Annotated in this window: 421 protein-coding genes, 11 tRNA genes, 2 rRNA genes, 1 pseudogene and 2 riboswitches (2 of these 437 running past the window's edge); of the genes and pseudogenes, 252 read left to right on the top strand and 183 right to left on the bottom strand. The window is 56.5% G+C overall.

The window, feature by feature from the left end; translation table 11 throughout:
• Both LPB19_RS13940 and rrf read left to right on the top strand, forming a co-directional pair.
• Positions 1–826 (top strand): 23S ribosomal RNA (locus LPB19_RS13940); it begins 2,067 nt to the left of the window's first position.
• Positions 827–905: 79 nt separating this feature from the next.
• A 5S ribosomal RNA gene (gene rrf / locus LPB19_RS13935) occupies positions 906–1,020 on the top strand.
• Positions 1,021–1,172: 152 nt separating this feature from the next.
• Here the strand turns inward: rrf and LPB19_RS13930 are convergent.
• The 8 genes from LPB19_RS13930 to LPB19_RS13895 form a co-directional block, all read right to left on the bottom strand.
• A complete protein-coding gene (locus LPB19_RS13930; protein WP_206643494.1) occupies positions 1,173–1,595 on the bottom strand; it encodes a sensor histidine kinase in 423 nt (140 codons plus the stop codon).
• Positions 1,498–1,890, bottom strand: a complete 393-nt coding sequence (locus LPB19_RS13925) for a response regulator (protein ID WP_206643493.1) — start codon at positions 1,888–1,890, stop codon at positions 1,498–1,500. The genes LPB19_RS13930 and LPB19_RS13925 overlap by 98 nt, the downstream gene beginning before the upstream one ends.
• 98 nt (positions 1,891–1,988) lie before the next feature.
• Positions 1,989–5,504: a hybrid sensor histidine kinase/response regulator gene (locus tag LPB19_RS13920; RefSeq protein WP_206643492.1), complete on the bottom strand. Its 3,516-nt coding sequence runs from the start codon at positions 5,502–5,504 to the stop codon at positions 1,989–1,991.
• A 43-nt stretch (positions 5,505–5,547) separates the two neighbouring features.
• Positions 5,548–6,054 (bottom strand): hypothetical protein, encoded by a 507-nt coding sequence (locus LPB19_RS13915; protein WP_206643491.1) that lies wholly within the window; start codon positions 6,052–6,054, stop codon positions 5,548–5,550.
• 87 nt (positions 6,055–6,141) lie between these two features.
• Complete coding sequence (locus tag LPB19_RS13910) at positions 6,142–7,908, bottom strand: sodium:solute symporter family protein (RefSeq protein WP_206643490.1); 1,767 nt, start codon at positions 7,906–7,908, stop codon at positions 6,142–6,144.
• 6 nt (positions 7,909–7,914) lie between these two features.
• Complete coding sequence (locus LPB19_RS13905) at positions 7,915–8,178, bottom strand: DUF4212 domain-containing protein (protein WP_206643489.1); 264 nt, start codon at positions 8,176–8,178, stop codon at positions 7,915–7,917.
• 192 nt (positions 8,179–8,370) lie between these two features.
• Positions 8,371–9,078 carry a 3'-5' exonuclease gene (locus tag LPB19_RS13900; protein ID WP_206643488.1) on the bottom strand — a complete coding sequence of 236 codons (708 nt, stop codon included), beginning with the start codon at positions 9,076–9,078 and terminating at the stop codon, positions 8,371–8,373.
• 32 nt (positions 9,079–9,110) lie between these two features.
• Complete coding sequence (locus tag LPB19_RS13895; RefSeq protein WP_206643487.1) at positions 9,111–11,027, bottom strand: putative nucleotidyltransferase substrate binding domain-containing protein; 1,917 nt, start codon at positions 11,025–11,027, stop codon at positions 9,111–9,113.
• 176 nt (positions 11,028–11,203) lie between these two features.
• Between LPB19_RS13895 and smrA the strand changes: the two genes are divergently transcribed.
• The 9 genes from smrA (at position 11,204) to LPB19_RS13850 (ending at position 18,810) form a co-directional block, all read left to right on the top strand.
• Positions 11,204–11,785 carry a DNA endonuclease SmrA gene (gene smrA, locus LPB19_RS13890; RefSeq protein WP_206643486.1) on the top strand — a complete coding sequence of 194 codons (582 nt, stop codon included), beginning with the start codon at positions 11,204–11,206 and terminating at the stop codon, positions 11,783–11,785.
• 64 nt (positions 11,786–11,849) lie between these two features.
• Positions 11,850–12,044, top strand: a complete 195-nt coding sequence (locus LPB19_RS13885) for a membrane lipoprotein lipid attachment site-containing protein (protein WP_206643485.1) — start codon at positions 11,850–11,852, stop codon at positions 12,042–12,044.
• Between the two features lie 79 nt (positions 12,045–12,123).
• Positions 12,124–12,606 carry a (2Fe-2S)-binding protein gene (locus LPB19_RS13880; protein WP_206643484.1) on the top strand — a complete coding sequence of 161 codons (483 nt, stop codon included), beginning with the start codon at positions 12,124–12,126 and terminating at the stop codon, positions 12,604–12,606.
• 1 nt (position 12,607) lies between these two features.
• Positions 12,608–14,815 carry a xanthine dehydrogenase family protein molybdopterin-binding subunit gene (locus LPB19_RS13875; RefSeq protein WP_206643483.1) on the top strand — a complete coding sequence of 736 codons (2,208 nt, stop codon included), beginning with the start codon at positions 12,608–12,610 and terminating at the stop codon, positions 14,813–14,815.
• Positions 14,808–15,803: an XdhC family protein gene (locus LPB19_RS13870; protein WP_407943931.1), complete on the top strand. Its 996-nt coding sequence runs from the start codon at positions 14,808–14,810 to the stop codon at positions 15,801–15,803. Before LPB19_RS13875 ends, LPB19_RS13870 begins: the two co-directional genes overlap by 8 nt.
• 48 nt (positions 15,804–15,851) lie before the next feature.
• Positions 15,852–16,478 (top strand): methylthioribulose 1-phosphate dehydratase, encoded by a 627-nt coding sequence (locus LPB19_RS13865; protein WP_206643482.1) that lies wholly within the window; start codon positions 15,852–15,854, stop codon positions 16,476–16,478.
• The gene (locus LPB19_RS13860) at positions 16,475–17,032 is read left to right on the top strand and encodes a 1,2-dihydroxy-3-keto-5-methylthiopentene dioxygenase (protein WP_206643481.1); all 558 of its coding nucleotides are present in this window, start codon (positions 16,475–16,477) and stop codon (positions 17,030–17,032) included. Before LPB19_RS13865 ends, LPB19_RS13860 begins: the two co-directional genes overlap by 4 nt.
• Positions 17,032–17,724: an acireductone synthase gene (mtnC, locus tag LPB19_RS13855; RefSeq protein WP_206643480.1), complete on the top strand. Its 693-nt coding sequence runs from the start codon at positions 17,032–17,034 to the stop codon at positions 17,722–17,724. Before LPB19_RS13860 ends, mtnC begins: the two co-directional genes overlap by 1 nt.
• A gap of 27 nt (positions 17,725–17,751) precedes the next feature.
• Positions 17,752–18,810, top strand: coding sequence for a DUF3080 domain-containing protein (locus LPB19_RS13850; protein WP_228289122.1), 1,059 nt, complete (start codon positions 17,752–17,754; stop codon positions 18,808–18,810).
• A 16-nt stretch (positions 18,811–18,826) separates the two neighbouring features.
• On the opposite strand, the gene LPB19_RS13845 is transcribed toward LPB19_RS13850, so the two are convergent.
• From LPB19_RS13845 to arsC, 3 genes are all read right to left on the bottom strand, one after another.
• The gene (locus tag LPB19_RS13845; RefSeq protein WP_206643479.1) at positions 18,827–19,204 is read right to left on the bottom strand and encodes a DUF2069 domain-containing protein; all 378 of its coding nucleotides are present in this window, start codon (positions 19,202–19,204) and stop codon (positions 18,827–18,829) included.
• A gap of 62 nt (positions 19,205–19,266) precedes the next feature.
• Positions 19,267–19,872 (bottom strand): NAD(P)H:quinone oxidoreductase, encoded by a 606-nt coding sequence (gene wrbA, locus LPB19_RS13840; protein ID WP_206643478.1) that lies wholly within the window; start codon positions 19,870–19,872, stop codon positions 19,267–19,269.
• Between the two features lie 35 nt (positions 19,873–19,907).
• Positions 19,908–20,261 (bottom strand): arsenate reductase (glutaredoxin), encoded by a 354-nt coding sequence (arsC, locus tag LPB19_RS13835; RefSeq protein ID WP_206643477.1) that lies wholly within the window; start codon positions 20,259–20,261, stop codon positions 19,908–19,910.
• A 71-nt stretch (positions 20,262–20,332) separates the two neighbouring features.
• Here arsC and LPB19_RS13830 point away from each other — a divergent pair, with 71 nt between their 5' ends.
• The 17 genes from LPB19_RS13830 to LPB19_RS13750 all read left to right on the top strand — a co-directional run bounded on the left by LPB19_RS13830 (position 20,333) and on the right by LPB19_RS13750 (position 38,968).
• Positions 20,333–20,800, top strand: coding sequence for a TlpA family protein disulfide reductase (locus LPB19_RS13830; RefSeq protein ID WP_206643476.1), 468 nt, complete (start codon positions 20,333–20,335; stop codon positions 20,798–20,800).
• 46 nt (positions 20,801–20,846) lie between these two features.
• On the top strand, positions 20,847–24,332 hold the full coding sequence (gene dnaE / locus LPB19_RS13825; protein ID WP_206643475.1) for a DNA polymerase III subunit alpha: 3,486 nt from the start codon (positions 20,847–20,849) through the stop codon (positions 24,330–24,332).
• A 180-nt stretch (positions 24,333–24,512) separates the two neighbouring features.
• Positions 24,513–25,466, top strand: a complete 954-nt coding sequence (gene accA / locus LPB19_RS13820; protein WP_206643474.1) for an acetyl-CoA carboxylase carboxyl transferase subunit alpha — start codon at positions 24,513–24,515, stop codon at positions 25,464–25,466.
• A complete protein-coding gene (tilS, locus tag LPB19_RS13815) occupies positions 25,450–26,805 on the top strand; it encodes a tRNA lysidine(34) synthetase TilS (protein ID WP_206643473.1) in 1,356 nt (451 codons plus the stop codon). The genes accA and tilS overlap by 17 nt, the downstream gene beginning before the upstream one ends.
• Positions 26,806–26,892: 87 nt before the next feature.
• Positions 26,893–28,521, top strand: coding sequence for a CTP synthase (locus LPB19_RS13810; RefSeq protein WP_206643472.1), 1,629 nt, complete (start codon positions 26,893–26,895; stop codon positions 28,519–28,521).
• Between the two features lie 2 nt (positions 28,522–28,523).
• Entirely contained in the window at positions 28,524–29,369 is an 846-nt protein-coding gene (gene kdsA / locus LPB19_RS13805) for a 3-deoxy-8-phosphooctulonate synthase (protein ID WP_206643471.1), read from the top strand.
• 62 nt (positions 29,370–29,431) lie between these two features.
• Positions 29,432–30,727 carry a phosphopyruvate hydratase gene (eno, locus tag LPB19_RS13800; protein WP_206643470.1) on the top strand — a complete coding sequence of 432 codons (1,296 nt, stop codon included), beginning with the start codon at positions 29,432–29,434 and terminating at the stop codon, positions 30,725–30,727.
• A 195-nt stretch (positions 30,728–30,922) separates the two neighbouring features.
• Positions 30,923–31,195, top strand: a complete 273-nt coding sequence (locus tag LPB19_RS13795; protein ID WP_206643469.1) for a septum formation initiator family protein — start codon at positions 30,923–30,925, stop codon at positions 31,193–31,195.
• 37 nt (positions 31,196–31,232) lie between these two features.
• Entirely contained in the window at positions 31,233–31,934 is a 702-nt protein-coding gene (ispD, locus tag LPB19_RS13790; protein WP_206643468.1) for a 2-C-methyl-D-erythritol 4-phosphate cytidylyltransferase, read from the top strand.
• Positions 31,935–31,960: 26 nt separating this feature from the next.
• A complete protein-coding gene (ispF, locus tag LPB19_RS13785) occupies positions 31,961–32,440 on the top strand; it encodes a 2-C-methyl-D-erythritol 2,4-cyclodiphosphate synthase (RefSeq protein ID WP_206643467.1) in 480 nt (159 codons plus the stop codon).
• Positions 32,441–32,502: 62 nt separating this feature from the next.
• Positions 32,503–33,519, top strand: a complete 1,017-nt coding sequence (gene truD, locus LPB19_RS13780; RefSeq protein ID WP_228289121.1) for a tRNA pseudouridine(13) synthase TruD — start codon at positions 32,503–32,505, stop codon at positions 33,517–33,519.
• 17 nt (positions 33,520–33,536) lie between these two features.
• Positions 33,537–34,307, top strand: coding sequence for a 5'/3'-nucleotidase SurE (gene surE, locus LPB19_RS13775; protein ID WP_206643465.1), 771 nt, complete (start codon positions 33,537–33,539; stop codon positions 34,305–34,307).
• Positions 34,304–34,960, top strand: a complete 657-nt coding sequence (locus LPB19_RS13770) for a protein-L-isoaspartate(D-aspartate) O-methyltransferase (protein ID WP_206643464.1) — start codon at positions 34,304–34,306, stop codon at positions 34,958–34,960. The genes surE and LPB19_RS13770 overlap by 4 nt, the downstream gene beginning before the upstream one ends.
• Positions 34,961–35,034: 74 nt before the next feature.
• The gene (locus LPB19_RS13765; protein ID WP_206645800.1) at positions 35,035–35,928 is read left to right on the top strand and encodes a DUF368 domain-containing protein; all 894 of its coding nucleotides are present in this window, start codon (positions 35,035–35,037) and stop codon (positions 35,926–35,928) included.
• Between the two features lie 293 nt (positions 35,929–36,221).
• On the top strand, positions 36,222–37,001 hold the full coding sequence (locus LPB19_RS13760; RefSeq protein WP_228289120.1) for a peptidoglycan DD-metalloendopeptidase family protein: 780 nt from the start codon (positions 36,222–36,224) through the stop codon (positions 36,999–37,001).
• A gap of 197 nt (positions 37,002–37,198) precedes the next feature.
• Positions 37,199–38,191: an RNA polymerase sigma factor RpoS gene (gene rpoS, locus LPB19_RS13755; protein WP_206643463.1), complete on the top strand. Its 993-nt coding sequence runs from the start codon at positions 37,199–37,201 to the stop codon at positions 38,189–38,191.
• 201 nt (positions 38,192–38,392) lie between these two features.
• Positions 38,393–38,968, top strand: a complete 576-nt coding sequence (locus LPB19_RS13750; protein WP_206643462.1) for a chalcone isomerase family protein — start codon at positions 38,393–38,395, stop codon at positions 38,966–38,968.
• A gap of 84 nt (positions 38,969–39,052) precedes the next feature.
• On the opposite strand, the gene nth is transcribed toward LPB19_RS13750, so the two are convergent.
• Genes nth through metG form a run of 8 tightly spaced genes read right to left on the bottom strand, consistent with a single transcriptional unit; the run spans position 39,053 to position 47,278 of the window.
• On the bottom strand, positions 39,053–39,691 hold the full coding sequence (nth, locus tag LPB19_RS13745; RefSeq protein ID WP_206643461.1) for an endonuclease III: 639 nt from the start codon (positions 39,689–39,691) through the stop codon (positions 39,053–39,055).
• Positions 39,692–39,719: 28 nt separating this feature from the next.
• Positions 39,720–40,433, bottom strand: coding sequence for an electron transport complex subunit E (locus tag LPB19_RS13740; protein WP_206643460.1), 714 nt, complete (start codon positions 40,431–40,433; stop codon positions 39,720–39,722).
• Positions 40,430–41,134 (bottom strand): electron transport complex subunit RsxG, encoded by a 705-nt coding sequence (gene rsxG, locus LPB19_RS13735; protein WP_206643459.1) that lies wholly within the window; start codon positions 41,132–41,134, stop codon positions 40,430–40,432. The genes LPB19_RS13740 and rsxG overlap by 4 nt, the downstream gene beginning before the upstream one ends.
• 2 nt (positions 41,135–41,136) lie before the next feature.
• Positions 41,137–42,189 (bottom strand): electron transport complex subunit RsxD, encoded by a 1,053-nt coding sequence (gene rsxD / locus LPB19_RS13730; RefSeq protein WP_206643458.1) that lies wholly within the window; start codon positions 42,187–42,189, stop codon positions 41,137–41,139.
• Positions 42,190–42,210: 21 nt separating this feature from the next.
• Positions 42,211–44,043 (bottom strand): electron transport complex subunit RsxC, encoded by a 1,833-nt coding sequence (gene rsxC / locus LPB19_RS13725; protein WP_206643457.1) that lies wholly within the window; start codon positions 44,041–44,043, stop codon positions 42,211–42,213.
• On the bottom strand, positions 44,043–44,621 hold the full coding sequence (rsxB, locus tag LPB19_RS13720; RefSeq protein ID WP_206643456.1) for an electron transport complex subunit RsxB: 579 nt from the start codon (positions 44,619–44,621) through the stop codon (positions 44,043–44,045). Before rsxB ends, rsxC begins: the two co-directional genes overlap by 1 nt.
• A gap of 15 nt (positions 44,622–44,636) precedes the next feature.
• Entirely contained in the window at positions 44,637–45,218 is a 582-nt protein-coding gene (gene rsxA / locus LPB19_RS13715; RefSeq protein WP_206643455.1) for an electron transport complex subunit RsxA, read from the bottom strand.
• 26 nt (positions 45,219–45,244) lie between these two features.
• Complete coding sequence (gene metG / locus LPB19_RS13710; protein ID WP_206643454.1) at positions 45,245–47,278, bottom strand: methionine--tRNA ligase; 2,034 nt, start codon at positions 47,276–47,278, stop codon at positions 45,245–45,247.
• Positions 47,279–47,475: 197 nt separating this feature from the next.
• Here metG and apbC point away from each other — a divergent pair, with 197 nt between their 5' ends.
• The 4 genes from apbC (at position 47,476) to LPB19_RS13690 (ending at position 51,196) form a co-directional block, all read left to right on the top strand.
• Entirely contained in the window at positions 47,476–48,576 is a 1,101-nt protein-coding gene (gene apbC / locus LPB19_RS13705; protein WP_206643453.1) for an iron-sulfur cluster carrier protein ApbC, read from the top strand.
• 112 nt (positions 48,577–48,688) lie between these two features.
• Positions 48,689–49,255, top strand: a complete 567-nt coding sequence (gene dcd, locus LPB19_RS13700; RefSeq protein WP_206643452.1) for a dCTP deaminase — start codon at positions 48,689–48,691, stop codon at positions 49,253–49,255.
• Positions 49,252–49,851 carry a YjaG family protein gene (locus LPB19_RS13695; protein WP_206643451.1) on the top strand — a complete coding sequence of 200 codons (600 nt, stop codon included), beginning with the start codon at positions 49,252–49,254 and terminating at the stop codon, positions 49,849–49,851. The genes dcd and LPB19_RS13695 overlap by 4 nt, the downstream gene beginning before the upstream one ends.
• A 67-nt stretch (positions 49,852–49,918) precedes the next feature.
• The gene (locus LPB19_RS13690; protein WP_206643450.1) at positions 49,919–51,196 is read left to right on the top strand and encodes a valine--pyruvate transaminase; all 1,278 of its coding nucleotides are present in this window, start codon (positions 49,919–49,921) and stop codon (positions 51,194–51,196) included.
• Here the strand turns inward: LPB19_RS13690 and LPB19_RS13685 are convergent.
• From LPB19_RS13685 to purM, 3 genes are all read right to left on the bottom strand, one after another.
• Entirely contained in the window at positions 51,193–51,939 is a 747-nt protein-coding gene (locus tag LPB19_RS13685) for a DUF3108 domain-containing protein (RefSeq protein ID WP_228289119.1), read from the bottom strand. The two genes, LPB19_RS13690 and LPB19_RS13685, sit on opposite strands and share 4 nt — an antisense overlap.
• Positions 51,940–52,025: 86 nt before the next feature.
• A complete protein-coding gene (gene purN, locus LPB19_RS13680; RefSeq protein WP_206643449.1) occupies positions 52,026–52,688 on the bottom strand; it encodes a phosphoribosylglycinamide formyltransferase in 663 nt (220 codons plus the stop codon).
• The gene (purM, locus tag LPB19_RS13675; RefSeq protein WP_206643448.1) at positions 52,685–53,749 is read right to left on the bottom strand and encodes a phosphoribosylformylglycinamidine cyclo-ligase; all 1,065 of its coding nucleotides are present in this window, start codon (positions 53,747–53,749) and stop codon (positions 52,685–52,687) included. Before purM ends, purN begins: the two co-directional genes overlap by 4 nt.
• Before the next feature lie 211 nt (positions 53,750–53,960).
• Between purM and LPB19_RS13670 the strand changes: the two genes are divergently transcribed.
• Genes LPB19_RS13670 through LPB19_RS13650 form a run of 5 tightly spaced genes read left to right on the top strand, consistent with a single transcriptional unit; the run spans position 53,961 to position 57,776 of the window.
• Positions 53,961–55,307, top strand: a complete 1,347-nt coding sequence (locus LPB19_RS13670; RefSeq protein ID WP_206643447.1) for a DUF2066 domain-containing protein — start codon at positions 53,961–53,963, stop codon at positions 55,305–55,307.
• A 21-nt stretch (positions 55,308–55,328) separates the two neighbouring features.
• On the top strand, positions 55,329–55,889 hold the full coding sequence (locus LPB19_RS13665; RefSeq protein ID WP_206643446.1) for a CDP-alcohol phosphatidyltransferase family protein: 561 nt from the start codon (positions 55,329–55,331) through the stop codon (positions 55,887–55,889).
• Positions 55,886–56,584 carry a DnaA regulatory inactivator Hda gene (gene hda / locus LPB19_RS13660; protein WP_206643445.1) on the top strand — a complete coding sequence of 233 codons (699 nt, stop codon included), beginning with the start codon at positions 55,886–55,888 and terminating at the stop codon, positions 56,582–56,584. Before LPB19_RS13665 ends, hda begins: the two co-directional genes overlap by 4 nt.
• Positions 56,585–56,632: 48 nt before the next feature.
• On the top strand, positions 56,633–57,430 hold the full coding sequence (locus tag LPB19_RS13655; protein WP_206643444.1) for a ParA family protein: 798 nt from the start codon (positions 56,633–56,635) through the stop codon (positions 57,428–57,430).
• Between the two features lie 10 nt (positions 57,431–57,440).
• Entirely contained in the window at positions 57,441–57,776 is a 336-nt protein-coding gene (locus tag LPB19_RS13650; protein ID WP_206643443.1) for a YqcC family protein, read from the top strand.
• On the opposite strand, the gene nadC is transcribed toward LPB19_RS13650, so the two are convergent.
• The gene (gene nadC / locus LPB19_RS13645; protein WP_206643442.1) at positions 57,777–58,616 is read right to left on the bottom strand and encodes a carboxylating nicotinate-nucleotide diphosphorylase; all 840 of its coding nucleotides are present in this window, start codon (positions 58,614–58,616) and stop codon (positions 57,777–57,779) included.
• A gap of 203 nt (positions 58,617–58,819) precedes the next feature.
• On the opposite strand from nadC, the gene LPB19_RS13640 reads away from it, so the two are divergent.
• The 4 genes from LPB19_RS13640 to LPB19_RS13625 all read left to right on the top strand — a co-directional run bounded on the left by LPB19_RS13640 (position 58,820) and on the right by LPB19_RS13625 (position 64,758).
• The gene (locus tag LPB19_RS13640; RefSeq protein ID WP_206643441.1) at positions 58,820–61,042 is read left to right on the top strand and encodes a DUF1631 domain-containing protein; all 2,223 of its coding nucleotides are present in this window, start codon (positions 58,820–58,822) and stop codon (positions 61,040–61,042) included.
• A gap of 74 nt (positions 61,043–61,116) precedes the next feature.
• Positions 61,117–61,722: a 1,6-anhydro-N-acetylmuramyl-L-alanine amidase AmpD gene (gene ampD / locus LPB19_RS13635; protein WP_407943930.1), complete on the top strand. Its 606-nt coding sequence runs from the start codon at positions 61,117–61,119 to the stop codon at positions 61,720–61,722.
• On the top strand, positions 61,723–62,610 hold the full coding sequence (locus LPB19_RS13630) for a histidine kinase (RefSeq protein WP_206643440.1): 888 nt from the start codon (positions 61,723–61,725) through the stop codon (positions 62,608–62,610).
• A gap of 117 nt (positions 62,611–62,727) precedes the next feature.
• Positions 62,728–64,758: a methyl-accepting chemotaxis protein gene (locus LPB19_RS13625; protein WP_206643439.1), complete on the top strand. Its 2,031-nt coding sequence runs from the start codon at positions 62,728–62,730 to the stop codon at positions 64,756–64,758.
• A gap of 27 nt (positions 64,759–64,785) precedes the next feature.
• Here the strand turns inward: LPB19_RS13625 and LPB19_RS13620 are convergent, their stop codons facing one another.
• From LPB19_RS13620 to LPB19_RS13600, 5 genes are all read right to left on the bottom strand, one after another.
• Positions 64,786–65,343, bottom strand: a complete 558-nt coding sequence (locus tag LPB19_RS13620) for a cob(I)yrinic acid a,c-diamide adenosyltransferase (RefSeq protein WP_206643438.1) — start codon at positions 65,341–65,343, stop codon at positions 64,786–64,788.
• A 12-nt stretch (positions 65,344–65,355) separates the two neighbouring features.
• The gene (locus tag LPB19_RS13615) at positions 65,356–66,249 is read right to left on the bottom strand and encodes a ketopantoate reductase family protein (protein WP_206643437.1); all 894 of its coding nucleotides are present in this window, start codon (positions 66,247–66,249) and stop codon (positions 65,356–65,358) included.
• A 3-nt stretch (positions 66,250–66,252) separates the two neighbouring features.
• A complete protein-coding gene (locus LPB19_RS13610) occupies positions 66,253–69,105 on the bottom strand; it encodes a valine--tRNA ligase (RefSeq protein WP_206643436.1) in 2,853 nt (950 codons plus the stop codon).
• 85 nt (positions 69,106–69,190) lie between these two features.
• Positions 69,191–69,703 (bottom strand): DNA polymerase III subunit chi, encoded by a 513-nt coding sequence (locus tag LPB19_RS13605; protein ID WP_206643435.1) that lies wholly within the window; start codon positions 69,701–69,703, stop codon positions 69,191–69,193.
• The gene (locus tag LPB19_RS13600) at positions 69,690–71,183 is read right to left on the bottom strand and encodes a leucyl aminopeptidase (protein WP_206643434.1); all 1,494 of its coding nucleotides are present in this window, start codon (positions 71,181–71,183) and stop codon (positions 69,690–69,692) included. Before LPB19_RS13600 ends, LPB19_RS13605 begins: the two co-directional genes overlap by 14 nt.
• A 211-nt stretch (positions 71,184–71,394) precedes the next feature.
• Here LPB19_RS13600 and lptF point away from each other — a divergent pair, with 211 nt between their 5' ends.
• Together lptF and lptG are read left to right on the top strand one after the other, a co-directional pair.
• Positions 71,395–72,498 carry an LPS export ABC transporter permease LptF gene (gene lptF / locus LPB19_RS13595; protein WP_206643433.1) on the top strand — a complete coding sequence of 368 codons (1,104 nt, stop codon included), beginning with the start codon at positions 71,395–71,397 and terminating at the stop codon, positions 72,496–72,498.
• Positions 72,491–73,552, top strand: a complete 1,062-nt coding sequence (gene lptG, locus LPB19_RS13590) for an LPS export ABC transporter permease LptG (RefSeq protein WP_206643432.1) — start codon at positions 72,491–72,493, stop codon at positions 73,550–73,552. The genes lptF and lptG overlap by 8 nt, the downstream gene beginning before the upstream one ends.
• Positions 73,553–73,564: 12 nt before the next feature.
• Here the strand turns inward: lptG and LPB19_RS13585 are convergent, their stop codons facing one another.
• Entirely contained in the window at positions 73,565–74,104 is a 540-nt protein-coding gene (locus tag LPB19_RS13585) for an RDD family protein (RefSeq protein ID WP_206643431.1), read from the bottom strand.
• 140 nt (positions 74,105–74,244) lie between these two features.
• Between LPB19_RS13585 and alaS the strand changes: the two genes are divergently transcribed.
• The 7 genes from alaS (at position 74,245) to LPB19_RS13550 (ending at position 79,719) form a co-directional block, all read left to right on the top strand.
• Complete coding sequence (gene alaS, locus LPB19_RS13580) at positions 74,245–76,875, top strand: alanine--tRNA ligase (protein WP_206643430.1); 2,631 nt, start codon at positions 74,245–74,247, stop codon at positions 76,873–76,875.
• A gap of 108 nt (positions 76,876–76,983) precedes the next feature.
• A complete protein-coding gene (locus LPB19_RS13575) occupies positions 76,984–78,222 on the top strand; it encodes an aspartate kinase (RefSeq protein ID WP_206643429.1) in 1,239 nt (412 codons plus the stop codon).
• A gap of 183 nt (positions 78,223–78,405) precedes the next feature.
• Complete coding sequence (gene csrA / locus LPB19_RS13570) at positions 78,406–78,603, top strand: carbon storage regulator CsrA (protein ID WP_206643428.1); 198 nt, start codon at positions 78,406–78,408, stop codon at positions 78,601–78,603.
• A 126-nt stretch (positions 78,604–78,729) separates the two neighbouring features.
• Positions 78,730–78,820 (top strand) — tRNA-Ser (locus LPB19_RS13565).
• A 58-nt stretch (positions 78,821–78,878) separates the two neighbouring features.
• A tRNA-Arg gene (locus LPB19_RS13560) sits at positions 78,879–78,955 on the top strand.
• A gap of 24 nt (positions 78,956–78,979) precedes the next feature.
• Positions 78,980–79,056 (top strand) — tRNA-Arg (locus LPB19_RS13555).
• A gap of 255 nt (positions 79,057–79,311) precedes the next feature.
• Complete coding sequence (locus tag LPB19_RS13550) at positions 79,312–79,719, top strand: hypothetical protein (RefSeq protein WP_206643427.1); 408 nt, start codon at positions 79,312–79,314, stop codon at positions 79,717–79,719.
• A gap of 110 nt (positions 79,720–79,829) precedes the next feature.
• Here the strand turns inward: LPB19_RS13550 and LPB19_RS13545 are convergent, their stop codons facing one another.
• Positions 79,830–80,366: a DUF2058 domain-containing protein gene (locus LPB19_RS13545; RefSeq protein WP_206643426.1), complete on the bottom strand. Its 537-nt coding sequence runs from the start codon at positions 80,364–80,366 to the stop codon at positions 79,830–79,832.
• Positions 80,367–80,470: 104 nt separating this feature from the next.
• On the opposite strand from LPB19_RS13545, the gene dbpA reads away from it, so the two are divergent.
• The 4 genes from dbpA to LPB19_RS13525 all read left to right on the top strand — a co-directional run bounded on the left by dbpA (position 80,471) and on the right by LPB19_RS13525 (position 85,496).
• Positions 80,471–81,844: an ATP-dependent RNA helicase DbpA gene (gene dbpA / locus LPB19_RS13540; RefSeq protein WP_206643425.1), complete on the top strand. Its 1,374-nt coding sequence runs from the start codon at positions 80,471–80,473 to the stop codon at positions 81,842–81,844.
• A gap of 222 nt (positions 81,845–82,066) precedes the next feature.
• Entirely contained in the window at positions 82,067–82,315 is a 249-nt protein-coding gene (locus LPB19_RS13535) for an OadG family protein (RefSeq protein ID WP_206643424.1), read from the top strand.
• Positions 82,316–82,357: 42 nt separating this feature from the next.
• On the top strand, positions 82,358–84,148 hold the full coding sequence (gene oadA, locus LPB19_RS13530; RefSeq protein ID WP_206643423.1) for a sodium-extruding oxaloacetate decarboxylase subunit alpha: 1,791 nt from the start codon (positions 82,358–82,360) through the stop codon (positions 84,146–84,148).
• A 13-nt stretch (positions 84,149–84,161) separates the two neighbouring features.
• Positions 84,162–85,496, top strand: coding sequence for a sodium ion-translocating decarboxylase subunit beta (locus LPB19_RS13525; protein ID WP_323127889.1), 1,335 nt, complete (start codon positions 84,162–84,164; stop codon positions 85,494–85,496).
• A gap of 247 nt (positions 85,497–85,743) precedes the next feature.
• On the opposite strand, the gene LPB19_RS13520 is transcribed toward LPB19_RS13525, so the two are convergent.
• From LPB19_RS13520 to imuA, 3 genes are read right to left on the bottom strand one after another with little or no spacing between them, the layout of a single operon-like run.
• A complete protein-coding gene (locus LPB19_RS13520) occupies positions 85,744–88,863 on the bottom strand; it encodes an error-prone DNA polymerase (RefSeq protein WP_206643421.1) in 3,120 nt (1,039 codons plus the stop codon).
• Positions 88,863–90,275 carry a Y-family DNA polymerase gene (locus LPB19_RS13515; RefSeq protein ID WP_206643420.1) on the bottom strand — a complete coding sequence of 471 codons (1,413 nt, stop codon included), beginning with the start codon at positions 90,273–90,275 and terminating at the stop codon, positions 88,863–88,865. Before LPB19_RS13515 ends, LPB19_RS13520 begins: the two co-directional genes overlap by 1 nt.
• 7 nt (positions 90,276–90,282) lie before the next feature.
• The gene (gene imuA, locus LPB19_RS13510) at positions 90,283–90,987 is read right to left on the bottom strand and encodes a translesion DNA synthesis-associated protein ImuA (RefSeq protein WP_206643419.1); all 705 of its coding nucleotides are present in this window, start codon (positions 90,985–90,987) and stop codon (positions 90,283–90,285) included.
• A 161-nt stretch (positions 90,988–91,148) separates the two neighbouring features.
• Here imuA and LPB19_RS13505 point away from each other — a divergent pair, with 161 nt between their 5' ends.
• Positions 91,149–91,511 (top strand): 4a-hydroxytetrahydrobiopterin dehydratase, encoded by a 363-nt coding sequence (locus tag LPB19_RS13505; RefSeq protein WP_206643418.1) that lies wholly within the window; start codon positions 91,149–91,151, stop codon positions 91,509–91,511.
• A 4-nt stretch (positions 91,512–91,515) separates the two neighbouring features.
• Here the strand turns inward: LPB19_RS13505 and LPB19_RS13500 are convergent, their stop codons facing one another.
• Positions 91,516–92,478: an integron integrase gene (locus LPB19_RS13500; RefSeq protein ID WP_206643417.1), complete on the bottom strand. Its 963-nt coding sequence runs from the start codon at positions 92,476–92,478 to the stop codon at positions 91,516–91,518.
• Positions 92,479–92,717: 239 nt separating this feature from the next.
• On the opposite strand from LPB19_RS13500, the gene LPB19_RS13495 reads away from it, so the two are divergent.
• From LPB19_RS13495 to LPB19_RS13470, 6 genes are all read left to right on the top strand, one after another.
• Entirely contained in the window at positions 92,718–93,218 is a 501-nt protein-coding gene (locus tag LPB19_RS13495) for a hypothetical protein (RefSeq protein ID WP_206643416.1), read from the top strand.
• 112 nt (positions 93,219–93,330) lie between these two features.
• On the top strand, positions 93,331–93,882 hold the full coding sequence (locus LPB19_RS13490) for a hypothetical protein (protein WP_206643415.1): 552 nt from the start codon (positions 93,331–93,333) through the stop codon (positions 93,880–93,882).
• Between the two features lie 86 nt (positions 93,883–93,968).
• Positions 93,969–94,319, top strand: coding sequence for a hypothetical protein (locus LPB19_RS13485; protein WP_206643414.1), 351 nt, complete (start codon positions 93,969–93,971; stop codon positions 94,317–94,319).
• 136 nt (positions 94,320–94,455) lie between these two features.
• On the top strand, positions 94,456–94,743 hold the full coding sequence (locus LPB19_RS13480) for a hypothetical protein (RefSeq protein ID WP_206643413.1): 288 nt from the start codon (positions 94,456–94,458) through the stop codon (positions 94,741–94,743).
• A gap of 71 nt (positions 94,744–94,814) precedes the next feature.
• A complete protein-coding gene (locus LPB19_RS13475) occupies positions 94,815–95,144 on the top strand; it encodes a hypothetical protein (protein ID WP_206643412.1) in 330 nt (109 codons plus the stop codon).
• A gap of 69 nt (positions 95,145–95,213) precedes the next feature.
• Complete coding sequence (locus LPB19_RS13470) at positions 95,214–95,570, top strand: hypothetical protein (protein WP_206643411.1); 357 nt, start codon at positions 95,214–95,216, stop codon at positions 95,568–95,570.
• A gap of 349 nt (positions 95,571–95,919) precedes the next feature.
• Here the strand turns inward: LPB19_RS13470 and LPB19_RS13465 are convergent, their stop codons facing one another.
• Positions 95,920–96,945, bottom strand: a complete 1,026-nt coding sequence (locus tag LPB19_RS13465) for an IS110 family RNA-guided transposase (protein ID WP_206643410.1) — start codon at positions 96,943–96,945, stop codon at positions 95,920–95,922.
• A gap of 104 nt (positions 96,946–97,049) precedes the next feature.
• Between LPB19_RS13465 and LPB19_RS13460 the strand changes: the two genes are divergently transcribed.
• The 6 genes from LPB19_RS13460 (at position 97,050) to LPB19_RS13435 (ending at position 101,506) form a co-directional block, all read left to right on the top strand.
• Positions 97,050–97,379: a hypothetical protein gene (locus LPB19_RS13460; protein ID WP_206643409.1), complete on the top strand. Its 330-nt coding sequence runs from the start codon at positions 97,050–97,052 to the stop codon at positions 97,377–97,379.
• Between the two features lie 108 nt (positions 97,380–97,487).
• Entirely contained in the window at positions 97,488–98,030 is a 543-nt protein-coding gene (locus tag LPB19_RS13455) for an imm11 family protein (protein ID WP_206643408.1), read from the top strand.
• 1,028 nt (positions 98,031–99,058) lie between these two features.
• Positions 99,059–99,538, top strand: a complete 480-nt coding sequence (locus LPB19_RS13450; RefSeq protein WP_206643407.1) for a hypothetical protein — start codon at positions 99,059–99,061, stop codon at positions 99,536–99,538.
• 109 nt (positions 99,539–99,647) lie between these two features.
• Complete coding sequence (locus LPB19_RS13445; RefSeq protein WP_206643406.1) at positions 99,648–100,154, top strand: T6SS immunity protein Tdi1 domain-containing protein; 507 nt, start codon at positions 99,648–99,650, stop codon at positions 100,152–100,154.
• 153 nt (positions 100,155–100,307) lie between these two features.
• On the top strand, positions 100,308–100,595 hold the full coding sequence (locus LPB19_RS13440; RefSeq protein ID WP_206643405.1) for a DUF3630 family protein: 288 nt from the start codon (positions 100,308–100,310) through the stop codon (positions 100,593–100,595).
• A gap of 416 nt (positions 100,596–101,011) precedes the next feature.
• The gene (locus LPB19_RS13435) at positions 101,012–101,506 is read left to right on the top strand and encodes a hypothetical protein (RefSeq protein ID WP_206643404.1); all 495 of its coding nucleotides are present in this window, start codon (positions 101,012–101,014) and stop codon (positions 101,504–101,506) included.
• Between the two features lie 160 nt (positions 101,507–101,666).
• On the opposite strand, the gene LPB19_RS13430 is transcribed toward LPB19_RS13435, so the two are convergent.
• Positions 101,667–102,131 carry a VIT domain-containing protein gene (locus LPB19_RS13430; RefSeq protein WP_206643403.1) on the bottom strand — a complete coding sequence of 155 codons (465 nt, stop codon included), beginning with the start codon at positions 102,129–102,131 and terminating at the stop codon, positions 101,667–101,669.
• A 311-nt stretch (positions 102,132–102,442) separates the two neighbouring features.
• Here LPB19_RS13430 and LPB19_RS13425 point away from each other — a divergent pair, with 311 nt between their 5' ends.
• The 4 genes from LPB19_RS13425 to LPB19_RS13410 all read left to right on the top strand — a co-directional run bounded on the left by LPB19_RS13425 (position 102,443) and on the right by LPB19_RS13410 (position 106,475).
• The gene (locus LPB19_RS13425) at positions 102,443–103,045 is read left to right on the top strand and encodes a TetR/AcrR family transcriptional regulator (protein WP_206643402.1); all 603 of its coding nucleotides are present in this window, start codon (positions 102,443–102,445) and stop codon (positions 103,043–103,045) included.
• 13 nt (positions 103,046–103,058) lie between these two features.
• The gene (locus LPB19_RS13420; protein WP_206643401.1) at positions 103,059–104,945 is read left to right on the top strand and encodes an MFS transporter; all 1,887 of its coding nucleotides are present in this window, start codon (positions 103,059–103,061) and stop codon (positions 104,943–104,945) included.
• 68 nt (positions 104,946–105,013) lie between these two features.
• Positions 105,014–105,958: a zinc-dependent alcohol dehydrogenase gene (locus tag LPB19_RS13415; protein WP_206643400.1), complete on the top strand. Its 945-nt coding sequence runs from the start codon at positions 105,014–105,016 to the stop codon at positions 105,956–105,958.
• 175 nt (positions 105,959–106,133) lie between these two features.
• Positions 106,134–106,475 carry a TfoX/Sxy family protein gene (locus LPB19_RS13410; RefSeq protein ID WP_206643399.1) on the top strand — a complete coding sequence of 114 codons (342 nt, stop codon included), beginning with the start codon at positions 106,134–106,136 and terminating at the stop codon, positions 106,473–106,475.
• 45 nt (positions 106,476–106,520) lie between these two features.
• Here the strand turns inward: LPB19_RS13410 and LPB19_RS13405 are convergent, their stop codons facing one another.
• From LPB19_RS13405 to LPB19_RS13395, 3 genes are all read right to left on the bottom strand, one after another.
• Positions 106,521–107,099 (bottom strand): DUF2845 domain-containing protein, encoded by a 579-nt coding sequence (locus tag LPB19_RS13405; protein ID WP_206643398.1) that lies wholly within the window; start codon positions 107,097–107,099, stop codon positions 106,521–106,523.
• Positions 107,100–107,244: 145 nt separating this feature from the next.
• Positions 107,245–108,030, bottom strand: coding sequence for an OmpA family protein (locus tag LPB19_RS13400; RefSeq protein ID WP_206643397.1), 786 nt, complete (start codon positions 108,028–108,030; stop codon positions 107,245–107,247).
• A 24-nt stretch (positions 108,031–108,054) separates the two neighbouring features.
• A complete protein-coding gene (locus LPB19_RS13395) occupies positions 108,055–108,432 on the bottom strand; it encodes a DUF4398 domain-containing protein (protein WP_206643396.1) in 378 nt (125 codons plus the stop codon).
• 211 nt (positions 108,433–108,643) lie between these two features.
• On the opposite strand from LPB19_RS13395, the gene yghU reads away from it, so the two are divergent.
• Positions 108,644–109,528 (top strand): glutathione-dependent disulfide-bond oxidoreductase, encoded by an 885-nt coding sequence (gene yghU, locus LPB19_RS13390; RefSeq protein WP_206643395.1) that lies wholly within the window; start codon positions 108,644–108,646, stop codon positions 109,526–109,528.
• A 33-nt stretch (positions 109,529–109,561) separates the two neighbouring features.
• Here yghU and ftsH read toward each other — a convergent pair whose 3' ends face one another.
• Genes ftsH through ggt form a run of 3 tightly spaced genes read right to left on the bottom strand, consistent with a single transcriptional unit; the run spans position 109,562 to position 113,543 of the window.
• The gene (gene ftsH / locus LPB19_RS13385; protein ID WP_206643394.1) at positions 109,562–111,493 is read right to left on the bottom strand and encodes an ATP-dependent zinc metalloprotease FtsH; all 1,932 of its coding nucleotides are present in this window, start codon (positions 111,491–111,493) and stop codon (positions 109,562–109,564) included.
• Complete coding sequence (locus tag LPB19_RS13380) at positions 111,490–111,738, bottom strand: YkoF family thiamine/hydroxymethylpyrimidine-binding protein (protein ID WP_206643393.1); 249 nt, start codon at positions 111,736–111,738, stop codon at positions 111,490–111,492. The genes ftsH and LPB19_RS13380 overlap by 4 nt, the downstream gene beginning before the upstream one ends.
• Positions 111,739–111,779: 41 nt before the next feature.
• A complete protein-coding gene (gene ggt / locus LPB19_RS13375; RefSeq protein ID WP_206643392.1) occupies positions 111,780–113,543 on the bottom strand; it encodes a gamma-glutamyltransferase in 1,764 nt (587 codons plus the stop codon).
• A gap of 140 nt (positions 113,544–113,683) precedes the next feature.
• Here ggt and purU point away from each other — a divergent pair, with 140 nt between their 5' ends.
• The 12 genes from purU (at position 113,684) to pyrF (ending at position 128,102) form a co-directional block, all read left to right on the top strand.
• Positions 113,684–114,538: a formyltetrahydrofolate deformylase gene (purU, locus tag LPB19_RS13370; protein ID WP_206643391.1), complete on the top strand. Its 855-nt coding sequence runs from the start codon at positions 113,684–113,686 to the stop codon at positions 114,536–114,538.
• Between the two features lie 128 nt (positions 114,539–114,666).
• Complete coding sequence (gene gyrA, locus LPB19_RS13365) at positions 114,667–117,282, top strand: DNA gyrase subunit A (protein ID WP_206643390.1); 2,616 nt, start codon at positions 114,667–114,669, stop codon at positions 117,280–117,282.
• 45 nt (positions 117,283–117,327) lie between these two features.
• Positions 117,328–118,410, top strand: coding sequence for a 3-phosphoserine/phosphohydroxythreonine transaminase (gene serC, locus LPB19_RS13360; RefSeq protein WP_206643389.1), 1,083 nt, complete (start codon positions 117,328–117,330; stop codon positions 118,408–118,410).
• Positions 118,411–118,412: 2 nt separating this feature from the next.
• A complete protein-coding gene (pheA, locus tag LPB19_RS13355) occupies positions 118,413–119,510 on the top strand; it encodes a prephenate dehydratase (protein ID WP_206643388.1) in 1,098 nt (365 codons plus the stop codon).
• Positions 119,511–119,547: 37 nt separating this feature from the next.
• On the top strand, positions 119,548–120,672 hold the full coding sequence (gene hisC, locus LPB19_RS13350; RefSeq protein WP_206643387.1) for a histidinol-phosphate transaminase: 1,125 nt from the start codon (positions 119,548–119,550) through the stop codon (positions 120,670–120,672).
• Positions 120,662–122,899, top strand: coding sequence for a bifunctional prephenate dehydrogenase/3-phosphoshikimate 1-carboxyvinyltransferase (locus tag LPB19_RS13345; protein ID WP_407943929.1), 2,238 nt, complete (start codon positions 120,662–120,664; stop codon positions 122,897–122,899). The genes hisC and LPB19_RS13345 overlap by 11 nt, the downstream gene beginning before the upstream one ends.
• 2 nt (positions 122,900–122,901) lie before the next feature.
• Positions 122,902–123,582 (top strand): (d)CMP kinase, encoded by a 681-nt coding sequence (gene cmk, locus LPB19_RS13340; RefSeq protein ID WP_206643385.1) that lies wholly within the window; start codon positions 122,902–122,904, stop codon positions 123,580–123,582.
• Positions 123,583–123,711: 129 nt separating this feature from the next.
• Positions 123,712–125,403 carry a 30S ribosomal protein S1 gene (rpsA, locus tag LPB19_RS13335; RefSeq protein ID WP_206643384.1) on the top strand — a complete coding sequence of 564 codons (1,692 nt, stop codon included), beginning with the start codon at positions 123,712–123,714 and terminating at the stop codon, positions 125,401–125,403.
• Positions 125,404–125,540: 137 nt separating this feature from the next.
• The gene (locus LPB19_RS13330; protein ID WP_007154691.1) at positions 125,541–125,837 is read left to right on the top strand and encodes an integration host factor subunit beta; all 297 of its coding nucleotides are present in this window, start codon (positions 125,541–125,543) and stop codon (positions 125,835–125,837) included.
• A gap of 57 nt (positions 125,838–125,894) precedes the next feature.
• A complete protein-coding gene (locus tag LPB19_RS13325) occupies positions 125,895–126,197 on the top strand; it encodes a LapA family protein (RefSeq protein WP_206643383.1) in 303 nt (100 codons plus the stop codon).
• Positions 126,197–127,366, top strand: coding sequence for a lipopolysaccharide assembly protein LapB (gene lapB / locus LPB19_RS13320; protein WP_206643382.1), 1,170 nt, complete (start codon positions 126,197–126,199; stop codon positions 127,364–127,366). The genes LPB19_RS13325 and lapB overlap by 1 nt, the downstream gene beginning before the upstream one ends.
• 25 nt (positions 127,367–127,391) lie before the next feature.
• The gene (pyrF, locus tag LPB19_RS13315; protein WP_228289117.1) at positions 127,392–128,102 is read left to right on the top strand and encodes an orotidine-5'-phosphate decarboxylase; all 711 of its coding nucleotides are present in this window, start codon (positions 127,392–127,394) and stop codon (positions 128,100–128,102) included.
• Positions 128,103–128,166: 64 nt separating this feature from the next.
• Here pyrF and LPB19_RS13310 read toward each other — a convergent pair.
• Together LPB19_RS13310 and LPB19_RS13305 are read right to left on the bottom strand one after the other, a co-directional pair.
• Positions 128,167–128,242, bottom strand: a tRNA-Asn gene (locus LPB19_RS13310).
• 70 nt (positions 128,243–128,312) lie between these two features.
• Entirely contained in the window at positions 128,313–129,497 is a 1,185-nt protein-coding gene (locus tag LPB19_RS13305) for a pyridoxal phosphate-dependent aminotransferase (RefSeq protein ID WP_206643380.1), read from the bottom strand.
• 194 nt (positions 129,498–129,691) lie between these two features.
• Here LPB19_RS13305 and uvrB point away from each other — a divergent pair, with 194 nt between their 5' ends.
• Positions 129,692–131,749 (top strand): excinuclease ABC subunit UvrB, encoded by a 2,058-nt coding sequence (gene uvrB, locus LPB19_RS13300; RefSeq protein ID WP_206643379.1) that lies wholly within the window; start codon positions 129,692–129,694, stop codon positions 131,747–131,749.
• Between the two features lies 1 nt (position 131,750).
• Here uvrB and rimI read toward each other — a convergent pair whose 3' ends face one another.
• On the bottom strand, positions 131,751–132,869 hold the full coding sequence (gene rimI / locus LPB19_RS13295; RefSeq protein WP_206643378.1) for a ribosomal protein S18-alanine N-acetyltransferase: 1,119 nt from the start codon (positions 132,867–132,869) through the stop codon (positions 131,751–131,753).
• 196 nt (positions 132,870–133,065) lie between these two features.
• Here rimI and LPB19_RS13290 point away from each other — a divergent pair, with 196 nt between their 5' ends.
• The gene (locus LPB19_RS13290; RefSeq protein WP_206643377.1) at positions 133,066–134,571 is read left to right on the top strand and encodes a RimK family protein; all 1,506 of its coding nucleotides are present in this window, start codon (positions 133,066–133,068) and stop codon (positions 134,569–134,571) included.
• A gap of 6 nt (positions 134,572–134,577) precedes the next feature.
• Here LPB19_RS13290 and LPB19_RS13285 read toward each other — a convergent pair whose 3' ends face one another.
• Positions 134,578–135,732, bottom strand: coding sequence for a cation diffusion facilitator family transporter (locus LPB19_RS13285; RefSeq protein WP_206643376.1), 1,155 nt, complete (start codon positions 135,730–135,732; stop codon positions 134,578–134,580).
• 409 nt (positions 135,733–136,141) lie between these two features.
• Between LPB19_RS13285 and LPB19_RS13280 the strand changes: the two genes are divergently transcribed.
• Positions 136,142–137,167, top strand: coding sequence for a quinone-dependent dihydroorotate dehydrogenase (locus LPB19_RS13280; RefSeq protein WP_206643375.1), 1,026 nt, complete (start codon positions 136,142–136,144; stop codon positions 137,165–137,167).
• A gap of 194 nt (positions 137,168–137,361) precedes the next feature.
• Here the strand turns inward: LPB19_RS13280 and rmf are convergent, their stop codons facing one another.
• The gene (gene rmf / locus LPB19_RS13275; protein ID WP_206643374.1) at positions 137,362–137,574 is read right to left on the bottom strand and encodes a ribosome modulation factor; all 213 of its coding nucleotides are present in this window, start codon (positions 137,572–137,574) and stop codon (positions 137,362–137,364) included.
• A 320-nt stretch (positions 137,575–137,894) separates the two neighbouring features.
• Here rmf and rlmKL point away from each other — a divergent pair, with 320 nt between their 5' ends.
• Positions 137,895–140,069: a bifunctional 23S rRNA (guanine(2069)-N(7))-methyltransferase RlmK/23S rRNA (guanine(2445)-N(2))-methyltransferase RlmL gene (rlmKL, locus tag LPB19_RS13270; RefSeq protein WP_206643373.1), complete on the top strand. Its 2,175-nt coding sequence runs from the start codon at positions 137,895–137,897 to the stop codon at positions 140,067–140,069.
• 3 nt (positions 140,070–140,072) lie between these two features.
• On the opposite strand, the gene LPB19_RS13265 is transcribed toward rlmKL, so the two are convergent.
• Entirely contained in the window at positions 140,073–140,705 is a 633-nt protein-coding gene (locus LPB19_RS13265) for an outer membrane beta-barrel protein (protein ID WP_206643372.1), read from the bottom strand.
• Positions 140,706–140,821: 116 nt separating this feature from the next.
• Positions 140,822–141,304 (bottom strand): hypothetical protein, encoded by a 483-nt coding sequence (locus LPB19_RS13260; RefSeq protein ID WP_206643371.1) that lies wholly within the window; start codon positions 141,302–141,304, stop codon positions 140,822–140,824.
• 116 nt (positions 141,305–141,420) lie between these two features.
• Here LPB19_RS13260 and LPB19_RS13255 point away from each other — a divergent pair, with 116 nt between their 5' ends.
• Positions 141,421–142,710: a M18 family aminopeptidase gene (locus LPB19_RS13255; RefSeq protein WP_206643370.1), complete on the top strand. Its 1,290-nt coding sequence runs from the start codon at positions 141,421–141,423 to the stop codon at positions 142,708–142,710.
• A gap of 54 nt (positions 142,711–142,764) precedes the next feature.
• Here LPB19_RS13255 and LPB19_RS13250 read toward each other — a convergent pair.
• Positions 142,765–142,840 (bottom strand) — tRNA-Asn (locus LPB19_RS13250).
• Between the two features lie 123 nt (positions 142,841–142,963).
• Here LPB19_RS13250 and LPB19_RS13245 point away from each other — a divergent pair.
• Complete coding sequence (locus LPB19_RS13245; RefSeq protein WP_228289116.1) at positions 142,964–143,968, top strand: YheT family hydrolase; 1,005 nt, start codon at positions 142,964–142,966, stop codon at positions 143,966–143,968.
• Between the two features lie 20 nt (positions 143,969–143,988).
• Here LPB19_RS13245 and LPB19_RS13240 read toward each other — a convergent pair whose 3' ends face one another.
• Entirely contained in the window at positions 143,989–144,618 is a 630-nt protein-coding gene (locus tag LPB19_RS13240; protein ID WP_206643369.1) for an arylesterase, read from the bottom strand.
• 69 nt (positions 144,619–144,687) lie between these two features.
• Here LPB19_RS13240 and LPB19_RS13235 point away from each other — a divergent pair, with 69 nt between their 5' ends.
• Together LPB19_RS13235 and LPB19_RS13230 are read left to right on the top strand one after the other, a co-directional pair.
• Positions 144,688–145,407: an ABC transporter ATP-binding protein gene (locus LPB19_RS13235; RefSeq protein ID WP_206645795.1), complete on the top strand. Its 720-nt coding sequence runs from the start codon at positions 144,688–144,690 to the stop codon at positions 145,405–145,407.
• On the top strand, positions 145,407–147,893 hold the full coding sequence (locus LPB19_RS13230; RefSeq protein ID WP_206643368.1) for an ABC transporter permease: 2,487 nt from the start codon (positions 145,407–145,409) through the stop codon (positions 147,891–147,893). Before LPB19_RS13235 ends, LPB19_RS13230 begins: the two co-directional genes overlap by 1 nt.
• A 66-nt stretch (positions 147,894–147,959) precedes the next feature.
• Here LPB19_RS13230 and LPB19_RS13225 read toward each other — a convergent pair whose 3' ends face one another.
• From LPB19_RS13225 to LPB19_RS13215, 3 genes are all read right to left on the bottom strand, one after another.
• A complete protein-coding gene (locus LPB19_RS13225; protein WP_206643367.1) occupies positions 147,960–149,147 on the bottom strand; it encodes an iron-containing alcohol dehydrogenase in 1,188 nt (395 codons plus the stop codon).
• A complete protein-coding gene (locus tag LPB19_RS13220) occupies positions 149,147–149,692 on the bottom strand; it encodes a hypothetical protein (RefSeq protein ID WP_206643366.1) in 546 nt (181 codons plus the stop codon). Before LPB19_RS13220 ends, LPB19_RS13225 begins: the two co-directional genes overlap by 1 nt.
• 158 nt (positions 149,693–149,850) lie before the next feature.
• The gene (locus LPB19_RS13215; protein WP_228289115.1) at positions 149,851–151,134 is read right to left on the bottom strand and encodes a M48 family metalloprotease; all 1,284 of its coding nucleotides are present in this window, start codon (positions 151,132–151,134) and stop codon (positions 149,851–149,853) included.
• 179 nt (positions 151,135–151,313) lie between these two features.
• Here LPB19_RS13215 and LPB19_RS13210 point away from each other — a divergent pair, with 179 nt between their 5' ends.
• The 7 genes from LPB19_RS13210 (at position 151,314) to LPB19_RS13180 (ending at position 157,477) form a co-directional block, all read left to right on the top strand.
• Positions 151,314–152,039, top strand: coding sequence for a DUF599 domain-containing protein (locus LPB19_RS13210; RefSeq protein WP_206643365.1), 726 nt, complete (start codon positions 151,314–151,316; stop codon positions 152,037–152,039).
• A 34-nt stretch (positions 152,040–152,073) separates the two neighbouring features.
• A complete protein-coding gene (locus LPB19_RS13205; RefSeq protein ID WP_206643364.1) occupies positions 152,074–152,544 on the top strand; it encodes a PaaI family thioesterase in 471 nt (156 codons plus the stop codon).
• Positions 152,541–152,975: a PaaI family thioesterase gene (locus tag LPB19_RS13200; protein WP_206643363.1), complete on the top strand. Its 435-nt coding sequence runs from the start codon at positions 152,541–152,543 to the stop codon at positions 152,973–152,975. The genes LPB19_RS13205 and LPB19_RS13200 overlap by 4 nt, the downstream gene beginning before the upstream one ends.
• 214 nt (positions 152,976–153,189) lie before the next feature.
• Positions 153,190–155,082 carry a molecular chaperone HtpG gene (gene htpG / locus LPB19_RS13195; RefSeq protein WP_206643362.1) on the top strand — a complete coding sequence of 631 codons (1,893 nt, stop codon included), beginning with the start codon at positions 153,190–153,192 and terminating at the stop codon, positions 155,080–155,082.
• A 5-nt stretch (positions 155,083–155,087) separates the two neighbouring features.
• The gene (locus LPB19_RS13190; RefSeq protein WP_206643361.1) at positions 155,088–155,312 is read left to right on the top strand and encodes a DUF2835 domain-containing protein; all 225 of its coding nucleotides are present in this window, start codon (positions 155,088–155,090) and stop codon (positions 155,310–155,312) included.
• A gap of 87 nt (positions 155,313–155,399) precedes the next feature.
• Positions 155,400–156,377 (top strand): tRNA dihydrouridine synthase, encoded by a 978-nt coding sequence (locus tag LPB19_RS13185; RefSeq protein WP_206643360.1) that lies wholly within the window; start codon positions 155,400–155,402, stop codon positions 156,375–156,377.
• A 107-nt stretch (positions 156,378–156,484) separates the two neighbouring features.
• Positions 156,485–157,477, top strand: coding sequence for an MBL fold metallo-hydrolase (locus LPB19_RS13180; protein ID WP_206643359.1), 993 nt, complete (start codon positions 156,485–156,487; stop codon positions 157,475–157,477).
• Between the two features lie 3 nt (positions 157,478–157,480).
• Here LPB19_RS13180 and LPB19_RS13175 read toward each other — a convergent pair whose 3' ends face one another.
• A complete protein-coding gene (locus LPB19_RS13175) occupies positions 157,481–158,494 on the bottom strand; it encodes a class I fructose-bisphosphate aldolase (RefSeq protein ID WP_206643358.1) in 1,014 nt (337 codons plus the stop codon).
• Between the two features lie 164 nt (positions 158,495–158,658).
• On the opposite strand from LPB19_RS13175, the gene LPB19_RS13170 reads away from it, so the two are divergent.
• Complete coding sequence (locus LPB19_RS13170) at positions 158,659–160,743, top strand: dehydrogenase (protein ID WP_206643357.1); 2,085 nt, start codon at positions 158,659–158,661, stop codon at positions 160,741–160,743.
• A 136-nt stretch (positions 160,744–160,879) separates the two neighbouring features.
• On the opposite strand, the gene LPB19_RS13165 is transcribed toward LPB19_RS13170, so the two are convergent.
• Positions 160,880–161,497 (bottom strand): hypothetical protein, encoded by a 618-nt coding sequence (locus LPB19_RS13165; RefSeq protein ID WP_206643356.1) that lies wholly within the window; start codon positions 161,495–161,497, stop codon positions 160,880–160,882.
• A 218-nt stretch (positions 161,498–161,715) separates the two neighbouring features.
• Here LPB19_RS13165 and LPB19_RS13160 point away from each other — a divergent pair, with 218 nt between their 5' ends.
• Together LPB19_RS13160 and LPB19_RS13155 are read left to right on the top strand one after the other, a co-directional pair.
• Positions 161,716–162,072, top strand: coding sequence for a RidA family protein (locus LPB19_RS13160; protein WP_206643355.1), 357 nt, complete (start codon positions 161,716–161,718; stop codon positions 162,070–162,072).
• Positions 162,073–162,314: 242 nt separating this feature from the next.
• Complete coding sequence (locus tag LPB19_RS13155) at positions 162,315–162,545, top strand: ChaB family protein (RefSeq protein WP_206643354.1); 231 nt, start codon at positions 162,315–162,317, stop codon at positions 162,543–162,545.
• Between the two features lie 107 nt (positions 162,546–162,652).
• Here the strand turns inward: LPB19_RS13155 and LPB19_RS13150 are convergent, their stop codons facing one another.
• From LPB19_RS13150 to LPB19_RS13130, 5 genes are all read right to left on the bottom strand, one after another.
• The gene (locus tag LPB19_RS13150) at positions 162,653–163,351 is read right to left on the bottom strand and encodes a TSCPD domain-containing protein (protein ID WP_206643353.1); all 699 of its coding nucleotides are present in this window, start codon (positions 163,349–163,351) and stop codon (positions 162,653–162,655) included.
• A 28-nt stretch (positions 163,352–163,379) separates the two neighbouring features.
• Positions 163,380–165,518, bottom strand: coding sequence for an adenosylcobalamin-dependent ribonucleoside-diphosphate reductase (locus tag LPB19_RS13145; protein WP_206643352.1), 2,139 nt, complete (start codon positions 165,516–165,518; stop codon positions 163,380–163,382).
• A 526-nt stretch (positions 165,519–166,044) separates the two neighbouring features.
• Positions 166,045–166,839, bottom strand: coding sequence for an ABC transporter ATP-binding protein (locus tag LPB19_RS13140; protein ID WP_206643351.1), 795 nt, complete (start codon positions 166,837–166,839; stop codon positions 166,045–166,047).
• A gap of 9 nt (positions 166,840–166,848) precedes the next feature.
• Positions 166,849–167,751, bottom strand: coding sequence for an ABC transporter permease (locus tag LPB19_RS13135; protein ID WP_206643350.1), 903 nt, complete (start codon positions 167,749–167,751; stop codon positions 166,849–166,851).
• A gap of 72 nt (positions 167,752–167,823) precedes the next feature.
• The gene (locus LPB19_RS13130) at positions 167,824–168,798 is read right to left on the bottom strand and encodes an ABC transporter substrate-binding protein (RefSeq protein ID WP_206643349.1); all 975 of its coding nucleotides are present in this window, start codon (positions 168,796–168,798) and stop codon (positions 167,824–167,826) included.
• A gap of 246 nt (positions 168,799–169,044) precedes the next feature.
• Between LPB19_RS13130 and LPB19_RS13125 the strand changes: the two genes are divergently transcribed.
• Both LPB19_RS13125 and LPB19_RS13120 read left to right on the top strand, forming a co-directional pair.
• The gene (locus LPB19_RS13125) at positions 169,045–170,712 is read left to right on the top strand and encodes an AMP-binding protein (RefSeq protein ID WP_206643348.1); all 1,668 of its coding nucleotides are present in this window, start codon (positions 169,045–169,047) and stop codon (positions 170,710–170,712) included.
• A 128-nt stretch (positions 170,713–170,840) separates the two neighbouring features.
• Positions 170,841–171,326 carry a thioesterase domain-containing protein gene (locus LPB19_RS13120; protein ID WP_206643347.1) on the top strand — a complete coding sequence of 162 codons (486 nt, stop codon included), beginning with the start codon at positions 170,841–170,843 and terminating at the stop codon, positions 171,324–171,326.
• A 24-nt stretch (positions 171,327–171,350) separates the two neighbouring features.
• Here LPB19_RS13120 and LPB19_RS13115 read toward each other — a convergent pair whose 3' ends face one another.
• A complete protein-coding gene (locus LPB19_RS13115) occupies positions 171,351–173,039 on the bottom strand; it encodes an ABC transporter permease (protein WP_206643346.1) in 1,689 nt (562 codons plus the stop codon).
• Positions 173,040–173,158: 119 nt separating this feature from the next.
• On the bottom strand, positions 173,159–174,175 hold the full coding sequence (locus LPB19_RS13110; RefSeq protein WP_206643345.1) for a Fe(3+) ABC transporter substrate-binding protein: 1,017 nt from the start codon (positions 174,173–174,175) through the stop codon (positions 173,159–173,161).
• Between the two features lie 179 nt (positions 174,176–174,354).
• On the opposite strand from LPB19_RS13110, the gene LPB19_RS13105 reads away from it, so the two are divergent.
• The 3 genes from LPB19_RS13105 to LPB19_RS13095 all read left to right on the top strand — a co-directional run bounded on the left by LPB19_RS13105 (position 174,355) and on the right by LPB19_RS13095 (position 176,680).
• A complete protein-coding gene (locus LPB19_RS13105) occupies positions 174,355–174,621 on the top strand; it encodes a PilZ domain-containing protein (RefSeq protein WP_206643344.1) in 267 nt (88 codons plus the stop codon).
• Between the two features lie 11 nt (positions 174,622–174,632).
• Positions 174,633–175,208, top strand: a complete 576-nt coding sequence (locus tag LPB19_RS13100) for a hypothetical protein (RefSeq protein ID WP_228289114.1) — start codon at positions 174,633–174,635, stop codon at positions 175,206–175,208.
• A gap of 194 nt (positions 175,209–175,402) precedes the next feature.
• Positions 175,403–176,680 (top strand): HD-GYP domain-containing protein, encoded by a 1,278-nt coding sequence (locus LPB19_RS13095; protein ID WP_228289113.1) that lies wholly within the window; start codon positions 175,403–175,405, stop codon positions 176,678–176,680.
• Here the strand turns inward: LPB19_RS13095 and LPB19_RS13090 are convergent, their stop codons facing one another.
• Positions 176,681–177,808 (bottom strand): organic solvent ABC transporter permease, encoded by a 1,128-nt coding sequence (locus tag LPB19_RS13090; protein WP_206643341.1) that lies wholly within the window; start codon positions 177,806–177,808, stop codon positions 176,681–176,683. It abuts the gene before it with no gap.
• 255 nt (positions 177,809–178,063) lie between these two features.
• On the opposite strand from LPB19_RS13090, the gene LPB19_RS13085 reads away from it, so the two are divergent.
• Genes LPB19_RS13085 through queF form a run of 3 tightly spaced genes read left to right on the top strand, consistent with a single transcriptional unit; the run spans position 178,064 to position 180,608 of the window.
• Entirely contained in the window at positions 178,064–179,005 is a 942-nt protein-coding gene (locus LPB19_RS13085; RefSeq protein ID WP_206643340.1) for an ABC transporter ATP-binding protein, read from the top strand.
• The gene (locus LPB19_RS13080; RefSeq protein ID WP_206643339.1) at positions 179,002–179,775 is read left to right on the top strand and encodes an ABC transporter permease; all 774 of its coding nucleotides are present in this window, start codon (positions 179,002–179,004) and stop codon (positions 179,773–179,775) included. The genes LPB19_RS13085 and LPB19_RS13080 overlap by 4 nt, the downstream gene beginning before the upstream one ends.
• A 14-nt stretch (positions 179,776–179,789) precedes the next feature.
• Positions 179,790–180,608, top strand: a complete 819-nt coding sequence (queF, locus tag LPB19_RS13075; RefSeq protein ID WP_206643338.1) for an NADPH-dependent 7-cyano-7-deazaguanine reductase QueF — start codon at positions 179,790–179,792, stop codon at positions 180,606–180,608.
• 22 nt (positions 180,609–180,630) lie between these two features.
• Here queF and LPB19_RS13070 read toward each other — a convergent pair whose 3' ends face one another.
• Positions 180,631–182,067 (bottom strand): adenylate/guanylate cyclase domain-containing protein, encoded by a 1,437-nt coding sequence (locus LPB19_RS13070; protein ID WP_206643337.1) that lies wholly within the window; start codon positions 182,065–182,067, stop codon positions 180,631–180,633.
• A 1-nt stretch (position 182,068) separates the two neighbouring features.
• Positions 182,069–182,380 carry an Mpo1-like protein gene (locus LPB19_RS13065; protein WP_206643336.1) on the bottom strand — a complete coding sequence of 104 codons (312 nt, stop codon included), beginning with the start codon at positions 182,378–182,380 and terminating at the stop codon, positions 182,069–182,071.
• Between the two features lie 151 nt (positions 182,381–182,531).
• Here LPB19_RS13065 and LPB19_RS13060 point away from each other — a divergent pair, with 151 nt between their 5' ends.
• The 20 genes from LPB19_RS13060 (at position 182,532) to secF (ending at position 201,810) form a co-directional block, all read left to right on the top strand.
• Positions 182,532–183,086, top strand: a complete 555-nt coding sequence (locus LPB19_RS13060) for a nitroreductase family protein (RefSeq protein WP_206643335.1) — start codon at positions 182,532–182,534, stop codon at positions 183,084–183,086.
• A gap of 246 nt (positions 183,087–183,332) precedes the next feature.
• The gene (gene flgB / locus LPB19_RS13055; protein WP_206643334.1) at positions 183,333–183,731 is read left to right on the top strand and encodes a flagellar basal body rod protein FlgB; all 399 of its coding nucleotides are present in this window, start codon (positions 183,333–183,335) and stop codon (positions 183,729–183,731) included.
• A gap of 34 nt (positions 183,732–183,765) precedes the next feature.
• Positions 183,766–184,212, top strand: a complete 447-nt coding sequence (flgC, locus tag LPB19_RS13050) for a flagellar basal body rod protein FlgC (RefSeq protein WP_206643333.1) — start codon at positions 183,766–183,768, stop codon at positions 184,210–184,212.
• 19 nt (positions 184,213–184,231) lie between these two features.
• Positions 184,232–184,909, top strand: a complete 678-nt coding sequence (locus LPB19_RS13045; protein WP_206643332.1) for a flagellar hook assembly protein FlgD — start codon at positions 184,232–184,234, stop codon at positions 184,907–184,909.
• Positions 184,910–184,936: 27 nt separating this feature from the next.
• A complete protein-coding gene (locus LPB19_RS13040; RefSeq protein WP_206643331.1) occupies positions 184,937–186,820 on the top strand; it encodes a flagellar hook protein FlgE in 1,884 nt (627 codons plus the stop codon).
• Positions 186,821–186,894: 74 nt separating this feature from the next.
• A complete protein-coding gene (locus tag LPB19_RS13035; RefSeq protein WP_206643330.1) occupies positions 186,895–187,647 on the top strand; it encodes a flagellar basal body rod protein FlgF in 753 nt (250 codons plus the stop codon).
• Positions 187,648–187,727: 80 nt separating this feature from the next.
• Positions 187,728–188,516 carry a flagellar basal-body rod protein FlgG gene (gene flgG, locus LPB19_RS13030; protein WP_206643329.1) on the top strand — a complete coding sequence of 263 codons (789 nt, stop codon included), beginning with the start codon at positions 187,728–187,730 and terminating at the stop codon, positions 188,514–188,516.
• Positions 188,517–188,573: 57 nt separating this feature from the next.
• Complete coding sequence (gene flgH / locus LPB19_RS13025; protein ID WP_407943964.1) at positions 188,574–189,221, top strand: flagellar basal body L-ring protein FlgH; 648 nt, start codon at positions 188,574–188,576, stop codon at positions 189,219–189,221.
• Positions 189,218–190,315, top strand: a complete 1,098-nt coding sequence (locus LPB19_RS13020; RefSeq protein WP_206643327.1) for a flagellar basal body P-ring protein FlgI — start codon at positions 189,218–189,220, stop codon at positions 190,313–190,315. Before flgH ends, LPB19_RS13020 begins: the two co-directional genes overlap by 4 nt.
• Before the next feature lie 7 nt (positions 190,316–190,322).
• Positions 190,323–191,315, top strand: coding sequence for a flagellar assembly peptidoglycan hydrolase FlgJ (gene flgJ / locus LPB19_RS13015; protein ID WP_206643326.1), 993 nt, complete (start codon positions 190,323–190,325; stop codon positions 191,313–191,315).
• Entirely contained in the window at positions 191,315–193,363 is a 2,049-nt protein-coding gene (gene flgK / locus LPB19_RS13010; protein ID WP_206643325.1) for a flagellar hook-associated protein FlgK, read from the top strand. Before flgJ ends, flgK begins: the two co-directional genes overlap by 1 nt.
• 41 nt (positions 193,364–193,404) lie before the next feature.
• Positions 193,405–194,631 carry a flagellar hook-associated protein FlgL gene (gene flgL, locus LPB19_RS13005; protein WP_206643324.1) on the top strand — a complete coding sequence of 409 codons (1,227 nt, stop codon included), beginning with the start codon at positions 193,405–193,407 and terminating at the stop codon, positions 194,629–194,631.
• 82 nt (positions 194,632–194,713) lie between these two features.
• A tRNA-Leu gene (locus tag LPB19_RS13000) sits at positions 194,714–194,800 on the top strand.
• Between the two features lie 288 nt (positions 194,801–195,088).
• Positions 195,089–195,649 (top strand): hypothetical protein, encoded by a 561-nt coding sequence (locus LPB19_RS12995; protein WP_206643323.1) that lies wholly within the window; start codon positions 195,089–195,091, stop codon positions 195,647–195,649.
• Positions 195,649–196,191 carry a hypothetical protein gene (locus LPB19_RS12990; RefSeq protein WP_206643322.1) on the top strand — a complete coding sequence of 181 codons (543 nt, stop codon included), beginning with the start codon at positions 195,649–195,651 and terminating at the stop codon, positions 196,189–196,191. The genes LPB19_RS12995 and LPB19_RS12990 overlap by 1 nt, the downstream gene beginning before the upstream one ends.
• 87 nt (positions 196,192–196,278) lie before the next feature.
• The gene (gene queA, locus LPB19_RS12985; RefSeq protein WP_206643321.1) at positions 196,279–197,364 is read left to right on the top strand and encodes a tRNA preQ1(34) S-adenosylmethionine ribosyltransferase-isomerase QueA; all 1,086 of its coding nucleotides are present in this window, start codon (positions 196,279–196,281) and stop codon (positions 197,362–197,364) included.
• A gap of 32 nt (positions 197,365–197,396) precedes the next feature.
• A complete protein-coding gene (gene tgt / locus LPB19_RS12980; RefSeq protein ID WP_206645793.1) occupies positions 197,397–198,518 on the top strand; it encodes a tRNA guanosine(34) transglycosylase Tgt in 1,122 nt (373 codons plus the stop codon).
• Positions 198,519–198,550: 32 nt separating this feature from the next.
• On the top strand, positions 198,551–198,913 hold the full coding sequence (yajC, locus tag LPB19_RS12975) for a preprotein translocase subunit YajC (RefSeq protein WP_206643320.1): 363 nt from the start codon (positions 198,551–198,553) through the stop codon (positions 198,911–198,913).
• A 76-nt stretch (positions 198,914–198,989) separates the two neighbouring features.
• Positions 198,990–200,864 (top strand): protein translocase subunit SecD, encoded by a 1,875-nt coding sequence (gene secD, locus LPB19_RS12970; RefSeq protein WP_206643319.1) that lies wholly within the window; start codon positions 198,990–198,992, stop codon positions 200,862–200,864.
• Entirely contained in the window at positions 200,857–201,810 is a 954-nt protein-coding gene (gene secF, locus LPB19_RS12965; RefSeq protein WP_206643318.1) for a protein translocase subunit SecF, read from the top strand. Before secD ends, secF begins: the two co-directional genes overlap by 8 nt.
• A 74-nt stretch (positions 201,811–201,884) precedes the next feature.
• Here the strand turns inward: secF and LPB19_RS12960 are convergent, their stop codons facing one another.
• A complete protein-coding gene (locus LPB19_RS12960) occupies positions 201,885–202,688 on the bottom strand; it encodes an inositol monophosphatase family protein (protein ID WP_206643317.1) in 804 nt (267 codons plus the stop codon).
• Between the two features lie 183 nt (positions 202,689–202,871).
• Here LPB19_RS12960 and trmJ point away from each other — a divergent pair, with 183 nt between their 5' ends.
• The 13 genes from trmJ (at position 202,872) to der (ending at position 215,835) form a co-directional block, all read left to right on the top strand.
• Positions 202,872–203,723, top strand: coding sequence for a tRNA (cytosine(32)/uridine(32)-2'-O)-methyltransferase TrmJ (trmJ, locus tag LPB19_RS12955; protein ID WP_206643316.1), 852 nt, complete (start codon positions 202,872–202,874; stop codon positions 203,721–203,723).
• 8 nt (positions 203,724–203,731) lie between these two features.
• A complete protein-coding gene (gene cysE, locus LPB19_RS12950) occupies positions 203,732–204,514 on the top strand; it encodes a serine O-acetyltransferase (RefSeq protein ID WP_206645792.1) in 783 nt (260 codons plus the stop codon).
• 76 nt (positions 204,515–204,590) lie between these two features.
• Complete coding sequence (gene iscR / locus LPB19_RS12945; protein ID WP_206643315.1) at positions 204,591–205,088, top strand: Fe-S cluster assembly transcriptional regulator IscR; 498 nt, start codon at positions 204,591–204,593, stop codon at positions 205,086–205,088.
• Positions 205,089–205,108: 20 nt separating this feature from the next.
• Positions 205,109–206,257 (top strand): IscS subfamily cysteine desulfurase, encoded by a 1,149-nt coding sequence (locus tag LPB19_RS12940; protein ID WP_206643314.1) that lies wholly within the window; start codon positions 205,109–205,111, stop codon positions 206,255–206,257.
• 68 nt (positions 206,258–206,325) lie between these two features.
• Positions 206,326–206,754, top strand: a complete 429-nt coding sequence (gene ndk, locus LPB19_RS12935; protein WP_206643313.1) for a nucleoside-diphosphate kinase — start codon at positions 206,326–206,328, stop codon at positions 206,752–206,754.
• Positions 206,755–206,816: 62 nt separating this feature from the next.
• On the top strand, positions 206,817–207,929 hold the full coding sequence (rlmN, locus tag LPB19_RS12930) for a 23S rRNA (adenine(2503)-C(2))-methyltransferase RlmN (protein ID WP_206643312.1): 1,113 nt from the start codon (positions 206,817–206,819) through the stop codon (positions 207,927–207,929).
• Positions 207,930–208,012: 83 nt separating this feature from the next.
• Positions 208,013–208,777: a type IV pilus biogenesis/stability protein PilW gene (pilW, locus tag LPB19_RS12925; RefSeq protein WP_206643311.1), complete on the top strand. Its 765-nt coding sequence runs from the start codon at positions 208,013–208,015 to the stop codon at positions 208,775–208,777.
• Positions 208,767–210,005 (top strand): RodZ domain-containing protein, encoded by a 1,239-nt coding sequence (locus LPB19_RS12920; RefSeq protein WP_206643310.1) that lies wholly within the window; start codon positions 208,767–208,769, stop codon positions 210,003–210,005. The genes pilW and LPB19_RS12920 overlap by 11 nt, the downstream gene beginning before the upstream one ends.
• 34 nt (positions 210,006–210,039) lie before the next feature.
• Positions 210,040–211,152, top strand: coding sequence for a flavodoxin-dependent (E)-4-hydroxy-3-methylbut-2-enyl-diphosphate synthase (gene ispG / locus LPB19_RS12915; protein ID WP_206643309.1), 1,113 nt, complete (start codon positions 210,040–210,042; stop codon positions 211,150–211,152).
• Positions 211,153–211,237: 85 nt separating this feature from the next.
• On the top strand, positions 211,238–212,491 hold the full coding sequence (gene hisS, locus LPB19_RS12910; RefSeq protein WP_407943963.1) for a histidine--tRNA ligase: 1,254 nt from the start codon (positions 211,238–211,240) through the stop codon (positions 212,489–212,491).
• 44 nt (positions 212,492–212,535) lie between these two features.
• Positions 212,536–213,189, top strand: coding sequence for a YfgM family protein (locus LPB19_RS12905; protein WP_206643307.1), 654 nt, complete (start codon positions 212,536–212,538; stop codon positions 213,187–213,189).
• Complete coding sequence (gene bamB / locus LPB19_RS12900) at positions 213,189–214,358, top strand: outer membrane protein assembly factor BamB (protein ID WP_206643306.1); 1,170 nt, start codon at positions 213,189–213,191, stop codon at positions 214,356–214,358. The genes LPB19_RS12905 and bamB overlap by 1 nt, the downstream gene beginning before the upstream one ends.
• Before the next feature lie 55 nt (positions 214,359–214,413).
• Positions 214,414–215,835, top strand: coding sequence for a ribosome biogenesis GTPase Der (gene der / locus LPB19_RS12895; protein WP_206643305.1), 1,422 nt, complete (start codon positions 214,414–214,416; stop codon positions 215,833–215,835).
• A 25-nt stretch (positions 215,836–215,860) separates the two neighbouring features.
• Here der and pta read toward each other — a convergent pair whose 3' ends face one another.
• From pta to LPB19_RS12880, 3 genes are read right to left on the bottom strand one after another with little or no spacing between them, the layout of a single operon-like run.
• Entirely contained in the window at positions 215,861–218,014 is a 2,154-nt protein-coding gene (pta, locus tag LPB19_RS12890) for a phosphate acetyltransferase (RefSeq protein WP_206643304.1), read from the bottom strand.
• A gap of 14 nt (positions 218,015–218,028) precedes the next feature.
• The gene (locus LPB19_RS12885; RefSeq protein ID WP_206643303.1) at positions 218,029–219,237 is read right to left on the bottom strand and encodes an acetate/propionate family kinase; all 1,209 of its coding nucleotides are present in this window, start codon (positions 219,235–219,237) and stop codon (positions 218,029–218,031) included.
• Between the two features lie 20 nt (positions 219,238–219,257).
• Positions 219,258–221,672 (bottom strand): EAL domain-containing protein, encoded by a 2,415-nt coding sequence (locus tag LPB19_RS12880; protein WP_206643302.1) that lies wholly within the window; start codon positions 221,670–221,672, stop codon positions 219,258–219,260.
• A 241-nt stretch (positions 221,673–221,913) separates the two neighbouring features.
• On the opposite strand from LPB19_RS12880, the gene ccoM reads away from it, so the two are divergent.
• Complete coding sequence (gene ccoM, locus LPB19_RS12875; protein WP_206645837.1) at positions 221,914–222,060, top strand: cytochrome c oxidase subunit CcoM; 147 nt, start codon at positions 221,914–221,916, stop codon at positions 222,058–222,060.
• A 66-nt stretch (positions 222,061–222,126) separates the two neighbouring features.
• Here ccoM and LPB19_RS12870 read toward each other — a convergent pair.
• The 4 genes from LPB19_RS12870 to LPB19_RS12855 form a co-directional block, all read right to left on the bottom strand.
• Positions 222,127–222,202: transfer RNA gene (locus LPB19_RS12870), tRNA-Glu, on the bottom strand.
• 76 nt (positions 222,203–222,278) lie between these two features.
• Positions 222,279–222,815, bottom strand: coding sequence for a hypothetical protein (locus LPB19_RS12865; RefSeq protein WP_206643301.1), 537 nt, complete (start codon positions 222,813–222,815; stop codon positions 222,279–222,281).
• A gap of 55 nt (positions 222,816–222,870) precedes the next feature.
• Positions 222,871–223,782, bottom strand: coding sequence for a TIGR01777 family oxidoreductase (locus tag LPB19_RS12860; RefSeq protein WP_206643300.1), 912 nt, complete (start codon positions 223,780–223,782; stop codon positions 222,871–222,873).
• 57 nt (positions 223,783–223,839) lie between these two features.
• Positions 223,840–224,211, bottom strand: coding sequence for a sirohydrochlorin chelatase (locus LPB19_RS12855; RefSeq protein ID WP_206643299.1), 372 nt, complete (start codon positions 224,209–224,211; stop codon positions 223,840–223,842).
• Positions 224,212–224,311: 100 nt separating this feature from the next.
• Here LPB19_RS12855 and LPB19_RS12850 point away from each other — a divergent pair, with 100 nt between their 5' ends.
• From LPB19_RS12850 to LPB19_RS12820, 7 genes are all read left to right on the top strand, one after another.
• Positions 224,312–224,914 carry a DUF924 family protein gene (locus LPB19_RS12850; RefSeq protein ID WP_206643298.1) on the top strand — a complete coding sequence of 201 codons (603 nt, stop codon included), beginning with the start codon at positions 224,312–224,314 and terminating at the stop codon, positions 224,912–224,914.
• A gap of 113 nt (positions 224,915–225,027) precedes the next feature.
• A complete protein-coding gene (locus tag LPB19_RS12845; RefSeq protein ID WP_206643297.1) occupies positions 225,028–225,756 on the top strand; it encodes a TetR/AcrR family transcriptional regulator in 729 nt (242 codons plus the stop codon).
• 138 nt (positions 225,757–225,894) lie between these two features.
• The gene (locus tag LPB19_RS12840) at positions 225,895–226,617 is read left to right on the top strand and encodes a murein L,D-transpeptidase catalytic domain family protein (RefSeq protein ID WP_206643296.1); all 723 of its coding nucleotides are present in this window, start codon (positions 225,895–225,897) and stop codon (positions 226,615–226,617) included.
• A 150-nt stretch (positions 226,618–226,767) separates the two neighbouring features.
• Positions 226,768–226,843: transfer RNA gene (locus tag LPB19_RS12835), tRNA-Gly, on the top strand.
• 127 nt (positions 226,844–226,970) lie between these two features.
• Positions 226,971–227,759, top strand: a complete 789-nt coding sequence (locus LPB19_RS12830) for an MOSC domain-containing protein (protein ID WP_206643295.1) — start codon at positions 226,971–226,973, stop codon at positions 227,757–227,759.
• A gap of 14 nt (positions 227,760–227,773) precedes the next feature.
• Positions 227,774–229,711 carry an ATP-binding cassette domain-containing protein gene (locus tag LPB19_RS12825; RefSeq protein WP_206643294.1) on the top strand — a complete coding sequence of 646 codons (1,938 nt, stop codon included), beginning with the start codon at positions 227,774–227,776 and terminating at the stop codon, positions 229,709–229,711.
• A complete protein-coding gene (locus LPB19_RS12820; protein ID WP_206643293.1) occupies positions 229,708–230,376 on the top strand; it encodes a DUF6901 family protein in 669 nt (222 codons plus the stop codon). Before LPB19_RS12825 ends, LPB19_RS12820 begins: the two co-directional genes overlap by 4 nt.
• A 59-nt stretch (positions 230,377–230,435) precedes the next feature.
• Here the strand turns inward: LPB19_RS12820 and LPB19_RS12815 are convergent, their stop codons facing one another.
• Complete coding sequence (locus LPB19_RS12815; protein WP_206643292.1) at positions 230,436–230,873, bottom strand: universal stress protein; 438 nt, start codon at positions 230,871–230,873, stop codon at positions 230,436–230,438.
• A 147-nt stretch (positions 230,874–231,020) separates the two neighbouring features.
• Positions 231,021–231,839, bottom strand: coding sequence for a hypothetical protein (locus LPB19_RS12810; protein WP_206643291.1), 819 nt, complete (start codon positions 231,837–231,839; stop codon positions 231,021–231,023).
• A gap of 467 nt (positions 231,840–232,306) precedes the next feature.
• Here LPB19_RS12810 and fadB point away from each other — a divergent pair, with 467 nt between their 5' ends.
• The 3 genes from fadB (at position 232,307) to topA (ending at position 238,546) form a co-directional block, all read left to right on the top strand.
• A complete protein-coding gene (gene fadB / locus LPB19_RS12805; protein ID WP_206643290.1) occupies positions 232,307–234,454 on the top strand; it encodes a fatty acid oxidation complex subunit alpha FadB in 2,148 nt (715 codons plus the stop codon).
• A gap of 33 nt (positions 234,455–234,487) precedes the next feature.
• Complete coding sequence (gene fadA, locus LPB19_RS12800) at positions 234,488–235,663, top strand: acetyl-CoA C-acyltransferase FadA (protein WP_206643289.1); 1,176 nt, start codon at positions 234,488–234,490, stop codon at positions 235,661–235,663.
• Between the two features lie 249 nt (positions 235,664–235,912).
• Entirely contained in the window at positions 235,913–238,546 is a 2,634-nt protein-coding gene (topA, locus tag LPB19_RS12795; protein WP_206643288.1) for a type I DNA topoisomerase, read from the top strand.
• 80 nt (positions 238,547–238,626) lie between these two features.
• On the opposite strand, the gene LPB19_RS12790 is transcribed toward topA, so the two are convergent.
• From LPB19_RS12790 to gltA, 7 genes are all read right to left on the bottom strand, one after another.
• Positions 238,627–239,040, bottom strand: coding sequence for a globin family protein (locus LPB19_RS12790; protein ID WP_206643287.1), 414 nt, complete (start codon positions 239,038–239,040; stop codon positions 238,627–238,629).
• 27 nt (positions 239,041–239,067) lie between these two features.
• Positions 239,068–239,652 carry a Tll0287-like domain-containing protein gene (locus tag LPB19_RS12785; RefSeq protein ID WP_206643286.1) on the bottom strand — a complete coding sequence of 195 codons (585 nt, stop codon included), beginning with the start codon at positions 239,650–239,652 and terminating at the stop codon, positions 239,068–239,070.
• 18 nt (positions 239,653–239,670) lie between these two features.
• The gene (locus LPB19_RS12780) at positions 239,671–240,957 is read right to left on the bottom strand and encodes a cytochrome c3 family protein (RefSeq protein WP_228289112.1); all 1,287 of its coding nucleotides are present in this window, start codon (positions 240,955–240,957) and stop codon (positions 239,671–239,673) included.
• A 65-nt stretch (positions 240,958–241,022) separates the two neighbouring features.
• Positions 241,023–242,981: an FAD-dependent oxidoreductase gene (locus LPB19_RS12775; RefSeq protein WP_206643284.1), complete on the bottom strand. Its 1,959-nt coding sequence runs from the start codon at positions 242,979–242,981 to the stop codon at positions 241,023–241,025.
• A 315-nt stretch (positions 242,982–243,296) separates the two neighbouring features.
• Positions 243,297–244,169 carry an NAD(P)-dependent oxidoreductase gene (locus LPB19_RS12770; RefSeq protein ID WP_206643283.1) on the bottom strand — a complete coding sequence of 291 codons (873 nt, stop codon included), beginning with the start codon at positions 244,167–244,169 and terminating at the stop codon, positions 243,297–243,299.
• 198 nt (positions 244,170–244,367) lie between these two features.
• Positions 244,368–244,610, bottom strand: coding sequence for a hypothetical protein (locus LPB19_RS12765; protein ID WP_206643282.1), 243 nt, complete (start codon positions 244,608–244,610; stop codon positions 244,368–244,370).
• 152 nt (positions 244,611–244,762) lie between these two features.
• On the bottom strand, positions 244,763–246,034 hold the full coding sequence (gltA, locus tag LPB19_RS12760; protein ID WP_206643281.1) for a citrate synthase: 1,272 nt from the start codon (positions 246,032–246,034) through the stop codon (positions 244,763–244,765).
• 480 nt (positions 246,035–246,514) lie between these two features.
• Between gltA and sdhC the strand changes: the two genes are divergently transcribed.
• From sdhC to rluB, 13 genes are all read left to right on the top strand, one after another.
• Positions 246,515–246,889, top strand: coding sequence for a succinate dehydrogenase, cytochrome b556 subunit (gene sdhC / locus LPB19_RS12755; protein WP_206643280.1), 375 nt, complete (start codon positions 246,515–246,517; stop codon positions 246,887–246,889).
• Entirely contained in the window at positions 246,883–247,227 is a 345-nt protein-coding gene (sdhD, locus tag LPB19_RS12750; RefSeq protein ID WP_206643279.1) for a succinate dehydrogenase, hydrophobic membrane anchor protein, read from the top strand. The genes sdhC and sdhD overlap by 7 nt, the downstream gene beginning before the upstream one ends.
• A 3-nt stretch (positions 247,228–247,230) precedes the next feature.
• Entirely contained in the window at positions 247,231–249,003 is a 1,773-nt protein-coding gene (gene sdhA, locus LPB19_RS12745) for a succinate dehydrogenase flavoprotein subunit (protein ID WP_206643278.1), read from the top strand.
• A gap of 13 nt (positions 249,004–249,016) precedes the next feature.
• Positions 249,017–249,721 carry a succinate dehydrogenase iron-sulfur subunit gene (locus tag LPB19_RS12740; protein WP_206643277.1) on the top strand — a complete coding sequence of 235 codons (705 nt, stop codon included), beginning with the start codon at positions 249,017–249,019 and terminating at the stop codon, positions 249,719–249,721.
• A gap of 309 nt (positions 249,722–250,030) precedes the next feature.
• Positions 250,031–252,868 (top strand): 2-oxoglutarate dehydrogenase E1 component, encoded by a 2,838-nt coding sequence (locus LPB19_RS12735; RefSeq protein ID WP_206643276.1) that lies wholly within the window; start codon positions 250,031–250,033, stop codon positions 252,866–252,868.
• Between the two features lie 25 nt (positions 252,869–252,893).
• A complete protein-coding gene (gene odhB, locus LPB19_RS12730) occupies positions 252,894–254,117 on the top strand; it encodes a 2-oxoglutarate dehydrogenase complex dihydrolipoyllysine-residue succinyltransferase (protein ID WP_206643275.1) in 1,224 nt (407 codons plus the stop codon).
• 35 nt (positions 254,118–254,152) lie between these two features.
• Positions 254,153–255,595 carry a dihydrolipoyl dehydrogenase gene (gene lpdA, locus LPB19_RS12725; protein WP_206643274.1) on the top strand — a complete coding sequence of 481 codons (1,443 nt, stop codon included), beginning with the start codon at positions 254,153–254,155 and terminating at the stop codon, positions 255,593–255,595.
• A 195-nt stretch (positions 255,596–255,790) separates the two neighbouring features.
• Positions 255,791–256,957 carry an ADP-forming succinate--CoA ligase subunit beta gene (gene sucC, locus LPB19_RS12720; RefSeq protein ID WP_206643273.1) on the top strand — a complete coding sequence of 389 codons (1,167 nt, stop codon included), beginning with the start codon at positions 255,791–255,793 and terminating at the stop codon, positions 256,955–256,957.
• Positions 256,957–257,829, top strand: a complete 873-nt coding sequence (gene sucD / locus LPB19_RS12715; RefSeq protein WP_206643272.1) for a succinate--CoA ligase subunit alpha — start codon at positions 256,957–256,959, stop codon at positions 257,827–257,829. Before sucC ends, sucD begins: the two co-directional genes overlap by 1 nt.
• 154 nt (positions 257,830–257,983) lie before the next feature.
• The gene (locus LPB19_RS12710) at positions 257,984–259,159 is read left to right on the top strand and encodes a tryptophan--tRNA ligase (RefSeq protein WP_266097068.1); all 1,176 of its coding nucleotides are present in this window, start codon (positions 257,984–257,986) and stop codon (positions 259,157–259,159) included.
• A gap of 49 nt (positions 259,160–259,208) precedes the next feature.
• Positions 259,209–260,045 carry a segregation and condensation protein A gene (locus tag LPB19_RS12705; RefSeq protein WP_206643270.1) on the top strand — a complete coding sequence of 279 codons (837 nt, stop codon included), beginning with the start codon at positions 259,209–259,211 and terminating at the stop codon, positions 260,043–260,045.
• Between the two features lie 51 nt (positions 260,046–260,096).
• Complete coding sequence (gene scpB / locus LPB19_RS12700) at positions 260,097–260,726, top strand: SMC-Scp complex subunit ScpB (protein WP_206643269.1); 630 nt, start codon at positions 260,097–260,099, stop codon at positions 260,724–260,726.
• 41 nt (positions 260,727–260,767) lie between these two features.
• The gene (rluB, locus tag LPB19_RS12695; RefSeq protein WP_206643268.1) at positions 260,768–261,754 is read left to right on the top strand and encodes a 23S rRNA pseudouridine(2605) synthase RluB; all 987 of its coding nucleotides are present in this window, start codon (positions 260,768–260,770) and stop codon (positions 261,752–261,754) included.
• Here rluB and LPB19_RS12690 read toward each other — a convergent pair.
• Positions 261,751–262,677: a GGDEF domain-containing protein gene (locus LPB19_RS12690; protein ID WP_206643267.1), complete on the bottom strand. Its 927-nt coding sequence runs from the start codon at positions 262,675–262,677 to the stop codon at positions 261,751–261,753. The genes rluB and LPB19_RS12690 overlap by 4 nt on opposite strands.
• Positions 262,678–262,961: 284 nt before the next feature.
• On the opposite strand from LPB19_RS12690, the gene LPB19_RS12685 reads away from it, so the two are divergent.
• The 5 genes from LPB19_RS12685 to LPB19_RS12665 all read left to right on the top strand — a co-directional run bounded on the left by LPB19_RS12685 (position 262,962) and on the right by LPB19_RS12665 (position 273,359).
• A complete protein-coding gene (locus tag LPB19_RS12685) occupies positions 262,962–263,645 on the top strand; it encodes a GntR family transcriptional regulator (RefSeq protein ID WP_206643266.1) in 684 nt (227 codons plus the stop codon).
• Between the two features lies 1 nt (position 263,646).
• Positions 263,647–267,144, top strand: a complete 3,498-nt coding sequence (smc, locus tag LPB19_RS12680) for a chromosome segregation protein SMC (protein WP_206643265.1) — start codon at positions 263,647–263,649, stop codon at positions 267,142–267,144.
• 134 nt (positions 267,145–267,278) lie between these two features.
• The gene (zipA, locus tag LPB19_RS12675; protein ID WP_206643264.1) at positions 267,279–268,316 is read left to right on the top strand and encodes a cell division protein ZipA; all 1,038 of its coding nucleotides are present in this window, start codon (positions 267,279–267,281) and stop codon (positions 268,314–268,316) included.
• A gap of 77 nt (positions 268,317–268,393) precedes the next feature.
• On the top strand, positions 268,394–270,430 hold the full coding sequence (gene ligA / locus LPB19_RS12670) for an NAD-dependent DNA ligase LigA (protein ID WP_206643263.1): 2,037 nt from the start codon (positions 268,394–268,396) through the stop codon (positions 270,428–270,430).
• Between the two features lie 193 nt (positions 270,431–270,623).
• Positions 270,624–273,359: a hypothetical protein gene (locus LPB19_RS12665; protein WP_206643262.1), complete on the top strand. Its 2,736-nt coding sequence runs from the start codon at positions 270,624–270,626 to the stop codon at positions 273,357–273,359.
• On the opposite strand, the gene LPB19_RS12660 is transcribed toward LPB19_RS12665, so the two are convergent.
• The 3 genes from LPB19_RS12660 to LPB19_RS12650 all read right to left on the bottom strand — a co-directional run bounded on the left by LPB19_RS12660 (position 273,356) and on the right by LPB19_RS12650 (position 276,541).
• Positions 273,356–273,964 carry a CBS domain-containing protein gene (locus LPB19_RS12660; protein WP_206643261.1) on the bottom strand — a complete coding sequence of 203 codons (609 nt, stop codon included), beginning with the start codon at positions 273,962–273,964 and terminating at the stop codon, positions 273,356–273,358. The genes LPB19_RS12665 and LPB19_RS12660 overlap by 4 nt on opposite strands.
• A 71-nt stretch (positions 273,965–274,035) precedes the next feature.
• Complete coding sequence (gene mnmC / locus LPB19_RS12655) at positions 274,036–275,916, bottom strand: bifunctional tRNA (5-methylaminomethyl-2-thiouridine)(34)-methyltransferase MnmD/FAD-dependent 5-carboxymethylaminomethyl-2-thiouridine(34) oxidoreductase MnmC (RefSeq protein ID WP_206643260.1); 1,881 nt, start codon at positions 275,914–275,916, stop codon at positions 274,036–274,038.
• Positions 275,917–275,920: 4 nt separating this feature from the next.
• Positions 275,921–276,541 carry a peptidylprolyl isomerase gene (locus LPB19_RS12650; RefSeq protein ID WP_206643259.1) on the bottom strand — a complete coding sequence of 207 codons (621 nt, stop codon included), beginning with the start codon at positions 276,539–276,541 and terminating at the stop codon, positions 275,921–275,923.
• Positions 276,542–276,740: 199 nt separating this feature from the next.
• Between LPB19_RS12650 and LPB19_RS12645 the strand changes: the two genes are divergently transcribed.
• On the top strand, positions 276,741–277,478 hold the full coding sequence (locus LPB19_RS12645) for a pilus assembly protein PilB (RefSeq protein WP_206643258.1): 738 nt from the start codon (positions 276,741–276,743) through the stop codon (positions 277,476–277,478).
• Positions 277,479–277,537: 59 nt separating this feature from the next.
• Here LPB19_RS12645 and LPB19_RS12640 read toward each other — a convergent pair whose 3' ends face one another.
• The 3 genes from LPB19_RS12640 to flgA all read right to left on the bottom strand — a co-directional run bounded on the left by LPB19_RS12640 (position 277,538) and on the right by flgA (position 279,210).
• Complete coding sequence (locus LPB19_RS12640) at positions 277,538–278,008, bottom strand: flagella synthesis protein FlgN (protein ID WP_206643257.1); 471 nt, start codon at positions 278,006–278,008, stop codon at positions 277,538–277,540.
• 7 nt (positions 278,009–278,015) lie between these two features.
• Positions 278,016–278,342, bottom strand: coding sequence for a flagellar biosynthesis anti-sigma factor FlgM (gene flgM, locus LPB19_RS12635; RefSeq protein WP_206643256.1), 327 nt, complete (start codon positions 278,340–278,342; stop codon positions 278,016–278,018).
• Positions 278,343–278,508: 166 nt separating this feature from the next.
• On the bottom strand, positions 278,509–279,210 hold the full coding sequence (gene flgA / locus LPB19_RS12630) for a flagellar basal body P-ring formation chaperone FlgA (RefSeq protein ID WP_206643255.1): 702 nt from the start codon (positions 279,208–279,210) through the stop codon (positions 278,509–278,511).
• A gap of 191 nt (positions 279,211–279,401) precedes the next feature.
• On the opposite strand from flgA, the gene LPB19_RS12625 reads away from it, so the two are divergent.
• From LPB19_RS12625 to LPB19_RS12595, 7 genes are all read left to right on the top strand, one after another.
• A complete protein-coding gene (locus tag LPB19_RS12625) occupies positions 279,402–280,331 on the top strand; it encodes a chemotaxis protein CheV (protein WP_206643254.1) in 930 nt (309 codons plus the stop codon).
• Between the two features lie 38 nt (positions 280,332–280,369).
• Positions 280,370–281,197, top strand: coding sequence for a CheR family methyltransferase (locus LPB19_RS12620; protein WP_206643253.1), 828 nt, complete (start codon positions 280,370–280,372; stop codon positions 281,195–281,197).
• 4 nt (positions 281,198–281,201) lie between these two features.
• The gene (locus tag LPB19_RS12615) at positions 281,202–282,407 is read left to right on the top strand and encodes an MFS transporter (protein WP_206643252.1); all 1,206 of its coding nucleotides are present in this window, start codon (positions 281,202–281,204) and stop codon (positions 282,405–282,407) included.
• On the top strand, positions 282,397–283,014 hold the full coding sequence (locus tag LPB19_RS12610) for a flavin reductase family protein (protein WP_206643251.1): 618 nt from the start codon (positions 282,397–282,399) through the stop codon (positions 283,012–283,014). Before LPB19_RS12615 ends, LPB19_RS12610 begins: the two co-directional genes overlap by 11 nt.
• 19 nt (positions 283,015–283,033) lie before the next feature.
• On the top strand, positions 283,034–283,969 hold the full coding sequence (locus tag LPB19_RS12605; RefSeq protein WP_206643250.1) for a LysR family transcriptional regulator: 936 nt from the start codon (positions 283,034–283,036) through the stop codon (positions 283,967–283,969).
• A 74-nt stretch (positions 283,970–284,043) separates the two neighbouring features.
• Positions 284,044–284,427, top strand: a complete 384-nt coding sequence (locus tag LPB19_RS12600; protein WP_206643249.1) for a DUF7352 domain-containing protein — start codon at positions 284,044–284,046, stop codon at positions 284,425–284,427.
• Between the two features lie 134 nt (positions 284,428–284,561).
• The gene (locus LPB19_RS12595; RefSeq protein WP_206643248.1) at positions 284,562–285,095 is read left to right on the top strand and encodes a lipocalin family protein; all 534 of its coding nucleotides are present in this window, start codon (positions 284,562–284,564) and stop codon (positions 285,093–285,095) included.
• Positions 285,096–285,107: 12 nt separating this feature from the next.
• Here LPB19_RS12595 and LPB19_RS12590 read toward each other — a convergent pair whose 3' ends face one another.
• Complete coding sequence (locus tag LPB19_RS12590; protein ID WP_206643247.1) at positions 285,108–285,758, bottom strand: cupin domain-containing protein; 651 nt, start codon at positions 285,756–285,758, stop codon at positions 285,108–285,110.
• 39 nt (positions 285,759–285,797) lie between these two features.
• Positions 285,798–286,328: an isochorismatase family protein gene (locus LPB19_RS12585; RefSeq protein ID WP_206643246.1), complete on the bottom strand. Its 531-nt coding sequence runs from the start codon at positions 286,326–286,328 to the stop codon at positions 285,798–285,800.
• A 47-nt stretch (positions 286,329–286,375) separates the two neighbouring features.
• Between LPB19_RS12585 and LPB19_RS12580 the strand changes: the two genes are divergently transcribed.
• From LPB19_RS12580 to LPB19_RS12560, 5 genes are all read left to right on the top strand, one after another.
• A complete protein-coding gene (locus LPB19_RS12580; protein ID WP_206643245.1) occupies positions 286,376–286,582 on the top strand; it encodes a DUF2905 family protein in 207 nt (68 codons plus the stop codon).
• A gap of 127 nt (positions 286,583–286,709) precedes the next feature.
• Positions 286,710–286,800: transfer RNA gene (locus LPB19_RS12575), tRNA-Ser, on the top strand.
• A gap of 65 nt (positions 286,801–286,865) precedes the next feature.
• The gene (locus LPB19_RS12570) at positions 286,866–288,206 is read left to right on the top strand and encodes a site-specific integrase (protein WP_206643244.1); all 1,341 of its coding nucleotides are present in this window, start codon (positions 286,866–286,868) and stop codon (positions 288,204–288,206) included.
• A 151-nt stretch (positions 288,207–288,357) separates the two neighbouring features.
• Complete coding sequence (locus LPB19_RS12565; protein ID WP_206643243.1) at positions 288,358–289,377, top strand: tyrosine-type recombinase/integrase; 1,020 nt, start codon at positions 288,358–288,360, stop codon at positions 289,375–289,377.
• A gap of 220 nt (positions 289,378–289,597) precedes the next feature.
• Positions 289,598–289,816 carry a hypothetical protein gene (locus tag LPB19_RS12560; protein ID WP_206643242.1) on the top strand — a complete coding sequence of 73 codons (219 nt, stop codon included), beginning with the start codon at positions 289,598–289,600 and terminating at the stop codon, positions 289,814–289,816.
• A gap of 247 nt (positions 289,817–290,063) precedes the next feature.
• On the opposite strand, the gene LPB19_RS12555 is transcribed toward LPB19_RS12560, so the two are convergent.
• The 7 genes from LPB19_RS12555 to LPB19_RS12525 all read right to left on the bottom strand — a co-directional run bounded on the left by LPB19_RS12555 (position 290,064) and on the right by LPB19_RS12525 (position 294,936).
• Positions 290,064–290,543 carry a hypothetical protein gene (locus tag LPB19_RS12555; RefSeq protein ID WP_206643241.1) on the bottom strand — a complete coding sequence of 160 codons (480 nt, stop codon included), beginning with the start codon at positions 290,541–290,543 and terminating at the stop codon, positions 290,064–290,066.
• Between the two features lie 326 nt (positions 290,544–290,869).
• Positions 290,870–291,481 carry a hypothetical protein gene (locus LPB19_RS12550; protein WP_206643240.1) on the bottom strand — a complete coding sequence of 204 codons (612 nt, stop codon included), beginning with the start codon at positions 291,479–291,481 and terminating at the stop codon, positions 290,870–290,872.
• A 285-nt stretch (positions 291,482–291,766) separates the two neighbouring features.
• The gene (locus LPB19_RS12545; protein ID WP_206643239.1) at positions 291,767–292,336 is read right to left on the bottom strand and encodes a hypothetical protein; all 570 of its coding nucleotides are present in this window, start codon (positions 292,334–292,336) and stop codon (positions 291,767–291,769) included.
• Positions 292,337–292,448: 112 nt separating this feature from the next.
• Complete coding sequence (locus LPB19_RS12540) at positions 292,449–292,919, bottom strand: hypothetical protein (RefSeq protein WP_206643238.1); 471 nt, start codon at positions 292,917–292,919, stop codon at positions 292,449–292,451.
• 197 nt (positions 292,920–293,116) lie between these two features.
• Positions 293,117–293,368, bottom strand: coding sequence for a hypothetical protein (locus tag LPB19_RS12535; RefSeq protein ID WP_206643237.1), 252 nt, complete (start codon positions 293,366–293,368; stop codon positions 293,117–293,119).
• Positions 293,369–293,536: 168 nt separating this feature from the next.
• Entirely contained in the window at positions 293,537–294,121 is a 585-nt protein-coding gene (locus LPB19_RS12530) for a hypothetical protein (protein WP_206643236.1), read from the bottom strand.
• Positions 294,122–294,546: 425 nt separating this feature from the next.
• Entirely contained in the window at positions 294,547–294,936 is a 390-nt protein-coding gene (locus tag LPB19_RS12525) for a hypothetical protein (RefSeq protein ID WP_206643235.1), read from the bottom strand.
• 599 nt (positions 294,937–295,535) lie between these two features.
• Between LPB19_RS12525 and LPB19_RS12520 the strand changes: the two genes are divergently transcribed.
• The 5 genes and pseudogenes from LPB19_RS12520 (at position 295,536) to LPB19_RS12495 (ending at position 298,103) form a co-directional block, all read left to right on the top strand.
• Positions 295,536–295,856: a hypothetical protein gene (locus LPB19_RS12520; RefSeq protein ID WP_206643234.1), complete on the top strand. Its 321-nt coding sequence runs from the start codon at positions 295,536–295,538 to the stop codon at positions 295,854–295,856.
• Between the two features lie 90 nt (positions 295,857–295,946).
• Positions 295,947–296,215, top strand: a pseudogene (locus LPB19_RS17120) (integrase core domain-containing protein); the annotation flags it as partial.
• A gap of 700 nt (positions 296,216–296,915) precedes the next feature.
• Positions 296,916–297,368: an NIF family HAD-type phosphatase gene (locus LPB19_RS12505; RefSeq protein WP_206643232.1), complete on the top strand. Its 453-nt coding sequence runs from the start codon at positions 296,916–296,918 to the stop codon at positions 297,366–297,368.
• 3 nt (positions 297,369–297,371) lie between these two features.
• Positions 297,372–297,659: a hypothetical protein gene (locus LPB19_RS12500; RefSeq protein ID WP_206643231.1), complete on the top strand. Its 288-nt coding sequence runs from the start codon at positions 297,372–297,374 to the stop codon at positions 297,657–297,659.
• A gap of 30 nt (positions 297,660–297,689) precedes the next feature.
• Positions 297,690–298,103 (top strand): hypothetical protein, encoded by a 414-nt coding sequence (locus tag LPB19_RS12495; RefSeq protein ID WP_206643230.1) that lies wholly within the window; start codon positions 297,690–297,692, stop codon positions 298,101–298,103.
• Between the two features lie 75 nt (positions 298,104–298,178).
• On the opposite strand, the gene LPB19_RS12490 is transcribed toward LPB19_RS12495, so the two are convergent.
• A complete protein-coding gene (locus LPB19_RS12490; protein WP_206643229.1) occupies positions 298,179–298,616 on the bottom strand; it encodes a helix-turn-helix domain-containing protein in 438 nt (145 codons plus the stop codon).
• 113 nt (positions 298,617–298,729) lie between these two features.
• On the opposite strand from LPB19_RS12490, the gene LPB19_RS12485 reads away from it, so the two are divergent.
• The 3 genes from LPB19_RS12485 (at position 298,730) to LPB19_RS12475 (ending at position 300,664) form a co-directional block, all read left to right on the top strand.
• A complete protein-coding gene (locus LPB19_RS12485) occupies positions 298,730–299,371 on the top strand; it encodes a metallophosphatase domain-containing protein (RefSeq protein ID WP_206643228.1) in 642 nt (213 codons plus the stop codon).
• A 129-nt stretch (positions 299,372–299,500) separates the two neighbouring features.
• Positions 299,501–299,872: a hypothetical protein gene (locus LPB19_RS12480; protein ID WP_206643227.1), complete on the top strand. Its 372-nt coding sequence runs from the start codon at positions 299,501–299,503 to the stop codon at positions 299,870–299,872.
• Positions 299,873–299,893: 21 nt separating this feature from the next.
• A complete protein-coding gene (locus tag LPB19_RS12475; RefSeq protein WP_206643226.1) occupies positions 299,894–300,664 on the top strand; it encodes a metallophosphoesterase family protein in 771 nt (256 codons plus the stop codon).
• A gap of 1,011 nt (positions 300,665–301,675) precedes the next feature.
• On the opposite strand, the gene LPB19_RS12470 is transcribed toward LPB19_RS12475, so the two are convergent.
• The 3 genes from LPB19_RS12470 to LPB19_RS12460 all read right to left on the bottom strand — a co-directional run bounded on the left by LPB19_RS12470 (position 301,676) and on the right by LPB19_RS12460 (position 308,943).
• Positions 301,676–303,361 (bottom strand): plasmid recombination protein, encoded by a 1,686-nt coding sequence (locus LPB19_RS12470; RefSeq protein WP_206643225.1) that lies wholly within the window; start codon positions 303,359–303,361, stop codon positions 301,676–301,678.
• Positions 303,362–303,934: 573 nt separating this feature from the next.
• A complete protein-coding gene (locus LPB19_RS12465; protein ID WP_206643224.1) occupies positions 303,935–305,425 on the bottom strand; it encodes a zinc-ribbon domain-containing protein in 1,491 nt (496 codons plus the stop codon).
• A gap of 806 nt (positions 305,426–306,231) precedes the next feature.
• Positions 306,232–308,943 (bottom strand): UvrD-helicase domain-containing protein, encoded by a 2,712-nt coding sequence (locus LPB19_RS12460; RefSeq protein ID WP_206643223.1) that lies wholly within the window; start codon positions 308,941–308,943, stop codon positions 306,232–306,234.
• Between the two features lie 225 nt (positions 308,944–309,168).
• Between LPB19_RS12460 and LPB19_RS12455 the strand changes: the two genes are divergently transcribed.
• Positions 309,169–309,342, top strand: a complete 174-nt coding sequence (locus tag LPB19_RS12455; protein ID WP_206643222.1) for a hypothetical protein — start codon at positions 309,169–309,171, stop codon at positions 309,340–309,342.
• Between the two features lie 767 nt (positions 309,343–310,109).
• On the opposite strand, the gene LPB19_RS12450 is transcribed toward LPB19_RS12455, so the two are convergent.
• Entirely contained in the window at positions 310,110–310,388 is a 279-nt protein-coding gene (locus LPB19_RS12450; protein ID WP_206643221.1) for an acylphosphatase, read from the bottom strand.
• Between the two features lie 82 nt (positions 310,389–310,470).
• On the opposite strand from LPB19_RS12450, the gene LPB19_RS12445 reads away from it, so the two are divergent.
• Positions 310,471–311,235 carry a fructosamine kinase family protein gene (locus LPB19_RS12445; RefSeq protein ID WP_206643220.1) on the top strand — a complete coding sequence of 255 codons (765 nt, stop codon included), beginning with the start codon at positions 310,471–310,473 and terminating at the stop codon, positions 311,233–311,235.
• Here LPB19_RS12445 and LPB19_RS12440 read toward each other — a convergent pair.
• The 4 genes from LPB19_RS12440 to LPB19_RS12425 form a co-directional block, all read right to left on the bottom strand.
• Positions 311,232–312,179 carry an AEC family transporter gene (locus LPB19_RS12440; RefSeq protein WP_206643219.1) on the bottom strand — a complete coding sequence of 316 codons (948 nt, stop codon included), beginning with the start codon at positions 312,177–312,179 and terminating at the stop codon, positions 311,232–311,234. The two genes, LPB19_RS12445 and LPB19_RS12440, sit on opposite strands and share 4 nt — an antisense overlap.
• 124 nt (positions 312,180–312,303) lie before the next feature.
• Positions 312,304–314,640, bottom strand: a complete 2,337-nt coding sequence (locus LPB19_RS12435; protein ID WP_206643218.1) for a xanthine dehydrogenase family protein molybdopterin-binding subunit — start codon at positions 314,638–314,640, stop codon at positions 312,304–312,306.
• Complete coding sequence (locus LPB19_RS12430; protein WP_206643217.1) at positions 314,637–315,098, bottom strand: (2Fe-2S)-binding protein; 462 nt, start codon at positions 315,096–315,098, stop codon at positions 314,637–314,639. The genes LPB19_RS12435 and LPB19_RS12430 overlap by 4 nt, the downstream gene beginning before the upstream one ends.
• Positions 315,099–315,251: 153 nt before the next feature.
• On the bottom strand, positions 315,252–317,588 hold the full coding sequence (locus LPB19_RS12425) for a xanthine dehydrogenase family protein molybdopterin-binding subunit (protein ID WP_206643216.1): 2,337 nt from the start codon (positions 317,586–317,588) through the stop codon (positions 315,252–315,254).
• Between the two features lie 495 nt (positions 317,589–318,083).
• Between LPB19_RS12425 and LPB19_RS12420 the strand changes: the two genes are divergently transcribed.
• The 5 genes from LPB19_RS12420 (at position 318,084) to pgsA (ending at position 321,973) form a co-directional block, all read left to right on the top strand.
• Positions 318,084–318,407, top strand: coding sequence for a DUF1330 domain-containing protein (locus tag LPB19_RS12420; RefSeq protein ID WP_228289111.1), 324 nt, complete (start codon positions 318,084–318,086; stop codon positions 318,405–318,407).
• Positions 318,408–318,542: 135 nt separating this feature from the next.
• Positions 318,543–318,797, top strand: coding sequence for a YheU family protein (locus tag LPB19_RS12415; protein ID WP_206643215.1), 255 nt, complete (start codon positions 318,543–318,545; stop codon positions 318,795–318,797).
• Positions 318,798–318,896: 99 nt separating this feature from the next.
• A complete protein-coding gene (uvrY, locus tag LPB19_RS12410) occupies positions 318,897–319,553 on the top strand; it encodes a UvrY/SirA/GacA family response regulator transcription factor (protein ID WP_206643214.1) in 657 nt (218 codons plus the stop codon).
• Complete coding sequence (uvrC, locus tag LPB19_RS12405; RefSeq protein ID WP_206643213.1) at positions 319,537–321,396, top strand: excinuclease ABC subunit UvrC; 1,860 nt, start codon at positions 319,537–319,539, stop codon at positions 321,394–321,396. The genes uvrY and uvrC overlap by 17 nt, the downstream gene beginning before the upstream one ends.
• Before the next feature lie 7 nt (positions 321,397–321,403).
• Positions 321,404–321,973: a CDP-diacylglycerol--glycerol-3-phosphate 3-phosphatidyltransferase gene (gene pgsA, locus LPB19_RS12400; protein ID WP_206643212.1), complete on the top strand. Its 570-nt coding sequence runs from the start codon at positions 321,404–321,406 to the stop codon at positions 321,971–321,973.
• Here pgsA and LPB19_RS12395 read toward each other — a convergent pair.
• The 7 genes from LPB19_RS12395 to thiB all read right to left on the bottom strand — a co-directional run bounded on the left by LPB19_RS12395 (position 321,910) and on the right by thiB (position 328,816).
• A complete protein-coding gene (locus LPB19_RS12395) occupies positions 321,910–322,554 on the bottom strand; it encodes an ABC-type transport auxiliary lipoprotein family protein (RefSeq protein WP_206643211.1) in 645 nt (214 codons plus the stop codon). The genes pgsA and LPB19_RS12395 overlap by 64 nt on opposite strands.
• The gene (locus tag LPB19_RS12390; protein WP_206643210.1) at positions 322,551–323,489 is read right to left on the bottom strand and encodes an MlaD family protein; all 939 of its coding nucleotides are present in this window, start codon (positions 323,487–323,489) and stop codon (positions 322,551–322,553) included. The genes LPB19_RS12395 and LPB19_RS12390 overlap by 4 nt, the downstream gene beginning before the upstream one ends.
• 4 nt (positions 323,490–323,493) lie before the next feature.
• Positions 323,494–324,324 (bottom strand): ABC transporter ATP-binding protein, encoded by an 831-nt coding sequence (locus tag LPB19_RS12385; protein ID WP_206643209.1) that lies wholly within the window; start codon positions 324,322–324,324, stop codon positions 323,494–323,496.
• A 2-nt stretch (positions 324,325–324,326) separates the two neighbouring features.
• The gene (locus LPB19_RS12380) at positions 324,327–325,460 is read right to left on the bottom strand and encodes an MlaE family ABC transporter permease (protein ID WP_407943962.1); all 1,134 of its coding nucleotides are present in this window, start codon (positions 325,458–325,460) and stop codon (positions 324,327–324,329) included.
• A gap of 75 nt (positions 325,461–325,535) precedes the next feature.
• A complete protein-coding gene (locus LPB19_RS12375; protein ID WP_206643207.1) occupies positions 325,536–326,150 on the bottom strand; it encodes an ATP-binding cassette domain-containing protein in 615 nt (204 codons plus the stop codon).
• Entirely contained in the window at positions 326,138–327,799 is a 1,662-nt protein-coding gene (gene thiP, locus LPB19_RS12370; protein WP_206643206.1) for a thiamine/thiamine pyrophosphate ABC transporter permease, read from the bottom strand. The genes LPB19_RS12375 and thiP overlap by 13 nt, the downstream gene beginning before the upstream one ends.
• Before the next feature lie 15 nt (positions 327,800–327,814).
• Entirely contained in the window at positions 327,815–328,816 is a 1,002-nt protein-coding gene (thiB, locus tag LPB19_RS12365) for a thiamine ABC transporter substrate binding subunit (RefSeq protein ID WP_206643205.1), read from the bottom strand.
• Positions 328,817–328,870: 54 nt separating this feature from the next.
• Positions 328,871–328,974, bottom strand: a riboswitch (TPP riboswitch).
• Positions 328,975–329,151: 177 nt separating this feature from the next.
• On the opposite strand from thiB, the gene LPB19_RS12360 reads away from it, so the two are divergent.
• Together LPB19_RS12360 and LPB19_RS12355 are read left to right on the top strand one after the other, a co-directional pair.
• Positions 329,152–329,227: transfer RNA gene (locus tag LPB19_RS12360), tRNA-Gly, on the top strand.
• Between the two features lie 95 nt (positions 329,228–329,322).
• Positions 329,323–329,396 (top strand) — tRNA-Cys (locus tag LPB19_RS12355).
• Positions 329,397–329,445: 49 nt separating this feature from the next.
• On the opposite strand, the gene LPB19_RS12350 is transcribed toward LPB19_RS12355, so the two are convergent.
• From LPB19_RS12350 to LPB19_RS12295, 12 genes are all read right to left on the bottom strand, one after another.
• Positions 329,446–331,857 (bottom strand): ATP-binding protein, encoded by a 2,412-nt coding sequence (locus LPB19_RS12350; RefSeq protein ID WP_206643204.1) that lies wholly within the window; start codon positions 331,855–331,857, stop codon positions 329,446–329,448.
• A gap of 163 nt (positions 331,858–332,020) precedes the next feature.
• A complete protein-coding gene (locus tag LPB19_RS12345; protein WP_206643203.1) occupies positions 332,021–333,388 on the bottom strand; it encodes a nucleotidyltransferase family protein in 1,368 nt (455 codons plus the stop codon).
• Positions 333,388–334,881, bottom strand: a complete 1,494-nt coding sequence (locus tag LPB19_RS12340; RefSeq protein WP_206643202.1) for a WecB/TagA/CpsF family glycosyltransferase — start codon at positions 334,879–334,881, stop codon at positions 333,388–333,390. Before LPB19_RS12340 ends, LPB19_RS12345 begins: the two co-directional genes overlap by 1 nt.
• A 160-nt stretch (positions 334,882–335,041) precedes the next feature.
• Positions 335,042–336,067, bottom strand: a complete 1,026-nt coding sequence (locus tag LPB19_RS12335; RefSeq protein ID WP_206643201.1) for a glycosyltransferase family 2 protein — start codon at positions 336,065–336,067, stop codon at positions 335,042–335,044.
• A 59-nt stretch (positions 336,068–336,126) separates the two neighbouring features.
• Entirely contained in the window at positions 336,127–337,347 is a 1,221-nt protein-coding gene (locus LPB19_RS12330; protein WP_206643200.1) for a glycosyltransferase family 4 protein, read from the bottom strand.
• Positions 337,344–338,612 (bottom strand): O-antigen ligase family protein, encoded by a 1,269-nt coding sequence (locus LPB19_RS12325; RefSeq protein ID WP_228289110.1) that lies wholly within the window; start codon positions 338,610–338,612, stop codon positions 337,344–337,346. The genes LPB19_RS12330 and LPB19_RS12325 overlap by 4 nt, the downstream gene beginning before the upstream one ends.
• Positions 338,582–340,003: a GumC family protein gene (locus LPB19_RS12320; RefSeq protein WP_206643198.1), complete on the bottom strand. Its 1,422-nt coding sequence runs from the start codon at positions 340,001–340,003 to the stop codon at positions 338,582–338,584. Before LPB19_RS12320 ends, LPB19_RS12325 begins: the two co-directional genes overlap by 31 nt.
• Positions 340,000–341,265, bottom strand: coding sequence for a polysaccharide biosynthesis/export family protein (locus tag LPB19_RS12315; RefSeq protein ID WP_206643197.1), 1,266 nt, complete (start codon positions 341,263–341,265; stop codon positions 340,000–340,002). Before LPB19_RS12315 ends, LPB19_RS12320 begins: the two co-directional genes overlap by 4 nt.
• Before the next feature lie 274 nt (positions 341,266–341,539).
• A complete protein-coding gene (locus LPB19_RS12310; RefSeq protein ID WP_206643196.1) occupies positions 341,540–342,847 on the bottom strand; it encodes an oligosaccharide flippase family protein in 1,308 nt (435 codons plus the stop codon).
• Positions 342,848–342,869: 22 nt separating this feature from the next.
• Complete coding sequence (locus LPB19_RS12305; protein ID WP_206643195.1) at positions 342,870–343,145, bottom strand: STAS domain-containing protein; 276 nt, start codon at positions 343,143–343,145, stop codon at positions 342,870–342,872.
• Between the two features lie 75 nt (positions 343,146–343,220).
• Positions 343,221–343,628 (bottom strand): ATP-binding protein, encoded by a 408-nt coding sequence (locus LPB19_RS12300; protein WP_206643194.1) that lies wholly within the window; start codon positions 343,626–343,628, stop codon positions 343,221–343,223.
• Complete coding sequence (locus LPB19_RS12295) at positions 343,625–344,908, bottom strand: PP2C family protein-serine/threonine phosphatase (protein ID WP_206643193.1); 1,284 nt, start codon at positions 344,906–344,908, stop codon at positions 343,625–343,627. Before LPB19_RS12295 ends, LPB19_RS12300 begins: the two co-directional genes overlap by 4 nt.
• 314 nt (positions 344,909–345,222) lie before the next feature.
• Here LPB19_RS12295 and LPB19_RS12290 point away from each other — a divergent pair, with 314 nt between their 5' ends.
• The 5 genes from LPB19_RS12290 (at position 345,223) to LPB19_RS12270 (ending at position 354,514) form a co-directional block, all read left to right on the top strand.
• Positions 345,223–346,050: a phosphate/phosphite/phosphonate ABC transporter substrate-binding protein gene (locus LPB19_RS12290; RefSeq protein ID WP_206643192.1), complete on the top strand. Its 828-nt coding sequence runs from the start codon at positions 345,223–345,225 to the stop codon at positions 346,048–346,050.
• 50 nt (positions 346,051–346,100) lie between these two features.
• Positions 346,101–349,181 carry a PAS domain S-box protein gene (locus LPB19_RS12285; protein ID WP_206643191.1) on the top strand — a complete coding sequence of 1,027 codons (3,081 nt, stop codon included), beginning with the start codon at positions 346,101–346,103 and terminating at the stop codon, positions 349,179–349,181.
• A gap of 20 nt (positions 349,182–349,201) precedes the next feature.
• Entirely contained in the window at positions 349,202–350,665 is a 1,464-nt protein-coding gene (locus LPB19_RS12280) for a sigma-54-dependent transcriptional regulator (protein ID WP_206643190.1), read from the top strand.
• Positions 350,666–350,793: 128 nt separating this feature from the next.
• Positions 350,794–352,932, top strand: coding sequence for an EAL domain-containing response regulator (locus LPB19_RS12275; protein WP_206643189.1), 2,139 nt, complete (start codon positions 350,794–350,796; stop codon positions 352,930–352,932).
• A 104-nt stretch (positions 352,933–353,036) separates the two neighbouring features.
• A riboswitch (glycine riboswitch) is annotated at positions 353,037–353,135 on the top strand.
• A gap of 164 nt (positions 353,136–353,299) precedes the next feature.
• Positions 353,300–354,514, top strand: coding sequence for a D-amino acid dehydrogenase (locus LPB19_RS12270; protein WP_206643188.1), 1,215 nt, complete (start codon positions 353,300–353,302; stop codon positions 354,512–354,514).
• Between the two features lie 128 nt (positions 354,515–354,642).
• Here LPB19_RS12270 and LPB19_RS12265 read toward each other — a convergent pair whose 3' ends face one another.
• Entirely contained in the window at positions 354,643–355,716 is a 1,074-nt protein-coding gene (locus tag LPB19_RS12265; RefSeq protein WP_206643187.1) for a MipA/OmpV family protein, read from the bottom strand.
• A gap of 82 nt (positions 355,717–355,798) precedes the next feature.
• Positions 355,799–356,170: a VOC family protein gene (locus LPB19_RS12260; RefSeq protein WP_206643186.1), complete on the bottom strand. Its 372-nt coding sequence runs from the start codon at positions 356,168–356,170 to the stop codon at positions 355,799–355,801.
• A 236-nt stretch (positions 356,171–356,406) separates the two neighbouring features.
• Between LPB19_RS12260 and LPB19_RS12255 the strand changes: the two genes are divergently transcribed.
• Both LPB19_RS12255 and LPB19_RS12250 read left to right on the top strand, forming a co-directional pair.
• On the top strand, positions 356,407–357,039 hold the full coding sequence (locus LPB19_RS12255) for a DUF4377 domain-containing protein (RefSeq protein ID WP_206643185.1): 633 nt from the start codon (positions 356,407–356,409) through the stop codon (positions 357,037–357,039).
• Positions 357,040–357,183: 144 nt separating this feature from the next.
• A complete protein-coding gene (locus LPB19_RS12250; protein ID WP_206643184.1) occupies positions 357,184–359,376 on the top strand; it encodes an OsmC domain/YcaO domain-containing protein in 2,193 nt (730 codons plus the stop codon).
• Between the two features lie 81 nt (positions 359,377–359,457).
• On the opposite strand, the gene LPB19_RS12245 is transcribed toward LPB19_RS12250, so the two are convergent.
• Entirely contained in the window at positions 359,458–360,066 is a 609-nt protein-coding gene (locus LPB19_RS12245) for a transglutaminase-like cysteine peptidase (protein ID WP_407943961.1), read from the bottom strand.
• Between the two features lie 62 nt (positions 360,067–360,128).
• A complete protein-coding gene (locus LPB19_RS12240) occupies positions 360,129–360,794 on the bottom strand; it encodes a type II secretion system protein N (protein ID WP_206643182.1) in 666 nt (221 codons plus the stop codon).
• Between the two features lie 166 nt (positions 360,795–360,960).
• On the opposite strand from LPB19_RS12240, the gene gspE reads away from it, so the two are divergent.
• Genes gspE through gorA form a run of 11 tightly spaced genes read left to right on the top strand, consistent with a single transcriptional unit; the run spans position 360,961 to position 370,824 of the window.
• Complete coding sequence (gene gspE, locus LPB19_RS12235) at positions 360,961–362,469, top strand: type II secretion system ATPase GspE (protein ID WP_206643181.1); 1,509 nt, start codon at positions 360,961–360,963, stop codon at positions 362,467–362,469.
• Positions 362,470–362,472: 3 nt separating this feature from the next.
• Complete coding sequence (gene gspF / locus LPB19_RS12230) at positions 362,473–363,684, top strand: type II secretion system inner membrane protein GspF (RefSeq protein WP_206643180.1); 1,212 nt, start codon at positions 362,473–362,475, stop codon at positions 363,682–363,684.
• A gap of 46 nt (positions 363,685–363,730) precedes the next feature.
• Positions 363,731–364,198: a type II secretion system major pseudopilin GspG gene (gspG, locus tag LPB19_RS12225; protein ID WP_206643179.1), complete on the top strand. Its 468-nt coding sequence runs from the start codon at positions 363,731–363,733 to the stop codon at positions 364,196–364,198.
• A gap of 6 nt (positions 364,199–364,204) precedes the next feature.
• Positions 364,205–364,732 (top strand): type II secretion system minor pseudopilin GspH, encoded by a 528-nt coding sequence (gene gspH, locus LPB19_RS12220; protein ID WP_206643178.1) that lies wholly within the window; start codon positions 364,205–364,207, stop codon positions 364,730–364,732.
• Positions 364,729–365,103: a type II secretion system minor pseudopilin GspI gene (gene gspI, locus LPB19_RS12215; protein ID WP_206643177.1), complete on the top strand. Its 375-nt coding sequence runs from the start codon at positions 364,729–364,731 to the stop codon at positions 365,101–365,103. Before gspH ends, gspI begins: the two co-directional genes overlap by 4 nt.
• On the top strand, positions 365,103–365,876 hold the full coding sequence (gene gspJ / locus LPB19_RS12210; protein ID WP_206643176.1) for a type II secretion system minor pseudopilin GspJ: 774 nt from the start codon (positions 365,103–365,105) through the stop codon (positions 365,874–365,876). Before gspI ends, gspJ begins: the two co-directional genes overlap by 1 nt.
• Positions 365,876–366,874 (top strand): type II secretion system minor pseudopilin GspK, encoded by a 999-nt coding sequence (gspK, locus tag LPB19_RS12205; protein WP_206643175.1) that lies wholly within the window; start codon positions 365,876–365,878, stop codon positions 366,872–366,874. Before gspJ ends, gspK begins: the two co-directional genes overlap by 1 nt.
• 2 nt (positions 366,875–366,876) lie before the next feature.
• Positions 366,877–368,181, top strand: a complete 1,305-nt coding sequence (gene gspL / locus LPB19_RS12200) for a type II secretion system protein GspL (RefSeq protein WP_206643174.1) — start codon at positions 366,877–366,879, stop codon at positions 368,179–368,181.
• Between the two features lie 3 nt (positions 368,182–368,184).
• Positions 368,185–368,712, top strand: a complete 528-nt coding sequence (gene gspM / locus LPB19_RS12195) for a type II secretion system protein GspM (protein ID WP_206643173.1) — start codon at positions 368,185–368,187, stop codon at positions 368,710–368,712.
• Between the two features lie 48 nt (positions 368,713–368,760).
• Positions 368,761–369,435 carry a GNAT family N-acetyltransferase gene (locus LPB19_RS12190; RefSeq protein ID WP_206643172.1) on the top strand — a complete coding sequence of 225 codons (675 nt, stop codon included), beginning with the start codon at positions 368,761–368,763 and terminating at the stop codon, positions 369,433–369,435.
• A gap of 27 nt (positions 369,436–369,462) precedes the next feature.
• Positions 369,463–370,824, top strand: a complete 1,362-nt coding sequence (gene gorA, locus LPB19_RS12185) for a glutathione-disulfide reductase (RefSeq protein WP_206643171.1) — start codon at positions 369,463–369,465, stop codon at positions 370,822–370,824.
• A gap of 35 nt (positions 370,825–370,859) precedes the next feature.
• On the opposite strand, the gene LPB19_RS12180 is transcribed toward gorA, so the two are convergent.
• Genes LPB19_RS12180 through LPB19_RS12170 form a run of 3 tightly spaced genes read right to left on the bottom strand, consistent with a single transcriptional unit; the run spans position 370,860 to position 375,827 of the window.
• Entirely contained in the window at positions 370,860–372,800 is a 1,941-nt protein-coding gene (locus LPB19_RS12180) for a response regulator (protein WP_228289108.1), read from the bottom strand.
• Positions 372,790–373,773, bottom strand: a complete 984-nt coding sequence (locus LPB19_RS12175; protein WP_206643170.1) for an ABC transporter substrate-binding protein — start codon at positions 373,771–373,773, stop codon at positions 372,790–372,792. The genes LPB19_RS12180 and LPB19_RS12175 overlap by 11 nt, the downstream gene beginning before the upstream one ends.
• A gap of 20 nt (positions 373,774–373,793) precedes the next feature.
• Positions 373,794–375,827, bottom strand: coding sequence for a TonB-dependent receptor plug domain-containing protein (locus tag LPB19_RS12170; RefSeq protein ID WP_228289107.1), 2,034 nt, complete (start codon positions 375,825–375,827; stop codon positions 373,794–373,796).
• A 185-nt stretch (positions 375,828–376,012) separates the two neighbouring features.
• On the opposite strand from LPB19_RS12170, the gene LPB19_RS12165 reads away from it, so the two are divergent.
• Complete coding sequence (locus tag LPB19_RS12165; RefSeq protein ID WP_206643168.1) at positions 376,013–376,669, top strand: J domain-containing protein; 657 nt, start codon at positions 376,013–376,015, stop codon at positions 376,667–376,669.
• On the opposite strand, the gene LPB19_RS12160 is transcribed toward LPB19_RS12165, so the two are convergent.
• The 5 genes from LPB19_RS12160 to LPB19_RS12140 all read right to left on the bottom strand — a co-directional run bounded on the left by LPB19_RS12160 (position 376,666) and on the right by LPB19_RS12140 (position 381,372).
• The gene (locus tag LPB19_RS12160; RefSeq protein WP_206643167.1) at positions 376,666–377,658 is read right to left on the bottom strand and encodes a bile acid:sodium symporter family protein; all 993 of its coding nucleotides are present in this window, start codon (positions 377,656–377,658) and stop codon (positions 376,666–376,668) included. The genes LPB19_RS12165 and LPB19_RS12160 overlap by 4 nt on opposite strands.
• Positions 377,655–378,338 carry a FadR/GntR family transcriptional regulator gene (locus LPB19_RS12155; RefSeq protein ID WP_206643166.1) on the bottom strand — a complete coding sequence of 228 codons (684 nt, stop codon included), beginning with the start codon at positions 378,336–378,338 and terminating at the stop codon, positions 377,655–377,657. The genes LPB19_RS12160 and LPB19_RS12155 overlap by 4 nt, the downstream gene beginning before the upstream one ends.
• Before the next feature lie 94 nt (positions 378,339–378,432).
• A complete protein-coding gene (locus tag LPB19_RS12150) occupies positions 378,433–379,914 on the bottom strand; it encodes a flavin-containing monooxygenase (protein ID WP_206643165.1) in 1,482 nt (493 codons plus the stop codon).
• A 126-nt stretch (positions 379,915–380,040) separates the two neighbouring features.
• Entirely contained in the window at positions 380,041–380,313 is a 273-nt protein-coding gene (locus tag LPB19_RS12145) for a YebG family protein (RefSeq protein ID WP_206643164.1), read from the bottom strand.
• 90 nt (positions 380,314–380,403) lie between these two features.
• Positions 380,404–381,372: a beta-ketoacyl-ACP synthase III gene (locus LPB19_RS12140; RefSeq protein ID WP_206643163.1), complete on the bottom strand. Its 969-nt coding sequence runs from the start codon at positions 381,370–381,372 to the stop codon at positions 380,404–380,406.
• Between the two features lie 163 nt (positions 381,373–381,535).
• Here LPB19_RS12140 and LPB19_RS12135 point away from each other — a divergent pair, with 163 nt between their 5' ends.
• Both LPB19_RS12135 and LPB19_RS12130 read left to right on the top strand, forming a co-directional pair.
• A complete protein-coding gene (locus tag LPB19_RS12135) occupies positions 381,536–381,787 on the top strand; it encodes a YdcH family protein (protein ID WP_206643162.1) in 252 nt (83 codons plus the stop codon).
• Between the two features lie 519 nt (positions 381,788–382,306).
• Positions 382,307–382,900, top strand: a complete 594-nt coding sequence (locus tag LPB19_RS12130) for a hypothetical protein (RefSeq protein ID WP_228289106.1) — start codon at positions 382,307–382,309, stop codon at positions 382,898–382,900.
• 9 nt (positions 382,901–382,909) lie between these two features.
• On the opposite strand, the gene LPB19_RS12125 is transcribed toward LPB19_RS12130, so the two are convergent.
• The 4 genes from LPB19_RS12125 to LPB19_RS12110 form a co-directional block, all read right to left on the bottom strand.
• Entirely contained in the window at positions 382,910–383,707 is a 798-nt protein-coding gene (locus LPB19_RS12125) for a transporter family protein (RefSeq protein WP_206643161.1), read from the bottom strand.
• A 250-nt stretch (positions 383,708–383,957) separates the two neighbouring features.
• Positions 383,958–384,908 (bottom strand): peptidoglycan-binding domain-containing protein, encoded by a 951-nt coding sequence (locus LPB19_RS12120; protein ID WP_206643160.1) that lies wholly within the window; start codon positions 384,906–384,908, stop codon positions 383,958–383,960.
• Between the two features lie 139 nt (positions 384,909–385,047).
• Positions 385,048–385,989 (bottom strand): methyltransferase, TIGR04325 family, encoded by a 942-nt coding sequence (locus LPB19_RS12115; protein ID WP_206643159.1) that lies wholly within the window; start codon positions 385,987–385,989, stop codon positions 385,048–385,050.
• Between the two features lie 94 nt (positions 385,990–386,083).
• Positions 386,084–386,452, bottom strand: a complete 369-nt coding sequence (locus tag LPB19_RS12110) for a winged helix-turn-helix transcriptional regulator (RefSeq protein WP_206643158.1) — start codon at positions 386,450–386,452, stop codon at positions 386,084–386,086.
• A 107-nt stretch (positions 386,453–386,559) separates the two neighbouring features.
• On the opposite strand from LPB19_RS12110, the gene LPB19_RS12105 reads away from it, so the two are divergent.
• From LPB19_RS12105 to LPB19_RS12095, 3 genes are all read left to right on the top strand, one after another.
• On the top strand, positions 386,560–387,144 hold the full coding sequence (locus tag LPB19_RS12105; protein WP_206643157.1) for an NAD(P)H-dependent oxidoreductase: 585 nt from the start codon (positions 386,560–386,562) through the stop codon (positions 387,142–387,144).
• A 44-nt stretch (positions 387,145–387,188) separates the two neighbouring features.
• Positions 387,189–387,620, top strand: a complete 432-nt coding sequence (locus tag LPB19_RS12100) for a GFA family protein (protein WP_206643156.1) — start codon at positions 387,189–387,191, stop codon at positions 387,618–387,620.
• A 198-nt stretch (positions 387,621–387,818) separates the two neighbouring features.
• Positions 387,819–389,306 (top strand): aldehyde dehydrogenase, encoded by a 1,488-nt coding sequence (locus tag LPB19_RS12095; protein ID WP_206643155.1) that lies wholly within the window; start codon positions 387,819–387,821, stop codon positions 389,304–389,306.
• 56 nt (positions 389,307–389,362) lie between these two features.
• Here LPB19_RS12095 and LPB19_RS12090 read toward each other — a convergent pair whose 3' ends face one another.
• Both LPB19_RS12090 and LPB19_RS12085 read right to left on the bottom strand, forming a co-directional pair.
• A complete protein-coding gene (locus LPB19_RS12090) occupies positions 389,363–390,169 on the bottom strand; it encodes a response regulator transcription factor (protein ID WP_206643154.1) in 807 nt (268 codons plus the stop codon).
• A gap of 138 nt (positions 390,170–390,307) precedes the next feature.
• The gene (locus LPB19_RS12085) at positions 390,308–390,460 is read right to left on the bottom strand and encodes a hypothetical protein (protein ID WP_206643153.1); all 153 of its coding nucleotides are present in this window, start codon (positions 390,458–390,460) and stop codon (positions 390,308–390,310) included.
• A 129-nt stretch (positions 390,461–390,589) separates the two neighbouring features.
• On the opposite strand from LPB19_RS12085, the gene LPB19_RS12080 reads away from it, so the two are divergent.
• Entirely contained in the window at positions 390,590–391,927 is a 1,338-nt protein-coding gene (locus tag LPB19_RS12080) for a glutamine synthetase family protein (RefSeq protein ID WP_206643152.1), read from the top strand.
• 102 nt (positions 391,928–392,029) lie between these two features.
• The gene (locus tag LPB19_RS12075; protein ID WP_206643151.1) at positions 392,030–392,803 is read left to right on the top strand and encodes a type 1 glutamine amidotransferase; all 774 of its coding nucleotides are present in this window, start codon (positions 392,030–392,032) and stop codon (positions 392,801–392,803) included.
• A 362-nt stretch (positions 392,804–393,165) separates the two neighbouring features.
• On the opposite strand, the gene LPB19_RS12070 is transcribed toward LPB19_RS12075, so the two are convergent.
• Positions 393,166–394,359, bottom strand: a complete 1,194-nt coding sequence (locus tag LPB19_RS12070) for a hypothetical protein (protein WP_206643150.1) — start codon at positions 394,357–394,359, stop codon at positions 393,166–393,168.
• A gap of 918 nt (positions 394,360–395,277) precedes the next feature.
• Entirely contained in the window at positions 395,278–395,874 is a 597-nt protein-coding gene (locus tag LPB19_RS12065; protein ID WP_206643149.1) for a phosphoribosyltransferase, read from the bottom strand.
• Positions 395,875–395,959: 85 nt separating this feature from the next.
• Between LPB19_RS12065 and LPB19_RS12060 the strand changes: the two genes are divergently transcribed.
• Positions 395,960–396,526, top strand: coding sequence for a phosphoribosyltransferase (locus LPB19_RS12060; protein ID WP_206643148.1), 567 nt, complete (start codon positions 395,960–395,962; stop codon positions 396,524–396,526).
• A gap of 103 nt (positions 396,527–396,629) precedes the next feature.
• Here the strand turns inward: LPB19_RS12060 and LPB19_RS12055 are convergent, their stop codons facing one another.
• The 4 genes from LPB19_RS12055 to LPB19_RS12040 all read right to left on the bottom strand — a co-directional run bounded on the left by LPB19_RS12055 (position 396,630) and on the right by LPB19_RS12040 (position 402,488).
• Positions 396,630–398,144 (bottom strand): Na+/H+ antiporter NhaC family protein, encoded by a 1,515-nt coding sequence (locus tag LPB19_RS12055; RefSeq protein WP_206643147.1) that lies wholly within the window; start codon positions 398,142–398,144, stop codon positions 396,630–396,632.
• Between the two features lie 113 nt (positions 398,145–398,257).
• Positions 398,258–399,544 (bottom strand): NAD(P)/FAD-dependent oxidoreductase, encoded by a 1,287-nt coding sequence (locus LPB19_RS12050; RefSeq protein ID WP_228289276.1) that lies wholly within the window; start codon positions 399,542–399,544, stop codon positions 398,258–398,260.
• A 173-nt stretch (positions 399,545–399,717) separates the two neighbouring features.
• On the bottom strand, positions 399,718–400,995 hold the full coding sequence (gabT, locus tag LPB19_RS12045) for a 4-aminobutyrate--2-oxoglutarate transaminase (protein WP_206643146.1): 1,278 nt from the start codon (positions 400,993–400,995) through the stop codon (positions 399,718–399,720).
• 29 nt (positions 400,996–401,024) lie between these two features.
• Positions 401,025–402,488 carry an NAD-dependent succinate-semialdehyde dehydrogenase gene (locus LPB19_RS12040; protein WP_206643145.1) on the bottom strand — a complete coding sequence of 488 codons (1,464 nt, stop codon included), beginning with the start codon at positions 402,486–402,488 and terminating at the stop codon, positions 401,025–401,027.
• Positions 402,489–402,603: 115 nt separating this feature from the next.
• Here LPB19_RS12040 and LPB19_RS12035 point away from each other — a divergent pair, with 115 nt between their 5' ends.
• The 3 genes from LPB19_RS12035 to LPB19_RS12025 all read left to right on the top strand — a co-directional run bounded on the left by LPB19_RS12035 (position 402,604) and on the right by LPB19_RS12025 (position 406,592).
• A complete protein-coding gene (locus LPB19_RS12035) occupies positions 402,604–403,539 on the top strand; it encodes a LysR family transcriptional regulator (RefSeq protein WP_206643144.1) in 936 nt (311 codons plus the stop codon).
• A 56-nt stretch (positions 403,540–403,595) separates the two neighbouring features.
• The gene (locus LPB19_RS12030; RefSeq protein WP_206643143.1) at positions 403,596–404,975 is read left to right on the top strand and encodes an L-serine ammonia-lyase; all 1,380 of its coding nucleotides are present in this window, start codon (positions 403,596–403,598) and stop codon (positions 404,973–404,975) included.
• Positions 404,976–405,107: 132 nt separating this feature from the next.
• The gene (locus LPB19_RS12025; protein WP_206643142.1) at positions 405,108–406,592 is read left to right on the top strand and encodes a malate:quinone oxidoreductase; all 1,485 of its coding nucleotides are present in this window, start codon (positions 405,108–405,110) and stop codon (positions 406,590–406,592) included.
• Between the two features lie 427 nt (positions 406,593–407,019).
• Here the strand turns inward: LPB19_RS12025 and LPB19_RS12015 are convergent, their stop codons facing one another.
• Complete coding sequence (locus LPB19_RS12015) at positions 407,020–408,297, bottom strand: mechanosensitive ion channel family protein (RefSeq protein ID WP_206643140.1); 1,278 nt, start codon at positions 408,295–408,297, stop codon at positions 407,020–407,022.
• A 331-nt stretch (positions 408,298–408,628) separates the two neighbouring features.
• On the opposite strand from LPB19_RS12015, the gene LPB19_RS12010 reads away from it, so the two are divergent.
• The gene (locus LPB19_RS12010) at positions 408,629–410,251 is read left to right on the top strand and encodes an arylsulfatase (RefSeq protein WP_228289105.1); all 1,623 of its coding nucleotides are present in this window, start codon (positions 408,629–408,631) and stop codon (positions 410,249–410,251) included.
• A 176-nt stretch (positions 410,252–410,427) separates the two neighbouring features.
• Here LPB19_RS12010 and LPB19_RS12005 read toward each other — a convergent pair whose 3' ends face one another.
• A complete protein-coding gene (locus tag LPB19_RS12005; RefSeq protein WP_206643139.1) occupies positions 410,428–411,393 on the bottom strand; it encodes an ABC transporter substrate-binding protein in 966 nt (321 codons plus the stop codon).
• Positions 411,394–411,781: 388 nt separating this feature from the next.
• On the opposite strand from LPB19_RS12005, the gene LPB19_RS12000 reads away from it, so the two are divergent.
• Complete coding sequence (locus LPB19_RS12000) at positions 411,782–412,081, top strand: helix-turn-helix domain-containing protein (protein ID WP_228289104.1); 300 nt, start codon at positions 411,782–411,784, stop codon at positions 412,079–412,081.
• A gap of 30 nt (positions 412,082–412,111) precedes the next feature.
• Here LPB19_RS12000 and LPB19_RS11995 read toward each other — a convergent pair whose 3' ends face one another.
• Together LPB19_RS11995 and LPB19_RS11990 are read right to left on the bottom strand one after the other, a co-directional pair.
• Positions 412,112–412,570, bottom strand: coding sequence for a PACE efflux transporter (locus LPB19_RS11995; protein WP_206643137.1), 459 nt, complete (start codon positions 412,568–412,570; stop codon positions 412,112–412,114).
• 175 nt (positions 412,571–412,745) lie between these two features.
• The gene (locus LPB19_RS11990) at positions 412,746–413,915 is read right to left on the bottom strand and encodes a low temperature requirement protein A (protein ID WP_228289103.1); all 1,170 of its coding nucleotides are present in this window, start codon (positions 413,913–413,915) and stop codon (positions 412,746–412,748) included.
• A 178-nt stretch (positions 413,916–414,093) separates the two neighbouring features.
• On the opposite strand from LPB19_RS11990, the gene LPB19_RS11985 reads away from it, so the two are divergent.
• The 8 genes from LPB19_RS11985 (at position 414,094) to LPB19_RS11950 (ending at position 422,816) form a co-directional block, all read left to right on the top strand.
• Positions 414,094–415,635: a glutamate synthase-related protein gene (locus LPB19_RS11985; RefSeq protein ID WP_206643135.1), complete on the top strand. Its 1,542-nt coding sequence runs from the start codon at positions 414,094–414,096 to the stop codon at positions 415,633–415,635.
• A 438-nt stretch (positions 415,636–416,073) separates the two neighbouring features.
• The gene (locus LPB19_RS11980; RefSeq protein WP_206643134.1) at positions 416,074–417,075 is read left to right on the top strand and encodes an AraC family transcriptional regulator; all 1,002 of its coding nucleotides are present in this window, start codon (positions 416,074–416,076) and stop codon (positions 417,073–417,075) included.
• Positions 417,076–417,180: 105 nt separating this feature from the next.
• Positions 417,181–418,023 (top strand): Rossmann-fold NAD(P)-binding domain-containing protein, encoded by an 843-nt coding sequence (locus tag LPB19_RS11975; RefSeq protein WP_206643133.1) that lies wholly within the window; start codon positions 417,181–417,183, stop codon positions 418,021–418,023.
• 30 nt (positions 418,024–418,053) lie between these two features.
• Entirely contained in the window at positions 418,054–418,881 is an 828-nt protein-coding gene (locus LPB19_RS11970) for an alpha/beta fold hydrolase (RefSeq protein WP_206643132.1), read from the top strand.
• A 609-nt stretch (positions 418,882–419,490) separates the two neighbouring features.
• The gene (locus LPB19_RS11965) at positions 419,491–420,969 is read left to right on the top strand and encodes a thrombospondin type 3 repeat-containing protein (RefSeq protein ID WP_206643131.1); all 1,479 of its coding nucleotides are present in this window, start codon (positions 419,491–419,493) and stop codon (positions 420,967–420,969) included.
• A 96-nt stretch (positions 420,970–421,065) separates the two neighbouring features.
• Positions 421,066–421,746, top strand: a complete 681-nt coding sequence (locus LPB19_RS11960; RefSeq protein ID WP_206643130.1) for a prolyl hydroxylase family protein — start codon at positions 421,066–421,068, stop codon at positions 421,744–421,746.
• Positions 421,747–421,867: 121 nt separating this feature from the next.
• Positions 421,868–422,260, top strand: coding sequence for a hypothetical protein (locus LPB19_RS11955; RefSeq protein WP_206643129.1), 393 nt, complete (start codon positions 421,868–421,870; stop codon positions 422,258–422,260).
• 256 nt (positions 422,261–422,516) lie between these two features.
• Positions 422,517–422,816 (top strand): hypothetical protein, encoded by a 300-nt coding sequence (locus tag LPB19_RS11950; protein ID WP_206643128.1) that lies wholly within the window; start codon positions 422,517–422,519, stop codon positions 422,814–422,816.
• A 207-nt stretch (positions 422,817–423,023) separates the two neighbouring features.
• Here the strand turns inward: LPB19_RS11950 and LPB19_RS11945 are convergent, their stop codons facing one another.
• The 4 genes from LPB19_RS11945 to LPB19_RS11930 all read right to left on the bottom strand — a co-directional run bounded on the left by LPB19_RS11945 (position 423,024) and on the right by LPB19_RS11930 (position 427,209).
• Positions 423,024–423,545 carry a superoxide dismutase family protein gene (locus tag LPB19_RS11945; protein WP_206643127.1) on the bottom strand — a complete coding sequence of 174 codons (522 nt, stop codon included), beginning with the start codon at positions 423,543–423,545 and terminating at the stop codon, positions 423,024–423,026.
• Positions 423,546–423,890: 345 nt separating this feature from the next.
• Positions 423,891–424,316: a hypothetical protein gene (locus LPB19_RS11940; protein ID WP_206643126.1), complete on the bottom strand. Its 426-nt coding sequence runs from the start codon at positions 424,314–424,316 to the stop codon at positions 423,891–423,893.
• A gap of 10 nt (positions 424,317–424,326) precedes the next feature.
• Positions 424,327–425,583 carry a porin family protein gene (locus LPB19_RS11935; RefSeq protein WP_206643125.1) on the bottom strand — a complete coding sequence of 419 codons (1,257 nt, stop codon included), beginning with the start codon at positions 425,581–425,583 and terminating at the stop codon, positions 424,327–424,329.
• Positions 425,584–425,610: 27 nt separating this feature from the next.
• A complete protein-coding gene (locus LPB19_RS11930; protein WP_206643124.1) occupies positions 425,611–427,209 on the bottom strand; it encodes a diguanylate cyclase domain-containing protein in 1,599 nt (532 codons plus the stop codon).
• A 333-nt stretch (positions 427,210–427,542) separates the two neighbouring features.
• Between LPB19_RS11930 and LPB19_RS11925 the strand changes: the two genes are divergently transcribed.
• From LPB19_RS11925 to LPB19_RS11910, 4 genes are all read left to right on the top strand, one after another.
• A complete protein-coding gene (locus LPB19_RS11925) occupies positions 427,543–428,643 on the top strand; it encodes an oxidoreductase (RefSeq protein ID WP_206643123.1) in 1,101 nt (366 codons plus the stop codon).
• Positions 428,644–428,824: 181 nt separating this feature from the next.
• Positions 428,825–430,129 carry a ferredoxin reductase family protein gene (locus LPB19_RS11920; protein WP_206643122.1) on the top strand — a complete coding sequence of 435 codons (1,305 nt, stop codon included), beginning with the start codon at positions 428,825–428,827 and terminating at the stop codon, positions 430,127–430,129.
• 256 nt (positions 430,130–430,385) lie between these two features.
• The gene (locus tag LPB19_RS11915; protein WP_206643121.1) at positions 430,386–430,790 is read left to right on the top strand and encodes a TA system antitoxin ParD family protein; all 405 of its coding nucleotides are present in this window, start codon (positions 430,386–430,388) and stop codon (positions 430,788–430,790) included.
• Positions 430,768–431,352: an AAA family ATPase gene (locus tag LPB19_RS11910; RefSeq protein ID WP_228289102.1), complete on the top strand. Its 585-nt coding sequence runs from the start codon at positions 430,768–430,770 to the stop codon at positions 431,350–431,352. The genes LPB19_RS11915 and LPB19_RS11910 overlap by 23 nt, the downstream gene beginning before the upstream one ends.
• 48 nt (positions 431,353–431,400) lie before the next feature.
• Here the strand turns inward: LPB19_RS11910 and LPB19_RS11905 are convergent, their stop codons facing one another.
• Both LPB19_RS11905 and LPB19_RS11900 read right to left on the bottom strand, forming a co-directional pair.
• A complete protein-coding gene (locus LPB19_RS11905) occupies positions 431,401–432,129 on the bottom strand; it encodes a DNA/RNA non-specific endonuclease (RefSeq protein WP_206643119.1) in 729 nt (242 codons plus the stop codon).
• Positions 432,130–432,256: 127 nt separating this feature from the next.
• Complete coding sequence (locus LPB19_RS11900; RefSeq protein WP_206643118.1) at positions 432,257–432,562, bottom strand: hypothetical protein; 306 nt, start codon at positions 432,560–432,562, stop codon at positions 432,257–432,259.
• A gap of 277 nt (positions 432,563–432,839) precedes the next feature.
• Between LPB19_RS11900 and LPB19_RS11895 the strand changes: the two genes are divergently transcribed.
• On the top strand, positions 432,840–433,679 hold the full coding sequence (locus LPB19_RS11895) for a DUF2914 domain-containing protein (protein ID WP_206643117.1): 840 nt from the start codon (positions 432,840–432,842) through the stop codon (positions 433,677–433,679).
• A 66-nt stretch (positions 433,680–433,745) separates the two neighbouring features.
• Here LPB19_RS11895 and LPB19_RS11890 read toward each other — a convergent pair whose 3' ends face one another.
• From LPB19_RS11890 to soxC, 13 genes are all read right to left on the bottom strand, one after another.
• The gene (locus LPB19_RS11890; RefSeq protein WP_206643116.1) at positions 433,746–434,858 is read right to left on the bottom strand and encodes a BamA/TamA family outer membrane protein; all 1,113 of its coding nucleotides are present in this window, start codon (positions 434,856–434,858) and stop codon (positions 433,746–433,748) included.
• A 74-nt stretch (positions 434,859–434,932) separates the two neighbouring features.
• Positions 434,933–435,871, bottom strand: coding sequence for an MBL fold metallo-hydrolase (locus LPB19_RS11885; protein ID WP_206643115.1), 939 nt, complete (start codon positions 435,869–435,871; stop codon positions 434,933–434,935).
• Between the two features lie 3 nt (positions 435,872–435,874).
• Positions 435,875–436,645 (bottom strand): thiol:disulfide interchange protein DsbG, encoded by a 771-nt coding sequence (gene dsbG, locus LPB19_RS11880; protein WP_206643114.1) that lies wholly within the window; start codon positions 436,643–436,645, stop codon positions 435,875–435,877.
• Between the two features lie 28 nt (positions 436,646–436,673).
• On the bottom strand, positions 436,674–437,189 hold the full coding sequence (locus tag LPB19_RS11875) for a GlcG/HbpS family heme-binding protein (RefSeq protein ID WP_206643113.1): 516 nt from the start codon (positions 437,187–437,189) through the stop codon (positions 436,674–436,676).
• Between the two features lie 25 nt (positions 437,190–437,214).
• Complete coding sequence (locus tag LPB19_RS11870; protein ID WP_206643112.1) at positions 437,215–437,676, bottom strand: DsrE family protein; 462 nt, start codon at positions 437,674–437,676, stop codon at positions 437,215–437,217.
• Entirely contained in the window at positions 437,666–439,423 is a 1,758-nt protein-coding gene (soxB, locus tag LPB19_RS11865; protein WP_206643111.1) for a thiosulfohydrolase SoxB, read from the bottom strand. Before soxB ends, LPB19_RS11870 begins: the two co-directional genes overlap by 11 nt.
• 66 nt (positions 439,424–439,489) lie before the next feature.
• Positions 439,490–439,795, bottom strand: a complete 306-nt coding sequence (locus tag LPB19_RS11860; protein WP_206643110.1) for a hypothetical protein — start codon at positions 439,793–439,795, stop codon at positions 439,490–439,492.
• Between the two features lie 25 nt (positions 439,796–439,820).
• Positions 439,821–440,657 carry a sulfur oxidation c-type cytochrome SoxA gene (gene soxA, locus LPB19_RS11855; protein ID WP_206643109.1) on the bottom strand — a complete coding sequence of 279 codons (837 nt, stop codon included), beginning with the start codon at positions 440,655–440,657 and terminating at the stop codon, positions 439,821–439,823.
• A gap of 48 nt (positions 440,658–440,705) precedes the next feature.
• Positions 440,706–441,017 (bottom strand): thiosulfate oxidation carrier complex protein SoxZ, encoded by a 312-nt coding sequence (gene soxZ, locus LPB19_RS11850; RefSeq protein WP_206643108.1) that lies wholly within the window; start codon positions 441,015–441,017, stop codon positions 440,706–440,708.
• Positions 441,018–441,041: 24 nt separating this feature from the next.
• Positions 441,042–441,524, bottom strand: coding sequence for a thiosulfate oxidation carrier protein SoxY (soxY, locus tag LPB19_RS11845; protein ID WP_206643107.1), 483 nt, complete (start codon positions 441,522–441,524; stop codon positions 441,042–441,044).
• A gap of 20 nt (positions 441,525–441,544) precedes the next feature.
• Complete coding sequence (soxX, locus tag LPB19_RS11840) at positions 441,545–441,898, bottom strand: sulfur oxidation c-type cytochrome SoxX (RefSeq protein WP_206643106.1); 354 nt, start codon at positions 441,896–441,898, stop codon at positions 441,545–441,547.
• A 57-nt stretch (positions 441,899–441,955) separates the two neighbouring features.
• Positions 441,956–442,636, bottom strand: a complete 681-nt coding sequence (locus LPB19_RS11835; RefSeq protein ID WP_206643105.1) for a c-type cytochrome — start codon at positions 442,634–442,636, stop codon at positions 441,956–441,958.
• Positions 442,620–443,951, bottom strand: a complete 1,332-nt coding sequence (gene soxC, locus LPB19_RS11830) for a sulfite dehydrogenase (RefSeq protein ID WP_206643104.1) — start codon at positions 443,949–443,951, stop codon at positions 442,620–442,622. The genes LPB19_RS11835 and soxC overlap by 17 nt, the downstream gene beginning before the upstream one ends.
• Positions 443,952–444,168: 217 nt before the next feature.
• On the opposite strand from soxC, the gene LPB19_RS11825 reads away from it, so the two are divergent.
• Positions 444,169–445,173 (top strand): MBL fold metallo-hydrolase, encoded by a 1,005-nt coding sequence (locus LPB19_RS11825; RefSeq protein WP_206643103.1) that lies wholly within the window; start codon positions 444,169–444,171, stop codon positions 445,171–445,173.
• On the opposite strand, the gene LPB19_RS11820 is transcribed toward LPB19_RS11825, so the two are convergent.
• Both LPB19_RS11820 and LPB19_RS11815 read right to left on the bottom strand, forming a co-directional pair.
• Positions 445,174–445,710 carry an outer membrane beta-barrel protein gene (locus LPB19_RS11820; RefSeq protein WP_206643102.1) on the bottom strand — a complete coding sequence of 179 codons (537 nt, stop codon included), beginning with the start codon at positions 445,708–445,710 and terminating at the stop codon, positions 445,174–445,176.
• Positions 445,694–446,500 (bottom strand): DUF3943 domain-containing protein, encoded by an 807-nt coding sequence (locus LPB19_RS11815; protein ID WP_228289101.1) that lies wholly within the window; start codon positions 446,498–446,500, stop codon positions 445,694–445,696. The genes LPB19_RS11820 and LPB19_RS11815 overlap by 17 nt, the downstream gene beginning before the upstream one ends.
• A 245-nt stretch (positions 446,501–446,745) precedes the next feature.
• Between LPB19_RS11815 and LPB19_RS11810 the strand changes: the two genes are divergently transcribed.
• Entirely contained in the window at positions 446,746–449,508 is a 2,763-nt protein-coding gene (locus LPB19_RS11810) for a mechanosensitive ion channel domain-containing protein (protein WP_206643101.1), read from the top strand.
• A gap of 178 nt (positions 449,509–449,686) precedes the next feature.
• A complete protein-coding gene (locus LPB19_RS11805; RefSeq protein ID WP_206643100.1) occupies positions 449,687–451,201 on the top strand; it encodes a DUF3336 domain-containing protein in 1,515 nt (504 codons plus the stop codon).
• Between the two features lie 18 nt (positions 451,202–451,219).
• On the opposite strand, the gene LPB19_RS11800 is transcribed toward LPB19_RS11805, so the two are convergent.
• Genes LPB19_RS11800 through LPB19_RS11790 form a run of 3 tightly spaced genes read right to left on the bottom strand, consistent with a single transcriptional unit; the run spans position 451,220 to position 452,955 of the window.
• Positions 451,220–451,816, bottom strand: coding sequence for an ATP-dependent zinc protease family protein (locus LPB19_RS11800; protein ID WP_206643099.1), 597 nt, complete (start codon positions 451,814–451,816; stop codon positions 451,220–451,222).
• Complete coding sequence (locus LPB19_RS11795; RefSeq protein ID WP_206643098.1) at positions 451,813–452,388, bottom strand: acyl carrier protein phosphodiesterase; 576 nt, start codon at positions 452,386–452,388, stop codon at positions 451,813–451,815. Before LPB19_RS11795 ends, LPB19_RS11800 begins: the two co-directional genes overlap by 4 nt.
• A gap of 27 nt (positions 452,389–452,415) precedes the next feature.
• Entirely contained in the window at positions 452,416–452,955 is a 540-nt protein-coding gene (locus LPB19_RS11790; protein WP_206643097.1) for an outer membrane beta-barrel protein, read from the bottom strand.
• Positions 452,956–453,205: 250 nt separating this feature from the next.
• Here LPB19_RS11790 and LPB19_RS11785 point away from each other — a divergent pair, with 250 nt between their 5' ends.
• Complete coding sequence (locus tag LPB19_RS11785) at positions 453,206–454,618, top strand: TrkH family potassium uptake protein (RefSeq protein WP_206645785.1); 1,413 nt, start codon at positions 453,206–453,208, stop codon at positions 454,616–454,618.
• 48 nt (positions 454,619–454,666) lie between these two features.
• On the opposite strand, the gene LPB19_RS11780 is transcribed toward LPB19_RS11785, so the two are convergent.
• From LPB19_RS11780 to LPB19_RS11770, 3 genes are all read right to left on the bottom strand, one after another.
• Entirely contained in the window at positions 454,667–455,029 is a 363-nt protein-coding gene (locus LPB19_RS11780; protein WP_206643096.1) for a PilZ domain-containing protein, read from the bottom strand.
• Positions 455,030–455,225: 196 nt separating this feature from the next.
• Positions 455,226–455,891 carry an alpha/beta hydrolase gene (locus LPB19_RS11775; protein WP_206643095.1) on the bottom strand — a complete coding sequence of 222 codons (666 nt, stop codon included), beginning with the start codon at positions 455,889–455,891 and terminating at the stop codon, positions 455,226–455,228.
• 35 nt (positions 455,892–455,926) lie between these two features.
• Positions 455,927–457,120: a lysophospholipid acyltransferase family protein gene (locus LPB19_RS11770; protein WP_206643094.1), complete on the bottom strand. Its 1,194-nt coding sequence runs from the start codon at positions 457,118–457,120 to the stop codon at positions 455,927–455,929.
• 229 nt (positions 457,121–457,349) lie between these two features.
• Here LPB19_RS11770 and recQ point away from each other — a divergent pair, with 229 nt between their 5' ends.
• Positions 457,350–459,206, top strand: a complete 1,857-nt coding sequence (recQ, locus tag LPB19_RS11765) for a DNA helicase RecQ (protein ID WP_206643093.1) — start codon at positions 457,350–457,352, stop codon at positions 459,204–459,206.
• Between the two features lie 38 nt (positions 459,207–459,244).
• Here recQ and LPB19_RS11760 read toward each other — a convergent pair whose 3' ends face one another.
• Positions 459,245–459,563, bottom strand: partial view of a PaaI family thioesterase gene (locus LPB19_RS11760; RefSeq protein WP_206643092.1) — the 3' portion only. 236 nt of this gene lie beyond the right edge of the window; only the last 319 of its 555 coding nucleotides appear in the window; its start codon lies off the right edge, out of view — the gene reads right to left on this strand; its stop codon occupies positions 459,245–459,247.

Here is a 459,563-nt window from a genome sequence, read left to right as displayed (position 1 = left end):
TATAGCTTCACAGTGAACTTTGAGCATGCTTGTGTAGGATAGCTGGGAGGCTTTGAAACCATCACGCCAGTGGTGGTGGAGCCAACCTTGAAATACCAGCCTGGCATGTTTGAGGTTCTAACTTGGTCCCCTTATCGGGGATGAGGACACTGTGTGGTGGGTAGTTTGACTGGGGCGGTCTCCTCCCAAAGCGTAACGGAGGAGCACAAAGGTGGGCTAAGCATGGTCGGACATCATGCGGTTAGTGTAATGGCACAAGCCCGCTTAACTGCGAGACAGACACGTCGAGCAGGTGCGAAAGCAGGTCATAGTGATCCGGTGGTTCTGTATGGAAGGGCCATCGCTCAACGGATAAAAGGTACTCCGGGGATAACAGGCTGATACCGCCCAAGAGTTCACATCGACGGCGGTGTTTGGCACCTCGATGTCGGCTCATCACATCCTGGGGCTGAAGCCGGTCCCAAGGGTATGGCTGTTCGCCATTTAAAGTGGTACGCGAGCTGGGTTTAGAACGTCGTGAGACAGTTCGGTCCCTATCTGCCGTGGACGTTGGAGATTTGAGGAAAGCTGCTCCTAGTACGAGAGGACCGGAGTGGACGAACCTCTGGTGTTCGGGTTGTGTCGCCAGACGCATTGCCCGGTAGCTATGTTCGGACAGGATAACCGCTGAAAGCATCTAAGCGGGAAGCCCCTTCCAAGATGAGATCTCCCTGGACCCTCGAGGTCCCTAAAGAGCCGTTCAAGACCAGGACGTTGATAGGCCGGGTGTGTAAGCGCTGCGAGGCGTTGAGCTAACCGGTACTAATTGCTCGTGCGGCTTGACTATATAACACCCAAGACAATTGCGGATAACGCGAAATCAACATCACAGTCCATCTCGTCCTTCCCAGTGATCAACCGTTTTGTCTGACGACCATAGCGGCCCGGAACCACCTGATCCCATCCCGAACTCAGAAGTGAAACAGGCCTGCGCCGATGGTAGTGTGGCATTGCCCATGCGAGAGTAGGTCATCGTCAGACTCTTAATACCAAAACCCCCGACAGCTCCGCTGCCGGGGGTTTTTTATTGCCCTAATAAAACTACGTCAGCAGATCGATCTGCCTGCGGATTACGCCTGGTGTATCGGTCATCTGGATAGAGTTCATTCCCCTGCAGCGATCACAGCCGCGCTTCAGGGAAGCCAGATTTCGAACACACCTCGGCCCAGACTGCCGCCATTGCTCAGACGAATCCCACCCTGCCGTTCATCCTGCTGGTGCAGTCTCGCAATGGCTGAGGCGAAGTAGAGACCGAGGCGTGTACTGCCGCGCTCAAAATTCACGGCACCGAAACTGGCCTCACCCTCTGTCAGCATCACTTCCGGGTAGCCCTTACCGTCGTCTTCAACAGCAATCACCAAGAAACCATCTGATGTGCGGGCGATGATTCGAATTTGCCGGTCGGTGTATCGAATGGCGTTGTTGATAATGTTGTTCAATACGCCAGTCATCAGCTCCCTATCGAAAAAGCCTGTGATGTCTTCTGCTTCTATCGAATAGCGAATCGCCAGGCCATCGAACAGCGGCCTGTGGCGGGCGAGATGCTCTGATAGCAAGCCGTTTTTGCAACATGGTCCGGTTAAGCGGTTTGGTCAGGTAAGCGTCGGGCTGGTTTTCACGTGCGCCCATGACCACATCTTTGGAGGTTTCCGCAGTGACCATCAGGAACAGGGAAGAACGTTTGAGCAGCTTGCGATGCCTGAGCTCTTCGAGAAGGTGCTGGCCATTTCTGTCGTTGCCCAGAAGGTAGTCACACAGCACCACATCTACAGCGTTGTACATGCAATGTTGAATTGCCGCGGCGGGATGGGGTACGGCTTCGATATTGTTGGCGCCAAAGCTCGTCAGCATTTGTCCGAGGGAGGCACGGAAGTTCGCAAAGTCATCAATGATCAGGAAATACAGCGTGCCAAAGGCTCTGGTGGTGTTTAGGGTTTCGACTTCGCTGATTAAGGCTTCTGTTTCAGTAACTTGTTAACCAGGGCCCGAAGTGCCGCCGGCTTCACAGGCTTGTAGAGCACATGGAAGCCCCGTTGATTGGCATCGTCACGCACGTCCGGTGCCATGTAGCCGGTAATCAGTATGCCCGGTATGTCCGGGGAAAAACTGTCTCGGATACTGTCCATCGCGTCCAGACCGTTCTTGTTGTCGTCTAACTGATAGTCAGCGAGGATAATTTCGGGCGCCCGGCCATCAAGCTTCTGAAGAGCATCGTCGAGGCTCTCGGCAGCGGTGACCTCGCATTGCCAGTTGCCGAGCAGAGCTACCATGCCCTGAAGAATCGAGTCGTCGTTATCGATACAGAGCACGTGCAAGCCCCCAAGGTTGGCGACACGGCGCGAAGCAGATAAGGGCGCGGTTCTGGTGTTCGGCTCTTTCTCGGGCGTGGCAAGTGGGACGGTAATGGCGAACAGGCTGCCATGGCCCTGCACCGAGCGGACGGTAACCGGGTGGTTGAGCATCCCGCTGATACGTTCGACGATGGCGAGGCCCAGCCCGAGCCCTTTTTTATCCCGCCCTTGCTGGAACCTGCGGAATTCTTCGAAGATGTGGTTGAGCTGGTCGTCCGGTATCCCCGGGCCGGTATCCCAGACATCGATGCGGATAAAGCCTTTCAGCCGGCGACAACCTAGCAGAATCTTGCCTTGCGGGGTGTAGCGGATCGCGTTGGACAGGAAATTCTGGATCACGCGGCGCAGCAGTTTCGCATCGGAGCGAACCCAGGCACTGGAGGGCACGACCTTCAGTTCCAGGCCGCGGTCCTTGGCAATGGCCGAGAAGTCCGTTGCCAGGTGGCGCAGCATGTCGTTAACCGGGAAAACGCCGATATCCGGTTCCAGTGCGCCGGCGTCGAGCTTGGAAATATCGAGCAGGGTACTGATGATTTCCTCGGCTGCGCCCAGCGAGCTGTCAATGTGCTCCACCAGCTCTCTCACTTCGCCGTCTGTCGTTTTACCGGCCAGGGCCGACGAGAACAGGCGTGCGGCATTGAGCGGTTGCAGAAGGTCGTGGCTGGCCGAGGCCAGGAAACGGGTTTTGCTCTGGTTGGCTTGTTCCGCTACTGACTTCGCCTTGAGCATCTGCTCGTTTATGACTTGCAGTTCCTGGGTTCGCTCCTTTACCCGTTGTTCAAGATAGATATTGGTTTCTTTCAGGGCCTGCTCGGTGCGTCGCATCGGCGTGATGTCCTGGAAGGTGGTGACGTAGCCGCCGCCGGGAATGGGGCTGCCATCGATCCGCAACACGGTCCCGTCTGGGCGCTGGCGTTCGTAGGACATGGCTTTGCCACTGCGCATGTTGGCGCAGCGATCGGCAATGATTTCATCAATCCGGCGCGCCGCCAAATTGGCGTTGGTCAGGTTATAGCGCATCAGGTCTTCCACCGGCCGGCCCACGCGCACAAACCCTTTCGGGTAATTAAAGAGCTCCAGATAGCGGTGATTCCAAACCACCAGTTGTTGCTGGTGGTTGACCACTGACACGCCAAGGCTGATGTTTTCGATAGCCGATTGCAGTAGCTCCCGACTGAACGTCATGGCCTGGGAGGCTTCATCGACGATGCTGACGACGTCCTCGATCTGCATGTCGCGGCCGGTCAGTGTGGATTCCAGAACCACCCGTGCGGTAGATGCGCCGATCACCGAGGCTAACTGGCGCTCAATGTACTTCATCAGGTGGCCGGATGCCGGACGGTGGGGGTTCAGTCGGATCGCGTTGCGTCGCTCGTAGTTGCGGAAAACCGTTTCTGAGCGGTCCTCACCCATGAAGCGGTCTGTTATCGCCTGCAGGTCGGAAATCAGGATTTCGCCCTGCCAGCTCTGGTGCTGGGGGGTGTCGTTGCGTGGCTCGGGATCGTGAAAGAAGGACGCAATCTGGATCTTTTCCCGAACCCGTTGTCGGGTCAGTAAGGACAGGGTGATGTAGGTGACGACATTGATGCCCAGACTCCAGATAATGCCGTGGCTGACCTGGTCCATGTCCATGCCAAAAAGGGCGGTGGGGCGGGTCCAGTTGAGCCCCCACACGCCCTGGTTGATCAGGCTTTCCGATACCCAGCCGGTGGCCGCCAGCGCGGGCAGAAGCAGGGTATAGCTCCACATCAGGAAGCCGAGTGCGAGGCCCCAGACCGCGCCCATGTAGTTGCCCCGGCGCCACAGGATGCCACCCACCAGTGCCGGCCCAAACTGGGCCGCTGCGGCGAAGGAAAGAAGCCCGAATGCGGTCAGGCTGTGGTCTTCCCCGGCCATGCGGTAAAAACCATACGCTGTGAGCAGCACCACAAATATGGCGACACGCCGGATGCTGAGCAGCAGGAAACTGAGATCTGCACGACGGTTCATGCGCGGCCGGAAAAACTTCAGCAGCGCGGGCATGATGATTTCGTTACTCACCATGGTGGCAATCGCCACCGAACATACGATAACCATGGCGGCCGCCGCTGAACCGCCGCCCAGGAACGCGAGAATCGCCAGCCAGGTTTCTCCGGCCTGAATAGGCAGTTGGAGGATCAGGATATCCGGATTGATTTGTTCGCTACCGGAGGTCAGCAGCCCTGCAGCGGCGATTGGCAGGACGAACGCGCTGGCGATGATCAGGTAAATCGGCATCGCCCAGCGGGCGGTAGTGAAGTCCCGGTGGTCGGTGTTTTCAACCACCATGACGTGAAACTGTCGTGGCAAACAGATGATCGCCAGCATGGCGACAAGGGTCTGGGTAATAAAGGCTGTGGGGGCCACGTTGTCAGTGGTCAGCACGCCACCGAGGTCCGCCTCTCGGACTTGCTGAAGCAGATCCCCGAAACCGCCATAGAGCCCGTAACCGACAAACAGCCCGACCGCGACGAAAGCAATAAGCTTGATCAGGGATTCGAAGGCGACAGCCTGAATCATGCCGCGGTGATGCTCGGTCGATTCCAGATGACGGGTACCGAAAAGCACCGTGAATACTGCCAGCGCGAGGGTGATGTACCAGGCCGAATCGTTCCAGGCCGAGATGTCCCAGGGCTGCACCCCGGTTCCGTTATCCGACAGCACGTTGAAGCCCATAGAGATGGCTTTGAGCTGCAGGGCAATATACGGGACGCTGCCAATCAGGGCGAAGAAAGCAATCATGGCCGCCAATAGCTGGGACTTGCCGTATCGGGAAGCCACGAAATCGGCTATGGACGTGCTGTTGCTTCGTTTGCTGATGTAGATGATGCGGCGAAGCAGGGGGGCCCCAAAGATGAAGACCAGCAGGGGCCCAAGATAAATGGGCAGGAATCCCAGCCCCTCCTGGGTGGCCCGGCCAACTGCACCATAGAAGGTCCAGGAGGTGAAGTAGACCGCCAGTGATAATGCATAGATGTGGGTTCGCGTGACCCTGCGGCGGTACAGCCCCGGCTGTCTGTCGCCGGCCCAGGCGATGACAAAGAGAATTGAGATGTAGGCAATGGAAATCAGTGCCAGCAGCCAGGGGCTAAACATGTGCAGACAACTCCGTCAGGGCCAGACCAATGTTTGCTGGGGGTTAACCGGTGCAGACCGTATTCAGCAGCGTGTCCGAATTGCCCAGGACCTTCAAGTTATCAACACGGGGGCGTCCGTCAGAGCCGAGTGGAACCAATTCCCGGGACTGACAATTGAGGAGATGAACCCGGTGGGAAACGGCATCGGACAGTTTCTGTTCGAAGCGGTAGAGGGTAAAGCTGACAACGTCAGGGTTGTCGGCATCCCGGCTGACGCTGTCGGTATCCACGATGGAAAAGGCGGTGACGTAGGGAAACGCGAAGGTCCAGGGGCGCCAGATCATGGTGTCTGCCTCGGTGTCGACAACGACGGCCTCGTCTGGCAACAGCTGTTTCTTATGCTCGTACCAGCCGTACTCCCCCTGAATCAGGTAGGCCAGCATGCCCGCTCCGGCGAACACCGGGATCAGCCACTTTGGAGTTTTGTTACGGGTTGCGGCACGGATACCAAGCGCTATACCGGCAGCCCCGAGGCCACAAAAAACAGTAGCGATGAACGTCCAGAACATATTGTTACTTCCTCAAAAAAAGAACGGGCTTCCTCGTTGAGGAAGCCCATCCAGTCTAACTCATTGAATCAATGAGAACGGTGGTACTTAGTGGTCCTGAGCCTGGCCTGCGCCGCGTGGATAGCGAACGCTTTCAACCAGATCCTGGATTTCAACCGGCGGCTCCTCGGTCGCGTTGGACACCAGGAAGGCTACCGTAAAGTTGACGATCGCACCAACTGCACCGATGGACAGTGGTGAGATGCCCAGTACCCAGTTCTCAGGAGTATCCGGCAGATTGTTGGTGCCCGGAATGAACAGCCAGCCCTTGTACACAAAGATGTACACCAGGGTGAAGCCCAGACCGGTCAACATGCCGGCAATGGCGCCGGTGTTGTTAACCCGCTTGGAGAAGATACCCATCATCAGGGCAGGGAACAGGGAGGCCGCAGCAATACCGAACGCCAGTGCGACAACCTGTGCGGCGAAGCCCGGTGGGTTTGCCCCAAGCCAGGTTGCGACGACGATGGCCACGGCCATAGAGATCCGCGCCGCCATCAGTTCCCCGCGCTCTGTGATATTCGGGTTGATCGCGCCCTTGATCAGGTCGTGACTCACCGCAGAGGAAATGGCCAGCAACAGACCAGCGGCTGTGGACAGGGCTGCCGCCAGACCACCGGCAGCAATCAGGCCGATAACCCAGCCCGGCAGGTTAGCAATTTCCGGGTTGGCCAGTACCAGGATGTCGCGGTTAACCACCAGTTCGTTGCCTTTCCAGCCTCGTGAGGTGGCTTCGGCTTCGAAATCCGGTGAGTCGTTATAGAGCTGGATGCGACCGTCTTCGTTCTTGTCGGTGAACTCGATCAGGCCGGTTACTTCCCACTCGCGGACCCAGTTAGGCCGCTCCTCATACTCGATGGCTTCCGCAGAGGTGCCGTCCGGATAGATGGTCGTCATCAGGTTCAGGCGAGCCATGGATGCAACGGCCGGGGCAGTCAGGTACAGGATGGCAATGAAAACCAGTGCCCAGCCCGCTGACCAGCGTGCATCGGCCACTTTCGGCACGGTGAAGAAACGAATGATTACGTGGGGCAGGCCCGCAGTACCGATCATCAGTGACAGCGTGAACAGCACCATGTTCAGCTTGTTGTCCACGTCAGCGGTGTACTCGTTAAAGCCGAGATCGGTAATGACTTCGTTCAGCTTGGTCAGAAGGGGAACGCCGGAGTCCACGTGGGTGGAGAACAGGCCGATGGCTGGAATGGCCGTGTCGGTCAGTTGCAGGGAGATAAATACCGCAGGAATGGTGTAGGCAACGATCAGCACACAGTACTGGGCCACCTGGGTGTAGGTGATGCCCTTCATGCCACCCAGAACGGCGTAGATGAAGACCACGACCGCGGCAATCATCAGACCCATGGTGGAGTCCACTTCCAGGAAGCGGGAGAAGGCCACGCCCGCACCAGCCATCTGGCCGATAACGTAGGTAACGGATGCCACAATCAGGCAGATAACCGCTACCAGGCGGGCATTCCTGCTGTAGAAACGGTCACCGATAAACTCAGGTACGGTGAACTTCCCGAACTTCCGCAGGTAAGGGGCCAGCAGCATGGCCAGCAAAACGTAACCGCCGGTCCAGCCCATCAGGAAGGTGGAGTTGGCGTAGCCGCCGGCGGCAATCAGGCCGGCCATCGAGATAAACGACGCAGCCGACATCCAGTCGGCACCGATTGCCATACCGTTGGTGATAGGGTGTACCCCACCGCCGGCAACGTAGAAATCCTTGGTGCTACCGGCCTTGGCCCAAATAGCAATCAGGATGTACAGGAGGAATGACCCCCCAACGAACATGATGTTGATGGCAAACTGACTCATTGCGTCTTACTCCTCGTGTACGCCGAATTTTTCGTCGATCTTGTTCATGCGCCACGCGTAGTGAAAAATCAGGGCAATGAACGTGATGATCGAACCTTGCTGGGCGAACCAGAAACCAAGGTCGGTACCGCCCACCGGGATTCCGGCGAGCATGGGACGTAAGAGAATGGCGAAGCCATAGGAAACAAGAGCCCAGACAACCAGGCTCCCCACAATCAGGCGGAGATTTGCCTTCCAGTAGTTTTCAGCATCGTAGCTATGACCAGACATAGGATCGCTCCTTGCTTTGTTGTTGTTTAAATCGGGTAGTGCCAGTCGATATTTATTATTGCGATGTTGTAATTGATATAGCCGGTCTTTGACTTGTTGTCCTATCTGACTTTACCGGTCAAGGCATTTATAGGTATTGGCAAAAGGTCTAACGGTCAGTAAGTTGCGAGCCTGGCTTTCGACTGCCTGTGCTTAAAAACGGTGCATGTTTTGCAGCCGGCGGTGGTACTGAAGTTTGTTGTGCAGCTGCGCCAGCGTTTTCACTCCGTCCTTGGCTGCTTTATTCAGCGCGATCAAGGTCAATTCGGCGGTGGCCATGGCGTCGGCGGCGGCATGGTGGCGGGTACTGAATTCCAGGCCAAATTCATCGGCCCAGTTGTCCAGTCCTTTGCCACCGGGTTTGGTGTCCGGAAACAGAGCTGGAAGCAAATCGGCAACATCCATCCACAGGTGGTTTCGGGTGTAGCCGATCTGCAGGCGAAGCGCCTTTTCGAGGAATTTCTGGTCAAAGGCGGAATGATAGGCCAGCACCGGATCGCCGTTCATCCATTCCAACAGGTAGAGCAGGGCGTCCTGGGTTTCGTGGCCATGGGTCAGGGCTTCATTGCCGATGCCGTGGATCAGTACCGTTTCGGCGATATCCAGTTCCGGGCGGCGCAGGATCAGGTCAAACTGATCATCCAGGTGGATTACTCCGCCGCTGATGGCTACGGCACCAATGGCGATCACCTCGTCCTTCGCCGGGTTCAGGCCGGTGGTTTCCAGGTCCAGAACGATGAGCCGGCAGTCTTTGAGCAGCACATCGCTTGAGATCTTTGGTTCCGGTAGGTTGCTCAGGTCGTGCTCGCCGATCTGGAGCCCTCGTCGGCGCTCTATCCACTGTTTGATCTGTTCGAGCATGGTGGCAATTCCGTCGTCAAAAGTGGTTGGCCTCAGAACTGGTAGGTCACTTCCAGCTTCTGCTGCAGTCGTTGGGCCTGCCGGAAGGATTCCCGTAGAATCCGGCGATCAAGCGGATTGAGATCGTCCGGATCGATGAAATTGGTAAGTTCCTCGTCGCGTTTCAGCATCTCCTGGTGCGCACGCATGCGGATGGCCTGAATCAGGCTGTAGGCCTCGCGCCAGGCATTGCCATCTTTCGCGTCGAAGATGCCTTTTTTGACCAGTTCATCCATGCGCTCGAGGGTGTTGGCGGTTTTGACTCCGTTTGCGAGGGCAAACACGCGCACGGATTCCACAAACGGCGCCAGACCCTGGCGCTTGAGATCCAGGGCCTGGCGATCACCATCAGAGATGTATCGGAAGTTCCGGAACATGGTGAGCGGGGGTTTGCGTTGCAGGGCGTTGCCGGCCAGCATCTTTTGGAACAGGGCATTCTTGCGGATTCGGGTGAGCACTTTATCCAGCAGCAGGTGCAGCGGTTCCGTGTCGCCGTATACCGCCCGCATGTCGAGGAAAATCGAGGAATACACCAGGTTCTGCGGCGTCGAGGCGTCAATGAAGCGAATAAACCAGTCGTCCCACTCCTGGTCACTCAGGCACAGCTTTGGATTGCTGGCCATGATGTTGCCTTTGCACAGGGTGAAACCACACTCAGCCAGCTCATCATTGACCGTTCGGGCGAACGGCAGCAGCTTTTCCCGAACCTGGTCCTCGGTCATGCCCTCGGGAGTGAGGAACAGAATGCCATTGTCCTGGTCGGTCAGCAGGGTTTGTTCCTGCCGCCCTTCGCTGCCAAAGGTCAGCCAGGTAAAGGGAATGCCGGGGTCGTTGCGCTTGATGTTCAGTTCCAGCACCCGGCGCACGGTGACATCGTTCAGGGTGGTGATGATCTTGACTACCTGGCCGGAATCCGCGCCGTGGGCCAGCATCGAATCCACCAGCCGTGACACATCCGCCCGCAGCGCCACCAGCGTTCGCAGGTGCGTGGCGGTGCCAATGGTTCGGGCCAGGTTCACCAGATCCACCCGCTGGAGCGAGAACAGGTCCCGCTCCGACACCACGCCGATCAGGTGGTCTTCATCGTCCACCACGCACAGGTGAGCAAAATGGTGCTCTGCCATCAGCATGGCGGCTTCAAAGGCATCGGCACCGGACGGCAGGGAGCAGGGTTCCGGGGTCATGACTTGCCCGATCGGGATGTCGAGCGGGCTCTTGCCCTCGGCAACCAGGGTGCGCAAATCCCGCAAGGTGAAAATGCCCGCCGGATGCCGGTTATCGTCGGTGACGATGATGCTGCCGACGTTGTTGTCATGCATGCGCGCCACCGCCTTGCTCACGGGAAGATCCGGGGAGCACACGATGGGGTTGCGCAGGGCGTAATTTTCCAGAGGGGTGTCCAGCGTGTTGCTGGAGCCCATGGACGCCATAGCCTTGGACTGAATGCGCCGGTTGACTTGATCCAACAGGCTGCTGACGCCACGCAGGCAGAAGTCCCGGAAGGGATCGCTATCGGAAAACAGGGTGATGAACGCGTCCTGTTCGATGCTCAGGCAGAAGGTGTCGCCAACCGCCCGGTGCAAGGTACGGGTCGGGCGTTCGCCAATTAAGGCCGCCAGTGGGAAACACTCGCCCAGACTGATTTCAAAGGTGGTTTCGGCGCGACCTTCTTTTGCAGAGTGGCGTTCGCCGCGAATCCGGCCCTGTTTTACAACGTAAAACCGTTTTACAACCCCTTCATCGGGGGATATCACCTGATCGCCGTCGGCGTAAAACCGCAGTGTGGCATGTTCGGCGAAGTGAGCGAGGTGGGCGTCGTCCATGTTAGAGAAAGGCGCATGCTCCCTGAGGAAGCTCATAATGGCCCGGGTATTTTGTGGCCGGTTGCTGTCCCGAGGTGAGGCTGCCATGCAAACGTCCTTTTCCTTTTTATTATGGAATCTGCCAGATTCCAGTGTAGTCCACCACATTGGCGAAAATCGCTTCGATTTTGGTCGAAGGGCGGGGCCGGATTTCACAGCTTTATGGTCGGGTTAGCGGATGGTAAAGTCACCCGGTTCACAGACATTTATTCAGTAGCATCGTGATGACGACAAAAGAAGAGCGCCTGAGCTTCCTGGAAGAGATGAAAGATGTCCGTCGCATCAAGAAGCCCAATCGGGCCGATGTGAAAACGCCGAAGGAACTGACGCCCGGGCACCTGGAGCGCCAGCGGTCCGCGATCGCGAAGCCGCTGATTGATCGCAATCCATTGACATCGGACATGGTGGAGCCGCTGAAGGCGCATGACGTTCTGGATTGGATGCGGCCCGGGGTTCAGCATGGTGTGTTTCGCAAGCTAAGGCTAGGGCAGTATCCCATCGAAGCCCGCCTTGATCTGCACCGGATGACGGTTGAAGAGGCGCGTCGCGAAGTGTTCACCTTCATCGGGGATTGTGTTCGATACGGCCTGCGCTCGGTCATTATTCTGCACGGCAAGGGCGAGCGGAACCCGGACGGCATCGCCCAGCTCAAGAGTTACCTGGCGAAGTGGTTGCCGGAACTGGACGATGTGCTGGCGTTTCATTCGGCCCAGAAACACCATGGTGGAACGGGCGCGGTGTATGTGATGGTGCGAAAAAGTGAACGGGACAAACAGCATAACCGTGAGCTTCACGGAAGCCGGTAACCGGCCTTTTGATGTAGAAATTTCATAATAACGCCCTCAGAGGCGGCGAGTAGAGGAATCTGTTTTGAAAAAAGTCATGTTAGTACTGGTGGCAGTCACTGCTTTGGCCGGTTGTAAAGACCGTGTGATCTGGAACGACAACGGCAAGCTCGACGGAGCAACGAGCGAAAACCGCGAAATCTGGAACACCAACGGCAAGATTCAGAACAATGACCGGAAGATCTGGGTAAATTCTGAAGGTAAAGAAGTCGTCAAATAAAGCGGCTGGTTTGGCTGCCCACGCACAACAATAACGGCGCCCAGTGAGGCGACCCGGACAACAGAGGGAGTACAGGGATATGGCATTACGCCTGAAGGTAAACGGCGAGGAACGGTCGCTGGAGGTTGATGGAGATACCCCGTTGTTGTGGGTCGTCCGAGATGAACTGGGGCTGAAGGGCACCAAGTTTGGCTGCGGCGCGGGGTTGTGTGGCGCCTGCACCGTGCACTTGGACGGTCAGCCTGTTCGCTCCTGCTCAACGCCGGTCGAGATGGCCGATGGCGCTGAAATCACCACCATAGAGGGTTTGTCCGATGGTGATCAGTTGCACGCGCTGCAGCAGGCCTGGATCGACCACAATGTGCCCCAGTGCGGCTACTGCCAGTCTGGTCAGATCATGAGCGCAGCCCACCTTCTGGCAAATAACCCCCGGCCTTCCCGTGATGAGATCGTAGCCGCCATGACTGGCAACCTTTGCCGGTGTGGCACCTACGCGCGGATTGTCGCAGCGGTTGAATCGGTCGCCGGTGCCGGTGAAAGCACTGAGAAGGAGGGCGCGTGACATGGGCATGAATCGACGCGATTTCCTGAAAGTCAGTGCAGGTGCTTCTGGTGGGCTGATGCTGTCTCTTAGCCTGACGGGTTGTGCCGCGAGCGGTAAGCGAGGGTATGAGCCGGAAACCGGGGAATGGACTCCGGATGCGTGGCTCGAATTGACCACTGATGGCCACATCTATTTCACCCTGGCCCGGGTGGAAATGGGGCAGGGAACCTACACCGGCCTGACCACGCTTATTGCCGAAGAGTTGGAGGTGCGGCCGGAGGCCATCACGCCCCGATTTGCGCCGGCCGATCCGGAATATCGAAATCCCCTGTACAAACTCCAGTTGACCGGCGGCAGTACCAGTCTGGCCACCAGTTGGGAACCGTTGCGAACCGCCGGAGCGTCTGCTCGAAGCCTGATGGTGCAGGCCGCTGCACGGGTGTGGCAAGTGGACGCCGACGAGTGTTCCGCGCACGATGGCACAGTGGTTCACCCCAATGGAACCGATTCCATCGGGTATGGCCAGTTGGTGGAGTTGGCGGCCAAAGAGGAAATCCGTGGTGATGTCGCTCTGAAGCCTCGGAGTGAATGGAAGTACATTGGCAGGCAGAGAGGTCGTCTGGATGCCCGGGCCAAAGCCACCGGTTCGGCGGAATACGGCATCGACGTTGAGCTGCCGGATATGGTGTACAGCGTGGTGACCCGCTCTCCCCGTTACGGTGGCCGTGTCAGCTCGTTCAATCGTGAAGACGTGCTGGCCATGCCAGGCGTTGTGGATGTGGTCGAAATCGGGCGGGGCGTGGCCGTCGTTGCCGACAGCTACTGGAAAGCCCGCAAGGCCCAGAATGCGCTGACGGTTGAATGGGATTTTTCCGAAGCCTTCTCCATGTCCACCGAGGACGTGTTCAATTCCTATCGCAAGGCCGCTGATGAGGATAATGGCGAATCGGAGCGAAGCGAAGGCGATTTCGAAAGCGTGGCGGAAGCGGCTTCCCGGGTGCTGGAGGTGGAGTATGAACAACCTTACCTGGCCCACGCCACCCTCGAGCCGATGAACGCGACTGCCTGGTATCGTGGCGATCGCGCTGAGGTCTGGGCGCCAACCCAGGCACCGGATCTGGCGCAGATTGCCGTGGCCAGGGTAACCGATCTGGCGCCGGATGAGGTGGTCATTAACACCACCTTTCTAGGCGGGGGATTTGGTCGTCGCTTGACCCAGGATTTTGTTGAGGAAGCGGCCGAGGTCTCCTACAAAACCGGCCGGCCGGTTAAGTTGATCTGGTCCCGGGAGGAAGACACCCGTCATGACCTGTACCGCCCCGCCATGCTCCATCGTCTGAAAGCGTCGGTTTCCGATGGTCAGGTGACCGGTTGGCACCATCAGATTGTCGGCCCCCAGATTCTTGACTGGTATGTGCGCAACGCCGCACCAGCTCAGTACCCCTGGGCACCCAAGTTTATGTATGACAGCCTGGGTTCGGTCGGTCTCATGCTGGAAGGAGTGGTCACGCCAAAAGATGTGTCGGCGATTGAGGGCGCCGTTGAATACCCTTACGCCGTCGAGCATATTGATATCCGACACACCCATACCGATCCGGGTATGCCTGTTACCTGGTGGCGTTCGGTGGGCTATTCACATAACGGGTTTGCCGTTGAAACCTTTATGGATGAACTGGCGCACGAGACGGGGAAAGACCCGTACCAGTTCCGGCGGGATTTGCTGGCCAATGAGCCGCGCCATCGGGACGTTCTGGATCGCGCCGCTATGCTGGCGGACTGGAACACGCCGGTTCAGGAAGGGCGTGCCCGGGGTATTGCCCTGTTCAAGAGTTTCGGAACTTACATTGCGCAGGTTGTGGAAGCTGGTATCGAGAATGGCAGCATTCGGGTGTATCGGGTGTCTGCTGCGGTCGACTGCGGCCAGGTAGTGAATCCCGATATCGTGAAGGACCAGATCGAAAGTGGAATCCTGTTTGGCATCACGGCAGCCCTTTACGGCGAAATCACGCTGAACCAGGGCGAAGTGCAGCAAAGTAACTTTCACGATTATCCGCTGATGCGTCAGTACGAGCGCCCGGAGGTGATGGTGGATATTGTTGATAGCGAGGCTGATCCCACCGGTGTGGGTGAACCGGGCGTGCCGCCGGTGATCCCGGCGCTCGGTAATGCGCTGTTTGCCCTGACCGGCCAGCGTCAGCGTCGTCTGCCCCTGACCGCCGATGTCTGAGGTGTCTGAACCCCGCTCAGTCGCGAGCGGCCGGCTCTCGGTGATCCGGGATGTGCTTGCCTGGCTGGAGCAGGGGCAGGGCGTGTGGCTGTGCACCATCGTCGAAACCTGGGGCTCGTCGCCGCGTCCGGTCGGCTCCTGGTTGGCCATCAGTGAATCCGGGCAATGGAGCGGGTCCGTCTCCGGCGGGTGCCTTGAGGAAGACCTTCTCAGACGCGCGGCCGAAGACGGATTAACGGAATCGGAACTGGTGACCTACGGCATCACCGAGGGCGATCGGAACCAGTTTCAGCTCCCCTGTGGCGGGCGAATCCGGTTACTGATTGAGCCGCTCAAAGGGCAGGAAGCGACGCAGCATGCGCTCGCACTGGCAGAAGCCCTGGAACAGCGCCGGCCTGTTTTGCGGCGGGTTGCGTTGGCTGGCACAGCCGAGCTTTTGCCTGTGACTGCCGAGCAGGAGGCCCAGATCACCTTTGACGGGCAACAGCTACAACACCTGTTGCAACCGGAATGTCGGCTGTTGCTGATCGGGGCTGGCGAAGTGGCTCGCTATGTCGCGGAGTTTGCCACTGCGGCGGATTTTGCCATTACCCTGTGCGAACCCAGAGACGCCTTTGCCGAAGGCTGGAGCCATGCCCGAATCCCATTGGTTCGCCGTTTGCCGGACGATCTGATCACCGAGCAGTTCAGCGATCGCTGGGCTGGTGTTCTGGCTCTTGCCCACGATCCCCGGATTGACGATATGGGCCTGCTGGCGGCGCTGGGGTCGGACGCATTCTACGTTGGTGCCATGGGCTCGCAGAAAACCTCCGCTGGGCGGCGCGAGCGATTGGCGTCGCTTGGGCTGGACGAGGTCGCTCTGGCGCGATTGAAGGCACCCATTGGTGTTTGCATTCCCAGCAAGACACCGGCTGAAATTGCGATTTCTATTGTCGCCGATCTGATTGCCGAGCGGCACAGGTTGCGGCAAACCCCGCCAACCCTATAATGTCCGGATTCTGCGCCCTTTGGCGCGCCTGATTCCAGGGGGGATACCGTGTTTGACGTAACCCGATTTGCAAAGGCCGCGGACTCGATCATTGAGGCCGGCCATTTTCTTTACCAGCGAGGCTGGTCGCCGGCCACCAGCAGCAACTATTCTGCGCGACTGGACGAGCACCACATTGCAATTACCGTGTCGGGCCGCCACAAGGGCAAGTTGCATCCGGGCGATGTCATGGTGGTCGACCTGTCGGGTCATCCGGTTCAGAGTGACTGCCGGGCTTCCGCAGAGACACCGTTGCACACTGTGCTTTATGAACTGTTCCCGGAGGTCGGGGCGGTTCTGCACACCCATTCGGTAAAAGCCACGGTTCTGAGCCGGCTTCTGTCTGCCGGACAGTCGCTGATCCTTGAAGGCTATGAGCTGCAAAAAGCGTTTTCCGGTGTTGAAACCCACGACGCGACCCTGACCATTCCGGTATTCAATAACACGCAGGACATCAACGGGCTGGCTCAAAAAACCAAGCAGTGGTTTGCATCCCATCAAGGTCAGCCCGGATACCTGATTCGTGGCCATGGGCTCTATACCTGGGGCGAAACCATGGAAGATTGCCTGCGCCACGTGGAAGCGTTTGAATTTTTGTTTGAGTGTGAACTGGAAGCCATGAGGGTTCGACCATGACCACCTTGAGTATCTTTGATCAGAGTCAGCCCGGGGTGGCCCGTCAGGTCACGCAGGACACCGCAGAGATTCGAGAGTTGCTGGCGGAGCAGGGGGTTCGTTTCGAGCAGTGGCCCACCAAAGACCTGCCCGATGACGCATCGCAGGAAGCGATTTTGGCGGCCTACCACGACGAGGTCGAGTCGCTGAAGGCCGAGTGTGGTTTCCAGACCGCCGATGTGGTCAGCCTGAACCCGGATAACCCGCAAAAAGAGGCGTTTCGAAGAAAGTTTCTGGACGAGCATACCCACAGCGAAGACGAGGTTCGCTTCTTTGTGCGCGGTCAGGGTCTTTTTTACCTGCATTTCGGCGACCAAGTGTTGTCGTTGATGTGTGAAAAGAATGACCTGATCAGCGTGCCGGATGGCACCCGGCACTGGTTCGATATGGGGCCGGAGCCGAGGTTTACCTGCATCCGGCTGTTCAGTAATCCGGAAGGCTGGGTCGCAGACTTCACCGGAGATGACATCGCCAGCCGCCTGCCGCGCTACGAGGCGATAGTGGGGGAGGCGTAATGATCCGGGTCGTTCTTACCGATATTGAAGGCACGACCAGTTCCATCTCCTTCGTGCACGATGTGTTGTTTCCCTATGCCAGCGAGCATCTCCCGGCCTTTGTCCGGGCGCATAAGGACCGGCCGGACGTCTTCAGACAACTGGATATGGTCGCCGAAAGCGCCGGGCAGGCCCGGCAGGACATTGAGTCCCTGATCGACACCCTGCTGGCCTGGATCCGGGAAGACCGGAAAGAAACGCCACTGAAGGCACTTCAGGGCATGGTCTGGGCTGAGGGCTACGCCAGTGGAGAGCTGAAAGGACACATTTACCAGGACGCCGCCGAGCACCTGCGCCTCTGGCATGATCGCGGGCTGAGGTTGTTCGTATATTCCTCCGGTTCCGTTCAGGCCCAGAAGCTGATTTTTGGCCACACGATTGCCGGTGACTTTACGCCATTTTTCTCGGGCTATTTCGACACCGGCGTTGGTGGAAAAAAAGAGCCGGACTCTTATCGCAACATTCTTGCCGAACTGGGTGTGCAAGCATCGAGTGTGCTGTTCCTGTCGGATGTTGAGGCGGAACTGGAGGCTGCCGAGGCGGCAGGCCTGAGGACCGCCTGGTTGATTCGTGACGGCGAACTGCCGGAAGAAACCGGTCGGTTTGTTGCCCGTGATTTCTCGGAGGTGGAGACCCTGCTGCGCAAGCAGTAGCTCCCCTCCCGCCCCGCGGAGGTACGCATGTCCGGAGTCCCTTGCTGCAAAAGCCTGATTCCGGCCCTGTGCATTGTCTTTCTCAGTGCCTGTAATCCATTCTCCGATGCCCGCCCGATGATGGACGAATACATCGAGCGGGTGGCTCGGGTTCTGGAATCGGAGGCTGAATTCTCGACCGTTCCATCACCCTCGCAGATGCCCCGTCGCCGTGACCGCGTTTTACCCATGCCCGAGCTGGAAATGGGCATGCTGGATTTTCTCTCGCTGTACGGGTGCGAGCTTCAGTTTGTGGTGGGCGAGAAAAACTCGGTCATGGGGCGGGTGATGCAGCCACTGAATCGCCTGCGCTATGAGCTGCGCTTTATCGAAGCGGCGCAGGAGTGCCTGCCGGAAACCGACAACGAAGACCTTGCCGCTGAGCTGGCAGATGCCATTGACAGCAAAAAGGCGTCACTGCCTATCGCCGTGTGGAATGCGACCTGGGGCGCGGAAGAGGTAGAGACGCTGTTCACGCTCGCCAAAGGGCAATACCCGGTAGCGGCGGAGGAAAATCCGGTATCCGATCTGGCGCTGGACGCCGAGCAGCTGAATGAGGCGGTGTCCGACCTGCTGGCCGGCCGGTTGTCGGTGGACCTGGATTTTGCAGGCGGTGTTCAGCAGCGTTGGCAGGCGGAGTATCGCGCGGGGCAGTTGATCAACAGCGCCGTGCTGGTTGCCACCCGGCTGAACGACGCCACCTCGCTGATCAGGGCACGACTCGATGAGCGACCGCTGTGCCTGAACGGTCAGCCGAACAATCAGTCCGACATCGTGAAAAGCATGTTCTTCAGCGTCTACATCGAACAGATTCAACCGTACCTGAGTGATCTACAGCGTGCGCGGGTCGCTTTGTTGGAGCCGCTGGCGCGGCTGGCTGAAATCCAGAAGCCGGTGATGCCGGAGAGTTTCTCGGACTGGTCTCGCACGCACCTGTCCCAGTCATCGGAGGAGGGGGTTTGGTATCAGCTTGACGAGGCCATCGCCACCCATACGCAAAGCTGGCAGCAGCTACTCGGACAGTGCGGATTGCGACCGGGCGCCTGATGGGCGCCCGGGGCTGTTACTGCTTTGCGGCTACAGTTGGTGGAGCGGGCCGATTCACCTTCAGATGCACCATGGCGAGGGTGAACAGCGCGAAGGTCAGCACGGTCAGCACGGTGGGGCCGATGCCTCCCTGACTGAGCCAGGCCGAGACCAGCGCCTGGGTGAAGTAAAAGATCACCACGAAGGCCATCCATATGTACCCGCGGTTGTGGCCCCGGAAGACGGGCACCGCAAACACCAGCAAAGGAATCAGCTTTACTGCCAGTATCAGCGGGATGGAAACTCCCTCGACCGGGTTGGGGTAGAAGGTGGTTACCACCAGTGTGATCAGCACCGCCAGATACGTGATGGAGGTGAGCTGGGCTGTCTTGCGGGCTTTGGGGTTGTGCAGCATCTAGATAGATCCAGTTTCGAATGAGTGCTTGGGTAAACGTACGCTGTTTGCCAACGGGCGTATCAGTTGGAAAGCTTTTCGGCCAGCCGGGCCAGCCTTTCACCGAAGGCCTGAGCCAGCTTTTTCTCGTCCTCTGTCAGGCTTTTCTGATCCTCGGTGCCGGCCCAGTGGGTCGGGCCGTAGGGTGTTCCTCCCGATTCCGTTTTGCCCAGAGCCTCTTCGGTGTACGGCAGGCCGCAAAGCACCATGCCGTGATGCAGCAGTGGGACCATCATAGTAAGCAGAGTGCTTTCCTGGCCGCCGTGCAGGCTGCCAGTTGAAGTAAATGCACCGGCAGGCTTCCCCGCCAGTGAACCGCTCAGCCATAAGTCCCCGGTCGTATCGAGAAAGTGCTTTAACGGCGCAGCCATGTTGCCGAAGCGGGTCGGGCTGCCCAGCGCCAGTCCCGCGCAATTGGCGAGGTCCGCTTTGCTGGCGTACGGCGCTCCGGTTTCCGGTACTGCGGGCAGTGACGACTCGGTATCTGGCGATACCGGAGGCACTGTGCGAAGCCGGGCTTCCATGCCGTTGACCCGGGCGATCCCCCGGGCAACGTGTTGAGCCAGTTCTGCGGTCTGGCCGTTACGGCTGTAGTACAGAATCAGAACGTAGGGCGACGGGGCGGACATGAGGCTCTCCTTTGCTGTGAATCCGGCCAGGCCGGTTACAGGATGGTCAGGACGTTTTCCGGCGGACGGCCGACGGCGACCTTGCCGTTGGCCATGACAATCGGGCGTTCGATCAGCTTCGGGGTGTTCACCATGGCCTCGATAAGCTGCTCACGGGTGAGCTCTGGGTTGTCCAGTCCGAGGGCTTGGTACTCGTCTTCCTTGGTGCGCATCAGCTGCCTGGGTTCGATATCCAGAGCGATCAGAATGGCTTCCAGCTGCTGAACTGTCGGTGGCGTTTCAAGGTAGCGTATAATCTCCGGTTCGATACCCCGATCGGTCAGAAGTTGCAGGGTTTGGCGGGATTTCGAGCAACGTGGGTTGTGGAAAATCCGGGTAGGTTCTGTCATCGTCGGGCCTGGTTCTATCAAGGTAAGTGCGTCGGTTATCAGAGGCCGGTAGTCTAACAGGAGGATTTCGCGTGCAGTACCCTGGGAAGCAGACGTTTTTTCGCCGGGCATTGGCCCTTGGGGGCATTTCCCTGGTACTTCTCCTCGCCGGATGTGAGAAAATCGAGTTGCAGCGTGCCGACGGGCCCGCGCTGAACTGGGATCAGCTTCGCGGCCAATGGGTGCTGGTGAATTACTGGGCGGAGTGGTGCAAGCCCTGCCTGGAGGAAATTCCCGAACTCAATGCTCTGGATACCGCGCCCGATATTGCCGTATTGGGGGTGAATTTTGACGGTGTCCAGGGTCAGGCGCTGCAACAGTTGGGCGAGCGGATGGGCATCGAATTCACGCTGCTGGCGGAAGACCCGGCCGAGAAACTGGGGTGGGACGTTCCGATTGCCCTGCCTGCCACCTTCATTGTGGGCCCCGAGGGTGATCTGGTCGAAGCCCGCTTTGGCCCGCAGACCGAAGCCGAACTCCGGAGTTTGATTGGCGGCTGATTTGCCCGACTCCCAACGATTTTTCTAGCAGGACACCCCTGACGTTATGCCGAAGACTTTCGTACACCTCCGGGTACATTCTGAATATTCCATGGTAGATGGCCTGGTTCGGGTCAAACCCCTCATTGGCCGGGTTGCTGAACTGGGCATGCCGGCAGTGGGGCTGACTGAGCAGTCCAACATGTGCTCGCTGGTGCGTTTCTACAAGGCGGCGCTGGGTTCCGGCGTGAAGCCGATCATCGGGGCTGATCTCTGGCTGGATAATCCGGAAGAGCCGGAAAACCCGTTCCGGATCACGTTGCTGGCCCGGAACAATGATGGCTACCTGAACCTGACCGAGATTATCTCGCTCGGGTACACCCAGGGGCAACGCTTCGGCAAGCCCATCGTGCAGCGTGCCTGGCTGGAGGAGCGCGCAGCCGGCCTGATCGCACTGTCCGGCGCCAAGCAGGGTGATGTCGGCAAGGCGCTGCTGGCGGGTAAGAATGATCTGGCTCGCGAACGGGCGGCATATTGGAAGAGCCTGTATCCGGGGAGCTACTACCTGGAACTTCAGCGCACTGGCCGGGCAGGCGATGAGGAATGCCTGCATATGAGTGTTGCGCTGGCACAGGAATTTATGTTGCCGGTGGTGGCAACCAACGATGTGCACTTCCTTCACGGCGAGGACTTCGAAGCTCACGAGGCCCGGGTGTGCATCGGTGAAAGCCGGACCCTGGATGATCCGCGCCGTGATCGCCGGTTCAGCGATCAGCAGTACCTGCGCAGTGCCGAGGAAATGATCGAGCTGTTCTCGGACATTCCTGAGGCCGTGGAAAACACCGTCGAGATTGCCAAGCGTTGTTCGGTCAAGGTTCGGATGGGGGAGTACTTTCTGCCTAACTACCCGATCCCGGACGGCATGACCATGGATGAGTACTTCCGCAAGGTGTCGGAAGAGGGCCTCGAAGAACGCCTGACGACCATCCTGAGCAAGGACGATCCGGAATACGACAGCAAGCGGGATGCCTACTACAAGCGGCTGAATTTCGAGCTGGATATCATTACCCAGATGGGGTTCCCGGGTTACTTCCTGATCGTTATGGACTTCATCAAGTGGGCCAAGAACAACGGCGTGCCTGTGGGGCCTGGCCGGGGTTCCGGTGCCGGCTCCCTGGTCGCCTATGTGCTGCTGATTACCGATCTCGACCCGCTGGAATACGATCTTCTGTTCGAACGATTTCTTAATCCGGAACGGGTGTCCATGCCCGACTTCGACGTCGACTTCTGCATGGAAGGCCGGGACCGGGTGATCGACTACACCGCCCGCAAGTACGGCCGGGAAGCGGTTTCCCAGATCATCACCTTCGGTACCATGGCCGCCAAAGCGGTGGTGCGGGATGTGGCCCGGGTGCAGGGCAAGTCCTATGGTCTGGCGGACAAACTCTCCAAGCTGATTCCGTTCGAAGTGGGCATGACCCTGAATAGGGCGATCGAGGAAGAGCCGCAGCTTAAGGAATTCCTGGAGCAGGACGAAGAAGCCCAGGAAATCTGGGAAATGGCGCTCAAGCTTGAAGGTGTGTGCCGGAACGCCGGTAAGCACGCCGGGGGCGTGGTTATCGCACCCACCAAGATTACCGACTTCTCTCCGCTGTACTGTGATGATGAAGGCGGCAGCCTGGTTACCCAGTTCGACAAAGGGGACGTTGAGGAGGCCGGTCTGGTTAAGTTCGACTTCCTGGGGTTGCGGACGCTCACCATTATCAAGTGGGCGTTGAACATGGTGAACCCGCGAAGGGAAAAACGCGGCGAAGAGGCGCTGGATATCGCCACTATCCCCCTGGATGACAAGCGATCTTTCGAGATGCTCAAGCGGGCAGAAACGACCGCGGTGTTCCAGCTGGAATCCCGGGGCATGAAAGATCTGATCCGTCGACTTCAGCCGGATACCCTCGAGGACATGATCGCACTGGTAGCCCTGTTTCGTCCGGGCCCCCTGCAGTCGGGCATGGTAGATGACTTTATCGACCGGAAGCACGGACGCCAGCCACTGTCTTATCCGCACCCGGATTACCAGTACGCGGGCCTGCAACCGGTGCTGGAACCCACCTACGGGGTCATCCTGTACCAGGAACAGGTCATGCAGATCGCTCAGGTGATGGCGGGCTATACCCTGGGTGGTGCGGACATGCTGCGCCGTGCAATGGGTAAGAAAAAGCCTGAAGAGATGGCCAAGCAGAAGGCGATCTTCCTCGAAGGCTGTGAAAACAACGGCATCGACAAAACCCTGGCCGAAAACATCTTTGACCTGGTGGAAAAGTTTGCCGGCTACGGCTTCAACAAGTCGCACTCGGCGGCCTACGCACTGGTGTCGTACCAGACGCTCTGGCTAAAAGCGCATTACCCGGCGGAATTCATGGCGGCGGTACTCACCGCCGATATGCAGAACACCGACAAGGTCGTTACGCTGGTAGAAGAATGCCGCAGCATGAAGCTGGATCTTCTGGTGCCAGACGTCAGCCGTTCGGAATATACGTTCACCGTTAACGACGATGGCCAGATCGTCTACGGGCTTGGCGCCATCAAGGGGCTGGGTGAAGGTCCGATTCAGGCAATTGTCGAGGGTCGTGGCGACGGCGAGCCGTATCAGGACATATTTGATTTCTGCCGCCGCATTGACATGAAAAAGGTCAACAAGCGGGCTCTGGAGGCACTCATCCGCTCTGGCGCCATGGACAAGCTGGGGCCGAGCCGGGCTCAGTTGATGGCGAGCATTGATAAAGCCATTCAGCAGGCCGCGCAGCAGTCGCGCAATGAGACTGTGGGCATGATGGATATGTTCGGCGATGCCTTGAGTGGTGGCGCCGAGGACAGTGACCCTTACGAAGACGTGGCAGGTATTCGGGAATGGCCGGAAAAAGAGCGGCTCAAGGGCGAGAAAGACACCCTTGGCCTGTACCTGACCGGTCACCCCTTCGATGAATACGAAAAAGAGGTGCGCCGCTTCGTCCGCAACTCCATTGCCGACCTCAAGCCAAACCGATCTCCCCAGCGGGTCGCAGGGCTTGTGGTCGCTCAGCGGACCATGAAAACCAAGTCCGGATCGACCATGTGTTTCATCACGCTGGATGATCGGAGTGCCCGCATTGAAGCCACGTTGTTCTCCGAAACGTTCATGGAAAACCGGGAGCTCCTGGGCTCAGACCAGGTGATCGTGGTGGAGGGCGTGGTCAGCCACGACGATTATTCGGGCCAGATGAAAATGCGGGTGAGCTCGGTGACTGATGTAGGCACGGCGCGCCAGCAATTCAGCAAGGGACTGAAACTGGTTTTGCATTCGGAACAACTGCATAACGGCTTGCTGGACAAGCTGGACTCCACTCTGCGCCCGTTCCGTTGCGAGGGTAGCCCGGTGTGGATTGAATACAGCAGCGACCAGGCCCGTACCCGGATTGATCTGGGTGAGAGCTGGCGGGTGCAGCCGGACGACAATCTTCTCCTGGAGCTTCGCTACCTGGTTGGCGACCAGTCGGTAGAACTGGTCTATGATTGAATAAGTCCGGCAAGGTTCTGGGCGCCATCGCGGCTGACATATTGAAAAGTTAAGGTTTTGTCAGAAAGCGGACTCATACCAATGTCCGCTTTTTCCTGGAAGTGGGCGCTGCTATCTTTGTCCCAAATTCTGGTTTGGCAGGGGGGATTCCCTGCCAGGTAATCAAAATGATGGAACATCATGAACCCTAACTATCTGGATTTTGAGCAGCCCATTGCCGACCTCGAGGCCAAGATCGAAGAGCTTCGGATGGTGGGTAATGACACCGATATCAACATTACCGACGAAATCAGTCGGCTGAAACGCAAGAGTGTCAGCCTGACTGAGAGCATTTTCTCCAACCTGCAGCCCTGGGATATTGCGCGTCTAGCCCGGCATCCTCGTCGTCCATACACCCTTGATTACGTCGAATCAATTTTCGAGGACTTCGATGAGTTCCACGGTGATCGCCGTTATGCGGATGATCTGGCGATTGTCGGTGGAACCGCTCGCCTGGACGACAAGCCGGTGATGATCATCGGGCACCAGAAGGGGCGCGAAGTGCGCGACAAGGTTCGTCGTAACTTTGGTATGCCTCGCCCCGAAGGCTATCGCAAGGCGTTGCGGCTGATGGAAATGGCGGAGCGGTTCAAGCTGCCGATCATGACCTTCATCGACACCCCGGGGGCCTATCCGGGCATTGGTGCTGAGGAGCGTGGGCAGAGTGAGGCCATCGCCTTCAACCTTGCAGTTATGTCGCGGCTGAAGACACCGATCATCTCGACAGTCATCGGTGAAGGCGGATCAGGTGGTGCGCTTGCCATTGGTGTGTGCGATCAACTGAACATGCTGCAGTATTCCACTTACTCGGTTATTTCGCCCGAGGGTTGCGCTTCCATTCTCTGGAAAAGTGCCGAGCACGCGGCGCAGGCGGCGGAAGCAATGGGTGTTACCGCCGATCGCCTGAAAGAGTTGGGCGTGGCAGACAACATCATTGGTGAGCCTCTTGGTGGGGCGCACCGAAACCCGGAGGAAATGGCCGGCTCACTCAAGGAAGCGCTGGTCAGGGGTATGGATGAACTGGCTCGCCTTCCTGCGGACGAACTGGTGGCCCGCCGCTACGAGCGGCTGACCCGATATGACAACGGGCGGTAAGCCCGGCTCCGGATTTGCCTGGCCGGACGCACTGTGCTGCGCGGTCAGGTCGCTTCCCCAGCATTCCCGCCTATGGGTCGCCCTCAGTGGTGGCCTTGACTCCATGGTTCTGTTGCATCTGGCCACAGCCTGTCATCAGGGCCGGGTTGCCTTGGCTGCTGTCCACATCAATCATCAGTTGCAAGCCAATGCCGGCGAGGCCGAGGCATTATGCCGGGCCGTGTGCGAAGAACTGGAGGTGCCGCTGGAAGTTCGGCGGGTAACCGTTGACGCCTCCTGCGAATCGACGCCCGCCGGCGGCATCGAAGAAGCCGCGCGCGATGCCAGGTACGCAGAGTTCGATCAGATTCTCGCGCCCGGCGATCTCTTGCTGATGGCCCATCACGCCGATGACCAGGCTGAAACGGTGCTGTTTCGTCTGCTGCGGGGAACTGGCGTAGCGGGGCTGGCGGGGATGCCGGTGCACCGGCCTCTTGGTCGGGGGCACCTGTTTCGGCCGCTGCTGGCGTTCGGGCGGGCAGAGCTGGAACGCTGTGCCCGTGCAGCCGCGTTATCATGGGTAGAGGATCCCAGCAACACCGACCGGGTGTTTGATCGTAATTATCTTCGCCATGAAGTCATGCCAGGTTTGAAATCCCGCTGGCCGACGGTGATTCAGCGGGTCGAGCGCAGCGCCGAAGCCTGTGCCGAGAGCACCTTTCTGAATCAACGGCTGGCGGAAAAGCAGTGGCTGGAATTGGGTGACCAGCAGGGCCGGGTGGATCTTGCCGGTTTCCGCACCTTGTCATTGGCTGAGCAGAAAAACCTGATTCGATGGTGGGTTGATCGTCAGGGGTATGCACCCCTGACGGTCTCAGGCTGGCGTCAGCTGATTCATGATCTGACGGAGGCAGCAGAAGACCGGGCCCCTGTCATAGAAGGGCGCGGATTCAGTCTGCGGCGGTTTCGCTCGAAACTGTACCTGATTCCAGACCGGCCGGCGCCACCGTCAGGCCCGGTATTCCTGGTGCCCGGGCAAACGCTGCCGTGGGGGTGGTGGACCCTGCGCCTGGAGTCGGTGCTTACCCCGCAACCGCCGTTGCCGCCAATAAGGGTATCTACGAGGCAGGGTGGTGAGCGTGTGCCGATGAGTGCCAGTGAGCACTCTAAATCGTTGAAAAACTGGTTTCAGGAGCAGGCGGTCCCGCCCTGGGAAAGGGCCTGTCTGCCCTTGGTTTTTGTGGGATCCGGGGCGGCGGAGCAACTCATTGCCGTTGGCGATTTCTGGTGTTCTGGCCAATACTCAGGAGGCGCTCCGGCGGCCGGTTGGCGGCTGGTTGTGGGGCGGGATTGTGATTGAGTCACCGGGTCCTTTCTGGTAGTCTGGCGTCCCATCTTGAGATGACAATCTCCCCTCTTCACCGAACCAGATAATCATGGAATCTGCATGACGCGTTATATTTTCGTCACCGGCGGTGTCGTGTCCTCATTGGGTAAAGGTATTGCTTCGGCGTCTCTGGCTGCGATCCTGGAAGCCCGTGGCCTGAAGGTCACCATTCTCAAGCTGGACCCGTACATCAACGTGGACCCCGGCACGATGAGCCCGTTTCAGCATGGCGAGGTGTTCGTCACCGAGGATGGGGCTGAAACCGATCTTGACCTTGGACACTATGAGCGCTTCATCAGGACTCCCATGAGCAAGCGCAATAACTTCACGACCGGTCGGGTCTATGAAGAGGTGATCCGCAAGGAGCGTCGTGGCGACTATCTCGGCGGCACGGTTCAAGTTATTCCCCACATAACCGACGAAATCAAACGCCGGGTAGTTGAAGGCGCTGCTGGCGCTGATGTTGCCCTGATCGAGATCGGCGGCACCGTTGGCGACATCGAATCACTGCCTTTCCTTGAGGCCTGTCGTCAGCTGAAAGTTGAGGTGGGTTCGCAGCGTGCATTGTTCATGCACCTGACCTTGGTTCCTTACATCGCCACCGCTGGCGAAATCAAAACCAAGCCGACCCAGCATTCCGTGAAGGAAATGCGCTCCATTGGTCTGCAGCCGGATATTCTGCTGTGCCGGTCCGAACACGAAGTGGACGCCAGCTCTCGCCGCAAGATTGCGCTGTTCACCAACGTCGAAGAGCGCGCAGTGATTCCGTTGCAGGACGCCAAGTCCATTTATGCCATCCCGCGTATGCTTCACGAGCATGGGCTGGATCAGCTGGTGATCGAACGCTTTAACCTGGATGCAAAGCCCGCAGACCTCAGTGAATGGGATAACGTAGTCGAATCCCTGCTGAATCCGGAAGGCGAGGTGACGATCGCCATGGTCGGCAAGTACATGGAGCTGCTGGACGCCTACAAGTCTTTGATTGAATCGCTGTTGCATGCCGGCATCAAGACCCGCACCAAGGTCAACATCAACTACATTGACTCCGAAGACATCGAGCGCGATGGCACCGGTGCACTGGAAAGCGCCGACGCCATTCTGGTACCTGGCGGATTTGGTGAACGTGGCGTCGAAGGCAAGATCAACACCGTTCGTTACGCGCGCGAAAACAAGGTGCCTTACCTGGGTATATGCCTGGGTATGCAGGTGGCGGTCATTGAATACGCCCGTAACGTGGCCGGCCTGAAGGATGCCCACAGTACCGAGTTCCGCGAGCACACTCCGGAGCCAGTGGTTGGCCTGATTACCGAGTGGTTAGATGCCACGGGCGAGAAAGAAGAGCGCACCGAGACCTCAGACCTCGGTGGCACCATGCGACTGGGCGCGCAGGATTGCGTGCTGACGGAAGGCACCACGATTGCCGGTTGTTATGGCAAGAAAACCATTCGCGAGCGCCATCGTCACCGGTACGAAGTCAACAACCATTTCCTGCCGCAGCTCGAAGGTGCCGGCCTGACCATTTCCGGCCGGTCTGTGGATGGCAAGCTGGTTGAGGTCGTTGAGGTGGCGGATCATCCGTGGTTTGTGGCCTGCCAGTTCCATCCGGAATTTACCTCTACGCCGCGCGACGGTCATCCGCTGTTCAAGGGCTTTGTTGATGCGGCCCTGTCGAGAAAGAAAGGAGCCTGAGCATGGCACGGCAGAGCGTTACCGTCTCTGATATCGAGATAGCCAACGACAAACCGTTCGTGCTGTTTGGTGGCATGAATGTGCTGGAATCCCGGGAATTGGCGTTCGAGGTGGCAGAGGCCTATGTGGACATCTGCCAAAAGCTGGACATTCCCTACGTGTTCAAGGCGTCATTCGACAAAGCCAACCGCTCGTCCATCCACTCTTTCCGGGGCCCCGGGCTGGACGAAGGACTGCAGATTCTTGCCGACATCAAGAGCAAGTTCGGCGTACCGATCATTTCGGACGTTCACGAACCTGAACAGGCCGCGCCAGCCGCCGAAGTCTGTGACGTCATCCAGTTGCCGGCCTTCCTGAGCCGGCAGACCGATCTGGTCGTGGCCATGGCTGAAACCGGTGCCGTTATCAACGTCAAAAAGGCGCAGTTCCTGGCACCCCAGGAAATGAAGCACATCATTCGCAAGTGCGAGGAAGCCGGCAATGACAAGGTAATCCTGTGCGAGCGTGGCAGCAGCTTTGGCTACAATAATCTGGTGGTAGATATGTTGGGCTTTGGCGTCATGAAGGAGCTGAACGTTCCGGTGTTCTTTGACGTCACCCACTCCCTTCAGATGCCGGGCGGCCGCGCGGATTCCGCAGGCGGACGCCGCGCCCAGGTGACCGATCTGGCCCTTGCTGGTATGTCTCAGGGGCTGGCCGGACTGTTTCTGGAAGCCCACCCGGACCCCGACAAGGCCAAATGCGATGGCCCCTGTGCACTGAGAATCAGCCAGCTGGAGGCGTTCCTGAAACGCGTGAAGGCTGTGGATGAGCTGGTTAAGAGCTTCGAACCCCTGGACACCGCCTGACCGGCGGTGTTCTTCGTTTCATTACCCGTTGCTTACTTTGATTAGTTTGGAGACACGACAGTATGACTAAGATTGCCAATATCAAGGCCCGCGAGGTTCTCGACTCTCGCGGAAATCCGACCGTGGAAGCGGACGTTATCCTTGAGGATGGCACGCTGGGCCGCGCCTGTGCGCCTTCCGGTGCATCCACAGGCTCCCGCGAAGCACTGGAACTGCGTGACAAAGACGCCTCCCGTTACCTGGGCAAGGGCGTACTCAATGCTGTTGAAGCGGTCAATGGCAAGATTCGTGCCGCTCTGCTGGGTAAGGACGCCGCGGATCAGCGCGGTATCGACCATATCATGCTGGAACTGGATGGCACCGAGAACAAGTCCAGCCTGGGCGCCAACGCGATTCTGGCGGTCTCGCTGGCGGCTGCGAAAGCGGCGGCCACGTCTCTGGGCAAGCCTTTGTACGCGCACATCGCTGAGGTGAACGGCACCGCTGGCAAATTCAGCATGCCAGTGCCGATGATGAACATCCTCAATGGCGGTGAACACGCGGATAATAACGTGGATATCCAGGAGTTCATGGTGCAGCCTGTGGCGGCCAAGTCGTTCTCTGAAGCACTGCGTATCGGCGCGGAAATTTTTCACAGCCTGAAGAAGGTCCTGCAGGCTCAGGGACTGAACACCGCCGTTGGTGACGAAGGTGGCTTTGCTCCCGACCTGCCGTCCAACGAAGCGGCACTGGCAGTCATCCAGGAGGCGGTTGAGAAAGCCGGCTACGAGTTGGGCACTGATGTGACGCTCGCCCTCGACTGTGCCTCTTCGGAGTTCTACAAAGATGGCCAGTACCAGCTGTCCGGCGAAGGCAAGAGTTTCGATTCCGAGGGTTTTGCCGACTACCTTGCCGGTCTGTGCGAGCGTTATCCGATCGTTTCCATTGAAGACGGCATGGACGAGAGTGACTGGGATGGCTGGAAAGTGCTGACCGAAAAGCTGGGCAGCAAGGTTCAGTTGGTCGGTGACGATCTGTTCGTGACCAACACCAAGATACTCAAGCAGGGTATCGACAAGGGTATCGGCAACTCCATTCTGATCAAGTTCAACCAGATCGGCAGCCTTACGGAAACCCTGGAAGCCATCAAGATGGCGCAGGACGCTGGCTACACCGCGGTAATCTCGCATCGCTCCGGTGAAACCGAAGATACCACCATTGCCGATCTGGCCGTCGCCACCTGTGCCGGCCAGATCAAGACCGGCTCGCTTTGCCGTTCCGATCGCGTAGCCAAGTACAATCAGCTGCTGCGCATCGAGCAGGACCTGGACGGTAACGCACCGTACCGCGGCCTGGTCGAAATCAAAGGCCAGGGCTGATCCCTAACCTGTTGCCGATCGCAATCATTACGGTTGCGGTGACGGAGTAAAAGAGGCCATCGCTTGGGAACCTGGTTCCATAAGCGATGGCCTTTTCACACAATAGGTTGGAAGGATTTGTTGGTCATCTTCCACAAGGGCTATACTCGAGATTTACGCTGAGCGTGTAATCGGCATTTTTAGAATGGAACGGCGATGAAATTGCTTTGGGCAATCATGATCACCCTTATTCTGGTTCTGCAGGGGCGCCTGTGGTTCGGGGAGGGTAGCTTTGCGCAGGTTTGGGCGCTGGAGCAGTCGATTGCTGAGCAACAACGGGAAAACGATGAACTGGCCACCCGTAATGAGCGCCTCTATGCCGAAGTGCGGAATCTCCGGAATCAGCAGGGTGCGGTGGAAGAGCGGGCCAGAATGAATCTCGGCCTGATCCGCCAGGACGAAACCTTCTTCCTCGTCGTTGAGAACTGATCTTTCCTCCGTCTTTCAAGCCAGATACTGACCATCCATGAAACACCCGAAACGTTGGCTGATCGTTCCTGCCGCCGGCATTGGCAGGCGCATGCAGGCCGAGTGCCCCAAGCAATACCTACGAATTCAGTCCCGCTTTATCCTCGATATCACCCTGTCCCGGTTGCTGGACTCAGTGGCCTTTGACGGTTGCATGGTGTCGCTGAATCCGTCTGACCAGTGGTGGGTGTCGACCGAGGCCAGCGCCGATGAGCGGATCAGCACCTGCCTTGGAGGCCACGAACGTTCCGATTCCGTGTTGGCCGCATTGCAGGCTTTATCCGAGCGAGCCAGTCCGGATGACTGGGTGCTGGTGCATGATGCTGCCCGGCCGTGTGTGCACCCGGCTGATCTGGAGCGTCTGATCACGGTTTTGGCCGACCACCCCGTTGGCGGGCTTCTGGCCGCGCCTGTTTCAGACACACTGAAAAGGGGGACTGGAAGCGACGTCCCTGAGGTGGCTGAAACCGTCGATCGGCGCGGGCTTTGGCGCGCACTTACGCCACAGATGTTTCGATACGGGCTGTTGACGGAGGCGTTGCAGAGTGCGGGCCGCGAACAGCATCCGGTGACGGATGAGTCCTCTGCGCTGGAGTTTTTCGGTAAGATGCCTGTTCTCGTGGAGGGGCGAACCGACAACATCAAGGTCACCGTTCCTGCTGACCTGGAATTGGCGGGTTTTCTGCTCAGCCGTTCCTGACAACCTGAACTCAGCCGGAGTCAACTATGCGAATTGGACAGGGCTTTGACGTTCATGCCTTTGAAGAGGGCGATGCCGTTATTCTCGGGGGAGTGTCCATCCCCTACAGGCAGGGCCTGAAGGCCCATTCCGATGGTGATGTCTTGCTGCACGCCCTGGCCGACGCGCTGCTAGGGGCGGTGGCGCTGGGCGATATCGGTCATCTTTTTCCGGATACCAGTGCCGAATGGGCAGGCGCAGATAGCCGGGATTTGTTGCGCCGGGTCATGGCACGCGTGCGGGAAGAAGGGTTCGGTGTGGTGAATGTAGACACCACCATTATTGCCCAGGCGCCGAAAATGGCGCCTCACATCGAGGCCATGCGTCTGAACATTGCAGAGGATCTCGCTATTCCCGCCAACAGGGTCAGCGTGAAAGCCACCACCACTGAAAAACTCGGATTTACTGGTCGCGGTGAGGGAATAGCGTGCCAGGCCATTTGCCTGCTAGAGCCGTCCTTCTCGTGACTGAGGGCAAGACCCCTGGTCCTCACTGGCGATTGGACTGGCCCACATCGAGGGGCCGTCGAGTGGCATCTGCAAACCTGAAAACCCAGGTCGAAGATTTTCAGGTTGATGAGATTCTTGATTTTTTTCCCGCCCAGTCCGATGCGCAGGCTGTAACCGGCAGCGGTGAACACCTGTGTTTACGTCTGGAAAAAAGCGGCGACAACACCGAGTTCGTTGCCCGGGAGCTGGCCAGAATGTCCGGCTGTCGAGCCTTTGATGTGGGGTTTTGTGGCTTGAAGGACCGCCATGCGGTCACCCGCCAGTGGTTCAGCATCTACTGGCCAGGATCGGAGGCTGGAGACCCGGAGTATATCGCACGCGTTGCCGAACGCTGGCAGGTAGCCGGCGCCCAACGCTTTTCGCGCAAACTTCGCCGGGGCGACCACCAGGGAAACCGTTTCATCATCACGCTCCGTAATGTGCGTGGAAGCCGTGAACAACTCGATGAAGCCCTCGTGCAACTGAAGCAGAGTGGCGCGCCGAATTACTTCGGCCCCCAGCGGTTTGGCCACGACGGTAACAATCTGGATCGGGCTGCCAGTATGGACCCGAACGCCATGGACAGCCGCGGCCGACGGGGAAAGGGGAAAAAGCGTGGTGGCGCAGCGGCGTCTAAAAACGTATTGTACTTTTCGGCGGCACGTTCCTGGATTTTCAACGAGATCCTGGCCAGGCGTGTGGATGATGGCAATTGGGCGACCCCTCTGGATGGTGAACCGGGCGTGGCGGCCGACCCCGAGGTGGTCACCGGGCCTCTCTGGGGCGACGGCGGAACGGCGGCGACAGGTCTCCAGGCTGCGCTGGAGCGGCAGGTGGCGGAGCAGGCCCCTGAACTGCTGAAGCTGTTTTCCACGACTCGAATGAAACCGGAGCGGCGCCCACTGGTAGCCCGTCCTGATGACTTGACTTGGGAATGGCTCGATCTGGATTGCCTGCAGGTGGCATTTTCACTGACCCCTGGCCAGTACGCCACGGCAGTATTAAGCGATTTATTTGAGCTTGAGGACATGAGCCTCGGCCAACATAAGAAACGATAAGGCTAGCGGAGAAGACAGTGCGCATTCTGTTGTCCAACGATGATGGTGTCCATTCGCCGGGGCTGATAGCCCTGTATGAGGGGCTGGAGGGAATCGGCGATCTGGAAGTGGTAGCTCCGGATCGCGATCACAGCGGCGCCAGCAACGCGCTGACCCTGAGCCGGCCGTTGACCGTCGAACAGCATCCCAATGGCTATTATTCCGTCGATGGAACCCCCACCGACTGCGTGCATCTCGCGGTCAATGGTCTTTTCGAGGAGCCCTTCGACAGGGTGGTGTCCGGTATTAACACCCACGCCAATCTGGGCGACGACATTATCTACTCCGGTACGGTTGCGGCCGCCACCGAGGGCCGTCATCTCGGGCTGCCTGCCATCGCTGTGTCCCTGGTTAACGATGGCCAATTTCATTACGATACCGCGGCTCGGGTGGTGCGGATGATTCTGGAGGCCGGGCGCCCGCTGGCCCTGGGGCCACGATCCATCCTGAACGTCAACGTGCCCGATTTACCCTGGGATGAGCTCAAAGGTTTCCGTGTTACGCGGCTCGGCCATCGCGGTCGGGCAGAGGGGGCAGTACCCATGACCTGTCCGCGCGGCAAGCAGCGTTATTGGATCGGTGCCGCGGGCGAAGATAGCGATGCCGGAGCAGGCACGGATTTCCAGGCGGTTCGTGAGGGCTATGTATCGATCACGCCCGTGCACGTTGATATGACCCGTCATGAGGCCATGCGCAGGCTGTCGGATTGGGTTGGCGAGCTCGGTTTTGGTGAGGGGCACACGTCATGAGTGCTACCTTGCAAGGGATCGGCATGACTTCCCGGCGCACCCGTATGCGACTGGTGCAAAGGCTGAAAGACGCCGGCATTGAATCCGAACCGGTTCTGGATGTGATGGCGGATGTACCCCGGCACATCTTTTTGGATGAGGCGCTGTCGCATCGTGCGTATGAGGATACCTCTCTGCCCATCGGCCATGGCCAAACCTTGTCCCAGCCCTACATAGTTGCGCGCATGACCGAACTGCTGCTGGCTCATCAGCCAGGTCGGGTACTGGAACTGGGCACCGGATCGGGTTACCAGACTGCGGTCCTGTCCCAATTGTTCCCGGAAATTTTCAGTGTTGAACGAATCAAACCGCTCCAGGACAGAGCAAGGGAACGTCTGCGCAAGCTGAATATCCGCAATGTGCTGCTGAAACACGCCGACGGTGGCATGGGCTGGCCGGACAGAGGGCCTTTCGACGGGATCATTGTTACCGCAGCTCCTGAAGAAGTCCCTGCAGAATTGCTGGCCCAACTGGACGAGGGTGGGGTTCTGATTGCTCCCGTGGGAGAAACCGATCAGGTCCTGGTGGAAGTGGTCCGCCGTGGTGAGCATTTTGTCCGAAGAGAACTCGAGCCCGTGCATTTTGTCCCCCTGCTCGGGGGCGTCATCCGGTGAGTCGGGCATCCATCGAAGTCGCCGAGATCAGTCACAACCATCATCCTGCTGCCGTTTTTCTCCGGGGTATTGCCATGGGCGCTGCGGATATTGTCCCGGGGGTGTCCGGCGGCACCATCGCCTTCATTACCGGAATTTACTTTCGCCTGCTTGAGGCCATCAGTTCGGTACCTGAAGCGGTTGTCCGACATCTGGTTCGTGGCCAGTTCCGGGCCTTCTGGGACGCCTGTGACGGAACCTTCCTGGTTTGTCTGTTGGCCGGCATTCTCACCAGTATACTCACCCTGGCGTCGGTGATCGGAACCGCACTGGAGCAGTATCCCATTCTGGTTTGGAGTTTCTTTTTTGGCCTGATCCTGGCATCGGTCTGGCACGTCAGTCGGCAAATACGCCGGGTGCGTCCGGCGCTTGTGGTGCCGCTCTTGGCCGGAACGGTCCTCGCGTGGTGGATTACCACGCTAACCGCCAGTCAGGTATCGCCATCACCACTAATCTTTTTCGGCGCCGGGGCCCTGGCAATTTGCGCCATGATTCTACCCGGTATTTCAGGCAGTTTTATTCTGGTGATTCTGGGGATGTATGCGCAGGTTTTGAATGCTATTCAGTCGTTTGAGCTGCTGCACCTGGCTCTGTTTGCTGCCGGCTGTCTGCTCGGATTGCTGTCGATTGCCCGGGTTATCACCTGGGCCTTCCAGCATTTCCATGACGGGGTTCTGGCCCTGTTAATCGGGTTCATGATCGGCGCACTCAACAAGGTGTGGCCCTGGAAGGAAACGTTGAGTTGGCGCACGAATAGCTCAGGTGAGCAAGTGCCGCTGACTGAAATCAGTATCAGCCCGTTTTCCTTCACCGAGTTGGGTGGGCAGGATTCTCAAATACTGGCGGCGCTGGTTTGTGCCGCGGGTGGCTTTATCCTGGTGTTGCTGATCGAGTGGGGCGGGCAACGACGCAAGCGGGAAGCGTGTTAAAAAGTGTTACCTAATGCACAAAAAGGGTGTTTCGCCCGGTAACAGATCTCCTCAGAGGGTAACTTGGATTCGCCCCTGAATTGTGCAATATATTAGCAAGTTGCCATAAGAACACACAAAGCGCCTGATCGAGCCGTAGTCAGATACGGACCTCCTAACAACGGATTGATTTTTATTTCGTGACGATTTTTTCCGGGTTTTTCGCTGTCTTATTGACCCAGTTTCCGCGGCTTCCCCGGGGAGCCCGCAAGGGGCAATCGGGGGGCACAGCGCCCCGATACCAAGCGCGGATCGTGGTCACGCTTGCTGCCGTATTGTTGTTCAGCGGGTGCAATACGCCGGCACTGTATCATGATGACATCTACAATCCGCCGGTTTACTGGGGCCAGCATGTGGTGCGACCGGGCGAGACGCTGTACAGCATTGCCTGGCGTTACGGGCGGGACTACCGGGAATTGGGCAGCGCGAATGGCATTCATGCACCCTGGACCCTGAAAGTTGGCCAGGTACTCAGACTCGACCGACGCGGCACCGTAACCGCCAGTGCAACTCAGTCCGTCAGTTCGCGGCCTGCGCCCAGGCCCACCAAACCCCGGGTGTCCGCGCCCAGACCAACACCGACGGCTGCCACCAAGCCGACGGTTGTCAAACCTCCGGCAAAGAACACACCTCCGGTGAAGCAGAGCCAGACCGTAGCCCGAATCGACTGGCACTGGCCGCACGTTGGCACCGTACTTGCTGGTTATTCTTCCTCTGGCAAGGTCAATAAGGGCCTGGATATTGCCGGACAACCAGGTGATGCCATCAAAGCCGCAGCGAATGGAAATGTGGTCTATGCAGGAAATGGGTTGCTTGGTTACGGCAATCTGATTATTGTGAACCACAATGAACATTTTTTGAGCGCTTACGCACACAACCGAAAAATTCTGGTGCGAGAGGGGGAGGACGTAAAAGCCGGTCAGGTGATAGCAGAGCTTGGCAGCAGCGGCGCTGAACGACCCATGTTACATTTCGAAATTCGAAAGAATGGCAATCCGGTCGACCCCGCTCACTACCTGCCTCCAAGACAGTAACAAGTTAGATACTACTCTACTGACACCGACTGCCGGTACCAACGAAGAAACCGTGTTGTTAACAAGAATAACAAGGGCAACGGTTATAGCCGGCGAGCCCAGGTGATTCCTGATAACGAAGGAAGACGACGAACGTCCGCATGTAAGACGGAGTATCGGACGACTACACAGGATTTCTGAAAGACGGGGCAATACATATGTCAGCAGAGCGAGAAGAGATTATTGTCGATCGGGTCGCAGATGTAGACGAGTCCGAAGAAGAGCTGCACGAAGAAAAAGCGGAAAACCAATCCAGCAATGACGACGCAGCCGAGACAGAGGAAATTTCCAGCCAAGGGCGTTACGGTTCGAGCCAGAAGCAACTGGACGCCACCCAGCTTTACCTGAATGAGATCGGTTTTTCCCCCCTACTGACTCCAGAAGAAGAAGTTTATTTTGCCCGCCTCGCGCGTAAAGGAGAGGAGTCCGGCCGCAAGCGGATGATCGAAAGCAACCTGCGACTGGTTGTTAAAATTGCCCGACGCTATGTGAACCGGGGCTTAACGCTTCTCGACCTCATCGAAGAAGGCAATCTCGGCCTGATCCGGGCCGTTGAAAAGTTTGATCCTGAGCGTGGTTTCCGCTTCTCCACCTACGCCACCTGGTGGATCCGCCAAACCATCGAGCGGGCGATCATGAATCAGACCCGAACGATTCGGTTGCCCATCCATGTGGTTAAGGAACTGAACCTGTACTTGCGGGCGGCTCGTGAGCTGACTCAGAAACTGGATCACGAACCATCGGCGGAAGAGATTGCCAAGCTGGTCGATAAGCCGGTTGCCGACGTCAAACGAATGCTGGGTCTGAATGAACGCGTGGCCTCCATGGATACGCCGATTGGCAGCGGGGGCGATAAATCTCTGCTGGACACGGTGGCGGATGAGGGCGCAACTGATCCTGCTGAGGTTTTGCAGGATGATGACATGTGCAGCTGCCTCGAAAAATGGATTGACCAGCTCAGTGACAAGCAGCAGGAAGTACTGGCCAGGCGCTTTGGTCTTCGTGGCTATCCTGTCAGCACTCTGGAAGAGGTTGGTCATGAGATTGGCCTGACCCGTGAGCGGGTTCGCCAGATTCAGGTCGAGGCTCTGCGTCGCCTGCGCGAAATCCTCGAGAAAGAAGGTTTATCAGGGAATCTGTTGTTCAAGTAAAGAGCCTGAAAAGACGAGGGCCGATCGGTGGAAGCCGGTCGGCCTTTCTTTTTTTTAATATCGTTGCAAATGAGAACCAAGTGCCGAATCGCTTTCCTTTTGCGTTGTTAGAATGCGGGTTCCAGGTGGGGATAAGGTCGTCGAAGCCTGGGCACGCACGAATGAAACGCGTAGATAATAATGATTTAAAAGGAAAGGACTATGAAGAAGGCTATCTCTACTGGTTTTGTATCCCTGTTATTGACTGCGGCGTTATCTGCGCCGGCTTCTGCACTGACTGTCGACGGTGTGGATGTACCTGACACCTACACTGCTATGGACACTGAGCTGAAGCTCAACGGAGCTGGCACCCGCTCCAAGTGGTTTATGGATCTTTATGTTGGCGGTCTTTATGTGCCGCAAGCGGCCAATGACGGCAACGCGGTCATCAACGCCGACGAACCTCAGGCAATCACGCTGCATATTATTTCGGACATGATTACCAGTGAGCGGATGACTGAGGCGACCCTCGAGGGGTTTGAATCTTCCACCGGTGGCAACACAGCGCCCGTGAAGGGTGAAATTGATCGTTTCATGAATGTATTCAAGGAAGAGATCAAGGAAGGCGACGTATTTGATCTGGTCTATCTGCCAGGTGAGGGTGTCAAGGTGCTCAAAAACGGCCAGCAAAAAGATATTGTTGGTGATCTTGAGTTCAAGAAAGCCCTGTTCGGTATCTGGCTATCTGACAAGCCGGCGCAGAAAGACCTGAAAAAGGCTATGCTGGGTCAGCGTTAATCGCAAGCTGGGCCATCAAAAAAGCCGGCACTTTTGCCGGCTTTTTCATTTCAGTGCCTGGGTACGAGCAGGCCCCTGCGAAGCTTACAGATAATCCCGCTTCTGTTTGAACTCGCAGAGATCCTCGATTATGCAGGCTCCGCATTTTGGTTTCCTGGCGGTGCAGGTATAGCGCCCGTGCAGGATCAGCCAGTGGTGGGCGTCCAGCAGAAACTCCCTCGGCACCAGTCGCATCAGGCGCTTTTCTACCTCCAGAACGTTCTTGCCCGGCGCAATACCGGTCCGGTTCGATACCCTGAAGATATGGGTATCTACTGCCATCGCCATATGCCCGAAGGCGGTATTGAGTACCACGTTGGCGGTTTTACGGCCAACCCCCGGCAACGCCTCGAGGTCTTCCCGTTTTTCCGGTACCTGGCTGCCGTGTCGTTCAATCAGGATTCGACAGGTCTTGATGACATTCTCAGCCTTGCTGTTAAACAAACCGATGGTTTTGATGTAGTCCTTCAGTCCGTCAACCCCCAATGCCAGTATGGCCTCGGGGGTATTGGCGACCGGGAACAGCTTGTCCGTGGCTTTGTTCACGCCGACATCTGTGGCCTGAGCCGATAGGATGACCGCGATCAGCAATTCAAACGGCGTTGAGTAATTCAACTCAGTTGTCGGGTTTGGATTGGCCTCACGAAGCCGGGTAAAGATTTCAGTACGTTTTTGCTTGTTCATGGAGGTTCAATCTCAACTTGCCAGCGTGTCAGGAAACGTCACCGGTCACGCGTACGCGCTTGCTGCCCGGGGTTACAACAGGCGCACTGGCCTTGCGTCGTTCGCTCAGGCGGTTATCGATTCCGTTCTTCAGGGCGATCAGCAGGCCGAGGCCGATAAAGGCACCCGGTGGCAGCACCATAAACAGGACGTCCGGGTAGCTTTCAAAGGGGCGCATGACCCAATCTGCCGCTGCCGGGCCAAGCAAGAGATTCATATCGACGAACAACGTGCCCTGGCCAATCAGTTCCCTGAGGCCGCCCAGCACCACCAGGACGAATAAGAAACCCAGCCCCATCATCAGGCCATCCAACAGTGCCGGCCCTGGCGTCGTTTTGGAGGCAAAGGCGTCCGCCCGCCCGAGAATGGCGCAGTTGGTTACGATCAGGGGAATAAAGATACCGAGAATCTGGTAGAGCTCGTAGGTGAAAGCCTGCATCAGCAGTTCGGTACAGGTCACGAAGGACGCTATGATCATCACAAACGCGGGCAGCCGAACCGACTCGCTCACGAAGTTGCGTATCAGTGACACGGCCAGGTTAGACCCCATCAGCACGATCAGGGTGGCCAGCCCGAGTCCGATGGCATTGACCACAGTACTGGTGACGGCCAGCAGGGGACACAGCCCTAGCACTTGAACCAGGGCCGGGTTGTTGTTCCAAAGCCCGTCGTTAATGATTTCTCTGGAGGTTTTGGTGGTCATGATGAGCGCTCTCCAGCCGTTGTCGAGTCCGGGGCATTCAGCGAAGCGTTGTTTTTGTCCGCTGCCCGTGCGTCTGCTTCCAGTGTTGCAAGGATAGCGTCCCGGTTCTCGCGAAAGTAAATCAAAGCGCGTTGCACGGCATTGACGACTGCCTTGGGGGTTATCGTGGCACCGGTAAACTGGTCAAACTGACCTCCGTTTTTGCGAACGTTCCACTTGCGAAACGGAGGCTCTCCCAGAGTCTCGCCTTCAAAGGCCTTGATCCAGTCCGATTTCCGGACTTCAATTCGGTCACCCAATCCGGGGGTTTCCTTGTGGCTTGTAACCCGAACTCCGAGCAGCGTGCCGCTCATATCGAGGCCCACGAGCAAGCGGATATCGCCGGAATAGCCGTCCGGTGCAACCACAGGCAGGATCATGCCGGTTGCCTCCCCATCCTGACGGGCAATCCAGGCCGTTGGTGGTCCATTGGTGGTGAGTTCGTCGCTCGCCGGCAGTTGCGCCTGGTCGGTCAGTAAGTCGTTGTCGTGCTCACTTTCCGGAATGATCTCGAACAGGGCGCTGGCCTCGGCGCGCGCGGCCTGCTCTTTGATGCGGTCCTTGGTGATAGCCTGGGTAACGGCAATGGTTCCGCCCGTGATCAGGGCGAACAGGCCCAGACCGATGGCACTGCGTCGAATGGATTGTGTTATCGCTGACATGGTTACCCTCGGCCTTTGCTTGGCACACCGCGGCGCGGCTTATGGTGTCCATAGGTTCTGGGGGGCGTGTAATGATCGATAAACGGCACGGCGAAGTTCATCAGCAGAACGCTGAAGGCCACCGCATCCGGATAATTGCCCCAGGTCCGGATGATGTAGACCAGAACACCGATCCCGGCACCGTAGATGAGCTTGCCCTGATGGCTGGTCGCTGCGGAAACCGGGTCGGTGGCAATGAAGAAAGCTCCGAACATGGTTGCACCAGCCAGCAAATGCAGGGGCAGGGGAGCGTATTCGTCAGCGTTGCTGCCAAAGGCAAGGCTCATGAACGCCATGGCGGCCAGGAAGCTCACCGGGATGTGCCAGGTAATCACCCGTAGCGCAATAAGCACCAGCCCACCGGCCAGAAAGGCGGCATTGACCCACTCCCAACCCAGCGCAATACCATCTCCGAACGCGGGATGTTCCAGGACTTCTGATGAAGTGAAAGAGGAAATCTTGTGCTTGTACTCATCCAGCGGTGTGGCCATGGTCCAGCCGTCGATCACGGTCTGCTGGCCAGAGGCGATGGCTGCCAGGGTTTCCGCAAATCCGGGGGCGCCATCCCACAACATGGCCGGCTGGGCCCAGTTGGTGGTCATCGCTACGGGAAAGGAAATAAGCACCAGGGCATAACCCACCATCGCCGGGTTGAAGGGGTTGGAACCGAGCCCGCCGTAAAGTTGCTTGGCCACCACAATGGCTGAAATTACGGCGGTGGCCGAGACCCACCAGGGCGTGAACTGTGGCAGCGAGAGGCCAAGCAGAAGTCCGGTGAGGGCGGCCGTGTTGTCCCTCAGGAAGAACATCACGGGTTTGTTGCGCAGGCGCAGAATCGCGGCTTCGCTAGCCAGGGCAACGGCAACGCACCAAATGACATTGATCAGGTTGCCCCAACCGAAGAACAGGGTCAGTGCCAGCAGCCCGGGCAGTGTGGCAATGATGACCCAAAGCATGACCTGCGATGTGGAGCGCGCCTGACGGGCATGTGGCGAAGACTGTTGGACGAACGACATGGCTATCGGGCCTGAGATCAATTAATCGGTTGAATGAGATTCGGTTTGGCGAGCGATGCGCTGGCGCACCTCGGTGAGGGCCTCCTCAGCGCGCTTGACGCGATCGTGGTTCTTGGCGACGGCGCGCTCAAGTTTGTCCACGTTGTCGGCCTCTTTAGCCCGCGCTTCGTTGAGCATGCCTTCCATATTTCGCAGCTTTGCCTGAGCCTGTGCCAGCTGCTTTTCGAGGGCATCGATATCCGGTTCTGGTTCCGCTGCCGGAGTATCGCCGGTGTTGGAACTGTTGCTCGCTTCTGTCTTGGCCTTTTTGCGCGCCAGTGCCTGCTGAACCAGCGCTGCCTTGGCGGCGCGCTCGTCATTGTCAGCGCTCTTGGCCGGCACTGCCTGTTCCGCCTCGGCCTTTTTCCTGGCTTGTGTTGCGGCGGCGGCCTTGGCCCGTTCTTTCCGGCGCTGCTCTTTTTCCTGTTTTTCCCGCTCCAGCCGTTCCTGACGGGCCTCAAAACGTTCCCGTGCGCGATCGGCTTTTTCTTGCTCTGCCCGCTGAACGCGAATTTCGTCCTTGGCGTGTCGATAGTATTGCACCAGCGGAATGGAGCTGGGGCAGACGTAGGAACAGGCGCCGCATTCGATGCAGTCAAAAAGGTTCAGGTGCTCGGCTTTTTCAAATTCGCCGGCTTTGGCGTGCCAGAACAATTGTTGGGGCAGGAGCTCCATCGGGCAGGCCAGTGCACATTCGCCGCACCGGATGCAGGGCTGCTCTGGTGGCGGCGCGGGGAGTTCGGTGTCGGTGGCGGCAATCACGCAGTTGCTGGTTTTTACCACTGGAACCGCGGTACTGGTAAGTGTGTAGCCCATCATGGGGCCGCCGAGCACCAGTCGATTGGTTCGGTTGGTATCAAGCCCGGCCTGTTCCAGCAGGAAGGACATCGGTGTGCCAATGAGGGCCTCAAAGTTGCCCGGTTCCGTAACACCATTGCCGGTGATGGTGACAACACGGGAGATCAGTGGCTTGTCTTCAAAAACAGCCTGGGCCACCGCAACGGCGGTGCCGATGTTCTGGCACATCACGCCAATGTCCGCCGGAATGCCACCGCTTGGCACCTCCATGCCGGTGAGAATGTGAATCAGCTGTTTCTCGCCGCCGGATGGGTACTTGGTAGGAATCACCGCCAGCTCAATCTGGGTACCCTGAATGGCCGTGTTGATGGCGTCGATGGCCTCGGGTTTGTTGTCCTCAATCGCAATCACGCAGCGCTCGGGCCTGAGCAGCCAGGCCATGACCTTCATTCCAGCCACCACTTCGGCGGCTTTTTCGCGCATGGTCATGTCGTCAGCGGTGATGTAAGGCTCGCACTCGGCACCATTGAGGATCAGGGTGCTGACTTTGCGATCACGGGGCGGGCGCAGCTTGACGTTGGTCGGAAAACCGGCGCCACCAAGGCCGGAGATGCCGGCCTCGCGAATCACGCCCAGCACCTGATCCCGCTCAAGTGAGCGGTAGTCCGCAATCGGATGGCGGTGCTTCCACTCGTCTTCGCCATCCGGACGCAGCGTAATGCACCAGTCCTGCATGCCAGAGGGGTGGGGGACTGGCTGCAGGCTGATTGCTTCAACAAAGCCTGAGGTGGGCGCATGAACCGGCACACCAAGGCCGCTGCTCACTTCGGCGAGCTTGTCACCTTTCTGAACCCGGTCACCAACCTTGACCAGTGCCTGTGAAGGTTGGCCAATGTGCTGTTGTAACGGGATAACCAGCTGACCGGGAAGGCCCGCGCGGCGAATGGGCCGCTGGGTAGACTGCTGTTTGTTCTCGGCCGGATGGATGCCACCGGGAAACTCCCAAAACTGTGTCATCAGGCACTGACTCCCCGGCGGTCGGTAGCGATCAGGTTCTTGGCCGGCGCGGACCAGGTCCAGGTGCGGATGTCCGGTTCGATGGTGACCATATCGATGCAATCCACCGGGCAGGGTTCGACGCACAGGTCACAGCCGGTGCACTCGCTCTCGATAACGGTGTGCATGTGCTTGGCGGCGCCCAGAATGGCGTCGACCGGGCAGGCCTGGATGCACTTGGTGCAACCGATGCATTCGTCCTCGCGGATGACCGCCACTCGGGTTGCCTGCTCGACACCGTGCTCGGCATCCAGAGGCTGTGGCTCGACATCCAGCAGGTCGGCCAGCGCCTTGATGGTGGATTCGCCACCCGGTGGGCATTTGTTGATGGCGTCACCGTTGGCAATGGATTCGGCGTAGGGACGGCAGCCGGGAAAGCCGCATTGGCCACACTGGGTCTGCGGGAGCAGAGAATCTATCTGATCAACCAGCGGGTTGCCTTCAACCCGGAATCGCTCGGAGGCAAAACCCAGCAGCCCGCCAAACACTATGGCAAGGGCGAGCAGTACCAGAACCGCGATGATAATCCCCGTCCACATAACAATCCGCCTCCGTTACACGCTGACCAGACCGGTGAAGCCCAGAAAAGCCAGCGACATCAATCCGGCGGTTACCATACCAATGGCTGCGCCCCGGAATGCTACCGGTACATCGGCAACCGCTATCCGTTCGCGCAGGGCGGCAAACAGCACCAGTACCAGTGAGAAACCAGCGGCTGCGCCGAAGCCGTACAAAACCGATTCAACAAAATTGTTGTTTTTGTTGAGGTTCAGCAACGCCACGCCCAGAACCGCGCAGTTGGTGGTAATCAGCGGCAGGAAAATCCCCAGCACACGGTAGAGCAGGGGGCTGCTTTTGCGCACAACCATCTCGGTGAACTGGACCACCACGGCAATCACCAGGATAAAGGTGATGGTTTTCAGAAACGCCAGGTCCAGTGGTGCCAGCAGATAGGTGTAGGCGAGATAGCTGCACACCGATGACAGTGTCAGCACAAAGGTGGTGGCCAGGGACATGCCCATGGCGGTCTCCAGTTTACCGGACACCCCCATGAACGGGCACAGGCCCAGGAACTGCACCAACACAAAGTTGTTCACCAGGATGGTGCTCACCAGGATCAGTAGATATTCCGTCATCGGTACTGCTCAGCCTCGCCAGTCAGTTACATAATCCGCATGCCGGGTGTGGCGCCGGAATCCGGTGACAGGATGAAAATGTCCTTGCCGCCGGGGCCGGCCGCCAGAACCATGCCTTCGGACAGGCCAAACTTCATCTTGCGTGGTTTCAGATTGGCCACCATGACCGTTAACCGGCCTTCCAGATCCTCCGGTTGGTAGGCGGATTTGATGCCCGCAAACACGTTCCTGTCGCCGAGGCCGATGTCCAGAGTCAGGCGCAGCAGTTTGTCGGCACCCTCTACATGCTCGGCTTTGACGATCTTGGCGACGCGAAGGTCTACTTTGGCAAAATCGCCAAATTCGATTTCGCCAGCGACCGGCTCGAGGTTGCTTTCCTTTTCAGGCTGCTGGGCCGGCGCGGGCAACTCTTCCTTTGAATCCTCCAGCATTTTCTCAATCTGGCTCATGTCGACACGGCTCATCAATGGCGTGAATTTGTTGATGTGGTGATTTTCCAGCAGCTGATCCCGGTTGTTCCAGTCCAGCTTGGCGCTCAGGAAGTGTTCGGATGCCTCGGCCGTTTTCGGCAACACCGGTGCCAGGTAAGTCATCAGCAGGCGGAACATGTTGATGGCGTTGGTGCAGATGGCCTGCAGCTTGTCATCCTGACCCTCCTGCTTGGCAATAACCCACGGCTGCTCATCATTTACATACTGGTTGGCGATATCGGCCATTTCCATGATGCGGCGCATGGCGCGGCCGAATTCGCGGGCTTCGTAGAGCTCCTCGATTTCTTTACCGGCATCGACAAAGGCGCGCAGCCGTTCAAGTTCCGTAACCTGGCCCAGTTGGCCATCGAAGCGCTTGGTGATGAAACCGGCGCTGCGGCTGGCAATGTTAACCACTTTTCCGACCAGGTCGGAGTTCACGCGTGCGGCGAAGTCCTCCAGGTTCAGGTCCATGTCATCGACGCCGCTGGTCAGCTTGGCGGCAAAGTAATAGCGCAGATATTCCGGGTTCAGGTGGTCCAGATAGGTGCGGGCCATAATGAAGGTGCCGCGGGACTTGGACATCTTCTTGCCATTGACAGTGACAAAGCCGTGGGCCCAGACCGCGCTTGGGGTCCGGAAGCCGGCATCGTGCAGCATGGATGGCCAGAACAGGGCGTGGAAGTTGATGATGTCCTTGCCGATGAAATGGTACACCTCGGCAGACGAGTCTTTCTTCCAGAAGTGCTCGAAGTCGATACCTTCGCGATTGCACAGGTTCTTGAAGCTGGCCAGGTAGCCGATCGGGGCGTCCAGCCAGACATAGAAATACTTGCCCGGCGCATCCGGGATTTCGAAGCCGAAGTAGGGCGCATCACGGGAGATATCCCATTCCTGGAGCCCGGCCTCCAGCCATTCGGCCAGCTTGTTCGCGACCTGTGGCTGAAGCGTGCCACTGCGGGTCCAGTTGGCCAGGAAGTCGGCGAAGTCCGGCAGTTTGAAGAAATAATGCTCGGATTCTTTCTCGATGGGCGTGGCACCGGACACAGCAGAAACCGGGTTAATCAGCTCGGCCGGTGTGTAGGTGGCGCCACAGGCCTCGCAGTTGTCGCCGTACTGGTCTTCGGTCTTGCATTTCGGGCAGGTGCCCTTGATGAAGCGGTCCGCAAGGAACATCTTCTTTTCAGGGTCGTAGGACTGGGTGATCTTGCGCGTGGCAATGTGACCGTTTTCCTGCAGCTGGCGGTAGATGTACTCCGAGAACTGGCGGTTTTCTTCCGAGTGGGTGGTGTAATAATTGTCGAAACGAATGTGGAAACCGGCGAAGTCCTGCTGGTGTTCATCACGAATCCGATCAATCAGCTGCTCGGCGGTAATGCCCTCACGCTCGGCTCGCAGCATGATTGCGGTGCCATGGGCGTCGTCGGCGCAAACGTAGTAACAGTTCTGGCCCCGCATTTTCTGGTAACGCACCCAGATGTCGGTCTGAATGTATTCCAGCAGGTGACCCAGGTGAATCGGGCCGTTGGCGTAGGGCAGGGCGCTGGTAACCAGAATGTCGCGCTGTTGCTTTGCACTCGCTTGCGTCATGGTGTGTCCGAACCTTTCTTCAGAAAATAGGGGGTTGTGTGGTCAGAAACGGGCACAAATGATACCTTCCGCCCAGATAATTTTCACCCAGATCACCGGTTTCCTTAACATTGGAAGCATGGAACGGTCGATAATCGGTCCCAAGCCGTTCTCTTCAAAGCGCCGGAACACCGTTTAAGTTACTTTCGGAGACCCCGATGACACAGATTTCAGAGCAGGCCCTGCAGGCGGCGATCAAAGAATACCGTGACCCGTACCTTGGAAAAGACTTGTACGATCTTGGTGCTGTTAAATCCCTGCAGGCCGACGATTCCGGGCAGGTGACTCTGGTGGTCGAACTGCCGTACCCGTCCGCGGGTATTGCCGGTGCGCTCAGGCAGTTGGTGTCTGTGGCGCTTGAAAACGTTGATGGTGTGGAAAGTGCGGACGTTCAGGTGGGGCAGAAGATTCATTCCTATAAAGTGCAGAAGGATCTCCCTTCGGTTCCGGGCGTGAAAAACATTATTGCTGTGGCCTCGGGTAAAGGCGGGGTTGGAAAATCCACAACCGCGGTGAATCTTGCCCTGGCACTGCAGGCCGAGGGTGCCCGGGTTGGTATCCTGGATGCCGATATCTACGGCCCCAGTATTGGCATGATGCTCGGGGTTCCCGAAGGCAAGCGCCCGGACACCCGCGAGAACAAATATTTCGTGCCGATGCCGGTGCACGGCCTGCAGGCCAACTCGATGGCTTTCGTGGTGACCGAAAAGACCCCTATGGTCTGGCGGGGGCCCATGGTAAGCGGTGCGGTGCTTCAGCTGTTACAACAAACTCTGTGGGACGAGCTTGACTACCTGATCGTCGATATGCCGCCGGGCACCGGGGATATCCAGCTGACTCTGGCGCAGAAAGTTCCGGTAACTGGTGCCGTCATTGTGACCACCCCGCAGGACATCGCGCTGCTGGATGGCAAGAAAGGGATTGAGATGTTCCGCAAGGTCGATATCCCGGTGCTGGGTGTGGTTGAGAACATGAGCGTTCATATTTGCAGCAACTGTGGCCACGAAGAACCGCTGTTCGGCCACGGCGGCGGAGAACGGATTGCCGAAGAGTACGACACCGAGCTGCTGGGTCAGTTGCCGCTGCACATGACCATCCGTGAGCAGACCGATGGCGGAACCCCGTCCGTGGTTGCGGAGCCGGATTCCGAAGTCGCCCGCCGCTATCGGGATATTGCCCGTCGCGTGGGCGCCCAGCTGTCGACCCGGGAGCGCAATCTGGGCGGTTCGATCGCCAGTGTTTCGGTGACTGAACACTGACCGCTGAAGTGCCGGTCATGGGCGGGGGTGCGCGGATTTCGCACCTTCGACAGGCTGTCGAGTAACGGGTAAACTACGCCTCAATTTTTCAAGTGGAACGAGATTTCTACCAATGAGCATCAAATCCGATAAGTGGATTCGCCGGATGTCCGAGCAGCAGGGCATGATTGAGCCGTTTGAATACGGCCAGGTCCGTGAGTCCGAGAAAGGCCGGGTTATCTCCTACGGTACTTCCAGCTACGGCTACGACGTGCGCTGCAGCAATGAGTTCAAGATCTTCACCAACGTGCACTCAGCCACGGTGGATCCGAAGAACTTCGATGAGAACAGCTTTGTCAATTACACCGGTGATGTCTGCATCATTCCGCCAAACTCGTTCGCACTGGCGCGCACTGTGGAGTACTTCCGTATTCCCCGTAACGTGCTCACCATCTGTCTGGGCAAGTCGACCTACGCTCGTTGTGGCATCATCGTGAACGTCACGCCGCTGGAGCCGGAATGGGAAGGGCAGGTGACTCTGGAGTTTTCCAATACCACTAACCTGCCGGCGAAAATCTACGCCAACGAGGGTGTGGCCCAGATGTTGTTTTTCGAATCCGACGAAGTGTGCGAAACCAGCTACAAGGATCGTGGCGGCAAATACCTGGGGCAGACCGGCGTAACATTGCCCCGGACATGAACGCCAACCAGTTCATTAAAGCCGTTTCACAGCTGCAGGGATGGCGCGAATGCGCCTTCCTGTTGGCGCTTGCCGAGCGCTCCTTCCCCAACTACGCCTTGTTCGCGGACGCTGTTGGCCTCAAAACCGGTGCCAAGATGCGGCAGCTGCTGGATATCAGCTGGGATCTGCTGCAGGACGATTCCGGCGAAGCCACCATTCCTCAACTGCTTGTCAAACTTGAGGGGCTGTCTCCGGACGTGGAGGCTTACGACGCCTACGGTGTCTACCCGGCATTCGATTTCTGTCAGTTGCTGGAGCAGGCGTTGCTGAACCGCCTGAACCCATCACGCCATCGTGCCAGCGATGCTTCCCGGTTGGCCACGGCCACCGTGGTGAGCTTTATCGAAGTCTCCGAAGGCGATGAGCTGGATAACGATGAACTCGTGCGTCTGCTGGACCATCACCCGCTGATCAAAGAAGACAAGGCCTTCCAGCGTGACCTGGTGCTGTCGCTCAAGCGCCAGCGGACGCCGACCGAATCGTTCATCGAAAAGCTCAGGGGGGATGCGGTCAACGGCGGGGTCAGTAATCTCGGGATCGCACTCGGAGATTAATCCTGAGTCTACACTTTCAGCAGTCCTGTTTTTTTAATTCATCTGGTGTGGTTACAGGTTGTTTGCCATGAAACTCTCTGCCTTTGGGCGCAAATTCACCGCCGACGCCGGTATTACCTCGCTGATGGACGACTTGGGTAATGCCATGGCCTCTGGCGATGACATGATCATGATGGGCGGCGGTAATCCGGGGCACATTCCCGAGGTGCAGCAACGGATTCAGTCCATTCTGGCGGAGCTAAGCACCAGTGATCAGGATGTGCGCCGGCTGGTTGGAATCTATGATCCGCCCCAGGGGGAAAAGCAGTTTATTGCAGCGCTGGCGGACTTGCTCAACCGGGAGTACGGCTGGGGCCTCGAGCCAGACAATATCGCCCTGACCAATGGTAGTCAGGCAGCGTTTTTCATGTTGTTTAACATGTTTGCCGGTGACTACGGCAACGGCCAGCGCAAGCACATTCTGCTGCCACTGGCGCCGGAATACATCGGCTACGCCGATGCCGGAATTGAGCCCGGTCTGTTCCATGCCGTTCAGCCAGATATTTCCTTCACGGACGCGCATGAGTTCAAGTACCGTGTCGACTTCGATGCCGTCGAAGTAACGGGTGAAACTGGCGCCATCTGCGTGTCACGCCCCACTAACCCGACCGGTAACGTTGTTACCGATGACGAGCTGGCGCGCCTGGAAGGCTTGGCCCGAGAGCATGATGTGCCGCTGATTGTGGATGGCGCCTACGGTACTCCGTTCCCGAGTCTGCTGTTTGTTGATGCCAAGCCGACCTGGAACGAGCAGATCATCCTGTGCCTGAGTCTCTCCAAGCTTGGATTGCCGGCGGCGCGTACCGGTATCGTGATTGCGGCCAAGCCGGTGATTAAGGCCCTGTCTGGCATCAACGCTATCATGAACCTGGCTACGGGCAGTTTTGGCGCCATGCTGGCAGGGCCGCTGGTGCGCTCCGGAGAAATCCTGAGTCTGAGTCGGGACGTGGTCTGTCCGTTTTATCGCAAGAAGATGGAAAAGGCGGTGGCTGTTTTCCATCAGGCGATGGGGGACGGTGCTTGCCGCTGGTACATTCATAAGCCGGAAGGGGCTATGTTCCTCTGGCTCTGGTTCCCGGACCTGCCGATTACCAGTCTGGAGTTGTATCAGCGGCTCAAGGCGAGGGGTGTCCTGGTCGTGTCGGGCCACTACTTCTTCCCCGGATTGCCGGACGATGGCTGGCGCCACCGGCATGAGTGCCTGCGGGTGACCTATTCCCAGGACGATGATCGCGTGGAGGAAGGGCTCCGGATCATTGCCGACGAGGTCAAGCAGGTGTGGGCCGAGTTCCGGGGCGCGGTCTAGTGTCCCACCTCGGATTTGGACAGTTTTAGCTCGTAACTGCTGCCGTCGGGTTCTACCTGCCGGAGCCGGATTAGCAGATAATCCTGTTCCGGCGCGAACCACATGAGTGTTTCCCGTTTGGAGCTCTCCTCGCGTATTTTTTCGGCCTTCAGGGTCGAGACGGCTCCGTTCGATGTCTCCAGGGGCTCCTCATCGATGACGGCGAAACGGTCCGTGTCGTAGCTTCTGCCATCGACAACCCGGTAGGTCATCTCGCGCAAGCCGCGCCGAATATCCTGGCTCAGCTGGAGCTGCAGGCCCAATGGATCCAGGGCTCCTTCCTCAAGTTCCAGAGTAAAGCGCTTTTTTCGGTACTCGCCCGTGGCTGTGCCGGCTTCCCAGTTGAAATCAATGGATTCCTTTCGATCCTTGATCAAAAAGCCGGACAGTTTGTAGCGGTAACTCAGCGGGATAACGCGATTGTTCTCCCAGCGGAGAATCAGCGATTCATTGATTTCTGCGATGAAAGAATCCACGTCGGTCCGGTACAGCCAGGTGCCATCGTCTCGCGGGGTTAGTGTGCGCGTTGCGGTTCCGTCGATGGCGATACCCTTGTTCATCGAGGCGGTATACGTGACCTCATAGGGCAGGAGTTCGCTGTGAGGATCGGCCCCGGACATGGCCGGTGTGACAGTGCAGGCAGCAATAATGACCCAGGCACCGGGGCGGGGCAGCAGTTGAGAGGGTGAACGATACGAATCCATGTGTGATAACCCCAAAGCTGTCTCAGATAGCGACAGTTTAGCGGGTTACCACACTGGAAGGGATGACAATCCGTTCAGGCTGGGAATCAGTTATCAGGAAGCCGTGATGGGGTTTTCAGGAGCTCGCCGTCAAACAGCACGAAATCGCTGCCGAGCTGAACGCGCCCTTCGCAGAGCCAACGAACCACGATGGGGTAAAGAAGGTGCTCTTTTGCCTGAACCCGTTCCGCCAGTGTCTCGGCGGTGTCGCCCGGCTTGATTTGCACCTCTGCCTGGGCAATCACCGGGCCACCGTCGAGCTCTTCGGTAACAAAATGGATCGATGTTCCGTGAATGGCATCGCCGGCATCCAGCGCCCTCTGGTGGGTGTTCAGGCCGGTGTACTTGGGTAACAGCGACGGGTGAACGTTCAGCAGCTTGCCGCGGAATGCTCGCACGAAGTCGGTGGTCAGGATGCGCATGAAGCCGGCAAGCACGATCAGATCCGGGTTGTGGCGGAGGATTTCCACCATCAGTGCGCGGTCGAAGTCGTCTCGGGTGTCGTACTTGGTGTGATCTACCACGAACGTTTCGATGTTGGCCTGTGCCGCCCGCTCCAGAGCGAATGCCTGGGGGCGGTTGCAGCCAACCGCAACGATTTTCCCCGGGAAGTCGCGTTCCTGGGAAGCGCTGATCAGCGCCTGAAGGTTGGATCCGTTGCCGGACGCCAGAATCACAATGCGCGGCTGGGGTGCTGGATCTGCCTTCATGCCGTGAGCAATCCTGGAGCGTAACGGACAGCGGCATCGGCCCCCGAGTCTTCGGCGGCTTCGATCACGCCTACCTGCCAGGCTTTTTCACCCAGCTCGGCGAGTGCCTCGAGTGCCTGCTCTTTCTGGGCGGCCGGTACACAAACAATCATGCCCACGCCACAGTTGAAGGTGCGGTACATTTCTTCGCTGGCGACGCCACCGGCGTCTTTCAGCCACTGGAATACAGGCGGCAGAGTCCAGCTCTCGGTGTCGATGGCAGCAATCGTGCCTTCTGGCAGTACCCGGGGGATATTCTCCGGCAGGCCGCCGCCGGTGATGTGGGACAGCGCGCGAACGTCAACCTTGCGAATCAGTTCCAGCAGGTTCTTGACGTAGATACGGGTCGGGGCCATCAGCGCCTCGGCCAGCGTAACATCACCCATGGGCTGGCTCAGGTCAGCGTTGCTGACATCAATGATTTTGCGGATCAGTGAATAGCCATTGGAGTGCGGGCCGGATGAGCCCAGCGCAATCAGGGCGTCGCCGGCCTGCACACGGCTGCCGTCGATGATTTCGCTGCGCTCGGCGACGCCGACGCAGAAGCCGGCCAGATCGTAATCGTCGCCCTCGTACATGCCTGGCATCTCGGCGGTTTCACCGCCAACCAGTGCGCAGCCGGCCTGCTCACAGCCAGTGCCGATGCCGTCGACCACCTGGGCGGCGACATCCACGTTCAGTTTTCCGGTGGCGTAGTAATCCAGGAAGAACAGCGGCTCTGCGCCGCCAACCACCAGGTCGTTCACGCACATGGCGACCAGATCGATGCCGATGCTGTCGTGCTTCTGCAGTTGCATGGCGAGGCGAAGTTTGGTGCCAACGCCGTCGGTTCCGGAAACCAGTACCGGCTCTTTGTAGCCTGCCGGGAGGGAGACCATGGCTCCGAAGCCGCCCAGACCTCCAAGCACTTCCGGGCGACGCGTGCGCTTGGCCGTGTCTTTGATCCGGTGGACGAGTTCGTTACCAGCATCAATGTCGACACCGGCATCACGGTAGGTAAGGGAGGGCTTCTGTTCGCTCATGGGGAATCATTAACCGTTGGCAATAGAAAAGTAGGCGGCGAATTTTACCAGTTGCGGGATGGGGGGCCAAATGTATTTGAGCTTAGTTTAAAGGGGCTTTGCGAGGGGGCAAGTGGCTGGCAATATTGCGGTTCCGGGAACGCCGTTCGCTACTCACACTTTGGGCCATGGTGTATCCTATGCGCCATTCATCCGAACACCAGGGTATTTCATGTCTGTATCTCGATCAGGACCACTTTCAGCCTATTTTCGCAAACTGCTTACCCGGGTAGCCGTCGTAAGCGTTTTGTTCGCTGCATTTGGGCTGCCGGCCTCGGCAGTGACCGTCCCCGGCCTCTACTCGGTCGAAGTTCCGGTCAATGGTTCCTCGCCCCAGCAGCTGGCGGTTGGCTATGCCGATGGACTCGCACAGGTATTCGTGCGTGTATCCGGCTCCAGGGATGTGTTGGAGCGGGAGGGTATTGAACCATTATTGGCGAACGCTGAATCCCTGCTGTTGTCGTACCAGTTTTTCAGTAATCAGGACGGGGGCGATCGGCTTCAGATGTCTTTCGGTGCCGTTGGTGTCAATCAGGCACTGGCCTCGATCGATGCACCCGTCTGGGGCGCTAACCGGCCGCTGACACTGGCCTGGGTGGCAGTCGAAGATCGTGGTGCCCGGACTCTGCTCACCAACAGTTCAGTATCGCCTGATGCGAACCCTGCCATGCCGGCGATTGCCTGGCGCCAGGCATTTGAACAGGCCGCACGGGATCGTGGGCTGCCGGTGGCTCTGCCGCCGGAACTCTACCGCGGAAACCGGGAATTGATGTCTGACCTCTGGGGGCAGTTCATTGGCCGCATCCAGAATGCTTCCGACAGTCTGGATCACGATGTCATTGCTCTGGTGCGGGTTAACCGCAGTGGCGGTGCCTGGCGTGCCGGGTGGGTATTCGAGGGTATGGGGCTTGATGCGGCGGAGCAGTCGGTGACGGCGCAAACGCCGGAAGCGTTGGCCCGGGAAGTGGTTCATCGCTGGGCGGATCTCTACGCTAGCCGCTACGCCGTGTCGGCCGCGGATGTCGGTGAGTCTCCCCAGGTTGACCTGGTGTTGCGAGGGGTAAATTCGCTGGCGGATTATGGTGCGGTAACCAAGGTTCTTCAGGGTCTCACCCCGGTAACCGGGGTCAGTGCTACCCGGTTGAAAGAGCAGCAGATTACCCTGCGTGTCGCGTTTTCTGGTGAGCTGGACCAGCTCAAGGAATACATTGCCCTGGATCCCCGCTTTGTGCCTCTTGAGCAGCAGGAAGTTGTCCCTGCGTTGCGCGCTCGGGAAAAGTCAGCGCAGACGGTAGGGCAGGGTGAAGCTGCTCAGCCGCAGGAAGGTTCGGCGAGTGCCGGCGCTCCGGTTGAAGATGCCGAGCCGGTGGAAGCTGAGGGCGCATCTCCGGTGACTTACCAGCCGGCGGATATCGATGTCGATGAGCAAGACGCAGAGCAGGCGTTCGAATCCCTTTATCAGGTGCTGTATTATCGGTGGCAGCCTGGTTCGGTCATCGGAACGGGTGACGCAGAGTAAGGCGGTACCGGAGGGGTTTTTGTGAGTTTGCAAAGCTGGCGCTGGATTCCCAATGCCCTGACGTTTGTTCGCATTTTGCTGATAGCTCCATTTGCAGGCGCTCTGCTTGCGGAAGACTACCGGCTGGCCTTACTTATTTTCATGGTCGCGGCAGCGACGGATGGATGCGATGGTTTTCTGGCGCGGCACTTTAACTGGCGTTCCCGGTTTGGTGCCATAGCCGATCCATTGGCCGACAAAGCGCTTTTGTTGACAGCTTACCTGATGCTCACGCTGACCGGCGTGCTCCCCGTTTGGCTCTTTGGGCTTGTGTTGGGGCGTGATTTGCTAATCGTCAGTGGCGCGCTTGCCTATCATTACGGTATTGGACCCTTCGATATGCAGCCCAGTCTTCCCGGTAAACTCAATACCTTTATCCAGATATTGGTGGTTCTGGCCATTGTTGTTCTGCTGGCGGACCTGCCCATGCAGCCCTGGGTGCTCGACTTCGGTATCCTGCTGGTGGCTGGTTCGGCGGTATTCAGTGGTGTGCATTACGTCCTGGTCTGGGGGCTGCGTGCGTGGAGGGCCAGTCGCTCGTGAATGCTTCGCAACTCCCGTTAGGGATCAAGCTCCGTGACGATGCCCGGTTTGATAACTTCCACGGCGATCGTAACGCCGAGGCCGCCTCGCGACTGAAGATTATTTGTGATCAGCCGGAAACAGTGCCGGTGGTGGTGATTTGCGGCGATTCCGATACCGGCAAGAGCCACTTGCTGCAGGCCGTTTGTCACTATGCGGAAGGGCGCAGCCGGGCGGCTGTCTGCATCAGTATTGCCGAACTTGAACCTTTCGGCCCGGAAGCCCTGATGGGGTTGGAGGGCGCCGACATGATCTGCCTGGATGATTTGGACCGGGTGGTTGGGCAGCCAGCCTGGGAAGAGGCCATTTTTCACCTGTACAACCGGGTTCATGACCAGGGTGGCTTGCTGATCGTCAGTGTGTCCGAGGTCCCTTCGGCACTGGGTTTTTGTTTGCCGGATCTGCGTTCACGGCTTGGTCACGGGCTAACCATTCAGCTGGGTATCTACCGGGATGATGACCGCTTGCGGATTCTCATGGCGCGCGCTGAGCAGCGAGGCCTGGTGATCGGAGACGATGTTGCCACGTTTATTATGCGCCGAGCGCCGCGGCGTCTGGGTGATCTGCTGGCAATTTTGGATACTCTGGATGAGAATTCGCTTCAGGCACAACGAAGGCTGACCATTCCATTCGTGAAGTCAGTGATGGGCTGGTAAGAAGGACGATCGGCTTAATAACGACAAAGCATCAAAGGGGAAGATGACATGAGACGCGTGGTATTCAACCAGAAAGGTGGTGTGGGTAAATCAAGTATCACCTGTAACCTGGCCGCCATCAGCGCGGCGCGGGGCAAGCGGACGCTGGTGGTGGACCTGGACCCGCAGGGCAATTCCACGCATTACCTTCTGGGGCGTGCAGCCAGTGAGCTCAAAGACACGGTGGCCGATATGTTGGAGCAGACGGTTGCCTTCACCGTGTTCAATCGTCGACCGGATGAATTCGTTCATGCCACGCCCTTCGACAACCTCTTTGTGATGCCGTCGAGCCCGGAACTGGATTTTCTTGAGCGCAAGCTGGAGGCCAAGCACAAGATCTATAAGCTTCGGGAAGCACTGAAGAAGCTGGGTGAGACATTTGATGCCATCTATATTGATACCGCTCCGGCGCTGAATTTCTACACCCGCTCGGCCCTGATCGCCGCCGAACGGTGCCTTATTCCTTTCGACTGTGACGATTTTTCCCGCCAGGCCCTGTACAACATCCTGGGCGAGATCCGTGATCTGCAGGAGGATCACAACGAGGATCTGGTGATTGAAGGTATTGTGGCGAACCAGTTCCAGCCGCGGGCCAGTCTGCCCAAGCAGCTGGTCAGAGAGCTGACGGAAGAGGGCTTGCCGGTGTTGCCTGTGCGCTTGTCCAGTTCCGTTAAAATGAAAGAATCCCACCAGAGCCGTAAACCGCTCATCCACATGGCGCCAAAGCACGCACTGACCCGTCAGTATGAAGATCTGTTCGGGGTGTTGCACGGTGAGGCGGTTGAGCTGGAGCCTCTGGCCGACTAGGACCAGTGCCATGAGCAATAGCAGTGATGTGGTGGGGCAGGTTGCTGACAGCCTGCTCCGCGTTGAAATCGAATTGCGCCAGTTGGGCGTCTGGGAAGCTGAACGCCCTCCGGCTGAGGCGTTTCAAAGCAGTCAGCCTTTCTGTCTCGACACGCTCGAATTTACCCAGTGGCTGCAGTTCGTGTTTATCGAACGCATGAAAATTATCATCGAAAGCGATCATCCGCTTCCGACAGTGTCGGGTATCGCCCCCATGGCCGAAGAGCACTTTCGGGGGCGCGACGAGTCTGGCGAAGGGCTGATTCGGGAGCTGGAAGTGATCGATCAGTTGCTCAGTGAGGGCTGATCAGTCCAGCCGCATGGACAGGTCTACAGCCTTGACGTCTTTGGTCAGAGCGCCAATCGAGATGTAATCCACGCCGGTTTCTGCCACCGAAACCAGCGTTTCGTCGTTAATGCCGCCGGACGCTTCCAGTTTGGCTCTGCCTGCCGTCAGTGTCACCGCGGTGCGCATGTCCGCCAGGCTAAACTCATCGAGCATGATGATGTTCGCGCCCGCGTCCAGCGCCTGGGTCAGTTCGTCGAGTGTTTCTGTTTCCACCTCCACGGGGCGTCCCGGTGCAATGCGGCGGGCTTCCTCGATCGCCTCGGCAATGGAGCCGCAGGCCAGGATGTGGTTCTCCTTGATGAGAAACGCATCCCACAGACCGATGCGGTGGTTGTAACATCCGCCGCAGGTTACCGCGTATTTGGATGCCAGTCTGAGTCCGGGCAGGGTCTTGCGGGTATCCAGCAGCCGGACGCCGGTGTGAGCAACCTGATCGGCGTAATAGGCGCAGGTAGTGGCGACGCCGGACAGAGCCTGAAGCCAGTTGAGCGCCGAGCGCTCCGCGGTCAGAAGGCTGCGGGCGGAGCCTTGCATGCGAAACAGCACCTGGTCGGGCGCGGCCTGGTCACCGTCCTCGATCTGCCAGTCAAGCTCAACGCCCGGATCCACCTGTCGGAATACTTCGTTGACCCAGTCTTTGCCGGCGATGGTGGCGGATTCCCGGGTAATAACCCGGCCGGACGCCTGTTTGCTGGCAGGAATGAGCTGTGCGGTAATATCGCCGTCGCCGATGTCTTCACGCAGGCTCTGGGCGACAGTCTCGATTCGGGATTGGCGGAGCAGTTCGGCAGGGATCATGGTGTTGGTCCGGTCAGGGTAAATGCGTGGAACGGGGATTCTAATGGGGCGGCGGGCATTCGCCAAACGTTGTCGGCGTCACTGCGAGACGGTGAGCGGTGTCGAGATGACACAAAAGGTGACAAAACCTGACACAACCTGACGCCCAGTGGCCGTATCATTAACATCTACCATTTTGCCTCAGGCAGGTTCGGAGCACAGTCATGGCTCAGAAAAATAATATCGTCCAATTCGCTGACCGCAAGCCGTCGCAGAACTTTTTGCTTCCCACGGCACTTGTACGTCTACGGGACGCGTCTGGCCGTTCGCTTCAGAAAGTTCTGGCAAATTTTTTTGACCGCTCTGACGACGTGTTGTTCGAACTGGCGGACAGGGCGGAGTCCAATCGCGATCAGAGCGCCTACTTCGATGCCATGCGCGAGCTGCGGTTGCGTCGCAAGTCGATGGTGGTTTCGATTCTCCAGTACGTCAGCCAGGCGTTCAATGAACTTGGTAAATTCAAGCCCTTGAACCCCACCAGTGCGCTCGAGGAAATCGACAGTGATGCCTTTGATACGGCGGATCAGTCAGAACTTGAGCAGCAGGTGGCCATTGAGAATCTGATCAATAAGCTGCACAACCGGTACGAAGAGCAGATTCGTTTGCTCTGTGCCCGGGTAAACCACCTGGTGCCGTCGATCGAGCTGGCTGACTGTCAGATGCCGCTCAGTCCGCAGGTTATCTGTGGCGGCGTCTCGGAGGCCTGCTCTGACCTGGATATCGATATCCGGGCCAAACTGGTCGTCCTGAAACTGTTTGACCGCCTGCTTGCCGATACTCTGGGTGACTTCTATCAGGAGGCGAACCGCACTCTGACGGATCAAGGAGTGCTGCCGGACCTGAAGCAGTCTCCTGTTACCAGGAAAGCCAAGGGGGCACAGTCCGCCGCCGGGCCCTCTGCCACCTTTTCCGAGCTGACCGAGTTGCTGCATCAGCACGACGATGCGGGCGATACGGCGATGGCCGATGGCGTATTGGATACCAGCAGCCTTATGGTGCGGCTGAGTGAGGCTCAGGCTGATGATGGCCAGTGGGGCCCGGAGCAGGTCATCACGCTGAGCGAACTGCTGGGGCCGATCCTGAATCCAGCCGAAGGCGAGGCAGTGAGTGTCGGGCAGGTGGATCAAGATGTGATCAACCTGGTGTCGATGCTGTTTGATTTCATGCTGGACGATCGTCAGTTGCACCCGGTCATGAAGGCGCAAATCAGTCGCCTGCAGATTCCCGTGCTCAAAGTTGCCCTGAAGGACAAGAATTTCTTCAACCGTGGCGGCCATCCGACGCGCAAACTGCTTAATGAACTGGCCCTTGCCGGCGTGGGCTGGCAGGCAAAAACGGGTGGCCAGAAAGACCCACTGCGGGAGAAAATCGAATCGATTGTCCGGCGTGTGTTGGAAGAGTACGCGGATGATATCTCCCTGTTTGATGAGCTGCTGGAAGACTTCAGCCGCTTCCTCGACCTTGATCGTCGACGCCGGGAACTGGTTGAGCAGCGGCTGCGGGATGCCGAAGAGGCAAAGGCACGCAAGGAAACGTCTGGGCAGGAAGTGCAGGCACTGATCGAGCGCGAGCTGGCGGATCGTGACGTACCGCCGCCGATCCTGGAACTGTTGCGTAACCCATGGACCCGATACCTGCAGTCGATTCTGCTTCGGGGCGATGAGAACAGCGAGCGCTGGGCGCAGGCCTGCCGTCTCACCGAGAAACTGGTCTGGACTGTTGATCCAAGGCCGGTGTCGGATCGCACTCGCAGCGAATTGCTCCGCGCTATCCCGGCGGTGGTAGACGGGCTGCGCAAAGCACTGCAGGAAATTTCCTGGGATCCGTTTGCCGCAGATGCTGCGATTCGCGAGCTGGAACTCGCTCACGGGGATGTATTCCAGCGACTGGTGGTGGCTCAGTCCCGGCAAACGCCGCAGCCGGATGAGGCGGAAGAAGTTGTTGAGCCCCAACCGGGGGTGGAAGTGGACCAGCCGGTCGATGCCCAAGCGCCTGCCCGGAACGACAAAACCCCCGATACCGTTTCAGCCAATGCGGGTGAAGCCACGAAGGCGCAGCCTCAGGCACCGGCCTCGCCGGAGCCGGCCGACGATTCGGACGGTGTCGCCCAAGCCTGGTTTGATAAGGCCGACTCGCTGCGAGTGGGATCCTGGATCGAGCTGACTGTGGATGGCAATCGGGTACGTTGCAAACTCGCGGCCTTCATCCGCGCCACCGGGAAGTACATTTTCGTCAATCGAAATGGCACCAAAGTCGCCGAGTACTATCGAGAGGATTTGGCCGCTGCCATGGCCAATGGTGACGTGGGCATGCTGGACGATGGCCTGATCTTCGACCGGGCACTGGAATCGATCATCGATAACCTGCGAAGCAACCGCAAGGATTGATGGCGTAGCAAGCCCCGGAACTTTGTGCTTCAATCGGGCCTTCCCAGAAAGGCTTCGGAGCAGTTGGATTTATTTTGTCTCAGTCAGATAGCGAATTTTCCAGAAGCGTTCATAGCTTGAGAGAGACCGGGCGTTTGCCCGGTGCCCACTGGCGTCCATCGCCCAATTTCGGGCCCCGCCCCGAGGGCGCGGCGATCAGTTTGCTGGTGGTTCACAACATCAGCCTGCCGCCAGGGCAGTTTGGCGGGCCCGAGATAGAGGACTTTTTCTGCAACCGGCTGGATCATTCTGCGCACCCATACTTTGAAACCATTCGAGGCGTGCAGGTCTCGGCGCACGCGCTCATCCGGCGCGATGGCAGCGTGGTCCAATTTGTCAGCCTGCTTGAACGCGCGTGGCATGCGGGGCGTTCCTGTTTTCGCAATGAGCAGGAGTGCAATGACTTCTCGGTGGGTATTGAGCTCGAAGGCACGGATGACATTCCCTACACCCCTGAGCAATACCAGAGCCTGGCGGAAGTCACGCGCCTTGTTATGGGCGCCTGGCCTTCGGTGACGCCCGAGCGCTTGACCGGGCACTGCGATATCGCGCCCGGCCGCAAGACCGATCCGGGCCCGGCGTTTGACTGGGCTCATTTCCGGGCAACGCTGGCCCGGTTTTCAGACAAGGAGCTCGGCTAGATGGTTCTGATAGTGTTTCTGCTGGCGTATGTGGTCCGACGACAGCTCGATTATCAGAACAAGCTTTCGAGCGATCATTTCTGGAAGCAGTGGTTTCATCTTGGTCGCAAAGTGGAGGCCGGTCATGAGGCTGGCATCAGCGGCGGTCTGGCTCTCGTCGGCCTGCCAGCGTTGGTGGCCGGACTGGTCATGGTCGCGTTGGACGCCTTGGGGCTCGGGTTCGCGACTTACCCCCTCGAATGCCTGATTCTGGTGCTGCTGATGGGCGTGCCCGGCTGGCGCCCCGTGCTTCATGCCTACTCGGTCGCTTGGCGACAGGGAAACATGCGTCAGGCCTGGGCGTCGATACAGGATCATCTGCCGGTGCAGGAGCGTCACGCCGGTATGGCGCCGGATGACATGCATCTGACTCTTTCGAGAGCCTTCCTGCTGACGGTGTTTCAGCGCTTTTTTCTGATCGGATTCTGGTATGTGGTTGGCGGAATCGGCTTTGCGGTGCTGGCACGTGGTCTGGTCGCTCTCAAGGAACAGTGGCCTCAGGCGGCGGCCCGATCCAGATTTGCCTCACTGTGTGAAGTTGTGGCCTGGGCACCGGTTCGTGTGTTGTCGCTTACCTTCGGAATCGCCGGCGATCTGGCCGGTTGGCTCAGCGAATCGCCCCTTGGCGCGCGCCTGTTTTCCAAACCATCGGATCAACTGCTCTTGCTGTCTGCCAACGCCTCGTTAACTGGTTACGCCCTGGACCCGGAGCGTTTTTCCCAGATTCATCCCAACGATTGGTCCGATTTTGGCGAGCGCAGTCTCAGCGCGATTCGGGATCTTCTGAATCGCAGCATGCTGGTCTGGATTTGCGGCCTGGCACTGCTGGTAATCTTCGGGGTGCTGTGAGCCGGTGTGTCCCTCTCATTTACACTTTAACAACAATGCGCTCTCAAGATTTCGGCATATTGGCCGACAATAACTACAGAACCCGGATTCACTTTTTAATGCCAGTGAGAGGCTCGCGTGAAGCAGATCATCTATCCCGCCATTGCTCTGATGAACCGTCTGCCGTTGGTTTACAAGTTCAGTCTCATCAGCATCCTGTTCTTGCTGCCCATCGGGGGGCTGTCGTGGCTGGTGATGACGGAGCTGAATCGTTCGGTTCAAACCATGACCCGGGGTGTTGAGGGTCTGCAGCAGCTTCGAAATGCCGAAGAGCTGTTCACGCTGGCCGCCAGCTACCGTGATTACCGGGCGCCGGGCATTCTGAAAGACGAGCGCGAGCTGCTGTCGGCCTCCAGTGAAGTTGGTGACCGGATTTCCGAAACCCTTGAGGCCATGGCGGTTGCCGGGCCGTCGTTCGATACCTCGGGGTCCTGGACCGAGCATGTCCAGGCCCTGAACAGTGAGTGGAAAACCCTGCGGGCGGAAGACACCTACCACGGTGCCATCGAAGCGCAATTCAATTACTACAACGAGTTCGCGCAGAAGACGCTGGCTCTCTTGCCTGCAACCATCGAAATTTCCGGTCTTGGACAGGACACCCTGCGTGAAAACCAGGTGCTGCTGGGGCTGGTCAAGGAATCCTTGCCGGAAACGCGCAGCGTGATCGGGCAGGCCTGGTCGTTTGGCGCCTTTGCTCTGATGGAAGGGCAGGTGGGCTATGCCTTGAGCGATGTGCTCAATGGCATTTACGACCGGCTGGTGAACCGGAGTTCCTTACTGGCGCCGGCCCTGTCTGTCGCTCAGGAAGCCTCCGGCCGACTGAACCAGGTAGCGGGTGACACCGCCCAGCAAGTAGGCGATGGCGTAACGGTGATTCGCGATGCCCTCGATCGGGAAGTGATTACCCCGATCACGCCTGAAATGCCGTGGCGCGAATACGAGTCCATCGTGCAGCGCGAGCTGAGCCATTATGAGACGTTCAATGCCGCCATCCTGGATGTGGTTGAGGGGAATCTGGAAACTCGCCTGGATCAGGAACTGAGCCAGCGCCGCCTGATTGTGATCGCTCTGGCGGCCGTGCTGCTGGTTGTGGTTTACCTGTACATGGGTTTCTTTGTATCGGTGCGCACCGCAGTGAACCGTTTCGCGGAGGCGGCAAGGGGTGTGGCTGCGGGGGATATGACGACCCGCATCCGGTTGAACAACCAGGATGAGCTGGGTGAGCTCACCGACGAATTCAATAACATGACTGACCGAATTGCGGACCTGGTCCGTTCGGTGAGCAAAACGACCGCTGACGTGGATCAGCAGGCGGTTCGGGTAAAAGATACTGCCTCAGCCAATAGCGAAGCCGTGGCCCGCCAGATGGAAGAGAGTGGCCAGATCAGCGAGGCCATGAACCAGATGGTTGAGGCGGTGGGTGAGGTAACCGAAAGCGCTCACCGGGTGGCGGACAGCGCAGGCACTGCCGAGCGTGATACCGAAACCGGCCGTCAGGTGGTGGCGGACACGGTGGAGACCATCAATCACCTGGCCACGGAAATCTCTGGCGCGGTCGAAGTGATCAACCGCGTGAGCCAGGACAGCGACAATATCAGTCAGGTTCTGGTGGAAATTAAAGCCATAGCCGAACAGACCAACTTGCTGGCGCTTAACGCCGCCATCGAGGCCGCACGCGCGGGCGAGCAGGGACGCGGCTTCGCCGTGGTGGCGGATGAGGTTCGCTCATTGTCGCAGCGCACGCACAAATCGACGGAAGAAATCGAAGGTATGATTTCGCGCCTGCAAAGCGGTGTGAAAGATGCTGTGAGCGCGATGACCAACAGCCGGGATGTCACTGAAACCACGGTCACCAAATCCAGCGAGGTTACCGAGGCGCTGGATCGCATCGCCACCGGGATCTCGACCATTGTGGATATGAGCCACCAGATCGCGCAGGCCGCCGAGGAGCAGTCCGCGGTGTCCCGGGACGTCAACATCAGCGTGGATCGGATAGGTGAGCTGAGCCGCTCTACCGCCACCAATGCCGAAGAAACACTCGGTGCCTCGAAAGAGATGTCCGAGCTGACGTCGTCCCTTCAGAAACTGGTGGAAGCGTTCAAGGTGTAAGTGAGTTCAGCAAGTAAAAAATCCGGCCTAAAGGCCGGATTTTTTTTGATCCCACAAAATTTCCTGCCGGCCGCCGCGTCGGGCCAGGACTCGAGCAATGACGAACAACAAATCCGACAGTCGATTCAGGTAGTGACGTGAGGCTCCGTTGATGGAGTCTTCGTGACCCAGGGCTACCACAATCCGCTCGGCGCGCCGGCATACCGCGCGGGCCAGGTGGCATTGCGCTGCCTGGGCGTTGCCACCGGGCAGAATAAAGTTCTTCAGGGGCGGCAGGTGCTCATTGTGGGCGTCCAGTGTCTGCTCCAGCCATTGAATGTGCTCATCGCCGATCACTTTGCTGCCGGGGATGGCGAATTCGCCGCCCAGGTCAAACAGGTGGTGCTGGATGCGACGCAGCTCTTCGCTTAAGGGGTCATTGGCTTCGAGGGTTTCGATCAACAGACCAATGTGGCAATTGAGTTCATCGGCGGTCCCCATGGCCTCAACCCGCTGGGCATTCTTGGCTATGCGGTTGCCATCGGCAAGGCCTGTCGATCCGTCATCGCCCGTTCGTGTGTAAATCTTGGAAAGGCGGTTGCCCATTCTGAACTCCTGTTAGCCTGAAGACAGTTGTTGTACCTGTTCGGTCAGCATTCGGTTCACCGGGGTAGCGATATTCAGCGACTGGCCCAGTCGGACAATATATCCATTAATGTAGTCTATCTCGGTTCGCTTACCGCTCAGAACATCGCTGCGCATGGACGAGATGTTTTGCGCCGTGCCCCGTGCGACGGCCTCAATGCTCTGGCGCAGGTCTTTGGCATCCGCTGGGCCGCGCCCGATGGTGTCCATCAGGCCGGCGATTTCCTGGCACAGGCCGTCGATGTGGGCGCGATAGAGATCCGCAGACAGGATGTCACCATTTCGGCAGTTAAGCAGTGCGGTGAACGGATTGATGCCGGCATTGATGATCAATTTCTGCCACAGCCGGCCGAGAATATCCTGCTCGGCATGGATGCTCAGGCCACTGGCTGACAAGCGGGCAATCACGCCATACAGGTTTTGTTCCGCCGGCTTTGTTAAAGGGCCTATCCAGGTGTCGCCGGTGCCTGCATGCACGAGCTGATCCGGAGCGGGCCGGTTGGCGCCTTCGGTGGTTGTGGCCGCCAGAACCGGGCGGTCGGGCCAGCGCTCGGCCACGGCCTGCTGGCTGCCCAGTCCGTTCTGAAACAGCACAATCGGAGTGGTGGCAGGAAGCCAATCAGCGAGGTGCTCAACGGCCTCCGTGCTGTCGCCTGCTTTCGTGGTGATCAGCACCAGGGCAGGGGAATCGGCGGCGGACAGCCAGGATACGGTGACCTGACGGGAGTGTCCGTCCGCTTCCTGAAAGTGGAAGTGCGCCGGTGCCGTGTTGGTTTGGCCGGGGCGTGGCACGAACGCCGTTTCGTGGGCGGGCAACGAGGCAGCCCAAAGACGCCCCATTGCACCTGCACCAAGAATGGCGATCATGGCTTACATGGCCTCGATCTCGGCCCGCTGCTGGCTGAGGCGGGACAGGCTGCTCTGGGCATCCCGGAGCTTTTCCTGTTCTTTCTCCACTACCTCGGCCGGCGCCTTGGCCGTGAATTTTTCATTGCCCAACTTGCCTTCGAGCCGGCCGATCTCCTTGCTCAGCCGCTCCAGTTCTTTGTCCAGGCGCTTGAGTTCGGCGTCCTTGTCGATCAGGCCGGCCATCGGTACCAGTACTTCCATTTCGCCCACCAGCTGGGTGGCGGACATGGGGGCTTTGTCACCTTCGAACCAGTCCAGGCTTTCCAGCTTGGCCAAGGAAGCAAGGAACTGGCGGTAGTCATCCATGCGGCGCTTGTCTTCGGTATCTTTACCGCGCAGCAACACCGGCACCTTCTTGCCCGGGGATATGTTCATTTCGCCACGGACGTTGCGCACGGCAATGATCACGCCCTTGAGCCACTCGATATCGGCGGCGACGGCAGAATCCATCTTGCTTGCATCCGGCTGCGGGAAAGGCTGCAGCATGATGCTGTCGCCGGACTTGCCAGCCAGCGGCGCTATGCGCTGCCAGATTTCCTCGGTGATGAACGGCATGATCGGATGCGCGACGCGCAGCACGGCTTCCAGAACCCGAACCAGAGTGCGGCGGGTGCCGCGCTTGGCCTCGGCACTGGCGGTGTCGTCATTCAGAGCCGGCTTGGACAGTTCCAGGTACCAGTCGCAGTATTCGTTCCAGATGAACTCGTACAGAGCGTGAGCGGCCAGGTCGAAGCGGTATTGCTCCAGGTGCCGGATCACTTCCTGCTCGCAGTTCTGCAGCTCGCTGATGATCCAGCGATCGGCCAGCGACAGCTGCACCGGCTCGTCGTTCACACCGCAGTCTTCGCCTTCGGTATTCATCAGCACGTAACGGGCCGCATTCCAGAGCTTGTTGCAGAAGTTCCGGTAGCCCTCAAGGCGCTTCATGTCCCAGTTGATATCCCGGCCCGTTGTGGCCATGGCCGCCAGAGTAAAGCGCAGCGCATCGGTGCCGTGAGCGGCAATACCCTCCGGGAATTCCTTTTTGGTGCGCTTGCCGATCTTCTCCGCCAGCTTCGGTTGCATCAGGTTGCCGGTGCGCTTCTCCAGAAGGTCATCCAGGCTGATGCCATCGATCATATCCAGCGGGTCGATCACGTTGCCCTTGGACTTGGACATCTTGTCGCCGTGCTCGTCGCGGATCAGGCCGGTGACGTAGACCGTGTGGAAGGGTACCTGCGGGCTGCCATCCTCGTTCTTCATGAAGTGCATGGTCATCATGATCATGCGCGCGACCCAGAAGAAAATGATGTCGAAGCCGGTAACCAGCACGTCGGTCGGGTGGAATGTCTTCAGGCGTTCCGTTGCTTCCGGCCAGCCGAGGGTGCCAAAGGTCCACAGAGCAGAGCTGAACCAGGTATCCAGAACGTCTTCGTCCTGACTCAGGGTAACGTCGTCGGCCAGGCCGTGCTTCTGGCGCACGTCGGCTTCGTCGCGTCCCACGTAGATGTTGCCATCAGCGTCGTACCAGGCCGGAATCCGGTGGCCCCACCAGAGCTGGCGGGAGATACACCAGTCCTGAATGTCACGCATCCAGGCGAAGTACATGTTTTCGTACTGCTTGGGCACGAACTGGATGCGGCCATCTTCAACCGCTTCAATGGATGGCTTGGCCAGGGTCTTGGCGTCCACGAACCACTGATCGGTCAGCATGGGTTCGATGATCAGGCCGGAACGGTCGCCGCGCGGTACGCTCAGTACGTGATCTTCCACTCGCTCCAGCAGGCCGAGACCATCCAGATCGGCAACGATTTGTTTGCGAGCGTTCTCGCGGGTCAGGCCCGCGTAAGCCGCTGGCAGCGAGCCGTCGATGTCGGTGTTAGTGGTGCCGTCGGCATTGAAAACTTCCGCCACGTCCCGGATGTTTGCATCCTGGGTCATCACGTTGATCATGGGCAGATCGTTGCGTTTGCCCACGGCGTAGTCGTTGAAGTCGTGTGCCGGGGTGATTTTTACGCAGCCGGAGCCCTTTTCAGGGTCGGCATGGTGATCGGCGACAATGGGGATACGGCGGTTTACCAGCGGCAGCATCACATGCTTGCCAATCAGGTGCTGATAGCGCTCGTCATCGGGGTGCACCGCAACCGCGGTGTCACCGAGCATGGTTTCCGGACGGGTAGTCGCGACCACCAGGTGATCTTTGCCTTCCTGGGTGGTGGCGCCGTCAGCGAGAGGGTAACGAAGGTGCCAGAAGAAACCCTTCTCTTCCTTGTTTTCCACTTCCAGGTCTGAAATGGCGGTGTGCAGTTTCGGGTCCCAGTTCACCAGACGTTTGCCGCGGTAGACCAGGTCCTGTTCGTACAGCTGAACGAACACTTCCTGAACGGCTTTGTAAAAGCCGTCGTCCATGGTGAAACGCTCGTGGTCCCAGTCTACGGAATTACCGAGACGGCGCATCTGACGGGTAATGGTGCCGCCGGAATGTTCCTTCCAGTCCCAGATGCGCTTGATGAATTCTTCCCGTCCCAGATCGTGCCGGGTTTTGTCTTCTTCGGCCGCCAGTTTGCGTTCCACCACCATTTGCGTGGCGATACCGGCGTGGTCCGTTCCGACGGTCCACAGGGCATTACGACCCTGCATCCGCTTGTAGCGGGTGAGGGTGTCCATGATGGTGTGCTGGAAAGCATGGCCCATGTGCAGGCTGCCGGTGACGTTGGGCGGCGGAATGGCGATGCTGTAGGACTGGCCTTCACCGCTGGGGCGGAAATAGCCCTTGGATTCCCAGTTTTCGTACCACTGGCGCTCAATGTTTTCTGGCTGGTAGGTTTTTTCCATGGGTTCTGCTGGTGACCGTTCGGTTGATTCAGGAGACATTTTCAAGGCGCCAGATTATACATGGTCGCCCCGATGGCGGCGAACTTCAGCGTTTACGAAGATCGTGCACCCGGGCTTCAATTCCAAGCGCCCGTAACTGGCGGTAATGGGAGCGTGCCTGGTTCAGAATGGCCGGATCATTTTGTGCCACCAGCGCCAGGCGTTTGAAGCGGTCCGCGTCGGCCGGCAGCGTCTGAGACAGGATAATGACGGTATCCCACTCTTCTGCCGACGGCGGGCACATCAGGATGCCCACCGATTCGGAGCACCGGGTGGCGGCATCCGGCACCAGGCCGTGGGGAATGAACGACTCCGGGCTGAAGCCCCAGAGCAGCTCATCGAGTTCCTCGGCTTGCTCCAGGGCGTCACACACAATGCAGGCCCGGTCGCCCTGCTGCCATGCTTTTGCCGCGAGTTTCACGGCGTGAAGGTTGCGGGCGGCCGGAGTGCTTTGGGCCAGGATGTGAAACCAGTAACGCTGGTTTTTGCTGGCGTCAGCCGGGTCTCCGGCAGCAGAGCCGCCGGTTTCCGGCTGATGGCCGGACTCAGTTGTCTGCATTGGACATCAGGTAATCGACCAGCATGGGGACCGGGCGGCCCGATGCGCCCTTGGCTTTGCCGGAATGCCAGGCCGTGCCGGCAATATCCAGGTGTGCCCAGCGGTACTCCTTGGTAAACCGTGCCAAAAAGCAGGCTGCGGTGATGGTGCCGGCGGAGCGATCACCAATGTTGGCCATGTCAGCAAAGTTGCTGTCGAGCTGGTTCTGGTAGTCCTCCCACAGTGGCAGGCGCCACGCGCGGTCATCCGCCCGCTCACCGGCGGCCAGCAGATCGTTGGCCAGGCCGTCGTTGTTGGACAGCAGACCGGTGGCGTGGTGGCCAAGGGCGATGATGCATGCGCCGGTCAGCGTGGCCAGGTCGATCACCACCTCCGGGTCGTACTTTTTCACGTAGGTCAGGGCATCACACAGCACCAGCCGACCCTCGGCGTCGGTATTGAGAATTTCCACGGTCTGGCCCGATAGGGTGGTCACAATATCACCCGGGCGGGCGGCGCCCCCATCCGGCATGTTCTCGGCAGCAGCAACAACCGCAACCACGTTGATCTTCGGCTGAACTTCGGTCAGCACTTTCATGGCACCAAACACGCTGGCGGAGCCGCCCATGTCGTACTTCATCTCATCCATGCCGGCGCCGGGTTTCAGGCTGATACCCCCGGTATCGAAAGTAATACCTTTGCCCACCAGGACATAGGGTTTGTCATCGGCTTTGCCGCCACGGTATTCCATGACGATGAGCCGGGGCGGCTGTGCGCTACCCTGGCCGACCGCCAGGATGGTGTTCATGCCCAGGTCTTTCATCTGCTTTTCATCCAGGATTTCGGTCTGGATGCAGTCGTTTTCCTTGGCCAGAGTGCGCGCTTGCTCGGCCAGCCATTCCGGGTGGCAGATGTTGGGCGGGGTGTTGCCAAGATCGCGGGTGTAATTCATGCCGCGACCGGTAGCCAGGCCCAGGTTGAAGGCGTCTTTCAGCGCTTTGCCGCCACTGGCGGCTGCAACCGATACTTTATTGAGTTTCGGCGCGTCCGGCTGTTTGCTCTTGTAGCCCGTGAAAGAATAGAGGTGCTCTTCGAGTGTGCGGCCGATCATTTTTAGCCGCGCGGCTTCGCTGCTCACGGCTTCGGCGCCGGTCACCGGTGTGTCAGTCAAGGCCAGCAGGGCGCTTTTGGCCGGGGTTTCTTTCACTGCACCAACAGCGGCGATCAGGGCTTTGCGGTAATTCTGCAGGGTCCGGTCCGCGTCTTTGCCTGTGCCCACGACAACCATTCGATCCCAGGGGGCGTCCTGGAGAGGCACCGTGCGAGCACTGGCGTTCTTTCCGGTTACATCGCCGTTGCTCTCCAGTTTCTTGATCAGTCCGCCTAGAACCTCGTCTGCCTGAGTGGTGGATTCGGGCCAGTTCCCTTTTTCCGGTAAGCCGATGACAAGGCAGTCAGCTTTGGTGCTGGCGACGGGTTTGCTACTCAGGCTGAAATTCATGGCAACTCCTGTTAATGATTCTGATGTGAATGCGCACGACGGGTTTAGTCTAGCATTGGGGTGAGCCCCTGGTTTATCAAGCAGGGTGCGCTCGCCTGTTTCGACGAGCGCTGGGCCATCCCCGCACTGTCATTCGGCACGAAGGTTACATAGAATACGCGCAGTTAGCTGTTTCCTCCACGGTCAGACGGACATCGGCAGAGAGATCTCCTTGAGCATTATTTTTCGCTATTTAATCCGGCAGGTCATGATCAGCATGGTGGCGGTTTCCGGCATCCTGTTGCTGGTGTTCATGAGTGGCCGCTTTCTGAAGTACCTGGGCAGCGCCGCTGAAGGGCAGATTGCTGCGGACGTCTTGTTTTCCATCATGGCTTACCGGTTTCCGGGCTTCCTTGAGCTGATCCTGCCGCTGGGTTTGTTCATTGGCATCCTTCTGGCCTACGGCCGGATGTACATGGAAAGCGAAATGACGGTGCTGTTTGCCTGCGGGTTGAGCGACCGCCAGTTGCTGGCCAAGACCCTGTTGGGCAGTTTGCCGGTGATGCTGATTGTTGGCGCCATGAGCCTGGTTGTTTCACCGTGGGGGATGAAACAGGTCGAGCAGATCTTCAACGAACAGCGCAAAGCCACAGAATTTGAAATGCTGGCGCCGGGACGGTTTCAAAGCTTCAGTTCCGGCGGTCGTGTCACCTACACCGAATCACTCAGTGACGACAAGCGTGAACTCCGGGGCGTCTTTATCGCCGAATACGGCAGGGGTGGTGACGGTGTCACCATCTTTACTGCAAACTCCGGCTCGCAGCTCATCGACCAGGACACCGGCAGCCGGTTCCTGATCCTGGAAGACGGCGGCCGATTCGACGGGTCCCCTGGCCGTCTCGATTACAACATCACCGGTTTCGAGGCCTATGGCCTGAAAATTCTGAGTGGTGAGAAAGGCACCCGGCAACTCGAAGAAGGCATCAGCACCCGAGAGCTGATGAAGTCGGAAAACCTCGAAGACCGGGCCCTGCTGCACTGGCGGTTTTCGTTGCCCCTGATTGTGCCTATTGTCACCCTGCTGGCGGTGCGCCTGAGCCGGGTGAATCCGCGTCAGGGCCGCTTCTTTCACCTGCTGCCGGCGATGCTGGTTTACATCACGTACCTCGGGCTTCTGATCGTCGCCCGGGATGCACTAGCTGACGGAAAAGTACCCGAGTGGATCGGCATGCTCTGGGTCCATGCGCTGTTCCTGATGTTAGGACTATGGCTGCAATTCGGCCCGGCCTGGCTCCAGAAGCGCAGGGCACTGAAGGAGGTGCAGGCGCATGCGTAAGATCGACGGCTATGTCATGCGCACAGTGGGTGGCGCCATGTTCCTGGTCATGGTGGTGGTGCTGTCGCTGGACCTTATCTTTGGCTTCATCGCGGAACTCGAAGACACCCGGGCCGATTACCAGACGCTGGAAGCGCTGAAATACGTTGCGCTGACCTTGCCGCGCCGAATCTACGATTACCTGCCGCTGGGTGCATTCATGGGCTGCCTGATTGGTTTGGGCTCCATGGCAAGTTCGTCTGAGTTGACCGTCATCCGGGCGGCTGGCGTGTCCCTGAAACGCATTGTCTGGTCGGCCATGAAGCCGGCGCTGGTGGTGGTTTTGTTGGGTGTGATTCTTGGTGAATACGTTGCACCGCCGGCCGAGCGTCTGGCCCAGAGCGAAAAAGCGGTGGCCCTGGGGGCCGGTAAGAACGTCGCTTCGGCTTCGGGGGTCTGGCATCGGGAAGGGAATATCTTCATTCACCTGAATGCGGTTCAGCCGAATGGCGTGCTGCATGGCGTGTCATTGTTTGAATTCGACGAACAGCGGGAGTTGTTATCGTCCAGTTTTGCGCCGCGGGCGATCTATCAGGGTGACCACTGGTTGCTGGAACGGGTGCAAACCACCGAGATCCGTGCTGACGGCACGCGACTTGTCGAAAATCAGACCCTGAAATGGGATACCGGGCTGTCACCCCGGTTGTTGAGCGTGTTGATCGTCAAGCCGGAAAACCTGTCCATGTCAGGCCTCTTTACCTATGCCCAGTACCTTGGGGACCAGGATCTGAATGCGTCGCCGTACTGGCTCGCTTTCTGGAAAAAGGTGCTGATGCCTCTGGGCACGGCCGTGATGGTGCTGGTGGCAATATCCTTTATTTTCGGGCCGCTGCGGTCGGTCACCATGGGGTTTCGTGTATTCACCGGGTTGTTGGTGGGGTTGCTGTTCAAATATATGCAGGATCTGCTGGGGCCGATGAGTCTGGTGTATGGTTTCAATCCCATGCTGGCGGTTCTGATTCCGATTGCGGTCAACGCGCTCGTCGGCGCGGTTCTGATGCGCCGCGCCGGTTAGTCGGCAGTTGTCTTAAGGTTTTTTCTCAGGCGGGGGCACCTGTACCACGACACTGCTGGAGGCCCGGTCGGTAACCGATAATCCGTTGATGGGCAGGAACAGGGCAATGATCGCAGGCACGGTGATCAGCAGCGTAACCGGGCCGATGTAATAGCTGCCCAAAACCGTTAACAGGAACACGGCAGCGGCCGATCCGTAACGCAGCAGGGATTGGCTCCAGCTGACCGAGGTGCCGTCCAGGTTTTCGATGCGGATGCGCCATACCTGCATCCCCAGCGTCTGGCCCAGCCGGGTCCAGAAGTACGCAAAGAAGATGTAGAGCACCAGGAAAAGCACAAACGTCAGCCCGGGATCGCCGGAAATCTCACCGGCTTCGGCCATTTCCTCGTATTTATCCCAACCTGTAAACCAGCCGGCTACCAGGGTGTAAAGCCAGGTGGTGACCAGCAATACGGCAATGCTGATCAGGCCGTCGTAAATAACTGCAAGTACCCGCTTTAAAAAGCTGGCGGGGGGAAGCAGTTCTTCGGCGTCGTGAAAGCGTCGGGGCATGGATACTCCTGTGAGGTTGCACGTTTTTCCTGTACTCGGCGTGTGCTAGAGTAGCGGATTTGCAGACGCATGTAAGTATTCGTATTCAATCGCGGACCCGACGGTTTTTCGGAGGGTTTTTGGAAAGGTATCAAAGGGCTATGAAAACCGCAGAGTTGCGACAAGCGTTCCTCGACTATTTCCGGCAGCAGGGTCATGCCGTAGTTTCAAGCAGTTCACTGGTACCGGCAGACGATCCCACGCTGCTGTTCACCAACGCGGGGATGAACCAGTTCAAGGATGTCTTCCTGGGCCGGGAAGAACGCGACTACACGCGAGCAACCACCTCCCAGAAATGCGTCCGTGCCGGTGGTAAGCACAACGACCTGGAAAACGTCGGTTACACCGCCCGGCACCATACCTTTTTCGAAATGCTGGGTAACTTCAGCTTTGGGGACTATTTCAAGCGCGAAGCCATCAATTTTGCCTGGACCTTCCTGACCGGAGACCAGTGGCTGAAGCTGCCAACTGAAAAGCTGTGGGTGACCGTCTACGCAGATGATGATGAGGCCTACGATATCTGGCACAACGAAATCGGCGTGCCTGCTGAACGAATTGTCCGCATCGGCGATAACAAGGGTGGGCGCTACGCGTCCGATAACTTCTGGCAGATGGGCGACACCGGCCCCTGCGGCCCTTGCACCGAAATCTTCTATGACCACGGCCCGGACGTGGCCGGTGGCCCGCCCGGAAGTCCGGACGAAGACGGCGACCGTTACATCGAGATCTGGAACGTGGTCTTTATGCAGTACAACCGCACGGCCGATGGCGAGATGCTGAACCTGCCCAAGCCGTCTGTGGATACCGGCATGGGGCTGGAGCGTATCGCCGCTGTATTGCAGGGCGTGCACAGCAACTACGAGATTGACCTGTTTCAGGATCTTTTGAAGGCCGCCTCGGACGTGCTTGGCGGTGCGTCTGCGACTGAGGCCAGCCTGCGCGTGGTGGCCGACCACATTCGCTCCTGCGCGTTCCTGATCTCCGACGGCGTGATGCCCTCGAACGAAGGGCGCGGGTTCGTGCTGCGCCGCATCATTCGGCGTGCCGCCCGACATGGCAACAAGCTGGGAGCCACTGCGCCGTTCTTCTACAAACTGGCCGGTGCTCTGGCGGACCTGATGGGTGACGCCTACCCGCAACTTGTCAGCAGCCAGAAGCAAATCGAAAAAGTGCTTCTGCAGGAAGAGGAGCAGTTTGCGAAGACCCTGGATAAAGGTTTGCGCCTGCTCGAGCAGGATATTGCCGAGCTGAAAGGCGATGTCATCCCGGGTAAAACCGTGTTCACCCTCTACGACACGTATGGCTTCCCGGTGGATTTGACCAACGACATTGCTCGTGAGCGTGGTCTGACGCTTGACTACGAGGGATACGAGCAGGCCATGGAAAGCCAGCGGGAGCGCGCCCGTGCGGCCAGCAAGTTTGGTATCGATTACAACGCCGCAGGCTTGTCCGTTGAGGGCTCCACCGAGTTTACCGGCTACGAGCACGTGGACGGCCACGAAAAGATCCGCGCAGTGATTGTTGGTGGGGAAGAGAAGAGTGCCGAGGCCGGCGATGAGGCCGTGGTGGTGCTTGAGCGTACACCGTTTTATGCCGAGTCGGGCGGTCAGGTGGGGGACACCGGCATCCTGACCTGGAGTGGCGGCCGCTTCCAGGTCAGTGATACCCGTAAAGAGGGGGATAACCACCTGCATGTGGGAACGCTGATCGAGGGTGAGCTGTTCCCTGGCCTTGAGGTGGATGCCCGGATCGACCACGCCCGTCGTGAGCGCATTCGCCGGAACCACTCAGCGACACACCTGCTGCACGCGGCACTCCGCAAGGTGCTGGGTGAGCACGTGAACCAGAAAGGGTCACTGGTCGATCCGGATAAACTGCGTTTTGACTTTTCGCACTTTGAGCCTGTTACCCCCGAGCAGATGCGCGAAATCGAGCGTCAGGTGAACGAGCAGATTCTGGAGAACACCCCGGTCCAGACCGAAATCACCGATATGGAGTCCGCCCAGGAGAAAGGCGCCATGGCGCTTTTCGGCGAGAAGTACGGTGATTCCGTTCGGGTGCTGAGCATGGGGACAGAAAATTACTCGGTAGAACTGTGTGGCGGCACGCACGTGAATCGCACCGGCGACATCGGCCTGTTCCGTATTACGTCCGAAAGCGGCATTTCCTCGGGCGTTCGTCGTATCGAGGCGGTGACTGGCTTTGGTGCTCTGGAATGGGTAGATGAGACAGACCGAACCCTGCGCGAAACCGCTGGCTTGGTTCGCGCTACCCGCGAATCGGTGGTCGAGAAAGTGCAGCAGGCGCTGGATCGCAGCCGGCAGCTGGAAAAGCAGGTGGATGCGCTGAAGGCCAAGCTCGCCAGCTCGGCAGGCAGTGACCTGGCCAGCTCTGCTGTTGCGGTCGGTGGTCTGCAAGTGGTGGCTGCGGAGCTTGAAGGTGCGGACCGCAAAGCGCTGATGGAAACCGCTGACCAGCTTAAAAACAAACTGGGCGAAGGTGTGGTGGTTCTGGCCAGCGTCGCCGACGGCAAGGTCACTCTGGTGGCCGGTGTCACCAAGTCAGCCACAAACCGCGTCAAGGCCGGCGATCTGATGAAGCATCTGGCGTCTCAGGTCGATGGCAAAGGCGGCGGTCGTCCTGATATGGCCCAGGGTGGAGGAAACGATCCTTCCAAGCTGGCCGACGCCCTTGCGGATGTGCCGGCCTGGGTCGAAAAAAATATCGGTTAAATCGTTGTTTTCAGGAACGGGCAGGGGGTTATAATCCTGTCCGTTTTTCGTTGTCACTGGCAAAGTCGGACTTTGCCGTAATCCCCGTTTCGGATTAGTGAAAAAATAATGGCACTGTTGGTTCAGAAGTTTGGAGGGACCTCGGTCGGAACGACCGAGCGCATAGAAGCGGTCGCCGACAAGGTGGCCCGTTTCCGGGAAGATGGGCATGACGTGGTCGTGGTCGTTTCGGCGATGAGCGGCGAAACCAACCGGTTGATCGGTCTGGCCAATAGCATCATGGACGAGCCAACGCCACGCGAAATGGACGTATTGGTGTCGACGGGCGAGCAAGTGACTATTGCACTGCTGTCCATGGCTCTGCAAAAGCGGGGCTGCGATGCTCGATCCTATACCGGGTCTCAGGTGCGGATTGTGACCGATAGCACTCACACCAAGGCGCGGATCAAGCAGATCGACGAACAGCATATGCGTGAAGATCTGAATGCTGGTCGAGTCGTTGTGGTTGCCGGTTTTCAGGGCATCGACGAGCGCGGCAACATCACCACACTGGGGCGCGGAGGTTCAGATACCACCGCCGTGGCTCTGGCGGCGGCGCTCCGGGCTGACGAATGCCAGATTTACACCGATGTCGATGGTGTTTACACCACTGACCCACGCGTGGTTGATAGTGCGCGCCGGCTCGACCGGATCACGTTCGAGGAAATGATCGAGATGGCGAGTCTGGGCTCCAAGGTGCTCCAGATTCGTTCCGTGGAATTTGCGGGTAAATACAACGTACCCTTGCGGGTGCTGTCCAGTTTCCAGGACGGCGAGGGCACCCTGATTACTTTTGAGGATGAAGACGCCATGGAGCAACCGGTAGTATCTGGCATCGCGTTCAACCGCGACGAAGCCAAGCTGACAATTTCCGGAGTACCTGATACACCCGGGAGTGCGCTGCGTATCCTTAAGCCGGTCAGCGATGCAAACATCGAAGTGGATATGATCGTTCAGAACGTGGGAGAGGATAATCAGACCGCCTTCACGTTCACCGTTCACCGGAACGATTTCCGCCGGGCGCAGGAAGTACTAAATGCGGTGGCCCAGGAGCTGGGCGCCCGGGAAGTGACGGGCGACAGTAAAATCGCCAAGGTAAGCATCGTTGGTGTTGGTATGCGTTCCCATGCGGGCGTTGCCACGCGGATGTTTGAAGCGTTGTCCAACGAGGGCATCAACATCCAGATGATTTCCACCTCTGAAATCAAGATCTCGGTGGTGATCGATGAGAAATACCTCGAATTGGCGGTGCGCGCTCTGCATAGCGAATTTGAATTAGATAAGCCCGCACTCAAGGAAGAGAGCTAAGCTGAATCTATGGCGAACGGCTTGGATGCCTTGCCAAACGTGGATTCATTGACTAAATCTATGACAATTTGGAACCAAGTACGGGAATGTGCGTCTGCTGATCGATATGGAGTTCTGGTAAAACGCGCAGGTTAAATCGGGACCATTTGTCGGAACAGGAAGCTCTAAGAAGGGAGTGAGCATATGTTGATTCTAACTCGCCGCGTTGGCGAAACTCTGATGGTTGGTGACGAAATTACGGTCACCGTGCTCGGAGTGAAGGGAAACCAGGTTCGCATCGGCGTTAACGCACCGAAAGAAGTGGCGGTTCACAGGGAAGAGATCTATCAGCGAATCCAATCTGAAAAGGGTTCTGACGAGCCGGAACCGGGCAATCGTTGATCAGAAAAAGCCGTTCAGGAAGCACCTGAGCGGCTTTTTTGATGGGGCTGAAAAACAGGTTGGAAAAAACACGTGTCAACCCTTTGAAAACGGAATTTTTATGTGTAGTATACGCCCCGTTCTCAAGGAGAGGTGGGTGAGTGGCTGAAACCAGTTCCCTGCTAAGGAACCATACGCATTGCGCGTATCGAGGGTTCGAATCCCTCCCTCTCCGCCATTTCCCTTCGGGGGCGAGAACAGGTTGACCTAGCAAGCAACCAGTGAGTTTTGAATGCGCGGCTGTAGCTCAGCTGGATAGAGTACCTGGCTACGAACCAGGCGGTCGGAGGTTCGAATCCTCCCAGCCGCGCCACTCCTCACAAACGATCAGTTTCAAGCGGCTGTAGCTCAGCTGGATAGAGTACCTGGCTACGAACCAGGCGGTCGGAGGTTCGAATCCTCCCAGCCGCGCCATATACAACGGAAGACCCCGCCCTGTGCGGGGTTTTTTGTTTGTGTGCTTCGGAGTTTGAAAGGATTTGAGTCGTCTCAGGTTCGATCAAAGTTCGCCCCCACCGCTCATCTTTATTTTCATTCGAATTTGTACCCTCGTCGTAATAAATATCCATCGTTTGCTGGTGAGCTGGCGCACTTGCGACCAAACTTCGTGTCTAACCGGTGTGCGTCGTGTTGATGAAGGAATAGCGGGGGTGCGAGGTGAGCAAAGGGATGGCCATGGCGCCCATGCGGGTTCTTTTCGTTTGCTTCGGGTGTCTCTGGTTGTCGGTGGCATCGGCCCAGGAGGGGTTGTTGGATGGGGCCAGCTTTGCCGGCGTGTTGCGAGAGGTGCAGAAAACCTCGGGCGGAGACGCAGATCGCCTGCTTTTTCGCAACGGGCGGCTTTTTTCTGAGGCCTGTCGGCAATACGGGTTTGAAGAAGCTAGCTACCGCGCATTTCGTGACAATGGTTTGGTGCACTTTGAGGCAACGTCCATCAGCCCTGCGCACGGGACGATGACCTGGAAGGGTATTCGAGATGGCAACAGGATTGAGGCGAGCGTTGTCTGGACCAAAGAGCGCTGGTACTGGGATACCCGGCGCGAATATCTCTTCACCGGCCATCATATCGGCCAATAAAGGCCGGTGGGCATGACTTTCTCATGCCCATTCATTGTCTCCTGATCACGATTGAGTTGGCTGTTGCGCCTGCGCCACTGGCGTTGTACCTGATGGGGCAGTGATACCGGTTACCACATCAGATCGTCCGGAATTTCGTAGCCGGCGTAGGGGTCGTCCTCGGGGTCATCGTCCTGCTTGCGATCGTGCAGCACTACAATGGCTTGTTCGTCGCGTTCCATGATCTTGCGTGCGGCGGCCTCAGGAATGATCTCGTAGCCCTCGCCGAGCCGTGCGATGGCCAGTCGACCTCTTGAAAGCTGGTCAACCATAAGGTCATTGACCAGAATCTTTTTGATCTTCTTGCCATCGACGAACTGGTAGTCCTGCTCCGCTTTGCCGCGATCGAGTCGGTTCGTTTCGATAATCTGGCGAATTTGCGCCTGAATGGCTTTTTCTTCCGCAGCCCGCTGGCGCTCCTGGTTCAGTTGCCGGTCACGCTCGGCTTTTTCTTCGCGGGCTCTGCGTGCCCGAAGTTCGGCTTCGGATTCCTGTGCGGCGCCTTTGGGCTGCGTTTTGCGCTTCTTGCGCTTTTCCTGGCGGATGGCCTTGGCTTTTTTTTCATCGGCAAGGCCGGCTTTCAGCAGTTGGTCCTGAAGGGAGGGCATGGGTAACTCCGTAATTTGGTGCGAACTCGGTTCTCCGAATGCGGTAGTATACGCCCTCGTTTTTACTCTCCGTAACCCGTTCCAACCATATCAGGGTGTCTTTCATGCCTTCTTTTCACGACCTCGGCCTTTCCCAGAGCATGCTGCGCAATCTGGATCGCCTGGGCTTCAGCGAGCCTACCGAGGTTCAGTCGAAAACGCTGCCACACGCACTGGCAGGACAAGATCTGATCGCACTGGCGCAGACCGGCAGTGGTAAGACCGCTGCGTTCGGGATCGGATTGGTCGAAAACCTGCGTGACCGGCTATTTGCGGTTCAGGCCCTGGTGCTGTGCCCGACCCGTGAATTGGCGGACCAGGTGTCCAAGGCCCTGCGCGAGCTGGCGCGAGCCAGAGACAATATCAAGGTACTGACTCTGTGCGGAGGGGTCCCCATTGGCCCTCAGATCGGCTCGCTTGCCCACGGTGCTCATATTGTTGTCGGGACACCCGGGCGGATTCAGGATCACTTGCGCAAGGGTACGCTCAAGCTGGATAGGGCTCGGTCAGTCGTGCTGGATGAAGCGGACCGAATGCTGGATATGGGGTTTCAGGAGAGTGTTGAAGCCATTCTCGCAGAGGCGCCGGAAGATCGGCAAACCCTCATGTTTTCGGCGACCTGGCCGGATTCGGTTCGAAGCCTGAGTGGACAGTTTCAGCGGCAGCCGGTGGATATCCGGGTCGAGTCGGGGGTCGCGAATCCCGACATCCGTGAGGTGTTTTACGAAGTCGAGCCTGGTTCGACGGAGTCGGCGATCGAGGGTGTGCTGTCAGAATATCAGCCGGAGTCCTGCATTGTGTTCTGCACCACCAAGCAGCAATGCGATGACTTGGCCGAGGGTTTGCGGGCTGGCGGTTTTTCCGCACTGGCCCTGCATGGGGATCTCGAGCAGCGTGATCGTGACAGCGTGTTGGTTCGATTTGCCAACAAGAGTGCTTCAGTTCTGGTGGCGACCGATGTCGCGGCCCGAGGCCTGGATATCAAGTCGCTGCCGCTGGTGATCAACGCCGAGCCAGCCCGTGACGCTGAAGTGCACACGCATCGGGTGGGGCGCACCGGCCGCGCCGGGGAGCAGGGGGTGGCGATCACGCTCTACACGCCGGCCCGGCGGCACAAGATCGAGCGTCTCGAGGCTGCTCGCACCGAGGCTCTGAACTGGGGCGATGCAAAGACGCTGTTGGACAGGCCGGTTCAGCCGCGCGTGCCTCCGATGAAAACGCTCTGCATTGCCGGTGGTCGCAAGAACAAAGTGCGTCCCGGCGATGTGCTGGGAGCGCTGACGGGCGAGGCCGGTATTCCTGGCAGTGCCGTGGGCAAGATCGATCTGTTCGATTTTCAGTGCTTCGTGGCAGTCGAGCGTGACTATGCGAGCAGGGCTCTCAACCGGCTTGAGAAAGGGCGAATCAAGGGCCGAATGTTTCGTGTCCGTTATGCCTGAGCAGGAGCGCAAGGCCTGCCGCAGGGAGATTTTTGTTTTGTGAGCCGGCTTCGGAAACTCCTTATAGCCAGTTGAGCTTAGCTTGCTCATTGCCTGTTAAAACGGTAAATTACGCAGGATTTTGCCTCCCGATTTGTTCTCGAACCGGCTTAGACCTTGGTCTAACTGGTCTGGCCACACAAGGCGGGAAAATCAATAACTCAATACAGGTAGCTATTGGATATGGATGACCTGATGTCACAAGCCGTGGATCTGATGATTGCCGGCATGGGCTTTGTGTTTGCGTTCCTGATCGTATTGGTGTTTGCAACCCTGCTCATGTCCAAAATCATTGCCCGGTTTGCTCCAGAGCCGGCAACCCCGGCCAAAACGCCACGTGCCAAGCCCAAAGCCCCCAGCCCGGTTGACCCCGACACCGCTGAGGCGATCAAGAAGGCAATTGCACAATACCGGTCACGCCACAAGAAGTGACGCGGTAAACGGATTAGAACCTTTTAACAGAAGGCTGACACGATGACTGACACAAAGAAACCGCTGGGGATTACGGACGTAATTCTGCGAGACGCCCACCAGTCCCTGCTCGCCACCCGCATGCGGCTGGACGACATGCTGCCGATTGCCGAGAAACTCGACAAGGTCGGTTTCTGGTCCCTGGAATCCTGGGGCGGCGCTACCTTTGATGCCTGTATCCGCTACCTTGGCGAAGACCCATGGGAGCGTATCCGCGAGCTGAAAAAAGCCATGCCTAACACCCAGCAGCAGATGCTTCTGCGTGGCCAGAACCTGCTGGGCTACCGCCACTACGCCGACGATGTCGTCGAGCGCTTCTGCGAACGCGCTGCCGAAAACGGCGTGGACGTATTCCGTATCTTCGATGCGATGAATGATCCTCGCAATCTCGATACCGCTATCAAGGCCGTCAAGAAGACCGGAAAGCACGCCCAGGGCACCATTGCCTATACCACCAGCCCGGTCCACACCATCGAAATGTGGGTCGATATGGCGAAAGAAGTGGCGAGCATGGGCGCTGACTCGATTGCCATCAAGGATATGGCCGGTTTGCTCAAGCCGTATGTGGCCTTTGACCTGGTTAGCCGCCTCAAGAAAGAGCTCGATATTCCGATTCACATGCAATGTCATGCGACGACTGGCATGTCCACGGCCACCGCCATCAAAGCGGCCGAAGCTGGCATCGACAACGTCGATACCGCGATTTCTTCCATGTCTATGACCTACGGCCACTCTCCCACCGAGGCGGTTGTTGCGATCCTTGAAGGCACTGACCGCGATACCGGTCTGGACCTCAACCTGCTGGAAGAAATTGCCGGCTACTTCCGTGAAGTGCGCAAGAAATACGCGAAGTTTGAAGGCAGCCTGCGTGGCGTCGACTCCCGCATCCTGACCGCTCAGGTGCCTGGCGGCATGCTGACCAACATGGAAAGCCAGCTCAAAGAGCAGAACGCTGCAGACAAATTCGATCAGGTTCTGGCCGAGATTCCCAAAGTTCGTGAGGACCTGGGTTTCATCCCGCTGGTTACGCCGACTTCCCAGATCGTTGGCACCCAGGCGGTTCTGAACGTCCTGACGGGCGAGCGTTACAAGTCTATCTCCAAGGAAACATCTGCGATCCTGAAAGGCGAGTACGGCGCGGCTCCGGCTGCGTTCAACAAGGAGCTGCAAGAGCGTGTTCTGGATGGCAAGGAGCCTGTAACCTGCCGTCCTGCGGATCTCATCGATGCCGAAATGGACAAGCTGACCGCCGAACTGAAAGAGATTGCCAGCGACAAGGGCATCAAACTGGCGGAACAGGAAGTGGACGACGTGTTGACCTACGCACTGTTCCCGCAGATTGGTCTGAAGTTCCTGGAAAACCGCGGCAACCCGGATGCGTTCGAGCCGGTACCGTCAGCTGACGACGTTGCACCGGCCAAGAAGGCGAGTGGCCCTGAAACCTACACCGTTGACGTGAACGGCAAGAAATTTGTCGTTGCTGTCTCCGAAGGCGGTGAGATCACCCAGATCCAGGGCGACGGTGGTGCAGCTTCTGCCCCGGCGGCCGCTGCATCTTCGCCGGCTCCGGCTGCTGGCGAGGGCGAGCCCGTGGTGGCACCGCTGGGCGGCAACATCTTCAAGGTTCTGGTTTCTCCGGGCGACACCGTTGAAGAAGGCGATGTGCTGATCATCCTCGAAGCCATGAAAATGGAAACCGAGGTTCGCGCACCCAAGGCCGGTACCATCGGCGAAGTCTTCATCAAGGTCGGTGATGCCGTCTCCCCTGATGATGAAATGCTGACAATCGGATAAGGGCCAGCATTCCATGGAAAAAATGATGACATTATGGACAGGCAGTGGTCTGTTCAATATAGAGATGGGCCAGGTGATCATGATCGCCATTGGCCTTGGTCTGCTGTTCCTTGCGATTCGCAAGGGCTTTGAGCCGCTGCTGCTGGTGCCGATTGGCTTCGGTGGCATTCTGGCGAACATCCCGGAGGCGGGGCTGGCCCTGTCTGCGGCGGAAAATGCCATTCACTTCGCGTTGAAGAACGGCAATACCGAGGTGCTGGCTGCGTTGGCTGCACCGTTGGATGTGGCCTACCAGAGCGGACAGGCCATAACCGGTGAATTGAAGGAGGCCTTCAAGGAAGCCTTCAAGGAAGCCGAGTATTCCCAGATTGCTCTGGCAAACGCTGCAGCGCAGGACTTCGGCTACGGCAACGGTATGCTGTACAACTTCTACACCGTGGTTATCGGCAGCACCATTGGGCCGCTGCTGATCTTCATGGGGGTGGGCGCGATGACGGATTTCGGTCCGCTTCTGGCCAACCCGAAGACCCTGCTGCTGGGTGCCGCTGCTCAGTTCGGTATCTTCGGTACGGTTCTGGGCGCTGCGCTGCTGGACTGGACCGGTGTTCTGGAATTCACCATCCTGGAAGCGGCGGCTATCGGTATCATCGGTGGTGCTGACGGCCCGACCTCGATCTACGTCTCCAGCGTTCTGGCTCCGCATCTGCTGGGTGCGATTGCGGTTTCGGCCTATGCCTACATGGCGCTGGTGCCGATGATCCAGCCGCCCATCATGAAGGCGCTGACCTCTGAGAAAGAGCGTGCCATCAAGATGAGCCAGCTGCGCCCGGTGAGCAAGCGCGAAAAGATCGCCTTTCCGCTGGTGGTACTGATTGCCGTAGTGCTGTTCCTTCCGGATGCGGCGCCTCTGCTGGGTATGTTCTGCTTCGGTAACCTGATGCGTGAGTGTGGTGTGGTTGAGCGTCTGAGCGACACCGCCCAGAACGCACTCATCAACATCGTGACCATCTTCCTGGGTCTGTCCGTAGGCTCCAAGCTGATGGCGGACAAGTTCCTGGATGGCCAGACTCTGGGCATCCTGGGCCTGGGCATCGTGGCCTTCGGTGTGGGCACGGCATCGGGTGTTCTGATGGCCAAGCTGATGAACAAACTGAGCAAGGAGCAGATCAACCCGCTGATCGGTTCTGCCGGTGTGTCTGCGGTGCCGATGGCAGCGCGGGTATCGAACAAGGTTGGTTTGGAAGCCAACCCGCAGAACTTCCTGCTGATGCATGCAATGGGCCCGAACGTGGCCGGTGTTATCGGCTCTGCGGTTGCTGCGGGTGTGATGATCAAGCTGCTTGGCTGATCGTTTCTTTGCAGTGCCGAAGACCCCGCCTTGTGCGGGGTTTTCTTTTTTCAGGACTGCGAGTTGGGAGTTTGAGCCAGTGCGATTTCTGCTTTCAGGAATCGCTACGAGCACGTCCCTGTGCGCTTGGCTTCGGCCATCCATGGCCTCAGACATTCCTCAAAACAGAAATCACACTGTCTCTTTGGACTTGCTAGTTGTCGCCGCGCTATTGCTGTGAATTCGGGGCGAGGGCTTTTCCCGCGTCCTAGTGGAAGTCCCGTGAGCTGATCGGAAGCGTGTGAATCAGGTGGCTCAAATCCGACAGTTTGCCGGCCATCACATGAACGATGTCGCCTTCTCTTTCCAGAACGCCTTTCACGTGCAGTAGCCTCGCGGTTAGCAGTGGCTTACGTTGGCGGCGGGCAGTTTCCAGCCAGACCACCACGTTCACGTTGCCGGTTTCGTCTTCCAGGGTCACGAAGGTAACGCCGGAGGCGGAACCCGGTCGCTGCCGGCCGGTGACCAGGCCGGCGACCTGAACCGGAATGCCGGCCCGCGTGGTTTTGAGTTCTTCTGCGGTATGGCAGAACTGCAGATGCCCCTGTTCCCGGAGCAGGGCGAGGGGGTGGCGCTGAAGGCTGAGGCCCAGGCTGGCGTAGTCGGCCAACACATTCTGGCCTTCGCTGGGTTCGGGTAGCTGGTCGCAGTGGTCGGGCAGGTAGTTTTCGGGGGCTTCTGCCGCGAACAATTCTGTGGGTTGTTCGTGATCCAGCAGTTGCCAGTAGGCCTGGTGCCGATTGGCGGTGAAGGACGGCATGGCGTTGGCGCCGGCCAGTACTTCCATATCCCGCTGGTTGAGCCCGGCGAGTTTTCGTAGTTCACCGGCGGAGCGGTACCCCCCGATAGGCCGCTGTTCGCAGAGACGCCGAGCCCCGGCAGAGGCTAGTCCCTGAATCAGCCGGAGCCCTAAACGAAGCTGCTGGTCGGGGCCTTCCAGTGTGTGGTCCCACTGGCTGTGATTGACGTCTACCGGCAGAACACGGACCTGATGACGCTTGGCGTCCTGAACCAGTTGCGATGCGGAGTAGAACCCCATGGGCTGGCTGTTCAGTAAGGCGCAGTAGAAGGCGGCGGGGTGGTGGCGTTTGAGCCAGGCAGATACATACACCAGCAACGCGAAGCTGGCGGCGTGGGATTCCGGGAAACCGTAGCCACCAAAGCCGCAGATTTGCTGATACAGACGCTCGGCGAACTCGGCGTCGTGGCCCCGCTCGAGCATGCCGGTGATCAGTTTGTCCCGGAAGGGCGTCAGGTCGCCGTGGGATTTCCAGGCCGCCATGGCCCGGCGTAGCTGGTCGGCTTCACCGGCAGAGAAACCAGCTGCCACCATGGCCAGCTTGATCACCTGCTCCTGGAAGATGGGCACACCGAGGGTGCGTTCCAGTACTTTTCGGATGGCGTCGTTGGGGTAACTGACGGGCTCCAGGCCGTGCTTGCGCCGCAGGTACGGGTGCACCATGTCACCCTGAATCGGGCCGGGGCGGACGATGGCCACTTCGATCACCAGATCATAAAAGGTCTCTGGTTTGAGCCGCGGCAGCATGTTGATCTGGGCGCGGGACTCCACCTGAAACACCCCAATGCTGTCGCCGGTCTGCAGCATGGCGTAGGTGGCGGGATCTTCCTCCGGAATGTCCTGCATCCGGAATGGCTCGCCTTTGCGCTCACTGATCAGGGCCAGGGCCTTGCGAATGGCGGACAGCATGCCCAGCGCCAGCACATCCACCTTCATCAGCCCCAGGCTTTCCAGATCGTCCTTGTCCCACTGGATCACGGTGCGATCGGCCATGGCGGCGTTTTCCACCGGTACCAGCTCGGCCAGTGGCCCGGCACTGATCACGAAACCGCCCACGTGCTGGGACAGGTGGCGGGGGAAGCCGAGCAGGGTGTTCACCAGAGTAAAGAACTGGTCCGCCACTTTGGGATTGCGGGTCAGGCGCTTGTCGAGGATCTGCTGGCGCCAATGGGTCGCTTTGTCGCGCCAGTCAATGCCTTCCAGCAGTTGTTCCACCTGCGCCGGATCAAAGCCCAATGCCTTGCCAACATCCCGAATGGCGCTGCGGGGGCGATAACGGATGACGGTGGCAGCCAGGGCAGCCCGCTCCCGGGTGTAGCGCTGATAGATGTACTGGATGACTTCTTCCCGGCGTTCGTGCTCGAAGTCCACGTCGATATCCGGCGGCTCGTTGCGATCTTTGGAAATGAACCGCTCAAACAGCAGTTCTACCCGGGCCGGGTTCACCTCGGTGATGCCCAGGCAGTAGCACACGGCCGAATTGGCGGCCGACCCCCGGCCCTGACACAGGATGCCCCGACTGCGGGCAAAGGCCACGATGTCGTAGATGGTGAGAAAGTAGTGCTCGTACTTCATTTCCGAAATCAGGTCCAGCTCCTTGCGGATCAGGCCCTGAACGGTCAGGGGAGTGCCATCGGGGTAGCGCCGGCGTTCGCCTTCCCGGGTCAGGTGCTTCAGGTAGCCGGCGGGTGTTTCGCCGTCCGGCACCAGATCGGGCGGGTATTCGTAGCGCAGACTGCCAGGCTCGAAGGTGCATTGATTGGCGATGGTCAGGCTCTGTTCCAGCCAGGCATCCGGAAACAGCCGCTGAATAACCGGCAGTGGCCGAAGGTAGCGTTCGGCATTCTGGAACAGGCAGTGGCCGGCCTGGTCCACGGTAGAGTGGTGGCGCAGGGCGGTGAGCACATCCTGCAGGGGCTGGCGTTCCCGGCTGTGCATGTGAACGTCGCCGGTGGCGGTAATCGGGCAGCGCAACTGTTCCGCCAGCCAGCGGATGCGGGCGAGTTTTTGCTCTTCGCCGGATTCCAGAGTGCGGGTAGCGGCCAGCCATAACCGGTGCTCGAACAGGCGCAGCAGCCATTCGCCACAGGCCAGTGCCTGATCCGCACTGGCCTGTGTGGGTTCGGGTGGGCGCCACAGGCACAGGCAGTCGTCCAGAGAGTGGGTTTCGATATCCTGAAAAAACAACTGGTACTGGCCTTTTTCGGCCCGGCGCCGGCCAGTGGTGATCAGCTGACACAACTGACCATAGCCCTTGCGGGTTCGGGCCAGCAGCACAAACCGGGGCGTACTGGCACCGGGCGGCGCATCGTCCAGTTCGAAATGACTGCCGGTGATGAGTTTGACCGGGCTGTCCTTCAGGGCGGCCCAGGCCCGGGGAATACCCGCTACAGAGCAGGCGTCCGTGATCGCCAGTGCAGGGTAGCCCAGTTCGGCGGCCCGCTCGGCCAGCTCCTGAGGATGCGACGCTCCGGTCAGGAAGGTGAAATTGCTGACGCAGCAGAGTTCAGCGTAGCCCGGTTGCCCCATCAGCCAAACCACCCGTGTATGTACCAGCCACCCTGAACGTCCCGGAATACCCAGGCCAACTGGCCGCCATCAAGCTGGGCGATGTAATAGTCCCGGAGCACCCGCTGGCCATCCCACCAGCCGCCGCTGATGCGCTCCGGGCCGGCGAACCAGGCTTGTGGAGCAGAGGCCAGTGGCTGCGGCCCCTGCAGGAGCCACAGCGGGCGGCGGGGCAGGTTGGCGGCATCGGCTGGTTGATGTTTGCGAATCAGGCTGGTGGCACTCCAGGCCCGTTCCGGGCGGTGGTCCGCCTGTGGCGAAAGTTGGCTCAGGGCAGATTCCCCCAGCCGGGCCTGGAGTCGACTCATCAAGGTGTGCCAGGCTTCGTTCAGATCCTGGGTTTCGCCCAGCAGATCCCGTTCGCTTGGGGCCTCGCGACCGAGAAAGCGTTTGACAGACAGCTGCAGGGACAGCACCGGAGCCCGCAGTGGATGACGTTCCAGGCGCAGACGAATCAGGTTCAGGAAGGCTTCAGCCCGGTGTTCCGGCCCGGAGGTGCGAATGCGCAGGCGGGTGGGTTCTTCATGCCGGTGCTGGAGCGTGAGGAACAGGGTGTCGGTTTCCTGCTGACGCCAGCACAGATCGTCTTCCAGTTCAGAGAGGATGCGCTGGAGCGGAAACAGCAGCCCCTGGGCCTGCTCAATTTCCCGAACGAAGTCTGCCCGCTGTCGGAACTGGTGGGGTGGCTGCCAGTCCGGCTGGGGGTCTGGCCGGGTGCCAAGGATTTTCTGAACCCGCGCCAGGGTTTCCGGCGACAGCCGGCGGGCCAGTTCGGCTGGTGGCAGGTCAAACACTTGCTGGAGTCGATCCAACCCCAACCGCTGCAAACGGGTGCAGGTGCGCCCGTCAAACTCTGCCGCCTGCAGGGGCAGCTGGCCAAGGGTGCGCAGAATATGCCCGCGGTCGGCATTGCATTCGCCCTTGCCGGTACGGGCCATCAGCCGGGCGGCCAGAGGTGTATGGCCCAGGCCGGGCCAGGCCGTCAGCTGGTGTTCATCCAGGGCCTGCTCCACCGTTTGCCACACCGCCGGCAGGCCACCGTACAATCGCTGCAGGCTGCCGACTTCGGCCAGCAGTCCGTCCGGAGGTTTGGGCACAATATGGGCCGCATGCCGGTACAGCCAGCGGGCCTGGTCTTCCAGAACCCGGGCCTGCTGTTGATCGTCTGCCTGCACGATTCCGAGTTCCGGCACCAGGGTAATGGCGGTTTTCAGGCGCATACCCGCCTGCACGCCTTGTTCCCGGGCTTCCGGGCAGGCCTGTATCACGGATTGCGCAGAGCCCTCGACAATCACCAGTGCGCCGGTGTCCTCCCGGGTACGGCGGATGTGGTCCAGCAGCAGATGCGGAAAGTGCAGGTACAGCCAGATCATAAATGGATTACCGGTTGGATGCGGGCTTGGACCCCAAGCGCCAGGGCCCCTGCACGACACGGGGTGCTTCCTGGCTGGCCAGGTCTGCCCGGTGCCCCATACTCAGGGCGCAGCGCTGACCAGGCCAGCTGCCGCGACGCTTCACAATGTTCACTTTCAGCTCCTGGGAATCGCCGGGCGTCAGCTCCAGGCGCAGGGCGGCGGGGGAGTTCTGCTCGGCATAGCTGCGATCCCGGAACAGTACGCAGACATTGCTGCCGGCTTCGGCGGCCAGCTGCAGGCGGCGGATATCGCGGGATGCCAGTTTGCCGGGCCAGGCCATGACCAGACCGGTAACCGGCGAACGCAGACAGTTTTCCAGTGTCCATAAAAAATCGCCGGGGTTGTCAGTGTTCACCATCACCACCTGATCCAGATTCACTCCTTCCCGTGCCAGGGCGGGAGCGTAGGGGGTGTGCGGCGGATTGATCCAGAACACGGTTTTGCCGCGCCGGGATAACCGCTGCATCAATGGCAGCAAAAGATGTAACTCTCCAATACCGGGGGCATCCAGCAGACATTCGCTGAGCGCACCGGTGGGCCAGCCAAGCCCGCCAAGCTGGTTGTCGAGGCGCTGGTAGCCGGTTGCTTCAGCAGGCTGGCTGGTGGCGGTATGTCGGTGGCCCTGCCAGACACGGGCATCCCGCATCAGGGTGTTTAGCAGTTCGCTCATGGGAATCTCTCGAAATACTGTTTAAATATACAGTATTCTGAAAGAGGCAGGATTTCAAGCTTGAAAAACGCTTTGACAGGCAGGCCCTGAGGGACAAATCTACAAGACGATTAGGACCGGTTCCTTCTCCGGCATGAATACTGTAACGGGGGAATCAAGCGATGAGTGACCTGGCTAAACAGACCTGTGACGCGTGTAGAAAGAGCTCGCCCAGAGTAACGGAAGGTGAACGACACCGGCTGCACGAGCAACTGCCCGGCTGGCAGATTGTTGATGCCAAGGGGCATGAGCTACTCACTAAAGCCTATAAATTCAAAAACTTTGCTGAGGCGCTGGCCTTTACCAACCGGGTTGGGGCGCTGGCAGAGGCAGAGAACCATCATCCGGAAATAAAGCTGGAGTGGGGCAGGGCCACCGTTAGCTGGTGGACACACACAATTAATGGCCTGCACAAGAATGATTTTATCCTGGCGGCGCGGACGGATGAGGTGGTTGGGGATGTCGATTCTACCCCTTCAGAGTAAAAGCCTACCCGAGTGGGCTTTTGACGCCTGCAAAGCCTTGTCCGAGAACGTGGGTGTAAATCTGAGTGGTTCGAAGGTCTGCGTGACCCAATAAATCCTGAACCGTTCGAATGTCGTTGCCTCTTTTCAATAGCTCAGTCGCAAAGGTATGGCGAAAGGTGTGGCAGCCAGCCCTTTTGTGGATGCCTGCTTCTTTCGCTGCCTGCCGAACGGCCCTTTGAACCCCCGTGATATGCCGATGGTGCCTGGCAACATTTCCGAGATTATCAGAGCTAAGGTTCGGGGATGAAAATAGCCACTGCCATTCAAGTGATCGCCCTGCATTGGGATATTTTCTGGCCAGAGCAAAGGGGAGGCTTACAGGGTGTAGAAATTCCTCGCTTTGCTGTTGCCATCTTTCACGAATGTTTTGGATATGGTCTTGTAGAGTTTCAATCAAAGAAGGGGGCATCAACGTGGTTCTGTCCTTGGCGCCTTTGCCATCCCGAACCGTAATCACCTGTTGGCGGAAATCCAGATCTTTTATCCTAAGCCTGCATGCTTCGGTGATACGCAATCCGGAGCCGTAAAGCAGCGAGACGATCAATTTATTCGGTTCACCCAACCGATTGATGATCATCATGGCTTCATCATGGGTAAAGACGACCGGTAATTTTGGCGGCTTTTTGGCTCGGGCTACCTGGCCGATATCCCCCAGAGGCTTATCCAAGACTTTTGTGTATAAAAATACCAGCGAATTCAGCGCCTGGTTCTGTGTGGCGGCTGACACGTTGCGGTGCACTGCAAGCCAGGTTAGAAACTCATTCACCTCGCGGGCGCCCAGATCACGCGGGTGCTTCATTTTATGAAAGCGAATGAAGTAGCGAATCCAATACCAGTAGGTTTTCTCGGTGCGAATGCTGTAGTGATTCACGCGAATGACTGCCCGAAGCTGATCGCGCAGGCGCGGCTGGTTTCCCTGCTTCATTATGGCTCCTTGCCTTAATATGTATATTTGTACAGTATTATTGGGGGCGCAAATAACAGATGTCAAACGATTACGTGGAAACACTGCGATTAGTGGGATAAGCTGCTGTTTTATAAACCTATAGGCAGGTTGCTCGAAGGCAGAGAGGCCGTAATAACGAAGAGGTCAGATTTCTGCAATATCGAAGAGCTCTGCCTAATTGCTGTTAAATACAGGGAGGCACCGAGATGCGGTGTGCAATGACAGGACTTCCCATCAGCGATTCATCTGATGGCATTTGGGATGACGGCGAGTGGATCAGTTGGGAGTGGATTAATGGTCAATTGCACGAGCAAGACCTCAAGGCTGAGTTTCCCAATGCACCCATCGAAATGATCAAAGTGTTTGAGGACTTGGTTTATTCCGCAGCAGAGTACTACGAGCTCACTGGTCGTTACCTTCAAATTTGGGGAGAGCTCGGCGAGCTTTACGCTGAGATTAAATACGGGATTGAGCGCCATCGCCCTGGTATGGCCGGCTCAGATGGTCGCATGGGAAATGATTGGGTAGAGATCAAGACGATTTCCCCTGAGAAAGGTAAAGGTAAGGTACTGGTCAAGAGGGCGGGCAATTTCAACAAGCTACTCGTTGTCAAAATAGACGAGAGCTTTAGGTTCGAGTCCCGAATGATTGACCGCAAAAAACTCGGCAAGGGCAAAGGCAAAAATGCTAGCTATTCATGGGGCTCAGAGTCTGAGTAAGCCTGTATTTAACCAGTCGCTGTAGTTCGCGGCCGATGGCCGCCGGACGCCCTTTTCATTGCGGCTTCGCCTCCATTACTAGGTCGCCGCTAAGCTCAGCGTTAACCACAAAATGAAGAAAATTCTGCTGAGAAGGATTCTAATTTTCCTTTCCGTGAGCGGGTTAGGTTTCGCCTTTGTCCCATTCCTGTCTTCATTGGCGCCGCCTGAAGCTGCCAAGGAAGAAATTAAAAAAATCGAACTTAACATCTCGGAGTTAAAGGCTGGCGAAGTTTACAGCTTTACAGTTCAAGGTCGGCCTGTGCTCGTCTTGAAGCCCTCTCTTGAACAAGAAAAAAGCATCGAGTTGCTTAATGACCATGTATGGGACAGGGATCACAGAAGTTTCGGTGGTGCGTATGTGTTTGTAGGCCTCAGTACATCAAGGAAAGGCCCTTGTCTTTTGGAGCATAAACCTGCGCAGGAGAGTTGGTTAAAGTCTCACGATAAAGATTCGAAATGGTACGGTGGGTATTGGGACCATTCCTGTGAAATTAGCTATGACTATGCGGGAAGAGCAATCAAAGATTACCCATATACTTTTAATGGTTTGGACGATAGAGCCGAAAACTTGTCTAGTCCAGCAGTGAAGTTTATCTCCGACACGGTGTTGGAAATTGAATAGAGTGGTTAACAAAGTGGTCAACGGGACGCCAACTACGCGTTGCTCCGTTGGCGCCCATTACCACGGCGTTATGTGTGCAATCGGTTATGACCAAATCTGAAGCGATCCAGAAGATTGAGCAGTCCATAGCTGAAGGGGCGCAACTGATTACCCCAGAGGGCAAAACTTACGAGGAGCACCTGGCAGCGGTGTCGCGTGTACTCTTTGAGCACGTAATTGACCCTATCCCGGTTACTGTTACTTCTGCTTGCTTTCCCGAGTACGATTTTGCGAAGTACAAAAGTTCGAAAGTGCTAGCCATTGCGCACATGGGGAATAGTTGGCTGCTTACACTGGAGTCTGAAAATGAGTTTGCTTTGGGTTTCGGGGAATCGCCCGAAAACATCATGATGCACGGGTTTTCATCTTCGGACGCAGTGGGAGAGTGGTGTGCATAGTGGACACATAACCAGTCACTGTTGCGGACTGCCGGCGCTGCGCCCCGTCAGCCGCAAAGCTCGGCGTTAAACATACTGAATGATCTACAACTGTAACTTTTGCGGCAAACCAGCCAGCACCAAAATGAGTTTCAGAGTGGCAAAAGAGGATGCTTTCGGTTTTGCCGTTCTGTGCGTCGCACTGATTGGTCCGGTGGGATTTATTGCTTTCTTGATTGCGTTAGTCACGGGCGGTAACGATGTAGTTTTCGGTATTTCAGTTTTCGTAGTGTTGCTAATTTTCCATTTCTTTCGAATTGGACGCAGGGTATACGGATTCTTCAGTTTGTTTGTAGATTACGAGCTGAACCTACGGTTTTTCTGCAAGCGCTGCGACTTGGAGATCAAAGAAATAAGGCTTCCGGAGAAGCCAAAAGATGTTTAACAAGTCACGGCACGCGGACGGCCATAAAGCGGCCGCCGGTGCGCTCAGCGTTATATCTGTAGGTGAACCTTATGCCCACTCCTTACAACATGGCCTTCGCCTGCCTCTCATGCTGCAAATCATTCAAGCGCGAGTTCAACTTAGCAAAAGAGTGCCCAGCAAAACTTACGTGCCCGGATTGTGGTGGCGCGGCACATAATTTTGGTCGCGACTTCAAAGCACCGAAGAGGTCAGACAAGAGACAGTGGGACAAAATACGGTTTCTATTCGATCACGGGTTCCGCTTCCAGAAAATTCGGGTCGGAAGCGGGCATCATGATGTTGTACCGTATCCAGAAACTATGGATGAAGCGCGGGAATTTGTGGTCAAGTACAAAAAATATGCAGCCCACGTGGACTGAGAAAGATATAACAAGTCACAGCACCGGATGGCCCAGTCGGGCCACCGGTGTGCTCAGCGTTAGAGTGATATGGACCCTCATCTGAAAGTTGCTCTTTTTATCTCAATAGGCGCAGTGGTCGGTTTCCTGCCGTTACTATTTGTGAAAAGAGAAGAGACAAGTCTGAAAGTCCTGTTTCTGATTATCTGCACATGCCTCGGGCTGTCGGTGGCGATGAGCACAGTCCTTGCGATGATCGGCAATTGTTCTTTTTTCGAGGCCTTTTCGATGGAGAGCGGAGCCTGTCGTCATTTTCCATTTGCTTCACCGAGGGTCATCACTGTGATGAATGTGTTGGCTTTCTCGGTTCTAGTTTTGATGCCGGTCGCCATTCTGAGAGACTTGGTAGTCTGGGTGCGTCGCAATCGCTCACATGGCAAACTCTAACAATTCGCATCAGTACGCGGCCGGTGGCCGCCGGACGCCCTTTACGTGGCTCCTTCGGTGCCACTCCAAGGTCGCCGCTGTGCTCGGCTACATGGACTCCCCCTGCGGTCAAGCAACGCCATTTAATGTTGAAACGGTTTAAGACTGCAGCTCTACATTCGGCCTCTGTGTGAGCACATTGGCTCGGGCCAGGATGATGATGCGTGTGAGCAAGGACCTCATTCGTTAGTCGGCTTCAAAGAGCCACCAAGCACAACAGGTTCTCCTGCTCTCGGTCTGACCATTTCGTCATCGTTTGCCGTCGCTAGACTCGGCTGGCAGGCGTGTTATGCCTGTCGTTGGTACTCGGTTAAGCCTCCAGTTGTTGGGCTTTGAACTCGGTTTGATGAGCCATCATGGCCCAGATGATCCGGGCGTTCTTGGCCGCCAGGGCGACCGCCGCACGTTTATAGCCCCGTCGCTCGACAAGGTCCCGGGCCCATCGACTGAGCTGATCCTCTTTCTCACCCAGTTTGGCAATGACCGCTCGGGTGCCGTGGATCAGCAGCATCCGTAGATATTTGTCCCCGCGTTTGGTGATACGCCCCAGTCGGACTTTGCCGCCGGTCGAGTATTGTCTCGGGACTAGTCCCAGCCACGCGGCGAAGTGACGACCGCTTTTGAATTGCCTGGGATCGGGTGCGCTGGCGAGGATGGCCGTGGCGGTCTGAGGCCCAATACCTGGCACCGTCATTAAGCGTTTGGCCTGCTCATCACGCCGGGCCATTGCTTCAATCTCGCGATCGTAGGCCAGGATCTCTTCATCCAGCTGACGGATCCGTTGGTGAATGTTGTGCAGTAACCGTCGGGCTAACATGGGCAAGCCATTCTCACCATCCTCCAGGATCTCCGGTAGATAGTGTCGGGCAGAGTAACGCCCCTTGGGCATCACCAGTCCAAACTCGGCGAGCAACCCGCGAATCTGATTGATCTGCGCGGTGCGCTCCTTGGTGAGACCACTGCGAATCCGATGCAAACACAGCACGGCCTGTTGCTCGGCGGTTTTGACCGGCACGAAGCGCATGGAGGGACGACTGACCGCTTCACAGATGGCTTCGGCATCGTTGTCGTCGTTCTTGGAACTCTTGCGGTAAGGGGCGACAAAGCGAGGTGCGATGATCCGGGCATCGTGACCGAGCTTGGAGAACTCCCGAGCCCAGTAGTGGGCGCCGGAGCAGGCCTCCATACCGATCAGGCAAGGCGGCAGCTGGGCAATCAGTGGCAAGAGTTTCGAACGATTCAGTCGTTTGCGAACCACGACCTTGCCGTGCGAATCGACGCCATGAATACTGAACACATTCTTAGCCAGGTCAATACCGATGGTTGTAACATTCACGATGACTCCCCCTGTTTTGACCGGAGATTGATGACACCTCCAATCTGGCACATTGATGCCGTAGGAGCAGGGGGAGTCCATATCATTCGTTAGGCATTTATTAAATGCGTGCTCTTTTGAGATTCTCTGTATTTCTCAGCATTACGGCCATCAGCCTTTATTTAGGTGTTCAGTGGTTTTCGCTGGCTTGGGAAACAAGTGGTGATGCGGGTGTGAGAGCTGCGATTACCATGGCAGATGAAATCCACCAAGCCTCGGGAATCTATCCTCCAGAGGTGGAAGTAACTAGCCCCGAAGTCTGGGGTGTATTTAATGGTCCGGAGATTATTTACTTAAGTCGTCCAGGCGGGTGTCAGGTTCATTATTACCAATGGCCTTTGGGTCCTCATAAAGGCATGAACTGTGTCGAGCGGGAATGGTACTTCGATGAATAGTCATCAAGAACCTAACAAGCGGCACCACGGCGACCAGTTTTCCGCCGCTTCGCGGCTCCAAATCGGCGCGTGTGCCGGGCGTTACGTTTCAAGTAGGAAGCCAAGAGATTGAGTTACTACGAGCTAACTGACGATATAAATTTTCCGAACCGATGGTACTTGGGCGATGTCGCTTTTACGGATAATTGGGCTTTGGCAACGCAGGTTGATCCGGAAAGACAGTATGAAATTGAGCTATACCGCGATGGTTCGAAAATGGACTATACGCACAATGAGGCATACGGCGTCTGTGTAGTAAGTAAAAGATTCAAAGAAGCTCTCTCTGGCATCACTGGAGTCGAGTTCGCGAAGGCGAACATTATTGGCAAGCGCTCAGATAGTGAATTCTTCATTATGGCGATCCCGAATGAGGTGGCGTGCATTAACGAAGAAGCATCGGAATTCCAAAAGTTTGAGGTGAATGATCCTGTTCGCCCTGATAAGGCTGGCGAATACAGAGGCTTCTTTAAGATGGTAGTTGACCCGGATAAGTGTGGCGGCCTCAACATATTTAGAGTCAAGGGCTTTAGCATAGCGCTTGTGGTGAGTGCACTAGTAAAGCAACGCCTAGAGTCAGCAGGTGTTTTGGGTGCAAAGTTTAAGCGTGTCTAGAGAGTCAAAACGTAACAAGTGGGTGAAGCTGACCGGTACTACGCTGCGCTCCGCACCGGCAGCTTACCCAAGGCGTTAGGCTCGTATGGAACTTGAGAGTATCAGACCAGTTTTCAGTGGGTTGCTCGGCGGTGTAATCGCCATTTGGGTTGGTAATTACATGGCTCGAAGACTGCCAAGATCTTGGTCGGGCATATCGACCGAGGCTTTGGTGAGAAAGCATAAAACAGCCATTTATTTATCTAATTCGGCTTTCATCATTGGGATATTCCTTGGGTTGCTCCTCTACATTCAGGGATATTTTGAGAGGAATGATTGGCGAGGAATGGGAATCGGTTTCGGTGTGAGTTGCCTTGGCCCAACCTTGATACTGCTGACTTGGTCGATAATTCGGGGGCATCGAATCACAGAATCGTTTTTTGCCTACGGCGTTGCCCAAAAAATGCCTCTGTGGCTGCTAGTACCCTTGTTCGGCTCCGGAATTGCTACGCTAATTGCTAGCTTGAACAGTATCTTAGCCTAACAAATTGTTGTAGTTCGTTTCGGCCGTTGGCCTCCACCGGACGCCCTTGTCAGGGCGCCGCTAAACAAAAGCGTTATGTGTGATTGCCAATGAAACTCTTAGCCCTTTCAGTTGTGTCCGTTGTCCTCTACGCGTGTTCTTTTTGGTTGGCTTGCGTTGGCCGGGCTGACGTTGGCGGAACCAAATGGTTTGCCTTGGGCACAGCGTCCGTGATGGTCGCACTTAGCGTCTGTATTTCGCTCAGCCTGTTTTGGACAGTTTTTGCAGCGGCTTTGATTTTGGTGTTGGCAGCTTATTTAGGGCATCGATTTAAAGCCCAGCACGGCAGAGCATTTAAGAGTGGAGCCTTTGGCGGATTTTGGTTGATGGTGCCGATATATGCGTACTTCGCGACAGCCACATAACAAGTCGCTTAAGTTTGTTGCGGCCCTATTGGGCCTCCACCGGACGGCCTTGTCAGGCCGCCGCTTAGCTTAGCGTTAATGGGACGCAAGGACCGTAAATCGTGAGATTTGAATACATTCTCGTCGCATATCTTTGCTTGGTTGTACCAGAAACGTTCTCGTGTGAACGTGCCTCAACAGAATATGGAATTCCCTCCAACGTTAAATCATGCCAAACCGACTTTGGGAAAATGTATGATCGCCTCGTTGAATATCAGGGCAATCTTACCCAGAAAAGCACAGGGTTGATGGTCAGGTTGAGTTCATACCTCGAAGAAAATGCCGATAGAGAGATTGATTGCACTGTTTCAGTGACGGGCTGGCTCCCGGGAGAGCTCTGGAAGGAACAGCCGACCAGCTTCATTATGCTTGGAGGAGATTTTCGGAGGTACCTTCGAGTTGCTGATGAAGATGTGCCCGACAGCTTTAAAAAGATGTTGTACGAGACTGCATCTACGAATTTAGCCAAATTAAAAGGGTTCATTGGAGAGCTCGTTAGCAAAGAGCTTAAGCCTAAAGAGTACAAAACTGGATCGTGCTAATGGGGCTAATCCATTAACAAGTGGTTGTAGTTTGTTTCGGCCTGCGGCCTCCACCGGACGCCCCTGTCGGGGCGCCGCTAAACAAAAGCGTTAGCCCTATGAGTAGAACATGACACTTAATGATTTAACTGTGAATTTTTCCCACCTTGAAAGAGAAAAAATCCTTTCTGACTGGCGGTGGCTAATCGGAGATGAAAAGCTTCCAATATTGATTACGGCGTTTGGCGAAGCTTTCCTACAAGATATAAACGACAACAGTGTACATTTTCTAAATGTCGCGGATGGAGTTGTTTCTAATATTGCAGACTCTCCAGAGGCATTGAAGGAAAAGCTATCTGACAAAGAATTTGTGTCGGAGTTTTTAGCTGTCCAAGCTGTCGGAGATTTAAGGCAAGCGGGCAAGTTGCTTGAACATGGTCAGGTTTATAGCTTTAAGCTGGCGCCTGCTCTAGGTGGAGATATCACAGCTGACAATCTGGAACCGTCCGATATAGAAGTTCATTTTTCGGTTCTGGGGCAGATTCAGGAACAGGTCAAAAATTTACCAAATGGAACTGAAGTTGAAAGGGTGGAGTTTCAGCCCTCCAAAAAGCCTTGGTGGAAGCCCTGGGGCTAACAAAGTGCTGCAGCTGCCGTCTTACTTTGTGCACTTTTTGCACGGTCGCTGCGCTCCTATTTTCGTGCAAAAAGCACACAAAGTAAGCCGCCGCTGAGCACGGCGTTATAAGCAAACAAGATGATCAGATTCGCTAGTCCAAGAAAGCAAAAAATGGCTTCTGGTGATTTCAGTCTGGAATTGACTGAGGCTGGTTCTTGGGAGTCATTTCCTTCTTTCGCCAAAAAGTTCGTTGCGCAAATTGGAGCTAAGATCATTAAAAAAATAGACGGCCCTGACATTCGAATTTGGGAAATTGAATACGAGGGTGTGGTTCTTAACTTCGTATATGACGACTTCCCAAATGGGGTTTCGATTGAGCCAAGGGGCAAAGAGGGACAGCCGGCAATCGAGAAATTGTTCAGGCATGTCTCAGAACAGAGTGATCCAGATGGCTTATAACAAGCGGCTCAACAGGACGCGCAACCTCCGCAGCTTTTGTGTGCATTCGCTGCGCTCATTTGGACTTTCCCCACTTTAGTGGACGGTCATAAATCCGACACTAGACACTAAAGGGGGCCTGCCATGGGCCAGACCCATAATAGAAACTACGGACGTGCCTCAAGCCGATATAGCCGGCAACGGTCACCATATCCGCACCTGGGCTGGCCTCCCTTCGATGTAAAACATTGCAAAATCATTGCGTTTCGTGCGCTGCTTCCTCCGCCATCGGGCTTGAGTCGTGCAAGCTAAAAATAACTTACATGCGTGCGCTGGATGCCGCTGGGACATCGGGGTGACGGACGACTAAATCGTCATTTTTCGATGACCGGTATTGATCCTCCGCCGCAAATCCCGGCGTTGTGCAATGGGGGAGTATGATGGGGCCCAGAGACACAAAGGAAGCTACTGCAGCGGCACGTCAGTTTTATGCTTGGATCGAATATCAGGATCATTCAGAAGTTCCTGATTTTATGAACGATCCGCGTCTTGAGGTCGGCCTGGCTCGTATGCTTCCGGGCGTGATATTGCATGCTTTGTTGTCGCTGTTCGGGGTGTTGTTTCAGAAGGCAAGGCTCTGGTCACTCCTGGGGCTTGTGGCTCGTATGCGTATACGCACCGATTGGCTTTCTCCTGAACCCCGTCAGTGTGGGTACAATGCGGCATATACCAGGCTGGGTTTGGCAGAGCTCAAACGTGGCAACACGGCCGCTGCAATTATTTGCCTTGAGGAGTCTGCTAAGGTCTGGCCCTGTGCACACAGTGCATCGTTTGGCCTGAGAACCGAGTTGGCCCGTGAACTGGAAAAAGTGGCACAGGCTAACGCCGCGGTTAAGGCGTATTGGCAGGTTGCACAGGAATTCAAAGCCTAACAATCGACATCACCCCACGGATCCTGCGCTGTTCTGTGAGCGCTCTTCCAGTCACGGCTGAGGTGCTTCAACGCGGCAGCGACTCACATAGCTACACCAGAAAAGCGGGCCTCGGATCAGGCCCGTTTTTGCTTCTTAACATTAGGTGGGGGCACTCGCTTTAATTGAAGCGAGGTGTTCGCCCAAAGAACCCACGACGTCCAATCAATACCAGCAAAGCCAGTAACAGCCACCAGGGGTCTATCGCGCCCCCGCCGCCAAAGGTTTCTTGCTCATCCAGCAGCCGCTGTATGTGGGCGAAGGCGCGCATTCTTTCCAGTTCGGGGCAACGTCGCTCAACGTCTGGAAGGGTGACCGGAACCCGGTATTCAATGGCCTGACCGCTTCGCTTGGCGCTGACGGCCACTTTTCGGTCCTGCTGTTGTTCCTGGTGGTAGATATCATTCGCTTTTTGCTTTTTAACAACCTCTCCGTGAATCGGCAGCCCTGCGACCCAATAGGTGAACTGTCCCACCGAGGCCCGGGCAGGCAGGGGGAAACGGTACTGGGCATCGGTTATCCGAGCGCCGGGATTTCTGAACGTCTGGTCAATACGGGTAACGGCGCAAGAGTCCTGAATTTGCACGCCGACCTCGTGAATGGCCATTTGCAGCGAAGACGAGCTGCCCCCGGGGACCGGTAATCCGGCAGCCTGGGATAGGGCGGGAAGCAGACAGAGCAACGCGATTGTGCAGAAGCGTTTGGTCCCTGTGCGCTGAATAAAACTGCATCAAGTCATAGCAATCTCCTTATCAAAGCCAATATTTTTGAACGGTGTTCAAAATGAGCGGACTTTTTGCTGGACGCTGTTTAGATTCAGGGTATTATCCTGAACAGTGTTCATAATAATGATTTGATGCGGCCTTTTGATGTCAAGCATTTTTAACGGTGTTCAAAATGGCAAGAAGAAAAGACCACACTCCGGAAGAACTCACAGAACTGGTGTTGGGCCGTGTTCTTGAGTTCTTGCAGAACGAGCCGGCAGACCAGTTGAGCCTGCGCAAACTGGCGAAAATGGTGGGCTACTCACCCGGAACGCTCATTAATCTGTTTGGCAGTTACTCCAGATTGATTCTGGCAGCGAATGCCCGAACCCTCGATATCATCGCCAGGCAACTGGTGGATGTGATGAACCATACCGAGTCAGCGGAAGAGAAACTTCATCGCTTTGCCCAGGCCTACCTGTCTTTTGCCATGCAATGCCCGCATCAGTGGCGTGCCTTGTTTGAGCATCACATGGAGGAGGGGGAGGAGCTTCCCCAGTGGCAGTGGTCTCGGATTGAGCGCCTGTTTGAGATGATTGAGCAGTGCCTCTATGAGTTGAATGAGGGCTCCCTGGAAGCCGACCGGCACGAGGCGTCCCGGGTTATCTGGGCGGCGGTTCATGGCATTTGTGCCTTGTCCATTGACGACAAGCTGTTTGCCCAGACCTCGGTTGGCGGAGACAGCATGATCAATTCACTGCTCACGCATTATTTATCTTCATGGAAAAGGGACTGAAAGGACGACGTTTATGTCACAACAACAAAGCCAGTTTGCTCTTCTGAAAAGTCGCCGGTTTTTGCCGTATTTCGCGACCCAGGCCCTTGGGGCGTTTAACGATAATCTGTTCAAGAATGTCCTGCTGCTGCTCATCGCCTTCGGCGGACTGGCTGCTCAGGAAGAGTCGGCCCTGTATACCAACCTCGCAGCCGGTTTGTTCATTTTGCCCTTCTTTCTGTTTTCGCCCATAGCCGGGCAAATTGCCGACCGACACGAGAAGTCCCAGCTGATTCGGCTGATCAAGGCGTTGGAAGTCGTCATCATGGGGCTGGCGGCCACAGCCCTGTTTCTGGACAGCGCCGTGATGCTGCTGGCACTTCTGTTCTTGATGGGCCTCCAGTCGGCGTTATTTGGCCCTGTTAAGTTTGCTCTTTTGCCCCAGCATTTGAGGGCGGAGGAGCTGGTGGGCGGCAACGCCCTGGTGGAGATGGGTACTTTTCTGGCGATTCTGGGCGGAACGATCGCCGCCGGGCTTTTATTTGGCCTGGAGCAGTCGAAATCCTGGATTGCCGCCGGCCTCGTGTTGCTTGCGCTGCTGGGGTATGTTTCCAGTCGTTTTATTCCGCAGGCCAAAGCCAACGATCCGGGCCTTGTGATCAACTGGAATCCGGTCTCGGAGATCAAGCATACGATCCGGAAGGCGAAGCAAACCCGGTCGGTTTACCTGTCGATTCTTGCCATCAGCTGGTTCTGGTTTCTGGGTGCCAGTTACCTGACCCAGTTCCCCAATTTTGCCCGCGATTATCTGGGGGGCAATACCCAGATTGTGACGCTGCTGCTGACATTATTTTCCCTCGGGGTCGCGTTGGGCTCGCTGCTCTGTGAAAAGCTGTCCGGCCACAAAATCGAGTTGGGTATTGTTCCGATTGGTTCCATCGGAATGAGTGTGTTCGGTATTGATCTGTTTTTTGCCTGCCAGCAGTTGAGGGTTACCGAGGGCATGAGTGCCATGGCTTTCATCGGCGCGCAAGAGAACTGGCGGCTGATGTTTGATATCGCCATGATCAGCGCCTTTGGGGGCATCTACGTTGTGCCACTTCAGGCCCTGATTCAGCACCGCAGTGACGACAGGAACCGTGCCCAAATCATCGCCGCCAACAACATGCTGAATGCGCTTCTGATGGTGGCCAGCGCGGTGGTCAGCATTCTGTTACTGAGCGTGCTGAAGATCTCGTTGCCGCTGTACTTCCTGATTCTTGGCGTGGTGAATATCGTTGTGGCCGCCCATGTATACAATCAGGTGCCTGAGTTTGTCCTTCGCTTCTGCACATGGATGCTGAGCCACACCATGTACCGGGTTTCTCATCGCGACCTTGAGAAAATTCCCGACGAGGGCGCGGCCGTGCTGGTATGCAACCACGTCAGTTATGTGGATGCCCTGATTCTGGCCGGCTGCCATCACCGGCCGATTCGGTTTGTGATGGATAAAAGCATTGCCGAGATGACCGGCTTGAAGTCCTTTTTCAAACTGGCAAAAACGATTGCGATCTGCTCGCCGAAGCAGGATCCTGAAACCTACGAGACGGCGTTTCGGCGCATCAAAGAGGAACTGGAGGGAGGGCATCTGGTGTGTATTTTCCCGGAAGGCAAACTCACCAAATCCGGAGAGATCGACGAGTTCAAGGCTGGTATTGAACGAATCATTCAGGAGACGCCGGTGCCCGTGATACCGATGGCTCTGGAAGGGCTATGGGGCAGCTTGTTCAGTCACAAAGATGGCCACGCGCTGACCAAGCGGCCCAAGCGATTCTGGTCAAAAGTTCAGGTGATCGCGGGCGATTCGTTGCCACCCGAGGAAGTAACGGCTCCGGGATTACAGCGCAAAGTCGAATCACTCAAGGATAGCCTGGCGGTGTGAGCGGCAGTGTTGCCGTAAAACCCCGCCGATCAGGGTGCGGGATTCAGGATTCAGGGAGGAATAGTCGGATGAAAGCACTCACGCTTAGCGGACCGGGCATGTTGTCGATGGATCACATTGAAGTGCCCGCGGCCCGCGCTGACCGGGCGCGGATCACGGTTCATATCGCCGGGTTCGGCGGCAGCGAAATGCTAGCGCTCGGGAATCCGGGGGTACGTCCGTTGCCTAATATCATGGGCCATAGCATTTCCGGAAAAACCGCTCAGGGGGAGCGGGCTACGGTGTTTCCTCTGCTCTCGTGCGGGCAGTGCCAATATTGCCGTGAGGCGCTCAGCCAGCTCTGCGATCAATGGCGGCTGATCGGGGTTCAGGAGCCGGGCGGTTTCGCACAACAGGTGGTTGTGCCTCAAGCATCGCTGGTGCCGCTGCCCGATGCGCTGAGCTGGGAACAGGCGTCATTCATAGAGCCTTTTGCCAACTCGATCAACGCCTGGCAGCGGGCCCAGCCCAAACCGACAGATTCTGTGCTTGTGATCGGCGCCGGCGCCCTTGGCTTGGGGCTGGTGGCGGCCGCCGTGGAGCAGGAATGCGCGGCGATTTCCGTATGTGAAATCTCCGAACATCGCCAGGAAGCGGCCAGGGTTTTGGGTGCCAACGCGACGGCGGCGCAGATTGCCGGTGAGTTCGATGTGGTGTTCGATACGGTGGGCACGCCCGAAACCCGACAGATGGGGATGCACTGCACCCGCAAAAACGGGAAATGCGTATTTATGGGCTTTGCCTCGGCAAGTAATGACGTTCCGTTCAATCAGTTCATCCGTGAACAGAAATCCCTTATCGGTTCCTTTGTATTTTCAAGGGCTCAGTTCGAACAGGCCGTGACCCTTGCCGGGCAGTGTCGTTCGGATTGGGTGCAGAACCTGAGCTTTGATCAGGTGGAGGCGCAGCTTCGTGCCTTTGCCCGAGGTGAATTTCACACGGTGCGCGCCGCTCTGCGCCCGAATGGCTGGTAGCGAGCTTGCGACCCGAAACGTTCATCATCGGGTTGCTTTGAGCTGCGGGCTTGAAAACCGAAGCCTTGGACCGGTTCAGGAGAACAAACCGTCGCGGCAAGCTAGACTTTTCTGACGGCCGCTCCCCGAGAGGAGGGGCTTGGATTTGGCTTGAAAGCAACGGAGGTGTTATCCCATGTCGTATGACGAAGGCCTCGCCGAACGCGTCCGGGAGAAGCTGGGCAGTAAAACAGAGGTGTCAGAGAAAAAGATGTTCGGCGGGCTCTGTTTTATGGTTTCCGGCCACATGTGCTGCGGTATCCTTGGGGACACTCTGATGGCTCGGGTCGGCCCGGAGCAGTACAAAGAGTGCCTTGGAAACCCCCACGCCAGTGAGATGGATTTTACCGGCCGGCCCATGAAAGGGCTCGTTTATGTCAGTGCAGAGGGCGTTTCTGAAGACGGCGATTTATCCCAATGGATTGACCGGTGTCTTGACTTTGTGGCGTCCCTGCCCGAGAAAAATGCGGAAAGTTAGCCCGGTATCGGGAACGGGCAGGTGTGCCCATGCTCAGCACCCGAGTTACTTGTTCGGCCGGGACTCGACGCCGACAATGCGACCGTTTTCGATCGTAACAACTTGCCGGAATTGATTGCTGGAAAAATCGTACAGCCACTCCTGCACGAACACCGGCTGCAGAACCTGCCAGGTTTCGGTTCGCTTTCGGGTGATGGGCGAGCGCCATTCAACACGTTTGGAAACGGGTTCACCGCAGCGGGCAATCAGTTCGTATTCGTTGGTGATATGGCGCAGGGTGCTGGGGCTGCAGTGAGGTCTGGACGGTGGATGAAAGCCATATCCCAGGCTCTCAATGTTTGTCAGCTTGCCGTTGCGGAAGGTGAGCTTTCGGATAAAGCGCTGTGGGCCGTCGTTATAAAACCAGTGTTCTTCGGTTTGCACGATCCCGAGGCCGGGGACGCTGGCGGTGGGATAAATAGCGATGTAGTCGGGTTTTCCGCACTGTTTTTCAACTTCGTAAGGCCAGGCGTCCCGATCAATCAAAGCGGTGCCGCAGCGCAGGGCGCCTGTTGCCATTGCCGGATAAAGCATCAGCAGAATCAGCAGCATTAGGGTGACGGCAGAGAGCTTGTCGTGGTTCATCGGCAGGCCAGATGTGGCAGACCAAGGAGGGACAGAATGTTTTCAGCGCTTGCCATGATTCCCCGTTGGTCCGGTGGGAAAGGCAGTACGGGTAACCTCGGCGCGATAGCGCTGGACTGAGGCTACCCGCTATCGGGAGAGGTCCTCAGCGGCCCTTGATGTTTCCGGACTCGTCCGAAATCACGATCTCGACCCGCCGGTTTTCTTGCCGGCCTGCGCTGGTGTCATTGCTCGCTACCGGGTAGGCCTCGCCGTAGCCTTCTACCTCGACCCGGCTGCTCGAAATGCCTTCGCTCAACAGCGCGTCGTACACGGACATTGCCCGCTGTTCGGATAAGCGCTGGTTGAACCCTTCGTCGCCGGTACTGTCGGTGTAACCCTCAACCCGAACCCTGCGTTCTTCATACTGTTTCATGAATTGCGCAAGTTGATCGATGGTTCTCTGGGCTGATGGCTTGAGATCCGCCTTGCCCACATCAAACAGCACATCACCGAGTGTCAGCACCATACCGCGTTCGGTGCGCTCGGCTTGCATCGCGGCCATCTGGGCGCGCAGGTCAGCCGCTTCCTGGGTTTTCATGTCCAGCATGATCTGATTGCGGCGCTCCTCCGCCGAGGCTACATCGTCCTCAAGAGCTGCACGCAGCCCCTGTTGCTGGGCGATTTCAGCATGCCGGAGGGCGAGGTAGGATGCGTGTTCGATTTCCGCTACGTCGGCGTCTTCTTCAAGAAGCGCTTCCGCCTTGTCCAGTTCGGTTCTGGCGCTGCGCAGCTGGCTGGCACCACTGCGGGCTACGTCCGGATCCTGTTCAATGGCGAGGTAAGCGGATCTGGCTTCGTCCAGCTTCTCGTTGTAGGGAGGCGAGCTGGCGCAGCCTGCGAACAAGGTGGTCAGCCCGAGTGCGATCACAATGGAAAGTAGTCGATTCATTCTCTTGATCTCCTTGCTTCGCCGTTACTGGGATTCCATATCGAGCTCGTTTTGCAGGGCTTCAATGTTCTTGTTGATTTCGTTCATGGCTGCCTGGGATTTTTCTGCTTGCGAGCGCGCGGCGGCCAGTTGCGCATCCACTGCAGCCTGCTCCAGAAGTAACCGGGCCTGCTCGTATTCCTCCTGGTCAATCAGTTTGCGTGCGTCAGCGAGTTTGTTCTGCGCCTGGTTGAGCAGTACGGGGTCATACTTTCTTGCATCCGAGGCTTCAGCCTGTTGAACGGAAGACTCAGCGAGTCTCAGTTCGCTGGTTGGTTTCGGCCCTGGTCCTGCGCAGGCCGCGAGGGTGACGGTAAAACCCACAACAAAAAGGATCCGTCCTAAACGGTTGTGCTGCTTCATAGTGAACTCCCTTGTCTACGGTAGACCCGTCATCCGACGGAACAAGCAAGTTTGTTACGTTTTGTTAAAACGCACGGACTAACTATAGCAGCGGATTTCAAAGTCGATATCGAAGTGCCTGTTCGATGGTCCTGCAAGTGCGCAGCAGCGTAAGATAGACAACACTCACCGCAGAAAGTGATTCAAACGATACGCGTAGAGGGAGGCAACAATGAGTGATCAGTCGGGTTATGTCCCACCCAAAGTCTGGACCTGGAATAAAGAAAGTGGCGGAAAGTTTGCGAGCATCAACAGACCGATTGCCGGGCCAACGCACGACAAGGCATTACCCACTGGCGAGCATCCGCTGCAGCTGTACTCGCTGGCCACGCCTAATGGCGTGAAAGTAACGATCATGCTGGAGGAGCTGCTCGAACTGGGCATCAAAGAAGCAGAGTACGATGCCTATCCGGTGCGTATTTGGGAGGGGGATCAGTTCGGCAGCGGGTTTGTGGACGTGAACCCCAACTCCAAGATTCCAGCCATGGTAGACCGAAGCGAAGAACCAGCGGTTCGGATATTTGAATCGGGTTCCATCCTGGTTTATCTGGCCGAAAAATTCGGGGCTTTTCTGGCGACAGACCGGGCGCGCCGGACCGAGACAATGAACTGGCTATTCTGGCAAATGGGGGCGGCGCCGTTACTCGGCGGTGGGTTCGGCCATTTCTACAGTTACGCCCCAGAGCATCTCGAGTACCCCATTGATCGCTTTGCCATGGAGGTCAAGCGGCAGCTGGACGTGCTGGACCGTGAGCTGGCGGACAAGCCGTTCATCGCGGGTGACGAGTACACCATTGCTGATATGGCCATCTGGCCCTGGTACGGGGCACTGGTTATGGGCAAGTTATACGACGCTGCGGAATTCCTTGATGTGAAGTCCTACACCCATGTGGGGCGATGGGCCGATGAGATTGCGCACCGGCCTGCGGTCCAGCGCGGAAGGATGGTCAACCGGGTTTGGGGTGAGCCTGATGAGCAGCTCCACGAGCGTCACGATGCCAGCGACTTTGATACCAAGACCGAAGAAAAGCTGGCCGCCATCCTCGGGCATTCCTGAGAGCAATAGCGGCGCGGGGGAGGGCGTGCGCTTCTAACCGGAACTTCGGGCTTGATGCGCCTGAACCGACGGAGCCACGTTACCGCCGAGAATGGCCTGGATTTGATCACCGGACAACGTCTCTTGTTTCAGCACAGCGTGCGCCAGCGCATTTAGCTGGGCCCGGTGTTCAGTCAGGCATTCGATGGCATCGCGCTCCAGCGATTGCAGCTGCGACTGAATCTCAGCGTCGATCTGCTCCGCCAGTTTTTCGCTGTATTCCCGTGGCAGCCCCATCTCCCGCCCGAGGAAAACGTGTTCTTCACCAATGCTCAGGCCCATCGGGCCGAGTTTTTCGCTCATGCCCCACTGACCAATCATTTTTCGTAGAAGGTGTGTTGCTTCTTTCAGATCGTTCTGAGCGCCGGTGCTGACCTCGCCGTACACCAGTTTTTCGGCAGCGCGGCCACCGAGCATCACTTTGATGCGATCTTTCAGATAGCTCTCCGTGTAGGTATAGCGGTCCTCTTTGGGCGTTTGCTCGGTGACGCCCATGGCCATTCCATGGGGAATGATGGTGATGCGGGTCAGCGGATCAGCTTTGGGGGTGTAGTACGCCATCAGCGCGTGGCCACATTCGTGGTAGGCCACGGCCTCCCTCTCTTCGGCAGAAAGCTGGGTGTCGCGCTCCTGGCCAAGCACAATGCGGTCTCGGGCGACTTCAAAGCAGTGAGCGTCGACCTGGTTGCGGTTTTCCCGGGCGGCGGTCAGGGCTGCCTCGTTCACGAGGTTCTTGAGCTCTGCGCCGGAGAGGCCGATGGTCCTGGCGGCCACGTCCTCAAGGTTCACATCGTCGGCCAGCGGCAGTTTGCGCACATGGACTCGTAAGATGGCTTCGCGCGCATCTTTATGGGGCCGGTCGAGGGTGATGGTTCGGTCGAAACGGCCGGGGCGGAGCAGGGCAGAATCCAGTACGTCGGGCCGGTTGGTGGCGGCCAGAACCAGTATGTTTTCGTGGGGCTCGAAACCGTCCATCTCGGTAAGAATCTGATTCAGGGTTTGTTCCCGTTCGTCGTGGCCCCCGCCAAGACCAGTGCCCCGGGAGCGGCCAACGGCATCGAGTTCGTCAATGAAGATCAACGCGGGGGCTTCCTTGCGCGCCTGGTTGAACATATCCCGCACCCGTGCGGCACCAACGCCAACGAACATTTCAATGAACTCGGAGGCGCTGATGCTGAAAAACGGCACTTCCGCCTCGCCGGCAATTGCGCGGGCAAGCAGTGTCTTGCCGGTGCCGGGAGGGCCTACCAGTAAGACCCCTTTGGGCATTTCCGCCCCGACGGCGCGATATTTCTCCGGTGCGCGGAGGAAGTCGATGATCTCGGTAATATCCCGCTTGGCCGATTCTATACCGGCGACATCGTCGAGGGTCGTGGTGGAGGTTTCCTTGCGCGCGAGCCGGGCCCGGGATTTGCTGAAATCGAATGCGCCAGTGCCCTGTGAGATTCGTTTCTGGGCCACGCCCCAGAACCAGAACATGAGCGCGAGAAACAAAAGCCACGGAAGAAAGGCCTGCAGCAGCTGTTGCCACCAGGGAAGCCCCGACGGGGTGGCCCGTATGGTCACGCTCTGCTGTTCCAACAGTTCCAGGAGGGCGGGATCCTCCATCGGCGGGCGAATGGTCTGAAAGTCTTTGCCGGACTGGGTCGACGGGTCGCTGAATGCGGACGCCCCGGCGTCTGTAAAGGAGCCGCGTATCCGCTCCTGGCTGAGGGTCACCTCCTCGATATGGCCTTCGGAAATGGCGTTTTTAAAGTCCGAGTAGGCCAGCTCTGCTACCCGGGTCTGGTTGCCGTCCTGAATCCACATGACCAGCAGGAACAGGGCTGCGCTCAGCCACAGAAAGGAATACTGCCGCGGCACAAGGGGATCGGAGGGTTGTTTGCCCTCGGACTGCCCGGGATCGGGTCGGTTCGGCGCTGTCATCGTGGCCTCCGGTCCCCCTCCATGATCTTGGCCACAAATACCGATTTGCCATAGGTCTCAAACGACCACTTCATGGTGTCGGAGAGTACCTGCATGACCTCGTCGTAGTCACCGAAAATCTCGGTGCTCATTCGCCCCGGGTAGACTTCCAGACCGGTTTGCTCAAGGCGGGCGATGAGATCCCAGATCGGTTGTTTGTAATCTTCTTTCAGGGGGTAGCAGCTCAGCTGCACGGACAGATACATACGCGTTTTCCTTCTGCGAATACCGAACGACGGGCACCCTGTCAGTAGCCTCTGGCCGAAGAGGTGCTGCGCCGCGGATCCCCGGCGCCGTACAGAGTGCCGTCCTCATCTACCATGATACTCTGGATTGCCCCCATCGCCGAGCTCTCCGAAACCGAGTGCCCCCGGGATTCCAGCAGCCGGACTGTATCCGGGCTGATGCCCTGTTCGATGCGGATGACATCCGGAAGCCATTGATGATGAATGCGAGGAGCATTCACCGCGGTTTGAATGTTCATGCCGTGGTCGATCACGTTCATGATGACCTGCAAGGTGGTGGTTATGATGCGTGACCCCCCGGGGCTGCCCGTTACGAGAAACGTCTTGCCATCCTTTTGAACAATGGTTGGCGACATGGAACTGAGCATTCGTTTGCCTGCCTCAACCTTGTTGGCTTCGCCGCCGATCAGTCCGTAGGCATTGGGCACACCGGGCTTGGCGCTGAAATCGTCCATTTCGTTGTTTAGCAGGAAGCCGGCTCCTGTGACGGTGATGCCGGAGCCGTAACTGAAATTGATCGTGTAGGTGTTCGACACTGCGTTGCCCCACTGGTCCACGACAGAAAAGTGCGTGGTCTCCGGGCTCTCGAAGTCCTCGGGCGCGCCCGGGCGAATGTCACTGGCGGGGCGTGCCTGGTCTTTACTGATTCCCGAACGCAGTGATTCTGCGTAGTCCTTGCTGGTAAGACCGGTTAGCGGCACCTGCACGAAATCGGTATCGCCCAGGTACTGGGATCGGTCGGCATAGGCGAGCTTCATGGCCTCGGCCATCCAGTGGATGTTGTCAGCGGAATTGTGGCCGCTCTCACGGATTGGAAAGCCCTCGAGAATGTTCAGGATCTGCACGATGTGGGTGCCGCCGGACGAAGGCGGCGACATGGAATAAATGTCGTAGCCCCGGTAAGTCCCGTGTACAGGCTGGCGAACCACGGGCTGGTAGGCTTTGAGGTCGTCTTCCGTGATCAGGCCTCCGTGGTTCTTCATCTCGGCAGCGATCAGACGGGCGGTTTTGCCCTCGTAAAACCCAGCAACGCCCTCGCGGGCGATCCGTTGCAGGGTTTTTGTAAGATCAGGCTGTCGAAAGATGTCGCCCGGCTGGTAGGCATTCCCGTTTCTTTTGTAGAAAGCCTTCATGCTGGCTGGCCAGGGTTCCAGTCGAGGGCGCGCCTGTTCCAGGCCCTCGGTAAACCGGCGGGGCACGACAAACCCATCCCGCGCCAGTTTAATGGCCGGGCCCAGCGCATCCTTAAGGGAAATGGTGCCATGACGCTCCAGTGCCAGCGCCAGGCCGGCGACGGTGCCGGGAACGCCTGCGGCAAGGTGGCTGAACCGGCTAAGTTCGGCATTTACCTGGCCAGACTCGTCCTGGAACATGGTTTCCGTCGCGGCTGCCGGGGCCGTTTCGCGGTAGTCGATGGCTTCTGGCGCGCTGCCGTCACCCTTGGCGATCAGCATGAATCCGCCGCCGCCGATGTTGCCCGAACGTGGCTGGGTGACAGCCAGCGCAAAACCGGCGGTCACAGCCGCATCGACGGCGTTGCCGCCGTCCTGGAGCACTTTCAGGGCCACTTCCGTCGCCACATTGTGGCTGGTGGCGACCATGCCGTGATGGCCTATGGATGGGTGGAATCTCTCTCCCTCCAGAATCGCCTGGGCAAAACCGGCTGGCGCCGTCGTGAGGAGCGCGATAATGATGATTAGCCAGTGGTGAATAAAACGACCTTCAGGGCGGGGTTTAACGGCGCACCCGAGCTGCGGTTCATCCATGATTCTCTTCCTCGTTTCTGGCGTTTAGATACGCTATCATAGCCGGTCATTTTTACAGGTGCGCACCCTGAAGCCGTCTGGTTTGACGGTGCTTCCACGGTGTACCTGCTTGTCCGAAGTTTAGCTAAGGAAAGACGTTCATGGAGCATACGTATCGTCTTGTGATTTCCTGCCCCGATCGGGTGGGAATCGTCGCCAAGGTGAGTAACTTTCTGTCGACCTACAATGGCTGGATTACCGAAGCGAGCCACCACTCGGACACCCACAGCGGGTGGTTCTTCATGCGGCATGAGATCAAGGCCAGCTCCATACCGTTCGGGTTGGACCAGTTTCGCGCGGCGTTCGAGCCGATTGCCCGTGAATTCAATATGGACTGGCACATTGCCGACTCGGCGCAACCGAAGAAAGTCATCCTGATGTGCAGCAAAGAGTCCCACTGTGTGGCGGACCTTCTGCATCGCTGGCACAGCAAGGAGATCAACGCCGAGATCGTTGCCGTTATCTCCAACCACGATGATCTTCGCCGCATGGTGGAGTGGCACGAGATTCCTTACCACCATATTCCCGTGAGCAAGGAAAACAAGGCTGAGGCGTTTGCGCACATTGACGGTCTGTTCCAGCAATACGAGGTCGATGTGGTGGTTCTGGCGCGCTACATGCAGGTCTTGCCCGGTGACTTGTGTGACAAGTACGCAGGCAAGGTGATCAACATCCACCACAGTTTCCTGCCGTCTTTCGCCGGTGCGCGCCCGTATCATCAGGCCTACAGCCGTGGGGTCAAGCTGATTGGTGCTACCTGTCACTACGTGACCCAGGATCTCGATGAAGGCCCGATCATCGAGCAGGATGTCATTCGAGTGTCCCACAGTGACTCGATCGAGGACATGGTTCGTCTTGGCAAGGATGTCGAAAAGAACGTGCTGGCCCGCGGTCTTCGGTCCCATATTGAGGATCGTGTGATCACCTACGAAAACAAGACTGTGGTGTTTCACTGACCGATGCCGACAATCGCCCCGCTGCGGGGCGATTGTGGTAGACTCGGCCGCTTGATCAAAGAATAACTAGGGGGCCGTCCCAACGGTCCTGACAAGACATTTCAGATAACGCAGAGGAACCTTTCTCGATGGGTGAGTTAGCCAAAGAGATCCTGCCGGTAAATATTGAAGACGAGCTTAAACAGTCCTACCTCGATTACGCCATGAGCGTGATCGTTGGGCGGGCCTTGCCCGACGTGCGTGACGGACTGAAGCCGGTACACCGTCGTGTGCTGTTCGCCATGTCCGAGCTGAACAACGACTGGAACAAGCCCTACAAGAAATCCGCCCGTGTGGTGGGTGACGTTATCGGTAAATACCACCCGCATGGTGATTCTGCGGTTTACGACACCATTGTCCGGATGGCGCAACCATTCTCCCTGCGTTATCCGCTGGTCGACGGTCAGGGTAACTTCGGTTCCATCGACGGTGATAACGCGGCGGCCATGCGTTACACCGAGGTCCGCATGGAGAAGATGGCCCACTCCCTGCTGGCCGATCTGGAAAAAGAAACCGTCGATTTCGTCGACAACTACGACGGTACCGAGCGCATTCCAGAGGTTCTTCCAACACGAATTCCCAACCTGCTGGTGAACGGTTCTTCCGGTATTGCCGTTGGTATGGCCACCAACATCCCGCCACACAACCTGACCGAAGTGGTTAATGGGTGCCTGGCGCTGATCGAGAATCCCGATCTCACCATCGATGACCTGATGGAATACATCCCGGGGCCGGACTTCCCGACACAGGGAATTATCAATGGCCGCGCCGGCATCGTTGAAGCCTACCGCACCGGTCGCGGGCGTATTTACATCCGCGCCCGCCACGAGATCGAGCAGGACAAAAAGACCGGTCGTGAGTCCATTATCATTACCGAGCTGCCGTACCAGCTGAACAAGGCTCGCTTGATCGAAAAGATCGCCGAGCTGGTGAAAGATAAGAAGATCGAGGGCATCTCCGAGCTGCGGGACGAGTCCAATAAGGAAGGTATCCGGGTCGTTATCGAGCTGCGTCGCGGTGAAAACCCGGAAGTTGTGGTGAACAACCTGTTCGCACAGACCCAGCTGGAAACGGTTTTCGGTATCAACACGGTTGCGCTGATTAACGGCGAGCCCAAGACCCTCAACCTGAAAGAGTTGCTGGAAGCGTTCCTGCGTCATCGCCGCGAAGTGGTGACCCGCCGGACTATCTTTGAGCTTCGCAAGGCACGGGAACGCGGCCATATACTCGAAGGCCTGACGGTTGCGCTGGCTAACATTGATGAAATCATTGAGCTGATCAAAGCGTCACCTTCTGCGGCGGAAGCAAAAGAAAAGCTGATGGCCAAGGGCTGGGCGCCGGGCGGTGTGCTGGCCATGCTCGAGCGTGCCGGTGAGGATGCCTGCCGTCCGGATGATCTGCCGGAGATCTACGGCCTGCATAACGGCCTGTACCATTTGTCCCCGGAACAGGCCCAGGCCATTCTGGATCTGCGTCTGCACCGCCTGACCGGTCTGGAGACGGAGAAGCTCCAAAATGAGTACAAGGAAATCCTGGAGAAGATCGCCGATCTGCTCGATATTCTGAGCAACCCCGAGCGCCTGCTACAGGTTATCCGTGACGAATTGAACGAGGTGGTGAACGACTATGGCGATGAGCGCCGTACCGAAATCACCAGTTCCCGTCGTGACCTGACCATTGCCGATCTGATCGACGAGGAAGATCTGGTCGTCACCATTTCCCATGGTGGTTACGCCAAGACCCAGGCCGTGGAAGATTATCAGGCCCAGCGCCGTGGTGGCCGAGGCAAGGCCGCGACATCCATGAAGGATGAAGACTTCATCGAGAAGCTTCTGGTGGCCAATTCCCACGACACCATTCTCTGCTTCTCAAACCGGGGCAAGGTGTACTGGCTCCGTGTGTTTGAAATTCCGCGCGCCAGCCGTGCCTCACGGGGGCGGCCGATGGTCAATATCCTGCCGTTGGAAGAGGGCGAGCGTATCACCACCTTCCTGCCGGTTCGTGATTATCCGGAAGACCAGTTTGTACTGATGGCAACCTCCAAAGGGGTGGTGAAGAAGACGCCGCTGCCAAACTTCTCGCGCCCTCGTAGCAACGGTCTTATTGCGCTGTCACTGGATGAAGGCGATACCCTGATTGGCACGGCCATCACCAACGGTGATGCGGAAGTCATGCTGTTCTCCAGTGCCGGTAAAGCGGTTCGGTTTAACGAGGATGCCGTCCGTCCGATGAGCCGAACTGCCCGGGGTGTGCGTGGTATCCGGATGCCGGAAGGTCATGAGGTGGTGTCGTTGATCATCCCAGAGGGTGATGGCGTGATTCTGACCGCCAGTGAAAATGGTTACGGTAAACGCACAGCGATTGATGAGTTTCCGACCTACAGCCGGGGCAGCCAGGGCGTTATCGCCATGCAATGCTCCGAGCGGAACGGCAACCTGGTGCGGGCGCTTCAGCTGTTCGAAGGTGACCAGCTGATGCTGATTTCAGACAAGGGCACTCTGGTACGTACCCGTTCCGACGAAATTTCCGTCCTGAGCCGGAACACCCAGGGTGTGCGCCTGATCAAGCTCAGCCAGGAAGACGAGCGCCTGGTGGGTGTCGAGCGTATTGCCGAATCTGATGACGTAGACCCGGATGCCGAAATCGCCGACCTGGAAGGCGGTGAAGGCGATAGCGGCACTGAAGATACTGCCGGCGAGGAATAAGTCGGCAGTGAACACCATCCGTGAGAAATGAGAGACCGAAGGACTATGAGTAGGGCGTATAACTTTTGTGCCGGGCCGGCAGCCTTGCCGGAACCTGTACTTCAGCAGGCGCGAGAGGAGATGCTGGATTGGTGTGGCACGGGCATGTCCGTGATGGAAATGAGCCATCGCAGCGATGAGTTTGTGCAGATCGCCGAAACCGCAGAGCAGGACTTCCGGGATTTGGCCGGCATAAGCGACGACTACGCGGTCCTTTTTATGCAGGGTGGGGCGTCCAGTCAGTTCGCCACCATCCCGCTGAACCTGCTTCCCGAGGGCGGTTCTGCCGATTACGTCAATACCGGCATCTGGTCCAAGAAAGCCATTGCGGAGGCGCAGCGCTACGGCCAGGTGAACGTGGTGGCCAGTGCTGAAGACTCTGGTTTTACCGATATTCCGGAACCGTCTGCCTGGCGGACCAGCCCGGACGCTGCTTACCTCCACTACACGCCCAACGAAACCATTGGCGGGCTTGAGTTCGATTTTGTCCCGGACAGTGGCACCGTGCCGCTGGTGGCGGACATGTCGTCAACCATTTTGTCCCGGCCGGTGGATTTTTCCCGGTTTGGTCTGGTGTACGCAGGGGCCCAGAAAAACATCGGACCATCCGGGCTCGTTGTTGTTGCCATCAGGAAAGACCTGTTAGGCAAAGCGCGCGGCCTGACGCCGACGATGATGAATTACCAGGTCATCGCTGAAAATGGTTCCATGTACAACACGCCTGCGACCTATTCCTGGTATTTGGCCGGGCTGGTTTTCAAATGGCTGAAAGCGCAGGGTGGCGTTGAAGCGATGGCTGAGGTCAATCGCCGAAAGGCCGACAAACTATACGGCTTCATTGATGCCAACGATTTTTATGCCAACCCGATTGCTCCGCGGTTCCGTTCCTGGATGAATGTGCCGTTCACTCTGGCGGATGATGCCCTCAACGCCGAGTTCCTCAAGGGTGCTGATGCGCGGGGCCTGCTGAACCTGAAGGGACACCGATCCGTGGGTGGTATGCGGGCAAGTATTTACAACGCGATGCCAGAGGCTGGTGTCGACGCGTTGATCGATTACATGAGCGAATTCGCGAAGGAGCGTGGCTGATCATGACGGATGAGCAGACCCGGTTAGGGCAGTTACGGGAAGAAATCGACAGTCTGGATCAGCGGATCATGGATCTGATCAGCGCCCGCGCACGCTGCGCACAGGAAGTGGCGCACGTGAAGATGGACGCCAACCCGGAACAGGATGTGTTTTTCTATCGGCCAGAGCGCGAAGCGCAGGTGCTGCGCCGAATCAAGGAGCAGAACCCCGGGCCGCTATCGTCTGAAGAGATGGCGCGGCTGTTCCGGGAAATCATGTCTGCGTGCCTGGCGCTGGAGAAGCCCATGCACATCGCTTTCCTCGGCCCGGTTGGCACCTTTACCCAGGCTGCGGCGCTCAAACACTTCGGTCATTCGGTGGTCAGTGTGCCGCTACCTGCGATTGACGCAGTGTTCCGCGAAGTGGAATCCGGCGCCGCCCACTACGGTGTGGTGCCGGTCGAAAACTCGACAGAGGGCATGATCAACCACACCCTTGATATGTTCATGTCCTCGCCGTTGAAAATCTGCGGTGAAGTTCAGCTTCGTATTCATCATCACTTGCTGGTGTCGCCGAAGCACCAAGATCACGAAATAACCCGTATCTACTCGCACCAGCAGTCCTTTGCCCAGTGCCGCCAGTGGTTGGATACCCATCGTTATGGAATTGAGCGGGTAACCGTGTCGAGTAACGCTGAAGCCGCACGCCGGGCCGCTGAGGAACCAGGCACTGCGGCTATTGCCGGTGATATGGCAGCCGAACTTTATGGCCTGGATGTGCTGGCAAACAGCATAGAGGACCGGCCAGACAACACCACCCGATTCTTGATTATCGGCCGGGAAGATGTGCAGGAAAGCGGACATGATAAGTCCTCGATACTGGTTTCCATGCGCAACAAGCCTGGCGCCCTGTACCAGTTACTTGAGCCTTTTCATCGACATGGCATTAGCCTGACACGGATCGAAACGCGACCATCGCCAAGTGGCACCTGGGCCTACGTGTTCTATATCGATTTCGAGGGGCACATGGACGATGAGCAGGTTAAGAAAGTGCTCGCGGAAGTGGATGATGAGGCCGTTGAGCTGAAGCGACTCGGTTCCTATCCGATAGGTGTGCTCTGAGCCGGTGTTGTCTGGGTCAGAAGGAGGCGAAGTAGCGATGACAATCGATTACCAGAGTTTGGCGGTGAGGGGTGTTCAGGCACTTTCGCCTTACCAGCCGGGCAAACCGATTGACGAACTGGCCAGGGAACTCGGGTTGGATCCGGCCGACATCGTGAAGCTGGCGAGCAATGAAAATCCGCTGGGGCCGAGCGAGAAGGCCCTGTCGGCGGCACGGGATTCCCTGTCGGAATTGTGTCTCTACCCGGACGGCAATGGTTTTGACCTGAAGCAGGCGTTGTCGACTCGTTTGGGGGTTGATGCCAGCCAGATTACTCTGGGCAACGGTTCCAATGATGTATTGGAAGTGATCACCCGCTGTTTCGCCGACGCAGATGCCGAGGTGATATTTTCCCAGTATGCCTTTGCGGTTTATCCGCTGGTCACCCAGGCGATTGGAGCCAGGGGCGTTTCAGTGCCGGCGGTCAATTGGGGGCATGATCTGACAGCTATGGCTGACGCCATTACCGATCGAACCCGATTGATTTTCGTTGCGAATCCCAACAATCCCACCGGCACTGTCCATCATGCAGAGGCCATCGAGACCTTTCTTGATCGTGTGCCGGCCAACGTCATCGTGGTGTTGGACGAAGCCTATTGCGAATACCTTGAGGGCGCTGCTTACCCTGATGGCATCGAATTACTGAAGCGTTACCCCAACCTGATTGTCTGCCGAACCTTTTCCAAGGCGTGGGGCCTGGCGGCCCTGCGGGTGGGTTACAGCGTGAGTTCGCCGGAAATTGCCGATGTTCTCAACCGCGTTCGGCAGCCCTTCAACGTGGATACCGTTGCGTTGTCTGCCGCGACAGCTGTTCTGGCCGATGAGGTGTACCTACAGCGTTCCCGTGAGGTGAATGAGGCAGGGCTGCGACAGCTGGAGCGGGCGTTCGATCGTCTTGGTCTCGATTACATTCCTTCTGTGGCCAATTTCATTGCCGTCGACGTGGGTGGCAACTCTGAAGACGTGTTTCAGTCGTTGTTGGCTCAAGGCGTGATTGTGCGGCCAGTAGCGGGATACGGCATGCCCCGGCATCTGCGTGTGTCGGTCGGATTGCCAGAGCAGAACGAGCGCTTTGTTGCGGCGCTCGAGCAGGCTTTGAGTCAGGTCGGATATGGGGGCTGAAGTGTCCGCTCAGAAGCCAATTTTCAACCGCGTTGCCATTCTCGGGCTGGGGCTGATCGGAGGGTCGCTCGCCAGCGCGATCCGGCGTCATCGGCTCGCCGGGCAAGTGGTCGGTTACGACAAGCGGTCCGATGAGCTTGCCCTTGGCGAGTCTCTTGGTGTGATCGACCAGGCGGCGAACTCCATTCAGGATGCCGTCCAGGGAAGCGATCTCGTGGTTCTGGCCGTGCCCGTTCGGGCGACAAAAACCGTTCTGGAAGAGATTAAGCCCTGGCTGGATGATGCTGCTGTTCTGACTGATGTCGGGAGCACCAAGTCCAGCTTTGTGGCTGACGTCGAGGCTGTTTTTGGCTCAAGGTCCCCTCGTGTTATCCCTGGCCATCCGATTGCCGGCTCCGAAAAGAGCGGAATACGCGCGGCCAATCCAGAGTTGTTTGTCAGCCACAAGGTCATACTCACCCCGGGCGACGATGCGGACGAGGACGCGCTCAGCCGTTTGACGGCGCTGTGGCAGGGCTGCGGTGCAACGGTATTGACCATGTCGGTCAGCTACCATGACGAAGTGCTGGCAGCCACCAGTCATCTCCCTCATCTGATCGCGTTTTCGCTGGTGGATACTCTGGCCGGTGAGGATGAAAACATGGATATCTTTCGCTACGCGGCGGGAGGTTTCCGGGATTTTACCCGCATTGCGGCAAGTGATCCGGTCATGTGGCACGATATCTTCCTTTCAAATCGGGATGCCGTGTTAAGAGTGATTGACCATTTCACGCACGATCTTGATCAGCTCAGAACCGCGATAGCGGCGCAGGATGGCGCGACGTTGCTGCGGGTTTTCAGTCGCGCAAAGGCAGCGCGGGAACATTTTTCGAAGATACTTTCAGGACAGGCTTTCGTGACAAACCATAGCGAGAAACAGGTAACGTTCCGACTTCAGCCCGGCGGGGCAGTGTCCGGCGAATTTCGGGTGCCCGGGGACAAATCCATGTCGCACCGGTCGATCATGCTGGGTGCATTGGCCGAGGGCATAACGGAAGTCACGGGATTTCTGGAAGGTGAGGACAGTCTGGCGACGCTACAGGCCTTCCGTGACATGGGCGTTACCATTGAGGGGCCAGACAACGGTTTTGTCCGCATTCATGGCGTAGGGATGCGCGGGCTGCAGGCGCCACGAGGCCCGCTGTACCTCGGCAATTCCGGAACTGCGATGCGTCTTTTTGCCGGACTGATGGCGGCCCAGCCCTTTGATTCCGAGTTGACCGGAGATGCCAGTCTCTCCAAACGTCCGATGGGCCGGGTTGCTGATCCGCTGCGGGCCATGGGGGCGGTGATCGATGCCGAAGATGGGGGGCGGCCGCCTCTGAGAATCTCCGGGGGTCAGAAGCTGAACGGTATCCATTACGAGATGCCGATGGCGAGTGCTCAGGTTAAATCCTGCCTGTTGTTGGCGGGTCTCTATGCTGAGGGCAGCACATCGGTGACCGAGCCGGCGCCGACGCGGGATCATACCGAGCGGATGCTGTCCGGTTTTGGCTACCACGTCTATCGCGATGGCCCGACGGCGAGCGTCAGTGGCGGTGGCACGCTCTCTGCCTGCAACATCGATGTGCCGGCCGATATATCGTCCGCCGCTTTCTTCCTTGTCGCGGCGAGCATCGCTCCCAATTCGGAGCTGATCCTGAAGCACGTGGGCATTAATCCGACGCGCACCGGTGTGATCAATATCCTGAAGTTGATGGGCGCCGACATCGAAGTGTTCAACGAGCGGGAAATCGGTGGCGAACCGGTTGCCGATCTTCGGGTTCGGTCGGCGGAACTGAACGGTATCGATATCCCTGAGGATCAGGTTCCGCTGGCGATTGACGAGTTCCCCGTTCTGTTTATTGCTGCAGTTTGCGCTCGTGGTCGAACAGTACTGCGTGGTGCCGAGGAGCTCCGTGTCAAAGAAAGCGATCGTATTCAGGTCATGGCAGATGGATTGGCGGCGCTGGGCGTGAACGCTGTCGTCACTGCTGATGGCATTATTATCGAAGGCGGCCAGACCATTGGCGGTGGCACGGTCGACAGCCACGGTGACCACCGCATTGCCATGTCGTTCGCGGTTGCATCGCTGCGCGCTTCTGGCGACATCGAGGTCACCGATTGTGCGAATGTCGCGACCTCGTTTCCGGGGTTTGTCGAGCTGGCGCAGAGCTGCGGTATTCATATTTCCGCGGAAGGAGCCTGAAGATGAACGACGCTTCAGTGCCCGTGATTACGGTGGACGGCCCGGGAGGATCCGGAAAGGGCACCGTCACACAAATGCTTGCCAAACGTCTGGGTTACCACCTTCTCGACAGTGGGGCGCTTTACCGTTTGACCGCGTTGGCCGCTGAACGCCAGGGGGTTGCGCTGGATGACGAGGTCGGCCTGATTCGTGTTGCTGCGTCGCTGGATGTGGCCTTTGAGCCAACGCCTCCGGGAGAGCCGGCCAGAGTGGTCATGGCGGGTGTGGATGTCACTTCGGACATTCGAACCGAAGTGTGTGGCAACAACGCTTCTAAAGTGGCGGTTATGCAGCCGGTCAGAGACGCGCTGTTGCAGCGACAGCGGGACTTTCGCCAGGCTCCAGGACTGGTGGCGGATGGTCGGGATATGGGCACGGTGGTGTTTCCCGATGCACCGGTAAAAATCTTCCTGACTGCGAGTGCCGAGGAGCGGGCGCAGCGGCGCTATCTTCAGTTGAAGGACGCTGGTGTCAGTGTTACCATTGACGCCCTTTTAAAGGAGATAAAGGCGCGCGACGATCGGGATATGAACCGTTCCGCGGCCCCTCTCAAACCAGCAGATGATGCGCAAGTCATTGATTCTACCGGTTTGAGTATTGAGGAGGTGTTAGGGAGGTGTATGGCCGCTGCAGGCCAGGCCTAACTACACCTTTTTGTCGTTGAAATGCCGGGTGTGGCGTTAACGGCCAGCCACTGGCCGCATCCGGATAGTATTAACAGACCGTGTCGCTGGTAGCACGGATACACTTGCGTTGATTGCATAGGACATATAATGAGCGAGAGCTTTGCGGATCTTTTTGAAGAAAGCCTGAAAGAAATTGATATGCAACCGGGTTCCATCGTCCAGGGAACCGTGGTTGATGTTGATAACGACTGGGTCACCGTTAACGCCGGACTGAAGTCCGAAGGCGTTATCCCCGCCTCCCAGTTCCGTAACGAAAAAGGCGAGTTGGAAGTTGCTATCGGCGACGTTGTTGACGTGGCTCTGGATGCGGTTGAAGACGGTTTCGGTGAAACCAGGCTGTCCCGCGAGAAAGCCAAGCGCGCCGAAGCTTGGAAAGTGCTCGAGAAGTCCTTCGAGGCAGAAGAAGTGGTTAAGGGTGTTATCAATGGCAAGGTCAAGGGCGGTTTCACTGTCGACCTGGCTGGTATCCGTGCCTTCCTGCCCGGCTCTCTGGTAGATGTCCGTCCGGTTCGTGACACTGCGCACCTGGAAAACAAAGAGCTCGAGTTCAAGGTTATCAAGCTGGACCAGAAGCGTAACAACGTGGTTGTTTCCCGCCGCGCGGTTCTGGAAGCTGAAAACAGCGCCGAGCGTGAAGCTCTGCTCGAAACCCTGACTGAGGGTCTGGAAATCAAGGGTATCGTCAAAAACCTGACCGACTACGGTGCATTCGTAGACCTGGGCGGTGTTGACGGTCTCCTGCACATCACTGACATGGCTTGGAAGCGCATCAAGCACCCGAGCGAAATCGTCAATGTTGGTGATGAAATCAACGTCAAGGTTCTCAAGTTTGACCGTGAGCGCAATCGCGTCTCCCTGGGCCTCAAGCAGCTGGGCGAAGATCCTTGGGTAGATATCAAGGGTCGTTACCCTGAAGGTGCGAAGGTCACTGCTCGCGTCACCAACCTGACTGATTATGGCTGTTTCGCAGAGTTGGAAGAGGGTGTTGAGGGTCTGGTTCACGTGTCTGAAATGGACTGGACCAACAAGAATATCCATCCGTCCAAGGTTGTTCAGGTGGGCGACGAAGTGGACGTGATGATTCTGGATATCGACGAGGAGCGTCGTCGTATCTCCCTGGGCATCAAGCAGTGCGTGTCCAACCCGTGGGAAGATTTCTCCAGCAACTTCAACAAGGGCGACCGGATCTCTGGCAAGATCAAGTCCATCACTGACTTCGGTATCTTTATCGGTCTGGATGGCGGCATCGACGGTCTTGTTCACCTGTCCGACATCAGCTGGAATGAAACCGGTGAAGAAGCGGTTCGTCACTACAAGAAGGGTGACGAAGTTGAGACCGTTATCCTGTCTGTAGATCCCGAGCGTGAGCGTATCTCTCTGGGTATCAAGCAGCTCGAGAGCGATCCGTTTGCTGAGTTCGTTCAGCTGAACGACAAAGGCTCGATCGTTAAGGGCACGGTTTCCGCAGTTGACGCCAAGGCGGCAACTATTGCTCTGAACGACGAAGTTGAAGCTGTACTGAAGGCTTCTGAAATCAGCCGTGACCGTGTTGAAGATGCACGTAATGCGCTGAAAGAAGGTGAAGAAGTAGAAGCGAAGATCATCAGCATCGATCGCAAAAACCGCATCATCAACCTGTCCGTCAAGTCCAAGGACGTTGAAGACGACAAGCAGGCTCTGGAGAATGTGCGGAGCAAGACCGCTGAAACTTCTGGTGCGACCACCATTGGTGATCTCATCAAGGAGCAGATGCAGCAGCAGAATGCCAACAAGGACTAAGCTCCTTTTTTGGTAAGCTAAAAAAACGGGCTCTAAGAGCCCGTTTTTTTTGTGTTTTTTTTAGGTTTGGCTAAACTAGTGGTCAGAATAGCCCGGTAAAATGACGGTCGAATAATAAAGATAGAGGGAAGCGCCTCATGACGAAGTCGGAACTGGTCGAGCTGATTGCATCCAAGCAAACACAGCTGTCTGTTAAAGATGTGGAGTTGGCCGTAAAAACGATTATTGAGCACATGTCTCAGTCGCTTGCCGACGGGCAGCGAATTGAAATTCGGGGTTTTGGTAGTTTCTCCCTGCATCATCGGGCTGCGCGTACCGGCCGGAATCCGAAGACAGGGGAGGCGGTTCAGTTGCCGGCCAAGTTTGTGCCCCATTTCAAACCTGGTAAAGAACTTCGTGAACAGGTCAACGACAGTCTTAAGAAAGGCTTCTGAGTTGGCGGATTAGGGAAATTCGGGCTTTCTGGAGCCCTCTTTGGGAGTGCCTTGTTCATGGCGGGATTGCGGAAAATTCTGATCATACTGTTGGTTTTGGCCCTTGTGCTGTTGGCGCTCGTTTTTTCGCTGAATAACCAAATGGCGGTATCGCTTAATTTTCTGTTGTTCGAGACCCAGCCCCATGGCGTGGCTGTCTGGATTATCATGTCCTTTGTGGTTGGAGCGTTGGTTGGCGTGTTGCTGACCTCGCTGGCAACCATTGGCACCTCTGTCTCGCGCCGTACTTTGAAAAAGCGGCTTGATCGTACCGAGCAAGCGCTGGAGAAAACCAAGGCTCAGAACGACCGGACGCTTTAATGGACATTGTGCTTCAGTGGCTGCTACTGACTGCGGCCGTTGCCGCAGGGTGGGCGGTGGCCAAAGTTGGCAACACCTCTTCGAAGAAACGAAAAAACATTGCTGATGAAAGTTCAGTGCGGGAAAGGCTGCAGTTTCTTTTCACCAATTATTCCGATCAGGCCGTCGATAACTTCGTGCAGTCGCTGGCAGTAAACAAAGATACGGTCAGCTTGCATCTCTCCATTGGTAGCCATTTTCGCCTTAAGGGCGAAACTGAGCGCGCCATCCTGATTCACCAAAACCTGCTGGCGCGACCGGATTTGCCGTCCCGGTTCTCCCCTCAAGTAACGCTGGAGTTGGCAAAGGACTATCTGAATGCCGGTCTTCTCGATCGTGCTGAGGCGCTATTGCATGAGTTGATGGGGGATCGGGAGTACGGACAGAAATCTGCCCTGCAACTGATCGAGCTGTATCAGCAGGAGAAGGAGTGGGATAAGGCGGCCGATGTGGCGCGCACACTCGCCAGAAGTGGTGCGGAGCCATCGGTTTCCAAATCTCTGGCCTACGTCACTTGCGAGCTTGCTGACCAGGCTATGCGCGAGGATGATCGGTGGTCTGCACAGAAGCTCTGTAAAGAAGCGCTGGACTACGACCCCTCCTGCGTGAGGGCCACCCTGATTCTGATGAAGTTGCAGATTCGTCAGGGCAACTTTCGCGCCGCCAGCAATCAAAGCCTTAAGGTGTTTGAGCAGAATCCGGAATTTGGGCCAGAGGCAGTCGATCGTCTGATGCGCCTTGAGCATGAGCATGGGGATGTAGGACGGCTTGGTAAGAAGCTGCGCAAGCTTTACGAAAGCCATCCCAGTACCAGCCTGCTACTGGCTCTGGCGGAATCTGTTGAGCGCTCATCCGGGCGCCCGGCGGCGATCGAGTTGCTGCGGCAAGAGCTGGAGGTTCGGCCAAGCGTTCGAGGCTTGCTGCGTCTCGTGGAGTTGGCGGGATATGAGAAAGGTATGACGACAGACGAGGGGCGATTGGTAAGTAGAATCGGTCACCTGATCCTGGCAAATAGGCCGGTCTATCGGTGCGTCAGTTGCGGCTTTTCCGGGCAGCAGCTTCACTGGCTGTGTCCCAGTTGCAAGGAGTGGGAGTCCGTTCGCCCGATTCAAGGCGTTGAAGCCGAATAATTTTCAACTTTTCATGGTAGTTATTGTGAGCGAATCATTCGATAAGAACATTGTTGTAGCATTGGATTTTCCGTCAGAAAATCCGGCGCTGGCGCTGGCTGATGCCTTGGATCCTGACAAGTGTCGTCTGAAAGTTGGCAAGGAGTTGTTTACCCGGTGTGGGCCGCAGCTGGTCCGGAACCTTCAGGGTCGGGGCTTTGATGTCTTTCTGGATCTGAAATTTCATGACATTCCCAATACCACCTCGGCGGCGGTGGCGGCCGCGGCTGATCTGGGCGTTTGGATGGTGAATGTGCATGCCTCAGGTGGTGAGCGCATGATGACGGCTTGTCGTGAGCGGCTGGAGGCTTTCGGTGCCGATCGCCCCTTACTGATAGCGGTGACAGTGCTCACCAGCATGAGTGGTGCTGATCTCGCCGGCATCGGTCTTTCAGGCTCACCTGAAGAGCATGTGGCAAGGCTTGCAACGCTGACCCGAAACTGTGGCCTGGATGGAGTTGTTTGTTCGGCTCAGGAGGCGCCCAAGCTCAAGGCGGACCAGGGTGAAGCTTTTAAGTTGGTGACTCCGGGCATTCGGCCGGCCAGTGCCGACCGTGGCGATCAGCAGCGGGTCATGACGCCTTCAGAAGCGATCCGAGCGGGCAGTGATTATCTGGTGATTGGACGACCCATTACGCAGGCTGAGGACCCGCTGGCGGCGATGGAGGCCATCTATAACGAACTGGCGACTCTCTGAGTCGCTTTTTTTTGGCAAAAGAAAAAGGCCGCTGGTTCAGTGAATCAGCGGCCTTTAAGAATAGTGGCTCCCCGAGCTGGGCTCGAACCAGCGACAAACGGATTAACAGTCCGTTGCTCTACCAACTGAGCTATCGGGGAACGTCGTCGTGTGACGAGGCACGTATATTAAGTGGGTGCTTGCGCCTCGTCAACCCCTCTTTTTAAATTTTTAGCCCAGCGCTTTTTTCAGGCGCTCGACGGCCTTCTGAAGGTTCTCCATGCTGGTGGCAAAGCTCAGGCGCATGTGTCCCGGAACCCCAAACGCTGACCCAGGCACGATGGCAACACCGGCATCGGTCAGCAACTTCTCGGCGAACTCCACATCTGAGCTCACGCTGCTGTCAGCGTCGATGGCACCCTGAAAACTCGGGAACACATAGAAGGTCCCATCGCCGTTCAGGCATTCCACTCCCGGCAGTTCGTTCAGCGCATTTACCAACCAGTCGTGGCGCTCTTTAAAGGCGCTAACCATCTCGCTGACGCAGTCCTGGGAGCCATCCAGAGCAGCTGCGGCCGCAGCCTGTGAAACCGATGACGGATTCGACGTGCTCTGAGACTGAATCTTCTTCATGGCGCCAATGATTTTGGCCGGACCAGCAGCGTAGCCAATCCGCCAGCCGGTCATGGAGTAGGCCTTGGAGACGCCGTTGAGCACGAACGTCCGATCATACAGTTCTGGTGTGGCGTTGAGGATGTTGCAAAACGGTTTGCCGGTCCAGAGGATGGGCTCGTACATGTCGTCGGTAGCGATCATCACCTGCGGATGCTTTTTGAGGACTTCGCCCAGTGCCTTGAGCTCCTCCAAGGTGTACGCCATGCCGCTGGGGTTGGAGGGGCTGTTAATCACGAACAGGCGGGTGCGGTCAGTGATCGCGTCTTCCAGCTGCTCAGGGGTGATCTTGAAGCGCGTTTGCGCTGTGGTTTCGATGACCACTGGTTTGCCTTCGGCCACCAACACCATGTCCGGATAAGAAACCCAGTAGGGCGCCGGAATGATGGCTTCGTCGCCGGGGTTGAGGGTGGCCAGCGCAAGGTTGAAAAAGCTCTGCTTGCCACCACTGGATACCAGTATCTGGTTGGCTTCGTATTCCAGGCCGTTGTCCCGCTTGTACTTCGCAATAATCGCTTTTTTCAGGGCGGGCGTACCATCTACCGCGGTGTACTTGGTCTGGCCGTTCTGGATGGCCTCGATCGCTGCCTGTTTGATGTGATCCGGGGTGTCGAAGTCAGGCTCGCCGGCGCCCAGGCCGATAATGTCCTGGCCAGCAGCGCGAAGCTCGGCTGCTTTGTTGGTAACGGCGAGTGTGGGAGAGGGCTTGATAGCCTGTACTCGGCTGGAAAGTTGAAGGTCCAAACTTGCGCTCCTTAAAGCTGCATTTGATGGGCTGCGGACGGCGGCCCCTAGCCTTGCCACACTGGCATGCCGGTGTTCCGAGGCCACCCGATAAACGTTACGATGGTATCATGAAGCTATGTTATCGCTAAATGTCTACAGGCGTGCTGGGTAACCCTCGGCCCCAACACTCCCTCGAAGGTTGTTCTATTACCATGGCGAAAAAAGACTCCAGTGGTGCTCGCGAAGGCGTATTCAAGGTTCACTCCTCCTATCAGCCTGCCGGCGACCAGCCCAAGGCCATCGAGGGGCTGGTGGACGGTATCGAATCGGGCCTTGCGCATCAGACGCTGCTCGGGGTGACCGGTTCTGGTAAGACGTTCACGATTGCCAATGTGGTGGAGCGTATTCAGCGCCCGACCATCATTATGGCCCATAACAAAACGCTTGCCGCGCAGCTTTATGGCGAGTTCAAAGAGTTTTTTCCGAACAACGCGGTCGAGTATTTTGTGTCTTACTACGACTACTACCAGCCAGAAGCCTATGTGCCTTCGTCTGACACTTTCATTGAAAAAGACGCCTCCATCAACGAACACATTGAGCAGATGCGTCTGTCGGCCACCAAAGCGCTGCTGGAGCGTCCGGACGCCATCATCGTGGCAACGGTGTCTTCCATCTACGGCCTCGGTGATCCTCAGTCGTATCTGAAGATGATGCTGCACCTCGACCGGGGTGATCAGATCGATCAGCGTTACATACTGCGCCGCCTGGCTGAGCTGCAGTACACCCGCAACGATATCGAGTTTCACCGTGCCAATTATCGGGTGCGTGGCGATGTCATTGATGTTTTCCCGGCGGAATCCGAAAAAGAAGCGATCCGGATCGAGCTGTTCGATGACGAGGTGGAAAACCTCAGCTATTTCGACCCGCTCACCGGTGAAGTTTTACGGCGTGTTCCAAGGGTAACCATTTACCCCAAGTCCCACTATGTGACACCCCGGCAGACCATCCTCGATGCGGTAGAGGACATTCGTGCGGAGCTGGAGCAGCGGCTCAAACAGCTGCGGGACAACAATCGACTGGTCGAGGCCCAGCGCCTGGAGGAACGTACCCGCTACGACATGGAAATGATGATGGAGCTGGGCTATTGCAACGGTATCGAGAACTACTCCCGTTACCTGTCCGGCCGGCGTCCGGGAGAGGCACCACCGACGCTCTTTGATTACCTTCCGCCAAATGCGTTGCTGGTGGTGGACGAGTCCCACGTCACCATTCCCCAGATCGGCGCCATGTACAAGGGGGATCGATCGCGCAAGGAAACGCTGGTGGAGTATGGCTTCCGTTTGCCATCGGCGCTGGACAACCGACCGATGCGCTTTGAAGAGTGGGAGCGCATCGCGCCGCAGATGATTTTTGTATCGGCAACGCCGTCGGTCTATGAAGCGGAGCACGCGGGCCAGGTAGTGGAGCAGGTGGCCAGGCCCACCGGCTTGCTCGATCCTGAAATTGAAGTTCGGCCGGCGTCCACCCAGGTGGATGACCTGTTGTCGGAAATCCACGCACGCCTTGAGGTCAAAGAGCGCGTACTGGTCACCACGCTGACCAAGCGCATGGCCGAGGACCTGACCGACTTTTTGATGGAGCACGACATCCGCGTTCGTTATCTGCATTCGGACATCGACACGGTGGAGCGGGTTGAGATTATCCGGGATCTCCGCCGGGGTGAATTCGATGTGCTGGTCGGGATTAATCTGTTGCGAGAAGGTCTGGATATGCCGGAAGTGTCACTGGTCGCCATTCTCGATGCGGACAAGGAAGGGTTCCTGCGCTCAGAGCGCTCACTGATTCAGACCATCGGGCGCGCGGCTCGCAACGTGAACGGCAAAGCCATCTTGTACGGCGACAAAATCACGGGCTCCATGCAGAGGGCGATTGATGAAACCGAGCGCCGGCGGGTCAAGCAGATGGCATTCAATGAAGAGCATGGCATTACCCCCCAGGGGCTGAACAAAAAGATCGCCGATATCATGGAAGGGGCCGGCGGTGGCGGCCGGGGCCGGCGCAAGGCGGAGCGGCCGGGGCAGAAGGCGGCGGAAGAGGCCGAGCAATACCGGGCGAAAGCTGGTAACCGATCACCGGAAGAGGTGCTCAAGGAAGTATCCAGATTGGAAGACGAGATGTACAAAGCCGCCTCGGATCTGGACTTTGAAACGGCGGCACGGCTGCGTGATGAAATCGCGGAACTCAAGGAGGCGGCAATCCGTACCGCCTGAGTCAGGTGGTACGTTTGGGGCCGACAATCACCGCGGCCTGAAGAGGTTGTTGGCTTCCGTAGCGTGACATTTTCTCAAACACCCGGCGGTCGATCGGCAGATACTGTTTGTCCGCCACCGTCTCTCCGGCTTCGACGTCGATCTCCGGGTCGTGCAGGTAAACAAACTGATCATCGATTGCGCATACGGTGACCCAGTGGGGAATCCGGCTGCGATTCAGTTGCCAGGTGCTGATCAGTATCAAAGGAACGCTGCCCGCTTGCAGGGCAGCCTCCATGCCAGCCAGAGTCAGCGGATCGTGGTGAAGTTCGATATCGGTTCGGCCGATGTCGTGCAGGAAGCCTTCGTGAACCAGTTCCAGAACCCGCTTTTTCTCCTCATTTCGGACCGTGTCCTTAAACAGCGGGCCCTCCTTGCTGATCCACGCCTGACAATGGAATCCGCGATTCCAGGCTGCCAGTGCCAGCCCATGGGGGCCACAGCCACCGTGTCCGGCAAGCATGAAAATAGTGGTTGCTTCGCGCCAGATCCTGAGCTCCTCGAGAGTGGTCAGGGCTTGTTGTTTATCCAGCGCGGCCATCGCCATCATCAGTCCCGCCGGTCCACAGGAAAAGTCGGTGGTTTGCGGGTAATAGGGGACTCCGGGCGCAGTCGCCTTTGGCTGGTAAAACAGGATGCGTCGTTCGAAGCGCAGGGCGTTGCCGTGGTCCTCGTAATAGTCGCGGTAGGTGCCAAATTGGCGATACCCCAATCGTTTGTACAGCTTGATCGCGGCGTGGTTATCTTCCCGAACTTCCAGACGCATGAGGATTCGGCCAGCGTCAGCGGCGTCTTGCTCAGCCTGTCGTATCAGTTTTTCGCCTGCACCCTGGCCTCGTACGCTGGGCGATACGGCGATGGAGTAAATTCTGGCCAGACGCGTGGCGGCATGCATGAGCACCAGGCAGTATCCGATCAGTTCAGAGCCGACTGTTGCAACGATCAGCCGATCCCGGGGTTGTTCCAGAAAGCGTCGAAAGCTGCGCCGGGACAAGCGATCCTCCCGGAAGCAGTCCTGCTCAAGGCGAACGAGAGAATCGAGATCGGCAAGGACGGCCTGACGTAAGGTTATTTCTGGCATGGCGTGCGCCTGGGTTATGGTGATGGGGCCACAAAAAAGGTAGCCCGGCTGGCACATTATCGGCTAAAACGGTGCTGTGACAAGTGCTTGATGTATGCGTAAAAAAACGGATTATCAGAAGGTTGTGGAGTTGCGCGGACTGGCATATCGTGCAGCAAAATAACCAAGAAAACGCCTTCACGGAGGAACGAACTGCATGTCCCGCTTGTTTATCGTGGTTGATCAATCCAAAGACTGGGCGCCGTACTACCCCAGCGAGGATGTGCTTACCTTCGACCAGTACCTTGAAATGTCGGTTCCTGCCTCCCGGCGTGTCCGCGTTATCAACCTTTGCCAGAGCGCGAAATACCTTAGTCGTGGCTACTATTGTTCGCTCCTTGCCGAGGCGAGGGGACACCACGTTGTGCCATCGGTGATGACGTTGAACGATCTCAGTCGCAAAGGGCTGTTTTCCCTCCAGCTCGATTCGCTGGATGACAGCGTCACTCAGTGGCTGACTAGCGCTGGTTCTGAGATAGCGCCGGCGTCTGACGATCGGCAGGCCACCCATGAGTTGAGGGTCCGGACGTTTTTCGGGCAGGTGGAGCAGCCGGCGCTGAAGCAGGTTGCCAGACTGCTGTTCGAGCGTTTTCCGTGCCCGATCCTCGAGGTGGTTTTTCGCCGTCGGAAAGGGAAAGGCTGGCAGATTGAATCCATGAAACCGGCGTCGCCCGCCGACCTGAGTGATCATGAGCAAGACTTGTTCGCAACGGCCCTGGACCGGTTTAGCAGCATGGTTTGGCGCAAGCCGCGAGGGCGCCAGCGATATCGCTACGATTTGGCGGTGCTGGTTAACCCCGACGAGGAAATGCCGCCGAGCGATCAGGAGGCCTTACGCCGGTTTGAGAAAGCTGGTAAGAAGCTTGGCATCAACGTGGAGCAGATTACCCGGAAGGATTTCCTGCGCCTGCCAGAGTACGACGGCCTGTTTATCCGCGAGACCACGGCTATTGACCACCATACCTATCGATTTGCCCGCAAGGCGGAGGCGGAAGGTCTGGTCGTGATCGATGACCCGGTGTCAATTCTGCGGTGCACGAATAAGGTCTTTCTGGCAGATCTGTTGAGAACCAACAAGGTGCCTACGCCCAAAACCCTCATTCTGTCGAGGGACCAGAAAAAGGCTGTAGAGCAGGTGGTGCAGGAAATCGGTTTTCCGGTCGTGATTAAAATCCCGGACGGTGCGTTTTCACGGGGTGTCACCAAAGCAGAGGACGAGGCGTCTCTTCGGGCCGGGCTGAAAGCATTGTTCAAGCAGTCCGCCCTGGTACTGGCACAGGAATACCTGTACACCGACTATGACTGGCGAATCGGAGTGCTTGGTGGACGCGCGATTTATGCCTGCAAGTATATGATGGTGAAAGGACACTGGCAGATATACCAGCACGGTGAGTCCAGCAGTGAAAGCGGTGACTTTGAAACCCTGCCCACTTACGAAGTGCCTCGCAACGTCATCCAGGCGGCGCTCAATGCCACCAAGCTGATCGGCAACGGTTTGTACGGGGTGGATATCAAGCAGTCAGGTAACCGGGTTGCGGTGATTGAGGTGAATGACAACCCAAGCATTGACGCCGGCATTGAAGACCGTTTTCTGGGCGGAGAACTGTACACGCTGATTATGCAGGAGTTTCTGGCGCGCATGGAACAGAATCGGGAGAAATAGGGCGGGTCAGGGATTGCTGACCCAAACCCGAACGCTGCCGAACCAGGGGTAGTCCGCCAACGCTTTTTCCAGCTGCGTTTCACTGACGGTATCCGCACCGGCTTCAAGGAACAGCTCGAGGTGTACCTTGTTTTCGAGATAGTGAAGGCGGAGTCGGGTGTTGGCCGGATAACGGCCCAGGTGGCGCTCCAGGATACGCTGTATGCCCGATCGAGAGGGGAGTTCCTCCGAGGTGGGGGGCATTTCTTCGTCATTTTCGGCGTCTATGTGGAAATTGATGTCGCGGATGTTGTCCAGAGCCTCGCGCATGCCGCTCGCCACCTGGACACCGATCTGATGACCTTCCGATACGCTGATGTCCGGCCGTACCACGAGGTGGACGTCAAGCAGGATATCCTGGCCCATCTTCCGGCTGCGCAGTTCGTGAATGTTACGCACGCCATCGGTATTGCGCGCGATGGTCTTGAGCATTTCGGTGTCTTCCGCTGAGATGCTCGTGTCCACCAGTTCCTTGACGCTGTCCCAGGTGAACTTCCAGCCAATATGAATGATGATGGCGGCGATGACGATCGCGGCCAGTACATCCAGCCAGATCATGCCCGCCATCGCACCCAATGTGGAAATCAGCACCACCACGGACGAAAAGGCATCCGTTCGACTGTGCCAGGCGTTGGCGATAATAAGGTCCGAGCGAATTTCCAAACCTACCCGTCTTGTGTAGTGATAAATCCATTCCTTGCCCACTACCGAGAGTGCAGCGGCGGCCAGCACTGGCCACGCTGGTATGATGTCGGCCTCGCCCTGCATCAGGCGCAGTGTGTTTTCCCAGGCCAATGCGGCGCCCACAGCAATTAGAATGCTGCCGAGTATCAGTGTCCCAAGAGTTTCTATACGTTGGTGGCCGTAGGGGTGCTCTTCGTCAGGGGCCTGCCTGGACAGACGCATCACCCCGAGCACTACCAGATCGGAAGCGACATCGCTGAAGGAGTGAATGCCGTCGACCAGCAGCGCCTGAGAGTGGAAAATGGCGCCGGCAATCACTTTAATGACGCCGAGCACCGCATCCAGAATCATCCCGATAATGGTGACTTTCGACGCAGCTCTGGCTTCTGCCGAATAGTCGTCAGAGCGCACTGAATCGGGCTTGGAAATTTCAGTCATTAAAGGTGCTCCGATCCGGGGCGGGAATTGCAGTATACCCGTATTGTCGTTTTCAGGGCATCTGTACCAAAAAAACCGGACCTGTTGCACCATTTATGCACAATATTACCAAAATGTGTCTGGCTAACATTTTGTTCATCTAACGGCAATAATTTGTTTTATGTATTTTAAGTTGTTGAAAATAAACAATAAAATAACTGGTTAAAAAATGATCAATTTGTAGGCTGGCGCAGTTATCAAGGGGTGGCGAACGTTGCCCCGCATTTTTCAACAGAGTTATCCACAGATTTCGTGGAAAAGCATCTGAGAGCCCCGTGGCATAACAAGTTAGGGTCAGATTGTCTTTGCACAGCGATGCTGTGGAAAAGTTTCGGTATACTCCGCCCACCCATTTGCGAGGAGTTTTTCGATGTATGGACTGATTCGAAGCCTGCTGTTTCGTCTTCCGCCAGAGCAGGCTCATAACATAGCGCTCGGCGGCCTGGATGCGTTATACCGCCTTGGCGTGTTGAATGCCGTTTCTGCCAGGGTTGAGCCGCTGCCGGTTCGAGTCATGGGACTGGACTTCCCCAATCCGGTGGGCCTCGCCGCAGGCCTTGATAAAAATGCTGATCATCTCGATGCGCTTGGCGCGCTTGGCTTCGGTTTCATTGAGGTAGGCACGGTGACGCCCCTGGCGCAGCCGGGCAACCCTAAACCCCGTATGTTCCGGTTGCCTGAGCACCAGGCCATCATCAATCGCATGGGCTTCAATAATGAAGGCCTGGCTCACCTCGTAGCGCGCGTCGATCAGCGCCGCTATGACGGCGTGCTCGGTATCAACGTGGGCAAGAACAAAGATACCCCCAATGAAGAGTCTGAGTCCGATTACCGGAAGGGTATTGCGGCGGTTTATGATCGGGCAGATTACATCACCGTCAATGTATCTTCTCCGAATACGCCGGGATTGCGGGATCTCCAGTTCGGGGATTCCTTGAAAAGTCTGCTGGATGCGATCAAGGACGAGCAGGCGCGGCAAGAAAAAGAACACGGGCGTTATGTGCCGATAGCCGTAAAGATTGCGCCGGATATGGACGATCAGGGCATTCAGTTTGTGGGGAAGGCGCTCAGGGACTCAGGCCTGGATGGCGTTATTGCCACCAATACGACCATCAGTCGGGATGCCGTGAGCAATCACCGGCTGGCTACTGAAGCTGGCGGACTCAGTGGGGCCCCCGTTCGCGAACCGTCGCTCCGGGTGATTCAGGCGCTCTATGCCGAGCTGGGGGAGAGCCTGCCGATCATCGGCGTGGGCGGAATTACAGACGGTGAAAGTGCGGCAGAAAAAATCCGCGCTGGCGCAAAGCTGGTTCAGATCTACACGGGGTTCATCTATCGCGGGCCCCAGTTGATCCGGGAAGCGGTGGATGCAATCCGTAAAGAGCAGGTTCGGTAAAGTGAGGGGGCAGAAATAAGATGGGCCCGCTTAGCGGGCCCGTGCGGGGAATAAACCCCGTTGCGCTTCTTCGCTTGGTACGGGGCGGGAGGCCCCGTTTCGGTTATTCGAAGTACTACATCAAATTGTAGACGGTTTAAACTTGGTTTGTGTACTAAAAGACCAGATTAAGATCCGGGGTCAAATTAGACTTGTCATGCCGATGTGACGTTTGAGAGCCTGTGTATGCCGGAGACGCCGGTCATGCCCTCCCAGTTGTCGGTGCGGCCTTCTCGCCAGCCGTTCAGCCACTCCTGGCGGATTTCGGCTTGTTCGTTCGGGCAGCTGTCTTTCGGTTTTCCTGACACGCCAGCGAGATAACCCCGCTTGAATGCACGAGCATACATGTCTCTTTTCTGTCTTTTCATGCCGTTCCTCACTAATGGATTAACAGAACAAGCGTGTACACATCTGCAGTGGCTGCGACAATGGCTACCCTGTCCGGGATAAGTCCTTATTGTCACAAAAAGCCAGAGCAGTCAGGATCCTGTTAAAGGAGGTGAAACGTTACCCTCCTGAACGACGCGTCACATAAAAGGTAAGTCGAACGTCGTGCGGATGTACACTAATTATTTAATCTATGTGACGTAATTCTTATAGTTTTGTGCAATAAACTTTTCCGACATAACGGTGAAAAGTTTTTATTCCAGTAACTTACAAGAACCCTTTTTCCGACCGGGAGCCAACCTTGTCCACTTCTGTCTTTTTCGTAACCTGTCCAAAGGGTGTTGAATACCTTCTGGAAGACGAACTCCGTACGTTCGGTATGACGCCGATTCGCAATGCGCCGGCGGGGGTGTGGGCGGAAGGTGCCCTTGAGGCGGGTTACCGGGCTTGTTTGTGGTCACGTCTGGCTAATCGCGTCATCCTGCATATCGGTGAAATCGCCGCATCCAGCGGAGATCAGCTTTACGAAGGTGTGCTCAAGGTCGACTGGCCCGAGCATGTGCCCGCCAGTGGCAGCTTCAAGGTGACTTTTCTCGGCCAGAATAGCGCCATCCGCAACACGCAGTTCGGCGCCCAGCGCGTGAAAGATGGCATTGTGGATGCGTTCCGGGCCGCGGGTTGGCAGCGGCCGTCGGTAAATCCGAAGACCCCGGACATCACGATATCAGCGCGTTTGAACCGTGGTCGGTTGTCTCTGGGCATCGACCTCAGTGGCCAGAGTCTCCATATGAGGGGCTATCGGACGGATAAGGGGGTAGCGCCACTGAAAGAAAACCTTGCTGCGGCTTTGTTGATGCGCGCCGGTTGGCCAGACATGGCGCAGGAAGGTGGCGATTTCGTGGACCCGATGTGTGGTTCCGGGACGCTCGCCATTGAAGCTGCCATGATGGCGCTTGATCTGGCGCCCGGTCGAAAGCGGGAGGGTTTTGGCTTCGAACGCTGGCCCGGGCACCAGCCGGACGTTTGGCTGGAACTTCGCCAGGAGGCCGAGCGCCGGGCCCATGAAGGTAAGCAGGGGCGGCTACCGCGCATTGCAGGCTTCGACAAGGATAGCCGCGTTATCTCAACGGCCTGGAAAAATATTCAGCGCGCCGGTCTCGAAGGTGTGGTCCATGTCGAGTGCCGACCGGTCGAGGCGCTGGTTCTGGATGGCGAGTGGGCAGCGAAGGGGTTGATGCTGACAAACCCTCCGTACGGTGAGCGCTTGAGTGAGCGCCGGGAGCTGGGTGGCCTGTACCGTGCGCTCGGTGAGGCGGCAAAGCAGGCCGTGCCGGGCTGGCGCCTGGGGGTGTTTACCGGAGCACCGGAGTTTGGTCGCTCCATCGGTTTGCGCAGCTACAAACAGTACCGCCTGTTTAACGGTAAGTTGCCGGCGCAGCTGTTGTTGTTTTCCGTTGATGAAGCCAGTGAAATGGTCCCTCATGAGCCCCACGAGCCAGGCAAGCTGACCCCGCGGATTGCCAATGAAGAACGGGCAGCGATGCTGAGGAATCGGCTGCGCAAGAACCTGAAGTCGGTGGGTCAATGGGCGCGGAAGCAGGGCATTGGTTGCTATCGGCTGTATGACGCTGACATGCCAGAGTACGCGCTGGCGATCGATCTCTACGAGGACCGGGTTCACGTGCAGGAATACGCCGCCCCAAAATCGATTGACGAGCGCTCAGCAAGGGAACGCCTCGCGGAGGCCATGGTGGTAATCCCGGAAGCCCTGAATGTCGATCCTGAGCTTGTGGTTCTGAAGCAGCGTCAGCGCCAGACCGGTACCCAGCAATATGAAAAGCAGGGCGCTTCCGACGAGTTCATTCAGGTCCAGGAACATGGTTGTTTGCTTAAGGTCAACCTGAAAGATTATCTGGACACCGGCTTGTTCCTGGATCATCGCCCTGTTCGGCACTGGATTCAGAACCATGCGCAGGGTAAGCGATTCCTGAACTTGTTCTGTTACACCGGGGCGGCGACTGTGCATGCGGCAGTCGGCGGAGCGACTCGCTCCCTGAGCCTGGATATGTCGAAAACCTATGTGAACTGGGCGCGGGACAATCTTGCCCTTAATAGTGCGGATCGGCGCAAGCATCGTGTCGAGCAGGCGGACTGTATGGCGTGGCTGGCTGAGAAACCGGCCAGTGACGAGTGCTTCGATCTGATTTTCTTGGATCCGCCAACGTTCTCGAATTCTGCCAGGATGGCGGGCGTGCTGGATATTCAGAGGGATCACGGTGCGATGGTGCGGCAGGCAATGGCGCGCTTGTCGGCCGATGGGCTGCTCATCTTTTCGAACAATTTCCGCCGCTTCAAGCTGGACGCGGATCTGGAGGCGGAATTCGAGGTCGAAGAGGTAAGTGCCAGCACCATTGATCGGGACTTTCAGCGGAATCAGCGGATCCATCGCTGCTGGCACATTCGCCACAGGGCCTAAAGGTTAGAATTCGTAGCGCACGCCGCTTGAGAACTGGAAGGTATTAACCTCGGTTAGGGTGTCCTCGAACAGGTTGCCGCCTTCCAGCACGACGTAGACGTTGTCGACCACTTCGTAATCCAGGCCCGCCACCCAGCTCATGCTGAAGGCGCTTTCCGGGAACTCTTTTTGCAGCTGCGGGAAGGCGTTCATCGCGTCCTCATTCGGCAAGTCTGCATCCCCTGCTATGTAGGAAAAACCAAACTGCCCGTAAACGTTAGCGGCCTCGCCAAGCGGGTAATGCAGGCCGATGTACCAGCTGGCGAAATAGTCGATAGCCAGTGACGCGCCGGTGCTGCCAATATCGGCGTCCTTGAAGCCGCCGCCAAGCCGGAATTCGACATGGAAAAGGTCGCTGAGATGGTCGCCTGCAACCAGGGTGACACCCGATCCCCAGCCTTCCTGATACTGCGAGGTTCTCCCGCCACCCTCAACAGGCACTCGCTCCAGCACCGAACGGTGATTAAACAGGGTTCCCATGAGGCCCACGTAGTGAAGATCTTCGCGGAACTGTTCCTGCGCGGAAGCGGCCGGTGCGGCAGACAGCGTGGAGGTGATCAATGCAGCGAGCAGGGCGGTTCGCAGGACCTGGTTCATTGTTATCGGGCTTCCTGACTTCAGCGGATACGGGCCCGATTTTGCCTTTTGTAACCGACTGTTACGTCGACCCGTGTCACACTTCCCTGTGTCGGGCGAAATTGGCGGGAAGAGTGTTAGTCGTCCATCAGGCCCTCATTTCGGGCCATCAGCAATAGCGCATAGACGCCGTTTTCCGGCAGCTGCGGTTCCAGGCCTTCGTCAATCATCAGCTGCCGTCGCTGGTCTTCCAGTGTGTCAGTGTCCAGCCCGGTGATCAGCTCACTGATGGGCGCAATTTCAAACGGAGCTTCCTGGGCCACAGCTGAAAACAACTTGTCTACCAGGATTTCGTCCGGGTCCAGCCCATCGACGTATACCGTCTGGTCGGGCAGGTCCTCATGGAGCTCCCTAACCACATCCAGCAGCGGCACACCCTGTTCTTCAAGGTAACGCAGGTCGATGTCACCCAGGTCACCATCGGCGGGCAGCCAGTCTTCGTCAGGGGTGATAATCACCGTTTTCATCCGGCCATCTTCAAGGGACCAGGCAATGGCGGTGGGGAAGAGGGCGTCGTCGGTCTGGCAATATTCAATATCAAGGAATCTGGGTATGGACACGGTAGGCTCCTGAGGGCTCAGCACCGGATTAGGTGGTGGATGTCCGTAGGGCCGGTATGAGCCCAAACGGCTTCGTGCGATACTGTGCCGGTCATTATCATTCAATCAGGAACATCATGGAACACATTGAATTCAACAAAGAACTTCTGGCGTTTCTGAATGGGTCGCCAACACCATGGCACGCTGTGGCGACCATGAAAGCCCGGCTGGATGAAGCTGGCTTCAAGGAGCTCGACGAGCGGGAAGACTGGACCCTGGAAAGCCGGCAGGGTTACTACGTTACCCGCAACGGTACCTCTATGGTGGCGTTCCGCACCGGCAGTAAAGACGTGACCACCTCCGGTATCCGTATGGTGGGCGCTCATACCGATAGTCCCTGCCTGAAAGTGAAACCCAACCCGGAGCTTCGCCGGAAGGGTTACTTCCAGCTTGGCGTGGAAGTTTATGGCGGTGTGTTACTGAACCCGTGGTTTGATCGTGATCTGTCTTTGGCTGGGCGAGTCACAATTCTGGACGACAACGGCGAGGTCAGGGACACGCTGATCGATTTCACAAAGCCAGTGGCGTTTATTCCCAGCCTTGCCATCCATCTTGATCGGGAGGCCAACAACAGCCGCGCTGTGAACCCGCAGACCGATCTGCCACCGGTGATCATGCAGGTTGCCGATGGTGACAGCACAAGTTTCCCGGAGTTACTGAAGGGTCAGATCCAAGAACAGTCCGGGATCATTGCCAAAAAGGTACTGGGTTATGAGCTGAGTTTCTATGACACCGCGAGTGCGTCCTTCGTCGGTTTGCGCGATGAGTTCATTGCCTCTGCTCGAATGGACAACTTGTTGAGCTGTTATATCGGATTGCAGTCCTTGCTCAACACCACTGGCGACGAAGCCGCGCTGCTGGTGTGTAATGATCATGAGGAAGTGGGAAGTGTATCGGCCGAAGGTGCCCAGGGGCCATTCCTGTCGGCTGTGCTCGATCGGTGGTGCGGAGCAGGTAAGGCAAGGGCGATTGCCCATTCAATGATGATCTCCGCGGACAATGCCCACGGCATCCACCCGAATTACGCGGATCGCCATGATCAGAACCATGGGCCAATCCTGAATCAGGGCCCGGTCATCAAGATTAATCATAATCAGCGCTATGCCACCAACAGCCGATCGGCCGGGCTGTATCGCCATATCAGCGATGAGCTTGGCTTGCCGCATCAGAGCTTTGTGGTGCGTAGTGACATGGCTTGCGGCAGTACGATCGGCCCGTTGACGGCGGGTAACCTTGGCGTAACCACTCTCGATATTGGCGTGCCCCAATTTGGTATGCATTCGATTCGTGAGCTCATCGGCGCCGAAGATGGCTATACTCTTTTTCGGGTGCTGACCGAATTTATGCAGCGGGAAAGGGTCTTGTAGGCCTGAAACGAAAAATGCCGCTGTTCGTAAGAAGCAGCGGCATTTTGAAATAAGTGGCTCCCCGAGCTGGGCTCGAACCAGCGACAAACGGATTAACAGTCCGTTGCTCTACCAACTGAGCTATCGGGGAACATCGTCGAAGTGGCGCGCATATTAAGGACTTTAAGAGGCCGGGTCAACCCCCTGATTTGGCAGGTTAAAAATTGTACAAAACATGCTCTGCAGACGTTCGTAGTGACAGGGAGACGTTGTTATGACGGCGATGGAATTCAACCCTCAACCTTTACCCGATGATATCCGGCTCGATGGCATGGCATACCGCCCTCCACACTGGCTTCGAAATGGGCACGTGCAATCGGTCTGGCCCACTTTGTTCCGAACGGTCAGCATCTTTGAACCCGAGCGGGAGGTGTTGACCACGGACGATGATGACGAACTTCACCTCGACTGGTATCGGCAGGGCAGCGGCCGCCTGGCGGTTATTTCGCACGGCCTTGAGGGCCACAGCAAGCGGCCCTATGTGCTTGGATTGGCCCGGGCGTTAATGAATGCGGGCTGGGATGTGCTGGCCTGGAATTACCGCTCCTGTGGCGGAGTGATGAACCGGCAACCGCGCTTCTACCACAGCGGTTCCACAGAGGATCTGGATCGGGTGTTGGGGCATGTGCTCGCCAGGCCCTACGGTCAGATTGCGCTGTCGGGTTTTAGCATGGGTGGCAACCTGACCTTGCTCTACCTGGCCGAACAGGGAGAACGCCTCGATAGCCGAATTTGTGGCGCCGTGACCTATTCGGTCCCCTGTGACCTGGCGGGCAGCGCGGAGGTGCTGGCACGCCCTAGCCGGAAGGTCTACATGACCCGTTTTTTACGGGATCTTCATGTAAAAATGAAGGAAAAGTCGGAGAAGTTTCCCGATCTTATCGATATTTCCGACTTCGAATCGATCCGTAACTTTCGCCAGTTTGATGATCGGTACACCGCGCCACTGCATGGTTTCCGCGATGCCGATGATTATTGGCGCCAGGCCTCTGCGCTGCACCGGCTCAGAGACATACGGGTTCCCGCGCTGATGGTCAATGCGCAGGATGATCCGTTTTTGTCTGGCCAGTGTTATCCGCAGGCTGATGGAATCCTGGGCGGGCATGTCCGGGCGGAATACCCCCGATGGGGCGGCCATGTGGGGTTTGTTGAGCATGCCCGGGACGGATTGTACTGGTCCGAACGGCGAGCGATTGCCTTCCTCCAGAACGAGATCTAGAGGCCAATAGGCCAGGGGCGTCACTCTAACCGGGGGCGCAAGACTGGCCAGACATTATCGAGCATCTTCGGCTGGGCCTCGACAGTCGGATGAATCCCGTCGTCCTGCATCAGGCCTTCCGCGTCGTATATCCCCTCCAGGAAAAAAGGCACCAGAGCCGTGCCGTAACGCTCAGATAATTTCGGGAAAATCTCGGCAAACATCTGGGTGTAGCGTTGACCGTAATTGGGCGGAATCTGAATGCCCACCAGCACCGCGTCTGCCCCGAATTCCTGTACCCTCTGGATCATGTTCTCCAGGTTGGACTCGATGACGTTTGGTGGGAAGCCCCGCAATCCATCGTTGCCGCCCAATTCAATCACCACGACGTCCGGTTCGTGCTCTTGCAGCAGCTTTGGTAATCGGCGTGCACCGCCGTCGGTGGTTTCGCCGCTGATGCTGGCATTCACCACCTGCCACTGCGACAAGCCATTGCTGTTCAGGCGCTGCTGCAGCAACTGCACCCACGCTTGCTCCGAGGGAACACCATAGGCAGCGCTGAGGCTGTCTCCGACGATCAGAACGGTGCTCTGCTTGCTGAAAACAGGCAGCGCGAAGCCCACGAATAAGAGGAAAACTATTGATCTGGCGGTCACTTGTGCCGTATTCATAGAAGCATTGTTTACTCTGTGCTGCATTAAATAAACCAGTTGACAGAACCGGGAGTTTCAGTGAATCAGATGGTCCATCCCAATTCCGACCAACGCCGCCCGATGCTGCGGGTGTCACACCTGACCCACCGGGTGAGCCTGGAAAGCGATACGCTAACGATCTTGCAGGGGGTCAATCTGGAAATCAATCGTGGCGAGTCGGTAGCCATTGTCGGCCGGTCTGGTTCCGGCAAGACCACCTTGCTCGGTTTGCTGGCGGGCCTCGACACGCCGAGCGAAGGCAAGGTGGAACTCGACGGCGCAGTGATCAGCGATCTGAGCGAGGATGAGCGAGCCCAGCTCAGGGCCCGACGTGTAGGCTTCGTGTTCCAGTCGTTCCAACTGTTGCCGGCGTTGACGGCGTTGGAAAACGTCATGCTGCCGTTGGAGCTCGCAGGTTTCGACCGGCCGGAGGCGAGAGCCAGGGAGTTGCTTGAGCGAGTCGGACTGGGTGAGCGGCTGAACCACACACCCCGTCAGTTATCGGGCGGGGAGCAGCAACGAGTGGCGATTGCACGGGCGTTTGCCTCGGAGCCTGTGGTTCTGTTTGCGGATGAGCCCACGGGCAACCTGGACAACCGCACTGGCCAGGCGGTGTCGGACCTGCTGATGGCGTTGAACCGGGAGCAGGGCACCACCCTGGTGATGGTCACCCACGACGAACACCTGGCAGCCCGGTGTGGCCGGCAATTTCATATCGAGGCCGGTGAGCTGACGGAGCCGGAACTGGCTCGGGAGGCCGCGGACTGATGCTGGCGGCTGAGAAACTGATGTCCGTGCGCCGGGATTGGCGCGAACGGGATGTGCGGGTGGTTCTCGTCGCCCTGATCATCGCGGTGGCCACCGTGGCTACCATTGCGCTGTTCGCCAGTCAGTTACAAAGAACCCTGGTGACCTCGGCAAGCTCCTTCCTGGCAGCGGACCGACAACTGGAAGCGGAGAATGGGAGGGAGATTCCGCCTGAATGGATGGATGAAGCGGCGAACCGTGGCCTGTCCACGGGCCGGATGATTGAGTTCTCCACCATGGTCTTCGGCACAGGCGGCTTTCAGCTGGTGTCTGTCAAAGCGGTCAGCGATGAATATCCGTTGCGGGGTGAGATTGAATTCCAGAATGCGCCCGACGATGACAGATCTCTGGTTGGTTCCGGGCCTGCGCCAGGAGAGGTCTGGATCAATCCCAGATTGCTGCGCTTGCTGGAGCTGGAGATCGGGGACTCTCTGGAAGTCGGCAGCCGAAGCCTGACTGTTTCCGGGCTTTTGATTCGTGAACCGGACGGTGGCTTTCGCCTGTCTGCACTGGCGCCGCGCGTGATGATGCACGTTGATGATGTGCCGTCCACCGGGGTGATACAAGAAGGCAGCCGGGTTGAATATGTCTACCTGTTCGCCGGCGAGGAAGAGGCGCTGAACCGCTACCACGAGTGGCTGAAACCACAGCTTCATCCCAGTCACGAGTGGGAAGGGGTGCGGGACGGTGAAACCTTCTCACGGTCTCTCCAGCGTGCAGAACGGTTCCTGCTACTGGGTGGTAGCCTTGCCGTCCTCCTGGCTTCTGTCGCAGTCGCTGTCGCCAGCCGGCAGTATTCGCTGTCCCAGAGGGATACCGTGGCTTTGCTGAAAACCCTGGGGCTGAACGGCTCCGGAATTGGCAAGCTTTACCTGCGGCGGCTGGCGCTGTGGGGCGTAGCAGGTGTTGTCGGTGGCTTGCTGGTTGCTCTACCGCTTTTCTGGCTGCTGACCCGAATACTCAGTGATGTGCTGGAGCGGCCGGTGGATTTTCAGTTGGACCCCGCAGCATTAACCCCGGCACTTTTGACGGCACTGGTGTCGCTGTTTGCCTTTGCCTACCCGCCAATTCGCCGGCTCCGGCAGGTGCCGGCCATGAGGGTGCTGCGCAGTCAGCCGGGTGAACGTGGCCGGGAAGCGATCCCCGATAGCGTGATTGCGATTCTGGCGGTGTTCGGCCTGGTCTGGCTGTATGCCGGCGAGTTGGTGTTGGTGGTGGCACTGCTGGGCGGGCTGGTTCTGTTGCTGGCGGTGCTGGGGTTGCTGGGCGGCGTGCTGATGTCGCTGCTGCGGCGCGTGAAGGGCGGTGGAAATTCGTGGCGGCTGGCGTTGGTTGGGCTGTATCGCCATCGTCGCGCCAGCCTGTCGCAGATGGCCGTGTTTTCAATGACCCTGATGCTGGCGGCGACGCTGGTTCTGGTGCGTTCCTCGTTACTGGACGACTGGCAGGCCCAGTTACCGGACGATGCTCCGAATCATTTCCTGATCAACATCGCCCCGGACGCGGTGGACGAGGTGGGTGATTTCTGGGCACAAAGCGGTCACTCCCTGGATCAGCTGTATCCAATGGTTCGCGGTCGACTGACCGAACTGAACGGACGCCCGATCAAAGAAGCGGTCAGCAAGGATGAGCGTATCAATGCCTTGAACCGCGAACTGAACCTGACCTGGATGGCAACCTTGCCATCGGATAATGAAATCGTGGAAGGTGCCTGGTTCGAGGCCGGGCAGACAGAGGGCGTTTCTGTCGAGGCCCAGCTTGCCGGAAGGTTAGGGTTGAAGATTGGCGATCGTCTGACCTTTACCATCGGCTCGGCCAAGGTGACTGAACCGGTCACCAGCATCCGGACAGTCCAGTGGGATAGCATGAAACCCAATTTTTACATGGCGTTTCCACCCAACGGCGGGCTGACGGATATGCCGGCAACCTGGATTACCAGTTTCTTCCTGCCGGAGCAGAACAAACAGGCGTTGAATGAATTTTCCCGCCGTTTCCCGACCATTTCGGTGCTGGAGATTGACCACATTATTGACCGTATCCAGATGATCGTCGGCCAGGTCACCCGGGCGATCGAAGCGATTCTGGCACTGATTCTGGCTGCTGCGCTGGTGGTGATGGCGGCCGTGGTCAGTGCCACGCTCAAAGACCGACAGCGGGAGGGCGCCTTACTGCGGACTCTGGGTGGGCGCCAGTCCTTGCTGGTGCGCAGTACCATGCTGGAATTTGCACTGCTGGGCGGGTTTGCCGGTCTGATTGGTGTGGTGGCGGCGGAAGCGGCCGTGTGGGCCCTGCAATATGGCATGTTTGAGGGCAGCTTTCAGTGGCACTGGCCCATTGTGACTTTCGTTCCGCTGGTGAGTGCGGTCGTGCTGGCCTTATTTGGCCGGTGGCAACTCGGCCCGGTATTGAATGTCTCTCCCATGCTTTTGCTGCGGCGTCTTGAGTAGCCGGTACCTTGAGTGTTTGGCCGGCAAGCAAAAAGGGCTCCCGCAGGAGCCCTTTTTTTATTCGGGTCAGGCCCAGGCTCGTCGCAGCACTGCGCGGGCATCTTCCAGACTGACCTCTTTCGGATTGAACATAATGGAGCCGTCATCCAGTGCCATCTCGGCGATCTGGTCCAGCTGGGCTTCCTCAACCTTTCCGGTTTCCTTCAGGGTGCGCGGCAGTTTGCAGCGACGATGTAGCTGATCACGCAGTTTCCGGATGGCCGAAATACTGCCTTCGGCGCGGCGGCTGGCGGGAGTGTTGGCGTAGACTTCCGGGCCTTCCAGGTAAAGCAACAACTCGCCCAGTGGCTCGCGAATATCTTCCAGATTGAACTCCAGCACGTAAGGCAGGTACAGGCTCATGCACAGGCCGTGGGGCAGGTGGCAGATCGCACCGGTGGCATGACCAAGGGCATGCACCAGGCCAACCATCGAGTTGGAGAAGGCGATACCGGCCATGGTCGAAGCCTGAGCCAGCTCCAGCCGGCCGTCGGCATCCTTCGGGTTGTCCATCACCTGCAGCAGGGAATTGCTGATTTTCTTGATCGCTGCCGTGGCGTAGGCGTCGCTCAGCGGGTTCTTGGCCATGCAGGTGAAGGCTTCGGTCGCGTGGGTCATCGCGTCCATTGCGGTGGCTGCGGTGATGTGAGCCGGCAGAGTCAGGGTCATCCTCGGATCAATGATCGCCGCGTTTGGCAGAAGGAACGAGGAGGAAAAGGGCAGTTTCACTCCCTTGGACTCATCGGTGATCACCGCGATGGACGTTACCTCAGAACCCGTGCCGGCGGTGGTCGGAACCACAAAGAACGGTTTCAGCGGGTGCTTGAGCACACCAGCACCGCTGTACTTGGACAGATCGTTACCGCCTTCGGACACCAGAATGTTCACGGCCTTGCCGGTATCAATGGCGGAGCCACCGCCAACGGCAATGATGGAGTCGCATTTTTCCTGTCGGTACACACCGGCGATGTCGCGCACTACCGACGTCGAGGAATCCGGGGGAACGTCGTCGTAGATGCTGACGATGTCCAGTCCGCTCTCTTCGCAAGCGGCAATCACTGGGTCCAGAAGGCCAGCGGCTCGCACGCCCTTGTCGGTTACGATCATGGGGCGCTTGGCGCCAAGCCCCGTCAGTTCGTAGGGAATGTGTTCCAGGGCGGATTTGCCGGCAATGACTTTGACCGGGCAGAAAAACTCATAGAATTTGTTGGTCATTACGCTCTCACCGTCTCAACGAAGTTGGTTGCAACTTTCAGGTAAATCCTGGCAGCACTGATCAGCTTTTCCGGCAGGCCGAGGTCGGCCGGGTATTCCTTCACGGCGCGCTGGGCAATCAGCTTGGGCAGAATGAAAGACTCGAGCCGGTTCAGCACCCGGGTCATGCGCACGGCGTAACTGATGTCGCCGTCCACCAGCATCCGGTCGTTGGCAAAGGCCACCGAGGTCTTTTCCTGGAACGACAGCACCAGAAAGGCGTGAGCGATGTGTTTGAACTGGATCGACAGATCGACCGGCCGGGGTGCGGAATCGCCGTGGTACTTGAACCGTCCGAGCCCTGTGTGCTCGACAATCAGACGAGAGCCGTTCGGCATCACCATCATTTCAAAGAGAAATCCATCAGGCAGGGCTTCGGCCTCCTGATTGACCGTTTTATCCACTTCACTGACTGCCTGCAGGGCCCGACCCATTACCTGGAACATTACTTCCACGTAGAGCCGGCGAGCCTGAAAAATCATCGGCTGAATCCGTTTCACTAGCATTGCCGTCATCCGTTGGTTGTTAGTCTGCTTTGATTTTTAGAGTTATTGCTCTAAAAGTCAATTAAAGCTGTGCCAGTCTGCTCCGGTCGCGGGCGAAAACTGGGCGGCAGGACACAAAAAAGCCGGAGACTGGGCGGGCTCCGGCTTTTCTTCGGCTGTTAACCCTGTTTGGCCAGAGCCTCGTACTTGCGGCGGGCTTCGTTACCTACCTCGCCGCCGGCCTCTGCGGCTTTTCGATAGTAGGCCATGGCTTCGTCACGTCGGCTTTGTTTCGCCGCTACGTCACCCAGGCGCAGGTAACCAATGGACGTTGGTACAACTTCATTGGCGCGCGTCAGATTTTCCCTGGCCTGATCAAGATTATTCATTTCCAGCGCATTGAGCCCGTTATACAAGCGGTACAGAAACATCTCCGGGTACAGCGACACGGCCTTGTCGAAATCGGCACCGGCTTGCTCGGTCTTTTCCTGTTCCTTGTAAATCTGTCCGCGCAGGGAATAGAACAGAGCTTCGTCGGGAGCGAGCTTTATCGCTTTGTTGATTTCCTTGAGCGCTTCGTCGGTTTTGCCCTCAGAGGCGAGTTTTCGGGCCTTGTCGTGGGCATCGTAGGCCGGCTGTAGCTTCCGGAGTGTCGCGAGTTTGCGTTCGAAGACATCCTCACCCCGGTAACCGCCGGCGCCAACCTTGTCCACCAACGCCTGGTTTGCCTTCACCCGCGCCGCTGAGGGTGGGTGGGTCGCGAACAGCCCCTGGATGAAATCCGGATTCTGGCCCTTCGAGAGTTCCAGGAAAATTTTCTGCAGCTCCACCGCTGCGGTCGGGTCGTAGCCGGCGCGGCGCATGTAAAGAATGCCGTAGTAGTCTGATTCCAGCTCATCACCCTGGCTGTATTGGGCCAGCGCCAACTGCGCACCCACCGCGGCGCCGCCCATCAACAGGCCGGCCCACTCGTTGTCCGACAGGGCAATGCCAAGGCCGGCAACGCCCGCGCTGATCAACATACCTTGCTGCATGCGCTGGACGCTGTGGCGAGCCGCCGCATGCACGATTTCGTGGCCGATTACCGACGCCAGCTGAGCTTCGTCCTGAAGCTTGGCCAGTAGGCCCCGGTTAATGGCGATTTTCCCGCCGGGCAGGGCCCAGGCATTGGGCACGCTGCTGTTCAGGACGACAAATTCGTAGGGAAGGTCCGGGCGGTCGCTGACCCGCGCCAGCTTCTGGCCAACTTCCTTCACGTACAGCGTCAACTCCGGGTCTAGGTAAAACTGGCCGCCCTGAGTCTGTTGCGTGGGAGTGTATTGCTCGGCGCCCATGGCCAGCTCCTGGTCTTCGGCGATCAGAGACAATTGGCTCTCACCGGTGACCGGATTTTTGGCGCACCCGGCCAGAGCCAGGGCAAGGAAAACCAGGCTCAGACAGCGATAAAACACGGAGTGAATCACGTAAAACTCCCCTATGGTCCGTCAGTGGGTCGTGTGTCCTGCTGTTATACCACAGTAAATGCCCGTGGCGTCTGCCGGTTCGATCATGAATTCTGGAGACAATAAACGCCATGGCGTATCATAAGTGACTGTTACAGCGCACTTTCGTTCCACCAATTCACACTTGTCTCGGGGCCACTATGGGCTATGTTCTTGAACTCGTCGCGCTGCTCTGGTTTCTGATTTGCTGGATGGGATACACCTTGTATTCGAGGCGGCGGGCGAGTGACCGTCCCTGTCTGTCCAACACGCTTGACCTGTACCGTGAAGACTGGATGCGGGTCATGTTGCGCCGCGAGAATCGCATTGCCGATGCCTCTGTGGTGGGAAATCTGGAGCGCAACGGGGCGTTTTTTGCATCCAGCTGCCTGCTGATTCTGGCCGGTATCATCACCGCACTGGGTTATACCCAGGAGGTGATGGAGGTGTTCAGCACCTTGCCATTCGGTACCCTGCCGACGCGGGAAGTCTGGGAACTTCGAATGATTGTCCTGCTGGTGGTGTTCATTTACGCCTTCTTCAAATTCACCTGGTCGATGCGGATGTATAATTTCGTGTCGGTCATGGTGGGCAGTGCGCCGCCGCCGGATGACACCAAAACCAGCCCGGCTGCCCGTGAGGCGTTTGCCCGCAGCGCTGGCAATATCTGTAATCTGGCGGGCGACGCTTTCAACCTGGGGTTGCGGTCTTATTACTACGCGCTGGCCGTGGTTGGCTGGTTCATCCATCCGATTGTCTTTATCGCATGCTCGACCCTGGTTGTGGTGGTGCTTTACCGGCGGGAATTCTGCTCCGATGCGCTGGGCGCGTTGCGCGCCGGTAAAGTCTTTGAAGAACCATCGCCGGCGAAGACCGATCCCCAATAATGTCACTCTACCCCGATCAACAGGCTTTTACTGAATGAACGATACCATCCGAAGAAACCGGGTAACCCGGTTCATTGGAACTCTCAACCAGGCCCAGGAACTCCGGTTGTCTGTGGAAGATGCCCGGGAAGGGCAGCTGGTGCTTTGCCTTCCTTACAGTGACCAGATCATCGGTAATCCCGAAACCGGCGTTATCCATGGGGGCGCGATCACCACCCTGATGGATACCGCATCCGGGTCGGTCATTCTGTGCGCGCTGGATGAATTCGAATTGTGCCCAACACTCGATCTTCGGGTGGACTACATGCGCCCGGCGGAACCGCGTAAACCGGTATTTGCCCGGGCCGAAACCTACAAGATAACCCGGAACATCATCTTCACTCGTTGTGAGGCCTTTCAGGAAAACGGCGAAACCATTGCCAACTGCGTAGGTACCTTTATGCGCATCGGCCAGGAGGCCACGCCAAAAAGTTACCGCGATCTGATTACGGGAGGTGAGGAATGACCGATTCGGAACTGCTGCAGTACACCCGAGACACCGGTGACTTTTCCCGAATGCTCAGCAGCATTCCCTATGCGGACTTTATTGGCCTCGAGTGCGACCGGTTCGGTGATGACCTGATTTTTCGCTTGCCCAAGAAAGAACAGAACCTGGGCAATCCGATTCTTCCGGCCATTCACGGTGGCGTTATTGGTGGCTTCATGGAACTGTCTGCGGCCATTTACCTGATGATGTCCCAGGAAACGCCACGCATGCCGCGAATCGTGGACTTTTCGCTGGATTATCTGCGTGCCGGACTGAACCGGGAAACCTACGCAGAATGTCACCTAACCCGTCAGGGCAACCGGGTGGCCAACGTGATGGTCACGGCCTGGCAAAAATCACGCGCGCAGCCGATCGCCACCGCCCGGGCCCATTTTCTGATCGAAGGTTAAATCACGCCCATGCCAGGGCTTGAAATGCTCCGGCACGCCCCCACTCATTGCAGCAAGGTAACGAATCCGTATTGAAGCGGGCACGGAACCGTTGCTGCAAGTGCCTTGACCGCCCTGACTGGAAGGCTGTTGTGCCGTCGGTAAGGCATTGCGTCAGCATGCTTCGGATGCCTGCTTTTCTGAACTGAGCATTTAGTCAGGAGATAAAGACGTCATGACGGTTGAGTCGCAAAAAGAGACCCTGGGTTTTCAGACCGAAGTGAAGCAGCTGCTTCAACTGATGATCCACTCCCTGTATTCCAACAAAGAAATCTTCCTTCGTGAGCTGATCTCAAACGCCTCGGATGCCGAGGACAAGCTGCGGTTTGCCGCACTGAAGGACGACAGCCTCTATGAGGGTGATTCCGAGCTTCGGATCCGGCTGTCTTACGACAAAGACGCCAATACCGTCACCATTGCCGATAACGGTATCGGTATGACCCGTGACGATGTGATCCAGAACCTGGGTACTATCGCCAAGTCCGGCACCGCCGAGTTCCTGAAGCAGCTCTCCGGTGACGAAAAGAAAGACAGCAAGCTGATCGGCCAGTTCGGTGTTGGTTTCTACTCCGCGTTTATCGTTGCAGACCGGGTTGAAGTCTTCACTCGTCGCGCCGGCGCGCCTGTGGCCGAAGGGGTGCACTGGGAATCCAAGGGCGACGGTGAGTTCACCATCGCGCAGGTAGACCGGGAACAGCGTGGTACCGAAATCGTTCTGCACCTGAAGAGCGATGCCAACGAGTTTGCGGATGGTTTCCGTCTGCGCGGCCTGGTGAAAAAATACTCTGACCACATTTCGTTCCCGGTGGTCATGCAATCCGAGTCTGAGGAAGAGGGCAAGAAGGGCGAGGACGAGACCGTCAACGACGCGACTGCGTTGTGGACGCTGCCACGCACCGAGATCAAGGACGACGAGTACAAAGAGTTCTACAAGCACATCGCCCACGACTTCGAAGACCCACTGACCTGGTCCCACAACAAGGTTGAGGGCAAGCTCGACTACACCAGCCTGCTGTACATCCCGGCCCGCGCGCCGTTTGACCTGTACAACCGTGAGGCGCCTCGCGGCCTGAAACTGTATGTTCAGCGTGTGTTCATCATGGACGACGCCGAGCAGTTCCTGCCGCTGTATCTGCGTTTCGCCAAGGGTGTGGTGGATTCCAACGATCTGTCACTGAACGTCTCCCGTGAGATTCTGCAGAACGACAGCACCGTGGAAAGCATCCGCACAGCGCTGACCAAGCGTGTGCTGGACATGCTGTCCAAGCTGGCCAAGAAGGACCCGGAGCAGTACCAGAAGTTCTGGGGTGAGTTCGGTACCGTTCTGAAAGAAGGCCCGGCGGAAGACTTCAGCAACCGTGAGAAAATCGCTGGCCTGCTGCGCTTTGCCTCTACTCATACCGGTGAGGAAAGCCAGAAGGTATCGCTGGATGAGTACATTGGCCGCATGAAGGAAGGCCAGAAGAAGATCTTCTACATCACTGCCGACAACTTTATGGCCGCCAAGAGCAGCCCGCATCTGGAGGTGTTCCGCAAGAAGGGCATCGAGGTGCTGATCCTCTCTGACCGTATTGACGAGTGGATGATGGGCTACCTGAGCGAATATGACAGCAAGCAGTTCCAGGATGTAGCCCGCGGCGACCTTGACCTCGGTGACGTAGAGACCGAGGAAGACAAGAAGCAGAAAGAAGCGGCTGCTGAAGAACACAAAGAGCTGCTGGAGCGCATCAAGAAAGCGCTTGAGGACAAGGTTCAGGACGTTCGCGCGACCAATCGACTGACCGACTCTCCGGCTTGCCTCGTGGTAGGCGAGTTCGATATGGGCGCCCAGATGAAGAAAATCATGGAGGCCGCTGGCCAGAAAGTGCCGGACAGCAAGCCGATCTTCGAGATCAACGTCGAGCACCCGCTCGTTCAACGTCTGGAAAGTGAAAACGGCGACGAGCGTTTCGGCGAGCTGGCGGCTGTCTTGCTGGATCAGGCCACGCTGGCCAGTGGTGAGCAGCTGGCGGATCCCGGCGCTTACGTGTCCCGTCTGAACCGTCTGCTGCTGGAACTGGCGAACTAAGTCCTGTGCAGCAGATCGATGTGGATCTGAGCATCGGCCCTGATGAGTGGATAAAGCTGTATCAGGGCGCTGCTCAGGATGTTCACACCCGGGCCCGGGACGGACGTTTGGTTCGTTTCCCTGCCCGCATCCTGTCGAGGTTCGCCCTGCACGATGGCGTGCAGGGCAGCTTCCGAATCCTGTTTGATGAGCAGGGCAAGTTTCAGTCGGTGCAACGCCTGAGCCCGTGAAACTGACTACCAGCGCGCTCTTCTATCCAACCCCGAAACTGACTACAATGCCGGCCCCGCTTAAAGATTGAACAGCCCGGAGCCAACATGCGAATCATCCTTGCCCCTATGGAAGGGCTCGTTGATGCACCCATACGCGAAACCCTGACCAAGGTAGGGGGCATTGACCGGTGTGTTACCGAGTTTGTTCGCGTTACTCAGGGCATGCTGCCACCACGTATCTTCTACAAGTATGCGCCTGAACTGCATAATCATTCGCTGACCCGGGTAGGCACACCGGTGGCGCTTCAGTTACTGGGGTCTGACCCCGAGCAGATGGGGCTCCACGGCGCCAAGGCTGCAGAGCTCGGCGCCTGCCAGGTGGATATCAACTTTGGTTGCCCGGCCAAGACAGTAAATCGCCACAAAGGCGGCTGTGTCCTGATGCGCGAGCCGGAACTCATGCACGAAATCACTGCCGCCGTCCGCCGACACGTGCCGGAACACATTCCCGTTACCGCCAAAATGCGCCTCGGTTATGACGACCGTTCCATGGCTGTGGCCTGTGGGCAGGCGCTGGAAGCGGCCGGTGCGGCGGAAATCGTTATTCATGCCCGAAGCAAGGTGGATGGCTACAAGCCCCCGGCCTATTGGGAAGAAATCGCCAAGGTCAGGGAAGCGGTATCCACCCATGTCATCGCCAACGGCGAGATCTGGACGGTGGACGATTACTGGCGCTGCCGCAAGGTCTCTGGTTGCGATGATGTGATGATTGGCCGGGGGCTGATCGCCCGGCCGGACCTGGCGCGAAAAATCAAAGCCAGTCAGGCAGGCGAAGACATTCCCGATATGACCTGGCCTGAAGCGGTCGCCCTGGTGCGCGAATACGCGGAAGTTTTGCAGGGTTGGCTGGAGGATCGCTACGTTACCGGCCGAATCAAGCAGTGGATGAACTTTCTCCGTCAGGGTTTTACCGAAGCGGAAACCCTGTGGCCCCAGGCGCGTAAAATTCGCGAAGTTGCCCCCATGCTGGCTTGCCTTGAGCAGCGCCCGGTAACCCGCGACGCCTCTACCCGGGCGGCCTGATATCGATCGTTTTCCTCCCTTCCGAAATTGCCAACTACATTGGTAAGTAACGACCGCGAGTCGGACACCAATGCAGGTTTAACATCACGGACAGGAAGGGAAACACGATGCCTACACGATCGTTCCGCTCCGGGAGTCGAATCGGGATTGCCGCAGTATTCGTTACCGCGGTGGTCAGTTTCAGTGTGCTTGCCGACGAAAGCGTGGTCACCGTTACTCCGCTGGGTAGTCACGACGGCGAGTTTTGCGGGCGAGATCGCGCACTGGTCTTCGAAGATCCCAGTGGCACCCGAATTCTTTATGACGCCGGCCGAACCGTGGCAGGGCCCGACGACCCGCGCCTGGGCGACATCGATGTGATCCTCGTCTCTCACATGCATGGGGATCATGTCGGCGACAGTCGTATCCCGAAAGTAAACGCCGGTACCTGTGGGTCACCCGAGACATCCGTGTCGACGCTGCCGCAATCGAACTCCGTCGATATAGCGGTCGGAAAAGGTGCGAAGATTGTTACTGGCAGTGAAATGCCCGCGTTCTTCGCCGCTAAGCTGAAGGCAGCCGGCGGCGATCCGGCCAACTCGCTGCTTGTGCGCTTTGGCGCCGAGATCCAGGTGGGAGAGGTGGCCATGACCACCGTGCCGGCCGTGCACAGCAACGGTGTGTCCCCCTCATTCCTGACCGGCCCGCTGGCGGAATATCTGAAGGCCGCCGGGGTTGGCGCGAGCGTCGGACCGCCCACGGGCTATGTCCTGACATTTACGAATGGCCTGGTGGTGTACTTGTCCGGCGATACGGGGATTACCGCGGAGCAGGAACGGGTGGTCGGGGATCATTACGGTGCTGAGCTCGCGGTGATGAATATCGGCGATACCTTCACCACCGGGCCGAAGGAAGCCGCCTACGTCATCAACGATCTGATTAAACCGAAGGCGGTCATTGCCTCTCATGCCAACGAGGCAGCTACCGCCAACGGTAAAGTGATTGATGGCACCCGAACCGCCCAGTTTGCTGAGATGGTGCGGGTGCCCGTGCATGTGCCACTGAGTGGTCAGAGCATGACCTTTGACGGAAACGGCCGGTGTACTCAGGGCTGCGAATAGGGGCTAGTCTTCCAGTGCCGCCTGATATTTGCCGGAGCGCGCTCCGCTGTTCAATCGGGCGCGTTTGAGCAGTGCCTCCTGCGCCGCTTCGCGGTTTTCCAGCTTGCCTGCCCAGGCCTTCTGGGCCGGTTCCTGCAGGGCCCGGCCGTAGGAAAAACTTAACGCCCAGGGTTGGGGCCCGTGGCTGTTGAGGGCATTCAGGTTGGCGGTGGCTTCTTCCGGCGTTTGCCCGCCGGATAGGAAGAATATCCCCGGGACCGCCGCCGGCACCACGCGCTTGAAGATCGTCAAGGTGGCGTCCGCGACTTCACTCGGTGCAGCATGAGGGTTGTCCTTGCCGGGTGTCACCATGCTGGGCTTGAGAATCATGTGTTCAAGCTGGATTCTGTGGCGGGCGAGGGCATTGAACACCTCACGGAGCACCTCTTCGCTCACTTCGGCGCAGCGCGCAAGGCTGTGGTGGCCGTCCATCAGCACTTCCGGCTCTACAATTGGCACAATGCCGCAGGACTGACATACGGCCGCATATCGTGCCAGCACCTCGGCATTGGCTTCGACGGCTGTGCGCGACGGCAGGGTATCGGAGATATGGAACACGTCGCGCCATTTTGCGAAGCGAGCCCCCTGGGCCTTGTAGCTTTCCAGCCGGTCATGCAGGCCATCCAGCCCGAATGTGATTTCATCGCCGGGGGCGTTGACCATGGGCTTCTTGCCCTTGTCCACCTTGATGCCGGGCACAATATGCTGGCTTTTTAACAGCTCTGGGATGGGCTGACCTTCGAGGCTGGTCTGGCCGAGGGTTTCTTCAAATAGAATCACGCCACTGATGAACTCACCCAGCCCGGGTGCAGACAGGATCAGGCTGCGGTATTCCCGGCGGCTGTCTTCGGTGGATTCGACATCGATGGCACGAAACCGTTTCTCGATGGTTGGCGCGCTTTCGTCGGCGGCCAGAATGCCCCGATCCGGACCCACAAGATCCGCAATAGTTGATGAAAGCTCATCCTGAATGGTCATGGACGCTCCTGGCTGATGCATTGGTTGTCGGAAATGTGGAATTTTCGCTTTCATTGTAGACCCAAGTTGAGGGTCTGAAATTTGATCTGGGCAAAGGAAAGCGGCGGCATAGTGTTTTACCCTTCGTTTCAGCACAACAAACATAATTTGCACAGGTAAGAACTATGAAAACGGTCGTCAGCGTCAGCCAAGGCTCTTCGGAATACGATTACCAGCTGGAGACGGAATTCCTGGGTCAGCCTTTCCGGGTGATACGTCTGGGGTCGGACGGTGACCTCGGCCGGGCCGAAACCCTGCTGGAGTCGGTGCGCGAGCAGGCCGATGCCATTGGCCTGAGCATGATTCACGATCATTACCAGGTCGGGAAGGAGCAGCTGCTGCATCCCGATACGGCCCGACTGGAAGATTGCATACCGGACAAGCCGGTCACCACCGGTTCGGGGTTGCGCGGTATTCTGCAGGAATGGGCGGTCCGGCATACCCAGTCGGAGCTCGGACACTTCTTCGACAACGCCCGGGTGTTGTGCTTTAACGGCCAGGCCAGTTACCGCATTGCCCGTGCGCTGGAAGAGCATACGGACAACCTGTTTTTTGCTGATCCGTATACCGATTTTGGTGTTCCTTACCTGCTTACCTCTCTCAGCCAGCTGGAAACCTACACCCGCATCAGCGCTCCGTTTATGTACCGTCCGGTGGCGGCCCGTGCTGTAGAGATGGCCCTACACAATCCGCTGTATCGCCTTGCCGAGGGCATGGTGAAAAGCTCTCTGAGTGATGCGGTGGAATCTGCTCACGTGATTGTGGCCTCGATTGGCGATCTTGAGGGCATGGGGCAGAAACAGCTTGATGGCAAAACGATTATTACTTCCCGCGTGACTGACTCGTCGCTCGACTGGCTGAAGGCCCGGAATGTGGCCATGGTGGTGGATTACAGTCCCTGGCTGGAAGACCGCCCGGTGGGCACGAACGTCATGGAGGCGATGATCAGTGCCGCGCTGGCCCGTACCCCAGAGCAGCTGGCCGCCGATGATTACCTGAGCGTGATTCAGAAACTGGGCATTGAGCCGCGGATAATTTACCCAAATGCCTATCGGCGGGTGAATCGATTCGCTTTCGTCATCCACCCGTTGTCCCAACAGTACCTGACCAAGACTCCGCCGCTGGACTGGATTGCCAATGTCTCCCCCAAAGGCGTCATGAACCTGGTGGAAAAAGCCGTGGCTTACACGCCGCCGTTCCTTTATTCCAAGGTCAGTGGCATCACTTCGCCAACCGGGGACGAGGTGGAAGGCTGGCTGATTACTGTCGGTGGCACGCCCAAGGAAATCATGGCCCACGACCCTGAATTCACCTACAGCCGATTGTTACAGGCCGCCAAACTGGCCAAGAAGCTCGGTGCTCAGGTGATGGGGCTGGGCGCTTTCACCAAGGTGGTGGGGGATGCGGGTATTACCGTGGCCAAGCGCGCCCCGCTTCCAATTACCACCGGGAATAGCTACAGCGCCTCTGGCGCCCTGTGGGCCGCCCACGATGCAGTCAAGAAGATCGGCCGCGTGCGCGTCGGCAAGAGTGGCAAGATGGCCGGCAAGGCAATGGTTGTGGGTGCTACCGGTGCCATTGGTTCGGTGTGCGCCCGCCTGCTGGCAAAGGCGGTAGATGAAATATATCTGGCCGCGCCAGAACCGGCCAAGTTGCTGGCGCTGAAAGAAAGCATCGAAGCGGAAACGCCCGGGGCAACGGTACACATCGCCGGATCAGCCGATCGGAATCTTGCCGACATGGACATGATTGTTACCGCTACCTCAGGTGCGGGTAAACGTATCCTGGATATCATGAAGGTGAAACCCGGCTGCGTGATCACCGATGTGGCTCGCCCGCTGGATATTCCGGCGGAGGATGTGGCCAAGCGTCCCGATGTGCTGGTCATCGAGTCCGGCGAAATTCAGCTGCCAGGTCGAGTACATATGAAAGACATTGGCCTGCCCGATGGCATCGCCTATGCGTGCCTTGCGGAAACCATCGTGCTGGCCCTGGAAGGGCGTTTTGAAAACTTCACGTTGGGGCGCAATATCGAATGGGAGAAAGTCCGCGAAATCTACAAGATGGGCCTGAAACACGGTATGAAACTGGCGGCCATTTCTGGCGTGAACGGTGTGTTCAGCGAGGAAGATTTCGAGCGGGTTCGTCAGTTGGCGGCAGAGAAGGATGAACCCGTAAAGGGCCAAGCAAAAAAGAAGGCGCAGGGGTAAGTGGGGGGCAAGGTCCCTTCGTGCTGTTGGGTGATCGCAGCGGGCAAAGGTTTTTGCCCACTGTGATCAAGTTAGTGATGCTGCCGGTTTGGAAGCGTTTGGAAGATAAACGGCAGCGGGTGGCAGTGATTAACACTTAAGCCCCATTGTCCACGTACTCAACGGCCTTGGCAGCGAGTTCATTGATAAAGACCAGGAAATAGCCGCTCAGCAAGAGCATCGGCGAAATAAAAACGGCGATAAAACCGGACATAAACAGGGAGTCCGGCGCCATGCCCGATTCAAATCGCAATACGCTACTGAATAGAATCGCCAGGAATGCCAAGGCTGAGAGGTGTCGAACGATACGGAATTTGGTCGTCGGAGATACAGAAATCGTTTTACCGGAAACACCCGCCCACAATGAATCAAGAAAATACAGCAATAATGAAATCCACCCGGCAATATAAAGTAACGCGTCATTACCGTTGACATCGTTTGCGCCCACCTGGTTTGGATCGGTGCCCAAAACCAGGTGGCCACCCTGAGCCAATGGCGCAAACATATCGCCTCCCCATGCCACAAGCAGGTCCATGATAGCGGCGACGGTGTCTTGAGAGTAGAAGCCTGTCAGCGTGAGAAACGTTCCGCCCCAAAACACGATTGAGGCCGTTGTCAGCACATAGCCGATGTAACGGATAAGTTGCTTCAGAAGAAACCGCTTGACGGGTGATTGCGGCACACTGAACGAGTACTCAACGGTGAAGCTGGACACCTCTATACCTCTCTGATGTTTATGTTTTTTTGAATCTGGCGATTACAGTGATTCAACGATGGTAGCACGTGGCCTTGCGAGTAAAGCTCGACCTGGTCGTGAATTTGTGGACGGGAAGGGTCTGGGGCGAGTGTGCTTGATCCGGATGGTTGCCTGGTACGGAGGCGGTGTAAACTAGGCGGTCTTGAGAAACTTGCCCGCTTTTGAGGAGAACAACCATGTCAGACATTCAGCGCATCCAGTCGACCGACAGAATGAGCCGTATTGTGAAGCATAACGGAACCGTATATCTGTGCGGTCAGACCGCCGGCGAGGCGGACTGGGATATCGGCAGGCAAACTGCGGAATGCCTCAAGAAGGTCGAGAATCTGCTCGCTGACGCGGGCAGCTCTTCGGATCGCATTCTTTCAGTTACGATTTATATCCGTGATATGAAGGATTTCGCTGCGATGAACGCGGTCTGGGATGAATGGGTGAAAGATCTGCCCAAGCCCGCCCGTGCGTGTGTCGAGGCTCGCATGGCTAGGCCTGAGATTTTGGTTGAGATGACCGTTGTGGCTGCCGAAAGCCCCTGATGCTCATCCGGATGGGTGCTGGCAGGGGTGTGCGCATCTCTCACAGGAAGGAAAGCGCAACCCCTGCTAGCAGCCAGAGCACGGCCACAACAACCAGCACCGACAGGAGTGGGCTATCGGGGCTCTTGAGGACGCGGTTGTTGCAAAAGGTCGCTTGTGTGACGAGGAGCCCGGGATTAAGCAGATAATCGACGTTGATCCATAATTCTCCCCAGAAATGGATTGAAAAGGAGTATGAGTTCATGCCGTATGCCAGCAATTCTGAGCTGCCCAAAGGGGTGCAAGACAACCTGCCCGAACATGCTCAGGAGATTTACCGAAAAGCGTTTAATTCGGCCTGGGAGGAATACAAGGACCGGTCCGACCGGAGGGGTGATGCAGGTCGTGAGGAGACGGCGCACAAGGTCGCCTGGGCCGCCGTAAAAAAGGAATATCACAAGGAAGGCGACCGATGGGTAAGAGACAGCGACTGATCGAGGCTGGTCTTTGGGGGCATTGAACAGATTTTTTGGTTCACTCAATAAAAAAGCCCGACAGCGTTCGCTGTCGGGCTTTTCCGTTAGTGCGTCAGGTTGTCACCTTAACCGCACTTGCTGTCTCCGCAGGATAGGCAAGTAGCGCAGCCGTCCATCACGATTACAGCCTTGGTGCTGCACTTGCCGCACATGGTGGCGTTGGCAGGGTAGTCACTGCTTTTCTCATCATTGGTAGCCGCGCTTTGGCTGGCCTCGAACTCGGCACGCTTTTCAGCAAGGATGCGCTTGGTGGTTTCGCTCATCTCTTCGCTTTCCAGCAAACCGATAGCCTTCAGGTGCTTCTCGATCACCGCGCCGATTTCGGCGACCAGCGATGGCATGAATACGCCGCCTTTCTTGAAGTAACCGCCGTTCGGATCGTAAACAGAGCGCAGCTCTTCGACCAGGAAGGTCACGTCACCACCCTTTCGGAACACCGCGGAGATAACGCGGGTGAGGGCGATAACCCACTGGAAGTGCTCCATGGACTTGGAGTTAATGAACACTTCGTAGGGCTGCCGGCTCTCATGGTCGGTATCTTCGTTGAGCAGGATGTCGTTAATGGTGATGTACATCGCATGCTCAGCCACCGGCGGCTTGATCTTGTAGGTCGTGCCCAGCAGGAAGTCTGGCCGCTCGATGTTCTCATTCATCTTGACGGGCGCTTGTTCCTGCGGCTGGGCAGCAACCGCGGCGTTGTTGGCGTCTGCATCGGCTTTCTTTACGCGGTAGCCGACGATTTTGTTGCTGATTTTCACTGTCATGTTCGTGTTCCTTAGTCGGGTTCCCGGATCAGTACTTGCCGTAAGTGCCTTCTTTCAGCGCGTCAAACAGGTTCGCGGCGGTGTGGATTTCGCCATCGTACTCAACCTGTTCGTTACCCTTCAGGGTAACTTTGCTGCCATCGTCCAGGGTGAACTCGTACATCGTGTTCTCAAGATCTTTTTCTTTGACCAGTACGCCCTGGAACGCCTCCGGGTTGAAGCGGAAGGTTGTGCAACCTTTCAGGCCCTTATCATAGGCGTACAGGTAGATATCTTTGAAATCTTGATATTCGAAGTCTGTCGGAACATTGGCCGTCTTGGAAATCGAGGAATCTACCCACTTCTGAGCGGCGGCCTGGATGTCCACATGCTGCTGCGGCGTTACGTCGTCAGAGGTGGTGAAGTAAGACGGAAGCTTCTTGTCCTCTTCATCTGAGAACGGCATCGCGCCCGCATTCACCAGCTGACGGTAGGCCAGCAATTCGAACGAGAATACGTCGACTTTCTCTTTGGTCTTGCGGCCTTCACGGATGATGTTACGTGCATAGTGGTGCGAAAAGCTCGGCTCGATCCCGTTACTGGCGTTGTTGGCCAGCGACAGGCTGATGGTCCCCGTCGGCGCGATGGAGGTGTGGTGGGTGAACCGACCCCCTTTCTCCGCCAATTCCTTGATCAGCTCAGGCTCCAGGTTCGCAATCTGCTGCATGTACTTGCTGTACTTTGCGTGCAGGATGCGGCCTTTTACTTTATCACCCAGCTTGTAGCCATCGTTGGCCAGCTCCGGGCACTTACGCATCATTTTCGGTGTAATTTCGAACTCTTCGTTCATGATTGGGGCCGGGCCTTTTTCTTCAGCCAGGGTCAGGGACTGGCGCCAGCCCTCTACCGCCATTTCACGAACGACTTCCTCGGTGAACTGTACCGACTCTTCAGAGCCGTATGGCATGCGGAGCATCGCCAGGGTGGAACCCAGGCCCAGGATACCCATGCCGTGACGGCGCTTGTGGGTGATTTCGTGACGCTGCTCTTCGAGCGGCAGGCCATTGATCTCTACCACGTTGTCCAGCATGCGGGTGAAGATACCCACTACCTTACGGTACTTCTCGTAGTTGAAGCTGGCCTTGTCGGTGAACGGGTAGTCCACGAACTTGGTCAGGTTGACCGAGCCCAACAGGCAGCTGCCGTAAGGGGGCAGGGGCTGCTCGCCACACGGGTTGGTGGCCCGGATATCCTCGCAGAACCAGTTGTTGTTCATCTGGTTCACTTTGTCGATCAGGATGAAACCTGGTTCGGCGTAGTCGTAGGTCGAGGTCATGATGGTGTCCCAGATGAACTGGGCTTTCAGGGTTCGGTAGATGCGGCACGCTACCTTGCCCTCGTCGTTCATCACGTAGCCATCCAGCACCGGGAAGTCGCGGTAGACAAACTGGCTGCTATCAGTGAGGTCAAGCTGCTCGTCTGCCACTTCTTTCTGGGTCACCGGGAAGGACAGATGCCAGTCGTCGCCGTTGCGAACGGCTTCGATAAAGTCTTCGGTGATCAGCAGTGACAGATTGAACTGGCGCAGGCGGCCGTCTTCACGCTTGGCCTGAATGAAGTCGATTACGTCCGGGTGGTGAACGTCAAAGGTCGCCATCTGCGCACCGCGGCGACCACCGGCAGAGGACACCGTGAAGCACATGCGGTCAAAGATATCCATGAACGACAGCGGGCCAGAGGTGGTGGCACCGGCACCGGCAACGTAGGCACCTTTCGGGCGCAGGGTAGAGAACTCGTAACCGATGCCGCAGCCGGCTTTCAGAGTCAGGCCTGCCTCGTGGTTCTTCTCCAGGATATCGTTCATGGAGTCATTGATAGAACCAGATACGGTGCAGTTGATGGTGGAGGTGGCCGGCTTGTGCGCTTCCGCGCCCGCATTGGACGTGATACGGCCAGCGGGAATAGCTCCGTTCTGAAGGGCCCAGATGAAGTCCTTCATATGTTTGGTGCGATCGGCTTTCTTTTCGACCTCGGCCAGAGCCTTGGCAACACGCTCGTAGGTTGCGTTGATGTCCTTATCGACGGCTTCGCCGGTTTTTGTTTTTAGTTGGTATTTGCTGTTCCAGATGTCCAGCGAAGCTTCCTGCATCGGAATTGTTGTAACCACAGCTTGTGCCTTAGCGTTCATTGCCACCCCTTTGATAATGCCAGTATGTACGCGTCTTTGTATGCGCAGCCGATATTTTTGGACCGTACTGCGCCCTTTTAACTTCAAATGTCTGTCGGTCCGAGCAGTGCGAAGACCACAATATGTAGTGGTTGGTGTTGCTGTCTCGGGGATGAATCCTGGTCAGATTCATCTTCGAAGGCCCGTGTGGAGCCGCCTTCAGGGCTGCCCGGAGGATTGTGTCCAGAAAGTGGGCTGACCCCATATATGGGTCGAATTTGAAAGAAGTATAACAGGATATAGTGTTCTGTGAAGAAGATCGGAACTATTGAAGAGGGGGCTAGAAGCAAAAAAATAAATCATGAAAGGCTTGCATGGCTGAAACCCCGATGAAATCTAGGCTCCCGGCTCTTGAGTAGAAACCACTATATGTTGTGGTTAAAAAATATCCAAACAAAGCTCACCATCGGGTTACAGTTGTTGCGGTTTCCCAACGAAAAGAGGCGGGAATTACCCCGCCTCTTCTGTTCGAGCGCTGGCCCAATCGCTAGCCTAAAAGCAGGCTGTCATCATCGACTTCCAGGCCGCGCTGCTTCTCGAACAGTCCGAGCAGGTCTTTGACTTCGAGGCCTTCTCGTTGTTCACCTTCAATGTCGAAGACAACCTGGCCCTGATGGAGCATCACCGTGCGAGTGCCCACTTCCAGTGCCTGCTTCATGCTGTGAGTTACCATCAACGCGGTCAGTTTTTGCTCGTCGATGATTTTGGTGGTCAGCTCAAGCACGAAGGCGGCGGTTTTGGGGTCGAGCGCTGCGGTGTGTTCATCCAGCAAAAGTATGCTGGAGGGGGTCAGGCTCGCCATCAGCAAACTTACGGCCTGGCGCTGTCCACCGGAGAGCAGACCCATTTTATCGCCCAGGCGATTTTCCAGACCCAGCTTGAGGGAGGAGAGACTGTCCCGGAACTGTTCGAGGTACTGCTTTTTGACGGCAGATGTCAGCCCCCGGCGCTGGCCTCGCTTGATCGCCAGGGCGAGGTTTTCCTCGATGCTGAGGGCTTCGCAGGTTCCGGCCAGTGGGTCCTGAAACACCCGGGCAACCATTCCGGCACGCTTGTGGGTGGGCAGCTTGGTGACATCGACGTTATCGACAATGATTTCGCCGCTATCGACCATGACCTCACCAGACAGCGCGTTGAGGAAGGTCGATTTTCCTGCGCCGTTACTGCCGATGACAGTAACAAATTCACCCTGGTTAACTGTCAGGCTCATACCCCGAAGCGCGGGGTTCTCCAGCGGGGTGCCTTTCCCAAAGGTCAGTCGGAGATCGCTTGCACTAATCATGTTGCCTCCTCAGGCCTTATTACGGGTGAATTTGCTGACCACAGAGCTGCGTACGCCCGGCAGGACAATCGCCAGGGTGACGAGAATGGCGGTGATCAGGTTGAGGTCTTGCGCCTGCAGGCCCAGCACGTCTGCGTTGAGCGCAAAGGCAATCGCGAGTCGATAAACGATGGCGCCGATAACGCAGGCAAACAGCGCGCGCAGAACGCTGGAGGGTGTGATCACTGCTTCACCGCCAATCAGGGAGGCCAAGCCGATGATAATGACGCCCACGCCCATGGTGACGTCCGCCGCCCCCTGGCTTTGCGCGAACAGCGCGCCGGCCAGGCCTACAAGCCCGTTGGAAACGGCAATGCCAAGTACGATCATGGCGCCGGTGGCGATACCCTGTGCCCGGGCCATTCTGGGGTTGGCGCCGGTCGCACGCATGGCCAATCCCGTTTCCGATTTCATAAAGCGCCACAACAATACCAGGCTGACACCCACCACGATCAGGAACAGGACAACGGGCACCTGATGAAAGGCCAGGCCCAGATCGTACCAGGGCGTCAGTACGGTTTCCTCGCTGAGCAGGGCGACGTTCGGGCGGCCCATGACCCGTAGATTGATCGAGTAGAGCGCGATCATGGTCAGAATGGAGGCCAGAAGGTTCAGAATTTTGAGCTTGACGTTCAGCAGCGCGGTGACCGCGCCAGCAGCCATACCCGCCAGCACCGCAGCACCGGTGGCAAGCCAGGGGTTCCAGCCGCTGATGATCAGCATGGCGGCAACGGCCGCACCGAGCGGGAAGCTGCCGTCAACCGTCAGGTCTGGAAAATCGAGTACGCGGAATGAGATGTAGATGCCGAACGCCACCAGGCCGTAGATCAAGCCGGTTTCAATGGCGCCATAAAGTGCGATTTCACTGAGCATGGGTCTGTATCACTATAAATAAAAAGCGGGCGGGCCCCATTGAAGGGGACTCCGCCCGCTGTCATCGGATTTTTACTCGTCGTTCTGGATAACCTTCTGTGCCTCGTCGATCAGCGTTTGAGGCAGGGTCATGCCCATGCGTTCCGCTGCAGAAGGGTTCACGTGAAGGTCGAGTGTTTCCATGGTTTCGACTGGCATGTCGCCGGGTGCCTTGCCTTCAAGTACCCGGGCAACCATGGCGCCAGTCTGACGGCCGTGATTGTAGTAGTTGAAGCCCATCGCGGCTACTGCACCGCGATCAACGGTTGCGGTATCTGCGGCAAATACCGGCATGTCGGTGCGCTCACCAACCGAAATAACGGCTTCAACCGCGCTGATGACGGTGTTGTCCGTGGTGAGGTAGATAGCATCGACCTTTCCAACCAGCGAACGGGTTGCACCGAGAACTTCGGATGTTTTGGTTGCCGCAGCTTTCTCCAGGGTCATGCCCCGGGCTTCCAGTCGCTCTTCCAGCAGATTCACCAGAGACACCGCGTTGGCTTCACCGGGGTTATACACGGTGCCGATCCGCTTTGCGTCGGGCAGGGCCTTGTTCACCATATCCAGATGCTTGTCGATAGGTAACATATCGCTGACACCTGAAATGTTTGCGCCCGGCGCTTCCAGGTTACTGACTAGCTTGGCGCCGACGGGGTCGGTCACGGCAGAAAACACCACCGGAATCTCCCGCGCTGCAGCAGCAACGGTCTGCGCGGAAGGCGTGGCGATGGCAACGATCACATCCGGGCTTTCACCGACAAACTTTCGGGCAATCTGGGCTGCGATAGCCGAGTTACCCTGAGCGCTTTCGTGCATGACGGTCAGGTTTTCACCTTCTTTGAACCCGCGCTCTGCCAATTCATCCTTAACACCTTGATAAACGGCATCCAGGGCGGGATGTTCAACAATCTGCGTGATTGCAACGGTGCGGGATTCCTGTGCTTGCACCAGGCTTGCTGCTGCCAGCAGTGAGGCACCGATCAGGGTGCGCAGGCTTCGTTTGGCCATGTACCTGTCTCCGAATTTTTGTCTGGATGGGTGGATTTACAAAACTCAGAATGACGAAAGGCGGCAAGTTTACCACAGGCGTTTGGGCTTGGGGGTGCGGAATCTCAGGGGCTGTGTAACGAGGCGCCCAAGCCGAATAGTTTTGGCTTCGTCACACTTTGCTATTCCATACTGTGGTCAAATACGCTACGAAAGTCTTATAAAAAATTACCCGCTCTAACACATGGACGAATAAAAGGAAGATTCATGGACACAACCAACAGACTTCCCCTGGATTTGGTGTATCAACGGGAGGCCACTCAAGGCGATTCCCTCTATATGACTCAGCCCCTCGGCGATGGCAAGGTGGCGGAGTACACCTGGGGACGGGCCGTTGACGAGGCGCGGCGCGTGGCATCCTACCTGAAATCACTCAATCTTCCGGAAAAGAGCCGCATTGGTTTGATTTCAAAAAACTGCGCACAGTGGATCATGACCGACTGGGCGATCTGGATGGCGGGCCATATTTCGGTGCCCCTGTACCCGACCCTGAACGCCGATACGGTCAATTACATCCTGAACCATGCCGAATGCGATGTTCTGTTCGTTGGCAAGCTGGACGACTGGGATATGATGAAGCCTGGCGTGCCTGAGTCTGTGCGTTGTATTTCCTATCCGTTGAGCCCTCCCAACGATTTTGAAACCTGGGATGATATCGTTGCGTCCTTCCCACCGTTAGAGGGCAAAACCCAACGCGATCCGGACGAGCTCGCGACCATTGTGTACACCTCGGGTAGCACTGGGCGGCCTAAGGGCGTCATGCTGAGTTTCCGGAACATGGCGTTTTCCGCAGCCGGGGGTACCCAGGTCCTGAACCTGGGTCCGAAAGAGCGCATGTTGTCCTACCTGCCGCTGGCGCACGTCTTCGAGCGTACCTTTGTCGAGTTGGGCTCGCTGTATGCCGGTTTCGAGCTCTATTTTGCCGAATCACTGGATACCTTTGTTCAGGATCTTCAGCGCGCGCGTCCGACGTTGTTCCTTTCGGTGCCGCGCCTTTGGGTGAAGTTCCAGCACGGTGTTCTGCAGAAGGTGCCCAAGCAGAAGCTGGAGCGCCTGATGCGCATGCCGGTGGTGAACAAACTGATCAAAAAGAAGATTCTGAAAGGTCTTGGTTTGAACAAGGTCAAACTGGCGGGCAGCGGCTCCGCACCGCTTTCCAACGACGTGCTGGACTGGTATCGCGCGCTCGGGCTGGAGTTGCTTGAGGGCTACGGAATGTCTGAAAACTTCGCGTACTCGCACATGAATCGTCCAGGCCGTTCCCGCACTGGCTATGTCGGCGAAGCGCTGCCGGGCGTTGATGTGAAAATTGCCGAAAACGGAGAGGTACTGGTAAAGAGCCCGGCGACCATGATGGGTTATTACAAAGATGAGGAAAAAACCCGTGAAACCTTCACGGAAGACGGTTACCTGAAAACCGGTGACAAGGGCGAAATTGATGAGCTTGGTCGTCTGAAGCTGACCGGGCGGATTAAGGAAATCTTCAAGACCAGCAAAGGCAAGTACATCGCGCCGGCACCGATTGAAAACCGACTGATGTCGCACGATGCGATTGAAATGGTGTGCGTCTCCGGCGCAAACCAGACTCAGCCGCACGCGCTGGTGGTGCTGGGGGAAGAGATCCGTCCGAAGGCGGCGGATGAAAACTTCCGGAAGGAATTGGAGGCAAGTTTCAAGGACCTGATTCAGGAAGTGAATAAAAGCGTTGATCCGCATGAGCAACTGGCGTTCATCACGGTGGTTAGCGATGAATGGTCGGTGGAGAACAGCTTCCTGACGCCGACGCTGAAGTTGAAGCGTAACGTTGTTGAAGATGCATACCAGGAAAAAGTGGATAACTGGTACGCCAAGCGCCAGCCTGTCATCTGGCAATGATTGGCGACGAGACCTCGTGGTAAGCAGAGGCCCGGCATTGCCGGGCCTCAGTTCGTTAGAGCCGACATAAGTCTGATTGGTGACGTGAAGCCAGAGGCTTAAGCTGTTGTCTGGTACAGGAGGGTGAAATGAGTCAGCTGGACCTGCTGCAAAAACGAATTCATCAAGAGATACCGCTCAGCCGGGCACTGGGGATAAGGCTGGAGTCTTGGGATGGCCGCACGTTCGTGTTGTCAGCGCCGCTGGCCCCCAACCGAAATCATCAGCACACGGGGTTTGGCGGGAGCGTCTATTCGGTAGCGGTGACCGCTGCCTGGGGGTTGACCGAGCTAGCTCTGGCGGATCTCGGACTGAGTGGCGCGGTTGTCATTCAGCATGGGGATATTGATTACCGGTTGCCCGTCGATGGCGATTTCTATGCGGTGTGCCGGTTGCCGCAGGGCGAGGTGTCGGAGCGATTTCGTAAAAGTCTCGCCCGATACGGCAAAGGCCGTCTTGAGCTGGTTGCCGAAGTCTTTTGCGGGCGTCCTACCCGAAACCCGACCGGAGATGCCTGCGCGGTCTTGAGTGGCCGGCTGGTGGTTCAGGATGCACGCTCAAAGCTGTCGTTCTGAAGTGCTGCTGCCGGGAACGGTTTCCTAGCCAATGGAACGGGTATTGGAGATTGATCGGCTCATGACAATAATCGGGATGATCCCGGCCAATACGATAATCAGTGCCGGGAGCGCGCTGTGATAGAGGCGTTCGTCTGATGCAAACTGGTAGACGTAGGTGGCCAGCGTTTCGAAATTGAACGGCCGCAGGATCAGTGTCGCGGGCAGTTCTTTCATGCAATCCACGAATACCACCAGAGCCGCCGTCAGCAAGGTTCCGCGCAGCATTGGCAGATGCACCTTTACCAGTGTTTGGCCCGGCGAGTGACCGAGGGAACGCGAGGCCATATCCATACTCGGAGTAATCTTCTGCAGGGCGCTTTCGACGCTACCTGCAGACACGGCGAGGAAGCGCACCGTGTAGGCAAACACAACGGCGAAAGCCGATCCGCTCAATAACAGGCCGGTGCTGAAACCAAAGACTTCCCGGGACCAGCTGTCCAGCCAGTTATCAAAACCGGCCAATGGCACAATCACCCCCACCGCGAGCACGGCGCCGGGCATCGCGTAGCCCAGGCTGGACAGGCGCATTAAAACACGCATGCCACGAGTGTTATGCAGCCGGCGGCTGTAGGCGAGGGTGATACCGATCAGTAGGGTCGTCAGTGCGGCCGTTCCGGACAGAAACAGACTGTTCAAAGTGTTCTGAACGAAATCCGGGTTCCAGCTCTCTTCAAAGTATTCCCATGCGTAGAGCCCCAGGGTGGCGCCCGGAATAATAAAGCCGAAGAGAACGGGCAGCAGGCAGACTCCGACACACACCAGTTGACGCGGAAATGACATGGTAAAACGCTGGATCGGGTCACGATTGTCCCGCGCTGCAAATTGCTGCTGGCGCCGGCGGGAATAGCGTTCAAGAGTGACCAGCAGTACCACGAACACCAGCATGGTGGTGGCAATTTGCGCCGCCCCGCCAAGGTTTCCCAGGTTCATCCAGGTATCGAAAAGCCCGGCGGTGAGGGTTTGCACGGCAAAGAAATCTACCGTTCCGAAATCGTTGAGGGTCTCCATCAACACAAGAGAGAGGCCGACTGCGACGGCAGGGCGGGCGATGGGCAGTACGACGCGGAAAAAGGTGCTGACTGCGGAGTGGCCGAGGCTGCGGCTAACGGCAAACAGGGATGGAGACTGCTCAAGGAAGGCGGCGCGTCCCAAAAGGTAGACATAAGGATACAGCACCAGCCCAATCATCAGCACGGCGCCCTCGAGACTCCGGATCTCCGGAAACCAGTAGTCACCGGCGCTGGACCAATCGAACCAATCCCGTAGTGCGGACTGCACCGGTCCGGCATAGTCCAGAAGGCTGGTGTAGACATAGGCAATGACGTAGGCAGGAACGGCAAAAGGTAGTAGCAGGGCCCACTCAAAGAATTTTCGGCCGGGAAAATCGCACATCGTGACCGTCCAGGCTGTTGCGAGCCCAATCACGAGTGTGAGAACGCCAACGCCGAGCATTAGCTTGCCGGTGGTCACGAGATACCGCGGAAGCGTGGTCTCGAGTAAGTGAGGCCAGATGTTTTCTTCCGGGAAAAACGCCAGGAAAATGACAGAGAGTACGGGCAGGGCGACGATGGCCGTGGTGGCCAGTGCGGAAAAGAGCCACCGGCGTGAGGTGCGTTTTGCCAGCAGGGGCTGGTGGAGCCCGGCGTCAGTGCTGGAAACGGCCTCGGTCATAGTGATCCTGATACGTCGAAATGAGCGGAGTTGGGATTGTAGACAGGTCGCTCATTGCCTGCAATGACAGAGCCGCAGGGCAACCCCAACCCGGGGTTGCCCTGCGGCATCGCGCCATCTTACTCGCCGTCGTAATCGACCCGGTCCACCATTTTCACGGCAGCTTCCCGGTTGGTGGCGATCTCTTGCAGAGACAGGTCGTCAGGATTGATCGGGCCCCACTCCGCCACGAGCCCAGAGGGTGTCACGCTCGGGTTCGCAGGGTATTCGGTGTTGGCCTCCGCGTATACCTGCTGGGCTTTTTCGGAAGACAGGAACTCCATCAGCTTGATGGCGTTGTCTCGATTTGGTGCGCTCTTGGTGAGCGAGATACCGCTAATGTTCACGTGGGTGCCGCGGTCCTCGGCATTGGGGAACACCAGGCGAACCTGTTCGGCAATCGGACGCTGGTTTTCATCCTGAAGCATGTTGCCGTAATAGTAGCTGTTGCCGATGGACAGATCGCATACACCTTCGGCGATCGCTTTGATCTGATCCCGGTCTCCGCCCTGAGGCTTACGGGCCAGGTTGTCTTTCACATTCTTCAGCCACTCCTCGGTTTCTGCCTCGCCGTGGTGTGCAATCATTGAGGAGATCAGAGCGATGTTGTACGGGTGCTTACCACTGCGGGTGCAGATCCGGCCTTCCCATTTGTCATCGGCCAGCTGCTCGTAGGTGGTGATTTCGCCTTCTTCAACGCGCTCTTTGGAGGCGAAGATAAGTCTGCCGCGGGTCGTTAGGGCGAACCATTTGCCTTCGGGATGTCTCAGGTTTTCCGGGATGTTCTCGTTCAGGGTTTCGTTGTCTACGCCCTGCACCAAATCCCGCTCGACCAGCTCGTTAATACGGGAAATGTCCACGGTCATGACAACGTCCGCCGGGCTGTTGCGGCCCTCGCGCTCGAGGCGTTCGGCCAAACCTTGCTTGGCAAACACAACATTGGTGTCGATGCCGGTTTCTTGTTTAAACGCGTCAAGAAGGGGCTCCAGAAGGTACGCCTGGCGGTATGAATAAATATTGACTTCACCATCAGCGGTTGCTTGAAGCGGCAGCGATGCGAGCGCAGCGAGTGCGGTCGCGGTCAGTGTCTTTTTCATGTATGGATCCTTGTCAAAATCAAAGTGCCTGACCAGGGGTTGCCCGGGCCAACTGGAAACGCCAACCATTCTCATTTGTATTTGTGTTGGAGTCAATAGCTGGTTCGCATATTTTTTTTGAAATGGTGGTATGCTTCGGAAGCTTTTAAAAACAATACAGAAATCTCAGGAATTGCAGTATGGCAGGCCAAGATCGAAGACAGCACATTCGTACCGCCATGAACGCCAAAGTGAAGGTTGTGCATCCGGAACTTGGGGAATACCTTTTTGCGACTCGTGACATCTCCGATGGCGGCGTTTTCATCGTTGTTGAAGAGCAGGCCTTTGAGGCAGCGATAGGTGACCATGTGACCGTGCAGGTGCAGGGGCTTCCGATTCCGGCCCCGGTTCTTTCTATGGAAATCGTTCGCCGAACCGCTGATGGTTATGGACTGCAGTTCGAATAATGGAAGATGTGATGAAACGCTGTTGCTGGCTCCTTTTCCCCCTGATGCTGCAGGGTTGTGCCTCTTACTATTCCCACTACGCAATGTTCCCTGCCGAGGTATCTGCCGGAGAGACCCGCCAAATACGCCTTTCCTGGCAAACCGCGGATTATCCGAGTTGGTGGTTCGTTGATGACAAGGCAACTGCCATAAAGATGGAAGCCCAGTGCAGTGACCGGATCTGGCGCTTGAGGGATGATGGCGATTCTGGCGCCGGTGCCTGCGGTGCCGGCATTCGCGCCTGTGGAGAGCAGGGTTTGGATCTGCATGCGCCAACCGGTGTTCCGGTGAAGGGGGAGGGGGTGCAATGTCTTGCTATCGAGCCTGGTCAGCCGGAAATAACGATTCCTGAGCTCGGTGAAGAATTGCAGTTGCTGGTTTCCTGTTCTCCGCTGCTGGTCTCACTGCCGGATGGCGAGGAAGAAAAAAACATTGATTATATCAGGGCGTCTCCCGTGCCTTATCGTGTTTATGTCCGCACCGCGCCGCGAGGCTCGTTGCGGGCTCGTTTGCCGGAATTGGACGAATCGGTTTGTGATGATGAGTGACGGACAATTGTCTGCGTGACTGGTATCACAAAGCTACACTTTGTTTCTTTTCGAGCGGCATTGGAACACTTTGTTGTCCTGGAGTTACGATGTGCTACCGAATTGTTGTGGAGTATTCCGGGCAATTGCCGACAATGCTATGTAAGGAAAATTTCTTAATGAGGTGATGTGTGGGCGTCCAGCAGCGGAAAATCATGGTTCAGGATCTGGAAGTGGGCATGTATGTGTCCGACCTGGACCGGCCCTGGCACCAGACCCCTTTCCCCATTCAAGGCTTTTACATTCGCTCTCAGGATGACGTTCGCGCGCTGTCTTCCCACTGCAAATGGGTGATGATCGACGTTGCGGAAATTCGTCAGCCCAAAGAGATGACCGAGAGCAATCTTCCCGTTTTTGGTCGCAGTGCAAAGCGCCGTGGCCGGGAAGAGATTCAATTGCCCCCCCTGAGCATCCGTGAGCCCGTCAGCTATTCGAGAGACGTGCCCCTCGATAAAGAGATCAAAGCCTCCCGGCGTTTACTCGACGACGCTGAGATGGCGCTTCAGCGGTTGTTTGCCACCATTCGCGATGGCGGGGTAGCAGACATTCGCCCGGTTGCAGATATTGCGCGCAGGATGGTCGCAAGTGTGGTTCGGCAGCCGGACGCTCTGCTCTGGTTGAGCCGAATCCGTGAAAACGACGACTACGTTTACCGTCACTCAATGAACACGGCGGTGTGGGCGCTGGTATGTGGTCGTCACCTCGGCCTTAATGAAACCCTTCTGAACCATCTTGGCCTCGGATGCCTTTTGTCCCAGGTCGGCAAATGCTTTCTGCCTCAGGAGCTGCTTGAGCGCGAAGGGCACATGAGTGCCGATGAATATGCGCAATATCGAGAATATGTTGCGCGAGGTGTCGCTAAACTGGCCGACTGTGGTCTTTCCAGGGCCGTGATGAGCGTGGTTCAAAACCATCGCGAGCGTCACAATGGGTCCGGTTTTCCAGGGGGTATTCGTGGTGACCGGATTCCTCTGCTGGCCAAGGTTGCCGGTATTGGTGAGTTTTTCGAATCATTGATTGCGCCGCGCGGGGCCTACGAACCGATGACTCCGGCCAAGGCCGTGGCCATGCTGTACGAAATGCGGAACATCGAGTTTCAGGAAGATCTGGTAGAGGGCTTTATCCGAGCGATCGGTATTTACCCGACAGGCAGCCTCGTGGAGCTGACAGACGGGCGCCGTGGTATTGTTATGTCCCACTCTCCGGAGCGGCGTCTGTGGCCAAGAGTCATGGTGATGACCGATTCGCATCACCAGTCGTTGAAATCCGCCAAGGTGATTGATCTGGCTCGGTTCAATGAGGATCGTGATGCGAGTGAGTCGCTGACTGTCCGCGAGTGTTTGCCGAACGGGACCGAGAATCTTGATCCGTCCCGTTACGATGTGACCGGCGGAGAGTCCCGCTGGAGTCTCGCCAGACTTCTGAGTGGCTGATTATTCGATAATTACTCGGAGCTGCTTCTTGATCCACCGGTAGGTGTCTTCCGGGCGGAAACTGACGAGCAGCTCAGATTCCCCCTCCGGATTTCCCGCTACGAAGTACTCTACCTCCGCCTCTTGCCAGCTGGTTGAGTGGAGCACGACATCGTTGGGGCGAGTGCTCAGGGCGTCTAAATCGCTGATGTCGGCGCTGCCGTCTATCGGCCGGATTTTGATAGTCTTGATATCGGTATCTGAAGCGAGATGATTGGCGACATAAGCATCAAGGTAGTAACGGTTGCTGATCACCGTGGTGATGCCGTTTAGCTCTCCAGTCATATAGCTTTTTGCCGCATCAAGTTTGATTTGATCAACGTACCGTTTGGCAAGCAATATTCTGCTTCTCTTGGCTTGAAGATCCTCTTTGTAGATTTTGTCTTCCTCTATCAGGGTGGGGTCATCGGGAACTGGATCAGCGTTCTCAATTTCTGCCAATGTAGGAGGTGTGTCGCAGCGCTCGTCATCCTCGGGGTGAAAACAAATCTGGGAAATAATCTGGTTCGCCGGCGAGAGATTTTCGCTGTCCCGATTGGCAAACTCATTTTGGGGAATATTGAAGTCAACTCCTCCCTCTACTGTTGGCAGAATGGCGTTGAGTTGGTCAATCACTCGCTGTCTGATGTCGATTCGTTGCCCTCTTGGTAGTTCGGATGTCCAGTTCAAAGCCAAAATGAATCTGATTAGGTTCTGTTGCGCGCTATTTTCTAACAGCGCTTGTTCGGTAATCTTGTGTGTGGTGAGGCCGGTTTCATCTGCTGCCGCATTGGTTAATTGGGCTCTGACTTCTGGCAAGAACTCCATCAGAGTTACGAATTCCTGAGCCGGGACATCCTGAGCGATTCGCAAATCGCCCACCCAAAAGGTCAGGGTCTCGCCCGGGTAGTATTTGAACTTGCCTTCCTCGGTAACCTCACCGCTCTGGCTCTGGGTTTGGTAGCTCAGGCCGCTGATGCCATGAAAGTTGAGTTGACCGACGCTTCGGTCATCCTTGGCTTCATCGGAGCTGTTCACGTCAAGGCAGCCGGCCAGAAGCAGAGTGGAAACCAGGGTGAGAGAAAAAAGGTTCAGTCGAACAAATCTCATGGTGGTGCTCGCGTTTCCTTCGAGTCAGCTGGCAATAGCGTAGGCCAGACTGTTCGTTTGTAATTTGTTGTAACGGGATTATAAAGGCGGGAGTATCTTTATATCGGGAAATCTGTCTCAGTTCTGACCTTCACACGGTGGCCCTTTTGATCCCCATAGCCTTGAATTTCCGAGGCTTGCCACAATCATTGGGACTCTGAATTCAAAACGCGCCGGAGATGTAAAGTGCCCGGCCCAGGACTCTCAGGACCACCTATGACCCACGCATTGGATATTCGCGGGCTTACCAAAACCTACGGAGATGGCTTTCAGGCCCTGAAAGGGATTGATCTTTCGGTGGCCGAAGGGGATTTTTTTGCATTGCTTGGCCCCAACGGCGCCGGAAAATCCACGACCCTCGGCATCGTGTCGTCACTGGTTAACAAGACGGCCGGTACGGTCAGTGTGTTTGGTTGTGACCTCGATACGAAGTTGTCCGAGGCGAAGATGAATCTCGGGGTTGTGCCCCAGGAGTTCAATTTCAATCAGTTTGAGAAGGTCTTCGACATCGTCACCACACAAGCCGGGTATTACGGCATTCCTCTTCGGCAGGCGTCCGTATCTGCAGAAAAGTATCTCAAGAAACTGGGTTTGTGGGATAAGCGTAATACGCCGGCCCGGATGCTATCCGGCGGAATGAAGCGCCGGCTGATGATTGCCAGGGCGTTGGTGCATGAGCCGCGTCTGCTCATCCTTGATGAACCCACGGCTGGTGTGGATATCGAGCTGCGCCGCTCAATGTGGGGCTTTCTTGAGGAGATGAATCGTCAGGGAACCACCATCATTCTGACGACGCATTACCTGGAGGAAGCCGAGGCTTTGTGCCGAAATATCGCAATCATCGACCAGGGCCGGATTTTGAAAAACACCAGTAAACGGGACTTGCTGCAGGAGTTAAGCCTCGAAACCTTTGTGCTGGATACCGATGCTCCGCTGGAGTCTGCGCCCGAACTGGATGGCTTCCTCTGTCGGCTCGATGGTGAGGGAGCTCTGGAAGTAGATGTGGAAAAGGGGCAGGGCCTGAACCCGGTGTTTGTGCAACTGGATCGGCTCGGCATCAAAGTGATCAGCATGAGGACCAAAGCGAACCGACTGGAGGAGCTGTTTATTCGTATGGTCGAAGAAAACGCCCAAGCGGGCTCGGAGGGTGTGGCATGAAAACCAGCGCCATGTTTACCGCCTACTCCACCATCGTGACCCGGGAGGTGCGCCGGTTTACCCGAATCTGGGCGCAGACGCTTTTACCTCCGGTGGTGACCATGACCCTCTATTTCATCATTTTCGGCAACCTGATCGGGTCCCGGATTGGGGAAATGGGAGGCTTCGATTACATGGCCTTCATTGTGCCGGGTCTGATCATGATGGCTGTGATCACCAACTCCTACGCAAACGTCGTCTCGTCTTTCTTTTCCATGAAGTTTCAGCGCAGCATCGAGGAGCTGCTGGTATCGCCGGTGCCTAACTGGGTGATACTCGCAGGATACGTGAGCGGTGGCATGGCCCGGGGGCTCAGCATTGGCCTTCTGGTGACCATCCTGTCTCTTGCGTTCACTGATCTGTCGATTCACAGCTTGCCCATGATGATGGTCATCGTGTTCCTGACCTCCGCGCTTTTCTCACTGGGGGGATTTATCAATGCGATGTTGGCCACCAAATTCGACGATATTTCCATTGTGCCAACCTTCGTCCTGACTCCTTTGACCTATCTGGGCGGCGTGTTTTACAGCATCGATCTGTTACCGGAGTTCTGGCAGGGTGTTTCCTTGCTCAATCCCATCCTTTATATGGTTAACGGTTTCCGTTACGGCATTCTGGGAGTATCAGACGTAAATCCGTATGTCTCGCTCGGCATGATTGTGGTATTCATCGCCGCCCTCGCTTTTGTTGCGTTGAGAATGCTTGCCCGAGGCAAGGGCATCCGACACTGATTTCAGGAAATTTTATGGCATTACATGATGCACCCCTGGGAAAGGCCAGTGAATACCCGGAACGCTACGATCCGGGCCTGTTATTTCCGGTTGCGCGGGATGAAAACCGTCGCCGCATCGGTTTGAGTGATGGTCGCTGGCCCTGGTTTGGCGAGGATGTCTGGCAGGCCTGGGAATTGTCCTGGCTTCGCCCCAACGGTGTTCCGCAGGTGGCTTGGGCAGAAATTCATTTCCCGGCAGCGTCGCCGGCGATTATTGAGTCCAAATCGCTGAAGCTCTACCTTAACTCGTTCAATCAGAGCGTTTTTTCTTCAGCTCAGCAAGTGGAAGATACGATTGTCCGCGACCTGTCCAGCGCCTGCGGTGCAGCCGTGCATGTGACGATGAACAGTGTGGATAGTTCGGCCGAGGCGGTCGGCCGGCCCGATGGATACGAGCTCATTGACGATGAGCCGGTAACTGAGATCGGTTACGAGTACCGTCCGGATGCGCTCACTGCGGGCGGGCCGGAAGTCACCGAGCGGCTGTGCTCTCATCTTTTGAAAAGCAATTGCCCGGTGACAGGGCAGCCCGACTGGGCGACCGTACTGATCAGTTACACCGGGCCGAAAATAGACCGGTCCGGATTGCTGGAGTACATCGTCGGATTCCGGCAAAAACAGGACTTCCATGAGCACTGTGTCGAAACCCTGTTTACCGATTTGATGGCGCGGTGCCAGCCAGCCAGGTTGACCGTTTGTGCTCGCTACACCCGCAGGGGGGGGCTTGATATCAATCCCTGGCGCAGTACCGAGCCAGAGCAGGGGGCAGGGCCTCGTCTGATTCGCCAGTGATGGGCAAGGCGGGGCCCAAGCCTCAGGTTGCGTCCTCTTCATGGCGAAGCCGGTCTGCGGCGTCTTCGAGGGCCGCCAGTATGGTCCGGCGTTCTTTCTCGGTAATCTTCTCCGAATCCAGGTACATGGCGAAACCGCTGTGCTCATGTTCAAGGAAGCTTCGGTTCGGCCCCATGTCCCGGCGAAAATCGACGACCTCATAGATGGGGACGGGTTTGGCGAAACCTTTTACGGTAATCTCGCCCTTGTCCCGGCACATGATCCGGTCCTTGATCAGGGAGAAAGTCTCGTAGGAGACAAGGATTTCTCCCGGTTCAGCCAGAGACTCAAGGCGGCTCGCCAGGTTCACTTCCTTGCCGATAATGGTGTAATCCATGCGGTTCTCTGCACCGAAGTTACCCACGGTGGTGTAACCGGTACTGATACCCATGCGGATTTCCAACGGGGTTTTGATACCCTGGCTGCGCCATTTCTGGCGCATGATCTTCATGTGCTTGCGCATCTCGATGGCCATGGAGACGCATGCCATGGCGTCTTCTCGTTGCCCCCGGCTGGTGGGGTCGCCAAAGAACACCATGATGGAGTCGCCCACGAATTTGTCGATGGTGCCGCCATATTTGAGGGCCACTTCGGACATTTCATTGAAGTAGTGATTGAGCAGTTCGGTCAGCGCCTCGGGCTCCATCTCTTCGGACAGCTCCGTGAAGCCCTTGATGTCGGAAAAGAACACGACCAGTTTTTTGCGCTGGGTTTCGAGGCGAACATCCCGTTCCCCGGTAAAGATGGACTGCCAGACCTGAGGAGACAGGTACTTGGACAACTTATGGGACAGGGCGATGGACTGCTCTCGCTGATTCTGGATCTGGGTTTTGGCCAGCATCAGGGCCTGGGCCTGCTGATGAGAGTAGTAGGCAGTGACGCAGATGTAGATGCCCGTTGCCAATATTGAAACGATGCTGGTTAACAGCGGGGCATGAAAGTTCTCCGCCGGGCCACCGGCAACCGCCAGGGTTGCTGCCGTGGTTGCGACAAGAAAGCCGGTGCCCAGCATCCACTGGCGAATGCCCCCGACGATCAGGCAACTGAACATAAGCATCAGTGCGACGGACGCCGATGGAATGGCAACGAGGCCAATGCAGCCAACAAAGGCACCGCCCACCACGCAGTCAAAAATCAGCATCTTCTGCCGAATGCGCGGCGACTTCCGTAAAAACGTGCGACGGGTAAGCAGGTAGGCCAGGTGCGGCCAGACGAAGGCGGCAACCACCAGCCACAGCTGCCATTGGTGAAAGGCATTTTGCAGCACGCCTGTAACGATCATGGCTGCCGCAGCTGTGTAGGCCAAGGCCCGGCCGTTGTAATCCGGCATCGGCGGAATCGCGACCGTATGATGGTCGGAGCCCATGGGTTTGCTGGGGGCGCTGGTCGTGGCCCGTAATTCTGCCGGAGTACTGAGCATGTTAGAAACGAATCCTGCCAACCAGCATATCCTTGAACATTACCCAGTCTCCCATCAGGCTATAAAAGGGATGCTTGAAGGTTGCAGGGCGGTTTTTCTCGAACTTGAAGTGCCCAACCCAGGCAAAGCCATAGCCAATTAACGGTAAGCTGAGCAACCAGATAAACTTGCCAGTTACCAGCGCCCAGGCACCAACGATCAGAACCAGCAAGCTACCGACAAAGTGCAGCCTCCGGCAGGTGACATCGCTGTGCTCTTCCAGATAGTACGGATAGAATTCTGCAAAATTGCGGAAACTCTGAGCGTCACTCATGGGGCTATGTCCGGGCTGCTTATATTTTTTTTGGATTGATTTTCTATTGTTTAAAGATTATCAGCATTACAAGTAACTCACAATTTACGCAATCGGCATTCATGTGTTGTCGTGTTGTTGAATTTGATCCTTTAGTAACCGGCGAGACGATATGACTTCAGTAAGTGAATTTCTTCTTAACCGATCTTCCGAACCGAGGCTGCAGGCGCCGGCCCCGGACCAGCAGGTTTTGGACCGAGCATTCGCCTGTGCTGCCAGGGCTCCGGATCATGCACTGTTGCGTCCCTGGCGTTACCTGGTGATAGAGGGTGATGGGTTGGGCGCGCTTGGTGAGTTGTTTGCCTCATCGTGCGGCGATCCTGACGATGCCGCGAAACTGGCGAAGCTTCGCAAGGCGCCGGGGCGCGCGCCGATGGTGATTGTCGGCATTGCCTCGCCGAAGGTTCATCCGAAGGTTCCGGAAATCGAGCAGGTGATGTCAGCGGCGACCGGTATGAGTTTCCTGGCCCTGGCGCTGCAGGAGGCCGGATTTGGGGTGATGTGGCGAACCGGAGATGTGGCCTATAACCCGGAGGTTGCCGGGGGCCTGGGTCTGGCCTCCGAAGAGAAGATTATCGGCTTCCTCTACACCGGTACTGTTGTCGCTGAGAAGCCCAGGGTGCCCCGGCCGGAGGTTGATGAATTCGTTAGCCGGTGGCCGGGCTAGAGTTGGTCCGCTGACTTGCCGCCGGCGCTGATGATTCGGCTGTGGCGGCAAGGGCACCAGTTTGCCGTTTTTCCAATCCATTTCCTCTTTCAGAGTTGATCTGCTCCGCGCCCTATCCCTGTCAAAGCCCCGGAATTAGTGAGCTCTCGCTCTTTTGGAAGTTTTGGCATTCTGATTGCTTGAGTCTAAGCAAAGCGCATCACCGGCAAGGCTTGTCGGCATGCGGATGCAGATTCAGGAGGCTTTATGGCAATTTCCTTTGACAAGGCGCTCGGTATTCACGAGCAGGCGTTGCAAACCCGGGTAAAGCGGGCTGAAGTGCTGGCAAACAACCTTGCGAATGCCGACACGCCGGGCTTCAAGGCCAGAGATGTCGATTTCAAGGCAATGATGCAGCGGGCGCAGGAATCGACCAGTGGCTTTGCGATGAATCGCACCGACGACCGGCACATGGACACTTCCCTGAGTGCTTCGGATAGCAGCCTGATGTATCGCAACCCGCAACAGCCCTCGATCGATGGCAACACCGTGGATGCCCAGGCAGAGCAAAGCCGGTTCATGCGCAACGCCATGGATTTCCAGGCGAGTTTCCAGTTTCTGAACAGCAAGTTCAGCGGCCTTACCAAGGCTCTGAAAGGCGAATGAGCCGCAGCGACGCGAATGATTAAGGAGAGCAAACATGTCATTGGGTAGCATTTTCGACATCGCCGGTTCTGGCATGACCGCCCAGTCCCTGCGGCTGAACACCACGGCTTCGAATATTGCCAATGCCGAAACGGCCAGCTCAAGCACTGAAACCACCTATCGGGCCAGAAAACCGGTATTTTCTGCCGTTCATCAGGCCATGCTGAACCCAAATGGAGCGGGGTTTGGGGTTTTGAACCCGGAGCAGGGAGCCGGGGTACGGGTCGAAGGCATTGTTGAAAGTCAGGAAGATCTGCAGATGCGTTATGAGCCGAATCATCCGGCGGCAAACGAAGATGGATATGTGTTCTATCCAAATGTGAATGTGGTTGACGAAATGGCGGACATGATGTCGTCGTCCCGCAGCTTTCAGATGAATGTGGACGTCATGAATGCCGCCAAGTCCATGATGCAGCGAATTCTGACCCTGGGTCAGCAGTGAGTCGGCGAGGACCAACAAAATGAGCGTAGGTAATGTAGGTAACGCATCGGATGTCCTGAGCCAGTACCAGCTGCAGCGGCGTGATGACGCAGGCGGAAACAGTGAGCTGGGGCGCAACGAGTTCATGGAACTGATGCTCGCGCAGCTGAAGAACCAGAATCCGCTGGAGCCGCAGGATAACGGTGAGTTTATTTCTCAGCTGGCACAGTTCAGCTCCCTTGAGGAAATGCAGAAACTCTCGGGCCGGGTTGATGATGTGGTCGGCCAGTTCCGTTCCACCCAGGCGCTGCAGGCCTCTGCGATGGTGGGCAAATCAGTGCTCGCGCCCTCGGGTGTGGGTGTGCTGGGGGCGGAAGGTGAGGTCAGTGGCACCATTCAGGTGCCGGCTTCCACGGGAGGCCTGCGCCTGTCTGTTCAGAGCCAGAGTGGGGAGCTTGTCCGGCAGATGGATCTGGGCAGCGCGCCGGCCGGCGTAACGTCCTTTAGCTGGGATGGCCAGGATGGTAACGGCAACCCATTGCCGCCCGGACCCTACCGGATCGTGGCTGAGGCTTCCTACCCGGAAGGTACCCTTCAGCTCGGCACTATGGTCAGCGCCAATGTCGACAGCGTCTCGCTGGGGCGTAACGGCTCGGTGACTTTGAATCTGGCTGGCATGGGCTCCATTGCCCTCTCTGAAGTACAACAAATCAACTAATAACCGGTGTCAGAAAAGAGGTGAATTATGGCTTTTAACACGGGGCTCAGCGGCCTTCGGGCGGCATCGGTCGATCTTGATGTCACTGGCAACAACATCGCAAACGCCAGTACCGTCGGTTTTAAAAGCAGCGACGTGCAGTTCGGCGACCTCTACGCCAGTGGCTTCCTGAGTGCCGGCAGCAACGCCATTGGTGGTGGTGTGCGGGTGCAGGACGTGGCGCAATCCTTCGGTCAAGGCAACATCAGTTTCACTGACAATGGTCTGGATATGGCCATCAGTGGTGATGGTTTTTTCGTGCTCAATAATGGTGGCGAAATCCGTTATTCCCGTGCCGGTCAGTTCGGTATCGACAAGAATGGCTACGTCACCAACAACCAGAACATGCGTGTGCAGGGTTACGTTGCCGATGACGACGGCAATCTGTCCGGGGTTCGTGGCGATCTGCAGGTTCAGACCGACAACCTGGCACCGCGTCGTACCACGAATTTGCAGTCCGATCTGAATCTGGATTCCCGTGAATCTGTGCTTGAGAACCGGGTAAGGGATATCGGCCCGTTGAGCGTGACCGGTTTGCAGGGCGAAACTTTCACGGTCCAGTACTCTGACGGCACACCGGCTGACTCGGTGGCGATTGACCCGGCGGCCTCCGCCCGTGACGCGGTTTCGGCGTTGAATGCTGTTAACGGGCTGAGTGCATCGGCGACCACAACTGCTGAGCTCAACGGGTTGACTGATGCCTACATCAGTGGCGGCTCATTCTCTTTCAGCCTGAATATCAACGGTAGCCCGCTGACCCTGGATACCAGTGGTGTGTCGTCGCTGCAGGATCTGGCAGGCGCTATCAACGATTCCAGCGAAACGGCCATTTCGGCATCCGTCGTGGATGACGGTGCCGGTAACGATGTGCTGCGGATTATTCACAATCAGGGCGAGACGCTGGATTACTCCTACAGTGATGGCGCCACAAATGTAGGTCCGGTTCAGGTTGTCGGTGATGTGAACGTGACCGCGGACCGGATTGTCGCCGGGATCGACGACCCGGCGGATGGCAATTTCGAGACCGCTTTCAATGCTTCGCCGATCCGGATCACCAATGCGTTCAATCCTCTGGATCAGCGCACCTACAACCATGCCACGTCGACCACCATCTACGACAGCCTGGGTAATCCCCACGAACTGACCCAGTTCTTTGTGAAAGAGCCGGCACCAGGCAACGGTGTGGGTGTCAGCGAATGGTCTATCTACCTTCAGGTTGACGGTGAAATGGTGGCAGGCACCGACCAGACACCCTATACGGCTCGGTTCGACCAGGATGGCAATCTGCAGTCCATTGATGGCGATCCGGAAGGGGAAATCGTGGTTTCCGACTGGATTCCCAAGGATGAAAGTGGCCAGCCGAACGGCGCCGATGGTCCGCCGCTGGCCGGCGCCCAGGTTGTAACGCCGATTCCCGAGCCGCCGACGAGCTCCGCGTTCGTGATCGACCTGGGCGACACGACCCAGTACGGCGCCGTCTTCGGTGTTAATGATCAGCGCCAGAATGGTTACACCACCGGCCGACTGTCCGGTCTCGATGTCTCGAATGAAGGTGTGTTGTTCGCCCGCTATACCAACGGGCAGTCCAAGGCGCTGGGCCAGGTGGCTTTGGCATCGTTCAATAACACCAATGGCTTGTCGCCGGTTGGCGAAACCTCGTGGGTGGAAACCTTTGAATCCGGGCAGCCGGTCATTGGCGCGCCGAACACCGGCACCCTTGGCTCGATTACCGCCAGTTCGGTCGAAGAGTCCAACGTGGATCTATCGGCGGAACTTGTGAATCTGATCATTGCCCAGCGTAACTATCAGGCCAATGCCAAGACCATTGAAACCTCTGATGCGGTGACGCAGACCATCATCAACCTTCGTTAAAAACTAGCCCCTCAATCTGGCACAACTCCTGCAGGAAGACTGTAAACAGTCAAAATTCCGGCAGGAGTTTGCCCATGGATAAAGCCCTCTACATCGGCATGTCTGGCGCCAAGCAGAATATGTTTGCCCAGCGTGCTCATGCCAACAACCTGGCGAACGTCAACACCGCCGGATTCAAGAAAGACTTTGCCCAGGCCCGAAGCATGCCGGTTTTCGGGGAGCATCACCCGACCCGGGCATACGCCATGACCGAAAATCCCGGTACCGATTTATCCGCCGGCCCGCTGATGGCAACCGGCCGGAAAATGGACGTGGCACTGGATGGGAATGGTTGGCTGGCTATTCAGAACGATCTTGGCCAAGAAGTCTTTACCCGCACTGGCAGCTTGCAGGTTGATGTGAACGGTCTGGTGCGCATGCCGGGTGGTGAGTTGGTGTTGGGCAACGGCGGCCCGGTGGCGTTGCCGCCGTTTGATAACGTTCAGATCGGGGCGGACGGAACCATCTCTGTGGTTCCTGTCGGAGGAGCGCCAGGCGAGTTAATCGAGGTTGACCGCCTGAAGCTGGTGAACCCGCCGGCCGAGGCCCTGGAAAAAGGTCCGGACGGTTTTATGCGTCGCAAACCGGATCAGGCGATTGGTGGCGCAGAGCCGGTGGACGGCACGCTGCGGGTAGCAACCGGGTTTCTGGAAAGCTCCAACGTCAATGCGGTGGAAGAAATGATTGCCAACCTGCAGCTGTCGCGACAGTACGAGATGCAGGTGAAGGTGATGACCACGGCCAATGAAAATTCCGAAGCCACGGCACGACTGTTGCAGAACCTCTAATAACGACTGAATCAATGGCTTGAAGGGCGGAAAGCGGCAAAACATCGCCGCAGGATTCCGCCCCGGCGAGGAGAGTATCCATGCATCCAGCACTTTGGGTTAGCAAAACCGGGTTGAGCGCGCAGGACACCAACATGTCCACCATTTCAAACAACCTGGCCAACGTGAACACGACCGGGTTCAAGCGTGATCGCGCTGTGTTTCAGGACCTGCTCTACCAGATCAATCGTCAGCCCGGTGGCATGAGCAGCCAGAACTCCGAACTGCCTTCCGGCCTCCAGCTGGGCACTGGCGTGCGGGTTGTGGGCACCGCCAAGCAGTTTTCCCAGGGCAACCTGCAAGTCACCGAACAGCCACTGGATATGGCGGTGAATGGTCGCGGCTTTTTCCAGATTCAGATGCCCGATGGTCAGGTGGCGTACACCCGTGACGGCCAGTTCCAGTTGAATGCCAACGGTGACGTTGTGAATCCGGATGGTTACGCCCTGGAGCCGGCCATCAACGTACCGGAAAACGCCACCAGTGTGACCATCGGCAAGGACGGCACCGTGACGGCAATTACCGACGACCAGGCGGCGCCGGTGAACCTCGGTCAGGTTACGCTGGTGGACTTCGTCAATCCTCAGGGCTTGCAGGCGATCGGCAACAACCTGTTCAAGGCGACCAACGCCAGTGGTGATCCGGCTGCCGGAGAACCGGGGCTGGCCGGCCTCGGCACCGTGGAGCAGGGTTCCATCGAGTCCTCGAACGTTGAGGTGGTGGAAGAGTTGGTGAATATGATTACCACCCAGCGGGCCTATGAAATGAACTCGAAGGTGGTTTCCACCACCGATCAGATGCTGCAGTTCATCACTCAGAATATTGGTTAAGCCATGAAACGCATCATTCGAACCACGAAACCGGCGCACCGGCCCTCACTGGGACTGATGGGGGCTTTGATACTGCTGCAGGGGTGTACCGCGATGGACCGGCCGCGCCCGGTGCCGGATGACCCCCACTATGCGCCGGTTCGTGCTCAGGCAATGATGCAACAGGAACCCAACTCCGGCTCCATTTACCAGGCGTCCCGTAACTACAATTTCTACGGAGATACCACTGCGCTGAACGTCGGTGATGTACTCACGGTGAAGCTGGAGGAGTCCACGCGCGCCAGCAAGAACGCCGAAACCAGCATCAGCAAGGAAAGCGATATGACCTTGCCAGAGCCCACCCTGTTCGGCAAAAACAATCTGGGCATTAATTCCGCTTTCCGCCAGGACCGGGATTTTGAGGGTTCTGCCGAGGCAGACCAGAGCAACAGCCTGGCGGGTGATATCACCGTCACGGTCACGGAAGTGCTGCCCAATGGTGTGCTGCGCATCCGGGGCGAAAAGTGGTTGACCCTGACCAATGGCTCGGAGTTCATCCGTCTGACCGGACTGGTCCGGCCCCAGGACATCCAGCCGGACAACAGTGTGGTCTCGAATCGGATCGCCGATGCCCGCATCGCCTATGGCGGTACCGGAGACTTCGATCAGGCCAACCAGATGGGCTGGGTCGGGCGCTTCTTTAACAGTGAATGGTGGCCGCTATGAGCATGAAACGCGTATTGGCAATGGTGGTCATGCTGGCGGTGTGCGCCCAGCCAGTACTGGCGGATCGCCTGAAGGATCTGGCCCGGATTAAAGGCGTGCGTAACAACCAGTTGGTCGGTTATGGCCTGGTGGTCGGCCTGGATGGCACTGGCGATAAAGCGCCATTCACCAATCAGACGTTCCGGAACATGATGAATCAGTTCGGGGTTACCCTGCCAGAAGGCGTGAACCCGAATCTGAAGAACGTCGCGGCGGTCACCGTGAGCGCAACCTTGCCGCCGTTCGCCAAGCCAGGGCAGGAGATGGATATCACCGTCTCGTCCATCGGCAATGCCAGCAGCCTTCGTGGTGGCACGTTGCTGATGACTCCGCTGAAAGGTGCCGATGGCAATATCTACGCCATTGCGCAGGGAAGCCTGGTGGTGGGTGGTTTTGGTGCCCAGGGGCAGGATGGTTCCAAGATAACGGTAAACGTTCCCAGCGTTGGCCGGATTCCCAATGGCGCCACCATTGAGCGGGAAGTCGTGTCGCCGTTTACCGAGGGCGACACCATCACGTTCAACCTGCTCCGGTCGGATTTCACCACGGCCCGTCGCGTCGTAGAGGCAATTAACGGCCACCTTGGCCCCGATATGGCGTATGCCCATGACGCAACCTCCATTTCAGTGCGTGCACCCCGGGACCCGTCCCAGCGTGTGAGCTTCTTGTCCATTCTCGAAAATATAAACGTTGACCCGGCTCAGGAAGCGGCGAAAGTAGTGATTAACAGCCGCACCGGCACCATTGTGGTGGGCCAGAACGTTCAGGTCAGCCCGGCCGCGGTTACCCATGGCAACCTGACAGTGACCATTCAGGAAAACCCGGAAGTGGTGCAGCCGAATCCGTTTGCCCAAGGCGAGACGGCGCTTCAGCAGGATACCCAGATTGCTGTCACCGAAGAGCCGGCGCGCATGTTCAAGTTCGGTCCGGCGGTCACCTTGAACGAGATTGTCCAGGCGGTAAACCAGGTCGGTGCGGCGCCCGGTGATGTGATGGCGGTTCTCGAAGCCCTGAAACAGGCGGGCGCTCTGCGCGCCGAGCTGATTGTCATCTAGGGGCGCGATGAAGGATTATCAGCTGCAGCAGGCCCAGGTATACACCGACTTCAATGGTTTGAACGCCTTGAAGGCCCAGGCTCGCACCGACAAACAGGCCGCGCTTGAGCAAGTTGCCAAGCAGTTTGAAAGTCTGTTCCTGTCCGAAATGCTCAAGTCTATGCGCAAGGCCGGTGCTGTGTTTGCCGAGGGGAATCACCTGAACAGCAGTCAGTCTGAGTTTTACCGGGACATGTTTGACAGCCAGATCAGCCTCAGCATGGCAAAAGGCCATGGCCATGGCACTGGCATTGCTGAAGCGCTTGTGCGCCAGCTCGGCCAGCAGGTTCCGGGAGTTGATGCGCCGGGCGCTGAGCGTCTGAAGCGCAGCCTCGCGGATTACGATCGAAACCTGCCGGCACTGTCGTCCCGGCTGCCGGAGCGGGTGGAGCAGGTGAAGTCGGTCGCCGATACGGTCAACGTCGCGTCGGCTGAGGCCGGCAAGTCCTTGCCGGATCAGTTTGATTCCCCGGAGCAGTTCGTTCACGCGTTGCTGCCGCTGGCCGAGCAGGTTGCCGGCGACAGCGGAATTGATCCGAAGCTGATGGTGGCACAGGCGGCACTGGAAACCGGCTGGGGGCGCTACATGATCAAGGGCGACAACCATCAGCCCAGTCACAACCTGTTTGGCATCAAGGCTGACAGCCGCTGGCAGGGTGAAGCGGTCAGCATCACCACCACCGAGTACCGGGATGGCCTGCCAATGAAAGAGCAGGCGGCGTTCCGTGCATACCCCGACTACGAATCCAGCTTCCGGGATTATGTCGCGTTTCTGGAATCGAACCCCCGCTACCGCGAGGTGCTGGCGGTCGCCGACAAGCCAGAGCTGTTTGCAGAAAAACTGCAGGAAGCGGGCTACGCCACGGACCCGAACTATGGCGACAAGATCCGCCAGATCATGAATCGCGATTCGCTTATGACTCTGTCATTGGGCGCTAGCGATACAGAGGAGAACTTCTGATGGCAGGACTGCTTGGTATTGGTCTGAGCGGCATCTTGAGTCACCAGACAGCCCTGAACACCACTGGCAACAACATCACCAACGCTAATACCGATGGTTACAGCCGCCAGGAGGTGTTGTTCGAAACCCAAGAGGGGCAACGTACCGGTGCTGGCACCATTGGCAGTGGTGTGAATGTGACCAACATCCGTCGGTTGGCGAATGAGTTTTTGGTGCAGCAGGTTCGGGAAGACAGCACGCTCTATGGTGAGCAACAGGCGCTGAACGCGGAGCTGAGCCGGCTGGATAATCTGCTCGGTGGCGAAGCCACCGGGCTTAGTGATGCCCTGAACAATTTCTTTGCGGCGCTTCAGAACGCCGCTGAAGATCCGACCTCCCTGCCGCAGCGCCAGCTGGTTCTCAGCGAAGCGGAGCAGGTGGTTAACCGCTTCCAGTCGCTCCATCAGGAATTCATCCAGCAGCGCGAGTCGATCAAGACCCAGATGCAGCAGGGTGTGAAGGACGCCAACGCGCTGCTGAAAACAATTGCAGAACTGAATCTGGCGATTTCTGAATCGCCGGGGCTTGCTCAGGGCAAGATGCCGAATGAATTGCTGGATCAGCGGGACGAGGCCCTCCGGCAGCTGTCGGAACTGGTCAGCATCAAGGTGTCTGAAGCAGAAGGCAGCCAGGTGAATGTGGCTCTGTCCAACGGTCTGTCCCTGGTCGTGGGCAACAATGCCGCTGCCTTTGGCACCACTGAAAATGCCGAAGACCCGACGCGGCTGTCGTTTACGCTGAGCAATGGCGGGCGCACCCTCAACATTGATGAGCAGATTGTGGGCGGAAAGCTCGGTGGTCTTCGGCGCTTCGACCAGGAAGCCCTGAAGCCGGCGGCTGATGAGCTGGGTCGCATCGCGATTGCGCTGTCTGCCTCTGTTAATCAACAGCACGAAATCGGAATGGACCTTGAAGGCGACCTTGGCGGCCTGTTCTTCCAGGATGTAAACGATCTCACGCTGCAGCGTAGCCGGGTCATTGCCAGCGCCAGCAACCAGCCTCCTCAAACCGGGCGGCTGGCGGTCGAAATTACCGACAGCAGCGTGCTGGCGGCCAGCAGTTATAGCCTGCAGTTCAGCGGCGACGGCCGCAATTTCGAGTTGATCGACCAGATGTCCGGCAAGATCGTTAATCAGGGGCGTCTGCCCGATCCGGTGCAGTCCGAGATTTCCATGCCTGGCTTCAACATTCGTATTGAAGGGGGCGACTTTAATCCCGGTGACAAGTATCTGATTCAGCCGACCCGTAACGCGGCGCAAAACATTGGCATGGTGGTGAATCGCGAGGAGGACCTGGCCTTTGCCAGCCCGATCCGTGCCGCGGCCGGCGACCAGAACATCGGCGGTGGCCAGATCGACCAGGGCACCATGCTCAATGTCCGGAACCCGTTCACCAATTCGGTGCTGCCGGAGTTCGCCCAGCAGGGGCAGCTGTCGCCCCCGCTGGAGGTTCGTTTCCGCGATGATGGCGGTACGCTGGTTTACGACCTGTACGATGCCAGCAGCGGTACGCTGTTGGAGGCCGGTGATGCCTCAGCGGCGCCGCCGGTCAATACCTTTACGTCCGGTGTGTCCAACGCGCTGTTCCCAGAAGACCCGGCCGACCCCGGCTACCGGGGCTTCCAGTTTGAAATCAGCGGGCAGCCTGCACCCGGTGACAGCTTTACCATCGATTTCAATCGCAACGGCGTATCCGACAACCGGAACGTGGAATTCCTGGCTGCGTTGGGGACCGCCAACACCCTGAACAATGGCAGCCAGAGCTTCTCTGAGGGCTATGCCGGGTTGGTCGAGGAAATTGGTGTCCAAACCCGTCAAAGCCAGCTCGACAAGGAAGCGGGAAAAACCCTGCTTGAGCAGTCGACCAATCAGCGGGAATCGGTATCCGGGGTCAATCTGGATGAAGAGGCTGGAAAGCTTATTCAGTATCAGGCCGCGTACAACGCCTCGGCACAGGTTATGTCGGTGGCACAGGATCTATTTAATACGTTGCTGCAGAGTTTCCGATAGGGACTGGTAGCGGTGATGATGACAGCGTGAGGTGATGTGACATGATTCGGATTTCATCACAGCAAATTTTTACCGGCGGGATCAATCGCCTGCAGGAATTGAACGGTAACCTGAACAACACCCAGCAACAAATTTCCACCGGCAAGCGGGTGAACACACCCTCCGATGATCCGGTGGCCGCGGCCCGGATACTCAAGCTGGATCAGGAGTTGGCGCGCACGGAAACCTACCAGCGCAACGTGGATCTGGCGGACAACCGCCTTAGTCAGGAAGAAAGCGCCCTTGAAAGTGCCGTTGATATCATTCAGCGGGTGAGGGAACTGACGGTTCAGGCGGGCAACGGGTCGTTGTCGCAGAATGATTTGCGCTCGATCTCATCGGAGCTGAAAGAGCGGCTTGATCAGCTGGCTCAGGTGGCCAATACCAGAGATGCGTCCGGTGAATACATCTTCAGCGGTTTCCAGGGCTCGACGCAGGCGTTTGTTCAGGACGCCACCGGGGCCTGGCAGTATCAGGGCGATGAGGGCCAGCGTAGGCTGGAAGTAGATGACGGCGTGACGGTTGCCATCTCTGACCATGGCAAGGGCATTTTCGTGTCGGTTCCCAAAGCAATCACTGGAGTGGCTGCGCCCGGGAACTCGGCAAACGCCTACGTTTCCGGCGTGGCGTTAACGGATAAAGCTGCCCTGCAAAACGCTTTTGCTGGCGCGGTACCCAACGACATCCGCCTGACCGTGAATGCTGCGGGCGAAGTGATTGCGGAGAATCCTGGCACGGTGCCCGCCACAGTGCTCCCAACCAGTCCGGCACCTGCCCTTGTGGGCGAGGAGTTCGAGGTCGCGGGTATCAAAGCTACGGTTAATGATGCGGCGGCCGGTGATGAGTTCACACTTGCCATCAGTGATAAACAATCCGTGTTCAAGACCATCGAAACCCTAATCGCCGGCTTGGAAGGCGCAGACAAAACCTCGGGGCAAGGGCAGGCTCAGTTCGATACCCTGATTTCTGACTCGCTGCAAAACCTGGATTACGCGCAGGAAGAGATCGTGCTCACACAGACCGAGCTCGGGGGTCGAATGAATGCGGTGCAATCCACCCGGGCCTTCCTGGAAGATTCGTCGGTCTACACCAACCAGATTCGTTCCCAGTTACAGGACGTGGATTATGCTGAGGCAATCAGCAATCTGAGCTTCCAGAGCTTTGTCCTGCAGGCGGCCCAGCAGTCGTTTGCGCAGGTGTCCCGGCTCTCGCTCTTCGATCGACTCTAAGCAGCGAGGCCGGTAGGAAATTTCCTCCGCCGGTCAGTTGCTTTCAGCCGTAGGCTCAGTATAATCGCCCACACTTTCCCATGGCGGCGTGGTGAAATTGGTAGACACGACGGATTCAAAATCCGTTGGGGTAAAACCCGTGGCGGTTCGAGTCCGCCCGCCGCTACCATCTCTTTTTCCTCTTCCTTTGGTTACCGCTTGTCGAACCCACCGTTATCCGAAAACGGCTGTTCGATCGCTTTGCTGTGCGCGTTTGGCGCTGATGTCCTTCGGTTGTGCGCTTTTCAGGGTGTAACGCCTTTACCTGCGTTGCGCCAGGGTCGAATTGATCTATCTTAAATTGGTGTTAGCCAAGGGATTTGTCAGCAAACGTCTGAGAGGGAACATCATGTGGAAAGTCGCCGGCCTTTTAGTTTCGCTGTTACTTGTGGGGTGTGGAGGGTCATCGAGTACCCGGGTGGACAGGATTGAAGCGGCACCGACGGTCGACAAGAATTACGAGAAGGTGCTGGTGTTTGTGGTCAGTGCCAAGCAAAACGTCAGGGACGTGGTTGAAACCAAGATTGTCACGAAAATGAACGAGAGCGAATTTCAGTCCGCTCGCTTCGGAATGGCGAATTCCGATGTCCCCTGGGAAGACGAGGAAGAGCTTGGCGCCCTGGTTGCAGAGAACGCCTCAGCGGGACAATATGACGGCGTCCTGGTGATTTCGTTGATGAGTAAGGACCGCGACGCTCGCTACGTTCCCGAGCAGGTCGTCTATCAGCCCATCACCACATCGGTTGGCCCCCTGGCATCGACGACCTACATGGATACCACGGTTGTCCCGAAATCCTATGAGGAAACCACCAATTACGTTCTGAAATCCACCCTGTTTGACACTGAAACCACCAATCCGGTCTGGCAGATGTACTCGACCACAGTCGACCCTGACTCCCTGGGCAAGGCGGCCGAGGATTTCGGTGAGGCGGTGGTAAAGGCCCTGCGCAAAACACTTCCGCAGCCGGGGAAGGAATAATGAGCCAGATGAGCTTTGGCAAGGGCGCCGTTTGTGTGCTCGTGCTGTCCCTGGCCGGCTGCGCTAGCGACCGCAACCTCAAAGTTGGCACCGCCGATCCCTGTCAGAGCCTTCAGGGCATCATTGCCGATTACGACAGGGGGTTCGCCAGCCTGCGGGGAAAGCGGAATGACTTTGCCTCACTGACGGTATTCAGCGTCAGGGAGGAACTGATCAAGGGCCACTGTGAAATCTGGCTGTGGAATGATGGCGACAGTGCCTATGTCTGTTCCGCCAATACGCCTGATGGCGAGATCGCGGCCCATCGTTACCGGACCAGTCTCGAGTTCGTCCAGCAGTGCCTGGGCGAAAGCTGGGAGGAGAAAGCCGTGCAACGTGAGCGGGATGGCCGCTATCTTGGTGTTGCGACGCAATTTTCATCTGAGGCGCATGCGGGCATGGTGATCTCGGTCCAGAATATCGTTCCTCCGGGCTCCTACCGGTCACTGCGAAGCAATTACCTGTACATTGGCACGGAAGAGCGCACTCCGAAACCGGATTAAACGTTCTTGCGCTTTAGGCTCGGGGCATTCCATGGTAAATTCCGCACCACTTTCTTAATCGTGTAGTGCCCCAACCACGCCTTCTCTATGAACGTTTCTGACTTTTATTTTGATTTACCTGACGAACTGATCGCTCGCTACCCACTCAGTGAGCGATCGGCTTCACGACTTTTGTGCCTGGATGGTATGTCCGGCCAAACGGTTCACCGTCAATTCTCCGATATTACCGCGCTGCTCCAGCCGGGCGATCTTCTGGTGTTCAACGATACCCGGGTCATTCCCGCACGCCTGTTCGGCACCAAAGAAACCGGTGGTAAGGTAGAGATTCTGGTGGAACGGGTGCTGGGCGAGCATGAGCTGCTTGCGCACGTGCGGGCATCAAAATCGCCGAAAGCCGGGCAGGTAATCGTCCTGGAAGACGGCTCCCGCATTCGGATGACCAGCCGCCAGGATGCCTTGTTTCATCTTACCTGCGAAGCCAGCGAACCGGTTCTGGACGTGCTTGAGCGCATCGGGCACATGCCGTTGCCGCCTTATGTCGACAGGCCGGACGAGGCTACCGATCGGGAACGCTACCAGACCGTCTATGCCAGAGAGCCCGGTGCCGTGGCAGCGCCCACCGCTGGCCTTCATTTCGATGAGGCATTGCTGGATGAAGTGCGCGCCATGGGGGTGGAAACGGCATTCGTGACCCTGCATGTCGGGGCTGGCACGTTTCAGCCGGTCCGAGTGGACCGGGTAGAAGATCACGTTATGCACAGCGAAGTCGTACATGTGCCGCAGGCCGCAGTCGAGGCGGTTGAGCGTGCCAGACGGCGCGGCGGGCGGGTTATAGCGGTAGGTACGACATCGGTCCGGTCACTGGAATCTGCCAGCCGGGGAGGGCGTCTGCGAACCTTCCGGGGTGAAACCGATATCTTTATCAGTCCGGGCTACCGGTTCGAAACCGTGGATGCATTGATCACTAACTTCCATTTGCCGGAATCTACCCTGATCATGCTGGTCAGTGCGTTCGCCGGCTATGAAAATGTAATGGAAGCTTACCGGGAAGCTGTCGCCGAGAAATATCGTTTCTTCAGCTATGGCGACGCCATGTTCATCAGCTGTCAGGAGCCCAGCCGTGGAATGCTGCTCGGCCCGGCGGATGCCACTGACAGCACTCTTTCAGATTGATTCGGGGAGCCATTTTGAGCACATCCTGCTTTATGTCTTTTGAAAAGCTCGGGGAGGACGGTCGGGCCCGTCGGGGTCGCTTGACCTTTCCCCGGGGCACTGTCGAAACGCCGGCGTTCATGCCCGTAGGCACCTACGGCACCGTCAAGGGTATGCTGCCTCGTGATATTCACGAAATCGGTGCCGAGATTATCCTCGGCAACACCTTTCACCTGATGCTTCGCCCGGGAACTGAAGTCATCAAGGCACACGGCGATCTGCACGACTTTACCCAGTGGAGTGGCCCGATCCTGACCGATTCCGGTGGTTTCCAGGTGTTCAGTCTTGGCGAAATGCGCAAGATTACCGAGGAGGGGGTGACCTTCCAGTCACCAGTCGATGGCTCTCCGGTGACCTTGAATCCTGAAATTGCGATTCAGGTGCAGCGCGATCTGGGTTCGGACATTGTCATGATATTTGACGAATGCACGCCGTATCCGGCCACCGAAAAAGAAGCCAAAGAGTCGATGGAGTTGTCCCTGCGCTGGGCGGCCCGAAGCAAGAAAGCCCATGACGGTAATCCTGCCGCGCTGTTCGGGATTGTTCAGGGCGGCATGTATGAGCCGCTCAGGGATCAGTCCCTTAACGGTCTGACTGATATCGGATTCGACGGCTACGCCATCGGTGGTCTTTCTGTTGGTGAGCCCAAAGAAGACATGCTCCGAATTCTGGACCACCTCCCGCCCAAGATGCCTGAAGACAAGCCTCGTTATTTGATGGGGGTAGGGCGTCCGGAAGACATCGTGGAAGCGGTGCGTCGTGGCGTGGATATGTTCGATTGCGTCATGCCGACCCGGAACGCTCGCAACGGTTACCTCTTCACCTCGGAAGGTATCGTCAAGATCCGCAACGCCAAGCACCGTCATGATACCGGCCCGGTGGACCATCGCTGTGACTGCTACACCTGCCAGAATTTTTCGAGAAGCTATCTGCATCATCTGGATAAATGTGGAGAAATGCTGGGCTCGCAGCTGAACACTATCCACAATCTGAGGTTCTACCAGAACCTGATGGCCGGATTGCGTGGAGCCATTGAAGCAGGTACATTGTCCGACTTTGTAGCCGACTTCTACGCCCTGCGCGGCGAACAAGTGCCGCCGCTGGGCTCCGCCTGACGAATCCAGAAAAAAACCAACGGAGAATTTCAATGAAAGTACTGAAAACGCTCATCGCTGGCCTGATGGCCCTGATGCCTGCAATCGCCATGGCACAGGAGCCTGCTCCTCAGGGTATGGGCGCGATGGGCCAGATCATCTTTTTCGCCGGTTTCATCCTGATTTTCTACTTCCTGATCTGGCGCCCGCAGTCCAAGCGCGCGAAGGAGCATAAGGCTCTGATGGCTGGCCTGAACAAGGGCGACGAAGTAGTCACTTCTGGTGGCGTGGCTGGCAAGATCACCAAGGTGACGGATGATTTTATCGTGGTTGAAATTGCCGACAACGTTGAGATCAAGGTTCAGAAAGTGGCTGTAGCCGCTGCCTTGCCGAAAGGTACCCTGAAGGACATCTAAGCCAGGTCCTACCGCAGAACAAGATCAACTGGCAGAAACACCACGGCCGGCCTGCGGGCCGGCTTAAAGGGATCCCATGCTGAACAAGTACCCCCTCTGGAAAAACCTGATAATCCTGATCGCGCTTGTGATCGGGTTTGTCTACGCATTACCCAACCTCTTCCCGGACGATTACGCTGTCCAGATCACCGGCTCGCGCAGCAGCACGGAGGTAGACGCCTCGGTACTGGAGCGTGCGGTGAAGGCGCTGGAATCTGAAGGTATAGAGGTTAAAAGCAGTTCGCTTCAGGATCGGGATGCCCTGATTCGCCTGAACGGTGCCGAAGACCAGTTGCAGGCGCGTCCTGTGGTCCAGTCTGCACTGGGCGGCGACTACCTGGTGGCTCTGAATATGGCCCCGTCAACACCTGACTGGTTGAGAAGCCTGGGTGCGGGCCCGATGAAACTGGGCCTGGACTTGCGCGGTGGTGTTCACTTCCTGCTGGAAGTGGATATGGATACCGCTGTCAACCAGCGCCTCGAGGCGATGTCCGGCGAAATCAAGCGCGAGCTGCGCGAAGAACGTATCCGCTACCGCGGCGGTGATGTAGAAGGTCAGCGCCAGATCGTGCTGAGCTTCCGCGACGAGGAGCAGCGCTCCGAAGCCTTTGACCTGATTCGTGATCGCTACAACCAGTTCCTGATGGATGAGCGCACTGTGGATGGCGAGCGTCAGATTGTGCTGTCGCTTTCTGAGCTTGAGGTGAAATCCATTCAGGAATATGCCCTGGAGCAGAACCTGACCACCATCCGTAACCGGGTCAATGAGCTGGGTGTAGCCGAGCCGCTGGTTCAGCGTCAGGGTTCCGACCGAATCATCGTCGAGTTGCCCGGTGTTCAGGATACGGCGCAGGCCAAGCGGGTTCTGGGTGCCACCGCAAACCTGGAGTTCCGTCTCGAAGCCAGGTCTGACACCAGCGCCAGTGAAGTCGAGGAATTCGGTTTCCGGGATAATCCACGTCGTACCGCTCGCCTCGAGCGCGAGGTGATTACCACCGGTAATAATGTGTCGAATGCCCAGCAGGCGTTCGATGAAAATGGCCAGCCGCAGGTCAACATCACCATGGACTCCATCGGTGGTGATCAGATGCATCGTGCCACTCGCACCGCGGTTGGTCGTCGGATGGCAGTACTTTTCATCGAGTTCCGTACCGAGACTGAAAACCGCATGGTTGACGGCGAGATGACGGCCGTTGATAAGCGCGTGGTAGAGAAGAGTATTATCAGCCTGGCAACCATTCAGTCTGCGCTCGGCAGCAGTTTCCGTATCACTGGCCTGGATTCCATTCCGGAAGCCGCGGAACTGGCGTTGCTGCTCAGGGCCGGTGCGTTGGCGGCGCCAATGTACTTCGTGCAAGAGCGCACGATTGGGCCAAGCCTGGGGCAGAAAAACATTGATGCCGGCGTGATGTCCGTTGCGCTCGGTTTTGGCCTGGTGCTGCTGTACATGCTGGTTTACTACCGCGGCTTTGGCCTGATCGCCAACGTGGCGCTGACGCTGAACCTGATGCTGTTGATGGCGTGTATGTCCATTTTGTCGGCTACGCTGACGCTGCCCGGTATCGCCGGTATCGTGTTGACTGTCGGTATGGCGGTGGATGCAAACGTCCTGATATTTGAGCGCATCCGGGAAGAATTGAAGAGCGGTGCGCCGCCTCAGTCAGCCATTAACGCAGGTTATTCCCGGGCCTTTGTGTCTATCTTCGACGCAAACATCACCACCTTGCTGGTGGCGGTCATTCTGTTCGCTATGGGTTCCGGTCCGGTGAAAGGCTTTGCCGTGACTCTTTGTCTGGGGATTCTGACGTCCATGTTCTCGGGACTGATGGTCAGTCGGGCCATTGTGAACTTCGTGTATGGCGGTCGAAAGGTCGAAAAGTTGTCGATCGGAGGAAAGCTCGCAAATGTCTGATCAAGAGAAAAAGCCATTTGATTTTATGGGGCTTCGGAAGCTTGCTTCCATGCTCTCGATTGGTCTGGTGATTGTCTCCATCGTTTTGCTGGCGGTTCGCGGCCTGAACCTTGGGCTCGATTTCACCGGGGGTACCTCGGTGGAATTCGAATACGAGCAGGCGCCTGTTCTGGAGGATGTTCGGACCACGCTGACTGAGGCAGGATACGAGCAGTTCGTGGTGCAGAACTTTGGTTCCGACACCACGGTACTGGTGCGTCTTGCAGCGGCCGATAACGACAAGCTTGGTCAGGAAGTGGCGGATGCGCTGAAGGCTGATGGCGATCGTCTCGAACTTATCAGTTCCGAGTTTATCGGTTCCCAGGTGGGTGAAGAGTTGCGCGAGGATGGCGGTCTGGGCATGTTGTTGGCGCTGGCGGTCGTGTTGATCTACGTCGGCATGCGCTTCCAGTTCAAATTCGGTATCGCTTCGGTTGTGCCTCTGGCCCACGATGTCATCATCGTGCTGGGCATGTTTGCGCTGTTCCAGTGGACTTTCGACCTGTCGGTGCTGGCGGCGTTGCTGGCGGTTATCGGCTACTCGCTGAATGACACCATCGTTGTGGCGGACCGTATCCGGGAGAATTTCCGGGTAATGCGCGAAGGCGACTCCTGGCACATCATCAACACCTCGATTCATCAGACGATTCGCCGGACCATTAATACCTCCGGTACCACCTTGGTGGTGCTGATCGCGCTGTATCTGTTCGGCGGTGAGGCGATTAATAACTTCTCGCTGGCGCTGATCATCGGTGTGGTTGTGGGTACGTATTCGTCGATTTACGTCGCGGCGAATATGTTGCTGGCACTGAACGTGTCTCGTGAGGACCTTCAGTTGCCTGCCAAAGAGGGTGTCGGTGAAGCTCCGGAAGAAGAGGAGCCGCCCGAGTGGCTCAATCGTATGTGATTGAGCTGTTTCAAGGCGCACAAAAAAACCGCCACTCCCGAGGGATGGCGGTTTTTTTTGTGGCTGATTTTCAATCAGCGGGGCAGGCGGCCCCGGAACGGATGCAGCGCCTTGAGTACTTCGCGGAACAGCTTGGGGTTGGCGACAACCAGTTGGCGGGCATTGCTGCCGGTCGACGGGTTACCGGAGAAATCGCCGACCAGTGCGCCGGACTCCATGGCCAGCGTGCCGCCAAGCTCCAGCTCCACTGCTTGCGGGCGGAAGAAGATGGCAGAATCGAGATGGCCGGCAGAAACCCGGGCAATGTCCAGTACCGGGCAGCCGGAGGTGCGCATCATGGCCGCTTCGCTGGCCAGAACGGCCGTCATCTCGCCCCAAAGCTGGGCGTCTTCGCTTTTGCGGGCCTGCTGAAGCAGGTTGGATGCAATCGCTGCCTGATTGATGCCCTTTACCTGAGACGTACGAACGCGACGACTGTTCAGGGCGGCGCCGTGGCCGCGGCTGGCAGAGTATTCCTCACCTGTAATCGGGTTGATGATCAGCAGGTTTTCGGTGCGGTTGTTTTTCTTCTGTGCCAGGGCGATGACAAAGTCAGGAATGCCCCGGAGAAAATTTTCGCTTCCTAGCAGTGGGTAAATGTGCCAGCTTCGCTCGGCGGTGCCTGCGTCAGTTTCGTTCAGCGGTGCGATGGTGTGGTCCTTGTAGGCCTTTTCCAATTGTTCGCTGAAGTTGTCATAAATCGACTGTTCGACCCGATCCAGCTGCCGGCGGCGCTCGCCATCCTCCGTGCTGTTGGGTTCCTGACGCTCGAAGTGGGCTTTCAGATAGTCAGAACCCTGGCGCGCAACGCGCAGGGCCATTTTAATCGCTGGTTGCATCTGAGTGTTCAATGTCCGAGTGTGTGAAGGCCGGCTATCATAGCAAAAGTTACTGCTGCTTGTACGTTTTTTGACTCAGCAATAGCACGGATAGCAACGGGTTGCGGCAACTTCGAAGCCTCGAAGCTACTCAGTTTTCTGGTACTATTGCCGCTTTCTTAATCTGGCGTGGATTTCGTAGCGATGCATAAACCGGCGCTTCCCCAGGAAGGCACTGACACTTTTCAGAACCAGATCCGTATTGTTCTGGTGGAAACATCCCACTCGGGCAATATCGGTGCGGTGGCCCGTGCCATGAAGAATATGGGGCTGGGCAACCTTTGGTTGGTGAATCCCGGCTCGTTTCCGGATGAGGCTTCGTACGCGCGCTCATCGGGTGCTTCAGATGTACTTGATCGGGCGCAGGTTGTGGCCTCACTCGATGAGGCGCTGGAGGACTGTGTGCTGGTGATGGGCACCAGTGCCCGCGGACGCAAGGTTCCCTGGCCGGTTATCGCACCGCCTGAGGCCGCCGCGACGGCAGGCGTACATGCGGCCAAAGGCTCGGTAGCTCTGGTGTTCGGTCGCGAGAGTTCCGGGCTGAACAACGAAGAGCTTCAGCGCTGCCATTACCACATTCATATCCCCTCGAACCCTGATTACAGCTCGCTGAATCTGGCGATGGCCGTGCAGGTGATATGCTATGAGTTGCGGATGCATTACCTGCGAGGCCTTGAAGGTGGTGACGCTAACCCCAATCTTAAACCCATGACCATGCCCGGTGACGAGGGTTGGGACGTGGATCTGGCGTCAGTAAAGGATGTGGAAGGATTTTTCAGTCACCTGGAACAGGTGTTGGTGGACGTCTCGTTCCATCGGCGGGAGAATCCTCGTCAGTTGATGACCCGTTTGCGTCGACTGTTTCAGCGGGCCAAGCTGGACCAGATGGAAGTTAATATCCTGCGGGGCATTCTGTCCTCCGTTCAGAAAGCAGTCGGTACCAAGGGCTCTGTGACGCCGGCTTCGGCAAAAACCGGGGCCCCGGATAAGGAATAGAGATGGCGATGTTCGAGCGATTAAGGGAAGACATTAATAGCGTTTTTCACCGAGACCCGGCAGCCCGGAATACCTTCGAGGTTCTGACCAACTACCCGGGGCTGCATGCGCTTCTGTTTCATCGCATGGCTCATTGGCTGTGGTGTCACGGCCTCAAGTGGGTAGCTCGAACCCTTTCCACGCTTGCCCGCTGGTTTACCGGGGTTGAGATTCATCCGGGGGCAACCATTGGGCGTCGGTTCTTTATCGATCATGGCATGGGTGTGGTCATTGGCGAGACCACGATCATTGGCGATGACGTAACCCTTTATCAGGGCGTCACACTGGGTGGTACCAGCTGGAACAAGGGCAAGCGGCATCCCACCATAGGCAATGGGGTGGTGGTCGGTGCCGGCGCGAAGATTCTCGGGCCGTTTGAAGTTGGCGAGGGCGCCAAAGTGGGCTCCAATTCGGTGGTCACCAAAGAGGTGCCGGCCGGAGCGACGGTGGTTGGCATTCCCGGTCGTGTCATCGTCAAGCGTCCTGAAGAGGGCGGAGAAGAAGTTCGGCGTAAGGAAATGGAACAACGCATGGGCTTCGACGCCTACGGCGTTACGGAAGAAATGCCTGACCCGGTGGCGCGTTCGGTTCGAGCCTTGCTTGATCACATGCATGCGGTGGATGATCGCATCGAAAACATGTGCCAGGCACTGAAGAAATTGAATGCCGATTATCCGAACGGAGAGTTGCCGCCGCTGGCCGAAGAGGACTTTGACTGTGTGCGGGACGAGCCTAGCCAGCGCCAGGGCTAATACTTGACTGTTTTAGTAGGTCAATTCATACTCGCTCCTGCTTTACCGGATTGATATCCACGCTCGGGCAGAGGTTATGAAACTCACGACGAAAGGCCGCTATGCCGTTACGGCGATGCTGGATCTGGCTCTGCATGGAGACCAGGGGCCGGTGAGTCTTGCCGACATTTCCTCCCGGCAGGAGATCTCGCTGTCTTACCTTGAGCAGCTATTTGCCCGGCTGCGCCGGGAGAATCTGGTAATCAGTATTCGCGGACCGGGGGGCGGCTACCGCCTGAGCCGAACACCCGATGACGTGTATATCGCCGAGGTGGTCGATGCGGTGAGCGAATCGCTCGATACTACGCGTTGCGGTAACAAAGGTGATTGCCAGAAAGGCGAAAAGTGCCTGACTCATCACCTGTGGTCCGATCTCAGTGATCAGATTCATCAGTTCCTGAGCGAAATCAGCCTGGGCGATCTGATGAAGAAGCATGAAATCCGCCAGGTTGCGGACCGGCAGAATCGCCGTCAGTCGGACGGTGCTTCTGATACGATCAATACCGACCGCCTGTCGAGTCAGGCGCCGGCCTGAACTCCAAGCCCAGAAACACCATGAATAAGCCCGTCTACCTGGATTACGCGGCGACGACGCCCGTTGATCCTTCTGTTGCAGAAGAAATGACCAAATACCTGACCCTGGATGGCGTGTTCGGCAATCCTGCGTCACGTTCGCACATGTATGGCTGGCAGGCTGAGGCTGCCGTTGAGCAAGCCCGGCGGCAGGTCGCCCAGCTGATCGGGGCCGATCCGCGGGAAATCGTCTGGACCTCCGGCGCCACCGAATCCGACAACCTGGCCATCAAGGGTGCCGTTGGCGGCTGGGAGCGGCCTCACATCATTACTTCGCTTATCGAACATAAGGCGGTGTTGGATACCTGCAAATGGCTGGAGCAGCGTGGCGTTGAGGTGACCTGGTTGCAGCCGCAGGGAGATGGGCGGATTCTTCCGGATCAGGTTGAGAATGCCCTCCAGGGCAACACCGTGCTGGTGAGCCTGATGTTGGTGAACAACGAGCTGGGCTGTGTCACCGATGTGGCAGCCATCGGCGCATTACTTCGCGATCGAGGGGTTCTGTTTCATGTTGACGCGGCTCAGGCCGCCGGCAAGCTGCCGCTGAATGTGGCCGAGTTGTCGGTTGACCTGATGTCACTGTCTGGCCACAAGGTATACGGCCCCAAGGGGGTGGGCGCACTCTACGTTCGCCGATCTCCGGACGTTCGGATTGAGGCGCAGATTCATGGTGGCGGTCATGAGCGGGGCATGCGTTCGGGCACGCTGCCCACTCATCAGATTGTGGGCATGGGGAAAGCCTTCGCGCTGGCCGGGGACCTTCTTGAGGAAGAAATGGGCAGCCTAGAGCAGCTGCGGGCGGACTTTCTTGCGCAGCTTGCTGACCTTGACGGGGTCACGCTCAATGGCAGTGCGCAGCATCGTGTGCCGGGTATCGTAAACCTTTCGTTTGACAGGGTGGAAGCGGAATCCCTGATGTTGGGGTTGCGAGAGCTGGCGGTGTCCTCTGGTTCTGCCTGCGCCTCGGCGACTATGGAGCCCTCTTTTGTGCTGCGAGGCATAGGGCTGAACGACGAGCAGGCTCACCGGGCCCTGCGCTTTTCGTTTGGTCGTTTCACGTCCTCTGATGATGTGAAGTTCGCCAGCAAACATATTATTGACGTTGTATCTCGCCTGCGCGCGGTGCGGTAGGCAGCCGGCTTAGGACTGCGTATAATCGCAGGCCTGAATTTTAACCCTGAACTTAATGGAGAAACACCATGGCAACTGAGCGTACGCTCTCTATTATCAAGCCCGACGCGGTAGCAAAGAACGTGATCGGCGAAATCTACAGCCGCTTTGAAAAAGCTGACCTGAAAATTGTTGCTGCCAAAATGATGCACCTGACTCAGGAGCAGGCCGAAGGCTTTTACGCTGAGCACAAAGAGCGTCCGTTCTTCAACGACCTGGTTGCCTTTATGACCTCTGGCCCGGTTGTGGTTCAGGTACTGGAAGGCGAGGGTGCCATCCTGAAGAACCGTGATCTGATGGGTGCAACCAACCCGAAAGAAGCTGAGGCCGGCACTATCCGTGCGGACTTTGCCTCTTCTATCGATGCGAACGCTGTTCACGGTTCGGACTCCGCAGCATCTGCTGAGCGCGAAGTAGCTTACTTCTTCAATGACAACGAGATCTGCCCGCGCGGCTGATTGGTTTGTCTGGAGGCGGCGATAAGCCGCCTCCGCATTGGTTATTTGATCGAGGTTATGTAATGACGGCGGCCGCTGAAAAAACGAATCTGCTAGGGATGCCAAAGACGAAGCTGGAGGCTTTTTTCGAATCCCTGGGGGAAAAACGTTTTCGTGCCACTCAGATCCTGAAGTGGATGCACCAGTCTGGTGTGGATGACTTCGATCAAATGACCAATGTCAGTAAGGCATTGCGTGAAAAACTGAAAGAGATTGCCGAAATTCGTGGTCCAGAGGTGGTGTATGACGAAACCTCGAAGGACGGGACCCGCAAGTGGGTTATGCGGATGGACAACGGCAACAGCGTTGAGACTGTTCTGATTCCGGATGGCGAACGTGGCACCTTGTGTGTGTCTTCGCAGATCGGTTGCAGCCTGGATTGCACGTTCTGCTCTACGGGAAAGCGGGGCTTCAACCGCAACCTCACCGCCGCCGAGATTATCGGGCAGGTCTGGGTAGCGCGCAAATCATTCATGCCGTTTGAAAACGGCTCGGACCGCCCCATCACCAATGTGGTGATGATGGGAATGGGCGAACCGCTGCTGAACTTCGATAACGTTGTCGACGCCATGAACCTGATGATGGAAGACCTGGCGTATGGTCTTTCCAAGCGTCGCGTGACGCTCAGTACCTCGGGTGTTGTTCCCGCTATTGATCGCCTGGGCGAGGTGACTGATGTGTCTCTGGCCATCTCACTGCATGCGCCGAACGACGAACTGCGTAACAAGCTTGTGCCGTTGAACAAGAAGTACCCGATCTCCGAGCTTCTGGCTGCCACGCGCCGGTATCTTGCCCGCCTCCCTGACAAGCGAAAGGCAACGATCGAGTACACGGTTATCGAAGGAATGAATGATCAGCCCGAACACGCCACGCAGCTGGTTAGCCTGCTGAGGGGGCTGCCGTGCAAGATCAATCTGATTCCGTTCAATCCTTTCCCGGAGAGCGATTTCAAACGCCCGAGCATGAATGCAACCCGCCGGTTCCAGGCGGTACTGAATGAGGCGGGTTATGTGACGACGATTCGTACCACTCGCGGCGACGACATTGATGCCGCGTGCGGTCAGTTGGTCGGGCGCGTAGAGGACAGGACTCGGCGAAGTCAGCGATATATTGATGTTCAGCAGGTTAATCCCTGATCCGATAACCAGCAACAAGCCTGTATGAGGTAGGTGACACTGTGACATCCGGAAAGGCAAATTGGCGTTTAGAGGCTGTAGCCATGCTGCTGGCTGCTTTGTTTGTCACAGGTTGCGTGACCACGGTAGATAGCCGTTTTTCCCGGGAGGCTGATCGCCAGGAAGCCATCGAGGATTACGTTCAGCTGGCAACCGCCTATATCGGACAGGGCAACCTTGAGCGCGCCCGTCACCACCTTGATCGGGCGCTGGAGCTTGATGCCGACAGTGCCTCCGCCAGGGCCGCTATGGGCCTGGTCTACAACACGGAGGGCGAGACCGAACTGGCAGAATCCAGTTTTGAGCGAGCCATCGATGCAGATCCGGACTACACCCGGGGCAGGGTTTATTACGGCGCGTTTCTGTTCGGACAGAACCGGATGGAAGAGGCGCGTGACCAGTTCAGGGCCGCCTCACGGGATACCGATTACAAGGAGCGGGGCTCGGTGTTCTATAACCTGGGGATGACCGAAGAGCAGCTTGACCAGTCAGAACAGGCCGAAGCCGCGTACCGAAGGGCGGTTGAGCTGTCCCGCGGGGACGCCCGTTCATTGTTGGCACTGTCTCGTGTGTTAGCCGATCAGGGCGACTACAGCAATGCCTCTAGATACTACTCACGTCTTACCTCAGTGATGCAGAGAAACCAGCGACTGCGCCATTCTCCGGAGAGTCTGCTCACGGGGATTCGTATCGCACATAACATGAACGACCATGACCAGGCGGCCAGTCTTGCGCTGCAGCTGAAGAATAACTACCCAGAGTCAGTCGAATACCAACAATATAAGGTGCTGATTTCCAATGGCCAATGATGAAGTATCTCAGCCGGAACCCAGGGAGTCGGTTGGGCAAAAGTTGAAAAGGGCGCGTGAGCAACTTGGCTTGAGCGAGACCGACGTTGCCAATGCCCAGCACCTGAGAACCGGCGTTATTCAGGCTATTGAGGCTGGTGAATTCAAGAAAATCGACAGCGAGCTCTTCTTGAAAGGCTACGTCAGGGCCTACGCTCGCATGGTCGGCCTGGGCGCAGATGAGATCATCAGCGACCTGGATGAGGAACTCGAGCCTCTGCGGGCGGCCAAACAGGAGGCGGTTGAGGCAAACCCGCTGATCAATATTGAGCGGCGTCGTGAAAAGAAACGCCGTGTGGCTCGTGGTCTCTTTTTTACCGGGATTCTGGTGTTGGCCGGCTACCTGGCGTTTGCGTTCATTTTGCCGAAAACCGATTTTGAATTCCCGTCAGAGCTGTTTAACGCCTCCGCCCCGGGTGATACCGAAGGGGCTCTGGAAGATCCCGAAACGAGCGCAGGACCGGACAGCGAAAGCACTCTGGAGCAGCAAACGCTGGAACCGGAACTGACTTCTCCAGAAGGAACCGGCAGCGCGGAAGAAAGCCCGGCGACAGCAACGGTGTCTGAGGCAGGTGGTGCGCCTGAGCTCGATTCCGCCGCCCGGGAGCAAGCCGCTGGTGGGACAGCTGAGCAGGATGAGCGACCACTTGACGACAGAGTTGCTGACACGAGTTCTGAAGTGCCGGTATCGGATGCCTCGGACGAGGCCTCAGTTGAGGAGCCATTGCTGTCTGAAAGTGTGGCTGATATCACAGAGTCCGAATCGGTAGCTACAGAAACCAGCACGCAACAACAGGCGGCAGTCGGCGACGGCGAGGTCTCGGAAACCATGACTCAGGAGCCGGTGGTCGGCGAACCGGGGCTGGAGTCAGAGACAGACTCAGCGGCCCCGGAGTTAACGGAAGCGGCGCCGGTTCAGGCAACCGAGGACTCCGCCGGTACCACCGTAAGCCTGGAGATCAGTTTTATCGGCGATTGCTGGATTCAGGTTACCGATGCGGACGGTGACCGGCTGGTGAGCGCGCTTCGCCGCAGCGGCGACCGCCTTGAAGTTTCCGGAACGGCGCCGTTGAGCGTAGTTGTTGGTGCCGTCGATGCGGTTAGTGCCATCCAGTTTGCCGGCCAGCCCGTGGACCTCAGCAATTTCCGCGTTGTAAACAATCGTTCGGAGTTCACTCTGTCGTTGTGAACACCATAAACCAAGAGTTATCGGTCAATACCCTATGAAACAGGAATCCCCGATCGTAAGACGCAAATCCCGTCAAATCATGGTGGGCAATGTTCCCGTTGGTGGTGATGCGCCGATTGCGGTGCAGAGTATGACCAACACCAATACCTGCGACGTCGAGGCAACGGTTCAACAGGTCAAGGCGCTTGAAGAGGCCGGCGCCGACATCGTCCGTGTTTCCGTTCCAACGATGGAAGCAGCGGAAGCGTTCGGCCAGATTCGCGATAAGGTCAACCTGCCACTGGTTGCAGATATTCATTTTGACTACAAAATCGCCCTCCGTGTTGCTGAGCTGGGCGTTGATTGCCTGCGCATCAACCCGGGCAACATCGGGCGTGAGGATCGGGTCAGTGCGGTGATCAGTGCTGCGCGGGATCGAAACATTCCGATCCGCATCGGTGTGAATGCCGGGTCTCTGGAAAAAGAGCTCCAGCGCAAGTACGGTGAACCGACTCCCGAGGCATTGGTGGAGTCGGCCATGCGCCACATCGACATCCTCGATCGTCACGATTTCCAGAACTTCAAGGTGAGCCTCAAGGCTTCCGAAGTATTCATGACCGTCGCTGCCTACCGCAATATTGCCAGCCAGATTGAACAGCCGCTGCATTTGGGGATCACCGAGGCTGGCGGGTTCCGCTCCGGTACCGTCAAGTCCTCGATCGGGCTGGGCATGCTGCTGATGGACGGCATTGGTGACACCATCCGGGTATCCCTCGCGGCGGATCCGGTACAGGAGATCAAGGTTGGTTACGACATCCTGAAAAGCCTTAGATTGCGCAGCCGTGGCATCAACTTTATTGCCTGCCCGAGTTGTTCGCGTCAGAACTTCGATGTTATCCAGACCATGAACGACCTCGAGGCTCGCCTTGAGGACGTTAATACCGCAATGGACGTGGCCATCATTGGCTGTATTGTCAACGGCCCGGGTGAAGCGAAAGAGGCCGATATCGGCCTGACCGGGGGCAGTCCGAAAAACCTGTTTTATCTGTCTGGCAAGCCCAACCAAAAGCTGGATAATGCCACGCTAACCGACGATCTTGAGCGTCTGATACGTGACGAAGTAGCGCGGCGGCAGGAGCAGGACGAAGCGATCATCGCCCGTTCCTAGGGTTGAGCCCGTTCGGTTCATTGATTCCAGTTGATAGCAATAGGTTTAAGGGTTTCACTTGGCTAAGATTCAGGCAATTCGAGGCATGAACGACATCCTGCCGGAGCAGTCACCGGTGTGGCAGTTTGTCGAGGACACCGTTCGTAACGTGCTCGGGCAATACGGCTATCAGGAAATCCGTATGCCGATCGTCGAGCAGACTGACCTTTTCAAGCGCTCCATCGGTGAAGTGACCGATATCGTTGAAAAGGAAATGTACACCTTTGAAGACCGCAATGGCGACAGCCTGACGCTTCGCCCAGAGGGCACTGCCGGGTGTGTGCGTGCTGCTGAGGAACATGGACTGCTGTTCAATCAGACCCGCCGGCTCTGGTACATCGGGCCGATGTTTCGCCACGAACGCCCTCAGAAAGGTCGATACCGTCAGTTCCATCAAATCGGCGTGGAGTGCTTCGGCATGACCGGCCCGGATATCGATGCCGAACTGCTGATTCTTACCGCGAGACTCTGGAAGTCGTTGGGGCTCGGCGGCCACACTCGTCTGGAAATCAACTCCCTCGGCACCTCGCAGGCTCGAAAGGTCTACCGCGAAGCGCTGGTGGCTTACCTGGGCCAGTACAAAGATCAGCTGGACGAGGACAGCAAGCGCCGTCTGGAAACTAATCCCTTGCGGATCCTGGACAGCAAGGATGCGTCTACCCGGGCGATTCTTGAAGGCGCGCCGAGCTTCGACGATTACCTTGACGATGAATCTCGTGCTCACTTTGAGCAGCTGAAGGCATTGCTGGACGCGGCGGATGTGGCTTACACCGTAAACCCGGCACTGGTACGTGGCCTCGATTACTACGGGAAGACGGTTTTTGAGTGGGTCACTGACAGCCTTGGCGCCCAAGGCACCGTCTGTGCGGGAGGTCGTTACGACGGACTGGTTGAGCAGCTCGGCGGCAAGGCCACGCCCGCGGTCGGTTTCGCAATGGGATTGGAGCGCCTGATTTTGTTGCTTGAAACCCTTGATCTCATCCCGGCGCACGTCACCAGTAATGCCGATATCTATGTCACCGCGATGGGCGAGGCGGCAGTCCCGCAGGCCATGGTTCTGGCTGAATCGCTTCGCAGCGCGTTACCCGGGCTGACCATTGTGTCCCATTGTGGGGGGGGCAGCTTCAAGAGCCAGATGAAAAAGGCTGACAAAAGCGGGGCCCGTTATGCTCTGATCATCGGCGAAAACGAACTTGCAAATGGCACCGTTGCACTGAAGCCGTTGCGTTCCGATGAAGGCCAGCAGGAAATCGAGCAGGCGAAACTGGCCACCACGCTGAGCAACGTTTTTAATCACTGAAATTACCTCGAACAACAACGTAAAACTGATTTACAGGAGTCACAATGGCTGAATTGCGCACCGAAGAAGAACAGATCCAGGCAATTAAGGACTGGTGGAAGAAAAACGGTAGTTCTTTGCTGATTGGTATCGGTGCTGCCCTGGCGATTGTCTTTGGCTGGCAGGCTTGGCAGAACCATGAGACGCAGCAACGTGCTGAAGCCGCGGCCCAGTTTGCCAACCTTCTGAATGCTTTCGGCAACCAGTCTGATGAAACCACTGGCGAAACCGTCGATTTCGTTGCCAAGGCGCTGCGGGAAGATCATGGTGACAGTGCCTACGCGGTATACGGCAATCTGATTCTGGCAAAGCAGCATCTGGTGGACGGTGAGGCGGAAGCCGCCATCGAAGCGCTGAAGTGGGCTCAGGATCAGGCCGGCGACCATCAGGCACTTAAGCTTGTGATCCAGAATCGCCTCGCCCGGGCCCAGTTTGATGCCGGCCTTCACGACGAAGCGCTTGCCACGATTGACGGGGCGAGCGACGCTGGCCCCTTTGCGCCGATCTTCTCCGAATTGCGAGGCGACATCCTGCTGGCCAAGGGCGACGAAGCGGGGGCGAAGGAAGCCTATCTGGCTGCGCGCGAACAAAGTGACGCTGGCCGAACCGGCATCCTGGAGCTGAAGCTGTCTGACCTCGGCGTTGGAGAGGGGGCCTGATGCGGCGCTCTCGCAACAGACTATCAGCGCCCGGATTACTGGGGCTCGCCGTCCTGCTTGGCGCGGCTGGTTGCAGCACCACGGATACGTTCGAACAGCCGCGGCCGGTACCCGACATCGAAGCCTCTGTCGAGCTGGAGCCGGTCTGGAGCATGTCGGTCGGCGACGGCCATGATGATGAGTATCTGTACCTCTCGCCGCTCAATACCGGTGATGTACTGTATGCCGCGTCGGCCGATGGCACGGTGTATGCCGTTGGTGCGGACCAGGGCAAGGTGGTTTGGAAAAAAACACTGAAGGATCGGATTTTCTCCGGTGTAGGAGGAGACGCTGAACGTCTTTACCTGACCACTCAGGAGGCGGATCTTGTTGCGCTTTCGCGGGAAGATGGTGCGGAAGCCTGGCGGGTTGAGCTACCCACTGAGGTACTCTCGGCGCCTCAATCCAATGGCCGAATGGTTGTTGCCCAGACGACCGATGGGCGTGTGCTCGCCTTTGATGCCGCCACCGGTGACAAACTCTGGCGTTACGACGGAGTGGTTCCGGTCCTGTCGATGCGAGCCGCTGCCGCACCGCTGGTTGGCGGGGATGTGGTCATTGCATCGTTCTCCAACGGCAAGCTGATTGCGTTGTCAGCGGATAGCGGCCAGCCGCTTTGGCAATACGCGGTGGGCGAGCCTCAGGGCAGAACCGAACTCGAGCGACTCGTTGATATCTCCGGACAACCCATTGTAGTGGATACCGCCATCATGGCGGTTGGGTATCAGGGCAAGCTGGCGTTGGTGGATGTGCGCACCGGACAGGAAATCTGGAATCGCAAGGCTTCCAGTCTCTATTCCCCCACGATTGGCGGTGGAAACATCTACCTGGCGTCGGCCAACGGGAACGTGGTTGCGCTTCGTGGCTCGGACCGGCGTGAACTCTGGACTCAAGATCGCCTGGCCTGGCGTCAGCTGACCCAGCCTGTGATTTCCGGTGACTATCTCGTGGCAGGAGATTACGAAGGCTACCTGCACGTGTTTTCCCGTGAGGATGGCAGCCTGCAGGGCCAGTTGGATTTCGATGATGACGGTATCCGCGTACCGGCACAGCGGCTGGAGAATGGTAACCTGTTGATCTATGGTAACGGCGGCAGGATGTCAGTCCTGCAAATACAGCCCAGCGAATAAACCCGCAGCCCGGCTCCCAGTCCGGGCTGTTTTTCTTTTTCAAGTAGCGAAACATATGACCCCAGTAATTGCACTTGTCGGCCGTCCCAACGTTGGTAAGTCGACCCTGTTCAACCAAATGACCCGGTCCCGTGACGCCCTGGTTGCGGACTTTCCCGGTCTGACACGTGACAGGAAATACGGTGATGGCAACTACGAGGGGCAGCGTTTCATCGTTATTGATACCGGCGGTCTGACCGGAGATGAAGAGGGTCTGGATGCCGAAATGGCGCGGCAATCCCTGCAAGCGGTGGAAGAGGCGGACATCGTTCTGTTCCTGGTGGATGGCCGGGCAGGCCTGACCGCCGGAGACGAAACCATCGCCAACCATCTGCGTCGTTCCGGGAAACAGGCCCATTTGGTGGTGAACAAGACCGACGGTCAGGACCCCGACATTGCGGCGGCAGATTTCTACAGTCTTGGATTCGAGTCGACCTTCCTGATTGCGGCATCCCATAACCGGGGCATACGGTCGTTGCTGGAAGAACTGCTGCCAACGCCTGAGGAAACTGCGGAGCAGGATAGTGCCAGCAAGTACCCGGGTATTCGTATTGGCGTTGTCGGTCGTCCGAACGTTGGCAAGTCGACTCTTGTCAACCGAATGTTGGGTGAGGACCGGGTGGTGGTTTATGACATGCCGGGAACCACACGTGACAGCGTTTATATACCCTATGAGCGGCACGGCAAAGAGTACACTTTGATTGATACCGCGGGCGTTCGTCGACGGAAGAATGTCCGTGAAACCGTCGAGAAGTTTTCCATCATCAAGACGCTTCAGGCTATCGAGGACGCTCACGTTGTGATTTTGGTCATCGATGCCCGTGAAGGGCTCGTGGATCAGGATTTGCACCTCATCGGGTTTGTCCTTGATGCCGGTCGTTCGCTGGTCATTGCTGTCAACAAGTGGGATGGCATGGACCCGGAGGAGCGCGCGCGAGTGAAAGAGCAGGTGCGGCGCCGTCTGGATTTCCTCGATTATGCGGACAAACACTATATTTCCGCTCTGCACGGCTCCGGTGTTGGCGTCATGTATGAATCTGTCCAGGCTTGCTACGACTCGGCCATGGCCAAGTGGCCAACCAATCGACTCACCGCGATCCTGCAGGATGCCGTATCTCAACACCAACCCCCGATGGTGCAGGGCCGGCGCATTAAGTTGCGTTTTGCTCACCAGGGTGGATCGAATCCTCCCCGCATTGTGGTGCACGGGAATCAGGTGGATGCTTTGCCAGGTTCCTACAAACGGTTTCTTGAAAACACCTTTCGAAAAGTTCTGGATGTGACCGGCTCGCCCATTCGTTTCGAGTTCAAATCCGGCGAAAACCCTTACGCCAACAAAGTCGAGCGTATGACGCCGCGGCAGCGGGTTAAAAAGGACAATGACCTGAAGAAGGGACGCCAGGTCAAGAAGACACGTCAGAAGAGTGTAAAGCGCTGATTATGAAAGAAAGCCGCGACGGGGCTTAGCCCCGTTTAGCGTCTTCTGCCTGCTTGGCCTGTACCGCGGTCAGGGCAATAGTAAAGACAATGTCTTCAACCAACGCTCCCCGAGACAGATCATTCACCGGCTTTCTCAGGCCCTGAAGCATCGGGCCAATACTCACCACGTTGGCACTGCGCTGAACGGCCTTGTAGGTAGTATTGCCCGTGTTCAGATCCGGAAATACAAACACTGTGGCCTTTCCGGCCACCTGACTGCCCGGCGCCTTGCTCTTAGCCACGCTTTCGATGGCCGCAGCGTCGTACTGCAAAGGACCGTCAATAAGCAAGTCAGGCCGCCGGTCGCGGGCAATGCGTGTGGCCTCACGAACCTTGTCGACGTCCTGGCCGCTGCCGGATTCGCCGGTGCTGTAGCTGATCATGGCAACCACCGGCTCGATGCCGAAGGCCTCTGCGGATTCGGCGCTCTGAATCGCGATGTCAGCGAGTTCTTCGGCGTTCGGGTCTGGATTGATCGCGCAGTCGCCGTACACCAGCACCTGCTCCGGCAGCAGCATGAAAAAGACAGACGACACCACCTTGGCGTGTTCATGGGTCTTGATCAGCTGCAGGGCAGGACGGACCGTGTTTGCAGTGGTGTGGATTGCGCCCGAAACCAACCCGTCAGCTTCATCCAGCGCCACCATCATAGTGCCAAGAACTACGTTGTCTTCGAGCATCGCTTCGGCCATATCCGGGGCCAGACCCTTGTGTTTTCGCAGCTCCACCATGGCATGGATGTAGTTGTGGCGAACCTCTGAAGGTTCGATAACCTCGATGTCGGCTGGTAACTCAAGCCCCTGTGATCGAGCCACGTCCTCAATGTCCGCCCGGTGGCCGATAAGCACGCAGTGAGCCAGATGGCGTTGGTGGCAGATAATCGCGGCCTGCACGGTTCTGGGCTCGCTACCTTCAGGCAGAACAATCCGTTTCTGGGCGGCTCTGGCGCGTTCGGAAAGCTGGTGTCGAAATGCTGGCGGAGACAGGCGGCGCTGACGCTCAACTTTCAGATGCCGTTGCAGCCAGTCGGTGTCGATTCGCGTGGCGACAGCTTCCATGGCCAGCTCGATTCGCTCCCTGTCATCCACCGGTATAGCGGCTGACAAGTTGGCCAGCCGATGCGCAGTTTCATAGGTGTTACTCTCGGCCGAGAGCACGGGAAGGCCAGTCTCAACCGCCCTCCGGCACAGATCAATGACCCGGTCGTGGGGCATCAGTCCACCGGTGAGCATCAGGCCAGCCAGCGGAACGCCGTTGAGGGCGGCCACGGCAGTGGCCACAATGATGTCTTCCCGATCCCCGGGCGTGACCAGCAGGGTGCCCGCGGTCAGAGTATCGACCACATTGCGCAGGCTCTGGGCAACCACCGCCACTTTCTGGATTCTGCGCGTGTGCATCTGGCCGTCGTTGAGCACATGAATGTCCAGCTCCCGGGCAATGTCCGAGACTCGCGGTGCCAGCAGTTCCGGCTGCCACGGAATCTGCGCCAGCAGTCTGAAGCGATTTTCGCTGAACACCTTGCAGGCGCTTTGGTAATCATTGTCTTCCGGCGGCTTCTCCGGAGCGCCTTTCAGCGACAGTCTGGAGTTTACGGGCTGGCCCACCTTGTTGAGGATAACCGCAATCACATCCGGGTCTGATGGGTCGGCGTAGAGGCGTGCGGAAAAATCGAGTTCCTCATCCAGTGCGGCCGGCTCAGCGTCTTCCGGCGCTGCAACCAGGATCACTTCAGAGCCGAGGTTGCGGGCTACCTCAACGTTGAGGCGGGCAATATAGGCCTCGCTCCGGTCCGGCACCAGGCCTTCAATAACCACCACATCCACCTGTTCGGCCACTTTCTGGTATTCACCGACAATCAGTTCCATCAGGTAGTCGGACTTGCCCCTGTTGAGCAGTTGCTGCGCTTTTTTCAGGCTGACCGGTTCCGGTGTCTCGACCCTGCTGTGTTGCCGGACAAATTCCACCGATGCGTCCTTGCCTTCGTTGTGAACGGATTCACCATGGTGGACAGCTTGCTGGAAAGGCTTGTAAAAGCCGACACTGACCCCCACACGTTCCAGCGCACGATGAAGGCCAAGGCACACCGAGGTCAGGCCGGAGTGCATAGAGGTGGGGGCAATAAAGAGACTTTTTGCCATAACACGAATCCTTGTTATTGGGCGCCGTCGCGAGCCATAGGGCTTCCCGCCAGGCGTGTGGCTTCATTGGCGATGACCAGTTCTTCGTTGGTGGGGATTACTATCACTGGAAACCGGGAATCGGGGTTGCTGATAATGCCGTCGCTGAATCCGCCGTGGGCGTGGTTCAGTTCAGCATCCAGATCAAACCCGAGGAGGCCGAGGTGGCTACAGGTCTGCTGGCGGATCCGGCTGCTGTTTTCGCCAATGCCGCCGGTAAACACCAGGGCATCAAGCTGGCTCAGCGATGCCATCATGGCGCCAATGTACTTGGCCAGCCTGAAACAGAAAACGTCAACGGCGAGACGGGAGGGTTCGTGGCCATGATCCGCCAGGTCACACAGCGTGCGCATGTCGTTGGTCTGGCCGGACAGCCCCAGCAAACCGCTTTCCTGATTGAGCACCTTGCTCAGTTGGTTGGCGGTGATGCCTTTGGTACTCAGGTAATCGAATAGCCCGGGGTCGACATCACCACTACGGGTGCCCATTACCAGACCTTCCAGTGGCGTCAGCCCCATGCTGGTGTCGACACTGTTGCCATCCCGAATGGCAGTAATGCTGCAGCCGTTGCCCAGGTGAGCGGAAATCAGGGAGGTGGTGGCTGGGGTGCGATCAAGCCGGCGGGCGGCTTCCCTCGTCATGTAGTAATGACTGGTGCCATGAAAGCCATACCGTCGCACGGCCCACTGGCGGTAATAGTGGTCGGGCAAGGCATACCGATAGGCTCTGGGCGGGAGTGTCTGGTGAAATGCGGTATCGAAAACCGCAATCTGGGGCACCGTCGGGTAGAGCTTGCGCATGGCCTCAATGCCGGCGAGGTTAACAGGGTTGTGCAGCGGCGCCAGCCCCGAGCACGCCTGAATACTTTCAAGCACGTCATCATCGACCAGAACCGCTTCCCGAAAGGTTTCGCCACCGTGCACGACCCGATGGCCGACCGCGGTTGGGTCGGATGTCATCAGACCCTCTTCTTTCAGGGCTGCGAGCACAGCTTGCAGGGCAGCCTCGTAGCCGCCCTCGGCGGGGATGGTGATCTGGGTTTCCAGGCCCTGAATGCGGGCAACCGCATGCGGCGTATTCAGGCGTTCAACAAGAACCGTGGCAAGCTTCTGGTCCTTGCGATCGAACAGGGCAAGCTTGAGGGATGAGCTGCCGCAATTCACGACGAGAGTGGTTGGTTCCATAACTGTTTGTTTCCTGAGTATCAGGCCTGAACGCGCTCGTTAGATTCGAGCCATTCCTCGAATTTCTGGTGGGGAAGAGGGCGGCTGTAGAAGTAACCCTGCGAAAAATCACAGCCCTCCTGCTTGAGGAAGTGGGTCTGGGCTTCCTCTTCAACGCCCTCCGCTATCACGCGCAGGCCGAGGCTATGAGCCATATTGATAATGGCTTTGACCAGCGAAGCGTCTTCAGGCTCCTTCATCACATCCTGAACGAAGGATTTGTCGATCTTGAGTGTGTCGAAGGGATAACTCTTCAGGTAGCTCAGCGCGGAATAGCCGGTGCCAAAGTCATCTACGGACAGTCGGACGCCAGCCCGATCCAGGCGGCGCAGGATTTCGGCGGTCTCGATGGAGTTATCCAGAATGAGTCGTTCGGTGACCTCAAGTTCAAGCAGTGCCGGAGCCAGGCCACAGTCTGCAAGCGTGCGCATTACAGCGTCGGGGAAGCCGGGATCACGGAACTGCCGTGGCGATACATTGACCGATATGCCAATGTCCCGCCCGGTGACTGCTTTCCAGCGAACGGCAGCCTGGCAGGCTTGCTCAAGTACCCACTCTCCGATGGGGATGATCAACCCGGTATCTTCCGCCAACGGGATAAACCGGTCCGGCATCACAAGGCCCATGGCCGGATTGCGCCAGCGTAACAGCGCTTCCACGGCGCACAAGTTGCCCGAATCGGTATGAACGATGGGCTGGAAATTCAACTCCAGCTCTTTCAGCTCCAGGGCGCGACGCAAGCGAGATTCCATCTGCAGGCGGTCCTGGGAAACCTCGGTCATCTCGGGTGTGAAATGGGCATAGGCGCTCTTGCCTTTGCTCTTGGCCTGGTACATGGCGGCATCTGCGTGCTGGAGCAGGGTGCCGCTGTTATTTGAATCCTCTGGAAAGGTAGCGATCCCGATACTGGTGGTGACAAACACCTCCTGCCCGCTCAACACGTAGGGCGGTATAAACGTCTGAAGGATACGTTCAGCAACCTGGTCCGCCGACTCCTTTTCCGGCAATCCCGGCAGAATGACCAGGAACTCGTCGCCGCCCAAGCGGGCCACTGTGCTGGTGCCGCGCAGGCAGCTGGAAATACGCCGGGCCGCTTCCACCAGGAGGTTGTCGCCAGCGTCATGCCCCAGGGTGTCATTGATGTGTTTGAAGTTGTCGAGATCAAGGAACATTACACCGACCATCGACGCTTCCCGGTGCGCCTGGGCCAGTGCCAGTTTCAGGCGATCCAGTGCGAGCATCCGGTTGGGCAGCCCCGTAAGAACGTCGTAATTGGCCTGCCGCAGCAATTGTTGCTCGTACCGCTTGCGGATACTGATATCTTCACCAAGGATCAGGTACCCGGATGTATCGCCGGCGTTGTCCTTGATGGGGGTGACGATCAGCTGTTCCCAGAAGCGTTCGCCATTTTTCCGTGCGCTGTTCACTTCGCCTTGCCATACCCCGACGCGCTGAACCTGGAGCCGAATGGATTGCCAAAGCTGCTGATTTTCACGACTGTTAAACGCGCTTGGGTCCAGGTTGCCGGGATGTTTGCCGACAATTGTCTCGGGCGCGTAACCGGTTAACTGGGTGAACTTGTGGTTGGCGAACTCAATACGCCACTGACGGTCGCAAATCAGTACCGACGAAGGGCTTTGTTCGATGACCTTCGAGAACTTGCGTATTTCCGCAGCGTCTCGTTCCTGGCGCTGCAGATCTTCGTTCAACCGCTCGCGCATCTGATTGATCGCGTCGGTGACCTGGCCGAGCTCATCCCGCTGGTTGGCGGAGGTATTGGGCCGATCAAGTTCAAGCGGCCGAGACAGGTTACTGAGAGAAAAATTCTGGGTGTAATTCGCCATATGGGAAAGATGACGGGTCACCAGGTATCTGAAAATCCAGATAACGAGTATGGAGACAAAGAACGTCTTCAGGAATTGGGTCGCCAGAATGACCCAGACCTTGCGCTCAAGATCATCGTAAAGCCGGGTTAGATCGGCGGTTACCGTCAGTTCTCCGAGCTTGATAGAGCGGTCGCTTTCATGAGTGAGCTCGAAACGGTGGGACCGCGTTTTGGCGCCTTGGGAGAGTTCCCCCATGACCACCTCGGAGTCGGGCTGGCGGAGTCGCAATTGCACGATGTCTGGCAGGCTCAGAATACCCTCCATCTGGGTTCTGAGCAGGGCGCCGTCCAGGGACCAGAGGCTTTTCGACAAACTCGACCCGTAGCCCGATTCCACTACTTCCAGGTGATACTCAATCTGATGGAGGTCTTCCCGATAGTCGGAATAGATCTGTATGGCAGAGGCAACGAGCGAAAAGACAGAGCTGAACAGCAGTATCCATGCGAGGAGTCGGAATGAAAGTGGCGAGCTCTGGCGGAATCGTTGGAGTCGGTTCGACAGTGTTGGCATGCCTGTTACTTCTGAAGTCCAGTCAATGTCGGGAATAGTTATGATCCGATGGACCGAATATAGCAGTAGTGTTTTGCCTATGTCCCGCAAATATTGGATATCTGGAAAGAAATGTACCGGTGGTCAGGATTTTTCCGTGGGCAGGGAAGGCGGGTTTGATATGGGTCAATAACTCGCAGGGCAAGCGGGCGTAGGTTAGACCTATCGGATATCAATGTGCCTGTGGAGGTGACTTATGTATATGGACGCGGTTGTAATTGCCGGGTTGGTTGTGGTTTTGCTGGTGGTTGGTTTCTTTGGCGGTGTTGCTGTGTTTGTGGCTAAAGACCAGAAGCAACATGGGCCGGGGGCCAGTGCCAAGTCAGATCATGCCGGGCATAAACTCTAGGTCTGACTGGAAGGCTTTCAGTAAGCAAAAGCGGGATAGTCTGCGAGCAAGAGCAGGAGAAAAAAATGGCGTCCCCTAGGGGGTTCGAACCCCTGTTGCCGCCGTGAAAGGGCGGAGTCCTAGGCCACTAGACGAAGGGGACGCAACGTTTCTTTAACCTTGCCTCGTCGAGGTGGCGCGTATATTAGTGAAGCCCATTTGGTGTGTCAACGCTTTTTTCAGAAAAATTGTCCGGCCTGTTTCAGGCACTGCTTAAGCTCGGATGCCAGAACGTCAAACAGGGCTGAGGTGCCCTGGTTATGATGAATTTCAAAGATTCTCGCCGCCGTGGCATGGTGCTGGGGTGGTACCTGCGCTACGACGTCGCTCACGTCGGTGTTCAGGGTCGCTGCAAGGCTGAACTCATAACGCAATTTGCTTTCCCCGGCACACTGGTGAAAGTAATTTTCACGAGTACCTGGTTCAGGCACGCCCCGTCTGTCGAACACGCCCTTTGCGCACTGAGCATACTGCGAGTGAACCGTGGAATGGGCTTCGACGATGCCCTCGCTGTCGGCAAAGCTCAGCAAGGCTTCGAGGCGGCGAGCGCCCGGATCGGTCAAGTCAGGCAGGGACGCCTTGAGGGTTTCCATATCCAAACCCCGGTCGGCCAGCTGAAGGATAGTCAGGTATTCACTGGTTATGAGGCTGCAAGACTCGTAACTCTGGAGGGCATTCGCTTCGTCAGACTGGGCGCCACTGGCCAAATTGGCCATAAAGAGTGTCAAGATGCCCAGCCTGCACATCTTTGAAGCATTGTGCCTGGCCATTTCAATGCCCTTTCTGAAAAATATCTTCAAGTGCTGTGCGCAGGTCCGGAAACTGGAAAGTGAATCCCTCTTGCAGGAGTTTTTCTGGGCGTGCCTTTTGCCCGGTGAGCAGCAGCCGGGACATATCACCCAGCGCCACTTTGAGTGCGGTCTCCGGCGCCGGCAATAGGGTGGGTCGATGAAGAACGTCCCCAAGGCACCGGGTAAATTCGCTGTTAGAGACGGGATTCGGACTCACCACATTGTAGGGGCCATTGGCGTCGGCGTTCTCGAGCATCCAGGTCAGAGCGCCAACCACGTCAGTGCGGTGTATCCAGGGCATGTACTGCTGTCCGCTGCCGAGTCTGCCGCCCAGCCCAAGCTTGAAGGGAAGACTCATCCGCTTCAGAAATCCGCCATCGGGGCCAGCTACGATGCCTGTTCGTGACAGGCAAACCCGCACATTGTCGGCCGTCAGCGCGAGCGCAGCGTTCTCCCAGTCCCGGCACAGCTGGTGGGTGAATTCGTCGTGGGGCGCAGTGGTCTCTGTTACGTCCATGTCTCCCTGGTCGCCGTAGTAGCCGACTGCCGAGCCGGAAACCAGAACCTGGGGAGGTGCTTCCCAGCTGCGGACCACCTCGACCAGTGTTTGGGTCAGTCCTATGCGGCTATCCCTCAGTGCCTTCTTCCTGGCATTGCTCCAGCGCTGGTCAGCAATGCCTTCTCCGGCGAGATTGATAATGGCGTCAAAGCCAGGGTGGGATCGCAACTGCGACAGATCTCGAGTCGTTTCGACTGGGCCGCACAGTGACATGACCGTGCTGGCTGGCTGGCGGCTGAGTACCGTGAGCTCGTAGCCTCGGTTAATAAGCACTGGGCAGAGTTCCTGGCCGATGAAGCCGGTACCGCCCGTCAAGAGTATGCGCTGAGGCATGGTTCAATCCTCCAGATGACAATCCGTGTGGGAGGTTGCTGGTCCTTTTACAGTATCTTACTGTGTATCAGCCTGCAGCTCCGTGACAACGGCATCGCGGATAGCGTGGCCCAGCTGGGGACTTTCTCCGATCGGAGGCGCGAGCTGTATGGACACATTATGGGCCGCTTCTAATGTCTTGACCATCACGGGAACGTCTTTACGGAGATGACGGCCGGCAGCGAGAAACAGCGGAACGATGGTGAATGATGTACACCCGGCGTTGGCTCCTTCGGCTATGACGTCTTCCAGTGAGGGGGACGCGAGCTCCATGTAAGCGATCCGCGAGCCGTCGACAGCCTCCAGCGTTGGTGTCGCGAGTTTTTCGAAGGTCTCGCACCAGTGCCTGTCACTACTCCCGTGTGCCAACAGAATAATGCGGTTGCTCATTGAACCTCCCGGTTAATCATATTTACCGTGCGTGTCGTAACTGCCATTGATCGCGACCATGGTGAGCGAATCGAGATCTAACATAGCAGGGTGGATGTGAATGTTCGATTGGAAAGAGATTCTGGATTTCTGGTTTGGTGAGTTAGACGAAAATGGTTTGCCGGACCACTTCCATCGCAACCGCTGGTTCCGCTCTGATCGAAAGTTTGACCAGGAGCTTCGGCGGCGATTTATGTCGATGATTCTGTTCGCGTCCGAGCAGGGGCTGGACCACTGGAGGGACAAGGCTGGCGGCGTACTCGCAGAGATCCTCTTGCTCGACCAGTTTTCCCGGAATGTCTTTCGTGGCTCGGCTCTGGCTTTCGCGCAGGATGCCCAGGCGAAAAAGTTGTGTTATCGGGCGATGCGGGAGGGGCTCGATATGCAGCTGCCACCGGTTCAGCGTGCTTTTATCTACATGCCGCTTCAGCACTCCGAGCGAGAGCAAGATCAGCAAGTTTCGGTGGAGTGCTATGAGCAACTAGCGGCGTCAACATCGGGAATGCTTCAGACGTTTATGCAGAGTTTCGCCCAGTCGGCCCGCGACCATCGGGATATCGTGGGCCGTTTTGGCCGCTTCCCTCATCGCAATCGCATCTTGGGTCGCACGTCCACCCCCGAAGAGTTGGAGTATCTGAAGTCCGGGCGGCGCTTTGGCCAGTAAGGCTGCTGAATCGGCACCGAGCCCACCCGTTTTGACGATTTCGTCAAGGTTTCCGTGCGCTCCATTCTTCATACTGTTGGTCGGCATATGGTCAACAGGGAAGGAGCGCCAGCATGGGACAAATGGAACCAGCCTCGAGCGTCAGCATCAAGCCTCAGAGGGAGCTCGCTAAAACCTTCCCGGCGTACCAGGGACGAAAAGTCGCCAGAGCAAAAAGCGCCGCCCGCCGAAAAGCCATCCTCGAGGCTACGCTCAGGCTTGCGGCGCGAGAGGGAATACGGGGCGTAAAGCATCGCTCCGTTGCCCGCGAAGCGGGTGTTCCCCTCGCCGCGACGACCTATTATTTTCGCGATATTAATGAGCTGATCAGCGATGCCTTCCTGCTGTTCGCCGAGAGAGCCAGTCAGGATATACAGTCGTTTTGCGACACGCTCAACCTGGTCCTTGATCACCAGCCTCCGGAAGATCTTGTTCGGAACAGTCCGCGGCGGAATTTGCTTGCCAGGCGCCTGGCCGTCATCGCCAATGCCTTTCTTGAGAGTCATCTCGTCGAGGGTCGAGACCACATTCTGGTCGAACAGGTCTTTCTGATTGAAGCACTGAGGGAGCCCCGGCTCGCTGAACTGGCCCGCCGACACCGGCAGCTGTGGATTGTCGGTCTCACAGGCATATTCCAGCGGCTTGATTCGCCCCAGCCCCACCAGGATGCGGCACTGGTGGTCGATCTCGCTTTTGGTATGGGGTATGACCAGTTGCTGGGCCTGCATGGCAGCGATGCTTCATCGCTGCAACGAAGTGTCAAGCGTATGGTCGACCTCGTCCTTGGGGTTGGTTACCAATAGCATGGAACGCTTTCGTTATTTTGCGTTTTGTAGGAAAGATGTACAGCCGGGCCTCTCTGTGTTCCCCGATTGATAGAATCCGCGTCAACGCTTTGCCGGCGCCCAATCGGACCGGCCTCAAATGCTCGGGGATTCTGAATGCGATTGGCATTACGGTTGGTTTGTTTTTCTGCTTTGGCAGTGACTGGTATTTCTTTTTCCTTCCCCTCCCATGGCTTTTCTTTCGATGAGGTGTTGGTTGAGCACTTGGCTCAATCAGCTCCCAGGCTTGATCAGGCGGTACTGCGGCAGGCGGTGACTGCGTCCCAATGCGCTGTGATTAACGGCGTGGCCGTTCCGGAGCGCCTCGCTGTCATCGATTTTTCACTGCCTTCCAGTGAAGAGCGGTTGTGGATCTTTGACTTGGCCACCGGTGAACTGATTCTTCGGGATTTGGTGGCACACGGAAAGAATTCGGGTTTCTTTCGGTCTGACTCATTCTCGAATGTGGAGGGCAGTCATCAATCCAGTGTAGGGCTGTTCCGGGGCAGTGAATCCTATTACGGTAAGCACGGCTATTCCCTCCGATTGGACGGCTTGGAGCCGGGCTTCAATCATCTTGCCCGCCAGCGCGCTATTGTCATCCACGGGGCCGACTACGTCAGTGATGCCTGGGTCGCTGAATATGGGCGAATTGGGCGCAGCCATGGTTGTCCGGCTGTCGACAACCAGGTGGTTCGCCGAGTGGTTGATAGCCTGAAGGGGGGGCAGTTGGTGTTCAAATACTATCCGGATCAGCACTGGGTTGAGCGTTCCTCGTTTTTGAACTGCAAGGCGGGCACGGTTGCGGAGTTGTCTGGGGTTGGCGAAAATCCCGGTTGAAAGCTGTTCGATTTATGGCCGGACTGATCGGTTTTTCATCAAATTTTCTGGCCTGGAAAAAGAGTTAAAAAAACTTCTGGAAAAGTGGTTGACGACCGCTCCGTGATCCGTAGAATACGCTTCCGTTGTCGGCATCAACCGACACGAATTGCGGGAATAGCTCAGTTGGTAGAGCACAACCTTGCCAAGGTTGGGGTCGCGAGTTCGAATCTCGTTTCCCGCTCCAGATCTTAAGAAACCCGGCTTCTCAGGAGGCCGGGTTTTTTCGTTTTTGTGCCGAATAAACCGATGCAGGTCTCAGGGGTCGGATATAATCAGCCTCGTAAAATTTCTCCGGATCGGAAGCGTGTCCCATGAATGTGCAAGCCCTCTGGATCTATCCCGTTAAATCCCTTGCCGGAATCGAGGTTGAGGCGTTTGAGCTTGACGAGTTCGGCCCGAGAGGCGATCGACGGTGGATGCTTGTTGATGACGCCGGATGTTTCGTTTCTCAGCGGGATCACCCGGAACTGGCTCGTATAACAACCGCGCTGGAAGGGCGAGAGGTCGTTGTCGATATCCCTCACCAGGGTGCGTTCAGGCTGGAAGCAATGGGCGAGTCAGTGGCCGTTGAGGTGTGGGGCGACAGCGTCAGTGCAGTGATGGGTGGCGAGCCAGCTAACAACGCTGTGAGTAAATTCTGCAACCGTTCTCTTCGCTTCGTGTTTATGCCCGCTGAGTCATTTCGTCAGATCGATCCTGACTACGTGTCAGAGCATCGCCGAGTTGGCTTTGCGGACGGATACCCGCTTCTGATTGCCAATCAGGCATCTCTCGACGAGTTGAATGATCGTCTGGGTGCCCCGGCAGAGATTCGTCAGTTCCGCCCCAATGTGGTCGTCAGCGGTGCCGAACCCTGGGCCGAGGATAATTGGCGGAGGGTATCTATTGGCACAACAGAGTTTCGTTTGGTCAAACCCTGCAGTCGTTGCGTAATGACCACCGTTGATCCGGACGCAGGGGTAAAGGCGGCTGATGGTCAGCCATTGAAAACCCTGGCCGGGTATCGCCGTAAAGCGGACGGGGTGATATTCGGCATGAATGCGATACATCTGTCTCACGGATTGGTTCGTGTCGGTGATGCAGTCTCGGTAACTAATTAAGGAGAGAGGCGCCTGTGCCCTTGTTAACGCTGGAATCGATTTCGCTGGCATACGGGATGCACCCGCTCCTGGACGGTGCAAACCTCACGATGGAAGCGGGTGAGCGGGTCTGTTTGCTTGGTCGCAATGGTGAGGGGAAATCGACCCTGCTGAAGATCGTCAGTGGTGATGTGGTGCCGGACGGTGGCCAGGTTCGCCTGGACGACGGCGCTGCGCTGGCGGTTCTGCCGCAAAATTTGCCGTCGGAAGACACGCGAACAGCCTATGACGTTGTTGCTGGCGCTTTCCCGGAAACCGGTGAACTGCTGGCCGAGTTCCATCGGCTGTCCCAGCAGGCTGACGAGGCCAGCCTTGATCGTTTGATGAAGGTTCAGGAGCGCCTGGAAGCGCTTGATGGCTGGCGGCTTGATCAGCGGGTTACAACGATTCTGGCGCAGTACGGCATCGAACCCGACCGGACGCTCAACACCCTCTCAGGAGGATGGCAGCGAAGAGTGCTTCTGGCCCGGGCGCTGGTATCAGAGCCGGATATTCTTTTGTTAGATGAGCCTACCAACCATCTGGATGTTCCCGCGATTGCCTGGCTGGAAGACGCGCTGAGTCAATTCCGGGGTGCCATTCTGTTCGTAAGCCACGATCGTGCATTTATTCGTCGCATGGCCACCCGCGTTGTTGAACTGGATCGGGGGCAGTTGATCAGCTTTGCCGAGACTTATGATCGGTATCTGGAGCTGAAAGCGAAGGCGCTGGAGGAGGAAGAGCGCCAGAACGCGCTGTTTGATAAACGGCTGAAGCAGGAAGAGGCCTGGATTCGGCAGGGTATTAAAGCCCGTCGCACGCGGAACATGGGGCGAGTTCGGGCGCTGCGGGCCATGCGTGACGAACGTCGTCAGCGCCGGGAGCGCACTGGCAACGCAAGTTTTGCGGTTGAGGATGCGGCCCGGTCCGGCAATCTGGTGGTCGAAACCCGCGACGCTGGATTTGGTTGGTCTCCAGGCAGCGAGATTATTCGTCATCTGGATCTCACCGTGCGACGCGGCGATAAAATTGGCCTGGTGGGTGAAAATGGTACCGGTAAAACTACGTTGGTTCGCTTGATGCTTGGTGGGCTCGAACCGACCGAAGGTAACGTCCGATTGGGTACCAACCTGGAAGTGGCTTACTTTGATCAGCTTCGGGGAGAGCTGGATCTGACCCGCAACGCCCTCGATAACCTCTCAGAAGGGCGCGAGTTTATTGACATCAATGGCCGCAGCAAGCACGTCCTTGGCTATTTGCAGGAGTTTCTCTTTACGCCAGAAAGGGCACGGTCCCCGGTGAGCGTGTTCTCCGGCGGAGAGCGTGCGCGGTTGCTGCTCGCGAAACTGTTTAGCAAACCGGCCAACGTTCTGGTTCTGGATGAGCCCACCAATGATCTGGATGTGGAGACGCTCGAATTGCTGGAAGAGCAGTTGGCGGAGTTTAAAGGAACCGTCATCGTCATCAGTCACGATCGTGAATTCCTGGACAATGTGGTCACCGAAACGCTGTTTCTGGATGGTTCCGGTAGCGTTCGGTCGTTTGTGGGTGGATACAGTGACTGGCGTCATCAGGGTGGGGTGTTTCCCTCCGAGCGGACCGGCAATCGACCAGACCGCCAGGATTCTCGGAAGGGTGCTGGTGGCCCAGTTCAGAAGTCTGAGGTCAAGGCTGAGTCTGAGGCGAAGCGCACAAAAGCGACGTCTGGAAAACTTAGTTACAAACTGAAACTAGAGCTTGAGCAATTGCCCGCCAAAATTGAGGCATTGGAACAGGAAATCGCGACATTGGAGCGTACAATCGCCAAGTCTGATTTCTATTCAGGGCCGCCCGATCAGGTGTCGGCTACTCTGGATGATCTGACTGAAAAGCAGTCTCAGCTGGAAACAGTGATTGAACGGTGGGTGGAGCTCGAGGAGCAGAAAAATCAATGAATGTAGCGTACAGCTTTGAGTTTCAGGATGGGCGAACGGTCGAGTTCAAGGTGTCGGACCAGCCCGAGGTGCCGGCGGGTAAGCAGCCTTCCTGGGCGAAGCTGGAACATTGCCAGTGTTCCAATTGCCCGCTGAAACCGGGAGATGCGGCGTATTGTCCTGCAGCCACCCAGATCCAGCCCGTGGTTGAGGCCTTTCAGTCCGACAGCGCATACGAGAAGGTTGAGGTCCGGGTAACCGACGACCGTCGCAGTTATTCCAAACATACTGCCCTGGAGGAAGCCCTTCGCTCCCTTCTGGGATTGAAAATGGCCACCAGTGGTTGCCCTGTCCTGGGTGAGTTGAAGCCGATGGCGATTCATCACCTGCCGTTCGCGAGCTCGGATGAGTTTATCGCGCGCAGTGTTTCTCACTACCTCCTGCAGCAATATTTCGCCAAGCGCAATCATCGGGAACCTGATTGGGAACTGCGGGGGCTGGTTGAGCGCAATCAGCGGTTGCAGTTGGTAAATCAGGCACTTTGGCAGCGAATTCATTCGGTGTGTAAGGGCGACAGCAACCTGAAGGCTCTGCTGAACTTTTTCTCCATGGCGTCGAGTGTGAGTTTTTCACTCGAAACTCAGTTGAGAAAGCTGGAAGGCAAGCTGGAAGGGGAGCCTGCATAACGATCAGCGCGAGCGCCACGAAAAAAGCCGGAGCCTCTGAGGGTGCTCCGGCTTTTTTGTCAGTCCTGCTGGATCCTTACGGCGAGTACATCGCACTCGCTTCCGTGCAGGACACCGTTCGCTGTGGAGCCCAGCAACAGTTGAAAGCCTTTTCGCCCGTGGCTGCCAACGATGACCAGATCGCCATTCATTTCCTTCGCCAGTCGGTGAATTTCGGATTCGGGCCGGCCAACCGTCACGATTTGCTGGTCCTTGCTGATGCCGTATTGGTCCCCGTACGCCGCTAGCTGTTCGTGAGCAGCCTTATCAAGCTGGTCCTGCAGTTCGGTGAGGTCCATGGGGATGTCGCCGCCGTAGGCGTAGCCCACAGGCTCAACGACATGAATCAGGGTCAGTTGTGCGCCGTGGGTCTGGGCGAGCGACTTGGCTTTCTCAAGAACCTGCGGGGCTTCTTCTGTCAGATCGATGGCTACCAGAATGTTTTTGTAGGTGGTCATCGCATCACTCCTTCGTGTACGTGGATAGGCTCAGGGTCGTGAACCAGTCTAATCCTGCAAGTGTAGCGGGAAACTGATGCGGATCAATAAAGGAAGGGGAAAATGCGAAGCCTGACGGGCAATTAGACCCGCCAGGCGTGAAGGCGATCAGGCGTTTTTCTGGAGCAGATCAATCGTTGTGGTAAGGCCTTCGATGATGCCTTTTGAGTAACGATCGATAATGAAGCTGACGTTGCGCTCGTTGAAATTGATGTAGGAACCGCGAATAAACTCCCACTTGGACGATACGGTCTCAATGGTGCTTTTCACGTCACCTTCGGTGTTTCCGCGGCTGACAGCGGACAGCAACTGATCAAATTCGCGGGCCTGCTCATCCAGAGGCTTTTCTGTTTCCGCGCCCTGAAACAGTTGATAGACAGACGAGTTGGAGCGAGCCGAGTACTTGGCCATCATTTGGGCCATCATCACAGACGCGGAACGGGCCGCCTCGACACGCGGATTGGTTTCCGTCTGTGTGCTTTCCTGCGCAATGGCGTACAATTCGGTGGCGATCTCGTTCATCGTTAACGCCTGGTTGGCCATATCTGACACCAGTCGAAGGTCCGGGTAGCCGGTCTTTCGCACATCGTTCACGTTACTGCGCATGAGATCTTTAAAGCTGTCGAACTCCTGATTCAAAGACTCGATCTGCTCTTTCGACAGGATGCCGCTGGTGCTTTCGATAACTGAGTTCATGGCGTCATTGGCTGCATTGATGCCGGCGACAATTTCATTGAGCGTCTCGTTGTCAGCGCTGGCGCTGAATCGGTAGTAGGCGTCCATCGCCATATAGTTGTTGATGCGGAAATCGTGAAGATTGGAGAGGAAGTTGCCGGACGCTTCCTGGGCACGGACACTCATCGAGGTGAGGGCGAGCAGGATAAGCGCAACAACCAGGGAGCGGACCTGGAGGCGAGAGTCTTTCATCGGATATGTCTCCGTAATACGGTTTTATTATTGTGAATCACAGCTCATTGCTTGAACTTAAAGTAACTTTGGCGGCCAATCAAGCGGTTTTGCCCGCCCGGAGTCCTTCAATAGTCAACAAGTATAAAATGAACCCGGATTGTGCGGACTTTATCGGGCGCGGGCCTGTCAGACGTGTTCGAGTACGGCTTGTGCGGGCCTGTCCGGGGAGTGCGTCGAATTGAATCAATCAGCGATTGAGGCGCATGAGTACATCCTCGAATTCCCAATTCCGCTGAAGAAACAAATTGACAAATGCCCGAATTTTTTTCATCGTGTGCCGTCACGATTCAAACGACTGTATGAATTTTGAGTCGGATAATCAGGCAGTGACGGTAGTTTCGCTGCACAGACACCCCTTGGTTGCGACCTGGAACCGCAGTCAGGGAAGCTGGAAGCAGTTCCAAACACAGACTGGAGATCAGTTGATGATTTACGAAGGTAAAGCCATCACGGTTAAAGAGATCGAAGGCGGGATCGCTCAGTTGAACTTTGACTTGCAGGGCGAGTCAGTGAACAAGTTCAACCGTCTCACTATTGAAGAGCTCGGCGCCGCGACTGACGCACTGAAAGCACAAAAGAATCTGAAGGGTCTGGTTGTAACCAGCTCCAAGGATAGCTTTATTGTTGGTGCTGACATTACTGAATTTACGGATTTGTTTGCCGGTTCCGAAGAGGACCTGGTCGCAAACAACCTGCGAGCTAACGAGGTTTTCAACGCGGTTGAAGACCTGCCATTCCCAACCGTGACTGCCATCAACGGCATCGCGCTGGGTGGCGGCTTTGAAATGTGCCTGGCGACCGACTACCGGGTCATGGACAAAAAGGCCAAGGTTGGTCTGCCAGAAGTTAAACTGGGTATCTTCCCGGGCTTCGGCGGTACCGTGCGCCTGTCTCGCCTGGTCGGCGTTGATAACGCGGTTGAGTGGATTTGTGGCGGCACTGAGAACCGTGCTGACGCCGCCCTGAAGGTCGGTGCGGTTGATGCCGTGGTTGAGTCCGACAAGCTGGTTGACGCGGCTATCGCGATTATCAATCAGTGCAACGAAGGCAAGCTCGACAATCAAGCTCGTCGTGAAGAGAAGAAGGGCAAGATCAAACTGAATGCCATGGAAAGCATGATGGCGTTCGAGATCTCCAAGGCGTTTGTTGGTGGCAAGGCTGGCAAGAACTACCCGGCTCCTGTTGAAGCCATCAAGGTGATGCAGAAGCACGCCAGCATGACCCGCGACAAGGCAATCGAAGTTGAAGCCAAAGGCTTCGCCAAGATGGCCAAGACCAATGTTGCGGCTTGCCTGGTAGGCCTGTTCCTGAACGATCAGGCGCTGAAAAAGAAGGCGTCTGCGTGGGAGAAAGAAGCTGCCAAGGTTGATCTGGCTGCCGTACTCGGTGCCGGTATCATGGGCGGCGGTGTGGCTTATCAGTCTGCACTGAAGGGCACCCCGATCATCATGAAGGACATCAACCAGGACGGCATCAAGCTGGGTCTGGATGAGGCCAAGAAGCTGCTGGCCAAGCGCGTGTCCAAGGGTAAGATGGACGCCAACAAGATGGCGGACGTGCTTAACAGCATCACGCCGACTTTGAACTACGGTGATTTCAAAAACGTAGATCTGGTTGTTGAAGCGGTTGTTGAGAACCCGAAGGTGAAAGACGCGGTTCTGCGTGAAACCGAAGATGCGGTGCGTGAAGACGCCATCCTGACTTCCAACACCTCCACGATTTCCATCAATCTGCTGGCGAAGAACCTGAAGCGCCCGGAAAACTTCTGCGGTATGCATTTCTTCAACCCGGTACACATGATGCCGCTGGTTGAGGTTATTCGTGGCGAGAAGACTTCCGATCGTGCGATTGCCACGACCGTGGCTTATGCCAAGGCGATGGGCAAGACTCCGATCGTGGTTAACGACTGCCCGGGCTTCCTGGTTAACCGCGTTCTGTTCCCGTACTTCGGCGGCTTTGCCGGCCTGGTTCGTGACGGTGCGGACTTCCAGAAGATCGATAAGGTGATGGAGAAGTTTGGCTGGCCGATGGGCCCGGCGTACCTGCTCGACGTAGTGGGCATGGATACCGCCAAGCACGCCAACGAAGTAATGGCTGAAGGCTTCCCGGACCGCATGAAGGACGAGAACAAGTCCGCGATCGACGTGATGTTCGAGAACAAGCGTTACGGTCAGAAGAACAACGTTGGTTTCTACAAGTACGAAACCGACAAGCGCGGCAAGCCGAAGAAGGTTGTCGACGAAGAAACCTACAAGCTGATTGAGCCTGTGGTTCAGGGTAAGAAGGACTTCGAGGAAGAAGACATCATCGCTCGTATGATGATTCCTCTGTGTCTGGAAACCGTACGCTGCCTGGAAGACGGCATTGTTGAAGATCCTGCCGATGCGGATATGGGTCTGATCTACGGCATCGGATTCCCTCCGTTCCGTGGTGGCGCCCTGCGTTACATCGACGACATGGGTGTCGACAAGTTCGTCGAGCTGGCAGACAAGTATGCAGATCTGGGTCCTCTGTACCACCCGACCGAGAAGCTGCGTGAAATGGCCAAGACTGGCAAAAAGTTTTTTGGCTAACCCTGAACGAGATTTCCGAACGGAGAAAGATCTATGAGCCTTAATCCGAGAGACGTTGTCGTCGTCGATTGCGTGCGGACTCCGATGGGTCGTGCCAAGAATGGTTGCTTCCGTAATGTGCGTGCAGAGACTCTGTCCGCCGCTCTTATCGATGCACTGTTCGAGCGCAACCCTGAGCTCAACCCGAAAGAAGTAGAAGACGTCATCTGGGGCTGTGTAAACCAGACCAAAGAGCAGGGCTTCAACGTGGCGCGGCAGATTTCCCTGCTGACCAAGATCCCTCATGAGTCTGCAGCACAGACCGTCAACCGTCTGTGTGGTTCCGCCATGACTGCTATCCACACTGCCGCCCAGGCCATCATGACCGGTAACGGTGATGTGTTCATGGTTGGTGGTGTAGAGCACATGGGCCACGTACCGATGACTGAAGGCTTCGACCACAACCCGGCTGCGTCCAAATACTCTGCCAAAGCGTCCAACATGATGGGCCTGACCGCAGAAATGCTGGCGAAAATGCATGGCATCACCCGTCAGCAGCAGGACGAGTTCGGCGCGCGGTCTCACCGCAAGGCCCACGAAGCAACCGTCGAAGGCCGCTTCAAGAACGAAATCGTACCTATCGAGGGTCATGACGAGAACGGCTTCAAGACTCTGATTGAGCAGGACGAGACCATTCGTCCCGAGACAACCGCTGAGTCCTTGGGCCAGCTGCGTCCGGCGTTTGATCCGAAGAACGGTACGGTGACTGCCGGCACGTCCTCACAGCTGACTGACGGCGCTGCCGCGATGCTGCTGATGTCTGCGGAGCGCGCTGAAGCTCTCGGTCTGAAGCCGATCGCCAAGATCCGCTCCATGGCAGTAGCTGGCTGTGATCCCGCGATCATGGGCTACGGCCCGGTTCCGGCGACCAAGAAAGCGCTCAAGCGTGCAGGCCTGAAAGTCGAAGATATCGACTTCTGGGAACTGAACGAAGCGTTTGCTGGTCAGTCTCTGCCGGTCCTGAAAGACCTGAAACTGCTGGACGTTATGGAAGAGAAAGTGAATCTGAACGGCGGCGCGATTGCCTTGGGCCATCCGCTGGGCTGTTCTGGTGCACGTATCTCCACAACCCTGCTGAACGTCATGCGTGACAAGGGCGGTAAGCTTGGTGTTTCCACCATGTGTATCGGCCTTGGGCAGGGCATCGCCACCGTTTGGGAATTGGTCTAAATTTCTCGATGGTATCTGTGATGCGTCACAGCAAGGCCCGGCTTTATGCCGGGCCTTCTTTATTTAGGAATCCCGAAAAAAAGCCGATCGTAAGTGAAAGAATGGGTTGTCTTGCTATTCTTGACCCTGTAAAACAGTGAGCCTATATGAGTTGGCAAGCTGTTTGTTTTCTAGCCGATTGATTTTTCAACGAGTTTACGGTCTGCTGATTTTCTGACTGTTTTTTCGCCAAGGATACATATCTCTGCTATGGGTAAAAGTCTCGTAATTGTCGAGTCACCAGCGAAAGCGAAGACCATCAACAAGTACCTGGGCTCAGATTTCATTGTTAAGTCGAGTGTGGGCCATATTCGGGATCTTCCTGTCAGTGGCGGTGGTTCCCAGACAGACCCCAAGGAACGAGCCCGGCAAGCTGCGCTGACCCGAAAAATGAGCCCCGAAGAAAAAGCGGCCCATAAAAAGCGTAAGGCCCGAGAGCAGCTGGTGGCCCGCATGGGTGTGGACCCTGATCAGGATTGGTCGGCGCGTTACGAGATTCTTCCCGGCAAGGAAAAAGTCGTCAGTGAGCTCAAGCGTCTGGCCAAATCCGCCGAGCACGTCTACCTCGCGACGGATTTGGACCGCGAGGGGGAAGCCATCGCGTGGCACCTGCAACAAACGATCGGTGGTGAACCTGACAAGTACCGGCGGGTGGTGTTCAACGAAATTACCAAGCGCGCAATCAAGGAAGCCTTCAAGGATCCCGGAACCGTTGATGTGAACCGGGTGAATGCGCAGCAGGCCCGTCGATTCCTCGACCGGGTGGTTGGTTACATGGTTTCGCCGCTACTCTGGGCAAAAATAGCCCGAGGCCTGTCTGCCGGCCGGGTACAGTCGGTGGCGGTACGCTTGATTGTAGAGCGCGAAAAAGAGATCCGGAAATTCGTCCCGGAAGAATTCTGGCAGATGCATGCTGACTTGGCGCCCGGGCAAGGAAACCGGCCGGTCCGCTTTGAAGTCACCAAGTACGCCGATAAAACCTACCGACCGGTCAACGAAGCCGAGAGCAAAGAACATCTGGAGCGGCTCAAGGCTGGGGCGTTCAGGGTTGCCAAGCGAGAAGACAAGCCGACGCGCTCCCGTCCATCGGCACCGTTTATCACCTCGACGTTGCAGCAGGCCGCCAGTAACCGTATGGGCTTCAGCGTCAAGAAGACGATGATGCTGGCACAACGGCTTTACGAAGCGGGTTTCATCACTTACATGCGTACTGATTCGACCAATCTGAGTCAGGATGCGGTGGCAGGCTGCCGGGAATATATCAAAGATCAGTTCGGTGACCGTTATCTGCCGGAAAAGCCCCGGGTCTATGGCAGCAAAGAAGGAGCTCAGGAAGCTCACGAAGCTATTCGTCCGACCGATGTCAGCCGGCGCTCCTCCGATATCAGTGGTCTTGAAAAGGACGCTGAGAAGCTCTACGAGCTGATCTGGCGACAGTTCGTTGCCTGCCAGATGGCCGATGCTGAGTTTCTCAGTACATCCATCATGGTGGCTAACGGCGAATACGAACTCCGTACCCGCGGCCGGATCATCAAGTTTGATGGTTTCCTGAAGGCTGCTCCGCAGGCCAAGAAAGAAGAAGACGTCGCGCTTCCGGACATTCGGGTGGATGAGGTTCTTGGCCTCGAAAAGCTGGACCCGAGCCAGCATTTCACCAAACCCGCGCCACGCTATACGGAAGCGAGCCTGGTCAAGGAGCTGGAGAAGCAGGGTATTGGTCGGCCGTCGACCTATGCGTCTATTATCTCGACCATTCAGGACCGCGGTTATGTCCGGCTAGAGAGTCGGCGCTTCTATGCTGAAAAGATGGGCGAGATCGTCAACGAGCGCTTGTCGGAATCCTTCCCGAACCTCATGGATTACGACTTCACGGCACGCATGGAAGACGAGCTGGATGAGATTGCTGAGGGCGATGTGGACTGGAAGAAAGTCCTGAACGACTTCTACGGCAAATTCCGTTCCCAGCTGGAAACCGCGGAAAGCTCGGATGAAGGCAGTATGCGGGCCAACACCCCCACCGAAACGGATATTCCGTGTCCAAGCTGCGGCCGCAACATGCAGATTCGCGTCGCCAGCACCGGTGTGTTCCTGGGATGTTCCGGGTATGCGTTACCGCCAAAAGAACGCTGCAAGACCACCATCAACCTGGTGTCGGGCGACGAGGTGGTCGGAGCCGACGACGATGTAGAGGGCGAGGGTGAAACTCGCCTGCTGCGCATGAAGCGTCGGTGCCCGAAATGCGGAACCGCCATGGATAGCTATCTGGTGGACGAGGGCCGCAAGTTACATATTTGCGGTAATAACCCGGACTGCTCCGGTTACGAGGTGGAGAAGGGTACGTTCCGGATCAAAGGCTACGACGGCCCCACGCTTGAGTGTGATAAGTGTGGGTCCGAGATGCAGCTCAAGACGGGGCGCTTTGGTAAATACTTCGGTTGCACCAACGACGATTGCAAGAATACGCGCAAACTGCTCAAAAATGGCGAGCCCGCACCGCCTAAGATGGACCCGGTGCCAATGCCCGAACTGCAGTGTCAGAAGGTTGACGATACCTATGTGCTCAGGGATGGTGCTTCCGGCCTATTCCTGGCGGCGAGCAAGTTTCCCAAGAACCGGGAAACCCGTCCGCCACTGGTAAAGGAAATTCTGCCGCACAAGAACGAAGTTGATCCGAAGTACGCCTTCCTTTTCGAGGCGCCTGCAGCGGATCCTGAGGGTAATCCAACGGTGATTCGTTACAGTCGGAAGATGAAAGAGCAGTATGTGATGTCCGAAAAGGATGGCAAGGCCACCGGCTGGACGGCTCATTATCGCGACGGCAAGTGGGTGCCGAAAAGCAAATGATCGAGGCATCGCACAGACGTTGAGTAAAAAAGGGGCAGAGATCTGCCCCTTTTTCTCGATATGATCTCCAGTTTTCGATCTTACGCCGGTGCTTTGGTGGCGTCTTTCATAGTGGTTGCCAGCACCGTGTAGGTTTCAGTCCAGGCAGCTTTGCAATCTGGCGTGAAGTTTTCACCAAGCCCTTGTTCCAGGGTCCAGAGCAGCGCACCGCCTACCGTGTCGTAGTCGGAGTCCTTGACGCCGTAACCGGCGTGTCGCACACCAAGCTGTTGTACTGCCGGCACGATCTCATCAAGCCGCCCCAGGCTGTTGACGGCCATACCGATCATTTTCATTAACTTCTGGCCCTGTTCTTTCATGTCGCCTTTGAACAGGGGCTTCAGTTCCGGGTCCATTTCAAACAGCTTGCTGTAAAACATCGCCGCTGCCTGATCCGCGATAGGAACTACCTTGGCAAAGGAATCCTGAACGAGGGTGATTTGTTGTGCATTCATGGTATTGCCTCGCTGATGGGCTTTGAGTTAGCTCTTTGGCAGGGGAAGGCGAATGACCACGCCGCCCATGACTTCGCCGATCTCGAAGTCGCTTCTGGGGGAATCCTTGTGGTCGTTATGACAGGACGTGCACGCCGGGGACACCGCTACGTCCGGGTAAACCGCGGTAAAGTAGGTCGTATCTCCGAGCGTTTCCTCCCCATAGAAATTCTGGCCGGGGTTGTCGGCAATAAACTGCAAGCCTTCTTGTTCTACTTCCGTTTTCGGGGCATTTTGCTTGTTGACCGGCCACAGCGACTGCAGTGAGTAGCTGAACGCATCGGTTACGTCCGCTACACCTTCTGCGCCATAGCGGAACATTTGGGCCGGGAGCGGGGCAGAGCCCTCCATGTCTTCCCAGTGCTCATTGGGCTTGATGGCGTCTGCGCCATTCGGCCCGAGACGTTGAACGATGAGCTTGGTGTAGTTGGCTCGGTCCGAGTTCATGACGGCAAACAGGGAGTCGGTGAATATCTTGGGTTCAATGCCGGTCTGCGGAGGCTCTTCCGAGCCTCCGCAACCGGCGAGCAGTGCAGTGGCAACTAAGGCGCTGGTGGTGATTCCTTTTTTCATGGTCTCTCTCCATCGTTTTTACGGGGTGGTAGTGCTTGGTTCAATCCGATCCAGTGCCATGTCGATGCTTGGTATGTGGGTTGGCGGCAGGCCTGTGAAATTGGACTGAATAAGAGCCTCGGATGCCAGAGCATCGAGGGAGAAACCCAAACCATGGCAATGCATGCAAGTGGTTCGGATCATTTTTTCGTTCGGGCGCAAGGTGTTGTTCTGATTGTGATCCACTCGAACAGTGGTGGTGCTGAACTGCTTGGTCTCGGTTCGTGGCAAATGACAGGTGGCGCAGCTGACGGCCTCCTCTCTGGCGACCTTCCCATCAAGAAAACGTTTCCAGGTCTGATGATGCGGTGACTGCTTGAACGCCAGGGAGTGGTTGTCGTTATGGCAGCCCAGGCAAGCCTCCACCGCCGCCGTCACGGTGTTTTGTTCGTGGGGGGCGTGGCAGCTGTTACACGTGAGTTGCCGGTGAGCCGCATCATTCTTCATGGGAAGTCGGGCCTCGCCCGGAGTCATGGGCGGCAGGCCCTGAGACAGGCGCATTCCATGCCGTCCAGATATAAAGCCTTGGGATTCTGCTTCGTGGCAGCGGGCGCAGGTATCCGTGCCGGGATGCTCAATCCAGTCGGTCTGCGGCTCCGGCTGGTGGCAATTTTCGCACCCCACATCTGACGCGCCATGGGCGCTACCGGCCCACTCGTCGTGAGCGCTCTGCCAGGCTTGTTGGTCGTCAAAAGCGTTGCTGGCAGGATCGTAGGGGGCCCAGGATAGGCCCGACACTTCCATCAGCGCTTCCATGCTGCTTACCGGAAGCTTTCCGGCGACGATGAGCGCTGGTTCATCGGCGTGTTCGAGCAGGAAATCTTCGTATAAGGCCTGATTGTCGTGGTAATTGTGGCAGCCGGCTGATGCGCAGGTTTCAAAGCCCATGCCCTCGTGACTGGGGCGGTCCGCTGCGATCTCCTGGTGACAGTGGACGCAGAAATCCTCGGGCTGAGTGACGCCCATGGCCAGAGTTATTTCTGGCGTATGCTCGCTGTGGCAACTGACACAATAGCGGGCGTCGATCTGTGCAAGGCGGTCGGCATTTCGCGGATCGGTGAACTTGCTTTTGGGGTGGCTATCGCGGACCGCGTCAAGCTCGGCACCGTGGCAATCGATACAGGCCTGTTGGATGGCTTGCTGATCTGCGAACGATTCGGTGTGGCAGGTGCTGCATTCCAGCTCGATCTGGAAGTGGCCGGCCGTGGTCTGCCCGGGAAGGAAGTGGGGTTTCTGGTCTTTTGCGAACAGTTCGTATCCGAGCACGCTCGATAACACGATGCTTGAGCTAAGCCAGAGGAGCCAAATCGTTTTCTTTCCCATACTGCGCCTTAGAAGTAGTACACCGAGACAATGTGAAACCCAAGCAACACCGGAAGTGGCCACGCCAGGAAGAGGTGTAGGCTGGCCAGGCGTCGCTTCCAAGATTTGAACGCGAGGCTTTGAATACGCGGCTCAAGCGCAACCATGATAGAGGTCACTCCACCAAGGGTGATCAAAGCGATGGCGCAGCTAAGCAGGGCGAAATTGAGGTTGGTGCTCTGCTGGAGGCCGGTATGGACGAGCAGGACGGAGGCCATTAAAAGGGTCAGCAAGAGGTGGGCGTTGCGGGCCAGTTTGAATCGCTTTAAGAGCCCCTGAGGTCCTCGCTTGGCAAGGCTGACTACCATGCCGAGCGCTATCAGGCTCAAAAGGGTATAGCCGGTCCATTGCCTCGCCACGTTGCTCGTCCAGAGTTTGGGCCACGCCGGCTCCAGCACGCTTTGTTGGATTGGGAATGGCGGCACCAGGTAAAAAAGCAGGGCGTAAGCCAGAGCAATTAGCCCGGCAATGAGAGGGAAGCTGCTGATCGGCTTGGCTTCAACCGGAGAGGCTGCCACTCTGGCCACCAGGGGCTCGCAGCTCCCACAAACCTGAGCCGCACCCGAGGCCTCACACAGTTGTCGGGTAGTCATCCCTTCTTGCATGTGGCCGCGAATCTCACCGGCGGTCAGGCGACGGCAGTTACACAGGATCGCACTGTCGGGCAATATCTGATCATCCGTGTACAGCCGGCCGTCCCGGACAAATCGCCGGCGTTGCCACGGGTACACTGGCAACTGTTTGCTGATCGCCTCCTGCAACCTGTGAAATTCCGGCCATTCTCCGGTTCCGGCAGCGCCGACAAGCTTGCCCCGATACAACGTAATAGCCCTAGAGTGCTGATCGGAGGCGTGTCTGAGCGTACAGTCAATCAGCGCAGGGCCGTATTCGCTCACCGTGCCGGCACTGTTGACCGGGATATCGGAGACCTTGAGTGAACTGGCAAGCGCAGAACCCTGATAACACACGTTGGCGCCGCTCAGTCTGCTGGCAAGTACGGCGGCTTGTTCAAGGCCCGGTGATACCAATCCGTAGATTTCGCCCCTGTGTTCAGAGCATTCGCCAATGGCGTAGACATCAGGAGCGGAGGTCTGCAGTTGATCATTTATCTGAATGCCCTGCCCAACAACAATCCCGGCATGTCGCGCCAGCTCGATGTTGGGGCGGATGCCCGTGGAGAAGATCACAGTGTCGCAATCAAGGATTTCGCCGCCTCGTAGACGAACTTGCTCCACACGGTCGTGACCCAGGATGTCGGTGATGGTTGAATTCAGCAGGACCTTCAGGCCTTTGTCTTCCAGTTCATGGCGAAGCCTGTCACCGCTTTGTGGTTCAAGTTGTCGGTTCATCAGGAAAGGGGCGTGGTGAATCACGGTCACTTTCGTGCCGTACCGCAGCATGCCCCTTGCCGCCTCAATCCCCAGAAGTCCTCCACCCAGAACCACGCAATGTCGACTGCGAAAATGCCGTGAGCGCAATCGTTCCACATCGTTGATGCTGCGGAAGGTAAAAACGCCAGAAAGTTTACGGCCCGGTATACCGGGCACGTGGGGCCGGGAGCCCAGAGCAAGAACCAGGGCGCCATAGGGATAGCTCAATCCCTGTTGGTCTGTGACGGTACGCAAGTCAGTCTGAATGGACACGATCGCGTTTCCAGACTGAAAATTGACGTTCGAAAAGTCCCCGAGTGACGCAAGCAGGGAATCGGCAGTGACTTTGCCCTGTAAGAGGTTGGATAGTGCTACCCGGTCATAGGGTTGGCTTTGTTCCCTGCCGAACTGGATGATGGGCCGATCGACCCCGAGCCGCTTTAGCTCTTTTAACAGATGAACGCCAGCAGGACCGTTGCCAACAATGATGATTGGCTCATCTGGGAGCGACTGAGCGGGGGCGTACAGCGCCTGCTGTGCAGGAAATTTTGTGCCCATGCGTTTGCGTACTCGTCCTTTGAAAACAAAAAAGGGTCCACTCCGGAAACCGGACTGGACCCTTTTGTCCTTGATACGTTGTCGAGATTGCGAGTTCTGCGGGAGAGACTGTGCTGTGCCCGCGAAACATCTGGCTTGCCATCATTGGCATGTAAGGCTTACACAGCAGTGTCCGTGCCAAGCTAAAATAAAAGCTATATTTTTCAGTAAGCTGAAGCTTTTTTGGAGCAATGGCTGCTTGGTTGAAGGGGATTGCTTTGGGCCCAGGATAGGGCAGATAGCGCAGGAGCTGCGCTATCTTGGCGCAACCGGCTGTTACTTTTTCCTAAGCCGTTGAATGAGTGAGGAGGTGTCCCAACGATGGCCGCCCATTTCCTGCACGTCGCCATAAAACTGGTCCACCAATGCGGTGACGGGCAGGCGAGCATGATTTCGGCGCGCCTCTTGCAGGCAGATTCCCAGATCTTTTCGCATCCAGTCCACGGCAAAGCCGTGCTCGAATTCACCGGCAATCATGGTGCCTGAGCGGTTCTCCATCTGCCAGCTCTGTGCGGCTCCCTTGGAGATGACATCCACAACTTTCTGTGCATCGAGTCCGGCCTGCTCGGCAAAATGCAGAGCCTCAGACAGACCCTGAACCAGACCGGCGATGGCAATCTGGTTGACCATCTTGGTCTTCTGGCCACTTCCTGCAGGGCCCATGAGATTAACTGCCCGGGCGTAATGATTCATGATTGGCTCAGCTTTCGTGAACCCTCCCTGATCGCCACCACACATAATGGTAAGCATGCCGTTTTCTGCACCCTGTTGTCCTCCGGACACGGGCGCATCGATGAAACCCTGATGCCGGGCGGCCGCGTTTTTCGCAAGGCGCTCTGCGATGCCCGATGAAGCAGTGGTGTGGTCGATCAGGATGGCGCCTTCGGGAGCGTTGGCGATGATGCCGGCGTCGCCCTCAAACACTTCAATCAGATCTTTGTCGGCACCGACGCAGGTCATGACGAAGTCGGCGTCAGCGACAGCTTCGGCAATGGATGCGCAGGCTTTGCCGTCAAAATCCTTCGCCCATTGTTCGGCTTTTTGCTGGGTGCGGTTCCATACCCGAACGTTCAGGCCGGCTTTTGCCAAATGGCCGGCCATCGGATAGCCCATCACACCCAAACCGATAAAAGCGGCAGTCACTGTCATATTATTCTCCCTGGCTAGTTATTGCTTTTGTGAGTAATGAATCATCCAAGACTACAACAGGAAGGAGGGCGAGGATAACTGTCTGATCGTCGGGGTCGAGGGATTTCGCGGTGAGGGTCGCCGACTCTCAGGGCAAGGCAAAGCTGCCGGCAGTTCTGAGCTGCCAGCCCTAAAAGGGCTGGCGTATCCAACTGGAATTCAGGAAGCTACGCGGATCATCTCCAGTGCTTCCTTAAGGGTGCGTACAGACTCGGAATGGTCGCCTTGCTCATGCAGTCGTTCTCCCTCGTCCCGCAGGGATTTAACGTTCTGTTCTGTTTCGGGATCGAGTTGAGCGGTCTCGAGTTTTTGATCGATCTCGGAGACCAGTGCAGGGCACTGCCCGGCTGAGGCTGTTCCGATGAGCAACGTGCTGAGTACTAGTGCTATTAAGTAGCGCATGGCTTGTTCTCCCTGATGGGTTCACCTTGAAGGATAGTTTGTCTTTGGGGGCTTGGCCCGGGTTAGCATCAAAAGATCCTTAAGCAATGCGCTAGGCACAAAAAAGGCCGCTAAATCAGCGGCCTTTTTTGGTACTTCGTTTTCCGGCGATATTATCCCGGATAATCCTGTTTTTCAGGGCCAGTGTAAAGCTGGCGCGGACGCCCGATCCGGTAGTCGCCGCTGACCATTTCGTTCCAGTGCGAGAACCAGCCAATGGTGCGGGACAGGGCGAAGATGACCGTGAACATCGAGGTTGGGATACCCATGGCTTTCAGGATGATGCCGGAGTAGAAGTCGACGTTCGGATACAGCTTTCGCTGCACGAAATAGTCGTCTTCAAGGGCAATCTTTTCAAGCCGCTGGGCGATCTTCAGCAGGGGATCGTTTTCCAGGCCCAGTTCCTGAAGAACTTCATGAGCGGTCTCACGCATCACCTTGGCGCGCGGATCAAAGTTCTTGTACACCCGGTGCCCGAAGCCCATCAGGCGGAAGGGATCGTTCTTGTCCTTGGCCTTGGCGATGAACGTCTCAATGTTGGACTCGTCGCCAATTTCGGCAAGCATATCCAGTACGGCCTCGTTCGCGCCGCCGTGAGCCGGCCCCCACAGGGCTGCAATGCCGGAAGCGATGCAGGCGTATGGGTTGGCACCGGTTGAGCCCGCCAAGCGAACCGTAGAGGTAGAGGCGTTCTGCTCGTGGTCGGCGTGAAGAATGAAGATCCGATCCATAGCCTTGGCCAGAACCGGATTCGGCTTGTACTCCTCGCAGGGCACACCAAACATCATGTACAGGAAGTTCTCGGCATAGGTCAGATCGTTGCGAGGATACATAAATGGCTGACCAATGCTGTACTTGTAACACCAGGCGGCAATGGTTGGCATCTTGGCAATCAGGCGATGCGCCGTGATTTCACGCTGGCGCTCGTCGGCGACATCCATCTGGTCGTGATAGAACGCAGACAGGGCGCCCACAACACCACACATAATGGCCATCGGATGCGCGTCACGGCGGAAGCCGTGGAAGAAGTTGCGCATCTGATCGTGAAGCATGGTGTGATTTTTAATGGTGCTGTGGAACTGCTGGTTCTCTTCTTTGGTCGGCAGGCGTCCCTTCAGCAGCAGGTAGCACACTTCGAGGTAGTCCGAGTGCTCTGCCAGCTGGTCAATGGGGTAGCCGCGATGAAGGAGAACGCCATTGGCGCCATCGATATAGGTGATGGCTGATTCGCAGGCTGCGGTAGATACGAAACCTGGGTCGTAAGTGAAAACACCTTCCTGAACCAAGGCGCGAACGTCAATTACGTCAGGGCCGACGGTGCCAGAATACACCGGTAACTCAATGGACTTATCTCCCACCGAGAGCGTGGCTTTCCTGTCGGTCATGGGACTCTCCTATATGGATATGTCAGCTTGTCAGCTCTTTATGCATGAAAAAATGCGCTAAGGAAGGCGCGTATTATCGCAAAACTGGCGGCAAAATATAGGGCGTTGGCTTTTTTTGTCAATGGAAGAGTCCGGAAATCATAATTTTTTGCCCTGGTTGTAAATCAGTGAAACCACCGATGGGTCCTGTGTTACCGCCTGGCCCGCCGTCAGAATATTTGGTTGTTCTTTAACCTACTGAATTGCCGGGGCCTAACAAAATTGCTCCGTTTGTAATTAGAAAGGGTACTCCTTATAATCCGTAGCCCGGAATTGGGGATGTACGCCGTTTAGGTGTCGACGACGCATCGGCGCCAACTGTGGTCATCCTTCCTCCAGCATCAAGCGTATGCCCATCGAGTCGGCAAACGTTTCTATATACCAACTCCGCAACCGGTTTTCCGGTCACGCGGCCACTTTAAGAGAGAGTGTGAGAGCGCTGTGAATAATAATCGACCAGTAAATCTCGATCTCGGCAAGTTCCATTTTCCGCTGCCAGCCATAACGTCCATCCTGCATCGTATCAGTGGCATCATCATTTTTGTCGGTGTCGCCTTCATGTTGTACGGACTGCAGCTTTCCCTGTCCGGGGAAGCCGGCTTCAGTCGTGTAAGTGAGTTGCTGGACAGTTTTCTAGCCAAGCTGATTGTCTGGGGCATTTTGTCTGCTCTTCTTTACCACTTGGTTGCAGGTATCAAGCACCTGCTTATGGATGTGGGTATTGGTGAAGAGCTTGAGACCGGTCGTCTCGCCTCCAAGATCACCATCGGTGTTTCCGTCGTTCTTATTGTTCTGGCAGGAGTTTGGGTATGGTAAACAGTGTTACCAATCTGGGTCGTAGCGGCGTCTACGACTGGCTGATTCAGCGCGTAACTGCCTATGTTTTGGCGCTCTATACAATCTTTTTGCTGGGCTTCATGGTTACGACGGACGTCAACTATGAAACCTGGTCTGCCTTGTTCGGCCAAACCTGGTTCCGAATCTTTACGCTCCTGGCGCTGCTTTCTATCGGCGCTCACGCATGGGTGGGGCTGTGGACGGTCACAACCGACTATATCAAGGCAGTGGGTCCGCGTTTTCTGGTCCAGGCGGCGTGTGGCCTGACCATGTTCGTGTACCTGGTCTGGGGTATTCAGATTCTTTGGGGGCTTTAATTAATGGCTAACATCAAGACCATGTCTTACGACGCGATCGTTATCGGTGGCGGCGGTGCCGGTATGCGGGCCGCCCTTCAGTTGACCGAGTCCGGCGTCAACACGGCGTGTATCACTAAAGTATTTCCCACCCGTTCTCACACGGTTTCGGCCCAGGGTGGCATAACCTGTGCCATTGCCAGCGCAGATCCCAATGATGACTGGCGCTGGCACATGTATGACACCGTCAAGGGTTCTGACTACATCGGTGACCAGGACGCGATCGAGTACATGTGCTCGGTAGGGCCTCAGGCTGTGTTTGAGCTCGAGCATATGGGGCTGCCATTCTCCCGGACAGAGCAGGGGCGCATTTATCAGCGTCCGTTCGGTGGTCAGTCCAAGGACTATGGGAAGGGCGGTCAGGCTGCGCGCACCTGCGCGGCTGCGGACCGTACAGGTCACGCCCTGCTGCATACTCTGTATCAGGCCAACCTGAAAGGTGGCACCACGTTCCTGAACGAGTGGTACGCCGTCGATCTGGTGAAAAACTCCAAGAATGAAGTGGTTGGTGTTGTCGCCATCGAAATTGAAACCGGCGAAGTGGCTTACATCAAGTCCAAGGCAACCGTACTGGCAACTGGTGGTGCCGGTCGCATTTACGCCTCCACCACCAACGCCCTGATTAATACCGGCGACGGGATCGGAATGGCGTTGCGGGCGGGCTTCCCGATGCAGGATATGGAGATGTGGCAATTCCACCCGACCGGCATCCACGGAGCCGGTACCCTGGTGACCGAGGGTTGCCGTGGTGAGGGTGGTTACCTGATCAACTCCGAAGGCGAGCGTTTCATGGAGCGTTACGCCCCGAACGCTAAAGATTTGGCGGGCCGGGATGTGGTTGCTCGCTCCATGGTTATCGAGATTCTGGAAGGTCGCGGCTGCGGACCTGACAAGGATCACGTACTGCTGAAGCTGGATCACCTGGGTGAGGAAACCCTGAACCTGCGTCTGCCGGGTATCTGTGAGCTGTCTCGCACCTTTGCACACGTAGATCCGGTCAAAGAGCCGATTCCGGTGGTTCCGACCTGTCACTACATGATGGGTGGTATCCCGACGAACGTGGGCGGCCAGGCGCTGACCCAGGATGAAAGCGGCAACGATCAGCCGATTCCAGGTCTGTTCGCGTGCGGTGAGGCGGCCTGTGTATCTGTTCATGGTGCCAACCGTCTGGGTGGCAACTCCCTGCTGGATCTGGTGGTCTTTGGTCGTGCGGCTGGCCTTCACATTGAAGAGCAGCTCCGTAACGGTTTCGAAGTGGATGAAGCCAGCGAAGAAGATATCCAGCGTGCGATGGCCCGCCTTGATCGTCTGGATGCGGCGTCCGAGGGTGAGAGCGTTGCTGAAGTTCGCAAGGATCTTCAGAACGTCATGCAGCTCTATTTCGGCGTATTCCGTGATGGCGACAGCATGGAAGAAGGTCTGAAAAAGCTGGAAGAGATTGGCGACCGGGTGAAGAAGACCAAGTTGGCCGACACCAGCAAGGCCTTCAACACTGCGCGGATCGAAGCGCTCGAACTGGATAACCTCTACGAGGTTGCCGTGGCGACTGCCAAGTCGGCGTTTGAACGCAAAGAAAGTCGTGGCGCTCACGCCCGTAATGATTTCACCGAACGTGACGACGAGAACTGGCTGAAGCACTCGCTGTACTTCCCGCTGGAGCAACGGGTGGGCAAGCGCGATGTAAACTTTGCGCCGAAGACCGTGGATACCTTTGAACCGAAGATTCGGACTTATTAAGGGGGTAAAGACAATGTTGGTAAGCCTGTACCGCTATAATCCGGAAACCGATAACGCCCCTTATATGCAGGACGTGAATCTTGAGTTGCCTGAGGGTAAAGACCTGATGGTGCTGGACGTTCTGAATCTGCTCAAGGAAAAAGACCCGAGCGTGTCTTACCGCCGTTCCTGTCGGGAAGGTGTTTGCGGTTCCGATGGCATGAACATGAACGGCAAGAACGGCTTGGCCTGTATTACCCCGGTTTCTCAGGTGGTGAAAGGGGATAAGCTGGTTCTGCGTCCGCTGCCCGGGCTGCCGGTCATTCGCGACCTCGTGGTTGATATGAGCCTGTTCTACCAGCAGTACGAGAAGGTCATGCCTTACCTGGTGAACAATACGCCCGCACCGGCCATTGAGCGCCTGCAAAGCCCGGAAGATCGCGAGAAGCTGGATGGATTGTACGAGTGTATTCTCTGCGCATGCTGCTCCACCTCTTGTCCTTCTTTCTGGTGGAACCCCGATAAGTTTATCGGGCCGGCCGGCTTGCTTCAGGCGTACCGGTTCCTCGCGGACAGCCGAGACACTGCCCAGGCAGAGCGACTGGCAAATCTGGATGACCCGTTCAGTGTATTCCGCTGCCGGGGTATCATGAACTGTGTAAGTGTTTGCCCGAAAGGTCTGAACCCCACAAGGGCTATCGGCCACATTCGTAACCTCCTGCTGCAGCGGGCGACATAAGCAGCAGAAGTTTTGCCAAACGCTATACTGTTCTGATTAATTTGCACCCTGAAGGCCCTGCAATGACGCAGGGCTTTCAACCAAAGGCTTATAGTCAAAAGTCGAACTCGGGTGCACACTACGCGAGCCGGAGATGGAGCTTACAAGGCTGTGTCTCGGCTTGACGAGTATCAAACTGATGGGGAATGGAAAACATCCAGGTCCGGTCGGTGGCCAAAGTTGAGTCCGTAAAACCCGTATTGACTGAAAGTTACCCCTGGCCCACCATTCCGGACACCCCCCACACCAGCCCAAGGTGAGCTATTCAAAATGCACGAAAGCATCATGGAGCAGCTATGGCAGACCTCCCATCTTCAAGGAGGAAATCTTGCCTACGTTGAACAGCTTTTTGAGACCTACCTGACTGATCCCAATGCCGTTCCGGAAGAATGGCGAAATTATTTCGACAAACTGCCCAGTGTTGATGGCCAGCATGGGCGAGACATTATTCATTCGTCCATTCGCGAGCAATTTGAGCACATTTCCCGGAACCAGCGTTTTCTTTCGGGGCAGGGCGTACCTGCCAGTGCCACCAGCCACGCGGATCGGAAGCAAATTCGCGTCCTGCAGCTTATTAATGCGTACCGCTTTCGGGGGCACCAGGAAGCCAAGCTGGATCCGCTGGGCGTGTGGCAGCGGCCTCGTGTCGAAGATCTCAATATAGCGTTCCATGAACTCACCGACTCTGATCTCGATCTGGAGTTCCAGACCGGGTCACTTAATTTTGGTGCCGAAACGCTGAAGCTCCGGGATATCGTTGACGGGCTTCGCGCCACGTATTGCGAGAGTATCGGTGCCGAATACATGCACGTGGTCGATACCCGCATCAAGCGCTGGTTCCAGCATCGTATGGAACCGGTGCGCTCCCGTCCTGGTTATGAAGCGGGCACGCGGAAACATATCCTTGAGCGCCTCACGGCTGCGGAAGGCCTGGAGAAATATCTCGGCTCACGTTATCCGGGTGTGAAGCGCTTTGGTCTTGAGGGCGGTGAGAGTCTGATCCCGTGCCTGGATGAACTGATTCAGCGGGCCGGCTCTTATGGTGCGAAAGAAATTGTTCTGGGTATGGCGCACCGTGGTCGCCTGAACGTTCTGGTCAACACCTTGGGTAAAAGCCCGAAAGAACTGTTTGATGAATTTGAGGGTCGCAAGCTGGCCGACTCCGGTTCCGGCGACGTCAAGTATCACCAGGGCTTCTCGTCAAACGTAATGACGCCGGGTGGCGAAGTCCATTTGGCCATGGCGTTTAACCCGTCTCACCTTGAAATTGTGTCTCCTGTTGTCGAAGGCTCCGTTCGGGCCCGCCAGACGCGGCGTGATGATAATGACGGCAGCCAGGTTGTGCCGATTATCATGCACGGTGACGCGGCGTTTGCCGGCCAGGGCGTGGTCATGGAAACCTTCCAGGCGTCCCAGACCCGGGGCTACGGCGTTGGCGGCACCATTCATATCGTGGTCAACAATCAGGTTGGTTTTACCACCAGCAAGCAGGAAGACGCGCGTTCAACAGAGTACTGCACCGACATTGCCAAGATGGTTCAGGCGCCGATTCTGCACGTGAACGCGGACGATCCTGAAGCGGTTGTTTTCGCAACCCAAATGGCCATGGACTACCGAAACGAGTTCAAGGGTGACGTGGTCATTGATCTGGTTTGTTACCGGCGTCGAGGTCACAACGAGGCCGACGAGCCGGCCGCGACGCAGCCGCAGATGTACGAGAAAATCCGAAAGCTCAAGACGACCCGCGCGCTGTATGCGGAGTACCTGGTCGCTGAGGGTGTGATCGCGGAGGAAGAAGCCAAGCAGATGGAGGGCGACTACCGTGACGCGCTTGACGATGGCGGCCACGTGGTCAAATCGCTGGTCAAGGAGCCGAACAAAAAGCTCTACGTAGACTGGACTCCCTACCTCGGGCACGAGTGGACTGCCAAGTGCAAGAGCAGTGTGCCACTCAAGAAGATTCAGGCGTTGGGCAAGAAACTGACATCGGTCCCTGAAGGTTTTGCAATTCAGCGCCAGGTATCCAAGATTGTCAGCGACCGCGAAAAGATGACCGCAGGCGCGCTTTCCCTGAACTGGGGTTACGCTGAGGTGATGGCGTACGCCACGCTGCTGGATGAGGGGCATCCGATCCGCATTACAGGTCAGGACGTGGGTCGGGGTACTTTCTCACACCGGCACGCGGTTCTGCACAACCAGAAAGACGGGTCCCAGCATATCGCGCTGGCGAAACTCTCGGATGACCAGCCGAAATTCGAAATTTATGACTCTTTCCTGTCGGAAGAGGCAGTCATGGCCTTCGAATACGGATACGCAACCACGGCACCCGATGGACTGGTGGTCTGGGAGGCCCAGTTTGGTGACTTCGCCAACGGTGCACAGGTTGTTATTGATCAGTTCCTGACCAGTGGTGAGCATAAATGGGGTCGGCTGTGTGGCCTGACTCTGCTGCTGCCACACGGCTATGAAGGTCAGGGGCCAGAGCACAGTTCTGCTCGATTGGAGCGTTTTCTGCAGATGTGTGCGGAACACAACATCCAGGTGTGCGTGCCCACCACGCCGTCGCAGGTGTTCCATATGCTGCGTCGCCAGGTCAAGCGTCCGCTGCGCAAGCCGCTGGTTGCGATCACGCCAAAGAGTCTGCTTCGCCATAAGGAGGCGACGTCAGAGCTGGATGATCTGACCACTGGCACCTTCCAGACGGTTCTGCCAGAGAAGGAACCTTCCGATCCCAAGAAGGTGACCCGCCTGATCATGTGCAGCGGCAAGGTGTATTTCGATCTTCTTGAAAAGAAGAAAGCCGAAGAGCGCGACGATGTCGTGATTCTGCGGATCGAGCAGCTGTATCCGTTCCCAGCAGACGACCTGGATGCGTTGCTGGCACCGTACACCAAGCTGAAGCATGTGGTCTGGTGTCAGGAGGAACCGATGAACCAGGGCGCCTGGTACCCGAGCCAGCATCACATGCGTAACGCGCTTCAGCGCCTGAATCCAAAACTCTATCTCCAGTATGCCGGTCGTGAGGCGTCTGCTGCCCCTGCCTGTGGACATATGTCTGTCCACATAGAGGAGCAGAAAAAGCTGGTTAACGATGCGTTTGAAATCTGACGAGCTACCGAACTAAGGATCCGTAATGTCAACTGAGATTAAAGCCCCCGTTTTCCCGGAGTCGGTCGCAGAAGGCACCGTTGCGACCTGGCACAAGCAGCCGGGCGAAGCCTGTTCACGCGACGAACTGATTGTCGATATCGAAACCGACAAGGTGGTTCTTGAGGTGGTTGCACCCGCTGATGGTGTGATTGAGGAAATCCTCAAGGGTGAAGGCGACACCTGTGAGAGCGGTGAAGTAATCGGAAAGTTCAAGGAAGGCGCTACTGGCGCGGCCAAGCCGGCCGAACCGAAAGCTGAAGCGCAGCAGCCCGAAGCTGAAAGCGCCCCAGCTTCATCTGAGTCCGCGTCCGGTGATGCCATCCTGAGCCCGGCAGCACGGAAACTGGCTGAGGAAAACAACGTTGATCCGAATGCCATCAAGGGCACAGGCAAAGACGGCCGTGTCACCAAAGAAGACGTTCAGGCCCACATCGATGGCGCCAAGTCCAGTGCCAAGCCCGCAGCGGCAGCTGCGGCGATGCCGGAAGTGAATGTTGCTGCTGGTGAGCGGGCTGAAAAGCGTGTTCCGATGACCCGTCTGCGCGCGAGCATCGCCAAGCGCCTTGTCGACGCTCAGCAGAACGCCGCCATGCTGACGACGTTCAACGAAGTGAACATGAAGCCGGTCATGGAGCTGCGCAAGCAGTACAAAGACAGCTTCGAGAAGCGTCACGGTGTCAAGCTGGGCTTTATGTCTTTCTTCGCCAAGGCTGCTACCGAAGCGCTCAAGCGTTTCCCGGCGGTGAACGCGTCCATCGATGGTAACGACATGGTTTACCACGGTTACCAGGACATCGGTGTGGCCGTTTCCACCGATCGTGGCCTGGTTGTTCCGGTTGTGCGTGACGTCGATGCATTGGGTCTGGCTGATATTGAGAAGAAAATCATCGAATACGGCACCAAGGCTCGCGATGGCAAGCTGGGCATCGAAGATATGACTGGCGGCACCTTTACCATCACCAACGGTGGTATTTTTGGCTCGCTGATCTCTACGCCGATCCTGAATCCGCCGCAGACCGCAATCCTTGGCATGCACAAGATTCAAGAGCGTCCGATGGCAGTGAACGGGCAGGTAGAAATCCTGCCTATGATGTACCTGGCGTTGTCCTACGATCACCGCATGATCGATGGCAAGGAAGCGGTACAGTTCCTGGTTGCTATTAAAGAGATGCTGGAAGACCCGGCGCGTATTCTGCTGGACGTGTGAACGGACCATTAACGAATCACAAAACGGGATAAATTATGTCTGATAAGTTCGACGTCATTGTTATCGGTGCTGGTCCGGGCGGTTATGTGGCCGCTATCAAGGCCGCACAACTTGGCCTGAAAACGGCCTGTGTTGAATCCTGGACGTCCAAAGACGGCAAAAAGCAGGTGCTGGGCGGTACCTGTCTTAATGTGGGCTGCATTCCTTCCAAGGCTTTGTTGGAAATTTCCCACAAGTATGAGGAAGCCAGCCACGACTACGAAATGCAGGGCATCATCGCCAAAGATATCAAGATGGATATCGCCAAGATGATGGAGCGCAAAAGTGGCATCGTGAACCAGTTGACCGGAGGAATCGCCGGTCTGTTCAAGAGCAATGGTGTTACCTCCATTCACGGCCACGGTAAGCTGCTGGCGAACCGGAAGGTTGAGGTAACCGACAAGGATGGTAATACCTCGGTGTATGAAGCCGAGAATGTCATTCTGGCATCCGGGTCCAAGCCGATTGAAATCCCACCCGCACCGTTCGACGGTGAGCACATCGTGGATTCCGAGGGTGCGCTTGAGTTTGACGAAGTGCCCAAGCGTCTGGGCGTAATCGGTGCCGGCGTTATCGGGCTCGAACTGGGCAGCGTGTGGGCTCGTCTGGGTGCTGAAGTAACGGTAATCGAAGCGCAGGACACTTTCCTGCCGGCGATTGACCAGCAAATTGCAAAAGACGCCATGAAGCAGTTCCAGAAGCAGGGGCTGAACATCGTCATGGGCGCACGCATGACGGGAGCTGAAGTCAAGCGTAAGCTGGTTAACGTCACCTATGAAGACAGCAAGGGCAAGCACGAAGAGAAGTTCGACAAGCTGATTGTCGCGGTTGGTCGTCGCCCGTATACCGACAACCTTCTGGCCGAAGATTCCGGTGTGCAGATGGATGAGCGCGGATTCATCTTCGTTGACGATACGTGCAAGACCGAAGCACCGGGTGTCTGGGCAATCGGCGACGTCGTCCGTGGTCCGATGCTGGCACACAAGGCGTCCGAAGAGGGCGTTATGGTTGCCGAGCGGATCGCCGGGCACAAGCCTCAGGTGAACTACGATTGCATCCCGAATGTCATCTACACGGCGCCGGAAGTTGCCTGGGTTGGCAAAACTGAGGAGCAGTTGAAGGCCGAGGGTGAAGAGTACAATGTGGGTGTTTTCCCGTTCGCGGCCAATGGCCGTGCCATGGCCGCAAACGCGGCGTCCGGCATGGTGAAGATTGTCGCCGACGCGAAGACCGATCGCATTTTGGGCTTCCATGTGATTGGCCCTCAGGCGTCTGAAATCGTCGCCCAAGGCGTTATTGCCATGGAATTCGGTTCCAGCGCTGAAGATCTGGCTTTGACCTGTTTCGCACATCCGACTCTGTCGGAGTCCGTGCACGAAGCAGCTCTGGCCGTAGGTGGTGGCGCGATCCATGTCGCCAACCGCCGCAAAAAGAAGTAACGCAGAACAGGAATCAGGGGCGCCAATGACGGCGCCCCACTGCCTTTAAACGGCTGGATTCCGGCTGCGTACGGCAGGTTGAGGTGATCCCCGGCCTGCCACATCGAATTCGCAATAGCCGCTCCGGAGACCGGAGTCGGCGCGGGTTCATTTTCCGTATGTGGTTATCCTCCATCAGAAAGCGGGACATTAACTATGAATTTGCACGAATATCAGGGCAAGCAGCTGTTCGCTGAGTACGGCCTGCCCGTATCCAAGGGCATTGCCTGTGATACCCCTAAAGAAGCTGCAGCAGCAGCGGACGAGATCGGCGGTGACGGCTGGGTGGTAAAAGCCCAGGTTCACGCAGGTGGTCGCGGTAAGGCCGGCGGTGTAAAGCTGGTCAAGAGCAAAGACGAAATCCGCGAGTTTGCTGAAAAGTGGCTGGGCAACAATCTGGTTACTTACCAGACCGACGAAAACGGCCAGCCGGTTAGCAAGATTCTGGTGGAATCCCTCACTGACATTGATCAGGAACTTTACCTGGGTGCTGTCGTTGACCGAGGAAGCCGTCGCGTCGTATTCATGGCGTCCACCGAGGGCGGTGTGGAAATCGAAAAAGTCGCGGAAGAGACTCCCGAAAAGATCCTGAAGGCCGAAATCGATCCGCTGGTTGGCGCGCAGCCATATCAGGGCCGCGAATTGGCGTTCAAGCTGGGTCTGGAAGGTAAGCAGATCGGTCAGTTCACCAAGATCTTCATGGGCCTGGCCAAGTTGTTCGAAGAGTGCGACCTGGCTCTGGTTGAAATCAACCCGTTGGTTATTACACCGGCCGGTGATCTGCACTGCCTAGACGCGAAAGTAGGCGTGGACGGCAACGCCCTGTATCGCCAGAAGAAGATTCACGAGATGCACGATCCGTCTCAGGAAGATTCGCGTGAAGCCGAAGCGGCCAAGTGGGAGCTGAACTACGTCGCTCTGGAAGGTAACATTGGTTGCATGGTGAACGGTGCTGGCCTTGCAATGGGCACTATGGACATCATCAAGCTGTCTGGTGGCCAGCCGGCAAACTTCCTGGACGTAGGTGGCGGCGCGACCAAAGAGCGCGTGTCTGAAGCGTTCAAGATCATCCTGTCTGACGACAATGTGCAGGCCGTTCTGGTGAACATCTTCGGTGGTATCGTTCGCTGCGACATGATCGCAGAGGGCATCATCGGTGCTGTTAAGGAAGTTGGCGTAAAAGTACCTGTTGTGGTTCGTCTGGAAGGTAACAACGCTGAGTTGGGCACTAAAGTGCTGGCAGAGAGTGGTTTGAACATCATCGCCGCTACCAGCCTCTCCAACGCCGCAGAGCAAGTCGTTAAAGCCGCAGGGGGTAAGTAATGAGCATCCTGATCAATAAAGACACCAAGGTTATCTGTCAGGGCTTTACCGGCTCTCAGGGCACCTTCCACTCCGAGCAGGCCATTGAGTACGGTACCCAGATGGTTGGCGGTGTAAGCCCTGGTAAGGGTGGAACCGAGCACCTCGGACTTCCGGTTTTCAACACCGTTCGCGAAGCGGTTGAGAAGACCGGAGCGGAAGCCACCGTTATCTACGTTCCGGCACCGTTCTGTAAAGACGCCATCATCGAAGCCGCTGACGCTGGTATTCAGCTGATTGTCTGCATCACCGAAGGCATTCCGACCATCGACATGCTGTACGCCAAAGAATACGTTGATCGTAAAGGCGTTCGCATGATCGGGCCGAACTGCCCGGGTCTGATTACTCCGGACGAGTGCAAGATCGGCATCATGCCTGGCCACATTCACAAGAAGGGTAAGGTGGGTATTGTTTCCCGCTCCGGTACCCTGACTTACGAAGCGGTCAAGCAGACCACTGATTTCGGTTACGGTCAGTCCACCTGTGTCGGCATCGGTGGTGACCCGATTCCGGGCTCCAACTTCATCGATATCCTGAAGTTGCTTCAGGAAGATCCGGAAACCGAGGCGATCGTAATGATCGGCGAAATCGGTGGTACCGCTGAAGAAGAAGCCGCGGCCTTTATCAAGGACAACGTAACCAAACCGGTTGTGTCCTACATCGCCGGTGTTACGGCGCCTCCGGGCAAGCGTATGGGCCACGCTGGCGCCATCATTGCCGGTGGCAAGGGCACCGCGGACGACAAGTTTGCTGCGCTGGAAGCGGCGGGCGTCAAGACCGTTCGCAGCCTGGCCGATATTGGCAAGGCGCTGAAAGAGGCGACGGGCTGGTAAGCCTTCCCCTCTGAAAAGCCCCCGTTTCTGCACTGCAGGGCGGGGGTTTTTTATTTATAATGCCTGACCGCCTGATTTATCATGGCGTTCCCAAACAAATGAAGGAGTTCGTGCTTTGAGTTCTGTAGATTCCCAGCAGCGGGTATTGTCCGGAATGCGTCCTACCGGCAAGCTACATCTTGGCCACTACCATGGTGTGCTGAAAAACTGGGTTAAGCTCCAGCACGAATTTGAATGTTTCTTCTTCGTGGCAGATTGGCATGCATTGACCACGGATTATGAAGACCCAAGCAAGATTGAGCAGAGTACCTGGGACATGGTGATTGACTGGCTTGCTGCGGGCGTTAACCCGGGCTCGTCGACGATGTTCATTCAGTCGCAGGTGCCCGAGCACGCCGAATTGCACCTGCTTTTGTCAATGATTACGCCGTTGGGTTGGCTGGAGCGGGTTCCTACCTTTAAAGACCAGCAAGAAAAGCTTCGTGAAAAAGACCTGGCGACCTATGGCTTTCTGGGGTACCCCTTGCTTCAGTCGGCCGACATTCTGATCTATCGGGCCGGAAAGGTGCCGGTCGGTGCCGACCAGGTGTCCCACGTGGAAATCACTCGCGAGATCGCCCGCCGATTCAATCACATCTACGGCCGTGAGCCCGGCTTTGAGGAACAGGCCGAGGCTGCCATCGTCAAGATGGGCAAGAAAAACGGGAAGCTCTATCGCACCCTGAAAAAACGGTACCAGGAGGAAGGCGATCTCGAAGCGCTGGAAACCGCCCGAGCCCTGCTGAAAGAGCAGCAGAATATATCTCTTGGCGACCGCGAGCGCCTGTACGGCTACATTGAGGGCGGCGGCAAAGTGATTCTTCCCGAGCCTCAGCCTTTACTGACGCAGGAATCCAAGATGCCGGGTCTTGATGGCCAGAAGATGTCCAAGTCCTACAACAACACGATTGGGCTGCGGGAAGAGCCTGACAGCGTCGTGCAGAAAATCCGTACCATGCAAACGGATCCGCAGCGGGTACGCCGGACCGATCCGGGCGAGCCAGAAAAATGCCCGGTGTGGGAAATGCATAAGATTTACTCCGATGGCGATACTCAGGAGTGGGTTCAGAACGGATGTCGCAGTGCTGGCATCGGATGCCTGGACTGCAAGAAGCCGCTGATGGATGCCATCGTTGAGGAGCAGCGCCCACTGCATGAGCGAGCGCGGGAATACGAAAGCAATCCGGACCTCGTTCACTCTATCCTTCAGGAAGGCCGGGAACACGCCCGGGATGCTGCCCGTGATACTCTGGAAGAGGTTCGTGCAGCCATGGGTCTGCATTATCGATAAACGCATCTGTTGCTGAGGTGGCAGATCCAGTTTTCTGAAGGGCAGATTCATGACCGACGATACGTCCGGTGCAGTCGCAATAGAAGAGCCTGCAGCAGCCTCGCCAGAGGCCGAGCCACTGGCGCGTGTGTCGGGAAAACCGGTCGTCGATCTGCCCAAGGATCTCTATATCCCGCCCGATGCGCTGGCGGTTTTTCTCGAGGCGTTTGAAGGGCCGCTTGATTTGCTGCTTTACCTGATCCGTCGCCAGAATATGAACATTCTGGAGGTGGATGTCAGCGAAATTACTCGCCAGTACATGGATTACATTACTGCGGCTGAAGCAATGCGTTTCGAATTGGCGGCCGAGTATCTGGTGATGGCGGCTACGCTCGCCGAGATTAAGTCGCGGATGTTACTGCCACGCCAGGAAAGTGAGGATGAAGACGACCTGGATCCCCGGGCAGAGCTTATCCGCCGACTCCAGCAGTACGAGCGGTTCAAGAAGGCGGCTGAAGATATTGACGAAATGCCCCGGCTGGAGCGGGAGAATTTCCTCGTATCGGCGGCGTTACCCAAACTTCCCTCGAGTCAGCCTCATCCCGATGTCGATCTGAAAGAGATGCTTCTGGCGCTGCAGGGCGTGCTGCGAAGGGCTGATCTGTTCACCAGTCACCACGTTGAGCGGGAAAAACTCTCCACCCGGGAGCGTATGTCAGCGATTCTGTCGATTTTGCAGGACGATGCGTTTGTCACCTTCGAGAGCTTGTTCACGCCGGAGGAGGGTCGGCTGGGGGTGGTCGTTACCTTTCTCGCCACCCTTGAGCTGGTCAAAGAACAGCTCGTGGAAGTGGTTCAGGCAGAGGTGCTGGGGCCTATCCACATGCGGGCCCGCGCAGCGAGTTAACGATAACAACCGGCACAGTTCCGGTCCCAACCAGATCATGCGTTATCGCTTATGAACCAAGAACAACTGTTACGAATCCAGGCCATTACTGAAGCCGCATTGCTGGCGGCAGCCAAACCGTTGAGTCTCGAGCAGCTGCGGGAGTTGTTTCCTGAAGCGGAGCGTCCCGCTCGACAGGTCATGGAGCATGTAATGGTCATGCTTGACGGTGCCTGTGTCGGTCGTGGCTTTGAACTGAAAAAGGTCGCAAGTGGCTATCGGCTGCAGGTTCGGGAAGAATTCGGACCCTGGGTGGGGCGCCTGTTCGAGGAGAAACCTCAGCGCTATTCCCGGGCTTTGCTGGAAACCCTGGCCTTGATCGCTTATCGGCAACCGATCACCCGGGGGGAAATTGAAGATATCCGTGGCGTCACGGTAAGCAGCAATATCATTCGGACGCTTCTTGAGCGAGAGTGGGTGCGTGTTGTCGGGCATCGCGATGTGCCCGGAAGGCCGGCGATGTACGCAACGACCAAACAATTTCTCGACTACTTTAACCTGACGGGGCTGGATCAGTTGCCGCCGTTGTCGGAAATCCGAGACTTGGAAGAGATTGGTCGGGAAATCGAGAAAAACATACAGGCCGAGATCGATTTTAATTCCGCCTCCAACACCGAGTCGGAAGACCAAACTATTCATTAACTCCGATCATTCGGAGTTCAGGCAGGCTTGAAGGATACACTATGTCATCAGAACACCCGAAGCACGGCAAACACGCGGCCGCCAATGCACCTGGCGAGGGTGGCCCGGAGCGCATCCAGAAGCTTCTTGCCCGTGCGGGTGTCGGGTCGCGCAGGGAAATCGAAGCCTGGATGACTGAAGGCCGGCTTGTCGTCAACGGGCAGCCTGTGTCTCCGGGGCAGAAAGCGACGGTTGCAGACCGCTTCGAACTGGATGGCAAGCGCCTGGAAGTCGCTGCCGCTGCTGATCTCGTCCGGCGCGTGCTGATTTACAACAAGCCCGAAGGTGAGGTTACCAGCCGAAAGGATCCGGAAGGTCGTCGAACGGTGTTCGATCGCTTGCCCCGACTGAAAGAACAGCGCTGGATCTCAATTGGCCGGTTGGACATCAATACGACCGGTCTGGTCCTGTTTACCACCGACGGCGAATTGGCGAACCGTCTGATGCACCCTTCGAACGAAATCGACCGGGAATACGCGGTTCGGATTTTTGGCGAGGTGGACGACGCCATGATTGAACGACTGCTTGAAGGTGTGCTGCTTGATGACGGCATGGCGAAATTCAGCGACATTTCTCCGGCCGGTGGCAGCGGCATCAATCGCTGGTTCCATGTCACCTTGCTGGAGGGCCGTAATCGAGAGGTTCGCCGCCTGTGGGAGTCCCAGGGGGTTCGGGTTAGCCGTCTGAAACGTGTGCGTTACGGGCCAGTGTTCCTGCCCAGCCGTCTGACCCTCGGGAAGTGGGAAGAACTGGATCAGAAGGGTGTGGATGCGCTCAGCCGGGCTGTAGGTTTGACGCCGGTGGCCATTCCCAAGAAAACACCAAACGAAAAAGCGGCTCAAGATCGTCAGCGCCGCAAGAGCCCGGGGCTCAAAAGTCAGAAGGCAAAAGGTGGTCGCTGGGACGTCAGCGATTCGGCCCCGGAGAAATCGAGGCGCCAGAGTCCGAGTCCGCGCGGGAAAGGGCGTACGTCCCGCAAGCCCGGTTAGGCAATCGCCGCAAACACCTCGGTCCGATTCCGGCCTTTCTGCTTGGCCCGATACAGGGCCTCATCAGCCCGGGCAACCCACTGCTCGGGCTGTTCTCCCTTGAGGTGGGTAGCAACGCCAAAGCTGGCTGTTGCAGTAATCCGTTCTCCGCCTGCATCCACGGTGATCTCTGAAACCGTACGACGAATCCGTTCGGCGACGTCCCGGGCGTCCTGCTCGCCGGTATGAGGCAGCAGTACTGCGAACTCTTCCCCGCCAAACCGGTAAACGCTATCGGAAGTTCGTAGGGCACGCTCAAGACACTCTCCAACCCGACGCAGCAGATGATCCCCTGCGACATGGCCGTAGGTATCGTTGACCTGTTTAAAGTGATCGAGGTCGACGAGGATCAGCGAATACGCCTGTCCGTGGCGATCGGACAGACTGCTGGCGCGCAACAGATTGTCGTCCAGCGCGCGCTTATTGGGGATGCCGGTCAGCGAGTCGGTCAGGGCAGCCTGCTCAATCGCGATATAGCGACAGGCATTTCGGACCGAGTAAATCGCCGCGCCGATCAGTGTTTCAATACCCTGTAATTCTTCCTCGGAAAAGCGTTGGCGTCGGCATATGGTGAGCGTGCCGTAGAAATCCCCCTCCAGATTCAGGCGATACTCACACCGGTGCTGTCCACCGAGCCCGGTGGAATAGACGAATTCTTGACGCGCGATACGGTGGCGGTAGGTGAGAGTATCGAACGGTACGATGTCAGACAGTTCCTCGGCCAGGATTCCCAGTTGTTCTTCCAGCGCAAGCGTCGTACTCAGACGCTGGGTCAGGCGAGTAATTACGTTTGAGGCGCTGCTCCAGTCCTGGTGCGCCTGTTTCAGGGCGGCCAGCTTTCGCGGTTGGGAAGGTGTTGCCTGAATTGAGGGAATGTTTTTCACGTCAGTTCGCCATTCTGGTTTAGGGGCATCCGATTTGCTCTGGATACACCGAAAGCGGAAACCATGCCTAATGGCTAAAAAAACATAAAAAACAGATAGATAATGAGTTAATTTGGTGGGCGATCGATGTTCGGTATGGGCCGGCGCCAAAATCCCGGCGCAAAAATGCCGGTTCACACGCATCAAGAACGTAAAATCTGGCGTCCGGGGGATTGGGCGGCGTCTTGGCTGTGGTAAACTTTTGCGCTTGTGTGTCGCGTCCGAAGAAGTGAGCAAGGATACCTATGAGGTTTCAGGCCCCGGAAAGTCTTTCTGAACAAATCGCCCAGCATCTTGGCCATCGGATTATCACTCGTGATTTGAAGCCAGGTGAGCGGATTCAGGAGTTGAAGGTATCCGGCGAACTCAATGTCAGTCGGGGCTCTGTTCGCGAGGCGTTGCTGATTCTTGAGCGACGGCATCTGGTTGAAATTTTCCCTCGTCGCGGCGCAGTCGTATCGAGCTTGACCACAGAACGCATCAACAGCCTTTACGACATATACATCAATTTACTCTGCATGTTGGGCCGCAAGGTAATGGAACGCTGGTCCGGCGAAAACCTGACGGGCGTGGTTGCTCAGGTGAAGCAGATCCAGGGTGTCATCGATGGCGTGTCGTCGAACAACGCCGATGCCGCGCAGAAGGTGATGGAAGCCGGTTTCGGATTGATGCGTTACGCCTACGGTCTGGTTGAAAACCCGTTTCTGGAAGAAACCCTGGAGAATTTCCGGCCCGCCATCAGCCGCACCTATTACGTCGCCCTTGAGCATTTCAGGGAGGGCATTGGCGAAACCGAACGCTTCTTTAGCGAGCTGGGTGAAGCCATTCTGTCCGACGATGGCGAACGGCTGGAGAAGGCCATCGAAGCCTTTGGCGAGCACCAGCGCCAGCAGGTTCTCAGTATCCTAAAGGAAGAGGCAATCGGCTGATATGCGGCTGAAATCCATCAAGCTTGCTGGCTTCAAATCGTTCGTCGATCCGACGACTGTGCCGTTCCCCTCCAACATGACTGCGGTGGTGGGGCCCAACGGTTGTGGTAAGTCCAATATCATCGATGCGGTTCGCTGGGTGATGGGCGAAAGCTCCGCAAAATACCTGCGGGGCGAATCCATGACCGACGTTATCTTCAATGGCTCCAGTGCTCGCAAGCCCGTCGGCCAGGCCTCTATTGAGCTGGTTTTCGACAACAGCGACGGCTCAGCCCCGGGCGAATTTGTCCGTTTTAACGAAATATCGGTGCGCCGGAGGGTGTCGCGGGAAGGGCAGTCGGAGTATTTTCTGAACGGCTCCAAGTGTCGGCGTCGCGATATTACCGATCTTTTTCTGGGCACCGGTCTTGGGCCACGCAGTTACGCCATTATTGAGCAGGGCATGATTTCCCGTTTGATTGAAGCCAAGCCCGAGGAATTGCGGGTTTACATCGAAGAGGCTGCGGGGATCTCGAAATACAAGGAGCGGCGCAAGGAAACCGAAAACCGTATCCGGCGTACCCAGGAAAACCTGGAACGACTGACCGACTTGCGGGATGAGCTGGGTCGGCAGCTGCAGCACCTGGAGCGCCAGGCCGCCGCGGCGGAAAAGTATAAGACCTTCAAGCAGGAAGAGCGGCAGAAGAAAGCAGAACTGACGGTACTTCGGTGGCAGACCCTGGACAACGATCTGCAGAGTTGGCGGGAAAAAATCCGCGACACCGAACTGGAACTCGAGAAGTTCCTGACCGAGCGCGTGAACCTGGAGACGTCGCTGGAAACCCTTCGTGAAGACCACCACGAACGCAACGATCATTTTAACAAGGCCCAGGCTCGTTATTATGAAGCCGGAGCCGACATTGCCCGTATCGAGCAGAGCCTGGAACATCAGAAAGAGCGAAGCCGGCAAACCGCTGCTGAACTGGACCAGGCGCTGGCCAGCCAAACGGAGCTGGCCCGGGAACTGAGCCAGGATGAGCAGAAGCTGACTGGCGTCCAGGAAGAGCTGGACATGCTCGAACCAGAGCTGGAATCCCTGAGTATCCGGTCGGAAGAATCCGGCGAAAAGCTGCAGATGGCCGAAGAGGCCATGGCCGACTGGCAACAACGCTGGGAAGAGTTCAGTAGCCGTTCGTCGGACGCACGTCGGGAAGCGGAATTGGCGCAATCCCGCATCCGCTCGGTTGAAGATGCCATTGAGCAACTGCGAAACCGCAAGCAGAAACTTGAAGACGAGCGCGAACTTCTGGACGGCCAGTTAGACCGGGCCGAATTGGAGGAGTTGCTGGAGCAGCAGGAATCTCTGGAGCTTCGGAGGGAAGACGCCGCAGAGCAAATCGGTTCCATCCAGGATGACCTCTATGCGGCGCGTCAGAATCAGAAACAGGCTGAACAGCGGGTGGCGGATGAACGGCAAAACGTTCAAAGCCTGCGCGCGTCACTGGATTCCCAGCAATCACTTCTGGACGAGCAGCTTGGCGGCCAGGATGACGCTCTGCAAACCTGGCTGCTTGAGCAGAACCTGGCGGAGGCGCCGCGGCTGGCCGGACGGCTTCGTATCGACGATGGCTGGGAGTTTGCGCTGGAGCAGGTTATCGGGCGGTTATCCCAGGCCGTCACGCTGACCGAGCTGGAGAGCCTCAACGACTCGTTGAGATCGGCACCCAAAGGTCTGGCACTGGTCAGTTCCCGGTCCGAATCTGGCACCACCCAACCGGGCACGCTGGCTGCCAAGGTATCGGGTAGCTCCGCGCTGAATTCTTTGCTGGCAGGCATCAAGACGGCGCCGGATATTGATCGGGCGCTTGCCGATCGCGCTGGCCTGGCCGATGGCGAGAGTGTCATTACGCCTCTTGGCGAATGGGTGGCCCGGGACTGGGTATTAATGCCTGACTCAGATGCCGGCCATATCGGTGTCATCGAGCGGCAGAAAAAAGTCAGCGCGCTGAGTGCGCAACTGCAGGAGGCCGAAGAGGCCTTGCAAGCAGCCAGTGACCAGTTGGAAGCGTGCCTGGAGCGGTCTGAACGGGCGGAAGCGTCGCGCGAGGATGCCCAAGCCAGGCTGACCGATGCAGAGCGTGACCTGAGTTCGCTCGGTTCTCGGATCAGTGGGCTGCGAGCCCGTGCCGAGCAGATTGATGCGCGTCTGCAACGAATTGGTGACGACTTGGCCGACGTGTCTCTCAGCCTTGACGATCAAAACGAGGTCCTGCAGCAGGCCCGGGAAGAATGGCAGCAGGCGCTGGTAACGTCGGAAGATAGCGATGAGGAGAAAGAACGCTTGCTGGAGCGCCGAGACGTGCTTCGGGAAGATCTTGATCGCCTGCGTCAGGAGGCCCGCCACGACCGGGATCACGCTCATCAGCTTCAGCTTCAGCTACAGTCGCTGCGCAGTCAGCGGGATGGCTTGCGTCAAACCCTCGAACGCATGCAAATGCAGAAAGAGCGCAATGAGGAGCGCCTGGAAATCCTCCGCGAAACCCGGGAAAGCGCCGAAGAGCCCATGGAGGATCTTCAGATGCAGCTCGAAGGGCTGCTCGACCGGCGACTCGCCGAGGAGCAGAAGCTGGGCTCGGCCCGTGACGCGCTGGAGGACATTGATCGAAAAGTCCGGGATATCGAGCAGGGCAGAAGCCGAATTGATCACGTCATCCAGGATGTTCGCTCAACACTCGAGAAGCTGAAAATGGAATCTCAGGCTCTGGAGATTCGCTCGAGCAACCAGATTGAACAGTTGCAGGAGCTGGACGTTAAACTCCAGGATATCCTGACCCAGCTGCCAGAGGGCGCCAATGAAAAAGATTGGGCGGACGAACTGGAAAAAATTGGCAACCGGATTCAACGGCTGGGTGCGATCAACCTGGCTGCGATCGAGGAATACCAGGTTCAGAGCGAGCGCAAAACGTATCTGGATACCCAGAATGATGATCTGATGGAGGCGCTGGAAACGCTCGAAAATGCCATTCGCAAGATCGATCGGGAAACCCGTCAGCGTTTCAAGGAAACTTTTGATCAGATTAACAGTGGGTTGCAGGCGTTGTTCCCCAAGGTATTTGGCGGCGGAAACGCTTATCTGGAACTCACTGGCGAGGATTTGCTTGAAACCGGGGTGGCAATCATGGCGCGGCCGCCCGGAAAAAAGAACAGTACCATTCACCTGCTGTCCGGGGGCGAGAAAGCGCTCACCGCCATTGCGCTGGTGTTTTCTATCTTCCAGCTCAATCCCGCGCCCTTCTGTATGTTGGACGAGGTGGATGCGCCCCTGGATGATGCCAACGTAGGCCGTTATGCCAACATGGTTAAGGAAATGTCCAAGCAGGTGCAGTTCATTTACATTACCCATAACAAGATTGCCATGGAGATGGCAGATCAGTTGATGGGGGTCACCATGCACGAACCCGGTTGCTCGAGATTGGTTTCGGTCGACGTGGAGGAAGCCGCAGCTCTGGCCGAAGCCTGATGTTGCTTTCAGGGCCATAGAAAAAACGTTCAAGGATGACAATAACGCCATCTGGCCCGGGTGTGCGTTGTATTCGTAACGGGGTTTTCTTAGAGTAATACAGTCACCCGAGCCGCAAACAGGACAGCTCTACTATGTCACTTAGGGAATGGTTATTTGCCATCGGCGCCCTCTTGATTATCGGTATTGTTATTGACGGAATTCGCCGAATTCACCGGGCGCGCAAGGACTCAATTGCTATTTCATCCGGAATGGGCGCAGACGAATTAAAGGAATCGCCTCTGGATGAAGACTACAATCCTGAGTTGCCGAACGGGGGCGCTCGCACCATCTCCAGGGAGACTCTGGAAGAGCGTGGCTATGTGAAACGGGAACGATCCAATCGTTTCGGCAGTCCCAAGCCCAAACCAACCCGTCCGGTGGTCGGTAAAACGGAGCCAGAGGAAGATCGCGGCGAATCAGAGTCCGAGGCAGACTGGGACAACGGTGTCGCCGGTCAGGACGCGTCGTTAGAGCAACCGGATACGGGCTGGGGGGCTACGGACGATGAGCCGGTCGCTGATGATGAAATCCTTGGCGAGCCACGGGTGGTGACGCCGCAACCTGTGCCCAAGCCGGAGCCAAAAACATCGGACGAGGAAGAGCTTCCCACCGTCACGGAAGTAGAGGAAGACACCGCTCGCAGAGAACCCGCCAAACCAAAAGAGGGCCGGCCGCTGGCAGGTGCCAACCGTCCCGAGGCCCGGGAAGTCGTTGTGATCAATGTTCTGGCTCGGGATAACGCTGAATTCAAAGGCCCTGACCTGCAGAAACTGTTCGAGGCTTGTGGCTTGGAATACGGTGATATGGATATATATCACCGGCACGAATCGGCAGATACCACAAGCCCGGTGCAGTTTAGCGTTGCCAGCGCCGTGGAACCCGGAACTTTTAAGCCGAAAGACATCCCGGCCCTGTCTACCCCCGGGATCAGCTTTTTTATGAGCATGCCAGGCCCTCACAATGCCTTACAGGCGTTCGATTTCATGCTCGAAACGGCTCAGTGTGTTGTCCGGAATCTCGGCGGCGAACTGAAGGATGAGCGCCGAAGTGTGATGACCCCACAGACGGTCGAGCATTGCCGCCAGCGTATCCGGGAATTTGAGCGTAAACAGCGGTCGCAACGGGTCTGATCAGACAGGCGGCGGCAGATATCGAATGGATGCCCGGATTGTTCCGGGCATTTTTTTACAAGCGAGAGTAATGGTTCATGAGTAAAGCCACGCCCGCTGTTCAAAAGCGTGTCGAAGAACTGCGATCCCTCATCGAGGATCACAATTATCACTACTATGTGCTTGACGACCCGCGCATTCCAGACAGCGAATACGATCGTTTGTTCCGCGAGTTACAGGGGCTGGAGGCAGAGCATCCAGAGCTCGCCAGCACTGACTCTCCGACGCGGCGGGTGGGCAGCCGCAGTGATACCAGCTTTGCCGAAGTGGTTCACCGCATTCCGATGCTGTCACTGGATAACGCCTTCAGCGAGGAGGAATTCCGGGATTTTGATCGGCGTTTGAAGGCCCGGCTCGGCGCGGAAGAGGATATCGAGTACGTATGCGAACCCAAGCTCGACGGGCTGGCGGTTAGCCTCACCTATGAACATGGCATACTCACCACAGCCGCGACGCGAGGGGATGGCTACGCTGGTGAGGATATCACGGACAACATCAGGACTATTCCCTCGGTGCCTCTCAAGCTCAGAGGAACGGATTTCCCTGAACTGGTCGAGGTCAGAGGCGAGGTTTATATGCCCAAGGCCGGATTCGAGTCACTCAACCGGACGCTGGCCGACCGGGGTGAAAAAACGTTTGTTAATCCGCGCAACGCCGCTGCGGGAAGCCTGAGGCAGAAAAAATCCACGGTGACGGCAAAGCGGCCTCTGGAAATGTGTGCCTACAGCGTTGCGGTCACCGACGAACGTTTTCTTCCGGATACCCATTGGGATGGCCTTCAAACGGTCAGAAACTGGGGCTTCCGCATTAATCCGGAAATGAGCCGGGTAAAGGGCGTCGAGCGTTGCCTGGAGGCCTATGACTCCTTGCTTGAAAAGCGGGGCGGTCTTCCTTACGAGATCGACGGTATCGTGTTCAAGGTCGATAGCCTGGAGCTGCAGAACACGCTCGGATTTGTCTCTCGCGCACCCCGGTGGGCGATCGCCTTTAAATTCCCGGCTCAGGAAGAGCTGACGGTCATCGAAGATGTGGAATTTCAGGTCGGTCGGACTGGCGCGGTCACCCCGGTGGCCCGCCTCAAACCAGTTTTTGTCGGTGGCGTCACTGTCAGTAACGCCACCTTGCACAATATGGACGAAATACGCCGCCTGGATGCCCACATCGGCGACACGGTGTTTATCCGGCGGGCCGGCGATGTTATTCCGCAAGTGGTCAAGGTTGTCACGGAAAAGCGTCCTGAAGGGGCGCGCAAAGTCGAGCTTCCCAGTCATTGCCCGGTGTGCGATTCGGATGTGATCCAGATTGAGGGTGAGGCGGTGGCACGCTGTTCCGGCGGGCTTTATTGTCCTGCCCAGAGGAAAGAGGCCATCCGACACTACGCGTCCCGAAAAGCGATGGATATCGAAGGCCTGGGTGATAAGTGGATCGACATCCTTATCAGTAGCGAACGGGTCAAAACCGTTGCGGATCTCTATCACTTGCAAAAACAAGATCTGGTTGGTCTTGACCGTATGGGCGACAAATCCGCCAGTAATCTGATTTCCGCGATTGAAGGCTCAAGGAATCCTGTGCTGTGGCGGTTTCTCTATGCCTTGGGGATTCGAGAGGTGGGAGAGGCAACGGCCAAGGCGCTCGCCAACCACTTTGGCAAGCTGGATGCGATTTCCAGGGCATCAGAAGAGGCGCTGCAGGAAGTTCCCGATGTTGGGCCGATCGTCGCAGGGCACATTCGCAGTTTCTTCGACCAGCCACACAATCAGGAAACCCTGGATGCGCTTGTGGCAGCGGGCGTGAAATGGCAGGACGAAGCCACCACTGAGGCGGGTGAAAAGCCTCTGCTGGGGCAGACCTGGGTTGTTACGGGAACCTTGTCCGAGATGACCCGGGACCAGGTCAAAGAGAAGCTCGAAGCTCTCGGTGCCAAGGTCGCTGGCAGCGTGTCGAAGAAAACCGCGACCTTGGTCGCCGGTGAAGCCGCCGGCTCGAAACTGACGAAGGCAGAACAGCTGGGGGTTCCGGTTCTGGACGAACAGGGATTGCTGGCGTTGCTCGCGGAATACAATTATTTGAACTAACGCGTTGATACGGAGTGTGTTTTACTCCGCTAAATAGCGGCAGGGATGCCGCCCAGCCTGCGAATCTGAGAACTTGCGCAGATCCATGCCCCCTCAAATTGGCTACCATGACGTTGCTCTGTAACGGTGTGTAATCTGTTTTCAGGAGAAAGCAAGGCACCGCCATAACAACAACGCTTAAACGGATTTATTCATGCGCGCCGAAATTCCCTCCCGCATTGTGTCCGCTACCCGCGCCGCAGCCGTCTTACTGATTGTTCTGATCCTGGCTGGCTGCAAAACCGAAAAAGATCCGGATCCTGCGACGGTCCTTGGCAACCCACCTGAAACTGCTTATCTGGGCGTTGAATACTTTTACAACTTTGGTGCCTACGGCGGCGAGGGAATTCTTGATTACTCGCTGACCAACGCCCCGTCGTGGCTGGCGCTGGAGGATATCAACAACAAGGCGCGCCAGGGTGTAATCATGCGCGGTGTGCCGGGTTTGACCGGAGGCGGCCGTGGTGAAGCTGATCTGGGCATCACTCAGGACGTAACTCTTTTGACAACGGACGGACGGATGGTTGGCTTCAGACCATTCAATATCAACGTCAAGCATAATCAGCTGAGCCTTGAGTCGGAGACCTTCGCGGAGGGTGCAGGTCCGGAACTACCCGCTGAATTGGAACAGGGGCAGTGCGAAATCCCGGAACTCGACAGAAACGGTGAACACAGCATTTCATACAATGAGTATGCCGAAGATGGCAGTGTGGTCGCAGTGCGCCAGGCGATCTTGCCTACCCGCCCGGTACTCGTTCGGGTGTTGCTGGATCGGCCATCGGTAACGGAGATAAACGTCGCTTTTGAGCTGGATTCGAATTTCGATAGCAGCAACTGCGACGACGGATTTGCTGAACCTCACCAACGGTGTGATCAGGGCACGTCGAACAAGGATGATTCCAGCATCGGTCAGGATGTTGTTGCGCTGGGGAGCGGCAGTGGATCACTGCTCCCTGAGGTGGAGTACCTGACTTATGAAACCGATGGCTCCGGTGCAGCCACCTCCGGCGTTGTGACCTTGGCGCCAGGTACAACGGAGTGCTTCATCCGGCTCGAAGTCATCGAAGACGGATTTCCAGAGGAAAAAGAACAGTTCACGGTCAGGCTCACGGAAGTCCGTTCCGGCCTGGCGTCGCTTGGTAGAAGATCGGTCTACGCCAAGGCGATGTCGATAGAGGATAACGAGCCGGTGGTGACGCTCCAGACACTTAAAGGTGGCGATCGGGACACCCTCAACACGGGACAGTTCCAGGAGTACAGCGCTGTTCTTACCGGTAAACACAACGCGCCCATTACCGCCAGATTAACCTCGACACCCGGGGCAACGGCGGTTTCAGGCTCAGACTTCACCACACAATTGCAGTCCCCGAGTGGTTTATGGGAGGCGGCGAATGAGCTGCAATTTCCCGTTGGAACGAATGAGCTCAGTTTTCGAGTCCAGGTTAACGAGCCGCCGTCTTTTTCAAACTCGTCTGCGGACGACAAGTTTATTTCGCTCACTATCGACAAGGCATATCAGGCAGGGCGCCCGAACCATGCTCGCGCAAACGATGAAGCGCCACTTCGGATCAGTGTCAACGAGCTGCAAAGCGCAGTTCTGGTGAACGAAACCGGCGCAGAGAGCTTCCTGCCCACGGATATTTCGGTGGAGCAGAATGGCAACATTTTTGTCGCAGGTTATGAGCCTCAAAACGGAAATCGGATTTCTGTCCGAATTCTGGATCGCCTCGGTGGTTTATTCCAGGAGATAGAGATAGCGCCGTCCGGGAGTGGCTTGGTGGTCGAAAATGGAATTGGCCCTGTCCTGGCCACATCGGAGCGTTACATACGAGGTGCGAGTGCGGGTATTAGCGGACAAGAGCAACCGCTGTACGAACTCGGAGTTGCTTATAACGTTGAGGCTGGCCAGCAAGCGGATGTAGTTGCCGTAAAATACAGCTTCGATTCTGACAGCAACGGGGGCGAATACCTCAGAAACTGGGAGATTCGCACCGGCACGTCCGGCACCGATCTGGTGCAAGCGATGGATATCAATTCTTCTGGCCAGCTCGTGCTTGCCGGCGTCACTGATGGTGCCTGGCCAGAGGAACTGCCCGCAGGGAATTTCGACAGTTTTGTGCAAATCATCGAGTCCACACTGGATGGTCAGGCTGAAAAACCCCAAGTAAGCTGGACGCGTCAACTGGGTTATAGCGGTGACGAATATGTTGCGGGGGTTAGCTCGAATGAGTCGGTTCCTCTGGTTTATGGTTGGAGTTCGGATCTCGAAGGTGGCCCGAATGCGATAGGGGAGCCGGGCGCATTTTTTTACAGCACCAGCAGCCTCGCCAGCAATATTACCGTCAACCAGATTGCAACCGAACTCGATGACCGCATCATTGCGGGGGTTTCGAGTGGAACAGATATCTGGTTGCTGGGGAATGGCACCACAGAATACAACCGCACGGATGAACAGAATGGTGCCGCGCCGAGTTTCGAACGCAATGCGCTCGGGAGTTCGGCTGGATTCGTTCTGGGTGGCACACGGTTTGGCAATGTAACGCGGGCCTTTACCGTGAATGATCAGCAGGACAACCAGGCCGATCGGTTTGTGGCCATAGATCTGTTCGATAACGATCTGGTCGTTGCTGGAAAAACGGAGGGCGAGTTCGCGCCCGGGGCGGTAGTTTCAGGTCAGCATGGTGCGATTGCGCGGCTTTCTCTGGACGCCACCGACGACCTGGATTCCAGCGAATTCGACAGCAGTTGGCGATATCAGGTTGCTGCAGGGGATTCTGAGATTGTGGATTTGGCCAACTACAGGGACGATGAGATTACCGCTCTGGTTCGATTCGGGAACAATTGGAATATCCTTCTTTTTGGCCCGCAAGGCGATTTGCTGAACCCCTAAACCATTGCGTCATCTTTGGCTAGGCCGGCAAAAAAGCGAAGATAATCAGTATTGGTTACGATACCTTGCAGTGTGCCCGATTGGTCGATCACCAGAGCGGAGGTAAGCTCGTGGGATAGCATCAGACGGGCAAGGTGGTGAGCGTCGGTTTCCGGCGTTACGGTGATGTAGGCCGGCAACTCGACGTTCACGACCTGTAATTTTCCGTTTTTGCTTCGGTACATCGATTCCAGCGCTTGAGCTTTCTCCAGCAGCCCTGCAATCTGGCCGTTATTCGTGATCGCCAGCTGCCGGACCTTGTGCTCGTCCATCACCGACAGGGCTTGCTCAAGGGTGGCGATGGCTTCTACTGAATAGCACGGGGAGGAAAACAGCCGGCGAACGGGGAGGTAATCTCGCGTTAAAGGGCTTTGCCCGTCATCGGACGCTCCGTATTCTTCAAGAGCTCTTCGGTGAACCGGCTGATGTGACCCCAATTTGGTGTTGTCGCTGGTTTTCACAGCGGAGCTTGAAGCGACTTGAGTCACGTCGGTTACCTTTCTTGCCTGTGTAGGCCTGACCGCCAGTCCGCCCGGCCGTCCTGGCTCACTCACGAAAATCGACATGAAGCTATATCCTCGCCCTAGAGTTGATATCCCTCGATTTTGTATATCGGCCGTATGCTTGCAATCTACAATTAATTTTTTATCATCCGCTCGCTGGCGAGCCGGCGGGAGAGGTTTTGGGGCAGGCATTCTGGCTGTTCTGACAATCGATCGGCGAGATATTCGGCCAGCAAGGGCGCGTAGGTAAGGCCTTTACTGCCAAGCCCCGTCAGCGTATAGAGGCCGGTCTGAACTGTATCTCTGCGGGTGTCGGCCACCGGGCCAGCAACTGGCTGGTAATCGTGCGTGGTGCAGCGGAACGCAACCCGGCCCTGAATCTCTTTGGCCATGCGTTCCGGTACTTGGTCTGGCTGAAACAGGTCGTGCGCCATGTCACCGACATTCGTCAGGTTCTCAAGGTGTCCCTGAGTTGTCGGCACGGGCGTGTCGTCGTGCAGATCAAAGGTGGCGCCGGTCACCGCGATGCCGTCGTGACCAGGGTTGAGGTATTTCTGACCACAGATAACCGCGTTGGGCAGGCGAGCCGTTTCGGCATCCAGGTGGCTGACCTGGCCGCGAATGCGTTTGAATCGATAGCGTTTGCCGTCAGGCAGAAGTTCGGGCGTTTTGTCGCCACAACACAATACGACGCTGATCGTTTCATATTGCGCGTTATTCGCGGTCTCCACCAGCCATTGCTCGCCTTGCCTAAGGCATCGACTGACGTTGGCGCCAAACTCAGCGCGTATCCGGGGGTGGTCTGCAAGCGCGCGGCACAGCGGACCGGGCTGAAGCCAGCCGCTGCCGGGGAACCACAGCCCTCCGGAAAAGGTTTGAAGGCCCGTTAAGGTGCTGGCCTCTTGCCGGGACACCGCTCTCAATATGTCGGCAGGGTATTGATTCCGTTCAATAAAACGATTCTGTCGGTCTGCCTCCCTGGGATTCCACGCCAGTTGAAGCAGCCCCGTGGGATGCCAGAAGCGACCCGTGAAAGGCTGGTAGTAGTGCTGGCTGAACAGTAAGGCACTTAATGCAAGCTGGGTCTGGTCGTTGAATTCCACGCCCAGTTTGACGTACGAGGCGCCCTGTAGATTGCCGGACGCGCCCGAGGCAGGCTCGGCTGCGCCATCGAACAATAGGACGTCTAACCCGCGCTCAGCGAGATTACGCGCCAGCAAGCAGCCCGCAATTCCCGCTCCAATCACGGCAACAGCACCCTGCCGATGGCAGCCAGGCCGCCCTGCCTCGCCTGGCAGAAGACCGGCCAGCATGTCACGCTTGCGGCCAAATCCGGGCTGTTTGCTCATGGTAAAGCCGGCATCGATCAGCGCCCGTCGGATTCGGCCCACTGCGGTAAAGGTCGCGAGCGTAGTGCCGGGTTTGCTGTGTTTTCGAATCAGGCTTATCGCTTCCTCTAACCACATCTCGGGGTTGAGCGAGGGCGCAAAGCCGTCCAGAAACCAGGCGTCTGCGTGGAAGTTCAGCAGGTTCCAGGCCTCCAACACATCTCCGAAATAGAGCGTGAGCCGAACCCGGCCGCCGTCGAAGATCAGGCGGTGCGTTCCCTGAACGAGGGGTGGGTAGGCATCCAGCAACTGATTGGCCAGCTCCGATAGCTCAGGCCAGAGCGCCAGCGCCTTTTTCAGATCGGCCGCCGTCAGCGGGAAGCGTTCGACGGATACGAAGTGGAAAGTCGCGGCGTGGTCAGGAGCAGAGTCGCGCCACGCCTGCCAGGCCGCAAGAAAGTTGAGACCTGTGCCAAACCCCGATTCGGCAATCACGAAGTTTCCCCGGTGCGGAACGGCTCTGAACCGATCCGGAAGGCCATTGTGCTGCAGGAAAACGTATCGGGTTTCCTCGAGGCCGTTGTCGCGGCTGAAGTAAACGTCCCCGAAGCGTGCCGATTCCGGCACGCCGTCGCGCCATATCAGTTCGGCGGACTCGATCGCCGGTAAGAGAGTGTTGTCGTGCATGGTGTTACTGATCGGTCTCCACTACGGAGGCTGATTCAATAACGACAGGTTGAACGGGAACATCGCCCATGCCGCGGGAATAACCGGTCTCGACGCCTGCAATGGTGTCGACCACGCCCATCCCTTCAATCACCTTGCCAAACACGGTGTATCCGGGGCCACGAACGCCAGCATCCAGAAAGTTGTTGTCGACCTGGTTGATGAAAAACTGAGAGGTCGCGCTGTCCGGGGAGCTGGTTCGGGCCATCGCAACGGTTCCGCGGAGGTTTTTCAGGGTAGGGCTGGCTTCATTCACGACCGGAGAGCGGGTCTGTTTGCGGGACAGAGCTGCGGTAAACCCGCCGCCCTGGATCATGAAGCCGGGAATCACACGATGGAAGATTGTACCGTCGTAAAACCCGTCAGCTACATAAGATAGAAAGTTCTTGACGGTTTCAGGCGCTACATCGGGCCTCAACTGCAGCAAAATGGGGCCATGGTTGGTGACAATCCGGACTTGGGGCAGCGATTCACTCCCCGCCGGTTCGTTGTTTTCTGCCTGCGCTGCACCGATCGGAACGAAAGCGATAAAAAATGCGATCAGGGTTGTGAAGAGTTTCTGCACCGGTATCAGGTGGTTCAGCATATTGGCGGCTCTCTCTTGTTGGCTGAGTTGTCAGTAGCGGAGACATTATCCAGACAATGGGTGTCGGAATCACGATGTTAGCAGAAGCTGAGCGGTTTTCGCTGGCTGGCCTATATTTGCTGAGTGTATTCAGCGGTAAACCCACACACATCCATACCGGGCCGCGTTGTACGGTTTCCAGAGCGGTAAGGAGAATCGTGTGAATATCCACCGGGGATTTGAGGAAAAGTCTCGTCTGGGTCGGCTTCTGGTCAATCGGGGTTATCTGTCCGACAGCCAGCTTGACGATGCCCTCCATATACAGCGGGAAACCGGGGAGCGGCTCGGTGAAGTGCTCGTGGACGCGGGGTGGATTACCGAGAAAGACCTCAAGCGTGTGCTCAAGCATCAGTCACGGTACCGCAACGCGGCGGCCCTGGTGGCTGTCGTCGCCCTCCCGCTTCAGCCTCTGGTGAGTTTTGCGGCCAATCACAACTCTGGCACTCAAGCGCGGATGGATGAGGTTGGCGAATTCCACGCGACCGGGCTGATGCCGATGAGTGAGGATGAAATGGCGGGCATCTCGGGGCAGGCGGACAACCGGCTGATTGGCCAGCTCGCATCGATTTCTGCGATGGTTGACGAAGCGGCCAGCGATCGAGTTGAGATTGATGCTGATGCCATTGAAGCCCTCAAGTTCACGGCGAATATCTTTGTGCCTATTTTAAACTTCCTCGATTCCAGCCTTTCCATTTACGGCGTTCATTATCGGGAAGGAGAACCGCGATTTACGCTGCGAGAGGATGGAGGTTTGACGCTGACGTTGCCAGAAAGGATCGAGCAGATTCGGTTGGAGAACATACGGGTCACTGGAAGCCGGGGGCCGTCGATGGGAAATGTGACCATGACGGACATCCGCTTTGATTCAGCATCAAATATGACGATCTACACTCACTAGCGAAAGACCAAAAAAACGCCCGCAGCTGCGGGCGTGTTTTGATCTGTCCGGGTTTGATGTCAGGCGCTCGCCAGTACCGTTCGGCTGGAAACAGACGTCCTTTCGCCTCGCTCTCCGTAAAGTTTGGGCTGCGTTGCCGTGCCGCGTAAGATATCCTTCAGTCGGCCGAGTCGCTTCTGAAGGTGGCCCACGACACGCCCGTTGCGTTGATTCAGGGCCTGGCACGCTTTCATCTGAGTGTCAGCCTGCTTCCAGAGTTCGAAGATCTCGGCCATCCCCGCTGCCTGAATAAACTGGGACGGCGCGCCGTGCTGAGGCGTGTATCCCATGGCAACCAGCAGGTGGATCTTTTTCTTGGCGCGTTCCCGTATTTCTCCCAGAAGGCGCGACTTGGCCTCGGTGAGGGGCTGAAGGGCGGGCACATCCGATGAGGCCAGGCAGGCCTTTTCATTCGCAAGTAGGTCCGCCAGTTCATCGAGTTGACGGACATCTTCGTTCAGAAGATGTTTCAGATCATCAGTTGCGGCCATTGCTCACTCACCCAAAAATGCCTTTATCCATCTCAAGCATTTTCTGGGCCAGCTTTTCAGCGTCGACTTTATATGTGCCGTTTTCCAAGGCGGAGCGAATCTTCTCGACACGGTTGTCGTCCACCTCAGGGAGGTCAGCCAGGCTCTGTTCGATCTGCTTCAGGTTCTTTGCCTGGTTGCTCAGGCTCACGCTGTCACCGCTTGCAGCGGCCCCCTGATTGCGGGCTTGTTCGTTGACGGTGGGCTGTGCCTTGGCGGAGCCTGTGGATTTGTCGGCCGGGTTCTTCTGTGTGTTGACCTGGCCGGGGCCAATTCCATTGAAGTCAACTGACATATTGGGTACCTGCTTGCCTGTTTAATCGCATAACTTATGCGAATGATTGGAGTATCAACCTATGTTACGGCAGCAAAAGCGATAACTTTAGGAAAAAATTTTAAAATACTGTTTATAAAGCGGCAGTGTCTTGCCGGTCGGCAACGTTCTGCCTGCTTTTTATACTTTACATGGTGACTTGCACACGCCCGGGGGCCACAACGTTAGCCCGAATGGTGCGCGCCGAGGTCAGGTTTTCGACCATTATCTGTTCACCGATGGCACCACTTGATAGCGCCTTGCCTCTGGAGCGCACGCTGAAGTTACCACTGCGGGCTACAATCACCACGTGATCACCGCGCTGAATGGCATCCGGGGCTGATAGCATGTCGGGGGTGATCAGTGTGCCGGCATTCATCGCGCGCCGAATGTTCATGCCCTCAACATCGGAAAAATCTTTCAGTACGCCCCGACGGCTGGCGTTCACGGTCATCGTCCTGGTTGTGACCAATGCCCGGGACAAACGTTCACCGCGCGCCAAGGGGCGGGCAGCAACCAGGGCCGGACCCTGTATGGATACTTTGGTTGTCACAAACATTCGCCAGGGGCGCTCGCCGTGACACGCGACCTGCACCGAGGGGTGTTCAGACTTCCAGGGATCCCCGGTGAAGTCCACGGCGAGCTCTCTGTCGCAATCGGCGAGGGCCACTCGATTATCGACGGAGCCGGTCGCGAAAGTTACTGAGTAGCCTTTTTCTTCCTGGGCCAGGGCGAACCTTTCCAGAAAGGCTTGCGCCGCGTGCTGGATTTCCGTCGCTGAGGTCTTTCCGTGTGCCGGCGAGGCGATCAGGAAAGCAAGGAGTGTCAGGCTCAATTTAGTGATGCGCATAGATCCCGCTTTACTTTATGCTGGTGCTGGCACGTTGATTGGGCCAGCTTCGACATTAAGGCTTTACAGAAATCGGCCGATACATTGAATCGTGGCCAACGGACCGACGCATTTTTGTCGCTTGCCGTTTTACCAAAACAAGAAAAAGCAATTTGTGTGCCGGGGCAAACCGGCAGTGCTGGAGATCAGGCATGGCAGGGGTAATGGACAGCGTTGACCAGCGAACTCAGCTGGTGGGGCAGAACCGTCTTGAATTATTGCTGTTCAGGCTTCGTGGCCAGCAGCTGTATGGCATTAACGTCTTCAAGGTGAGAGAAGTACTGCTGTGCCCGAAATTGTTTTCAATTCCCAAAAGCCAATCCGTGGTTCGTGGTGTGGCTTCCATTCGGGGTCAGACCTTGCCGGTAATCGACCTGAGTATGGCAATCGGCCTGCCGCCGATACCCCCGGAGAGCGTCGCCAGCAGCTTTGTGATTATTACCGAGTACAATCGCAAGACCCAGGGCCTGCTGGTGGCGGGTGTGGACGAGATCAAGAATCTTAACTGGGAAGATATCGTTCCTCCGCCCCGGGGGAGTGGTAAAGACGTTTACCTGACGGCGGTCACCAAGCTTAATGAAAAGCTGGTCGAAATCATTGATGTAGAGAAGATTCTTGCAGAAGTATCGCCGCTGCGGGAAGATGTTTCGCCCGAAGTTTTGAGCAAGCGTTCGGCGCAGGACGCGGGCCAGCTTCCGGTGCTTGTCGTTGATGACTCGGCAGTTGCTCGACGGCAGATTGAGCGTTGTCTGGCCGCCATCGGTATGCCGGTGGTGACCAAGAACGACGGAAAGCAGGCATTGGCATACCTGAAAGAAATTACCCGTGACGGATCGAAGGCCACGGATCATTTGTCCCTGGTGATTTCTGACGTGGAAATGCCTGAGATGGACGGCTACACGCTGGTTAGCCGCTGCAAGAACGATTCAGCGCTCAATGGGCTGTATATCCTGCTGCATACCTCCTTGAGTGGCGTGTTCAACAAAGCCATGGTGCAAAAGGTGGGTGCGGATGATTTTGTTGCGAAGTTCGGGCCGGACGAACTGGCCGAACGGGTGATGGACATAGTCGATCAGCGTTGAATGGCATGGGCGCTGGCTGACCACACTACAGAGCTTACATGAAAGCTGACATTACTCCTCAGGAATACGAAGCGTTCAAAACATTCCTGCAGGATGCCTGCGGTATTTTGTTGGGCGAGAACAAACAGTATCTGGTCAAGAGCCGCCTGCGCAGGATCCTCGAAGAGCATGAACTGGAATCACTCGGCGAGTTGCTGTCGCAGTTGCAGCGCTACGGCCGGGGGGCGCTTCGTGAGGTGGTGATTGATGCAATGACAACCAACGAGACCCTTTGGTTTCGCGACAATCACCCGTTTCGCATCCTCCAGGACAAACTACTTCCAGAACTGGCAGACCGCAAAGGCAATCAACCGATTCGCATCTGGTCATCCGCCTGTTCAACCGGGCAGGAACCGTATTCAGTTGCTATGACGGTGGCAGAGTATCGTCGTCAGCGCCCCGGGAAGTTGCGCGATGTCAGGATTACGGCAACCGACATTTCCAAAAGCGTCCTCGAGGTGGCCAGGCGGGGCGAATATGAAATGCTTGCCATCGGCCGGGGCTTGTCACCTGACCGTCAGAAACTGTTCTTCAAGCCGTCACCCAATGGCGGCTGGCAGATCAATCCCGAACTCAAAGGCATGGTCGAGTTCAAGCTTCTTAACCTTCTGGACCGCTTTGTGCTGGGCAAGTTTGACGTTGTGCTGTGCCGGAACGTGTTGATCTACTTCTCGGCGGATCTCAAGAAAGACATTCTCAAGCGTATTCACGCCACCTTGAACCCCGGAGGTTACCTGATACTGGGGGCTTCCGAGTCGCTCAATGGCCTGTCAGACCTGTACGAAATGGTCCAGTGTCATCCGGGCATCATCTACCGGAAGAAATAAGCCTATGCCGCTGAATGTCTGGATCCTCGTCGCAAGCCAGGCCTTGGCCCTGTGCACGGCGCCGTTTATTGTTTTCATCGGAAGTATCCAGGGACGACTGCTGGCCTCAGACCCTCAATGGGCCACGCTGCCGGTAGGGCTCGTGGTTGTGGGCACGGTGCTGGCGGTCCGGCCCGCCGCCTGGCTGACCTCGCGTCTGGGCAGAAAACGGGTCATGTTGCTCGGTGCGGCCATTGGGGTCGGCTTCAGCCTCGTTGGGGCGATGGCCTCCTGGCTGGGCAGTTTCGGCCTGCTGTGCTTTGCGGCTTTTGGCGCCGGAACGGGTTTGGCTGTAGTTCATCAGTACCGCTTTGCTGCCATGGAATCGGTACCGCCAGAGCTGGGTGGCAGCGCCGCGTCAAGGGTTCTGTTCGGGGGATTAATTGCCGCCTGGTTGGGGCCGGAAATCGCCGGGCTGGGTGCCGGCGGGAATGAGGCCTTTCCCTTTCTGACCAGCTGGCTCGCACTTGCCGCGGCTCAGGCTGCGGCACTGATGGTTCTCGGTGCGGGATATCGAGGTCAGGCTGAGCTGACCTCGCACGGATCCGTTACGGGCGGTCGTCCCACGCTCGAAATCCTGAAAAGCCCTCTGGTGCTGGCAGCGATGAGCTCCGCCGCCGTGGGTTATGCGGTGATGAGCTTCATCATGACCGCCACCCCCCTGAGCATGACGGAGATTGCCCAGCACGATCTCGACGACGCCAAACGTGTCATTCAGCTTCACATCATGGCGATGTACTTGCCCTCGCTGGTCAGCGGCTGGCTCACCCGTGTCATCGGGATTCCCGTTCTCATGATAACGGGGTTGTTACTGTACGTCGGGTGCATAGGGCTCGCGGCAAGTGGCATCAGTTTCCACCATTATCTCGGTGCGCTGCTGATGCTGGGGGTTGGCTGGAATTTTCTGTTCGTCGGGGGGACGGCATTGCTGCCTGACGGTTATAGAGAGGAAGAGCGTTTCCGCGTGCAGGGCATCAACGATACGGTGGTATTTGGAGCGCAGGCAACCGCTGCATTGTCGGCCGGTGCCGTGCTCGCCGCCATGGGCTGGGATGGTCTGGTGGTGGTGGCGATTCCGTTTGTGATCCTGCATGGCGTGTTAATGGCTCTGTGGCTCACTCATGCCCGCTCACCGGAGCCGGCAAAGCAAGGAGCAAAGGATGATTATTGATTTTGAAGGCATGAACTCCGCCGATGTCTACCACGCGCTGACGCAAACGGTCATTCCGAGGCCAGTTGCGTGGGTGCTCAGTGAGAATCCCGAGGGCGACTTCAACCTGGCCCCCTTTTCATTCTTCACGCCGATTACGAGTAACCCGCCACTGATCATGCTCTCGGTGGGCAGAAAGCCAACCGACAAGTCATTCAAGGATACTCGGGTGAATATCGAGGAGCGGCAGGAGTTTGTTGTCCATATCGCGAACCGGGCGATGGCCAGTGCGGTGACCGAGACCTCCCGGACACTGCCGCACGGCGAATCCGAGCTGGCGCGACTCAATCTTGATCTGGTGGAATTCGACGGTTTCCGGCTGCCCCGCCTGAAGGATTGCCCGGTGGCACTGGCCTGCGAGCTGCATGAAATAAAAGAAATTGGTGCGGCGCCGCAAAGTCTGGTTTTTGGGCTGGTAAAAAGCATTTTTGTGGCGGATCGGGCGGTCGGCAAGGACGAAAAGTCGCGAACCGTGATGGATGCGCGGGAAATTGATCCCATTGGCCGGCTGGGAGCCAATGAATACGTCACCTTCGGTGATATTCTTACCATTCCAAGACCGAGCTGACGACGGGGAGGGAAACCGGGTGGATCAGCTGAATCTCAGGCACCTGTACTATTTCTGGATGATCAGCCGCGAAGGTACGATCGCCCGCGCCAGTGAGGTGCTGGACCTGGCGCCGCAGACATTAAGTGGCCAGCTGGCGACTTTCGAATCGTCCCTCGGCGGGTTGTTGTTCGAAAGGGAACGGCGCCGGCTGCACCTGACCGATCTGGGGCGTACTGTCCTGGGATACGCGGACGAGATCTTCGCGCTCACCAGCGAACTGAACGACGTGGTGCGGCTTGACCCTTCGGATCGCCCTCTGACGCTCTCTGCCGGTGTCTCTGCTTCCATTCATAAGCTCATTGCCTACAGCCTGCTGCAGCCGGCGATGAATCTGCAGCGGCCGGTCCGGCTGAATTGCCTGACTGGCAATACCGAAGACTTGATTTTACGCCTGAAACGCAAGGAACTGGATGTCGTCCTGACGGACTGGGTACCCCAGGTTGAAGATCAAGGCGGCTTTGCAGTTCATCCCCTGGCAGGGTCGACGGTCAGTCTGTTTGGTTCCAGTTGCCTGGCGCAGCCGCTGAAGCAAGGATTCCCTCAGTCGTTGAATGGCGCCCCCATGCTGGCAACCACAGCCGACGCGCCGTACTTCAAAAACCTGATGGACTGGCTTTCCATTAACGGTGTTACCCCGGAAATCGTTGCGCGTATTGATGACAGCGCGCTGGTAAAGGTATTCGGCAGCCAGGGTCTTGGTGTGTTTGCCGCGCCTACGGCAATCCGTGATGAGGTTTGCCGCCAATACCAGGTCGAAGAAATCGCCTCCATTGACGAAGTAAAGGAGGCGCTCTTTGCCATCACACGTAGCAAGCATCCCGCCCACGATGGTGTTCGTGCAATCTGTGAGACCAGCGACTGGTTCTCCGTCGACAACAAGGCATCGAAAAAAACGATGTATTCAGATGTATAAAGCTTATTTAGTCGAGCAGTGAACGAGGGGAAGATGGAATCGTGTGGCGGAGCTTAATAAAAGGAGCAGCGGTCATGAAAACGATTCACAAATTTCGACTGGAAGCGGGCAAGGAACCTGTAACCCTCTCCCTGTGTGAAGGGTGTCGGGTGGTTAGAAGCGAATACGTGGTGCCGGATAAAGCCGTTTATATCTGGGTAGAGCAGCCGCTCAAGGCCAGTGCCAAACTGACCGACCGGCAGTTCCGGGTCGCTTTTTCCGGCGAACCCGTGCCAGACAATTACGAGTATGTGGACACCGCGCTCGACCCCTTCGGACCAGAAGCGTACCACGTGTTTGAAGTCCCGAAAGCAGAACATCCATGGAGCGATGTAAGAAACGATGCCAAAAGGGACGACAGCATCGCGCACAAGCTGGGTAACGGCTCCGGTTGGCGCTCTCCAGCAGGGCTGTCATGAGCCAGTAAACCAACGAAAACGGGCCCTTGGGCCCGTTTTTTGTTTGTATTTCCGGGAAGAAGCGACTAGAACTCCAGAACATACCGGCGAAGGCAGAGTGCCCGCCTATTAGCCTCCGGATAAAAGGACGAGCCGTGAAATCGTTACGTAACCTGATTTTACCAGCCATTCTGTTGCTTTCGGCTTGCACCGGGCTACCAGAAGGCATTGACCCCGTTTCTGGTTTGGAGAAGGAACGCTACCTGGGGACCTGGTATGAAATCGCCCGCCTGGATCATTCGTTTGAGGAGGGGCTAAGCCGGGTTACTGCAGAATACAGCTTGACCGACGATGGCACGATCAAGGTCGTCAACCGTGGTTATGACGCTCAAAAAGAGGAGTGGTCCGAGGCGGTGGGAAAAGCGAAATTCGCCGGTGATGACAGCATTGGCCATCTGGAAGTTTCTTTTTTCGGCCCGTTTTACAGCTCCTACGTGATTTTCGAGCTGGACCAGCCGGGCTATCAGTTTGCCTATGTTTCGGGCTACAACCGGGATTACCTGTGGTTTTTGTCCCGGACCCCCGAGGTGAGCGAGCGGCAGCTCGAAGCTTTCCGCGAGCGCGCGAGGGAGGAGGGTTTTGATCTGGACGAGTTGATCATCGTCGACCAGAGCCCTCTGCCTGAATGACCTGAATCTTGCCTAAAAGGGCAGGTGGCCGGTTTTGACCCAGATGACGGTTTCCTGATCCACGAAAGGATGATGCTGACTCAGGTGTGGGCTACGAATCCAGCTGCCCGCCGGGTATCGACCGTGCTCGTCACAGAACTCTCCGCTCAGCACGAAAATTTCCTCGCCACCGAAGTGGCGGTGAGGTTGAAATACCTCGTTGGCAGGCCATTTCACCAGTGCCACGTGTTCGTGCTCGAATGCATGCAGCGGCATCACCTCAAGCCCCCCAATGCCAGGCAGCCATGGGGTCTGGGTAGTATCTATGCGGACCGTGGATGTGTCTCGGGGGTCAAACTGATGAAGCTTGACCAGCAGCGTACAACCTTCTTCGCTAAAGGGAGCGTGGCCGCTGCCGGGCGGATTACGCAGGTAAGTCCCGGCGGGGTAGTCTCCGGTCTCGTCTGAAAACACGCCGTCCAGAACCAGAATTTCCTCGCCCTTCGGGTGCTCGTGACGTTGAAACCGAGCCCCCGGCTCATAACGCACCACGCTCGTTGCGTGACCGCGTTCTGCCTCCTCTCGTGCCAGAGGCTTTCGCAACACGCCGCCGGCCGGGCTTGGCACCCAGTCGCGTTGATTTGAGTCGACGACAACGCGTTCGGAGAAATCCATGTTGAGCATAGTGAACCTGTTTTCCGCTACTGAGCTTGTGTTGATAGGTTATTTGATCAGTTTTTGAATGTCCCTGAAACGGGGATGTCGGCAATCCCGCATCCATTCAAAGGCGGCCATTTCAACCGTCACAATACGGGCGCCGCTCTGGTGGAGCCGGTCCAGGGCCACGTCTCGATCAAATTCATTTCTGGAGCCGGTGGCGTCAGCAACCACCCAGACTTTAAAGCCGGCATCCAAAAGACTCAACGCCGTTTGCAGCATGCAGACGTGGGTTTCGCAGCCGGCAATCACCACCTGTTGGCGACCTTCAGGCAGGTAATCGATAAGACCGTCCGGGCAGGCATCAAAGTGGTTTTTGTTCACGACCTGCTGGCAAAGCTCCCGGATGGGCTCAATGTTCGGCCCCAGCTTTTCCGGCAGCTGTTCCGTGCACAGTGTAGGAACGTCCAGCAGGCCGGCGATCGTAGCCAGGGTGAGGCATCGATCTATGACGCCATCTCCCTGACTGATCGCCGGCATCAGTTTTTCTTGCAGGTCAATGAGCACCAGCGTGGATTGATCGGCTTTCATCAGCATTGATATGCTCCTGGTTATCGGCGAAGGGCGGACGAGGGAGGAACCCCATGGCCCGCTGGTTTATTGTTGCTGGCATACTACTGATTCTTCTTGGAGCGATCCTCCATTTTGTGCCTTCTGCCTTGGGCTGGTTCGGCAAACTCCCGGGTGACGTCGATATACGCTCGGAAAGCGGTCGCGTATTTGTCCCCATTACCTCAATGGTCGTTGTCAGTGTCTTGCTCACACTGCTGTTTAACTTGTTTAATCGCTGAACAGAATCGACCGCGGCACAAAAAGTTTTGACCGAATTTGCGAAAGGGAGTTGCCAAACCGCGTCAAAAACATTAAAGTTTGCGCCCTCAAATGAGCGGTGATACCGCTGATTTGAAACAGTTTATTGGAGAGGTGGCCGAGTGGCTGAAGGCGCACGCCTGGAAAGTGTGTATACGTTAATAGCGTATCGAGGGTTCGAATCCCTCCCTCTCCGCCAATATATTTTTCGGGGCTAGGCCTTGCGCTGCAAGGTCTCCCGAAAAGTTCCCTAAGAGCTGAGGTTTGCGTCCGTCTGGTGGAACAATCAGGTGGAACAATATGTACCTTCAGCGTAGCAGTTTCGGGGTTTATTACACCCGCATCCCCCTTCCAAAATGTGCCCGCGATGACGGGTTTCCCCACGCCGTTCGCGTATCGCTATTAACCAAGTGTCGAAAGACTGCCGTTCAGCGCAATGCGCTGGTCAGTGGCTGTGTGTTGGATTATTTGGGTCAGCCCGGCACATTTTCTTCTCGTGACCATTTTGATCGCGATCTGAAGGCTCTTCGGCTGGGTCTGCACGGTTTTTTCGACGGTACCCTCAACCATCCCCCTGCTCAGGCAAACGCGCCGGAGACCCCCCTTGTTTCGACCTCTACGGAGACGCTCGAACCTAAGTCCGATAAAAAGGCCGCTTACCGGGATTTCGCCTGGTTGATCCGGAGCTACATGAAGTACAAGCGCAAAACCGGGGTCACCGAGAAGTATCTTCAGCAGGTAGCGGGGCGGCTCCGACCACTGGTGGGGTACTTTAATGACCGGAACCCGCGAACCCTCAAGATGACGGATGCGTTGGGTTACCAGGAGGATCTGGTTAGCAACGACTGGAGCGCCAAAACCACCAAGGAGTACATGAGCGTCGCGCGCCAGCTCTGCGACTGGTGTGTTCGCATGGACTACCTGCGACGCAATCCCTTTGACGGGGTCAAGGCAATTCTCCAAGAATCTAAGGCGGCTCATGAGCAGCGAGCAATCTGGACGCCGGCTCAATTACAGGACTTGCTGTCGCATGAGCGCTTTTCAACCCGGGGTGGCCCGGATGACATGTGGATCCCTCTGATTCTATTGCATTCAGGCCTTCGCCCCAGCGAGGCCTGCCAGCTTCGTGTCTCGGATGTCCGTCAGTGCCCCTTGTCGGGCATTTGGTACTTCAATGTCAGTGATGAGGGACCCGGGCAGCGGGTGAAGACGGCGAATGCCCGCCGACATGTGCCCGTTCATCACGATTTGCTTCAGAGAGGCTTTCTGGAATACCTGAGCCGCCGCAAGGCGGCACGCAAAGTTCAGTTGTTCAACTGCACGCCGACCGGGAAAGACAACGACTGGTCGCGAAATTTCACGCAGCGCTTCAATCGCTTTCTGTCGAACAAGCTGGGGTATGAGACGGGCAACCGTCCGACCGCACACAGCCTGCGTCATACCTTTATTGATGCGCTGAAGCAACAGGACGTACCTGAGTATTTGGTCGCGGAAATTGCGGGTCATTCCAAGCGCTCGATTACGTTTGGCCGGTACGGGAAACCCTCTGGTCTGGCGAAATGCGCCAAGGTGATAAATTCGATTGAGCTCGTTGGTGGTAGGTAAGGAGGATAGGGGGCGGTAACCTTCAGAGAGGTCGGCGCTTTCGTGAGTGGGTCAAGGAAATGCTTTACGTAACATGCTGAAAAAAAAGGGAAAAAGTTGCGTTGGCATTTTTTTGGGGTTACTGTGTTGGCTGAAACATGAGGAAACTTCAGTGAAACGTACCACCAAGCGCCTTCAGCACTTCACTCGTGCCGAGGGCTTTTCTGCCACCCCTATCGGAGCCGCCTTGGTTGACTGGCTAAACAACAAATCGCTCGAGCTGTCGGAAACGACCGTGAAGGGTTATCGTTCAAAAGCCAAGTTGATTGACAAGCACTTCAAGCGTCAGGAGCTGTGCTCAATCAGACCGCGTTGTGTGAGAGGATTCATTGAGAAACTGCACAAGCGTGGGTATAGCAACAAAACCATCAACGAGTACCTGATTGTGCTTCGAGGGGTCTTCAGGGGGCTTGTCGAAGACGAAGAAATCCCCAAGGATCCCACACGGACTCTGCAAAACTTGCGGACGGTGATCACCGGCCCGGATCCCTTTACCCGCGAGGAAATTGCCAAAATGACCTCGGTTCCTGGGGCGCAAGTGTCTGAAATGGCGATGCTCAAGCTTGGACTGTACACGGGACTGCGTGTGAGTGAGTTGTTGGCGCTTGCCTGGGAGGACGTTGATCTTGCCCGGCGTACGCTCCACGTCCGGCGCGCCCGGGTCAACGGAATATTCAAGACGCCAAAGAATCGTGCAAGTGACCGGGTGATTTCGCTCCCGCAGCACGCGGCGGATCTTCTTCTTTCTCTCCAGCCGTTGTCGGGTAAGCCACGCTTAACAAGAAGTTATTCCGTCACGCTCGAGGACAATCGGACCCAGTCTCGTCAACGGTTGCGGATCGTTTTTCTGAACAGCAATACCGGCGAGCCGATCAAAACCGATAGTCACTACGCGCGGTACTTCTTAGGTCCTTTGCTCAACAAAGCGGGGGTTCGTTACCGATCGCCGAACAACTGTCGGCACACCTGGGCCAGTCAAATGCTTACTCAGGGAGTTCCGGCTGCGTGGATTGCAAGACAACTGGGCCACACATCGGAGCAGATGATTTATCGCCATTATGGAAAGATCATTGAGCAAGATATGCCGGATTTCGTTGAGCAGCAGGAACAGGTGTTTGCTGCGGTCGCTTAGACTCTCGCTCTAGGACAACCTTGAGTAATCGTTCTCAGAACTGGCTTGAGCAATGGCTTAGAGGCGTGGGCGACGCTGGCCGAGTCGTTCTCTGTCTTCTCTCTGATTGATGTGTATGCTGCCGGGTGGGGTAGTGGAGGCTATCATTGCCCGCGCGCAGCTACAGCTGAGGGACGTGTCAGAAGACGGGTGTGTGGCCTGAGTTGAGAGAGGGGGCGCAATGCGCCCTAAATTCCGGGGGCTTGCCCCGGCCAAACCCTTAGCCTGGAAGTTCACCGATATCTGCTCGAAAGAACTATATATCGATGACTACGGGAGCGTTCGTGATCTTGAAGTGCTGACCGCATGCGCTCACGTTCGCGTAGATCACTCCATCGCGTTCTATCCTGCCGTACCCTTCGTGTATGTGACCGCAGACGTGCGCCCTAAGATTCTCTAACTCCTCAATGCGCTGCCGGATCGGATGGCTCCCTGCATGAATTTCTTCATCGGGAATGTAGTCGAGAATGCGCAGTGCTGGTCCATGAGGTTTTCCGGTTCGGGAGTAGAAAATTCCGTTGACCGCTCATGGAGACACTAAAAGCTTCGCTGGAAACTAACGGCACGATGCAATCACCGTGCAACTTACGGTCGCTAAGGGTGCTTTGCACCGTTAATCTAAAACAGTGATCATCTATGGTCTTAGCTCATTTCATAAACCGGCAGTTGGAAGTAAAAGTAACTGCTTTTACATTTTCGCCCAATACCGTTGTGTATGAGTGGTCAGTGAACACGCCTTTGCCCATTTTAGGGAGTAGAGTAAAAACGCTAACCCTGTTGCTACTGAATACCTCAACGCCAGATATCACGTTTTCATTTGCAATGACGATAGTGGCTGTTTTCTCCGCTTGGGGGATTAGCTCATCCAGCCTTGCGCCACCAAGATCTGTATTACCCCACTTGTATCGAAGCGTTCTAGGATCAGTCGAGTCAATCGTGAAGAAAGGATGGGTTCCCGAATACTTATCCTCTGAACGGAGGATCGAAACCTCTGTTGCATTGGGGGGCTCTTTCCTAATATCGATACGCGGGCCGATCGGCTCATCACATATGGCTGCAAGTAGAGTCTCGGAAGCCACCGGAATCGACCAAGATACCAACACTAACAACGTAAAAATCCATTTCATTAAACTCTCCCTTGGCTGGCTGACAGCTAGTTCGATGACAATTGGCGTATATCTCCGAGCAGAAACGGACATCATCCGCCATTTCTTAACATTAATCATTGGTCAAAAACTTAGTCTTTGAAAGCAATGCACGGCAAAACGCCGATTGTCTCTGTTTCTCGGATCTCCGCAAGCCAGCTGATCTCGCAAAGAGTTTTTAGGGTTACCCTACTCTGTACCCGCTTTTGTTTAGAAACCTGAGAGGCCCCAGCGGTCGCAAAGCGGACATTGAGTGCATCAATCATCATCACCACTTCGCGAATTTTAGGCCTTGCGGGCTAATCGTGTTAATTGCCATACATCGTGGTCAGGGACCGAAGCGCCTGGACGGCAGCCTTGCAACGCTTACCAAGCTCAATCTTATTGGCATACTGATACTTCTTGCGTTCTTCAACGAGCATTTCATTAAGCGCTGCCGTTAACTCACTACCCGAGTGGCTTACGCTGTCTGTCCCAACTTGAAAGTACAGACCCGTGCTGTAGTAATACTGACCAAGAGAAATGACGTCGTGGGCTTTGTCTTTGTAATGCATGAGTGCCCGACTGATCTGGTTCCCGCAATAGGGTTCAGCAGCTCCGTAAATTTTGGTAAAGGCATAAGCTTTACCCGCATCAACAGCGACCAATACTTCAGCGGCTTGTCTGAGTTTGGGATCGTCGAGGGCGCTTTCATCCCGACCGGTCAATCGGGCCACCACCGCGATAACCTGCTCTTCGGATAGAGGGCCTCCACTTGCCGATGATTCTATCTTTAGCGTTTCACCATTACAGGGACGATCCTGGAAGGACATATTTCCGTCGGCTTGCTTGCAATGGTAGAGATTGCCGGCTGGCAAGTAAGCAGAGCATGTGTACAACAAAACCGTGGTGAGAATTCGATACAGCACGTCCGTTTCCATCCTTTTTTAACCGATCACACCGCCATCGCCGAAGTCAGTGTAGACCTACCGAATGGACTGGTTACCTTTCGGTCATAGCTTGCAGGAACCACGGGGGAGGATGGAGGAAATAACTCACGAAAGCTGGAAGTTTTGCAAAGATTTACGCGGTAATGCCCCAGTCTACTTCTATCGGGTCAAATTGAGAGCCCGAAGGTCGCAAAGCGGACATTGGATCTAGACGCTCAATGCCAAGGCTCAGCTTCTCAGATTCTTGGGCCCATCTCGATCGACTGAGCGGGAACTCTAAAAGTTAAGAGTTCGATAACGTCTAAAGATTAGTTCAGAGCTACTTATTTCGTAATTCTGACAGAAGAATTGGATTCTAGCGTTCTGGGGATACTTTCCTTTGTATTGAAAAACATCAGATCCTTCCAGAATCTCTAAAATTTCATCCATTATTAATCCATGCGCTATTCGCCCTGCTAAAAGACTTTCAACTTCCTTAGCAAAATCATCATAGTCATAGGATTCAGGCAGGCTGAAACCTATATCAGATAAAAGGTTAGAGTCTTTAGGCTCGTACTTTTCGAACGCCTCTTGAAGCTTAGGATTTTTGTTGAATTCCACGCTGATTCTTCGAACATCATCACTACTTAGCAAATCAACAAAAACATGATGGCATGACTCAGAACTGAAGGAACGCTTCCACTTGCTATTAAACAACCTCTTGGAACAAATCAATGTCCTATCAGACTTTTTCTTCTCCTCTTGTAGACTCCAGCGCAACTCATAGAAGTCGTCGATAACACGATAGACTTGCCAGATCCCCGCGGTATACGAGGTTACCCAGTCGCCAATTTTTATATCCTTCATATCCACGCCTATCGTCTGGAATTTGTGACCGCTTTAACCGCGCGGCGACTGTAAACAAAGCTGAGTCGCGCACTTTAGCGGTTATGCCAAAGCCAGTTTCCAACGCACCTTGCTAACTGAAAAATCGAGAGAATCGGCCGCGCTTTTTCCCTAGAGTTTTATATCCAAAATAGTTGGTTGGAGAAAGACTGGCACCGGCCAACTCAGCTCCCTCGTTTAAAGCGCTGTTGACTGTATTGAACTCAGCACTCCGAGTTACGATGCTATTGAAGACCTCTGAAAGGCCGGGTTCACCGTGGTAAATCTGTGAGGCGATCTCGATTCCTAGCTTGTATATGGGCTCATCCCTGTATGGAAACTCACCCTCAAGCCCCTCGACTTTATAAGTATCAGGAAAGCTCAGGTCGAACTTATGACTGAGAGCTATACGGCAAAATGCACTTGGTAGAAACGCCAACACTCTTTCGGCATCGTCCCGGCTTAGGCCTCTTTGCTCCAGGTCGACGCTTATAGCTGAGTCGTCTTTTTCTCTTAACTCGAGAAAGACTGGGAGTACGCCTTCGATTTTTTTGCGATCAATCATTTTCAGTGAACAGCTTTTGATTTGAATTCGCAGTTTGCAGCAATCACCCCGCAGCGTCCAAACAGAATCACTGCACAATTGAAACCACGTCCCTTGCCACAAAAAACGGAAGCACCGGTCGCAAAGCGGACATTTAAAATGGGCAACCAATACCCCTAACAATCCCTAAAATGGGACAATGTCACCATAGTCACTTGTTATGCGTATTTCTCACAAACTTCTTCCAACTCCTCCTGCACCCACGCCAGAGAAGTTTGTGATTCCAGATTTTGTTTCATGATTTCGGACAAGGCTGTTCGTAGCTTAAGCAACTCTTCTTTCTCGCACCGCAGGCGCCAAATATCCGCCTTCGACGGCGCGCTATTTATCTGAGACTTCAGCAAATTCGATAACTTGAAGTTCTCATCGAGAACCAGCGCTGCCATCTGTGAAATTGGAAATTCAATCATCTGGACACATAACAGCTAATTAGGTTGAAATCGCATTAAACCGCAAGCGGTTCTACCGGGCAAAAGCGGAGGCACCGGTCGCAAAGCGGACATTTAGAATAGGCACCGCCACGCAACTTGGCAGCCAGTGTATGCTGACCAAATAACGTGGCTTATCTACAATAGATATTAAAGCTCGGCCATCTTGTATGAGTTTATGGACGCCTTCGCTCCCGGGTACTGCTCGGATATTTCTATTTCTGAGCCTACAATGCTGTAGGTAATCTTCGCGTCTCCCCGGGCGTTTCTCCAGCGTCCCCAATCTCCGTCAATAAATCCTGCCCAAACCACCACTTCATGCTCAACATTACACCGGTAACGCCATAAACTATTATCTGACTCTCTACGATAAGATAACTCTACAATCCCTGATTTGAATTCAGTCGAAATTGAATCTGGCGACTTTGTAAATGCGGTTGCTATAGATGCCTTACAAATCTTTTGTTCCAAGTCTTTGCTTGGCGAAGCTGGAAAGTCTGGTAATGCAACAGCTTTATCCTCACGATAATCCACATAGTCGTCAGAGCGACCTTTATCTTTTGGAATAAAATTAGATAGAACCAGCACCACAAAGACAACTCCTACCACTTGGAGTTTTTGCTTAGCTGACATGGGATTTCGCTTAAATGCCTTAGGCTTGGCACCGCAGTGAGGGCAAGCCTTAGCGCTTGTGCTCACCAAACCCTTACACTCCCCGCAGTTGATAACCGCCATGAGAGAACCTCCTTTTTTACCTTTATGTGTTATTTTGCGGCTGGTCTGATTGTTCGTATTCGCGACCATAAGCTAATCGGAAAGGAGCCAATCTATATTTTCGGGTTCTCAAGTTAAATGGCATTTGCGTAACGAAAATATTCACGCCACAAACTGATCACAAATCAGCCAGGCCACCGGTAATCAACGCATGCATTAACGATGGGTTCTACCGATGACTCTTTTATCGTACAAAAATTGAGGCATGGGCAGCTGCAATACTCATCAAGGAAGGTCAAGCCAAACAAATTCTAGAATTTAGCCTGGCGACTGATCATCGCCAGGACTGCTTTTCTATGGAGGGGGTGAATCTAGATTTGCTTCATCTAAATCCAGCCGGCCAGAAAGCCAGCTTTTCCAAGATAAGATAGGGGATTATCTGTCGCTCACTGAAGACGGGTATTTTCAATGGCCTTGGAGCCGACGACCTTGTTCCCCATGTTTTCCTTAAAAGTGGTTTTGTCAGCGGCAACTGTGTAAGTAACAATCGAGTCACTGGTCTTGTCGCGCCAGCGGCCCCAGCTTCCATCAATTTTTCCAGCCCAGATTATCAAGCCGTCCTTTGGGAACTTGCACTTCATTTCGAAGCGTTCTCCGTCAGACCGCGTATAGCTAACGAAAGCCTCTTCCCCCTTCATGGTTCCCGTCATAATGTCTGGATCTTTGTACATCATGGTTGCGATCGCGCCTTTACACAATCCAGGTTTGCTTGGCGTCCCCGCAAATGCCGAACAAGAAATAGCTACTCCCAGCGCAACAGCAGTAATACGCTTCATGAAAACTCCTTGTGTTAAGTGGAAATGAGAAAGTACTCTACCAAGAGCGCTGATGTTTAACAAAAGTGGATGTATTGCATGTTGAAGCTGCTAAAAACCCTCACACTGGGTGCCAGTTTGTCACTGTTCTCGGCTGCCACCCTGGCAACCGAATACTTCGTTGAGAACGACACTCTGGTGTGTGACACAGAAAAGACGTACCGGGCCCAAATAAAGCACTTAGTCGATGGCTATCGCTCAGTGATACGCGGTTGCGAAATAACGATGGGAGATACCCCGGTTCAGTTGATTGACGCCAACCTTACTGGCCCTTCCGAGGTTGAGATCAAGCTTACTGGTAGAAGAATTTGGGTTGGAAACGAGGCATTACACTCGAAATAGTGGCTTACTGATCTGGGAGAAGGGTGGCAAAGCAATTGGTAACAAGTCCTCAGTTTTTCGGACAAGACTATTTGCCATAGCGCTGCCCTCTCTATTCTGACCTCCTAAAATGCGCACATAGTTTCCCCAAGCATTTTGCTATCAACCCAGAAATTTCAATCAAATCTGTAAGTCAAAACCCTTTATCTGCTCACAAATTAATCAGTTGGCCGAATTTTATGCAACGTATCTTTGCGGGAATTATTTTCTTTTTACTTCCTTTTTGCACTTCTGCCCAGCCAAAACACGTCCCGGTTGAGTACTGGGAAAACCTCCCCTCCCACATTGATCAAAAGGTCGTAGATTTAGTTGTAATAAATGCCAGAACACTCGGTGTGAAGTGTGACTCTGTATCATTTTTGTCGACATTTGGAGATGGGGATAAAAGCTCAGGATTTAAGCTCGCCTGCAACCAAGGAATGCTGAAATACTTACTGATCCACGAAGGTGAGCAAATATGGAGAGCTGAGCAAGTGCAAAATCTCCATAGCCATCCCTAAGGCGTCGAATTTAGGAGCCTTGGCCACATCTATTAGATGGGCCCCAATGTCCGCTTCTGTTAAGCAGCGGACCGATCGAGGCCGCATGCCAGCAAGGACAGGGAGCGCTGGGCCTATGAGAAGCAGATAGAGAGTGATTTCTCTTGGCCAAGCCCACCGACAATGCGATTTGGGAATCATTCAACGGCAGACTCCGTCAGGAATGTTTGAACGAGAACTGGGTCCTGTCACTTATCGATGCCGAGTAGAAGATTGGCTCCTGGAGAACGTTCTACAATCAAGTCAGACCTCACTCCGGACTGGGGTGGTCAACCCCGCCTGACTATGCCCGAATACACGATATTTCCCGTCTACCGTAGCGGCAATGAAAGCCGGATCTTTTTTATAATGAGCGGTACTGAAACGAGGTCAGGGTCAATGGCCCATGTGACCGCCGCTATTCTGAACTCTTTGGAGTATCACGTAATTGTCAGTTCGCCTCAGCAGACTGAATGACATGCTCACAGAATGATTGGCCGCGGACCCTCGGTTGACTGTTCTGGCTCTTTACCCATTTGAATATGCCCGCTCTCGACTCGTTTCGAATTTGTCCATTCTTCTCACGCTTAGACACTGCTCTATAGTGCATTCAAGCGCCGGGGGAGCGCCGGGGGTGGGCTAGGAGCCAGAAGTATTCCAAAAACATGGACTAGCAATAAGTCTCGCAATGCAGGTTATCGAGCTATTCCCGCGACAGAAGCCGGACTTTTCAACTCTAGCTGGGCCTAGTTCGGGGATGGTTATATCTTCGCCAATCTCTCTTGCCTTTCCTTATTTTGAAACCGACGCGAGGATCTACCGTCGTCCACGCGCAAACTTTCTGCGCGTAAAGCCTTTTTTTGCTGCGCTAAAAAAACCGAATGCCAGTGCGAAAAGACGATCTTTCCCGGCGAAGTATTCCATGTCGATAATTATATTGCTTTAAAAACAATGCTTTACATGTATCCTGTTGTGTGGGATTGTCTTGGTTTGGTCAGGCTTGGGATAGCAAAGTTTTAAGAGTCTTGTGAAGGAAGAGCGATGGCAAATGTTGCTAACAGGAAGATGTCAAAACCTTTGCTGTGTCTTGACCTAGAGGGGACATTGGTCAGCAACGCTGTGTCTCAAATTCCTAGGCCCGGGCTTTACTTTTTTCTGGAAGAGGTAGCGAGTTTTTGTGATCTGATGATCTACACGAGCGTCAGCGATGGTCGTGTAGAGAACATTCGAAACCTCTTGGTCATCGAGGGCGTTGCTCCTCTCTGGTTTACCGATCTGCCAGTGATCCGGCCAGAGACCACTTTGAAGCCAAAGGCCAAGTGCGGGCGAGAAGACGCTTACTTACTCGATGATCAGAAAGCGGTGATCGTGCCAGGGGAAGAAGATTGGTGGATTCCGATAGAAGAGTTCCTGCCGCCGTATTCCGAATGGGATCGTGGTTTAATGCAGGCTCTGATTGAGGTCAGAGCGCGACTGGGAAGCCAAAGGGGGTGACGCATGAGCGCCAAATCACCGATATCACAAGGTGACGGTTTCTATCTCTATTTCGAGGAGTTGCTCTGCGCCGAGCCGCAATCGGCGTTTCTTCAGATCGACAATCCCACCGCAGTCCATTTCGAGAAAGAGACTTTCCAGGGAAAGGTCCGTGAACAGCTAGTTGTTGAGATTTCCTCGGAGGTGCTTGACCGAATAGCGATTGACTGGATTAAGAAGCGGAAGCTTCAAGGTGCGGTGGGTGGTCCGGTCGGGCTTGAATGGGGATCGCCCGACTGCCCTTATGACTAATCCGAGGCATAGCATGAACAGGAGAACGGCATGAGCGACGATCTATTAGGGCTGGGAGATAACGACATCGATGCACTTGATCAAAAAAAGCGCGAAGACCTGAGGTCCAGAAATCCCAACAATGAGCCGGAAGTGGTCCTATCGATGTGGACGCTGGCAACCCTCACGCAAGCTGGCGAGGTCGTAAAAAAGGTCGTGTTCGGTGTTGTGGAGCAGTGCCTGACTGACGACTATCAGACCGGAGATATCGCATGCAGCGAGTCCCTGATTGATGTGCCTCAGCATCCGGAGACACGGATCTATGTATCTCAGAAATTGCGTTATGAGTGCAAAGGCATCGGTAGAGAGGTCACGATCGCCGAAGAGGAGTTCTGGCGCTGCCTGCCAGATACCGATGCCAGCATCGATGACCTCAAGCGTCGATTGGAGCGCGGTGAACTGTGAGACTCGTTTGAATTTCAGACACACACAGCCTGCATGACCAGGTCGGATCGCTTCCGGCCGGGGATGACTAACTGATTACCACTCGTTGGGGCGATCGTCTTCGTCATCATTTTCCGGGAAAAGATAGGGGAGGTCATCGAGAGTGATGACGTGCTGCTTCCAGAATTCGAAGTCTTTCATACGTAAATAGCGTTCGTCATTTTTGTCGATTTTCTCGCTCTTGTCGATTTCCAGCGGCTTGGTTGACATTGCGGCAAGAGAGTATCCGAGTGCGTGCAGCGCGCGGCGAAACAGGCCAATTGTTACGCTATCGTCATCGTTCTCGATCTTTGAAATCGTGGTTTTCGAGAGCTTTGCTCGCTTCGCCAGCTCGGTCTGAGTCAGTCCATCTATCTTGCGGAGTTCACGAATGGAATCGCCAAGTGACAGCTCTCGATGATCGATGCGATGTTTGAGCTTCAAGTGTGCTTTGAGCCGATCTACTCCTTTCAACGCTCGAGGCATTTTAGGCATGAGAAACTCGTCAATTAATGGCGTTTTAGGTGAAAAACATTAAATTCAGACCAGTATAGTGGTCAAGATAGCGGTTTTATCAAGCAAAGGTACAGCATGATGGTATTCGTATTGTGAGGCTCGTTTGTATTTCGGACACGCACAGCCTGCATGATCAGCTTCCAGATCTTCCTGCTGGTGATGTCTTGGTTCATGCCGGTGACTGCACCGGCACCGGGAAGTTAAGACGTGGTTTCGAGTTCGTGGAGTGGTTCGCTGCGCAGCCTCATGAACACAAGATTCTGATCGCCGGAAATCACGACTTCTGTTTCGAGGATCATCCGGAATGGATGCAGGAGCATTGCGAAAATCAGGGCGTAATTTACCTCGAAGACAGCTCTGTAGTGATTGATGGGGTCAAGTTTCATGGCAGCCCTTGGACTCCTGTATTCAGAGACATGGCATTCAACGCGAAGCCAAAGCTAATGCAGGAAAAAATGAAGTTGGTGCCTGACGACACCCAAGTGCTGATTACACACGGGCCGCCCAGAAGGCTTTTCGATTACGTGCCGGCCGATGATCTGCATGTAGGATGCTTATCCATCGCTGCTCGATTACCGTTCTTGAAACAGCTTAGAGCGCACATTTTCGGGCATATTCACGAAGGCTACGGAAAGCAGGAAAAGGACGGTGTGATCTCTGCTAACGTGTCTACGTGTACCTCGCGGTACGAGCCGACGAATCCGGCTGTTGTTATCGATTTGATCGATAAATAATCGAGGTGTTGCCGTGAGGTTGGGCCAAGATATTCAATTAAATAGATATTTAGGTCAGTGGCTTGGAGATTTAGTGAGAATTAGCAGCGCCATTTACAAATCGTGGGTTGTCGATACGGAGTGATGACAATGGACGAAAAAAGCAAAGAAGCACTCGATAAAGCCACTGCACTGATCGACGAAGCAGATGAAGTGATCATCGAGCGTCTCACCGAACTTCGCAAAGAAAACCGTCAAGCTGAAATGCAGGAGCTTGTTGATGCCCACGCGCAGCGAGCGTCATTCCAGGATTGGCTTGATGAGGTACGGGCGCTGACAACGCCGACCTACAAGGAATTGCAGGATGCACATGCGGCAGAAAGCCGAAAGATCAGCAAGCTCATCGAAGAAGGTTACGACTTTAAAGAAGAAATGGGGAAGAGCCCGATCATGAAGGTATTTGGATCGCCACCCGATCGTGAAAAACGAAAATCGAACGACGATCAAGACCCACCTTTGTAATCCCGCGATAGCCGCCCCGGAATGAAAATTCTCGACTTTGAGCTAACACCGTTTCACGAATTAGATTACCGATCCTCCGGCCCCGGCGGCGTAGAGCGCCGCTCAGTATTACCGTTCTACCGCGCCTGGGTAGATACGCTCCCTGAAAGCGTCCAGTGTATGGTCGCGATGTCGGATATTCAGGGTCGCGAACTTGACCAAGAAAGGAATCGTCTGCTCGGCGAAGCCATTGCCGACGACCTTGAACTACTCGAAGACCTTGGTGAAATTCCTCGCGTTGGCGGCGTGCTGCTGTCAGGAGATTTGTTCGACTACGAAGACTGTCGAAAGCTTGGTGGTACGGGTGACGTTACATCAGTTTGGAAAGCATTTTCGTCTTTTGCCCCCAAGGTGGTTGGCGTTCATGGAAACCATGACCTCATTGCGCAAGAATTACCGAACAATGCCCTCGCCCTAGATGGCCAGATAGATGTATTCGCCGGTCTCAAAATCGGCGGATTGTCGGGAATCATAGGGCGGGAAGATCGACACCAACGTCGTAGCGAAGCGTCGTTCGCAAAGCACCTTACGAACCTTTTGGCTCAATCACCCGAAATTCTTTTGTTGCACCAAGGCCCGGACGACCCGGCGCGAGGCCAGCCTGGGTCGCATATCGTGAGGGAAGTGCTGGAGCGCCACGGCTCCTCTTTGATCATCTTTGGCCACAAACACTGGTCGGACCCTCTTGGGCAAGCCGGGGAGCATCAGTTGCTGAACGTCGATCACCGCGTAATTCTTTTGTGCCCTCGCTGATTGCAGTTCTCTGGGCAAGATTCGCAATGTCTTTGTCGGCAAATTACTAATCCAGCTGGTGGGTTTGCAACTGGGGGGGGCATCAGCCTGCCGCTGAGTTCGTGACAAAATCCGCTTCGATCAATCTGGCTGATTGGCCTGTATCAAAGACTCTCTTTAGGTTTGGGATCAAGGTTCGTACCAACGGACACGTCTCTTGCATGCTCCATCGCCTTGAAGAAAGCGGTAATAGAGCAAGGGATTAGCAGCGTGAAATTCGGTTCTTGAGGCTTAAAGTGTGAAAAATGGTTCTCCTGTCCTGAGGGAAAAGTGTGGAAATTGGTTCACCGGACTTAAAAGTGTGAAAAGTGGTTCTTCCATTGTATGCGTCATCGCTAAAGGTCGAGTGGAGCTATCTTTTAAGTCTCTGAAATATTTATTTTAATGTGGCCTGTTGGAGATGGTCGATTGTAAGCTTGGGTGGCGTTGATTTGAGCCCAGACAGCCAGCTACTGGTAGCATTGAGAAGACTCTATTGCGTTGAATGGGCTTTAAACGGCCTAGCTAAAAGCGAAAGTGAGACTCCGACACAAATGATAAGAACCAAAACCACGCATTTTTAAAGACTGGTTCGTGACGTTTTTGGAATCGAACGATCTGCCCTTGCTAATAAGGTGAGCGTTTGCCATAGGCGTTAGGAGGTTCCTTAAACAAAAGCAGACGCTCGCGCCCGGAGTTAACTGGAAAGCCTGATTCCCGCAAAAAATTCGGCGAAACAGCAGTGGGCCCAAAATTCTATAAGTGGTTCAACTGAAAGAGGGGGGGGGACACTCCGATTTCAGCACCATCTTATTTCAGCTTATTACCCGAAAAATACCGGCTCTGATTGCTGAACCGCTAGACGGGCGATGACGCTTTGTTGAACGTAGTCGGATGGCGCGGAGCACCCCCTTAGAATGGGAGCGAATCCGGAATAAGAAGGCCCGCTTTGCCTCGATTTTTCGTTTGCCGTCCCAGTAGGCGTCCAGCCAATTAACTTGGTAATCCCGGAAAATTGTGTGCCGGAGTTCGTTCGGGAGCCTCACGAGGGTCTTTTGAGCGCTCTACTGCCGGACGATCCTTAGCTTGCACTTCGCCGTACCAACCCTCTTTTTTTGCTTTGATGACTGTGTTGATAAGCAGCTCTTGATACTTCTGATTATCAAAGGAGATCGTCATGTCGACTGCATCTTCGATTGCCATCAGAATGATTTCCTTGGCGGTGTCGTCGGACTGGACACGGTAAGTGGTGAGCCCCTTATCTTTCCATTTCTCTCGCGATGCGCGGTAAAGAGCAGCTGCTTTCTGGCGATTGGTTACCTGCTGCTGGGGCAAGACGCCGACGATTTTCGGAGAGATTTTCATGATGACCCCGTAATACGGTACGGATAGTGCGTCTACCATATCATTAGCGATCGTTTTCGGCGCTTTGGTCAAACTGTCTGGTCGAGCAGTGTCGTGAATCAGCTGGTTTGCCACTCTGTGCATCAGCTCAAGCTCTTCCTTCAGCTCTTCATTCTCGGTCTTGTAGTCCCTGACCTTGTCATAGGCTTTGTTGCGCATGTGCATCACAGCGCCATACCAGTGCGTCAGCTGGCCGTGAGGCACGTACTTCTTCGGCGTCACATCGACATCATACTTCCTGAGCACCGAATCGCTCGCTTTTGCCACCAAAATTTCTTCTGGCTCTGGAACATCCTTGGCCATGCCGGCGAGTTGTTCCAGTTCGGCCAGGGCCTTATTCAGGCGGTTCTCGTAGGTTTCGGTCCGCTTCTTGATTTTGGCCTTGTTCTTTTTGAGTGCTTCCAGATCAGCCATGCCTTTCTTGGCCTGCTTGCAGGCGCTGCCGAACTGCTTGGTGAGGGCTTCGACTGCCTGCTCTTTTGTCTCGATCTCGCGATCGATCGAATTCAACTTGATCTCGGACTTCTCATGCTTCTTCTCAAGGTTCTCGATATCGAGCTTGAGTGAATTCAGTTCGGCCTCGGACTTCTCACGCTCCTGGACATTGTCTTCCAGCTTCTGCTCCATTTCCTTGATCTCTTTTGGAAGATCGTGGTGAAGCTGATGAACAGAACGGTTGATGTACGTTGATGGATCGTCGCCCCGGGCAATTCGAACCCCGATCTTCTCGCCGCGGGTTATGCCGAGGTGCTCATAAGCAGGCACGATCACATCTTGGAGGCTGGAGAGCATGCCCCGGGTGAGCTTCTTGCTGACCGGTGCTCCATGAAGATCGTAACCTTCTAAAATGTAGTGAGCGTGAGGTGATGCTTCGTCACGGTGAACCACCAGGCCGGCTACCCGTGTCTTCAGGCGACGTGCCACAGACTTGGCTGCACGAAGGTAGAGGCGGTCCTGTTCTTTAACGGGCAGGTCCCGGATCTTCTGCTGCACATCTCGGCCGAAGGTGATGATGCCGCTGATTGCGACGGATGCGTCTTTGCGGAGACGACCCGGGGGGGTGGTGCCGTGGTGTTCGGTACGGTGGATGCGACGTTGCTGACAAAGCTTCTTCAGCTCGCCTGGCGTTCGATATGGAACGATGGTGCTGTTGTTGCAGGTGCGGCTACCGTCTATGTAGCCGGGCTGCTGGCCACTGCGAAGATCGTGTTTACGATCACCGCCGGCCTTGGTTACGCTGAGAGGTTTAACTCGCGTGCTGACTGCTGTACTCATAAGTGCGTTCCTTGCACGTTGTGTCTTTGTCTTTTAGGGGTTTCGAAAGGGGGCGGAGCCTCCCTTCGCCTAGTCGATTTCGTGCCCCTTTAGGGGGGCCGAAGTCTAGTAGGTTCTACCTTTGGTGAATTCTCTGTGCTTCATTCAAGGTAACAAAAACACCTCAATTTCAGTCAGATGCTATCCGGTTCAAGAAGTTTGTTGTGAGTGCAGGCGGCCGCCTTCAGCGGTTCTAAAAGCTTGGTAGGGAGGTTGTTGAGACATTGATGGCAGATGCCAAATAAGGGGTGGTGGGGCGGCAGGTGCGTATTTCTGAATTGGCTGACGGACAAGTGTGAGTTGGTTGTTGTCGGGAATTAAAGCATTGAGTGGCTTGAGAAACTCGTGCCGAATCAGTGGAATGCCTCTACAAGCCAGACCTCAATTATCTGTCATCAATCAATGATTTTACGTTGATGTGAGGAATTGCAGTCGATCGTTAGGGGGGCAAAGTGTAACTGGCACGAACCGCGGGCTAAAGCTGCCGGAATTGCTCGCCCGAGAGCGACAATCCCGGTCTAGGTAGGCTTGTTCTTAAACAAGTTCCTTAGGGACAGCGCCTGTACCGGCTGGGCACCTTATCCATTTCTTGATTTCTTTTTTGTTAGGTGAGTGCATCAAAACATACTTACAATCGTTGCAAACATAGTTGCGAACCCGATTGGCAATCGAGATTTTGTATTGGGATTTGCAAAGGGGGCAGACCCAACACACCTTTATATTTGCTTTTTCTGAGTACTCTTTGAGTAAGTGACGCTGATCGTCTCGAATATATTTTAGAAGCCAAGGAGCTGTTACAGCAGCGCTTTTGTTGGTCGCTAAGTCAATTGGGGTTGCCATGTACCTAATCATTTGTTTCTCCGTGAGTAATCGTCCCTGGGCCAGTCTTTTGACTAATGAGTGTTTCGACTTTTTTAAGGGTAGGTTGAGAAGCAGCAAGCCTAGATCGCGAGTACAGCGGCTCAACTCATCTATGCTTAACTCGGGTGTTGCCTGTGTAACTGAACCCGTTCCAGTGAGTCTTGGTAGACTCTCATCGCGCAGCCTTAACACCAGATAACCAGCAGCTGACCACTGTTGGTCCTTCATTGTGTCCTTATCTTTATTGTGGAAACGACCGTCGTACTCAATGATTGCTTTATATTTAGGCAAATAGCAGTCGGGTTCATAGTTGCAAATTTCCTCTTCGTCCTGTGCTTCTATTCCTAGCGCCTCTTTAATAACTCTGGTTAAGGCCCTTTGGACGCGGGGATTTGAGCTAGTGCAGCATTGCTTGCACGTCCGGATGATTAAGTCGTCACCGTTTTTTCCTGAAATTCTGTCTTTTAGGGTGGCCTTCCATGGTTTGTGATTCGTGCGCCGATGACAGTTCCATACGAGCGGCGTATCCATAAAAATTTTGCTCGTTTCCATCGGGCCATTTTGTTCTGTGTCGTATTCTTTGCTTAAAATCTCGCTATCGATTATCAGTGAGCGGGCCTTTTGAATGTGTGGTAGTTGTTGTGCGGCTCTGGAGCAGGCTCGGCAGTTCGATTTTAGTTTTATGCGGTCTCGAGCCGTTGCATACCACTCGAATCCACACTCTAGTCCAAATCTAGGGTCTTTCGGATCGATAACTATGTTTGTGCAATGCCACCAGCCCTCGCTACGCCCACCGCGGAAGGCGATGTCCGATGGCAATAAATAGTCGTTCTTCTCAACCATCCATTCTGCTGCCAGACCAGGATGGTGGTATTGAAGAGAGCCATTGGCTTGCACGAAGTTGTCGTGTTTCGCTTGCCCGCGGAGTTTGAGGGCCAATATCGAGCAGTCATTGGCAGCAGGGCAAGTAATTAGTGATTCGTGAAGCTGTCTAGGTGTTTGAGTGAGGCTATATTCATAGGCTGGGCAGTCAGGACCCAAGCAGCGCAATCGAATCTCATTTGTGCTCCATATGGATAATCCATAGCCAGAGGGTGTGTTTGCTCCGTTGTTGAAATATATCTTCATTACCGGATGGTCTTTTGTTTTCTGTTTTTTTTTCATTGCTTTCACCTATGGTTTTTTTCAATTTTAATTGCCCCAATTCTTGAGGACCTTGCCTATACGGTAATGGCTAGGTTAATGGGCTTGATTGGAATGGCAAGAAAACAATGGATAGATATTTTGAAAGATCGTTCAGGTTATACTATCTTATAAAATATCTGATGATATTTTTTGTCATATAATCAGGCGCATGCGATTAAATGCTAAATGCTTTTATTTTAAATGGTTAAATATTTCTCTGCTAATGAAGGTGTATTTTTAACAATAGGTTAATCTTATTATGTCAAATTTTATTTCATTTAATTGTTGTTTTGGTGCATTTGGTGGAGTGTGTTTTGGTAATATTTTAATTGGTGGTATGAATCTAATAACGAGCAAATGTTAGATCAAAAAAACTGAACTTCGCGATCCCAGCTCAGCTTGAAAAGTGGTTTGGGGATAAAAGCCTTGTGCTTCATTTGTTCTGAGTGTGCGTAGGCGTACGGTGCCCAACCTCATTGGTGCCTGCGTGGTGACAATGAACCAACTTGCTCCATCGATAGGCTCGCTCAGGATCAATATTTAGCTGGATGGGGCTCAGACTCACCTTTCGCAGCGTAGTCGCTAAAAGGGTTGCTGGGCCCAGAGCAAGGCATGAGGGCAGTTAGGTTCTTTTGTTTTGGGATATGCCTGAAGCCTTGATGTGAGGTGATCCAAATATGATGTCGCGCCACGCGGCTGGCCATGATGTGAGCTTCGGTGCTTGAGGCGTTATTTGGTAAGTTCGCGAAAATCTTAAAGGCTTGGGTGGAGCATATGGTCTTTCTTTAATATTTTTCAAAGAAAGCCACGATTGGATTCATGTAGCGGGTAAGGTAGCGGTCAAAAGTTTTTCCTTTGATCATCTGTTTGCGATGTGAGCCAACGACAACTTGATGTTTGGCGCGGGTAAAAGCGACGTAAAAAAGTCTTGCTTGCTCCTTAAGTAAGTGTCTTCCTTCTTCGGCGTGCTTCTCAGAGTGGGATTTGCATTGTTCCATTATTCTGTAGCTTGGAATGCTCGCCTCAACTGCGTTTGGGATCAGAACACAATCGAACTCTAGCCCCTTCGATCGGTGAATGGTGCTCACTACAAGTCGATCTAGTTTTGTTATCAAGTCTGACTCTTTCGCCGTTTGATAAAATGGCATGGCTACTTGGAGGTAATCGCGCAATGGGGCTGGCTCAAACGATTGTTCAGCATGACGTATGAGCTTCGTTATTAGCTCTTTCTTGTCAACGTCGTCATAGTCGATGTTAGAAAGTTTTTCGACATGACTGAAATAAAGGTCAATAAGATTTTTGATGTTTACTTCAACTTCATCCTGGATCATTTCCGTTGCCTGGGCGTAAAGCGTAGAAAAACGATCGCTGAACCGTTGAAGTGAGTCGGCGTATGGTTTAGTAATTTCCGAAATTTCTACGAGGTGTGATTCCGCGGTTTCGGCCAATTTCGCCATCAGAGCGGATCCTGCTTTCACATCATCAAGGGCGTTATGTGAGTTTTCGCCTTCTAATCCAAAATGGGTGAGGAGCCAGCCTAACTTGTGAGAAGGGAGTTCAGGAAAGAAGCGGCGGGCAAGGTCGAGAGTGCAATATTTGGGGAGTTTTTTGTAGGCAGAGTACGCTTGAGGGAAGTGTTTCTTCAGGTGGTGTCGAAGCATTGCGTCATCAAACGGAAGATTGTGTGCAACGAGTGGACGCGACGCGTTGAACTGTAAGAAGTGGTAGATCTGAGACTCTATCTCCTTACCCTTCTCGTTTAATATATCTGGCGTGATTCCGTGCACTTCGACACTGTTGCCAAGTGGCGTATTCGTTTTGCAATAAAGGTCAATTTCTTTGCGAACTTCTCCTCTCTTTATTTTTACTCCGGCTAATTGAATTATTGAATCCTTATTCGGATCTAGCCCCGTGGTTTCAGTATCAAAATAGGTAACGGTACGATTCGCATGATTTAAAAATTGTGCTAGATAATGATGTTTTACATCCGGGACTAAAAAGTCCCTCAGTTCGCTGCCGTTTTTTGCGAGTTTTGCAGATAAATGGGCTGATGCGAGCAAGGGGGGGTAGTTATTTCTCTCGGCCAAAGGGATTTTCGAAAGGTCGCCGAACCGCCAAAACAATCTCGACCATGCAAGGCGGTTTCTCGGGTTATGTAGTACTGATATGAATGCGAGAAAATCCAAAGCAGGCCTTTTGGTGAATAAATCGTTTTTTCCGACAGTGAAATGGTCGATTCCTTTTGCGGCCAAGGAGTCTGAGCAGTTCGTTACGCCTTGGTTAGACGGACACAGAAAGGCGGCGTTTATGTTGTCAATTCGAGTGACCTTATATGCATGTTTAATCAGTAAGTCCCGGGTTTCGGTCTCAAATCTTCGGGTTACCAAAACCATTGCGGTTGGGTTTGTTGGGTGAACTGAAGTTGAGATTGATGAGTCGCCGAGAAATGTGGAGCGCAAGATATTCGCAGCATTAACAAGGTTAGCGGGACTTCGATAATTCTCACTGAGAGTATAGATAGAATGGCCGAATTCATGTTCTGTTACTTCGATGCTGGCACCTAGGAAGCGATAAATAGATTGTGCAAGGTCGCCAAGTAATAACACATGGGCATTGGGAGCGAGGGCCGCCTTGAGAATCATCCATTGAATTGGAGACAGATCCTGAGCTTCATCAATCTGCGCCCAGGTAAATCCTCTGAGTTTGCAGGGCTCGGGAGAGCTAAGCTTTTTGTATGCGAGTACGAGCAAGTCATCAAAATCATAAAAAGCTAGTTCGCGCTTTTCTTGCTCATATTGGTCCCAGATCATTAGTGCTAATGCGGAGGCAAGCCCAAGGTCATTCTCAGAGATATTAGCGTCAACAACCTGTAGGCGGGATTTAGTATGCTCGCGCAGGCTGTCAATGTTGGGCGGCAATCGAGGATCAAGGACCGTTTTGAGAAGGCTTGCAATACTGCGAAGATTCCAGGCGTCCCATTCGGTTTTTTCGGCGTACCAAAACACGCGCTCTATGTGTTTAGATGTGGCGTTGAATGGTGCCTGAATTAGGCTTTCCAGGCGCTTTATGAATGGCGCTAATATTTCTTGGCAAGCATCATCGCCCAGATCTCTAAGGCGCTCCTTAGTGCGTTTGTGGGCATTCTTCCACAGAGTTGTTTCGGTGGATGCTTCAATTAATGAGGCGGTCCGTGGCAAGCATCCGTTTTCCTCAAGAAACCGCAGGGCAAAAGCGTGGGTATTTCCAATAAAGACATTTTTGGTACGTTCACCCATTCGTGCAGTTACTCGCTCTATCATGGAACGCGCCGCGCGGTTTGTGAACGTAATGCAAAGCATTTTTGAAGGTGGAAGGCCGTCTTCAAGCGCCTTTCTTACGCGTTCTGTCAAGATTTCGGTTTTGCCACTGCCCGCAGGCGCCTGACAAGCATGCCAGCCGTCACTTAGGTCGACGACAGATTGTTGTGCTTCGTTAAAAACAACCGTCTTTTCTTCCATTGGCCGTAAGGTCCCATTATTTAACGTATCCATGGCCCCATCGCAGAGTACGTAATAGCGTTTCTTGTTAGTTAGGGCCAAGTTCCAGTTCGCGATCGAGAGGTGTAGGGCTTTTCCTCAGTATGTATAGGTGGCTTTGAGTTCCTGACGATATTCTCCTATATATTTTAGATGGCGAGCGGTGGGCCTGAGGAAAATCTATATCTCATTTCACTGGTGACATAATTGGCAAAAGAAAAATATTCACCTATTGCTCAAGCGCAACAAGATTGGAGGAATGGTTTGTCGATTGATGAGAATCCTTTTCCTCCCGGATCGAGAGAATTTCTAGAGTATCATTCAGAATTCGATCGCTTGCAGATTGAAGAGGAAAAGCGGGCTTTGTGGGACGATTGGTGAGCGAGTGTGATTTTACGTTTTTCAATCGGAAGCGTGTCAAGGAAAAACAAAAAAGTGGCATTTTCTTAGAGAAAAATTTTTCAAATTTTTCTCTTTATTTGTATTCAAAAATATATGATGAGGGCCCGCTTCGCGGCAGGGGCAAGGTTAGGTGTTGAGGTCTGTTTGAATAGCTCATTGTTTTTCGTAAGTATCTGAATTTAAAGACTAAAAATCATTTTAGCAGAATTTATGAAGAAGGGAAAGGCCTAAGGCAGAGCTTCAGTTGTTAGAATTAGTAAAAATTAAGGTGAGACCAAAAATATTATCTTTTTTTATATAAAAAAACGCTTGTGCAAACTGTTACAAATGGAGTTCGGATAGTTGTTGGATAACAATTTGGCGATTGATATTCGGCTTTTTACTAAATCTCGTTTTCCGGTGATGTGGTATAAAGCTTATTTGCATCACCTTAGAAAATTGTCTCGATAATTTGGACCCGAACGGAGCCTATCGGTGTTCATTTTTCGTTGACGGCGACGGGGTGTTGCACTATTGTCATTGGCACTGACAACTTTCGGTTATTTACCGTCGTCTAGGGTAAAGGTGGCGGACAAAAATCTCAGAAATTCAATTGGTTAGGAAGGTTGTGGCCTTCGAAGCCGAGAGCGTATCGAGGGTTCGAATCCCTCCCTCTCCGCCAATTAAAAACCCCGTCAGAAATGGCGGGGTTTTTTATTTGCTGACAAGTCACCGAGAAGGACGCCGGCTGGCGCCATCGTGCTGATTTAGCGTCGAATTCCAAAGCCCGAGAACGCTCCGGTGGCGACCTGTTCAGCCATTTCGATATCCTCGACCCGAGCGTCGGGCGGCCCTTTCTGACACCAGGCCCGCAGCTTGCCTAATTGCTCTTCGGTGCCTTCGGCAACAACTTCAACACGGCCATCGGGCAAATTCCTTGCGTATCCAGTCACGCCGATTTCGTTAGCCGTCGATTCGGTCGAGGCGCGGTAATACACCCCCTGAACCTTGCCCGAGATAATCAGCGTCCAGCGCTTGTTTGCCATGATTTGTTCCCCTGGCCAGTGGATGTCACGCTATAACGACTGTAGTTCGCTGATGCGAGTGACTCAAGGGGGCAGCGCCGTGATGGCAGGACGACACCTGAAAGCCAATACCAGCGGTTATTCAGATGCATTGATGTGTGAAGCCGAAGGACTGGAAAGCCTGCGCTCGGCCCTGCAATTGGCTGGTGTCTCAGCGCTGCGAATTCCCGAGGTGTTTTCTGTTAGTCACAGAGAGCTGGCAATGACGGCGATAGGTTCCCGCCCGGCGCGGGAGGAGTCCCTGCGTTTGCTGGGCGAGGGTTTGGCGCGATTACACCACATTAAGCAAACGCGGTATGGCTGGCATCGCGATAACTACATCGGTTTGGCGCCTCAGCCCAATGGCTGGCATCAGACCTGGGGTACGTTTTTTGTCCACCAGCGGCTGAGTTTCCAGGTTGGAAGAATCCGTAATTCGACCCTCCGGCAGCGGTTCAGCGAGTCGCTCGATCGCTATGGCGTTGAGTTGGCGGCTTGGTTCGATACGCATTGTGCGCAGCCAAGTTTGCTACACGGCGACCTTTGGAACGGCAATGTCCTGTTTGATGACGATGGGCCGTGGCTCATCGATCCAGCAGTGTATTGCGGGGATCGGGAAGCGGATCTGGCGATGACCGAAATGTTCAGCGGTTTTGGGGCGGCGTTTTATCAAGCCTATGACCGTATCAACCCGCGCACTGAGGTTTACCCCCGGAAACGTGACATCTACAACCTCTACCACTATCTGAATCACTACAATCTGTTCGGTGCCGGCTATCTGTCCGGATGTGAGCGTGGCTTTGCCGTGATCGAACGGATCGCCGGCTAAATCATCCCGGCGCTTCGCAGAGCAAATACCCCAAGAGTCACGGTCACACTGGCCATCAGGGTCGACAGCGCAATGATATTAGCAGCCAGACGTTCGTTGCCTCCGAGGGCCTTGACCATTACGAAACTCGCGGCCGCAGTCGGGCTCGCAAAAAAGGTAAACATCAGGCCCAGTTGTTCGCCACGAAACCCGAGTAGCCAGGCGGCGCCGGTACACAGAACGGGCAGAACGATCATTTTCATCAGGCTGCTGCTGGTTGCCGTCGCGGTGTCCGCCCTGATCGAACTGAGTGAAATCGTGGCGCCGACGCACAGCAGCGCCAACGGCAGAGTGAGCGATGCAAAGTAGTCCCCGGAGGTTAACACCCAGGTTGGCAGCTGCACTTCAAACCAGGCAAATGGGATGGCAACAATGACCGAGAGGATGAGCGGATTTCTCGCGATATCTCGCAGAATCTTCCGCCAGCTCGCGGATTGACCCGGTCGATAGGCCGTGAGCACGATGACCGATAGCACGTTGTAAGCCACGATCACCAGCCCGAGCAGCAGGGCGCCGGCCGAGAGCCCATAATCCCCGTACAGGCTGGCTGCCAGCGCCAGCCCCACAATGCCGCAGTTACCCCGAAAAGCGCCCTGGACGTAGACGCCGCGGTCCTCGGGTCGGACCCGCCAGATGGCCCACAGCCATGCAAGGGCAAAACCACCGAGGGTTGCGAGTGCATAGAACAGTAACAAACTGGGGTTCAGGGTGGTTTGCAGATCCGCCCTGATAATTCCAAGGAACACCAGCGTTGGCAGGGTCCCCTTGAAAACAAGGCTTGATGCGGTGTTGACAAAGGTTCCGTCGATCCACCCGATGCGGCGCAAACCCAGGCCAATAAACACCATGACAAACACGGGCAGGGTGGTCTCAAGGGTTTGCAGGAAGATGGTGGTCAGGTTCATGCCGGTCGTCAGTGCAGGTGGATGGAGGGCGATGGCGTAGTGTACCGGCCAGCTAGGTAGCAAGCTATCGTAAGCATAAAAAAACAGGGGCCAACTGGCCCCTGCTGAGTTGATGCAAAACTATTCAGGCTTTCAATTGGCCCCCCACCGGCAGGCTTCGGATTCGTTTGCCTGTTGCGGCGTAGATGGCGTTCAACAGGGCCGGCGCCACCGGTGGCAATCCCGGCTCACCAACCCCTCCCATGGGAACATCCGGATTGTTGACCAGATGAACTCTTACCTCCCGCGGCGCCTCGGTCATTCGGGGTACCAGATAGCGGTCGAAATTGGCTTGCTGGGCCACGCCGTCCTGAAAAGAGATTTCGCTTTGCAGGGCAATTCCAATCCCCATGACACAAGCGCCTTCCATCTGCGAGCGAATCCGTTCCGGATTGGCCTGGGGCCCGCAATCAAAGGCCATGTCAGCGCGATGAATGGTGAGCATGCCGTCGTCATCCACTTCAACGTCGAATACCACGGCGGTATAGGAGACAAAGCTGTGATGGAAAGCGAGGCCCATGCCGCGGCCTTTGGGCAGCTCTTTGCCCCAGCCAGCCTCCTCGGTGGCGCGCTCAATTACGCCGCGCATGCGGCCGGTATTGATGGCGTAAATGTCGGGATCTTCACCGTAGTTCCAGGAGTCGCCGACCGAGGGGTTCGGTATTTTCCGGTCTTCGCCCAGGAGTTCGAGCAAGTAATCACGGTGATCCTTGCCGGCCGCCACGGAAAGCTCGTGGGCGAAACTCTGAATCGCCCAGGCGTGGGGCAGGTTATACACCGCTCGGAACCAACCGATACGAACATGGGCAGAGGCTGGCGGATTTTCGATCCGCAGCGCAGGCACATTGAAGGGCGTGGTATTGAGCCCCATGCCAAGCTCGAAATCGACCTTGTGCTCCGGATCCGGTGCAAACAGTGAGCTAATGCTCGGGGACAGCGACCGGTGCAACCAGCCTATCGTTTTGCCATTCTCGTCCAGCCCGGCCTCCAGGTGGTCTACCGAAACCGCGTGGTAGTAGCTGTGCTGAAGGTCATCTTCGCGGGTCCATTGCAGGGTTACCGGCTGGCCCTCAAAGGACTGAGCGATACTGGCCGCCTCAATGGCGAAGTCCGGCTTGGATTTCCGGCCGAAGCCACCACCGAGCAGTGTCACGTGGACAGTCACGTTTGCCGGATCGAAACCCAGTCGCTCGGAGACGGTGTTGCGAGTGGCCTCGGGGTGCTGAACCGGGCCCCACACCTCGGCCTTGTCTTTGCGCACCAGGGCCGTGGCGACCGGCGGCTCCATGGGTGCCTGCGCCATATGGGGCATGTAGTAGGTGGCTGATACTTTTTTGGCGGCCGCCTTCATAGCCTTGTCCAGATCGCCTTCATCACGAATGATCTTTCCCGGGGATTGCGCCCGTTTTTCCAGCGCTTCGCGATAAGATCCAGAGGTGTAAGCACTGTTATCTTCGGCGGGCCCGTTATCCCAGTCGATACTCAGCGCTTCGCGGCCCTGAATCGCTGCCCAGGTATTGGTCGCCACGACCGCAACGCCACCCAGGGGTTTAAATGCCGCGGGCTGGCCAGTGCCCTCAATTTTCATGACCTTTTTCACCCCGGGTACTTTCAGTGCTGCGCTGTCGTCAAAACTTTTCAGCTTGGCGCCATAGACGGGGGGCCTCGCAATCACCGCATACAGCCGATTATCCAGCGGGACATCGGCACCGAAAACCGCTTTGCCGGAAACGATGTCCTCACCGTCAATGGCCTTGGGGTGAGCGGACTCCAGCTTACCGTTGATCAGTCCTGTCTCCTTGCCGATAAACCGCAGGGCGTCGTCGGCTTTCAGATTCAGCTTGCTGCGCTCTGGTACTTCCAGTTGGCGAGCTGCCTCTGCCAGTTCACCGAAGCCGAGCGTGCGACCAGAAGCCACGTGTACTACCTCGTGGACGCCGGTTTTGACCTCGTCGACCGGCACCTGCCACTGATTTGCCGCGGCCCGTTCCAGCATCTGACGTGCGGCGGCAGCGGCACGGCGCAAAGGCTGGTACCAGTGGCGCATGCTCCGGGAGCCGTCGGTATTCTGATTGCCGTACCGGCTATGATCGCCTTCCGCTTGTTGCACCTTGACCCGCTCCCAGTCAGCGCCCAGCTCATCCGCCATCACCATCACAACGCTGGTGCGAATGCCTTGGCCCATTTCGGAACGGTGGTTTACCAGGGTTACAGCGCCGTCGGTGTCGATTTGAATGAACACGTTGGGATCGTCTGTCCAGCCACCGGGCATGCCAGCTGCCCCGTATTCCTGCTTCTCGGAGCTCTGGACCCAGTCCCAGCGTGCGGCAAGAACAAACGCGGATGCGCCGGCCAGGCCCATCAGAAACTGGCGGCGGCTGACGTTGGCGAGCCTAAGGCCATTTTTGGTGTCAGTGGTCATGCCTTTTCCTCCTCGCCGGATGCCCGTTCAATCGCGGCCAGGATGCGGTTATAGGTACCACAACGGCACAGGTTGCCGGCCATGGCACTGACAATGTCGTCTTTGCTGGGAGCCGGGTTCTGCTTCAGAAGGGATGTGGCATTCATGATCTGCCCCCCCTGACAGTAGCCGCATTGGGCCACCCCAAGGTCAAGCCAGGCTTTCTGGACGCGCTTGCCAACAGGGTCTTGGTCGATCGCCTCAATGGTGGTGATTTCTCCGGCTGCAGCGGAAACGGGGGTGGTACAGGACCGGATTGCGGTGCCATTCAAATGCACGGTACAGGCCCCACACTGAGCGATGCCACAGCCGAATTTAGTGCCTTTGAAGCCAAGAACGTCCCGAATCGCCCAGAGCAGGGGCATATCATCCGGAACATCGAGTTCGTGTTGCTGACCATTGATATTAAGGGTAACCATAGCGTTTCTCGACGGTTGAGCAGTTTGCGGATTTGATCCCTTTCACTGTAGTCCCGCAGGGTACAAACGCCAAAGGCAGAAACCTGAAAGTTTGGAGAGAAAGGCTGATAAAACGAGGGCGGGGAAGGTGCGAGGGAACAGTGATCTAGTGCCTCAGGCTTTTAACTGGTTCCCGACCGGCAGCCTCCGAATGCGTTTGCCTGTTGCGGCGTAAATGGCGTTTACCAGGGCCGGGGCGACAGGTGGCAGGCCAGGCTCTCCGACGCCACCCATGGGCTCTTCAGGATTCTCGATGAGATGCACCCGGATGTCTTTGGGGGCGTCGGTCATCCTGGGTAACTGGTAGCGATCAAAATTTGCCTGCTGAGCCACTCCGTATTCGAAGCTGATTTCATTCATCAGGGCAACGCCAATCCCCATGATGCAGGAGCCTTCCAGTTGCGATCGGATACGCTCAGGATTGGCTTGAGGTCCGCAGTCCAGGGCGATATCAGCGCGGTGTATGGTCAAGGCCCCACGATCATTCACTTCAACATCGAATACGACCGCGGCGTAGGATCCGAAACTTTGGTGGAACGCCAGACCAAGACCCCGGCCCCGAGGCATTTCCTTGCCCCAGCCAGCCTCTTCAGTGACACGCTCGATTACGCCCCGCATCCGCGCTGTATTAATGACATAGATTGCGGGATCCTCGTCGTAGTTGTAGGTATCGCCCACCGAAGGGTTTGAGATTTTCCGGTCGCGCCCCAGAAGTTCCAGCAGGAAGTCGCGGTGGTCCTTGCCCGCAGCTACGGACAGTTCATGCGCAAAACTCTGTATCGCCCAGGCATGGGGCAGGTTGTACACAGATCGGATCCAGCCTATCCGAACGTGGGCTGGCGCTGGCGGATTTTCAAGCCGGATGGCGGGGATGTCAAAGGGGGTCGTGTTGAAGCCCATACCTTGCTCAACTTTCGATTTATGGTCGAAATCCGACTCAAGCAGGGACATGGTGCTCGGGGAGAGTGAACGGTGTAACCACGCCGTTGTTTGCCCCTGTTCGTTCAGCCCGGCTGCAAGGTGGTCGACAGATACCGTGTGATAATAACCATGCTGCAAATCGTCTTCGCGGGTCCACTGCACGGTTACCGGGCGGCCTTCAAAGGACTGAGCAATGGCCGCCGCTTCTATTGCAAAGTCGGGCTTTGCTTTGCGGCCAAAGGCGCCGCCAAGCAAGGTAACGTTTACTGTCACGTTGGCCTCATCCAGCCCAAGTCGCCCCGCGACCTTGCTTCGGGTGGACTGAGGGTTTTGGGTGGGCGCCCAGATTTCTGCGCTGCCCTTGCGGACCCGAGCCGTTGCTACCGGAGGTTCCATGGGCGCCTGGGCCAGGTGCGGCATGTAGTAGGTGGCGGAGATTCGTTGCTTGGCCTCCGCTATGGCTTGTTCGAAATTACCTTCCTCCCGAACCACTTTGCCGGCTGAGCGCGCCTGTTTTTCAAGCCTTTCGCGGAAGACGGTGGAGGTGTAAGCGCTGTTGTTACCGGCTGGGCCGTTGTCCCAATATATCTTCAGTGCCTTACGTCCCTGAATGGCTGCCCAGGTGTTGTTTGCGACCACCGCAAGACCGCCCAATGGATTGAATTCTGAAGGTAAGCCAGAGCCATCGATCCGCAACACCTTTATGACTCCGGGTACTTTTAGGGCATCACTCTCGTCGAATCTGCCCAATACGGCACCGTAGACCGGAGGGCGCGCGATGACAGCGTACAGCGGGTTATCAAAGGCGACATCGGCCCCATATACGGCTGCACCAGAGACCATGTCCTCGCCATCGATGGCTTTTGGTCGGGGCGACGCCAGGGTTCCGTTGATGAGTCCGGTTTCCTTGCCTATAAAGCGGAGTTCATGAGGGTCCTTGAGGATCAGTGATTCAGGCTCAGGGACATCAAGATTGCGGGCGGCGGCTGCCAACTCACCGAAACCGAGCGTTCGTCCTGTTGGCGCATGGCTGACTGCGTGGATGCCGGTTTTTACTTCACTGACCGGCACCTGCCACTGATCCGCGGCGGCTTGCTCAAGCATTTGCCGAGCTGCGGCGCCGGCCCGGCGCAGCGGGTCAAACCACTGCCGCATGCTGCGGGATGCTTCCGTGTACTGGTTGCCGTAGACGTTGTGGTCGCCTTGAGCCTGTTCGACCCTGACTCGCTCCCAGTCAGCACCGAGTTCGTCGGCAATTACCATGACATTGCTGGTGCGGATGCCCTGGCCCATTTCGGAGCGATGGTTCACAATGGTGACCGTGCCATCCGGATCAATGTGGATAAACACATTGGGGTTATCGGTATAACCGCCAGGCATGCCCGCAGCGCCGTACTTCCTCTTTTCCGCTGTTTCAACCAAATCCCATCGGGCCGCGATAACCAGAGCTGCGCCGCCGGCGAGCCCGGTGAGGAAGCGCCTTCGGCTGACGTTGGCGAGCTTTAGCCGGTCCTTCGGCCCAGATTCCATGCGTTATTCTCCTCGCGTTATGCTCGCTCAGTCGCGTCAATGGACAGGGTGCCGTTCCCGCAGCGGCGTAGGTTGCCAGCGACGGCATTGATTGTGTCGTGCTTGCGTGGCCTTGAGGCGGAAACGGGAGGTGTACAGTATGAGGTGGCCACCCTGTCAAAGTTGAACGTGCAGGCTCTGCGATGTTGGGCGATTACAGCCAAAAACGTCTCGCCTTTCAGGCCAATAGCTGCCTGCACGCGCCAGGGCAGGGGCGTGCGGTCAGGAACATCGATCTGGTATGTCTTACCATTGATGTTCAGAGCAAACATATTTTTTTACTTTTTTGATTATGGAAGCGGGTATCGTAGTTTTAATGTAGCCTTGCTTGCGACGAATGCCAAAATTTCAGTGCCTTGAAAGCCTGAAAGAAAGGTAATGAAAACGGTTTGTACCGTTAGGTCTCGGCTGGGCTATAGTGAGACGCCGGAGACCACGACAAAAAAGAGGATACGGATGAGCGCCCTGAATGCCTACCCTCAGTCACTGCAGAAAGTGCTGGCAGAAACCCCGAAAGACCAACCGGTTGTGATGCTCAATCTAAAACAATTCGTTGAAGACTCCCGTCAGCCGGCCGGTGCAGAACGACCCGCTCGTGACCCCATCAAAGCCTGTATCCAGAAAGCGTCTGATTGCGTTAGAGCGGTTGGTGCGGAAGTGGTCTGGTGGGGCTCTGGCGCCGATGCTCTGGTTGCTCCGCCGGAGGAATCGTGGGATCAGGTGGTTCTGGTGCGATACCCGTCCATAGACGCCTACCTGGCGCTGATACAAGCCCGGTAAACGAATTCCGCGGCGGGCGCCTTATTGTGCCGATCCGGCATTCAAGCGCTTAGGGCCAGCCCAGTTAACTTCTGCAAAATGATGTCGCCGGGGTGGTCACACTCCTTACGATTGTGTTGTATAAAAGAAGCGGATATGACCGACGACGAAATCAGTTCGACGCAGCCAGACCCTAGAGAAGAGCGGTTCGTTGTAGACACCGATCTACTAACCGAAGACCAGATCAGCGGCCTGGTGGACGAGTATTGCACGCGATCTCACGGCTTGAATGATTCCGAAAACCCCCTGGACGAAAGGACTCGTGTGCTGGCTGCGGTGCGGCGAGGGGAGCTGGTAGTCTGGTTTGATCCGGTTGAAAATACCGCTGGTCTGGGAGTACCGGCTAATTGAGAAGTACCCGTCTTAAGGATTTCGGGTTTTACCTATAACAATGGTATGGTTAGGGTTACGATGCCACTGTTTTACCGTAGTCCGTGTGCGAGGTGAGATTTGATCAGGGTATTGGTTGTTGATGACCATGAGCTGGTACGGTCCGGCATAACTCGGATGCTGGCGGATAACCCGGACCTGGAAGTGATCGGGCAGGTGTCCTCTGGCGAAGACGCGATCGAGTTCGTCCGAAAAGATCGCCCGGATATTGTCCTGATGGACATTCGGATGCCGGGGATTGGAGGGCTTGAGGCCACCCGCAGGATTCTTCGTATCGATGACAGCGTGCGCGTTATCGTTGTCACTGCCTGCGCGGATGATCCTTATCCGACCAGAGTCATGCAGAGCGGCGCAACCGCCTACATAACCAAGGGTGCGGACATCAAAGAAATGGTTCGCGCCATCCGTATGGCCCACTCTGGCCAACGTTACATCAGTCCTGAAATAGCACAGAAAATGGCTTTGAAGCAGCTCAGCGGCGATCACGAAGAGGGCGGTTTATCTCTGTTCGAGAGGCTTTCCGAGCGAGAGATGCAGATTGCCATGATGGTTGTGGATTGCCAGAAGGTTCAGGATATTTCCGACAAACTTTGCCTGAGCCCGAAGACCGTCAACAGTTACCGGTACCGTATTTTCGAAAAGCTGGAGATCTCCAGTGATGTGGAGCTGGCGTTGATGGCGGTGCGGGTCGGATTGCTGGATGCCGACAAAGTCTGATTCTGATCCGCTCTCAGCGGAGTTCGACAGCAAGAACTACCTCAAACAACTCACTGAACGGCCCGGCGTATACAGGATGTACGACCGGGGCGGTGATGTGCTGTATGTGGGCAAAGCCCGCAACCTGAAGAATCGGGTCAGCAGTTATTTTCGAAAGAGCGGCCTGGCGCCAAAAACTGCGGCGTTGGTTGGCCGGATAGCCTCGATTGAAGTCACCATCACCGGCAGTGAAACCGAAGCGCTTCTGCTTGAACAAAACCTGATCAAGTCACTGCGCCCGCCCTACAACATCCTGCTTCGTGACGACAAGTCCTACCCCTACATCTACCTTTCTTCACACAGCGATTATCCGTCGTTGACGTTCCGTCGCGGACGTACAAAGAAAGGAGGTGGCACCTGGTTCGGGCCGTTTCCCAGCTCCGGTGCAGTCAAGGAAAGCCTTAACGTTTTGCAGAAGGTTTTCCGGATAAGAAATTGTAATGAAAGCTATTTCAGAAACAGAACGAGACCCTGCCTGCAGTACCAGATCAACCGCTGCACCGCGCCGTGCGTGGGGTATGTCACGCCGGAGGAATACCTCGAGGATATCCGTCACGCGACCATGTTCCTGGAAGGGAAAAATCCGGCCATCATCCGCGACCTGATGGATGCGATGGAAAAGGCGTCCAGCAATCTGGATTTCGAAAAAGCCGCGGAATATCGGGATCAGATAAATCACCTGCGTCACGTTCAGGAGCAGCAGTCCGTGGAAGGTGGCTCTGGTGATGCCGATGTGGTCGCCATTGCGCAGGATGCCGGCGTGGTTTGCGTGGTGGTGATTGTGGTGCGTGGTGGGCGGGTGCTTGGAACCAAGAACTACTTCCCTCGATTCTCAATCGAGGATACCGAGGGAGAATTGCTGGGCGCGTTTCTCGGGCAATATTATCTGGGTGGTGATACCCACCGGGAAATCCCAAAAGAGATCTTGGTGCCAACCGAGGTTGAGGGGCAGTCGCTGATTTCTGAGGCGCTATCCGACGCAGCAGGCCGGGAAACCCGAATCCGAGGCAATGTGCGGGGGGAGCGGCGGCGATGGCTGGACCTGGCATTGACCAATGCCCGTCAGACCCTGATAACCCACCTGGCCAGCAAAGAAACGGTATACCGGCGTTTACTGGCGCTCAGAGACCTGCTTGAACTGGCCGAGACACCGGCACGCATGGAGTGTTTCGACATCAGCCACAGCCACGGGGAAAATACCGTCGCATCCTGCGTGGTTTTTGACGACAATGGCCCCCTGAAAAGCGACTACCGGCTATACAATATAGAAGGCATAACCGCAGGTGACGATTACGCCGCCATGCGCCAGGTGCTGACGCGGCGCTACAAGCGCCTGATCTCGGGGGATGGAAAGCGCCCGGACCTGGTGTTTATTGATGGGGGCAAAGGACAGCTGAACATTGCCCGGGAAGTGTTTGACGAACTCGGAATTTCCGATATTCCCCTCATTGGGGTCGCCAAGGGTGTGACTCGCCGCGCGGGTATGGAACAATTGATCGACGCGATGACCGGCGATGTATTCCGGGTTCCTGCGGATTCGGCGGCACTGCACCTGATTCAGCATATCCGTGACGAATCACACCGGTTTGCCATCACCGGCCACAGGGCCCGCCGTGATAAAAAACGCCGGCAATCGACCCTGGAGGGCATTGAGGGCGTCGGCCCCAAGCGTCGGCGGGAATTGATTCGCTATTTCGGTGGCATACAGGAAATCCGCAAAGCCAGTGTGGATGAGATCGCCAAGGTGCAGGGGGTCAGCAAGGCGTTGGCGGAATCCATCTACGCAGCATTACATAACGAGTAAGGAAACCATGAACTTACCCAATATCCTCACCCTGTCGCGGATTATTATGATCCCCGTTTTCGTGGTGATCTTTTATCTGCCGGTGGATTGGAGCTATCTGGTCAGTGCGTGCATCTTCGCGCTCGCGGGTCTGACCGATTGGTTGGACGGGTATCTGGCCCGCAAGCTCGATCAGAGCACGCCATTTGGCGCTTTCCTTGATCCGGTGGCAGATAAACTGATGGTCGCCGTGGCCCTTGCGGTGTTGATCGAAGAACACGCGGCTATCATTCTGACAATTCCTGCGTCGGTAATTATCGGCCGCGAAATTGTCATCTCGGCGCTGAGGGAATGGATGGCCGAGATTGGCAGCCGCGCCAGTGTGGCGGTCTCCTACATCGGCAAGATTAAAACGACGGCACAGATGGCGGCTATCGTCGGTCTGCTGGCGTTCCCTCCGGGCAACGTCTGGTCGAATGTCTCTATCGGCCTGCTTTACGTGGCGGCAGTGCTTACGCTCTGGTCTATGATGCTTTATCTTAAGGCTGCCTGGCCGGACCTTTTCCCGGCGGCGGAATCTCCCGACGCACCGCATTGAGACGCCCAGGCAGCGACATCTCTGGCCATCGCTGCGCCCGTACGGTTAAAGGTCTGCACAATGGCTTCGATGTCGCCGGTGGGCGAGATTTCCATCACGCTGAATGTCCGTGTGCAGAGCTTTTCCCGGGAGCGGTTGGCAACAATCTGGCTGTGTAACTCGATCAGGATGGCCGGTGTTGGCCTTCCGTTTTCGGTGTGAAAGGCGCTCAATTCGCTGATCAGTGTCCAGTCGGTGTCGACCGGATTGGTCTCACTGACCACGGATTCGAAGCCCTTTGCCTTGCGTAGTGTCTGCACCAGCAAGTCTCGCACAATCACGGGGATGGTGTCCCGCCAGCGCACTTCTTCGTAAATTCGAAACTCCCACGGTGTGGGTTTGGCAAGAATGCGACTGCCATTGAAGGGATCTGACGCGTAGGGCGTGTCGACACGAAGGCTGAAAGGTCGCCTTTCGTTTGCCTGGTAGTCCACGGTGGCAGCGGAAAAATCCATCACCCGGCGGGCTTCCGGATTCGGGAAGACGCTGCATCCGTGCAGCAGCACCAGAATACTGGCGCAGAGGGTCAACTTCCTTATCACTCCGAATACTCCTTCATTGATTCTCCGCCCCAGATAGCCCGGGTTGGGTCTTCACCGACGCGCTGGGTAATCTGGTTCAGATTGCGCAGGGTCGATCTGAGCTCCCTCAGTGCCGGTGCCAGCTCCCCCATGCCCTGAAGCCCGGACGCCAGGGCACCCTCGTTTTCGATCGTGAGCCGGTCGATACGGGTTGCCGTGGTCTGGATGGTTTTCAGGGCGGTGTCGAGCGCTTGCAGAACATCCAGGCCCTCATTCGCCAAGAGGGAATTGGCGTTGTCCGAGACAGCCGATACTTTGACCGCGGCCTCCCGTGCCCGAAGCGTGGCGATCTGCATGTTCTCCAGCAGCTCTGTCAACTGATCTCGCTGGTCCATGAGCCCGCCCGTCATTTCCCGGGTGTTCGCAAGAATCACGGTAAGATTTTCGGTGTTCTGATCGGAGAATAACCGGTTGGCGTTGGTGAGCAGTGAATCGGCTTTGGTAAGCAGATTCTGTCCACTGGACAGCAGTGTATCGAAGGGCGATGGCTCAGCCGTGATCAGGGGAGGATCTTCCTGGCTGCCCTGGATTCGGGGGCTGTCTGGCGTGCCGCCAGTGAACTGGATGCTCATGCTGCCGGTGATGTTCGCAAGAACCAATCCGGCTTTACTGTTCTCACGGATGGGGATGTTGTCATCAACCCGGATCAGCACCCGAACCCGGCTCGGGTTGTTCATATCGAGGGTCATGTCCACCACATCGCCGACCTGGACTCCGCTGTATAGCACCGGATTGCCACGGGACAATCCGCTGACGGGGTGATCAAAGCCAATGTGGTAATAGGACCAGTCACGGTCGGTGGCGGTTTTCGTCAGCCACAGCGCGAAACCCAGCGCTGCGGCGAATGCCGTGAGGGTGAACAAGCCAATAATCACGTGATGGGCTCTGGGTTCCATGGCGTTACTCCTGGCCGTGTTCCGAATGAGCCGCGACGGTTGTCGCGGCTGCCCGGCCTCTGGGGCCGTTAAAATATTGCTGAATCCACGGGTCGTCCGTGGTTGCGACTTTTTTGAGCTGGTCAGCCACCAGAACCTTCTTTTGCGAGAGGACTGCGACCCGGTCACAGGTGGTGTAAAGGGTGTCGAGATCGTGTGTTACCAGGAATACGGTCAAACCCAGCGCATCCCGCAAGGTGACGATCAGTTCGTCGAAGCCTGCGGCACTGATCGGGTCAAGGCCGGCGGTGGGCTCGTCAAGAAACAGGATCTCGGGATCCAGAGCCAGTGCCCGGGCCAGGCCTGCGCGTTTGATCATGCCGCCGGACAGTTCCGAAGGATATTTCCGGGCAGCATCGGGCGGCAGTCCGGTCAGCGCGAGCTTGATGCGTGCGAGGTGATGGGCGTCTGCCCGCGTCAGCCCTGCATGTTCAATCAACGGGACAGCCACGTTGTCCTGCAGGTTCAGTGAGGTGAACAGTGCTCCGCCCTGAAACAGCACCCCCACACGTTGCTTAACCCGTGAACGTTTTTCCGCCGACAGGTCTTCGAGGTTGGTACCGAACAGCCGAATCTGGCCGGATGTTGGTTTGTTGAGCCCCACGATGGTTCTGAGCAGAACGGTTTTGCCGGTGCCGGAACCGCCGACCACCCCAAGAATTTCCCCAGTCCGAAGATCAAGATCGAGCTGGTCGTGAACCACTTGTGCGCCAAATTGATTGCATAACTGGCGAACCTCGATAACGGTTTTGCCCAGACTGTCAGGATGAGGTTCAAGATGGTGGTGTCTGAGCATGGTTACCACCCCATTTCCATAAAGAACAAAGCAGCGATGGAATCGAACAGGATCACCGTGAAAATGGACTGCACCACGCTCGAGGTGGTGTGCTCGCCAACCGATTGTGCACTGCCGCTGACTTTGAAGCCCTCCAGGCAGCCAATTACCGCAATAAGAAATGCGAAAACGGGCGCCTTGGATAGACCGACAAGGAAGTGCCGAAGTTCAATGTCACGCTCTACGATCGCCATGAACTGCGGGGGATAGATATCAAGCGACAGGGCGCATACCGTGGCGCCACCCACCATTCCGGCAATCATCCCAACGAACGTGAGGATCGGCAGGCTGACCATCATCGCCAGCACTCTGGGGATGACCAGCAGCTCAATGGGGTTCAGACCCAGGGTGCGTATTGCGTCCACTTCCTGGTTAACCTTCATGGCACCAATATGGGCAGTAAAGGAGCTGGCGGTCCGGCCGGCCAGCAGGATTGCCGCCAGCAACACGCCGAATTCCCGCAGAAAGGAAAAGGCGACCAGGTTCACGGTATAGATCGTGGCGCCAAAGTCCTGCAACACGGTCGCTCCCAGAAACGCCACCACCGCACCCACCAGAAAGGTCAGCAATGCAACGATAGGTAATGCGTTGAATCCGGTGTCCTGAATGGCCGAAACAAAGGGCGTCAGGCGCCAGCGCCAGGGGCGCGGGAGCAACCAGAAAATCGCAGCGAGTGTTTGCCCGATGAAAGCATTGAGCTGTTTCAGGAGTTGGAAAATACCATCGGTGCGTTGACCCAGCTCCGATAGAAACCTGATAGGGGGCGATACCTTGACGACAGGCGGGACAGGCTCCTGTTCCAAGGCCTTGCATACCGCGCTCATTAAAGCCGATTTTTCCGGAGGGAGTGTACCGGCCGCAATAAGTTCACCTAATCGCCGTCTGCCAAGCAAGGCGGCCAGCTGCACGGCACCCGCAGTATCAACGTGCCCCAGTCCAGCAAAATCGACGGTTAAACGCTCCGGATGCCGTCCGGAGATTCGGTTCACTTCCTGTTGCAGCTGGGCATAATCGGGCAGGGTCCAGTCACCACGAATGGATAGGGTGTTGCCGGAAACGACGGCTTCGCCCGGGGTTGGCCGATGCGCCGCGAACACCGGCTTTTCATCGCTGGCATGGCTGGTCACGTTATGGGTACAGTCCGTTGTTTGTTTCGTTGTCCTCCTTGTAGCTTATAAACTGAACTGCTTGTCCGCCAGTATGTTTCGGTCCTCCTGGTCGTGGCTTGCCAGTATCTGTGTGACTCCCTTCGCTTTTTGGGCCATTAGTAGCTCCCGCACGGTAGCCCGGGTTGCCTCATCAAGACCTGTCAGTGGCTCATCCAGGAGCAGGATTGGCTGTTCCCGAAGGACCGCCCGAACAATAGCGACTCTCTGGCGCTGGCCGCCAGACAATTCGCCCGGCATGCGGCGTCCAAGCCCGGGCAACCCCACTCTCTCCAGATGCTCCTCGATAGACCGCTTCTGGCGAGCCGAGAGCTTGAGGCCGGGATGGATTCCAAGGCCAATGTTGGTTTCAACGTTCAGATGCTCAAACAGGTTATGTTCCTGAAAGACGCTGGTCATGGGCCTCTGCCAGGGTGGAAGCAAAATTATCGACTCACCTTTCCAGGCTATGTGGCCTGACGAGGGCGCAAGAAAGCCGGCCAGCAAAGCCAGCAGCGTCGACTTGCCCGAGCCGCTCGGCCCACTGATCGCCAGGCATTCTCCGGGCTCGGCCTTGAAATCGAAGCACCACGGCTCCGCTGCCGACTGATACGCAAACTTCAGGCTTTTTACATCAAGCACTGGTGAACTCCTTTGGTGTCCTTTGGCGAAGAACGGGCAGGTGTGCGGGAAAACGTGGCGGCTACAGCAAAGAGCCCCAGAAGCAGGATCAAGAGCCAAAGGCCTGTGGTTGCAGCGGCTTGCATCTGGTAACTACCCAGCTGCTGATAGAGCAACACCGGTATCGTGGGCTGATTAGACGCTCCAAACAGCGCTATGACGCCAAAGTCTCCCAGGGACAGCCCCACACCATAGGCAAGACTCAGTGCCAGGGGGCGACGCAGGCGGGGCCAGTACAGCTGTTGCCAGCGATACCAGCCACGGATATTCAGTTGGTCAGCCTGTCGCAGGGTCATGGGGTCTATGGCGTTGAGCGGGCCCCGGATAAGCTGAAGCACGAATGGAAGTGCCATTAATGCATTGATCAGTGCTACCAGAGCGAGGCCCTCGGTGCTCATGCCCAGTTTCGGCCGAAGGGCCAGGAACAGGCCAGTGCCGAGAACTAGCGGGGGAACAAACAGGGGCAGGTGGGCCAGGGTCGCCGGAAGGCGGGCCAATACAGGGCTGACGGAAACCCGGTAGGCCCCCAGTATTAGAAGCGCTGCGATTACAGAGATCAGTCCAGCGGGTAGCGCAATCAACAGACTTCGAAGGGTGGCCTTGAGTAACACTGAGTCCTGTAAGGGGCTCAGGGCGCCAGCAACGCCGGGCACGCCTTTCAGGGTCACAAAGATCAATGGCAGCAACAGGAAAAGCGTGAATCCGGCGATCAGCAAATAATCTCCGAAGCGGCCCGGGCCCACACTGTCTTTGCGCCTGGGCGCCATCGCGAGGTGCCGGGCAGGAACCAGCGCGCTATCCATGCCGCGACGCACAGCCAGATACCAGAGTGAGCCGCAAATCAGCATCTGTACGATGGCGAGCATGGCAGCTCGTGAGAAATCAAATTCGAACCGCAACGCCTGGTAGATCGCCACCTCAAGCGTTGTCGAACCGGGCCCGCCGCCCAGTGTCATGACAATGGCGAAGCTGGTAAAGCAGAGGGTAAACACCAATGTCGCCAACCCCGGAAGAATGGCTTTCACTGCCGGCCATTCCAGCGAACGCCAGAGCCAGATGTTACCCAGCCCCAGTTGGCTGGCGATGCGTCGCTGAGGCTCGGGAACGCTCTCAAGGGCGACAAGGAAGATCCGGGCTGCCAGGGGCGCATTGAAGAACACATGGGCGAGCACGATGCCGTTCAGCCCATAGAGATTCCAGATTTGTTGACCATGGACAGGAAAAAGCCAGCCCGTGAGCCATCCTTGACGGCCATAAATTCCAACCAGGCCGGATACCGCCACAATGGTGGGAATCACCAGGCTTAACTCCATCAGCCGAAGCAGCAGTGAGCGTCCCGGGAAGGCGCGATGCCGGTCCAGCGCACGCGCCAGAGGAATCGCCAGAAGAATACTGAACAGCGTAGAGAGGGTCGCTTGCCATATGCTGAAGCTCACCACGTTACGCAGGTAAGGGCTGGTCCAGAGATCTCGGAACGGCAAATCCGCTGATTGCCAGAGCAGGGCACCGACCCCGACAGAGGCGACGCACAGTATGCCCGCCGCCAGCACGATGCCAGGCCATCGCAGCCAACGGGGGTTACTCAGCGGGGGATGGACGGGCCGCTCCACGTCAAGCAGCCGCGTTTAGCGCGTCATGGCGTTCAGCCATTCATCTACCCAGGCTCGCCGGTTGGCCGATACCGTTGCCGGTGGGAAATACCGGGTGGTTTCGGGCTCTATCAGACGGTCAAATACCTCAGGCATGTCGTCACCGAGGTCGATCGCTGGATACATAACGTTCTTCAGGGGGATGTGATTTTGAAATGCTGGCGTGAGCATGAATGCCAGGAACTCACGGGCCAGGGCCTGCTGATCGCTGTTGGCGACCACGGCCGCGACTTCCACCTGCAGGTAGTGGCCCTCATCGAATTCCGCGGCCTGGTAACGTTCGGTGTTGTCGATGGCCATGTGATAGGCCGGGGAGGTGCTGTACGACAGGATCATCGGAGCTTCCCCGTTCATGAACAGTGAGAAGTAGCCGTCACTCCAGCTCTTTGTTGTCGTCAGGATCTTGCCTTTCAGCGCCTGCCACTTCTCGGGTGCCTGTTCGCCGTAAATATGACGAATCCATAGCAACAGGCCGAGACCGGGCGTGCTGGTGCGCGGGTCCTGAATGATGATTTTAAGATCATCGGGGGCGTCAATAAGGGCTTCCATGCTTTGAGGAGGGCTTGATAGCTGCTCAGTATCATAAACGAACGCAAAGTAGCCCCAGTCGTAGGGCACGAACGTCTCATCTTGCCAATCAATGGGCAGCTCTAACGCTGTCAGATCGGTGTCGTGCGAGTCGAGCAGACCCGTCTTGCGCGCCGCTTCCATGGTCCCGTTATCCAGGCCAAGAACCAGATCAGCCTCGGTAGAATCACCTTCTAATCTCAGGCGCTGCAGAATATCAACGCTGCTGTCCAGTGCCACAAAATTAACAACGCACTGGCACCGGGCTTCGAAGGCTGTTTTTATGGCTGGGCCGGGGCCCCATTCGGCAACGAACGAGGGGTAGGTGTATATGTTCAGCTCGGAAGCGTGGGCTGTAGTGGAGCAGAAGAGTGAGGTCGCAATAATGAAGCTGAGTGCACGAATGGCCATACCAGTTATCCTCTAAACACCGGTGGGGTACGACCATGGTGCCCGGAGTCGGGCATGTTAGCGGCACTCAATCCCTTCGCCGGCATGATCCGGATCAGGTTCCGCGGGTATGGTCTCAGCCCAAGCCTGGCGAAGGTCGGGCACCCCGTTGAGAAAAGCACAGTCTAACATGGGTTTAGGAGGATTAAACGGGCATAAAGCTCAGGTGGTTTTGGCAGGCCAGAACAAAAAGTAACCACTGTCGCCGGCAAATCAAAAAGTTGAAAAAAGTGGTTGACGCACCCGGTCGAATCCGTAGAATACGCCTCCGTTGTCGGCAAGAACCGGCACGCAGAGCGGGAATAGCTCAGTTGGTAGAGCACAACCTTGCCAAGGTTGGGGTCGCGAGTTCGAATCTCGTTTCCCGCTCCAATTTTTCTCCGGCCCACGCCGGGTAGAAATTGATTCAAAAGTCTCTCACAGCCCACCTGAGAGCAGCTAAGCCTTAATCCTTCAGGCTTTTCCCCGGCGCGGTGGCAGAGTGGTTATGCAGCGGACTGCAACTCCGTGTACGCCGGTTCGATTCCGACCCGCGCCTCCAATTTTCCCTGAACACCGACAAGCTCTCCGACTTGCTGACTGAGCCGCTATCAACCTTTCACTGATGGCAAAGCCCATTTGTTCAGCGTACGAATCAGATTGGCTTTGACAACGGGTTTGGCGATGTAATCGTCCATGCCGGCCTCGAGGAACTTGGCCTGGTCTCCCGGCATCGCGTTGGCGGTGAGTGCGACTATAGGCTTGTCTTTGAACCGGGATTCTCCGCGTATTAATCTGGCCGCTTGGAGACCATCCATTTCGGGCATAAAAATGTCCATCAGGATGAGGTCGTAATCCATGGTTTTAGCTAGCTCTAGGGCCTCAAGACCATTCCCGGCAACATCCACCACGTACCCGGTTCCTTCGAGCATGGCGCGAAACACGATTTGGTTGGCCAGTGAATCTTCAGCGAGCAGCACTCGAATAGGGGGGTGACCCATTTCCGCAGGTGTCGCTACGGAATCCGATGACTCTTCTGGCAGCTGGGTTTCTTTTGCCCGAATCTCAAGCGGTAACTCGAATTCGAACTGCGCACCCGATCCCGGACGTGCATGGGCACGGATGCTACCCCCCATCTTTTCAATCAGCCTTCTGCAAATGGCCAGTCCCAGTCCAGTACCTTCGTGTTTTCGAGCGGCGGTTGAATCGAGCTGTGAGAACGGCAGAAAAAGCTTGTCTGCCTGAGCATCGTCGAAACCGACCCCTGTGTCGGTTACCACAAAGCGAAATAACTGCCGACCATTGTCAGATCCAGCTTGGTGAACTGCCAGGGTGATGGAGCCTTTGTCCGTGAATTTAATGCCATTGGAGAGCAAGTTCAGCAAAATCTGCTGTAGGCGGCCGGCATCCCCATTGACGATGACGCTCACGTCTTCTCCGATGTCTTCGATCAACTCAAGACGTTTCTGTAAGGCCTTGGCATTGGAGAGCTTTAGTGTTTTACGGACCACTTCCGCCAGATTGAAATCTCCGAACTCCAGTTCCAGCCGGTTGGCTTCCATCTTCGATAGATCCAGTAACTCGTTGAGAAGGGTCAGGAGATGCTCTGCAGACTCATGGGTTGTGTTGATGTACTGCTGGTCCTTGGGAGTGAGCCTACCGCTGACCTTGATCAGGTTCAGCAGGCCGAGAATGGCGTTCATCGGGGTTCGAAGTTCGTGACTGACGGTGGCGAGGAATGCCGTTTTGGCTTCGTTAGCACTTTCGGCTCGACGCTTCTCAGCGGCAAGTTCGAACTCTTTGGTTTTGAGCTCTGAGATGTCCGAATAAGAGATGACTGTGCCGCCAGAGGGCACTCGGGATTCTTGGGTACGCAACCATCGCCCGGAGGCGAGCTGTAACTCGATACATTCGTCGCTGGGGTTTTGATGATGATCGAGCCGGCTCGACAAAAATGCCTCCTGCCCTTCTTCCGTGTCGTTGTCCAGAGAATAAACGCCGTTCTTAAGGGATTCTCTGATCAGATCCGGGAATGAAATACCCATAGGAATGGTCATCGACCCGGTTTCGAAAAAATCGCGGTATTTGTGATTGCAGCGAACGAGCTTGTCGTCGGCATCAAATACGGCAAAGCCGTCGGGCAGTGATTCGATGGCGTCTTTGAACTGGGCATTGCTTCGCTCAAGTTCCATGCGGGCGTGATCGACGGCGCGGGTATACCGGTAAGGCAGTCTCAGCAACATGTAAACGAGAGAAGCGATCACCGTCGTCAGTGTTACCGCCAGCAGCTGTTGGCGGAGGGGAATGTCGCTGAGTCCCGGCGCCGGCGGTATATCAATGGCCACCTGCCAGCTTCCGGCTGGCAGCGCCACTTCCGCCGTTAAATGCGGGCCATCGAAAACGGAATCAGGGCCATAGAAAACGTCACCCTCGGCCCCCAGGCCGTTGCGCCCCCTTATGGCCAGAACAGAGCGCTCGGTTTCACTAGAAAAACCCGACACCTCCAGAAGAACGTGAAGGTCTACAAGCACTGTGGCGAATCCCCAGAACTTTTCTGAGTTTTCTGCTGACGTTGCGCCGGGCTCACGGACAAAAACAGGGTGGCGACCAATCAATGCCGTACCACCCTGAATGAGATCCAGCGGTCCCGCGACCCAGAGTCTCCGAGCTTCGATTGCGGCTTTTGCGGCCTTGCGCCGCTCTGGATCCGCCATCAGGTCGTGCCCCAACGCCTTCTGATTCGATTCTTCCGGCCAAAGGTAAGTGACCACAGCCTCCGGGGCCAACTGTAGGCTACGAATGCCCGTGAGGCTGACGCCAAGATCCTGAGCAAACGATTGGAACGATTCGCGATCAATGGAATGGATACCGGCCCGAACAAAACCAGCCAGCCCGTGAGTCAGATGGAGCCTGGCGTTCAATTCCGTTTCCAGGCGCCCGCGCAGATTGAATAAGGTTTCGGCCTTGGATGCCTGTATCTGCAGGTGTTTACTTTCCAGCTCACTTAGAAAGCGATCCTGCATTAAGAACATGACCAGGAGGAAAACCGTACCAGTTATCGCCAAGGAGACAAACCGGTCGGATAGCACCCGGCCTAGCCGCAGCAGAGAGCTGCCGACGGAATCCCTGCCAGGACGGTAAGAGGCTCCTGGCTGACTCATGAGCTTGTGGTTCGCATCGACGCATTTACTCCGGGTGATGATAGTGGGCGCCACTTGTCGCTTTATGCTGGCTCAGTTTAAAGGTATCTGAGGCCATATCGAGCAAACTCATCGCTAATTTTCGAGAAAAACGGATTTGCGCAAGTTCGATTTCCGCCAGGGATAGTAAATTGGCATCTTCGGAGCCCCGATAATGCAGTTCAGCAGGACTGAAGGCGCCGGTCTCAAGCCGCTGATATTCAACGCTCCACGGAAGCCCTTCTTTCGCCAACTGGTCTGCGATTGGCGCACTCTGCGGCCGTCCGAACAGGCGGAGGCGGCCCGCAACCACATGCCAAAGCAATTTCGGGGTGTGTTGTCTGGCAAGAACCCGATCGGAGGATTGCGGGAAAAAGCGGCAAAGCACCGATAGCGGAATCAAGGCAAGTGCGATGAATCTCTCGACCATCCTCCCGAAGAAACCTTGCCCCAGATCGAACTGACTGGATGCGAGAAAGAAACTGTCCTGAACATCAAGGGTAGCACCGATATCGACTCTGATGACGCGTTGTTTGACAACGATGGCGTTCTCAAGCCGCATGCCATGCCCGATATATGTGTGGTCGAGAATCACGGAGTTTTTGATTGAAGCCCCACGTGCAATGACACACCCGTTGCCGATCGCGTTATTTCCGCTCAGTTCAACGCCCGCTTCGAGCTGACAGGAGTCACCAACCAGCGTGCGTCCATCACGCAGGCTAACCGCGTGCGCCTTGGACAGAGCGCCTACCTGTAAACCGCGCGAGCCGGCTTCTCCGGACTGCCCCGCAGAAACATTGGCTGTCGCAGTAGCAATGCGGTGATACTCGCGCAGGGAGCCGAGTTCGCTGAAATCATCGTCAGTCTTTGCGCCTGACATTGGCGCATCGGAAGCCGCTGACCAGCACAGGGCATTGATCGAGTTGGACCGGACGTTCCATAGCTCGAACCGGGTGGTTTTCGCGTTGGAAAGCGTGCAGTATGGCGCACAGTTTTCTTCGGGCGCACTTAGTTCCTTGCGCCATACATCCCCTCTTAAAGCTGCAAAAGGTTCGGCCAGGTTTCTGCCTAGCCGGGCGCGTACCCGGTCCGGCGTATCAGCGGTGCTTGCGACGAGGTAATAAAGTTGCAAGCTCCATCGGGCGCCGTCCTCAAAATAGCTACGGATATGGGTGTCCCCGGTCGGCACAACCAGAAAAACCTCCGTGATGCCCGCACCCTGTAATTGAACCAGTGTATGCTCGAGCACTGGTATTCCCCCGACCGGCAGCATGGCCGGGCAGTAAAGCTCGTTTACCGGCGCCAGTTCTTCCCCGGTCCGGTCAGCAAATACCAGGGCCTGATGCACCGATTTCTGTTCGACGGACGTTGCCATTAGCTTGCACCTCGACCCGCCAATAGCGCGGGAACTGTTTTTACCATGATTTTAAAGTCACCCCAGAAGGACCGGTTCTTTCGGTAGGCTACATCCAGTGCCGCCTGTTCCTGGAAACTCAGATTATTGCGACCCGCGACCACCCATTCCGAAGTGAGACCAGGTTTCAAATCCAGTCTGTAGCGCTGTTCCAGCTCATACTTTGTAAGCTCTGAATAGAGTGCGGGACGGGGCCCAACAATCGACATTTGCCCGATCAGGACGTTTGCAAGCTGAGGCAGTTCATCAATGGAGTACTTCCGGATAAAGCGACCGACCCGGGTGATTCTTGGATCCTCTTTGATCTTAAACGTTACGCCGTCGCTGACTTCGTTTTGCTGTTCCAGCTCCGCCCTGAGGGCTTCGGCATTGACCACCATGGAGCGGAACTTCCACATCCGGAACGGTCGGGCCCGGCATCCTGCTCGAACCTGACCGAAGAATACCGGGCCGGGTGAGTCCAGCTTTATCGCTATCGCCACAATGAGTAAAAGCGGTGAGGCAACAATCAGTGCGCCGGTGGCCAGGATGATGTCTGTGGTTCGCTTGGCACCATCCAGTCCGATCGGGCGTAGATGATGGCGCAGCCGCTGGTAGGAAGCCCGCAGTGACAGATACATGCGTTTGGAGCGCGTAGTGATGGATTCCGGAAGGGCGCGAACCAGTCTCTGCGTACCTAACTCGTACCTCAGTCTCAGTGTATAGAGGGGATTGCCCAGCAGGTAACGACGCCACATTCGTCCCGGTTCCTGCCGCAGCCGCCATACCCATTCCAGGCCCCGCTGGCGCATCCAGAGAGGGGCGCGCGGAATTCGACCCGAGTAATAATCGAATAACCCGCCGACCGCCAGGTTGAGCGAGGTCTTCAACTGAGGCTGGACTCGGTTGAGCCAAAGCTCCTGCACCGGGACGCCCATGCCCACCAGCAGAATGTCAGCGTTGCTGCGATTGATGCCCGCAATCACCTCGGGCTCTTCCTCCTCGGAAAAATAGCCGTCCTGAGTGCCTGCAACCTTCAACCCGGGATACTCCGCCCGCGCCCAATCCGCAACCTGCGCTGCAATGCCAGGTTTTGCCCCGAGGAAAAACACGCTGCGGCCCATTCTTGCGGCCAACGCACAAAGCTGCGGAAACAGGTCGGTTCCATTGAGATTGTGCTGAAGCTGTTCACCCTTGCGCTGGCAGCCCATGGCAACGCCGCTGCCGTCAGGGAATACCAGGTCAGCCTGCTCCAGTGCCTGCCGGTAGTTAATGTTGCGGTAGCTGACATTCAGGCAATGACTGTTGACGAAAAACAGGTTGACGCTCCGGTTTCCGTTCATGGCTGACTCAAGCTGCTGCAAGGCCTCTTCCAGAGAAATGTTGGCAAAGGAAACGCCCAACAGTGAACTTTTGCCCGAGGTCTCGAGGACGGAAGCGGAAGGCCTGGTTCGAATATCGGATGACAAAGACATGGATTGTCCTTTTTGCTGCGTTTTACTCCTGGAAACACTATTCGTGCCAGTTTGCCCAAGCCGCAAACCAGCTACTTCCGCGGTACTGATTGATCGGCAAGCGCGGCCGTGACCAAATGCATTGCAAAATGCAACGCATTTGGCTGACCGGAATTCAAAATCAGGAACCGGCCACGTCCTTTTGGATGCGTCGCTGCTGCAATTTGCCGATAAATTCGGAAGCGGTCTTTTCGGTTCGTTGATAGAGCCAGGGTACGGACCAGAGTAAATAGGCGGCAGCGAACGTGGTGATGGTCCGCATAGCCTCTTCCCGGAGGGGGCGCAGGCTACTGCCGAAGGATTTGTTGACGAAGCCAGTAGCCGCTTTGCCATCGCCGAGGCGGATGGCCTGACGGGCCAGATAGCGAAGTTGGTAAGATTTGGCCCGCGGGTAATGCTCGGTCACGAAATCGGGCGCATAGTTCGCGGTTTCTACAGCCAATTGTTCCCACGACGCCAGCTGTTTATGAAGGTTGGCCGATAAGCCACCCGCGTTGAGTCGGTAAAAAGTGAGTGGTTCCGGGATTCCTTCCATTTGCCAGTCGGTTGTCAGGACGATCCGTAGCCAGCATTCGATATCTTCTGACTGGCGCAGATCTGAATTGAAATAGCGCACTTCAGGACTGCCCTGGAAGGCTGCCTCGTACCCGATCTGTTCAAACACTTCCCGGCGGATCACTGGCGCAGAACCGTTACCCACCGGGTTCCGGCAAAACAGGTGACTGGCCGTGATGTCTTTGAGTTTGGGCATCTGGAAAAAAGAGGTTGGTTGACCATCGGCCGACACAAATGCCGAACGACTGAAAGAGACCCCGACACGGGGTTGGTTTTCCAGGTGGCGAACGTGCAACTCCAGTTTATCCGCACGCCAGAAGTCGTCGGAATCCAGAAACGCCAGGTAGTCGCCCTGGGCCTCTCTTATGCCGGAATTGCGAGCACCGGCCAGGCCGCGGTTCACGGTGTGTTGAATGATGTTGATTCTGGGGTCACTGAATGACCGGCAAATCTCGATACTGTGGTCCGGGGAACAGTCGTCCACGATGATCAGCTCGAAATCTGTGAAGGTCTGTTCCAGGACGGACGTGATCGCCTGGCCGACGAAGTCGGCAACGTTGTACACGGGCATGATGACGCTGACTTTGGGCATGGTGATGGCTCCTATTGCATCGAAAGACACGGGCTAAGGCTTGGCCGTAGCCGGTGGTGTCAGCCTCGCGGATTGGCGATCGCGTAGGCGTAAATGTTCATGTGTTGTCGGGTAATTGCCGACCATGAGAAGTCGCGCTGGAGCTTCTCGAGACCGGACTCACCCATGCTTTGGCGCAGCTCGGAATCGTTGAGCAGGCGAGCCACGCTTCCGCCAAGTTCCGAGGCATCTGCAGGGCACAAGAGTCCGTCGATTTCATGACTAATCACCGAATGGAGTACCGGAATGTCGAGGGCAACGACGGGCTTTTTGTAGTGCCAGGCTTCAAGGTAAACGACCCCCAGCGATTCTGCGGTGGAGGGCACACACAGCAGATCGCATGCGGCCAGCGCGGCATTTTTGTCGGCCTGACTGATGTCTTCCAGGACTGTGATGCGCGGGTCGGAGTAACGCTGAAAATGGCGCCTGGATGCATCGGTCTGGGGGCCGATAAACAACAGCTGGGCATCCGGGCGTTCGCGCCAGATGGTTGAGGCGGCCTGCAGCAGCCGGAGATACCCTTTGGGTTCGTCGTGGCGACCGAGGAAGAGCACCGTAGGGCCTTCCGTCAGTCGATGGGCCTCAAGGAAGGTTTGCCGGGGGGTTGGCTGAGTGACCATGGGCCCCATCGGGCAGACGAAGGTGCGTTGCGGGTCGGCGCCCTGTTGCTCAAGCCAGCTTTTCTCATGTCGTGTCAGAGCAATGATCGCATCCGCCTGGCGGTAAAGGTTTCGGAAGCGCCTTGAAGACCACCCCTGGCCCTCAGGCAGGTCGGTATTTGCCAGAGGCGACCAGATAAAGGGAATCTTGCGGCGTCGCGCGGCGGCCAGTGCAGCCTCGGCCATGCAGGTCAGGCCGTTGTAGATACTGTGGATGAGCTGGGCGTCGGCCGCACAGTGATGTATGGCCTGGGTACTGAAAGGGCGTAAAAGCCGATCAAAGACCGGGCGAACGAAGCGATTTTTTGCGTGCTGAGCCGCCAGCAGGTTTAGAGCCTGCCGTCTTGCGCCGGTGGGACAGGCCTGGTGAATCTGGTAATCGCCATCGGACTTGGAAAACCCCGTCTTGCTGGCCAGTGCGACTTCTGTCGGCAAGTCGTCGGTCGAGCTATGGCAGACCACGTTGATTCCCATTCCCGCATCAGACAGGCATTGGGCAAGATGCCGCGAGTGCATTTCAGAGCCGCCTCTCGCCGGCCAGTATCTTGGAACCACCAGGGTGGAACGTAGTGCAGTGGTCATGAGCAAGCCTCCTCAACGGGGGTGGTACGGGCCGCCGGGCGAGCGCCATGGGCAAGTCCAATGAATATCAGGGCGGGCCAGATCAGATAGGCGAGGATTTCCAGGTTTTCGCCGAACGTGTAGAGAAAAAGAAGCAACACACAGAAGAAACCGGTGAGCTCGACAATGCCGCCCCGCAGTGCCTTCAGGCCCAGGGTCAGCAGTGAGAAAATAAGGGGAAGGGCGAGCGCCAGAAAACCCACCATACCCTTGACGAATAACAGCCCGTACCAGCTGTGATGGCTGCCGATTGGCATGTACTCAACCAGATGTGGGCCGCGCTCCACCACGCCATGCCCCCATACCGGCGCCTCGGTTCGCCAACGGTGCAAGGCAATGCGGGCAAGGGCTTCCCGCACCCTTGTGGAATCTGCGCGGGCCGCCTTGATGGATTCATAGCCGGTCTCGAGCCCTTCCAGAATCCACGCGCCGGCGTAGGCGAAGATCAGGCTGGCGACCATACAGGCAAAGGCCAGGATCGGACCCCGAAGGTAGACAAGGCAGAACCGCACCCCGATCACGAACAGCAGCGCCAGCAGTGCCAGGCGGGATTGGGACATCAGAATCATCAGCACACTGGCCGATATTCCGATAATTCGCCAAGACCGTTCCCGTTCGATAAGAGCAAGCAGGAAAAAAATGTTGGCGACGAATCCCAGGGCCGGAGCCCAAGGGGTAAACAGACGCCAGCGTGGCAGACCGGACTGAGGATCGAGTTCATACAGAGAGACGGCAAAAAACTCTGGACCTGGCCCGCCAACCGCCTTCAAGGGTGAGACGTACGCGGTTTCCGGAAGTCTCAGCAGCCATGCGCCAATAAAAACGGGCAGCAATAACAGCGTGTGTAGGCACACGCGCATGGCGGCCCGCGCAATCAGCTCGGGTCGGATTTGAAGACTGGAACCTGCGAGGATAAACAGGGCCAGCAGCGCCCAGCCTTTGGCCCATCCAATGGAAGACTTGATGAGCTGTCCGGTTCCCAGGTTGTTTTGCAGGTGCCCGACCACAACTGCCACCAGCATCATGAGCATGCCGATAATCCAGAGCCAGACTGGCAACGGAATGACAATTCTGTTTTCCACGCGCAGCACCCGGGCAGCGAGCACACCGGCCAGCAACCACCCGATGACGGGGCCAACCACGTAGAGACCGCCAACGGCATAGAAAGCGTAGGTCCAGCTCAGACCCACCCAGACTATGCGCTCTTCAGGATTTTCTGGAGCCATGGCTTTCTGATCCATAGGAGTGACAGCCCCATGATCAGCGATAAGGTCGCGCCAGCGCCGCCAATGAGGGCGAGCTTATGGGTCAGACGGTCCGGCTGATCGGGGAGTGTGGGTGGCGCCAGCATCTGCACCAGAGGGTAAGACGAATACCGGTCAGCATTGCCGATATCCTGCTTGGCCAATGCGGTTGAGAATACAGCGGTCGCCACTTGCTGTTTACGACTCAGGTTTTCCAGGGCGACAGAGTCCTCGGCCGATTCTTCAATGCGTTGCTGAAGCTTTTCAATAAATTGCGCTTCGGTCTGAATCCGCTTGGCAAGACCGTTTCGCTCCGCGATCAAAGACAGCAGTTCTAAAAGGACCTTGTCCTGAGCGGTGTGATTGCCCAGCTCGATGAGTTCGGCTGTGGTGTATGCCGTGGACTTGGTGACCTGGCGACCGCGGCGGGTAAGCTCCCCGTTGACGGTGTCGTGTGCGGCATGGAGCTGCTTGAGTTGTGGATGGTCGTCGCCCCAGATGCCGTCGATGCTCGACATCTGGGTGTGGACTTCGGCGTGGCGTTGGAGTTGCTGCTGGAAGGCTTCGTCGCTGCGAAGGGCAATCGCCGCCCTGAGCGTTTCATCGGTCAGGTTCAGGCCCTGTTGCATGGTGGCGATCTGGAACAGCAGCGCTTCGTAATCGGACTGAAGCTCCTGATTGCGATAGCGGCTGTCTTCAAGGCGGGTGATCAACCCCGAGAACTGTTCAAAGGAGACAATGTCCGACTCAATCTGGAACTCCAGTTTGCTTTGCTGGGCTTGTTCGAGCTTCTCGTTGAAGTCTGAGATCATGGCAAGACCGGAGTCGGTCAGGTGTCGCGTTTCGTCATCCCGAAGCTGATCAAGCTGAGTTTGCAAAGCCTCGTACAGGGCATAGGACTTTTTCTGAGCGAGTTGTGGGTTCGGGGCCTTCAGCTGAAATTCCATCAGCGAGGTCTGGTCCACGAGCTTAATTCTTGGGGCGCCGAACTTGGCAACGCTCATGCCAAGTTTGCTTGCCGCCAGCGCCAGAACAGGCTTGCTGGTGGCGATTCCTTTGTAACTGGCTACCGGATCAACCGAACTGTTGGTGAACGGGGAAGCAACACTGGCACTGGCCTGACCGATGCTTTCGAGGCTGACCGCGAGGCCATTGCCAGTGCCCGGCAGAATCAGGGTCCATTCGCTGACATAGGTTGCCGGCTTAAATGTGACGAGCAATACAATCGGCACCCAGATGACCGCGAGACAGGCGAGCAAGATGCCGATATACAGTGCCCGGCGTTTGCCAGGCTGCAGGTGGCTGCCGTAAACGACGACCCGGAACAGGAAGCCTTTTTTCGGCGATTCCACCTGCTGTACCGGTGCGTTCATCGGAAGAACACTCCTATTGGGGCCAGCACATCGCTGATTGCCCGACCAATATCCCGGATGTTGCTGATCTCGGAGTCGTAACAGACAACGCTGTCATTGGGCATCAAGTAGGGATTGATCGACCGACTGCCCGGATTGCTGAGTACCTGCTCAATCCGGCGCTCCACCGTAATCGGCCGACGGGTCACCGGATCGGTGGTGACCAGCACGGCGTAGCGGTCACTGTTGGTGAGCGCAGCACCGCCGGCACAGTTGCCGGACACCACAGCGGTATGCAGTTGAGCGCCGTAGGGCAGGCTGGTGGAATGGAGTTCGACGGCTGACGAGGCATTGTGAAAGGCCGGCACGGTGAGGTTTGAGATGAACACTCGAATCCCCGGTGGGGTAATGGCGCTCGGTCGAATGATGCGGGCGTCCGGCACACCCAGGCTGGTGACCCGGATCTGGTCGCCCTGGATCAAGGCCACGTCTTGTACCTGATGGCCGGCTACGGTGCCACTGAGGTCATAGGTATGAACGACCCCGTGCCGAATCAGTTCAACCCGCTGAATGTCTGCGTCCGGACGAACGCCCCCGGCGGACTGTAAGGCGGTGCTGAGCAATCGGTTCAGTGATGCACTGCCTCCGCGGAGCTTTAGTTGGTCACCGGATAAACTGGCGTCTCGGGGACTGAGCGAGACGGTCCCGGGTGTGAAGACGGCTCCGGCGACAGACACCTGGATCGGTGCCCATTCCTGAATGGAAAGATTCAGGCGCGCCATGCCCGGTTTGAAATAGCCGCCAGCTTCGAGGGCCTGGTTGATCATCACCTCAGCCTCTGACACTGGAACCCCGGCGACAGCCACCGGTTTGATGTAAGGCAGCTTTAACTGACCATCAAACCCGACTTCGTAAATCCCGGCGAGCGCCGTGTCTGAGGAGTCGAACACGCCTTTGAAAAACGCTTTCGGTGGCAAATCAATACGGACGCGATCTCCGGGTGATAACGGCGGGGTTCCCGGGAGCCCTGTGGTCTTGGGGCGTGATTCGTCGGGGCTCTGCACGTCGACAGACGAACCGTTGCCAGAGGCATGATCGTAGCCAACAAACGCATCCCGCGGCCCCACGTAAGTGGCCTGTCCCATCTCACTGCCTTTTGTGAGATGCATCCAGTGACCGCCCTCAAGCGACCGTTCGTCCCGGCTGCTGCTCAGGTCGGGAGACGCGCAACCGGCAGCTACGGCGAGTGCAACGAGAGAGGAACTGAGTGGCTTGAGTAACATGTTGGAAGCTCCGAATCGCAATCTGGGAAGACCTGAATCCCCGTAGGCGGTTGGCCATGGGTTACCGACGTTATCTGGTCAGTATCAAATGCCGTGCCATTATTGGAGTCGACGTAAAGGTATGAAAATAAATGGTTTAATTCTTGAACGTTGGATTTTTCGCAAAATGCAAACCAGTTTGAAACTCGGTCAATGCGCGATTTCGCGTTTTGCGATTGGATAATTGGGGGGGAGGGCCGGGCTGAACTTTCATGGTCCAGCCCGGAGTTGGATGCTAAGACACCTGTTGCTGAGGCAAAGCCGCTGGCTCCGGGGACACAGGAGCAAGGCGATAGCAGAAAACCAACAGAACGAGGGCGGCCAAGGTGTAGGTGATCAGGGTGGCCAGCGCCAACAGGAACAGGCTGTGGTAGACGCTCACGACGACCGCAACGGTCAATGCCACGGTAAGCCAGAAATGATTCTTCAGATCGACCTGAGGTAAATCCAGGGCTCTGAGATACTGGCTGTTGGCCTCGAAAAGCGTTTTCGGAAACGCCGTCAAACAGAGGATCACAATCAGAGGGATACTGCCGGCCTCCTCCCAGGAACTGCCAAACACCAGGGGAACATACAGGGGGGCTGTTGCTGCCTGTAACACTACCACCCCCCCGACGGTCATGATGATCAACTTGACACCGCTTCGGTACTTCTGCGCACGTTCAGAGGGCGATTGATCGTGATCTGCGTTGCACAGATGCGGCAGGAAAGCGCTATTGATCGCGTTGGCAAAAGTGGTGGCGATCCCCAGGCCGGCATTAAATGCGAAGTAATAGAGGCCAAGCGCTTCAATGCCGAGAACGTATCCGACCAGCAGATAGTCGAGGTTTTGCCGGATAACGCTAAGACCATCAATCACCATCAGGTTCAGACTGTATTTCAGGATGTCTATCCTGGATGCTTGGGGTTTGCTGCGGTCAAATCTCCACGTGTTGTGAGCGCGGTGGAAATAAACCCAGATAAATGGTGCAAGGAGTTTTGGGATGACAAGCGCCCAGATTCCGGCACCACTGGCAATCAGCACCAGCACGCTGACGGTCTCGAAGGTCGTCTGGCCGACTTCGATTTTCGCCACCAGGTGCATTTTGCCCTCCCGGACATTCAGTGCGGCTGGCACCATCGCCATGGGTAATATCAAATGACACAGGCCCAGAAGACTGATAGGTAGCCATAGCTCGGCCGCGCCATAGATCGTGGCGACGACATACCCTACCGCGCATTGCACTAACGCGAGGGTAAATCCCAGAAGCCAGTTCATGCCGAAGGTGGTTCGGCAAAGAGAGGGCAGTTCCTTAGGTGGCGCTTGTATCAGCTTGACCTGGGTGCAGCGCTGAATGAACAGCGAAATGATCTCGTGTGTCGTGAATATCAGAGCAATCTGGCCATAATCCAGCTGTGTGAACGTCCGCGCCACAACGACCGTGACAGCGAGCCGAAGCACGCGGCTTGCGAGCATGCTCAAGGTCAGCCAGCCTATGTTGCGCAAAAAACGGTTGGCGGTGAAGGAGCGCCACAGTCTCAGTGGCGCTGATGATATGCTCATGGCCAATCTCCGGCTGAAAGGGTCAGGCAGCCAGATCCCGCAGGGCGGCATCTAGATCGGCATAGATCTCAAACATTTCGTGGAGCCGTGTCAGCTCCAGTAACGCACGGACGCTGGGGGCAGGCCCTGCAAGCACGATGCTGCCGGAGATGGGCTGGGTCTTTTTATACGCCGAAACCATCACTGCCAGTCCGCTGGAGTCCATGAACAGGACGTCTTCAAGGTTCAGGATTAAATGATGGGCCCCTGACTTGATTCTGTTCTCCAGCTGCTTTCGGACTTCGCTGCTGTTTGCCATTACCAGCATCTCCGGGAGATCGAATATTTCGTATTGGGTTGAGCTTTGAGTGGACATGACCGTTTTCTCCAGTGGTTACGTCTGATTGGTCGTCAAACGCTTGCTTAAAGTCACTCGGACAGTGTCGCGGTGACATGTGGCGTGGGCGCGATCCATCCAGGCCTGCATAATGGGCCAGCCTCGACCAGATCCCGCGTTCAAAGGTGTTTCTGTTTGTGAGGGCGGCTGGAATTCCGTTCCCCGGTAGCGGAAGGCGATGACTACGGCGTTACGCTCGCCGAAGTTCGCTAACCGAAATCGTGTGGTAAACCAAGACCCGCCCGAGTGTTCGACGATGTTGTTCAACGCCTCGCGGCAGCACGTCATGATCTGGAAAACCTCATGGGCGTCGTGGATTGCTGAGTCCAGCGCTCCCTCAATCGCCTCCATGACTAACTCAATCGCTGCCGTGGTGACCGGATAGGTCATGATGAGCGTTCTCATAGCTGGGCCTCGGCGCATTCGCTCTCGGATACAGCCGGGCGGGTGGTGGAGGAACCAGATCTGCGTATCACCATCACTGAGACGTCGTCCTCCAACTCCTGACCCTCGAGGAAGTTATTTAACGTTGCCGTAAGCTGTTGCTGTTGTGCTTCGATAGGCAGGTAAGCAATGCGGTCTAGCAGCATTGAAAGATGGTTCGTGGTGAGTGGCTGTCCAGAATCTGTCTGGTGCGCGAAGATTCCGTCTGAGGTGATCACCAGGCTTTCCCTGGCCCCCAGGTGGAAGCAAACGTCATCATAGGTTGCGTGTTCGAACATTCCGATGGCGAATCCATTGGTGCCCAACGGGCGGGGTGAGGGATTCTCCGGAGATGTGATGAACGGATTGGGGTGCCCGGCCTGGCAGAAGGTTCCGTGACCTGTCTCCGTGTTGAGGATCCCATAGATCATGGTCAGGTAGTCGGTTCCGCCGACCTCAGCCAGCAAGCGCTCATTGAGTGCGGCTGCCACACGGCTCGGAACGCGCGAGACTATGCTGCCCGGTTGCTTGGAGGCGTTGGTTAAAAGCTGTGTGGCGTAAAAGGACAGCATGGCCGATTTAATGCCATGGCCAGACACGTCGATAAGATAGAACGCAATGGTGTTTTCTGACACAGGAACGATGTTGTAGGCGTCGCCGGCAACGCCACTTGCGCCGCGAAAATAGTGAAGAACGCTTATGCTGCCCGGCAAGGAGGATGGGTCTGGCAAGAGAGCCCTTTGCAGTGTTTCGGCAGCCGCCAGATCGTCGCGGATTTGCGTCAGTGCATTCTGTTTTTCGGCCAATGCCTTTTTGAGTTCCCGATTGTTCTGGCACAACGATTCCCGGAGATCTGTCACCCGGCGGCCGGCGGCCAGGCGGACCCTGAGTTCCTCTACAGCGAAGGGCTTGGCGATGAAATCATCCGCGCCGGCATCCATGGCGGCGACCAGATCGTTTACGGTGCGTTGGCCCGTCAGCAAAATGAAATAGGGCGCAAGTTCTGAGGACGTCTTGATGCGTCGGCAAAGCTCGATGCCGTCCACAGCGGGCATTCGCCAGTCGCTGATGACGATGTTCACAGGCTGACCACTGTCTTCCAGGTGGGCCAGTGCCTCCAATCCGTCCGAAGCTTCAGACACTTGATAACCCAGCTTCGCCAGCACTGCACTCAGCCGCATCCTCTCTGGTGCGCTGTCTTCAACGATCAGCGCCCGGCAGCTGTGCTGGGAAGCCTGAGCTGGATTAGCGTTTGCCGACATAAGTTTTTTCCTTTCAAAGTGGCCAATGTGAGCCTTGAACCCGGAACTACTGAACGTGTTCGCAAATACGGTGCCAGCTGCGCAAGAACCAGCGATGTTCAACACTTAGCGCAGGCAAGAGCTGTTAGATCGCAAAGTGCGTTGCATTTTGCAAAACAGATTGAGTCTGAGGACCGTTTTCGCGAACGTGCAGTGCTGGTAACCAGCCGGTACGTCGCCGATCAACCTTTATTGGTGTGAAAAATGCTTGGGTAAACCTGTGTGAAGTTTTTCATTGGTTGAAGCCACGAACCACTCAAAAGGAGATACGGGAGATGACATGTTCCTTGCGGGTAATATTTTTACTGTCGGCAATACTGGTCTCGGTGCCCGGCGTGGCGAGCGCGCAGCAGTCTGCGCCCAAGGTGTATACCTTCGGCGTTGTTCCGCAGCAGGCCAGCGAGAAACTGGCGCGGCAGTGGCTGCCTTTGATGGCTTACCTGACGGAAAAGACCGGCTCCACCGTAAGGTTTGCGACCGCCCCCAATATCCCGGAATTCGAGCGCCGGCTGGCAGATGGTGTCTATGACTTCGCGTACATGAACCCGTATCACTTTACTGTGTTCAGCGAAGATCCCGGATATTCAGCGGTGGCTCGCCAGAGTAACCACGTCATTCGCGGAATCATCGTCGTGTCATCGGATCTCAAAATCGGCGCCGTGGAGGAGTTGGCAGGTCAATCAGTGGCATTTCCGGCGCCCAATGCCTTCGCCGCCACGCTGATTACCCGCGCCCACCTTGATGAAGCTGCGCCGGGCTATCAGGCTGAGTTCGTGAAATCACACGATTCGGTCTACCGCTCTGTGGCTAAGGGGCTGTTCGCAGCCGGTGGCGGGATTGTCAGAACCCTGAACGAAGTAGAACCCGAGATTCGCGAGCAACTGGAAGTGCTCTGGTTATCGCCGGGATACACCGGGCACGCGATCGCAGCTCATCCGCGGGTCACGCCACAAACTAAAGCCTTGGTGGAACAGGCATTGAGTCAAATGCATGAATCTGAACGCGGGCGCTCAATACTGGAAGAGCTGGATATGAAGGGATTTCAGGCCGCTGCCAATACAGACTGGGACGACGTTCGCGACCTGGGGATTAACGCGCAGTGACTCCGTCGTCCTTGTGTGTGTCGGCTGCGGGCTAAGGGGAGGAGCTTGTTATGTCGTTTCGCTGGAAAACGATTCTGGGCATCGCATTCATTGAAGTGGTGTTCCTGTCTTTGCTGATCTGGCAAGCACTCAGCTTTCTGGAAACCTCGGCGGAAAAAGCGGTACTCAAGCGCGCCAACGATACCGTTCAGCTCGCCAGTTCGGTTCTGTTGGACGCTCTGATCTCCTACGACCTGGCCTCCCTGAAAGAACAGGTTGAACAAATTGGCTCGCTGGAGGGGGTCCATTACGCGCAGCTTCAGGGTTATGAGCGCATTCTGGTTTCGGTGGGCGCTCAGCCCGAGACCTTGTCTGCTCAGGATTACGACGTGGGCAGTGTTGACGATGGAATCTTCGATGTCCGCAGTGATCTGGCAGTCGGGGACCAGGTTCTCGGTACCTTGTATCTGGGCTTTTCGATCGAGGAACTGAAAAGTCTGGCTGCTCAGGCGAATGTCCGACTGTATACCATTGCGGGACTGGAGCTCGTGCTGGTGGCCCTCTGTTCTCTGGTGTTGGCCAATTTTCTGACCAAACGCATTCTCGATTTGAGGGATGCCAGTCAAAAACTCCAGGCGGGCGCGCTGGGTGAGTCTATACCAGTCACTGGCAATGATGAGTTGGCCGAGACGATGGAAGCGTTCAACTCCATGTCCCGAATCTTGAAGGAACGTGAACGAGCGTTGGAGCAAAGTAACGCTGCACTCCAGATTGCGAACAGCCGGCTACAGGAGCGTGAAACTGAGATCAAATCGCTGTTCAGAGCTGCTCCCGATGGCTTCGCCATGCTGGATAGCCGCTGGCGTGTTGTTTTGGCGAATAAGGCGATGGAAACCATGACGGAGCTGTCTGAAGCGGATCTCAGTGACCGGCAGTTGGTTGAGGTGCTCAGCAGTCTGGACGTGGAGAATGCGGAGCGGTTCCAGGCGGATCGCATGACCCTGGGCAGCAGAATCGACTTCAGCCTGAGGTGCCAGTCAGGTCGCAGGGTCTATGCCCAGGCGTCGGTCGTGCCGTTTGCGGCCGGTGACAAGGATATGTTTGTCCTGACCCTGCGGGACCGCACGCAGGAGCAGGAGTTGGAGCGTTCGGTGAGAATCAGCGAGCGCCTGAAGGCCAATTTGTTCGACTGCAGTCTGGACGCTTTAATCACGATTAATAAAGAGGGGCATGTCACGGATTTCAGTCAGTCTGCTGAGGTGCTCTTTGGCTGGAAGCGCGAGGAACTGATCGGCCAGCCCATGGCGCAGTATTTGATTCCCGAAGACCTCCGCTCTGCCCACAACAAGGGCATGGCACATTTTCTTGCCACGGGCGAGGGACCGCTGATTGGCAAACGGGTTGAAACGATGGCTCTGAGGCGCACCGGCGAAACCTTCCCTGTGGAATTGGCGCTGACCGCCATAGAGGTGGATGATGAAATATTTGTGAATGCTGCCTTGCGCGACATCAGCGAACGCAAAGTCTGGGAGCGGCAACTGTTGAATTCCAAGGCAGAAGCCGAGCAGGCGTCTCAAGCGAAATCCCGATTCCTGTCCTATATGAGTCATGAAATACGTTCACCACTCAACGCCGTTCTGGGCTCTCTGTCGCTTTTGGAAGAGCGGGTGCAGCTGAATGACCACGGCAGCCGCTATCTCGCTCTGGCGCAACGCTCCGGAGATGCCCTTCTTGCCGTGGTCAATGAAATCCTGGACTTCTCAAAAATCGAGGCAGGGTACATTTCGTTTAATCGACGGGATTTTGATGTTCGGCAGTTGTTAAATGACGTACAGGAAGGGATCCGTGCCCAGCACAGCAATCCTGACGTCGATCTGGGCTGCACAATCGATGAGTCTCTTCCCGAGTTGATAAAAGCGGACCCGAATCATCTCCGCCAGATCCTCACCATTCTTCTGGATAATGCGTGCAAATTTACCCACGAGGGTCGGGTTTGGGTTGAAGTCACCTGTGCGGCTCAGGTGGACGGGGAAACTGACGAGTGGGCTTGCATCGAGGTCAGTGATACCGGGGCCGGAATACCTGAGGACCTGGTTGATACGATTTTTTCCGAGTTCGAGCAGGTCGATGCGATGCGGGATTCCGGTTATGGTGGATCTGGCCTGGGCCTCGCCATTGCTCGAAAGTTACTGGATGGCATGGGTGGATCGATCGCCGTAAAAAGTAAAGTCGGGGTGGGCACCACATTCACCGTGAAGTTTCCGTTTGGCAAGGCGGATGAGACGGCGGAGCCCGATCAAGCCCACTACAATCAAGTCCCGGTCGATGATCCGCAATGTGATGTTGAAGACGAAGCGTCTCATCCTGCTCCGGGCAAACGGGTGTTGCTGGTCGATGATGTTGAAGCAAATCTTCTGATTGGTTCGGAAATGCTGCAGGGTAGAGGATACTCTGTCGATACAGCCAAAGATGGAATCGAGGCCTGTGAGCGGGCAGCGGAGCGACAATATGCAGTGATTCTGATGGACATGCGCATGCCTCGACTTAATGGCCTGGAGGCGAGTGCCCGAATACAACAATCGGGGGGCTTGAATGCGAGTACGCCGATTATCGCCCTGACGGCGAATGCCGAAACATCTGAAATTGACCGCTGCCTCAAAGGAGGGATGTGTGACTTTATCAGCAAACCCTTCAAAATCGATCGATTGGTCAATGCGATCGAGCAATGTGCAACAGAAACCAGGGGTACGACAATGGAACCGAGTAAACCGCAGGCCAGCCAGCCTGAGATCATGTCCATGGAGGTACTTGATCAACTGGCTGCCGACACGTCACCCGAAACAATACCGATGATGATTTCGGTATTTATAAATGAAGTGAAAAAAAGGCTTCAACACATTGAAAATGCGTCAGTAAAAAATGACGAAGATGAGATTAGAGAGCAGGCCCATGCGCTGAAGAGCTGTGCCGGGACGTTCGGCGGCCTGCATCTGCAATCCATTGCGAAACAAGTTGAGGATGCGGCCATCGGGCATGCCGCCGGTTCTGATCAGGCCTTGCTGGAGTTGTTGCAGACAGTGGCGGAGCAAACCCTGATGAAATACTCTCAGTACTATGAGCAGCTTCAGCAGACTCCTGAACAGTCCCTGTAACGTCCGGAAAGGAAGAATGAATGCCGAATGACTCACGGCCCCGGGTTTTGCTCGTTGAGGACAGCCCCTCAAATGCCCTCGTATACCGCAGTTATCTGGAACAGGACTACGAGGTCGAGGTAGTCCACACGGGGCATGACGCTCTCCAGAGTCTTTCCGCGACCAGCTTCAATGCTTTGGTCACTGATGTCCGCTTGCCCGACATGAGTGGGCTGGACATTCTCGATCGCATGCAGAAAGAGCAACCAGCACTTCCGGTTGTTGTGATCACCGGCCATGGCTCGGTGGATATGGTTGTCGACGCCATGCAGCGCGGGGCAAGTGATTTCATCTCCAAGCCTTTCGACAAGGCGCGCCTGTGCGTCACTCTGGCGAACATTCTCAAAGAACAGAAACTGAAAGCCGTTGTCGAAGAGTACGAGAAAACGTTCGTCAGAGAACAGTTCCACAAGATGATCGGCGCCTCCCTGCCGATGCAGAATGTTTATCGAATCATTGAGAGTGCCAGCAAGAGTCGGGCTTCGGTTTTCATTACCGGCGAGAGCGGCACCGGGAAAGAGTTGTGCTCGGAAGCTTTGCACGCAGAAAGCAACCGTTCAGATAAGCCGTTTGTTGCCATTAATTGTGCCGCGATTCCCCGCGAACTCATTGAAAGCGAGATTTTCGGGCATGTGAAAGGCGCATTCACCGGCGCGTCGGCTGCGCGCGAGGGGGCAGCATTGAGAGCTTCTGGCGGGACGCTGTTCCTCGACGAAATCGGCGAAATGCCGCTTGATCTGCAGAGCAAACTGCTGCGTTTGATTCAGTCCGGCACGTTTCAGCCCGTGGGTAGCAGCAAAGAACTCAAAGTCGATGTGCGCTTTATCTGCGCGACCAATCGGGACCCGCTCCTGGAGGTACAGGAAGGCAGATTTCGTGAAGACCTCTACTACAGGCTTCATGTCATACCCATTCATATGCCGGCACTGCGAGAGCGGGGCAATGACATCATGCTCATAGCTCATTCACTGCTGCTGCAATACGCGAAAGATGAGCACAAGGCGTTTGAATCATTCAGCCCGGACGTTGAGCAATTTTTCATGCAACACTCCTGGCCGGGTAATGTGCGTGAGTTAAGTAACGTGATCCGGAATGTTGTGGTGCTCCATGATGGGAAGATCGTTGAAATGTCCATGCTGCCTGACCTTCGCGCAGCCAGCGCTGGGCTTCCCCGCCAGCCGGGTAGCGAGATCCCGGGGGTATCAAAAGAACTGCCGCCCAGCCAGCAACAGCCGAGCGGCCCTAAGACTGGTGATAACACCCGGTCTGAGCTGAAGGCCATAATTCCGCTGTGGCTTGAGGAAAAACGTATTATCGAATCCGCCATCGAGAAATGTGGCGGCAATGTGCCGAAGGCGGCGGCTTTTCTGGAAATCAGTCCATCGACGATTTATCGCAAAAAGCAACAGTGGGAAAAAATGGACTCATTGCGAGCGTCAGTTTGAGTTGCATTTTGCAAGAACTCAGAGAATTCGGCTCGGACAGCCACTAACTCACTGAAAAATAATTCAAAAAAAATCTGGCATGTAATCTGCTGACTCGGAAGAAGCCATGTGCATTGAGGAAGCAGACCATGCTTTACCCAGCCAGTACAGCCCAGATTCCCGAGTCGACCTGCAAGCAAGAGCCATACAGGTTACTCGTCGTAGACGACGATCACTTCATGCGAACGGCTTACCGGCTGGCCCTAGAGAAAGCAGGATTCGGCGTCACTGAGGCATCGGATGGCTATACTGCCCTGAGTTGGCTTGAAACCCATAGATTCGACGCAATTCTGCTGGATGCCCGTATGCCGGGGCTTGATGGATTCAGCACTTGCCGGCAAATGCGTGACTTTCTGGGCGAAGATTCGACCCCCATTATTATCGCTACCGGTCAGGAAGACGATGAATCCATCGACGCCGCCTTCGCATCGGGCGCTACAGACTTCGCTCCGAAGCCCCTGAACTGGCGAATCCTTGCTCAGCGGCTCTTCTCTCTAATTCGCGCCAGTACTGCCAACAAGCACCTGGTCAGCCGCAGTTTTCAGATCTCCTCGCTACTTCGTAGCTCCTCCGAAGCAATACTGGTTCTGGATCGCGAGTGCGTCATAAGAGGCGCTCATCAAATGGAACGTCTGCCATTGGTGGTTGCAGAAACCCTGACCGAAGACCGATGTTTCTTCGAGTGCATTCCGAAATCCTGCGTTCCTTCTGCGATGCGGGCCTGGCAATCGGCACTCACGGAACAGCAGATACACAAGTTCCTCCTGGAGTTCGGGGCGCAAAAAGGCTCTCACACCCTTGAGGGACGATTTATCGGAGGCATGGAAAGTGAGCTACTTTGCCTCTTGCAAGATCATAGCGAGGCTTTTCTGACTCAGAGACACATGTTGCAACTCACATTCAGGGACCCTGAAACGGGAGTCTCCAATGCAAAGCATCTCTTGTCCGAACTCAGTTTGCGTTTAAGAAACGGCAAGCGACTTAACCGACACACGGTACTGATCCGACTTGCCGGCTCAGACCTTCGCCTGGTGGAACCCAGAGCGGGACGTCAGGGAATAGAAACGCTGGCGCGGATGATCGTCGAGCGGATTGACACAGAAGTCGACACATTCGTTACCGCATCGGAGGTCGGCGAGCTGGATGAGCCTCCGTTGATTGCGCGAATATCCGAGTCTGACTTTGTCGTTGTGCTCTCTGGATTGAGCTCTGTAGGCTTTGCGACAGATTTTGCCGATATCCTGGTTCGGCGCCTGAGCAACTGCTATGAAATTAGTGGGTTCACCTGCAAACTAGAGTGGATCGCTGGCGTCGCTGACAGTCGTGAAGGGGCTGCTTCTGCTGAAGAGTTCATCGGCGCCACCGCCTGTGCCATTCACTCACCAAATTTGGAAAACGAGGGCAAGCGCGTTCGTCGTTACTGCCAAAAACTAAAGCAACAAATCTACCGGGGCCTAGAAATTGAACGTCTGCTTCACCGGGATATCGCGGATGGGGCCCTGGAAATGCATTATCAGCCAAAGTTCGACCTCGCTGGTTTGTCACTTGTGGGCGTTGAAGCGCTGATACGCTGGAACAGTGACGAGCTGGGGCCGATCCCTCCCTCGCAGTTTATTCCCATGGCTGAGCAGACAGGCCTCATTGTTCCGCTAAGCCATCTGGTGCTGGACAAAGTGTTTGATCAAATGGTGGAGTGGCGAGAGGCCGGATATCCAGAGGTGCCCATCTCTCTCAACATTTCGGGTATTCATTTAAACACGCGCTCTATCGTCGATGAATTTCGCGCGGGCATGGTCCAGAGGAATATCGACCCTCACCTGGTCGAGCTTGAAGTGACCGAAAGCATCATGGTCGACAAAGGCAGTAAGGCGCTCAGAAACTTGAATGAGCTACGGCAAATGGGCGTCAGGGTAGCCATCGACGATTTTGGAACCGGTTACTCTTCGTTCAGCTATCTTCGTAAACTTCCGATCGATTGCCTGAAGATTGATCGCAGTTTTATCCAGTCCATTCACAGGGATCCGACGGCACAGGCCATCGCCAGGGCCGTCATTACCGTTGGGCACGATATAGGCCTGCACCTGGTCGTTGAAGGTGTCGAGACGGCAGATCAGCTTGCCTGCCTGAAAGAACTGGGGTGCGATTCAGTTCAAGGCTTCTTCACGGGGCGGCCGACTAGCAGTGAAAACTTTGCGCCATATTTCCGCGGTGCTCAGCTCGCATCTTGAGTTGCGCGGGCTTGACCCGATCCTCGGGCTATCTGACAGGAACAGTTCCTCAACTGACTGTAATTTGGTAAGGTTCGACCGTACTGTGGTGCCTGGGTGCGCCACACACGCTTGCGGGAGAGATCGGTTTACTTTCATTAGAGGCCGGCGCCGAAGGAGCAACTGCCCCGGAAACTCTCAGGCAAAAGGACCGCTAGCGTGAAGAACTTCCGAAGAGTTGCCGGCGACAGCGTCATCCGGCACACCGAAGGAGCAAGCGAGCCGCACGGTATTGGCGGCCCGTGAATCTCTCAGGTTCCGTGACGGAAGGGGTGCTTTCTGCTTTTCTTGGCAGAGAGGTAACCCTGGGCGCGTCACGGAGACTGTTATGAAACGTATAGCTGTTATTGGTGGTGGTATAACGGGTATCACCACGGCCTATTCCCTCGCCAAGCGCGGACTCGATGTTACCGTTTACGAAAAGCACCGTTATGCCGCGATGGAGACTTCCTTCGCCAACGGTGGCCAGTTGTCTGCATCAAACGCCGAGGTTTGGAACAACTGGGGCACGGTCATGAAGGGCATTAAATGGATGTCCCGCCGGGATGCCCCCTTGCTGGTAAACCCGAAGCCGTCCTGGCATAAAATGAGCTGGTTCGCGGAGTTCATTGCGGCGATTCCCCAGTACGAAAAGAACACCACTGAAACCACCAGGCTGGCGATTGCGGCTCGCGATTATCTGTTTGCCTGGGCGGAAGAAGAGGGCATTGACTTCGACCTCAAGAAGCAGGGCATCCTTCATATTTACCGTAATAAAGAAGGTTTTGATCACGCTTCGAATGTTTCCCGCCTGCTCGCGGCTGGCGGCCTCGAGCGCCGCCCGGTCACGCCAGATGAAATGCGCGCTATCGAGCCCACTCTGGCCGGCACCTATTACGGAGGCTTCTATACCGAGAGCGACTCCACCGGCGATATTCACAAGTTCACCAATGGCTTGGCGGAGGCTATCAAACGCCTTGGCGTGAAAACCAATTATGGCCATTCAGTGATCGAAGTCAGCGCAGACGATCAACATGCCTGGATTACCGCGCACGATGGCGATGACCAGACCCGCGATACCTTTGATGGCGTGGTGATCTGTGCCGGCGTCGGCAGTCGCTCGCTGGCGGCAAAGCTTGGGGACCGCGTCAATATCTATCCTGTGAAGGGTTACTCGATCACGGTTGAACTTGATGACGAGGCATCGCAGAAGGCGGCACCGACGGTAAGCCTGCTGGACGACGAAACAAAAATTGTGACGAGTCGCCTTGGCGATGGTCGGTTCCGGGTGGCAGGCACGGCCGAATTCAGTGGCTACAACCGCGATATTCGTGACGACCGTATTCGACCTCTGACGCGCTGGGTTGAAGAGTGCTTCCCGGGAGTATGTACCCGTCGAGTGGTACCTTGGGCCGGGCTTCGGCCGATGCTGCCGAATATGATGCCCAGGGTAGGGGGCGGCAAGCTGCCGACTGTCTTCTACAACACAGGTCATGGCCATCTCGGCTGGACGCTTTCCGCGATCACTGCCCACATGATTGCGGATATAGTCGAACAAGCGTGATTTAGCCGCTGGCCAAATTGCGCACTCGAAGAAGCCTGGCTTTACCTGAGAAGCCAGGCTTTTTTATTTTTCTGCCAATAAACTCGATTATTGTTTTGTTCTCGCCTGCTGTTATCGGCTTTTGTGAGCTAGAAAGCGTAAGTAATGGCGCCAAAGCCTTTCAGAACTCGGTCGCTGTCTACGATGGGGCTGTCAGTAATATCACTGCCAAGCTCCTCTACCGCGACATTGAGGACAACCCGCCAACGTTCCGTTATTTCGTAGAAACCACTGACGCCGAGCTCTGCGGTCAACGTACTTCCGACATCATACTCAGGCAAGCCGATCAATGAAGCCGAAGCGGGCACCCCGAAATCATGGTTGGCAAGGTCGCTGCTGAGCCAGTTCAGCCCCAGCTCCGGCGTCAGCCGGAGGCTGCCGAATTGAAACCCTCTGGAAACTCTCGCCATCGCCGAACCGCCACCAATCCGATCGAGAGCATCGTGCTCGTAGCCCAGGTCAAATTCGATGCCGTAGGCCCATTCGTAGATCAGGCCCAGGCCGGCCATCAATGTGCTTTCGCGGTCGCCCAGGCCCGCAAGAGCGGGACTGTCTTTTTCCTCGTACGCACCCACTCGGTAAGACGCCGTGAGGGCAAGTCGCAGATCATCACTACCGAGGATGCCGAAGCGAAGTTCCGGGCCGATCCATTGCAGGCGCTCGCCAAAGTACGTGATGGCGGGAATCGGTTGAATGACATTGGCGTTTGAACCCACATAGGGACTGCTCCGGCCGATAACCCCGAGGCCCACCCCCCATTGCCCGGACTCCCCCAGCACCTTATAAAGCTCGATATCCAGGTTGGTGGTTGCGCCTGCCTCCATCATGAAGCTCGCCTGCTTGAAAGTGGGCGGCCCCTTGGGCTGGTAGTTGTTGGACAGCCCCACCGGCTCACGGGGGATACCAATGAAATTTCGGTCCAGTGCCCGATTGTCGTTTTCGTCCAGATAGACCAGAACTGCAATTTCGCCCTCGGGAACATCGGGGATGAGGTAAGAATCGCCGGGAGCGATGGGATACCGAACCTCCCGGGCTGGATTGCGGAAATCGCCAAAAGCATCCGCGTCGTCGTATACCTGCAACACGACGGTTCCCTCGTCCGGGAGATTCCGAACGTTCACGGACAGATCAGCCGCGTGAGCTGTCTGAGCGGAGAAGCCCATAACCAAGCCGCAGAGCAAACAAGCCACCCGCCCCGGAAAGGGTGCGCCACTCCCTTGTTTGCCAGCCGTGAACCGGAGGTGATCAACCAAAATAGAAGAACGCAACTTTGTTGCCATCCAGGTCCTTAACATAGGCTCCATAAAACTGCCCGGGAATTCGTTGGCCCGGCTCGCCATCACAAGTTGCTCCCAGCTCGATCGCTTTTTTGTAGTGCTGATCCACGGCATCCTTGGAGCCCATCGGAATCGCAAACATATTCCCGTTACCCGGGTGATTGGGTTCGCCATTGTAGGGCGTGCAAACCGCCAGCATCGGAGTGTCCATACTCTTTCCGATAAACGCAATCCGATCCAGATCAAGGAGCACCTTGGCGCCGAAATCGCCCAATAAGTCAGTATAGAAGGCTTTGGCCCGCGCCATGTCACTGACACCAATCGTTACGTAGCCGATCATCTTTTTCTCCTTATCCGGTTAATGCAGCTCTTAACTTACGAGGATTTCGCTGAAAAGTTTAGTGCGCTCAGCTCTGGTGTTGTTGTCTTCATGGAACTAGGATTCTGGCCAAGCCCTAGGGGGAATGAAACAGGAATCACATAATGCCAAGAATTGCTTATCTATTGCCTTTGATTGCCTTACTGGCCGGCTGCTCTTTGACTGCACACAATGACACAGCGGGAGGCTCTGAAACCATGACCACTGAACTAAACGAAGGCGAAGCGGTGTATTGGGTAAACAGCTTGAAAGCCGAGTGCGTTGGCGTTGGGCCTATGCATTGCCTGCAAGTGCAGAAAGGAGAAACCTTTGAGCCAGACGGGTGGACGCTTTTCTACGCGCCCATTGAAGGTTTTGACTATGAAGCGGGCTATCTCTACCGGCTGGTCGTGAAGGAAGAGTCGATTCCTGCAGAGCAAGTGCCTGCGGATGCCTCTTCAATCCGGTATACGCTGGTTCGCATTCTGGACAAGGAACCCGATACCAAGCTGAGGCTCAATGACCTCTGGGTGCTGGAGAGCATGGGGGGGATTGCCCTGGCGCTTGACGATGAGCGGCAGCGACCGCGGATGGAGCTTGATCTCGCCAAAATGTCCGTGATGGGATTCGATGGCTGCAACAATTTCCGTGGCGCCATTGAGCGCCTTGATTCTTCCGAGATCGTTTTCGGCCCCATTGCCGGTACACGAAAGGCCTGTGTCGACATGCGGATATCGGGCCAGTTTAACCAGAGCCTGAACCAGGTGCGCGGTTACACCCTGAAAGGGACTAAATTATTCCTGCTTGATGAAGCGGGTGGCGAACTGCTGGGATTCCAGAAAACGGACTAGAGGCGAAACCACAGGGTGGCCGCATGGACGCGGGCCGCAGGCGTAGGGGAATGGCGAATCCACCGAGACGTAAAGGTCCGAAAACTGGATAATGGCCCCCTGATTTAAATACCCGCCAAATACTTCATATCCGGTGCATTCGCCATGGAAATCAAAGTTAACTTTCTCGACAATCTCAGACTTGAAGCCAAGTTTGACGACTTCACCGTCATTACCGACCAGCCGATTCGTTACAAAGGCGATGGTTCGGCACCCAGCCCCTTTGATTATTTCCTGGCGTCGTCAGCGCTGTGTGCCGCCTACTTTGTGCGCGTGTATTGTTTGGCTCGAGACATTCCAACGGAAAACATCCGCTTGTCTCAAAACAACATTGTCGACCCGGAAAATCGTTACAACCAGATTTTCCGGATTCAGGTAGAACTGCCTGAAGACATTTCGGAGAAAGACCGGCAGGGCATTCTCCGCTCGATAGACCGCTGCACGGTGAAGAAAGTCGTTCAGACCGGGCCGGATTTCCAGATTGAAGTGGTTGAAAGCCTGGACGAAGATGCACAAGCCCTGCTGATGGTGGAGGCAGACGCCGACCACAGAACCTTTATCGAGGGCAAGGATCTCCCGCTGGAGCAAACCATTGCCACGATGACGCGGATCCTGGAAGACCTGGGCATGAAAATTGAAATTGCCTCCTGGCGGAACATCGTTCCCCACGTCTGGTCGCTTCATATCCGGGATGCGGCCTCGCCCATGTGTTTCACCAACGGCAAAGGCGCTACCAAAGAAAGTGCCTTGTGTTCCGCGCTGGGCGAGTTCATTGAGCGGTTAAATTGCAACTTCTTCTATAACGACCAGTACTTTGGCGAAGAGATCGCGAACGCTCCCTTTGTGCACTATCCGAATGAACGCTGGTTCCAGCCGGGGCCAAACGATGAGCTGCCCGAAGGCATCCTTGATGACTATTGCCTTCCGATTTACGACCCGGAAGGTGAGCTTGGCGGCTCCAATCTGATCGACACCAACTCCGGCAATGCAGGACGAGGTGTGTGCGCATTGCCGTTCGTTCGCCACTCGGATGGCGAAACGGTGTATTTTCCGTCGAATCTCATTGAAAACCTGTACCTCAGCAACGGCATGAGCGCTGGTAACACGGTATATGAGGCTCAGGTGCAGTGTTTATCGGAAATTTTCGAGCGGGCGGTCAAACGGCAAATTCTTGAAGAGGAAATCGCGCTGCCGGATGTTCCGCAACAGGTACTTGCAAAGTACCCTGACCTGGTTGAAGGCATTCGCGCGCTGGAAGCACAGGGCTTCCCTGTTCTGGTGAAAGACGCCTCGCTCGGAGGGCAGTTCCCGGTCGCTTGCGTCACCCTCATGAACCCGCGAACAGGCGGTGTGTTTGCCTCGTTTGGTGCGCACCCCAGCATGGCCGTTGCGCTGGAGCGGAGCCTGACGGAGCTGCTTCAGGGGCGGAGTTTTGAAGGGCTGAACGACGTTCCTCCTCCCACATTCAACAGCCTGGCGGTATCTGAGCCGAACAACTTTGTCGAACACTTTATCGATTCGACGGGCGTTGTCTCCTGGCGTTTCTTCAGCGCCAAAGCCGATTACGATTTCTGCGAATGGGATTTCTCTGGCACCAACGAGCAGGAGGCGCACACCCTGCTCGATATTCTGAAGGAGCAGGGTAAAGAGGTGTATGTCGCCGTGTACGAAGAGCTGGGCGCACCCGCCTGCCGCATCCTTGTGCCCGGCTACTCGGAAGTTTATCCCGTTGAGGATCTGATTTGGGATAACACCAATAAGGCCCTGGATTACCGCGAGGATATCCTGAACCTTCACCGCCTGAGTGACAACCAGCTGCAGGCACTGCTTGACCGGCTCGAAGAGAGCCAGATCGATGAATACACCGATATCATCACACTGATTGGCATTGAGTTTGATGAAAACACCGTGTGGGGTCAGCTTACGGTTCTGGAACTGAAGCTTCTGATCAACCTGGCGCTGCAGCAGCATGAAGAAGCCCTGGAACGGGTGGAAGCTTTTCTGCAGTTCAACGACAACACCGTTGAAAGAGGGTTGTTCTATCAGGCGATGAATGCCGTGCTGGAAATCGTTCTCGATGAGGAGCTGGAACTGGATGACTACCAGTACAACCTGCAGCGGATGTTTGGCACCGAGACCCTGGGCGCCGTGATTGGTTCGGTAACCGGTGAAGTTCGCTTCCACGGTTTGACGCCGACGAACATGAACCTTGAGGGCCTCGACAAGCACTTGCGCCTGGTTGACAGCTACAGGAAGCTCCACGCGGCGCGAGCCGCCAAGGCTGGCATTCCGTTGTAACGGCGTCATTTAACATGCCGCCCTCCCTCGGCAGTCTTTTCGGCCGGGGGAGGCAACTTACCCACTGTCTTGCCCGAACACTCAGAGATTCAACGATTCTGTAAGCCTTTCGTTGAGCGCCTGCCATCGCTTCAGCTTTTCCGGCTCCCCAATCCGTTCGTTTCTGCCGCCAGACTTCGTCAACCAAAGACCGTCACCGTTAAAGCTATAAACGGGTTCTAAATCAGTTCTTTGAGAGGCTGGCTTGATGTCGTTTATAAGGTTATCGAGGATCAGTGGATCGTCTTCCGGGTGTTCGTACCAGGCCAAGACCATATGAGCCTGATTCAGCTCCAGCGCTTTCACGTAAACAATTCGGAGCTGGGCATCCGGAACGCCCATGGCCTTGAGTGTGAGGTATTTTGCGATGGAAAAGTCTTCGCAATCGCCGCCATTGGTTGTCAGTAATTCGATCGGTGTCGCCCAGTAGTCTTCCTCGCCCCAGTGATGGATGTCATTAATGAACCGGACCCGATTGAAGAACGTGTTGACCAGTTTCAGCTGTCGTTTGATTGGCGCATTCTTGGCAAGGCTATGCAGGCGCTGCCAGTTTTCCAGGCGTTCATAGGCCTCCGCCCCGAACTCATTTTGTACGTAATCCATGAGCCGGGAGCTGAGCTCAATTGCCCCAGCCAGCGCTGCAAACATCATGAGCACTGGAACCAGTCTGGCACGGCGGCGGGGAGCGGGGGCAGCCGTGATCATCCGACGCCTCAGTTACTGTTATTCCGCAGCCGCTCCCGCAATTGTTCCAGGCGGCGCCGGATTTCTTCACGTCTCGCTTCGTCGTTCTGTCCGGAGCTGCCTGACTGCGAGGCAGGCTGGGAACGACTCGTGGATGATCGCGATGAGGGTGAGGGTGAGGAGCGTGTGTCGCTGTTGGCTGCGACAGAGAGTCCTGAACGGTTGTCATCCTCAGGGAAGAAGAGGTTTTCGAGTTTTCCGCTGCGCTCAATAATGACGCGATTCGGATGCACGGAGCGCAGTGTCGCGTTGCCGGGAAGTTCATCGCCCACCAGGTAAGCATCCGTGTTGCCTTTCTGGTCTTCGATCAACGCACTGCCGGGGAACTCGCCTTCCGCGGCCAGCACACCGCGAAGAAACAGGCGAAGATTGGTTTTTGGCAGATTCTCGGTGCTAACCGCTTTTGCTTCGCCGTCCTTGGAGGCTGTTCCGAAAAACTCCAGTGAACCCAGGTTTACCTCCGGGCGCTGGCGGGCTTCGGAGCCTGCATTTATGCTTTCCTGCTGGCTCGGACTGGTAACCGTCTGCTGGCTGGATTGCCAGAAACTATACGCCTGCCAGGCGGTCACAATGACCATGGCGGCGCCCGCGATAACAGCTAACAGAAGCGGGAGTCGTTCGTTGTGTAAGGGCATTGATTATCCTGGAATAATGCGATTCACCTGTAAAAGGCTCACAGGTTATCAGACTGCAAAACATAAATCGCAGTATAGTGTATAGAGTTGTTCAGCGGTTCCCATTCCTGTGGTAGCCTTTCTGAATTATTTGAATCCCAAAAGATTTTTGTAAACGGGGAAGACCTTGACTACTGAAACCGACACCCAGCAGCAGGATGCTCCTCTCGGCCGTCTTCCTTTCACCTTTGCCAAGCGCAATGGTGTCATCCTGACACGCTCGGAAGAGGGCGAACCGGTCATTCTCGTCAGGCCGGGTGCTTCCCACTCCGCACTGGCCGAAGCCAACCGGGTCAGTGGTGGTCGGGCGCAGTTCTCGACCATTGATCCCGACCGCTTTGATCACGCCCTGAACATTGCCTACCAGAACGATTCGGCAGAAGCCATGCAGATGGTCGAAGGCATCGGTGACGATATGGATCTGGCCTCCCTGGCGGAGTCGGTTCCCGAAACCGAAGACCTCCTGGAACAGGAAGACGACGCTCCGATCATACGATTGATCAACGCAATCCTGACCGAAGCGGTCAAAAGCAGTGCATCGGACGTTCATATCGAAACCTACGAGAAGCGGCTGGTTGTCCGGTTCCGGGTCGATGGGGTTCTCAGGGAAGTGGTTCAGCCCAAGCGTGCGCTGGCGCCTCTTCTTGTTTCCCGTATCAAAGTCATGGCGAAACTGGATATCGCTGAGAAGCGGGTGCCCCAGGATGGCCGTATTGCGCTGAGAGTGGCGGGCCGTGAAGTGGATATCCGGGTGTCCACCATGCCGTCCTCGAATGGTGAGCGGGTCGTTCTCCGTCTTCTGGATAAACAGGCAGGCGCAATCCGGCTGGAGTCGCTGGGGATGACCGGCGAAGACCTCAAGGTTTTGCGCAAACTGATTCAGCGGCCTTACGGGATCCTGCTGGTCACAGGGCCAACCGGTTCTGGTAAGTCCACCACGTTGTATGCGTCGTTGCAGGAGATCAACGACCGTACCAGAAATATTCTCACCGTCGAAGATCCGATCGAGTATGACCTGCCGGGCATAGGGCAGACCCAGGTGAATCCGAAGGTCGATATGACCTTCGCGCGCGGCCTTCGGGCCATCCTGCGTCAAGACCCGGATGTGGTGATGATCGGGGAAATTCGCGACCTTGAAACCGGTGAAATCGCGGTTCAGGCCAGTTTAACGGGCCACCTGGTGTTATCTACGTTGCATACCAATTCCGCCGTCGGTGCCATCACGCGCTTGATGGATATGGGCATCGAACCCTTCCTGATTTCATCCTCTTTGGTGGGCATTGTCGCGCAGCGATTGGTCCGGGTGCTCTGCAAAGAATGCCGGGAGCCCTACACGCCGACTCGCGAGCACTGCGAATTCCTGCAACTGGATCCTGAAATGCCTCCGCAGATCTATCGGGCCAAAGGCTGCGAACACTGCAATGAGCTCGGCTACCGCGGACGTATCGGCATCTACGAGGTAGTGGAAGTGACCGACGAGGTTCGGGCGCTGATTCACAGACGTGCGGGGGAACTGGAACTGGAACACGAGGCGCGCAAACGTGGGCCCAGCATTCATGCGGACGGCGTACGGAAGATTCTGGAGGGGGTGACCACCGTGGAAGAGGTCTTGCGCGTCACCCACCGGAGCCAATAAGCCATGCCCGCATTCGAATACAAGGCGCTCGATTCCCGCGGCAAACAAAAACAGGGGGTTCTGGAGGGTGATGCCGCGCGTGCTGTGCGACAGCAACTGCGGGAAAAAGGTCTTACACCGCTCTCAGTGGAACCGGCCGTTCAGAAACAGGCGCGCAGCAATCCGCTGAGCAGCCGGGGCAGTCTTGCTGCCGCTGATCTGGCTCTGGTTACCCGCCAGTTGGCCACCCTCATCCAGTCCGGCATTCCCATCGAACAGGCGCTGTCGGCGGCGGCACAGCAGTCAAGCAAACCCCGCATCCGAAGCATGCTTATTGCGATTCGCGCCAAGGTAATGGAAGGCTATAGCCTTGCCGAAAGCCTGGGCGAGTTCCCCCGGGCGTTTCCAAGGCTGTATCGCTCAACCGTGGCAGCTGGTGAACACGCCGGACATCTGGATCTGGTTCTGAACCGGCTGGCGGATTACACCGAGGGAAGGCAGGAAGCCCGGCAGAAAATTCAGCTCGCCGCCATTTACCCGATCATCCTCAGTTTCGTGGCCATCGCGATTGTCGTTTTCCTGCTGACCTACGTGGTCCCTGACATCATCGACGTATTCCTCAGGCAGGGGCAGGAATTGCCGGCGCTTACCATGGCCATGCTCTCGGTCTCGGAATTCCTGGCGGACTACGGAATCTACCTTCTGATCTTGCTGGTTATCGCGTTTATAGCCTTTCGAATTGCGTTGCGAAAACCCGCGTTCCGGGAACGGTTCCACAAGAGCCTACTTCACATGCCTCTGTTTTCCGGAATGGTACGCGGGGTGAATACCGCTCGCTACGCCAGCACACTGAGCATTTTGACGACAAGCGGTGTACCACTCGTGGAAGCAATGCGTATCGCCGGTGAAGTCTTGTCCAACGACTTTCTGCGCGCTGAACTCCGGTCAGCGGCCAAGACGGTTAGCGAGGGCGGTTCCTTGCACCGCTCACTGGATCAGACCGGCTACTTTCCCCCCATGATGCTGCACATGATTGCCAGCGGGGAGGCCAGTGGTGAACTGGATAGCATGCTTGAGCGGACAGCGAGGATGCAAGAAAACACCTTGCAGTCCAAAATAGCGGCAATCGTTGGGCTGTTCGAGCCCCTGATGCTACTGGTAATGGGTGTGGTGGTTCTGATCATTGTGCTGGCCATCATGCTTCCGATACTCAACATGAGCAACCTGGTGGGTTAGGGCGCGGCACGCCATCCCTCCATGCAAAAAAAAGGACCCCAAAGCAATGACAAATGCAACAGTGACACACCACAAATCCCAAGCCCGTGGCCGTCAGGGCGGCTTCACGCTGATCGAAATCATGGTGGTCATGGTCATTCTCGGCCTTCTGGTCGCCATCGTCGCACCCAACATCATGGGGCGAAGCGACCAGGCGAAAGTCACGGTGGCCGAAACACAACTGAGCAACATCGCAAACGCCCTCGACCTGTATCGCCTGGATAACAGCCAGTACCCGTCAACACAGCAGGGTCTTGAGGCACTGGTAACCAAGCCCAGTGGCAGCCCGGAGCCAAAAAACTGGAACCCGGACGGCTACCTGAAGAGCGTCCCCGAAGATCCGTGGGGTACCGAATACCAGTACGTCAGCCCGGGCACTGAAGGCCCTTACGATCTGTATTCGTTCGGCGCCGATGGCCAGGAAGGCGGTGACGGAGATGCCGAAGATATCAGCGTCTGGGAAACCAAGGAATAAACGCTTGTGCAGCCGAGGAGGCTACCAAAGGGCTTCACACTGATTGAGATACTGGTAGTCCTCGTTGTCGTAGGGCTACTGGCATCACTGGCTGTCATGACGCTTGGCGGGGGCTCTCAGCAGCGAGAGCTCGAGGGCGAAGTACGGGAGCTGTACTTGCTGATGCAGACGGCAGCCGAGCAGGCGGTTTTCAATAATTCCGAAGTAGGCCTGCAACTTGAAGCGGACGGTTATCAGTTCCTGGTTTACGAGGACGAATCCCAGGAATGGGCGCCGTCTGAGGAACGAATGTTTCGCTCGCGATCTTTCCCGGAGTGGCTAGTCGTAACCGAATACATTGAGAGCGACGCCCCGAGGCTTTCTTCCGGGGAAGACAAGGTGCGTCCCGACGTTGTGTTCTTTTCCAGTGGTGAAACGACGCCATTCGAGCTCGAATTCAACATTGGCAGAGACGCAGATTACCTCCACGTGCTGGCGTCGGATGGTGTATCACCAATCGAATGGCGCAGGCCCGGTGACGAGGATGAGCCGTGAAGCGACAAGCGGGTTTTACACTGATCGAGGTGCTCGTCGCACTGCTGGTGTTTGCCTTGGTTGCGACGGCAGCCGCGGATGTGGGCGGGCAATACATCAGCAGTTTCGAACGCATCCGAGACAAAACACTCGCGGCCTGGCTGGCCGACAACCGGATTAGTCAACTTCGGCTACAGGAAGACTTGCCGGGGATTTCGGAAAACGCTCAGGACCTTGATTACGGTCCCTATGAGTGGCAGGTAACCACCCGAGTTCTCGCTACTGAAGACCCGTCCATTCGTCGCGTCGAGGTTGTCGTTGCGCGCTACCGGGATGCGGGCACTGAACCTGCTCCTATCCATACGCTGATGGCGTTTTTGGGGGAGCATTGATGCAGCATCGCTTCGGTCTGTCAGTAGGACGTCAGCGCGGCTTTACCCTTATGGAAGTGCTGATCGCGGTGACCATTACCGCGGTTATCGGGCTGGGGGTGTGGCAGGTATTGAACGGAATCGTGACTTCCCGTGAGCGGGTAAACGAGCTGGCGCAACGTTTCGACAACCTGCAACGCACAATACTGCTGTTAGAGCGAGACCTTACCCAACTGGTTAATCGACCTTCGAGGGATGTATACGGCGACTTCCAGGCCTCGCTCACAACCCGCCAGGAAGACTTCGCGCTCGTGCTGACACGACAGGGCTGGCGAAACCCTCTAGGAATTCGTCGAAGCGAATTACAAAGGGTCGCGTGGGAGTACACGGGTGACGAACTGAGGCGCCGGTTCTGGCCAACGGTTGATCAGGGACAGGAAGACGCTGGTACCGAAGTGCTGCTACTGGAGGATGTGAAGGCTTTTGACGTTCGCTTGATGGGAGAGGATCGGGCGTGGCGTGCGGAGTGGCCCACGGATGAGATTCTTGCCGGACTGGACCCATCAGCGAGGCCGGATATCCCATTACCCATCGGCATTGAAATAACTCTTGAGCATGAGCGTTTCGGTAGACTGGTTCGCACGTTCGTGCTGCCTGACTTCGATTTTGCAACCGCTCAAGGCAGGCTGAATCAGGCAAATCAGGCGGCAGAACAGCCGGCGGAAGATGACGAGGGCACCGAGGGCGAACCAGAACCGGATCCCAGCGCCGGGCAACCGGGAGGGGCTGGCTGATGAGGATCCTTGGACGGAACCAGCAGGGCATCGCTCTGATCATGGTGCTCCTCGCGATGGCCCTGGTCGTTATGCTCTCAGCCGGCATGACGCAGCAGCAAAGCATAAGAGTATTCAAAGCCGGGCATTACCTTGCTCAGCAGCAAGGCACCAGTATTGCTCTGGGAGCTGAGGCTTTTGCCCGACAGATTCTGTTTCGGGACTTCGAGCAAGACAAAGAAGATAACGAGTTTGTCGATACGTTGGATGAGTTTTGGGCGAAAAATTCGGCCATACTGCCATTGGACGACAACATAGGTGTGGTGGAAGTCCAGATCGACGATCTCGGCGGTCGTTTCAATCTGAACGACCTGATCACTGATAACGGTGAAGTTGACCCGCTGGCCAAGGAGCGAATGACGCGACTGCTGGCAGCGCTGGATATCACGGCAGTCAATGTCGACACACTGATTGACTGGGTCGACAGCAATGACCAAACCGTCAGTGCATACGGTGCTGAAGATGGTCAGTACCTGACCGCCGAGCCGGGTTACCGGGCGGCTAATCAGCCTTTCGTCAGTGTGTCGGAGTTGCGCCTCATTGACAGTATGACCGAAGAGATTTACCAGAAACTGAAACCCCATGTCGCGGCACTTCCGGTTTCTGGGTTGGGCATTAACGTAAATACTGCCTCGGCAGAGGTCTTGCGATCCCTGCACGAAGAGGTGACTGCCCGCAGCGCTGAGACTGTTGTCGAAAAACGTCAGGAAGAACCGTTCACTGAAATTCAGGATTTCCTGGCGCTGCCCGAATTTGCCGGGCTTGGCCTGAACGCATCGGGACTGGTTCTCAGAACGCGTTTTTTTGAGGTTGTCTCCCGGATTACCTACGATAACCGGGTCGTGAACATGGTGAGCACGGTTTACCGGAATTCGGAAGGGGAGATGCAAACCGTGGCTCGTGACACCGGCCAGAAAAACCGGCTTACCAAAGAGCCTGTCAATTTTTCAGAAGGATAACCATGTCTTATCGTTTATACGTGCGGCCCGTTGCTCCTTTGGCCGACTTGAGACAAAGCCCCGAAGCCCAGTTGTTCAGCTGGGCCCTGCAGGATGCAAGTGGCGACACCCAGGCTCGTGGAACGGCTGATACCCGGGAAACCATCGAACACACGCTGGCCCAGAATGCGCTGGATAACGTTTTACTGATTGGCCTGATTCCCGGCGAGGAAGTTTTGTTCTGTGTCGCCGACATTCCCGCCAAGCAAAGCCGGTTCATCCAGCAGGCGTTGCCGTTTGCCGTGGAAGAGCAGATTGCCCAGGACATCGATACGGTTCACCTGGCGCTCGGCCCACGTACCGAGGCCGGCTACCGTGTCGCTGCGGTAGATGATGAGCGCATGCAGCAGTGGGTGGCGCTATTCCGAAACTGGGATCATGTCCGGCTGGACGCCCTGTATCCGGATGCGTCTCTGCTCCCGGTTACCGAGGGCGGCTGGTCGATTTGTCTTGATGGAGACGCCGCTCTGTTAATGAATGAGCGTGAAGAATGGTTCAGCGTTCAGGCCTCAAACCTGGGAATGTTTGCCAAAACCCTGGCGCTGCCACCCAGTGAGGAGGTGGTCGCAGAAGTGCCTGTTTCGCTTTACGGCACCGAGGACGACTTCAGCTTCCAGCAGCCGGTTATCAGCGAGCTCAAGGCTGAGGGGCGCATGGCGGTTCGGCAGGAGAGTCTGGAAGTTACGCCACTGGAGCTGCTGGCGCATAGCCACCACCACCATCTTTCCCATCCGATCAATCTTTGTCAGGGCGCCTTCAATCCGAAGTCCGGTCAAGCCAGTCGTTTTAAACCATGGAAACCACTGATTGCCGTCGCGGCGGTCTGGTTTGGTCTTCAGGTCGCCCTTGAGATTGGCATGGGCTACTACCATGAGCGCGAGGCCAGCAAACTCAAGGATCAGGCGATGTCGATCTACCGCGAGGCCTTCCCCGGCGACCGTCGGACCCATGCCGGCAATGTACGGCGAGTCATCGAGGGACAGCTGAGAACGGCCGGAGCGGAGGGGCCAGCATTGGATTTCATCACCCTTATGAAATACACCGGCCAGGAATATTCGGAACTGCCATCTCCGGGTTCGGTTCGTTTCAACTCGGTCAACTTCAGTCGCTCCCGCGGGGAACTGGTGGTAGACGTTCGCGCCGACAGCTACGATCGACTGAGCGCACTGCGCAATGGCCTGTCCAATCAGGGTCTGGAAGCACAGATCGGGTCCGTTGTGAATGAATCCGATGGCGCGCGCGGCCGTCTCACTGTGTCCGGAGGCTAAGCCATGTTGGGAAAAATTAAAGAACAGCCGGCCGTTGGCAAACTGATCGCACAATACGACCAAATGCCCCGCAGGGACCAACAAGCCCTTATGGTGCTGTCGATAGCGATTGTGCTAGGCGTGTTGTATTTCCTGGTGTGGCAGCCGGCTTCGGACTTCCACGATCGCGCTGTCGCCAACCACGAGAACTCGGCTGATTTGCTGGCCTGGATGAAGGCCAACGAAGCCACGATCAAACGCCTGGGAGGCTCGGATGGTGAACAGGGCGAGGGTGCGGTTGCCGTGGCTGACGGACGCGCTCTGATGGCGCTGGTGACCGGGTCTGCGCGCGAGGCCGGGTTATCGTTACAGCGTTTTGAACCGAGTGGGCAAAATAGCATTCGGGTTTGGCTGGAGGATGCCCCCTTTGCGGAGGTGGCGGCCTGGCTGGAGCGCCTGAATACCGGGCATGCAGTTATTGTGGATCAGGCGGCGATGGATCGGTCTGACGAACCCGGACGCGTCTCTGTTCGGCTTACGCTGACAATCTGACCTTGAAGCCGGGGTGAGCCAGTCCTGGTAAGAAAAAAGGGGAAGCGGATGAGCAAGGTGAAAAACGAGAACCAAACGCCAGAGCCTGTTGTTGTTCGCCTGGATGAGACCGCCGCCAATGAGGCCAGGTCCATTCTCTTCCATGCTTACCGCGATGAGCCCACCTTCCAGTATTTGTTCGATCATCGTCGGCCCGGATACGAGCAACGTGTCAGGGCGACGATTCGCGAACTGATTGATCTGTACTTTAGCCTGGACCAGGAAGCCATCGGAATAATGGCCGACGATGTCCTGGTTGCCGTTGCCTTTATCGGTGACCCCGAACTTCGCATGAACCTTGCCGATCAGTTAAGCTGGCGCATCCGAATGGTACTGACAACCGGGTTCGCAGCGACCCGCCGCTACCTGGACTACCATGAAAAAATTCGCGAAATGCTGCCTCAACCCCTGGCCCATCAACTTCCGTTAATGGGCGTTCAACCCAAACATCAAAACCGTGGCTACGGGCGTTTGTTGCTCAAAACCGTTGAAAAGCTGTGCGCGGAGAATCCCAGGGGTAGTGGGATCGTTCTGGATACGGGCAACAGTCGCTACCTGCCGTTCTATGAATCTGAAGGCTTCCGAAGCCTCGGTAAGATTCGCCTGGGCAACTTCGAAGATCACGTCCTGTTCAGGGAAGTGCATCCCGAAACCAAAGAAACGGCAGCACAGCAGGAGAACTAAGTGTCCGCAGTCAACACAGGAGATGCCGTGTCTGATAACCCGCAGTTTGATCTCATCGTAATTGGCGCCGGATCCGGCGGCGTGCGCTTGGCGCGAATGTCAGCCCAGCGTGGTGCGCGTGTGGCGGTGGTTGAGTCCAGGCAACTGGGCGGAACCTGCGTCAACGTCGGATGTGTGCCAAAAAAGCTGTTCGTTTATGGCTCGCACGTGCAGGAAGATATCGAGAATGCGGCGGGCTACGGCTGGCACGTTCCGATGGATAAGGTGGAGTTCGACTGGCCGACGCTGGTGGCGAATAAAAATACGGAGATTGAGCGGCTCAACGGAATCTACGATCGAATGCTCACCAATGCCGGCGTGACTATTATCCACGGCACGGCAAGCCTTAAAGATGCGAATACCGTGGTTGTGGGGGGGCACTCCTACACGACCAGGCACATTACTATTGCCACCGGAAGCTGGCCCGTGGTTCCGGACATTCCCGGTAAGGACTGCATTCTCACGTCCAATGACATGTTCTATCTGCCTCAGCTGCCCAAGCAGGCCGTGGTCTGGGGTGGTGGTTACATCGCGGTAGAGTTTGCCGGAATTCTCGCCGGTCTGGGGGTAGAGACCACATTAATCTACCGTGGTGATCTGTTCTTGCGCGGATTCGACGATGACATTCGGCAGTTTACCAAACAGGAAATCGCCAAGAAGGGTGTTCAGCTTCGCTTCGGTGTCACCATTAATTCGGTTGAAACCAAGGGCACGCACTATCGCTTGAATCTCAGCAATGGCGAAAGTCTGGAAACCGGACTGGTCATGGCGGCTACGGGACGCAAAGCCTTGACCGACGGCATGGGACTGGACGAAGTGGGCGTAAAGCTGGATGCGGCCGGAAACGTCGCCGTGGACGAGCATTTCCAGACTTCGGTACCGGGTATTTACGCGCTGGGGGACGTCATCGGCACCCCCCAGTTGACGCCAGTTGCTTTGGCGCAAGGCATGGTTTTGTCGCGTCGATTGTTCGGAGACGGCCAGGGCGAGATGGATTACAGCGCCATACCCACGGCGGTCTTTTGCCATCCAAATATCGGAACGGTCGGCCTAACCGAAGAAGAGGCCAGACAAGCCGGGCACGAGATCCGGCTGTACCGATCGGAATTTCGCCCCATGAGGCATACGCTGAGTGGTCGGGATGAACGCTCGCTGATGAAACTGGTGGTGGATGATCAGACCGATCGCGTTTTGGGCGCCCATATGGTTGGCCCGGACGCGGGGGAAATCATTCAGGGGCTGGCCGTGGCGATCAAAGCCGGCGCAACCAAGGCCCAGTTTGACTCGACGTTGGGAATTCACCCAACTTCGGCCGAGGAGTTCGTTACCATGCGCGAGCCCGTCGCCTGATCGAAACTGGTTTCTAAAGCCCGAGCCAGTGGTTCTCACACCTCGAACCACTGGCCGAGCACTTCTTCAAGGCGTTCTCTTTTTACTGGCTTGGCCAGGTAGTCGTTCATACCGCTTTTCAGACAGTTCTCCTGGGTTTCCGGAAGCACATCTGCGGTCAGTGCGACGATGGGCGTGCCATGCTGACCGACATCTTTTTCCCACTCCCGAATCTGACGCGTCGCTTCATAACCATCCATCACTGGCATGTGACAGTCCATCAAGATTACGTCGTAACCCGCATGATTACCTTTGATTTTTTCCAAGGCTTCACTGCCATTGCTGGCCGAGTCTGTGTCGAACCCAAGCCGAGAGAGCATGGCTGATGCCACCTTTTGGTTGACCGGATTATCCTCGACCACCAGCGCGTGAATTGAATCACCGTGTGGGGGGCGAACGGCGCGAAGTGGTGGTGCGGTGGCTTGGTCAGCGAGCTCAAAGGGCAACTCAAAGCGGAATGAAGAGCCGCCGTCAGGCTCAGAATCCACCTGGATATGGCCGCCCATCAACTCGATCAACCGCTGGGTAATCGACAAACCGAGTCCAGTCGCCTCATGCTGGCGCGAATGAGACTGATCCACCGGCTCAGCGGAATTGAAGATGTCGGTCAGCCGTTCAGAGGGTAGGCCCGTACCGGAGTCAGTAACGGTACAGCTCAGGATCATGCACTGCTCGCTCTGAAGGGAGGAACTTACCTGAACGTTGACGAATCCATCACTTGTGTACTTGACGGCATTTTCAATCAAACCTGCCAAAACCTGGCGTAGGCGAGGAGCATCCCCCAGAACCTGATCGGTCGCCGGCCAGCTCCCACTAAAGCTCAGATTGAGTGACAAGCCCTGGCCTGCGGCAACGTGACGGTAGGTTGCAACGCAGTTATTGATCACCTTACGAAGGTCAAACGGCTGGTGATCGAGCTTAAGATGGCCACCGTCCATACGAGAGTAATCCAGAATGTCGCCAATAACGGTCAGCAGGTCCTCCGTTGATTGGCGCGCCGTGGACAGGTAGTCAGCCTGACGAGGGGTTAGCGGCTCATCGTCCACCAATTCGAGCATACCCAGTACGCCATTAAGCGGGGTCCGGAGTTCGTGACTCATGGTGGCAAGGAATTCGGACTTGGCCTGATTCGCGTTATCCGTTCGCTGCCGCGCTGCCTCAGACGCTGCCAGAGCAGACTCGTGCTTCTCGCGCAATTCAGCAAGGTGAGAGGCGAGCCGGTTCAGGTTTTCCTCGATTTCAACAACTTCTCCTGAGCTCCCTGAGCGCTGGATGGGGTGTTCGGAATAATCCCGCTGGAGCAGGCGGGCGACGCGTTCCGATAATTGGCGGATGGGTGACAGGATGACGTTGAGATAGTGACTGGCAAGCAGGAGCGTGAACAACAGTAATGCCAGGCCCACGGCAATTGAGGTCCACAGGATGTCCTGTCGCCGGCTCGCGAAGACCTCGGTGTCAACACCGACTTCCACTGTGCCCACACGCAGGGCACCGGCTCCAAAGCCATATTCGGGGGCAAACCAGATCTGCGCATCATCGGAGTTGAGCTCCAGAGGTTGCTGAAGGATTTCCGCCTTGTAAACCTGATACTGGTCGGAGCTGGCCGGCTCTTCGAGCGGGCCATCGGATGCGAAGCCGACCTGCTCTCCAACCACGTCGGTCACCCGAATCCACGCTGCGGCACTGTGTCGGAGCGCCTGGCTGAGCACATTTTCTAGCGCTCGGGTGTTGCCTGAAACGACGGCGTATTCGAGCGCGGGAGAGAGGCTGTCGGCCAATAACTGTCCGTTGGCTGTCACTTCACGTCGGGCGTCCTCAATTCTCGCTGAGGTGAAAAACACGATTAAAACAACAAACATCACTGTCGCTGGCAGTGCTCCCAGGATCAGCAGCTTCCGTGACAAAGAGCCCGGCGTCGACGTGGATCTACTGCTCACTCTGAAGTCCTCCTTCACCCGTCAGGGCATCCTCCACTGACTGGCGGATGTACTCGTTCTCCGGAACCGGAATATTGAGGGAACGGGCCACCTGTTCGTTAACTTCCACCGCATAGGCGTCAGGATAGGCAGGGGCGGGGAAAGCCCCGGTTCTAAAATATTGCTGCAAAAATTGCGCCCCGTGCCTTGCCATTGCAGGGAAGGGGGTATAGCTGGAGGCCAGCGCTCCGGCCCGCACATAGGCTTGGCTGGGGCCTATGACAATGCGGTTGCGTCGGTAGGCGGTCAGCAGAACGTGCTTGATGGTGCGAGGGTTGTAAATTTCCTCTTCCGGGGTGGCAAGCAGAAAATCACCATAAACGAGCGCTCGCACCAGTGAGGGGATCAACTCTTCTTCATTGGCAACAATGAAAACTTTGGCCTTCATCCCGTAGTCTGTGAGTTCATCAACCAGGGGCTCATAGCGAAATACAGAATCCGGTGTGGCCAGAAGCGAAACGGTATTTGCGTGCGGTAAAATTACCTTGCCGGTGAGTGCCTGCCTGAGCAGCGGGACATCAAAATAGATACCCGAAATCTGCCCCGGGGACTGGAATCCATCCAGAAAGCTCTTTTCAACAAGCAGGGCAAGAATCGGTGTTGATCGATTGCCCTGCCGGACTCTGGAAAACGCAGACGGACCCAGCGCCACCACCGGCGCATCGGCAACAGAGGACAGGTTATCATCCGAAATGGGCTGCAGGACGACCGAATCGCCGAGTTCGGCCTGCAGAAGGTCCTGAACATGCTGATCGAGGGCAGGATTGCCGGTTCCCGCGAAGTAGGCGACTCGCTCCGGATCGGCATGTTGTGCGCACAGCCATCCTGGCGCGAGCAAACCCAGCAGGAACATAAGCCAGCCAAGTACAACAGGCCGAGCGTATCGACCGTCTGACTTGGAACTGCTGAATCCTTTGCTACCGTCCCGGGTCACTTGGGTTCCTTGGTAAAAGCCTAGAAGCGAATGCCTGCTTCGATGAAGTACTGATTATGATCCGCGATGATGTTGTCGGGGCTAATCCAGGGCGCCCGCTCCAAATAATGCTGAAGGGTCAGTGCCAGCATGTAACTGTATTTCTGGTGATCCACTTTCCGCGCCAAACGGAAATCCGCCCGTTTGAATCGCGTGTCCCGCACTTCTTCTGCCATATAGAAAGCAGCCGACGACGTCAGCTGAAAGGGGAGCTCCTGAATCCACGCAAAACTACCTGAATGCTGGGCAGACAGACGGCCCAGCAAATCGACAGCCTTACTGAAGAATTGATCCGGAGCACCGGTATACCGACCTTCCTGATCCAGGTAGCCGTAGGTGGCTCTCAGCATCGTGCCGGACAATTGCAGTGCAGCCTCCAGTTCGACCCCTTCCTGCTCCAGTGCAACATTATTGTCCAGGTTCCATTCGTCCGGGCTGATGAAACCGCTGATCATGTCCCGAAGATAGTCGTTGAAATACCTTACTTCAACGCTCATCAGTGCGCGCTCAAAGTGGAATTGCCCAAAATAGCTGACTTCCCGCGACGTTATCTTTTCCTCACTAAGGTCGTTGTTGGGTGATACGGCGGGAATCCGAAGCCCCTCCAGCGATTCGTAGGGTTCCGAGACGTTTCTGAACGTGTATGACCAGTCGGGGTCCTGCTCAAACGCATCGGGGGTGCGAACGGCCCGCGAAAAGACGAAGCGAACGACGTGATCGTCACCGAAGATAAAGTTGGAGGCGACGCGGGGTGAGAAGTAATCCTCACCGGTGGTCGTAGTTTTTTCCCAGTTACCGCCGGCATTGAAGGTCACCCACTCAAATGGCGAGTATTCCGCATTGGCAAATATTCGGCTCTGGTAATTATGGCCCGTGCCATTGAAGAAGGTTTCCGATTCGTACCTGTCTTCCCGATAACCCAGGCCGGATACCAGTTTCAAAGTTGACCCCAGGATCAGTGTATCCTGCAGTTCGAACTCTAGGCGCGACTCCGTGGCATCTTCGTTCAGGTCGGCGAAGAACACTTCCTCGCCAAGAAGGGGTCGCAGGGCCTCCGGAAACTCCTCATCCGCGCTGGAAATCGTCCAGCTTTGCTGGCGTTTCCGGTTCTGGAAACTGGCCTGAAGATGATAGAAATGTGAGCTGGAGGTCGCGCCGTTAAAACGGGCCTGCAGATAATAGTTGTCCTGCTCGATATCAGGGTTGGTGATCGCACCGAAATTTCCGCTTTTCAGGCGATCTTCTTCATTGACGCCACCAAGCACACCGGCGCGCAATTCAAGGTTGCTGAGATTGCTAAAGTTCACAATGCCGTCAAGATTGACATTGTTGATGTCGTAGCCGTCATGAAACGGCAGTCGTTCACCGCCATCCACCTGGCGATCAAAACCCGCGGATTTCCGTTTTTCGTAAGATAATCGCCAGCTGCCATCGCGTCCGGCGTCTCCAACGGAGCTAAAGGCCCTGAGGTGATCGCGGGAACCGGCTGATCCGTAGAGTTCAACGCCTGCTGTATCTTCCGGGGAGCGGGTAATGATGTTGATACTACCCAGAAATGCATTGATTCCGTAGGCAGCGGAGTTTGGCCCCCGGCTTACCTCAATCCGCTCGATGTTCTCGAGCGCTACCGGCATTGCGATCCAGTCCACGTCTGCCAGGCTGGCCCGGTAGGCTGTTCGGCCATCGATCTGAACCTGAAGGCGGCGCTGTTCGTATTGAGAAGTACCGTGATAGCTCGTTACCGGATTGTTACTACCATATTCACCGACCACCATGCCCGGTACAAGACGAAAGACCTCGACCAGGTTCATGATGCCGAGCTGGCGAATCATGTCTCCGGTAATAACCGTCGTGGAGCCGGGCACTTTCAGTTTGGATTGGCGTAAACGGGTTGTGGTCAGAACTTCGGTGGGTGTGGCGAATTCGCCATCAGCCGTAATGAGGCTGGGATAAACGGGTGCCAGTTTGTCATCGGCCCAGACTTGGCTGGATGCGAATCCGATCGCAATAGCCACTGAGAGCGCGGACCGGGAAAAACGAGCAGTTTCTGTTTTTGTTTTGATAGACATTGGATTGGTGATAATTTGCCGTGCCGGAGTCTTGAAATTATTTTCAATATCCCGGATATCCTAAGGAAAGCCAAGACTTTTGTCTTTGCAAATATTGTGAAATTTCATAGTGGTGGGAGAAAAACAGATCCATGACATGCTGGGAGATTCTGGGCATTGAGCCGACCGGTGATCAACAACGCATCCGCGAGGCCTATGAGCAGCAGATGAAGTTCGCCTCTGGAGAGGAAGCCTCGCGGCTGGAAAGCGCTTATCGGGAAGCCTCAGGCCAACCCATGCCTGCAGGGAGTCCGGTGCATGAACGGCCAGAGCAGGCGCGCAACCAAGGTCCGGAAGTATCCGCGACAAGCGGGGGGGATGAGGTGTTGAGCGCAGCGGACGAACAGGTGGTTCGCGAAGTCATCATTCAGGTGAAAGCCTTGCTCAACGACCCGAACAGGGCTCGTGACGCGGCAGTCTGGAAGGCCATTCTGTGTGAGCCCCCAGCCGATCAGACGGCGCTGCGCAGAGCTATTGGCCAGCGGCTCGAATCCCAGCTTCGTCCGTTGGCAGAAAATGGAAACTTTGCCGCGCCGGTTACGGAGTTTATTGGCAATTGGTTTGGCTGGTTCAGCCTGAGAGAAGTTTCCGAAACTCAGGATGCACATCAGGAGGAGCCGACTGACTCCGCGCCTGAACAGACCAAACAGGCACCGCAAATGACCAATTTCTGGCCGGCGGTGATTGGCTGGATCGTGGCACTGGTCGTCCTGACGAGTTTCTTCGGTGGAATGGGGGGCGGGGGTTAACGCCGCTCTGCCGCTACTGACTCTATTTTCTGCCGGTATTTCTGCGCCAGAATCGCCCCTACGATGACCTGAATCTGGTTGTAGCACATGATCGGCAAAACAATCATGCCGAAGCCGGGATGCCCGGAAAACAGTACCTTTGCCATGGGCAACCCCGACGCCAGGCTTTTCTTGGAGCCGCAAAATACCACAGCGGCCTCGTCTTCCAGACTGAAGCCGAAGCGCCGAACCAGAAAGCGTGCCAGCAGCATAAACAACGCAAGCAAGACGACGCAAAGAATCACGGTCAGCCCAATGGCTTGGGCCGGCAATTTGTCCCACAGCCCGCTTTCCACGGAATGAGAGAACGCGGAATAGACAATCAACCAGATAACGCACTGATCGTATCTGGCCATTAAACTTTCATTTCGTGCCAGGTAACCGCCGAGCCAGGGTCGGGCGGCGTGCCCCAGCGCGAACGGCAGAAGCAACTGCAGAACAATATCCTTTAGCGCTTCCGCGACAGAGAAATGTCCGCCTCCGGAGGTGCTGACCAGCAATAACAGCAGAAATGGGGTCAGCATCATGCCAAAAACATTCGACGCCGCCGCGCTGCAGATGGCCGCCGGCACATTGCCTTTCGCCATCGCGGTGTAGGCGATGGAAGACGAAACCGCCGAGGGAAGAACCCCCAGATAAAGGAACCCAACCCCCAGGTCTGCTGGCATCCAGGAAGGAGCGATGGCATTCAGGCTGTTAATAGGCAGAACCGCCAGCGGAAAAAAGACGAAGGTGAGGGTGGTGATCAGTATGTGCAGACGCCAGTGGGTCGCACCGGCAATGATCTGCTCCCGGGAAAGAGCAGCGCCGTGGAAGAAGAACAGCAGCGCCACGGCCAAAGTGCCCCCGGTACTGACCCAGTCGGCGATGCGACCGGTTACCGGTAGAATAGAGGCGAGCACAATGGCGCCCAGCAATAGCAAGGTAAAGCGATCGAGCCGAAGCTTCATTGGTCAGCGTCTCTGCTTCTCAAGACACGCAAGCTGGGATTCAACAGTTTGCCGGCCAACTGCCGGGCTTTGTTTGAATCGCCACGGCGCACCGCAGCCAGCAAAAGCTCGTGATCTTCCTGGGAGGGTTCGGGCAAATCCGGGTCGGTTTCCGTGCGACGAATGGTTTCGGTGATGCCGTCGGCAAAGAAAGTATAAAGCTCCGAAAGCGCCGAGTTGTGAGCGGATTTTACGAGCGCAAGGTGAAACGCTTTATCGTGCCGAACCCGGCGCTCGAGATCATCGACCGCATTCGCGCGGGCGTCGAGCGCGTCGGACATCCGCTGGAGATCTTGCGCGTTCCGGCGTCCAGCCGCCAGAAAAGCCGCTTCTGATTCCAGCATAATACGAACTTCCATCTGATCGGCCAGGGCAGAGGCGGAAATGCGTTTTAACGCATCTCCGCTGTCCTTGGTCGCGCGCACATAGGTGCCATCGCCCTGACGCGTTTCCAGCATGCCACTGTACGCCAGCACCCGTACCGCTTCGCGAACCGTATTCCGGCTCACACCCAGCTTTTCCGCCAGTTCCGATTCAACCGGGAGCCTTTCGCCAATCGGCCATAAGCCAGATTCAATTGCCTGACGGAGGCCGTCAATGGCCGCCTGCACCAGCGAGCCTTTCTTGATTGGTTTCAACATAGCATGATCCCGTTATTGGTCCTCCAATCATCCTATGTTTGAATGCACAGAGCAACAAGCTCCGGCGCCTGCCGCTGCGCTTACTCCTTGAGGCTTAGTTCGTTGGGGCGGTAAAAGCGTAGTCGTCGGGATCGACGCGTCGCGTTTGCCAGCGGTAGGTAAACGTAAACCCGGGCCAGTTCACGGTGTTTTTTCCGCTCGCATCCAGGTACCAGGAGTGACAACCAGACGACCAGACACTGCCCTCAAGGCCACTTTGTATGACCGAGGCGTACTGCTTCTGTTGATGACCCTGTACTTCCATGGCGGTTCCACGCCTGTCGCTCAGCAGCCGGACGGCGTCAAGAATGTAGCGAAACTGAGACTCGAGCATAAAAATGATGGAGTTATGGGCCAGATTGGTATTGGGGCCATACAGCATAAAAAAGTTGGGGAACCCGTTTACAGCGATTCCCTTGAAGGCGGACGCGCCACCCGTCCAGGCCTCATCAAGGGTTACCCCTGAGCGCCCCCTGATGGTGATGGGCGCTAAGAACTCGGACGCTTTGAAGCCCGTTCCATAGATGATGGCGTCAACCGTGTGGTGGGTTCCGCCGCGAGTGACAATGCCGGAGTCGTTTATTCGCTCGATACGCTCAGTAATCAGCGTTACGTTGGGCTGGTTGATGGCGGGGTACCAATCATTGGAGATCAATACCCGTTTACAACCGATCTGGTAATCGGGGATAACATGCTTGAACTTTTCCGGGTCGCTAACGTGCTTTCGGGCTTCTCGCCGAGCCTGCCAGGCAAACACCTCGAGCAACCAGCTGAACTTGGTGAACGCCAGTGCGCGACTTTCGTTTTTCCAGTAAATCAGGCTTCGGTAAAGCCGATCCCAGGCCGGTACAGCTCTAAACAGTTTTTGCTCCCAGGAATGAAATGGCCGGTCTGGCTTGGGGAGCACCCAGGGCGCGGAGCGCTGGAACAGCATCAGGGATTTCACTTTGCCGGCAATCTCCGGAACAAACTGAATCGCACTTGCTCCGGTTCCGATCACCGCGACACGCTTGTCTTTCAGATCATAATCATGATCCCAGCGGGCAGAGTGGAACCGCTGGCCGGCAAATCGTTCCATTCCGGGCAGCGAAGGCCAGGCCGGCCGGTTGAGTTGTCCGGTTGCACTGATCAGGACATCGGCTTCCAGGATTTCGCCGCACGTCAACTCAACGCGCCAACGGTTATGGGATTCGTCAAACGCGGCTTCCGATATCTCGCTGTTGAACTGGAGATGGTTCGAGAGGCCGTATTTGAGTACGCAATGCTTCATGTACCCAAGAATTTCAGCCTGATGGCCGAACTTCCGGCTCCAGTCGTGTTTTGGCTCAAAGGAGTAAGAGTAAAGATGCGACTGCACGTCGCAGGCCGCGCCGGGATAGGTGTTGTCGCGCCAGGTGCCGCCGACATCAGCCGCCTTTTCAAGAATGCGAAAGTTTTCGAAACCTGCTTTTTTGAGGGTGATGGCCATACCGAGGCCGCCGAAACCTGCGCCAATGATCAGGATGGAGGGACTGTTTGAATCGGTGCGATCGGACATGCCTCAGTTCCAATTGTTTTTTGTTGTGGTCTGATGGCACTGAGTATAAAGCACGCCTGTCATGCCGGGGTTGGCAGCGGTGACAGGCGGGTAGGTGAGAGGGGCAATCCGCCAGGCCGGGCGGCCTTAACCCTCAGCGGAATTCAGAAGCTCCGGCTTTTTCAGGGCTTTCTGGAACAGGTCGCGCTCTTCCGCGATCGCCATGGCACAGGCTTCCGCCTGCTCATCACTTAACCCTTCCACTTTCTTACTGAGGAAGACCTGGATTTCCTCGGCCAGTTCCAAAATGCGATCCCGGGCATCCGCCTCGGCTTTGGAAGTGAAAAGCATGGTGTCAGGATGTTTCAGTGCCATATCCAGGCCGTCCCTATCGGAAAAATAGACTGCTTGTACCGCCATGGTTGTTCCTCGCAGTGAGCGAAATGAAGCTGTATAAAAATACAGTATACGGAACAGTCCGGTACTCTGGCAACCGAATATGACCCCGAATCAATAGCGTATGAGCGCAGACCCCCAGGTAAAACCGCCACCAAACGCTTCCAGAAGCAGCACCTGCCCGCGCTTGATGCGGCCATCCCGAACGGCCACATCAAGCGCCAGCGGAATGGAAGCTGCGGAGGTGTTGCCATGCCGATTAACAGTAACCACCACCTGATCCATCGGCATATCCAGCTTTTTGGCGGTGGCGGAAATAATCCTGAGATTGGCCTGATGCGGCACCAGCCAATCGATGTCGGACTTGCTCATCTGGGTGGCCTCAAGAGTTTCGTCCACGATTTTGCCGAGGGTATTCACCGCCACCTTGAACACCTCGTTACCCCTCATTTCCACGAAGGCCTGGCCCGCTTTGACTTGCTCGTAGTGATGGGAAATGCCACAGGGCACTTGAAGCAGGTCCGCGTAGTTGCCATCGGCATGCAGGTGGGTCGACAAGACACCGGCCTCTTCACTGGCTTCCAGAACCACCGCTCCGGCGCCGTCGCCAAACAGGACACAGGTAGTGCGGTCATCCCAGTTAAGAATCCGCGAAAACACTTCAGCACCCACAACCAGAGCTTTTTTACTGCTCCCGGAGCGAATGAATTTTTCGGCGGTGGCCAGCGCGTAGATAAAACCACTGCAGACCGCCTGGACATCAAAGGCAGGGCAACCACCAACACCGAGGCGAGCCTGAAGCAGACAGGCACTGCTCGGGAAGATTTTGTCCGGGGTGGTGGTGGCAACAATAATCAGGTCGAGCTCGCTGGCATCGATACCGGCAGCCTCCAGCGCACGCCGGGACGCAGGCTCCGCCAGATCAACCGTGCTCTGGTCTTCGGCGGCAATATGGCGTTGCTCGATGCCCGTGCGTTCGCGGATCCATTGATCCGTGGTATCTACCCGCCGCTCCAGGTCTTTGTTGGTGACAATGTTTTCCGGCAGGTAAGAGCCTGTTCCGGCAATTCGTGCAAACGTCATTATTGTCTGTCTCATGATCCGAGTGTGTCTTGAGGGCTCATGCTATACCGGTAGTGACGGTGGTGTTATTAGCGGTTTGTCAAAGGCCAGCGAATTACCAACCCTCGTCTATTATGAATAGGCCAGTAGTTCGTCACCCAGGAATCATAAGGAGGGCACATCAATGGGCATTTCCAGCCACGAACTGCAGAAAGAGTTTCCTCAGTACAGCGATCTGATCAGGGAACTGAAAGACAGCAATCCGAAATTTGGTGAAGCACTACAGCGGTATTCAGAGCTGGATCAGGAAATCGAGGGGCTTGAACGGCGGGACTCTCCGATAGGTGACGACAAATTGCATCGTTTGAAGCAGAAAAGGGTTGAGCTGAAGGACGAGCTGTACCAAACACTGGTCCAGAACGGAGGCGCCGTATAAGGGTATTTTTCTACGTGGTTTCAGGTATTTAGTCGCCCGCTTTACAGGCCTAGAATAGCCGCATATTGATTAAGGGAGTTCAAACATTTTGCTTGAGCTTCCGACCAAGCGGCGATTGGAGGTAGAAAGTGAAGCGGGCGACAACTCTGTATAAAGGATGGCGAATGAAGCGTGATTTCGTTCGTATGGTAAGCACCATGGATCGGCATTTGCTGAACGACGTCGGTTTTTCACCCGATGTGATTCACCAGAGACTCTCAACTCCGTTCTGGAAGTTCTGAGTCACTGATCGAGGCCCGGGGTTATTCCCATCATCGGCGGCAATCGAGCCCCGGGCTGGCTATGAGCCCTCCCTTTAACCATCCCTCTGTGTTCAAAGCTTCTTCGGCACCTTTCTGGTAGCAACTGATTTCCATCACGTTTTGATAACTTGGTAGAGGCACGTCATAGCACCATTCGACTCAGGTGCGTCATAATGCCGTGATCAAAGGACGTTCCCCGATCCCAAGGACTGATACGATGAGCTATTCCGGCTTTCGGATTCCCCGCACTCTATTACCACTGCTTACACTCTTCACCATCTCGCTCTCCGCTTGCGCTCCCTTGCCGGGAACCCTCGCAACAGCCGTTGGCACAGGTACGGTGGTAGAGCAAAAAAACAAATACGAATACCAGCACGAGGTCGAGCGCGCGGTCGACCGGTACATCGCCGATCACGCGAACTCTCCTTGCACAAACGGTGAGGACGAAGTCATCGGCTCGGCCGTGGAAATCCTCAAGCGTCACCGCCTCACTGGATACGGCGAAGTGATGGATCGTCTGAACGGCATATACAGCGATCCCACGCAGAAAGAGAGCGTCCGGGCGGCTGCGCTATACAACATGGCCGTTCTGAATTCGCGAAAACTGGAGCCCAATCGCGCACAGGCCCGAGAGTACTTCAAGCAGCTCTACGTCGAATTCCCTGACCAGTATCGCTGCATTTTCGCCGAATCAGAGTGGCGGGACACCATGATCGAGCAGCAACTACTGCTGCCAGGGGAAACGGTGGAGTCGTTTCTGGAAGACGCGAAAAAAGACATCCAGAAACGCCAGGAGGGCACCACCCAGTAACGGGTGATGTTATTTGGGAAACATCAGCACGACACCGAACCGAGCCCCCCAGCCTTCAGGCCCCGAATCCGGGGCCTGCGCGTAATAACGCGGCCCGGCTTGAACCTGCAAGGACTGGCCGCCTACCACCAAGATCTTGCCAATAAAGGCACCGATCGGCACCGTCCAGTCCTTTGTTTTCCAGTTATAAGTGGCCTCAGTATTTATCGTGTAGCTCACGGCTGTCGGGGTGTTGTACGACACGAACGGTTGCAAAAAGGTTTGACTGATGTCCGGGCGGTCGCTGTCGCCGGCCACTGACCAAATATGATTCCCCAGGCTACCCACGGTCCACGGGCCTCGCTGGGTAAGCGCTACACCGGTTGGCCCCACCCCCCACTGATCGGCGCCGAGCAGATCATCGGTGGCTGTCGGGATCAGAAACACCGGGCCCGCACCCAAGATCCATCCCCCGGACGTCGGCTCCACCGGCGAGAAAAACAGGCTCTGAACGGTGTCGCCCAAACCGGTTTGGGAGCCCGACCGGCCAAACACATTATCCTGATCGACCACCGGGAGAATGGTGCGGCTAATCAGATTCCAGTTATCGTTCAGTGCGAAGGGGATTACCGGCTGAATGTTCAGGGTGAATTTGTCACCCCGATCGTCCGGGCCCAGGTTCCGGTCAAAGTTGGCCTGAAACGGAACCGACACCAGACTCGATACCGGATTGGCGAGCGCCTTTGCCAGATCTTGTGCATCTTGGGCGCTGCAAAGCCCGGCCGAGAGTGCCAGTGCAGGAATTACCGCGAGTCGTGAGAGCTTCATTGGCCATGTTTTCCAGTGTGAGTGTCAGGGTATGGGAAGCAGTTTTGCCGCCGGAGCAGGCGGCCTTGGCGGTTGGGCGGAACCCAAAATTAAAGTTAGCACCACTGAAGCGTGACGCAACTTGGCGAAGTGCACTCTGAAGACGGAAATCTGCGGCGACTCAGGGAACCACTCGCACAACCAGACATAAAAAAAGCCTTGCCGGTGGCTCCGGACAAGGCTTGCCAATGACGAACACGGACGACGCCGGCTAGACAATCCAGCCAAACAGAAAGTCGAACAAGTTGGAGAAGAAGTTGGATACGCCGGACCCTCCTGAAGCACCGGCCTGATCTTCCTCGGGCCCATTGGCGTCGGTCGTTTCTGCCGTTGTTGTCGCGTCGGCGCTGGGCGCAACCGGATTACCCGTGATGACGCCCAGTTTTTCCAGCGACGACTGAGTACCATCGGCTTTCAGCTCATAGCGAGACTTGGTTGCAACACCGTCACTCTCATCTGCCGCGTCGGGCTGGCCCGGGTTCGCGACAGCAATTTGTTGCGCTGCCGCAGTTGAGGGAGCAGTTGCAGGCTTAGGCACTGCAACGACTGGTTCGGGTTGAGGGGCTGGGGCAGGCAATTTCGTTTCAGCCTTGGTGACCACCTGAGGTTTTGGCTGAGCGGGTTTAGCCACTGCTTTTACTGGTTTTTCCGGATCAGGCTTAGTCTCGGCAACCTTCACGGCTTTGGTAATCGGTTCGGGGACCGCCTTGGGCTCAGGCTTGACGGCGACCTCTGGTTTCTTTGCCTTGGGCTGGTCTTTTGTCCTCGCTACTGGCCGAGATTCAGTCCGCACTTGCTTCGAAGAACGCGTCTTCGTTTTGGTGAGCCCCAGTTCGGCCAAAGCGGCTTCCGGTGAAGCAACGTCATTGCCTGAAACCTTTTTATCCGAACCCGCTGAAACGCCCAGCGACTTGAGAGTCTGCGCGTCCAGAGTGCCTGTCGCTGTCAGCCCCGGACTCTGACCCTGATAGCGCTTGACGGCTGCACGAAGCGCATCGTCCATCCAGCCATCCGCCTGCCCGATGTCATAACCGGCACCGTACAGGGCGTTTTCAGCCGCAAAAATGAGCTTGACGTTGTTGCCCTGAGCTATTGCGCTGGCCGAAATGGCCAAAGAAAACACAATACCGTTTCTGAACATGCCGGAGCTGAAACAGCCCATGAGGTACTCTCCCTGATCGTTATTTTCACGCTTCAATACGTATAGTTATGGCAGCAACATATCAGCATTCCTGACAAAACCCTTTGAACGGGTTAACACAACGAATCACGCGGTGAAAACAACGGATTGCCAGCAATAGCTAGGGTACAAGATCAACCAGAAGCCCGCGGTAGAAACCCAGGGATTGGCTGGGGTGATAGGGGATTTCGCAGCGTTTATCGGTGTTGCGCCACTCATCGATGACAGTACCGTTCAGTCCGTCAATTTCATTCATCAGTTCGTTGGCGCTGTAGATACGATAAGGACAGAAAGCTGTGCTGATGTTTTGGAGGGTGTAGTAGCTCTGCTCAGGGTGAACAGGCAGCATATTTATGAGCAGGCGATCAGGCGGCGCTTTCATCTTCAGAATAATGGCGCTCAGGGACTCTTCCAGATATTGCAGTGAGCCGGAAAACAAAACGTAATCCCAGGGACCGGCGTTCTTATAGTCGTCACAGAAGGAGAGGGTTTTCGGTGCATTATTCACTTCGGCAAAGCGCCGGGCTTCCTCAAGCACCACCGGCAAATCGTAGACCTGCCAGGAAAACCCCTCAGGGAACGTCAGGTATTTATTCAGGGCGTAAAACAGCACCCCGCTATGACCACCAAAATCCAATAGAGATTGACCCGGTAACATCAGCCGGGAAAGCCAGAACGCGACCGGATAGTCGCAGGGGGCGATGGCCTGCATTCGGAAACGATACATTTCCGCTGATGCCGGTTCCGGGTTGTTATAGCCAAGGGGTTTGTTGGTTGGCGCGGCATCGCGTGCCGAAGCGAAATCGGGGTAAACGCCCCGGAACCAGTTAACGTGGATGGCCTGCGCAAAATCCCTAGCGTACCAACCATCAAGCATTTTTTGAATAGGCGGCACCGCTCCCATCCGCCGAACAAACGACCTGGTATGTTGAAACATTGCGCCACCCCCACGGAAAACACGCCGTCCCTGCGCGACAGGTTGTTTAACGGGAAATCTAGTCAACGCAAAGAACGTCCACCAGCCATCAGCAGCACGGACACCAACAATTTTTTTGCACGACAAGTTAGGGCCGGGCTCATTCCTGACGGAGTTTGTTCCTCAAGGCTTGCTGCAGTATTGGTGGGAACTACAGCGCAACCGAGACGGAAGGGGGCCATCACAGATTGTTGGATTCCGACCACTGCCGCAGGTCATCCAGCACCTTGAGCGCGCTTTTGCCGAAATTGGTGAGTGCATAGCTGACCGCGACCGGCCGCTCACTGATCACCGTTCTGGTCACCATGCCGCGGGCTTCCAGCTCCTTCAGGCGCTGGTCAATCATCTTCTTGCTGGCGCCTCCCAGCATGCGATTCAGATCATTGAAGCGAACCGGTCCATCCTTCAGATGAAAGATGATCGAGCCGGTCCATTTTCCGCCAATCATTCGCATGCCTTTTTCGATGGCGCAAGGCTCGGCACAACTATTGATCACCGTCTTCCGGCCAGCTGCATCTGTTTCAACGTAACTTCTTTTCGTGAGGTCCATGGATCACCCGGGTGGTTACCAAAAAGAGACTAATTGCCGCAAATTTTTAGGTAACCATAATATACCAGGTATCAAGTGGTAACCATCCGAAAGAGGAACGGAAATTTATGAGCAACATCCTGATTATCAACGCACACCACAAATATCCGTTTGCCGAAGGGCGGCTCAACGCCACCCTGACCCAGATGGCCAGCGAGATCCTCACAGCCAAGGGCCACAGCACGCGGGTGGTAGAAGTCGACGCAGGCTGGGATGTAAACACTGAGCTTGATAACCATCAGTGGGCGGACATTATTCTGCTGCAATCCCCGGTGAACTGGATGGGGGTCCCCTGGACCTTCAAGAAATACATGGACGAGATCTACACCGCCGGCATGGGCGGCGCACTGTGTAATGGCGATGGCCGCCACGAGGAAGCGCCCAAGAAAAACTACGGCGCCGGGGGAACGCTCACCGGTAAGCGTTACATGCTATCGCTCACCTTCAACGCCCCTGAAGAAGCATTCAACGATGACAACGAATACCTGTTCCAGGGCAAAGGCGTGGATGATCTATTCTTCCCCATGCACATGAATTTCAGATTCTTTGGCATGCAGGCGATGCCGACCTTCGCCTGCTATGACGTTATGAAAAACGCTGAACCGGAGCGGGATTTTGAGCGCTTCCTGGCTCATCTGAACGAAAACTTCTGAACCAACAGAATCCGGCCGAAGGAGCCAGAGCGCAAGGAATGCGCATGGCTCTGGTGGCAGAGGACGACAGACTTATGAGCGACCAACACACAGTCCATTGCGATTGCGGGGCGGTGGAGGTGACTATGCTGGGCCAACCGCGAGTACATGGCTATTGTCACTGCGAAGATTGCCGGGAACTTCTCCAGGTGCCGTACCACTCGGTGCTGGCCTGGGAGGGCGACAAAGTAGGGTTCAGCTCCGGAGAAGCCGATACCGTGGAGTTCAAGCACCCCGAAAAGCAAATGACACGGGTGTTTTGCAAGCATTGCGGTGAGGTTCTCTACAACACCAACAAAATGGGCTGGAAACTCGTTTCGCAGCTCTTGTTCAAAAAGTGTCATGGCGACGAACTGCCCGCTGGATTCGAACCAACCGGTCATTTCTTCTATGCTCGGCGGGTGATCGATATCGGCGACAATCTACCCAAGAAATAAAGCGCGACTCAGGCAAGGTGAGCCGGCCTGAATGGAGTGGCTTTGTCAGCCTGGTGATCGCGTGTCGCGCTCGAGACCTCCATGTTACGTTGCCAGTCCGTCTGACACGGACCCGAGCCTACCCCCTTGGGGATATGGCACTGGTTACGACCGGAGGGATAGCCTTGTGCAACCAATGACTTACCCAGGTAGCCTGATATGAAGACAAAATCGCAATGGCAAGAACTTGGCCAGAGCCTCAACTTCCGGAACCTTGCCTATATTAACGGGCGTTTCCAGCCTTCAGCTTCCGGTGAGACATTCCCCTCCATCAACCCGGCCACTGAAGAAGTCCTGGCTGAGGTAGCCAGCTGCGATCAGGCCGACGTTGATTTGGCGGTTACAGCGGCTCGTAAGGCGTTCCAGGCCGGCGTGTGGTCCCGCAAGTCGCCGGCAGAGCGCAAAGCCGTTCTTCTGCGTCTTGCAGACTTGATGGAACAGCACCGTGATGAACTTGCCGTCACTGACACCATGGACATGGGGAAATCCATTTCTGAGATGGTCTCCATCGATCTTCCGGATTCCATCGATTGCTTCCGCTGGACGGCAGAATCCATCGACAAGGTTTATGGCGAGATTGCCCCCACAGGCAATGACACGTTGGGCCTGATCAGCCACGAACCCGTTGGCGTGGTCGCAGCCATCACACCCTGGAACTACCCGCTGATGATGGCCACCTGGAAGCTCGCGCCGGCTCTGGCCGCGGGCAATTCCGTGATCCTCAAGCCATCCGAAAAATCGCCGCTCAGCGTCTTGCGTCTGGCGGAACTGGCCACTGAGGCAGGCATCCCCGATGGCGTACTGAACGTACTGCCGGGTTACGGTCACACCGCGGGCAAAGCACTGGCACTGCACCACGGCGTGGATGTGCTGGCATTCACCGGCTCCAGCCGGGTCGGGGGAATGCTGATGGAATACGCCGGGCAGTCGAACCTGAAGAAGGTCTGGCTTGAGGCTGGCGGCAAGTCACCCATGGTGGTCTTTGACGACTGCAGTAACATCGAAAAAGCCGCCCAAACCGCAGCCGCAGCAATTTTCTCCAACCAGGGTGAAGTCTGCATTGCCTGCTCACGGCTTTATTTACAGCGGTCTATCAAGGACCGGTTCCTGACGGCCCTGCTCGAAGCGGCATCGGCTTACCAGGGCGGCGATCCGCTTGATCCCGATACCCGGATGGGCGCATTGGTGGACAAGGCTCAGCTGGACACCGTGTCGCGCTACATCAAATCCGCAATGGATGATGGTGCCACCGTGCTGACAGGCGGACTGCCAGAGTACATTCCGGGGCGCGGTTTTTACGTCGAACCCACCATCATCGGTGACGCCAAAAATTCCATGACGTTCGTGCAGGAAGAAATCTTCGGACCGGTACTGGCGGTTGGCGAATTTGACGATGAAGCCGAGGCCATTGAGCTTGCAAATGACAACCGCTACGGCCTGGGCGCATCGGTCTGGACCGACAACCTCTCGCGCGCCCACCGGGTGAGCCGGGAAATCCAGAGCGGCATGGTCTGGGTGAATGGCTGGGGCGGCGGAGACTCCACGATGCCTTTCGGCGGCGTTAAGGCCTCTGGTAACGGGCGCGACAAGTCGCTGCACTCGATTGAGAAGTACACCGACCTTAAGACGGTCTGGATCAGCCTCTGACGCTTCGGCCAGGGCGGGCGCAGGGAGTGCGCCCGTGTCTGAGCAGCAAAAGCCGGTTAATCGTCCAGACTATTCAGATGGGCGATAAACTGGGTAAAGATTTCGGCCTGAGTGGATGTATTCAGGCGATTGTGAATATTCTTCCGGTGCACTTTCACCGTCCCAACGCTGATTTTCAACTGGTCGGCGATGGCTTGTGATGAATACCCCCGAAGTATCAGGTCAGTAATTTCCCGCTCCCGCTGAGTCAGCACACCGCTGGCAAAAGTTTTCAACGCCCGCTTCATGGGGCCATCCGAACGGCCATGCTGCAGATATTCCCGCGACTGCGATAGCCAGAACTGACGAACCAGGGCAGCCAGAATCGGGTAGAAATCACTTAACGCTTTCAGCTCGCTGCGCGAAATACTGTCCAGCGCCGCCTTGCGGCCCAGCGTCAGGGTGCAGGTCACCTCATCATCCAGCTGAATAATCAGGTTGATTTCATCGACCAGGCCAAAATCCTGGTAACAGGTCTGAAAATATTCCGTCTCTCTGAACGAGTCGGGCATGATGTCCGCGAGCCGAACCACGCCGGGGGCAATGCCGGATTTAATGGCGTGAAACAGCGGGTCGATCACATAGGCATGATTGATGTAGAGCCTCAGAGTGTCGCTTTGCTCTTCAGAATCTGTCGGGTGAAGCAGGATAGGGCGCAAAGATGATTTGTACGCCACCATAATGAAGGTGTCGTAAAAACAGATCGTTGAAAGAAACTCTTCAAGCACAGCTGGAAAGCTTCGAAGGCGCTGATGCTCTATCAGAACCGCAACACTCTTCTGCCAGCTGTCGTTGGCGTTAATTCGACTGACTCGTTCTCGCATAGATGCCCGTGGCGCGACCTTTCAAACCCGTACATGGATGGTGCAGAAGGCCCGTTCGATCGCGGGCTTTCGGATTGTTGAGCGCCGTCCGGCCTGCGCTCGATTCAGCGTTCCTGCGTTAACTCAGCGTAGGTCAGATCAACGCAGCGGAGTGTCTTTTTTCAGCCCTTCCACCCCGTGATCGGCGTCGGCAGGATGATGACCAGAGACGGCAAGACATCCTGTGACTGCCAGAGGCGCAGACGACCTGACCTTGGCGGCGGCAATGATCGCGGCAAACGGTTCGAACATCAATATCTGATTCCAAGAACAGACCGGCGCGCCCGCATCGTATACCCCCTGGGTGATAGTTACAGGGGAATCGGCGATGGTTTAGTGTTGAAGCATTGATAGAAACGGCAGCGTTCCAGAGAGAGACGTATGACAGTCAACAAAAACACCGAATTCGACTTTTTTATTACCGACCTGAACGGCAACTTACGTGGAAAAAGAATGCCTGCCGGCGCCTTGAAGAAAGTGCTGAACGAAGGCATCAAACTGCCCCGATCTGTTGTCGGGTTCGATTTCTGGGGCGCAGACGTACTCGACAATGGCCTGGTCTTTGAGACCGGCGACAGCGATGGCGTATGTTTCCCGGTCTCCGAAACACCGCTTCCCGTGCCCTGGTCAGATATTCCCCGGCACCAGATCCTCGCCATGATGTTTAACTCGGACGGTTCTCCGTTCGGGGCCGATCCGCGTCAGGTACTGAAACGCGTGGTCGACCGGTTCAAAGCGCGTGGCTTGCGCCCGGTTATGGCGACGGAACTCGAGTTCTACCTGATGGATGGAAAATCCGAAACCACGCAACGCCCGATTCCGCCTTTGTTGGCTGACGGGCGCGGCCGCCGACTCTCCAATACTGAGGGGTATGCGGTCGAGGAAATGGATGGGTTCGATGCGTTCTTTGCTGACATCCGCAAAGCGTGCGAAGCGCAGGGGATTGAGGCCGACACCATCATTGCCGAAATGGGCCCGGGACAGTTTGAGATCAACCTCAACCACGTTGATGACCCGTTGCTGGCCGGCGACCAGGCCATCCTGTTCAAACGTCTGGTTCGTGGCGTTTCCCGCCGCCACGGTTACGGCGCAACCTTTATGGCCAAACCCTACGCCGACCAGAGCGGCAATGGCTTCCATGTCCACTTCAGCCTGCTTGACGAATCCGGCCGCAACGTCTTCGACAACGGCACCGAAGAGGGCAGTCAGATGATGAAACAAGCGGTCGCCGGCATGATGAAAACCATGCCCGACACCATGCTAGCGCTGGCGCCAAACCTGAACTCTTACCGTCGTTTCATGCCGGGCGCCCACGCACCAACCGTGGCCAGCTGGGGCTATGAAAACCGCACCGTTGCATTGCGCATCCCGGAAAGCCCCTGTGCCGCCCGACGGATTGAGCACCGCGTAGCCGGCGCCGACGCGAACCCCTACCTGGTTCTGGCATCGGTCCTTGCCGGCGCGCTCTACGGCATCGAACACAACCTGGAGCCGGCCGCCCCGACCGAAGGCGATGCCTATGCGGAAAGCGACGAATCGCTGGTGCTGCCAAACAAATGGGAAGATGCCACCCACGCGTTCGAACACAGCACCGTGCTGAAAGACTATCTGGGCGAGGAGTTTCAGCGCGTCTACAGCGCCGCCAAGCGCCAGGAACAGCGTCTGTTGAGCGAGCGCATCACTGACGTGGAATACGAAGCTTACCTCGGGCTGCTCTGAGCCCATTTCTGAGATACCCGACAACCTGCCCAACCTCCGGCCCGACTGGCAACCGGCCAGGCAAACCGGAGGGCGGCAGACGCTTTGAACTGGAGAACACGGATGACCTTGAAGATTGGTATTCTGGCCACCGGCATCACACCGGACCCACTGATTGGCGAGTTTGGCTCTTTCGCCGACATGTTCCAGCGCCTGTTCAAGCAGGCCGGCCAAACGTTTGATTACGTCAACTACGACGTTCGTGACGGTGAATTTCCCGAGTCAGCCACCGCCTGTGACGGCTGGATCGTAACCGGCTCGAAATCTAACGTGTACGAAAACCTGCCCTGGATGCAGAGGCTCAAGGTCCTGATTCGCGACATTTACCAGGCAGACCGTCCGATGCTCGGCATCTGTTTTGGCCATCAGATCATTGCCGATGCGTTCGATGCGCACGTGCACAAGTATTCCGGCGGGTGGGGAGTAGGGCTGCACGAATACACCCTGACCAGAGAGATTGAAGGGCTGGATCTGAGCGCCTCAACATTCACGCTGAGCGTCATGCATCAGGATCAAGTGCTGGAAAAACCGGCCGCCGCTGAGGTGCTCGCTGAATCCGCTTTCTGCCCGTACGCCGTCCTTCAGTACGACAACCGCATCCTGACGTTCCAGGCGCACCCGGAATTTGATGTCACTTTCGAGACCCGGCTGGTGAAGCATTTGCGCGGCCAGTCGGTCCCAGAGGCTGATGCCGATCAGGCACTGGAAGGGCTTTCAAAGCCGGACGCGGCGACAGACTCCATGGCGATTGCCAGATGGATGGCGGGATTCCTGCGGCGCGATAAGGCTGAGACCAGCACCACCAAGCCCCGGCAGGAAGTCGCGAGCGCCTGCTGACGCCGTGCCGCCCACCGCCAACGAAAGAGCCGGCCAAGCAGCCGGCTTTTTTGTGCCTTCGATCGAAGGGACGCTGCCTTTCCAGGATGCCCAGCATGTTCAATGCGCCCGGCCACAGAAATTACTTACGGCTAAAGAACCAGTGTTTTTGTCACGATATTTTGGCCGTTCCGGCCACGATACGCTGACATAGCCCACCAGTTTTGGCCGCCTCGATGATTTCCGCCTTTTAAACAAAAAGGGGGGGGAGCGTAAAAGGCGTAAAAGGGGACGGAGTGATTTAAAATTGACCAACACGCAAAATGGTTAAAAATAAACCCCTCTTTCCCCTTAAACTTAGAGTCTGACCCTATTGATTGCCGTTAATTCGGGGTACCCGTTGAATCCAGGCGAATGATTCCGTTTGCGCTGGCTGATCGATAACTGGCAAATCCCCCGCCAACGTAGATGCTGCCACCACTAACGGGGGCGATACTCCATACCGCCTGGTCAAATCCTGTACCAGGATCAAACCCGGCGTCGAGGGAACCATCACTGTTGAGCCGGGCGATACGGCGCCTGGCGGTGCCATGATAGTCTGTGAAATCTCCGCCAACATAAATATCACCACTGCCATCGGTTGCCAGTGCGATACTAAGTACGACGTCGTTAAATCCCAGGCCTGAATCAAACCCGGCATCGTGGGAGCCGTCACTGTTGAGTCGGACGATGCGATTTCTGGTAGTGCCGTCGTAATCCGTGAACCGTCCACCAACGTAGAGGTCACCACTGCCATCGGCAGCCGGTACAATGCTAAAAACAGCAAAATTAAATCCCGTACCCGGATCGAATCCGGCATCGTTGGAACCACTACTATTAACACGCACGATACGATCCCTGGCATTGCCGCGGTAAAGGCTAAAAGGTCCTCCAGCGTAGATATCGCCACTGCCATCATTTGCCAGTGCAACACTAGTAACAACTGCGTTAAAACCGGTACCCGTTACAAATCCGGCATCGTTGGACCCATCGTTGTTGATGCGTGTGATGTAATCCCTGGCATTGCCGCGGTAAAGGGTAAAATTTCCGCCAACATAGATATCGCCACTGCCATCGGTTGCCAGTGCGATGGACAGAACTTCGTCATTAGCACTCGTACCCGTAATAAACCCGGCATCGTTGGAACCATCGCTGTTCAGCCGCTTAATGAAATCTGTGAAATTCCCACCGATGTAAATGTCACCGCTACCGTCAGTTGTCGGAGTGACATCACTAACATAGCGCATAATCCCTGCTCCCGGGTCGAACCCGGTATCGAGGGTTCCGTCATTGTTGAGTCGGGCAATACGGTTTATTTCAGTACCGTCGAAATTCGCAAAAGCTCCACCCACGTAGATGTCGCCACTGCCGTCGGTGGCGATAGCAATGCTGAAAACAAAGCCATCAAATCCAGTTCCAGGATCAAAGCGACTGCTTTGAGAACCGCCACCACCGCCACCGCCACCGCCACACCCAATGAGCAAGAGGGCAAGGCAGCCAAGCATGAAGTAATTCGAGATCTGTTTTAGAGGATACATATACCGCTCCCTGTTAATGGGGCTTCAATAGCAGCTTAGTTAAGTTTCGAGCGCAATCAATGGAATACCGTTTTTCTCCCGAATCGTTGATGTCAGCTGAAAGAAAGGCAAAGAGACGAGGCTTCGGGTTTATTCTTTTAGCTATGGTTTTGGCTGCGTTACTGTTATTTCCGATCGCGTGGTATTTCAGCCTGATTCCATCCCTGGTGCTTCTGCTCCTCGGTGCCAGTGAGCTAAGGGGGCATACGGTTGCGTTCGAAAAATCCGGAGGGACATAAGATTTGTTACCACAAGTGATGGCATCCGAATTCACACGAGCCCGGAGCGGCAATCCTTTCGGATGTTCTGGAAGGACATGTCAGTTGAAGATGAAAAAGTGAAGAACGGCGTTGTAACCAGCTTTACTGTCCGAACTGTCAACAAGTACTGGAAGACCCAAGAGTTTACAGACGACATTGAGTCGTTCATCGATTTCCAGCAGACCGCCTGTGAAAAACTCGAAACTTAACAAGCCACTGTTGCGGACTGCCGGTGCTACGCACCGTCAGCCGCAAAGCTTAGCGTTATGTGTAAGGGTAATGACGCGCTTCAGCAATATGATGTCGTGCGAATCACAGCGCTCTACGACCAATTCAGCAGTTCGAGTGTCTGGCTTGGATCTAATGCGCCAACTGTGGGTGATGAAGTCACAGTAATCGAGGTGTATGAACAGCCCTCGCTTGCATACGATTTGGAGTGCGTGGCATCCGATGGAAGCACTAAATGGGCGGCAACCTTCAAGCCCGGAGATGTAGACCTTGAGTTGGTCAGACAAAACACATAACAAGTGACTGTGGCCCGCGAATCCAATGTCCGCTTTGCGACCGCCCGGCCAAATTCTGATGACAATCTCCAGCCACATTAAGGTGGCATGACCGACTAGCCCCTGCGGTCAGGGTCAGGGCTGCAGGACTCCAGAATCGGCACCACAAACGGTTTATGTTCCCGAATCTCGTCCATGGTCAGACCGTTCAGCTCGTACGGAAACACCAGCCAGTCATCGGTGCGATGCAGGCAGTAGTCTGGCTGCAGCGTCGTTTTGTTGAACGCAGGTCGCTGCCACAATGTGGCGACTTTCACGTCCCTGGGCATGTTCCGCTTGCAGTTACGCTCCAGCTTGTCGATCACCGCCTTGATGTTCAGACCGGTGCTGAAGACATCATCTACGATCAGCAGACCATCATCCGCGTTCAGGTTTTCCAGCAGGTACTGGGTGCCATGAACACGGATTTCCGAATTCGGCGACGCCACCATGTTGTGATAGTAGGGCTGCCCACGGTAGGAGGTACGCAGCGCGATATGATCGGTCATGACGCCAAGGGTCTGCAGGCACTCCTGCACGTAGATCCCGATGGAGCTGCCCCCGCGCCACAGCCCGACAATAAACGTGGGGCGAAATCCGCTTTTGAATATCTCTACGCCCAGCCTGAACGCATCGAGGATCAAATCTTCTTCTTCGAGATAGTGCTTTTTCATACTGACCCCGGTTGCCAAGAGGGAACGAGCAAGAGAATATACCCGATTGCCCGAAAAGTGCGACCCGCGAGAGGCGTAATACTCCATGAGTAAGAAACAACACCTGACCGCCCAGGGTCTGCTGGAAGACTCCTATCGCCTGGCCGCCAAAATCGTCGCCAGCGGATTTCAGCCTACCTTCATGATTGCCGTGTGGCGTGGCGGTGCCCCGATCGGAACCGCGGTGCAGGAGTTTCTCGACTTCCATGGCATTACCACGGACAACATTGCCATTCGTACCTCGTCCTACAGCGGGATTGATGAACAGAGCCGGGAGGTCAAGGTATTCGGCCTGAACTACCTGGTAAAGAATGTGCGACACGAGGATCGCCTGCTGATTGTCGACGATGTCTATGACACCGGGCGATCGATCGAGGCGATTATCGATGAGTTACGCACCCGTGCCCGCCTCAACACGCCGGCCGACATCCGGGTTGCCGTTCCGTATTACAAGCCGAGCCGGAATCAGACCGACCGAATCCCCGACTACTACATTCACGAAACCGAAGCCTGGCTCAAGTACCCCCATTCGCTGGAGGGGCTGACGCGGGAAGAGATCGCTGAAAACCGCCCCGCCATCTACGAGATCATCCGGGACTATCTTCCCGAGTAACCGGCCCGGCGGAGGGACGAAGTTCGTTAAAGCGGAGGCTGGAAATAAGGGAAGGGGAATGTGCCAGGCAGAGCCTTGCCCTGCCTGGCGAAGTGGCTAGCGATCAGGCGACCGCGTAGCCAAGCACTACCAGAGAAATGAAGGCCAGTGTCGCGCCAATCAATGCGTAAGGAATCTGCGTCAGGGCGTGCTGCATTGGTGTACAGCCGGAACCGGTAGACGACAGAACCGTTGAATCACTGAAGAAGCAGGCATGGCTGCCGAAGGCGGAGGCAGACAGCAGGGCGCCCACGGTCAGCGGCATGGATACACCCATGGACAGGGCCAGCGGAATGACGATCGGCAGGGATACCACGAACACACCCCAGCTTGAACCGGTCGCAAACACCACGGCAGCCATGGACACGAATACCAGCGCCGGCAGCAGCTCGACAGACAGGTAAGGCGTCAGTGTTTCAATGATGTATGTGGTCATGCCCAGCTGGTCATTGATTTCCTTGATCATGAAGCCCGCCGCGACAACGGCAATCGGGTGCAACATAACCTTGAAGCCATCCAGCATGGCATCAGCCAGCTGACCAAAGCTCATCAACCGCTGCCAGAAATACAGCACCATGGTGAAGCAGGACGCCACCAGAGCACCCAGAAGCAGGTCAATTTCATAGTAGATGCTGGCCGTAACCAGTACGGCCATCGGCAGAACGAAGTTCATCATGCCGACCAGTACCGGCGGACGCTTGACGTGAGTGGTATCAAAACCAATGGACTCAACGCCATCGGGAATCGGCTGACCTTTCTGGGCCCGCAGCTCTGCCTCTTTCATCGCGCCCATGTCTTTGAGCTTGCCAGTGGCGACCAGCAGCACCACGATCAGCGCAGCCCAACCATACGCCATGTAAGGAATGGACTCGATGTACAGGGACATGCCCTGACCCTCAGCCACGGCACCGTTTTCTTCAAGCAGGGCGCCGAAATACACCGCCCAGGTAGACAGCGGTACCAGAATACAAACCGGTGCGGCCGTGGAATCCACCAGGAACGCCAGCTTCTCACGGGAGATGCGGAAGCGATCGGTCAGGTTTTTCATGGAGGCCGACACGGCCAGCGAGTTCAGATAATCGTCGATGAAGACTGCCAGGCCAAGGAAAGATGTGGTCAACATGGTGCCGCGCTTGGTCTTCACACGTTTCGCCAGGAAGTCACCAAAGCTCAGCACGCTGCCGCCACGCTCAAGGATGTTGATCAAACCGCCCATCATGCCGCACACCAGCACAATCCAGGCAATCGTTTCGTTCTGAACCACACCCATGGACAAATCGCCAAGGCTGGTGACCAGCGAGGTCGGGTCAAGCAGGAGCAGACCGGCGATGATACCGGCAAAAATCGACTCAAGGGGTTTCTTGGTTTTGATCGCGACAAGTACGATCAGCAAAGAAGGCAGCAGGCTGACAAAGCCATAGGAATCCACATCCCCATACTGCGACGACAAATAAGCAAAGCCGGCCATGATCGCGCCGTAGATGCCGATGGAGTAAAGCGGTCCGCGCTCTCGAGTCTCCTTCGCTTGATCCTCCATCGAGGGGTATTCAGTCAGGGTTTGGGAAGCGTCTTGTGTCATTTCTATACCCATGATTTATTTTTTTAAGGAATTGCGGCGACTTGCTCGCCGCAGTAACTACAGGTCAATGCCGTGCGCCGGGCTCTCAATGGCCCGTCTCTCAGGTGATTTCCTCAGACGCCCAGCTGGTCGCGCATGTTGTAGTACCAGGCGCCCATGGCGGTGAACGGAATCCGGAACAGTCGACCGCCCGGGAACCGGTATTGCGGCAGACCGGCAAACACATCGAAGCGCTCAGCCTGGCCACGAATGGCATCGCTGATAACCTTTCCGGCCAGATGCGAACAGGTGACGCCATGGCCGCTGTAGCCCTGGGCGTAGTACACGTTGCTACCGATGCGGCCAAACTGCGGCAGGCGCATCAGCGTCAGCAGGAAGTTGCCGGTCCAGGCGTAATCCACCTTGGTGCCGCGCAGCTCGGGGAAGGTCTTGAGCATGTTCGGAACAATCAGAGACTCAACCTTTGAGGGTTCGCGCGCCCCATAGGTGACGCCGCCACCATAGATAAGGCGGCCATCACCGGACAGGCGATAGTAATCCAGCAGGTAATTGCAGTCTTCAACGCAGTTGTCTTTCGGCAGCAGGCGCTTCTGAACATCCTCTGGCAGTGGTTCGGTCGCAATCACCTGGGTGCCGCACGGCATCGCTTTGGACTCCAGCTTCGGCAACAGACCGTTGAGGTAAGCGTTACCGGCCACCAACACATAATCAGCGGTCACGCTGCCGTGCTCGGTTTTCACGACGGCCATTGAGCCTTCCTCAATACTGATGGCAGGCGTGGCTTCGTAGATGGTTCCACCCAGTGACTCGACCGCTGCAGCCTCACCGAGAACCAGGTTCAGCGGATGGAAATGGCCACCGGTATGATCGATAAGTGCACCGGTGTAACGGTCGGTGCCGATGTGTTCCATGGTTTGCTTGCTGTCCAGCAGCTCAAGCCCCTCGTGGCCATGGGACTCCCACAGCGCTTTCTTCTCCTCCAGCTCGTTGAACTGCCGGCGATTGCAGGCGGCGAAGATACCGCCTTCTTTCAGATCACACTGGATGTTGTAGTCGCGAACGAAGCGGCGCAGGATACGGCCGCCTTCAAAGGCCATCTGGCCCATCTGCTTGCCAACGTCCTTGCCGTAGTGCTTTTCGATGAAGTCGATATCGCGGCTGTAGCTGTTCACGATCTGGCCGCCGTTCCGACCGGACGCACCGAAGCCGATCCGGCTTGCTTCAAGAACCGTTACTCGGTAGCCGGCCTCGGCGAGGTGGAGGGCGGTCGACATGCCGGTATAGCCCGCACCAATAATGCAGACATCGGTTTTGATGTGCTCTTTCAGGGGCGGGCGCATCCGCGTGTCATTGGCGGAGGCCGCGTAATAGGAAGAGGTGTGTGACGGTGTTTGCACGATGTCGCTCCCGGAATCGCATGAGTTATAGGTCTTACAATGCCTGTAACGTTACGAGATCCGTGGAAACGCCTATATACCCCCCAGGGTATATTTTGCGTTCAAAGGCCCAACTTTGGTGCAGAAAACAAAAACGCCACCCCAAAGGGTGGCGCCGCAGACTGGCGGAAACCAGCTTAGCTCAGGGTCGCAAAACAGCGATCCAGAATATCCATGCTCTCGTCGATCAGCTCGTCGCTGATGGTGAGTGCGGGCAGGAAGCGCACAACGTTGCCGCGAATACCGCAGGACAGCAGGATCAAGCCGTTCTGGCCGGCTTCGGTGATGAGTGCCTTGGTCAGCTCCGGATCCGGACAGTTGACGTTGCCGTCCACCACCAGTTCCATGGCAATCATCGCACCCAGGTTGCGCACATCGCCGATACGGGCAGGGAAGCGCTGCTGCAACTGACGCAGACGCGCGGTCATCCGCTCGCCGATGGACAGGGCACGCTCGCAAAGGTTTTCTTCCTTGATGATATCCAGCACCGTCAGCGCTGCCGCGCAACCAATGGGGGAACCACCGTAGGTGCCGCCCAAGCCACCGGGGCCGGGGTGATCCATGATCTCAGCCTTGCCGACTACCGCAGCAATCGGGAAGCCGCCGGCGATGCCTTTGGCCATGGTCATCAGGTCGGGCTCGACACCGGAGTATTCAGTGGCGAACATGCGGCCTGTGCGGGCAAAACCGGTCTGAATTTCATCGGCAATCAGCAGGATGCCGTGCTGGTCGCAACGCTCGCGCAGCGCCTGCATGAATTCCGCCGGTGCCGGATAGAAACCACCTTCGCCCTGAACCGGCTCGATGATTATGGCCGCCACACGGTTCGGCTCGATATCACACACGAACAGATCGTCCAGAGCCGCCAGTGATTCCTCAACGGACACCCCGTGATACGCATTCGGGTACGGCGCATGGAAGATGTCGGCCGGGAATGGGCCAAACCCTGCTTTATACGGCTTAACCTTGCCAGTCAGCCCCATGGTCAGATTGGTACGGCCATGGAAACCGCCCTTGAAGGCGATAACACCCGGACGGCCGGTGTAGGAGCGCGCGATCTTGACACAGTTTTCAACGGCTTCCGCACCGGAGGTGACGAATACGCTCTTTTTCGGGGTAGTGCCGGGCGCAATGTCGTTGAGCTTCTCGGCCAGTTCAACCGCGGACTCGTAAGGTGTCACCATCAGACAGGTGTGGCTGAAACGCTCGAGCTGAGCCTGTACAGCGGCCTGGATACGAGGATGGCTGTGCCCGGTGTTGTTGACGGCAATGCCGGCACCCAGATCAATGAAACGGTTACCCTCAACGTCCCAGATTTCCGCGTTGCGGGCCTTGTCTACGTAGACCGGATGCAGAGCGCCCTGGCCCTGTGCCATAGCGGCAGAACGGCGCTGATGAAGAGATTGATTGGACATGAGCGTGTCTCCTTGTAGTAAATGACGGGTCAGCGAATGCCGCCCATGCACAGGTATTTGATTTCCACAAAGTCATCGATACCGTAGCGAGAGCCCTCGCGACCAATACCGGATTCCTTGATGCCTCCGAACGGCGCCACCTCATTTGAGATCAGGCCTTCGTTGATGCCCACCATGCCGTATTCCAGGGCTTCGGCAACGCGCCATACGCGGCCGATATCGCGGCTGTAGAAATAGGCTGCCAGGCCAAACGGCGTGTCATTCGCCAACGCAATGGCTTCCGACTCCTCATTGAAACGGAACACCGTGGCGACAGGGCCGAAGATCTCCTCCTGGGCGATACGCATAGACGCGGTAACACCGGTAACCACGGTGGGCGGATAGAAATTGGGGTTGTCAGGGGTGCTGGTATGCTCTTGCGCGACCCGGGCACCGGCAGACACGGCGTCGTCTACCAAACCGCGCACCTTGGCGACCGCTTTGTCGTTGATCAGAGGGCCGATGGTGACACCGTCTCCAAAGCCATCCCCGACAGTCAGGGCGGCAACCGCGGCATTCAGCTTTTCCACGAATTCATCGTGAACGCTGTCCTGAACCAGAATTCGGTTGGTGCAAACACAGGTTTGCCCGGCATTACGGAACTTGGAGGCCATCAAACCGGTGATGGCGGCATCGATATCCGCATCGTCGAACACGATGAAGGGCGCGTTACCACCCAGTTCCAGCGACACCTTCTTAACGGTGTCGGCGCACTGGCGCATCAGCAATTTGCCAACCGGCGTTGAGCCGGTGAACGACAGCTTTCGAACGCGGGAATCCTCGCACAGGGTCCGGCCAACTTCCGGCGCCTGAAGGGTGGTCACCACGTTCAAGACACCTGCCGGAATGCCGGCCTGGGCACTCAGCTCCGCCAGGGCGAGGGCACTCAGCGGAGTATCTTCACCGGGCTTGATGACCACCGTGCAACCGGCTGCGAGTGCGGGCGCTACTTTGCGGGTAATCATGGCGATCGGGAAGTTCCAGGGCGTAATTGCTGCCACAACACCAATCGGCTGCTTGATGGTTACCAACCGCTTGTCGGCGCCGTGGGCCGGAATCACATCCCCGTAAATCCGCTTGGATTCCTCGGCGAACCACTCAACGAAAGACGCACCGTAGGCTACTTCGCCCTTGGCTTCAGCGAAGGGCTTGCCTTGCTCGCTGGTCATGATGCGGGCCAGGTCGTCCTGGTGCTGCATGATCAGGTTGAACCAGTTGCGCAAACGAGCCGCACGCTCCTTCGCCGTCAGCGCCTGCCATGCAGGCATCGCAGCTTCCGCCGCGTCGATCGCCGCGCGGGTTTCATCGCCACCTAGATCCGGAACCTGGGCGATGGTTTGGCCGGTACTGGGATTGAAGACCGGAAACGTATGGGCTTTGGCAGCGGAAACCCACTCGCCGTTAATGTATGCGCGGTCCCGAAACAGCTCGGGGGCATTAAGTTCTGGCGTCATAAATCGCTCCTAACAGCCTAAAAACAGGGCCTATACAGTTTGGGAGGATGGTAAACGGAAGGGTTTGTGTGATAAATGTGGCGCATTAGGCGTTAACGTTGAGAGCGATCAAACAATGAAGAAAGACCTGAGGGTCAGCCTTGGCCAGGTGGGCGATTATGAAATCCGACTGCTCAAGGTATTCGAGGCGGTCGTTGAAAGCGGCGGATTCTCGGCGGCGGAGAGCGAGCTGAGCATCGGACGTTCGACCATCAGCACTCACATCGCCAACCTGGAGGAACGCCTGGACCTGAAACTTTGCCGGCGGGGGCGCGGCGGATTCTCGCTGACCGAGGAGGGCGTTGAGGTCTACGAACTGATGAAGGGGCTGTTTTCGGCCATCGAGGGATTTCGCGCCGGTGTCAACGCGCTGCATGTCCGGCTGACCGGTGAGCTGCGCATCATCGTCAGCGATGCCATCTGTATGGACCCCCAGTCACGGCTACCGGATGCCATTGCCCGGTTCTCCGACGCAGCTCCGGAAGTGAATGTACTGCTGGACGTCAAGGCACTCAACGATATCGAGCGGATGGTACTGAATGACGAAGCCGATATCGGTCTGATTCCGTTTCACCGCCAACTGTCCGGACTGAATTACTCCTCACTGTACGCGGATCATTTCCACCTGTACTGCAGCCGAACCCATCCATTGTATGACGCCGAGCCCTCAGACGACCTGCAGGATAAGGTGCTCGCCAGCAAGGTGGTCCACGCCGGGATTCATACCAGCCCGGAAGTGGGTAGTCAGTTGGCCGACATGAACAAGGCCGCCATTTCCTATTTCTACGAGGCGCGCCTGGCCATGATTCTGTCCGGCGCCTATGTCGGCTTCATGCCCGACGCCTACGTCGAATCCCAGGTGGCAACCGGGGAGCTCAAGCCGCTGATACCGGAAATCAAACATTATTCACTGGAAATCGCCGCAATAACCCGAACCCATGGCCGGGCGAACCGGCCCCGGGATCTTTTTCTGCAAATGCTGAATCAACTGACTCAGACAGACCTAAACTAAAGAAAGAGGCCAGCCAATAGCCAGCCTCTGAAATAACAGATTTACCGGGTGATGCCATGTCTATTTCCGTGTTCGATCTTTTCAAAATCGGAATTGGCCCATCCAGTTCCCACACGACCGGACCGATGGTCGCAGGGGCCCGGTTTGCCGAGCAGTTAGAAGCCAGCGATGCCCTGCCGAATGTGCACAAAATTCAGGTGCAGTTGTTTGGTTCACTGAGCGCCACAGGCGTTGGTCACGGTACTGATCATGCCGTGGTGATGGGTCTGATGGGCTATCGGCCCGACACCGTCGACCCCGACATCATTGCGCCCACGGTGGAAAAACTGAAACAGAGCAGCGTGTTAAGCCTTCTGGGCCGCCATTCGCTGGCCTTTGACTGGCACCACGACCTCTGTTTCGAGGAGGCGGCGCTGCCGTACCACCCCAACGGGCTTCGATTTCACGCCCTGGACAAGAACAACCAAACGCTCCTCAGCAACACCTTTTACTCCATCGGCGGTGGCTTCGTGATTGAAGAACATGAGGCCACCAAAGACGCCAGACTGGTCCCGCAGTCATCCGTGCCTTTCCCGTTCAACCACTGCGCCGAACTGCTGGCGCTGTGTAACAAGAAAGGGCTCCGCATCAGCCAACTGGTGCTGGAGAACGAAAAAACCTGGCGCCCTGAACCTGAAATCCGGCAGGGGCTGATGACCATCTGGGCCGCAATCAAAGACTGCGTAGCCACCGGATTAAGCAAAGAGGGTCCGCTGCCGGGCGGCCTGGGGGTGGAGCGCCGCGCCAAGAACCTGCACGAATCATTGCTTAACAGCCGCAATCCCAACGTGATCAGCTCGACACTCGGCGCCATGGACTGGGTCAACCTGTACGCACTGGCGGTGAACGAAGAAAACGCCTGCGGCGGCCGCATGGTGACGGCACCCACCAACGGAGCGGCCGGCATCATTCCCGCGGTGCTCATGTACTACATGGAGTTTGAGCCGACAGCCTCCGAGGACCATGTGGTGGATTTCCTTCTGGCCGCCTCGGCCATCGGCGCCCTGTGCAAGGAGAATGCCTCCATTTCCGGCGCCGAAGTCGGCTGCCAGGGGGAAGTGGGGTCAGCCTGCGCCATGGCAGCAGCAGGGCTGTGCGAGGTGCTGGGTGGCTCCCCGGAGCAGGTGGAGAACGCCGCAGAGATCGGCCTGGAGCATAACCTTGGACTGACCTGCGATCCCGTGGGCGGGCTGGTTCAGGTACCCTGCATAGAACGCAACGCCATTGCCGCCGTCAAAGCCATAAATGCCGCGCAAATGGCTTTAAGAGGAAGCGGCAAGCATTTCATATCACTCGATAAAGTGATTGGAACCATGCGGGAAACCGGGAAGGACATGCAGGACAAGTACAAAGAAACGTCCCGTGGCGGGCTGGCCGTAAATACCACCGAATGCTGACCAACAGGGCAAGTTGAAAAACGCCCGGTTTCGTTCGCCGGCCTATCAAACACGGCCCTCAAAGCACTATCCTATAGAGATACCGCGAACCAATCTGCTTGATAGACCTCTGGAAAAAGGCAAGGAAACCTTATGAATCTGATCATCATCGGCGCCGGCATCATGGGCACCACCTTTGCTGTGCTGGCCAAGGAGCTGGCACCCGAGCTGGACGTCACCATTCTGGAGCGACTCGGCGAAGCCGGGGGTGGCAACTCATGGGCGTTCAACAACGCCGGGACAGGGCACGAGGCCAATTGCGAACTCAACTACACGCCTGTCGATGAAGAGGTTATTTCGGTCGAGAAAGCCCTGAAAATCCACGCCCAGTTCAATATTGCCAAACAGTTCTGGGCCCACCTGGTGAAAACGGGGGCGATCAAAGACCCGAAAACATTCATCAACCAGACCAAACACTGCACCATCGTATCGGAAGCCTCCGTCAACGAGCTTCGCCTTCGGTTCAAGGAAATGTCCGCCCATCATTTCTTTGAAAACATGAAATACTCAGAAGACTTCGACGAAATTAAAAGCTGGATCCCCTTCCTGATGGAGGGACGCTCCCGAACGGAAAAAATGGCCGCCACAGCCATTGAAACCGGAACAGACGTCAACTTCGGCGCCCTGACCGCCCAAATGGCAGAGTATGCCGTTAACACGCTTGGCGTGAAGATCGAATACAACACCCACGTGCGCCGGGTACACAAAAGCCCCTCCGGCAGCTGGCTGATCGAAACCGAGAGCCGGGGCTCAGCGACCCAGTTCAAGGCCGACAAACTGTTTGTCGGCGCAGGCGGTGGTGCATTCCCGCTGCTGAAAAAAAGTCATTTACCCTTTGGGCGGCGTTTTACAGGATTTCCGGTGGGCGGCCGATTCCTGAAAGCCAACATATCCAGGGAAGAAGCCGATCAGTACCGCGCCAAGACCTACGGCAAGGCCAAAGTTGGCGCACCCCCCATGTCTGTGCCACACCTCGATCTGCGCGTGGCGGATGGACAGCATTACCTGCTTTTCGGCCCTTTCGCTTCGTTCAAGCCGGTTCTTGAGAAAGGTCGAGGCTTCTTCGATTACCTCAAAGCCATGCGCTTTCACGACATCCCAAGCATGCTGAACGTCGCCATTGAACACTTTCCGCTGGTGAAGTATCTGGTGTCAGAAACCTTCAAGGGCGAGAAGAGCATGCTCGAAGAGCTGGAGGATTTTGCGCCGGGACTGAGCAAAAAATTCCAATGGAAAGCCATTGAGGCCGGCCAGCGGGTGCAAATCATCAAGGACGGCGACCTGCAAATGGGCACCGAAGTGATCGTATCCACCGACAAGACCTACGGAACCCTGCTGGGCGCATCGCCCGGGGCATCCGTTTCACCGGAAGTCATGCTGCATTGCGTGGAGCGCCTGCTGCCGGAGCTGGCTTTTTCCGATCAGGCCAAGCAAAAAATCCGGGACATATTCCCAGAGCCAGAGCTGGAGACACTGACCACCAATGCCGCCCGCTATCGGGAGGTGCGCGATGCGGCCAACGAAATCCTCGGCATCACCGCTCAAGGGGCCGAAGCAAAACCAACAACATCCGGCTGAAAGCATCACAATCAAGCGGCAACCCGCCAAAAAACGACTATGGTAATAACGTCGCAGCAAGAGCCATTGGCTGCTGCGCTAACACCATACCCACGACGGCAATTTTTGGGGGGAACCGCTATGACTGATGCCAGTGCTGACGGCACCTATCAGTGCGCACGGGAAGAATGCAACTGCAGAGTGGCCGATGACGAAACACACTACAAAACGGCAACCGGTATCTTCTGCTGCAAGGAGTGCTCTGAGGGAAAAGGCTGCCATCACTCCGGATGCAACTGCGGCACGAAAGGCGGTAGTTGAGGGGAATTGCACAGAAAGCGATTGGCGGCAATGAACGGCATATCCTGCCTGTCCGCCAATCGCGTTGTTTCGCGTCCTGCGATAACGGAACTTGCTCCCTCACACCATATCGGCTGACGGCGGAGGCTTACCTCCGAATGCGAACATCGCGATGCGGGTAGGGGATGGATATACCCGCATCATCAAATGCCTCCTTCATTTGATGCGTCAGATCCCAGTACACATCCCAGTAATCAGCCGACTTCACCCATGGCCGGCAGACAAAGTTCACCGAGCTGTCGGCAAGCTGATGGACGCGCAACGTGGGCTCAGGCTTGCTTAGGATCGCAGGATGACTCTTGACCACGCGCTGCATAACCGCGAGCGCATCGGGAATGGAATCTTCGTAGGAGATGCCAAACACCATATCCACCCGCCGCACCTTGCTCGCCGTGACGTTGGTGATGACATTGCCCCAAACATTTTTATTGGGAATCACGATGAGCTGGTTGTCCGGCGTGGCGATCGTCGTGGCAACAATACTGACTGACTTCACCGTGCCACCGACACCGCCGACCTCGACGTAATCGCCCTCATCGAACGGCTGGTTAACCATGATCATCAACCCGCTCGCGAGGTTACCCAACGTGTCCTGAAGCGCAAACGCCAAAATGAAGGACGCGCCGCCAATCATGGCGAAGATCGGCGCAATGTTGACGCCCAGCCCGGCCAGCACAAGCAAAATACCCAGAGTAAGAACGAGCCAGAAAACCAGCCCAACCAGAAACGTTTCCAGAAGCTTTGAGATGGTGGGCACCCGTCCAATCCATTTTCGGGCCGCGGCTCCGGCCATGCGTGCCACCGCGAGCAAGCCCAGTACGGCAAGCAGGGCGATTCCAAAATTTATCATCACGGCAATTCCGCCATCACGCCGGGTCGACCAATCCAGAATCGCAACCAGAATGGCCTTGGGGCTGGCCAGAACGGTCTCGCTGAACAGGATGGCTTCCCGGTAGGTGCGCAGATCACGCACCAACTCAGGATCACCGCCTTTCGCCTCATAGGCACTCACGACCAGATTGAAGCGCTCCAGCACCTCCATGCGCGCCTCAACCATCGAAGCGACTTCCTTATAACCCTCCTTGGCATCCGCCTCAGGATCTTTTCTCAGCCTGATTTTCGTTTCGGAAATCTTCTCGGTCTCGGATTTGACGACTTGCTGCCAGGCCAACGCAAGGGGCTTCAGCTCTTCCTTGGTCATCGGCACGGTGCGATGGGAGAGCTCATCAATGGGAATGTCCGGATCTGCCAGGGCCGTATAGTCCGCCGATTTGGCAGCGGGTCCCGAAGGCTCCTGGGCCAGAGCCGGATTGAGGGCCAGGAGGATGCATGCAAGAAAGAGGAACAGGGCGCTTGGTACTCGCATTGATGATCTCTTTTTTAATCAAGGTCACTATCAGGGGCTGAAAACGTTACAGCGAGGACTGGAGCTCACCGAAACGTCTGAACAACGCGCCCATTCAGTCTAGTACACGGGGGCCGCAGAAAGGTGGCAGCCAATCAGCCGGCACATGGCCGGTTTTTGTGGGGAAAGCTATCGGAACCTTGCTCAAAAAAATTGCAGAACAGGCTTGGTGCACTAGATTACAAACATGAAGATGGACGTTCTTGACCGGATCAAGCCCCAATCAGGATTGGGCTGGCGTCATTCGGCAGTGTCGGGGAACGATAGCTGATTGAAACCGGGAGAAAACCGAATGAACGCTTGGCGAAACAGGCAAATGGGATGCTTGCTGGGAATGGTGGCCGGCATGGGACTGTCCATGATGGCGTCAGCCCAGGACAACAATGGAGACAAACCGAATATTCTGGTGATCTGGGGCGATGACATCGGGATCACCAACATCAGCCATAACAACCGCGGCCTGATGGGTTATCGAACCCCGAACATCGACAGAATTGCGGACGAAGGCATCGCTTTCACCGATTATTACGGCCAACAATCCTGTACTGCCGGCCGGGCTGCCTTTGTCGGCGGAACCGTACCCGCGCGCACCGGCATGACCAAAGTCGGGCTGCCCGGCGCACCTGAAGGCTGGCAGGAATCGGACATCACCATCGCCGCCGTCCTCAAGTCGCTGGGTTATGCCACTGGCCAGTTTGGCAAAAACCATTTCGGCGACCGGGACGAGCATCTGCCCACCAACCACGGTTTTGATGAGTTCTTTGGCAATCTGTACCACCTGAATGCCGAGGAGGAGCCAGAGCACCGGGATTACCCGGGTGACTATGTGCTGCCAAGCGGTGAAACCTTTGAAGAAAAGTGGGGGCCGCGGGGCGTTCTGAAAGTGACCGTGAACGACGATGGTGAGCAATCCATCGAAAACACCGGCCCTCTGACCAAAAAGCGGATGGAAACCGTCGATGAGGAAACCCTCGAGGCGGCGAAAGACTTCATTAAACGTCAGCACGAAGCCGGCAAACCCTTCTTTACCTGGTGGAATGCCACACGTATGCATTTCCGCACCCACGTGAAAGAGGAAAATACTGGCATTAGCGGGCCAAGGGGGAACGAATACCACGATGGCATGGTTGAACATGATCGCCATGTCGGCGAGTTACTGAAACAGCTCGACGAACTCGGCATTGCTGACAACACCATTGTGTTCTATTCCACGGATAACGGCCCTCACTTCAACACCTGGCCAGATGCCGGTACCACGCCATTCCGCAGTGAGAAAAACTCTAACTGGGAGGGCGCGTACCGTGTTCCGGCCTTCGTGCGCTGGCCGGCCAAATTCCCGGCAGGTGAAACCGTCAACGGCATCGTTGCTCACGAAGATTGGTTGCCAACGTTTGCCGCCGCTGCCGGCAAGGACGACATCAAGGAAGATCTTCTGGACGGCTATGAAGCAATCGGCCGCGACTACAAGACCCATCTTGATGGCTACGACATGACCGGCTACCTGTCCAAGGCAGGCAGCTTCGAAACCATCGACGAAGACATTGCCGCCTCACCGCGCAAGGAGTTCTGGTACTTCAATGACGACAGCCAGGTAGTTGCCATGCGACTGGCCGACTGGAAAGGTGTCTTCCTGGAGAATCGGGGCACGGCCTTTGAGGTCTGGCGGGAGCCGTTCACCGAATTGCGCGTACCGCTGTTGTTCAACCTGCGCCGCGATCCGTTTGAAAAAGCCCAGCATAACTCCAACACCTACAACGACTGGTTCCTGGATCGGGCCTTCGTGCTGGTGCCAATGCAGGCCGCCGCGGCGCAGTTCGCACAGACCTTTATTGAATACCCGCCAAGTCAGAAGCCAGGCTCCTTCAATCTTGAAGCGATCGTTGAAAAACTGAAGGAATCCAGCGGGGCACGCTGAGCCTGCAGGTCACGAAAGGGCGCCTGGATGGTCTTCTGCCAAGCGCCCACTCCTATTCCGAATCAGCTTCTCAGCGTTCTGCAGTCGTTTGGCAAACCCCGAAGCTCGTCTCCGACTTCCGAAAACCCACGGCCGGCATCACCGGCACGGGCCGCTTCCTGAAGGCCGGTTCGGGTTTATTCAACAAACTTCGCTTGACTGGCAATCATCGGCGACAGCGTGAGATCCCAATGCTGCAAGCCGCTCTGACTGTAGACATAGTGGCCACTGAGCGATTTCAGCTGGGGGATTCGTCCGGGTGCGATACCGTTGAGCACCAGAGACGCCAACCGGGCAGCCGTCAGCCCTTCCTGATGGGCGGACACCGTAAACCCGCCGATACCCTGGTTCTTTCCGACAAAAATGTCCCAGAACGAAAAAATCGGGATCTGGGCTTTCGCGAAGGCCTCATCCATCAGTTCGTTCGGTGGTGCGTAGTTACCAGCGTCGTCACGAATGGTGTGATGCGTACCCACGACAATGGCGTCGTAAGTCTGATGGCCCTGAATGATCTGACTGAGCCATTCGCTCTTGTTGTTGGTCAATACAATCTCCAGCTGGGCACCATGAACCTTGGCCTCGCGTTTATCACCGAAATGCTCTGTCACTGCGTTGCGCATGGTGGGCGAATCGTCCATCAGCACCAGGAACCGGTCCTTCTTGCGGAGAATCTTTTTCAGGTGCCGGATACTTTCGGTGAAGAACGGGCGCTCAAGAATGCCCGTAACCAGGGGATGCTTCAGGGCAGGGTGCTGCGCCGGCCCACCATTCACGCCCAGGAAGACAACCGGAATACCCTGGTGAACCAGAGGTTCGGCCATGAGCGCAAAGGCATTGTCGTCGCCCAGAATGACCACGTCGGGGCCGAGTTCCGCGATCGAACGCCGGATGTCGCTGGCCCGACCGAACCACTCAGACTTGGGCAACCGTTTTGTATCAAGCTCAAAGGCATGAATGTCGTGCTCCTTGCCCAGAACCGTTTGAATCGCCTCCAGATAATCGGCGTCCCATTTGTATTCGAGGTGGTAGCTTTGCACGACAACAACTGTTTTTCCGAAACACAGCGGGCTGACCAGCAGAAGCGCCAGAAGAAAAACACGCATATCTTTTCCTTATTATCCGAGCGAAATAAACAGGAGCTGCTGTTAACAGCTTGTTTGTCGGGTCTTTTTATCGGTATTTTTCGACCGGGCACACTGCAGCACAAACCATGCCTAACCGACACATCATTGTTTTTCCGACGTTTTTTTGAGGCGGCACTGAAGAACATCGGACAGTAGCGCGCAAAACGTTCGGAACTCTGAACAGAAAAGCCCGAAAGCTCGCTACACCGTCCGGGATGCCGGACATTGTGTCCGTCGGGTGGGACAGCTGATCCGGAAGTACTGATAGCCCTTGGTCACCAGCGTTGTCACTGCTATTTTTGAGCAGCTTCAGAAAACCATGACCACAAAACACACAGGACCGAACCGGAGCAGGAGACACCCAATTGTGAGCGGAAGCCCCTCGAAAACAAAAACCAGCTTTTACCGGCGCATTTACCTTGCGTGGCTGATTAACTGCGGAATCAATAACGTACCCTCGATCATGCAAGCCACTGGAATGCCACGGCGAACCGCTCAAGACACCATTAACGCGCTCCATGAAATTGACGTTGCGGTTGAGCACGTCGGTTCCACCAAGGCGGGGCATTACGAACTGAAAGAGTGGGGCGCCATCAACCCGGAATGGCTCGAGACACACATCAACCGCATTCGCGAGACACTGGGTTACCCGCCGTTAGGCCAGTAACCCTGCGTGGCGAATGCGGATGAGGGCAATCTAGCGTGAGTGGACCGCGCTGGCTTCGCGCCCGGCACACCCTCTGGTATCGGACACCGGGAACAGGGTGTCATACGCCCAGGTAAACACGAACGCGTAGACGAGATAGAAGAGTACGAACGCAATATCCATAACAAGCGCTTCGAGCAGCGTTATCTCCAACCACCAGGCAATGATCGGCAGGAAAGCCAGCATCAGTGCCAACTCGAAACACAGCGCATGCACCAGGCGCAACGGCAGAGTTTTGCGGACGGTACCGCGGTAACGCAACAAGGCGCGATCGAAGATCAGGTTGAAGACATAATTCCATCCGGTCGCCAGGCTGGCGCCAATCACCGCCAGGACACCAATGCTGGCCATGGACATATCAAAGAGCAGAGCGCCAAAGAGGGTGCTCAGGGCGATGCCTATCAGCTCAAAACTGACGGCCTGACGAATTCGGTCGGCGGTAGTACGCATGATCGCTTCTCCGGAATTCGGGGCGTCCCGAAATGAAATCCCTGGCTGGGTGAGGTCGTCCTCAAGATGGGGGAAGCGGATTCAGAAATCCGCCTTGCTCAGCGGCCAATAGTCTCGCCGGTTTTCGACGGCTTCGCCATAGCAGAAAGCCGTAAGCAGGCACCCTGGCGCACGCTCACTCCCGGCTGAACTGTTTCCAGCCACGAAATACGGGGATTGCTATCTGGGAAATGAGCGCCGTACTCCAGATCAGGTTGCCGATCAACGCCGGCACATAGGGAACGACGAAAAAGCACGCCACCGCGATAACGATTCCGACAAAGCGGACTTCCCAGCTGCCATGCTCCGATGGAATGCGATGCTCGATCACCGATTTGAGCACCCAGAGCATGGCAATGTAGCCGGCCAGACCAAAACAACCGATTGCCGCATAGTCGGTCGGATACGGCTGCCAGAACCCGACCTTTACCTGCGCAGCCAGCGCAACTCCGACCATAACGCCACAAAGCATGAGCACGAGATGCGCAAGCCACCACGCGACCAGGGTCGCTAACCTCTGGTTCCTGGGCCTTCCATTGCCGACAAAATCAAAGTAGAGCCAGCACATCACGAACATGGCAATGCCACCCAGCGTGTAATTAACCAAAACGTCCGGTGTGACTTTGTGAATTCCTTTCTCCGACAGGGTCACTACCAGCTTGAAGAACCCCTCACCAAGCACAATCAGCGTCAGCAGCGAAAAACGCTCTGCCATATGCCCAAGGCGCGGCACGAACCGCTCGAAGCGGAGTACCGAAATACCCGGGATCATGTAGACCAGTTGCGTGGCAACCATTGCAGTGGCGAAAGCCCAGTAGCAGTAGGGCCTTGGAAGAAATGCGCTTATTCCGAAAATCACCGCAAAAACGAAGAAGTTCCGGATCTGCTCGGAACACATCGGACACGTTGAACCATTGGCTCTCTGAGCCCTGAGGTAAAAGAGGGCAAGCAAGGCGCGGTTCAGCGCAAAACCCACCGCAAAATAGCTCCAGCCCTCACCTTCGATTGATGGAATGGCGGCGGCCATGAACATCACGGTGCACATCATCACGGACATGATGATGCGGTGCCAAATGTCGGTGCTCACATAGATCGAGTTGAAAATGCTGAGCTCGCCCCACGCATACCAGAGCGCAACAAAAAGCCCGGTAAAGATCAGAAAACCATCGACAGTCAGGTTCGCGGACAAATAGTTGCCCAGAAGAAAAATAGTAACGACATGAATCAGGTCATAAAACAACTCGGCCCAGTGAACGTGATCGTTTGGTTGGCGGAGATCCTTGTGATGCTGCGGCTTCCGCCACATTGGGTGATCCTGCAAAGCCATAGAGTTGCTCGCTCTCGGAGTCGTCGCTGAAGGCACTTCGGGGCCGCGAAACACGACTGTAAAATCCTCAACTCCAACCCGGCATGGGTACGGGGTGGTCTAAGCTGTGAATGACCAAAACGCGTATCGACGCCGGGCCTGCGGAGGATTGCTACCGATGAAACCTGTCATTGCCGATATTAAACCGGCAAAAGTATCGCTGAAAAAAGGTAAAGAATACTATTTCTGTGCCTGTGGCCAGTCCTCGAACCAGCCCTTTTGTGACGGCTCCCATGCGGGCACCGGATTCAAGCCCAAGAGCTTCAAGGCGGATGACGACACAGAGGCCTTCCTCTGCCAGTGCAAACACTCTTCTTCACTGCCGTATTGCGATGGGACCCACAGAAAGTTCAGTGAATCGGACAAGGGCCAGGAAGGCCCGGGCAATGAGCAATCGGGGTCTGGCACGCCTTCAGTTAAGGCCACACAGGAAGAACCAACGGTTGAATTCATTCACCAGTTAGCGCGTGAAGGATTGTCCAAGATGGGGCATCACGGCCCGATGACGGCAATGGGGGTGCCTCGCCATAAACTGCCGCACTGGGACGACCTTCAGCTTCTGACCGCCCAGATGGCAAAAAAGCCACTGATGGAGGATGCAAACGTTGAGACAGGCGTGGTGATTGGTGCAAACGCGCAAAAACCGCTCACGCTCAAAATTCCCCTGTTCGTGTCCGACATGAGCTTTGGTGCGCTGAGTGAGGAGGCGAAACTGGCGCTCGCGAAAGGGGCCGAAATGGCAGGCACTGGCATCTGTTCCGGGGAAGGCGGCATGTTACCCGATGAACAGCAGGCAAACTCCCGATATTTTTATGAGCTCGCGAGCGCCAGATTCGGGTATGACGAATCACAACTCTGCCGCGTGCAGGCCTTTCATTTCAAAGGCGGACAGGGCGCCAAGACCGGCACCGGCGGGCACTTGCCGGGAAATAAAAATGTCGGCCGGATCTCAGAGGTACGCGGCATTCCGGAAGGGGAACCGGCCATATCACCACCAACCTTTACCGACCTTCACACCGTCGATGATTTCCGAGCGTTCGCCGACCGGGTACGTGAACTCACCGGCGGCATCCCCATCGGCTTCAAACTGAGCGCCAATCACATTGAAGAGGACATACAGTTCGCACTGGATGCAAGTGCCGACTACATCATCCTGGACGGCCGGGGTGGCGGCACTGGCGCGGCGCCCGAGCTCTTTCGCGATCACATCAGCGTGCCAACCATCCCCGCGCTGGCACGGGCGAGAAAGTATCTGGACCAGCACGACGCCACCGGCAAAGTGACTCTGATCATCACGGGCGGACTTCGGGTGCCCACCGATTTTGTCAAAGCGCTTGCCCTGGGCGCCGACGCTGTCGCCATCGCCAATAGCGCGATGCAATCCATCGGTTGCGTTGCAGCTCGAATCTGCAACACCAACAATTGCCCGGCCGGCATAGCCACCCAGAACGCCGATCTGCGCCAGCGCCTGAACGTCGACCAATCTGCCGAGCAGCTCAAGAACTTTCTCGAGGCATCCACTGAATTAATGCAAGTTCTTGCCAGAGCCTGCGGCCATCACTCCTTGACCAGCTTTACGGTAGCAGACCTGACCACATGGCACCGGGATATGGCGTTGCTCTCCGGCGTCAGTTACGCAGGGGTTACCGGATTACAATAAGTGCGGGAGTGGCCCGGAAGGGAACACTGCAGAGCGCAGCTCATGACCACAAATAAAGCCCGGCCAATCGAGTCGGTCGGGCTCTATTTCTGTAGGAAGGCAATCACGCGGCGCCTGACTGATCCTCATCCTGAGATTGCATCGCCGGTGCTTTACCGACCGCAAAGCCAAGCATGAGAGCCAGAGTGAAAAATCCCGCAAGACCGCCAAACAAAGTAACGACTGGGATCACATTTACCATCGGTTTGTATGCCTCCATAAATTCAAGATACGTTGAGTTGCGAAACTTCTTAGCTTGCAACACATTGTTAGGCTAATTGTACGAAAAAAAACCACACCGAACCGTATGGAAAAACCGAATACATGGGTGTCGGCAATTTCAGCCAACCGAGCACAAGAAGTTGCGCAACCCGCCGAATCCGGATTATCTATGTTGCTATGGCTCAAATAACGTCACTGTATGTCTACAAGGTGGTCAGTCAGGCTAGCCCCGGCGTCGAAACGCGGGACTTGATACGGGGGCTTGGCCTCCCCGTGGACGGCCCCATCGATCCCGGCCAGATGGTGTCTTCATCAGAGTATTACGACTTTTTTGCTGAGCTGATTGATCGGGATCCCAGTGGCCTCTCATTGCCACTGAAGATTGGTGCGGCCATGCGAAGCGACGAGTACGGTGCTTTCGGCCTGGCGTGGAAATCCGCGCCGACCTTGCGCGGCTCCTTCAAAAGGGCAGAGCGGTACGGGCATGTTCTGGGCAGCGCAGAAACCTATTCGCTGGAAGAATCGGCCCTGGGCTTCTTCTTCAACCTTGAGAAAGCAGGAGATGGCAGCCCGGGCATGCTGCTTTCTAACGAGGCGAGCATGTCGGCGGTCGTCACCATCAGCAATGAGGTTTGCTCCTCAAGCTTTACGCCATTGGCCATCTATTTCAGGCATGCGCCGAGAGGCGATACCAGCGTGTACGAATCGCATTTTGGTTGCCCCGTTCATTTCGAGTCGGGACGAGACGCGGTGCTTGTGAGCAAAGAAAGCATCGATACTCCCAACAAACTCGGCGACGAATCCATCGCCCGGTTTTTTGACCGACACCTGGAACAACAGCTGAATTCGCTCAAAGGTGATATCGACCTGCAACAGCAAGTCCGACACGCCGTCGGCAACGTGCTCAGTGAGGGCGTACCGAAGCTCTCACGGATTGCATCCGAATTGAAAATAGGCACACGGACGTTGCAGAGGCGATTGTCGGAGCAGGGTTATTCCTTCCAAAGCGTCGTTGATATGGCGCAAAAGGATCTCGCCCAAAGACTGCTGCGGGAAACAGACTACAGCCTTGCAGAGGTAGCCTTCCTGACGGGATTTGCGGAGCAGAGTGGGTTCACAAGAGCCTTCAAGCGCTGGGCCGGGCAGACTCCGCGATCCTATCGACTCTCGGCTCGCTGAGTTTGACATTGTCGCCCTCGGCGAAAACTCTGGCACGCTGAGGCAATAACAAGCGACGGTACTTCAGGAAAATTGACTTGCACACACGGTAAAAGGAGCAAGTCAATGAAACATACCAATCAGACACGCCAATCCATTCTCGTTGTCGGCGGTACCGGAAAGACCGGCAAGCGTGTCGCTGAACAACTGAAAGCCAGCGGCCATCAGGTTCGGGTCGGATCCCGCTCAGCCATCCCGTCTTTTGATTGGGGCAACGAGAAAAGCTGGGCGCCGTGCCTCAACGGTGTCACTTCCGTTTACATCACTTACTCGCCAGACCTGGCCATGCCGGGCGCAACCGACGCCATCCAGGCCTTTGTTGGCTTGGCCAAACGTCACGGAGTGAACCGACTCGTCCTGTTATCAGGGCGTGGCGAGGCCGAGGCACAAGCCTGCGAAAAGATTGTGCAGGACTCAGGCCTGGAGTGGACAATCGTCCGCGCAAGCTGGTTCAACCAGAACTTTTCGGAGGGCGCATTCATCGACATGGTGCTGAATGGCGCTATCACTCTGTCGGCAGGCAATCAGGTCGAGCCTTTTGTGGATGTCGATGACATCGCGGACGTGGCTGTCGCCGCTCTGACTCAGGACCACCACAACCGCCGCATCTATGAAGTAACGGGGCCAAGACTGATGACCTTTGCGGACGTGGCCAGCGACATCTCCCGCGCAACCGGCCGCGAAGTTGCGTTCATTGACGTCCCTCACACGAGCTTCATCGCTGAGATGGAGAGCTCCGGAACGCCCGAGGATGTGGTCTGGATGCTGGATTATCTTTTCGCGACGGTGCTTGATGGCCGCAACGCCCATTTGACTGACGGTGTCCAGCAGGCACTTGGTCGCGAACCGAAAGACTTCGCTGCGTTCGCAGAGCAAGTCGCAAAGACCGGCATCTGGGACAAACGCTAAAGGCGATTGCCTTCAAAGAGGAGAACAAACATGAATTTTCAGCTCAACCTGTTTCAGGCAGCTTTCGGAATTTACAGCCGGATCCTTCCTTCTCGTGCAGCCGTGAAGGCCGTCGAATGGATGACGAGCCCGCGAATCAAGGCAGAGCGACGAAGGTTGCCAAAAGACCTGTTTAGCGAGCGCATTGCTCTGCCGAGCGGTGGCCTGCTGGCCACTTTTGGGACAGGGCCTAAAAAGATGTTGCTGCTGCACGGATGGTCCGGGTGGGTTGGACAGTTTCAGGCTTTGATCAGTGAGATCGATCCAACTGAATACACCGTTTATGCGGTCCAACCTCTTGGGCACGGAGAATCCAATGCGCCCCAATCACATCCGGGGCGGTTTATAGAGGCCGCACTCGAAACCCTGGACTTTGTTGATGCGCCGTTTGACGTCGCTGTGGGGCATTCGCTGGGCGCCGCCGCCTTGATTTATGCTCAAGCGCTCAGAGGCGACATCAAGCACCTGGTGCTCGTATCCAGCCCCGCGACCATTGAGGGCGTTCTGAGAAGATTTGCCCGCTTCCTGAATCTTGGCGACAGGAGCACAAGTCACTTCATCAGCGCCATGGAGGAAACGGTTGGACTGGGTGTGGACCGGCTGGACCTGGTCGCGCTGGCCCATGCGGTCAGCACACCAGTGCTGGTCATTCACGATGAGAGTGATGCAGAGGTGCCCGCTGCTGAATCCATGGCTCTACAACGCGCTTTTTCTCAGAGTCGCTCATTTCGAACCAATGGGCTTGGCCACAGCCGACTTCTGCAACATGCGGATGTAACGAGAGAAATTATGCAATTTCTTGATCGGGACTTGCCGTGACAGCCAAACAGCATGTTTTGTCTCAGGGAGAAAGGCCATTCAACCTCCGGACTCTCATTCATGGCTCAGGCTTTGAGCGTCACAATAGTTCAATAGCCAGATATGTCAGCTTTGTTTACATGAATAGCTTCCAGGTGAAACGCCGATGGCTCGATGTGAATGGTTTATATGCAAAGGTTTATAACTGGCGCGATACTTGCCGCCGAGTCCCTTTACGGTCACTGATGACCCAGGAAGCCGATGCGTGCTTCTCAGGAACACGGAGCAGGGCTCATTTGAATTGTCATAGACATCAACAAGGAATTTGGTTGGTGCTATGGGCCAGAAGACGCGCTCCCTACGAGGAAGCACGGAGCCACCAATGCCTTACAGCACTAGTTATCCGACGCCGGTATTGAATGTAAAAGAGCCGCCTAGCCTCTTCCTCCACCGACTTGTATCCCCCGCAATACTGACTGCGCAATGCAGTGCCTCAGTGGCAGCAGAAACGGTTTCGCACTTTGGTGCTGGCAGAAGGTGGCTGATCGGGCAGCAAGATTGAATCAGTGGCAACTCAAATGGCGTGCCTGAACGCTGCACATCCTTTTTACGGTCATGAGAAGAATAATTATGAGATGCCCCCTGAAGAATACACCTGAATATTTGGGCCTTTTGTTTGCCTTTATTTCGACGCTCTCTTTGCAAATCCATGCGGCATCGGTGAACTTGAACGAAGCTGAAATTGAAGCGGTCTTTGCGCAAGAGGGTTTTGGTAATAACGCCATTGACGTGCGCTATGGCGAAGTGGAGATTGTTGAAGATGCTTCCTTGCTCGATTTGATCGTAGCTTACGGAGACGTTGGCGTTGATGAACTTGAACCTCTTATCGACCTGCGACTGGCCACTAACCCTGACGTCATCTTTATGTACTTTGTCGATACCCTTGCGACACCCGACTCGGATGGTCTTGTTGGCATTGCGGGCGGCAATGTTTTAGTCGTGGAGTCAGAAGTCTCCGATGGGTTGCTTCCCGGCGGAGAGCTGGGGTATCAAATCCAAGCGCATGAAATCGGCCACCTGCTTGGGCTTCGTCACTGTGACGACCCGAATTCCCAGATTTATCTAACCTGCGACAGTGAACCGGATCTGCTGATGCAGCCCCAAGCGCTGGATACAGCACTCAAGCTGACGCTTGCAGAAATCTCAATCATTTTGCAAAGCCCATTGGTCAAGAGCGATGGGGTAACGAACTACATCGACGTTATCCCTGTCCTGGTTCAGGGCCCTAATCTGGATCCGGATAATGACGGCCTCAATGACGCCGACGATAACTGCCCCGTGGTCGCAAATCCAGACCAGGAAGACTTTGATGGCGATAACCAAGGCGATGCGTGCGACCCTGACGACGATAACGATGGCGTTGACGACAGCGTTGATAATTGTGTCTATGCGGTGAACTCCGGGCAGCAAGACAGAGACAACGATGACATTGGAGATGCGTGCGATAGCGATAACGACAACGACTTTGTGTTGGATGATGTCGACAACTGCCCATTAGTTCCGAACTTACAGCAAGACGATGCAGACGGTGATGGTGCAGGGGATCTATGCGATGCCGATGACGACAATGACGGGGTGCAGGATAGCCTCGACAATTGCCCGCTTACCCCGAACTCAGGGCAGGAAAACCTTGACGGTGACCAGTTTGGGGACGCTTGTGATACCGACGATGATGCCGACGGTATAGACAACGAGTTTGATAATTGCCCGCTTGTTTCCAATGCTTCGCAGACAGATTTTGACGGTGATGGGCAAGGTGACGCCTGTGACAGCGACATAGATGGTGACGGCGTAGAAACAGGCAATGACGCATGCGAGTTTACAGAGCGCGGAACCCTTGTAGACCCAGACTCAGGATGCTCTATTGCGCAAATCTGTCCGTGTGAGGGTCCAAGCGGTTACAGCACAGCCTGGAGGAACAAGGGTACGTACGTTTCGTGCCACGCAAAAGCTACGAGCAGCTTTGTCGAAAAAGGCGTGCTTACCGAATTCGAGAAAGGTCAACTCCAAACGTTGGCCGCACACAGTAGCTGTGGCGACAAGCGCTAGCTAATCGTAGAGAAAAAAAGCCCTCATACCGTTTGATATGGGGGCTTTGCTGAAGAATTTCTAACAGGTTTTGAATCGACTAGACTCATTTCTACAATGGATATTCGCCTTCGAGATTGCTACGAAACCGGAAACCCGGTGAACGAAGACCCCATGATTGTGGTCTTCGAGGACTTCCTTGAGCCCAGGGAAGTCGAACAGCTGATCAGCGCCGCACAATCCAAAATGAAGCAGGCCCTGGTCAGTGCAGCAACATCCGGAGTCCAAAGCCCCGGCCGCACCGGCAGTAATTGCTGGATACCCCATGACCACAATCCAATCGTCGAAGATCTGGCCCTGCGTGTTGCCGATATCGTTGGCTTGCCGCTTCAGCATGCCGAATCCCTGCAAGTCGTTCACTATGGTGAAGATCAGCAGTACGCGCCCCATTATGATGCCTGGGATGCAGGCACTGAACGTGGCCAGCGCTGCATGGCCCGGGGCGGGCAGCGCCTGATTACCTGCCTGCTGTACCTCAATGATCCGGAGCAGGGCGGTAGTACTTCCTTTCCCAATCTGGACATGGAAGTCAGGGCCCTAAAAGGCCGTATGGTGCTGTTTCACAATTGTCATCGGGGCAGTACTGTCCGCCATCCCGACAGCCTGCATGGCGGCATGCCGGTACTGAAAGGGGAAAAATGGGCCTGCAATTTCTGGTTTCGCGAGCAGCCCTATCAAACAGCACCGGCTGTGTCGCGTAAATCCACACCAACCCCGAAATTCAAGCGGGTTATCTAGGCGTGTCTGCGAGCTCTCGGAAGTAAATCGCCCAGCGGATTGGCTCTGGCTAATTGCGCTGAACGAGCGATGGACTGCTATCCTGTCATAGTCATTCATTGTTACAAGGATGTCCCTATCCATGGTTACCTACCTGTATTGGTTCATTATTCTTGCCCTCGCGTGTGGCGCCCTGTTTGGAATCGGTGCCAGGCTAGGGAGGTGGCAACTGGCAGTGATCCTGGCGGCGGTCATCGCGGTGGTCGGCGCCATGACTTATTACTTCTGGCTGCAGCAGATATTCGTGAAGCGCTATGGCGGCGTGATGAGTATTACTATCCCTCAGGGCCTGCAGCATATCGGCTCCACCTGGAAGGACGACAACCTCTGGATTGAGGACTACAACCCGGAAACTAACGAATGCATTTTCCGGGAATACTCTCGGGGTGACCTGTTGCAAGGGCGTGTCGTGCTGAAGAACTGTAATCCGCTGGGGGCGTCGCGATCAGTTTCTGCACCGGCCACCAACGAGTAACGCTGGGTCGGATTTTTTCGGCCCTGATGACACTCATAGTGGACGACCACAGAAAGCACTAAATCTCCGAAACGAGATATCAGTAACTTACCTGCCAAATTCCACACAAAGTGCTAAACAAACTTAAAGTAGATTCTAGAATAGGGCACTCAAATAAGGGGTTGGTCCAGAAGCCATTTACAGCAATAACCTGGAGTGGGCCAGGTGAACACCGTACCTACAAAGTGGTTTAGTGCTAACAAGGCCAGGCACAGCGATGTTAAGCATCAAGGATGATCAAGTGAGAGAGCCCGACTATAGCTGTCCAATCTGCGCTATTGAGCTCGCGTATTACTCCCGAAATCCGAACTATGTTTGTGACTCTTGTGTCGCCAATGCAACCGATAAAAATGGCCGCCCTCTGAAGTTTTTTAATACCGATATTTATGGTGGTTTCGAGGCTATTTATTCAGACACGAACGAGAAGCGCCAAGGCCACACCTGCTTTATTAAAGGCAGAAAGTGTCATGCGGGCGAGGCGCGAATGGGCGGTATCGTGGTGGAGCTTTCTGCTTAACAAGTGACTATGGTCCCCAGATCTGAATGTCCGCTTTGCGACCGGCGCGGCCACATTATGGTGGCATGACCATCAGTTTTCGTGTCGCACCACTTTGGCCGGTTCGTCATGGTCGCGCAGGCCTGTGGCCGCCGCAAAAATCACACGCGACTACATTGGTCCCCAAAGCTTTACACCGGCTTTCAGGTACGAATAGCGCTGCGTAGCTTAGTTGGCTTCGATTGTACCGCAGGCAACTCTTGGGCCCGCTCCGCCAATCGGTTGAGTGATGTGGTCGTCGGCATTCTGATGGATGATGAACGTCGAACCATCTTCATCAAGCAGGCCATGTTTGCTGTCATCCAGTGATACCATCGAGGTGAATGCTTCCATCTCGCCCACACCGTCTTCACCGACGAATATATTTGGCAGGTCACCTGGCTCAGGGCCTTTTGGGTTCATCAGGCCGTGGGCGCCTTCTACTTTTCCAACATGTCCTTTTGCTGATTCAAAGCCAGTATCCGGCAGGCAGTCACCGTGACTGTGCAGGTGAAGTCCATGCTTGCCAGGCTCAAGGCCAGTGACACGGACATGGATCAGAACGCCATTGGGACCTTGCATCAGGTTGGCCATACCGATCACTTCGCCAGACGAATTAATCAGATCAGCGCTCGCCTTCTTCATGTGGTTGTCGGCATGGGCGGTCATTGCTACGGCTGCAATAATGAGGGTAACGATGGAACGAATCATGAGTCTCTCCTTGAGAGCAGTGAATTATCCCGAGCCTTTACTTCCATCTAGAGAGTAGTCCATCGCACCCATATCGAGATTTTTTGTTGAGAAATATCGGAGACCGCAATCTCCCTGCCGAAGCGCAGTGAACGAATCCTGATTCAGGGCTATACGCCGTTTTAAGTACTTTGTGTGGAAATTTTTAGCACTTTATGTGGACGTCTAGCGAACATTCACCCATAAGAGTCCCGATCACCAACTGCGCATAATGTATATTATGTTAAATGCAGTATTAGGTTTCACTGGACGCACACCAATTCCAAGCACAGCTCCGCTCCCCATCCGCGATCCAACTCATCAGCTCTAACCCCCATCTGGCACCCGGTAGATAACTTTGAGCTCCGAGCTCTCTGGCGCCGCCTCAAGATAACTGATTGCATTTACGTCGCTTTTGATCAGCGACACGAGCCTTTGTTGATCGGTCACTTCTTCCAGCGGCAGCATTCGCCCTGCAAAAACCAGTCGAGCCCAGAAGGCATCGACCTGCCTCAACTCCATTCCAGTTACATGCCGGTAGAAACGAGCACGAAGATCGCTGCTCTCCTCACGATCATAAACCGAGGCAAACTCACCGTTGGGTAACGCCTTGGTTCTGCCGAGGTAAAGATCGCGCAACGCCTCGCGAGAGATCTGTTCAATCGGGCTCTTGGCATTCGCCACAACATAGATATCAGCGCCCGACACATTGTTTATGGCGAGCAGCAACAAAAAAACCAGTACACGCATCATCGCCACCACCTCAGAATATGTAATTCAAAGAGAGCGAAAATACGTTGACTGTCGAGTCAACGGATGGGCTTTCATCGAAAGCCCATAACCCATAAGCCTGAGATTCAACCTTTGTGCGATCCCACTGAGCCTTGAGCGCGAGCCGTTGCTCAAAATCCCAGCGCACGCCAGCCGACGTTGTGTGCTGATCGATCCGGGCACCATTCAAAAACGCGACCGAAAAATCCTTCAGGCCGTCGCCGCCGGGCCCCAGGACGGACCAATCAGCAGTGCTTGTCACCAAATCCCTGTCCGGTTCAAACGCCGAGTACACAACATACGGTGTTAAAGCACCAACCCGATAGCCCAGGCTGATATAGCCGGCATTGCCAGTTGGCAAAACGTATGAGTCACTGTTCATGCGCGCCAGCTCAAGATCAAGAACATAGGCTCCATCGTCGTAGCTCAAGCCAGCCTGGTAGTACCTGGCCGTTGCCCCGTAAGAGTCGGCCAGCCGGGTCGCAAACTGATTCGCCTCTGCGCCCAGCGGGCCCGGGAAATTACCAATACCGGCTACAGCATCGAACAGCCCACGCTGACCTTCTGTAGCCTCAGGAATCTTGAACTGGGCGTAACTCAGCCTGGCTGACCAGAACCGGTAATCACCGGTGAGCGATGCGGTGAACAGATCGTTGAACCTGGTTTGCAGCAACCGACTTGCGTCCGGAGGCTCAATGTCCGCCCTGGCTGAGCCGTATTGCAGCTTCGCTCTGAGATAGACAGAGCCAGCCGAGAAGGACTTGGCGACATCAACCCCGTCAATGGAATACGGGGTAATCCAGCCATAAAGCTCCAGCGGTGGGCGTACCCAGAGATAGGTGTAGTCCACCCGGCGCACCTCTGACAGCTTGAAGATATCAACGGCCATTCTTCCGGCACGGATATCGATATCGGGGGCTGGCGAATACCCGATGAAAGCCCATTCGGTCGCCGAATCCAGGTCGTACTTTGCCTTATCGGCCAGAACGAATTGAGTGGTTGCCTGCCACTTCGGGCTAATGCGGTAGGAAAACTGCACACCGGCCTGGGAATCAGGCGCCAGCGAGAAGTCGCTGTCCGGACGCTTGCGTTGCGTGTTATCGCGAAAGGCCCCAAGCTCCTCTTCGCCCTCGAAACTGAACCCAACAGATGCAAAGCCGGAAACCTTGAGCCCTGCAAAATCCGCCTGAATCGGGCACGAAAACGCCATCAGGCACGCACAAAAAATGAATCTGGGGTGTTTCAACATGAGAGAACTGCTTTTTCCTTCGAGGGGTCACCAACCGGATGCATCAGAAAAACCATAACTGTGCTTTCCGGCAGCTTTTACCTGATACATCGCCTTGTCTGCGCCATCAATCAGCTCATCAAACGACTTAAACTGACTGGTCAGTGCGATTCCAATGCTGACGCCAACCTGAACAGGCGCGGCACCATCAATACAAACCGGGCTCGAAACTTCCTTAAGAATTTGTCGCGCTACCCGATCGATGGCTTCCTGCGTGTTATTGCCAACTTCCACCATCACGACAAACTCATCACCACCAAAACGGCCAACCAAATCGGTATTGGAGCGGACGCAAGACTGGAGGCGCTCAGCGATGAGTTGCAGCAGATAATCGCCCGCCGCATGCCCGAGGGAGTCGTTAACTGACTTGAACCCATCAAGATCAAGCAGCATAACCGCCATGTCCCGGATCTTGCGCCCCTGCCCGACTCTCTGTTCAAAGAACTGCTGGCAACCCCGACGGTTTTTAAGACCGGTGAGCGGGTCCTCTTCAGCCAGTTTCTGGGCTTCGGTTGCTTCAACGACGCGCGAGGTGACATCGTAGAGAACCGCTTCAATCAATTCCTCGTTGGTTTCCTCGTCTCGCGTGCCCGACACAAGGCAGTGCACCCACGACGAGCAAGCAGCCGCGGAATTCAGCTCAAGATCTGCGCTGACGGTCTCACCCTGCTTTCTTGCCCTGGCCACCAGGCCCCAGGCGTCGTCCGGCTTTTTGAATGCGAGGTTAAAGAACTCTTCCTGAGCCACCCGCTGTTTTTGGGAGTCATCAAGCTTCACGATCCGGTCGAGCAAAACCGGATTTCCGTGCAGAAGAAACCCATTGCCATCCAGCACCATGATCCCAACGTGAGTGGAGGCAAAAATATTGCGATAGCGGCGATCCAGCTTCTCTATCTGGAGCCGCAGATTCCGCTCTGTCTCGATGGCCTCACGGGTGACCTTGAGAAACGAGTTAACGCGGTGAGCCAGCAAGCCGATCTCATCTTTCCGGTGGGAGTGCGCAACCTGAACCTGCAAATCCGACCCTGGCGTTGCACCGGCCAACTGTCTCGCCAGGTCACGCAGCGGGATGCCGACGAGCTTGCTCGCCGCCAGAATGGAAACCAGTAAAAACACCAAACACAGCACGACCAGCCAGATGATATTGTTCGTTACTGAATGGATAGCCCGGGCATTAATCAGCTCGTTATTCGGCCAAACATGGAGTGCGCCCACCTCCTGATTCCCACTGAGCGGAGAGCGCAACACATATTCCATTGGCGCTTCGCTGGGACTGACTGCCGCAGTCGGAGCGCCTGATTCGACCACAAAGCCTTCGGCGCCGGTAAGACGAACCTGCGATATCTCGTCATCCAGAAGCAGGCCATTGATGACATCTTCGGCAATTTGCTCGTTCTCAACAAAGGCTGCGATGGAGGCGGACAGAGTAACGGCCCCCACCAGGCGCGCTTGCTGCTGACTGGCCTCTGCCTGTTTATTGGTGAAACTGATGTAGCTGAGAATGGGCGCCAACGCCAACACGAACAGCAAGGCGCAGAGAATCAGAATTGTGACCAGCTTGAACTGGATGCTGCGGGTAACGCCCATTGATGAGTTCTACACTTCTTTTAATTCTGATTCACACCAACCAGGACGGCCTGGCATCTTAGACTTTCGGCTTACTTTCTCAGCGCATCCTATCTCCTTTGGCTACATATAAATGTTACATTTTGTGTACACACATCTGATCCCAAAAGAAAAACTTACCCATGAGAGGTCGCTGCGGCCATACAGCCTGAGATAAGGGCTTTGCCCAGAAAACACCCGGGCAGCCAGTCAGTCGTTCAAACCTGTTGAACGTCCCGTTCTGAAGAATCCGCTATCCAGCCCTCCCTTTCCCTCCTATCCTGCGGGCAACTTCAAACCGAGGGAGGTTTTTATATGTCCGATGTAATGCAGTCCGTGAGCTTCGGAAATCTGAGCGTCGACAACCGGTTCGCGCTGGCACCGATGACCAGAACGAGCGCAGATGCGGATGGCACCCCCAACCAGCTGATGGCGGACCACTACGAAGCCTATGCCAAGGGCGGTTTTGGGTTACTCATTTCTGAAGGCGTTTACACAGACGAGTTTGCCAGCCAGGGTTACAGCAACCAGCCGGGCATAATCAATCAGCACCAGGTTGAGGGCTGGCGACGCATTACGGAACGGGTGCACGCCGCAGGCAGCAAAATGTTCATCCAGCTGATGCACGCCGGCGCCCAATTCCAGGCCAACCGGTTTACCGATCAGCCCATCTCGCCCAGCGCAGTGCAGCCAAAGGGCGCACCACTTGGCTTTTATGGTGACCAAAGTGAATGGAAAACGCCCAGAGCAATGACCGGCGATGACATCGGTACCGTCATCCAGGGGTTCGTTCAGGCCGCACTGAATGCCAAGAGCGCTGGATTCGACGGCATTGAATTGCACGGCGCGAATGGCTACCTGCTCAATGAATTCCTGAGCACGCATTTCAACCAGCGCAGCGACGAGTATGGCGGCACACTGGAAAACCGCCTGCGCCTCGTCACTGACGTGGTGCGCGCTGTTCGCACCGCCGTAGGCCCGGATTATCCGGTCGGTATTCGCCTGTCACAGATTACCGTGACCGATCCGGACTACCAGTTGCCCGAAGGCGAAGCAGGCTTCAGACAGATCGTTACCGCGGTCCGTGACGCCGGAGCAGACTTTGTCCACACAACGGACAATCACGTAGAGCGCGATCACTTTCTGGAAGGAAACCTGTCACTGGCGGATGTTGCGGCTGAGATCGACGGCGTTTCGCTCATCCTGAACGGTGGTATTGACGAAAACAGCTATCAGGATCTGGCAAACCGGTATCCGGGCGCCCTGCTCGCGGTTGGCAAAAAAGCCCTCGCGAACCCCGATTTCGTGCAGAGACTCAAAGACGGCAAAGCCGTGGCCGAACTCGATTTCGCGATGCTCCAACCCAAAGCGACAATCAAGAACGAACTGGCCTGGCGAGAGCAAAACGCTGCCTGAGCAGCGAACCTTGAATCCAAACCAAGCGCGGACCCGGTTTTTGACCGGGTCCGCTGCTGTGGGCCACACGAAAAATCGAATCACCAGAGCTGCATCAAGGCTTTCTCGTCGTTATTGCGTTGCCGGAGGCTCAGCAGAGGGCTAAATTGAAGGGCCACAGGAAGTGAAACAGACGAGACAAATGAAACCGCTCTTGCTGATCGTTGCTTACCTTGTCGCTGTCACACTGCCACTGGCTGTGTCCGCGTGGGTCGGAGGGCCGCCGCGGGCGTTTCACCAGGAACTGGCATCGGGCCTTGGCATTCTCGCCTTCTCCATGATCCTTATCGAGTTCGTCCTGTCTGGCCGTTCCAAGACCATCTCGAGAGGCATCGGAATGGATGTGACCATGAGATTTCACCAGCTCATGGCACGCACAGCTCTGGTCTTTGCTCTGCTGCATCCGTTTCTCTACCTGGGAACGCCGTCCGGTGGCCAACGCCCGTGGGACCCCACGAGGGCGCTGACGATCACGACCGACTTCTCCGCGCTATCGACAGGGATAGCCGCTTACCTCCTGCTTCCAAGCCTTGTTCTGCTGGCCATCGGGCGCACTCAACTCGGGTACAAATACGAGACATGGCGACTTTTGCACGGCATTGGCGCGCTCCTGATCGCACTGCTTTTGCTGCACCACACAGTATATGCAGGCCGTTACGGATCTGAACCTGTCATGACCTGGGTGTGGCTGGCCTTAACAGGTTTGGCTGCCGGATCTCTGCTGAAGGTTTATCTGGTAGTCCCACTTCTGCAAAAGGCGCGCCCATGGCGTGTCAGTTCGGTGGTCCAGCTGACACCCAGGCAATGGGAGGTGACCGTGACGCCAGATGGGCATCAAGGCCTCGCGTTCAAGGCGGGTCAATTTGTCTGGCTTAATGTGGGCCACAATACGTTCTCTATGAAAGAAAATCCGTTCTCGATCTGTTCCGCACCTGCAGCCGGTCCGGAAATATCGTTCATGGTTAAGGAGCGTGGCGACTTCACTTGCAGCATTGGCCAGATCGAAGCCGGCACCACTGCCTACCTGGACGGCCCTTACGGAAATCTGTCTGTCGACAATCGCCCGGAACCGGGAATTGCCCTCATCGCAGGTGGTGTCGGCCTTGCGCCGCTGCTGAGCATACTCAGGCAACTGCGTCTGAGCGGTGATTCGCGCAAGGTGAAGGTGTTCTATGGGAATCGGGCGGTCGAGCAAATTGCCTATCGCGAGGAACTGGGCTCGGAGGACGTGGTCTATGTGCTGTCAGAACCGCCCGAAGCCTGGCAGGGAGAAGCCGGCTTCATTGATGGCGCGCTTATGGATCGCATCTTTTCAGAGCAAGAATTCGGGGAGTGGGTGTTTGTCATGTGCGGGCCGGCGGCGATGATGGATGCCGTTGAGGACCACCTGATCGAACGCGGAACGCCCTCTCATCGCATCCTGTCGGAGCGGTTTGACTATGACTAAAGCTCAAAAACGCAAAAGCCGGGGGCGGACTCCCTGGATCATCTGGGTGCTGAACCTCACATTGTGTCTGATGCTTCTTGTGTTTGCCCTGCGCTGATGACTGCATGTGTCCGACAGGCTTAACTTCTTGGTCTCAGGCACGGCGAACGGCCACTCCAATAAAGCTTGCTGCATTTTGCTACATTTGCTGCATTTTGCTACATTTGCTGCTTTTTACTACAATCGAACAGTAATCGCCAAACCTGAGGTACCAACCATGCCCTCACCCATCCGGCTCGACGCCAAACTATTGAAAGAAGCCGCCGCCATTGGCAAGGCAGCCCGGCGCTCGACACCCCAGCAAATTCAATACTGGGCCGAAATCGGCCAGATCGTCGCTGACTCGCTGTCCCAGGAGGATCTTGTGGCACTCAGCCAGGGATTACTGGAGCTCAAGCCTGAGCGCGTCCGTGTGCAGCCACCCTCCTCTGACCAGGTGCTCGCTGACGTGGCACAGCTGGGGCAATCCGGCGAGCTGACCCGGCGACTGACCGCATCCGGCACCATCTATCAGGCCTCGCTCAGCCATCCAGGCTATCTGGAGCAGATACAGCCCAGCGGAACCGTACGAGTTGGTTACTTCGAAAATGGAGCCTTCGTTGAAAAGGACGACGCCGCCTGAACTGTGGGTACTGGTTGGCGGGAATGGATCCGGCAAATCGACGTTCTACCGTCAGTTCCTGGCCAAACACGGCTTGCCTCTGGTGAATGCCGATCAGATCGCGGCCCGTTTTTTTCCAGACAATCCGGAGGCGAACAGTTATGAAGCCGCGCTATTGGCGGCGCGCGAGCGAGATCGCATTCTCACCTGCGGCCAATCGTTCTGCTACGAGACGGTCTTCTCCCACCCGTCAAAGGTCGACTTCATCGCCAAGGCAAAAGCCCATGGCTACGTCATCAAGGTGTTCGCGTTTCATGTCGAACATGCCGATCTTAATCTTGCGCGAATCAGTCAACGCATCCGCGAAGGCGGCCATTCCGTTCCCGAAGACAAAGTCCGCAGCCGGATTCCGAGGACCCTGAAGCACATCCAGGCCGCAACTCCACTGTGCGATGAGGTGTATTTATTCGATAACTCCAGCGCCGAACACCCCTACCAACTGGTTGCCGCGTATCGCACCCATCGCTGGGATCAAATCACACCAACGCTGCCAGCCTGGGCCAGCACCCTGGTGGAGACCTGAAGTCCTGCCGATACCAACGGATCGCTACGCAAGCAACAAAACCAGCGCCTACCACATCGGGCGGGGTTTTTTCTTTTGCTGGTGCAAATCCTCACCACTTACCCGATCCCAGAACCGCCCTCCGATCATCTGCTCCGCGTCGTAGGTGCTGACCAGGTACTCGCCCAGGCCACCCTGCAGCGATTCGTTCTTCATCTCAAACGTCCAGAGCGAGAGTTTCCCGCGCCGGTCTTCAGCGAGAACGCTTTTGATAAAACCATGCGGCACCGGGATATAAATGCCGTAGTCATCATCCGCCGAGCCGATGGTTTCGATGGGGATACCAAAATAGAACACCGGCGCGGTCAGCACGTAGGTTTCGAGAATGTCATCGCGGTTATTCAGATCCCGAATGGCAAATTCAAGTCGCCGCCAAATATGCCGGTTAAATCCTGGCTGTTGGGGAGACATATTGGATAACAGGAAGGTTTCGCTGTTCTGAATCTCCTGAATATCCTGATTCGCACTGGCCACCAGGTGCCCGCGATCATAGCCGCTACCTTTATAGGCACTCAGCCCTGCCCGGAACCGGGTCGGCACCCGGGTATCCGCCCTGAAGTTGTCGAATCGTTCCGTCTCGGTCAGCAGATACTCGTTTCTATTGATGATTTCCAGCGTCCACTTGGCTTGGCGAAAATAATAGGAGTAACCAATGGTGAAGTGCCGGCCGGTTAGTATCTCGTCGCACACCGGCGCGCCGTAACGCAATTCTGGTTGCATTTGGAAAGGATCATTCATAACCCAGCCCTCCTTTGAAAAGGAGTGTCTCAAAACGCCAGACTAAGCTTTAACTTTAGCGGATTTCGAAGAGCACCAAGCCGCCGCCTGCGTGCGTGGAGCGCAAGAGCGCTGACGCAACTACCGTTCAAAGCGCCTGATGCAACAGATCCAGCTGGGAATCCCCGACCAGCGTCCGTTCCTGTTCGAACAGCAGCCATGTCCGAACCCGTTGCTCGATCATCACTTTGTTACGGCAGGACCAGACATAACGCCCTCTGGCATCGGTAGCGCATTCCATCTGGGCGCCATGCTTTCGGGCTGTCGCCATATGTCGCTTGAAGGTTCGGTCCGGCATGTTGCCGAAGCGCTTTCTTAACTGTTCGGAGGTCAGGCTTTTGTTATCCAGAACGGTAACAACAAGCTCAAGCGTGGTTTTGAAATCGCGATACATAGGGCTCTGCGGGCGGGAGGTGCCAGGTTTTGGCGCGCCATTATAGCGGGGCCAGTTCGTGGCACAAGCTTACACCCATGCCACTTTGTGGCACCCACGAAAACTGGCGCCAAATTCTGGCACGACCACTACCCCACGCCAGTAACTGGCCCACCACCAAAGCCGAGAAACAGAAAAATGGCCGGAAAGGCCTGAAATCCCATGTGGAACGTAAGGTTTTTGCTATGCTTTCCGGTTAATTGGAGTCGTCAAAAATCACCTCAAGGAAGACCAAGGCGTGAAAGACACACAACCCCAGGCGCACGATTATTCAATTCTTGACCGGCCCGGCCAACTTCCCGAACCCGAAGAACCTCAGGAAATGGTTGTGTACTACTGGGGGAGGATATTCTTTGCGCTCACAATCCTTGCAATATTGGCAAGCGTCATCGCCTGGGGAGTGCTGCGCTTTACAGCGACGGATGAAACGACAGTAACGGAAGCACAAAGCCCGGAGGTAAAGACTGAGGCGTTAAAACCCTCGGAACAACCCGACGGCCCCGTTTTTATCGACGAACTGGAACCCACAGCGGCCGGAGAAGCTCCCTCCTCAACAACAATTTCCAGCCCGGAAACCTTCGCCCCGGCGACTGCAGCGATGGACATTGAACTACCAGATACCGCACCGCCGAAAGAATCGGCTGCTCCAGCCTCCCACGACGCCGGATCAGTGAACGCAGCGCCCACCAACGCGCAAGCCGTGGAACCGGAGCCCGAAAACGAACCGACCTCACCCATTCAGATCTTTTCCGACAACCTCACCCGCGCCCAACTCAGTTCGGGACTCGAAGAGAAAGAGCCCATCGACCAACTTACAGCAACCATCGACATGGAGGCAGACGGACTGATTCGCGTCTTTCTGTTCACCGAAGTGCGGCAAATGATAAACAAAAAGCACTTTCACGACTGGTACCTGCAGGATGAGCGCGTGGCAAGGGTTGAGATCACACCCTTTGTTGACCCGATGCGCGCATCCTCGGCCAAATTTATCGACCGTCACATGCTGGGAGATTGGCGGGTTGAAATCGTGACCGAAGAAGGTGAGCGCCTGGCTGTTGGCCAATTCACGGTTCAGTAAGCGTGCCGTTTGCGTCACTGCCCCTCTGTATCGGAAGTGATGACGCTCGTTGCAACACGGGGGCAGTCAGAACGGGTGACCCAGCGCCAGGTAGAACCCGGAATTGCCGCTTTTGCCCTGCGCGTACTCAGCCCGCAGCACCAACCCCGCGTCTTTCTTGATCAGGAAAATAGCGCCTCCCCCTGCCATGGGATAGAGGCTCTCACTGTCGCCACAGTCGCCCGGATTTTCGTACAGACATCCCACTCCGGCAAAAGCACTGGCGCCCCAGCGCGGCCCAAGAGGAATCCGCGCGTCGGTTTGAACGCTGGTAAAATGGGGTGCTAACGACTGCCCGCGCACATAGCCGCGAAGGTTGACTGATGAATAGCCGCCCACCGGTGCGTTATGGGTGGCGCGACCGGACAGCTGAGTCGCCACCACCGTGTTCTCCAGGCTCAGTGTGCGGTAATCGTTATACTGGATGTTATAGACATCAAAGGACTCGTCACCGCCAAACGTCTGCCGGTAGGCGATATTGCTGACCCGAAACAGAGTGCCGCTGGCCGGATTGCGTGGATGGTCGCGAGCATCGTACTCAGCGATCAGGCCCAGACCGTTGGAGTCAAAGCCGGTGAGCCCGATTTTCTCAAGGATGCCCTCCAACAGCTGATCGGCCCCGATCGAGTAGTTCGAGGAAAGCGCCTGAACCCCAAGGTACCAGTGGCTACCAGCACTGCGCATGTAACGCACCGCCAGGGCATTGAGGTTGTCGGTGGTCTGGGCGGGCTGGCCGGATCCGAGAAAGTCATCATAGTCATTACGTATCAACCCCTGGACGTACCCGACGGTCAGGCGCTGGCGATTGCTATCAAAGAACATCTGGCCAAACAGGGCGCCCGTCCAGGAGTCGGTGTTGCTGTACTTGCCGCTCAACAGGAGCATGGACGGGGTAGACTGCTCATCCAGCCGGGTAACGTAACCACCGAGGGCACCCAGCGTGGTACCCACCTTGGGATCGCTGCTTACTGTCGGGACCAGCAGCCAGGGTGATTCCTCCTCCTGAGCCTGCTCTTTGCTCGCCGCACCCGGGGTTTGCGCGGCGACCGTCGCGGGGATGGCGAGAAGGACGAAACAGAGAGCGGAACCGGTGATTAATGCACGCGACGGCTGAGAGGAAGTCAGGCCTTTCATGCTCATAGACTGGTCTTTTATATGATGGAGGGGCCAATTCAGCTTAGCATGCGCGCATCAGACATCTTGGATACCGGCTCCTAAAAGAAGTCGAATTCCAGATCCTGATACACGCGCCCTGCATTCTTGGCCGCCAGCTCTTCAAACGTATCCAGGTACGACCACTGGGACTGATCAAGATTGTAGGCGTCATCCAGCCCACCGCCCTGCTCGAGAATCCGACTCACCGAATCCCGGAGAAACACCAGATAGCCGCGGGTCTCTTTTTCGACGACATCGATCGTGGTTGGCTCGCCGTGCCCCGGAATGACGATCGCCGGAGCGAGTTGCCGGGTCATTTTGTCGAACGACTCGATCCACGCACCGACGTCGGTATCCTCAAACACCGCCAGCAAACGTTGATGAAACCCCAGATCGCCGGTAATCAGCAGCTGTTCTTCGGGTACCCAAAGGGCGATGTCGCCGGGGGCGTGACCTGCGCCAAAATAGAGAAGCTGAACGGTAAGATCGCCGATATCCAGCTCATAACGGTCGGTAAAGCTGATGTCAGGCACAGCTACGTATGTGCCTTCCGCCTTATCTTTGCTTCGAACCTTCATCCTGGCCAGCTTGGCCTCGCCGTGGGCAGAGAACTCCTCAACCGCGTGATCCTGCGCAATGATCGGCACACCCTGGTCGCGCCAGTAGCTATTTCCCAGCATGGAATGCCCCTGGGCGTTTTCGTTGGCCACGTACGTCACCGGTTGGTCGGTAATGCGCTTGATCGCGTTATGGAAGGATTCTGCAAGTTTGTAGTTATCACCGCCGTTGAAGACGACCACGCCCTCCGAACCGACAACAACACTGAGGTTGTTATTATGGCCGTGGTTCTCGTAGGTTCCGGGCGCGGTCGCGCCGATAGCGGAATACACCCGGTCGGTGACCTTGACGAGCTCCAGCTGCTCAGGAATCGGCTGGGCCAACGCGGCCGCTGCAGTCAGCGCCAGGCCAGCAAGTGTGGCAAAACGTTTCAGCAACATGCTTTATTCCTCCGCTGTTTCGCCACGAAATACCGCTTCGGCAAGCGCTGAGTCATCCGGCAATCCATCGATTCGCTGGACCACACCGTTTTGGTCGCGATAGAACACGGTCGGCGTAACGGAGGCGCCGAGTTCTTCCATTAACCGATGGTTCGCCAGGATGCGTTCGCGAATGTCCCCCGGTATGTTGTCGTCCGACACCAGCCACGAATCCGGGTACTCGGTTTCATGAAAATCCAGCTGGCTGACCGGATCACTGGCACTGATCACGCCCGCCGACTTGGCCAGACTGGAGGGCTGGATAATGCCAACCATGATGTGCCGAAGCTGAATCCCGCGGCTCAAATAGTCCCGAGCCTTCTGGCGCAGAACCAGGCAGTATCCGCAGTTGGGATCGGTGAAGGCATAGACAATTCGGTTTGCTTCCGGGGGTCCCTCGGCAACCCAGCTCGCCGCCTCCAGTTTTTTCCAGGCGTGACTCAGATCCGGGGCCGGCAGCCAGGTGCGCACGTGCTCTGCGCTCAGGTTTCGTCCAAATCCATCGAACATGTCGCCAATGATGACATGTTCTTTGTCCGGTAGCAGATACAAGGTCACCGGGCGGCCGTCTTTACGCCCCACAAACCCCTGCACCCCTGCGCCGGCATCAAAACTGGCTTCCGCTTTAAAGCCTTCGGCAATGAACACCTGAAGCGCGTCCGGGTATTGCCCGAAAGCGAGTGAAGGCCACAGAGAGGCATTCAGGATTACGATTAAAAGCCACTTTGGTGTCATGTTTTCACGCACTCGAGCCAGCGGTAGGTCAGAACGGTGCCATTTCCAGGTCCATTTCCACCGCGGCCACACCGGCCTGAGCGCAGCTCTCATCGATCTGCCCGGACGGCGCCCCACTGACACCCACACCGCCAATGGTTTCGCCACTGGCCTGCACCGGCATGCCCCCTGCCGACAGCAACACCTTGTCGAGCTTGCCGACCGAGAACGGACCGGTGAACCGATCTTCCAGTGCCGAGGTGGCACTGGTGAACGTCATTGCCGTATAGGCTTTCCGAAAGCTGACATCCAGTGCCAGGTCCATGGCCAGCACATCTCGCAGGACAACCTGGGGGTGGCCGCCACGGTCCACCACGGTTACGGCAACCTGAACGCCTTGCTCCCGGCAGTGATCAATCGCGGTTTTGGCGATGGCCAGGGCTACATCCATCGACATTCGCCGTATTTCAACCAGCAAAGGCTGGTCGGACTCCTGAGCTATGGCACCAGGCGACAGTGCCACGGAAGCAGTGAGCAGGATCACTTTCAGTGCTTTGTTCTTCATGCCGACCTCCATTCTGTCCAGCAGTCTACGGGCGAACCAGCACGTAGCCTTTTTTAACCTGATCGAGGATGTGGGCAACGCCCACCTGAACGCGCACGCTATCCGGGTGCAGATCCGGCGCGCGCCCGGTACTGCGCTCGATGGTTTCAACCGTATTCATGCACACACTGAACCGCACCCCCTGCGCCATCAGGCTGCTGATCAGTTCGGTACGGCTATTGCCATTTACCAGCAACGCCACACCCGGGCCAAAAGTGGTGATTTCAATGTCGATGCTGTCGGGCCCGTAGTGCTGCAACAGGTTGGCCGCCACGCTGAGCACCATGTTCTGTTTCTCGGGCTGATCATCACTGAGCTGAAGCAGGAGGAACTGTTCCGCAAACGGCTTATCCTCGTTCAGGGGCTCCCCCTGCACACCGGTACCCAGGCCAGCCATCAGGATGGCCAATCCGAGGACCAGTCCCGTCACCCCTTTGTTAACCGGCATAGTCTTCAAGCCCGGGATTGCCCGCGACGTTCTTGAGCTTTGGGGTGTTGAACTTGTCGATCTTCACGGTTTTTTCAGACCTCAGGTAATCGGCCACCACATCCCAGATGGGTTTACCCGGTGCCCGGGAGTTCACCGTTGCCCACCCCGCGACCTTGTACATTTTGTCTGCCTCGATGGCAGCGCCGTTATCCAGGCGCATATCAGTGATCCGACCATTCATGCTGGCTGTGGGGTCACAGGTGTAATCCATGCCACCAACGCGAACCATGTCACCACCCTGCTGGTAGTAGGGGTCCTTGTTAAACAGGTTGTCCGCCACATCCTCCATGATGAGTTTCAGATCGGCGCCGGACATCTCCCGAACGTAGGTTTCCGGATAGGTGATCGCCGTTGCGTTCATGACATCGTCCATGGTGATGGCTTCACCCGGCAAAATACTGGTGCCCCAGCGGAAGCCGGGCGACAAAGCAATCTGGGCATCCAGCACCTTGCGCTGCGCATCGCAAATAAGCTGATCCAGCGTGCCGTTGAAATTGCCTCGCCGGTACAGGAGTTCGTCGGTTACCGCCAGTTCTTCGGCGAGTTTGCCAGCATAGGGTGCCCGGATCGTCTGAATGAACTCGGCCATGCCGGCATCCGCCGGTATCAGGTCCGAGAACACCGGCAACAGCTTGTATTGGTAATCGCGCAGCCCGCTGTCACCAATATCCAGATCCAGAACCGCAACATACTTGCCGTTGGTACCGGCGTTGCTGACCAGTGTTTTCCCACCCGGGTTGGTCACAACGGTTGGCTGCGGAACCGCATCGTGAGTATGCCCGCCGAGGATGGCGTCGATGCCGGTTACCCGGCTGGCCATTTTGAGATCGACATCCATGCCATTGTGCGACAGCACCACCACCGCGTGAACCTGCTCGGTTGCACGGATCTCATCAACCAGCTGCTGCATTTCCGATTCGCGAATACCAAAACGCCAATCCGGAATAAAATAGGATGGATTCGCGATCGGGGTGTACGGGAAAGCCTGCCCGATGACGGCGATGCGTTTGCCTCCGAGTTCACGCACCGTGTACGGCTTGAACACGCGACCGCTGAATTCATCAAACGCCTCGGCACCCATAAACATGGCTTCTTCGGACAGGAAAATATTCTGTGCCAGGAACTCCCCCTTGAAGCCGCCGATGTTCTTCCGGATCTGAGCCTCCGGGTAAGTGAATTCCCAGTGCCCGGTCATAATGTCGATGCCCAGCAAGTTGCTGGCTTCAACCATATCCTCCCCCTGAGTCCAGAAAGCGGTTCCCGAGCCCTGCCACAGATCACCGCCATCCAGTAACAGGGAATTGCCGCTGCCCGCCTGATCCCGGAGTTGGTCGATTAACGTCTTCAGGTGAGCAAATCCCCCCATGCGGCCAAACTCCTGCGCCGCTTCCGTGTAATTCAGGTAGGTATAGGCGTGGGCACGTGGGGAACCGGCGGCAACGCCAAAGTGATCCAGAAAATGCTGCCCCACCACATGCGGCACCTTGCCCTGGCTGGGGCCAACGCCCAGATTGACGTTGGGCTCTCTGAAGTGAACCGGATGAAGCTGGGCGTGGATATCCGTCAGGTGCAGCAGGCGGACATTTCCGAAGGCTGGCGCGTCGTAAAGCTTCTCACCACTCTTCGCCAGTGCCAGGCGCGGCGCCAGTCCTGCCAGCGCGGCGGCCTGCATGGCAAACAGGAAATCTCTGCGGGAAATCGACACGGGTATCTCCTATCCGTTGTCACCGGAGGGGTTAGGCCTCCTGTTGCGGAGGCCGCTGGTGAGGGGTTAGTTGCCGATGGCAACCGCGGGCCAGTTTTCTTCCTGCTGTTTGCGCTGTGCCAATGACTGTTCCGCATACGCCAGGGCTTTTTTGGCCATCTCCAGCGCCTTGTCGTAGTCACCGCTTTCGGCGGCTTCATTGGCCGCAGACAGCTGATTGGCGGTGGTGGTCCACTGGAAGGTTCCGGCCTGGTTGTGGGTGTTCTCAGCCTGCTGGTAGATTTCGCTGAAGTCCTCTTTTGCCCCCGCCTGCGACACTGCAGGCAGCGACAAGACGAACGACGCTGCAAGGATCAATAACGGCTTGTTCACGACAATTCTCCCTTATCCTGTTCGGTTAAGGCCGCGTGGCCGGGCCGACGACCGGAAGGCCGTTGTTCAAGTAGGTCATGAAGTACTCCAGATTCCGGTACTCCTCACTCTGGGCTTCCTGAGGCACCGCCCGGACATTTCGGTTACAGCCAACGAACCGCCGGTGCAGCGTGCCCATTTCACCCCACTTGGCCCGATGAACCGGGAAATTCGCGACCTGCCCGAGCATTGGCGAGAGCAAATCCGCGCGAATCCAGTTGCCCGGGTTCTGGACGTGGCAGCTGGCGCAGGAAAAGTTCAGCTGCCCCCGGCGGGTGTAGTAAAACTCCTTGCCCGCTTTGTAGGCCTCGAGCGCGTCGTCGTTCGGTACCTCGATATTGAAGGGCTTGCCTGCGGAGGTGGATGCCATATAGGCGGAAATGGACGCAATCGGGCCCTTTTTCCAGCCTAACGGCTTTTCACCGTTGGCTTCCCGGCACCGGTTGATCGCCAGCTCCAGCGTCACGACCTCGTTCGTTTCAGTGTCGAAATACGGGTAATTCTGACGCACGCCGATGCCTCCGTTCTCAAAACAGCTGGCGTAGGTCTTGCCATTGGCAAAGGGCTTTTCAAACATCTCCTGACCTTCCGCCACGGCAAATTCGAACGGCGGAAAATCGCTCATCGCCTCCCACTGCTTGCGCCGATCGTCATCCAGCGCGTATTGCCCGTTGACGAATTCATCCAGCGGAATGTCCGGGAATTTCTGCTGGAAATACTCCACCGTTTCCTTGCGGTCTGCCTCCGGGGTAGCGCCGGCCAGCGCCTGCGGCACGGCCAGCGTCGCCCCTACTACGACCAGAATGGCCTTTGCTATACGCATGTCCTATCCTCCTGTGCGCCGGGGCTGCTGCCCCGCCTCGCCCAACCTTTAGCCAATGGTTGCCTTGGTTGAGTCGCTCTCACCCTTGCTGTCGACCCAGCTGATGGTAATTTCGTCGCCTTTTTTTGCGCCTTTGAACCGGCACTCAAGGAACGGATCTTTCGATACCGCCGGCCCCCAGTGCGCCACAAACACTTCCTTGCCCTGATGGGTAATGGTCAGAAGTTTGATGAAATAGGCCGGAATCACATTGCCCGAGGAATCCTTGGCAAAGCCGGAATCCATCGGGTGCCGGACCAGGGCTTTAAGGGAGGTAACGCCACCGCTTTCAACGGCTCGAACTCTGATACTGGATGCCATGTTTCTTCTCCTGTCCGGTCAAAATCAGCCGCCGCAGCCGCCAACGGTAACTTTCACGTTCTGGGTTGCCTTGTAAGCCTTGCCGTCCGAAATCACGACCGCCACGACATCGGTGGTTTCAGCCATTTTCAGGCGGTTGGACACGAACGGAACTGTGCCTTCGGGAATGTCGAACGCGGCCGCCAGGGCATTGGGGTTCTTGGCAACCAGCAGCGCGATAGCGGTGACATTCGGCAGCGTGGTTTCGACGCTCACCGGCACCACGGCACCATTCTGGGCGATGGTCGGCAGATCCATGGAGATCTGGTCAGATTCGGCCGCTTCCATGCCATACAATTCGGAGATGGTTGCGTCGACCCCCGGGGTTTTGAAGGCTGTTTCCGGCCAGTTAGCCACTTCCGCCGCTGCCTGCGCCCGCAGTGGAATCAAACCGGAGCCCACAGTCAGGCCAACAACGCTGGCCCCCAACACACCTTTAAGGAATCCTCTACGCCTTTGGTCAATCACGGTTATTCCTCCTTGGCCTTTTACAGCGTGTACAGGTAATCAACGATTCGATTGATCTGCTCTTCGTTCAGAATCATGTTCCGTCCGAATGGCGGCATCACCGTCACCGGATTGAACTGGGTTTCATCCCAGATCCTTTTGAACAGAATGTCCCGATCGGGGTAACGGCTCTTCATGTCGGCGAGTTCCGGCCCTACCGTGCCGGTCAGTTGGCCGTCGTCTATCTTGTGGCACGCCAGGCAGTTGCCGTCCTTCCGGCTGAAGGCCAGCTCCTTGCCCCGATCGATATCCGCCTGCGTGGGTTCGGCGTACACCGGCGGCATTGCCGTCAGTGCAAGTGCGGTCAAGCACACTGAAACCAGTCCCTTTCGCATCTCACAATCCTCCCAGGCTGTGTTCAAGCACCAAAACGTGGGTTTTGATGCGGTTTATTATTCGATTAGCCCTTCATCCAGCGGGCCGGTGGTACTGGGGGTCAGGTTCTTCCCTTGCGAGGAATCGGCAACGCTTACCTCCTCATCCTTGCAGTCGCTCATACAACGCTCGTTCTGAATATCCGGCCGCGGGTCCTCCCAGACGAAATTCCCGCTATTGGGCATTTCAACCTTGGGCAGGGTGTCCTTATTGGCAACAAAGTCACCATCGACGATGTAGTTGAGGTTCAGCACGTAGGCGGTCACTGCATACACCTGGTCATCGGTGAGCGATTGCGGTGCAAAGAAGGGCATGGCCCGGTGAATGTAATCCCACAGGGTCGATGCGTAAGGCCAGTAGCTGCCGATGGTCTTCTCCGGGCGGTCTTCAGCGAGCGTACCCTCGCCTCCGCTCAGCTTCGGATAACGCCCCATGCCCTCGCCGAAAGCGCCGTGACAGGATGCGCAGTAGGTTTCATAAACCGCCATTCCCTCATCGACACTGCCGCTGCCCTCTGGCAGACCGGCACCGTCGGGGCGGATGTCGATATCCCATGCCGCGATCTGCTCTTCGGTGGGTGTTTCGCCCACTCCGTAATAGCCGGCAGATTCAGCGAAGGCGCGCTGGCTGAACGGCATCAAAACCGCTGCCGAGCAGATCAGCGCCAGAGTTGGGCCGCATTTACGAAAGCTGAACATTGATCACACTCCCGTCTGCGTTGACTTTCCAGGTCTGAATGGCGTTCTTGTGGTAGATCGAGTTGCTGCCCCGGGCCTTACGCAGCTGGTGAAGCGTTGGCTGGACATAGCCGGTCTCATCAATGACCCGTGACTGCAGCAATGCCGGATTGCCATCCCAGGCCCACTCCAGAGCGAAGCGGGTCAGTGATTTGGACAGCACGGGTTCACGAAGCGGGGCCTGCTGCCAGTTCATGCCACCGTCCACCGACACATCCACCGCTTTGACCTTGCCGTTGCCGCTCCAGGCCAGTCCCTCGATCTGATAGACACCTTTCTGCCCGAGCGGCATTTCCGGGCATGGCGAGGTAATAACCGACTTGGCCTCCATCACCCAGGTGAAGCCACGGGCGGAGCCATCCGCCATCAGATCGGTGTACTTGGAGGTTTCCTCCCGTTGCATCCAGGGCTTGTCGCCCACTTCGAGCCGGCGCAGCCATTTGACGTGGGTGTTGCCCTCCCAGCCGGGAACCACAAGACGAATGGGATACCCTTGTTCCCGGCGAAGCGCCTCGCCGTTCTGGGCGTAAGCAACGATCACATCGTCCAGCGCCTTAGCCATGGGAATGCTTCGGGTCATGGCCGCGCCATCTGCGCCCTCGGCCAATACCCATTTGCCTTCCGGCTTCATGCCCACTTCCTGCAGCAGCGTGGATAACCGAACACCGGTCCATTCGGCGCAACTGACCATGCCATGCAGAAACTGAAGCGAATTCAGCTGTGCCCCGCGCCACTCCATACCGCCATTGGCCGGACACTCGATGAAGTTGATCTGGGACACGCTGGGCAAGCGCTGCAGGTCTGCCATGGAGAGAATGATGGGGCGCTCCACCAGGCCGTGAATCATAAGCCGATGCTGTTGCGGATCGACCTCCGGGCGCCCCGCATGATGGCGCTCGAAGAACAGGCCGTTCGGAGTAATGATGCCCTTGAGGTGCTGCAGCGGTGTAAAGCTGATGGAGGAAACCTTGTCGGCGGTCAGCCAGGGCACATTCCGGCGAATCACCTCGCTTTCAAACGGCGAGGGCATGCCGTATGGGTCGGCAACGACGCCGGGCCCGAGAGACAGGGTCCAGGACGGGTTTTCCGGTGGGTATTTGGATTTTGCGAGGGCGCCGGGTGCGAGGCCTGCCAGGGCACCGCCAACCATCGCACCACCGGCAGTGAAGAGGCCACTCCGTAGAAACTGTCGGCGCTCCGACGATGGTAACTTCTGGGATTCTTCTAGTGCCGTTTTAGACACGTCGAGACTGAGCCGGCGAAGCTTGCCGAACATGCGCTGTCCTCCTTCGATGCCTTGGGCAGTCGGCCGGCAAACAGTTCAGGACTGTATGGCGGTCTTGTTGTAAAAGTTATAAGGATATAACTCAGGTATAGACACTTTTCACCGGACTGCAAGCTTTTGGTGAAGCCGCGTTCATTTTTTATGCCCCCCGCCGGTTTTCCCGGACTACGCTTTAGGGCATAGCCAAACCGCGTGTGAGGGAGGCGATATGAAACACGCAAGGAGAGGAGTTCACGGGTTAATTGCCGGCTTGGTTGGCGGGCTGCCGGGTATCGCTCAGATCGCGCACGGGCAAAGCGATACCACCTACCCTGAGCTCACTATTCCCTTTCAAGCAGAGGCTGTCACAGACACTGGGGTTTTCTATTTTCAGGGCATGTCCGGGGTGCCCGATAACCAGAATCAGGGTTTTACAGCCAACGCCGGCTTTGTGATTACCGAAGACAGTGTGGTGGTATTCGACGCCCTGGGTACGCCAAGTCTTGGGGCAGCCATGATCGAAAAGATTCGCGATACGTCCCCATTGCCAATTTCGCACGTGGTGGTCAGCCATTACCACGCGGACCACGTTTACGGACTTCAGGCGTTCAAGGAGTTGACGGAGGCAAAGGTGGTGGCGCACCAGCATGCCCGTCATTACCTGGACAGCCCCGACGCAAACCAGCGTTTAAGTCAGCGTCAGGAGGCTCTGGCACCCTGGGTTAATGACAGCACACGGATCATTGGCCCCGATATGACGTTCGAGAGTCACCAGACGTTCGAATCCGGAAGTTACCAGTTCAGCCTTGTACATGCAGGGCCGGCCCATGCGTCCGATGATACTCTGATGATGGTCCAGCCGGCCGGAGTGCTGTTTTCCGGCGACATCATCCAGAATGGCCGCATACCCTATCTGGCCAGCTCGGAGGTGGATTCCGCCAACTGGCTGAACGCCATTGAACGGGTTCGAGAGCTGGCTCCCACCTACCTTGTGCCGGGGCACGGTCCGGCGTCCTCCAATGCTATGGAGGCGCTGCAGTTCACCCACGATTACCTGTCCTTTGTTCGCGAGGAAATGGGCAATGCGGTCGACAACTGGATCCCGTTCGAAGACGCCTATGAGCAGACGGACTGGTCACGCTACGAGACCATGCCGGCGTTTGATGCGTCCAATAAAGCCAATGCCTACCGGGTGTTTCTGGAGATGGAGAAAGCCGCCCTCGGTGGCGGCTGATCAGTCCCGGCCAAAGTGGTACTCGATGGAGGTCATGATGGCCTTGTCAGTCAAGTCATCATCCAGGCTGAAAAGCGCCCGGCCATCCAGCTTGGCCGCCCAGTGCTGGTTGAATCGCCATTTGATGCCGGCACCGCCATTCACGGTGGTCGCCGCGGAAATATCGCCCTTCGCTTCCTGGGTCTCGCCAATTCCGGCAACCACGTAAGGCCGGAACCTCTCGGCGATATTGAAATACCAGGCCCCTTCAAGAAAGTAATTTTCCAACCGATACCGGGGCCGGCCGTCGTTGGCCGTGACGTCAGCGCGGGTGTAAAACAACGCCATCGAGACCTGTTCCGTGAACTGAAGGCCCAGAGACACCCCCGGAAACTGACGATCGTCCAGCCCCCGCTTCGAGGCAAAGTCGTATTGGCCGTAGGTTGCACCAAAATAAATGATGCGACGGGTTACCGGGTCGGCGCACTGCGCTGCGGTTGCTGCGACGAGCAACACGCTGAATACAATGAGTCGCCACCGTTCAGAACTGATAAACAAGGTTCACGCTCCAGACGTAGTCTTTTGAGCCGCCGGTTCCGGGTTCGACCGGTCTTGCAGACAGGGAGGCTACTCCGGATTTCACCACCTCGCGCCCCATCACCCGGTTGATTCCGACCGCGATGGCGTCAACCGGGTCGAGAAAAAACAGGGAAATGTCGCCCCAGGTGTGCGACCCCATGACCGTACCCCCTCGCTGACGAATCTCGCGTTCTTTGTGGTAGGCCCACTCGCCCCAGAGCCAGCCGCCGACCGGCGTTGTCACCAGATCCTGAATGGAGGGAACTTCAGCGAAGGCTTCCAGACCGTATTCCCAGTAAAACGTCGACATCAGTAAGGAGTACACGAACGCATCCCACTGCCGATAGCCGGATTTCCGGGCAACCTGGTAGTAAACAGCGCCAAAATAAGGGTGGCCAATGTAATTGACGTACCAGACATCACGGTCCCAGACAGGACCGGATGACACGTTCTTCCACCATTCACTGGCCAGCGCGCCGTCGTCGCGATTACGCGGCAGCGAGGCAACGATCGCGCCGGCCCCTACCCCCAAACCGAATAGGAGCTTGGTTTGAGACCAGAGTCGCTCCCTGTCCTCACCGCGCTGCGGATCGAACAACGAAATCTGGAACGTTTTTTCATGCAAGGAGGATGGAGGCATCTGCGCTGGCAGCCGACTGACTCCATCGTCTAACCGATTGGACTGATCGCCATGCTCAAAAGCCCACACCGCTGAAGGTATCGGATACGTCAGTGAAGCGAGCAGAAAAACCCGTGCTATCCGAAACATGGCGCTGGCTCCGCACTCACTCTTTTGCGTCATGACAGCTATCTTTCAAATCGGCGACGGAATAATTCCGGCAACGGGAATGCATGAGAGTCTCCAGCGAACAAACGGCCTGATCTTTTATCACCTAGCATCCGTGCCTCGGTACATCAAGGTAAACGGCCTATTACAATGCGGTCAGATACCGTGCCCTGGCTCTGCGCGCTGACTAAACTTACCGAAAGCCAATTCGAGGCCTTTTGCGTGCAATGAAATGGCATCACCTTATTCTGACGTTTTTTGCCCTGGCAATCTGGGCCGGCGCCAGCCAGGCCAGTAATGTCGTCGCTGCGCTGGACGACCTGTTGCCACCTGTGCAAACAGACACCGAACAATTCCTGCCTGCCGAAGAAGAGGAAACCGAAGAGGCTGCCGAAGGCGGCAGCGAATCCGGCAAAAAGGAATCAGAGGAGGAACCAGAGAAGGACGAAGAGGAAGAAGAGCCGGAACCCGATCCCGAGCCGGTAAAACCGGAAATCGAAGCGCCCGACGAACCGCTGGTGAGCTCACTGCCAGCCCCTGAAACCGCCGATATTCAGCAGCAAATCCAGAAGCTGCGCGAAGCGCTTGATAACCGCCAGCACGTTCTGGAGCTGAGCGAGCAGCGCCTGGCCTTCGCGGAGTCGTTGCTTGCGCGGCTTGAAAACGAGTACGAAAGTTTCGAGCTTCGGCTGGAAAAGGCCGGCCTAAACCTCACCGATGATTACGCCAATCTGTTGCGCCAGCGGCTCGATCGCCTGAAGAGCCAGACCATTGCCTCCGGTCTCACGCAGGGGATCAGTGCACAGCTGTCCGCGGCCAGGGAGGAACAGCTGAGGCTGGAAGAGTTCGAAGCGGTGATTGAACCTGAAGACGATGCGGTCGGCCGGATGGAGGTGGCACGCTCCAAGCTCCTGCGCCAGCTGCACGCCACCGTGACCAAGCACATCGAAGTACTGAATGAGTACTACAGCATCGTCAGGAAGCTGCTGACACGACTCGACGCCTATCAGGAGCTGCTTCAACAGCGCCTGTTCTGGCTGCCCAGCACAGAACCGGTCGAACTCGCTCATCTGCAAGACCTTTTCCGGGGTGCGAGCTGGTTTGTCTCCGAGATCAAGTTTAAATCCATCAAGCGTGCGGCCGAGCGCTCGCTTGAGGACCGCTGGCCTCTGATTGCTCTGTTCCTGATCGTCCTCGGCTGGCTTTGGTTTCGCCGCCGCCGGATCCGAAAAGCGCTCACCGCCACTGGAGAGAACGTCGGCAACGTCCGAAAAGATCGCTGGCAATTCACCTTCTGGGCACTGTTTTTCAGTTTGTTGCTCGCGCTGCCGGGCGTGGTGATTCTGGGGTTGGCCCACCTGCTTCTGGAAAGTGGCAACAGTTTCCTCAGTGCCATGTCTCGAGGGTTCTTCAATGCTGCCTTCTCCACCTTCCTCCTGAGGGGCGTTTATACCGTTGCCTACCCCCGGGGGCTGGGTGAGCGGCACTTCCAGTGGAACCCTAACACCTTGCAGGCACTCAGAAAGCACATCCCGATGTTGCTGGCGGTTCTGGTTCCGATTCTGATTGTCATGCCGACCATGAATACCTCGAAGGGATCGCCGTACAGCGACAGTTTCGGGCGGTTTTTATTCGCCATTGCCTCCATTGCGCTGGCCTTTTTCGCGCACAAATTCATGTCTGCGGTGCGAACGGATCAATCCGGCAGCCGCACACTTCTTTTGCTGCACATTGCGGCAGTCGGCGCGCCTCTGGTCCTGACCGCCGTATCGCTCTGGGGTTACCACTACACCGCCGTGCGGTTTGAGGGGCTGCTGTTCATCAGCATCTGCTGGGTGGCGCTGATCATTCTGCTGCACTATCTGGGCTTGCGCGGGCTGGCTGTTCGGGAACGGCGTATGGCGCTGAAACAGGAGCTCGAACAGCGGGAGGCCGAGCGCAAACACGCAGAAAATCGCGAGGCGGCTGAATTGTCCGGGCACGGCCTTCCTCCAACACTTGATCAGCCACAGCGAAACATTCACGACATCAGCCAGCAAAGTGAGGCGCTGCTCAAAATTGTGTCGCTGATATTCGCAGTTGTCGGGCTGTGGATGCTCTGGGAGAACATCTTTCCGGCACTCAAGATTTTCGATGAGATAACGCTCTGGACCATCTCCACCGGTTCCGAGGGCGAGGATCCGATCCCGATCAATCTCTGGGACCTGATGATGGCGCTGGCCATTGGTGTGGGAACCTTCCTTGCGGCACGCAACCTTCCCGGCACGCTTGAGGTAACCCTGTTAAGCCGGATGAATCTGGAGCCAGGTGTCGGTTACGCTATCACGACCCTTGCCACCTACCTCATTGTGTTCATTGGTATTGCAGCCTTCCTCGCGGGGTTGGGTTTCCAGTGGTCCAAGATTCAGTGGCTGGTCGCGGCGCTGGGTGTGGGGCTGGGTTTCGGGCTTCAGGAAATCGTCGCGAATTTCGTTTCGGGCATTATTCTGCTGTTCGAGCGTCCGATTCGGGTTGGCGATACCGTCAGTATTGGCGGCATCACCGGAACGGTTTCCCGTATACGGATTCGGGCCACCACGCTTGTGGACTGGGACCGCAAGGAGCAGATCATTCCTAACAAAACCTTTGTTACTCAGGATCTTACCAACTGGACCCTGTCGGACCCGATCACTCGCCAGATTGTTCGCGTTGGCGTCGCCTACGGGTCAGATGTCGACAAGGTGCAGGATATCCTCATGGAAGCGGCCACCCAGAATGAACGAGTCGTTGACGATCCGGCACCTGCGGTATTCTGCGTGCAGCTGGGTGAAAGCAGTATTGATTTCGAAATCCGCGTGTTCGTGCGTGAGGTGCCGGATCTGATGCCGCTTTCCCATGAACTTCACGCGGCGGTTACCAAAGCGCTGCACGACAACGGCATCGAAATCCCCTTCCCGCAACGGGACATTCATATCCGCTCCGAACTGGTGAAGCCGCCGGTGTCGAAATAAAGCAATACTGGCCATCGTGACATCAGCGCCTTGCCCGGGCGAACTGGCGGGATTGGCAATCCGCTGACATACTCAGGTTGCGAACCAAACCTGTGGCGTGAAGTGTGGACCACCTAACTGCACGGCCTCGCAGCGGTTTTTGAAGTCCCGTCGCCGAGGTGCTAGCCGGTACTCGCCAATGATTTCCCTTAAAATGCCGAGTGGTTTTTATCGGCAGGAACTGCAGCGCAGCATTCACACGGCCACCTCTTACCAGCAGTGGCACGAGGCAGCGCAGGCCCTCGACAAGCTGTCCGGCGCGGAAAAATGGCGCCATCAGGATGAATCTCAGTTCTACGACTACTGCGATATCCGCTCCCGCTACGAACAGCTCCGCGAACTCCTGGATGAAAACAACCATGAGGAGTTGCTGTATGTGCTCAACGAAGGTATCCACGGCAACATGAGTGGCATGGGGCGGCCCATTCTCTATAACTATGCGCTCACCGGAACCAAACAGGTCATTGACGATTACGTCAGCGCTATCACCAGGGCATTGAGGGTGGTTGCGAACGCGCCCGCGACACAGATTCCAATCCAGCAGAAAGTCGATTTTTTCCGCAGGGCCAGCCACTGTTATGGACGGTCGGCACTGATGATGAGCGGCGGTGCCGGGCTGATCTATTTTCACCATGGCGTTGTGCAGACATTAATTGAACACGGGCTTCTGCCCCACGTCATTTCAGGAGCCAGTGCGGGCGCGTGGGTGTCTGCCCTGCTAGCCAAGCACACCGATGACGAGCTGAGGGACGGTTTTTTCGAGCGATACCGCTACGAGATGCCGGTGCTGCTCAATCCACTCAGGGTATTGGCGGGCATGGAGCCTGGCGTAACGCCATTGACCGTGAAGCAGAGTGCGATGGACGGCATTGATATCGACATGACCTTCCAGGAGGCCTACGAACACACCGGCCGATACATCAACATTTCCATTGCACCGGCGGAAAAGCACCAGAATTCCCGGCTGATGAACGCAATCACCTCGCCCAACGTGTACATCCGCTCCGCCATTGATGCGTCCGGCAGCATTCCCGGTGTCGTGCCTCCGGTAACGCTTTACGCCAAAGGCGCAAACGGCCGCCCCAAGCCCTACCTGCCAACCCGTAAATGGGTGGACGGCTCGTTTGCCGAGGACCTGCCGGCGAAACGTTTATCCCGCCTGTTCGGGGTGAATCATTACATCGTCAGCATGATCAACCCGATTGCTGTACCGTTCGTTCAGGATCCGAAGATCCGGTCCGCCGCCGGTATTCGCACCATTGCCGGCGGGCTGATGATAGACAGCGCCGCCGATGTGCTGGCGCAACTTGAGAAGTACCTGACTCGCTTTGGCGCGTCTTTTATCAGCCCGGCAATTTTGCTCGCCCACGGGGTGCTGACACAGAATTACACCGGCGACGTGAACATTATTCTGAACAAGCGGGATTTTCTGTGGCGAAACGTGTTGTTCAGCTACCACCGCGATAAGGAAATCGAGAACCTGGTTCTGGCGGGTAAGCGGAACACCTGGCCCAAGCTGGCCATGATTCGCAATGCAGCCCTGATTGGCCGTGAGCTGGACGATATACTGGAGATGCTGGATGAGCGGGAATTTGGTGGCAAGCAAAACGGAAGGTCGCGCCGACATCTGACGCTTCCTTCCGTCTCTTTCTGATCTTGGACCCTGTTCAGATTACTCTGCGACGTCCAGCTTTGCGATCTCTTCCAGGGTGCTGTAATCGCACTCCTTCTGGGCGATAAAACTGTTGGCCGAATCGGTCAGTATGTTGTCGTCGCGCATGAACCGGCGCCCCAGCAGAACGGGGTAAGAGAAGTTACTGCGATCGGTCAGAGAGAACTGAGTCTCGTGTACGGTGCCGGCAATGCAAAACTCCATCTTGACCACGTGACGGCGCTGGGAATCAGCCCCTTTCCGCTTGATGCGGATGGTTCGGTGAATCGGGCGCTCAAACTCGAGCACCACTTCATCATGATCAACCTCGCCTTCGGTTGGCTGATCCTCGTGGTCCCCCAGCGGGAGCTGAAACCGAACCCACTCTTCGCCGCCGCGGGTGAATTCTTCAACGTTTGTGGCGTGAAGGGATGAAGTCTTGGCACCGGTGTCTAGGCGCGCTTTCAGCCTCAACATGGTGTCGTTCATGACTACCCACTCAACAAACCCAAGAGTTTCCGGAACGCGATCTGACGGCTGCTTGCTTTCCTCGGCGTGTACATACGCCACTGGGGCCAGCCCCAGAAGCAAAGATGACAGTAAAGCCAGAATCTTCATTCAAAATCTCCTGCAACACATTGTAGTTCAGGGAAAAATTTAAGAAATCTCGACTCCAGTTCCATCTCGTTTGCCTTGATTTCTTCAATTATGCCACTGAACCGGTTCGGGAAACGTATACGTTGCGAAATCCGATCCAGTGCAAAACCTATCTGATCCAGATCCTGGTAGGCGCCAAACCAGTCTTGACCCACCATGCGCCGAGTAACCCTGACCATCGGTTCCGGCATCAGATCTTCGTGTTCTTCCAGTTCACGGTACATCCTGGCAATAAAGCTATCAGGGTCTTCCTCACTGAAAGATTGCCAGTGTCTTAACAGAAAGTGATCGTACAGTACATCCAGAGCGATCCCGGCGAATCGCCGCCGGGCCGACGAAAAACACCGCTTGCTTGCCAGTACATCGGCGTGCCCGTCGGTGTAGGCGTCCACCCTCCGGTGATGACGAACTCCCAGGAGCACGTCATCCGGTAGGCGATCAATCGCCACTCCCTGCGTGAAATCACCGAGCACGCTTCCCACTCTCGCCTTGGGCGAATCCGGAGCCAGAAACAAATGGGCCAGGTGATTCACGCGTTCTCCATGCTTGCGGTTCGGGCGTTAGAAGCTGAACTGAACCCCAAGCCCCAGACCGTCTACCGTCAGATCGTTATCGTCATAATAACGCATGTATTCCAGGTTTCCGGATACGTAAGAGGCGAAGTCAACATTCAGGCCAATACCGTAGGAAATATCGCTCTCATCCTCGGTAAAGGTTCCCAGCACCGAATCCGCCTCCACTTCCACCCGGGTAAAGCCCAGCGCAGCGTAGGGCGTGAGCGGCGACTCATTGGCCATCTGAAAGGTCGCATAGGCGCCATAGAAGTTGTCGAGGGAATAGTCCGCCAGGCCAATCCGGTCGTCATCCACACCAAATCCCGCCCTGGCCTCAAAGCCAATGAACGGCGTAACCATGACGCCCCCCTTGGCCGATAGCGTAGCTACATCCGCCTCCCCGGGGCCGACATCAAGATTCACGAAGGTGTAGTTGAGCCCGGCGAAGGCACCACCGCCACCGGATTTATAAATGTCCTGGGCTTGCGCCTGGGTGGTGAGCAGGCCAGCAGCCAATGCTGCAGCCAAGTAGCGAAAATTCTTCATGGCGTAGTCTCCTTACGCGGGGTATGTACTGCCGATACCGTAAATTGCACCAAGCCCGGCAGGAATTCCAGCACTGACAACGTCATAAATCCTGAACTAAACGTCATTTAATGAGAGGTTTATCACCCGAACCCGGCGCCACTTCCTTGCGGATAGCGGCACCCGCAGGTATTCTGACGCCGTCTCTCGTTGCAGCTGGCTTGAGCATTCCTTGAAAAACCTTAATCCCGTTATCTTTATTCTCAGCGTCATGTTCGTGCTGCTCAGCATTTTCATGACCTTTCCGGTATTGCTGCTGTTCGGGTCCAACGCGCCGAATGCGTACGCATTTGTCGAGTCCGCGGCCATCGTCTGTGGCCTTGGGATTCTGGGGATACTCGCCACCTATCGACAACCCAGGGACTTGAAGCCCAGGTACATGTTCGTCCTGACGGTCTCCAGCTGGTTTATCATCGCGCTGTTCTCGTCGCTGCCCTTCTACCTGAGTGATAACGACATTTCGGCGGCCGATTCCTTTTTCGAAGGTACTTCCGGTATCACCACCACCGGTGCCACGGTATTCAGCGGCCTGGATACCATGGACCGGGATCTGCTCCTGTGGCGTTCGATCCTGCAGTGGATTGGCGGGATCGGCATCATCGGCATGTTCGTTGCCGTTCTTCCACTGTTGCGGGTTGGTGGTATGCGCTTGTTTGCCACCGAGTCTTCCGAGTGGACGGACAAAGCGTTGCCGCGAATGAAGACGCTGAGCCGGGGCCTGCTGTTTGTCTATGTGCTTTTTTCAGTCATTGCCGTCCTCGCCTACTGGGCGTCGGGCATGACATTGTTCGATGCCTTCAATCATGGTGTCACCAGTATTGCCACCGGTGGTTTTTCAACCTCGGATCAGTCTATGGGTAAGTTCAATGACCTTATCCTGATGGAGGCAACACTGTTTATGATTATCGGCAGCCTGCCCTTCTTCCTGTTCGTGCGAGAACTGCACGGGCAGCGAGGGGTGCTGTTCCGGGATCAGCAAGTTCGCCTGTTCCTGACCATCTTGCTGGTGGTTCCCCTTGGCATGACCCTGTATCGCTGGGCCGTATCCCCGGTTCCGTTCGACCCGATTCATAACTACGCTGCCACCCTGTTTAACGTGACGTCTATCGTCACCACCACCGGCTATGCGTCGGAAGATTACTCCGCCTGGGGGCCGCTGGCGTTTGTTCTTTTCTTCTTCCTGATGTTCGTTGGCGGGTGTTCCGGCTCCACCGCCGGCGGCATGAAAATCTTCCGCTTCCAGCTGTCTCTGATCGTGCTGCGGGAGCAGTTCATGCGCCTGCTACACCCTCGCGCGGTGCTCACCCGAAACTACAACGGGCGAACGGTGAGTGACGAAATTATCTCGTCCATGATCGCGTATACGTTTATTTTCCTGTTATGCCTTCTGCTGATTACCGTCGCACTGGCGGCCATGCAGCTGGACTTCGTTACCGCCTTGTCTGGCGCGCTCTCTTCGCTCACGAATGTGGGTCCGGGTCTTGGCGACATCATCGGGCCGGCCGGAAACTTCGGCCCCCTGCCGGACGCGGCCAAGTGGGTGTTGGCCGTGGGGATGCTGATGGGGCGCCTGGAAATCCTGAGCGTGATTATCGTGCTGTCACCAACCTTCTGGCGCAGCTGACGCTGGCGCTATCAAGCCGCCATCCCAGCCGGGGCGCGGGCGACAGGCTTAGCGCAGCTTCTGGCGAAGTACGGAGAAATAGGCGCTGGGCATATAGTGCTGTTGTAGCCAGTTCAACAGATAGGAAATGGTGAAGGCGTCGTTGCCACTACCCTCGAATTTTACGCCCAACCCGTTATCGGTTCGGCGGACCACCCGGGCCACCAGCTTGCGGAAATGCCGCTCGTTTCGCTTGGGAAACCGGAACTCCAGTTCCAGTGTTTCGTCAATTTGGGCACCAGCGTAATCCGTCGCCAGAAAAAGGCCACTCTTAGAGGCGTCTCGAATCTGTCCGGTTGCTACGGGCATACCCCGCTTGTACAACAAAGACCCGAGCTTGCCCGGTACACGCTTACTGATCCGGTGCTCCATGTGTTCCCCCTGTGTTTTGAGCAAATAGCGCTTGGATCGCTATTTTTGTAGGCACGGTCTTCCGGCCACTTATTCGCACAGCCCAATACTGGTCAAAAAACACACATCAGTCATCTTAATCTTCGTTAAAGTGGCTGCCAAGCATTTTGATAGTCGCCTCGCTTGCAAGGGGGATCAACGAGGCGGCCAGCAGCAATTAGGACATCAGCGCATGCCGCCGAATGAAGCGCCCGATATCCAGCACTTCTTCCAGGCAGACACTGTGTTCCATCGGAAAGGTTTTATATTCCGGGTCGAAGCCCATGGACTTCAGACTTTCGACGGTACGCACGCCCAGCGATTCCGGGACCACCGGATCAAAGGTTCCGTGATAGACGCTGATAGGCATGCCGGTGTTGGCCGCAGGCACTTCGATGGTGTCCACCGTGGCGAAATAGGTCGAGAGGCCGATGACCCCAGCAAGCCGCTCGGGATAGGTCAGTGCCAGCTGGTAGGCCACCGCCCCACCCTGGGAAAACCCCGCAATAATAATTTTTTCGGGTGGTATGCCCCGCTCGATTTCACGTGTCACGAACTCGGCAATGGCCTCCGCGGAGGCAACCAGTTGTTCGGTGTCGATCACGCGGTCAATATCCATCGCCTTGATGTCATACCAGGCCGGCATCACCATGCCACCATTAATGGTGACCGGAATTTCCGGCGCATGCGGAAAGATAAACCGAACCGCCGCATGTTCTGGCAGCCCCAGCTCCGGAATGACGGGCTCGAAGTCATGCCCGCTGGCTCCAAGACCGTGCAGCCAGATGACTGCGGCAGTGGGCTCCGGAGCCGTTTCGATTTCAAGATACTCAAGACTGGCCATGTAACATCTCCTGTCAGCTTGGTTGTTCCGCCTGGTTAGACCGATTCTGCCGGTTCGGATGCTGCCACCAGCGCCTTGGACACCGGGTTCGCGTACATGTCCAGAAGATAGGGCTGTATGGCCGGTGCTGCCGCCTCAATCCGGCGCTCCATCTCGGCTTCAGCGGCCTCCAGGTCCGCCGGCGACCACGCCTCCGCGGTGACCACCTCTTCGCTGACCGTGCCCGGCGTATCGTGCGTCTGCGGGTGAATGCCCCGCTTCTGGTAGGCCACCAGGTTGGACGGGTGCAGGTGATAATTGGCATGCATCTCCCGATCGATACGGGCCGCGAGCTCTTTCGGAGTGTCCGGGGCGTCGTGAATCGGGCTGCCAAAATGGACATGCACATGCCCCTTGTAGCCAGTCAACCCCTTCATGATCTGATCGGTATCCTCACCTTCCGCCTTGGTATAGCTGCCGGTTCTGGCCTGAATTTCGAGGGTGCGTGCCTTGTCAGCATCGCATGGATCGTATTCGTAGGCGATCGACACCGGAACCATATGAAGTCGGTTCATCGCTTCGGCAAAACCCAGACCGCTTTTTTTCCGGCTCATATAAAACATCTTGATGATTGCCGGGTCAGTCAGGTCCAGGCCATCTTTGGCACGCCCCTCGCGCTGGGCAATCCAGATGCTGTGGTTGGTGTCTATGCTGTGATTGATGAAGCCCGACAAGGTCAGGTAGGCGTCTCTCATTTCCCGGGGGCTGCTGATGCTGCGCCGCACCACAAAACTCTTGTTGAGCCGCATCATCTCGGCAAACACTCGGTTGGATAGCAGGTTGTCGCCGATGGCGATGCGAGTGGTGTGAAAGCCATTTTTGTACAGCAGGTAGTTCACAACCATTGGGTCAAAGACAATGTCCCGATGATTGGAAATAAACAGGTGGGCAGTGGTTTTGCTCAGATTATCAAGCCCACTCACGGTCACCCGGCTGGTGGTGCTGTGAACCAGCTCATCCACATACTTGGCCAGCGCGGCTTGCAGATCATCAACCCGGCGGAAGTGGCCAAAATGCCCGGCCAGCCAACGACGGGTAAATACCCTCAAAACGGCGGGTGCCCAGCGCGCGAACGTCGGAGCTTTGAACCGGCCAATCATATCCAGGAACCCCGAATCGTTGATCAGGCGCTGGATGGCGGGTCCGGTTTCTTCGTCAGAATACGGACGGATGGCGTCGAATTCCTGCATGCAAATCCTGTTCTTGTTAGTCACTGGCGAACGAGCTACTCGCGCGGCCCTGAGGACCGCTTAAAAGGCGCCGTATTGTAGCCTTTCTCAGGCAATTCTGTCTCTCTGTGAAGGTGCTCCTCAAGTCGATCAGGCGGAAATCTGGTATGATTCACCGCCGCCGGCACCCCCGGCGGTCCAAAGCGACGACTATTTATTTCCGGCAATTTGCCACATCAACGGTTACCTTATGCAAGCTCATTCCGCCTTTGAAGACCTCTCCACCGAGCGCCCATCAACAACAGCCCGGAAACCGGAAGATGTGCTTCGAGAGGTGTTTGGCTACCAGGCCTTCCGCCCCCTGCAAGGCGACATCATCAGCGAAGTGGTTGCCGGCAATGATGCTTTGGTGCTGATGCCCACCGGTGGTGGTAAATCACTGTGCTACCAGGTGCCCGCGCTGGTTCGCCCTGGCACTGCCATCGTGATTTCGCCGTTGATCGCCCTGATGCAGGATCAGGTTGCCGCTCTGGAGGAACTGGGTGTTAACGCGGCGTTTCTCAATTCCACCATGGATCTGGATCAGGCCCGCGCGACCGAACAGGCATTGCTGGCAGGCGAAATAGACCTGCTTTATTGCGCGCCAGAAAGATTGACCCAGCCGCGCACGCTGAACCTGTTGCACCGAATTTCGATCGCGCTGTTCGCCATCGATGAGGCCCATTGCGTGTCTCAGTGGGGCCACGACTTCCGCTCCGATTATCTGCAGCTCGGTTTGCTCGCCGCCGAGTTTCCGGCCGTACCGCGCATTGCGCTGACTGCAACGGCCGACGAACGCACGCGCCGTGAAATCGCAGAACGACTGTCCCTGACCGAGGCACGGCACTTCGTCAGTGGTTTTGATCGTCCGAACATTCAATACAGAATTGCACCAAAAACAAATGCGAACAAGCAGTTACTGGATTTTATAAAGGCGGAACATCAAGGTGATTGCGGGATTGTTTACTGCCTGTCCCGCAACAAAGTGGAGTCCACCGCCAGGCTGCTGGTGGGCAATGGCCACACCGCGCTGCCCTATCACGCCGGGTTATCCGCCGAAGAGCGGGCCCATCACCAGGAGCGCTTTCTGCGTGAGGATGGCGTGATTATTGTGGCAACCATCGCCTTTGGCATGGGCATCGACAAGCCCGACGTGCGCTTCGTGGCCCACCTCGATCTGCCCAAAAGCCTTGAAGCCTATTACCAGGAAACCGGAAGGGCCGGACGAGACGGCAAACCCTCAACCGCATGGATGGTGTACGGGCTTCAGGATGTGATCAAGCTACGACAGATGCTGGAAGCGTCCCAGGGCAATGACCAGTTCAAACGGATCGAGCGCCAGAAGCTGGACGCCATGCTGGGTCTATGCGAGGTCACCCGCTGCCGCCGCCAGGTTTTGCTGACCTACTTCGGCGATCAGCTGGAAACCCCCTGCGGAAATTGCGACACCTGCCTGAATCCTCCGGAGACCTGGGACGGCACCGTGGCCGTGCAAAAGGCGCTGTCCTGCGTCTACCGCACCGGGCAACGCTACGGCGTTAGTTATCTGATCGACGTTCTGCGCGGCAGTGACAACGAACGCCTGCGCCAGGCCGGGCATCACGCGATTTCCACCTTTGGCATCGGTACGGAACTGTCCGCAAACGAGTGGAAATCCGTTTTCCGGCAGCTTGTAGCGAATGGTTTTCTTCGTGCCGACCCGGAGGGTTTTGGCTCGTTGCAGCTGACGGAGCCCTGCCGCGCCTTGTTAAAAGGTGAGCAAACCATCCAGCTTCGCAAAGATCCGGCAGCCAGGAAGTCTCGCTCCCGGAGTTCGGGCTCCCGCCGCTCTGCCGCGCTGGACTCGGTGGCGGATCAGGCGGGCTGGGAGGCGTTGCGCGCCTGCAGGAAGGCCCTCGCCGATCAGCAGGGTGTGCCACCCTACGTGATTTTCCACGACGCCACCTTGCTGGAAATGCTGGAGCGTAAACCGGACTCGCTGGAGGCTATGGCGGAGGTTCAGGGGGTGGGCGCCGCGAAACTGCAAAAGTACGGCGCGCAGTTCCTCGAAACACTACAGCAGCTCTAAGGCCTCGACGCTCCTGACCCCGAGGGTCAGGGGCCTCGTTAGTCGGCCAGGCTGAAGCCTTTTTTCTTCACCCGATAATGGGCAATCGACGTAGCGACATGGTTGCCCTCCTCGTCATGCATATGCCCCTCGAGGGTAAACTTGGCTCGTCCCGTTGCGTCGGCGTCCGACAGGATTGAAACCAGAGTTTCAGGGGGCATTGAAAATTCCACTGTCACGTCCGAATTGCTCGGTTTGTGAAACTGCAGCGTCATTTCCTTCAGAATAGGCGTGTAGGCAGGGCCAAGGTCGAACAGCGTCAGAACGCCGCCGGGAATTTCCGCAACAAGAAAATAAGCGCCGGCATACAGGCTGCCG

Origin of the sequence: Marinobacter salinisoli, assembly GCF_017301335.1 — a bacterium.
GTDB classification, from domain to species: Bacteria; Pseudomonadota; Gammaproteobacteria; order Pseudomonadales; family Oleiphilaceae; genus Marinobacter; species Marinobacter salinisoli.
This window is presented reverse-complemented; position numbering and strand designations above follow the sequence as displayed.

What these genes read in the sequence shown, in the direction of transcription:
- LPB19_RS12295 (WP_206643193.1), bottom strand. Translation starts at nt 344,908, where the DNA reads ATGTCGGCAAACGCTAATCCAGCTCAGGCTTCCCAGCACAGCTGCCGG.
- LPB19_RS13420 (WP_206643401.1), top strand. Translation starts at nt 103,059, where the DNA reads ATGTCACAACAACAAAGCCAGTTTGCTCTTCTGAAAAGTCGCCGGTTT.
- LPB19_RS12770 (WP_206643283.1), bottom strand. Translation starts at nt 244,169, where the DNA reads ATGACAGTGACTGCCGCTTTTATCGGTTTGGGTGTGATGGGCTATCCG.
- oadA (WP_206643423.1), top strand. Translation starts at nt 82,358, where the DNA reads ATGACTGACACAAAGAAACCGCTGGGGATTACGGACGTAATTCTGCGA.
- rsxD (WP_206643458.1), bottom strand. Translation starts at nt 42,189, where the DNA reads ATGTCGTTCGTCCAACAGTCTTCGCCACATGCCCGTCAGGCGCGCTCC.
- LPB19_RS13130 (WP_206643349.1), bottom strand. Translation starts at nt 168,798, where the DNA reads ATGGCCAAACGAAGCCTGCGCACCCTGATCGGTGCCTCACTGCTGGCA.
- LPB19_RS13205 (WP_206643364.1), top strand. Translation starts at nt 152,074, where the DNA reads ATGAACGATACCATCCGAAGAAACCGGGTAACCCGGTTCATTGGAACT.
- LPB19_RS13770 (WP_206643464.1), top strand. Translation starts at nt 34,304, where the DNA reads ATGAGTGCTACCTTGCAAGGGATCGGCATGACTTCCCGGCGCACCCGT.
- LPB19_RS12145 (WP_206643164.1), bottom strand. Translation starts at nt 380,313, where the DNA reads ATGGCGGTACAAGCAGTCTATTTTTCCGATAGGGACGGCCTGGATATG.
- ispD (WP_206643468.1), top strand. Translation starts at nt 31,233, where the DNA reads ATGAAACACCCGAAACGTTGGCTGATCGTTCCTGCCGCCGGCATTGGC.
- LPB19_RS12540 (WP_206643238.1), bottom strand. Translation starts at nt 292,919, where the DNA reads ATGATTGATCGCAAAAAAATCGAAGGCGTACTCCCAGTCTTTCTCGAG.
- LPB19_RS13690 (WP_206643450.1), top strand. Translation starts at nt 49,919, where the DNA reads ATGAAACTCTCTGCCTTTGGGCGCAAATTCACCGCCGACGCCGGTATT.
- LPB19_RS13185 (WP_206643360.1), top strand. Translation starts at nt 155,400, where the DNA reads ATGCGAATCATCCTTGCCCCTATGGAAGGGCTCGTTGATGCACCCATA.
- apbC (WP_206643453.1), top strand. Translation starts at nt 47,476, where the DNA reads ATGACACAGATTTCAGAGCAGGCCCTGCAGGCGGCGATCAAAGAATAC.
- LPB19_RS13520 (WP_206643421.1), bottom strand. Translation starts at nt 88,863, where the DNA reads ATGGGGCAACCGGGCTACGCTGAACTCTGCTGCGTCAGCAATTTCACC.
- smrA (WP_206643486.1), top strand. Translation starts at nt 11,204, where the DNA reads ATGACGACAAAAGAAGAGCGCCTGAGCTTCCTGGAAGAGATGAAAGAT.
- LPB19_RS13330 (WP_007154691.1), top strand. Translation starts at nt 125,541, where the DNA reads ATGACGAAGTCGGAACTGGTCGAGCTGATTGCATCCAAGCAAACACAG.
- flgA (WP_206643255.1), bottom strand. Translation starts at nt 279,210, where the DNA reads ATGCGCATCACTAAATTGAGCCTGACACTCCTTGCTTTCCTGATCGCC.
- csrA (WP_206643428.1), top strand. Translation starts at nt 78,406, where the DNA reads ATGTTGATTCTAACTCGCCGCGTTGGCGAAACTCTGATGGTTGGTGAC.
- LPB19_RS13105 (WP_206643344.1), top strand. Translation starts at nt 174,355, where the DNA reads ATGGCAGGCCAAGATCGAAGACAGCACATTCGTACCGCCATGAACGCC.
- LPB19_RS13410 (WP_206643399.1), top strand. Translation starts at nt 106,134, where the DNA reads ATGTCGTATGACGAAGGCCTCGCCGAACGCGTCCGGGAGAAGCTGGGC.
- gspF (WP_206643180.1), top strand. Translation starts at nt 362,473, where the DNA reads ATGCCCGCATTCGAATACAAGGCGCTCGATTCCCGCGGCAAACAAAAA.
- LPB19_RS12850 (WP_206643298.1), top strand. Translation starts at nt 224,312, where the DNA reads ATGTTCGATTGGAAAGAGATTCTGGATTTCTGGTTTGGTGAGTTAGAC.
- soxX (WP_206643106.1), bottom strand. Translation starts at nt 441,898, where the DNA reads ATGCGAAAGGGACTGGTTTCAGTGTGCTTGACCGCACTTGCACTGACG.
- LPB19_RS13470 (WP_206643411.1), top strand. Translation starts at nt 95,214, where the DNA reads ATGGACCCTCATCTGAAAGTTGCTCTTTTTATCTCAATAGGCGCAGTG.
- rluB (WP_206643268.1), top strand. Translation starts at nt 260,768, where the DNA reads ATGTCATCAGAACACCCGAAGCACGGCAAACACGCGGCCGCCAATGCA.
- LPB19_RS13220 (WP_206643366.1), bottom strand. Translation starts at nt 149,692, where the DNA reads ATGCTAGTGAAACGGATTCAGCCGATGATTTTTCAGGCTCGCCGGCTC.
- LPB19_RS13020 (WP_206643327.1), top strand. Translation starts at nt 189,218, where the DNA reads ATGAGCATGAAACGCGTATTGGCAATGGTGGTCATGCTGGCGGTGTGC.
- LPB19_RS13150 (WP_206643353.1), bottom strand. Translation starts at nt 163,351, where the DNA reads ATGACAGTGAAAATCAGCAACAAAATCGTCGGCTACCGCGTAAAGAAA.
- LPB19_RS11925 (WP_206643123.1), top strand. Translation starts at nt 427,543, where the DNA reads ATGTCCGATGTAATGCAGTCCGTGAGCTTCGGAAATCTGAGCGTCGAC.
- LPB19_RS13895 (WP_206643487.1), bottom strand. Translation starts at nt 11,027, where the DNA reads ATGGCAGCCTCACCTCGGGACAGCAACCGGCCACAAAATACCCGGGCC.
- LPB19_RS13200 (WP_206643363.1), top strand. Translation starts at nt 152,541, where the DNA reads ATGACCGATTCGGAACTGCTGCAGTACACCCGAGACACCGGTGACTTT.
- LPB19_RS12610 (WP_206643251.1), top strand. Translation starts at nt 282,397, where the DNA reads ATGATTATTGATTTTGAAGGCATGAACTCCGCCGATGTCTACCACGCG.
- alaS (WP_206643430.1), top strand. Translation starts at nt 74,245, where the DNA reads ATGAAAACCGCAGAGTTGCGACAAGCGTTCCTCGACTATTTCCGGCAG.
- uvrC (WP_206643213.1), top strand. Translation starts at nt 319,537, where the DNA reads ATGCCGACAAAGTCTGATTCTGATCCGCTCTCAGCGGAGTTCGACAGC.
- LPB19_RS13230 (WP_206643368.1), top strand. Translation starts at nt 145,407, where the DNA reads ATGCTGGCGGCTGAGAAACTGATGTCCGTGCGCCGGGATTGGCGCGAA.
- dsbG (WP_206643114.1), bottom strand. Translation starts at nt 436,645, where the DNA reads ATGACACCAAAGTGGCTTTTAATCGTAATCCTGAATGCCTCTCTGTGG.
- LPB19_RS11990 (WP_228289103.1), bottom strand. Translation starts at nt 413,915, where the DNA reads ATGTGGCGGAAGCCGCAGCATCACAAGGATCTCCGCCAACCAAACGAT.
- hisS (WP_407943963.1), top strand. Translation starts at nt 211,238, where the DNA reads ATGAACGACATCCTGCCGGAGCAGTCACCGGTGTGGCAGTTTGTCGAG.
- LPB19_RS13765 (WP_206645800.1), top strand. Translation starts at nt 35,035, where the DNA reads ATGGGCGCTGCGGATATTGTCCCGGGGGTGTCCGGCGGCACCATCGCC.
- LPB19_RS12520 (WP_206643234.1), top strand. Translation starts at nt 295,536, where the DNA reads ATGCAACGTATCTTTGCGGGAATTATTTTCTTTTTACTTCCTTTTTGC.
- LPB19_RS13535 (WP_206643424.1), top strand. Translation starts at nt 82,067, where the DNA reads ATGGATGACCTGATGTCACAAGCCGTGGATCTGATGATTGCCGGCATG.
- LPB19_RS12385 (WP_206643209.1), bottom strand. Translation starts at nt 324,324, where the DNA reads ATGCTCAGACACCACCATCTTGAACCTCATCCTGACAGTCTGGGCAAA.
- LPB19_RS13155 (WP_206643354.1), top strand. Translation starts at nt 162,315, where the DNA reads ATGCCGTATGCCAGCAATTCTGAGCTGCCCAAAGGGGTGCAAGACAAC.
- lptG (WP_206643432.1), top strand. Translation starts at nt 72,491, where the DNA reads ATGCGTAAGATCGACGGCTATGTCATGCGCACAGTGGGTGGCGCCATG.
- LPB19_RS11770 (WP_206643094.1), bottom strand. Translation starts at nt 457,120, where the DNA reads ATGCAGGAATTCGACGCCATCCGTCCGTATTCTGACGAAGAAACCGGA.
- LPB19_RS12265 (WP_206643187.1), bottom strand. Translation starts at nt 355,716, where the DNA reads ATGGGCTTCTCCGCTCAGACAGCTCACGCGGCTGATCTGTCCGTGAAC.
- LPB19_RS12345 (WP_206643203.1), bottom strand. Translation starts at nt 333,388, where the DNA reads ATGGCAACGTCCGTCGAACAGAAATCGGTGCATCAGGCCCTGGTATTT.
- LPB19_RS12480 (WP_206643227.1), top strand. Translation starts at nt 299,501, where the DNA reads ATGGACGAAAAAAGCAAAGAAGCACTCGATAAAGCCACTGCACTGATC.
- gspG (WP_206643179.1), top strand. Translation starts at nt 363,731, where the DNA reads ATGACAAATGCAACAGTGACACACCACAAATCCCAAGCCCGTGGCCGT.
- rsxB (WP_206643456.1), bottom strand. Translation starts at nt 44,621, where the DNA reads ATGTGGACGGGGATTATCATCGCGGTTCTGGTACTGCTCGCCCTTGCC.
- LPB19_RS13040 (WP_206643331.1), top strand. Translation starts at nt 184,937, where the DNA reads ATGGCTTTTAACACGGGGCTCAGCGGCCTTCGGGCGGCATCGGTCGAT.
- LPB19_RS13065 (WP_206643336.1), bottom strand. Translation starts at nt 182,380, where the DNA reads ATGAGTGACGCTCAGAGTTTCCGCAATTTTGCAGAATTCTATCCGTAC.
- LPB19_RS13575 (WP_206643429.1), top strand. Translation starts at nt 76,984, where the DNA reads ATGGCACTGTTGGTTCAGAAGTTTGGAGGGACCTCGGTCGGAACGACC.
- LPB19_RS13060 (WP_206643335.1), top strand. Translation starts at nt 182,532, where the DNA reads ATGACTTCAGTAAGTGAATTTCTTCTTAACCGATCTTCCGAACCGAGG.
- LPB19_RS13080 (WP_206643339.1), top strand. Translation starts at nt 179,002, where the DNA reads ATGAAAACCAGCGCCATGTTTACCGCCTACTCCACCATCGTGACCCGG.
- LPB19_RS13120 (WP_206643347.1), top strand. Translation starts at nt 170,841, where the DNA reads ATGAGTCAGCTGGACCTGCTGCAAAAACGAATTCATCAAGAGATACCG.
- LPB19_RS13500 (WP_206643417.1), bottom strand. Translation starts at nt 92,478, where the DNA reads ATGAAGCAGGGAAACCAGCCGCGCCTGCGCGATCAGCTTCGGGCAGTC.
- LPB19_RS13405 (WP_206643398.1), bottom strand. Translation starts at nt 107,099, where the DNA reads ATGAACCACGACAAGCTCTCTGCCGTCACCCTAATGCTGCTGATTCTG.
- LPB19_RS12505 (WP_206643232.1), top strand. Translation starts at nt 296,916, where the DNA reads ATGGCAAATGTTGCTAACAGGAAGATGTCAAAACCTTTGCTGTGTCTT.
- LPB19_RS12490 (WP_206643229.1), bottom strand. Translation starts at nt 298,616, where the DNA reads ATGCCTAAAATGCCTCGAGCGTTGAAAGGAGTAGATCGGCTCAAAGCA.
- LPB19_RS11825 (WP_206643103.1), top strand. Translation starts at nt 444,169, where the DNA reads ATGAAACACGCAAGGAGAGGAGTTCACGGGTTAATTGCCGGCTTGGTT.
- LPB19_RS13695 (WP_206643451.1), top strand. Translation starts at nt 49,252, where the DNA reads ATGAACGCCAACCAGTTCATTAAAGCCGTTTCACAGCTGCAGGGATGG.
- LPB19_RS13235 (WP_206645795.1), top strand. Translation starts at nt 144,688, where the DNA reads ATGGTCCATCCCAATTCCGACCAACGCCGCCCGATGCTGCGGGTGTCA.
- lapB (WP_206643382.1), top strand. Translation starts at nt 126,197, where the DNA reads ATGGACATTGTGCTTCAGTGGCTGCTACTGACTGCGGCCGTTGCCGCA.
- fadA (WP_206643289.1), top strand. Translation starts at nt 234,488, where the DNA reads ATGAGCCTTAATCCGAGAGACGTTGTCGTCGTCGATTGCGTGCGGACT.
- LPB19_RS12280 (WP_206643190.1), top strand. Translation starts at nt 349,202, where the DNA reads ATGCCGAATGACTCACGGCCCCGGGTTTTGCTCGTTGAGGACAGCCCC.
- gspM (WP_206643173.1), top strand. Translation starts at nt 368,185, where the DNA reads ATGTTGGGAAAAATTAAAGAACAGCCGGCCGTTGGCAAACTGATCGCA.
- LPB19_RS13475 (WP_206643412.1), top strand. Translation starts at nt 94,815, where the DNA reads ATGCCCACTCCTTACAACATGGCCTTCGCCTGCCTCTCATGCTGCAAA.
- LPB19_RS13090 (WP_206643341.1), bottom strand. Translation starts at nt 177,808, where the DNA reads ATGAGATTTGTTCGACTGAACCTTTTTTCTCTCACCCTGGTTTCCACT.
- LPB19_RS12535 (WP_206643237.1), bottom strand. Translation starts at nt 293,368, where the DNA reads ATGATTGAATTTCCAATTTCACAGATGGCAGCGCTGGTTCTCGATGAG.
- LPB19_RS13045 (WP_206643332.1), top strand. Translation starts at nt 184,232, where the DNA reads ATGAGCGTAGGTAATGTAGGTAACGCATCGGATGTCCTGAGCCAGTAC.
- LPB19_RS12035 (WP_206643144.1), top strand. Translation starts at nt 402,604, where the DNA reads ATGAAGAAAGACCTGAGGGTCAGCCTTGGCCAGGTGGGCGATTATGAA.
- LPB19_RS11900 (WP_206643118.1), bottom strand. Translation starts at nt 432,562, where the DNA reads ATGTATCGCGATTTCAAAACCACGCTTGAGCTTGTTGTTACCGTTCTG.
- flgC (WP_206643333.1), top strand. Translation starts at nt 183,766, where the DNA reads ATGTCATTGGGTAGCATTTTCGACATCGCCGGTTCTGGCATGACCGCC.
- dcd (WP_206643452.1), top strand. Translation starts at nt 48,689, where the DNA reads ATGAGCATCAAATCCGATAAGTGGATTCGCCGGATGTCCGAGCAGCAG.
- flgL (WP_206643324.1), top strand. Translation starts at nt 193,405, where the DNA reads ATGATTCGGATTTCATCACAGCAAATTTTTACCGGCGGGATCAATCGC.
- LPB19_RS12585 (WP_206643246.1), bottom strand. Translation starts at nt 286,328, where the DNA reads ATGCTGATGAAAGCCGATCAATCCACGCTGGTGCTCATTGACCTGCAA.
- LPB19_RS12015 (WP_206643140.1), bottom strand. Translation starts at nt 408,297, where the DNA reads ATGCGAGTACCAAGCGCCCTGTTCCTCTTTCTTGCATGCATCCTCCTG.
- LPB19_RS13640 (WP_206643441.1), top strand. Translation starts at nt 58,820, where the DNA reads ATGGCTCAGAAAAATAATATCGTCCAATTCGCTGACCGCAAGCCGTCG.
- LPB19_RS13170 (WP_206643357.1), top strand. Translation starts at nt 158,659, where the DNA reads ATGAAAACGGTCGTCAGCGTCAGCCAAGGCTCTTCGGAATACGATTAC.
- yghU (WP_206643395.1), top strand. Translation starts at nt 108,644, where the DNA reads ATGAGTGATCAGTCGGGTTATGTCCCACCCAAAGTCTGGACCTGGAAT.
- pheA (WP_206643388.1), top strand. Translation starts at nt 118,413, where the DNA reads ATGACGGATGAGCAGACCCGGTTAGGGCAGTTACGGGAAGAAATCGAC.
- LPB19_RS12990 (WP_206643322.1), top strand. Translation starts at nt 195,649, where the DNA reads ATGAGCCAGATGAGCTTTGGCAAGGGCGCCGTTTGTGTGCTCGTGCTG.
- LPB19_RS12030 (WP_206643143.1), top strand. Translation starts at nt 403,596, where the DNA reads ATGTCTATTTCCGTGTTCGATCTTTTCAAAATCGGAATTGGCCCATCC.
- LPB19_RS12790 (WP_206643287.1), bottom strand. Translation starts at nt 239,040, where the DNA reads ATGAATGCACAACAAATCACCCTCGTTCAGGATTCCTTTGCCAAGGTA.
- zipA (WP_206643264.1), top strand. Translation starts at nt 267,279, where the DNA reads ATGTCACTTAGGGAATGGTTATTTGCCATCGGCGCCCTCTTGATTATC.
- LPB19_RS13265 (WP_206643372.1), bottom strand. Translation starts at nt 140,705, where the DNA reads ATGAACCAGGTCCTGCGAACCGCCCTGCTCGCTGCATTGATCACCTCC.
- LPB19_RS12525 (WP_206643235.1), bottom strand. Translation starts at nt 294,936, where the DNA reads ATGAAGCGTATTACTGCTGTTGCGCTGGGAGTAGCTATTTCTTGTTCG.
- LPB19_RS11835 (WP_206643105.1), bottom strand. Translation starts at nt 442,636, where the DNA reads ATGTTCAGCTTTCGTAAATGCGGCCCAACTCTGGCGCTGATCTGCTCG.
- LPB19_RS12320 (WP_206643198.1), bottom strand. Translation starts at nt 340,003, where the DNA reads ATGAACGCACCGGTACAGCAGGTGGAATCGCCGAAAAAAGGCTTCCTG.
- LPB19_RS11915 (WP_206643121.1), top strand. Translation starts at nt 430,386, where the DNA reads ATGCCCTCACCCATCCGGCTCGACGCCAAACTATTGAAAGAAGCCGCC.
- rsxC (WP_206643457.1), bottom strand. Translation starts at nt 44,043, where the DNA reads ATGACACAGTTTTGGGAGTTTCCCGGTGGCATCCATCCGGCCGAGAAC.
- LPB19_RS12010 (WP_228289105.1), top strand. Translation starts at nt 408,629, where the DNA reads ATGAACGCTTGGCGAAACAGGCAAATGGGATGCTTGCTGGGAATGGTG.
- LPB19_RS12860 (WP_206643300.1), bottom strand. Translation starts at nt 223,782, where the DNA reads ATGCCTCAGCGCATACTCTTGACGGGCGGTACCGGCTTCATCGGCCAG.
- ispF (WP_206643467.1), top strand. Translation starts at nt 31,961, where the DNA reads ATGCGAATTGGACAGGGCTTTGACGTTCATGCCTTTGAAGAGGGCGAT.
- flgH (WP_407943964.1), top strand. Translation starts at nt 188,574, where the DNA reads ATGGGGGCTTTGATACTGCTGCAGGGGTGTACCGCGATGGACCGGCCG.
- LPB19_RS12460 (WP_206643223.1), bottom strand. Translation starts at nt 308,943, where the DNA reads ATGGAAGAAAAGACGGTTGTTTTTAACGAAGCACAACAATCTGTCGTC.
- LPB19_RS12305 (WP_206643195.1), bottom strand. Translation starts at nt 343,145, where the DNA reads ATGGCAAACAGCAGCGAAGTCCGAAAGCAGCTGGAGAACAGAATCAAG.
- LPB19_RS12165 (WP_206643168.1), top strand. Translation starts at nt 376,013, where the DNA reads ATGACATGCTGGGAGATTCTGGGCATTGAGCCGACCGGTGATCAACAA.
- LPB19_RS12300 (WP_206643194.1), bottom strand. Translation starts at nt 343,628, where the DNA reads ATGAGAACGCTCATCATGACCTATCCGGTCACCACGGCAGCGATTGAG.
- LPB19_RS13655 (WP_206643444.1), top strand. Translation starts at nt 56,633, where the DNA reads ATGAGACGCGTGGTATTCAACCAGAAAGGTGGTGTGGGTAAATCAAGT.
- LPB19_RS12425 (WP_206643216.1), bottom strand. Translation starts at nt 317,588, where the DNA reads ATGGAATCTGGGCCGAAGGACCGGCTAAAGCTCGCCAACGTCAGCCGA.
- LPB19_RS13070 (WP_206643337.1), bottom strand. Translation starts at nt 182,067, where the DNA reads ATGCTCAGTACTCCGGCAGAATTACGGGCCACGACCAGCGCCCCCAGC.
- LPB19_RS12250 (WP_206643184.1), top strand. Translation starts at nt 357,184, where the DNA reads ATGGAAATCAAAGTTAACTTTCTCGACAATCTCAGACTTGAAGCCAAG.
- purU (WP_206643391.1), top strand. Translation starts at nt 113,684, where the DNA reads ATGGAGCATACGTATCGTCTTGTGATTTCCTGCCCCGATCGGGTGGGA.
- scpB (WP_206643269.1), top strand. Translation starts at nt 260,097, where the DNA reads ATGAACCAAGAACAACTGTTACGAATCCAGGCCATTACTGAAGCCGCA.
- kdsA (WP_206643471.1), top strand. Translation starts at nt 28,524, where the DNA reads ATGGCACGGCAGAGCGTTACCGTCTCTGATATCGAGATAGCCAACGAC.
- LPB19_RS13795 (WP_206643469.1), top strand. Translation starts at nt 30,923, where the DNA reads ATGAAATTGCTTTGGGCAATCATGATCACCCTTATTCTGGTTCTGCAG.
- htpG (WP_206643362.1), top strand. Translation starts at nt 153,190, where the DNA reads ATGACGGTTGAGTCGCAAAAAGAGACCCTGGGTTTTCAGACCGAAGTG.
- LPB19_RS11870 (WP_206643112.1), bottom strand. Translation starts at nt 437,676, where the DNA reads ATGCCGGTTAACAAAGGGGTGACGGGACTGGTCCTCGGATTGGCCATC.
- LPB19_RS13180 (WP_206643359.1), top strand. Translation starts at nt 156,485, where the DNA reads ATGCCTACACGATCGTTCCGCTCCGGGAGTCGAATCGGGATTGCCGCA.
- LPB19_RS12475 (WP_206643226.1), top strand. Translation starts at nt 299,894, where the DNA reads ATGAAAATTCTCGACTTTGAGCTAACACCGTTTCACGAATTAGATTAC.
- wrbA (WP_206643478.1), bottom strand. Translation starts at nt 19,872, where the DNA reads ATGTCCGCCCCGTCGCCCTACGTTCTGATTCTGTACTACAGCCGTAAC.
- pta (WP_206643304.1), bottom strand. Translation starts at nt 218,014, where the DNA reads ATGGCAAAAAGTCTCTTTATTGCCCCCACCTCTATGCACTCCGGCCTG.
- LPB19_RS12240 (WP_206643182.1), bottom strand. Translation starts at nt 360,794, where the DNA reads ATGCCCTTACACAACGAACGACTCCCGCTTCTGTTAGCTGTTATCGCG.
- LPB19_RS12340 (WP_206643202.1), bottom strand. Translation starts at nt 334,881, where the DNA reads ATGTCTTTGTCATCCGATATTCGAACCAGGCCTTCCGCTTCCGTCCTC.
- LPB19_RS13460 (WP_206643409.1), top strand. Translation starts at nt 97,050, where the DNA reads ATGCGTGCTCTTTTGAGATTCTCTGTATTTCTCAGCATTACGGCCATC.
- pilW (WP_206643311.1), top strand. Translation starts at nt 208,013, where the DNA reads ATGCTGCTGGCTGCTTTGTTTGTCACAGGTTGCGTGACCACGGTAGAT.
- mtnC (WP_206643480.1), top strand. Translation starts at nt 17,032, where the DNA reads ATGATCCGGGTCGTTCTTACCGATATTGAAGGCACGACCAGTTCCATC.
- LPB19_RS12025 (WP_206643142.1), top strand. Translation starts at nt 405,108, where the DNA reads ATGAATCTGATCATCATCGGCGCCGGCATCATGGGCACCACCTTTGCT.
- LPB19_RS12905 (WP_206643307.1), top strand. Translation starts at nt 212,536, where the DNA reads ATGGCTGAATTGCGCACCGAAGAAGAACAGATCCAGGCAATTAAGGAC.
- LPB19_RS12130 (WP_228289106.1), top strand. Translation starts at nt 382,307, where the DNA reads ATGAGCTATTCCGGCTTTCGGATTCCCCGCACTCTATTACCACTGCTT.
- LPB19_RS11790 (WP_206643097.1), bottom strand. Translation starts at nt 452,955, where the DNA reads ATGAAGAATTTTCGCTACTTGGCTGCAGCATTGGCTGCTGGCCTGCTC.
- LPB19_RS12495 (WP_206643230.1), top strand. Translation starts at nt 297,690, where the DNA reads ATGAGCGACGATCTATTAGGGCTGGGAGATAACGACATCGATGCACTT.
- LPB19_RS12315 (WP_206643197.1), bottom strand. Translation starts at nt 341,265, where the DNA reads ATGTTACTCAAGCCACTCAGTTCCTCTCTCGTTGCACTCGCCGTAGCT.
- ndk (WP_206643313.1), top strand. Translation starts at nt 206,326, where the DNA reads ATGGCAACTGAGCGTACGCTCTCTATTATCAAGCCCGACGCGGTAGCA.
- LPB19_RS12960 (WP_206643317.1), bottom strand. Translation starts at nt 202,688, where the DNA reads ATGCAACCAGCGATTAAAATGGCCCTGCGCGTTGCGCGCCAGGGTTCT.
- ispG (WP_206643309.1), top strand. Translation starts at nt 210,040, where the DNA reads ATGAAACAGGAATCCCCGATCGTAAGACGCAAATCCCGTCAAATCATG.
- serC (WP_206643389.1), top strand. Translation starts at nt 117,328, where the DNA reads ATGAGTAGGGCGTATAACTTTTGTGCCGGGCCGGCAGCCTTGCCGGAA.
- accA (WP_206643474.1), top strand. Translation starts at nt 24,513, where the DNA reads ATGAACCCTAACTATCTGGATTTTGAGCAGCCCATTGCCGACCTCGAG.
- LPB19_RS11875 (WP_206643113.1), bottom strand. Translation starts at nt 437,189, where the DNA reads ATGAAGAACAAAGCACTGAAAGTGATCCTGCTCACTGCTTCCGTGGCA.
- rpoS (WP_206643463.1), top strand. Translation starts at nt 37,199, where the DNA reads ATGTCAGCAGAGCGAGAAGAGATTATTGTCGATCGGGTCGCAGATGTA.
- LPB19_RS13110 (WP_206643345.1), bottom strand. Translation starts at nt 174,175, where the DNA reads ATGAAAAAGACACTGACCGCGACCGCACTCGCTGCGCTCGCATCGCTG.
- LPB19_RS13505 (WP_206643418.1), top strand. Translation starts at nt 91,149, where the DNA reads ATGAGTGACCTGGCTAAACAGACCTGTGACGCGTGTAGAAAGAGCTCG.
- LPB19_RS11810 (WP_206643101.1), top strand. Translation starts at nt 446,746, where the DNA reads ATGAAATGGCATCACCTTATTCTGACGTTTTTTGCCCTGGCAATCTGG.
- LPB19_RS13870 (WP_407943931.1), top strand. Translation starts at nt 14,808, where the DNA reads ATGTCTGAGGTGTCTGAACCCCGCTCAGTCGCGAGCGGCCGGCTCTCG.
- LPB19_RS12765 (WP_206643282.1), bottom strand. Translation starts at nt 244,610, where the DNA reads ATGCGCTACTTAATAGCACTAGTACTCAGCACGTTGCTCATCGGAACA.
- LPB19_RS12110 (WP_206643158.1), bottom strand. Translation starts at nt 386,452, where the DNA reads ATGGACCTCACGAAAAGAAGTTACGTTGAAACAGATGCAGCTGGCCGG.
- LPB19_RS11970 (WP_206643132.1), top strand. Translation starts at nt 418,054, where the DNA reads ATGAATTTTCAGCTCAACCTGTTTCAGGCAGCTTTCGGAATTTACAGC.
- LPB19_RS12390 (WP_206643210.1), bottom strand. Translation starts at nt 323,489, where the DNA reads ATGGAACCCAGAGCCCATCACGTGATTATTGGCTTGTTCACCCTCACG.
- LPB19_RS13175 (WP_206643358.1), bottom strand. Translation starts at nt 158,494, where the DNA reads ATGACCATTCAGGATGAGCTTTCATCAACTATTGCGGATCTTGTGGGT.
- LPB19_RS12090 (WP_206643154.1), bottom strand. Translation starts at nt 390,169, where the DNA reads ATGCGAGAACGAGTCAGTCGAATTAACGCCAACGACAGCTGGCAGAAG.
- LPB19_RS12625 (WP_206643254.1), top strand. Translation starts at nt 279,402, where the DNA reads ATGGCAGGGGTAATGGACAGCGTTGACCAGCGAACTCAGCTGGTGGGG.
- LPB19_RS12325 (WP_228289110.1), bottom strand. Translation starts at nt 338,612, where the DNA reads ATGGCTCCAGAAAATCCTGAAGAGCGCATAGTCTGGGTGGGTCTGAGC.
- recQ (WP_206643093.1), top strand. Translation starts at nt 457,350, where the DNA reads ATGCAAGCTCATTCCGCCTTTGAAGACCTCTCCACCGAGCGCCCATCA.
- LPB19_RS12810 (WP_206643291.1), bottom strand. Translation starts at nt 231,839, where the DNA reads ATGAAAGACTCTCGCCTCCAGGTCCGCTCCCTGGTTGTTGCGCTTATC.
- LPB19_RS12580 (WP_206643245.1), top strand. Translation starts at nt 286,376, where the DNA reads ATGGCCCGCTGGTTTATTGTTGCTGGCATACTACTGATTCTTCTTGGA.
- LPB19_RS13325 (WP_206643383.1), top strand. Translation starts at nt 125,895, where the DNA reads ATGGCGGGATTGCGGAAAATTCTGATCATACTGTTGGTTTTGGCCCTT.
- LPB19_RS12135 (WP_206643162.1), top strand. Translation starts at nt 381,536, where the DNA reads ATGGGCATTTCCAGCCACGAACTGCAGAAAGAGTTTCCTCAGTACAGC.
- LPB19_RS13125 (WP_206643348.1), top strand. Translation starts at nt 169,045, where the DNA reads ATGGACACAACCAACAGACTTCCCCTGGATTTGGTGTATCAACGGGAG.
- LPB19_RS12080 (WP_206643152.1), top strand. Translation starts at nt 390,590, where the DNA reads ATGACAGTCAACAAAAACACCGAATTCGACTTTTTTATTACCGACCTG.
- trmJ (WP_206643316.1), top strand. Translation starts at nt 202,872, where the DNA reads ATGCATAAACCGGCGCTTCCCCAGGAAGGCACTGACACTTTTCAGAAC.
- LPB19_RS12665 (WP_206643262.1), top strand. Translation starts at nt 270,624, where the DNA reads ATGCGCGCCGAAATTCCCTCCCGCATTGTGTCCGCTACCCGCGCCGCA.
- sdhA (WP_206643278.1), top strand. Translation starts at nt 247,231, where the DNA reads ATGGCTAACATCAAGACCATGTCTTACGACGCGATCGTTATCGGTGGC.
- tgt (WP_206645793.1), top strand. Translation starts at nt 197,397, where the DNA reads ATGTCTTTTGAAAAGCTCGGGGAGGACGGTCGGGCCCGTCGGGGTCGC.
- LPB19_RS13425 (WP_206643402.1), top strand. Translation starts at nt 102,443, where the DNA reads ATGGCAAGAAGAAAAGACCACACTCCGGAAGAACTCACAGAACTGGTG.
- LPB19_RS12075 (WP_206643151.1), top strand. Translation starts at nt 392,030, where the DNA reads ATGACCTTGAAGATTGGTATTCTGGCCACCGGCATCACACCGGACCCA.
- LPB19_RS13085 (WP_206643340.1), top strand. Translation starts at nt 178,064, where the DNA reads ATGACCCACGCATTGGATATTCGCGGGCTTACCAAAACCTACGGAGAT.
- imuA (WP_206643419.1), bottom strand. Translation starts at nt 90,987, where the DNA reads ATGAGCGAACTGCTAAACACCCTGATGCGGGATGCCCGTGTCTGGCAG.
- arsC (WP_206643477.1), bottom strand. Translation starts at nt 20,261, where the DNA reads ATGACAGAACCTACCCGGATTTTCCACAACCCACGTTGCTCGAAATCC.
- LPB19_RS12740 (WP_206643277.1), top strand. Translation starts at nt 249,017, where the DNA reads ATGTTGGTAAGCCTGTACCGCTATAATCCGGAAACCGATAACGCCCCT.
- LPB19_RS13140 (WP_206643351.1), bottom strand. Translation starts at nt 166,839, where the DNA reads ATGATTAGTGCAAGCGATCTCCGACTGACCTTTGGGAAAGGCACCCCG.
- LPB19_RS12330 (WP_206643200.1), bottom strand. Translation starts at nt 337,347, where the DNA reads ATGACCACTGCACTACGTTCCACCCTGGTGGTTCCAAGATACTGGCCG.
- LPB19_RS12150 (WP_206643165.1), bottom strand. Translation starts at nt 379,914, where the DNA reads ATGTCCGATCGCACCGATTCAAACAGTCCCTCCATCCTGATCATTGGC.
- LPB19_RS11920 (WP_206643122.1), top strand. Translation starts at nt 428,825, where the DNA reads ATGAAACCGCTCTTGCTGATCGTTGCTTACCTTGTCGCTGTCACACTG.
- LPB19_RS11960 (WP_206643130.1), top strand. Translation starts at nt 421,066, where the DNA reads ATGGATATTCGCCTTCGAGATTGCTACGAAACCGGAAACCCGGTGAAC.
- LPB19_RS12160 (WP_206643167.1), bottom strand. Translation starts at nt 377,658, where the DNA reads ATGAAGCTTCGGCTCGATCGCTTTACCTTGCTATTGCTGGGCGCCATT.
- LPB19_RS12840 (WP_206643296.1), top strand. Translation starts at nt 225,895, where the DNA reads ATGCGATTGGCATTACGGTTGGTTTGTTTTTCTGCTTTGGCAGTGACT.
- LPB19_RS12285 (WP_206643191.1), top strand. Translation starts at nt 346,101, where the DNA reads ATGTCGTTTCGCTGGAAAACGATTCTGGGCATCGCATTCATTGAAGTG.
- topA (WP_206643288.1), top strand. Translation starts at nt 235,913, where the DNA reads ATGGGTAAAAGTCTCGTAATTGTCGAGTCACCAGCGAAAGCGAAGACC.
- LPB19_RS12245 (WP_407943961.1), bottom strand. Translation starts at nt 360,066, where the DNA reads ATGATGTTTGCAGCGCTGGCTGGGGCAATTGAGCTCAGCTCCCGGCTC.
- LPB19_RS12125 (WP_206643161.1), bottom strand. Translation starts at nt 383,707, where the DNA reads ATGAAGCTCTCACGACTCGCGGTAATTCCTGCACTGGCACTCTCGGCC.
- gyrA (WP_206643390.1), top strand. Translation starts at nt 114,667, where the DNA reads ATGGGTGAGTTAGCCAAAGAGATCCTGCCGGTAAATATTGAAGACGAG.
- rsxG (WP_206643459.1), bottom strand. Translation starts at nt 41,134, where the DNA reads ATGTCAGCGATAACACAATCCATTCGACGCAGTGCCATCGGTCTGGGC.
- LPB19_RS12100 (WP_206643156.1), top strand. Translation starts at nt 387,189, where the DNA reads ATGGCTCTGGTGGCAGAGGACGACAGACTTATGAGCGACCAACACACA.
- LPB19_RS11785 (WP_206645785.1), top strand. Translation starts at nt 453,206, where the DNA reads ATGTTCGTGCTGCTCAGCATTTTCATGACCTTTCCGGTATTGCTGCTG.
- LPB19_RS12885 (WP_206643303.1), bottom strand. Translation starts at nt 219,237, where the DNA reads ATGGAACCAACCACTCTCGTCGTGAATTGCGGCAGCTCATCCCTCAAG.
- LPB19_RS12600 (WP_206643249.1), top strand. Translation starts at nt 284,044, where the DNA reads ATGAAAACGATTCACAAATTTCGACTGGAAGCGGGCAAGGAACCTGTA.
- LPB19_RS12865 (WP_206643301.1), bottom strand. Translation starts at nt 222,815, where the DNA reads ATGGCCAATTTGGCCAGTGGCGCCCAGTCTGACGAAGCGAATGCCCTC.
- LPB19_RS12650 (WP_206643259.1), bottom strand. Translation starts at nt 276,541, where the DNA reads ATGCTGAACCACCTGATACCGGTGCAGAAACTCTTCACAACCCTGATC.
- secD (WP_206643319.1), top strand. Translation starts at nt 198,990, where the DNA reads ATGCTGAACAAGTACCCCCTCTGGAAAAACCTGATAATCCTGATCGCG.
- LPB19_RS13740 (WP_206643460.1), bottom strand. Translation starts at nt 40,433, where the DNA reads ATGACCACCAAAACCTCCAGAGAAATCATTAACGACGGGCTTTGGAAC.
- LPB19_RS13875 (WP_206643483.1), top strand. Translation starts at nt 12,608, where the DNA reads ATGGGCATGAATCGACGCGATTTCCTGAAAGTCAGTGCAGGTGCTTCT.
- LPB19_RS13255 (WP_206643370.1), top strand. Translation starts at nt 141,421, where the DNA reads ATGGAACACATTGAATTCAACAAAGAACTTCTGGCGTTTCTGAATGGG.
- LPB19_RS12065 (WP_206643149.1), bottom strand. Translation starts at nt 395,874, where the DNA reads ATGAAAAAGCACTATCTCGAAGAAGAAGATTTGATCCTCGATGCGTTC.
- LPB19_RS12465 (WP_206643224.1), bottom strand. Translation starts at nt 305,425, where the DNA reads ATGAAAAAAAAACAGAAAACAAAAGACCATCCGGTAATGAAGATATAT.
- LPB19_RS12855 (WP_206643299.1), bottom strand. Translation starts at nt 224,211, where the DNA reads ATGAGCAACCGCATTATTCTGTTGGCACACGGGAGTAGTGACAGGCAC.
- gspK (WP_206643175.1), top strand. Translation starts at nt 365,876, where the DNA reads ATGAGGATCCTTGGACGGAACCAGCAGGGCATCGCTCTGATCATGGTG.
- fadB (WP_206643290.1), top strand. Translation starts at nt 232,307, where the DNA reads ATGATTTACGAAGGTAAAGCCATCACGGTTAAAGAGATCGAAGGCGGG.
- LPB19_RS12085 (WP_206643153.1), bottom strand. Translation starts at nt 390,460, where the DNA reads ATGTTCGAACCGTTTGCCGCGATCATTGCCGCCGCCAAGGTCAGGTCG.
- LPB19_RS11885 (WP_206643115.1), bottom strand. Translation starts at nt 435,871, where the DNA reads ATGTTGCTGAAACGTTTTGCCACACTTGCTGGCCTGGCGCTGACTGCA.
- rlmN (WP_206643312.1), top strand. Translation starts at nt 206,817, where the DNA reads ATGACGGCGGCCGCTGAAAAAACGAATCTGCTAGGGATGCCAAAGACG.
- smc (WP_206643265.1), top strand. Translation starts at nt 263,647, where the DNA reads ATGCGGCTGAAATCCATCAAGCTTGCTGGCTTCAAATCGTTCGTCGAT.
- LPB19_RS13620 (WP_206643438.1), bottom strand. Translation starts at nt 65,343, where the DNA reads ATGGGCAACCGCCTTTCCAAGATTTACACACGAACGGGCGATGACGGA.
- LPB19_RS12350 (WP_206643204.1), bottom strand. Translation starts at nt 331,857, where the DNA reads ATGCAGGATCGCTTTCTAAGTGAGCTGGAAAGTAAACACCTGCAGATA.
- LPB19_RS13035 (WP_206643330.1), top strand. Translation starts at nt 186,895, where the DNA reads ATGGATAAAGCCCTCTACATCGGCATGTCTGGCGCCAAGCAGAATATG.
- LPB19_RS11950 (WP_206643128.1), top strand. Translation starts at nt 422,517, where the DNA reads ATGTTAAGCATCAAGGATGATCAAGTGAGAGAGCCCGACTATAGCTGT.
- LPB19_RS11905 (WP_206643119.1), bottom strand. Translation starts at nt 432,129, where the DNA reads ATGAATGATCCTTTCCAAATGCAACCAGAATTGCGTTACGGCGCGCCG.
- LPB19_RS13650 (WP_206643443.1), top strand. Translation starts at nt 57,441, where the DNA reads ATGAGCAATAGCAGTGATGTGGTGGGGCAGGTTGCTGACAGCCTGCTC.
- LPB19_RS11965 (WP_206643131.1), top strand. Translation starts at nt 419,491, where the DNA reads ATGAGATGCCCCCTGAAGAATACACCTGAATATTTGGGCCTTTTGTTT.
- LPB19_RS12275 (WP_206643189.1), top strand. Translation starts at nt 350,794, where the DNA reads ATGCTTTACCCAGCCAGTACAGCCCAGATTCCCGAGTCGACCTGCAAG.
- LPB19_RS13910 (WP_206643490.1), bottom strand. Translation starts at nt 7,908, where the DNA reads ATGAGTCAGTTTGCCATCAACATCATGTTCGTTGGGGGGTCATTCCTC.
- gabT (WP_206643146.1), bottom strand. Translation starts at nt 400,995, where the DNA reads ATGTCCAATCAATCTCTTCATCAGCGCCGTTCTGCCGCTATGGCACAG.
- LPB19_RS12590 (WP_206643247.1), bottom strand. Translation starts at nt 285,758, where the DNA reads ATGCTCAACATGGATTTCTCCGAACGCGTTGTCGTCGACTCAAATCAA.
- LPB19_RS13160 (WP_206643355.1), top strand. Translation starts at nt 161,716, where the DNA reads ATGTCAGACATTCAGCGCATCCAGTCGACCGACAGAATGAGCCGTATT.
- LPB19_RS13615 (WP_206643437.1), bottom strand. Translation starts at nt 66,249, where the DNA reads ATGATCGCCATTCTTGGTGCAGGTGCAATGGGGCGTCTTTGGGCTGCC.
- LPB19_RS12775 (WP_206643284.1), bottom strand. Translation starts at nt 242,981, where the DNA reads ATGGGCACAAAATTTCCTGCACAGCAGGCGCTGTACGCCCCCGCTCAG.
- cysE (WP_206645792.1), top strand. Translation starts at nt 203,732, where the DNA reads ATGTTCGAGCGATTAAGGGAAGACATTAATAGCGTTTTTCACCGAGAC.
- LPB19_RS13435 (WP_206643404.1), top strand. Translation starts at nt 101,012, where the DNA reads ATGATGGGGCCCAGAGACACAAAGGAAGCTACTGCAGCGGCACGTCAG.
- LPB19_RS13610 (WP_206643436.1), bottom strand. Translation starts at nt 69,105, where the DNA reads ATGGAAAAAACCTACCAGCCAGAAAACATTGAGCGCCAGTGGTACGAA.
- LPB19_RS13415 (WP_206643400.1), top strand. Translation starts at nt 105,014, where the DNA reads ATGAAAGCACTCACGCTTAGCGGACCGGGCATGTTGTCGATGGATCAC.
- thiB (WP_206643205.1), bottom strand. Translation starts at nt 328,816, where the DNA reads ATGGCCATTCGTGCACTCAGCTTCATTATTGCGACCTCACTCTTCTGC.
- queF (WP_206643338.1), top strand. Translation starts at nt 179,790, where the DNA reads ATGGCATTACATGATGCACCCCTGGGAAAGGCCAGTGAATACCCGGAA.
- LPB19_RS12095 (WP_206643155.1), top strand. Translation starts at nt 387,819, where the DNA reads ATGAAGACAAAATCGCAATGGCAAGAACTTGGCCAGAGCCTCAACTTC.
- LPB19_RS12260 (WP_206643186.1), bottom strand. Translation starts at nt 356,170, where the DNA reads ATGATCGGCTACGTAACGATTGGTGTCAGTGACATGGCGCGGGCCAAA.
- LPB19_RS12105 (WP_206643157.1), top strand. Translation starts at nt 386,560, where the DNA reads ATGAGCAACATCCTGATTATCAACGCACACCACAAATATCCGTTTGCC.
- odhB (WP_206643275.1), top strand. Translation starts at nt 252,894, where the DNA reads ATGTCAACTGAGATTAAAGCCCCCGTTTTCCCGGAGTCGGTCGCAGAA.
- LPB19_RS12120 (WP_206643160.1), bottom strand. Translation starts at nt 384,908, where the DNA reads ATGGGCTGTTTCAGCTCCGGCATGTTCAGAAACGGTATTGTGTTTTCT.
- soxZ (WP_206643108.1), bottom strand. Translation starts at nt 441,017, where the DNA reads ATGGCATCCAGTATCAGAGTTCGAGCCGTTGAAAGCGGTGGCGTTACC.
- LPB19_RS12845 (WP_206643297.1), top strand. Translation starts at nt 225,028, where the DNA reads ATGGGACAAATGGAACCAGCCTCGAGCGTCAGCATCAAGCCTCAGAGG.
- rmf (WP_206643374.1), bottom strand. Translation starts at nt 137,574, where the DNA reads ATGAAAAGACAGAAAAGAGACATGTATGCTCGTGCATTCAAGCGGGGT.
- flgM (WP_206643256.1), bottom strand. Translation starts at nt 278,342, where the DNA reads ATGTCAGTTGACTTCAATGGAATTGGCCCCGGCCAGGTCAACACACAG.
- LPB19_RS13515 (WP_206643420.1), bottom strand. Translation starts at nt 90,275, where the DNA reads ATGATCTGGCTGTACCTGCACTTTCCGCATCTGCTGCTGGACCACATC.
- LPB19_RS12470 (WP_206643225.1), bottom strand. Translation starts at nt 303,361, where the DNA reads ATGAGTACAGCAGTCAGCACGCGAGTTAAACCTCTCAGCGTAACCAAG.
- LPB19_RS12640 (WP_206643257.1), bottom strand. Translation starts at nt 278,008, where the DNA reads ATGGCCGCAACTGATGATCTGAAACATCTTCTGAACGAAGATGTCCGT.
- LPB19_RS12815 (WP_206643292.1), bottom strand. Translation starts at nt 230,873, where the DNA reads ATGACCACCTACAAAAACATTCTGGTAGCCATCGATCTGACAGAAGAA.
- uvrB (WP_206643379.1), top strand. Translation starts at nt 129,692, where the DNA reads ATGGCGAAAAAAGACTCCAGTGGTGCTCGCGAAGGCGTATTCAAGGTT.
- LPB19_RS11945 (WP_206643127.1), bottom strand. Translation starts at nt 423,545, where the DNA reads ATGATTCGTTCCATCGTTACCCTCATTATTGCAGCCGTAGCAATGACC.
- LPB19_RS12920 (WP_206643310.1), top strand. Translation starts at nt 208,767, where the DNA reads ATGGCCAATGATGAAGTATCTCAGCCGGAACCCAGGGAGTCGGTTGGG.
- LPB19_RS13280 (WP_206643375.1), top strand. Translation starts at nt 136,142, where the DNA reads ATGTATGGACTGATTCGAAGCCTGCTGTTTCGTCTTCCGCCAGAGCAG.
- LPB19_RS13440 (WP_206643405.1), top strand. Translation starts at nt 100,308, where the DNA reads ATGGCTTCTGGTGATTTCAGTCTGGAATTGACTGAGGCTGGTTCTTGG.
- LPB19_RS11975 (WP_206643133.1), top strand. Translation starts at nt 417,181, where the DNA reads ATGAAACATACCAATCAGACACGCCAATCCATTCTCGTTGTCGGCGGT.
- metG (WP_206643454.1), bottom strand. Translation starts at nt 47,278, where the DNA reads ATGACGCAAGCGAGTGCAAAGCAACAGCGCGACATTCTGGTTACCAGC.
- flgG (WP_206643329.1), top strand. Translation starts at nt 187,728, where the DNA reads ATGCATCCAGCACTTTGGGTTAGCAAAACCGGGTTGAGCGCGCAGGAC.
- purM (WP_206643448.1), bottom strand. Translation starts at nt 53,749, where the DNA reads ATGAGCGAACAGAAGCCCTCCCTTACCTACCGTGATGCCGGTGTCGAC.
- LPB19_RS12270 (WP_206643188.1), top strand. Translation starts at nt 353,300, where the DNA reads ATGAAACGTATAGCTGTTATTGGTGGTGGTATAACGGGTATCACCACG.
- LPB19_RS11815 (WP_228289101.1), bottom strand. Translation starts at nt 446,500, where the DNA reads ATGTTTCGGATAGCACGGGTTTTTCTGCTCGCTTCACTGACGTATCCG.
- LPB19_RS13285 (WP_206643376.1), bottom strand. Translation starts at nt 135,732, where the DNA reads ATGACTGAAATTTCCAAGCCCGATTCAGTGCGCTCTGACGACTATTCG.
- bamB (WP_206643306.1), top strand. Translation starts at nt 213,189, where the DNA reads ATGCGGCGCTCTCGCAACAGACTATCAGCGCCCGGATTACTGGGGCTC.
- gltA (WP_206643281.1), bottom strand. Translation starts at nt 246,034, where the DNA reads ATGACCGACAGGAAAGCCACGCTCTCGGTGGGAGATAAGTCCATTGAG.
- rsxA (WP_206643455.1), bottom strand. Translation starts at nt 45,218, where the DNA reads ATGACGGAATATCTACTGATCCTGGTGAGCACCATCCTGGTGAACAAC.
- LPB19_RS13850 (WP_228289122.1), top strand. Translation starts at nt 17,752, where the DNA reads ATGTCCGGAGTCCCTTGCTGCAAAAGCCTGATTCCGGCCCTGTGCATT.
- LPB19_RS12420 (WP_228289111.1), top strand. Translation starts at nt 318,084, where the DNA reads ATGAGCGCCCTGAATGCCTACCCTCAGTCACTGCAGAAAGTGCTGGCA.
- ftsH (WP_206643394.1), bottom strand. Translation starts at nt 111,493, where the DNA reads ATGACAGCGCCGAACCGACCCGATCCCGGGCAGTCCGAGGGCAAACAA.
- LPB19_RS12415 (WP_206643215.1), top strand. Translation starts at nt 318,543, where the DNA reads ATGACCGACGACGAAATCAGTTCGACGCAGCCAGACCCTAGAGAAGAG.
- LPB19_RS11980 (WP_206643134.1), top strand. Translation starts at nt 416,074, where the DNA reads ATGGCTCAAATAACGTCACTGTATGTCTACAAGGTGGTCAGTCAGGCT.
- LPB19_RS12140 (WP_206643163.1), bottom strand. Translation starts at nt 381,372, where the DNA reads ATGACGTTTGCACGAATTGCCGGAACAGGCTCTTACCTGCCGGAAAAC.
- LPB19_RS13400 (WP_206643397.1), bottom strand. Translation starts at nt 108,030, where the DNA reads ATGAATCGACTACTTTCCATTGTGATCGCACTCGGGCTGACCACCTTG.
- LPB19_RS12060 (WP_206643148.1), top strand. Translation starts at nt 395,960, where the DNA reads ATGAGTAAGAAACAACACCTGACCGCCCAGGGTCTGCTGGAAGACTCC.
- sucD (WP_206643272.1), top strand. Translation starts at nt 256,957, where the DNA reads ATGAGCATCCTGATCAATAAAGACACCAAGGTTATCTGTCAGGGCTTT.
- LPB19_RS11805 (WP_206643100.1), top strand. Translation starts at nt 449,687, where the DNA reads ATGATTTCCCTTAAAATGCCGAGTGGTTTTTATCGGCAGGAACTGCAG.
- ligA (WP_206643263.1), top strand. Translation starts at nt 268,394, where the DNA reads ATGAGTAAAGCCACGCCCGCTGTTCAAAAGCGTGTCGAAGAACTGCGA.
- LPB19_RS12685 (WP_206643266.1), top strand. Translation starts at nt 262,962, where the DNA reads ATGAGGTTTCAGGCCCCGGAAAGTCTTTCTGAACAAATCGCCCAGCAT.
- flgJ (WP_206643326.1), top strand. Translation starts at nt 190,323, where the DNA reads ATGAAGGATTATCAGCTGCAGCAGGCCCAGGTATACACCGACTTCAAT.
- LPB19_RS12735 (WP_206643276.1), top strand. Translation starts at nt 250,031, where the DNA reads ATGCACGAAAGCATCATGGAGCAGCTATGGCAGACCTCCCATCTTCAA.
- LPB19_RS12545 (WP_206643239.1), bottom strand. Translation starts at nt 292,336, where the DNA reads ATGAAGGATATAAAAATTGGCGACTGGGTAACCTCGTATACCGCGGGG.
- LPB19_RS11955 (WP_206643129.1), top strand. Translation starts at nt 421,868, where the DNA reads ATGGTTACCTACCTGTATTGGTTCATTATTCTTGCCCTCGCGTGTGGC.
- LPB19_RS12500 (WP_206643231.1), top strand. Translation starts at nt 297,372, where the DNA reads ATGAGCGCCAAATCACCGATATCACAAGGTGACGGTTTCTATCTCTAT.
- iscR (WP_206643315.1), top strand. Translation starts at nt 204,591, where the DNA reads ATGAAACTCACGACGAAAGGCCGCTATGCCGTTACGGCGATGCTGGAT.
- LPB19_RS13550 (WP_206643427.1), top strand. Translation starts at nt 79,312, where the DNA reads ATGGCCATGGCGCCCATGCGGGTTCTTTTCGTTTGCTTCGGGTGTCTC.
- LPB19_RS11940 (WP_206643126.1), bottom strand. Translation starts at nt 424,316, where the DNA reads ATGATGCGTGTACTGGTTTTTTTGTTGCTGCTCGCCATAAACAATGTG.
- LPB19_RS13445 (WP_206643406.1), top strand. Translation starts at nt 99,648, where the DNA reads ATGACACTTAATGATTTAACTGTGAATTTTTCCCACCTTGAAAGAGAA.
- LPB19_RS12335 (WP_206643201.1), bottom strand. Translation starts at nt 336,067, where the DNA reads ATGCCCAAAGTCAGCGTCATCATGCCCGTGTACAACGTTGCCGACTTC.
- LPB19_RS12620 (WP_206643253.1), top strand. Translation starts at nt 280,370, where the DNA reads ATGAAAGCTGACATTACTCCTCAGGAATACGAAGCGTTCAAAACATTC.
- LPB19_RS12550 (WP_206643240.1), bottom strand. Translation starts at nt 291,481, where the DNA reads ATGGAAACGGACGTGCTGTATCGAATTCTCACCACGGTTTTGTTGTAC.
- LPB19_RS13240 (WP_206643369.1), bottom strand. Translation starts at nt 144,618, where the DNA reads ATGAATACGGCACAAGTGACCGCCAGATCAATAGTTTTCCTCTTATTC.
- gspL (WP_206643174.1), top strand. Translation starts at nt 366,877, where the DNA reads ATGTCTTATCGTTTATACGTGCGGCCCGTTGCTCCTTTGGCCGACTTG.
- LPB19_RS11800 (WP_206643099.1), bottom strand. Translation starts at nt 451,816, where the DNA reads ATGAAGATTCTGGCTTTACTGTCATCTTTGCTTCTGGGGCTGGCCCCA.
- nadC (WP_206643442.1), bottom strand. Translation starts at nt 58,616, where the DNA reads ATGATCCCTGCCGAACTGCTCCGCCAATCCCGAATCGAGACTGTCGCC.
- LPB19_RS12615 (WP_206643252.1), top strand. Translation starts at nt 281,202, where the DNA reads ATGCCGCTGAATGTCTGGATCCTCGTCGCAAGCCAGGCCTTGGCCCTG.
- rpsA (WP_206643384.1), top strand. Translation starts at nt 123,712, where the DNA reads ATGAGCGAGAGCTTTGCGGATCTTTTTGAAGAAAGCCTGAAAGAAATT.
- LPB19_RS13920 (WP_206643492.1), bottom strand. Translation starts at nt 5,504, where the DNA reads ATGTTTAGCCCCTGGCTGCTGGCACTGATTTCCATTGCCTACATCTCA.
- LPB19_RS13915 (WP_206643491.1), bottom strand. Translation starts at nt 6,054, where the DNA reads ATGTTCTGGACGTTCATCGCTACTGTTTTTTGTGGCCTCGGGGCTGCC.
- LPB19_RS11930 (WP_206643124.1), bottom strand. Translation starts at nt 427,209, where the DNA reads ATGGGCGTTACCCGCAGCATCCAGTTCAAGCTGGTCACAATTCTGATT.
- LPB19_RS12055 (WP_206643147.1), bottom strand. Translation starts at nt 398,144, where the DNA reads ATGACACAAGACGCTTCCCAAACCCTGACTGAATACCCCTCGATGGAG.
- LPB19_RS11935 (WP_206643125.1), bottom strand. Translation starts at nt 425,583, where the DNA reads ATGTTGAAACACCCCAGATTCATTTTTTGTGCGTGCCTGATGGCGTTT.
- nth (WP_206643461.1), bottom strand. Translation starts at nt 39,691, where the DNA reads ATGAACAAGCAAAAACGTACTGAAATCTTTACCCGGCTTCGTGAGGCC.
- ccoM (WP_206645837.1), top strand. Translation starts at nt 221,914, where the DNA reads ATGGACGCGGTTGTAATTGCCGGGTTGGTTGTGGTTTTGCTGGTGGTT.
- LPB19_RS13860 (WP_206643481.1), top strand. Translation starts at nt 16,475, where the DNA reads ATGACCACCTTGAGTATCTTTGATCAGAGTCAGCCCGGGGTGGCCCGT.
- LPB19_RS13225 (WP_206643367.1), bottom strand. Translation starts at nt 149,147, where the DNA reads ATGACCAACAAATTCTATGAGTTTTTCTGCCCGGTCAAAGTCATTGCC.
- LPB19_RS12070 (WP_206643150.1), bottom strand. Translation starts at nt 394,359, where the DNA reads ATGTATCCTCTAAAACAGATCTCGAATTACTTCATGCTTGGCTGCCTT.
- LPB19_RS13880 (WP_206643484.1), top strand. Translation starts at nt 12,124, where the DNA reads ATGGCATTACGCCTGAAGGTAAACGGCGAGGAACGGTCGCTGGAGGTT.
- LPB19_RS13605 (WP_206643435.1), bottom strand. Translation starts at nt 69,703, where the DNA reads ATGCAGACAACTGAGTCCGGCCATCAGCCGGAAACCGGCGGCTCTGCT.
- LPB19_RS13600 (WP_206643434.1), bottom strand. Translation starts at nt 71,183, where the DNA reads ATGAATTTCAGCCTGAGTAGCAAACCCGTCGCCAGCACCAAAGCTGAC.
- LPB19_RS11985 (WP_206643135.1), top strand. Translation starts at nt 414,094, where the DNA reads ATGAAACCTGTCATTGCCGATATTAAACCGGCAAAAGTATCGCTGAAA.
- LPB19_RS13525 (WP_323127889.1), top strand. Translation starts at nt 84,162, where the DNA reads ATGGAAAAAATGATGACATTATGGACAGGCAGTGGTCTGTTCAATATA.
- LPB19_RS13145 (WP_206643352.1), bottom strand. Translation starts at nt 165,518, where the DNA reads ATGAACGCTAAGGCACAAGCTGTGGTTACAACAATTCCGATGCAGGAA.
- lpdA (WP_206643274.1), top strand. Translation starts at nt 254,153, where the DNA reads ATGTCTGATAAGTTCGACGTCATTGTTATCGGTGCTGGTCCGGGCGGT.
- sdhD (WP_206643279.1), top strand. Translation starts at nt 246,883, where the DNA reads ATGGTAAACAGTGTTACCAATCTGGGTCGTAGCGGCGTCTACGACTGG.
- LPB19_RS12190 (WP_206643172.1), top strand. Translation starts at nt 368,761, where the DNA reads ATGAGCAAGGTGAAAAACGAGAACCAAACGCCAGAGCCTGTTGTTGTT.
- LPB19_RS12430 (WP_206643217.1), bottom strand. Translation starts at nt 315,098, where the DNA reads ATGGTTACCCTTAATATCAATGGTCAGCAACACGAACTCGATGTTCCG.
- LPB19_RS12040 (WP_206643145.1), bottom strand. Translation starts at nt 402,488, where the DNA reads ATGACGCCAGAACTTAATGCCCCCGAGCTGTTTCGGGACCGCGCATAC.
- LPB19_RS13095 (WP_228289113.1), top strand. Translation starts at nt 175,403, where the DNA reads ATGGTTCAGGATCTGGAAGTGGGCATGTATGTGTCCGACCTGGACCGG.
- purN (WP_206643449.1), bottom strand. Translation starts at nt 52,688, where the DNA reads ATGAAGGCAGATCCAGCACCCCAGCCGCGCATTGTGATTCTGGCGTCC.
- LPB19_RS12530 (WP_206643236.1), bottom strand. Translation starts at nt 294,121, where the DNA reads ATGGCGGTTATCAACTGCGGGGAGTGTAAGGGTTTGGTGAGCACAAGC.
- der (WP_206643305.1), top strand. Translation starts at nt 214,414, where the DNA reads ATGACCCCAGTAATTGCACTTGTCGGCCGTCCCAACGTTGGTAAGTCG.
- flgB (WP_206643334.1), top strand. Translation starts at nt 183,333, where the DNA reads ATGGCAATTTCCTTTGACAAGGCGCTCGGTATTCACGAGCAGGCGTTG.
- rimI (WP_206643378.1), bottom strand. Translation starts at nt 132,869, where the DNA reads ATGCCAGAAATAACCTTACGTCAGGCCGTCCTTGCCGATCTCGATTCT.
- LPB19_RS13100 (WP_228289114.1), top strand. Translation starts at nt 174,633, where the DNA reads ATGAAACGCTGTTGCTGGCTCCTTTTCCCCCTGATGCTGCAGGGTTGT.
- LPB19_RS13210 (WP_206643365.1), top strand. Translation starts at nt 151,314, where the DNA reads ATGGGCTATGTTCTTGAACTCGTCGCGCTGCTCTGGTTTCTGATTTGC.
- LPB19_RS13135 (WP_206643350.1), bottom strand. Translation starts at nt 167,751, where the DNA reads ATGCTCAGTGAAATCGCACTTTATGGCGCCATTGAAACCGGCTTGATC.
- LPB19_RS11780 (WP_206643096.1), bottom strand. Translation starts at nt 455,029, where the DNA reads ATGGAGCACCGGATCAGTAAGCGTGTACCGGGCAAGCTCGGGTCTTTG.
- hisC (WP_206643387.1), top strand. Translation starts at nt 119,548, where the DNA reads ATGACAATCGATTACCAGAGTTTGGCGGTGAGGGGTGTTCAGGCACTT.
- queA (WP_206643321.1), top strand. Translation starts at nt 196,279, where the DNA reads ATGAACGTTTCTGACTTTTATTTTGATTTACCTGACGAACTGATCGCT.
- LPB19_RS12705 (WP_206643270.1), top strand. Translation starts at nt 259,209, where the DNA reads ATGACCGACGATACGTCCGGTGCAGTCGCAATAGAAGAGCCTGCAGCA.
- LPB19_RS12880 (WP_206643302.1), bottom strand. Translation starts at nt 221,672, where the DNA reads ATGCCAACACTGTCGAACCGACTCCAACGATTCCGCCAGAGCTCGCCA.
- LPB19_RS12830 (WP_206643295.1), top strand. Translation starts at nt 226,971, where the DNA reads ATGAATGTGCAAGCCCTCTGGATCTATCCCGTTAAATCCCTTGCCGGA.
- soxC (WP_206643104.1), bottom strand. Translation starts at nt 443,951, where the DNA reads ATGTTCGGCAAGCTTCGCCGGCTCAGTCTCGACGTGTCTAAAACGGCA.
- LPB19_RS11995 (WP_206643137.1), bottom strand. Translation starts at nt 412,570, where the DNA reads ATGCGTACTACCGCCGACCGAATTCGTCAGGCCGTCAGTTTTGAGCTG.
- LPB19_RS13345 (WP_407943929.1), top strand. Translation starts at nt 120,662, where the DNA reads ATGGGGGCTGAAGTGTCCGCTCAGAAGCCAATTTTCAACCGCGTTGCC.
- LPB19_RS13490 (WP_206643415.1), top strand. Translation starts at nt 93,331, where the DNA reads ATGAAGAAAATTCTGCTGAGAAGGATTCTAATTTTCCTTTCCGTGAGC.
- LPB19_RS12450 (WP_206643221.1), bottom strand. Translation starts at nt 310,388, where the DNA reads ATGGCAAACAAGCGCTGGACGCTGATTATCTCGGGCAAGGTTCAGGGG.
- LPB19_RS11775 (WP_206643095.1), bottom strand. Translation starts at nt 455,891, where the DNA reads ATGGCCAGTCTTGAGTATCTTGAAATCGAAACGGCTCCGGAGCCCACT.
- LPB19_RS12435 (WP_206643218.1), bottom strand. Translation starts at nt 314,640, where the DNA reads ATGACCACTGACACCAAAAATGGCCTTAGGCTCGCCAACGTCAGCCGC.
- LPB19_RS13925 (WP_206643493.1), bottom strand. Translation starts at nt 1,890, where the DNA reads ATGCTGACGAGCTTTGGCGCCAACAATATCGAAGCCGTACCCCATCCC.
- LPB19_RS12820 (WP_206643293.1), top strand. Translation starts at nt 229,708, where the DNA reads ATGAATGTAGCGTACAGCTTTGAGTTTCAGGATGGGCGAACGGTCGAG.
- cmk (WP_206643385.1), top strand. Translation starts at nt 122,902, where the DNA reads ATGAACGACGCTTCAGTGCCCGTGATTACGGTGGACGGCCCGGGAGGA.
- LPB19_RS13485 (WP_206643414.1), top strand. Translation starts at nt 93,969, where the DNA reads ATGACCAAATCTGAAGCGATCCAGAAGATTGAGCAGTCCATAGCTGAA.
- LPB19_RS12710 (WP_266097068.1), top strand. Translation starts at nt 257,984, where the DNA reads ATGCGTCCTACCGGCAAGCTACATCTTGGCCACTACCATGGTGTGCTG.
- LPB19_RS12785 (WP_206643286.1), bottom strand. Translation starts at nt 239,652, where the DNA reads ATGAAAAAAGGAATCACCACCAGCGCCTTAGTTGCCACTGCACTGCTC.
- LPB19_RS12310 (WP_206643196.1), bottom strand. Translation starts at nt 342,847, where the DNA reads ATGAGCATATCATCAGCGCCACTGAGACTGTGGCGCTCCTTCACCGCC.
- LPB19_RS12005 (WP_206643139.1), bottom strand. Translation starts at nt 411,393, where the DNA reads ATGCGTGTTTTTCTTCTGGCGCTTCTGCTGGTCAGCCCGCTGTGTTTC.
- LPB19_RS13750 (WP_206643462.1), top strand. Translation starts at nt 38,393, where the DNA reads ATGAAGAAGGCTATCTCTACTGGTTTTGTATCCCTGTTATTGACTGCG.
- LPB19_RS12155 (WP_206643166.1), bottom strand. Translation starts at nt 378,338, where the DNA reads ATGTTGAAACCAATCAAGAAAGGCTCGCTGGTGCAGGCGGCCATTGAC.
- LPB19_RS12440 (WP_206643219.1), bottom strand. Translation starts at nt 312,179, where the DNA reads ATGAACCTGACCACCATCTTCCTGCAAACCCTTGAGACCACCCTGCCC.
- secF (WP_206643318.1), top strand. Translation starts at nt 200,857, where the DNA reads ATGTCTGATCAAGAGAAAAAGCCATTTGATTTTATGGGGCTTCGGAAG.
- LPB19_RS13495 (WP_206643416.1), top strand. Translation starts at nt 92,718, where the DNA reads ATGACAGGACTTCCCATCAGCGATTCATCTGATGGCATTTGGGATGAC.
- tilS (WP_206643473.1), top strand. Translation starts at nt 25,450, where the DNA reads ATGACAACGGGCGGTAAGCCCGGCTCCGGATTTGCCTGGCCGGACGCA.
- LPB19_RS13290 (WP_206643377.1), top strand. Translation starts at nt 133,066, where the DNA reads ATGTCCCGCTTGTTTATCGTGGTTGATCAATCCAAAGACTGGGCGCCG.
- gspJ (WP_206643176.1), top strand. Translation starts at nt 365,103, where the DNA reads ATGCAGCATCGCTTCGGTCTGTCAGTAGGACGTCAGCGCGGCTTTACC.
- LPB19_RS13630 (WP_206643440.1), top strand. Translation starts at nt 61,723, where the DNA reads ATGGTTCTGATAGTGTTTCTGCTGGCGTATGTGGTCCGACGACAGCTC.
- LPB19_RS13900 (WP_206643488.1), bottom strand. Translation starts at nt 9,078, where the DNA reads ATGCTCGAACAGATCAAACAGTGGATAGAGCGCCGACGAGGGCTCCAG.
- LPB19_RS12290 (WP_206643192.1), top strand. Translation starts at nt 345,223, where the DNA reads ATGACATGTTCCTTGCGGGTAATATTTTTACTGTCGGCAATACTGGTC.
- dnaE (WP_206643475.1), top strand. Translation starts at nt 20,847, where the DNA reads ATGCCGAAGACTTTCGTACACCTCCGGGTACATTCTGAATATTCCATG.
- LPB19_RS12555 (WP_206643241.1), bottom strand. Translation starts at nt 290,543, where the DNA reads ATGAAATGGATTTTTACGTTGTTAGTGTTGGTATCTTGGTCGATTCCG.
- sucC (WP_206643273.1), top strand. Translation starts at nt 255,791, where the DNA reads ATGAATTTGCACGAATATCAGGGCAAGCAGCTGTTCGCTGAGTACGGC.
- LPB19_RS11890 (WP_206643116.1), bottom strand. Translation starts at nt 434,858, where the DNA reads ATGAGCATGAAAGGCCTGACTTCCTCTCAGCCGTCGCGTGCATTAATC.
- mnmC (WP_206643260.1), bottom strand. Translation starts at nt 275,916, where the DNA reads ATGCACGACAACACTCTCTTACCGGCGATCGAGTCCGCCGAACTGATA.
- soxA (WP_206643109.1), bottom strand. Translation starts at nt 440,657, where the DNA reads ATGCGTATAGCAAAGGCCATTCTGGTCGTAGTAGGGGCGACGCTGGCC.
- flgK (WP_206643325.1), top strand. Translation starts at nt 191,315, where the DNA reads ATGGCAGGACTGCTTGGTATTGGTCTGAGCGGCATCTTGAGTCACCAG.
- LPB19_RS13685 (WP_228289119.1), bottom strand. Translation starts at nt 51,939, where the DNA reads ATGGATTCGTATCGTTCACCCTCTCAACTGCTGCCCCGCCCCGGTGCC.
- LPB19_RS13585 (WP_206643431.1), bottom strand. Translation starts at nt 74,104, where the DNA reads ATGCCCCGACGCTTTCACGACGCCGAAGAACTGCTTCCCCCCGCCAGC.
- LPB19_RS13380 (WP_206643393.1), bottom strand. Translation starts at nt 111,738, where the DNA reads ATGTATCTGTCCGTGCAGCTGAGCTGCTACCCCCTGAAAGAAGATTAC.
- LPB19_RS12660 (WP_206643261.1), bottom strand. Translation starts at nt 273,964, where the DNA reads ATGTCGATTTTCGTGAGTGAGCCAGGACGGCCGGGCGGACTGGCGGTC.
- LPB19_RS13845 (WP_206643479.1), bottom strand. Translation starts at nt 19,204, where the DNA reads ATGCTGCACAACCCCAAAGCCCGCAAGACAGCCCAGCTCACCTCCATC.
- LPB19_RS12940 (WP_206643314.1), top strand. Translation starts at nt 205,109, where the DNA reads ATGAATAAGCCCGTCTACCTGGATTACGCGGCGACGACGCCCGTTGAT.
- LPB19_RS13245 (WP_228289116.1), top strand. Translation starts at nt 142,964, where the DNA reads ATGACGGCGATGGAATTCAACCCTCAACCTTTACCCGATGATATCCGG.
- LPB19_RS13545 (WP_206643426.1), bottom strand. Translation starts at nt 80,366, where the DNA reads ATGCCCTCCCTTCAGGACCAACTGCTGAAAGCCGGCCTTGCCGATGAA.
- LPB19_RS12255 (WP_206643185.1), top strand. Translation starts at nt 356,407, where the DNA reads ATGACCACTGAACTAAACGAAGGCGAAGCGGTGTATTGGGTAAACAGC.
- dbpA (WP_206643425.1), top strand. Translation starts at nt 80,471, where the DNA reads ATGCCTTCTTTTCACGACCTCGGCCTTTCCCAGAGCATGCTGCGCAAT.
- LPB19_RS13395 (WP_206643396.1), bottom strand. Translation starts at nt 108,432, where the DNA reads ATGAAGCAGCACAACCGTTTAGGACGGATCCTTTTTGTTGTGGGTTTT.
- yajC (WP_206643320.1), top strand. Translation starts at nt 198,551, where the DNA reads ATGAAAGTACTGAAAACGCTCATCGCTGGCCTGATGGCCCTGATGCCT.
- LPB19_RS12560 (WP_206643242.1), top strand. Translation starts at nt 289,598, where the DNA reads ATGCGCCCTAAATTCCGGGGGCTTGCCCCGGCCAAACCCTTAGCCTGG.
- ggt (WP_206643392.1), bottom strand. Translation starts at nt 113,543, where the DNA reads ATGGATGAACCGCAGCTCGGGTGCGCCGTTAAACCCCGCCCTGAAGGT.
- LPB19_RS13810 (WP_206643472.1), top strand. Translation starts at nt 26,893, where the DNA reads ATGACGCGTTATATTTTCGTCACCGGCGGTGTCGTGTCCTCATTGGGT.
- LPB19_RS13670 (WP_206643447.1), top strand. Translation starts at nt 53,961, where the DNA reads ATGTCTGTATCTCGATCAGGACCACTTTCAGCCTATTTTCGCAAACTG.
- LPB19_RS12445 (WP_206643220.1), top strand. Translation starts at nt 310,471, where the DNA reads ATGGCAGGACGACACCTGAAAGCCAATACCAGCGGTTATTCAGATGCA.
- pgsA (WP_206643212.1), top strand. Translation starts at nt 321,404, where the DNA reads ATGAACTTACCCAATATCCTCACCCTGTCGCGGATTATTATGATCCCC.
- LPB19_RS13905 (WP_206643489.1), bottom strand. Translation starts at nt 8,178, where the DNA reads ATGTCTGGTCATAGCTACGATGCTGAAAACTACTGGAAGGCAAATCTC.
- eno (WP_206643470.1), top strand. Translation starts at nt 29,432, where the DNA reads ATGACTAAGATTGCCAATATCAAGGCCCGCGAGGTTCTCGACTCTCGC.
- LPB19_RS13115 (WP_206643346.1), bottom strand. Translation starts at nt 173,039, where the DNA reads ATGACCGAGGCCGTTTCCAGCACTGACGCCGGGCTCCACCAGCCCCTG.